Source organism: Pantoea jilinensis, from assembly GCF_019104105.1.
In the GTDB taxonomy this organism is placed as follows: Bacteria; Pseudomonadota; Gammaproteobacteria; order Enterobacterales; family Enterobacteriaceae; genus Pantoea; species Pantoea eucalypti.
On the sequence record NZ_CP077746.1, the window covers coordinates 3,270,368 to 3,731,740 of the forward strand.

Consider the following 461,373-nt stretch of genomic DNA (forward strand, 5'->3'; position numbering starts at 1 on the left):
ACCGTATCGCCAACCCGTACTGGCATGCTCAGCAGAGCCGCGCCGACGGCGACTCGCTGCAGCCCTTCGAAATGAATATCCTTCACCACGAAATCGTCTGCACCGTAAACGGTGGCGCTGCTAAACAGCAGCGACGCTATGAGCAACTTTTTCATCGCCATCGTTGTTATGCGTTTTCCTAACACATCCCTCGAATGTTCGCGTTCCAGCGGTTACAAACGTGAGAAATCATTGAAAAGTGCAAGCCCCATTAACAGCACCAGTAAAATCGAACCGATGCGATAACTAAAGTCCTGAACTCGCTCGGACACCGGTCCACCTTTGATCTTTTCGATCGCAAGGAAGAGCAAGTGCCCACCATCTAAAACCGGCAAAGGGAACAGGTTGATGATGCCCAGGTTGACGCTAATCAACGCCAGGAACATCAGGTAGTAAATCAACCCGTACTCAGCTGACAATCCTGCACCCTGCGCAATCGAAATTGGCCCGCTCAGGTTGTTCAGCTTCACATCACCGGTTATTAACTTGCCCAGCATGGAAACAGTGAGCTTCATCAATTGCCAGGTTTTTACACTGGCCTCACCGATTGCCGCAAATGCGCCATACTGCCTTACCGTCTTGTACTCTTCTGGCAGCGGGACGATACGCGGAATCACTCCCGCAAAGCCCGCCTTACTGCCATTTTTCGCTTCTGGCGTCATCGTCAGCGCAATTGATTCACCGCCGCGATCCACTTCAAGCGCCATGCTTTTACCGGGATTATCCCGGACCTGCGTGACAAAAGTCTGCCACTGCGATAATGGCTGACCATCGACTTTAACGATCCTGTCGCCTGCTTGCAAACCGGCTTCACTCGCTGGCGAGTTCGCCTGCACTTCTGCCAGTGTGGTCTCAATTTGCGGACCGCGTGGCTGAATCCCTAATGCAACGACCGGATCCTGCTTATCAGGCTCAAACTGCCAGTTACGCAAATCCAGCTGCTTCTGCTGGGTTGCATCTTCGCCAAATCGGGCCACGGTTAACGTGGTGCTGCTATCGCCGATTTTACCCACCAGCGCCATACGCACAGCATCCCAGTCAGGCGTTTCGATACCGTCAACAGCCTTAAGTTCCATGCCGGGCGTAATTTGCGCTTCTGCAGCGACCGAACCGTTTAAAATTTCACCGATTACCGGGCGTACACCTGGTACGCCGTGAATAAACACAACCCAGTAGGCAAAGATGGCAAAGATAAAGTTAGCGACAGGCCCTGCCGCAATAATGGAGGCGCGTTGCCAGACGGCTTTGTTATTAAAAGCCTGATGACGCAACTCGGCGGGCACGCTTTCGACACGTTCGTCGAGCATTTTAACGTAGCCGCCGAGCGGGATCAGCGCGATGACAAATTCGGTGCCGTGGCGGTCACGGCGCTGCCAGAGCGCCTTACCAAATCCAATGGAAAAGCGCTCAACTTTGACACCACAGCGACGAGCGACCCAGAAGTGGCCAAACTCATGCACGGTAATCAACACGCCCAGCGCAACGATAAAGGCGAAGAAACTCCAGATTATGCTCAACATCTTTGCCTGTCCTTAAAGGGTGCGGAACACCAGCAGCAATAAACAGGCAAACACCGGCACCGCCGCAGTCAGACTATCAATACGATCAAGCATGCCGCCATGACCGGGAATCAGATTACCACTGTCTTTAATGCCCGCTTCACGTTTAAACATACTCTCGGTGAGGTCACCCAGAACAGAGGCCAGTGTCGCGATAACCGCGCAAATCACCAGCGTACCGGTGGAGACCGTCAGCGGCGCCAGCGTGGCAAACAGCAGCGCAATCAGCGCCGATGAAACCAGGCCGCCCAGGAAGCCTTCCCAGGTTTTGCCTGGTGAGACTTTCGGCGCCAGCTTGTGCTTGCCGAACATCTTGCCAAACATATAAGCACCGGAATCCGCTCCCCACACCAGCAGCAGCACAAACAGCAGCCACCAGGCTCCGGCGAAGTGGTCGGTTTCATAGTGATACTGGCGCAGCGCCACCATGCCCCAGAAAAAGGGCACCAGCGTTAATACGCCAAACAGTAAGCGAAGTGGACGCGAATGACGCCAGAAGGCCGCGGAAGCGGGGTAGGTAAGCACCAGCAGCAGTGCCGCGACCCACCACACCAGCGACGCCCAAAGCGATGTCGCAATCTGTGGCAGATGCACCGTGTGTTGATAAGGTGGCAGCGTAAACTGCATCAGCGCCAGCAACAGACCACAAAGTACAGCCAGCCAGACACGCTGTTGCCGTGATGCCATGCCTGCAAACTGACCCCATTCCCAGGCTGCCAGCATGCAGATAACAATCGTTGTCAGGGCGAAGCCAACAGGCGGTAACCAGAATAGTGCAGCTATTACCAGCGGAATTAATATCAACGCGGTAATAAGACGAGACTTCAGCAAAGGTTACCCCCAGATTGCTCAGGCGCCGCCTGGTGCAGCGCCGCCAAAACGACGCTCCCGCAGAGAGAATGCATTCAGTGCACCTTCAAAAACGTGTTCATCGAAATCCGGCCAGAGCACATCGGTAAAATAGAATTCAGCATAGGCAATCTGCCACAGCAGGAAGTTGCTAATCCGATGCTCTCCCCCGGTCCTTATCACTAAATCCACTGGCGCCAGCTCCTGCATGCAGAGCTGCGACGTCAGGCTCTCTTCGGTAATCTGGTCAGGTCGCAGTAATCCTTCCTGAACCTGTTCAGCCAGTTTTTTCACGCCTTCGATAATATCCCAACGGCCGCCATAGTTGGCAGCAATGTTGAGCGTCAGACGGGTATTATTTGCAGTCAGGGTCTCAGAACGACGAATACGTTCCTGAATGCGGGGGCTGAAACGGCTGGTATCGCCAATGACACGTAAGCGAACGTTGTGTTTATGCAGGCTCTTTACTTCACTGTCGAGTGCCCAGACAAACAGTTCCATTAACGCGGTGACTTCCTGCGCAGGACGGCTCCAGTTTTCACTACTGAAGGCATAAAGCGTCAGGGCTTCAAGATTGTTATTGACCGCAAAGCTGACGGCACGACGCACCGATTTAACACCGGCTTTGTGGCCTGAAATACGCAATTTTCCCTGATTTTTGGCCCAGCGACCATTGCCATCCATGATGATAGCGACGTGGCGCGGACCGTTTCCCTGCTGGTCATCAGTGTTGTTGTGATTGTTAGACGACATAACGCTTAACCAATTCCTTTCATCAGAAATGCTGTGTTTTCTGAATACATTGCGCCCGATTCAAATCCCGGCACACGCTTAGTGCCGGGCTACACCGAATTCGGTGACAGACCGTGAAACGCGAGCCAGCGACTATACCATTTTCACCTGAAGCGAACAAATGGCCTCATAACGATCGGTTTCACGACGTGAAGCGCGGCAACATTTCTGTTGCCAGCGCGCGCGCAGTGCGATCGATGTCAAGGACAGCGTCCACCGAATCCGGCTCCGGACACACTTGTGCCGCCATCACTGCGCTATTAAGCGCGGCAATGTCGGTGAAGCGGATCTGGTGATTCAGGAAAGCCGCGACGGCAACCTCATTGGCAGCATTTAGCGTGGTGGTCGCCGCCTGCCCTGCCTCACAGGCATCAATGGCCAGTTTCAGACAGGGATAGCGACTAAAGTCAGGTTCTGCAAAAGAGAGCGCCGACATGCGGGTAAAATCCAGCGGCGTCACACCTGCATTGATGCGCGATGGCCAGGCCATGCTGTGGGCAATAGGCGTACGCATATCGGGAGAACCTAACTGAGCCAGCACGCTGCCATCGCAGTATCGCACCATGGAGTGAATCACCGACTGTGGGTGAAGTATCACTTCCATCTGCGCTGCGCTGGCATTAAACAACCAACGGGCTTCAATGTACTCAAGACCTTTATTCATCATGGTGGCCGAATCAACAGAGATTTTTCTCCCCATCGACCAGTTCGGATGTGCACAGGCCTGATCCGGCGACATGGCGCTAAGATCAGCTAAATCTGTGTCACGAAAAGGACCACCCGATCCCGTAAGGATAATCGACTCAATGCCATTATCCCGCAGGTCAGCGTAACCTAACTGATGCTGGATGGTAGCCGGTAAACTCTGAAAAATGGCGTTATGCTCACTGTCGACTGGTAGTAACTGCGCGTTATGATGACGCACCGCCTCCATAAACAAACGGCCGCAGGTGACAAGCGATTCTTTGTTGGCCAGCAGCACCGTTTTTCCGGCGCGAATGGCTGCCAGCGTCGGCAGCAAACCGGATGCGCCGACAATTGCCGCCATCACCTGATCCACGTCATCCAGCGCAGCCAGCTCACAGGCTGCCTGAACGCCGGAGAGCACTTCAGTATCGATCCTGATTGCTCTCAGTCGCTCACGCAGCGCAGCGGCGGATGCCTCATCTGCCATGCAGGCGTAGCGCGGCGTAAAAGCCGCGCACTGTTCGGCCATCAGCGCCACATTGTGGCCAGCGACCAGCGCAGTAATCTGATAAAGCGCCGGGTTGGCGCGAACCACTGCCAGCGTACTGGTGCCGATCGAGCCGGTGGATCCCAGCAGAGTTAATCGCTTCATGAGGCTATCCGTGTGAAGTCAGCGTGCCCTCAGGCACAATGTAAAACGCCGCCAGATGTCGCATTCATACGAATACCTCTCTGTACGGCGTTTTGTCCGGCAGTGATGGGATTAGAAATCCATCAGCTCCGACTCTTTTTCAGACAGTGCGGCATCAACTTTCTTGATGTACGCATCGGTCATTTTTTGCACTTCATCCTGCGCACGACGTTCGTCGTCTTCGCTGATCTCTTTATCTTTCAGCAGCGCTTTGATTTTATCGTTGGCATCGCGACGGACGTTACGTACCGACACACGGCCCTGCTCGGCTTCGCCGCGCACGATTTTAATCAGATCTTTACGACGCTCTTCTGTCAGGGCAGGCAGCGGAACACGGATGTCGGTACCGGCTGAACTTGGGTTCAGACCGAGATCAGACTTCATGATCGCTTTTTCGACTGCCGGACTCAGTGAACGGTCAAACACGTTGATTTTCAGCGTGCGTGAATCTTCCACAGTGACAGAAGCCAGCTGACGCAGTGGCGTCGGCGTGCCGTAATATTCGACGACGATGCCGTCAAGCAGCGAAGGTGAAGCACGACCGGTGCGCACTTTGCTGATGGTAGTTTTGAATGCTTCAACGCATTTTTCCATGCGCGTGTCAGCATCTTTTTTGATGTCGTTAATCACGTTGAAACCCTTGGATTCGGTTTGACCTGGCCAGTTCCGGCATAACCGGAAGCGGGATCGATAATCATCGATAATCCTGACTGGTGCGCGATGCATTCTCATCGCGCTGACAGAATATACCTTATTTTATCTCGCCTCGGGTATTAATGCGTAATCAGAGTCCCTTCTTTTTCACCCATCACTACACGACGCAGTGCGCCAGGTTTATTCATGTTGAAAACACGGATAGGCAATTTGTGGTCACGCGCCAGGGTAAAGGCCGCCAGATCCATCACTTTCAGCTCTTTATCCAGTACTTCAGCATAGCTCAGTTGCTCATAAAGCGTTGCGTCCGGGCTTTTCACCGGGTCGGCAGAGTAGACGCCGTCAACTTTGGTCGCTTTCAGCACCACGTCCGCTTCAATCTCAATGCCGCGCAAACACGCCGCAGAGTCGGTGGTAAAGAACGGGTTACCGGTACCGGCGGAGAAAATCACCACGCGGTTGTTACGCAGCAGGCTGATCGCTTCTGCCCAGCTGTAGTTGTCGCAGACGCCATTCAGTGGAATCGCTGACATCAGGCGTGCGTTCACATAGGCGCGGTGCAGTGCATCACGCATCGCCAGGCCGTTCATCACGGTTGCCAGCATACCCATGTGGTCACCCACGACGCGGTTCATCCCTGCCTGCTGCAGGCTTGCGCCACGGAACAGGTTCCCTCCGCCAATCACTACGCCAACCTGGATGCCCAGTTCAACCAGCTCTTTTACCTCTTGTGCCATGCGGTCAAGCACACTCGCGTCGATACCAAAACCTTCAGCGCCTTGCAGAGCTTCGCCGCTGAGTTTAAGCAGGATACGTTGATAAACAGGTTTTGCGTTGGTCGCCATGGTCAGTTCTTCCTGGAAGATTGGGTGTAAAGGAGAAGTAAATTCTGATCGATCATCCGCTTACCGCAAAGAAAATGCTATTGGGATGAAACTGAAAACGTGTCTGTTGCGATTCACAGACAAAAAAGAACCGCCGGATGGCGGTTCTTTCAAAGCATTAAGACTGTTTGGACATTGCTGCAACTTCTGCAGCGAAGTCAGACTCAACTTTCTCGATGCCTTCACCCACTTCGAAGCGGATGAAGTTAATCACGTCAGCGCCCTGCTCTTTCAGAGCCTGGCCAACGGTTTTGCTTGGGTCGATAACGAAAGCCTGACCTGTCAGAGAGACTTCGCCGGTGAATTTCTTCATACGGCCTTCAACCATCTTCTCTGCGATCTCTTTTGGCTTGCCAGACTGCATCGCGATGTCCAGCTGAACCTGGTACTCTTTATCAACCACGTCAGCAGAAACGTCTTCTGGCTTAACGAATTCAGGTTTGCTTGCTGCAACGTGCATTGCGATCTGTTTGATCAGATCTTCGTTAGCGCCTTTCGCTGAAACCAGAACGCCGATACGTGCGCCGTGCAGGTAGCTGCCCAGCTCTGCGCCTTCCAGGATTGCAACGCGACGGATGTTGATGTTCTCACCGATTTTAGCAACCAGTGCAACGCGCTCTTCTTCGAACTGCGCTTTCAGAACTTCAACGTCGGTAACGCGATTAGCGGCAGCCGCTTCCAGAACTTTGTCTGCGAACGCCTGGAAACCGCCATCTTTTGCAACGAAGTCAGTCTGGCAGTTCACTTCCAGAATCACGCCGTAGTCGCCAACGATCTTGGTTTTGATTACGCCATCAGCAGCAACGTTGCCTGCTTTTTTCGCTGCTTTGATTGCGCCAGACTTACGCATGTTCTCAATCGCCAGCTCAATGTCGCCGTTCGCTTCAGTCAGCGCTTTTTTGCAATCCATCATGCCAGCGCCAGTACGCTCGCGCAGTTCTTTTACCAATGCAGCGGTAATGTCAGCCATTCCAGAATCCTCGGTTCGTGCCTGAGTACGTTTGCACCAGCAGACACTTATTTGCGGAAAATTTACTCTGTCCCGCCGTCCGGTTGGGGGCGTGACAGACTTAGATAAAATAAAGGGGCCAGTATAGGCCCCTTACAGATCACATCTGAATGCTAAGGGCTCTTATGCAGAGCAAACCTTAATTAAGCGTTTTCTAAAGACGCTTCTTCAGCTTGCTCAGCCAGGTCCTGAGAGCGGCCTTCGCGAACGGTAGTCGCAACGGCAGTCAGGTACAGGTTTACAGCACGGATCGCATCGTCGTTACCTGGGATAACGAAATCAACGCCATCTGGATCTGAGTTGGTATCAACGATAGCAAATACCGGGATACCCAGGTTGTTTGCTTCTTTGATTGCGATGTGTTCGTGATCAGCATCAACAACAAACAGTGCGTCTGGCAGACCGCCCATGTCTTTGATACCGCCCAGGCTGTTTTCCAGCTTGGCCAGCTCACGCGCACGCATCAGCGCTTCTTTTTTGGTCAGTTTGTCGAAAGTGCCATCCTGAGACTGAATCTCCAGATCTTTCAGACGCTTGATTGACTGACGCACGGTTTTCCAGTTAGTCAGCATGCCACCCAACCAGCGGTGGTTTACGAAGAACTGGTCGCAGCTCAGTGCAGACTCTTTTACTGCCTGGGCAGCAGCGCGTTTAGTACCTACGATCAGGATCTTACCTTTACGGGAAGAGATCTTGTTCAGTTCAGCCAGAGCTTCGTTGAACATAGGTACAGTTTTTTCCAGGTTGATGATGTGAACCTTGTTACGTGCACCAAAGATGAATGGCTTCATTTTTGGGTTCCAGTAACGGGTCTGGTGACCGAAGTGAACACCAGCCTGGAGCATGTCGCGCATGGAAACAGTTGCCATGATAAAACCTCTAAAGTTTGATTGGGGTTGGGCCTCCATGTATCCCATACGACCGACCTCTTTCAAGGCACCCCGGCGTATGTGTCGATACATGTGTGTTTTATTACACATAATGAGAGTTATGCGTTTCCTGCTGACCGAAACAGCCATACAGAGAATCGTCGGCGCGCTTTATACCACAAACCGCCATGGGACGCCAATAAATCATCACTGATAAGCGCCAGCGCGTTCTCTATTTGGCAGCCCATTTACTGGCTGCTAACATGACAGCACAGACCTTATTATTGTCGAAAATTTCGACAACTGCGGATTAATTTAATGGCAATTTCAATCAAAACCCCTGAAGAAATCGAAAAAATGCGCGTCGCGGGCCGGCTGGCCGCCGAAGTGCTGGAGATGATCGAGCCTCATGTTCAACCGGGTGTCACCACCGGCGAGCTGGACCGTATCTGCCACGAACACATCACGCAGAAGCAGCAGGCCGTCTCTGCCTGCCTTGGCTATCACGGTTTTCCGAAATCAGTCTGCATCTCGGTGAATGAAGTGGTTTGTCACGGGATTCCCAGTGACGATCGCCCTCTGAAAGATGGCGATATCGTCAATATCGATGTCACCGTCATTAAAGATGAGTACCACGGTGATACCTCAAAGATGTTTATTGTTGGTAAACCCACTATTCAGGGTGAGCGCCTGTGCCGCGTCACGCAGGAGAGCCTCTATCTTTCCCTGCGTCTGATTAAGCCCGGCATCCGCCTGCGCGAGTTGGGTCGTGCCATTCAGAAGTATGTTGAAGCAAACGACTTCTCTGTCGTACGCGAATATTGCGGTCACGGCATCGGCAAGGGGTTCCACGAAGAGCCTCAGGTATTGCATTACGATGCCGATGATAGCGGCGTCGTGTTACAGGCGGGTATGACCTTTACAGTAGAACCGATGGTCAATGCCGGGGATTACCGCATCCGCACCATGAAAGATGGCTGGACGGTAAAAACCAAAGATCGCAGCTTGTCCGCGCAGTATGAGCATACTATTGTGGTGACGGAAAACGGCTGTGAGATTTTAACCCTGCGCAAAGACGACACGCTGCCCGCTGTGCTCGTCGCCGAAGGGTAATTCCCCCAAAACAGATCAAGCCGGCGCTGAGCCGGCTTTTTTTTGGCTAAAAAAGAGAAGAACTGCATGAGCGTGAGTCTGTCGGAAGATGTGAAAAACGGTCTGGTTGATTCGCCAGCCGAATGGGGTGACGACCAGCTGACCCGCGACATTCTGAAGCCGAGGCTGGAGCTGTTTCAGCAACATCTGGCTGCCGCGTTTGATGCCGGTGAACCCGTTGAGCCGCTGATCGATGCCCGCACGCTGTTTATTGATCGGCTGCTGCGTCGCCTGTGGCACTTCTTTGGCTTTGATGAAATGCCGTCTACCGCGCTGGTCGCCGTTGGCGGCTATGGCCGTGCTGAACTGCATCCGCTCTCTGATATCGATGTTCTGATCCTCAGCCGCCAGCCGCTGGATGAACAGGCTGCGCAACGCACCAGCGATCTCTTAACGCTGATGTGGGATCTTAAACTGGAAGTGGGCCACAGCGTCCGCACGCTGGAAGAGTGTCTGCTGGAGGGATTGTCTGATCTGACCGTCGCCACCAACCTGATCGAATCACGGATGCTGACTGGCGATGTGGCGCTGTTTCTGGAACTGCAGAAAAATATCTTCAGCGACGGTTTCTGGCCCTCATCCCGCTTTTTCGCCGCCAAAATTGATGAGCAGCAGGAGCGCCACAAGCGTTATCACGGCACCAGTTATAACCTCGAGCCCGATATCAAAAGCAGTCCCGGTGGCCTGCGAGACATCCATACGCTGCAGTGGGTTGCCCGACGCCATTTTGGTGCCACTACCCTGGATGAGATGGTCGGCTTTGGTTTCCTCACTGACGCTGAGCGCAGCGAACTCAACGAATGTCAGGAGTTTCTCTGGCGCATCCGCTTTGCCCTGCATCTTTCCCTCCCCCGCTACGATAACCGCCTGCTATTCGATCGCCAGCTCAGTGTGGCGCAGCGCCTGAATTACCAGGGCGAAGGCAATGAGCCGGTCGAACGCATGATGAAGGATTTCTATCGGGTCACACGGCGTATCGGTGAACTGAACCAGATGCTGCTGCAGCTGTTTGATGAGGCGATTCTGGCGCTCTCCACCAGTGAAAAACCCAGGCCTATCGACGACGATTTCCAGCTGCGGGGTGATTTGATCGACCTGCGCGACGAAACGCTGTTCACCCGCGAGCCGCAGGCGATTCTGCGTATGTTCTACGTGATGGTACGTAACGACAGTATCAAAGGGATCTACTCCACCACCCTGCGTCACCTGCGCCATGCACGTCGACATCTTAAACAGCCGCTGTGTCAGATTCCGGAAGCGCGACGCACGTTTATGTCAATTCTGCGCCATCCCGGCGCGGTGAGCCGGGCGCTGGTGCCGATGCATCGTCATAGCGTGCTGTGGGCCTATACACCGCTGTGGGGGCATATCGTCGGACAGATGCAGTTTGATCTGTTCCATGCCTACACCGTGGATGAGCATACTATTCGTGTCCTGCAGAAGCTGGAAAGCTTCGCCAATGAAGCCACCCGTCCTCAGCATCCACTGTGTGTCGAGTTATGGCCACGCCTGCCGCAGCAGGAGCTGTTACTGATGGCTGCGCTGCTGCATGACATTGCCAAAGGGCGCGGCGGCGATCACTCTATTCTTGGCGCGCAGGATGCGCTTGAGTTCGCTGAAATGCATGGCCTTAACTCGCGTGAAACTCAACTGGTGGCCTGGCTGGTTCGTCATCACCTGCTGATGTCTGTCACGGCGCAGCGTCGCGATATTCAGGATCCGACGGTGATCCAGCAGTTTGCTGAGGTGATGCAGAATGAGAACCGGCTGCGCTATCTGGTTTGTCTGACCGTGGCCGATATCTGCGCCACCAATGAAAGTCTGTGGAACAGCTGGAAGCAGAGCCTGTTACGCGAGCTGTTTTTCGCCACCGAGAAGCAGTTACGACGCGGTATGGAAAACAGTCCGGATTTGCGGGAACGGGTGCGTCATCATCGCCTGCAGGCACTGGCACTGCTGCGGATGGATAACATTGATGAAGAGCGTCTGCACCAGATCTGGAATCGTTGCCGCGCGGACTACTTCCTGCGCCATACGCCGAATCAGATTGCGTGGCATGCCCGCCACCTGCTGGTTCACGATCTGAAAAAACCGCTGGTGCTGGTCAGCCCGCAGGCCACCCGTGGCGGGACCGAAATTTTTATCTGGAGTCCCGATCGGCCTCATCTGTTTGCTGCTGTGGCCGGTGAACTCGACCGTCGTAACCTCAGCGTTCACGACGCGCAAATCTTCACCAGCCGGGACGGCATGGCAATGGATACCTTTATTGTGCTGGAACCGGATGGCAGCCCGCTCTCCCCCGATCGCCATCCGATGATCATTCAGGCGCTGGAACAGGCAATCACTCAGTCAGATTGGGTGCCGCCGCGTACCCGTCGTCCGTCGGCCAAACTGCGGCATTTCAGCGTGGATACCGAAGTGAATTTCCTGCCAACGCACACTGACCGTCGCAGCTACCTGGAACTGGTGGCGCTGGATCAGCCAGGCCTGCTGGCGCGGGTCGGCGAAGTCTTTGCCGATCTGGGTGTCTCACTGCACGGTGCACGCATCAGCACCATCGGCGAGCGGGTCGAAGATTTATTTATTCTGGCCAACAGCGAACGTCAGGCACTGGATGAAGAAATGCGCAAAGCGTTGCAACAACGGTTGACAGAGGCCCTTAATCCAAACGATAAAGTGTGACCAGATTCAATTTGTAGACATTACTCTATTTACTTGTGTCGGGCTTTTGTCCGGCACCGCACATGACAGATCAGGAAAAAAATATGCAACAGTTACAGAGCGTTATTGAATCCGCCTTCGAACGTCGCGCTGATATTACCCCTGCCAGCGTCGACAGCGAAACCCGCGATGCCATCAACCAGGTTATCTCCCTGCTGGACAGCGGTGAGCTGCGCGTTGCTGAGAAGATCGACGGCGAGTGGGTAACGCATCAGTGGCTGAAGAAAGCAGTGCTGCTCTCTTTCCGCATTAATGACAATCAGGTAATGGAAGGTTCAGAAACCCGCTTCTACGACAAAGTCCCGATGAAATTTGCTGGCTGGGATGAAGCGCGTTTCAAAGAAGCGGGTTTCCGCGTCGTGCCGCCTGCAGCTGTTCGTCAGGGTGCTTATATCGCCCGCAACACGGTCCTGATGCCTTCTTACGTCAACATCGGCGCCTTCGTGGATGAAGGCACTATGGTGGACACCTGGGCGACTGTCGGCTCCTGTGCGCAGATTGGTAAAAACGTTCACCTTTCTGGCGGCGTGGGTATCGGTGGTGTGCTGGAACCGTTGCAGGCAAACCCGACCATTATCGAAGACAACTGCTTCATCGGTGCACGCTCTGAAATCGTTGAAGGCGTGATTGTTGAAGCAGGCTCAGTGATCTCAATGGGCGTTTACATCGGTCAGAGCACCAAAATCTATGACCGCGAAACCGGTGAAGTCCACTACGGCCGTGTTCCTGCCGGTTCCGTCGTGGTCTCAGGTAACCTGCCGTCTAAAGATGGCAGCTACAGCCTCTACTGTGCCGTGATCGTGAAGAAAGTGGATGCGAAGACGCTGGGTAAAACCGGCATTAACGAACTGCTGCGCACCATCGACTGAGTAAAATGACGGGCTGGAAAGCAGCCCGTCATCTTTTCTTTACAGCTATTCCTGAACAACATGCTTCGCGTCGCGAATTAACTGGTGCGTTTAGTTTTCATCCAGGTCATAATCCGCGCCAGTTAAATCCTGTCGCGCAATGTTCATCCCGCTTATTTATGTCTAAAGTTGACGGACGTCATGAACAAGTCTGCGCGCTTCTCACTTTTGATGGAAACAACGCTATGTATGACAATCTGAAAAGCTTAGGTATCAGTAACCCGGACGACATTGACCGCTACAGCCTGCGTCAGGAAGCCAACAACGACATTCTGAAGATTTACTTCCGCAAAGATAAAGGCGAGTTTTTCGCAAAGAGCGTCAAATTCAAATATCCGCGTCAGCGCAAAACTGTTGTTGCCGATCACGCAACCCAGGGCTACAAAGAAGTTCAGGAAATCAGCCCGAATCTGCGTTATGTCATCGATGAACTGGACCAGATTTGCCAGCGTGACCAGGTTGAAGTGGATCTGAAACGCAAAATTCTGGATGACCTGCGTCACCTGGAAAGCGTGGTTTCCCACAAGATCACTGAAATTGAATCGGATCTGGAAAAATTAACCCGTAACAGCCGTTAATTTTTTGTCCGACGAGAGAGGCCAGCTTTGCTGGCCTTTTTTATGCCCTGAATTCGGCTCCTATCCCTGCTCATCCAGCTGTAAAGCCACATAGAGCAACAGCCTGTCATCGAAATGGCCAAGATTCAGTCCGGTGAGTTCAGAAATCCGGTTTAGCCGATATTCCAGCGTATTGCGATGAATGAACAGCGCACGCGCGGTGGCGCTTGGCTGGACATTATGGGTGAACCACGCGATTAACGTGCGTCGCAGCAAGCCGTTGTTATCCATGTTCTTAAGCTTCGCCAGTGGCCGGGCCAGTTCGTTGGCCTGCCAGCCGCCACGCAGGCTGTCGAGCAGCACCGGCAACACCAGATCCTGATAAAAATAGCTGCGTAACTCGGGCATACGTTGCTTGCCCACCATCATTGTGGTGCGTGCGGTCCGGTAAGAGCGTGCAATGCTGCCAGGCCCGCTAAAGAAGTTGCCCAGTGCGATACGCATCCGTAAATGTCCGCTCTCTTTCATCCGCTGCAGTAACTGTTCCACGCGGCGGCGATGATCCTCCTGGTCGTAGCGTCCATGTCCATTCAGTGCGGGCTTCAGCACCACCATTTCGGTCAGCGACACAATAGCGATCAGATTATCGCGCTCCGGCGTGGTCAGCAGCGTTTGCAGCTGCTGTAACTCTGACATCGCGCTGTCGACGCCGAGCTGACCGCTGTCCACTTCCAGCACGGCGACCACACGCGGCTGATTGAGATCGATGCCCAAGCGCTGTGCCCATTCAGTCAGTTGTGGCGACAGGGTATCGCTGCGGATCAGGTTCAGCACCAGCTCTTCACGCAGACGGCTGTCCTGCGCCAGCATATGCAGCAATCGCGCCTGTTCCAGCATCATCTCTGCGGTCATGCAGACCAGTTCGCCATAATGTCGCAGCGCCAGTGGCTCGCCCGTCAGCCCAATGACCCCGACAATGTCACCGTCGATGCGCAGCGGCAGATTAATGCCAGGCCGCACACCATGAAGATGTTTAGCCACCGCCTCATCAATATCGACAACACGCCCCTGAGAGAGCACCAGCAACGCACCTTCGTGCAACTCCCCAATACGCTCCCGGTCACCGCTGCCGATGATCCGGCCCCGCGCATCCATCACGTTGACATTACTGTCAATAATTTTCATGGTGCGTGCCACGATATCCTGCGCCAGCCGGGCATCAAGGTGATAGGTAGCCATCCATTACTCCTGGAAAAGAGGGTGAGAAACAGAATACGCATGGGTTGCGCACAGAGCATTGTGCAACTGCACAGAGCCGGGCAATCATTTACCGAATTTGCGGAGAGCATCACACTCTGGCGGCGCGGAAGGCGGGCATAAAAAAGGCGGACCGCAGTCCGCCTCATGAACAGTTGTTATACCGTTACTGCATCAGCAGATAGATGCTGCTGTCACCACGTTTCACATTCAGCGCCAGAACGGCTGGTTTGGTGTCGAGGACTTTTCGCAGCTCACCGAGGTTGGTTACCGGCTGCTGGTTAACTCCCTGGATCACGTCACCCTTTTTCAGGCCGATACGCGCTGCGGCGCTGCCGGGTTTCACATTATCCACGCGAACACCTTTATCACCGGTTTCAACATTGCTGAGGTCAGCCCCTTCAATGCCGTTGTAAATGGTGGCGGACTGCACTTTCGCCTGGCTGCTCTGCTGCAAGGTAACCGAGACATCAACGGGTTTGCCGTCGCGCAGCAGGCCCAGTTTCAGTGTGGTGCCAACCGGCAGCGAACCCACTTCCGCACGCAGAGAAGCAAAGCTGCTCAGCGGTTTGCCATTCATTGAAACAATCACGTCACCCGCTTTAATACCCGCTTTAGCCGCCGCAGAGTCTGGCAGCACCTGGCTGACAAAGGCACCACGCTGTGCATCAACCTTCATCGCTTTTGCCAGCTCGGAGTTCAGTTCAGTCCCCTGCACGCCCAGCTCGCCACGTTTCACCTGACCAAACTCAACCATCTGAGCCGTCAGGTTTTTAACCATGTTGCTTGGGATAGCAAAGCCGATACCGATGTTGCCGCCATCCGGCGCCAGAATAGCGGTGTTAATCCCTATCAGTTCACCATTAAGGTTAACCAGCGCACCACCGGAGTTACCCCGGTTAATTGCCGCATCCGTCTGGATAAAGTTTTCGTAGTTTTCCACGTTCAGGCCGCTGCGTCCCAGCGCCGAGACGATCCCGGAGGTGACGGTCTCACCCAGACCATACGGGTTGCCGATCGCCACGGTGTAGTCACCGACGCGCAGGCTGTCGGAGTCAGCGATTTTCACAGCAGTCAGATTTTTAGCGTCCTTCAGCTGAATCAGTGCAATGTCAGAGCTGGGATCTTTACCAATGACTTTGGCGTCATAATGACGACCATCGCTGAGCTGCACCTGAATTTTAGTGGCGTTGTTCACCACGTGGTTGTTCGTCACCACATAGCCTTTTTCAGCGTTGATGATGACGCCCGACCCGAGAGCCCGGAATTTTTCCTGCTGGGTATCAGGGCCTGGCGCGCCACCGTTACCGCCCGCGCCGTCACCGCTCTGACACATGGGTGATCCCTGGAACGGGGAACCGTCCTGGCAGAAGGGCGAGTTGTCGCCAAAGAATTGCTGAAACTGCTGCGGCATGCGCGGGGTTTTCACGGTGGTGGTACCCTCAACGCTGATACTGACCACAGACGGCATTACCTTTTCCAGCATAGGCGCCAGGCTAGGGAGTTGCTGGCTATCGGAAGAGGCCGTTTGCGCAGCAAAAACAGTAACTGGGGCGAGCGCCATGCTCAGGCTCAACGCCAGCGCACTTAACACTAAAGTCTTTTTTTTCATTTTTCATTTCTCGATAAGATTACTGTTCAGACCATTGCTGTGGTCGAAAGGTGAGATAAATGTTTTAGCGCGAAATTTCTTTAAAAGTTTAAGTCAAAGGTAAAAATTTATTCGCGGCCTTTACAAACGCCGGCTTATTCTACAGCCATCAGTCGGCGATACTCATCCCAGGCATAGAGATCGGTCATTCCACTGATATAATCCTGAATAAGCCGGAAGCGATAATAACGTTCCCACAGCAGCCGCTGATATTTATGCTCTACCACAAGGGTACGCATCTTTTGCAAATAGGCTTTACGGTGTTTACCAGAAAGCTTATGAAAAAGCCGGGTTTCAATCGGATGCTGACGCAGGAAGTCTTCATTTATCAGCGTGGTGAAAGCCTCATAGTTCAGGCGCATCAGCGGCTGATAGATCTCCAGCAGCCCTTTGATTACGCGGTATCCCTGCAACTCCAGCTGCTCGACTTCAGAGTGATTAAAGACCTGCTGGCGCGCAACAGTTTTAAACAGTTGCAGTAACCGGCCCTCTTCACCCTCATCTTCCAGCAGCGCGTGATTGAAACTGCCATCGAATATAGCAGGCAGATTATCAACGAAACGTTTCACGGCATAACTTACCAGCACGCTCTGAACATTTACGCGTAATGACATAAAAAATTGATCGCTGCGGCTTCGCCGTTTTTTACTGCAGGCTTCGCGCCAGGCTTCACCAATAGTCCGGCTGAAGGCGTCATTATTTTTAACCGGCCCCCAGGCTTTATTGAGAAACTCAAACAAACTCTCAACATTAAAGATATCTTTTTCTACAGCGTCGTCCAAATCGGCAATACAATAGGAGATATCATCCGCCGCTTCCATTATATAGGTAAGCGGAAAGCGATGGTGTTCTTCCATATTGGTGGCAGCACGTAAATCCGCAATATACTCCTGCTCAGAGAGATAAAAGCCGGGTTTCTTCATTAAGACGCTAAATTCGGCAGGTTTTTCACCCTGCCACCAGGCGGGTGCGGTATATTTCAGGATGCAGGCGACCTGAGAATAACTGAGATTGAGTTGCAGCAGCGTATGCACCATACGAATGGCCTGCGCATTGCCCTCAAAATGGCAGAGGTCCTGGCGGATCATGGCATTCAGCTGATCAAAAGCCTTCCGCTGTTCTTCTCCTTCAACGCCCGCTACCAGCGGATCCACCAGTTCGGCAGAGAGGTTCTCTTCAAACCAGTCGTTAATGGCGGCCTCGCCAAAATGGCCAAACGGCGGATTACCGACGTCATGCAGCAGACACGCCATCTCGATCAGACTTTCAAACGCGCCTTCCATCTCATCCAGTCCATACTGCGCCAGCCCGCCCTGCATCTTCAGGGTTTGCAGAATCTCTTTGGTGATGTAGCGCCCGGTTTGCTGCACCTCCAGCGAGTGCGTCAGGCGGGAGCGAACGGCGGCGTTGCGCTCCAGTGGAAAGACCTGCGTTTTCTGCTGCAGACGCCGGATAGCGGCCGAGTTGATAATTCGTCCACGGTCGCTCTCAAAATGGCGGGTAATGTAATATTCACCTTCCGGATCTTTTCGGCTGTTATAAGGGCGTGAGAAGCTGATCTTCTTCCTGAAATTGATCGCCGACATGAATTACCCCTGACTTTTTCGTGAATTAATCCCCTGAATGCCATGGTAGACTATGCCCTAAATTTTGATTCTTTACATTAGCGGAACTCACTATGAAAGCAGGCATTATTGGCGCGATGGAGCAGGAAGTCACACTGCTGCGTGACAAAATTGAAAACCGTCAAACGCTGACACTGGCGGGTTGTGAAATCTATACCGGCACCCTGCAGGGCGTTGAAGTGGCACTGCTGAAATCGGGCATTGGTAAAACCTCTGCCGCGCTGGGTACCACGCTGCTGCTGCAGCTCTGCAAGCCGGATGTGGTGATCAACACCGGGTCGGCAGGCGGTTTAGCACCGTCACTGAGCGTCGGCGATATCGTGGTATCAGATGAAGTGCGTTATCACGATGCTGACGTCACCGCTTTTGGTTATGAGCCAGGCCAGATGGCGGGTTGCCCTGCTGCGTTTGTGGCAGACAGCAAGCTTATCGCGGCTGCCGAAGCCTGCATTAAGCAGCTGGACCTGAATGCTGTACGCGGTCTGGTGGTAAGCGGTGATGCCTTTATCAATGGCGCTGAGCCGCTGGCGCGCATTCGGAGTCTGTTCCCGCAGGCGATTGCGGTTGAGATGGAAGCGACCGCTATCGGTCACGTCTGTCATCAGTTCCAGGTGCCGTTTGTGGTGGTCCGCGCGATTTCAGACGTGGCCGATAAAGAATCGCACCTTAGCTTTGATGAATTCCTGAGCGTTGCAGCGACGCAATCGTCGCTGATGGTGGAGAACCTGCTGGCGCATCTGGCGCGTGGCTAAAACGCTGCTGTTCTGCTGGCTGCTGCTATTAAGCGGCAGCCTGCTCGCTTCCCCACCGCGTGTTATCACCCTCGCTCCACACCTTACCGAACTCGCCTTTGCTGCCGGGATTACGCCGATCGCAGTCAGCGCCTGGTCCGACTATCCGCCGCAGGCGAAACAGATTGAACAGGTCGCCAACTGGCAGGGCATCAAAACCGAGCGTATTCTGCAGCTCAAGCCGGATCTGGTCCTGGCCTGGCGCGGCGGTAATCCGCAGCGGCAGATTGAGCAGTTGCAGCAGCTCGGCGTACCCATTAAATGGATTGATCCACTGACACTGGATGAGATGTTCACGGCACTGGCCGATCTGGGCCGCTGGAGTCCCAGGCCAGAGCAGGCCGCCAGCGCGGCCAGAGCGCTACGACAGCAGGCAGCGGCGCTGCGACAGCGCTATACTCATCTGACTGCGGTTCCGCTTTTTTTGCAGTTTGGTCAGCAGCCGCTTTTTACCGCCGCCAGAGCCACGCTGCAAAATGAAGTTATTACGTTATGTGGTGGCAGGAATATTTTTGCTGACAGCCGCGTCAGCTGGCCGCAGGTCAGCCGTGAGCAGGTGCTGATGCGCCATCCTCAGGCCGTGGTTATAGCCGGAGGTGCACAGCAGGCGGAGAACATTCGTACTTACTGGCGGCCACAGCTCACGGTGCCGGTGATCGCCATTAACGAGGACTGGTTAAGCCGGCCGGGTCCGCGGCTGCTGCTGGCGGCGCAGCAACTCTGTTCGGCGTTGCATCCCGCACAATAAGTCCACGCATCGATTAAAGAAACAGCCTTTTTTGCCGTTAATCAATACCAGAGACGAGCGGGCCACGTATGCTCACCGTCCTTTTAGCGCCGCGGCGCTTTTTAAAACACCAGGAACCTTATATGACCAGAGCACTGCTGCTGGCCATAGGGCTTTTGATCACCGGATCTGCTTTTGCGGGATCGATAAATGGCTCTATAGGCGCCAGGCTTGTCATCTATTCACGCTGTGAAATCAACACGGCTAACGGTCCGCTTTTGCCGCAAATCAACTGTGGCAGACAGGCAAGCGCGCAGCCACGCGTAACCCAAAGTCAGATTCAATCGCAGGGAAGCCTGAAGCAGAGTAACCGGCTGGTCACAATAGAGTGGTAAATGAGGCCGTCGGAGTGACGGCCTGCGCGATCAGATACTGAAGGATGAGCCACAGCCACAGGTGGTTTTGGCATTCGGGTTGGTCACGATAAAGCGCGATCCTTCCAGGCCTTCCGTATAATCAACCGAACCGCCCACCAGATATTGCAGGCTCATTGGATCAACGACCAGTGAGACGCCCTGCTTTTCAATTGTCATATCGCCATCGTTCAGCTGGTCGTCAAACGTAAAGCCATACTGGAAACCACTGCAACCGCCACCGGTGATATAGACGCGAAGTTTCAGCGCCGGGTTCTCTTCATCGGCAATCAGGTTTTTCACCTTGGTGGCTGCGGCGTCGGTAAACTGCAACGGCAGTGCTACTACTTCATCACTCATGTTTTACTCCGGTAAACGCCCAGGTCAGAAAACGACCTTAATAACGCTATTATCAGTCAGCACCTCAGCGCAATCAAGCTCTGCCCTTCGCACTCTGTGCCGCTTTCCCCTCCGTTCAGGACGCTGTGGGTGAATCCACCTTTCGTCTGCTGCTGCTCTTCCGTAGAATGGCGCAATATTTTTCTGAAACGCTGGAGCCGAAAATGAGTAAGTCCGAACAACTGTTTGCCGAGGCACAACGCCTGATTCCGGGTGGGGTAAACTCGCCAGTACGCGCATTTACCGGTGTGGGTGGCGTTCCACTGTTTATTGAACATGCTGATGGTGCGTATCTGTATGACGCTGATGGCAAAGCCTATATCGACTATGTCGGCTCATGGGGACCGATGGTGCTGGGCCATAACAACGCGGCGATCCGTAATGCGGTGATCGAAGCAGCCCAGCGCGGCCTGAGCTTTGGCGCACCGACCGAAATGGAAGTGACCATGGCGCAGCTGGTGTGTGAGCTGGTGCCGAGCATGGAGATGGTGCGGATGGTTAACTCCGGTACCGAAGCGACCATGAGCGCAATCCGTCTGGCTCGAGGCTTTACCGGCCGCGATAAAATTATTAAGTTTGAAGGCTGCTATCACGGCCATGCCGATCATTTGCTGGTGAAAGCCGGTTCCGGTGCCCTGACGCTGGGTCAGCCAAACTCGCCGGGCGTACCAGCAGATTTCGCTAAACATACCCTGACCTGCACTTTCAACGATCTCGACTCCGTGCGCAGCGCCTTCGAGCAATATCCTGATGCCATCGCTGCCATCATCGTTGAGCCGGTTGCCGGTAATATGAACTGCATCCCGCCGCAGCCAGAATTCCTGCCGGGCCTGCGCGCGCTCTGCGATGAGTTCGGCGCACTGCTGATTATCGATGAAGTGATGACCGGCTTCCGTGTGGCGCTGGGTGGCGCGCAGGCTCACTACAATGTACGTCCTGACCTGACCTGCCTCGGAAAAATTATCGGTGGCGGGATGCCAGTCGGTGCATTCGGTGGCCGTCGCGACGTGATGGCTGCACTGGCGCCGACCGGCCCGGTTTATCAGGCAGGAACGCTCTCCGGTAACCCGATCGCGATGGCTGCCGGTTTTGCCTGCCTGACGCAGATCGCGCAGCCGGGCACGCACGAGAAGCTCGATACCCTGACCCGCAAGCTGGCAGAGGGTCTGCGCGAAGCCGCACAACAGCAAAATATTCCGCTGGTGATTAACCATGTTGGCGGGATGTTTGGCCTGTTCTTCACCGATGCTGACAGCGTGACCTGTTACGCCGATGTGACCCGCTGCGATGTGGAACGCTTTAAAACCTTCTTCCATCTGATGCTGGAGGAAGGCGTTTACTTTGCGCCATCAGCTTATGAAGCGGGCTTCATGTCACTGGCGCACAGCGAAGAGGATATTCAGCGCACGGTTGATGCCGCGCGTCGTTGTTTCGCGAAGCTGTAATTTCGGTAACGTTAAAGATGAAGACCGGCTTGCGCTGGTCTTTTTTTTAACCTGAACGACGCAGCAACCAGATAAAGTAAGGTGCACCTAAAAATGTCGCCATCAGCCCGGCAGGAATTTGATCCGGGAATGCCAGCATTCGCCCGCACCAGTCAGCCAGCACCATCAGTCCCGCCCCCAGTAATCCCGACAACAGCAGTTGCGGCAAGGCACGCCGGAATCCCAACATGCGCGCCATGTGCGGCGCCATTAATCCAACAAAACTCAGCGGACCAATAGTCAGCGTTGCGCTGGCGGTCAGCGCGGCTGCCAGCAGCAGCAGACTCAGCCGCGCGGGCGTTAATGCCATGCCGGCCGAGCGTGCGGTAGCACTTCCCAGCGGCAGCAGCGTCAGCCAGCGGCTCGCCAGTGGTGCCAGCGAGACCAGCAGCAGCGCACAGAGTGCGCTCTGGATCGCCTGACTGCCGCTGATGTTATAGGTTGAGCCGGAGATCCAGCTCAGCAGCCCGCCCATGCGGGGATCGCCACTTGCCAGCAGCAGCATCAGCAGGGTGACAAAGGCGCTGTTAAGCGCCATACCCGCCAGCAGCATTCTCTCAGGTGAGAAGCCGCCACGACTGGCTACCGCCATGATCACCAGCAGCGTCAGCGCGGCCCCCATCGCACCGGCGGGCAGCAGCCATGCCATCGCATCGCCCGGCACTAAGAACATCATGACGACGACGCCACAGGCGGCACCTGAACTGATGCCCAGCACTTCCGGGCTGGCCATAGGATTACCGGTCAGCCGCTGGATCAGGCTCCCCGCCACGCCCAGCATCAGGCCGGTCACCAGCGCAGCCAGCACGCGCGGTGCACGCCACGGAAGCAAAGAGTGCAGCATCTCGCCCGATGACCCGACCCAGCCCAGCGCATCACGCCCAAACGCCAGCGCACCCCACACCAGCAGGGCAAGCACCGCGAGACCCGTCAGCGTCCAGCGCAACAGGTTTTGTCGCTCGGCGGGTACGTTGTCGCCCTGATTCAGGGCGGGCGGCACTGAACCCGTACGCAGTCGCGGCAGCAGCCACAACAAAATGGGTACACCGAGCAGTGCCGTGGCCGTTCCGGTCGGGATATCGCGCCAGTGTGCGCTAAGCCATAACACGCAACTGTCGGCCAGCCACAGCAGCAGCGCGCCGGTAAGCGGTGCCAGCAGCATCCGGCTGAGGAGCCGTCGACCACCCAGCAGCTTCGCCAGCAGCGGCGCAAACAGTCCGATAAAACCGATGATACCGGCGACATTCACCAGCTGTGCACTAAGCAGGATTGCCAGCCCGAGGCCACCGATACGCGCCACCGAGAGCGCCAGCCCCAGATTTTTTGCTACACCATCATCCAGCCCCATCAGTGTCAGCGGACGCAGCAGCGCCAGCGCCAGCAGAAACGCCAGCAGCAGGCGCGGCCAGAGCTGCTGCACATTTTCCCAGCTCATCTGATTCAGCGCGCCGGTGCTCCACAGAAACATGTTCTGCAGCTGATCGTGATTGAAGATAGCGAAGATTTGATTTACCGCACCGCTGTAGAAGCTCAGCACCAGCCCGGCCAGAATCAGCGTCACCGGCGACAGACGTTTGCCCCAGGCCACACCAAACACCAGCGCGGCCACCAGCAACGCTCCGCCAAGCGCGGCAAACTGCTGTGTCAGCGCGCCGCCCGGCAGATGCCACAGCGTCGCCACGGTAATGCCCAGCTGTGCGCCGGAAGAGACACCCAGCGTGGTGGGTTCGGCCAGCGGGTTCCGCAATATCTGCTGAAACAGCAGACCGGCAAGCCCCAGCCCGGCGCCCACCAGCAGCGCCAGCGCCGTGCGCGGCAGCAGGCTGTAGTGAAACACCATCTGCGGCAGGCTATCGACCGTCGGTGACCAGAATGCCTGCCACCACTCATGCTGCGGCAGCGCATGGTGCAGATTAACCAGCGTCAGGCTGAGTGAGAGCAGAAACAGCAGGCTGAGGAGACCTGCGGGAAACAGAGCATGGCGCATCAGTGCGTCTCCAGCGCGCGTTCCAGCACGCGAACAAAGTGCAGCGCCGAAAGCGTAGCACCGTAATACCAGACTGCAGGGACGCGCTGAAAGCGTCCGGTGCGAACAAACGGCATGGCCTGCCACAGCGGGCTGCGCATCAACTGCTGCATCTCTGCGTCATTGTCATGATCAAAACAGATGACATCCACATTTCCAGCCTGCGCCAGCTGCTCGATGCCGATTACCGCGCTACCCCAGAAATTTGTTTCGCCCTGCCAGCCATTTTTCAGGCCCAGCAGCGTCATTACTTCCAGGAACAGACTGTTTTTACCAAAGGTGATGGCGTGACGGCTGTCAAGCAGCGACATCAGCAGAATCGTGCGTCCGGCATAGGGCGCCAGCCGCTGACGCGCCTGTGCCAGTTGCGCATCGACCTCGCGCAGATGTTGCTCAGCGCGATCGCGTAATCCAAGTCTCGCCGCCAGCTTACGCAGCGATGCCCGCGCGGCGGTGAAGGGTTTCCCGTCGCCGCTGTGAAGGTCAAAGCCCATGATCGGTGCGATGCGTGTAAGTTTCTCTTCAGGCGGGCCATAGCCATTTGAACAGAGGATCAGCGACGGCTGCATTTGTGCCATCAGCTCAAGATTAGGTTCGGTGCGCAGACCCACATCGATCACGTCCGCAGGCAGCGGCGGCTCCCCGACCCAGATGTTGTAGTTGTGCAGATCAGCCACGCCCCAGGGCGTAACGCCCAGAGCGATCAACAGTTCGGTGGGAAGCCACTCCAGTGCAATAATCCGGCCCGGATTGGGCGTGGCAGCACGCAGGGGAAGTGCACAAAACAGTGGCGAGGCCGCGAGTGCCAGCAACAGTCGGCGGCGATAAAGATCGGGCATCATCCTTTCCTTAACAAACAAAACTGACCGGCGCGCCGCCCTGCGGATGCGGTAAAATGCCCATCGGGATGCCATAAATCGCGCCGAGCACCTCAGGCTGCATAATCGCCTGCGCGTTACCTTCGGCAATCATCGCGCCCTGACGCAGCGCCACCAGATGATCGCAGTAGCGGGCTGCCATATTGATATCGTGCAACACCGCAATTACGGTTAAGCCGCGCTGCTGGCTCAGATCTTTTATCAGCGCCAGCACCTCAACCTGATGAGCGATATCCAGCGCCGACGTCGGTTCATCCAGCAGCAGACAGCGACTGTTCTGCGCCACCATCATCGCCAGCCAGGCGCGCTGACGCTCACCGCCCGACAGACTGTCCACCAGTCGCCCGGCAAAGGGCTTTAGCCCGACCTGGGCAATCGCATCTTCTACCCTGTCCCGATCGTCCTGCCCGAAACGGCCCAGCGCGCCGTGCCAGGGATAGCGACCAATCGCCACCAGTTCACGCACCGTCATCCCTTCGGCTGCCGGTAACTGCTGCGGCAGATAGGCCACCTCGCGGGCAAACGCTTTGCTGTTCCAGCGCCCGACCGGCTGCTGATTCAGCAGCACCTCTCCGCCGCTGGCCACGTGATGACGGCCCAGCATTTTCAACAGCGTCGACTTACCGGAACCGTTATGACCAATCAGCGCGGTCATTTTGCCAGGTGGAAAGGTCAGCGAGAGGGGCTGAAGGAGAGTTCGGCCGGGCACTTCAAAACTGGCGTTTGCCAGCGTAAAAGTCGCCTCTTCTGCGTGCGGATGCGGCATGGTTATCCCTGTGAACGAACGGGCGCCGAAGCGCCCGGTTAAATCAGAATCTGAAGGTCGCGGTGCCGACAATCTTACGCTCCGCGCCCCAGTAGCAGGCGTATTCCCGGTAGCAGCTGGCGACATACTCGCGGTTGAACAGATTGTTGACGTTAACGCCCACCGTTGAGCCCGGCAGACCGAAACGACCGAGGTCATATTTAAGCGCCGCATCTACCGTGGTGTAACCGGCAACCTTAAAGTTCTGGTTCTGCTCGGTGCCGGTGCTGTAGAGACCCTGGCTCTCGCCGACATAACGCACACCCGCGCCCACTGTCACACCCGACAGGGCTGTCTCGTGGAAGGTGTAGTCACTCCAGAGTGAGGCCATATTTTTAGGGACGCTCACCGGCGTTCGGCCTTTCAGCTGCGTATCTTCGGTATATTCCGCATCGGTATAGGTGTAGGACGCCGTCAGGTTAACGTTGGCATTCAGCGCCGCTTTCGCTTCCAGCTCTACGCCGCGCGACCGGATTTCACCGCTCTGCACGCTGGCAAACGGATGATTGAACGTATCAGGATCGGCCGTCAGGTTTTTGGTTTTGGTCAGTTGAAAAACGGCTGCGGTGAGCACAACCGGACGATCTTTAGGTACGTACTTCACGCCCGCTTCATACTGTTTAGCGCGCGACGGATCGAATGCCTGGCCATCAAAGGTCGATCCGGCATTTGGAATAAAGGCTTCGCTGTAGCTGAAATAAGGCGCGATGCCGTTATCAAACACGTAGTTCAGACCACCACGCCAGGTAAAGGCCTGATCGTTCTGGCGATCAACGGTGTCCGTCACCCGATCGTAAACCGAAGTCATGGCATAGTCGTAGCGGCCGCCCAGTGTCAGCACCCAGCGGTTCCATTCCATCTGATCCTGTGCATAGAGGCCGGTTTGACGCTGCTTGTTGAGGTGCTGATAGGGATTGGCAAATGGCGTGACGCTATTATCGCCATATTGCGGATTTACCGCATTCAGGTTCGATGCCGAGCCAAACTGTGCGTCGATATCATTGCGGGTCCGCTGGAAGTCCACGCCCAGCAACAGCGTATGATCAACCTGACCCGTGGCAAACTTCGCCTGCGCCTGGTTATCCACCGCAAACTGATTGAGCTTCTCTTCTGAAACGGCCGAACCTCGCGTGATCTGCTGCGTCTCCGGCAGGAAACCGTTACCATAAATACTGCGGTAATCGGTGCGCAGGTCGGCGTAACGCAGGTTCTGGCGCAGCGTCCAGGTGTCATTGAAGCTATGCTCGGCGTTATAGCCGATCATTTTGGTGGTGCGTGAAATCTTGTTGCTCTGCTCGCCTTCATCGAAGTTGGTCGGCAGTTTATACTGGCTGCCATCGGCACGCGTGATGGGGACGACCGTGCCCTGACGCGGTAGCCAGCCGTAATAGCCGGTTTCGGGTTCGTTCTGGAAATAGGTCAGCAGGTCAACGCGGGTGCGATCGTCGGGACGCCAGCTAAATGCGGGCGCGATGGTGTAGCGCTTCTCTTTGTTCATCGCCTGCTGCGCATCCTGACTGCGCGCCTGGCCGGTCAGGCGATAGCTGTAGACGCCGTCATCATCCAGCGCCCCACCAAAGTCAAATCCCGTTGAGAAGAGGTTATCGTTGCCCATCTGGAACTGCACTTCACGCAGAGTTTCCTGGGTCGGACGCTTGCTCACCAGCGAGACCACACCGCCAGGATTGCTTTTGCCGTAGAGTACCGACACCGGACCGCGCAGCAGTTCGGCGCGCTCCAGAAAATAAGGATCGATGGCAAACTCAGAGTAGTTATCCCCCTGCAGTTTCAGGCCATCCATATACTGATTGGTATTAGTTTCGCTGAAGCCGCGAATCGACAACGCATCAATCACATCTGAGCTGCCACGGTTACCGGTCAGTACGCCAGGCGTATAGTTAAATGCCCCTTTCACGCTGGTGACATTGCGCATTTCCATCTCTTCGCGGGTGACCACGGAGACAGACTGCGGATTTTTTTCAATCGGCGTATCGGTTTTCGTACCGGTGGCGCTGCGTTTGGCTGCCACAGTGGGTGCCGGGCCCCAGGCGCTTTCCGCCTCGGCGCCGCTGCCGCCATCCGCTGAAACCACCATCGTCTCCGCCTGTGCGGCGTAAAGTGAGGTGCTCAGACTGAGAGAGATCATGATGCCCAGAAGCGGTCGGGAAAATGTTTTTTTGGTGTCGGCTGCAAAAGTCGTTCGCGCATTCATAAATGTGTCTCAGAAAATAGGCCCTTAAGGGCGAATCGAAACGATAATGATTATTATAACGGATTAGATAATATGCGAACTTCAGCGGACACTGCAAGAAGAAATCCCAGTCGTGACGCCGTTTGCAGGGCGATTGATGCGTATTAATCAGCAACAAAAAAAGGGCGCCGAAGCGCCCTTATAAACCTGTCTGACTGATTTATTTGCCAAACATATCTTTGATCCAGCCTGCTACGCCGTCGCTGTCTTTCTGCTCCTGCGGTTGCTGGGCCGGTTGTTGTTGCGGCTGCTGCTGTTGCTGCTGTTGATCAAACAGCTGTTGCTGCTGCTGAACCTGCTGCTGCTGTTGCTGACACAGCGCATTCGGATCCAGCGCCCACACCGGCAGAGAACGCCAGGTGCTGCTGCCCGTGCCACAGACAAAGTTACCGGCTGAATCGACATTCATCATCGACACATCCTCCGGTGGCGTCAGCTGCAACGGCATCGGTGCCTGAATGTCGAGGTAACGACGATAAAGCTGCATCGCGCCACTGGCACCATAGAGTTTGGTCGGCTGGTTGTTATCGCGCCCCACCCAGGTGATCGCGACTTCTTTGCCATCAATACCGGCAAACCAGCTGTCGACCAGGTCGTTGGTGGTACCGGTTTTACCGGCCAGATGCGCATTCGGGAAGCGCGCACCCAGTGCACGGGCGGTACCGTGGTCAGCAACCTGCTGCATGGTGTAGAGCGTCAGATAGGCCGCCTGCGCGGGTTCAACCCGTTCTGCCTGCGGATAGCTCTGATAGAGCACGCTACCATCTTCCGCAATCACCGAACGTACTGCAGAGAGCGATGCGCGGTTACCGCCGCTGGCGATTGACTGGAACGCCTGCGCCACTTCAACCGGCGTCAGGTTCATGGCACCCAGCAGCATCGCCGGAACCGGATGCAGCTGATCTTTCGGCACACCCAGCTTGCTCCAGGTATCCACCACCGCATCCAGCCCCAGCGTCATACCGAGGTTAACCGTCGGCACGTTCATGGAGTTGGTCAGCGCATCCACCAGCATCACTTTTCCGCTGAAGCGACGATCGTCGTTCATCGGTTTCCAGACGCTGCCGTTTGGCTGCTTCAGCGCAATCGGCTCATCGGCGATCCAGCTGTTCAGCCGGTAGCTGTTTGGCTGGCTCAGCGCGGTGAGGTAGGTGGCGGGTTTCGCCAGTGAACCAATAGAGCGGCGCGCCTGTAACGCACGGTTGTAACCGGCGTACTGCGGATCGGCACCGCCGACCATGGCGCGGACTTCACCGCTAAAGCGGTCAACCACCACCATCGCGGTTTCCAGATCTTTCAGGCCACGCTGTTTTTTCAGCGTCGGAATACCATCAATAACGGCTTTTTCGGCTGCATCCTGTGACACCGGATCCAGCGTAGTGAAGATTTTCACGCCGGAGAGATCTTTAATCTTATCGCCCAGTTTCGCCTGAAGCTCGTTACGCACCATCTGCATAAAGGCAGGCTGCGGCGTGATCACACCCCCTTTCGGCTGCACGCCCAGCGGACGCGCCGACAGCATGTCATACAGCTCCTGGTCGATCACTTTCTGCTGCTGCAACAGGCGCAGCACCAGGTTGCGTCGTTCCAGCGCCAGTTTCGGGTTACGCCACGGGTTATAGAGCGACGCACCTTTCACCATGCCAACCAGCATCGCCTGCTGATCCAGACTGAGCTCATCCACCGGGCGGCCAAAGTAGTAAAGGCTCGCCAGCGGGAAGCCGCGGATCTGATCACTCCCTGCCTGACCGAGATAGACCTCGTTCAGATAGAGTTCCAGAATGCGATCTTTGCTGTAGCGCGCATCCATGATCACCGCCATATAGGCTTCACGCGCTTTACGCCACAGTGAACGCTCGTTGGTGAGGAACAGGTTCTTCACCAGCTGCTGGGTCAGCGTACTGCCGCCCTGCACCGCTTTCCCGGCCGTGATGTTCGCCAGGAAGGCGCGACCAATGGAGTACGGGCTGATGCCATCGTGCTCATAGAAATGGCGATCTTCGGTAGCGATCAGCGTATCGACCAGCAGATCCGGGAAACCGGCGCGTGGCACAAAGAGACGCTGTTCACCATTCGGCGACTGCAGCATGGTGATCAGGCGTGGATCGAGGCGGAAAAAGCCAAAATCACGGCCGGTTTCGAGGTTTTTAATCTCGCTCAGCTCATCTTTCGTGAAGCTCATGCGCGCGTGGATCTGTCCCTCTTTACTGTCGGGGAAATCAAACGGGCGACGCAGCAGATCGATGGTGTTGCCCTTCACCGAAAACTCGCCAGGGCGGGTAATTCGGGAGACTTCGCGATACTGGGTTCCTTCCAGCAGCGCCACCATTTCACTTTTGTTGTAGGCCATACCCGGTTCCAGGCTGACCATGCGACCATAGACGGTCGCGGGCAGTTGCCACACTTTACCGTCAATACGGCTGCGAATTTCTGAGTCGAGGTAGATGCCCCATGCGACCATGACCACCACAAACACCAGGAACAGTTTAATTAACCATCCCAGCCAACGGCGTTTGCCGCGCGGCGGTTTTCCACCTTTACCTTTACGTGGCACCGGCGCTTCCTCCTCGTCATCATTAAAATCGTCCTGATCGATATCCTGTTCGATATCCCTGCGTCGTCCCCGGCCCGCACTGCTGCGCGGCGGCAACGGTTTACCTTTGCGCCCTATTGGTTCGCGATCGTTCCCAGACATGACTTTTTTTCTCCAGGCAGTGCTTACGGCAGCGCCGCTACTCTAACTGCTTTCTCGCGTGCCGCATGGCAGAACCCTCTGAATTCGATCCAGCGGACTCAACCCTGCGGGGACATTTTTTTGGTTCGCCTTGTTGGCAAGGCATTGGCCGGATCCTCTGGCCAGGGATGTTTAGGATAACGCCCCTTCATCTCTTTCCTGACTTCAGGCCAGGCACCGCGCCAGAACGCCGCCAAATCGCGGGTGATCTGCAATGGGCGCTGGGCGGGCGATAACAGCTCCAGCACCAGCGGAATACGTCCTTCCGCCACGGCAGGATTCGTCGCCTCACCAAACATCTCCTGAATCCTGACCGCCAGCGCGGGCGGCTTGTCCGCATCATAGCGGATCGGCAGCCGGCTTCCGGTCGGCACAGTGTAATGAGTTGGCAGCACAGTATCCAGCCGCTGACGTTGCGACCATGTGAGTAAATGTAAGAGTGCCGTCGTCAGGTTCACCGCCTGCAGGCTGCGGAGATCGCGCACTGCTGACATCTGCGGCAATAGCCACTGTGGCAGGCTCTTAAGCAGGCTCTCATCGTCTGTGGCGGGCCAGCTCTCTTCCGGCAACCACTGCGCCGCACACTGGATGCGCAGGCGCAGCTGTTCGGCATCCGGCGTCCAGCCCAGCACCGACAGACCTTTTTCGGCAATCCAGCGCAACATGGCTGCGTGCAGCACCGCCGGTTCCGGGCGCGCCATCGGCTGGGTCTTCAGTATCAGCGCGCCAATCTGCTCGCGTCTGAACGCGCGCAGTGTGCCTTTCTCTTCGTCCCACTCCACTTCAGTACGGCGCTCAATCAATGCGGGCTGCTGCTGGCACAACGTCTCAATGTCGACCGGTAGCGCCAGCAACATCCGGGCATCCGGCGTGGTACTGCCCTGTAACAGAGCAGGCGCAATCAGCCATTCATTGCGTGTCAGGCCATCCTGCTCATCCAGTCTGGCACCCAGGCCGTTGGCCAGTTGATAACGGCCACTCTGGTCACGTCGCCGCGCCAGCCGATCGCCAAAACCTGCCGCCAGCAAGCCAGCGAAACGATCTTCATCGACCCGTCCGCCACGAATTTTGAGTCGTTGCTGCCACTGCTGCGCGCGTCGCTGCCATGGAGACTGTGGCCGATGCAGGGCATCCCGCAGATCGGGACTGCCGCTACGCGGAGGATCTTCCAGAATCGCCACCAGCAGCGCGGCGCTGGCAACCGCATCCGTTTCATCGCCTGCGGCACAGAGCATAGCAGCCAGTCGGGGATTGCAGCCCAGCTGCGCCATGCGCCGTCCCAGCGTGTTGAGCAGGCCGTTGCTGTCCAGCGCACCCAGGCGAGTCAGCTGCTGTTTTGCGGCATCCAGATTTCTGGCGGGCGGCTGATCCAGCCACTGTAACTGGTGCGGCTCGGTACAGCCCCACTGCAGCAGATCCAGCCACAGCGACGAGAGATCGCTGTTCACAATTTCCGGTTCGCTCTGCGCCGCCGCACGGGATGCCTGCTCCTGCGGTAACAGATGCAGACAGAGTCCCGGCATCAGTCGCCCGGCGCGACCTGCACGCTGGATCATGGATGCCTGGCTGATTCGCTGGGTCTGCAGCCGCGTCACGCCGCTGCGGGCGTCAAACAGAGCGCTGCGCTCAAGCGCGCTGTCGACCACCAGCCGGATCCCCTCAATGGTCAGGCTGGTCTCAGCGATATTGGTGGCAAGCACCACTTTGCGGCGTCCGGCAGCAGCGGGAAGTATCGCCCGGCGCTGCGCCACCAGCGGCAGTGCCCCATAGAGCGGTGTCAGGTCCACGTCGTCGCTGATGCGTGATTCCAGTTCGCGTTTCACCCGTTCAATTTCCGCCACGCCCGGCAGAAACAGCAGAAGTGATCCGGCTTCATCGCGCAGCAGCTGGGCGACTTCACGCGCGACCGCCTCTTCAAAACGCACGTTCTGATTCAGCGACGCATAACGACGCTCAACCGGATAGCTGCGCCCTTCTGAGACAATCAATGGCGCATCCGGCAGCAGCGCCGCCAGTCGGGCATTATCCAGCGTGGCGGACATCAGCATGATTTTAAGGTCGTCGCGCAGCCCCTGCTGCACATCGAGCAGCAGCGCCAGCGCCAGATCGGCCTGCAGGCTGCGCTCGTGAAACTCATCAAGGATCACCAGCGACACGCCCTCCAGCATCGGATCGTGCTGAAGCATGCGCGTGAGCATGCCTTCGGTCACCACTTCAAGCCGGGTCTGTGGCCCGACGCAGCTTTCGCCACGCATCCTGAACCCCACCGTGGCTCCCGGCTGCTCACCGAGCTGCTCCGCCAGCCGCTGCGCGACATTACGCGCCGCCAGCCGGCGTGGCTCCAGCATAATGATTCGTCCCGGCAAGGCTGCATGCTGTAGTAACTGCAAGGGCAGCCAGGTCGATTTTCCCGCGCCGGTGGGCGCGGCCAGCAGGATTTGAGAGGCGTCACGCAGCGCCGCCAGGATGTCAGGCAGCACCACGCTGACCGGTAAATCGCTCACAGCAAACTCCGCTTCTGCCTGTGCTAAGATGGCGCGCATTGTAGCACGTGATATTTGCCGGAGAGCGCCATGCCGACACAACGCTTATTTTTTGCCATCAGCCTGCCTGACGAGATGCAGCAGCAGCTGGTGCACTGGCGGGCAGACAACTTTCCTGCCGAGGCGGGCCAGCCAGTGGTCGCAGCGAATCTGCATCTGACGCTGGCATTTCTGGGTGAGGTCGCGCCGCAAACCTCCCAGCAACTGCAAACGCTGGCTTCCCGCATTATCCAGCCCGGTTTTGATCTCGACCTGGATGATGCCGGACACTGGCCACGTCCGGGCGTGGTCTGGCTGGGTTGCCAGCGCGCACCACGGGGTCTGCTGCAGCTCGCCAGCCTGCTCCGTGCGCAGGCCGCCCGACATGGCTGTTACCAGAGTCCGCAGCCGTTTCATCCACATATCACGCTGTTACGCCATGCCACTCAGCCGGTTGCGTTACCGCCACGCGGCTTTCACTGGCGTTTTCACGTCTCCACGTTTTCCCTGTTTGCCTCTGAATATTCCCGGGGCCGCACCCGCTATCGCGCTCTGGCCAGCTGGCCATTAACGTCTCAGGATCCGCATGCACTTCTCTCCTCCTCTTAAACCCGCCCGCCTGATTGCCCGTTACAAACGTTTCCTTGCCGATGTTATGACGCCGGACGGTGAGGTTCTGACGATCCACTGTGCCAACACCGGCGCCATGACGGGCTGTGCTACGCCGGGCGATCGGGTCTGGTATTCAACGTCCGACAGCCTGACCCGCAAATACCCTCACAGCTGGGAGCTGACCGAAACGCAGCAGGGCCACTGGATTTGTGTCAATACTCTGCGCGCTAACCAGCTGGTGGCTGAAGCGCTGGATCAAAACAGGCTGCCCGCGCTGGCGGGGTATTCCCAGCGTCAGGCGGAAGTAAAATATGGCAGTGAAAAAAGCAGAATTGATTTCCTGCTCAAGGCAGATGCCCGGCGCAACTGCTATATTGAGGTGAAATCCGTAACCCTTCTCCATGAAGGAAAAGGTTATTTTCCGGATGCGGTGACGATTCGAGGACAGAAGCACCTGCGTGAACTGGCGACAGTTGCAGCAGAGGGTCATCGGGCCGTTTTGTTGTTTGCCGTTTTGCACTCGGGGATTGAGGACGTTTCCCCGGCACGCCACATTGATGCGGTGTATGCAGAACAACTGGCTCAGGCGCAACAGGAAGGCGTAGAGATTTTAGCGTATCAGGCAGACTTATCGGCGGAGGGAATGTTTCTTAAATCGCCGATCAACGTAACCTTGTAATATCTTTTGCAATTTTATGTGTTAAGAATGTTCTGAGCTAAGGGCTGAATACGCTGTTCCTCACAGGCTTGTCAAGGTGTGTTCATGAAGAATTGCCAACCCTGACTGCTTCTGTTATTTATAGCGGCCTGTTTTTTTCCCCAATGGGGGATCGATGTACCCCGCAGACGTTAAATGCAGGCTGGCAGCAACGCCACTGCGAGACGGAAGTCAGAGGGTATAGTGCGTGTTATCCAGGAGAAGCAACATGCAAGAAGGTCAAAACCGTAAAACATCGTCCCTGAGTATTCTCGCTATCGCTGGTGTTGAACCTTATCAGGTGAAGCCAGGCGAAGAGTATATGAACGACGCGCAGCTGACCCATTTTCGCAAGATTCTGGAAGCCTGGCGTAATCAATTGCGGGACGAAGTCGATCGTACTGTATCGCATATGCAGGATGAAGCCGCTAACTTCCCGGACCCGGTTGACCGTGCCGCGCAGGAAGAGGAATTCAGTCTGGAGCTGCGTAACCGCGATCGCGAACGTAAACTGATCAAAAAGATCGAGAAGACGCTGAAGAAAGTCGAAGATGACGACTTCGGTTATTGCGATTCCTGTGGCGTTGAGATTGGTATTCGCCGTCTCGAAGCGCGTCCTACTGCCGATCTCTGCATCGACTGTAAGACGTTAGCAGAAATTCGTGAGAAACAAATGGCCGGCTAATGCCGCGTCCAGCCTGTTACCACGCAGCGGAACAAATGTTTGTTTGTCCGCTGCGTGGTCACTTCTGAATCCTATGCCATCCTCCTGTGTCGGTCGCTTCGCCCCTTCTCCCTCTGGTGAACTCCATTTTGGCTCGCTTATTGCTGCCCTGGGCAGTTACCTGAGCGCACGCGCGCAAAACGGCATCTGGCGGGTAAGAATTGAAGATATCGATCCGCCACGGGAAGTATCCGGTGCCGCCAGCCGTATCCTGCATCAGCTGGAACATTACGGCTTAACCTGGGATGGCGATGTGTTGTGGCAGTCACAGCGTCATGAAGCCTACCGGGAGGCGCTGGCCTGGCTGCAGCAGCATCGCCAGAGCTATTTCTGCACCTGCCCGAGGCGTCGCATCCAGGAGATTGGCGGTTTCTATGATGGTTACTGCCGGGAACGACAACGCGGACCCGCAAATGCCGCGTTACGTTTGCGACAGCATGCGCCGGTCTTTGCGTTTGACGATCGACTGCGCGGCCATGTGGAGGCGGACCGACGCCTGGCACAGGAAGACTTTATCATTCACCGTCGTGATGGCCTGTTTGCCTATAACCTGGCGGTGGTTGTCGATGATCATTTTCAGGGTATTACCGAAGTGGTTCGCGGCGCAGATCTTATTGAGCCGACGGTACGACAGATTGCGCTCTATCAGCAATTTGGCTGGCCGGTGCCTGCCTGGTTACATCTGCCGCTAGTGCTTAACCATGATGGCAATAAGTTATCAAAGCAGAATCATGCACCTTCGCTGCCGGATGGCGATGCCAGACCGCTGCTGGTGGCAGCATTGCGTTTCCTTGGACAGCCTGTTTCAGACGGCTGGCAGGACTTAACGCAGGACAAACTGCTGTCTGATGCGGTGTCGCAGTGGAATATCGCTTTGATGCCGCAACAGAACGCCCTGAAACCGGATGCATAGACAACAGCATTCTCAAACGGTTCTCAACAGGCTATGATTAGCCGCTGATTTTACCTACACCCTAATTGCCACTGTCGAGGTGTCCCATTTTTACCCGAGTAGCTAATTTTTGCCGGAAAGTCCTGAAGCGTGATGAAGAGGAAGCCCCAGCAGAGGTTGAACCAGAGCGTCTGATGACCATCATCCCTCGTGAAAGCCATACCATCTCACGTAAAGACATCAGCGAAAATGCCCTCAAAGTGCTCTATCGCCTGAACAAAGCCGGTTATGAAGCCTATCTGGTAGGCGGTGGCGTGCGCGATTTGCTACTGGGGCAAAAACCCAAAGATTTCGACGTGACCACCAACGCCACGCCAGAGCAAATGCGTAAGCTGTTCCGCAACTGTCGCCTGGTCGGTCGTCGTTTCCGTCTGGCACACGTCATGTTTGGCCCGGAAGTGATCGAAGTCGCAACGTTCCGTGGCCATCATCAGGTGGAAGAGATTGCAGAAGATCGTAACAGTTCGCAGCGCGCCCAGAGTGGCATGCTGCTTCGCGATAATATCTTTGGTTCTATCGAAGATGATGCCCAGCGTCGCGATCTCACCATCAACAGCCTCTACTACAGCGTGGCTGATTTCAGCGTGCGCGACTATGTCGGCGGCATCAGCGATCTCGAACAGGGCATTATCCGCCTGATTGGCGATCCGGAAACCCGCTACCGTGAAGATCCGGTGCGGATGCTGCGCGTTGCGCGTTTTGCCGCCAAGCTCAATATGCGTATTGCGCCGGAGACCGCCGAGCCGATTCCGCGTCTCGCTTCGCTGCTGCGTGATATCCCGCCTGCACGCCTTTTTGAAGAGTCACTGAAACTGCTACAGGCCGGATACGGTTACAGCACCTATCTTAAACTGTGTGAATATCAGCTGTTCCAGCCGCTGTTCCCGACGCTGGCACGCAACTTCACGGAAAACAGCGACAGTCACATGGAGCGGATGCTGGCTCAGGTGCTGAAAAATACCGATAACCGCATTCACAACGATATGCGCGTTAATCCGGCATTTCTGTTTGCCGCGATGTTCTGGTATCCGCAGCTTGAAGCGGCCGAACGCATCGCGCAGGAAAGTGGCCTGACCTACTTCGAAGCTTTTGCGATGGCGATGAACGATACGCTGGATGAAGCCTGCCGTGCGCTGGCGATTCCGAAGCGTATTACTTCGCTTATCCGCGATATCTGGCTGTTGCAGTTACGCATGTCACGCCGTCACGGTAAACGTGCCTGGAAACTGATGGAGCATCCGAAATTCCGCGCCGCTTACGATCTGCTGGCGCTGCGGGCAGAAGTGGAAAATAACCCTGAACTGCTGCGCCTGAGCCAGTGGTGGGGTGAATTCCAGGTGGCTGCGCCGCCACATCAGAAAAACATGCTGAATAACCTGGGTGATGATCCGGTGCCACGCAATAAATCGCGTCGTCCGCGCCGCCGTCCTTCCGCGCCGCGTCGTGACAATCAAAACGCCTCATGACACGGGTTTATCTCGCGTTAGGCAGTAACCTGGCCGATCCGCTGCATCAGGTTGATGCAGCGCTGACCGCACTGGATGCGTTGCCGCAGACGCAACGCATCGCGACCTCTCCGTTCTACCGCACGCCGCCCTATGGCCCACCCGATCAGCCCGATTTTCTCAATGCCGCAGTGGCACTTGAAACCGATCTCAGCGCAGACGCGCTGCTTGACCATACCCAGCGGATTGAGCTGGAGCATGGCAGGGTGCGCAAGGCAGAACGCTGGGGTCCCCGCACGCTGGACATCGATCTGATGCTGTTTGGCGATGCAGTGATCAACACGGAGCGGTTGATTGTGCCGCATTATGATCTGCAGAATCGCGCCTTTATGCTGGTGCCGCTGCTGGCGATTGCCCCGGATGCCCACCTGCCCGACGGCCGCGCACTCAGCACTTTTCTTGCCGCCCTCGACAGTAGCAGCATCGTGCTGTGGCACGGCTGATCAGACAAACGCAACTCTCTGATTCCGCTCTTTCACGCTATCCAGTAAACTGCGCCCATCAGAATTCCTGAGTTGAGAGCGCCATGAAACCCACCACGATTTCACATCTGCGTCAGGCGAAAGCCAGCGGTAAAAAGTTCGCGACGCTGACCGCCTACGATTTCAGTTTTGCCCGTCTGTTTGCCGATGAAGGTATTCAGGTGTTGCTTGTTGGTGATTCACTGGGAATGACGGTGCAGGGGCACGACTCCACGCTGCCGGTCACGGTCAGCGATATCGCTTATCACACCACCGCCGTACGCCGGGGTGCGCCGCAGGCACTGCTGCTCGCCGATCTGCCATTTATGAGTTATGCCACGCCACAGCAGACCTTCGAGAGTGCCGCACGGCTGATGCGTGCCGGCGCCAATATGGTGAAACTGGAAGGCGGCAGCTGGCTGGCTGAGACCGTGCAGATGCTGACCGAACGGGCCGTGCCGGTGTGTGGTCATCTTGGCCTGACGCCACAGTCGGTGAATATCTTTGGCGGCTATAAAGTACAGGGTCGTGATGAAGCAGGCGCAGAGCAGCTGCTGGCCGATGCACTGGCACTGGAAGCCGCTGGCGCGCAGTTGATGGTGCTGGAGTGCGTACCGGTGTCGGTGGCGCAGCAGATTACCGACGCACTCACGATACCGGTGATTGGCATTGGTGCCGGTAACGTCACCGATGGTCAGATTCTGGTCATGCATGACGCGCTGGGCGTGACTGGCGGTCACATTCCCAAATTTGCTAAAAATTTCCTGGCGGAGACCGGCGATGTTCGCGCGGCGATTCGCCACTATATCGCCGAAGTCGAGGCCGGTACTTACCCGGCGGCAGAGCACAGTTTCCAGTAATCCAGGAGAGTCACCGTGTTGATCATTGAAACGCTGTTGATGCTGCGCCAGGAAGTCCGTCGCTGGCGTCAGCAGGGTAAACGCATTGCGCTGGTGCCGACCATGGGCAACCTGCATGAAGGCCATCTGACACTGGTGGATGAAGCGCGCGCCCGCGGCGACATCGTCATTGTCTCGATCTTTGTCAATCCCATGCAGTTCGATCGCGAAGATGATCTCGCGCGGTATCCGCGCACGCTGCAGGAAGATTGTGAAAAGCTGAACCGTCACCAGGTGGATGTGGTTTTTGCGCCTTCACCGGCTGAAGTCTATCCGCAGGGTACCCAGAATCAGACCTTTGTTGAGGTGCCGGTGCTCTCTTCCCTGCTGGAAGGCGCGATGCGACCAGGCCATTTTCGCGGCGTGGCGACCATCGTCAGCAAACTGTTTAATCTGGTGCAGCCCGATATTGCCTGTTTCGGTGAAAAGGATTTTCAGCAACTGGCTATCATTCGTAAGATGGTGGCCGATATGGGCTTTGACATTGAGATTGTGGGTGTGCACACCGTGCGGGCTAAAGATGGCCTGGCGCTGAGTTCACGCAACGGCTACCTGACAGCCGATGAGCGTAAGCTGGCACCGTTGCTGAGCCAGGTAATGCGTCAGATGGCGACACGGCTGGAGAATGGCGAGCGTCAGATTGACGAGATCATCGAGGCCGCCAGCGAGGCACTGCTGGCGCAGGGATTGCGTCCTGATGGCCTGGCGATTTGTGATGCGGACACACTGCAGCCGCTGACGGTGGACAGTCAGCGCGCGGTGGTACTGATGGCCGCCTGGCTGGGTAAAGCCCGCCTGATTGATAATCAAACTGTTGACCTGACGCTGTAACTCTTTCTGCGGCAGGTTGTTTTATTTCTCTGACAAGGTTTCTGGCTATGATTCGCACTGTTCTGCAAGGCAAATTGCACCGCGTCAAGGTGACGCAGGCGGACCTCAACTATGAAGGTTCCTGCGCTATCGATCAGGATTTCCTGGATGCTTCCGGCATTCTGCAATATGAAGCGATTGATATTTATAACGTCACCAATGGCCAGCGCTTTTCCACCTACGCTATCGCGGCTGAGCGCGGATCGAAAATCATTTCAGTCAACGGTGCAGCAGCCCGCTGCGCCTGCGAGGGCGATATATTAATTATCTGCTCCTATGTGCAGGTTGAGGATGCCGAAGCGCGTCAGTGGCTGCCTAAAGTCGCCTATTTTGAAGGTGACAACCAGATGAAACGTCTGGCGAAAGCACTGCCAGTACAGATCGCCTGATTAATCGTTTATCTAAAAAAAGGGCCGCCGATAAAACGGTGGCCCTTTTCAATTCTGCTCCAGCAATTAAACCGGTTTGGTTGTCATCGGCTTTGATGACTTTTTCATCGTAAAGAGGAAATTAAACCAGCCGTGTTTTCTCATCAGACATAATGTCCACGGCAATGCCAGCGCCACCAGAAACGCTGAAATAAACTTCAGGTCATTTACCCAGGCTGACGGGCTTTCAAACTTCACAATCTTACTGAAGAACTGAATCGCCAGATAATGCGACAGGTAGAAGACAATAGAGTTGACGCCAATGTAGTAAACCAGGTCAGATTTCAGCTTAAGCGCAATCCAGACAAAAAACGGAACCGACAATAGTGCCAGCGGTGATAATAACGCCTGGGAATGACGTTCCAGTATAAAGATATTCAGGCAGGAAAGAAGTACAAAACTCACTACTGAAATCAGCAGCGTCGGACCATGCTGCACTTTCTCTGCAATATCCACCTGCTTTCTCACTACGTAATCGCCGAGATAGAAGAAGACAAACAGATAAAGCGATTTGTTGATGTGCGTATTGTCGAAGCTGGCAAACACGCCATCCGCCTCAATCGCCGGCAGCGCCCAGCTCAGCGTCATACAGATGGCAAACACCAGCAGGAATGGCAGGTGACGCGCAAAGATAATCACAATAAAGAAAATAAACAGTGAATGCAGGAACCAGGTCATATCACCGCCACCGGTCAGGTGGGAGAGAATAATATTCATCGGTGATTGCGGCGTATTAGCCATTGAGCTGAACAGGATTTTTAATCCGCCGTAGACGGCTACCCAGACCACAAAAGGATAGAGAATACTGCGTACTTTGTTATTAAAAAAAGGCCCCAGGCCTTTTCTCAACCCTGCATCGACAAATAAACCCGAAACAAAGAACATCAGCCCCAGTCTTACCGGTGCCAGCATCTCGTTCAACAGGCTGCTAAAGGCGGTAAAATGTCCGGCGTTATTATGTACGGCGATAGTGCTGTGCAAAAAAATGATTGCGAGAATACTTAATCCCCGCAGATTATCGATCCACGTTATACGATTCATCTTTTCCTGCCTTTTATTAAAAACTGGCCCTGAATTCGATGCCATTTTTCTTATTGAGAACATCCCAAGCCCACCCTTTCATCCCTGAGCAGAGGAATAACCTTATTCCGGCGGTATTTTGATAATTCGTAATAAAATAAACAACAGTCAGAACTTAAGGCTATTCTTAAAAAAAATTTAACAGTTAAGAATCATTAAGATAGAGAAAGGTGTCAGATTATTATCAGATAATACTTAGGGTTATTTTTTGTGAGAAAGGATGTAAGCGAGGCGCCAGGCGGCTTCAGTGACATAACAGAAACGTCAGGGTGGGTTTCAGGGGGAATTTTAAGGCCAGCCAGAACCGCAGGTATGGATGTTTTTTACTCAGCAAAAAAAAGCCACGCCCTTATCGAAGCGTGGCCCTTATGATTCAGGTTAACGTCAGGTGCGTAATCCGCGCCCGCGCTGTATCAGCGCATAGACCAGCCAGTAGAACACCAGAATAAAGGCCACCAGTACCGTGAGCGTAAACACCAGCGGCACATCGTTAATGCCCAGGAAGCCATAACGGAATCCGCTAATCATATAAACGATTGGATTCAGTTTAGAGACCGCCTGCCAGATTGGCGGGAGCAGACTCAGTGAATAGAATACGCCGCCCAGATAAGTCAGTGGCGTCAGCACAAAGGTCGGGATCAGGCTGATATCGTCAAAGGTGCGGGCAAACACGGCGTTCAGCAGGCCGGCCAGTGAAAACAGAATGGCGGTCAGCAGCAGCGTGATCGCGACCATCGACCAGGAGTGCACCTGAAACGGCACAAAGAACAGCGAGATCGCCGTCACCAGAATGCCCACGCAGACACCACGCGCTACGCCACCGCCAACATAACCGGCAATAATAATGTGGGTCGGCACCGGTGCAACCAACAGCTCTTCAATGTTGCGCTGGAACTTGGCGCTGAAGAACGACGACGCCACGTTGGCATAGGCGTTGGTGATCACCGCCATCATGATTAATCCCGGCACGATGAACTGCATATAGCTGAAGCCATGCATCTCACCGATACGCGAACCAATCAGGTTGCCGAAGATGATGAAATAGAGCGTCATGGTGATGACCGGCGGCACCAGCGTCTGGATCCAGATGCGGGCGAAACGGTTAACCTCTTTGGCCCAGATACTTTTCAGCGCCACCCAGTACAAATGTGTCATGCTTTTGCTCCTGTTTTTCCCTGCGTCGTCAGGCCAACGAACAGCTCTTCCAGACGGTTGGCTTTATTACGCATACTCAGCACATGCACTCCCTGCGCGCTCAGCTGGCTAAAGACGCTGTTGAGGCCCTGCTCACGCAGCACTTCCACTTCAAGCGTTGAGGTGTCAGTCAGCCGGTACTGAAACCCTTCCAGCGAGGGCAGCGGACTGCGCGGTGCCAGATCCAGGATAAAGGTTTCTGATTTGAGCTTGGACAGCAGCCCTTTCATCGAGGTGTTCTCCACCAGCTCACCGCTCTGGATAATGCCGATGTTGCGACACAGCATCTCCGCTTCTTCCAGATAATGGGTGGTGAGAATGATGGTGGTGCCTTTGGCATTAAGATCTTTCAGGAACACCCACATGGAGCGGCGCAGTTCGATATCCACGCCAGCGGTCGGCTCATCCAGAATCAGCAGTTTAGGCTCATGCATCAGCGCGCGGGCGATCATCAGACGACGTTTCATGCCGCCGGAGAGCATGCGCGCACGTTCGGTGCGTTTGCCCCACAGATCAAGCTGCTTCAGATACTTCTCCGCACGCTCATTGGCTTCACGACGCTCAACGCCGTAGTAGCCCGCCTGACTCACGACAATCTGCATCACCGTCTCAAACGGGTTGAAGTTAAACTCCTGCGGCACCAGGCCGAGCTGGCGTTTGGCATTCACCACATCTTTTTCCAGATCGTAGCCAAACACCCGCACGCTGCCTTCGGATTTATTAACCAGCGAGCTGATAATGCCGATGGTGGTGGATTTGCCGGCACCGTTTGGCCCCAGCAGTGCATAAAAGTCACCCGCTTCAACGTTAAGATCGATGCCCTTCAGCGCCTGCACGCCGCCGGGATAGGTCTTGGTCAGCCGGGAAAGTTCCAGTGCATAAGTCATTCTGCATCCATACCCTGTTTTGGTGGCATTGCAATGCCGTTTAAATTTATCAGACCTTGGCATATAGTACGCGCGCGCACTTTGCGCAGTAACCGGTCGCTCAACGCCATGACAGACATTAATACCCTGATCAGAAACAACCGCGAATGGTCAAAATTACTGGTTGAAGAAGATCCCAGCTTTTTTGAGCGTCTCGCCCAGGCACAAAAACCGCGCTTTCTGTGGATTGGCTGCTCTGATAGCCGTGTCCCTGCCGAACGCCTGACCGGACTGGAACCTGGCGAACTTTTTGTTCACCGCAACGTTGCCAATCTGGTGATCCACACTGACCTGAACTGTCTGTCCGTGGTGCAGTACGCTATTGAAGTGCTGGAAGTGGAACACGTTATCGTGTGCGGCCACTACGGCTGCGGCGGTGTGCAGGCGGCAATGGATAACCCGGAGCTGGGATTAATCGACAACTGGCTGCTGCACATCCGCGACCTCTGGTACAAGCATAGCGTGTTGCTGGGGGAACTCCCGCCGGATAAGCGCCTGGACAAACTGTGCGAAATCAACGTTATTGAACAAGTCTATAACCTGGGTCACTCGACCGTGCTGCAATCTGCCTGGAAACGCGGCAAAGATGTCTCCCTGCACGGCTGGGTCTATGGCATTCAGGACGGCTGCCTGCGTAACCTTAATGTCACGGCAAACAGCCGGGAGATCCTCGAACAGCGCTACCGTAATGGCATTGCTAATCTGCGGATGAACGGCGAATCCTGAGCCGATCGCGGCGTAAAGCGCGACATAGCCTACACCAGCTAACCGGTGCAGGCCTTGGAAGAATGTGCGGTCAGAGCGGGATCAGGATTCCAGCGGCACCACTTTGCCGATATAAGGCAGATGGCGATAGTGCTGAGCATAGTCGATACCAAAGCCCACCACGAACTCGTCCGGAATCGCAAAGCCGACATACTCAACGTTTACATCGACTTCACGGCGCTCTGGCTTATCCAGCAGGGTACAGATCGCCAGTGATTTTGGCTGACGCAGCTGCAGAATCTCACGTACTTTGCTCAGGGTGTTACCCGAGTCGATGATATCTTCGACGATCAGCACATCCTTGCCACGAATGTCTTCATCCAGATCTTTCAGGATTTTCACATCACGTGTGCTGGACATGCCGCTGCCGTAACTGGAAGCCGTCATAAAGTCGACTTCATGCGGCACATCAATGGCGCGGCAGAGATCAGCCATGAACATGAATGAGCCGCGCAGCAGCCCTACCAGCACCATATCGCTGCCGCTGTCGCGGTAGTGCTCGTTAATCTCTTTGCCCAGTTCAGCGATGCGCGTGGCGATTGCCTGTTCAGGGATCATCACTTCAACAGTGTGTTTCATTGCGTTCAGCCCGGTTACGTCAGAAAGCCCCGAAGTCTATCACAGACGCAGCCGCGACGGCTGTGCGGCACCCAAAGCAAACGATTACGTCGAGAAATTTATCACACAGGGTCTGCAGGTCACAGAATTGCGCATTACCTTAGAACATTCTGGCATTTACCAGCATGATTCGCTGCATGGTAGCCTTTATCCAACAGATCGTTACTCTACTCGCGCCGCTGGCCGGAGATCACAATGACTTCATATTCAGGCAAAAAAACGCATATTGGCGACAGGCCACTTCACCCTGAAACTCAGATGCTGAACTATGGCTATGATCCCCGCCTCTCTGAAGGTGCGGTGAAGCCGCCCGTGTTTCTGACGTCAACATTTGTCTTCGACAGCGCCGAAGAGGGGCGGGACTTCTTTGACTACGTTTCTGGCCGACGTGAGCCACCGGAAGGCAAATCTGGTGGTCTGGTCTATTCCCGCTTTAATCACCCTAACAGCGAAATTGTTGAAGATCGGCTGGCGGTTTATGAGCAGGCAGAAAGCTGTTCGCTTTTCTCTTCCGGCATGGCCGCCATTTCCACTGCTCTGCTGACGTTTGCCCGTCCAGGCGAGGTGATCCTGCACTCCCAGCCGCTCTATGGCGGCACCGAAACGCTGCTCAGCAAAACGCTTCACAATCTGGATATTCAGGCCGTGGGTTTCAGCGACGGTAATGATGAAGTCAAAGTGCGGGATGCCGCTCAGCAGGCGATGGCGCAGGGCCGGGTGGCGGTGATCCTGATTGAAACGCCGGCGAATCCCACCAACAGCCTGGTCAATATCCGCCTGATGGCGCGTATTGCCGATGAGATTGACCAGCAGCAGGGTTCACGACCCATTATCGCCTGTGACAACACCCTGCTCGGCCCGCTGTTCCAGCAGCCGCTGACGCTGGGCGCTGACCTGTCGCTTTATTCGTTAACCAAATATGTAGGCGGTCACTCTGACCTTATTGCGGGTGCCGCAATGGGCAATAAGGCGCTGATGGCGAAAGTGCGCGCCCTGCGCAGCGCCATCGGCACGCAGCTGGATCCGCACTCAAGCTGGATGCTTAGCCGCTCGCTGGAAACCCTGTCGCTGCGGATGGAGAAAGCTTTTCAAAATGCGGAAGCGGTCGCGGCGTTTCTGCGCGATCACCCGAAAGTGGCGAAGCTGCACTGGCTACCTTATCTGGATGCGGAGAGCGCCGAAGGTAAGACTTATCGTGAACAGTGCAGCGGCGCGGGTTCAACCTTCTCATTTGATATCACCGGCGGCCAGGCTGCGGCGTTCCGTTTTCTCAATGCGCTGTCACTGTTTAAGCAGGCGGTGAGCCTGGGCGGTACCGAGTCGCTGGCCAGCCATCCTGGCAGTACCACCCACTCCGGCGTGCCGCAGGCGGTGCGTCAGCGTATTGGTATCACTGACGCCACGGTGCGGCTGTCGATTGGCATCGAGAACGCCGGCGACCTGATTGAAGACATCAAACTGGCGCTCGATCAGGTGTAATCAGCTCACGGTAAAGCCCAGCATCATGCCGGTATCTTCATGCTCCAGCAGATGGCAATGGGCCATGTAAGCGTGTTCGGCGGCGGCGACATAATTGAAGCGTACCAGCACTTCACTGCGCCAGCCGTCGACATTCACCATATCTTTCCAGCCCTGCCGATGCGGAGCGGGCGGTTTGCCATTTTCAGAGAGAATACGGAACTGAGTGCCATGAATGTGGAACGGATGCAGCATGGCATCGCCCTCCCCTGAAATCGTCCATTTTTCATAATCACCCAGTTTCACCGCAAACGACGGTTTTTTCATGTCAAAGGCCTGGCCGTTGATCTTGTTGCCGTTGTGGAAATCGTAACCGGCGGGCGGCGCATTGCCGTGCATGCTGTGATCCATACCTTCCATGTTTTCCATACCTTCCATACCGTCCATCGGCTCTGCCGCCTTTTTCTTCGGCGTCTGCGGCATCGAATGATGACCGCCCTTGCCCATCGCTTTCTCGCCGTAGCGCTGCATCAATGCCTGCATGCCCTGCTGGTCCAGTTGCGGATCCATCATCAGTTGCAGCCAGCGTGTCGTCAGTCCGTCGGTGGCCGGCAGCGCGGGCAGCGTCGCCAGCCGATCCGGCAGCGTGGCGCTGGCCATCACCCGCAGCGGCAGGATCTGCACCAATGGCAACGGCTGGTCAAACGGCGGTAGCGTCATGCCCATCTGCTCTGTCGGCAGCGTGACCAGATCAAAGGCCTTGCCATCAGAGGTATCAATCATTATCTCAAAACGTTCGCCCGGCAGGAGCGGTAACGCGTCGAGCTTGACGGGCTCAGCCAGCAGACCGCCATCGCTGGCGATGATATAAAGAGGACGTTTATCACTGGCGGCAATGTTCAGCGAACGGGCGTTACAGCCATTGAGTAGCCTCAGACGCATCCAGCCCCGCGGTACTGCATGCTGCGGATACTGCACGCCGTTGGTCAGCATCATGTCGCCAAACCAGCCCACCGCGGCGCGCATCACGTCGAGCTGATAATCAATATGGCTGCCATCTTTGGTCAGCTGCTTATCCTGGAAAATCAGCGGCACATCATCCACGCCCCACTGCGAAGGCAAGCGCAGCGTTCCGCTCTCTTTGTCTTCCAGCAGGATCAGGCCCGCCAGCCCCTGTGCCACCTGATGCCCGGTCTTACCGTGCAAATGCGGGTGATACCAGCAGGTGGCGGCGGGTTGATCGGGCGTAAAAGAGACCTGACGCGAACCACCAGGCGCAATCACCGCTTGCGGGCCGCCATCGACGGCGCCGGGGATTTCCAGACCGTGCCAGTGCAGGGTGGTCGCCTCATTGAGGCGGTTATAGATGTTGACCGTAACCGGTTTACCACTCTGCATCTTCAGCACCGGTCCCAGCAGGCTGCCGTTATAGCCCCAGGTCGGCACCGCTTTGCCGTTCCACTGGGTGGTGCCCTGCATCGCGGTGAGGCTGTAGCTTCCCCTGGCATCAGGTTCCAGCAGCGACGGGATCGGCAACAGTGGACGGGTGGCCGCCATCAGCGAACGGCTCCAGAGCGGCAAAGCTCCGGCTGCACTCAGTGTGGCGGTGAGTTTCAGGAAATGGCGACGTTGCATGGTGATCATCCTTGTGGCATCAGTGCAGACAGCCTAAACCCTGACCTTATGGGAAGGTCAAGTCTTACCCGTGAGAATCTGACGAAAAAAGGCGGTACAGCGCCCTGCAGCGCCAAATTAATCGAAAATCTGAGAATAACTGTGCTAACGTCATGAGCAATATCCATTGAAGAGAAAGACTATGAAGCAAAGTATCAGGATCCTGCTGTTGACGGGACTCCTTGGCTTCTCCTCCACCAGTTTTGCCCTGAGTGAATCCGAAGCGGAAGATCTGGCTGATCTCACGGCGGTTTTCGTCTATCTGAAAAATGATTGTGGCTATCAGGATTTACCGGACGCGCAGATTCGCAAAGCGCTGGTCTTTTTTGCTCAGCAGAACCGCTGGGATTTAAGTAATTACAGCAACTACAACATGAAGGCGCTGGGCGAAGATAGCTATCGCGATCTCAGCGGCATCGCCATCACCAACGATAAAAAATGTAAGTCACTGGCCCGCGATTCCCTGAGCCTGCTGGCCTACGTCAGGTAACAGCTCTGCCCTCTGCAGCCGGACATTGACCGTGCAACGGCGGTCAGTGTTAGCTATCATGTGCCGCCCATCTTCATGGCGATGTCATCAGAGGAGAGCACCATGGCCCAAAATGAAACGTGGTATGAAACCCTTCATGCTGGTTTTGGCCAGTATTTCACGGTAGACAAAGAGCTTTACCGTGAAAAGACTGCGCATCAGGATTTAATCATTTTCGAAAATGCCGCAATGGGCCGTGTTATGGCGCTGGACGGCGTTGTTCAGACCACCGAACGCGACGAATTTATCTATCATGAAATGATGACTCACGTTCCACTGCTGGCGCATGGCGCGGCGAAGAGCGTCCTGATTATCGGCGGCGGCGATGGCGCAATGCTGCGTGAAGTATCACGTCATCCTGAAGTCGAAAAGATTACTATGGTGGAGATCGATGCGGGCGTCGTAACCTTCTGTCGCCAGTATCTGCCAAACCACAGTGCAGGCGCCTATGACGACCCACGCTTTACGCTGGTGATTGATGACGGCGTTAATTTCGTCAATCAGACCCAGGAAAAATTCGATGTCATCATCTCTGACTGTACGGATCCAATTGGTCCGGGCGAGAGTCTGTTTACCTCCGAATTTTATGCGGGTTGCAAAGCGTCCCTTAATGAAAATGGCATCTTCGTGGCGCAGAATGGCGTCTGCTTCCTTCAGCAGGATGAAGCCGTCAACAGCCATCGCAAGCTGAGCCACTATTTTGGCGATGTCAGTTTCTATCAGGCGGCGATTCCGACCTACTACGGCGGTATTATGACCTTTGCCTGGGCGAGTGATAATCCGGCGCTGCGCCAGCTTGATACCGCCACTCTGCAGACACGTTTCAAGGCTGCTGGCCTGACCTGCCGTTATTACACACCAGCGATTCATACCGGCAGCTTTGCTCTGCCTCAATATCTGTTAAATGCTTTATCTGCCGCGTGCTGATCGGGCATTTTTAAGGGGTTAACAAAATTGCAAAAGCTAAAACTACATGGCTTCAATAACCTGACGAAAAGCCTGAGTTTTTGTATTTACGATATCTGTTACGCGAATACTGAAGCTGAACGCGATGGTTACATCGCCTACATTGATGAACAATATAACGCTAACCGGTTGACGGAAATCCTGACGGAGACCTGCTCAATTATCGGGGCTAACGTGCTCAACATTGCACGCCAGGATTATGAACCGCAGGGAGCCAGCGTCACGATTCTGGTCAGTGAAGAGCCGATCGATCCCAAAGATATCGATAACTCCGAGCATCCAGGCCCGCTGCCAAACTCGGTAGTGGCGCATCTCGATAAAAGCCATATCTGCGTGCATACCTATCCGGAGAGCCATCCTGAAGGCGGGCTCTGCACCTTCCGTGCGGACATTGAAGTCTCAACCTGTGGCGTGATCTCACCGCTCAAGGCGCTGAACTACCTGATCCACCAGCTGGAGTCAGACATCGTTACCGTCGATTACCGGGTGCGCGGTTTTACCCGTGATGTGAAAGGGATGAAGCACTTTATCGATCACGAGATCAATTCGATTCAGAACTTCATGTCTGACGATATGAAAGCGATGTATGACATGGTGGATGTGAATGTCTATCAGGAGAACATCTTCCACACCAAGATGTTGCTGAAAGAGTTCGACCTGAAACACTACCTGTTTAACACCCGCCCGGAAGATCTCAGCCCGCAGGAGCATAAGCGTATTACTGACCTGCTGTGGAAAGAGATGCGTGAGATCTACTACGGCAGAAATATCCCCTCAGTGGGCCTGAAAACCCTCTGATGATCCGGCGCGCAGCGTGACACCCCATAACCTGCGCGTCTCTTCCCACTTATCCCTCCGACTTTTCATCACGGCAACCGCCGTAATTCCCTGATCGCCAGCAATAATTTGCCTGCCAGAGCGTGCTACTTTCAGCGCTGAACGCTCATTTCTCAACCACTACAGGCAAAAAAAATGGCAAGAATTAACATTATTGATTTCGCTGCCGTCCCGGACGCCACCTCACTTTCCACTCAGGCGATACAGCGCGCGATTGATAGCGCATCAGCAGGCGACACGGTGCTGATCCCGGCTGGCCGCTTTCTGACCGGTGCGCTGTTTCTGAAAAGTGAGATGACGCTGGAGCTGGCGAAAGATGCCATGCTGCTCGGCAGCCAGCGGCTGGAGGACTACCCGGACATCCCTACGCGCGTGGCGGGAATTGATATGGTCTGGCCCGCGGCGATGCTTAACATTAATCACTGCCGCAACGTCACCGTCTGCGGCAGCGGCACGTTCGACGGACAGGGTGCCGTCTGGTGGCATAAATTCTGGGGCGACGACGAGAACAGCGGGATGCTGGCGGACTATACCCGTCGCGGCCTGCGCTGGGTGGTGGATTACGACTGCAGGCGTCCACGTAACGTAGTGGTTTACGAGAGCGAATGCGTGACGCTGGAGGACTTCACCTCACAGGATTCCGGCTTCTGGAACCTGCACGTCTGCTATTCGAAACAGGTGAATCTGCAGAGGCTACGTGTCATGAACGCCACCGGCCCCAGCACCGACGGCATTGATATTGATTCCAGCCAGTTAGTGCGTGTGGAGAGCTGTACGGTCTCCTGCAATGACGACAATATCTGCGTGAAATCGGGTCGCGGCGCGGAAGCACAGCAGCTCGGCAGAACCGCACGCGATATCATTATTCGCGACTGCACTCTGCTGAAAGGTTCGGGCATTACCCTGGGCAGCGAAACCTCTGGCGGTATCGAAAATGTCATCATCGAACACAACCGTTTTTCCGGCACTGGCGTCGGCTTTCGCATCAAGTCCGCCCGAAATCGCGGCGGCTGGATCAAAAACATCGTGGTTCGCCATCTGAAGATGGAGGATGTCTGTTATCCGTTTATGCTGCAGCTGAACTGGTTCCCGCAGTACAGCTACAGCGAACAGCCCGCCGACACCAAACAGCCGCCACACTGGCGTAAGCTGGCATCAGGCGTCACGGGTGATGCTGGCCTGACGCGGGTTGAGAATATCAGTATCAGTCATATCAGCAGCAGCCTGACTCAGCCAGCGGCGTTTTCCCGCGCCTTTTTTGTTGAAGGCACGCCGGAAAACCCAATCGAACAGCTGAGTTTCAGCGATATTACGCTGCAGGCGCAGGAGTTTGGCAAAATAGCGGGCGTAACGAATCTGAGGTTTGAGCGGGTTACGGTAGACGCGCCGTTAACGCGCGAAGAGCATGACGCCTACGCGCGTTAACGGCGACTGCAGAAGATAAACGCGCAGCGCTGCTCTCACCCTGCTTTACGATGAGGTCAGAGAAGCACGGCGCGTTCAGTTCAGGCAGAGGTCAGCGCCAGCGTAATACCGCGCTCGCGCAGCGTGCGGCAGACATCCTCGTCTAACCGGCTGTCGGTCACTACATCGGTCAGATCATCCACCGGTGACGCGCAGAACAGCGACCAGGAGCCATATTTACTGCTGTCCGCCAGCAGAACCCGACGCGCCGCATTGGCCAGCAGGTCATGTTTCAGCCCCGCTTTCTCTTCAGTCGGCGTGGTAATACCGCGCTCAAGGCTCCAGGAGTTACAGCTGACAAACGCAATATCGGGATTGATGCTGCGCAGCAACCGCCGTCCATGTTCACCCACACAGGACTGACTGGAGTCGTCGATCCGGCCGCCAATAATTGTCACTTCGATCTGCTTAAATTCACACAGAAACAGCGCAATGTGCAGGTCGGCGGTAATCACACGCAGCGGCAGATGGGTGAGCTGACGCGCCAGCTCCAGCATGGTCGTGCCCGCATCCAGCACCACCGCATCCCCTGCCCGGACAAAGCTGGCGGCGCATTCTGCGATCGCCTGCTTCTCGGCCAGGTTACGCTGCATTTTTTCCAGTGTGGTTGGCTGGGCAGGGATAAAACGATTCAGGGTAACGCCGCCATGACTGCGGCTGATCACGCCCTCTTTATCCAGCTTAATCAAATCACGTCGAATCGTGGCGGGTGAGGCGGAAATCGCACTGACCAGTTGCTCAACAGTCACCAGATTATGGCTTTTCAGGTAATCCATAATCTGGTCAAGACGGCTCTGTCCCTTCATATTTCCCTATGCGAGCTGCATCGCGAGTTTAATAGAGATCGCCATGCTGTCAGACTTCGCTTTACCTGTCCAGGCGATATCAAATGCCGTGCCGTGGTCAGCTGAGGTGCGGATAAATGGCAGGCCTGCGGTGATGTTCACGCCATCATAGAAGCCCAGCAGTTTAAGCGGGATATGCCCCTGATCGTGGTACATCGCTACCACCATGTCATAGCGTCCATCCTGGCACTGCAGAAACACCGTGTCCGGCGGGCAAGGCCCGAAGACATCAATTCCCTGCGCTTTCATCGCCTCAATCGCCGGGGCGACGGTGGTGATCTCCTCATCGCCAAATAGCCCGTTCTCACCGGCATGCGGATTGACGCCCGCCACGGCGATACGCGGGGCGCTGTAACCCACACGACGCAGGAAGGTGTCCGCCATACCAATTACGGTTTTGATGCGTGTCTGGTTGAGCGTGTCGAGGAACTTACGCAGCGCAATATGCGTCGTGACATGAATGACTTTCAGCTTATCGGTGTAGAGCACCATGGCGTAATCTTTGGTATTGGTAAGGTGCGCCAGTAGTTCGGTATGACCCGGATAGAGATGGCCCGCCGCATGCATCGCCTCTTTGTTCAGCGGCGCGGTGGCAATAGCATGTACCTCGCCCGCCAGCGCCAGTTCGGTAGCTCGCTTTACGCAGCGCCACGCCAGATCCCCCGCCTCTTTCTGCACGACGCCAGGCTTCAGCGCATTGGGGTCGGCCAGCGGCTCATCAATCACGTTGATGATGCCGGGCGCAAACCGTGCATCCTGCACCCGGTCCAGCACCCGCAGCTCGGCCTGTGGCGTAATGTTCATCGCCATAATGCGGCGCAGTGTACTGGCACAGCCAATCACCACGGCAGGGATGCCATTCAGCTCACCTTCAGAGAGCGATTTGATAATGATTTCCGGGCTGATGCCCGCCGGATCGCCCATGGTGATCGCAATAATTTTACTCACTCGACTTCTCCTCAATAAAACCAATGGCTGCTACCAGGGTATTTTCATCACCAAAGCCACCCGCTTTGGTCATTACCGGCAGAGTAAATTCGCTGTTAAGCAGAATCCCGTGCGGCACACAGCCCGCCACCAGACCCTGAATTTTAAACCCGCTGGCCCCGAGAGCCTGAGCGACGGCAATCGCCACGTCGCCTCCTGACAGATAGAGCGCATGCGGTAGTTGCGCCCGGCACAGGCTAAAGGCCATTTCGCCCAGTAGTTGACAGATCGCCTCGCCCAGCTGCTGGCGCGTCAGGCTATATTGCTGGCAGAGATTTTCGATCTCGTGTCGCTGGAATGCATGCTGGCAAGTGCGGATCACCGTGTGGCGACCGGCACGCAATGCGGAGGTCGCCTGTTCGATCCAGCGATTCCGATCAGGCCAGGCGGGCTGCTGAAACAGCTGACGAATATCGACATCCACTATCTCAACGGCACGGTGATGACGCAGCGCAGCGATCTGCTGCTCTGCCTGACGGCTCATCGATCCCACCACAGCCAGCACAGGTCGCGCGGGGCAAACGGAGAGCGCAGCACCCAGCGCATCGCTTAACCCGGCAGTCCCCACCAGCAGGGGCGTTTCGCTCAGACGCGCCGCAGCCGTGATCAGTCGGGTCAGGTCGCCTTCCGTTTCAGCATCCACCACCACCACGCCCTGCGACGCCGCTAATACCGCATCAAGCCGATCGCTGCGCAGCGTCGCGAGATCGATCTCCGTGCCGTCGATCTGCATCTGATCGAGGATGCGGGCACTCAGGATCGGGGTTTTGGGATCGCTGGCAAATTCGGTGTCCGTCAGTAAACGCTGATCGACCCACACCTTGCCGTCGCGTGTGGTGCGGCCCAGTCGCGGTACGGCCGGTGCCACCAGCGCCATTTTTTTGCCGCTGGCGCGTAGCGCAGCCACCGTTTCAGCGCCGACGTTGCCACGCAACGTGGAGTCGATCTTTTTAAACAGCCAGCCCTGCTGAAGCTGTTTCGCATAGTGCTGCACCACCTGATTGACGCGCTCTGCGGCCTGGATGGTGCTGATGGCCCGGCTGTCGGTGCTGATCACCAACACATCTGCCGCCGTATCTGACAGCGATGCTCCGGTGCCAAACAGCACATGTACACGGGCTCCGGCCTGTGCCAGTCCGCTACCTGCATCGTTGGCACCGGTAAAGTCGTCAGCGATGACGAGCACCGGTGTTTTCCATATTGATGAGCCCATCCTCACTCCTGTCAGGCTATTGCCGCTGCATTTGATTATATTCAATCATGATTGATTATATGTGAGCAAGTTCAAATTAATCGAAATCGATATGCCTTATAAAATTAGCCACAGAGAGTGACTGACTTCGCATTGCGCTGAGCAAAATTAATCATTTACTCAGACATGACAGAGATAAGGGTATGAAATGAACATTAACAGCACGGTGATCAGCGGATATCAGGCGTTAAACGACATGCGCTATCTGCTGAAAGGCGTATCGACAGCGGTGGTGGTCACGGACCGGAACATTGAGGCGATTCCGGCGGTACAGGCTCTGATGGGTCAACTGCGGGATCTGATTCCGCGCATCAGCCTGGTAAATAGCGTTCCTCCTGAGCCAAGCCAGCATGACGTAGCCACGATTATCTCAGCGCTTTCCCAGGGCCAGGTCGACATGGTGATTGGCATCGGCGGTGGCAGCGTACTGGATGTAGCGAAGCTGCTGTCAGTGCTGTGCATTGACGCGGCACCCGCGCTGGACGCCCTGCTGGCTGGCGAAAAACCGGTGCGCCGCACCAGTTCAATGTTAATTCCCACCACTGCCGGCACCGGCTCGGAAGCGACGCCAAATGCGATTCTGGCGATCCCGGAGAAAGAGACCAAAGTCGGCATTATTTCACCAGTGATGCTGCCCGATGTGGTGGCGCTGGTGCCGGAACTCACCACCAGCATGCCACCGCACATCGCCTCGTCTACCGGCATTGATGCCCTGTGTCACCTGATCGAGTGCTTCACCGCCAACGTGGCCAATCCGGTCAGCGACAACTATGCGCTGATTGGGATGAAGAAGCTGTTCGCGAATCTCGAAACCACGCTGCGCGAGCCGGAGAATCTGCAGGCACGGCTGGAGATGCTCTGGGCCTCTTATTATGGCGGCGCATCGATTGCCCATGCCGGGACGCATCTGGTGCATGCGATGTCCTATCCGCTTGGCGGCAAATATCACCTGCCTCACGGCGTTGCCAACGCCATTCTGCTGGCCCCCTGCATGCGCTTTGTCCGTCCGGCCGCGGTGAGCAAATTCGCTCAGGCCTATGACCTGCTGCCCGACGCCGACGTCCGTTTAAGCGATGAAGAGAAATCACACGCGCTGGTCGACTACTTCACCGCGCTGGTTGCACGGCTGCAGTTGCCTGCCAGCCTGGAAGCACTGGGCATCGGCCCGAATCACCTGCCTTATTTAGTGGAAGCGGCGCTCGACGTGCAGCGCCTGATGAAAAACGTGCCGATGGCGGTCACCGCCGACGATGTGCGCGCCGTCTACCTGACGCTGTTCCCTTCCTGCCAGGCGTAATGAGGATTGTCATGAATAAGAAAATCAACGGCGTACTGACCGCCATCGTCACCACCTTTGACCGTGAAGGTGCCTTTGATCCGATGAAACAGCGTGAGCAGGTCAGACGCCAGATCAACGCCGGAAACGGCATCTTCTGTGGCGGCACCAATGGCGAGTTCTTTGTGCTGAACGAGCAGGAGAAGATCGCCGTCACCACCACCTGCGTCGATGAGATCAACGGCCGCGCGCCTGTCGTGGCGCACATCGGCGAAATTTCGACCCGCGAAACGATCCGGCTCGGCAAACAGATTGCACGCCTGGGCGTGGATGCCGTCTCGGCGATCACCCCATGGTTTGTGCCGCTGAAACAGCAGGAGCTGATCGACCACTATCAGCGCGTAGCGGACGCGCTGATAGTGCCGCTGTTCCTCTACAACATCCCGGCGCGAACCGGCAATACCCTGCAGCCAGAGACCGTTCGCACGCTGGCCGTGCACCCGAACATCATCGGTATTAAAGACTCCGCAGGCAGCTATGAAAGTCTGAGCGGATTTCTGCAGGCCACCGCCGACTGTGAGGGCTTTGATGTGCTGAACGGCCCTGACTCGCTGATTCATCAGGGATTCGTTGATGGCTGCTCCGCCTCCATTTCCGGGCTGGCAAACGTGGCACCGGAGGCGATTAACGCCATCTGGGCGCGCTTCCGTGCCGGCGATATTGCCGGTTCGCATCAGGCACAGGAGAACGTCACCGGCCTGCGCACCGCGCTGTACAGCATCGGTTTCTCACCGGCCGCCGTGAAAAAAGCGGTCAGCCTGCAGGGCTTTGAGGTGGGTGAAAGCCGCTATGCGGTGCAGTTCAGCGCCGACGAGCAGCAGCAGATCCGTCAAATCGTGAACCACTACCTGCAATAACGTCCATCGCCTTTGTACCCTATCGGTCAGATGAGAACGAACCTGATGGTCGTCATCTGCCAGAACAATCGAGGTCATGATGAAAGCATTTTCAACTGAGAGCACCTTACTGATCGTCGGCATGGTGGTCGCCTATATCCTGTTCACCACCTGGCTGACCTGGCGGCTGCGCAGTAAAACCAGCGGCGACTTCATGGAAGGCTCCCGCGCCATGCCCGCCTTTATCGTTGGCATTATGCTGATGTCAGAGTATATCGGGGCAAAATCGACCATTGGCACGGCGCAGGCAGCCTTTGAGGATGGCTTCGCCGCCTCCTGGTCGGTGATTGGCGCGGCGATTGGGTTCCCGCTGTTTGGCCTGATTCTGGTCAAACGCATCTACAACACCGGAAAAATCACGATCTCCGGTGCCATCGCCGAGAAATATGGCAGCTCAACCAAGAACATTATCTCGCTGATTATGATCTATGCGCTGCTGCTGGTGAACGTCGGGAACTACATCAGCGGTGCGGCGGCGATCTCCACTGTGCTGAAGATCGACCTGACGCAGGCGGCCTTTATCACCGCGGTGGTCAGTACCTTCTACTTTGCGTTTGGCGGCATGAAAGGCGTCGCCTGGGTTACGCTGCTGCACAGCGCCATCAAGTACATCGGGATCCTGATTATCCTCTATGTGGCGCTGAAAATGACCGGCGGCGTGGCCCCGATGATCGAGAAAATGCCGGCGTTCTACTGGACGTGGGATGGTCACGTCGGTGCCAGTACCATTGTGGCCTGGCTGATCGGGACCGTGGGTTCGATCTTCTGTACGCAGTTTGTGATCCAGGCGATCTCCTCCACCAAAGATGTGAAGTCCGCGAAGCGCGCTACCTGGGTCGCCTTCATCTTCTGCCTGCCGATCGGTCTGGCGATGGCGCTGATTGGCGTGGCGGCGAAGTTTGCGCATCCCGATATCAAGAGCCTCTATGCGCTGCCAGTGTTTCTGCAGGATATGTCACCGTGGCTGGCGGGTATCGTCACCACCTCGCTGGTGGCCTCGATTTTCGTCAGCGTCGGCACCGTTGCGCTGGCCATCGCCTCGCTGGTGGTGAAAGATTTTTACGTGCCTTATCGTAATCCGACGCCGGAGCGCGAATTTAAAGTGACGCGCTGGATCTCGATTGGCATCGGCTTCTTCCCGCTGCTGTTTGTCCTGTTCTTCCCGGAAGTGCTGAAGCTCTCGTTCTTTACCCGCGCGATTCGCCTGTCGATCACCGTGGTGGCGATCATGGCGTTCTATCTGCCGTGGTTTAAGAGCACGCGCGGTGCCAACGCCGGTCTGATTGGTGCCTGCGTGGTCACGTCCGTCTGGTTCCTGATGGGTAATCCGTTCGGTATCGACAATATGTATTTGGCGCTGATTACGCCGGCCATCATTATGGTGATTGACCGCTGTATCCCGTCACGCCAGTCTCAGCCTCAACCGCAACACAATGCACAAAATAGTGGAGCCTAATATGACTCAGGAAACCGTCACCGCAGAACGCACCGGCCTGGTTGCGCCGCACCCGCAGGATAGCGCCCAGCAGATTGCGATGCTGCCCTCCTCCTGCCCGCAAAACCATGCGGCTAACCTGCTGCCGCTGCCCGATGGCGATCTGCTTTGCGTCTGGTTTGGTGGCACGCAGGAAGGGATTGCCGATATCTCAGTCTGGTGTTCCCGGCTGACAAAAGGCAGCGATCGCTGGAGTGACGCGCAGAAGCTTTCTGACGATCCGGGTCGCTCAGAACAGAATCCGGTGCTGTTTCTCGATCCCGACCAGGTACTGTGGCTGCTGTGGACGGCGCAGAAATCAGGTAATCAGGACACCGCGATCGTGCGCTATCGCCAGTCTCACGATATGGGCAAAAGCTGGGGCGAGATCAAAACCCTGCTGGATAAGCCCGGCACCTTTATTCGTCAGCCGATTGTCGTGCTGCCCAACGGCAACTGGCTGCTGCCGGTGTTTTACTGCCTGACGCAGCCCGGCGAAAAGTGGGTCGGCAGCTATGACGTCAGCGCGGTAAAAATCTCAGAAGATAAAGGCCAGAGCTGGCGCGACGTCAGCGTGCCTGACAGCACCGGCTGCGTTCATATGAACGTGACCCTGCTGGATGATGGCTCGCTGCTGGCACTCTACCGCAGTCGCTGGGCCGACCATATCTACCAGAGCCGCTCGTTTGATCAGGGTGAAAGCTGGAGTGCGCCCGAGCCGCTGTCGCTGCCCAACAATAACTCCTCCATTCAGGTCACGACGCTGCGCAACGGTCATCTGGCGCTGGTGTTCAATGCGATGAGCGCCGAAGGGGCCAGCGAGCGCCGGTTGTCGCTGTATGACGAAATTGAAGATGATGAAGAAGACGGTGACGTTGCGGTTGCCGCCGAGCCGGTGGTGCACAGCGGGCGCACCGCCTTCTGGGGCGCGCCACGAGCGCCAATGACGCTGGCGATCTCAACAGATGGCGGCAAAAGCTGGCCGCTGCAGCGCAATCTGGATGAAGGCGACGGCTACTGCATGACCAATAACTCTCAGCAGAAGTTAAACCGTGAGTTCTCTTACCCCAGCATCAAGCAGGGTGTGAACGGCGAACTCCATATCGCCTACACCTGGTATCGCCAGGCAATTAAATATGTGCGGGTCGGGGAGTCCTGGGTGCAGGGAGGTGACGCGTGATTGAAAAGATGGCGCTGGTGACCGGCGCAAGTTCCGGCATCGGTCAGGCGATTGTGGATCGCCTGCTGGATGAGGGCTGGCAGGTGATTGGCCTGAGCCGATCGGCGATAAACCGGTCAGACGCGGGCTGGCAGAGCCATCAGATCGATATCAGCGACAGTGCGGCATTGCAGGCTTTACTGGACAAACTGCCGGTGCCGCAGGCGGTGATCCATGCAGCGGGAATGATGCAGGCCGCGCCGCTCGGGGAGCTGGATCTGAACGCCAGCACACGCCTGTGGCAACTGCATGTTGCCGCCGCAGAACAGCTGGCCAACCATTTTGCGCCCCGGATGAACGCGGGCGGCAGAATCGTGTTGCTGGGTAGTCGCACGTCAGGCGGTGCGGCGTGCCGTAGTCAGTATGTGGCCACTAAATCGGCGATGATCGGCATGGTGCGCAGCTGGGCGGCAGAGCTGGCACCGCGCGGCATTACAGCCAATATCGTGGCGCCAGGTGCCACCGAAACGCCGATGCTACAACAGCCGGGCCGGGCCAGTTCCCCGCCGCGCTTGCCACCGATAGGCCGCTATATTCAGCCGCAGGAAGTCGCCGGACTGGTCGGGTTCCTGCTTTCGCCTGCGGCCGCGACAATCACCGGTCAGCAGCTGGTGATGTGCGGCGGTGCGTCGCTGAGTTGATGAACAGGCCGGGCGACTCGGGTAGCCCGGCCTGTATCAGCGTAAAAATTACCGTACGGGTTTACCGTACTGGTTCACAAACTGGCGATAGGCGGCGATCACCAGCTGAAAATCTTCAATGCCGCAGAAGGAGAGGCTCTCTTCGTCGTAGTAGTTCATCCCCTCCTCCATGCCGTCATCTTCCAGAGCCAGCAGGTTGGCGCGAATCATTACCTCTTCCTCATCCAGCAGGATGGTGTACTCGCTACCGACGCGCTGCCACTGACGCACGCTGCCTTTGACGTCTTCGATTGCGGCTTCGACTTCATCCAGCAATCCTGGATCGTTTTTCACCTCTTCGTTGAACCAGTGGCCGACCGCTTCATGATCCATCGACATACGAACTTTAATCTGTCCGGTCACATCGCGTAAAAATTCATATTCCATCGCCCGTTCCTCTTAACGTCATCGCGTCACTAAATGAGTGTCAGCGCTGCCTGCGCGGCAAAGTGTGACACGTCGCGCATTATTACAGGCTGTCTGGCGAAATCCAGCTTTTGATCGTCTCTCTGGCCAATGCCGGGACGAAAAAAAGGGGCGAATCATCGCCCCTTTCTGTTACTGCCAGGTGAAGAATCAGACCGCAGTCTGGAAAATCACGCCGTCAGCTTTGTCAGTGTACTGCGCCAGCTGGTCAAAGTTGAGATAGCGATAAGTGTCGCTGGCTGTTTTATCAACCTGCTCCATGAATTGCTGATACTCATCCGGCGTTGGCAGTTTGCCAAGCAGAGACGCGACCGCAGCCAGCTCCGCAGATGCCAGGTAGACGTTAGCGCCATTACCCAGACGGTTCGGGAAGTTACGGGTCGAGGTGGAAACCACCGTCGCACCGTCTGCAACACGTGCCTGGTTACCCATGCAGAGTGAACAGCCTGGGATCTCGATACGCGCACCGCTTTTGCCGAATACGCTGTAGTAGCCCTCTTCGGTTAGCTGTGCTGCATCCATCTTGGTTGGCGGTGCCACCCACAGACGCGTTGGCAGCTGACCTTTGTGGCTATCCAGCAGTTTACCGGCGGCACGGAAGTGACCAATGTTAGTCATGCATGAGCCGATGAACACTTCGTCGATCTTCTCGCCCTGAACGTCAGAGAGCAGACGTGCATCGTCCGGATCGTTTGGTGCGCAGAGGATCGGCTCTTTGATGTCAGCCAGATCGATTTCGATCACCGCAGCATATTCAGCATCGGCGTCTGCTTCCAGCAACTGAGGATCGGCCAGCCATTTCTGCATGCTTTCAACACGACGCTCCAGTGTACGACGATCGCCGTAGCCTTCTGCGATCATCCACTTCAGCAGTACAATGTTGGAGTTCAGGTATTCAATAATCGGTGCTTTATCCAGCTTGATGGTACAGCCCGCAGCGGAACGCTCTGCTGACGCATCAGACAGCTCAAACGCCTGCTCGACCTTCAGATCCGGCAGACCTTCAATCTCCAGGATACGGCCAGAGAAGATGTTTTTCTTACCTTTCTTCTCAACGGTCAGCAGACCCTGTTTGATCGCATACAGCGGGATGGCGTGAACCAGATCGCGCAGCGTAATGCCTGGCTCCATTTTACCTTTGAAGCGCACCAGCACCGATTCCGGCATGTCGAGCGGCATAACGCCGGTCGCGGCGGCAAACGCCACCAGGCCTGAACCCGCCGGGAAAGAGATGCCGATAGGGAAACGGGTATGGGAGTCACCACCGGTGCCCACGGTATCCGGCAGCAGCATACGGTTCAGCCAGCTGTGGATAATGCCGTCACCCGGACGCAGTGATACACCACCACGGTTCATGATGAAGTCTGGCAGCGTGTGGTGCGTGCTCACATCCACCGGCTTAGGATACGCGGCAGTGTGACAGAAGGACTGCATCACCAGATCGGTCGAGAAGCCCAGGCAAGCCAGATCTTTCAGCTCGTCACGGGTCATGGGACCGGTGGTATCCTGCGAGCCAACCGAGGTCATCTTCGGTTCGCAATAGGCGCCTGGACGAACACCGGCTACGCCACAGGCGCGGCCCACCATTTTCTGCGCCAGTGAGAAGCCACGGGTGCTCTCCGCAACATCTTTCGCCTGACGGAATACGGTGCTGTGCGGCAGACCCAGTGACTCACGCGCTTTGGTGGTCAGTCCACGACCGATGATCAGCGGAATACGGCCACCGGCACGCACTTCGTCAATCACCACTTCGGTTTTGAGTTCGAAGCTGGCCAGCAGTTCGTTGGTTTCGTGATTGCGGACTTCGCCTTTAAACGGATAGATGTCGATGACATCACCCATGTTCAGGTTGTTGACGTCAACTTCAATCGGCAGTGCGCCTGCATCTTCCATGGTGTTGAAGAAGATTGGCGCAATTTTGCTGCCCAGCACCACGCCGCCGCCTTTTTTATTTGGCACGTTCGGGATGTCGTCGCCCATAAACCACAGCACCGAGTTGGTGGCAGATTTACGCGAGGAACCGGTTCCGACCACATCGCCGACATAGGCCAGCGGGAAGCCTTTGGTCTTAAGCGCTTCGATCTGTTTGATCGGACCGATGTTGCCTGCCTCATCCGGCTCAATGCCTTCACGGGCATTTTTCAGCATCGCCAGGGCGTGCAGTGGAATGTCCGGACGTGACCAGGCATCCTGGGCTGGAGAGAGATCGTCGGTGTTGGTTTCGCCAGTGACTTTGAACACCGTAACGGTGATTTTCTCAGCCAGTTCAGGACGTGACAGATACCATTCCGCATCGGCCCACGATTGCATCACCTGCTTCGCGTATTCATTACCCGCTTTCGCTTTCTCTTCAACATCATAGAAGTTGTCGAACATCAGCAGGGTGTGTGAAAGGGCTTTCGCCGCGATTGGGGCAAGCTTGCTATCGTCCAGCGCTTCAATCAGCGGGTGAATATTGTAACCACCCTGCATGGTGCCGAGCAGTTCAACCGCTTTTTCAGGAGATATCAGAGGAGAGGTTGCTTCGCCTTTAGCGACAGCCGCCAGGAAACCGGCTTTGACATACGCCGCTTCATCGACGCCAGGTGGGACTCGGTTGACCAATAAATCGGTCAAAAATTCTTCTTCACCCGCAGGTGGATTTTTCAGCAGTTCAACCAGCGCGGCCATCTGGGAAGCCTCTAAAGGCTTAGGTACAATTCCCTGGGCAGCACGCTCGGCAACGTGCTTACGGTATTCTTCTAGCACGACGTTATCCTCGCTCTCATTATGTAGGGCTTTCCGACCACCTTGCTCACTTATGGAGAACACACTTCCCTTTCTCGTCCAGGTTGAGGTGCCCGGTTTCGCGGAGGGCAGAATAGCAGGATTCCGTCTGTTTGTTAATCTGTTTACAAAAATACAACATAATCCACTACGCCCATTCTGCCCGCTTATCTCCCCGCATCAGGCTCCTGAGTGAGCCGATTTGGTCTCACAGCAGCTTACCGTATTCCAGTGAAATGGCGACACGATAAGGTCAGCTTTGCAGCGGTTTAAGCGAAATGATTCAGTGAAATAGATAACCGACAGGAATAGAACGCGGTGTGAATCGGGTGTAAAACAGCGGTGAGTTTGACAAAATCTCAACACCAGAGCGAAGTGTGAGGTTCTTTTGGCGTCAGAGGATTACAGCGTAGTTTTCATTTCCTGCAGTGATAGTGGCTGGTCCCGCCGCCAGAACGCGCCCTCTTCCCTTTGCGTCATGGCAAGAGGGCTCAATTCTCTTTTAATACCTGCACTGCCTGCCTGGGCAATCCATTTTTAACAAATGGACGCCATGACCGTTTTTGTTTTGCGTTAATTTTGCAGGTTAGCTGGCCAATAGGCAGGCAGCTGGTCAGGCGGACAATCAATCACGCTTTCATTATTTTCGCCCACTTCGCGGATAACGGTCAGCGTCGCGAATTCATCGATAATCTCAGTTGGATAAGCCGGACCCGTTTCGCGGAATTTTGCCATCTCTTCCAGATGATCGTTCTGGAAGCAGACGGTTTTTTCCGGGTTGTTCATTACCCAGCGAGGGAAGAAGATGGTGCCATGGAAGATTTTATCGGCCAGATTAACGGCCAGGCTGACATCGGTGCCGGTAGGTTCGGTCCAGGAGACTTTATAGACATCCTGCGCCAGACGAACGACATAGACATGCTGATTTTTAACCCAGCGATTTCCCACCATGCCGCTGTGAATACGGTAGTCGATGGTGCTGGCATTTTTGATGTAGAGCTCGTAGTTCCAGCCATTGTCATAGGTATAAACCAGATGTTTACCGACGATGCCAGACAGGTCATGTTTATCAAAAGTACTCATGATTAACTCCTCATTTGTTTCCGTTGAGAGGATTATTGCGCGTTACAAAAGCGATGAATAACGCTATTTTTAGCGCTAAATAATTCATTTTTTAGATGAGTCAACATGTACAGGACAACGCTGGAACAGTGGTATCTGCTCGATGCAGTAGTCAATGAAGGGAGTTTTGCGCTGGCAGCGGAGAAGAACCATCGCAGCCAGTCTTCATTGAGCTACCAGCTGGGCCTGCTTCAGCAGCGGCTGGGGCTGACGCTGTTACAGCAGGAGGGCCGCCGTGCGATGCTGAGTGCAGAGGGACATCAGTTGCTCGCGCAGGTGCGTCCTTTGCTGGCGGGATTCAGTGCGCTTGAGGCGCAGGCTAATGCACTACAACGCGGCGAGCGGTCACGCATCGATCTGATGGTCGATGCGACGCTGCCCAAACCTTTGCTGTTTGATGTGCTCCAGACCTTTCAGCAGCGCTATCCCCATGTGCGTATCTGGTTCAGCGAAATCGTCCGAAGTGAAACGCCTGACAGACTGGCGGAAAATCAGGCCGATCTCTGGCTGGTGGCGCAGCAGGGCGATACGCAATTTGCAGGCGAAAGCCTGATGAGTGTCGATTTCGTCGCCGTTGCCCATCGCGACCACCCATTACACCGCGAACCCGCCCCGCTTAATGCGGCCACGCTGGCTCGCTGGCCCTGCATTACCATACTGGATCGTCAGCAACAGCAGCAGTCAGAGGTGAATGGCGAACAAGCGGAAAACTGGTCATTTACAACACTGTCGGCCGCGATTGAGGCGGTCCAGCACCAGTTAGGTTATGGCTGGCTGCCGGAACAGAATATCGCCGCGCTTTTAGAGAGCGGTGAGCTTCGTCCCCTGCCGCTACTGCAGGGCCGCCGACGCAGCAGTTCACTGGTGATGCATATAAACGAAGAGAGACTGCCGGCCAATAGCGCCATTGCGGCACTGGCGCAGATGTTTATTGAACGGGTGGCGCAGGAGAAGCGCATAGCTGAGCGCTAAAGAGGCTGAGATTGTTTCCGTTGACGCGGGGAACACGCAAAAAACACGCATTCCAAAGATTAAGCTGCGGTTTATCCCCCTCAAGCGTGGAACACCAGATTGGCGATCATTGGCAGGCCCCTGATTGTGGTTATATAAGGCTGTGGTGAAGGCCGGAACGCTGCTCAAGTAATCGCAATCATTATGTATAGATTATAGTAATCTATATCTTAATATACCAAACGTTCTCATACGATCAGATTGCTGGCCCAAAGCGGTAATCTTTGGTCTATCCGGCACTAAAGCTATCTACACAGTCAATCACCGTCGATACAAAGCGCCTAAAGAACGAGAGCCGATCCCCTTTAACGAAAACCAAATTACTGATGCTGAGATAGCTAATCGAGGTATGACATTCACCTATGAGCTTTTCAACATCTATCACATGATAGAATCAGGGGTTATCAGCAAAGAGGCTGCTCGTGAAGCCTTCAAGCAAGAATGCCTCATGGACTTCAGACACAGCCTTCACCGGCTCGACTTCAATCACTGCTATGATCGAGCGGTGGTTTACTCCCTTATAATCCCTGCCGACAGCAACTTTACTGTCTCAAGGTTTGATAAAATCGCAATACAGCACAGTGAGAATCATTGGCACTTACTCAATATTGAAAGCATTGAGATAGACCGTGTTCCTTACGATGAGGTAAGCAATGGCACAGTCGGCATCAAGGTTGATAGGATAGTGCCGGAAGCAAGGGACTACTATGTAGTCAAAGTAAGCGAGGATAAGGACCTTCAGGATGCGTAGCTACAGTGAGATCGCAAAGCGTATAGCCAAAATCATTATATCGCCTGAGTCAGCGATAGGATTAATGCATGGAGTCCTGTCTGTGCCTACAGACATTGGCTATCTTGCCTATGGATTTCTTGATACAGACAGCCGCTATCAACGTGAAACAGAGAAAATAAGGATGGTTAGTGCCATCAGGCATGGCATTCTTGAAAATCACAACTTCATGAAGACAATCGAGACTGTGCTCAATATCTTCAACAAGAATGTGCCTGAATTCAAGCAGAACGCTATCTATAGCAAAACGATGGCTTCAGTTGCTGGCCGGACGCTTACGAACTCACTAATAGCCGGAAGATTAGCAACTACCATTGCGCAGCGTAGCTCCTTCCTTGTTGCGGTCAGAGGTGGCCTGATTGGTAATGCTTTACTGATCGGTGGCATGACAGAGAGATGTGTCTACACCTCTGAAAAGCTTCAAAAGAACAACCCAGAAGTCTACAACGCGCTACGCGTGCGGAACTATGATTTACTTTACTTCTTAGTTGAGCCAGCTCTGAACCCCTTCTTAGAAGCTCTGAATGTAAAGCGAACTCAGGGACAACCGGCTTTTGAGAAGATCATTGAGATGGTAGACCAGGAGGTAAACGCTAATGCGAGATAATGGGCCGGCTAAGTTGAGCTTAGGTAAACGCATCATGTATAGCCTTATAGAGGCGTCAGGTGCGATCATAGGCGGGTTCTTGCTCTTACTATGCTGCTACTGGTTCTTTCACTATGAAACGTGGCATGAGAGGCTTATAGCGATTGGCTTATCTATAGGGGTTGTCTATCTGATAGGTAAGGTCTTACCTGAACGGCCAAATCAGTAAGCCCCTCATGGGGCTATACTAAGTTTTATCAGCTCAGGCCTCATCTGAAAGTTACCCGTTATTTATACAGGTATCTATCAGAGTATATTTGGATTGAATTCTTCTCAGCCCAGAGGCGTTTTCCATCAAGTAATATTTCCATAAGCGTCCGGCCAGGGCACATTTTCCCCTGATGAGTTCGCTAATTATTAAGTGAGCCAGCCAGTCATTAAGATCAGATTTTAATGTGTCGGGTTCACCATACAGCTTTTTGTGGAACGTCACCTGATATAATTCCTGCAATATCGTGATGTGGAACCGCATCGCAGTTGCCGTTCGTCTATGGTGACATCGCTTTGGTCTTCGTATGGTCTATATCATTTATTGCCAGACAAAGTTGATAATCATGCTGCTCCACTTTGCCACAGTACTCTATGCCTCCTTCGGTCAGTATTCTTAGAATTGGCAGGCCCTGAGACGCATAAATTGACAGTACACGTTCATTCAGCAGATCTGCCGCTGCAATAAAACGTGTCACGTGGGATAACCATGATTTACAGGCGGTTTATCCCCTGCTAACGCGTGGAGCACTCTAAATTTATTTGCCTGATTACTAAATACTTATTCGCACTCAAAAATTCCACCAAATTTAACGCTCTGATTTTACCCAACATCACACCTAATCCCACCACCAGAATCCAGGCCAAAAAAAAGCCCCCATTACGGGAGCTTTCTCAATAGCTGCGGCAGAAACTTATTTCTTCTTCGCTTTCGCGTTAGGCAGATCGGTGATGCTACCTTCGAAGATCTCTGCAGCCAGACCCACTGACTCATGCAGGGTCGGGTGAGCATGGATGGTCAGCGCGATATCTTCCGCATCACAACCCATCTCAATCGCCAGACCGATTTCGCCTAACAGCTCACCGCCGTTAGTGCCGACAATCGCGCCACCAATAATACGGTGCGTCTCTTTGTCGAAAATCAGTTTGGTCATACCGTCTGCACAATCAGAAGCGATAGCACGGCCTGAAGCAGCCCACGGGAAGGTGGAGGTCTCGTAGCTGATGCCTTTCTCTTTCGCTTCTTTCTCGGTCAGACCGACCCAGGCAACTTCTGGCTCAGTATAGGCAATTGAAGGGATCACTTTCGGATCGAAGTAGTGCTTCAGACCGGAGATCACTTCGGCGGCAACGTGGCCTTCATGCACACCTTTATGCGCCAGCATTGGCTGACCGACGATGTCGCCGATAGCATAGATGTGTGGCACGTTGGTACGCATCTGCTTGTCGACGCGGATGAAACCGCGATCGTCCACTTCCACGCCCGCTTTACCAGCATCCAGACCTTTACCGTTCGGCACACGACCGATAGCTACCAGCACCGCGTCATAACGCTGCGCTTCACCTGGTGCTTTTTTGCCTTCCATTGAAACGTAAATGCCATCGTCTTTCGCTTCAACGGCGGTCACTTTGGTTTCCAGCATCAGGTTAAATTTCTTGCTGATTTTCCTGGTAAAGACTTTCACCACGTCTTTATCCGCAGCCGGGATAACCTGGTCGAACATCTCAACCACATCGATCTCTGAACCCAGCGCATGATAAACCGTCGCCATTTCCAGACCGATGATGCCGCCGCCCATAACCAGCAGACGCTTCGGCACTTCTTTCAGTTCCAGCGCATCGGTAGAGTCCCAGACGCGTGGATCTTCATGTGGAATGAATGGCAGTTCGATTGGGCGTGAACCCGCAGCGATGATGGCATTATCGAAGTTGATGGTGGTCGCGCCGCCTTCTCCTTCAACCACCAGGGTGTTAGCACCGGTGAATTTGCCCAGGCCATTAACCACGGTGACTTTACGACCTTTTGCCATACCTGACAGGCCGCCAGTCAACTGGTTGATAACCTTCTCTTTCCAGCTGCGAATCTTGTTGATATCAGTAGATGGCTGGCCAAACACAATGCCATGCTCTTCAAGGGCTTTCGCCTCTTCAATCACTTTAGCAACGTGCAGCAGCGCTTTAGATGGGATACAACCGACGTTCAGACAAACACCACCGAGGGTGCTGTAACGCTCTACCAGTACGGTTTCCAGACCTAAATCCGCACAACGGAAGGCTGCAGAGTAACCTGCAGGACCTGCCCCAAGTACCACGACCTGGGTTTTCATCTCTGTACTCATCATGACCTCTTAATTGATATCCGGCGGGTCAGACGTTCTTATAATGCCCTTGTTCCACCGGGACTTTCACCGCAAGAGTTTACAGAATTGTTAACAAACTGCCAACAGCGGCGCGACGAATCGTTAAAGGAAGGCCGGCATTCGCCGGCCTTCTTAACATTTACATAACTAAACGACGAATATCAGACAGCATATTGCCGATAATGGTGATGAATCGCGCACCATCAGCACCGTCGATCACGCGGTGGTCGAAGGAGAGAGAAATCGGCATCATCAGACGCGGAGTAAACTCTTTACCGTTCCACACCGGTTCCATCGCCGATTTAGAGACACCCAGGATAGCCACTTCCGGCGCGTTAACGATCGGCGCGAAGTGGGTAGTGCCCAGGCCGCCCAGGCTGGAGATGGTGAAGCATCCGCCCTGCATGTCGCCCGCTGTCAGCTTACCGTCACGCGCTTTCTTCGAAATCGCCATCAGTTCACGGGACAGCTCGGTGATGCCTTTCTTATTCACGTCTTTAAAGACCGGAACAACCAGGCCATTTGGCGTATCAACCGCCACACCGATATTGATATATTTCTTCAGCGTCAGTTTCTGCGCATCTTCAGACAGCGAACTGTTGAAGCGTGGCATCTGCTCAAGCGCCGCAGCGACCGCTTTCATGATGAACACCACTGGGGTGTATTTCACATCCAGCTTACGCTTCTCTGCTTCAGCATTCTGCTGCTTACGGAAAGCTTCCAGGTCGGTGATATCAGTTTTGTCGAAATGCGTAACGTGCGGGATCATCACCCAGTTACGGCTCAGGTTCGCGCCAGAAATTTTCTGGATACGGCCCAGTTCGACTTCTTCGATTTCGCCAAACTTACTGAAATCAACTTTCGGCCATGGCAGCATGCCAGGCAGACCGCCGCCGCTGGCCGCAGCAGGTGCTGCTTCAGCGCGTTTCACGGCCTCTTTCACGTAAGTCTGCACGTCTTCTTTCAGAATGCGACCTTTACGGCCGGTGCCTTTGACTTTCGCCAGGTTAACACCGAACTCGCGCGCCAGGCGACGAATCACCGGGGTAGCGTGAACGTAAGCGTCGTTCTCTGCGAACTCACCTTTGCTTTCTGCTTTAGCGGCGGCAGGTGCTGCTGCGGCTTTCGCTTCAGATTTGGCAGCAGGCGCCGGTGCGGCTTCCTGTTTCGCAGCCGCAGGGGCAGCCGGAGCAGCACCTTCGACTTCGAACACCATGATCAGTGAGCCGGTGCTGACTTTATCGCCCGTCGCGACTTTCAGCTCTTTGACGATACCCGCAAACGGTGCCGGCACTTCCATAGAGGCTTTGTCGCCTTCAACCACGATCAGTGACTGCTCAGCTTCCACCTTATCGCCAACCTTAACGAGGATCTCGGTGACTTCAACTTCGTCTCCCCCGATATCCGGAACGTTAACGTCTTTTGCGCCCGCAGCCGCGGCAGGTGCCGATGCCGCTTCTTCTTTCACTTCTGGCTTCGCATCAGAGGCCGGTGCTGCACCTTCTGCTTCAAAGACCATGATGGCTGAACCGGTGCTGACTTTGTCGCCGGTCGCAATGGTGATCGCTTTGACCACACCCGCGAACGGAGCCGGAACTTCCATTGACGCTTTGTCACCTTCGACAACAATCAGTGACTGCTCGGCTTCGACTTTGTCGCCAACCTTAACCAGAATCTCAGTGACTTCAACTTCATCACCGCCGATATCCGGCACAGCCACTTCTTTGCTGGCAGTGGCCGCAGCAGCGGCTGGCGCAGGCGCCGCGTCCGCTTTCTTCTCTTCGGCGGCGGCAGGGGCTGCTTCCGCAGCGCCTTCAGCATCAAACACCATGATCAGCGAACCGGTCTCAACTTTGTCACCGGTAGAGATTTTAATCTCTTTGACTACGCCAGCCTGTGGCGACGGCACTTCCATTGAGGCTTTGTCGCCTTCCACGGTGATCAGCGACTGCTCGGCTTCCACCTTGTCGCCAACTTTCACCAGAATCTCGGTGACTTCAACTTCGTCAGACCCGATATCCGGTACCTTAATTTCGATAGCCATTACTCTATTACCTCTTAAGCCAGACGCGGGTTAACTTTATCGGCATCGATATTGAATTTGGTGATAGCGTCAGCCACCACTTTCTTCTCGATCTCGCCGCGTTTAGCCAGCTCACCCAGCGCGGCAACCACCACATAAGATGCATCAACTTCAAAGTGATGACGCAGATTCTCACGGCTGTCAGAGCGACCAAAGCCATCGGTACCCAGTACGCGATAATCGCTGGCTGGGACATAGCTACGAACCTGCTCAGCGAACAGTTTCATGTAGTCGGTTGAAGCAACAGCAGGTGCGTCATTCATCACCTGAGCGATGTAAGGTACGCGCGCTTCTTCAGTCGGATGCAGCATGTTCCAGCGCTCACAATCCTGGCCATCACGAGCCAGTTCGGTGAACGAGGTGACGCTGTAGACATCAGAGCCGATACCGTAATCTTTCGCCAGAATCTGGGCGGCTTCACGAACGTGACGCAGGATAGAACCTGAGCCCAGCAGCTGTACTTTACCTTTGCTGCCCTCTACCGTTTCCAGCTTGTAGATACCCTTACGGATACCCTCTTCCGCGCCCTTCGGCATGGCTGGCATATGGTAGTTTTCGTTCAGCGTGGTGATGTAGTAGTACACGTTCTCCTGCGCTTCGCCATACATACGCACCAGACCGTCATGCATGATGACAGCCACTTCATAAGCGTATGAAGGATCGTAAGAGATACAGTTCGGGATAGTCAGAGACTGAATGTGGCTGTGACCATCTTCATGCTGCAGACCTTCGCCGTTCAGGGTAGTACGACCCGAGGTGCCGCCGACCAGGAAGCCGCGCGCCTGTTGGTCGCCCGCCAGCCACATCAGATCGCCGATACGCTGGAAGCCGAACATCGAGTAATAGATGTAGAACGGGATCATCGGCAGGTTGTTGGTGCTGTAAGAGGTCGCCGCAGCCAGCCAGGAAGAACCTGCGCCCAGCTCGTTGATCCCTTCCTGCAGAATCTGGCCTTTCTCGTCTTCTTTATAGTATGCAACCTGCTCGCGGTCCTGCGGGGTGTACTGCTGACCGTTCGGGCTGTAGATACCGATCTGACGGAACAGACCTTCCATACCAAAGGTACGTGCTTCATCGGCGAGGATTGGAACCAGACGATCTTTGATCGACTTGTTCTTCAGCATCACATTCAGGGCACGCACAAAGGCGATGGTGGTCGAGATCTCTTTGTTCTGCTCTTCCAGCAGCGCACTGAACTCTTCGAGTGCTGGCATTTCCAGCTTTTCAGTGAACTTCGGCTGACGCGTTGGCAGGTAGCCGCCTAACTTCTCGCGCTGACCATGCAGATAAGCATGTTCTTCTGAGCCTTTTTCGAAGGTCACGTACGGCAGTGATTCGATTTTGTCATCAGCAACCGGCACGTTGAAGCGATCACGGATATAGCGCACGCCATCCATGTTCATCTTCTTCACCTGGTGAGCAATATTTTTGCCTTCCGCGGTGTCGCCCATACCATAACCTTTGATGGTATGCGCCAGGATCAATACTGGCTTGCCTTTGGTGTCCTGCGCTTTTTTCAGTGCCGCGTAGATTTTCTTCGGATCGTGGCCGCCACGGTTCAATGCCCAGATTTCATCATCGGACATATCTTTAACCAGCGCGGCGGTTTCCGGATATTTGCCAAAGAAGTGCTCACGCACATAGGCACCATCGCGGGATTTAAAGGTCTGGTAGTCACCGTCGACCGTTTCGTTCATCAGCTGAATCAGCTTGCCGCTGGTATCTTTGCGCAGCAGCTCATCCCAGCGACCGCCCCAGATGACCTTGATCACTTCCCAGCCAGCACCGGCAAAGATGCCTTCCAGCTCGTTGATGATTTTGCCATTACCGGTTACCGGGCCATCCAGACGCTGCAGGTTGCAGTTGATGATGAAGACCAGGTTATCCAGTTTTTCACGGGTGGCGATGGTGATCGCACCTTTAGATTCTGGCTCATCCATCTCGCCGTCACCCAGGAAGGCGTAAACGGTCTGCGCAGAGGTATCTTTCAGGCCACGGTGTTCCAGATATTTCAGGAACTTCGCCTGATAGATCGCTGACAATGGACCCAGGCCCATTGATACGGTCGGGAACTGCCAGAATTCCGGCATCAATTTCGGATGCGGATAAGAAGAGAGGCCTTTACCGTCAACTTCCTGACGGAAGTTGTTCATCTGCTCTTCGGTCAGGCGGCCTTCAAGGAACGCACGCGCATAGATACCCGGAGAGATGTGGCCCTGGAAATAGACCAGATCGCCGCCATCCTTCTCACTGCGCGCGCGGAAGAAGTGGTTAAAGCACACTTCATAAATTGTCGCAGAAGACTGGAAGGAGGACATGTGGCCACCCAGTTCCAGATCTTTCTTCGATGCGCGCAGCACCGACATGATGGCGTTCCAGCGGATTGCGGAACGGATACGACGTTCAAGAGAGGTGTTGCCCGGATAATCGGGTTCATCTTCAACGGCAATAGAGTTGATGTAGTTGCTGATTGCAGAAGATCCTGCAGCCACGTTTACGCCGCCTTTGCGGGCTGCACCCAGTACCTGATCAATCAGATACTGTGCACGTTCAACACCTTCTTCACGGATGACCGATTCGATCGCCTGTAGCCAGTCACGAGTTTCAATCGGATCCACGTCATTGTGTAAACGTTCTGACATGGGTGTGTTCCTTATCTGTGTCTAATACGTTGAATAATCGGGAGCCTGTTAAAGCAGATGCAGGCAGGCTCGTCTGATATCAGTACGATCTTTGTCGCACGTCATTCCTTACGTTGCTGTAAACGACGCAGGGAGCGTTCTCGACGGCTCTGCTCCCGACTTCTGTCCAGCAAGATTTCCTCTATGAACGCCAGGTGACGGTGTGAAGCCTCGCGCGCTTTTTCTGGCTCACGGGCCACAATCGCCTCAAAGATTCTGGCGCGGTGACCGCTCACTTTTGCCAGCATTTCCCGGCGCGAGTAGAGCAATTCGAAATTCTGACGAACGTTTTGTTCCAGCATAGGGCCCATTGAGCGTAGCAAATGTAAAAGCACAACATTATGGGCTGCTTCTGTGACAGCGATCTGATACTGCATCACTGCGTCCGCTTCGGCGTCTAAATCGCCGCTGTCCTGCGCCTGCTGGATATTCAGATGGCAGTCGCGAATGCGCCGCAGGTCTTCCTCTGTGCCGCGCAGTGCCGCGTAATAGGCGGCAATGCCCTCTAAGGCATGGCGCGTTTCCAGCAGATCAAACTGGGATTCCGGATGGCCGGCGAGCAGCTCAACGAGTGGATCGCTTAAGCTTTGCCAGAGATTCTCCTGCACGAACGTTCCGCCACCCTGTCGGCGCAGCAATAATCCTTTCGCTTCTAAGCGCTGGATCGCTTCGCGGAGAGACGGACGTGAGACATCGAATTGTTTGGCGAGTTCGCGCTCAGGCAACAGCTTCTCTCCCGGACGCAACGTGCCTTCCATAATCAGGGATTCGAGCTGTTGCTCGATAGCATCGGAGAGCTTAGGTTGGCGAATCTTACTGTAAGCCATCATCCCTTCTTATTAAGCCAGGCGTCCGGAGTAAATTGGTAATACCAATTGCAATGAGGTGCCGGTAAAGTAACAAAGTATTCACCTTGTGTCTATATGGTGTCTGCGACATTCACCTCGCCTTAAAGCCTGTCCTGGCGCTAACTCGCGGTTAAAAAAATGAAAAAATCCGCTACGGCAAATGTTAAACAATTGCACTTTTACCAAACCTTACACCTGCTTAGCGCCTGATGAGTGCGGCAGCCATAAGTGAAAGCTATTCGTCATTACCCGAATTTCATGGCAGAAGTTTCGACAGGCAGACGTGACCAGGACGGCGTTTTTTCAGTCAAGTCTCAGCACGAAAGGCGAAAGCAGGTGCAAAGCGAATCGCTTATCACTATTCTTGTCGCCAGGGTAGCAAATGGCCGCATTCAGCACGCCAGATACCGTAAAATAATCAATACGTTATTGTAACTCCTTCATTACAGCGGATTGCGCTGCGAACGAAGAATAAAAACATCACGAGGTTTGTATGGAACAGCAGCAAGGCGAAGCGCTGAAACGTGGTCTTAAGAACCGCCATATTCAGCTCATCGCGCTGGGTGGTGCAGTGGGAACCGGCCTGTTTCTGGGCAGTGCATCGGTCATTGAATCCGCCGGACCGGCCGTTATTCTGGGCTATGCGATTGCCGGGTTTATTGCCTTTTTAATCATGCGCCAGTTAGGTGAGATGGTCGTGGAAGAGCCGGTTGCCGGCAGCTTCAGCCACTTTGCCTATAAATACTGGGGCAACTTTGCGGGTTTTGCTTCGGGCTGGAACTACTGGGTGCTCTATGTGCTGGTTGCCATGGCAGAACTCACTGCCGTCGGCAAATATGTCCAGTTCTGGTGGCCTGACTTTCCGACCTGGGCGTCGGCTGCCCTCTTCTTCGTGATGATCAATGCTATCAACCTGACCAACGTGAAAGTGTTTGGTGAGATGGAGTTCTGGTTCGCCATCATTAAAGTGGTTGCGGTCATTGGCATGATCCTGTTCGGCGGCTGGCTGCTGTTCAGTGGTCATGCCGGTCCGCAGGCGACAGTACGCAACCTGTGGGAACAGGGCGGCTTCTTCCCGCATGGCATTGGCGGCCTGGTCACCGTCATGGCGATTATCATGTTCTCATTCGGGGGTCTGGAGCTGGTGGGTATCACCGCAGCTGAAGCGGATAACCCGGAAGTGAGCATTCCAAAAGCGACCAACCAGGTGCTGTGGCGTATCCTGATTTTCTACATTGGTTCGCTGGCGGTCCTGCTGTCACTGATGCCGTGGACCCGCGTCACCTCAGAAGTCAGCCCGTTCGTCTTTATCTTCCACGAACTGGGCGATGCCATGGTGGCGAATGCGCTTAACGTGGTGATCCTGACGGCTGCCCTGTCGGTCTATAACAGCTGCGTTTACTGTAACAGCCGCATGCTGTTTGGTCTGGCACAGCAGGGCAATGCGCCGAAAGCACTGCTGAAAGTCGATCGTCGCGGTGTACCGGTGTTAACGATTCTGGTCTCTGCTGTGGCTACTGCGCTGTGTGTGCTGATCAACTACCTGATGCCGGGCGAAGCGTTTGGCCTGCTGATGTCGCTGGTGGTCTCTGCACTGGTCATCAACTGGGCGATGATCAGCCTGGCGCACCTCAAGTTCCGTCGTAAGAAAGATCAGCAGGGCGTCACAACCCGCTTTAAAGCGCTGCTCTATCCGGCAGGTAACTGGATTTGCCTGATCTTCCTGGCAGGGATTCTGGTACTGATGGCGACCACGCCGGGCATGGCGATCTCCGTCTGGCTGATCCCGGTCTGGCTGGTCATTCTGGGTATTGGTTACTTTATTAAAAACCAGACGCAGAAAGCCTGATGCTCTACTACGTGCTGCGACCTCTCAGGGAGGTTGCAGCACGTACCTCTGATGCCCGATCCAGCTCACACTTCTCTTCCCGCACCTGTTTTGTCCATCTTCATGACGAATTTCTCCCGTTCATCTCACTGATTTCCTGACAATACTTCCTGTTCACACTGGATGCGCAGGAATAAACCATGAAAGGTACAGCTCTCCCGTTTCGGGAAAAACTGGGATATGGCATGGGTGATGCCGGATGCAACATGATTGGCGGTGCCATCATGCTGTTCCTGAACTACTTCTATACCGATGTTTTCGGCCTTGCTCCGGCGCTGGTGGGAACCCTGCTGCTTTCGGTCAGGGTGCTGGATGCGGTTACCGATCCGATTATGGGCGCCATCGCCGATCGCACCCAGAGTCGCTGGGGCCGTTTTCGTCCCTGGCTGCTGTGGGTTTCCGTTCCCTATGTGGTCTTCAGCGTTCTGATGTTCACCACACCAGACTGGACCTATCACAACAAGGTCATCTGGGCGTTCGTCACCTACTTCCTGATGTCACTGACGTATACCGCGATTAATATTCCTTATTGCTCGCTGGGTGGCGTGATTACCAACGACCCTGGTGAACGCGTCTCCTGCCAGTCCTACCGTTTTGTCATGGTCGGTATCGCCACGCTGATACTTTCTCTGTCGCTGCTGCCGATGGCGGAGTGGTTTGGTGGGGAAGATAAAGCGCGCGGCTACCAGATGGCGATGGCGGTGCTGGCCACGATTGGTCTGGCGATGTTTCTGTTCTGCTTTGCCACAGTTCGTGAACGTATCCGCCCTGCTGTACCGAGCAATGATGACCTGAAAAAAGATCTGCGTGACGTCTGGAAGAATGACCAGTGGGTGCGCATTCTGCTGCTGACCTTCTGTAACGTCTGTCCTGGCTTCATCCGCATGGCAGCCACCATGTATTACGTCACCTGGGTCATGGGTCAGTCCACGCACTTCGCCACGCTGTTTATCAGCCTGGGCGTGATTGGCATGATGTTCGGCAGCACGCTGGCGAAACTGCTCACCGATCGCTGGTGCAAACTCAAAGTCTTCTTCTGGACTAATATCGCATTGGCGCTCTTCTCCTGCGGCTTTTACTGGATCGATCCTCACGCCACGGTGATGGTCGTAGTGGCTTACTTTGTGCTGAATATCCTGCATCAGATCCCTTCTCCGCTGCACTGGTCGCTGATGGCGGATGTGGATGACTACGGCGAGTGGAAAACCGGCAAGCGCATCACCGGCATCAGCTTCTCCGGCAACCTGTTCTTCCTCAAGGTGGGACTGGCAGTGGCCGGTGCAATGGTCGGCTTTCTGCTGTCGATCTATGGCTACAATGCGGGTGCTAAACAGCAGTCCCCTGAAGCGATTAACGGCATCATGCTGCTCTTCACCATCATTCCAGGCGTCGGCTATCTGATTACCGCCGGCGTGGTGCGGCTGATGAAGGTCGACCGCAAAATGATGATTACCATCCAGCAGGATCTCGCGCTGCGCCGCGAAAACTTCCACGAGTTACACGCTGTTCGCCTGCGCGACGGTGCTGCTACGCCAACCGGAGATGTTAAATGACTGCAATCCTGCCGAATCCTTTTATTGAGCAGCGCGCCGACCCCTTTATCCTTCGCCATGAACAGCACTACTACTTTGTGGCATCAGTACCGGAGTATGACCGGCTGGAGATCCGACGCGCCACAACGCTGGCTGGCCTGCGCAGCGCCGAGCCGGTCGTGGTCTGGCGCAAGCCTGATAGCGGCCCCTGTAGCGAGTTAATCTGGGCACCCGAATTGCACTACATTGACGGCCAGTGGGTTATCTATTTCGCAGCAGCGCCGACGCGGGAGATCAAAGAGGGACTGTTTCAGCACCGGATGTATGCGCTGGTGTGTGAGGCGGCAGATCCATTGCAGGGCGAATGGCAGCCCTGCCGCCGGGTTTTCAGCCAGCTCGACAGCTTCTCTCTGGATGCCACGCACTTCGTACATCAGGGCAAAAACTGGTATCTCTGGGCGCAAAAAGATCCCGTGATTCCCGGCAACTCTAATCTCTACCTGGCTGAGCTGCTGAATCCCTGGACGCTGAAAGGTACACCGGTGATGCTGAGTCGGCCAGAATATGAGTGGGAGTGCGCAGGGTTTAGCGTGAACGAAGGTCCGGCGGTGATTCGTCACAGCGATCGGCTGTTCGTGACCTACTCCGCCAGCGCTACCGATGAAAATTACTGTCTGGGGATACTGTCGATTGCCGCTGATGCCGATCCGCTTGATGTCACCGCCTGGCAAAAATCGGCACGCCCGGTCTTTGTATCCAGCTGGGACAACCATCAGTATGGGCCAGGCCACAACAGTTTTACCCAGGATGAGGCGGGACGCGACGTGCTGGTTTATCACGCGCGTAACTACACTGAAATTGAGGGCGATCCGTTGTGGGATCCGAACCGCCACACCCGACTGAAATATTTCAGCTGGCGGGAAGATGGCACGCCCGATTTTGGCGTGCCACCTGCCGATTACACCAGCGTGCCGTAAATCGTCAGCAACGCAACGGCAACCACCAGCACCAGTGAAGTGCGTTTCGCTAACGCCACGGCAACCCGTGGCGTTTCTACTTTATCGGTGTGCGGATCGCGTGACAGGGAGAACTGCGCCAGCGTCGTCAGCACCTGATACTGAGAACGGTGACGATCAGTCAGCGAAGCAAACCACGCAGGCAGCGCTTTTTCGCCGTGGCCCAGCAGCGCGTAAGCCACCCCCGCCAGCCGCACCGGGATCCAGTCGAGAAGATGCAGTATCGCATCCACGCCAGACTGCGAACGCGCCATCGGTGTACCATGTTTTGCCAGCCAGCCTTGCCAGGCTCGCAGAAACGCATAACCCACCAGCAGCACCGGACCCCACGGCCCTCCCACCACCAGCCAGAACATCGGCGCAAGGTAGAAGCGGAAGTTTATCCAGATCAGTGCATTCTGCAGTTCACGCAGGAACTCGCGTTCGCTGCATTCTACCGGCACGCCATGAATCAGCGTCAACTCAGCCGCCATCGCCTGATGCGCCGCGTCGTCGTCATGACTGGCTGCTTTCAGATAGCTATGGTAGTGCTGACGCACCGAACCGGCACCGATGCAGAGCAAGCCGGCGACGATCCAGAACAGTAATTGCAGTATACCAAACAGCAGCCCTTTCAGCGCCCAGATGACCAGCGCAGTCAGCGCCATCGCCAGCACAGTCATTAGCAGAGTACGCATCATGGAGAAATGTCGGCGATGCCGAAAAATCGGCTCCAGCCGGTGTTCGAGCTGCCAGTGCTCGCCCAGTTTAAACAGGCGCTCCCAGCCTAAAACCAACAACAAGGTAAACAACGTCATACTGACTCCGCAAAAATCAGGATTTTTGCTGCGTTAACAGCTGTTTGTAGTAGTCCCAGTCAAAAGCAGATCCGGGATCGGTCTTTCGTACCGGCGCGATGTCACTGTGCCCCGTGATACGTGAAGGCGTTAACGGGTAATGCTGCAGCAGCAACAGGGTTACCTGCTGCAGGGCCCGATATTGCGCTTCGCTATAGGGCTCACTGTCTGTTCCTTCCAGCTCAATCCCTATAGAGAAGTCGTTGCAGTTTTCACGTCCTTCAAACTGCGAAATGCCTGCATGCCAGGCACGTTTATGAAAAGGGACATACTGCACGATCTCCCCGTCACGACGAATCAGGCAGTGTGCCGCGACTTTCAGCGCGGCGATATCCGCAAAATAGGGATGAGCATCCGGCGGAAGTGTGCCGGTGAACAGCTTGTCGATCCACGGCCCGCCAAATTCACCGGGTGGCAGGCTGATATTGTGAATCACCAGCAGTGAAGGCGCTTCATTGTCTGGCCGTTCATTGCAATGCGTTGACGGCACGTGACGCGCTCCGGTCAGCCAGCCCTGTTCGATTTTCATACCCATTTTCCTTGTTTCAGCTGGCTGAGAATAGCATGAATAATAAAGGATTCTTGCCTCTTAGTGTGCCGGTTGGGTCACATGACAACGCTGCGTGTTAAGGATACTAAACAAAATACGATTCGTTGCTGGAACCTGATGGCGGTTCAGGCTATTGTGTCACCCTCTGTCATTTCTCGTTCTGGAGTAAAACACCTATGTCATCTCGTGGTTATGATCCTGACAGCCGCCGTCAGGCACTCATCAAACGCATTGAAAGTGACATCCCGGATGCGGTTGCACTGGCGTTAAAAGAGGATCTTGGTGGAGAGATCGACGCTGACCGGGATATTACTGCCCAGTTGTTACCTGCCGATATCCAGGCTCATGCGCAGGTCATTACCCGTGAAGCGGGTGTTTTCTGTGGTAAACGCTGGGTGGAAGAAGTCTTCATTCAACTCGGCTCGCACGCGACACTGAGCTGGCATGTCGAAGATGGTGATCAGATCGAGGCAGACCAGCTGCTGTTTGAAATCGAGGGTCCTGCCCGACTGCTGCTGACTGCGGAGCGTACCGCGCTTAATTTTGTGCAAACACTCTCGGGCGTTGCCACCGAAGTCAGCCGCTATGTCGCACTGCTGGCGGGAAGCCAGACACAGCTGCTGGACACGCGTAAAACCCTGCCCGGATTGCGGACCGCGCTTAAATATGCCGTGCTCTGTGGCGGTGGCAGCAATCATCGCCTGGGTCTCTCAGATGCCTACCTGATTAAAGAGAACCATATTATTGCCAGCGGCTCGATTGCGCAGGCAGTGGAAAGAGCGCAATGGCTGCAACCCGATGTGCCGGTTGAAGTTGAAGTGGAATCACTGGAGGAGTTGCGTCAGGCGCTGGAAGCCGAAGCCGATATTGTGATGCTGGATAACTTCACCCTGGAAGCGATGCGTGAAGCTGTCGAACTCAACCAGGGAAGGACGCTGCTGGAAGTCTCCGGTAACGTTACCGAAACAACCCTGCCACAGATCGCTCTGACCGGCGTGGACTATGTCTCTGTTGGCGCACTGACCAAGCATGTGCGGGCGCTGGATCTCTCGATGCGTTTCAAACAAAAGTAGCCTGCGCTACCGTAACCCGGCCCGGCGATTTTGCGACCCCGCTTCCGGCGCAGTTTCGACTGCGCTGCAATCCTGAAATCTGTTCACACCACACTTTCCAGTTTTCCCCTCTCTGACTGTCTTTTACTGCTACTGATTTTTAACCTGTCGCCTTCTTAATCAGGAGACGATGTGATGAATCATCAACGTGGATTTACGCTGGTTGAATTGATGATTGTGGTCGGTATTGTGGCGATCTTAAGTGCCATCGGCTTGCCCGCTTATCAAAATTATCTGCAGCGCGCTGCCCTCACCGACATGTTGCAAACAATGGTGCCGTTTAAAACTGCGGTAGAGCTCTGCGCCATGGAGCGTGGTGGCCCAACCCAGTGTCATGCAGGAGAAGCGGGCATTCCGGCAGCCAGAGGATCGCGCTATGTCTCGGCACTGAGCGTGACCAACGGTGTGATTGCATTGACTGGCCAGGAAAGTCTCAATGGCCTGAGCGTTGAAATGCTGCCGGTCTGGGACAGCACGGATGGCGGCATCAGATGGCAACGCAGTTGCACCAGTAGCAACAATAGCCTGCGCGACAATTGTCAGGATCAGTTCCGCTTTGCAGATAAAGGGGCCAGCGATGAACAAGCCTGATGAAGCGATCGCGGCTTTATGTCAGCGCTATCGCGCCCTGGTGTTACACCATGATGCCAGTCAGCTGCGTGTGGCCGTCGCAGAAAGCGTGCCGCCCGGACTGTCTGAAGCGCTTCATTTTGCCAGCCAGTGTAAGATTGAGATCGAATGCTGGCCGCAGGCCCGGCTCGACCAGCTTCGGCATGCCGACACACCGCTGGTGGCGCGTGAAGAGGCGCCCGCAGAGTCAGCGATTGAGGCAACACAGCTGATCCTGCGTCAGGCACTCGAACGCCGCGCCTCCGATGTGCATATCGAACCCTGCCGCGAGGGTTTACGCGTGCGACTGCGCATTGATGGCGTACTGCATCCGCTCTCTTCATTACCTGCCACTCAACCTGCGGCGCTGCTGGCACGACTGAAGATTCTCGGCGGGCTGGATATCGCCGAACGACGGTTACCGCAGGATGGGCAGTTCAGCATGGAGATCGCCGGTAAACCCGCCTCGTTTCGTCTGGCCACGTTGCCCATCTACGGCGGGGAGAAAGCCGTAGTCAGGCTATTGCAGAGTGAAAGCGCGGCGCTGTCACTGGATAAGCTCGGTTTACCCACTGCGCAGCTACGTCTGTTCTGCGCTGCGCTGGCCCAGCCGCAGGGATTGATTCTGGTGACGGGCCCCACCGGCAGCGGCAAGACATTCACGCTCTACAGCGGGCTTAGTGCGCTGAATAAGCCTGAAAAAAATCTCTGCAGCGTTGAGGATCCGATTGAGATCCCACTGCCGGGCATCAATCAGACGCAGATCCATGCTAAAAACGGGCTCGATTTTAACCGCGTGCTGCGGGCGCTGCTGAGACAGGATCCCGACGTCATCATGGTGGGCGAAATTCGCGATGCCGAAACGGCAGAGATTGCGGTTAAAGCAGCACAAACCGGACATCTGGTCCTTTCCACGCTGCACACTAACTCCACCGCCGAGACGCTGACCCGGCTTCGACAGATGGGAATTCCCGGTTATCTGCTTGGGTCAGCACTGAAATTGATCGTTGCTCAGCGTCTGGTCAGACGCCTCTGCCCTCACTGCCGTCAGCCTGCTCAGGCAGTGGCACACTATCCTCCGGAACTCTGGCCTGGCACCCTGCAAACCTGGCGTGCCCCAGGCTGCGACCACTGCTTTTCCGGCTATTTTGGCCGGCTGGCGCTGTTTGAACTGCTGCCCATTAATGCCAGACTGCAAAATGCGATCGCCGCCGAGATGCCGCTGGAGAATCTGTTGAGTCTGGCGAAACAGCAGGGATTGCGCACCCTGCTGGTTTCCGGTTTAGAGGCGGTAAGTCGGGGCGATACCTCCCTGGAGGAGATGCAACGGGTGATTGGGCTGGACGATGGCTAATGCCTCTTTATTCAGCTGGCAGGCGGTCGACAGTCAGGGTCAGTTACTCAGCGGTCAGCTACTGGCTATCGACAGTGACAATCTGCTGCTGATGCTGGCGCAGCGTGATCTTTTGCCGGTGAGCTGGAAGCGTGAAAAAGTCTGGCGTCCGAGGGACTGGAAGTGGCAGCACAAAACCGATCTCATTCGCCAGCTGGCCACCTTGCTCAAAGCGGGCCTGCCGCTGGCAGAGAGTCTGGTTTTGCTGGCGGAGGGGCAGCCGCATGCTGGCTGGCGGGCCCTGATGCTAGCTCTGCATCATCGGGTACTCAGCGGTGCGCCTTTTTCACAGGCTTTGCGTGAATGGCCGCAGATCTTTCCGGCACTCTATCCGTCCCTGATGGAGGTAGGTGAGCTCACCGGTCAGCTGGATGTCTGTTGCAGCGAACTGGCTCAGCAGCAGATCCGCCAGCAGCAGTTATGGCATCAGGTGGGTAAAGCGCTGCGCTATCCTCTTTTTATTCTGCTGGTGGCGATGGCTGTCACCTGCGGCATGCTGCTGTTCGTGCTGCCGGAGTTCGTTACGGTTTATGACGCCTTTGATGCGCCCCTGCCCGCCTTTACCGCAGCGGTAATGCAGTTATCTGCCGCGCTTCAGGAATGGGGAGGCGTGCTGGCCCTGGGTATTTCGCTGATGCTGACTGGATGGCATCAGCTGCGACGACGCTCTGAGGGCTGGCAACGCCGTGAGCAGGCATTTTTCCTGCGCATCCCGCTGCTTTCCGGATTGTGGCGCGGCACACAACTGACGCAGATCTATACCATTCTGCATCTCACACAGAGCGCCGGGTTAACGCTGTTACAGGGGCTATCCGCCGTTAAGGTAACACTCTCCTCATTGCTCTGGCGGGACGCGATAGCCGGACTGCAGCAACATATTGCTGAGGGAAGTCCTCTGCATCAGGCGCTGATGCAGCATCCGTTGTTCACGCCATTATGTGGTCAGCTGATTCGCGTCGGTGAGGAGGCGGGCGCCCTGGATTTGATGCTGGCACGTCTGGCTGAATGGCATGAGGCCGAAACGCGAGAGCGCGCTGACACACTGGCGGCTTCGCTGGAACCGATGATGATGATGGTGATTGGCGGCATTGTTGGCACACTGGTGATTGCCATGTATCTGCCGGTCTTCGGGCTGGGTGATGCGATGCATTAGGGGCGCACGCTGCGCCCCGGATGGCTATCGGTTAAATACCCGGTTCTCCTGCTCGTTAACCCGAATAAAGGTCGTGCGTTTGGTCAGCTCTTTCAGGCGCTCGGCCCCTACGTAAGTGCAGGCGGAACGCAGCCCACCCAGGATATCGCGTGCTGTCTCAGCCACCGGACCTCTTAAGGGCAGCTTGACCGTTTTGCCTTCTGCCGCACGGTACTGCGCAACACCACCAACGTGACGCTTCATCGCCGATTCGGAACTCATGCCATAAAAGAGCATGGATTTTTCGCCATTCTCTTCAACAACCTGCCCTTCGCACTCATCATGTGCCGCCAGCATGCCACCCAGCATCACGAAGTCAGCACCGCCGCCAAAGGCTTTGGCGATATCCCCCGGCACTGAACAACCGCCATCACTGACAATCTGTCCGCTTAAACCATGCGCCGCATCAGCACACTCGATAACGGCAGAAAGCTGCGGATAACCTACACCGGTTTTTACCCGGGTTGTGCAGACCGAACCCGGGCCAATGCCCACTTTGACAATATCCGCGCCGGAAAGAATCAACTCTTCCACCATTTCGCCCGTGACGACATTACCGGCACAGATTGTTTTAGAGGGGAAAGTTTCACGCGCGCGTTGCAGAAAATCGACAAAATGTTGTGAGTAACCGTTGGCCACGTCGATGCAGATAAACTGCAGATCGTCTGACAGCGCCATAATGGCGACCAGTTTACTGAGATCGGACTCTGAAGTGCCGGTGGAGACCATAACATGTTTAAGGCATGTCGCAGGCACGCGCTGAATGGACGCGCGCCAGTCATCAACGCTGTAATGTTTGTGGACTGCAGTAAGGATATTGAAGCTGGCGAGCGCCTCGGCCATCGAAAATGTGCCGACGGTATCCATATTGGCGGCGATGATGGGTACGCCGCTCCAGCTCAGGCCCGAATGTCTGAAGGTAAAGCTGCGTTCCAGCTCAACCTGTGAGCGACTTTGCAGCGTGGAGCGTTTGGGACGGATTAAGACATCTTTAAAGCCCAGTTTCAGATCTTCTTCAATACGCATAAATAGTGTCCTGGTAAGTGGCAACGAATCGTCGTTCGCGAAGTAAGCACAGCTCCAGTAGCGTTATGATACGCGCCTCTCGCTGTGCGACAAGACTGCGAATTTCACTTTATTTACGCTACAATCCGTTAAATTTAGTTGTGATTTATCGGTGTGATCTGACACCCATTTTTTGCCTTTTTTAGTCAGATCATTACCCTGAACCCATGTCGTAAAAGAAGTCAGGTGAGAAACATGCCCTATATCGTCGCGCTTACAGGGGGGATCGGCAGTGGAAAGAGTACGATTGCCCAGGCATTCGCCGCGTCTGGCGTGGACATTATTGATGCTGACCTGATTGCCCGTGAAGTTGTTGAACCCGGCACGCCCGCTTTGCAGGCTATAAAGGGGCGCTATGGCGCGTCGATAGTGACGGAGCAGGGCATGCTTGATCGTAAACAGCTTCGCGACATTATTTTCCAGAAGCCGGAAGAGAAAAGCTGGTTAAACGCACTGCTTCATCCGCTGATAAACGCCCGGACGCGACAGCTGATCGCCCAGGCCACCTCACCTTATGTGCTCTGGGTAGTGCCATTACTGGTGGAAAATCAATTACAGCACCAGGCTGATCGGGTACTGGTGGTGGATGTTGATGAGGCAACGCAGTTAGCGCGGACTCAGCAGCGTGACCATCTTTCCGTCGAACAGGCGAAACGTATTCTTGCCGCACAGGCCACGCGCCAGCAACGCCTCGCCTGTGCCGATGACATTATTGATAACAGCGGCGAGCCCGACGACGCCCTGCCACAGGTTGCCGAACTCCATCAGCGCTATCTCAGGCTGGCGGCAACGAAACAGGATTAATACCATGAGTACACCCGTTCTGTTTGAACACCCACTGAATGAAAAAATGCGAACCTGGTTGCGGGTTGAATTTTTGATTAATCAGTTAGATGAAACCACGCCACTGGATAAAACCGTTAATGCGCTGACCTTTTTTCGCCTGATTGGCGAGTTGCTCGACATTTTCGAGCGCGGCGATATGCGGACTGAACTGTTGAAAGAGCTGGAGCGTCAGCAGCAAAAATTACGTGCCTGGGCTGATGTGCCGGGTGTCGACATGACGCTGGTGGATGCTCTGCACGATAAACTAAAAATTCAGTCAACGCAGTTGATGAATGCCCCGCGTATGGGGCAACAGCTCCGTGAAGATCGTCTGATTGCCCTGGTGCGCCAGCGACTCAGCATTCCCGGCGGATGCTGCAGCTTTGATTTGCCAGGCCTGCACATCTGGCTCCATCTGCCGCAGGAAACACGCGATGCGCAGGTCGAAGCCTGGATGCAGACGCTCGCGCCCCTGCATCATGCGCTGGCGATGGTACTGGATCTGATCCGCCAGTCCGGCGCATTCCATATGCAGACCAGTCTGAACGGTTTTTATCAGGATAATGCCGAGGGTGCCGATCTGCTGCGATTGCAGTTATCGCTGGACGATGCCCTCTATCCACAGGTGTCCGGACATAAAAGCCGCTACGCCATTCGTTTTATGCCATTTGATAGTGAGCGCGGTGAAGTTCCGGCCCGCCTTAACTTCCAGTTGGCCTGTTGTTAGAGGTAAACATGCAGCAAGAAGTCATGACCGTTTCCTGTCCGCAGTGCGGCAAAGATGTCATCTGGGATGAGCTCAGCCCGTGGCGCCCTTTTTGCAGTAAGCGCTGTCAGCTTATTGATTTAGGCGAGTGGGCCGCAGAAGAGAAACGCATTCCCAGCAGCGACGATATGAACGACAGTGACAACTGGAGTGAAGAAGAGCGCTGATAACAGGATGGGGCGCGCTGCCCCATCCACTCAGAGTTCGCCGGCGACCAGACGCGCAATCAGCTGATGATTCGCTGGCGGAAACTCCTCCGCGACCAGCGCATGCTGATCAACCCAGCGCTGCGGTTGCCCCTCTTTGCCCCACGGCTCCCCTTTCCACCCTTCAACCAGAAAGAAGTGCAGCGTTACGCGCAGATCGTCATAGCTGTGATCTGCATGACCAATCGGGCGAGCCTCGGTGACATCGATCCCGGTTTCTTCCTGGAGCTCCCTTATGAGTCCCTGTTCGGCGCTTTCGCCCGCTTCAATCTTACCGCCAGGAAACTCCCACTTATTTGCCATATAAGAGGTCGATGCGCGCTGGGCAAGGAAAATCTGTTTATTGGCATTGCGAATGATGCCAACTGCAACCTGCAGGTGCTTCATGAAGACTATCCGGTAGTAATGGTGAATGAAGGCTGATTTTAGAGCATGCCGTAACGGAAGTTAACCGCTTTAGCTCAGCATGGGCATAGTCATCGTAGTGGCAAAGGCCATAAAAAAAGGAGCCAGCGGCTCCTTTTTTATCAGCATTTAGCCTCAGGCGATACGGCCATGACACTGCTTATACTTTTTACCGGAACCACATGGGCAGGGATCGTTGCGGCCCACTTTGCGTTCTCCACTTTGCTCAGCCACAGGCTCAGCTGCCAGCAGATCTTCTTCCACATGGCTCAGCTGCTGTTGCTGTGCCAGACGTTCAGCTTCTTCGCGACGCTGTTGCTCCATCGCTTCAACTTCTTCTGGCATGCGCACCTGAACTTTGCTCAGCGTACTGATCACTTCATACTTCAGTGATTCAAGCATTGCGGCGAACATGGCAAAGGATTCACGCTTGTACTCCTGCTTTGGATCTTTCTGCGCATAGCCGCGCAGATGGATACCCTGGCGCAGATAGTCCATCGCTGCCAGATGCTCTTTCCACAGAGAGTCCAGCGTCTGCAGCATCACGCCTTTTTCGAAGTTGCGCATCATTTCCGCGCCCACGATCTCTTCTTTCTCTGCGTAGCTTTCCATGGCATGGGTCATGATGCGTTCACGCAGCACTTCTTCATGCAGATCGGGCTCTTTGTCCAGCCACTCTGCAATCGGCAGGTTAAGATCGAAGTCAGTGCGCAGACGCTCTTCCAGGCCAGGCACGTCCCACATTTCTTCCAGCGACTGTGGCGGAATGTAGGTATCGATAGTGGCTTTGTAGACATCGTGGCGAATACTGTTGATGGTTTCGCTCACATCAGACACATCCAGCAGCTCATTACGCTGACTGTAGATCGCACGACGCTGGTCGTTAGCCACATCATCATATTCCAGCAGCTGCTTACGGATATCGAAGTTACGGCTTTCGACTTTACGCTGCGCGTTGGCAATCGCTTTAGTCACCCACGGGTGCTCAATCGCTTCGCCTGGCTTCATGCCCAGTTTACGCATCATATTTGACACGCGGTCTGAGGCGAAAATACGCATCAGCGCATCTTCCATCGACAGGTAGAAGCGTGAAGAACCGGCGTCACCCTGACGACCTGCACGACCACGCAGCTGGTTATCGATACGACGCGATTCGTGACGCTCGGTACCCACGATGTGCAAACCACCTGACGCCAGCACCGCGTCATGACGAATCTGCCAGGCCGCTTTAATCTCTTCGATTTGCGCTTCAGTTGGCTCTTCCAGTTCGGCCACTTCAGCGTGCCAGCTACCGCCCAGCATAATGTCCGTACCACGTCCGGCCATGTTGGTCGCGATAGTGACCGCGCCCGGCTGGCCGGCCTGCGCCACGATGTCCGCTTCGCGGGCGTGGAATTTGGCGTTCAGGACGTTATGTTTGATACCGGCGCGGGTCAGTTCATTAGAGACCACTTCTGATTTTTCAATCGAGATCGTGCCCACCAGTACCGGCTGTCCATTGGCTGTACGCTCACGGATATCTTCGATAATCGCATCGATCTTCTCTTTCTCTGTCATGTAGACCAGGTCAGCCAGATCTTTACGCACCATCGGACGGTTAGTCGGCACGACAATGGTGTCGAGCTTGTAAATAGAGCTGAATTCGAACGCTTCGGTATCAGCAGTACCGGTCATACCGGCCAGCTTTTCGTAAATACGGAAGTAGTTCTGGAAGGTAATAGAGGCCAGCGTCTGGTTCTCGTTCTGGATCTCTACGCCTTCTTTCGCTTCAATCGCCTGATGCAGACCATCTGACCAGCGACGACCCTGCATGGTACGGCCGGTGTGTTCATCAACGATTACCACTTCGCCATCTTTCACGATGTAATCAACATCGCGGGTAAAGAGTGCATGCGCGCGCAGTGCCGCAGTGACGTGGTGCATCAGCATGATGTTGGTCGGCGAGTAAAGTGACTCGCCCGCCTCCATAATGCCCTGGCTGACCAGCAGCTCTTCCACTTTCACCAGACCGCGTTCAGACATATGAGCCTGACGCGCTTTCTCATCGACCCAGAAGTCGCCTTCACCCTGATGGGTTTCAGTATCTTCTTTATCCTGGCGAACCAGATGAGGGATGATCTTGTTCACTTTCGTGTAGAGATCAGAACTGTCTTCTGCCGGACCGGAGATGATCAGCGGTGTACGCGCTTCATCGATCAGGATGGAGTCGACCTCATCCACCAGCGCATAGTGCAGTTTACGCTGTACGCGCTCTTCCGGGCTGAACGCCATGTTGTCGCGCAGGTAGTCGAAGCCATACTCGTTGTTGGTGCCGTAGGTAATGTCTGCTGCATAAGCTTCACGCTTCGCCACAGCCGGCAGGCCCGACATGTTGATACCAATCGTCAGACCCAGGAACTCAAACAGTGGTCGGTTGTTTTCCGCATCACGCTGTGCCAGATAGTCGTTGACGGTCACCACGTGAACGCCTTTGCCAGAGAGCGCATTCAGGTAGGCTGGCAGCGTTGCAGTCAGGGTTTTACCTTCACCGGTACGCATCTCAGCGATGCAACGGTCGTTCAGCACCATGCCGCCGATCAGCTGCACATCAAAGTGACGCATACCGAACACACGTTTACTCGCTTCACGCACGGTCGCGAACGCTTCCGGGATCAGACTCTCCAGCGATTCACCTTTTTTCAGGCGCTCGCGGAACAGGTCGGTTTTAGCTTTCAGTTCATCGTCAGAGAGCTTCTCAAAATCAGGCTCCATCTTATTGATGACATCCACCACCTTGCGCATACGACGCAGCGTACGATCGTTACTGCTACCAAAAACCTTGGTTAATATTTTGCTAAACATAATAAATATATTCTCAATTCAGCCGGAGTATTCCGGACTGCGAAATCTAAACAGAGTGAGTAAAACCAATACTATTAGCAGAACAATCGGGCGGGTCCGGCGCGGATGCCATGCACACTGGCATGCCATTCTACCCATGAACGAGTAACGGCCATGAAGAGAGGCGGTGTTGCCATCTGCTGCGGTGCGGTATGCAGCGCAGAATGCGATGTCAGTAAATTATGCAGTGAGTCAATAAGCGCCAGCTTTTGGGCCGCCAGCGGTAACTGCTGTTGTTCCGCCTGCGCCTGGGGAGCAAGCGTGAAAGAGAGGTGACGAATAACGGTGCGGATGGCGTGCTGATGCCAGTAATCCACGCTGAAGCTCGGGCGCCGTGACGCTTCCTGGAGCCGGATTAAATGATCAAAGCGTGTGGCATTGCCAAGAAAGAGGCTGCTGGCTGGCGATTCAGAGGACGCGTTGGGTTCGGCGCTTTGCGCACAGGCTGGCAGGCCAAAGCTGGCCGCTACCATCCCTAACAGGAGATGAGGCCAGAAATAGCGTCTACCTAATTGTCGCCAGCGCTGAAGAATCCCGATCACAACCTTTCCATCGCGCACGCTCTGTTGCGCTCTTGTTTTCGTGTACCCGCCGCGAGCCGCAACGGATTTCGGCCTGTAAAAGCGCCACAGATAGTAACATTAATGTGGGGCATCCACACCTGGGATTAAAGTGGCGGCGTGAGAAAACGCGTGTGATTGTTCAGCAATTCAGCAGAACAGACAATGTGTTGCGAGCGACGTCGCAATCGTCAGGAGTATGACAGAAAGCCATAAAAAAACGGCTGGCGCCGCTGACCGGAGAGGGTGTCAGCATAACCAGCCGTTTCACGTTCTGGGGTAGTTAAGCCAGAACCAGATTCGGTGCTTTGAATGCCACTGGCAGTTCAGCTTCGTCTTCGAAGGTTGCCCATTCCCAGGCTTCCTGCTTAGCCAGAACCGCTTGCAGCAACTTGTTATTCAGCGCGTGACCCGATTTAAACGCAGAGAATGCGCCAATGATGTTGTGACCACACATAAACAAGTCGCCAATCGCGTCCAGCATTTTGTGACGAACAAACTCGTCCTCAAAACGCAGACCTTCTTCATTCAGTACGCGGAAATCATCCAGACCTATCGCACAATCTAAGCTACCGCCCAGGCACAGGCCTTTAGACTGCAGATATTCGATTTCACGCATAAAGCCAAATGTACGCGCCCGGCTGATTTGACGAACAAAGGCGTCAGCAGAGAAGTTCATCGCATAGCGCTGTGAGCTGGAGTCGATAGCCGGGTGTTTGAAGTCGATGGTGAAATCAAGCGAGAAACCGTTGTACGGTTTGATCTCGGCCCATTTGTCACCCTCTTCCACACGCACGGTCTGCTTAACACGCACAAATTTCTTCGCGCTGTTGAGCTGCTCGATACCCGCATCCATCAGCAGATAGATAAACGGTGCTGCGCTGCCATCCATGATCGGGATTTCCGGCGCATCGACTTCAACAATAATGTTGTCGATACCCAGACCCGCCAGGGCGGCATTGAGGTGTTCAACCGTTGAAATACGCACGCCTTCATCATTCACCAGGCAGGTACTCAGCATGGTGTCGCGCACGTATTTTGCATCAGCCGGAAAATCTACCGGTGGATTCAAGTCGGTGCGACGATAGATGACCCCGGTATTAGCCGACGCAGGGCGTAATGTCAGTGTGACTTTTTTGCCGGTATGTAAACCGACACCCGTCGCCTGAACAATACGTTTTAATGTCCTTTGTTTGATCATCGCATTATCTCGCAGTATCACCTTTCCGACCGCCAGTATACTTTACCAGCGGACAGACACTTTAGCACAAAGAGCGGATAATCCCAATTATAGGGTTAATCCTAATCGGCCTGCTTACGCAAAAAGGCCGGAATATCAAGATAGTCAGGCTCTTTGTTCGACTGCGCAGCCTGGTCGTTAACGACTTTGGCAGCTGGTTTTTGCTCCTGCGGCAGCGGTGACATACCGTGCTGCTGATAGCGATGATCCATCACTGGCTGGCTGGCTGGCTTGTTGGTGACCAGCGTGATTTCCGGACGTTTGTCCATGCCGATACCGGTTGCCACGACAGTGACGCGCAGTTCGTCATTCATTTCCGGATCCAGAGAGGTACCGATTACAACGGTTGCGTTGTCAGAGGCGAAGGCGCGGATAGTGTTACCCACGGTCTCAAACTCATCCAGACGCAGGTCGAAGCCCGCAGTAATGTTGACCAGCACGCCACGGGCGCCTGACAGATCAATATCTTCCAGCAGTGGGCTGGAGATCGCCATTTCAGCCGCTTCTTCCGCACGATCTTCACCGCACGCAACGCCTGAACCCATCATGGCATAGCCCATTTCGGACATCACTGTACGCACGTCAGCAAAGTCGACGTTCATCAGGCCCGGACGGGTGATCAGCTCGGCAATACCCTGGACTGCGCCTTTCAGCACGTCGTTAGCAGCGCCAAATGCATCCAGCAGGGAAATACCACGGCCCAGCACTTTCAGCAGCTTGTCGTTGGGAATAGTGATCAGTGAATCGACGTGCTTAGAAAGTTCAGCGATCCCCTGCTCAGCAAACGCCATGCGCTTTTTGCCTTCGAAGTTGAAAGGCTTGGTAACAACGGCCACCGTCAGGATACCGAGATCCTTAGCCACTTCAGCAACTACAGGGGCTGCACCGGTACCGGTACCGCCGCCCATGCCTGCTGCGATGAAGACCATGTCTGCCCCTTCTAGCGCAGCCCGCAGTGCTTCGCGATCTTCTTCTGCTGAGTTACGGCCTACTTCCGGATTCGCACCCGCACCCAGACCTTTGGTAATGTTATTACCGATCTGAATGGTCTGGCCGACAGCTGTTTTACGCAGCGCTTGCGCGTCGGTATTCACAGCAAAGAATTCCACACCTTCGATACGTTCGCGTACCATGTGCTCTACGGCGTTACCGCCGCCGCCACCGACGCCGATGACTTTAATCACCGCGTCGTTGGTTAATTCCATAGGTTCAAACATGATTTCTCTCCGTTATGTGCCTGTCGCCTGGAGATCACTAAAGAAAACAGCATGATCCCCTTTCACAAAAATTAAAACTCTTTTTTTAACCAACTGTTAATACGCTTGAACCAGTTACCTACTGAGACCCGTTTTTCGGTCTCTGCATCACCGTTCATGTGCGACTCTTTGCCGTAATGCAACAGTCCCACGGCAGTGGAGTAGTACGATTCCTGCGCATAGTCAGTCAGGCCGGTAATATTCAGCGGCTGTCCGATACGCACCTGCGTATGGAATACGCGTTGCGCACAGGCCGCCAGTCCTTCAATTTGCGCTGCACCACCGGTCAGGACAATGCCTGCGGCTAAGTGATGCTTTACGCCCTGCTGACGCAGTTGTTCCTGTAACTGCAGAATCTCGTCATTAACCAGATTCAAAAGTTCGGTATAACGCGGCTCAATCACTTCCGCCAGCGTCTGACGTTGCAGGCTACGTGGTGGACGTCCGCCCACGCTCGGTACCTCAACGTTCTCATCTTTGCCGACAATCGAGCCCAGCGCGCAACCATGACGCACTTTAATCGCTTCAGCATCCGTTGGCGGTGTGCCAAACGCATAGGCGATATCGCTGGTGACGACATTGCCTGCATACGGAATAACCTTAGTGTGCCGTAAAGCGCCGCCGGTATATACGGCTATGTCCATTGTACCGCCACCAATATCGACAACACACACGCCCAGCTCACGTTCGTCTTCAGTCAAAACGGCAAAACTGGAGGCGAGACCGGCAAAAATCAGCTGATCCACTTTCAGTCCGCAACGCTCAACGGCTTTAACGATGTTCTTCGCCATGTCGTTGTGGCAGGTGATCAGGTGCACTTTCGCCTGCATACGCACGCCAGAAAGCCCAACCGGATTCTTGATCCCTTCCTGATAGTCGATCGCGTATTCCTGAGGAATAACGTGCAGGATGCGATGCTCGTCGCGCACTCTCACCGATTTAGCGGTATGTACGACATTCTCTACATCATCCTGAGTCACTTCCTCTTCTGAAATCGGAACCATCCCGATTTCGTTCTGACAACTGATATGTTTGCCCGATAAAGCAAGGTAGACGGAGGAGATCTGGCAATCCGCCATCAGCTCAGCCTGATCGATGGCGCGCTGAACGCATTTCACCACCGACTCAAGATCGTTTACGCCACCTTTATCCATACCACGGGAAGGACAGCTGCCCACCCCAATAATGTTGACCATACCATCGGGCAGAATTTCCCCAACCAGGGCGGCAACTTTCGCAGTGCCGATTTCGAGTCCAACTACCAGTTTTCTGTCCGTTGCCTTGATCATTGTTGTTTAGCCTGTGCCTGGTTCTGTTGCTGATTACTGTCCTGTGGCTCCATCACGACCGGTGTCCAGCCAACAGAAGCGCCCGAGTCATATCGCAAATCCACGTAGCTGATACGTTTGCTCTCGTTCTGACCTTGCTGTTGCAGTACCGGGTAGAGCTCAATAAAGCGATTCAGTCGTTTCATGGTGTCGCTGCGTCCCAGTTCGATACGTACATCATCACTGGTGACCAGCTGCCATGAACGACGGGCCGTCATTGACGCCACCTTCAGGGTAAACTTCCGGGCTTTTAGCACATCATCCATGCTGTGATAGCCTGCCAGGACCTCTTTCTCACTCCCTTCTGGCCCATACAGCATCGGCAGTGTCTCTTTGCCGACATGACTGGCGGGTACGCTGAAGGCGTTACCTTCTGCATCCACCATATGCAAATCGTTCCAGCGCGCCACCGGCGTGTACTCCACCAGGTGGATCTTCAGTTCGTCCGGCCACTGCTTACGCACACTGACCTGCTTAATCCACGGCAGCCGCTCAATCTGCTGCTGCAGAATGTCCACATTCTGTGACATAAACGTGCCGGGCGGACCCAGCGACAAAATCGCCTGTCGAATATCGTCGTGCGTGGTGTAATGCGTCTGTCCTGTCACCACCAGTTTTGACAACGGCAGCCGGGACGCATCGTTCATCCACTTCAGCACCACCAGCCCGCCGGCAACCATAATCCCGATAACGATCAGCAGGAAAAAAATGCCGAACAGTCGGGCACCGTTACTGCGCCCGGTGCGAATACGCTCCTGCGGTTCACGGTTTCGAACTCTCATCGCCGCCTGTGACATATCAGTCGGCCAACTCCAGAATATGGGCTACCAGCTGCGGGAAGCTCATACCCGCCTGTTTTGCTGCCATAGGAACCAGACTGTGGCTGGTCATGCCTGGTGAAGTATTGGCTTCCAGTAACTGAAAGCGCCCTTCCCCGTCGGTCATCACATCAACCCGTCCCCAGCCACGACAGCCCAGCGCACGCCAGGCCGCCAGCACCAGCTGCTGCAATTCAGCTTCACGTCCAGCACTTAACTCGGCCGGACAGACGTACTGAGTATCGTCAGAAATGTATTTAGCTTCATAGTCATAGAACTCGCTGGCGCTCTTTATTTCTATTGAGGGCAGGATACGATCGCCCACAATCGCGACGGTATACTCCGCGCCGCTGAGAAACGCCTCGACCAGTACGTCATTGTCGTACTTAAACGCCATCTCCAGTGCCGCTGGCAGCGCGTGCAGATCGTTAACACGGCTGATGCCCACGCTGGAGCCTTCACAGGCTGGCTTCACAAACAGTGGCAGGCCAAGCGCTGCAATCGCCGCGTTGCTCTCCTCATCCAGCCCGCCCTCAAACTGCTGACGCGTCAGCCAGACAAATTTTCCTGATGGTAAACCACGCCCCTGCCACAGCAGTTTGGTGCGCAACTTATCCATCGTCACCGCCGATGCCATCACGCCGCTGCCGGTGTAAGGCAGTTGCAGGAATTCCAGCACCGCCTGCATCGTGCCATCTTCACCGCCGCGACCATGTAGCGCGATAAAGGCTTTGGTAAAGCCCTGCTCTTTCAGCGTCAGCACGGAGACATCGCGGGTATCGATACCATGTGCATCGATACCCATTTCCCGCAATCCGGCAATCACGGCCTGACCCGAGTTGAGCGAAACCTCGCGCTCTGCCGACGTGCCACCCATTAATACTGCAACTTTATCCGCCATGACGATCCTCCGCTTTGCGTTCCGGCTGGAGCTTCGTGTCCGCCAGCTTGCGGGCAACCTTGCCGACGTTCCCGGCACCCTGTACCAGAATCAGGTCATTGCCTGACAGCAGCGGTGCAAGCATCTCCGGCAGTGCGTCATGTTCCGGCACCAGAATCGGATCGACCTTGCCCCGGTTACGAATGGCACGGCAGAGCGAACGACTGTCAGCGCCTGGAATCGCGGTCTCACCAGCGGAGTACACATCCAGCATCAGCAACACATCGACATGCGACAGTACGTTGGCGAAATCATCAAACAAATCGCGGGTACGGCTATAACGGTGCGGCTGAAACACCATCACCAGCTTTTTATCTGGCCAGCCTGCGCGCGCGGCTTTAATCGTCGCGTCAACTTCGGTTGGGTGATGACCGTAATCATCCACCAGCATCGCGGTGCCCGGTTGTCCATTGACCGGCTCGGTCGGGAATTCACCCAGCAGATCAAAGCGACGGCCTGTGCCCTGGAAGCTCTCCAGTGCGGCCAGAATCGCATTGTCTTCGATGCCTTCTTCACTGGCGACGGCGACAGCGGCGGCTGCGTTCAGGGCATTGTGGCGACCTGGCGCGTTCAGCGTAATCTGCAGTGGCGCTTTGTCCTGACGAATCAGAGTGAAATGCCCCTGCGCGCCACTCTGCTCGTAGTTTTCAATGCGCAGATCCGCATCGTCACTGAAACCGTACGTGGTGATATGACGGCCCACGCGAGGAATCAGGTCACGAATAACTGCATCATCCACGCACATCACCGCACGACCGTAAAACGGCAGGTTGTGCAGGAAGTTAATAAAGGTCTGCTTCAGGTTCTCAAAATCGCCCTGATAGGTGTCCATATGGTCAGCTTCAATATTGGTCACAATCGCCACCATCGGCTGCAGATGCAGAAACGACGCATCGCTCTCATCCGCTTCAGCAATCAGATACCGGCTGTTACCCAGACGGGCATGGGTGCCAGCTGCTTTAACCAGTCCGCCGTTAACGAAGGTCGGATCGAGACCCGCTTCCGCATAAATGCTCGACACCATCGCCGTCGTCGTCGTTTTGCCATGGGTCCCTGCAACGGCAATGCCGTGACGGAAACGCATCAGTTCAGCCAGCATCTCCGCGCGACGGATCACCGGAATGCGCTGTTCACGTGCCGCTACCAGTTCAGGGTTATCCTGCGAAACGGCGCTGGAGACCACGACCACGCTGGCATCGGTCACGTTTTCAGGGCGATGGTTAAAATAAATAGTGGCACCCAGCGCAATCAGATTCTGCGTCACCGGGTTAGGGGCCAGATCTGAACCGCTGATATGGTAGCCTTCATTTGCTAACACTTCGGCAATACCGCCCATGCCAGCACCGCCGATGCCGACAAAGTGGATGTGCCGGACGCGACGCATCTCGGGCACGATAGAACGCAGTTTTGCCAATTGTTGTGTATTCATCGCTCTCTGTTACCTGCTATTTCAGTTTGTACCCAGTCCGGGTACAGGTCAGACGCGCTGACCGGAATGATTACTTTGCGGCGCGAGCCACTTCCTGAGCGACTCGTTCAGTCGCATCGGGGATAGCCACCTGACGGGCCTGTTCAGCCATCGTCAGCAGTGTTGCACGATCCCAGTGGCGTAGCAGATCCGCTACAGCCTCCGCAGTAAATTGCGGCTGCTCAAAAATTCTGGCGGCGCCCGCTTTTTCCAGCGGCAGCGCGTTCCAGTACTGCTGGCGATCTTTGTGCTGAAACGGCACAAAAATGGCCGGTAAACCAGCGGCAGCAACTTCGCTCACGGTTAACGCACCGGAGCGGCATACCACCACATCAGCCCAGGCATAGGCAGCAGCCATATCATCAATAAATTCGGCCACTTTATGCTGCGTCTGACCGACCTGCTGATACGCTTTCTCTGTTTCAGGCAACGCCCCTTTACCGGTCTGATGCCATAGGGTGATCTCATCACCCACCAGCGCCGCAATCTGCGGTAGCGTCTGGTTCAGTATCCGTGCGCCCTGACTTCCACCAATCACCAGCACCCGAATCGGGCCATGACGATCTGCCAGACGTTGCGCAGGTAAAGGCAGTGCCAGAACGTCAGTGCGAACCGGATTTCCTACCACGTCGGCGGCAGGAAACGCGCCCGGAAACGCCTGCAAAACTTTGGTGGCGATTTTCGCCAGCCATTTATTGGTCAGACCGGCAATACCGTTCTGCTCATGCAGCACAACCGGAATACCGCAGCTCCAGGCCGCTAAGCCGCCCGGACCGGAAACGTAGCCGCCCATGCCCAGCACGACATCCGGCTTCCACGCTTTCATGATGCGACGCGCCTGACGCCATGCATTGAAGATGCGCAGCGGTGCCAGCAGCAACGCTTTCATGCCCTTACCGCGTAGTCCGCTGATGCGGATAAAGTCGATTTCGATGCCGTGCTTCGGCACCAGATCGGCTTCCATACGGTCGGCGGTGCCTAACCAGCGAACCTGCCAGCCCTGTTCCATCAGGTGATGGGCGACAGCCAGACCGGGAAAGACATGTCCGCCGGTTCCACCTGCCATCACCATCAATCGCTTACCGCTCATCGACCACCTCGGGTAAACGCCTGCGCTTTCGCCAGGCGCGTTTCATAATCTATGCGTAATAAAAAAACGATGGCGGTCGACATAATGATCAGACTCGACCCACCGTAACTGATCAGCGGTAAGGTCAGACCTTTGGTCGGTAACATACCCGCGGCAGCCCCGACGTTAACCAGCGCCTGGAAGCTGAACCAGACACCAATCGAACAGGCTAAAAAGCCGGAAAAACGCTGATCCAGTTCCAGAGCACGACGGCCAATCGACATCGCACGAAAAGCGACGAAGAATACCATTAAAAGTGCCAATACCACACCGACGTAGCCGAGTTCTTCCCCGATGATGGCGAAAATAAAGTCGGTATGGGCTTCCGGCAGATATTCCAGCTTTTGCACAGAGTTACCGAGCCCCTGCCCCCAGAATTCACCGCGACCAAATGCCATCAGCGACTGAGTCAGCTGGTAGCCGCTACCAAAGGGATCTTCCCACGGATTCCAGAACGACGTCACACGGCGCATACGGTAGGGTTCTGCAATGATCAGCAGAATTACCGCAAAAATGCCGGAGCCGATAATTGCCATGAACTGCCACAGCTTGGCACCGGCCAGGAACAGCATCGCCAGCGTAGTCACAAACAACACAACCACCGTACCGAGGTCCGGCTGTGCCAGCAGTAACACGGCCAGCACGACCATCACGCCCATCGGCTTACAGAAGCCCCAGAAGTTGTTACGCACCTCTTCCACTTTGCGCACCAGATAACTGGCGAGATAACAGAACAGAGAGAGCTTCGACAACTCAGCCGGCTGGATACGCAGTGGACCCAGTGCAATCCAGCGCGATGCACCGTTTACCGAGCTACCAACTACCAGAACAATCAGCAGCATCGCCACCGTGACCATCAGCATCACGTTGCTGTAGCGCTGCCAGAAATCCATCGGCACCCGCAACGTGACCAGTGCCATACCTAATGCCAGCACGATGTAGAAAGCATCACGCTTGGCGAAGTAAAAGAGATCGTCATTCAGACGCTGACCCACCGGCATTGATGCCGACGTCACCATCACAAAACCAATCACCGCCAGGCCCAGCGTGAGCCATAGCAGTGTGCGGTCATAGAGCACCAGTGAAGAGTCATCACTTTCACGTGCGCCCATGACCCAATCTTTCAGGCGTCCTGAGAAATATCCCGCCAGTCCGGCACCAGGAATACGCATCAGCTCAACTCCTTCGCCAGTTGCGCGAACTGCTCACCGCGCTGCTCAAAGTTACGGAACTGGTCAAGGCTGGCGCAGGCCGGCGACAGCAGAACCATATCGCCTGCGTTAACCTGCGGCGCGATCTGCTCCATCGCCTGCCGCATGGTTTCTGTGCGCACGGCGATATCAGGACGCAGCGCGGCCAGCGCATCACCGTCGCGGCCAAAGCAGTAAAGACGCACGTTGTCGCCCTGCAGCCAGGGGATCAGCGGCGTAAAATCGGCTGACTTACCATCACCGCCCATCAGCAGCCACAGCGTTCCCTGAACCTGCAGGCCATTGAGCGCCGCTTCGGTGCTGCCGACATTGGTCGCTTTGGAGTCATTGATCCAGCGCACGCCCTGATGTTCATGGACCAGCTGGAAACGATGCGCCAGACCGTTAAAGTGCGTTAAGGCCGCCAGGCTTGAAGCGCGTGGCAGACCGACCGCATCGGCCAGCGCCAGTGCCGCCAGCGCGTTGGTATAGTTGTGCTGTCCCACCATCTTCATTTCAGCGGTGTTCAGGACTTTCTCGCCCTTCACCCGCAGCCAGATGCTGCCTTGCTGCTTATTCAGGTGATAGTCACCAAAATCGACACCAAAGCTGACACAGCGGGTATCTGCGCCGCGGACCGGCATTGTCAGTGCGTCATCGGCGTTAACGATGCAGATCTGTGCATTCTCATAAACCCGCAGCTTGGCGGCGCGATACTGCTGCATACCCAGCGGATAGCGATCCATATGATCTTCACTGACGTTGAGCACGGTTGCCGCAGCCGCTTTCAGACTGTATGTGGTCTCAAGCTGGAAGCTGGAAAGTTCCAGTACATAAAGTTGTGCTGGTGATTGCAGCAGACTCAGTGCGGGCAGACCGATATTCCCGCCAACGCCCACCTGCCAGCCCGCGGCTTTCGCCATTTCACCCACCAGCGTTGTAACGGTGCTTTTACCGTTGGAACCGGTGATCGCCACGATAGGTGCCTGCGCCTCGCGGCAGAACAGCTCAATATCACCGACAATTTCGATTCCGGCTTCGACGGCTTCGCTAAGAATCGGATGCGCCAGCGCGACGCCAGGGCTGGCAACAATCAGATCGGCCGCCAGCAGCCAGTCACCGTTGATGCCGCCCAGGTGACGTTCAACCTGCCCGGGCAATTTATCCAGCCCCGGCGGCGAGACACGGGTGTCCATCACGCGGGGCGTTACGCCCTGCGCTAAAAAGAAATCAACACAGGAGAGCCCGGTAAGGCCCAGCCCGATAATGACAACTTTTCTACCCCGATAGTCAGCCATGATTAACGCACCTTCAGCGTGGCCAGGCCAATCAGCACCAGCATTAGCGAAATAATCCAGAAGCGCACAATGACGCGCGGTTCCGGCCAGCCCTTGAGTTCATAGTGGTGATGGATCGGCGCCATGCGGAAAATACGCTGGCCGCGCAACTTAAACGATCCCACCTGCAGGATTACCGACAGCGTTTCAACCACAAACACGCCACCCATAATCACCAGTAAAAATTCCTGACGCAGCAACACGGCGATGGTTCCCAGCGCGCCGCCCAGCGCCAGTGAGCCGACATCACCCATAAAGACCTGAGCCGGATAGGTGTTGAACCACAGGAAGCCCAGCCCTGCCCCGACGATGGCGGTACAGACAATCACCAGCTCACCGGCGTGACGCAGATAAGGAATATGAAGATATTCAGCAAACTTCACGTTACCGGTGGCCCAGGCAACCAGCGCAAAGCCTGCGGCGACAAAGACGGTGGGCATGATCGCCAGACCATCGAGACCATCGGTCAGATTGACCGCGTTACCCGTTCCGACAATCACAAAGTAGGCCAGCAGCACATAAAACAGGCCTAACTGTGGCATGATGTCTTTGAAAAAGGGCACCACAAGCTGGGTCGCCGGGGTATCTTTACCTGCTGCATAAAGCCCAAACGCGACACCCAGAGAAATCACCGACATCCAGAAATATTTCCAGCGGGCAATCAGGCCCTTAGTATCTTTGCGCACCACTTTGCGGTAGTCATCGACAAAGCCGATGATGCCAAAGCCGATGAGCACGAACAGCACGCACCAGACATAGGGATTCGACGGATATGCCCACATCAGCACCGAAATGGTGATGGAGGTCAGAATCATAATCCCGCCCATTGTTGGCGTTCCGCGCTTACTGAAATGCGATTCCGGGCCATCGTTACGGACAACCTGACCAATCTGTAATTTCTGCAGCCACGCAATCAGGCGCGGCCCCATCCAGAGAGAGATAAAGAGTGCTGTCAGCAGGCTGACAATGGCGCGAAACGTCAAATAGGAAAAGACGTTGAAGCCCGAATAAAAAGCGACCAGATGCTCGGCCAGCCAAACTAACATGTTCCTTTCTCCTTTAAGCTCTGTACTACCTGCTCCATGGCGGCACTACGCGAGCCTTTTATCAGGACGGTAATTTCTGAGTGTTCGGACAACAATTGACGCAAACGTTCAGTCAGCGCTGTCTTATCGCTGAAATGTTCGCCAGCTTTGCTGTTTTCACTAATAAAATGGCTAAATTTTCCGCAGCTCAGTACGCGATCAATACCTGCATCACGTGCCGCATCCCCGATTTCGCGGTGGCATTTTTCGGTCTCATCACCCAGTTCCGCCATATCGCCGGCGACCAGCACCCGGTAGCCCGGCATCTCTGACAGGACCTGGACGGCGGCGGTCATCGATCCGACATTCGCGTTATAACTGTCATCCAGCAGCAGCTGATGCGCAGAGAGGCGCACCGGGAACAGGCGACCTGGCACCGACTGCAGGTTTTTCAGCCCCTGCTGAACGGCGCTAAGCGGGGCATCCACTGACAGGGCCAGAGCCGCCGCAGCCAGTGCGTTGGCGATGTTATGCCGACCCGGCAACGGCAGCACAATCTCAGCCTCGCCACGCGGTGTCTTCATCACAAAATGAGTGCCGTCCTGCGCAATGCGGATATCACGGGCAGAGAAATCACACGCTGCCGCCTGCGGCGAGAAGCGCCACACGGTTTTGTCCTGCAGCGTGGTCTGCCAGTTTGGCCAGTCGTTGCTCTCCTCGTTGAGAATCGCAATGCCATTCGCCGGTAAGCCCTGAAAAATCTCGCCCTTGGCTTTAGCGACACCCGCCAGCGAACCAAAGCCTTCCAGATGGGCCGCTGCCAGGTTATTCACCAGCGCGCTTTCCGGTTTAACCAGGTCGGTGGTGTAGGCGATTTCGCCCTGATGATTAGCGCCAAGCTCAATTACCGCATACTGATGCTCTGCGGTCAGACGCAGCAGCGTCATCGGCACGCCATAATCGTTGTTGAGATTGCCTGCGGTGTAGAGCGTCTCACCGCACTCACGCAGAATCGCTGCCGTCATCTCTTTAACCGACGTTTTGCCGGACGAGCCGGTCAGCGCCACGACGCGGGCAGTGGACTGCTGACGAACCCAGGCACTCAGTCGGCCAAAAGCAAGTCGGGTATCTTCCACGACGACCTGAGGCACAGAGACAGGTAAATGCTTACTGACCAGTAACGCCTGTGCGCCACTGTCAATGGCCTCTTCAGCGAAGTCATGGGCATCAAAACGTTCGCCCACCAGCGCGACAAACAGACTGCCTGCTGTCACTTTGCGGGTATCCGTCGTTACGTCATTCAGGGTTAAATCACTGCCGTGCAGCGTTCCGACGGTGATCTCCGCAAGCGTTTTTAATGAAACCGGAATCATGCTGCGCCTCCCAGCAGTGCCGCAACCGTGGCACGATCGGAGTAGTCGAGACGACGGTTGCCGATGATCTGATAATCTTCGTGGCCTTTACCGGCCACCAGTACGATATCGTCAGGCTGAGCCTGCATGATGGTGTTAGTGACGGCCTGCGCGCGGCCAGACACCAGCCGGGCGCGGCCCGGATCCAGCAAACCGGTCAGAATATCGTTAACAATCGCCTGCGGATCTTCGCTGCGCGGATTGTCGTCGGTAATCACCACCACATCCGCATATTGCTCAGCAATCGCGCCCATTAATGGGCGCTTGCCTTTGTCACGATCGCCACCGCAGCCAAACAGACACCACAGTTTGCCTTTGCAGTGCAGGCGGGCTGCTTCCAGCGCTTTTTCCAGCGCATCCGGCGTATGGGCATAATCCACCACGACCGTCGGTTTTCCTGCGGCGCTGAACACTTCCATACGCCCGTTGACCGGCTGCAACTGCGGTGCAACGTTGATCAGCGTCGCCAGCGGATAATCCAGTGACAGCAGCGTCGCCAGCGCCAGCATCAGATTGCTGACGTTGAACGCGCCCATTAATGGACTGTTGATTTCTCCGTTGCCCCAGCTGGAGCTGAAACGGATGTGTGCGCCGTTATCGTGGTACTCCACCGCATCGGCTTTCAGCCAGCGGCCATGGCAGCCAGGCTGGAGGTTATTCTCCATGGTGACTGCCACCGCATCCGGTAAGCGCGCCAGCCAGCGACGACCGACTTCATCATCGGCGTTAAGAATCGCCTGCCCGACCTGATGCTCAGAAAACAGCAGCCATTTGGCTGACTCGTAGCTCTGCATATCACCGTGATAATCGAGGTGATCGCGGCTGAGATTGGTAAAGACCGCTGCGGCAAACGGCAGCGCCGCGACGCGATGCTGAACCAGTCCGTGTGACGAGACTTCCATTGCGGTCAGGGTCGCCCCTTTTTCCGCCAGATCGTTCAGCAGATGCTGAACATCAACTGCTGAGCCGGTGGTATTTTCTGCCGCGGACAAGTGACCCACCAGCCCATTCCCGACGGTGCCCATGACCGCGCTGGTTTCACCCAGCAGCGTTGCCCACTGCGCCAGCAACTGGGTCGTGGTGGTTTTACCATTTGTACCCGTAACGCCAATCAGCGTCTGTTTCTCACCCGGCTGCTGATAAAAACGGCCTGCTAAGGCTGAAAGACGCTGAGGCAATTGGGCCAGATAGATAACCGGTACGCCGTGCATTTCACGGATTTCGCCGTCGGCGGCTTCGCCTTCAGCTTCGGCCACCACGGCGGCGACGCCCTGAGCAATCGCCTGCGGGATGAAACGGCGTCCATCGACCTGATGGCCTGCAACAGCGACAAACAGATCGCCAGAAGCCGCAATGCGGCTATCCAGTGTCATGTCGCGCAGTGGGCGCGCCGGCGCGCCTGGCACCCAGGGGCCGAGTAAGTCGCGCAGGTTACGATCTGTCACTTGTTTCCTCACTTCTGTTAGTCACCAGCTCATTCTTGTCATTGGTCGGTAACGCGTCCGGCTCGATGTTCATGGTGCGCAGTACGCCGCCCATGATGGCACCAAACACCGGGGCAGAAACCGCACCACCGTAATACTTGCCGGCCTGGGGATCGTTGATCACCACCACCAGCGCGAATCGGGGATGACTGGCAGGCGCAACGCCTGCGGTATAGGCAATGTATTTGTTGACGTAGCGACCATCGGGCCCGACTTTTTTCGCTGTACCGGTTTTTATCGCAATCCGATAACCTTTGATGGCCGCTTTGACCCCACCGCCACCAGGCAGCGCCACGCTTTCCATCATATGCATCACGGTTTTCACCAGTGACTCATCGAAAACGCGTTGTCCCGCGACGGGCGGATCCACTTTGGTAATCGACAGCGGGCGATTAATGCCATAGCTGCCAATTGTTGCGTAGACTCGCGCTAACTGTAACGGCGTTACCATTAGCCCGTAGCCGAAAGAGAAGGTGGCCCTCTCTATGTCAGACCACCGTTGTTTTTTAGGGTATAAGCCACTGCTTTCCCCGACCAGCCCCAAATTGGTCGGTTTGCCCAGTCCAAAGCGCGCATAAGTTTCTACAAGCGCTGAGGAAGGCATCGCTAACGCCAGACGTGAAACACCGACGTTACTCGATTTCTGTAAAACCCCTGTCAGGGTCAATTCGTTGTAGCGCGCCACATCCTTGATCTCATGACCATTAACGCGATATGGCACGGTATTCAGGACACTGTTCTCTCTGACCACGCCGCGTTGCAGCGCCGCCATGACCACCATCGGCTTCACGGTCGAGCCAGGTTCGAAAATGTCGGTGATGGCGCGGTTACGCATCAGATCTTTCGGCGTGTTGCCAAGATTATTCGGGTTGTAAGCCGGGCTGTTGGCCATCGCCAGTACTTCGCCGGTATTCACATCCACCAGGACTGCCGTGCCCGATTCCGCTTTGTTAAAGGCCACGGCGTTATTCAGTTCACGGTAGACCAGCGCCTGTAAGCGCTCATCGATGCTGAGAGTCAGGTTATGCGCGGCCCGGCTGTCCACAGAGGAGATATCTTCGATGACGCGACCGTAGCGATCTTTACGCACCGTCCGCTCGCCCGGCGCACCGGTCAGCCATTTATCAAAACTCTTCTCAATGCCTTCAATGCCCTGCCCGTCGATGTTGGTAAAGCCAATCAGATGAGAGGTAACCTGCCCGGCAGGATAGTAACGGCGCGACTCTTCGCGCAGATGAATACCGGGAAGTTTGAGTTTTTTGACGTAGTCGCCGATGGCCGGATTGACCTGACGCGCCAGATAGACAAAGCGGCCTTTAGGATTGGCATTTACGCGCGCGGCCAACTGGTCAAGGGGGATAGAGAGCGCATCAGAGAGTGCCTTCCAGCGGCTGTCCAGCGTGACGCCACCACCGGCGTGCAGCTCTTTTGGATCCGCCCAGATGGCATTAACCGGGACACTCACTGCCAGCGGTCGTCCGGCACGATCGCTGATCATCCCGCGCGAGGTTGGCACCGCCTGAACGCGCAGCGAGCGCAGATCGCCCTCTTTGACCAGCTTGCCAGGATTGATCACCTGCAGCCAGGCAACACGTGACAGCAATCCACCCAGCGCCAGTAAAATACAGCCGCACAGCAACGCAAAACGCCAGCTTACAAAGCTGGCTTTATCTTCCGGTTTCTTCAATTTCAGCGTTCTGCCTGTGCCGCTCATTCGCTAACTTAAGTCCTTATTTCTGCACCACGATATTTTCTTGTGAAGGATCAACGTGCTGCAGCTGCAGCTTCTCGGTGGCGATGCGTTCAACACGGCTGTGATCGCCCAGCGCATTCTCTTCCAGAATCAGGTTGCGCCACTCGATATCCAGCGCGTCACGCTCCAGCACCAGCTGTTCACGCTGTGCCGTTAACAGTCGTGTTTTATGCGTGGTGGTGACCACCAGCACGGCAGAAACCACGACAGCGATCAGCAACAGCACCGGAATCTTGCCCTTTCGCAGCAGATCCCCGCCGATAACGGCAGGCAGACTGTGACGCTCGTTACCGATCATGCGTCGGTTTTCTCCGCGATACGTAAAACCGAGCTGCGCGCGCGTGGGTTCTCAGAGACTTCAGCGTCACCCGGCGACATTTTGCCGAGCAACTTCAGTTCACGGCCACCCAGGGCTCGCAGCTGATGTTCAGTCATCGGTATTCCGGCCGGCACCTGTGGTCCACGACTCTGATCGCGCATAAAGCGCTTAACCAGCCGATCTTCCAGTGAATGGAAGCTGATCACAGAGAGACGGCCCTGCGGTGCGAGTACCTGAACCGCGCCTTTCAGTGCGATATCGATCTCTTCCAGTTCACTGTTAATCCAGATGCGAATGGCCTGGAAGCTGCGTGTAGCCGGATGTTTAAACTTATCTTTCACTGGCATAGCGATGGAGATGACTTCAGCCAGTTCACGGGTGCGGGTCATCGGCTGCTCGCGATTGCGCTCGACAATGGCCCGGGCAATACGTTTAGCGAATCGCTCTTCACCGTAAGTCTTCAGGACGAAAGCGATATCTGCCTCTTCCGCGTGCAGCAACCATTCTGCGGCTGAGTGACCACGCGACGGGTCCATTCGCATGTCCAGCGGTCCGTCACGCATAAAGGAGAAGCCGCGTTCAGCGTCATCCAGTTGCGGCGATGAAACCCCCAGGTCCAGCAAAATCCCGTCAATTTTTCCGACCAGATCCCGTTCAGAAACATACTCTGCCAGCGCAGAAAAAGGGCCATGAATAATTGAAAAACGCGGGTCGGTAATCTCAGCAGCAGCGGCGATAGCTTGCGGATCACGATCGATGGCGATCAGTTTTCCCTTCTCTCCCAGTTGCGAAAGAATCAGGCGTGAGTGGCCACCACGACCAAATGTGCCGTCGATGTAAATACCGTCTTCCCTGATATTGAGGCCGTTAACCGCCTCATCCAACAGCACGGTGGTATGTTTGAAATTTTCCTGCATAGCTATAGCGACAAGTCCTGCAACCGCTCAGATAAAGGTTCCTGAGCCGACTGTTCTGCGTCAATATCGTCCCTGACTTGTTGATACCAGGTCTGTTCATCCCACAGCTCAAACTTATTGAACTGTCCAACCAGCATCACTTCTTTGGTTAATTTTGCGTGCTGCCGAAGCGTATTCGCCAGCAGCAGGCGGCCTGCATTGTCCATCTGACATTCACTGGCATGTCCCAGCAGCAAACGCTGCACGCGGCGCTCAAGTGGATTCATACTGGAAAGGCGTGCCAGCTTTTTTTCAATGATTTCCCATTCGGGCAGGGTGTAAAGCAACAGGCATGGCTGGTGGAGGTCGATGGTACAGACCATCTGCCCCTGAGACTCCCCAATCAGCAATTCGCGATATCGCGTGGGTACGGCGAGCCGCCCTTTGCTGTCGAGATTGACTAACGTTGCTCCGCGGAACATGCCAGTCTCTTCTCCTCATCACCCATTTACGCCACTTTATCCCACTTTTTACCACGAAACGAGTTTAAGGATCCCATGAAATCCTTGTCAAGCCGGAGCGGCAGTTGAACATCACTCTTTACAAGGCGCAAAATTAAAGTCTGGCGACGATATAATCGAATAAAAGGAGAAACTAAAAATTAAGCCAATGAATAACTGAATAAAAAAAATGGCTTGGGGAAAAAAGACTAAAAATGAAACAATGTAAAGGGTTAAATATTTATCCTGATTTCTGAGACAGCGGCGGCATTTTAGGGGATTTCTGAATGGAAGCCCAGCGGCTTCAGGGCAGACGGGAAAGAAGGTTTGTTGAAGTTGTAAGCAAATAATAGGTATCGGGCTTTCTGCTTTGTTAGATTTGATGAGCAGAATTTACCCTTTTTTACGTCGACCTGTTTATTTAATCAGTAAATCGCGAAATAAAAGGGGCAGTATAATACTGCCCGTTACTCATTTAACTCTTCGGCTTAATTGTCCGCGACGGTATAAATTACGCCGGATACGGGTTAAGCCTGGTTTTGGTTTTCGGGGTTCGTCCAGTGAGGCTAAAACTAATTCCAGCACGCGCTCTGCCACGTCACGATGACGCTGACCAACGGCCAGGACCGGACACTCAAGAAAGTCCAGTAATTCGTGGTCGCCAAAGGTGGCAATCGCCAGCTCCGTCGGCAGGCGGCCGTTTCGTTTCAGCGTCACATCCATCACACCCTGCAGCAGCCCAAAAGAGGTGGTGAAAAGCGCCTCTGGCATCGGATGATCTTCAAGGTATTTCTCAAACAGTGCAGCAGCAGCAGTGCGTTCGAAGCTGTTGCAGTAGATATAATCAATCGGACGGGGATCGTCTTTCCAGGCATCGCGGAAACCCATTTCGCGCAGGAAGCTCACTGACAGTTCGGGTAACGCACCGAGGAACAGCACATTTTTAACGTCGAGCTGACGCAGTTCAGCAGCCAGTGTCTGGGCATCGTCCTGATCGGCCCCGACGACACTGGTAAAATGTTCACGATCCAGCGCACGGTCCAGCGCAATTATTGGCAGAGAATCGTTGATCCAGCGCTGATAAAAGGGATGCTCTGGCGGTAATGAGGTGGAAACGATAATTGCATCGACCTGGCGCTGCAGCAGATGTTCAATGCAGCGCATCTCGTTTTCAGGCTGATCTTCAGAACAGGCGATCAGAAGCTGATAGCCGCGCTGACGTGCCTGTCGCTCAAGATAGTTTGCAATACGCGTATAACTGGTATTTTCCAGATCAGGGATCACTAACCCAATGGATCGCGTACGCCCGGCGCGCAGCCCCGCAGCCACCGCATTAGGGTGATAATTATGTTCACGTACCACTGCCATGACTTTTTCAACGGTCTTGTCGCTGACACGATACTGCCGCGCTTTGCCGTTGATCACATAACTGGCCGTGGTGCGCGACACGCCTGCCAAACGCGCAATTTCATCCAGTTTCACAATAACCCCACCATCAAATCCGCTTTTACGGCAGAAATAGCCGCAGTTAAGCTATGGATAACTCATGTCTATCATCTAACAGCAGAAAAGTGCGCGGAGCAACCGCTTTTCTGAATGTAATCCGCCTGGCGCATAAAAAATAAAAAAACCCGGCATTTCGCCGGGTTAGGTGAGGATTGATGATGACGCAGCGTGATTAACGCATGATGCGATCGCCGCGTGAAACGCCGACGATACCGGAGCGCGCCACTTCAACAATTTCAGCGACATCGCGGACGGTGCTCAGGAAGGCGTCCAGTTTGTCGCTGGTGCCTGCCAGCTGAACCGTGTACAGCGTCGGCGTTACATCGATGATCTGACCACGGAAGATCTCGGCGTTACGCTTCACCTCTTCGCGACCATAACCACTGGCCTGAATCTTCACCAGCATGATTTCGCGCTCAACATAGGCGCCCTGCCCCAGCTCGGTGACGCGCAGGACATCCACCAGCTTGTGCAGTTGCTTTTCAATCTGCTCCAGTACCTTCTGATCGCCCACCGTCTGAATGGTCATCCGCGACAGTGTGGGATCGTCGGTTGGCGCCACGGTCAGGCTTTCAATGTTATAGCCGCGCTGTGAGAACAGGCCGACGACACGGGATAATGCGCCGGATTCGTTCTCCAGCAGAACTGATAAAATACGACGCATAATTATGTCCTCTCCGTTTTGCTCAACCACATCTCATCCATGCTGCCACCGCGAATCTGCATTGGGTAGACATGTTCGCTACCGTCAACGGTGACATCCACAAAGACCAGACGTCCCTTCGCCAGGGTTTCCAGCGCCAGCGTCAGCTTCTCTTCCAGCTCAGCCGGATGCTCAATCGCGATCCCGACGTGACCGTAGGCTTCCGCCAGACGCACGAAGTCAGGCAGCGATTCCATATAAGACTGGGAGTGGCGACCCGAGTAGATCATATCCTGCCACTGTTTCACCATGCCCAGCACCCGGTTATTCAGGTTCAGTACCAGCACCGGCAGATCGTACTGCAATGCTGTTGAAAGCTCCTGAATATTCATCTGGATACTGCCATCGCCCGTTACGCAGATGACGGTCTCTTCCGGCAGCGCCATTTTCACACCCAGCGCCGCGGGCAGGCCAAAGCCCATGGTGCCCAGACCGCCAGAGTTGATCCAGCGGCGCGGTTTATCGAAAGGATAATAGAGCGCAGCAAACATCTGGTGCTGACCTACATCTGACGTGACATAGGCATCGCCTTTGGTCAGCCGGCTGATGGTTTCAATCACGGCCTGCGGCTTAATTTTGTCGCTGGTGCGATCAAATTCCAGACAGTGACGACTGCGCCAGCCTTCAATCTCCTGCCACCAGTCGTGCAGGCTTTCAGCACGTGATGGCGTGTCGCTTTGCGTCAGTAACTCCAGCATCTGCTGCAGCACCTGTTTTGCATCGCCGACAATCGGGATATCCGCCGACACCGTTTTGGAAATAGAGGTCGGGTCGATATCGATGTGCATCACCGTGGCATTGGGGCAATATTTCGCCAGATTGTTGGTGGTGCGATCATCAAAGCGAACACCGATCCCAAAAATCAGGTCGGTGTTGTGCATCGTCATATTAGCTTCATAGGTGCCGTGCATACCCAGCATGCCGACACACTGACGATGGGTGCCAGGAAACGCGCCCAGGCCCATCAGCGAGGTCGTCACCGGAATATTCAGGCTTTCTGCCAGCTGTAACAGCTCCGCTTCACAGCCTGCGGTAATGGCACCGCCACCCGCATAGATCACCGGCTTCTTCGCCGCCAGCAATGTTGTCAGCGCGCGCTTAATCTGCCCTTTATGACCCTGAATAGTGGGATTGTAAGAGCGCATGCTCACTGACTCCGGCCAGTGATAAGGCAATTTGTTCGCCGGGTTCAGGATATCTTTTGGCAGGTCAATCACCACGGGTCCCGGACGGCCGCTGGAGGCCAGCCAGAATGCCTTTTTCAGCACGCTTGGGATCTCTTCGGTGTTTTTCACCAGGAAGCTGTGCTTCACCACCGGACGAGAGATGCCGACCATGTCGCATTCCTGAAAGGCGTCATAGCCAATCAGCGACGACGGAACCTGACCCGACAGAATCACCAGCGGAATCGAGTCCATATAGGCGGTGGCGATACCGGTAATCGCATTGGTTGCACCAGGTCCGGAGGTGACCAGCACCACGCCGACTTCACCCGTCGCGCGCGCCAGGCCATCAGCCATATGCACCGCACCCTGCTCATGGCGCACCAGAATGTGATCGATACCTCCGACGGTTTGCAGCGCATCATAGATATCTAAGACTGCGCCACCCGGATAACCGAATACCTGCTTCACGCCCTGATCGATTAACGAACGGACGACCATTTCGGCTCCTGACAACATCTCCATCTTCTGCCTCCAGGCTTGCGGACCCGGCTCTGTGAATGCGCCCGTTTATGCGTATCACGTTGCCCCGGTGCCTGCTTTGCCAATCAAAATCTTATGTTTATGCACGACAGCGGAAACGTCAGCCGCTGTCCGGTTACAGAGAAATCTGTTGCGTTTATTTTTCTGAGAGTAGGTCGATTACCATAACCGCAGTTACACGGGCAGGCAAACCGCAAACCCGCGTAAATTAAAAGGCAGGGACGTAAAGCCTCTGGCCGATAAGAATTGGCTACGCGGATTAAACTAATTACGCGGCAGAACCGCAGAGGAAAATGCTGGGTATGAAATTATTTTCAGCGTGATCTAAGAAATAACGAAAACTTATTACCGGCTGCAATAGCCCACTATCGTCTGACATTTTTCTTTTCTGGCGTAATTAACCAGGAAATCACTAAAGCACATTGGATTATGCTAACCAGCAGGTGATAAATGCTGTGTTCCCGCATAACACCATGCAAACAAAATACTTATAATTCAATTAAATAGAATTTAAATCGCGCCCCAGCGCCCCGCATTCCCGCGCTGATTGCGTCCACAGTGAGGGTCGCGCTGTTCATTACGCTGCCTGACCGATAAATAACAGAATATCTTCCTCTGGCGCCCAGGAGAATACCTCTGCATTGAAGGTTGACATCCCTGAATGATTCCAGTACCAATATGTACAGCACAACATTTTATAAGGTTTGAATCCATGTTTCGTTCTGTTCGCCTTCTCGGTCTACTACTAAACGCACTCAGCTTGCGCGGTAGACTTGTGGGCGGAATCAAACACTGATTCAAACCTGCTGAAAGTTAAAAACCCGCGCCTGTCGCGGGTTTTTTTATGCTCGTTGCCAGGCCAGAAAAAGCATAAGGATGAATACGATGAGCCAGCAAGTCATTATTTTCGATACCACTCTGCGCGACGGTGAGCAGGCATTACAGGCCAGCCTGAGTGTGAAAGAAAAATTGCAGATTGCGTTAGCGCTGGAGCGCATGGGCGTGGATGTAATGGAAGTCGGTTTCCCGGTCTCCTCACCGGGCGACTTTGAGTCTGTTCAGACCATTGCGCGTACCATCAAAAACAGCCGCGTCTGCGGACTGGCGCGCTGTGTAGAAAAAGATATCGACGCAGCTTATGAGTCACTGCGTGTTGCCGAAGCCTTCCGTATTCATACCTTCATCGCCACTTCCCCAATGCACATCGCAACCAAACTGCGCAGCACGCTGCCAGAAGTGATTGAGCGTGCGGTACATATGGTGAAGCGTGCGCGTAACTACACCAGTGACGTTGAGTTCTCCTGTGAAGATGGCGGCCGTACCCCGATTGATGACCTGTGCCGTATGGTGGAAGCCACGATTAACGCCGGTGCGACCACCATCAACATCCCGGATACCGTTGGTTACACCCTGCCAGGCGAATATGCGCACATTATCAGTGAACTGATGAACCGCGTTCCTAACATCGATAAAGCGATTATCTCTGTGCATACCCACGATGACCTGGGTATGGCATCCGGTAATGCCCTGGCTGCTGTCCAGGCAGGCGCGCGTCAGGTTGAGGGAACGATGAATGGCCTGGGAGAACGTGCTGGTAACTGTGCGCTGGAAGAGGTGATCATGGCGATTAAAACCCGCCAGCAGATCATGAACGTACACACCAATATCAATCATCAGGAAATTTACCGTACCAGCCAGATGGTCAGCCAGATCTGCAACATGCCGATCCCAGCGAATAAAGCCGTGGTCGGCTCCAATGCTTTCGCCCACTCTTCCGGTATTCATCAGGATGGCGTGCTGAAGAATCGCGAGAACTACGAAATCCTGACACCGGAATCGATCGGCTTACATAAAATTCAGCTCAATCTGACTTCTCGTTCCGGCCGTGCGGCGGTAAAACATCGTATGGAAGAGATGGGCTATGCCGAGCAGGATTACAATCTGGATACGCTGTATGACGCTTTCCTGAAGCTGGCCGACAAAAAGGGGCAGGTTTTCGATTACGACCTGGAAGCGCTGGCCTTCATCAACAAACAGAATGAAGAGCCGGAGCATTTCCAGCTGCACGAATTTAACGTCCAGACCGGTTCCAGCATGACTGCCACAGCCTCGGTTAATCTGGGTTGCGGCGATGTTGCTAAATCTGATGCGGCTACCGGTAACGGCCCGGTTGACGCGGTTTACCAGGCGATTAACCGCATTACCCAGTTTGACGCTGAGCTGGTTAACTACAAACTGACCGCTAAAGGCCACGGCGAGAATGCGCTGGGCCAGGTCGATATTGTCGTAAGCTACAACGGCCGCAAATTCCACGGAATTGGTCTGGCGACCGATATTGTGGAGTCCTCCGCTAAAGCGATGGTCAACGCCCTGAACAATATCTGGCGTGCCCGTCAGGTTGAACAAGAATTGCAGCGCAAATTTAAAGACCAGAAGGAAACCGTATAACCATGTCCAGTTCATCTCATATCGCAGTTTTACCCGGTGATGGTATCGGCCCGGAAGTGATGGCGCAGGCGATGAAGGTGCTTGATGCCATTCGTCAGCGCTTTGATATGCAGATCACTACTCAGGAATATGCGGTCGGCGGCATCGCTATCGATCAGCATGGAGAGCCTCTGCCACCGGCAACGGTTGCAGGCTGCGAGCAGGCCGACGCGATCCTGTTTGGTTCCGTTGGCGGTCCGAAGTGGGAGCACTTACCGCCCGCATCACAGCCGGAGCGCGGTGCGCTACTGCCGCTGCGCAAACATTTTAAGCTGTTCAGTAACCTGCGTCCGGCGGCGCTCTACAGCGGTCTGGAAGCATTTTGCCCGTTGCGCGCCGACATCGCAGCTAAAGGCTTCGACATTCTGTGCGTGCGTGAACTGACTGGCGGCATCTATTTTGGTCAGCCAAAAGGACGTGAAGGCAGCGGCCCGGAAGAACGTGCTTTTGATACCGAGGTCTATCACCGTTTCGAAATCGAGCGCATTGCCCGTATCGCGTTTGAATCGGCGCGCAAACGTCGCAACAAAGTCACCTCGGTTGATAAAGCTAACGTGCTGCAGACCTCGGTGATGTGGCGCGAAATCGTCAACGAAGTGGCTAAAGAGTACCCGGACGTGCAACTGAGCCACATCTACATCGACAACGCGACCATGCAATTGATCAAAGACCCGTCGCAGTTTGACGTGCTGCTCTGCTCCAACCTGTTTGGTGACATTCTGTCTGATGAGTGCGCCATGATCACCGGCTCGATGGGTATGCTGCCGTCAGCCAGCCTGAATGAAGCGGGCTTTGGCCTGTTCGAACCGGCGGGGGGGTCAGCGCAGGATATCGCCGGTCAGAATATTGCTAACCCGGTCGCCCAGATTCTGTCGCTGTCATTGCTGCTGCGTTACAGCCTGAATGCCGATGCGGCAGCCGACAGTATCGAACGCGCCATCAGTCGTGCACTGGAACAGGGCTACCGCACCAAAGATTTAGCCGGTGATGGCCCAGCGGTCAGCACAGATGAGATGGGCAGCATCATTGCCCGCTTTATCGCCGAGGAAAAATAAAAAAATGAAAACCTTATACCAGAAGTTATTTGATGCACATGTCGTCCATGAAACGCCAGAAGAAACCCCATTACTCTACATTGATCGCCATCTGATCCATGAAGTGACCTCGCCCCAGGCCTTTGATGGTCTGCGTGCGCACGGACGTAAAGTCCGTCAGCCGGGCAAAACCTTTGCCACCATGGATCACAACGTCTCCACGCAGACCAAAGACATTAATGCGTCAGGCGAGATGGCGCGTATTCAGATGCAGGAGCTGATGAAGAACTGCGCAGAGTTTGGCGTACAGCTCTATGACCTGAATCACCCGTTCCAGGGCATCGTCCACGTTATCGGCCCTGAGCAGGGTATGACGCTGCCGGGAATGACCATTGTCTGCGGCGACTCGCACACGGCGACGCACGGCGCCTTTGGCTCGCTGGCCTTTGGTATCGGCACCTCTGAGGTGGAACATGTGTTTGCAACGCAGACCCTGAAACAGGGTCGGGCGAAAACCATGAAGATTGAAGTGCTGGGCCAGGCATCCACCGGCATTACAGCAAAAGATATCGTGCTGGCGATCATCGGTAAAACCGGCAGCGCAGGCGGCACCGGCTATGTCGTGGAGTTCTGCGGCCCTGCGATTCAGGCGCTGAGCATGGAAGGTCGTATGACGCTGTGCAATATGGCGATTGAGATGGGGGCAAAAGCGGGCCTGGTGGCACCGGATGAGACCACTTTCAACTATCTGAAAGGTCGTCAGTTCTCGCCTCAGGGTGAGAAATGGGAGCAGGCAGTGGAATACTGGCGCACCCTGAAGTCTGACGCAGGCGCGAAGTATGATGCGGTGGTCACGCTGCATGCCGAAGAGATCGCACCGCAGGTCACCTGGGGCACCAACCCGGGTCAGGTGATTGCCGTTGATCAGGTGATCCCGAATCCGGCCTCGTTCGCCGATCCGGTTGAGCGCGCCTCAGCGGAAAAAGCGCTGGCCTACATGAACCTGCAACCGGGCATCAGACTGACCGATGTTGCGATTGATAAAGTGTTTATCGGCTCCTGCACCAACTCACGCATTGAAGATCTGCGTGCCGCCGCCGCCATTGCTAAAGGCCGTAAAGTCGCGCCTGGCGTGGTTGCCATGGTGGTGCCAGGTTCCGGCCCGGTAAAAGCGCAGGCTGAAGCGGAAGGTCTGGATAAAATCTTCCTGGAAGCGGGCTTTGAATGGCGTCTGCCAGGCTGCTCAATGTGTCTGGCGATGAACAATGATCGTCTGAATCCGGGCGAGCGTTGCGCATCGACCAGCAACCGTAACTTTGAAGGCCGTCAGGGCCGTGGTGGACGTACCCATCTGGTCAGCCCGGCGATGGCCGCGGCGGCTGCCGTGACCGGCCACTTTGCCGACATCCGTGAACTGACGACAGGAGCTTAAGTCATGGCGAATAAATTTACTCAGCATACCGGTATTGTTGCGCCGCTGGATGCCGCAAACGTCGACACGGACGCAATCATTCCTAAGCAGTTTTTGCAGAAGGTAACCCGCACCGGTTTCGGTCAGCACCTGTTCCATGACTGGCGCTTTGAAGATGACGCCGGTACGGTGCCGACGCCCGGTTTTGTGCTGAACAAGCCGGAGTTCAAAGGCACCAGCATTCTGCTGGCACGCGAGAACTTTGGCTGCGGCTCCTCACGTGAGCATGCCCCCTGGGCATTGACCGATTTCGGTTTTCACGTGGTGATTGCGCCGAGCTTCGCGGATATCTTTTATGGCAACAGCTTCAATAACCAGCTGCTGCCGGTGAAATTAAGCGAAGAGGAAGTGGATGAGCTGTTCAGACTGGTTGCAGCCCAGCCAGGCATCAGCTTCACAGTCGATCTGGAAGCACAGACGGTGACGGCAGGCGACAAAGTCTATTCGTTTGAACTCGATAGCTTCCGTCGCCACTGCATGATTAATGGCCTCGACAGCATCGGCCTGACGCTGCAGCATGAAGCGTCGATTTCGCAGTATGAGCAGAATCAGCCCGCCTTCCTGCGCTGATTGCGTTAAAGCAGGGCGACATCCCGTCGCCCTTCTTCTTTATACGTCGCGCACCCGCGCCGACATCACCAGCGCCGCTATCGCCAGCCCGAATGCCAGCCAGTAAACCGCCTCATGCCCAAGCCGCTCACTCAGTGTTCCCTGAATCACCCCAGCCAGAATCATGCCCGTTGAGATCGAATTGGTGAACATGGTGGTCGCCGCACCGGGTCGTCCTGGCATCAGATCCTGGAACCACAGCATCCCTATGCCAGCAATAATCCCGACAAACACCGCATTAAACAGCTGTAACACCATCAGCGAGGTGCGGGAGTTGAACAGCACCAGCCCCAGATAAAACAGGACGCCCGCAGCCACCGCGATCAGCATTAACCGCCGCTTGCCGATGCGACGCGCGTAATGGCCCGCCAGCAGCATCACCGGGATTTCCAGCCCGGCCGCCGTTCCCATCAGCAGACCGGCCAGTTTCTCCGGCAGACCCAGCGTTGTGCTGATATAGAGCGGCATATCAATGATATACATCGTGTTGCAGGTCCACATCGCCACCGAGGCGAGGAACAGCAAACGCACATCGCGATCGCGCCAGCCGCTCAACGGCAGCCCGCCGCTTTGCATCAGTGGCTGCGAACGTGGCACCGACGGCAGGGTAAACCAGACCAGAAGAATACACAGCAGAAACAGCACCGCGGCCACCATAAACAGCGTCACAAAGCCGTAGTTCAGCGCCAGCGCGAACGATAACGGCGGCCCAATCACCCACGCCAGCGACAGCTGCGCACGCATCACAGAACTGAACATCACTGCTTCACGCGCCGACTGATCGGCATACTCTCGTGCCAGCGCAAACAGCTGCGGCATAGAAACACTGGCCAGCGCTGACAGCAGTACACCCAGTGTCATCAGAGTCAGATAGTCGCGGGTAAAGGCAAACAGTAGCGCATTCACCAGCGCCATCAGGCAGCAGAAAAGAATGATATGACGACGATCGCCGACGCTGTCTGAGCGCTTTGCCACCAGCATACTCACTACGATACCGGCCACCGCATTAATGGTGAAAAACAGCCCGACCCAGAAGGGCCGCGCCTGTACCTCGCGCGTCAGAAACAGGCTGAGCGTCGGTGCCTGCAGAGCACCCGCGATGCCCAGCATGAACGAGGCGACCATAAAAGCGAGGTAAACCGGGTTGATGCGGCGCTGCCGCGATAACAGCGATTTCATTCGAAATCCCTTACAGAACAAACAGAGGGGAAAAAAGAAGGGTAGACGATACCGCGCAACATGAAAAAAGCCAGCAGAGATCATCTGCTGGCGGTGTAAATGCACCCTACTCAGAAAAGCACTCCGCTGAACAGCGAAGTGAGGGTCGAACGCCATTCACTGCTGAATGCCTCCCGCTCTTCCCATAGCGTAAAGTTTGCTCTTAAAATGGGGCAGGAAAAACAGAGCGCTTTTCACAGGGAGTTCCCCTTTTATGTCCTCATCACGTCTGAAGCAGCAGTTCATCCGCCTGTGGCAGAGCTGTCAGGGCCAGACGCAGGAGATTACGCTCAGCGAACTGGCTGATCTGCTGCACTGCTCGCGCCGCCATATGCGCAATCTGCTCAACCGGATGCAGGCCGCAGGCTGGCTGACCTGGCAGGCTGAAGCCGGACGCGGCAAGCGATCGCAGCTTATCTTCTGCTACACGGGCCTGGCCCTGCAGCAGCAGCGTGCCGAGGATTTGCTGGAACAGGATCGCATCGATCAGCTGGTCCAGCTGGTAGGCGATAAAAACCAGGTGCGGCAGATGATCAGCGCGCACCTGGGGCGCAGTTTCCGGCAGGGCAAGCATATCCTGCGGGTGCTCTACTATCGTCCGCTGCTCAACCTTTTGCCCGGCTCGCCGCTGCGGCGCTCGGAAACCCACATTGCCCGACAGATTTTCAACGGTCTGACGCGGATAAATGAGGAAAACGGGGAAATCGAACCCGATATTGCGCACCACTGGCAGCAGACGTCTCCACTTCACTGGCGCTTCTTCCTGCGTCCGGCGATTCGCTTCCATCACGGCAGAGAACTGGAGATGGAGGATGTGCTCGCCACGCTGGAGCGTCAGCGCCCCCATCCGCTCTTTTCCCATATTGCGCAAATCGACTCACCTGCCCCCTGGACGCTGGATATCCGTTTAAGCCAGCCCGACGAGGGCTTGCCCTGGCTGCTGGGCAGCGTCAGTGCGATGATCCTGCCGCGCGAATGGCCGACGCTGCACGACTTTGCTCGCCAGCCAGTTGGCACCGGTCCTTACCGGGTGATCCGCAATCAGGAGAGCCAGCTGAAGATCGAAGCGTTTGATGACTACTTCGGTTTTCGCGCGCTGATTGATGATGTCTCTATCTGGGTACTGCCCGACATCAGCGATGAGCTGGTCTATGCGGGTGTCCGTCTGCAGGGCGACAGCACCGATGAAGTTCAGGAGGAGAGCCGCCTTGAAGAAGGCTGCTACTATCTTTTGTTCGACCAGCGTTCAGAGCAGGGTCGAAACGAAGCGGTCCGGCGCTGGGTCAGCTACCTGTTTAACCCCATCGCCCTGCTCAATCACGCTGGTGTCGGCTATCAGCGCTACTGGTTTCCGGCGTATGGTCTGCTGCCACGCTGGCATCATCGCCGTGACCTGACGCCAGTAGAAAAACCGCCCGACTTAACCCATCTGACGCTGACCTGGTACAGCCAGCACGTGGAGCATGAAGGCATCGCGAATGCGCTACGTCCGCTGCTGGCAGAGCATGGCGTCACGCTGGAGACCCGTGAGATCAGCTACGAAAGCTGGTATCAGGGCGAAACGGAGAGTGATATCTGGTTGGGAAGCGTGAACTTTACCCTGCCGCTGAATTATTCGCTGTTCGCACAGCTTTATGAGATCCCGCTGCTGCATCACTGCCTTGCTATCGACTGGCACGGCGATGCGGCCCGCTGGCGCGAGAAAGCGCTGCCGCTGGCCGAATGGAGCAAACAGCTGGTCGACGAAGCCGGCCTGCATCCGCTGTTTCATCACTGGCTGTTGCTTGAAGGGCAGCGCAGTATGCGCGGCGTCCGGATGAATACGCTGGGCTGGTTTGATTTTAAATCGGCCTGGTTCGCCCCACCCGCGCTGTGACGCTTTCGCCCCGGCGCTGAAATGACTAGAATGTGACGTTCTCAACGGGGTGCGGCCTGCCACAAGCAAGCCGCTGAGAGAGACCCGTCGAACCTGATTCGGTTAATACCGACGTAGGGATTTGAGAGGCCTCTGTGCTCAGATCCTTTGCGACTCATCCCCTATTCTCCTGAAGGAGCGCAAAGTGTTAAACAAAGTTCTGCCGGTGCTGCTGTTACTCTCCGCCCCCGTTCTGGCGGCTAAGCCGGTTCTCACGGTCTACACCTACGACTCCTTCTCCGCCGACTGGGGCCCTGGCCCGGCGGTTAAAAAAGCCTTTGAAGCACAGTGCGACTGCGAGCTGAAATTCGTCACGCTGGAAGATGGCGTGTCGCTGCTGAACCGCGTGCGGATGGAAGGCAAAAACAGTAAAGCCGATGTGGTGCTGGGGCTGGATAACAATCTGGTGCAGGCCGCGCAGAAAACAGGTCTGTTTGCCGAAAGTCAGGTCGACACATCGACATTAAAACTGCCCGATGGCTGGCACAACACCACCTTCGTGCCGTTCGATTATGGCTACTTCGCGTTTGTCTATGACAAAACCCGGCTGAAAAATCCGCCAAAAAGCCTGAAAGAGCTGGTCGACAGCCCGGAGAAGTGGCGGGTGATCTACGAAGATCCCCGAACCAGCACGCCCGGCTTAGGTCTGCTGCTCTGGATGCAGAAAGTCTATGGCGATCAGGCTCCGCAGGCGTGGCAAAAGCTGGCGCAGAAAACCGTGACGGTCACCAAAGGCTGGAGTGAAGCCTATGGCCTGTTCCTCAAGGGCGAAGGCGATCTGGTGCTGAGCTACACCACCTCTCCGGCTTACCACATCATCGAAGAGAAGAAAGAGAATTACGCCGCTGCACCCTTTGCAGAGGGTCATTATCTGCAGGTCGAAGTTGCCGCGCAGCTAGCCAGCAGCAAACAGCCGGCGCTGGCACAGCAGTTTATGAAGTTTATGGTCTCACCTGACTTCCAGCGCACCATCCCCACCGGCAACTGGATGTATCCGGTGATTGATACGCCGCTGCCAGCAGGTTTCGCGGCGCTCAACGTGCCTTCCACCGCTCTGCAGTTCTCACCGGAAGAGGTGGCCAGCCAGCGTTCAGGCTGGATTAGCCAGTGGCAACGCGCCGTCAGCCGCTGATGCCGCGCTGGCTGATTCCCGGTTCGCTCGCCACGATATTGCTGACCATCGTGGCATTTATGGCGTTCGGTGCACTCTGGAGCGCCGCACCGGACACGGACTTACGTAGCGTGCTGCAGGATGACTACCTGCATCACGTTATCGCGTTCTCTTTCGGTCAGGCTCTGCTCTCCGCCCTGCTGTCACTGCTGCCTGCGGTGCCGCTGGCGCGGGCGCTCTATCGACGCCGTTTTCCGGGTCGTCTGTTGCTGCTGCGCCTGTGCGCCATGACGCTGGTGCTGCCGGTGCTGGTCGCGGTGTTCGGTCTGCTGACCGTCTATGGTCGCAATGGCTGGCTGGCGCAGTTGTGCCAGCTGGCAGGGATGGGTTATCACTTCTCCCCGTATGGTCTGCCAGGCATCTTGCTGGCGCACGTCTTCTTTAACCTGCCGCTGGCGACCCGCCTGATGCTGCAGGCGCTGGAGAGTATTCCGGCGGAACAGCGTCAGCTGGCGGCACAGCTCGACCTGCGCGGCTGGCATCATTTTCGTCTGCTGGAGTGGCCATGGCTGCGGCGTCAGCTGTTGCCGACCGGTGCGCTGATCTTCATGCTCTGTTTCGCCAGCTTTGCCACCGTACTGTCACTCGGCGGCGGTCCGCAGGCCACTACCATTGAGCTGGCGATCTTCCAGGCGCTGAGTTATGACTACGATCCCGGACGCGCAGCGCTACTGGCGCTCATCCAGCTCGGCTGCTGTCTGACGCTTGTGCTGCTCAGCCAGCGTTTCAGCAAGGCGATTCCCGCCGGAACCAGTCAGCTGAACGGCTGGCGTGATCCGCAGGATTCGCGTGGAGCACAGCTGATGGATGCGCTGCTGATTCTGCTGGCGCTGATGCTGCTGCTGCCCCCGCTGGCGGCGGTCATCGTCGATGGTCTGCACGGCGGACTGCGTGGCGCGCTGGCGCAGCCTGCACTGTGGCAGGCCACCTTGACGTCATTGCGTATCGCCATCGGTGCCGGTCTGATCTGTGTGGTGCTGACCATGATGCTGCTGTGGAGCAGTCGGGAACTGCGTCTGCGCCAGCGTCCGGCGGCGGCACAGTTGATCGACACCAGCGGCATGCTGATTCTGGCGATGCCAGGCATTGTGCTCGCCACCGGCTTTTTCCTGCTGTTCAATGCCACTATTGGCCTGCCTGATTCGGCAGAAGGGCTGGTGATCTTTACCAATGCGCTGATCGCCATTCCCTATGCGCTGAAAGTACTGGAAAACCCGATGCGGGATGTCGCAGAGCGTTACGGCAGGCTCTGCGATTCGCTGGATATCCACGGCTGGAACCGGCTGCGGCTGATCGAGCTGCGGGCGCTGAAACGTCCGCTTGCCCAGGCGCTGGCCTTTGCCTGCGTACTGTCGATTGGTGATTTCGGCGTGGTGGCACTGTTTGGCAACGCTGACTTCCGCACACTGCCGTTCTACCTTTATCAGCAGATTGGTGCCTATCGCGGCGCAGATGGCGCGGTCACCGCCCTGCTATTACTGCTGCTCTGCTTATTGCTGTTCACGCTAATGGAAAAATTACCAGGCCGCCATGCTGACTCTTGATAACCTCACTTACCTTTATCAGCATCTGCCGATGCGCTTCAGCCTCAAGGCCACACGTGGCGAGCGCATCGCCATTCTCGGCCCCAGCGGAGCCGGGAAGAGCACCCTGCTGAGCCTGATTGCCGGTTTCCTGCCGGTGAAACAGGGCACCCTGATGATTGACGGGCAGGATCACACCCACAGCGTGCCAGCCAGACGACCGGTTTCGATGCTGTTTCAGGAGAACAATCTGTTTCCGCACCTCAGCGTACAGCAGAACATGGCGCTGGGGCTGCATCCGGGATTAAAACTCAGCGCTGAGCAGCGTCAGCAACTGGCTGCACTGGCCGATCAGGTGGGATTAGGCGATCTGCTAAACCGTTTGCCGGGCGAGCTGTCGGGCGGACAGCGACAGCGTGTGGCGCTGGCGCGCTGTCTGCTGCGTGATCGTCCGGTGCTGCTGCTGGATGAGCCTTTTTCTGCACTGGATCCCGCGTTGCGCGGCGAGATGCTGCAACTGGTGCGTTCAGTGTGCGAAGCGCGCAGCATTACACTGCTGATGGTGTCGCACAGTCTGGAAGATGCCCGGCAGATTGCGCCGCGCAGCGTAGTGATTGTGGATGGACGGGTTTACTGGGATGGCGAGACCCGACAGCTGCTGTCGGGTGACACGCGGGAGGCCGAGGTCCTCGGCATCCCGCGCCGTTAAGCGTTACGCGAAGAAAACCTGCCACAGCAGATGACGGAAAATCGGCATCATCGGATGGAACTGAATGCCGACAAACGCTGCGACGGCGATCACCAGCCCCAGCGGACCTGCCCAGCGCAAACGCTCCGGCGGCAGCCAGGCAGTCGCCCAGTCACGACTCTTGCCACTGCGCCACCAGCGCCAGCATAACCAGCCCCCGAGCCATATCAGCAGTGCTGCGCCAAGTAACAGCCATTTAAAGCTGCCGCCCTGCGCGGCTTTCGGCACATCGATCGCCACGCCTGCCAGAATACCAGGCAGCAGATAAAGCGGTGGCCAGAGGATGCAGCCGATAAGGTTCGGCGGCAGAAATTTACGCACCGGCAGCTCCAGCATACCGGCCGCCAGCGGGATCAGCGGACGCGTAGGTCCCACAAAGCGCCCGACCAGAATCGTAAACATGCTGTGCTGATGCAGGGCGTGCTCGGTTTTATCCAGCAGGCCTTTGTACTTTTGCAGATACTTCCAGCGGTGCAGCGGCCCCTGGAATTTCCAGCCGATACCGTAAGAAACCCAGTCACCAATCAGGCAGCCCGCAAAACCCGCGGCCCAGGCCGGGTAAAGGCCCAGCTCGCCACTGCCGATCAGCGCGCCCAGGCTGGCCATCATCACTGTACCTGGCAGCAACAGGCCGACCAGCGCCAGCGACTCCAGAAACGTCACCAGCGCAACGGCAAACAGAGCCCATTCCAGAGACTGCGTAATCAGTTGTTGAATCCAGGCTTCCATAATCATCCTAAGTAAAAGCAGAAGGCTGGATTGTCCAGAGCCAGCCACACAGCGTCAAGGCAAGAATTGTAGGACAATGTTGACAAAACCGGTGACGAGAACTGTATAAATATCCATGGTATACTTAAGCCGTTTTCTCACCCCTTAAATACTGAGTCCGGAGAACATCTGAATATGCCCCGCGCAGGTTTTCTGCTCACCCGCCACTGGCGCGACAGCCCGCATGGCACCGAAATTATCCTCTGGCTCGCCACTGATGCCGGTGCGCAGCGCGTGGTGCTGCCCGTGCAGGAGTCTGTCGCGTTTATTCCCGAAGAATTTCAGGCGCAGGTCAGCGAGCTCCTCAAAGATGAACGTCAGTTTCGGATTCAGTCGCTGGCGCTGAAAGATTTCCGCCGCCGCCCGGTTTTTGGCCTCTACTGCCCGCAGCATCGTCAGCTGCAGCGCATTGAAAAACGGCTGCGTGAACAGGGCATTCCGGTGTATGAAGCGGATATTCGCCCGCCGGAGCGCTACCTGATGGAGCGTTTTATTACCGCGCCGGTCTGGTTTGAGGGCGAGCAGCGCGGTGATAGCGTGGTCAATGCGCGGCTCAAACCCCATCCCGACTATCGCCCGCCACTGAAGTGGGTCTCGCTGGATATTGAAACCACACAGCATGGCGAGCTCTACTGCATCGGGCTGGAGGGCTGCGGTCAGCGTCAGGTTTATATGCTCGGCCCGGCCAACGGTGATGCCAGCACGCTGGATTTCGAGCTGATCTATCTCGACAGCCGACCACAGCTGCTTGAAGCGCTGAACCAGTGGTTTGCAGATCACGATCCGGATGTGTTGATTGGCTGGAACGTGGTGCAGTTTGACCTGCGGGTGTTGCAAAAGCATGCCGATCGTTACGGCATTCCACTTCGTCTTGGTCGCCAGCAGGCCGCGCTGGAGTGGCGTGAACATGGCTTTAAGCCCGGCGTTTATTTTGCGCAGGCCAGCGGGCGGTTGATTATTGATGGCATTGACGCGCTGAAATCAGCGTTCTGGGATTTTCCCTCATTCAGCCTGGAGTCGGTATCGCAACAACTGCTGGGTGAAGGTAAAGCAATCGATAATCCCTGGCAGCGCATGGAGGAGATCAACTGGCGTTTTGCCAACGATAAACCGGCGCTGGCACGCTACAACCTCAAAGACTGCGAGCTGGTGACGCGCATTTTTCATAAAACGGCGATAATGCCGTTTCTGCTGGAACGCGCGGCGGTGAATGGCCTGGCAGTCGATCGCCACGGCGGTTCGGTGGCCGCCTTTGGTCATCTTTATATTCCCCGGATGCATCGCGCGGGATTTGTCGCACCGAACCTGGGTGATGTGGCGCCGGAAGCCAGTCCGGGCGGCTATGTGATGGATTCGCGCCCTGGTCTGTATGACTCGGTGCTGGTGCTGGATTATAAAAGTCTCTATCCGTCGATTATCCGCACCTTCCTGATCGACCCGGTGGGTCTGGTAGAAGGACTGGCTCATCCTGATGATGCCGATTCAATCGAAGGTTTTCGCGAAGCGCGTTTCTCCCGGCACACTCACTGCCTGCCTGCGATCGTCGAGCAGATCTGGCTGGGGCGTGAAGCGGCGAAAAAGCAGAAAAACCAGCCGCTGTCTCAGGCGCTAAAGATTATCATGAATGCCTTTTACGGTGTGCTGGGCACCAGCGCCTGCCGTTTCTTTGATCCGCGCCTCGCCTCCTCAATTACCCTGCGCGGTCACGCCATCATGCAGCAGACACGCGCGCTGATCGAGGCGGAAGGCTATGACGTGATCTATGGCGACACCGACTCCACTTTTGTCTGGCTGAAGTCCGCCCACAGTGAAGAGCAGGCCGCCGCGATTGGTCAGCAACTGGTGCAGAAAGTGAATGCCTGGTGGCGCGACCACCTGCAGCAGACCCACGGGCTGACCAGCGCACTCGAGCTGGAGTATGAAAATCATTTTTGTCGTTTTCTGATGCCGACCATTCGCGGCGCGGAACAGGGCAGCAAGAAACGCTATGCCGGACTGATTCGTGACGCCGCCGGTGAACGCATGGTTTTCAAGGGGCTGGAGTCGGTGCGAACGGACTGGACGCCACTGGCAAAAGCATTTCAGCAGCAGCTCTACCACCGTATCTTCCACCGTGAGCCGTGGCAGGATTACATTCGCACCACCGTCGCGCAGCTGCTGGCGGGTGAACTCGACGATCAGCTGATCTACAAAAAGCGTCTGCGACGTCCGTTAAAAGAATATGAACGAAACGTGCCCCCGCACGTGCGTGCCGCCAGGCTGGCGGATGAGCAGAATCGTAAATTAAACCGGCCATTGCAGTATCAGAATGGAGGCCGGATTCGTTACGTCATTGCCACGGCAGGCCCCGAGCCACTGGAGGCACGCAGTACGCCGCTGGATTACGACCACTACGTTACGAAGCAACTTCAACCGGTCGCGGAGGGGATTCTGCCCTTTGTCGAAGGGGACTTTGCTACACTTATTACCGGGCAACTGGGGCTTTTTTGACAGGTGACGAATGCCCTGCCATCCAGTACCATAGCGCCCTTCCTGAAACTCACCGCTCTTAAAGCCCGCTCCAGACCTTGTTGTCTGGTGGTAGCGCTATTGCCTGAGCTTTGGGAACACCTTTAAAAACGTTAAAATTCGAGCAAACAATATATGGTTTTTACATTAGGTCAGCGCTGGATTAGTGATACGGAAAGTGAACTGGGACTGGGCACCGTGGTGGCGATCGATACACGTATGATCACCCTGCTGTTCCCCGCTACGGGAGAAAACCGCCTTTACGCCCGCAACGATTCGCCGGTTACCCGCGTCATCTTTAATCCGGGTGATACCATCACCAGCCACGAAGGCTGGCAGATGCGCGTTGATGAAGTACGCAACGAAAATGACCTGATGACCTATATCGGTACCCGTCTGGATACCGAAGAAAGCGACGTGATGCTGCGCGAAGTGATGCTCGACAGCAAGCTGGTATTCAGTAAGCCGCAGGATCGTCTGTTTGCCGGCCAGCTCGACCGGATGGACCGTTTTGCCCTGCGCTTCCGCGCCCGTAAATACCAGAGTGAGCAATACCGCCTGCCGATTAGCGGCTTACGCGGTATGCGTACTAACCTGATCCCTCACCAGTTGCACATCGCCCATGATGTGGGCCGCCGCCATGCGCCGCGCGTGCTGCTGGCCGATGAAGTTGGCCTGGGTAAAACCATTGAAGCCGGGATGATCATCCAGCAGCAACTGCTGGCTGGCCGTGCCGAGCGCGTACTTATCGTGGTGCCTGAAACCCTGCAGCATCAATGGCTTGTTGAGATGCTGCGCCGCTTCAACCTGCGCTTTGCGCTGTTTGACGACGACCGCTACACCGAAGCGCAACACGACAGCGACAATCCGTTTGAAACTGAGCAGCTGATTATCTGCTCACTCGACTTCGTGCGTCGCAACAAACAGCGTCTTGAAATGCTGGCCGATGCCGAATGGGATCTGCTGGTGGTCGATGAAGCGCACCATCTGGCCTGGTCAGAAGGCGAGCCAAGCCGTGAATATCAGGTTATTGAACAGCTGGCTGAAAAAACTGCCGGGGTTCTGCTGCTGACCGCGACGCCAGAGCAGCTGGGCATGGAGAGTCACTTCGCCCGTCTGCGCCTGCTCGACCCGGACCGTTTCCATGACTTTGCCGCCTTTGTTGAAGAGCAGCAGCATTTCCGCCCCATCGCCGATGCCGTTACCGCGCTGCTGGCGGATAAAGCGATCTCCCAGGCGGAGATGAACCGGATCAACGATCTGGTCGGCGAGCAGGACATCGAGCCGCTGCTGCAGGTTGCCAACAGCGACCGCGAAGGCAAGCTGGAAGCGCGTCAGGAACTGATCTCCATGCTGATGGATCGCCACGGCACCAGCCGCGTGCTGTTCCGTAACACCCGTAATGGGGTTAAAGGCTTCCCGAAACGCGAACTGCATCAGATCCGCCTGCCGCTGCCTGCGCAGTATCAGACGGCAATTAAAGTCTCCGGCATTATGGGCGCGCGCAAAAGCGCAGAAGAGCGGGCGCGCGACCTGCTCTATCCGGAGCAGATTTATCAGGAATTTGAAGGCGACAGCGGCACCTGGTGGAACTTCGATCCGCGCGTGGAATGGCTGATGGGCTATCTCACCACTAACCGTAAAGAGAAAGTGCTGGTGATCTGCGCCAAAGCGGCCACCGCGCTGCAGCTGGAGCAGGTACTGCGCGAGCGCGAAGGTATTCGTGCAGCGGTGTTCCACGAAGGTCTGTCGATCATTGAACGTGACCGTGCTGCCGCCTGGTTCGCCTCAGAAGAGAATGGCGCGCAGGTGCTGTTGTGCTCTGAGATTGGTTCAGAAGGCCGTAATTTCCAGTTTGCCAGCCGTCTGGTGATGTTCGATCTGCCGTTTAACCCGGACCTGCTGGAGCAGCGTATTGGTCGTCTGGATCGTATCGGTCAGGCGCACGATATTCAGATTCTGGTGCCGTGGCTGGAGCAGACCGCACAGGCCGTGCTGCTGCGCTGGTATCACGAAGGACTGGATGCGTTTGAACACACCTGTCCGACCGGCCGGACAATCTATGACAGCGTCCATTCGCAGCTCATCGGCTATCTGGCCGCACCGGAAAACAGCGAAGGCTTTGATGCCTTTATCACCGACTGCCGCAAACAGCATGACGCGCTGAAACTGCAGCTGGAACAGGGTCGCGATCGCCTGCTGGAGCTGAATTCAAACGGCGGTGAATCGGCTCAGTTGCTGGCTAACGCTATCAGCGAGCAGGATAACGACACCGGCCTGGTGAACTTCGCGCTTAACCTGTTTGATATTGTCGGTATCAATCAGGAAGATCGCAGCGATAACCTCATTGTGCTGACCCCTTCCGATCACATGCTGGTGCCCGATTTCCCTGGCCTGCCGGAAGATGGCTGCACCATCACCTTTAACCGCGATCAGGCGCTGTCACGTGAAGATACTCAGTTCATTACCTGGGAGCATCCGCTGATTCGCAACGGACTGGATCTGATTCTGTCGGGCGACACCGGCAGCAGCGCCCTGTCACTGCTGAAGAACAAGGCGCTGCCGGTGGGGACGCTGCTGGTCGAGCTGATCTATGTGGTTGAAGCCCAGGCACCGAAGCATCTGCAACTGACCCGCTTCCTGCCGCCAACGCCAATCCGTCTGCTGATGGATACGAAAGGCACTAACCTGGCAGGCAAAGTGGAGTTCGAAAGCTTTAACCGTCAGTTGAATGCCGTTAACCGTCACACCGCCAGTAAACTGGTGAATGCGGTGCAGCAGGATGTCCATGCGATTCTGACTCAGGCCGAAGAGAGCGTCGTCAGCGAAGCGCGTGCCGTGATTGAGGCGGCACGGACCGAGGCGAATGAGAAGCTGGGTGCCGAGCTTTCGCGTCTTAACGCGCTGAAAGCCGTCAACCCGAACATCCGCGACGACGAAGTTGAGGCGCTGGAAAGCAATCGTGAACAGGTGCTGCAAAGTCTGGATGAGGCCAACTGGCGTCTTGACGCGCTGCGCCTGATTGTGGTGACACACCAGTAAGCTCAGGGGCCGCATGGCCCCTTATTTTTGGAAAGCCCCATGGAACCTTACAACCCACCGCGTGAACCCTGGCTGCACATCCTTTATCAGGATGCGCATATCATGGTGGTGAACAAACCCAGCGGTCTGCTCTCGGTACCCGGTCGTCTGGATGAGCACAAAGATAGCGTGATGACGCGGATACAGCGTGATTTCCCGCAGGCGGAATCTGTGCACCGACTGGACATGGCGACCAGTGGCGTGATGGTCGTGGCGCTGACCAAGGCGGCGGAGCGTGAGCTGAAACGACAATTCCGTGAGCGGGAGCCTTCCAAAACGTATGTGGCCTGCATCTGGGGTCATCCGGAGAAGGAAGAGGGGCTGGTTGATCTGCCGCTGATTTGCGACTGGCCAAATCGTCCAAAGCAGATGGTTTGCTTCGAGAACGGCAAAGCCGCACAGACAGAATATCAGGTGCTGGAGTATCGGGCGGACAACAGTACGCGGATTTCGCTTAAGCCGATTACTGGCCGCTCGCACCAGCTAAGGGTGCATATGCTGGCGCTGGGCCACCCGATTCTGGGGGACAACTTCTATGCACATCCGGAGGCGAAAGCGATGGCGCCCCGTTTACTGCTGCATGCGGAGTCACTTACCATTACCCATCCGGCATTTGGTAATGCCATGACGTTTCGTCAGCCCGCGGACTTTTAAGGTTTACGGCAGGACTGTCGCCGTGGCCTCCTCTGTTGCAGAAGAGGCCACAGGAGCGACGCATTACTTGAAGCCTTTCTCTTTGCGAATCAGATCGTAAGCCGCCTGAATTTCCTGCGCTTTCTGCTTCGCCATCTCCATCATCTCTGGCGGTAACCCTTTCGCCACCAGCTTATCAGGATGATGCTCACTCATGAGCTTGCGGTAAGCACGTTTAATCGTGGTGGCGTCATCACTGCTCTTCACGCCCAAAACGCTACAGGCATCTTCCAGCGTTGGACCACGTTGCGCCTGCTGAAAGCCGCCTGAACTGCGCTGCCCGCCGCCAAACTGCTGGCCGCCCTCCATCATGCGCAGGAACTGATCGAACTGACCACGCGAAATGCCCAGCTCTTCGGCAATCACGTAGAGTACCTGTCGCTCATTGGGGTGCAGTGAGCCGTCGGCAAAGGCGGCCTGGATCTGAATCTCCAGGAACATCCGAATCAGATCGAACCGGCCAAAACAGGCGCTGCGCAGTTCTCGCAGCTTGCTGCGCAACGGGTAATCCGCCTGCTTACCTTCGCGGAACGCGCGCTGAGCAGCCGTGCGTGAGTCACCGTGCAGCTGCATCCGCTCCATGAGCAGTGAAGCAATCTGGATATCCGCTTCCGTAACCCGCCCTTTTGACTTGGTCAGATGGCCCATCACCTGAAAGGTGGTGCTGAAAAACAGCGTCTGCCGGGTCTGATTATTTGAAAAGTAAGCCTTGCCTTGTGCGCCACGTACTTTGTCAATCATATGGCCAATGATCAAACCGATCACAATACCCCAAAAGCCTGCGCCGGAAAGTAATCCCACCGCCAGACCCATAACTTTTCCCCAGTAGCGCATAAACTCCTCAATTCGCCATGCTTGCGGCTGAAAATTGCATTATCATACCTGTCATTTATCTCAGCGCCTAACGGCAACGCTGACAGACCAGGATTAACACTGGCGCAACGCCGGGCAGTAAGTTAGTCTCTGACCCGATTGTCGGCATGATGCCAGTTTTCATGGAATTCTCGATACCGCGTATGAAAAAACATATACCTACCCTGCTGGCCACACTGATCGGCGCAGCCATTAGCCAGCAAGCCTTTGCCGACGATTTGATGTCGCAGTGTATGTTAGGCGTGCCGAGTTATAACCGCCCGCTGGTCAACGGTGATACCAACCAGCTGCCTGTCACTATTCACTCCGACGCCGCCAAAGGGAACTATCCCAATGATGCGGTCTTTACCGGCAATGTGAATATTGAGCAGGGCAACAGCCGTATGCAGGCGGATGAAGTTCAGCTTCATCAGCGTCAGCAGGAAGGCCAGACGGCGCCAGTGCGTACCGTCGATGCCCTGGGTAATGTGCACTACGATGACAACCAGGTCATCCTGAAAGGTCCGAAAGCCTGGTCAAACCTCAACAGCAAAGATACCAACGTCTGGAACGGTGATTATCAGATGGTGGATCGTCAGGGACGCGGCACCGCCGACCAGATGAAGCTGCGCGGCGATAACCGCTACACCATTCTGGAGAACGGCACCTTTACGTCCTGTCTGCCCGGTTCCAACAGCTGGAGCGTGGTCGGTTCACAAGTCATCCAGGATCGCGAAGAGGAAGTGGCGGAGATCTGGAACGCCCGCTTTAAGCTGGGTCCGGTTCCGGTGTTCTACAGTCCCTATCTGCAGTTACCGATTGGCGATCGTCGTCGATCCGGTTTCCTGATCCCGAATGCAAAATTTGGCAGCAACAACGGCTTTGAGTTCGTGCTGCCTTATTACTGGAACATTGCGCCGCAGGCCGATGCGACCATCACGCCGCACTACATCAGTAAGCGCGGCATGAAATTTGAAAACGAATTCCGTTATCTGACGACGCTGGGTGCCGGCCTGGTAGAATTCGACTACCTTGGCTCCGATAAACAGTACGATAACGACAAAGCACTTCGTGGCATCGCCGAGGATTCCAGCTCCGACCGCTGGTTGTTCTACTGGCAGCATGCCGGTGTCTATGAACAGCACTGGCGTTTCAACGCCAACTACACCAAAGTCAGCGATCAGTATTACTTCAACGATCTCGACTCGAAGTACTACAGCTCCACCGACAACTACGCCACGCAGAAATTCAGCGTTGGTTATGCGGACACCAACTGGGACGCCACACTCTCAGCCAAAGATTTCCAGGTGTTTGGCAGTACTACCAGCAATAACGTCTACCGCGCGATGCCGCAGCTGGATGTTAACCTCTATCAGAATGATATCGGCCCGTTTGATGGCCGGGTTTATGCTCAGGCGGTGAAATTCACCAACGTCAACAGTCGTCTTCCTGAAGCGACCCGTTTACACGTTGAGCCAACCCTGAACCTGCCGCTCTCCAACGGCTGGGCCAGCCTGGATACCGAAGCGAAGTTCCTGGCGACCCACTATCAGCAGACTGACGTTGATTATTATAACAATACGGCCAATGGCTTCAGAGGAAGCAATAGCGGCGAACTGGATGAATCGGTAAACCGCACCCTGCCGCAGTTTAAAGTGGATGGCCGGCTGGTGTTTGACCGCGATATGGACTCCGCAGTGGGTTATACCCAGACGCTGGAACCACGCGTGCAGTATCTTTATATCCCGTACCGCGACCAAAGCAATATCTATCCGTACGACTCTACGCTGCTGCAAACCGACTACACCGGTCTGTTCCGCGATCGTACCTATAGCGGCCTGGATCGCATCGCTTCAGCCAATGAAGTGGCAACCGGTGTTACCTCGCGTATTTATGATAACGATCTGGTTGAACGTTTTAACGTTTCTGTGGGTCAAATCTACTCGTTTACCCCTTCTCGTACTGGTGTGAATCAAACCAATAAAGAAGATGATACCGGCAGTCTGATTTGGGCTGGCGATACATACTGGAAAATCAGCGATCGCTGGGGTGTTCGGGGCGGGCTGCAATATGACACCAAACTCGACAACGTCTCCCAGGGCAATACTGTTCTGGAGTACCGTCGTGATGCCGACCGTATGGTGCAGTTGAGCTACCGCTACAGCAGCCCGGAATATATCGCGGCAGCGTTAAATGACAGCAACCTGGTGACCAATCCTATCTACAAAAATGGGATTTCACAGGTGGGCACCACGGCCAGCTGGCCGATTGCCGATGCATGGTCTGTGGTAGGTGCTTACTACTACGATACCCGCAACAAGCGTCCGGCGTCGCAGCTGGTTGGCCTGCAATACAGCTCATGCTGTTACGCTCTCCGGGTCGGTTACGAGCGCAAAATTAACGGTTGGGAAAACGACGACAGTAAGTACGACAACCAAATCTCATTCAACATTGAGCTGCGTGGTCTGAGTCCTAACTATGGCTTAGGCACCAACGATATGCTGCGTCAGGGCATTATCCCTTACCAGCCTGCTTTCTGATGTTGTGATGTTTGACAGGCAATCCCGCAGTGCGGAACCAACAATGGATAAAGTATGAAGAACTGGAGAATGCTGATTCTTGGTGTGGCAATCAGTGCTAACACCGCGTTCGCAGCACCACAAGTCGTTGATAAAGTTGCAGCCGTGGTCAATAACGGCGTGGTTCTTGAGAGTGACGTGGATGGCATGATGAGCACCGTTAAATCTCAGGCCCAGCAGGCTGGTCAGCAGTTGCCGGATGATAAAACGTTGCGCCATCAGATTCTGGAACGTCAGATCATGGATAACATCATTCTGCAGATGGGTGATAAAGCCGGGGTTCAGATCAGCGATGAGCAGCTGGACCAGGCGATTCAGAACATCGCGGCGCAGAATAAGATGAGCCTTGATCAGCTGCGCAGCCGTCTGGCTTATGACGGCATGAACTACAGCGTTTATCGTTCTCAGATTCGTAAAGAGATGACCATTGCTGAAGTGCGCAACAACGAAGTGCGTCGTCGCATCACGATTCTGCCGCAGGAAGTCGATACGCTGGCGAAACAGATTGGCTCTCAGAACAGTCAGGGCACCGAACTGAACGTCAGCCATATTCTGCTGCCACTGCCGGAAAACCCGACACAACAGCAGGTTGATGAGCAGGAAACGCTGGCGAAACAGCTGGTTGGCGAACTGAAAAATGGCGCTGACTTCGGCAAAATGGCCGTGACCTACTCTGCCGATTCGCAGGCGCTGAAAGGCGGCAACATGGGCTGGGGTAAAATCGAAGAGTTACCGACCCTGTTTGCTCAGGCCCTGTCGAGCGCCAAAAAAGGCGATATCGTCGGTCCGATTCGCTCGGGTGTGGGCTTCCACATCCTGAAAGTGAACGATCTGCGTGGCGAGAACAAAAATGTCTCAGTCACTGAAGTTAATTCACGTCACATTCTGCTGAAGCCATCGCCAATCCTGACAGATGAGCAGGCACGCGCACAGCTGGAGCAGATTGCTAACGATATCCGCAGTGGTAAAACCACCTTTGCGGCGGCGGCTAAGCAGTACTCTGATGATCCGGGTTCAGCGAACCAGGGCGGCGATCTTGGCTGGACCTCCCCGGAAGTCTTTGATCCGGCCTTCCGTGACGCGCTGCTGCGCCTGAAAAAAGGCCAGACCAGCCAGCCGGTTCACTCCTCTTTCGGCTGGCATCTGATTCAGTTGCTGGATACCCGTCAGGTGGACAAAACCGATGCGGCCCAGAAAGAGCGTGCTTACCGTATGCTGTTTAACCGTAAGTTTGCGGAAGAAGCACAGACCTGGATGCAGGAACAACGTGCCAGCGCCTACGTGAAGATTCTGGATGGCAATGCGCAGTAATCCCCGTGTGGTGATCACGCCCGGCGAACCTGCCGGGATTGGTCCCGATCTCACCGTTCAGCTGGCTCAGCACTCCTGGCCGGTTGAACTGGTCGTCTGCGCCTCGCCTGCCCTGTTGCAGCAGCGTGCGGCGCAACTCGGTTTACCGCTGACCCTGCGTCCCTATCAGCCTGGCGTGGCCGCTGAGCCACAGCAGGCGGGAACGCTGACTATCCTGCCAGTCGAAACGGCCGCGACGGTCACGCCCGGCGAGCTTTGCGTCGCCAACAGTGACTACGTGCTGGCCACGCTGGCGCGTGCCTGTGACGGTTGTCTCGGCGGTGAATTCGCGGCCCTGATTACCGGCCCGGTGCACAAAGGCGTCATTAATGATGCCGGCATCGCCTTTACTGGCCATACCGAATTCTTCGCCGATCGCGCAGGCGGCCATCGGGTCGTCATGATGCTGGCGACAGAGCAGCTACGCGTCGCGCTGGCTACTACCCATCTGCCGCTGAAAGATGTCCCCGCTGCGGTGACCCGCGACTGTCTGCATGAAGTGATCACGATTCTTCATCGTGATCTGCAGCAGAAGTTTGCCATTGCCGAGCCGCATATCTACGTCTGTGGTCTTAACCCTCATGCGGGCGAAAGCGGCCACATGGGTCGGGAAGAGATTGAGACCATCACGCCAGCCCTTAATGAACTGCGTCAGCAGGGCATTAAACTGACCGGCCCGCTGCCTGCGGATACCCTTTTCCAGCCTAAATATCTGCAACATGCCGATGCGGTGCTGGCGATGTATCACGACCAGGGTCTGCCGGTACTCAAATTTCAGGGGTTTGGCCGGGCGGTAAATATCACCCTGGGCCTGCCCTTTATCCGGACTTCAGTTGACCACGGCACCGCGCTTGAACTCGCCGGTCTGGGTCAGGCTGAACCGGGCAGCTTCATCACGGCGCTTAACCTCGCCATCACTATGATCAAGAGCAGTAATGAATAATCGCGTCCATCAGGGGCACTACGCCCGTAAACGTTTCGGGCAGAACTTCCTGAACGATCAGTACATTATCGACAGCATTGTCTCCGCCATCCATCCACAGCGCGATGAAGCGCTGGTAGAGATCGGCCCAGGCCTGGGTGCCTTGACCGAGCCGGTAGGCGAACGCCTCGATAAATTAACGGTGATAGAACTGGACCGCGATCTCGCTGCGCGTCTGGAAACGCATCCGTTCCTTGGCACGAAACTGACTATCTTCCAGCAGGATGCCATGACGTTCGACTTCGCCGCACTGGCGCAGGAGAGAGGCCAGCCGCTGCGGGTATTTGGTAACCTGCCATACAATATTTCGACCCCGCTGATGTTCCACCTTTTCAGCTATACTGGTTCGATCAAAGATATGCACTTCATGCTGCAGAAAGAGGTGGTTAATCGTCTGGTCGCCGGTCCGGGTAATAAAACCTACGGTCGTCTGACGGTGATGGCGCAGTACTACTGCCAGATCATTCCGGTGCTGGAAGTGCCTCCGCACTCCTTTACGCCGCCACCGAAAGTGGACTCTGCCGTGGTGCGTCTGGTGCCGTATGCCGAGCCGCCGTATCCGGTCAGCGATGTGCGTATTTTGAGCCGTATTACCACTGAAGCGTTCGGCCAGCGTCGTAAAACGCTGCGCAACAGCCTGAGCCACATGGTGGCTGCCGGCGCGCTGGAGGAGTTATCCATAGATCCAACCCTGCGTGCCGAGAACGTCTCCGTCGCGCAATATTGTCAGCTGGCGAACTGGCTGGCGAATCATCAGGGAAAATCGCAGGAGTAAGTCATGAGTGAAACGGCCCGCGTCTCCGTCCATGTGCAAAGCCAGTACGTTGCCTCACAATCCTCACCGGATGATGATCGTTACGTCTTCGCCTATACCATTACGATTCGCAATCTGGGCCGTTCCTCAGTGCAACTGCTGGGACGTTACTGGCTGATTACCAACGGTAACGGCCGCGAAACGGAAGTTCAGGGCGAAGGCGTGGTGGGTGAACAACCGCTTATCGCGCCAGGCAATGAGTTTCAGTACACCAGCGGAGCCGTGATCGAAACACCGATGGGCACCATGCAGGGACACTATGTGATGGTCGACGAACAGGGTGACACCTTCCATGTCGAGATCCCGGTGTTCCGCCTCGCCATTCAGACCCACATTCATTAATTCATACGCTTTTTGCCCGTTTAGTCGGGCAGCTTCCTGATGGATAAAACCTTATGAGCACATACCTGATTGGCGACGTTCACGGTTGCTACGACGAATTACGTGCCTTGCTGCAACAGGTTGATTTCAATCCTGAGCAGGATACCCTGTGGCTGACCGGCGACTTAGTGGCGCGGGGTCCGGGCTCACTTGAGGTTCTGCGCTACGTAAAATCGCTGGGCGACGCAGTGCGTCTGGTGCTGGGCAATCACGATTTACATCTGCTGGCGGTCTACGCTGGAATCAGCCGTAATAAGCCCAAAGATCGCCTGACACCGTTGCTGGAAGCGGACGATGCGGATGAGCTGATCAACTGGCTGCGTCGTCAGCCGCTGTTACAGGTTGATGAAGAGAAAAAGCTGGTGATGGGACACGCCGGTATCACGCCGCAATGGGATATCGAGACCGCGAAAAAGTGTGCGCGTGAAGTTGAAGCGGTACTTGCCAGTGACAGTTATCCGCTGTTTCTGGATGCGATGTATGGCGACATGCCGAATAACTGGAGTGAAGATCTGACTGGTCTGGCACGTCTGCGCTTCAGCACCAACGCGCTGACCCGCATGCGTTACTGCTTTCCCAATGGTCAGCTGGATATGATCTGCAAAGATGCCCCTGAATCTGCCCTTCCTCCGCTAAAACCCTGGTTTAACATTGCAGGTCCGGTCGCACGTGACTACACCATTGTGTTCGGTCACTGGGCCTCGCTGGAAGGCAAAGGGACGCCTGAGGGAATCATCGGTCTGGATACCGGTTGCTGCTGGGGCGGAACGCTGACGCTGCTGCACTGGGAAACGCAGCGCTATATGGTGCAGCCCTCCAATCGCGAAAAAGCGCTGGCCTCCAGCGAAAGTCTGGCACCGCCCGCGCTATAACGGCGATGCTGGCCGGCAAGGCCAGCATCCTCTCTTATGCGCCGATAATGCCGCCATCTTCGCGGGTGATCATGATCACTGACGACCGGGGACGCGGACTGTTATCGGGAAAGTGCGAGTCACCCTCTTCGCCGGGATGCTGCACATTGACGAACAGCGTTTTGTAATCTGGCGTGAAGGTGATGCCCGTCAGCTCGCATGATTTGGGGCCAACCATGAACCGGCGGATCTCCCCACTATCCGGATCCCCTACCAGCATCTGATTGTTCCCCTGCCCCTGATAATCCTCTTTATTACTGTACTTGCCATCGGTCAGGATCCATAACCGCCCGTGCGCATCAAACCCCAGACCATCGGGACTGTTAAAGGTGTTTTCAGCGGTGATGTTAGGTGTACCGCGATAGATCCCTTCAGGATGCGCGATCGGATTGCCGCACAACGCATAGATATCCCACTCAAACGCCTGCGCCGTGGCATCGCCCTTTTCATCCCAGCGGATAATCTGGCCGTAGATATTTTCAGGACGCGGATTCGCCGCATTAACCGGCATGCCTTCATTGCCGCGTTTGTTATTGTTAGTCAGCGTGCAGTAAGCACGACCATCATGCGGGTTAACAGCAATCCACTCTGGCCGGTCCATCCGCGTGGCGTTAACCACATCAGCCGCCGCACGCGCATTAATCAGAATATCGGCCTGACTGTTAAACCCCTTTTCAGCGGTGAGTCCATTTTCACCCCACTTCAGCGCCAGCCAGCGGCCGGTACCTTTCAGCGGCGTGCCCTGCGCATCGCCATTGAACTGCGCCACATAGAGCGTGCCTTTATCCAGCAGTCCGTGATTGGCTTTGGCATCATCCGGGATGACTTTGTCGTCTGAGACATATTTATAGATATACTCGCCGCGCTCATCGTCGCCCATGTAAACCACCAGCTGACCGGTTTTAGCGACCGTAACGGCGGCATTTTCGTGCTTGAAGCGCCCCAGTGCAGTGCGTTTTACCGGCACGGAGTGAGGATCAAAGGGATCGATTTCGACAATCCAGCCGTGGCGGTTAAATTCATTGGGGTTTTTGGCGATGTCGAAACGGGGATCAAAGTCGGCCCAGTTACGCTCTGGCTCGGCGGCATTCAGGGTATAGCGCTTTTGCTGCGGCGTTGGCGTAAAGTCCGCCTGATGGGTACCAAAGTAGGTGTCGTAGTTCTCTTCACAGGTGAGATAAGTCCCCCACGGCGTTTTACCGTTGGCGCAGTTACCAAAGGTGCCAAGGACATGCATTCCCTGTGGATCGGCGGCGGTCTGCAGCGCTTTATCGCCCGCTGCCGGACCGGAAAAGCGCATCGGAGTATTGGCGGTAATACGGCGGTTGAACTCAGAAGGACGCACCACCTGCCAGCGATTGTCCTCACCCCGTTTGACTTCAACGATGGAGATGCCGTGCGCCGCCTGCGACTTTTTCACATCTTCCAGGCTGGTCGCTTTGCTGCCGCCGTGGGCGAACAGCGTCGGCTCATTCACATATTCATTGTTGATCGCCATGACGCCACGCTGGTCATTAATGGCGAAGAAGCTCATACCGTCGTTGTTGTCCCCGAACTGCTTTTCCTGATCTTCCGCACTATTGTTGCCGTGCGGATCAAAGGCGACGGCGCCATTTACCAGCGGATCTCCCCAGGAGATCAGCACGTCTGCGCGATAGCCGGGGGCCACCACAACCTCATCGGCGGTGGATGCGGCAATCCCCTGAAAGCCCAGCAATGGGCTTCCCGCTGGCTTCTCCTGCGCCAGTGCGCTTCCTGAGAGTGTGAGGCCGCCGCTGAGAAAGCCGGTCAGCCCGAGAGCGCCGGAACCGGCAATGAATTTACGACGCAGAGGATCACGCAGACGGTCAGTGCTTAATGCGGAGAGTTCGATTTTCATTATTAATTGCTTCCTTCATGAAGATCCCAGAAAAGAAGCAATGCTAATGAACAGAGATGACAGCCAGGTTACAGTCTGGCAAAGGGAGGATCAGCGACGACGGTCAAGGATCTCAAAGCAGTAGCTGTGGGAGTTCTGCTCGTCAGCATCGTGAAACTCGCTGAACGTAGACTGCCACTCATCCGGCTCGTAATCCGGGAACTGTGTATCACCTTCAACTTCTGCATCAATGTGCGTCAGATAGAGACGATCGGCGCGCTTCAGCATCTGCTCATAGACGCGTCCACCGCCAATCACCATGATCTCTTCAGCATCACCGGCTGCCTGTATCGCCTCATCCAGTGAGGTGACCCAGGTGACGCCTTCCGTGGTGCCCGGCTGACTGCTGACCACGATGTTCAGCCGGCCAGGTAACGGACGACCAATAGATTCAAAGGTCAGTCGACCCATAATGACCGGTTTCTTCAGCGTATTGCGTTTGAACCACGCCAGATCTGCAGGCAGGTCCCACGGCATGGCGTTCTCCATTCCAATAATGCGATCTGCTGCTAATGCCGCGATAAGACTAATCATGTTAACCACTCACTGAAAAAATTGGCGCCATGATACGTAAAGGTGAAACTTTCGTCGATAGGGGAAAAGGTCTATTTGCGTAAAGCTTTTCATGATGCCGCTTTTCATGCCCTGTGCAGCGTTTTTCACCGCGTAATCGCGTCAGTTTGCCGCAGCTCGCCAGCGACAGGCCTCAGGCTGGCACAAAAAGCGTGCGCAAAAGGAAACGGCTCCCGGAGGAGCCGTAAAGCCTGGTCTGGCTAGCGGTAAGATCGGTGCAGCACAGGGAACGCAGTCAGATCGGAAAGACGCAAAAGCTGTTATCCATGACCGCTCGGCCCGCGCGATTACGCACCTCATCCCTGAGGTGCGCCCGTATACGGGCCAACGCTTTGCGTTGTTCAAAAACGCTCCCGGCGTTTTTTTCCATGGCGCGGGACGCTTTCCTCCTCTGCCTGTGCTCCCTGCCCGTTAAGATCGTTTATCGCTGCAAGCCTGATTAAGGCTCGTCAGGATGATCAGAAGTCGTAGCGCAGACGCACCAGATTCATATCACCCAGGTTATCGGTGCTGGAGGTGAATACATGTTCGTAGTCAACACGGAAACCGTAGTCGAGGAACAGCACCACACCCAGACCGTTGTCGATGCGCTGGTAATCACGACCGGTCATGACCTCAATGCGATCACCCATAACATAAGGCTGAACCGCTTTCAGACCATACTGCCCCACCGGGATTTTGTAACCGGCGAAATATTCAACGCCCCACGCATCGCCAGCAAAGTAGTTACGCGCGTCTTTGCGTTTGGTCGTCATGAAGTTCTGATACCAGCCACCACCGGCTGACAGCGTCCAGTTGCCTGGTGTCCAGCTCAGTGCAGTGCCGTAAATGTTCTGATCGTAATCGCGGCTGTCGCCATTGTTCGGGTTACGCATCGCCGCGCGGGTGTAGTTCCACGCCGTGCCCCAGCTCAGTTCATCAGAGATATGGTAATCCACGCCCAGCGAACCGCCGCCTTTGCGCTTATAGCGCAGGCCATTGCCTGGCAGATATTCGTTATCGTCGAACAGATAAGAGGCGTAAATATCCGCATCGCCGAAGGTGTTTTTATATTTCAGCTGCTTGCGTGAACGGTAAGATCCGTCGTAGTCACCGTTGATTCCGTTGCCCGGTGCCTGGCCGATCATGTCGTAATCCCAGATATCGGTCTTGGCGCCCACAGTGTCATAATACACGCTGTTCTGCTGACCAAAGGTAAGCTGACCCCAGGTTTTGCTTTTCAGACCGGTGTAGAGCTGGCGACGCGTGGTGTTATTGGCACCGTCAGCATAGTGGCGATCCCAGCCGAAAACTGCCGGGACGTTAACGCCCAGCTCGTAATAGCTGATCCAGCTCACGTCATCAAACAGGTAATAGTCAGCACCGAAACGGAAACGGGTGCCGCCATCAAAACCGTCACGCTTGTAAGATTTGTCATCCACGCCGGTCTGATGATTGAACTGAGCACGAATGCTGCCGCCAACCTTAAAATTAAGACGGCTAAGCGGATCGCCCGCCTGCGGATCCTGCTTTAACAACGTCACTTCCGCCTGGCTGGCGAAAGGAAGAATAGCCATCAGTGCAGCCACTGCACTCAGAGAAAAAGTACGCATTTTCATTTTTTAATTATGTCCTGATACGCTCCAGTGATGAGCGGCAGGCATAGTACTGGCGAAAAATCCGTACAGGAAGTGTTTATATTATAAATTTGTGCGAACCAGCCCCATTCGCACCTAAAGCTAAAAAATTAAGCCAAATCAGTCACTTTAACACAAACTCCAACCCCTTACCGGACCTGACTTTCAGATTATCGCCAGTAAGAGGGCCAAAAAAAACGGCTCCCGGAGGAGCCGTTTTTCACATTACATCGCCTTTATCTGGGCATGCATTTCCTGAACGGAGATAACCTGTTCCGTCGGATCTGCATTCAGCGCCATCGCAGTCGCGAAACCGCCGTTCAGCGTAGTGTCGTAGTGCACTTTATACTGCAGTGCGCTACGGCGAATCAGCTTCGAATCTTCAATCGCCTGACGACCCGCTGTGGTATTCACGATGTAGCTATACTCGCCATTCTTCAGACGGTCCTGAATATGCGGACGACCTTCATGCACCTTGTTAACCAGGCGCGGATTAATGCCCGCCTCGCCCAGTACCACCGCCGTGCCGTGAGTCGCATCCAGTTCAAAACCGAACTTCTGCAGCTTAGCCGCCAGGTCAACGATACGTTTCTTGTCGCCTTCACGCACCGACAACAGCGCACGGCCCGACTTCTTCATATTGCTCTGTGCGCCTAGCATCGCTTTCGAGAACGCCTCAGCGAACGTGCGGCCCACACCCATGACTTCACCGGTAGAGCGCATTTCTGGTCCCAGAATCGGGTCAACGCCCTGGAACTTGTTGAACGGCAGCACCACTTCTTTAACGGAGTAGTAAGGCGGAATCACCTCTTCAGTGACGCCCTGCTCTGCCAGCGTTTTACCTGCCATCACGCGCGCGGCCACTTTCGCCAGCGGTACACCCGTCGCTTTAGAGACGAACGGAACGGTACGCGCCGCACGTGGGTTGACTTCAATCAGGTAGACTTCGTTGTCTTTCACCGCGAACTGGACGTTCATCAGGCCGCGAACATTCAGCTCGAATGCCAGCTTCTCAACCTGCTGGCGCATCACATTCTGAATCTCCTGACTCAGCGTATAGGCCGGCAGTGAACAGGCGGAGTCACCGGAGTGAACACCAGCCTGCTCGATGTGTTCCATGATGCCACCAATCAGCACCCGCTCGCCGTCGCAGATCGCATCCACATCCACTTCGACCGCATCATCCAGGAAGCGATCCAGCAGCACCGGCGCATCGTTGGAAACCGAAACCGCCGTCTGGAAGTAGCGCTTCAGGTCGATTTCATCGTAGACGATCTCCATGGCACGGCCGCCCAGCACATAAGAAGGACGGACCACCAGCGGATAACCCAGGCCAGCAGCTTTCTCCACCGCCTGCTCCAGCGTCGCGACGGTGGCGTTAGCCGGTTGCTTCAGATTCAGGCGATCAACCGCCTGCTGGAAACGTTCACGGTCTTCAGCACGGTCAATGGAATCCGGGCTGGTGCCGATAACCGGTACGCCTGCGGCTTCCAGCGCACGCGCCAGTTTCAGCGGAGTCTGACCGCCATACTGCACGATCACGCCTTTTGGCTGCTCAATGCGCACAATCTCCAGCACATCTTCCAGCGTAACCGGCTCGAAGTAGAGGCGATCGGAGGTGTCGTAGTCGGTCGAAACGGTTTCCGGGTTACAGTTAACCATAATGGTCTGGTAGCCATCTTCACGCAGCGCCAGTGCGGCGTGAACGCAGCAGTAGTCGAATTCAATACCCTGGCCGATACGGTTGGGTCCACCACCCAGAATCATGATTTTTTCACGATCCGGACTCGGATTGGCTTCGCACTCTTCTTCATAGGTGGAGTACATGTAGGCCGTGTCCGTCGCGAACTCTGCGGCACAGGTATCTACGCGCTTGTAAACCGGGTGCAGATTAAACTGCTGACGCAGCTTGCGGATTTCGCTCTCCGCCACACCCGCCAGCGTCGCCAGCCGTGCATCGGCAAAGCCTTTACGCTTCAGCGTGCGCAGGAAATTCGCATCCAGGCTATTAACGCCTTCGCGGGCGACCTGATCTTCCAGTTTAACCAGCTCTTCAATCTGCACCAGGAACCAGCGGTCAATGTTGGTCAGATTGAACACGCCATCGACGGACATGCCTGCACGGAAAGCATCTGCGATATACCAGATACGGTCTGAACCGGCATCTTTCAGCTCACGACGGATGCGGGTTAACGCTTCCGGGTCATCGAGGTGCACTTTCGGGTCGAAGCCGTTAGCGCCTACTTCCAGGCCGCGCAGCGCTTTCTGCATGGACTCCTGGAAGGTACGGCCAATCGCCATCACTTCGCCGACCGACTTCATCTGCGTGGTCAGGCGATCGTTGGCACCGGCAAATTTTTCGAAGTTGAAACGTGGGATCTTGGTAACAACGTAGTCGATTGAAGGCTCGAACGAGGCAGGCGTTAAACCGCCGGTGATATCGTTCATCAGCTCGTCGAGGGTATAGCCAACCGCCAGTTTGGCCGCCACTTTAGCAATCGGGAAGCCGGTCGCTTTTGACGCCAGCGCTGAGGAGCGTGACACGCGCGGGTTCATCTCGATGACAATCAGTCGGCCATCTTTCGGGTTAACGGAGAACTGCACGTTGGAGCCGCCGGTTTCAACACCGATCTCACGCAGTACCGCCAGCGAGGCGTTACGCATGATTTGATACTCTTTGTCAGTCAGCGTCTGGGCAGGCGCTACCGTGATGGAGTCACCGGTGTGAATCCCCATTGCGTCGAAGTTTTCGATTGAGCAGACGATGATGCAGTTATCGTTTTTATCGCGCACCACTTCCATCTCATACTCTTTCCAGCCAATCAGCGACTCATCAATCAGCAGCTCATTGGTGGGAGAGAGATCGAGACCGCGTTCACAAATCTCTTCAAACTCTTCGCGGTTGTAAGCGATGCCGCCACCGGTGCCGCCCATGGTAAAGGAAGGACGGATAATGCACGGGAAGCCAACATCTTCTGCCACGGCCAGCGCTTCTTCCATAGTGTGTGCGATGCCGGAGCGCGCCGTATCCAGACCAATGCTTTTCATCGCCACGTCGAAACGACGACGATCTTCTGCTTTGTCGATCGCATCAGCAGTCGCACCAATCATGGTGACGCCAAACTCTTCCAGCACGCCATGACGTTCCAGCTCCAGCGCACAGTTCAGCGCCGTCTGTCCGCCCATGGTGGGCAGTACTGCATCCGGGCGCTCTTTTTCGATGATTTTGCGCACCACTTCCCAGTGAATCGGCTCAATGTAGGTCGCATCAGCCATTTCCGGGTCAGTCATGATCGTCGCCGGGTTGGAGTTCACCAGAATGACGCGGTAACCCTCTTCACGCAGCGCTTTACACGCCTGCGCACCGGAATAGTCAAATTCGCAGGCCTGGCCGATCACAATCGGACCGGCACCAAGAATCAGGATGGATTTTAGGTCTGTACGTTTTGGCATGAATTAGCTCCTGATTACTTCGCTTGCAGACGGAATGCGTCAATCAATTCAATAAAGTGGTCAAACAGCGGCGCAGCATCACCCGGCCCCGGGCTGGCTTCCGGGTGACCCTGGAAGCTGAATGCTGGCTTGTCAGTGCGATGGATGCCCTGCACGGTTTTATCGAACAACGAAATGTGGGTCACACGCAGGTTCGCTGGCAGATTGTTCTCGTCGACCGCAAAACCGTGGTTCTGCGCGGTGATCATCACGCGGTTATTTTCGAGATCTTTCACCGGATGGTTACCACCATGGTGGCCGAGTTTCATCTTCACGGTTTTAGCACCGCTGGCCAGCGCCAGCAGCTGATGACCCAGGCAGATACCGAACACCGGAATATCTGTCTTCAGGAAGTCCTGAATCGCGCTGATCGCGTAGTCGCACGGCTCCGGGTCACCAGGACCGTTGGAGAGGAAAATGCCATCCGGATTCAGCTTCAGCACCTCTTCAGCTGGCGTCTGTGCCGGAACCACAGTCAGACGGCAGCCGCGATCGACCAGCATACGCAGAATGTTGCGCTTGGCGCCGTAGTCATAAGCCACCACGTGATATGGCAGCGACTCCGCAGCAGCCTGCTCTGGCAGACCTGCGTCCAGTGTCCAGCTGCCCTGCTGCCAGCTGTAAGTCTCAGTGGTGCAGACCTCTTTCGCCAGATCCATTCCTTTCAGTCCCGGGAATGCCTGGGCCTTTTGCAGCGCCAGTGCGGCATCCGGATTGTCGCCGGCAATAATGCAGCCGTTCTGCGCCCCTTTCTCACGCAGCAAGCGCGTCAGCTTGCGGGTATCGATATCGGCAATCGCCACAATGTTGTTGCGCTGCAGGTAGGCCGACAGGCCCTCTTCGCTACGGAAGTTGCTGGCAATCAGCGGCAGGTCACGAATAACCAGGCCCTGCGCATGAATCTGGCTGGATTCTTCGTCGGCGGCATTGGCACCGACATTACCGATATGGGGATAAGTGAGAGTAACGATTTGGCGGGAATAGGAAGGATCAGTGAGGATTTCTTGATAGCCGGTCATTGAAGTGTTGAAAACGACTTCTCCCACTGCCGATCCTGTTGCCCCGATGGCCCGACCGTGGAATTGGGTTCCGTCTTCCAGAACCAGGATTGCTGACTTTATCAAAACATCCTCCAGGGAATAAACAGTCAATATATCTGCATATTAATTCAAAATAGCCGCCTGAATCAATGCAAAAACCGCCTGAATTGTCGATTTTTGGCAAATTGCGCGCATTCTAATGACAGCCCTGGTCATTGTCTACCCTGCAGCGGGATTTTTTCACACTTATCTGCCTTATGAGGTAAAAAACAGGTATGAGCGGCAAAAAGAGAGGAAAACCCGGCAGAATAATCGTTTGCCAGGCGACATAAAAACGAAACCGGCTTAAGCGGCCCCTTATTTTTGACCAAATGGTCAAAAACGGCGTCCATCATGGAAAATAAATGAAGAAAAGATGGGAAAACAACAACCAGAAAGTAATTTTGAATAAGAATGGATATTTTAAGATAAAATTAAGGGCAATGAAAACATTGCCCCTTTTCAATCAAGGTATTAACGATTGAAATAACCACATCACGATGGTTCACAACACTCACAACATCGACAAATCCAGCACGTCACGCATATCAAACAAACCAGATTTCTTATCTTTTAGCCATAAAGCTGACTTAACGGCGCCATTTGCAAAGGTTATGCGACTTGAGGCCTTGTGGGTAATCTCTACACGCTCACCGATATCTGCAAACATCGCCGTATGCTCACCCACGATGTCACCCGCGCGAACCGTAGCAAAACCAATGGTCTGTGGCTGGCGTTCACCGGTGTAGCCTTCACGCGTATAAACCGCATGCTCGTCCAGTTTCCACTGCATGGCATCGGCTATCGCCTCACCCATCGCCAGTGCGGTGCCAGACGGCGCATCCACTTTATGACGATGATGTGCTTCGACAATCTCAATATCCGCATATTCACCCATGACTTTGGCAGCCTTCTCCAGCAGCTTCAGCACCAGGTTAACCCCCACGCTGAAGTTAGCGGCAAAGACAATGGCGATATCTTCCGCCGCCGCGCGAATGGCTGCTTTGCCTGCCTCATCAAAACCGGTGGTGCCAATCACCATCGCTTTTCCGTGCTCACGGCAGATCGCCATATACTCCAGCGTGCCTTCCGGACGGGTGAAGTCGATCAGCACATCAAAGTCGTTAGTCACCGCGCGTAAATCGTCAGCGATGAGGATGCCATTCTTTCCGATGCCCGCTAATTCACCAGCGTCGCTGCCGATCAGCGATGAGCCTGGACGGGCCAGTGCCGCACCCAGCTCAACGCCTTCTGCCTGCTGCGTCGCCAGAATCAGATTACGGCCCATACGGCCCGGCGCGCCCACAATAGCAATCCGGATAGTGTTCATATTTATTCATTCCTAAAACAAAACTATGCATCCAAAGCGTCATCAGGTTAACGGTGAGTTAACAGTCACGCCACTAATAATCCATGATAATAAGAATTTTATGCCAGCCGCCTGTGATTATCAGTAAAAGCAATCATCGCAGTGAACAACGGCATTTCAGCCGGGCTATAAAAACAAAAAAGACCGAACAGAGTCGGCCTTTTTATCAGTCATATCGAAGCGTTACTGCACGTTACGTACGTCGACGCGCAGCTCTTTAGGCACTTCAAAAACAATATTCTCTTCACGGCCAATCAGCTCAATCGCCGCTTCGCCACCCAGCTCACGTAACCGCTGGATCACCTGCTGCACCAGAATATCGGGGGCTGAAGCACCTGCGGTAACGCCGATGCAGGCCACGCCTTTTACCCACTCTTCCTGTATATCATCGGCAGAATCGATCAGCTTCGCCAGTTTACCGGCACGCTGTGCCAGCTCGGCCAGACGGTTAGAGTTCGAGGAGTTTTTCGAACCGACCACCAGCACCACTTCCGCATCTTTCGCCAGTGTACGAACGGCTTCCTGACGGTTGGTGGTGGCGTAGCAGATATCATCTTTACGCGGCCCGATGATCGCCGGGAAACGCTGACGCAGGGCATCAATGATGTCTGAAGTGTCATCCACAGAAAGCGTGGTCTGCGTCATGAAGCTCAGATTGTTTTCGTCTTTGACGGTCAGTCTGAAGACATCTTCCGGCGACTCCACCAGATACATGCCACCATTGGGGTTGTTGTATTGCCCCATGGTGCCTTCAACTTCCGGATGACCCGCGTGACCAATCAGAATCGCTTCCACGCCTTTACGGCTGGCGCGTGCGACTTCCATATGAACTTTGGTGACCAGCGGACAGGTAGCATCGAACAGCATGGTCAGATTGCGCGCTTTAGCTTCGGCACGCACCGCCTGTGAAACCCCGTGCGCGGAGAAGATCAGAATGGCGTTATCCGGCACTTCGCTGATCTCTTCAATAAAGATGGCACCGCGCTCACGCAGGCTGTTCACCACGTAACGGTTATGCACCACTTCGTGACGGACGTAGATGGGCGCGCCATACATCTCCAGCGCGCGCTCAACAATACTGATGGCGCGATCAACGCCAGCGCAGAAGCCGCGCGGATTAGCTAACAGGATTTGCATCGTTCGTCTCCAGTGCCGGATCGATTTCCAGCACTTCTACATCAAACTGAATACGGCGACCCGCCAGCGGATGGTTGAAATCGACGGTGATAGAATCACCGGAGACTTCGCGGATCACGCCTGGCATTTCACTGCCGCCCATGCCGCTGAACAGCATGATGGCACCCACTTCCGGTTCGCCTGCATCAATAAAGTCCCGACGCGAGAAATACTGGATCAGGTCAGGGCTGACGCCACCAAAGGCGTCTTCCGGTTCCAGAGTAAACTGTTTAGTCTGACCCGCTTTCAGCCCCAGCAATGCCTGCTCAAGCGCTGCAGAGAGGCTGCCATCACCAAGACGGAACAGCGCGGGCTTGCCGTTTGCACGGGTCGATTCCGCCGTCGAGCCATCTTCAAGCTTCAGCGTAAAATGCACCAACACCGCGCTTTCGCGCTGCACGAACTCAGTCATCACTTACCCTTTCTGTTTAGCCTGTTTGCCGTTCGGGCTGAAAAAGCCCTCCAGCACCACCAGTGCAGCCCCAATACAGATGCCGCAGTCAGCGATATTAAATGTAGCGAAGTGCCAGTTACCGACATAAAAATCGATAAAATCGACCACAAAGCCATGGTACGAGCGATCAAACAAATTGCCGATCGCGCCGCCAATGATCAGAGCATAGGCGATATTGGCCATCTTCTGACTGGCATGATTGCGATACATCATCACCACCAGTGAGATCACGATAGCCAGCGCGATACCCGCAAAGAACCAGCGCTGCCAGCCGCCTTTGTCCGCCAGGAAACTGAACGCCGCGCCATAGTTGTGCGCATAGAACAGGTTCAGGTAGGGCATCAGCGGCTGGGTTTCATGCAGCATCATGTTGTTCATCACCCACTGCTTACTGGCGAAGTCGACAACAATCACCACCAGCACCAGCCACAGCCAGCGCAATCCGGTTGATAAAATAGGTTTACGCATCAGGCAAATTCACGCTGTTCGCCGTCACCGGCTACGTTAGTGTAACAACGACCACAGACCTCAGCATGCTCAGGATTCTGTCCGACGTCGGTAGTGTAATGCCAGCAGCGCTGACATTTCTCGCCTTCCGCCTTGTGCAGCGCGATTTTCAGACCTTTCAGCAGTTCACTCTGCTGCGCTTCATCGTTCGCCAGTGCGTAATCCGCCACCTGTGCGCCAGAAGTCAGCAGCACAAAACGCAGCTCATTACCCAGCGCATGCAGTTTAGCGGCCAGCTCCGGATCGGCATACAGCGTCACCGTTGCTTCCAGTGCACCACCGATACGTTTATCCGCACGTGCCTGCTCGATCACCTTGTTCACTTCGCCACGCACTTTCAGCAGCTCGGCCCAGTAGGCATCATTCAGCGCTTCATCTTCCGCCAGGCCAAACAGACCCTGATACCACTCTTCGGTGAAGACATACTGCGCACGTTCGCCTGGCAGATAGCCCCAGATCTCATCCGCTGTAAAGGACATGATCGGTGCCATCCAGCGCACCAGCGCTTCGACGATGTGCCACAGCGCGGTCTGGCAGCTGCGACGCGCCAGGCCATCACCTTTCGCGGTGTACTGACGATCCTTGATAATATCGAGATAGAAGCTGCCCATCTCAATCGAACAGAACTGCATCAGACGCTGGATCACTTCATGGAAATCGTAGTTCTCGTATGAGGCAACGATATCAGCCTGTGCCGCCTGTGCGCGACCCACTGCCCAGCGATCGACCACGACCATCTCTTCCGGTTTCACCAGATCGGTGACCGGGTTGAAGCCGCTAAGGTTAGCCAGCAGGAAACGCGCGGTGTTACGGATGCGACGATAGGCATCGGCAGAGCGCTTGAGGATCTCATCGGAGACCGCCATTTCACCCGAGTAGTCGGTTGAGGCCACCCACAGACGCAGAATATCGGCGCCCAGTTTGTTCATCACATCCTGCGGCGCGACCGTGTTGCCGATTGATTTCGACATTTTACGGCCCTGACCGTCCACGGTGAAACCGTGCGTCAGTACCTGACGATAAGGCGCTTGGCCCTTCATTGCCGTGGAGATCATCAGCGAGGACATAAACCAGCCGCGATGCTGATCGGATCCTTCCAGATAGAGGTCTGGCGCATGTCCGCCAAATTCCGGACGCGCATCCACTACAGAATAGCTGGTTGAGCCGGAGTCAAACCAGACATCCAGCGTATCCGGCACTTTAACGTAGTGATCGGCGTCGTCGCCCATCAGTTCACGCGGGTCAAGATCCCACCAGGCCTGAATACCCTCCTGCTCAACACGCTGCGCCACTTTCTCCATCAGCGCCAGCGTGTCAGGGTGCAGCTCTTCGCTCTCTTTGTGAACGAACAGCGCCATCGGTACGCCCCAGGTACGCTGACGAGAGATACACCAGTCAGGACGGTTCGCCACCATCGATTCGATACGCGCCTGGCCCCAGTCCGGGATCCACTGCACGCCTTTGATCTCTTTCAGCGACTGCGCACGCAATCCTTTCTGATCCATGCTGATGAACCACTGCGGCGTGGCGCGGAAGATGATCGGCGTTTTATGGCGCCAGCAGTGCGGGTAGCTGTGCAGCAGTTTCTCAACGTGCAGCAGCGCGCCTTTCTCTTTCAGCAGTTCAACGATCATGTCGTTGGCTTTAAAGACATTGACCCCATCCAGCGTCGGATACGTGCCTGGCAGATAGGCGCCATCCGGTCCTACCGGATTCGCGGTTTCGATGCCATATTTCTGGCCAATAACATAGTCATCCGGGCCGTGGCCTGGCGCGGTGTGAACGGCACCGGTACCCGCGTCCAGGGTCACGTGCTCGCCCAGTACGACCAGCGACTCAAGCGCCAGGAACGGATGCTGGAACTTCTGCAGCTCCAGCGCAGCGCCCTGACATTCGCCCAGCACCTGCCATTCGCTGACACCGGCGCGCTTCATGACGCTTTCCACCAGCTCTTTCGCCAGGATCAGGGCGCGGCCGTCGATCTGGATCAGCTGGTATTCAAATTCAGGATGCAGGGAGATCGCGCGGTTAGCCGGTAATGTCCACGGCGTCGTGGTCCAGATAACCAGTGAGATCGGGCCATTAACCTGGGATACGCCGAACGCCCCACGCACCGCGTCGGCATCAATGGCGTTAAACATCACATCAATCGACGGTGACGTTTTGTCGTAATATTCCACTTCCGCTTCTGCCAGGGCAGAACGGCAATCCAGGCACCAGTGCACCGGCTTCGCGCCTTTGTGCAGATGGCCATTACCGATGATTTTACCCAGCGCACGAATGATATTGGCTTCGGTACCAAAATCCATGGTCAGGTAAGGACGATCCCAGTCGCCCAGCACGCCCAGACGGATAAAGTCCGCTTTCTGGCCTTCAACCTGTTCAGCAGCATATTTGCGGCATGCGGCACGAAATTCCGCGGCGGTGACTTTCTCGCCTGGCTTGCCGATCATCTGCTCAACTTTGTGTTCGATTGGCAGACCGTGGCAGTCCCAGCCGGGCACATACGGCGAGTCATAACCCGCCATGCCTTTCGACTTAACGATAATGTCTTTCAGAATCTTGTTAACGGAGTGACCAATATGAATGCTGCCGTTCGCATAAGGAGGGCCATCATGCAGGATAAAGGTTTTTTTCCCTTTTTTGGCTTCGCGGATGATGCCGTACAGGTTGTCGGCATACCAGCGTTGCAACATTCCCGGTTCGCGTTTGGCCAGATCGCCACGCATCGGGAATCCCGTTTCCGGCAAATTCAGGGTAGATTTATAGTCACTCATCAGATTCTCGATTCCGTTTTTCGCTCAGGTTAAAGCAGCCCAAAGAACTGCCGGGCCGTTACCACATCGTTCGCAATTTGTTCTTTCAACGCCTCCAGTGAGGCAAAGCGCTGCTCGTTTCGTATTTTCTGTTTCAGCACCACATCAATGTGACGACCATAGAGATCGATATTGATGTCGAGCAGGTGAACTTCAAGCTGCTGGCGTAAACCTTTTACGGTCGGACGGGTGCCGATATTAGCAACACCCGGCAGTGGCTCGGGCGTCAGACCCTGTACCTCCACGGCATACACTCCTTTCACCGGCGTGACGCTGCGGCGTAAAGGGAGGTTCGCAGTCGGGAAACCCAGCGTGCGTCCCAGTGCATCACCGTGCACGACGCGGCCGGAAATAGTGAAGGGATGACCTAACAGCGACTGCGCCAGCGCTAAATCATCCGCAGCCAGCGCCTGACGCACGGCAGTGCTGCTGATTCGCTTACCACCGTCACAGAAGGTTTCGGTGCTGACGACCTCAAAGCCATACTCCACACCGGCTTTCTGTAATAACAGGAAATCCCCCTGGCGACCAGCGCCGAAGCGGAAATCATCACCTACCGCAAGGTACTTTACATCCAGCTTGTCGACTAACAGGTCACTGATAAAGCGCTGTGCAGACAAGGCCGCAAAGCGACGATCAAACCGCACGCACAACACTTTATCCACACCCGCTTCCGCCATATAGCGCAGTTTTTCACGCAGGCGTGTCAGGCGCGCCGGGGCTTTATCACCGGCAAACAGCTCCAGCGGCTGTGGCTCAAACACCATCACCACGACGGGCAAGTTACGCTTACGTCCCTCTTCACACAGTCGCGACAGCAGCGCCTGATGCCCGCGATGTACACCATCGAAATTGCCAATGGTCAGAACGCAGCCGCGATGCTGCTCGTTAAGATTATGAATACCGCGGATAAACTTCATGGCTGGCCCAAACCGGTGGAAATCGGCGGATTATACCCTTGAAAGCGGCTCAGGTTAACCCGTCTGCACGCCTTTCATGCTTTAGCGGCTGCATTTCCTGTTGCAGATGTGCATGTTAAGAATTTTGTCGCTAAATACTGTATTCAGTGAGGGGAAGCTGGTAGAATCTTGCGCCATCAAATACGTAATCGAGTGCCGTTCTTAGAGCGACGCTTATTTGCACAAATCCATTGACAAAATCAGGTTAGAAGGGCATAGTCCTCGGCCTTTGATTTGTCTCTATAGAACACATTTGGGAGTTGGACCTTGGCTAATATCAAATCAGCTAAGAAACGCGCCGTAACATCTGAGAAACGCCGTAAGCATAACGCTAGCCGCCGCTCAATGATGCGTACCTTCGTTAAGAAAGTATACGCGGCGATCGCTTCAGGCGACAAAGCTGCTGCGCAGAACGCATTCAATGAAATGCAACCACTTGTGGATCGTCAGGCCGCTAAAGGTCTGATCCACAAAAACAAAGCTGCACGTTATAAATCTAACCTGACTGCACAGATCAACAAACTGGCTTAATCGCCGCTTGTTAATCGCTTTGTTGAAAAAGCCGGCTTACGCCGGTTTTTTTTCGTCTGTACTCTGGCGGGGAAAGAGTCCGCTGAAGTCTGCGTGACAGAGACGCTGCACCGCCGGATGCTGAATCATCCGCTCGGCAAAGATAATATGGTACTCCTCTGACACGGTATCAAGCCGACCGACCTCTGTAACCGCATCACGCTGCCCGCTATCCTGCTCATCCAGCACTGGCGCGACAAATATGGCATTCTTACGCGCACCAAACGCCTTCATCAGTGCCGCATCATCAAACTCCCCCAGAATCTCCACCTGCAGCCCCTGAGTCGTAATCCAGTTGAGGATTTTCCGGCCGAGCATTGAGCGGCGTCCTGGAATCAGCAGCGGACGCGCTTCCAGACAGGCAGGAAAAGTGAGACCGGTGAGCGGCTGAGCAGACCAGAAACTGACCGGGCACTCCCCCAGCTTCACCGAAAACAGCCCTTCCTGTTGAGTGGGGTCGATGGAGCAGTCAGAGATAATCATATCCAGCTTATGCTGACTGAGCTGCTCCAGCAGCATTTCGTGGGTTGACTCAAAACAGCGCAGATGCGTCTTCTCCTCTGCAACCACCGCCGTTTCCAGCACCTTACTGACCAGCTGCTTAGAGAGCGCATCGGCGACTCCGACATCCAGCAACAGGTGGGACTCCTTGCGGTAGTTCACGATATCCAGCATCTCCTGACCCAGCATAAACATGCGGTCAGCATAGCGGAACACGAGTTGCCCCAGTTCAGTCGGCACCAGTCCCCGGCCCTGACGACGGAACAGCTTGCCCTGCAGGCGCTCCTCAAGCGTCTTAATCTGCCCGGTAATGGTCTGGGGAGTCAGAGAGAGTACCTCTGCTGCCGCTGTCACAGAGCCGCTTTTACAGATCTGCCAGAAGTAATAGAGATGGTTAAAATTGAGCTGATTCATCGAAAAAAGGAGGCTTTCGCCTCCTCTCCATTAACGCAGTTTAATCCGCAGCAGGGTATAGCCAATAACCGCTGACAGCACAGAACCCGTCAGGATCCCCAGTTTAGAGAAGGTCACAAGCTGCTCATGTGCCGAATCGAAGGCCAGCGAACTGATGAAAATAGACATCGTAAAACCGATGCCGCACAGCACGCCAATCGCCATGATATCGCGGATGGTGGTGCCGTGAGGTAATACCGCCAGCCGCAGTTTGACAGCCAGCCAGCAGAACAGGGTAATGCCCAAAGGTTTACCGATTAACAGGCCGAGGATGATGCCAGACGGCTCCGGTGAAAAGACATCACTCAGCGTAATACCGCTCAGTGAAATACCGGCGTTCGCGAAGGCAAACAGCGGCAGAATCAACCAGTTCACCCACGGCATCAGACCGTGCGCCAGATGTTCTGCGGGCGAATGCCCTTCTCTCTTTTCCAGCGGTATGAAGAAGCCCACAATGACGCCCGCCAGCGTGGCATGGACGCCGGACTTCAGCACGGCGGTCCAGAGCACGATCCCAACCAGCATATAGACCGAGATTTTACGGACATTAAAGTAATTGAGCAGTGCCAGCACAACAATCGCTCCTGCCGCAACGCCCAGGGAGAGCATTGAGAGGCCACTGGTGTAGAACAGGGCGATAATAACGATAGCCCCGAGATCATCGATAATCGCCAGCGCCATCAGGAAAACTTTCAGTGCAGCAGGAACACGGCTGCCAAGCAGGGCGAGGACACCCAGAGCAAACGCGATATCGGTCGCCGTTGGGATAGCCCAGCCGTTGCGTGCTATCTCATCACCATGGTTGAAGCCGAGGAAAACAAGCGCGGGCAGCGCCATACCGCCTAATGCCGCAATGACGGGAAAGATCGCCTTGTCACGGCTTGCGAGTTCGCCGACTATCAGCTCACGCTTCACTTCCAGACCAATCAGCAGGAAAAACAGCGCCATCAGCGCATCGTTGATCCATAACAGCAGATTTTTACTGATATCCAGTGCACCGAAGCGGATTTGAACGGGTTCATTGAGAAACGCCTGATAGCCGTGAGCGGTTTCGGCAGAGTTGGCGAGAATCATGGCCGCCACAGCTGCCATGATTAACACCATGCCATTACTGGCGTCACTTTCAATGAAGCTTTTAAGCAGGTTTTTGAGACTACGAGGCTTATTCAACGTTTATCTTCCTGATCAGCGATAGAAAGATAAAGAGTTTAGCGGCTCATATAGTTCGTTAAAAGCAGCTTATGCCTCGCCTTTCCTTCGGTTTAACCGAATTAAGGGCGAAAAGCCGGTTGATGCTAATAACAGATGGCGTATAGCATCCAGCAAAAAAAACGGAGCCCGCGGCTCCGTTTTTTAGTCTGATACGGTTTAGCGTGTCAGATCGTCAAAGAATTTCTTCACACCGTCGAAGAAGCTCTTTGAGCGTGGGCTGTTATGCTCGCCGCTTGGGCCGCCAAAACTCTCTTCCAGTTCACGCAACAGCGTTTTCTGTTTTTCGTTCAGGCTGACCGGTGTCTCCACCACAACACGGCACAGCAGATCGCCGACCGCGCCGCCACGGACAGATTTGACGCCACGTCCGCGCATGCGGAACAGCTTGCCGGTCTGGGTTTCTGACGGCACTTTCAGCTTCACGCGACCATCCAGTGTCGGTACTTCAATCTCACCGCCCAGCGCCGCCATTGCAAAGTTGATCGGCACTTCACAGTAAAGGTTGTTCTCTTCACGTTCGAAGATCGGGTGCTTCTTCACCGAGACCTGAACGTAGAGATCGCCCGCTGGTGCGCCCTGCTCGCCCGCTTCACCTTCGCCACTCAGACGAATGCGATCGCCGGTGTCGACCCCTGCCGGGATTTTCACTGACAGCGTTTTCGACTTCTCAACGCGGCCGTGGCCATGACAGGCGTTGCACGGATCTTTAATCACCGAGCCACGACCATGACAGGTCGGACAGGCCTGCTGAACAGTGAAGAAGCCCTGGCGCATCTGCACCTGGCCTGCACCGTGACAGGTTGAACAGGTTTGTGGCTGGGTGCCCGCTTTCGCGCCGCTGCCGTGGCAGACATCACACTCTTCCAGCGTTGGAATGCGGATCTCTTTGGTCACGCCGCGTACCGCTTCTTCCAGCGACAGCTCCATGTTGTAGCGTAAATCGGCGCCACGGGATGCGCGCTGACGGCGTCCACCACCAAAGATGTCACCGAACACGTCGCCAAAGATATCGCTGAAGTCTGCACCGCCGCCACCAAAGCCGCCGCCGCCGAATCCACCGCCACCCATGCCGCCCTGTTCAAAGGCTGCATGACCATACTGATCGTAAGCCGCACGCTTCTGCGCATCGGTCAGGATTTCGTACGCTTCCTTGACCTCTTTGAATTTAGCTTCGGCTTCTTTATCACCTGGATTGCGGTCCGGGTGAAATTTCATTGCCAGGCGTTTGTAAGCCTTTTTGATTTCACGCTCGTCCGCGGATTTGGCGACGCCTAAAATCTCGTAGTAATCACTCTTCGCCATGTTTATTTAGCCCTTAACATGATCGCACGGGCGTGGAGAGATCTCCTACGCCCGTGCTGGTTTCAACGGCTGTCAGGCCAACCGTCGCGCCCGGTCAGGGGCAATTATTTCTTGTTGTCTTTCACTTCTTCGAATTCAGCATCGACAACGTCGTCATCTTTCTTCGCTGACGCGTCACCGGCATCTGCTGCACCCGCCTGAGACTGCTGTGCTGCTTCCATCAGTTTGCCAGACACTTCCATCAGCGCCTGCATTTTGGCGTCGATTTCCGCTTTGTCTTCGCCTTTCAGCGCAGTTTCCAGCGCGGCCAGTGCGGCTTCGATTGGCGCTTTGTCATCAGCTGACAGTTTGTCGCCTGCTTCTTCCAGCTGCTTACGCGTGCTGTGGGCAATCTGGTCACCCTGGTTACGCGTCTGAACCAGCTCTTCAAACTTACGGTCAGATTCAGCATTCGCTTCCGCATCACGCACCATTTTCTGGATCTCATCATCGCTCAGACCTGAAGAGGCTTTGATGGTGATTTTCTGCTCTTTACCGCTGTTCTTGTCTTTCGCTGATACGTGCAGGATACCGTCGGCATCGATGTCGAAGGTCACTTCGATCTGCGGCATACCGCGTGGCGCATTCTGGATACCGTCGAGGTTGAACTGGCCCAGTGACTTGTTGTCATTGGCACGCTTACGCTCACCCTGCAGCACGTGAATGGTCACGGCTGACTGGTTATCTTCAGCCGTCGAGAAGACCTGGCTGTGCTTGGTTGGGATGGTGGTGTTCTTGCTGATCAGCGAGGTCATCACGCCACCCATCGTTTCGATACCCAGTGACAGCGGGGTAACGTCCAGCAGCAGCACGTCTTTCACGTCGCCACCCAGTACACCACCCTGAACCGCAGCACCCACAGCAACCGCTTCGTCCGGGTTCACGTCTTTACGTGGCTCTTTACCGAAGAACTCAGTCACTTTGGCCTGAACCAGTGGCATACGTGTCTGACCACCGACCAGGATAACGTCGTTGATGTCTGAAACAGACAGGCCGGCATCCTGCAGCGCAACTTTCAGAGGCGCGATTGAGCGTGCAACCAGATCTTCAACCAGTGATTCCAGTTTAGAACGGGTCACTTTGATGTTCAGGTGCTTAGGACCGGTCGCATCTGCCGTGATGTATGGCAGGTTAACGTCGGTCTGCTGTGCAGAAGAAAGCTCGATTTTTGCTTTCTCTGCGGCTTCTTTCAGACGCTGCATCGCCAGTGGATCGTTGTGCAGATCGATACCCTGGTCTTTTTTGAATTCAGCAACCAGATAGTTAATCAGGCGGCTATCGAAGTCTTCACCACCCAGGTGGGTATCACCGTTGGTCGCCAGAACTTCAAAGGTTTTTTCGCCGTCAACTTCGTCGATCTCGATGATTGAGATATCGAAGGTACCGCCACCCAGGTCATAAACCGCGATGGTGCGGTTGCCCTGGCCTTTATCCAGACCGTATGCCAGTGCTGCTGCAGTCGGTTCGTTAATGATACGTTTGACTTCCAGACCTGCGATACGGCCGGCATCTTTGGTCGCCTGGCGCTGCGCATCGTTGAAGTAGGCCGGTACGGTAATAACCGCTTCAGTCACTGGCTCACCGAGGTAATCTTCGGCGGTCTTCTTCATTTTCTTCAGCACTTCAGCAGAGATCTGCGGAGGTGCCATTCTCTGACCTTTTACTTCCAGCCATGCGTCGCCGTTGTCAGCGCCGGTGATTTTGTACGGCATGATTTTAATGTCACGCTGTACTTCTTCGTCCTGGAAGCGACGACCGATCAGACGCTTAATTGCGAACAGGGTATTCTGCGGGTTGGTCACTGCCTGACGTTTAGCCGGTTGACCGACCAGAATTTCGCCATCCTGTGTATACGCAATAATTGAAGGCGTGGTGCGATCGCCCTCGGCATTTTCCAGCACGCGTGCTTTGGTGCCATCCATGATCGCAACACAAGAGTTGGTTGTACCCAGGTCAATACCAATAATCTTACCCATCTAAACATCTCCCACTTAAATTCGTTGCCAATTTGGGTTGTGAACCTTTTATGTGGGCGAGTTGTTTGCATTCAACCTGCCAGCACATGCTTTTTTTCCAACGTTCACAACGCTCGATGACAAGTAAATGGGGCCGCTTCGATGCGCATCAAGGGTTAAACCAAAAAAAATTTTTTATCGCTGGCCCTGCCGGGATCAAAGAACGCTGACACAACGCTGAATATGATGCGTCCCCTTGCTCCTCCCGGGGAGCAGGATGGAATCCGTTTATGTAATCAACACTCTTTCACTGCCGAGGAATTATGGCGAATTCAACGCTGGCTAACCCTGCCCCGCTGGGATTGATGGGTTTTGGCATGACAACCATTTTGCTGAACCTGCACAACACGGGCCTGTTTGCCCTGGATGTCGCAATTTTAGCGATGGGGATTTTTTATGGCGGGATCGCGCAGGTGCTGGCCGGTCTGCTGGAGTTTAAGAAGAACAATACCTTTGGGCTGACGGCTTTTACCTCATACGGCATGTTCTGGTTAAGCTTCGTGGCGATCCTGCTGTTACCGCAAATGGGTCTGGCAAACGCGCCTGATGAACGCTTCCTGGGTGTCTGGCTGGCACTGTGGGGCATCTTCACGCTGTTCATGTTTATCGGCACACTAAAAGGTACGCGGATGCTGCAGTTTGTTTTCGGCTCGCTTACGCTGCTGTTTCTGCTGCTGGCCCTGGCTCATCTCATGCACCTGCCTGCGCTGGTGGTCTCTGCGGGCTGGGTCGGGATCATCTGTGGTGCCAGCGCCTGCTATCTGGCGATGGGCGAGGTGCTGAATGAAACCTTTGGCCGCACCCTTTTGCCGATTGGCGCAAAAATGCGTTAAGCATATTTTCAGCCATAAAAAACGCGGAGCCAGGCTCCGCGTTCCTCCTTTACAACGACTTAATCCCCTGATTCAGTCCCGGCTCGTGGCTGACATCACGCCGCAGCCAGATCCCTGTCAGCAATCCCACCAGCGCCAGCGCCATCACATACCAGCACGGTGCCATCACGGAGACATTCATCAGCAGCGACACCAGGATCGGTGTCAGGCCGCCAAAGATCGCGTAGGAAAGATTGTAGGAGAATGAGAGTCCGGTAAAACGCACCTCTGCCGGAAAGGCACGCACCATCACAAACGGCACCACGCCGACGATACCGACGCTGAGCCCCGCCACGCCATAGAGCAGGAAGAGCTGCTGCGGATAGAGGGCGCTCAGGTGATAAAACTGCCAGCTACAGATCGCCAGCAGCAGGCTGCCGACACACAGGGTACGACTGGCACCAAAACGATCCGCAGCGAGTCCGGCAATAATGCAGCCAACGCAGAGCATCACGGTGGCAATGCTGTTGGCCTGCAGAGTCAGTGCGGGCGCGATGCCCTGCTGCTTCTGCAGCCAGACCGGCGACATCAGGATCACCACGACGATGCAGGCGGAGAGCAGCCAGGTCAGCAGCATGGAGATCACAATCGACTTTTTATGCTCCGCCAGCACGGTTTTCAGCGGCAGGGTTTCAGCCAGCGCTTTACGCTGCTGCATCTCAATGAAGACCGGTGTTTCATGCAGCCAGCGGCGCAGGAACATCGCGAGCAACCCAAATACGCCGCCCAGGAAGAATGGAATGCGCCAGCCGCCGTCATGAATGGCCTGCTGCGACATCGAGGTATTGATCAGTGTCGCCACCAGCGACCCCAGTAAAATGCCGATGGTCAGCCCGGCCGTCAGAGTGCCACAGGCGATGCCGATACGTTTATAAGGCACGTGTTCAGCGACAAACACCCACGCGCCGGGTACCTCTCCGCCAATCGCCGCGCCCTGTAACATTCGCATCAGCAACATCAGCAGTGGCGCTGCAATCCCAATCGTCTGCCAGGTGGGTAAAGCGCCCATCATTAAGGTTGGCAGCGCCATCAGCAGAATACTCAGGCTGAACATCTTCTTGCGCCCGAGTTTATCGCCAAAATGCGCCATCACAATGCCGCCCAGCGGACGTGCCAGATAGCCTGCGGCAAAAATGGCAAACGTCTGCAGCTGTCGCAGCCACTCCGGAATATCTGCGGGGAAGAAGAGCTCGCCAATCACCGTGGCGAAGAAGACAAAAATGATGAAGTCGTAGAATTCCAGCGCGCCGCCCAGCGCGGCCAGCGCCAGGGTTTTATAATCCTTACCGGTCAGACGCTGTGTGTGAGTCGGATTCATAATATTCCAGAGGCAAAGAGAGAACGTTGTAAAGATAGCCTTACTATACCGTCAATCTTTTGCCACACCAGCCAGGCTATAGCTTATGCCTGAAATGGGGAATATTTAGTTATTTATCTCACGTATCGCGCTTTTAGGCCGAAAAGCTGCTACGACCTCGCGATGTGTTTCGACATAAGGCCCGTCCAGCAGCTGTAAACAATAGGGTACGGAAGCAAAAATGCCGTGCACTTTTACGTTGCCCTGCTCATCCTTCAGCCCTTCCAGCGTCTCTTTGATCGACTTCGGCTGACCCGGAAGGTTGAGTATCAGCGACTGTTTGCGGATTACCCCAACCTGACGCGACAGAATCGCGGTCGGCACAAACTGCAGGCTGATCTGGCGCATCTGCTCACCAAAACCCGGCATTTCCCGCTCGGCAACGGCTAAGGTGGCATCCGGCGTCACATCGCGCCGGGCCGGACCGGTGCCGCCAGTGGTTAATACCAGGTGGCAAAAGCGCTCATCGACCAGCTCGCAGATCGCGTGCTCAATCATCGGCTGCTCGTCAGGCACCAGGCGGGACTCAATCTCAAACGGGCTGCTGAGTGCGCGACTCAGCCAGCTCTCCAGCGCGGGAATCCCCTCATCCTGATAGATGCCGTTCGCGGCGCGATCGGAGACCGAGATCAGGCCAATGCGTAATGTATTCATGATTAGCTTCGCTGTGATTTACCGCGGTGCGGTGGAGTAAAAGGGGAATAGCAGAGAGGATAATATAAAGTGAAAGGGTCGGAAAAGGGAAAACCGTGGCAGCCTGCGCCGCCACGGTCAGCCGGTTACAGCAGTTCTGCCAGCATCTTCTCAAGTTTGCCCTGATCAACGGCAAAGTTGCGGATACCTTCTGCCAGCTTCGCAACGGCCATAGGATCCTGGTTGTGCTGCCACAGGAACTCAGACTCGGTCATGCGGGCCGGACGCGCTTTCACTTCGCCGCTGTAGCTCAGTTTACGCTCCAGGGTGCCTTCGCTCTCTGCCAGCTCTTTCAGCAGCGCAGGAGAAATGGTCAGACGGTCACAGCCAGCCAGCTCGATGATTTCGCCGACGTTACGGAAGCTCGCGCCCATCACGACGGTTTCATAGCCGTGCTGCTTGTAGTAGTTGTAGATTTCAGAAACTGAAACCACGCCTGGATCTTCGTGCGCGGCATACTCTTTCTTATCGGTGTTCGCTTTATACCAGTCGAGGATACGGCCAACAAACGGAGAGATCAGGAACACGCCCGCTTCGGCACAGGCACGCGCCTGAGCAAAGGAGAACAGCAAAGTCAGGTTACAGTTGATACCTTCTTTTTCCAGCTGCTCTGCAGCACGGATGCCCTGCCAGGTAGACGCCAGTTTGATCAGGATGCGGTCATTGCTGATACCGGCATCATTGTAGAGTTTGATCAGGCTGCGGGCTTTCGCGATGCTGCCTTCTGTGTCGTAAGAGAGACGCGCATCGACTTCAGTCGAGATGCGGCCTGGGATCAGTTTCAGAATTTCCAGACCAATGTTAACGGCCAGCTTGTCAGAAACCAGCTGCAGCTGCTCTTCTTTGTTGCTGCTCTGCTCACGCGCCCAGCTAATCGCTTCATCGATCAGTTTACGGTATTCAGGGATTTGTGCGGCGTTGAGAATCAGAGAAGGGTTGGTGGTGGCGTCTTGTGGCTGATACAGCTTCATGGCTGCAATGTCACCGGTGTCGGCGACTACGGTAGTAAGCTGACGCAGGGAGGTAAGTTTGTCCGTCATGTTCTTTTCTCTTAGTTAACTGTCAGTGTGAAAAAAGCTGTTGCGATAATATCACGCGTCAACGGTGGCGCAAGGTCAGGGAATGCCGTTTACGATAGCGCGAACAAATAGGAGTGATTCGTCATTCTTTGCGGCTTTTTTGGTACACTGCGAAGCCTGATAAGCCGCCAATGCCCTGTTAAACCAGGCATTAACCGAGGAAGCAACTATGTTGATGGTGATCTCTCCTGCCAAGACGCTGGATTATGAAAGCCCGCTGGCGACAACGCGTTTCACCCAGCCTGCGCTGTTAGAAAAGTCACAACAGCTGATTGAGATTGCGCGCGATCTGTCACCCGCCAGCATCGCCTCGTTAATGGGCATCAGTGACAAACTGGCGCACCTCAATGCCGATCGCTTTAACAGCTGGCACCCCGACTTCTCACCTCAGAATGCCCGTCAGGCTATCCTGGCGTTTAAAGGTGATGTCTATACCGGTTTGCAGGCCGACACCTTCAGCGAACAGGATTTCGATTTTGCTCAGCAGCATCTGCGCATGTTGTCGGGCCTGTATGGCGTGCTGCGTCCGCTCGATCTCATGCAGCCTTACCGGCTGGAGATGGGCATTCGTCTGGCGAATCCGGCGGGTAAAGATCTCTACACCTTCTGGGGCGATCTCATCACTGAAACATTGAATGCCGCACTGGCAAAACAGGGTGATGAGGTGCTGATCAACCTCGCGTCAGACGAATATTTCAGGGCGGTTAAGCCGAAGAAACTGCAGGCACAGCTGATTAAGCCGGTGTTCCTTGATGAGAAGAACGGCAGCTATAAAGTCATTAGCTTCTATGCCAAAAAGGCGCGTGGATTGATGAGTCGCTATGTGATTCAGCAGCGTCTGACAACGCCGGAACAGCTTAAGGCGTTTGATGTGGATGGCTATCGTTTTGATGCGATCAGCAGCAGCGAGAGCGAGCTGGTCTTTAAGCGCGCGGAGCAGTAACAAGCGCGCGGAGCAGTAACGCCCACGCACTCTACCTGCCATAAACAGGCTTCCCGTAATCCGGGAAGCCTTTCACCGCATTACTTCAGCAGGAACGCCCGCAGCGAGGCGAAGTCACCCTTCATCTGATGCGACAGCAGCGGCAGATCGGCGCGCTCCGCTAACTCCGGCGGCAGCGTCAGGGTCTGCTCAAGAATCGCTTCCACGCTTTCGCGGAATTTCGCCGGATGCGCAGTGCCGAGGAACAGACCGTATTCGCCTTCCTGCAGCTGATCGCGCAGCAGACGCCAGGCGATGGCAGCATGTGGCTCGGAAACGTAGCCAATTTCCGCCAGTTCACGCATGGCAGCGCGCGTGGTCTCATCAGAAACCGCACCACAGGCGAGATCGGTTAAGCGCCAGGTTTTACGGCGGAACAGCTCTTCCACACGCGGCCAGTTGTTAGGCTGGCTGACATCCATGGCGTTCGACAGCGTAGAGACCGTCTGGTTAGGCTGCCACTCGCCGTTGCCGAGGAAGCGCGGCACCGTATCGTTAGCATTCGTGGCAGCGATAAAGCGTTTGATGGGCAGACCCAGTGATTTCGCCAGCAGACCGGCCGTCAAATCACCAAAGTTGCCGCTCGGCACAGAGACCACCAGCTGATTGCGTTTTTCCTGTGGCAGCTGTGCGACCGCCTCAAAGTAGTAGCAAATCTGCGCCAGCAGGCGGCTGATGTTGATGGAGTTAGCCGAGTTCAGGCCAATCGTCCGCTTCAGCGCTTCATCATCGAACGCCTGTTTGACCAGCGACTGGCAGGCATCAAAGTCGCCGTCGATAGCGATGGTTTCAATGTTGCCGCCCAGCGTACAGAAGAGTTTCTCCTGCAGCGGACTGATTTTGCCCTGCGGATAGAGGATCACCACACGCACGTTCTTCATGCCGTAGAACGCGTGCGCCACAGCCGCACCGGTATCACCAGAGGTGGCGGTCAGAATCGTGATCTGCTCATCAGAGCCTGAAACATACGACAGCATCTGCGCCATAAAACGGCCGCCGAAATCTTTAAATGCCAGCGTCGGGCCGTGGAACAGCTCCAGACAGGCGATATTTTCGCTGACAGCTTTTACCGGGGCCGGGAAGGCAAAAGCGGCTTTAACACGCTCCTGCAGCTGCTGGGCCGGAATCTCGTCACCAATGAAAGCCGAGAGAATTTTGCTGCTGCGGCTGACAAAATCCATCTCCAGCATCGCGTCGATGTCGGTCAGTTCAAACTCTGGCAGTTCCAGCGGAAAGAACAGACCCTGCTGCGACCCCAGACCCTGTTTCACCGCCTGGGCGAAGCTGACCTGCTCGTTGTGATCCTTAAGATTGTAGAGTTTCATGCGTTATCCCAATTGTCGTGCGCCAGCCGTGTCGAGACGGCAGATATGGACGAAGCCTTCATCATTCTGCAGATAGTGCTGGCTCAGCCAGTCAGCCATCCGCTGTGCCGTTTCCATCTGATTGCAAACGGCGAAAAGTGTCGGACCAGAGCCTGAGATACCGCACGCCAGTGCGCCAATATCTTTCGCGGCCTGCCGCGCCTCGGCGAAGCCAGGCAGCAGTCGGGTCCGGTAGGGTTCTGCAATCACATCCTGCATCAGTTTAGCGGCCAGCTGCGGCTGACGCGTATGACAGGCGTGAATGAAGCCGGCCAGCAAACGGCCATGTTTGATACAGTCCTCTTTGCGGTACTGCGCCGGTAAAATAGCGCGCGCTTCTGCGGTTGAAACTTTGATGCCCGGATAGGCCATCACCCACAGCCAGTCGTCAAAGCCCGGCACCGCCTGGCTGATGATCTCATTTTCCTGCAGCATCAGCTGAATGCCACCGAGGAAGCAGGGAGCGACATTATCATAATGCACGCTGCCGGAGATCCGCCCTTCCAGCTCGCCCATCAGCGTCAGCAATGTGCTGTCGCTGAGTGGCTTGCCGCAGAATTCGTTCATCGCCATTAATCCGGCCACCACCGAGCAGGCGCTGGAACCCAGACCGGAGCCGATGGGCATATTCTTCTCCAGAGTCATCGCCACCGGGATCGCTTTGCCCACCGTCTCGCAGAAAAGCTGCCAGCACTGATAGACAATATTCTCTTTCGGATCGGCGGGCAGCTTGCTGACAAAACGTCCGGCGTTGGTCAGAGAAAACTGCTCAGCTGCTTCCACAGAGACACAGTCACCCAGCAGGGAGCCATCGACCGGCGACACCGCCGCGCCCAGCACATCGAAGCCGACGCTGACGTTGCCAATCGAGGCCGGTGCGTAAATTTTTACCATGATTAAACTCCCAACTTCCATGACAGCGTACGCAGCAGATCGGCAAAAACACCGGCCGCTGTGACATCATTTCCTGCACCGTATCCACGCAGCACCAGCGGAATCGGTTGATAGTAACGGCTGTAAAACGCCAGGGCATTCTCGCCGTTTTTCACTTTATAGAGCGGATCGTTGCCGTCAACGGCGTCAATCTTCACTTTACAGACGCCACCCTCTTCGATCACGCCCACGTAGCGCAGGACTTTGCCCTCATTCTGCGCTTGTGCAACGCGGTCGGCAAAGGCGTTATCCAGCTCGGGCAGACGCTGCATAAACTGCTCAACATCCTGAATTTCGGTCAGACTGGCGGGCAGCAGCGGCTCGATCTCAATATCACTCATCTCAAGCTGATGACCCGCTTCACGCGCCAGGATCAGCAGCTTACGCGCCACATCAGTGCCAGCCAGATCGTCACGCGGATCGGGCTCGGTGAAGCCCATCACACGCGCCATGTTTGTCGCCTGCGACAGCGAAACGCCTTCATCCAGCTTGCCGAAGATAAACGACAGTGAGCCAGAGAGGATGCCGGAGAAACGCAGCAGTTCATCACCCGCGTTCATCAGGTTCTGCAGGTTTTCGATCACCGGCAGTCCGGCACCGACGTTGGTATCGTAAAGGAATTTACGACGCGATTTGGCCGCGGCGGCACGCATCTGCTGATAGTAATTCCAGGATGACGTGTTGGCCTTTTTGTTCGGCGTCACCACATGGAAGCCTTCGCTGAGGAAGTCAGCATACTGATCGGCAACGGCCTGGCTGGAGGTGCAATCCACAATCACCGGATTGAGCAGATGATACTCTTTTACCAGACGGGTCAGACGGCCCAGGTTAAAGGGCTCTTTGGCTTCGGCTAATGCCGACTGCCAGTTGCTTAAATCAATACCGTGAACGTGGGTTAACAACGCCTGCGAGTTAGCGATACCGCACACACGCAGGTCGATATGCTTTTTCTTCAGCCACGCCTGCTGGCGATGCAACTGATCCAGCAGCGCACCACCGACTCCGCCGACACCCACCACAAACACTTCGATTACCTGATCGGTGGCGAACAGCATCTGATGCACCACGCGCACGCCGGTGATCACTTCGTCATTATTCACCACGACCGAGATAGAACGCTCAGAGGAGCCCTGCGCTATCGCCACGATATTGATATTGGCGCGTGCCAGTGCCGAGAAGAATTTTGCTGAGATGCCGCGCAGGGTGCGCATGCCATCACCCACTACCGAGATCACCGCCAGGTTTTCAATGATATCCAGCGGATCGAGCAGCCCATCTTTCAGCTCCAGATAGAACTCCTCTTCCAGCACATGACGCGCCCGCGCCAGCTCGCTCTGCGGCACGCAGAAACTGATGCTGTATTCGGAAGAGGATTGGGTGATCAGCACGACAGAGATGCCGGTACGCGACATGGCCGCAAAGACTCTGGCCGCCATTCCGACCATCCCTTTCATGCCGGGACCGGAGACGTTCACCATCGCCATATTATTCAGGTTAGTGATGCCTTTTACCGGGCTTTCATCCGGCTCGCCTTCGGCACCAATCAGGGTGCCGGGTGCCTGTGGATTGGCGGTATTTTTGATCAGGCAAGGGATCTGGAACTGGGCAATCGGCGCGATGGTGCGGGGATGCAGCACTTTGGCACCGAAGTAGGAGAGCTCCATCGCCTCCTGATAGGACATCGACTTCAGCAGACGCGCATCCGGCACCTGACGCGGATCGCAGGTATAGACGCCATCTACATCGGTCCAGATTTCACAGCAGTCGGCGCGCAGACAGGCGGCCAGCACAGCGGCTGAATAGTCTGAACCGTTGCGGCCCAGCACCACCAGCTCGCCACGCTCATTACCGGCCGTAAAACCCGCCATCAGGATCATGTTTTGTGGTGGAATTTGACTGGCTTCGATGCGGCGGGTCGATTCGGCAATATCAACTGTGGATTCCAGGTAGTGGCCAATTGCCAGCAATTTCTCCACCGGGTCGATCACGCTGACCTCATGGCCGCGTGCCTGCAGCAGCGCTTCCATGATCGCAATCGAGAGTTTTTCTCCGCGACAGATAATCGCTGCGTTAACGCTGTCCGGGCACTGTCCCAGCAGGCTGATACCGTGCAGAACCTGTTTTAACTGCGCAAACTCAAGGTCAACGCGGGTTTTGAGTCGATCAAACTCAAAGCCCGGCTGTGCATCAGCCAGTCCCTGCAGCAGCTCGCTGAAAATGCGTTCGGCGTCGCTGATATTCGGCAGAGCGTCCTGACCACTGATGGTTTTTTCAATCATCGCCACCAGATGGTTAGTGATCTTTGCTGGCGCAGAGAGCACGGTTGCAACCTGTCCTTGTTGCGCATTACTTTCCAGAATGTCAGCGACGCGAAGAAAACGTTCCGCATTCGCTACCGAGGTCCCGCCGAATTTCAGCACTCGCATGATATAAACTCTCCTGAATTTAAGCCGAAAAAAAAGCCCGCACTGGTTAGGTGCGGGCTTTTTTTCTGTTTTTCCTGTATGCGTCAGCCCGCACCGTTACCTGTGGTAATGGTGGTGGTAATAATTGTGGTGTTCAGGCTGATTTTACGCATTTAGATTTATTGTCTGTCTGTTTTTGTCTGTCCGTCTTGCGTCCAGAAGTAAAGCAAAGCGCACGTTAAGTCAACCCGATTTGTCCGGTGGACAGATTTCAACCACTGCGCACAGCCACCGCTGAAACCGTAAAACGCTATGCGATCGTTTGCCATGCTGAAATCCTCTGCGATCTGTTGCTGTAAAATCAGCTTTTTGCCGAGGATTTATCTGTGAGTTTTTTTTCAATATCGTGCAGCAGACGGTGCAGCATCGCACTGTCGCGCTGTTCCAGCAGACCTACCCGCTGATCGATCCAGTCTGACAGCTTCTCATCATCACTGACCTCCAGTTGCGCCAGCAGCTGATGGAATCGCTGGCGCAGCGCCTGTAACTGCTGACCATCGGCGGCAGACGCAACAGGCGCCTCAACCTGATTCAGCGTCGAGAGTTGATAGCAATAGACCATCACCGCCTGACCGAGATTCAGTGAAGGATAGTCATTCGCCATCGGGATGCCCGTCAGCAGGTCGACCTGTTCCAGCTCTTCGTTAGTCAGCCCGCTGTCTTCGCGGCCAAATACCAGCGCCATACTGTTGACCCACTGACGCTTCTCCAGCAGTTGCGTTTCAACCTGTTCAGGTGTGGCGTAGTAACGAAACTTTGCCCGGCTGCGCGCAGTGGTTGCGACAGAAAAATCGATATCCGCTAACGCGTCAGCAAGGGTAGCAAAGGTCTGAATGTTATCAAGAATGTCGCCAGCACCATGTGCCACACGCCGCGCAGCAGGATCCTGCCAGGCGTCGCTGGCCACGATGCGCAGCTGGCTGAACCCCATGGTTTTCATGGCACGCGCCGCAGCGCCGATGTTTTCTGGCCGCGCAGGCGAGACGAGAATCAGTGGGAAAAGCATATTTAATCCATTGGTCAATTTATCTAACGTCATATTAACATGGCTCTTAAAGATTCAGGTGCCAGAAGGTAATAAGAAAATTGTGGATTAATGATGTCAAAACTGGTTAAAACTGATGGCCTGAACCTTTTTATGGGCAGAAGGCGTTTTATTAAAAAAAACGTTATTTATCCATTTAAATTCAATAAGATAAAATGTGATTCCCAGCCGGTTCAATTCTGGCCTGCATGAGTTGAAAATGTAACGAAAATGATGCTTTTTGTGAGCTAAACAGGCATTCTGCGAGAAGTTTTTCACAAAAGTGTTAACGTGCTACAATTGCATTTGATATAAGTCAACGAAGCGTTGTTTTTATGCTTATCGGTTGTAGTTGGTGCTGTTAGGTTGCTGTTAATACAGTTAGGATATGCGCCATTATCATTAACGCCCGGGGCATGCAATTTTCATCCTGACTGGCTGAGCTAATACTGTTGTTGACGTTGATAGATGGCTTATCAAAATATGATTTCGTACAACGGTTCTGCGCGGCCCGCCGCTCTCGATGATGGAGAACGCCATACCGCTGTACGCCCTGTTTTCAATTTGTTGGCAAATTTTAGGTAGCTAAACATGCAGACCCCGCACATTCTTATCGTTGAAGACGAACTGGTCACGCGTAATACCCTCAAGAGTATTTTTGAGGCGGAAGGTTATGTGGTGTATGAGGCGACTGATGGTGCTGAAATGCATCAGGTGCTGACCGACAATGACGTTAACCTGGTCATCATGGACATCAACCTGCCTGGCAAAAACGGTCTGTTGCTGGCCCGTGAACTGCGTGAGCAGGCCAATGTCGCCCTGATGTTTCTGACCGGCCGTGACAACGAAGTCGATAAAATCCTCGGTCTGGAAATTGGCGCTGATGATTACATCACCAAACCGTTTAACCCGCGTGAGCTGACTATTCGTGCCCGTAACCTGCTGTCGCGCACCATGAATCTGGCTATGCCAGGGGAAGAGCGCCGTCAGGTAGAAAGCTATAAATTCAATGGCTGGGAGCTGGATATTAATAGCCGCTCTCTGATCAATCCAAACGGCGAGCAGTATAAACTGCCACGTAGTGAGTTTCGCGCCATGCTGCACTTCTGCGAAAATCCGGGCAAAATTCAGACCCGTGCCGACCTGCTGAAGAAAATGACCGGCCGCGACCTCAAGCCGCACGATCGCACCGTCGATGTCACCATTCGTCGCATCCGTAAGCATTTCGAATCCACGCCGGATACGCCAGAGATCATCGCCACCATTCATGGTGAAGGTTATCGCTTCTGCGGCGACCTGCACGAGTAAGTGCTTGTTTGATGCAGCAAATAAAAAAACGCCTCCTGGGGCGTTTTTTTATGTTCAGTGCCACGGCATTATGAATGCCACAACATTATCAGTGCCACGGCATAATCGGCACGGCGCTGAGCGCATTTTTCGGTGAGCCATCAACCACTTTATCGGAATAGGTCAGATAGACCAGCGCATTGCGCTTTTTGTCGTAGAAGCGGACAACCTGCAGCTTTTTGAAGATTAAAGAGGTGCGCTGGCGAAATACCACTTCCCCCTCTGCTTTGCCCTGTGCAATTTTATCACTCACTTCAACCGGACCGACCTGCTGACAGGAAATGGCGGCATCAGAGGTATCCTCTGCCAGCCCCAATCCGCCTTTGATTCCCCCGGTTTTTGCCCGGCTGATATAGCAGGTTACATTTTTAACGTCCGGGTCATCGAAAGCTTCAACAATAATCTTGTGGTCAGGCCCGAATATCTTGAAGACCGTATCAACAGAGCCAATCTGTTCGGCAAAAAGCGGGCTGGAAAAGGTCAGCGTAGTCAGCGCAGCGATCATAAGTCGGGATATTGTCATGGAGTTACCATTGCAAATGGAATAGATGAGAATGTAATGTACTGTTAATCGATACAATGACCAAACCAAAACGGGTTTTAGCCCGTACTGATTTAGCACAACCTTCCCCGAGAAACGTCCCACGTCTTTTGAGCAATGAGTGCTAATATTCTTCGAATGCGTTTAGCTGCACCACCAGAGTAGAGGATGTTTTATGGACCAAGCCGGTATCATTCGCGATTTGCTTGTCTGGCTGGAGAGCCATCTGGATCAACCCCTTTCACTGGACAATGTTGCCCAGAAAGCGGGTTACTCTAAGTGGCATCTGCAAAGGATGTTCAAAGACGTGACCGGGCACGCAATCGGCGCCTATATCCGTGCCCGTCGTTTGTCTAAAGCCGCCGTGGCGCTGCGCCTGACCAGTCGCCCGATCCTGGACATCGCACTGCAGTATCGTTTTGATTCACAACAGACTTTTACGCGTGCATTCAAAAAACAGTTTGCACAGACACCGGCCTGGTATCGTCGCTCTTCCGAATGGAATTCATTCGGTATCCGTCCCCCGATTCGCCTGGATGATGAGACGCAGCCGGAACCGGCTTTCGTCAGCCTGCCGGAAACGGTGCTGGTGGGACAAACCCAGAACTACACCTGTATTCTGGAGCAGATTTCCAGCTACCGCGATGAAATGCGAATGCACTTCTGGAAGCAGTTCCTGCTGGAAACGGACACGATTCCGCCGGTGCTGTATGGCCTGCATCAGGTGCGTGCCAGCCAGGACAAAGATGACGAGCAGGAGATTCTTTATACCACTGCGGTGCCTGCTGACAGCGCGGTGAACCTGCATTCTGGCCAGAAGGTTATTCTGGAAGGTGGCGACTATGTGCAGTTCACCTTTAACGGTCCGCGTGTCAATTTGCAGGAATTTATCCTGCTGCTTTACGGTACCTGCATGCCAACGCTGGGGCTGACCCGCCGTGAAGGGCAGGATATCGAACGCTTTTATACCCATGGCGGTAAAAAGCGCTCGGAGCCACCGACTGAGATCCGTTGCGAATATCTGATTCCGATTCGCCGCCAGCAGGCTGAAGCCAGCTAAGTTTAAGGCTGTCGTCATCGTGACGGCAGCCTTAAGCAATCAGCGTTGCAGCTCGTCGAGCGCAGGCGCATCCAGATGGGAAATATCCCCCGCCGTCTCTACAATCCAGCCTTCTGCCAGCCAGGCGCTCTGCTGATAATCCACACGTGAAATAGAGCAGTTACGCAGGCGCAGGCGACGTTCCGCATAGGCGGGCAAACCCAGAATTGTACTGACCAGAGACCCGAGCGCCATACCGTGGCTGACCAGCAGCGGACGGCTTCCGGCAGGCAGATCGAGACAGGCATTCAGCGCGGCGTGCATGCGCGTCGCCATCTCCGTCATCGACTCTCCTTCAGGGATACGGCCACCTTCGGTCCCGTTGACCAGTGCAGCGCGCCACTGCTCCTCTTCCGTCGTTAAGCCATCCAGCGGACGCTTCTCCAGCACACCCATATTCAGTTCACGCAAGCGCGCATCAAGCGTCACTGAGCAACCGCAGGCATCTGCGATAATCTCGGCGGTGCGACGCGTGCGCCCCAGATCGCTGGCAATAATGTGCGTGATGCCCAAATGCTTCACGCGCTCACCCACCTGCCAGGCTTGTTGCTCACCTTTTTCCGTCAGCGGACTGTCGGACTGACCCTGAATACGGCGTTCCGCATTCCATACCGTTTCACCGTGACGAACAAGATAGACCTGTAGCATGTTAGTTTCCGTTATACTGCGACAAAAATCGCTTTAGACCCTGTTCCATCAAACGTCATTGTTGCAGACATTCCAGACACAGGCAGCGCGGAACAATCCGGCGTACACGCAGTACGTGAGGGTTGTCAGCACAGCCCGGGTTCAGAATGACAACGAAAACAGCCGGATGGGTCAGGCGCTTAATCATCTGAGGGTTTAATCAATTATGTACCATGTTGTCGCAGCCACAACCAACCCAGCGAAGATTCACGCGATTGCTCAGGCTTTCAGCGACGTTTTCGGCGAGGGATCCTGCCATATTGAAGGGGTCGAGGTCGATAGCGGCGTTGCTGCACAACCGTTAACCCATCTCGAAACGCGAACTGGCGCACGTCAGCGCGTGATGAATGCCCGGCAGGTCCGACCAGAAGCGGCATTCTGGGTCGCCATTGAGGCGGGCATCGAAGATGACAGCGCATTTGCCTGGATGGTGGTGGAAAATCAGAAACAGCGTGGCGAGTCGCGCTCGGCCAGTTTCACCCTGCCTCCGGTGGTGCTGGCGGGTCTGCGTGAAGGCCGTGAACTCGGCGAAGAGATGGCGCGATTAACCGGCATCGACAATATCAAACACAAGGGTGGCGCAATCGGGGCGTTTACGAACGGCCTGCTCAGCCGATCCAGTGTCTATCATCAGGCACTGATTCTGGCGCTCTGCCCGTTCGTTCATCCGCTCTATCAACAGTAATCAGGCGCGTCCCAGACGCGCTTCCAGCCAGCGTTTCAGCTCCGGCGGCGCCTCTTTCAGGCTATTAGACCCACGGGTAATCGTCGCGATGCCGACGCCGAGCTCATTTTTTAGCTCGCGCTGGCTCATCTCGCCATTCATTAACTCTTCGATAATCCGCAGACGGGTGCCGAACGCTTCCCGCTCATCGGGCGTCATCATCAGTTGCATCAGAGGCAGTGCGTGGCCATCTGCAAAGGCCTGCTGCATCAGCACGACAAAGCGCTGCCAGCTATCTTCTGCCGGATGTGCATCGGTAGAGAGGGAATCAGAATGGGTCATGAAGAGGCTTCCGTACTCGCTAAAGAGTACGGAAGCTTAGCACAGCTAGTAACGGCGATTCCACTCAGCATCTGACAGGATCTTGTCAGGCTTGCCCATGAAGTAACGATAGTAGGCGTCATACGCCAGCACACTCTTCACGTAGCCGCGCGTTTCAGAGAACGGAATGGTCTCAATAAATGCTACGGCGTCGAGATTGCCCGCGCTGGTTTTCAGCCAGCTTCGCACCCGGCCCGGCCCGGCGTTATAGGCCGCTGAGGCGAAAATCCGGTTCTGGTCGAACTGCTGATAGACATACTCCAGATACTGCGTACCAATCTGGATATTGGTTTCCGGATCAAGCAGCTGGCTGGTGTTGCTGTAGCCAGGTATATCGTACATCTTCACAGTATGCGCCGCCGTGGCAGGCATAATCTGCATCAGACCACTGGCGCCGACCGGCGAACGCGCTTTCGGGTTCCAGGCGCTCTCCTGACGCGAAATCGCCATCGCATAGCTCGGTGGGATCTGCTTCACCTCGGTATTTCGCTCATAGACACTCCGCCACGCCAGCGGGAAACGCTCTTTCAGGCTGTCCCACATTTTGGCGGTGATAGTCGCCTGCACGCTGAGATCCCACCAGTCCTGCTCGTTGGCGTAGCGCGCCAGCATCTGCTGCTGCGTATGCGTCCGGCTGCCGATAAGATTGCTCCATTCGCTACGGGCCAGGTTATCCAGCCCCCAGTACATCAGCTCGCGAACGCGGGCCAGCTCGGGTCCCTGGAGGGTGGCGCTGTCAGGCTTCGGCGCTTCATCAATCTGCAACGGATAGTCTACGCCCAGCCGCTGAGCAGCCACCATCGGATAGAAGCCGCGTTCTTTCATCAGCTTGCGCAGGATCTCTTCCGCTTCCTCTTTACGATCTTTCTCAAACAGCAGATCGGCCTGCCAGTACTGCCACTCATCTTTCTCTTTGGCTTCCAGCGGCAGACGAGCAATCCAGGTGTTCAGGCCGCGTCGGTCATGCTGAGAGAGCGCCAGCCGCACCCGGCGTTCCACCAGCGCGGTAGACTCGCTGTTCATCACTACTGCATCGCGCCAGCGTGCCTGCTCAGAGGTGAGATCGCTGCCCATCATGCGCCAGACCACAATCTCCTTCAGCGCCTGCTCATCTTCCGGCCCCATTTTCTGGGCCCGGACCAGAATCGGAATCAGGCTGCGGGCATTTTCCATGTCCTGCCGCGCCACACGCGTAAAGGCGTAAATGGTGGCCTGACGGGTAAAGTCGGTTGGCCCCACGGCACTGGCGAAGGTGCTGACGGTTAACGGATCCTTTTGCAGGGCCTGTATCGCGTCAGACATGGTCTGATAATCGGCAGGCAGCGTCTTCGCCAGATAGCTCACCAGGTTGTCATTACCGGCTTTCATCGCCAGCCGGATACGTTCCAGGATAGTAATCGGCGAAATCTGACCGGACGCCTGCCAGACCGAGAAGAGCTTATCGCAATCCGCAGGCAGCGCCGTGCCACGCAGCCAGATCTGCTTCGCGCCATCAAACGCGGCCTGCTGCTGCCCGGTGGCCCATTTGGCGTAATACCAGTTGCAACGCGCCTGCACCGGCTTGGGTTCGGTCGGGCTGAAGTTCAGCACGCCCTGCCAGTCCTGTCGGTAAGCCAGCACGTTGATAAAGCGGGTGCTGAGCGATCGCGCGGGAGGCAATGTCGGGTACTGGCGAATAAAGTTCTGCACGGCCAGGGTGGTCTCCTGATCGAGATCCTGAGCCAGCAGGCGATATTGCAGATAAGGATAGAGCGGATAGTCCTGTAGCGTAGGCAACAGCTGATCCACGGTGGCCATCTGGTTACTGTCCCAGGCCTGTTTAATTTGTTGATAACGTTGCCGTTGTTGATCAAGCGAATCGGCCCATGCGCTGCTGGCCGAACCGACCAGGCAGATCCCTATCATCCAGTTACGCCACTTCACCACGTAAATCTCCTCTGTTGCTGGGGCCGGCAACTTGCCAGACAGTCTTCATGCTAACCGGGCCACCGCACTCTTGCCATGTTCTTCACAAAATTTACGCATACAGACAGTTAACGCACCGTCATCGCTCAGCGTACGCGCCGTGATTGTGCAAATTATCATCAGTAAATCTTATTACCCAGCGATTTAAACTGTTGAATCATTGCGTTAAAAACTGGCACACGCTTTGCTCTGTTGAATTCCATCTTGTATACCAGCTGGAATTCTTCGTATGACTTCTACCTTCGGCCTGACGCTTCCCGCCTGGCAGCAGCGCACTCAGCAGGCACCACAACAGATCCGTTCGCTGCTGAGTGCGCACCTGGCAGCGCTCGACACACACGATAATGCCTGGATCTATCTGGCGACACCTGACCAGTTAGCGGCACAGATTGAACCGCTGCTGGCAGACTATGAACGCGATCCCGCGTCGCTGCCGCTGTTTGGTGTGCCCTTCGCCGTAAAAGATAACATTGATGTCGCAGGCTGGCCGACCAGCGCCGCCTGCCCTGCGTTTACCTATACCGCCAGCGAAGATGCGGTCGCCGTCGCCCGGCTGAAAGCCGCTGGCGCAGTCGTCATCGGTAAAACCAACCTCGATCAGTTCGCAACCGGCCTGGTCGGCACCCGCTCGCCCTATGGCGCGGTCAGTAATACCTTTGACGCTGATTACGTCAGCGGTGGCTCCAGCTCTGGCTCGGCATCGGTGCTGGCGCGCGGACTGGTCGCTTTTTCACTGGGCACCGATACCGCAGGATCGGGCCGCGTGCCGGCGGGCTTTAATAATATCGTCGGACTCAAGCCGACCAAGGGCTGGTTCTCTGCACGCGGCGTGGTGCCCGCCTGTCGCCTTAACGACACCATTTCGGTATTTGCGCTGACGGCAGAAGATGCGTTTAGCGTCGCCAGTATCATGGGTGGCTACGATGCCGGTGATGCCTATTCGCGTATTAATCCGCGCACCGCCCCAGCCAGCCTGCCGCGTCATCCCCGTTTCGCTATTCCGGCGCACCCGGCGTTTTTTGATGATGCTGCCGCTGAAGCGGCCTGGGATCAGGCACTGGAAGCGTTGCAGGCGGGCGGCGCGACGCTGCACCCCATCGACTTCACGCCGTTCCGGACGCTCGCTGAACAGCTCTACTACGGTCCCTGGGTTGCCGAACGCACAGCGGCGGTGGGTGAGATGCTTGACCGTCCGGCGGAGATGGACCCGGTAGTGCATGAGATCGTCACCAGCGGCCTGAAATACAGCGCGGTGGACGCCTACAAGGCGGAGTATCTGCGGGCCGAACTGACGCGTCAGATTCAGGAGACGCTGGCACAGTTTGATGCGCTGGTGGTGCCGACCTCACCCACCATTCACACCCTGGAGGAGATGAAACAGGAGCCGATTTACTTCAACTCACAGTTCGGCACCTACACCAACTTCACCAATCTCGCCGACCTCTCTGCCCTGGCGCTGCCCGCACCGTTCCGCAACGACGATCTTCCGGCAGGCATCACGCTGATTGCACCCGCCTGGCACGATCGGGCGCTGGCGGAATTCGGCCTTCGCTGGCAGCAGCAGCTCGCCCTGCCGCTGGGCGCGACCGGTCAGCCGTGGCCGACCCGATCCACAACCTTACCTGTCTCACCTGACCACGTCCGGCTGGCGGTAGTGGGCGCGCATCTCACCGGCATGCCGCTCAATTTCCAGCTCACCGAACGCAATGCCGTCTGGGTGGAAGAGACGAAGACCGCGCCACACTACCGCCTCTTTGCCCTGCTGGAAGGTGCAATCAAAAAACCGGGCCTGATGCGTGACGAACAGGGAGCGGCGATCACCGTTGAGCTGTGGGATATCCCACTGGCCCGTTTCGGCGAGTTTGTGGCGGAGATTCCGGCCCCACTGGGGATCGGCAGCCTGACGCTGGCCGATGGCCGCGTTGTTAAAGGCTTTATCTGCGAAGGCTCAGCGCTGAAGAGTGCGCTGGAAATCACTGAGACGGGCGGCTGGCGCAACTGGCTGGCATCACAGGGGAGTCACTGATCATGTTCACTACCGTACTGATTGCCAACCGCGGCGAAATTGCCTGCCGCGCCATTCGGACCCTGAAGCGCCTCGGCGTGAAAAGCGTCGCGGTCTATTCAGACGCTGACCGCAACGCGCAGCACGTTAAGCAGGCGGATATCGCCATCGCCCTGGGCGGCGAGAAGGCCAGCGACAGCTATCTGCGCATCGACAAAATTCTGGCAGCAGCGCAGCAGAGCGGCGCGCAGGCTATCTGGCCCGGCTACGGATTTCTTTCTGAAAGCCAGGCGTTTGCCGACGCCTGCAATGCGGCAGGTATCGCCTTTGTCGGCCCCACCGCGCAGCAGATTGGTGAGTTCGGCCTGAAGCACCGCGCTCGTGAACTGGCCGCCAGCGCGGGTGTGCCGATGACGCCCGGCACACCCCTGCTCGCCTCGCTGGAAGAGGCAATGCAGGCAGCTGATAAGATTGGCTATCCGGTGATGCTGAAAAGCACGGCGGGCGGCGGCGGCATTGGCCTGACGCGCTGCGCCGACGCCGATGCGCTCGCCAGCGCCTGGGAGAGCGTGCGCCGTCTTGGTGAGCAGTTTTTCAGTGATGCAGGCGTATTTCTGGAACGCTGTATCGATCGCGCCCGCCACGTTGAAGTTCAGATTTTTGGAGACGGCAAAGGCAACGTGGTGGCGCTGGGCGAACGCGACTGCTCACTGCAGCGCCGCAACCAGAAGGTGGTGGAAGAGACACCGGCGCCCGGCCTGTCGCAGGCCACGCGTGACGCCCTGCTCGCCTCGGCGGTGCGGCTTGGCGAGCAGGTCAACTACCGCAGCGCAGGCACCGTGGAGTATATCTACGACGTCAGCCAGCAGGCCTTTTACTTTCTTGAAGTGAACACCCGCCTGCAGGTGGAGCATCCGGTCACCGAATGCGTCACCGGCCTCGATCTTGTGGAGTGCATGTTGCAGGTGGCGGCGGGCGATGCAGTGGACTGGTCACGTCTGCAGCAGGCGCCGCAGGGCGCAGCGATTGAAGTGCGGCTCTACGCGGAAGATCCGCTGAAGAACTTTCAGCCCAGCCCCGGCCTGTTAACCGGTGTCACCTTTCCTGACGGCGTGCGGGTCGACAGCGGCATCGAAACCGGCAGCGAGGTCTCCAGCTTCTACGACCCGATGATCGCCAAGCTGATTGTGCATGCCGACACGCGCGAGGCGGCACTGGAAAAACTTCATCATGCGCTGGATGCGACTCAGCTGCATGGCATCGCCACCAACCTCGACTATCTGCGCCAGATCACCCGCAGCGACGCGTTTCGCAGCGGCAACGTCTGGACGCGCTATCTCGACAGCGTTGTGCCTGCCGCCTCCGTGGTGGAAGTGCTGCAACCCGGCACCTTCAGTTCGGTGCAGGACTATCCCGGCCGCCTCGGCTACTGGGATATCGGCGTGCCGCCTTCCGGCCCGATGGATGATTTCGCGTTCCGTCTGGCAAACCGAATCGTGGGTAACCACGAGGCAGCAGCAGGCCTGGAGTTTACCCTGCAGGGGCCGACGCTGCGTTTCCACTGTGATGCCATTCTGGCGCTGACCGGCGCGGACTGCGACGCCCGGCTTGATGGCGAACCGGTCAGCGCCTGGCAGCCGCTGGCGGTGAAAGCGGGACAGACCCTGGCACTGGGACGCGCCCGGCAGGGCTGCCGCAGCTATCTGGCGGTGCGCAACGGCTTCGACGTGCCGGAATATCTGGGCAGCCGCAGCACCTTTTCACTGGGCCAGTTTGGCGGTCACGCCGGACGCACCCTGCGGGTGGCCGATATGCTGGCAATCTCCCGGCCTGAACGGGCAGCCTGCACTACACCGGCCCCGGTCAGCGATCCGCAGCCGCTTGATGCGACGCTGATTCCCCACTACGGCAGCGAATGGCGCATCGGCGTGCTTTATGGCCCGCACGGCGCACCGGACTTCTTCACCCAGGCCGCCATCGACGAATTCTTTGCCAGCGACTGGCAGGTGCACTACAACTCCAACCGCCTCGGCGTACGGCTGGTGGGTCCGAAACCAACCTGGACCCGCGCCAACGGTGGCGAAGCAGGCCTGCATCCCTCCAACGTTCACGACTGTGAATATGCCATCGGCGCGGTCAATTTCACCGGCGACTTCCCGGTGATCCTGACACACGACGGCCCGAGCCTGGGCGGCTTCGTCTGTCCGGTGACCATCGCCAAAGCCGAGCTGTGGAAAGTGGGCCAGGTCAAACCGGGCGACACCATCCGCTTCCACCCGATTACCGCAGACGATGCACTGGCGCGGGAAAAAGCGCAGATGCACCTGATCGATACCCTGCGGCCGGATCATCCCCCGACCTTTGCCGTGCCGTCGCTGGCTGAAACCGCCCACGGCTCCGCCACGATTCTGTCCGCCATCGAGGCCACCGGCAGCACGCCGAAAGTGGTCTATCGTCAGGCCGGCGACAAATATGTGTTGATTGAGTATGGCGACAACGTGCTGGATCTGGCGCTGCGTCTGCGCGTGCACCTGCTGATGAATGCGCTGACGGCGCAGGCGGAGCCAGGCGTTGAGGAGCTATCGCCAGGCGTGCGCTCACTGCAGGTACGCTACGACAGCCGCATTATTTCACAGTCCGCCCTGATGTCGCTGCTGCTGGCGCTGGAAGCGACGCTGGGCGATGTCAGCACGCTGAAAGTCCCGTCGCGCGTGGTGTGGATGCCGATGGCGTTTGAAGACAGCGCCACGCTGGGTGCGGTCAGCCGCTATCAGGAGACGGTGCGTGCCAGTGCGCCCTGGCTGCCCAACAACGTGGACTTTATCCAGCGCATTAATGGCTTAAGCAGCCGCGATGAGGTGCGCGACACCCTGTTCAACGGCAGCTATCTGGTGCTGGGGCTGGGCGATGTTTACCTCGGCGCGCCCTGCGCCGTGCCGATCGATCCGCGCCATCGCCTGCTGAGTTCCAAATACAGTCCGGCACGTACCTTTACCGCCGAAGGCACGGTCGGCATTGGCGGCATGTACATGTGCATCTACGGCATGGATTCGCCCGGCGGCTATCAGCTGGTAGGCCGCACGCTGCCCATCTGGAACACCTTCCTGAAGAATCCGCAGTTCACAGCCGATGCGCCGTGGCTGCTGCGCTTCTTCGATCAGGTGCGCTTCTATCCGGTGAGTGAAACCGAGCTCAACCAGCTGCGCGAAGATTTCCGTGAAGGCCGCGCCAGCCTGCGCATCGAAGAGACGCAGTTTGATTTTGCCGCGCACCAGCAGTTCCTCGCCGACCATGCCGCTGAGATTGCGGACTTCCGTCAGCGCCAGGCGACCGCCTTTGAACAGGAAGTGCAGTTATGGGCGCAGGAAGAACAGAACGCACCGGCGGCAGATGAAGTGCCTGACAGCGTGGGTGAAGTGGATGAAGGCGGACTCGCGGTGCAGGCCGACCTCAATGGCAACATCTGGAAAGTGCTGGTGCAGCCGGGCGACGAGGTCAGCGCCGGACAGACGCTGATTATCGTCGAGGCGATGAAGATGGAGCTGGCGATTGTCGCGCCGCAGGCCGGTCGGGTGACGCGGATCGCCTGCCAGGCGGGCCGCCCGGTCAGCCCTGGCGATACCCTGCTGTGGCTGGAATAAGGAGCGCCGATGACAACCCAACCTCAATCCCCTAAAGCGCGCCCGGAAGCGCTGGCCGAACGGGTCTATCAGGCGCTGAAGGCCGATATTTTCGCCTTTCGCCTGATGCCGGGCGATCGCTTCAGCGAAAGCGAAATCGCCGGACGGATGGCGGTCAGCCGCACGCCGGTTCGCCAGGCGCTATTCCGGCTGGAGCGCGAAGGCTTTGTCGAAGTCTGGTTCCGCAGCGGCTGGCAGATTAAAAACTTCGATTTTGCCTGGTTCGAATCGCTGTATGACCTGCGCACCGTGCTGGAGTGCGAGGCGGTAAAACGCCTCTGCGCCCTGCCCGCGCCTCAGTGTGCCGCGCTGTTACACGAACTCAACCAGTTCTGGTGTGAAGCGGAGGCGCTCACCGAAGGTCTGGTGGTGTCGCAGCATGACGAAGCGTTTCACATGGCGCTGGTCGCGGCCGCGGGTAACCCGGAGATGGCGCGCATACACGCCGAACTCACCGAGAAGATCCGCATCATCCGTCGGCTCGACTTCACCCGCGATGATCGCATCTGTGCGACTTATCAGGAACATGCTCAGATTTTACAGGCGATTTTTGCGCAGCAGACAGATGAGGCGCAACGCATCCTGACCGATCACATCGCTGTCAGTAAGGCGGAGGTCAGGAAGATCACACTGCACCGCCTCCAGCAGGCCCGGCTCCAGCTCACCGAATAACATAACAACCACTCAGGGGTTTAAATGATGAAAAGACGTTCGTTGATCAAGGCTTTCGCCCTCTCCGCTACCGTTGTCAGTATGGGTTTCGCCTGGAGTGCGCAGGCGGCTGACACCATCAAAGTGGGGATCATGCATTCGCTCTCCGGCACCATGGCGATCTCTGAAACGCCGCTGAAAGATGTGGCGCTGATGACCATCGATGAGATCAACGCCAAAGGGGGCCTGCTGGGGAAAAAGCTGGAGCCGGTAGTGGTCGATCCCGCCTCTAACTGGCCGCTGTTTGCCGAGAAAGCACGGCAGTTGCTGACCCAGGATAAAGCGGCGGTGGTGTTTGGCTGCTGGACCTCGGTATCACGCAAATCGGTGCTGCCGGTGTTTGAAGAGCTGAACGGCCTGCTCTTCTATCCGGTGCAGTATGAAGGGGAAGAGATGTCACCTAACGTCTTCTACACCGGCGCGGCGCCTAACCAGCAGGCGATTCCGGCAGTGGAATACCTGATGAGCGAAGATGGCGGCAGTGCAAAACGCTTCTTCCTGCTGGGCACCGACTACGTCTATCCGCGCACCACCAACAAGATCCTGCGTGCCTTCCTGCACAGCAAAGGCGTGGCAGATAAAGATATCGAAGAGGTCTACACGCCGTTTGGTTACAGCGACTATCAGACCATTGTCTCCAACATTAAAAAATTCGCGGCAGGCGGTAAAACGGCGGTGGTCTCCACCATCAACGGCGACTCCAATGTGCCGTTCTACAAAGAGCTGGCTAACCAGGGCATCAAAGCCACTGACATTCCGGTGGTCGCCTTCTCAGTGGGAGAGGAAGAGCTCCGCGGCATCGACACCAAACCGCTGGTGGGTCAGTTAGCGGCCTGGAACTATTTCGAGTCGATCGATAATCCGACCAACGCGAAATTTGTTGCCGATTACCGCGCTTACGCCAAAGCACATAACCTGCCGAACGCCGCCACCGTGGTGACCAACGACCCGATGGAAGCGACTTATGTCGGCATCCATATGTGGGCGCAGGCGGTGGAAAAAGCGGGCACGACGGACCCGGACAAAGTGCGGGCGGCAATGGCCGGTCAGACCTTTAAAGCGCCGGATGGCTTTACCCTGACCATGGACCAGACCAACCACCATCTGCATAAGCCCGTCATGATTGGTGAAGTGGAAGAGAACGGCCAGTTCAGCGTGGTGTGGCAGACCGATAAACCCGTGCGTGCCCAGCCCTGGAGCCCGTACATTGCCGGTAACGACAAGAAGCCCGATTACCCGGTGAAGACTGCGCAGTAATTTTCGTTGCTGATAAGAAAGCGTCACCCGCTGTAAAGCGGCAGCACGGCAGTGGTCATTCGACTGCCGTGCTGACCTCCCCAAACGAGGCTCCTTTTATGAATCTATGTCGCTGTTTTTTCAGCCTGCTTCTGTTGCTGCCGCTGTTTGCCAGCGCCGGACCGGCGGCTGACTTTGCCGCCGCCAGCCGCAGCCAGCAGGCCACGCTGCTGCAACAATGGGCTGCCGCGCCGGACAGTCAGCGTCTGCCGCTGCTGGAAGCGTTAAAAGCAGAAACCGTGGTCATCGACCAGAACAAACAGCCATTCAGCCAGCAGGGATCGACGCTGCAGCCGCTGGATGCGGTGGCACAGCCCACGGGTAACCTGAAAAAGCTATTTATGAACAATCGCCTGCGCGTGCTGGTAAACAACGCGCTGGCTGCGCACCAGCTGGTGAGCAGTGATGCGGCCCTGCGTCTGCGCGCAGCGCAGCAGCTGCAAAATGAGGGTGCCGCAGACCAGTTGCCGCTGCTGGAACAGCGGCTGGCCGCTGAACAGGACAGCCGGGTACATGCTGCATTAGCGCTGGCACTGGCGAATCTGCAACTGGCGGATGGCGAACCGATGGTGCGCCTGCGGGCGGTGAAACTGCTGGGTGAGTCCAGCGATCCCAATACGCAGGCCAGCCTGCAACGCCTGACCCAGCCCGCGAATGAGCCAGATGTCACGGTACGGGCGGCAGCGGCCGAAAGCCTGCAACAGATTCAGAAACGGCTAATGTGGGGCGATCTGCTGGGGCAGGCCTTCAGCGGCCTGTCGCTGGGCTCCATCCTGCTGCTGGCCGCGCTGGGCCTGGCGATCACCTACGGGCTGCTGGGGGTGATCAACATGGCGCACGGTGAAATGCTGATGCTCGGCGCGTACGCCACCTGGTGGGTGCAGAGCCTGTTTCAGCAGTTTGCACCGGACTATTTAGCCTGGTATCCACTGCTGGCGTTGCCGGTCGCCTTTATGGTCACCGCCGCCATCGGCATGGCGCTGGAACGCACCATCATCCGCCATCTCTATGGCCGTCCGCTTGAGACGCTGCTCGCTACCTGGGGAATCAGCCTGATGCTGATCCAGCTGGTACGGGTGCTGTTCGGGGCGCAAAACCTGGAAGTGGCGAATCCGTCGTGGCTCTCAGGTGGCCTGCAGCTGCTGCCCAACCTGGTGCTGCCGTGGAACCGCATCGCGGTGATCCTGTTTGTGGTGTTTGTGCTGGCGCTCACCTGGCTGCTGCTGAACCGGACCCGCCTTGGCATGAACGTGCGCGCCGTGACCCAGAACCGCGCCATGGCGGAGTGCTGCGGCGTGCCAACGGGTCGCGTCGATATGCTGGCGTTTGGCCTTGGTTCGGGCATTGCCGGGTTGGGAGGCGTGGCGCTGTCGCAGCTTGGTAACGTCGGACCGGAGCTGGGTCAGGGCTATATCATTGACTCGTTCCTGGTGGTGGTGCTGGGTGGCGTCGGCCAGCTGGCAGGCACCGTGGTTGCCGCGTTCAGCCTGGGCATTCTGAACAAAGTGCTGGAGCCGCAGATTGGCGCGGTGCTGGGTAAGATCCTGATTCTGGTGATTATCGTGCTGTTTATTCAGAAACGTCCGCAGGGACTGTTTGCGGTTAAAGGAAGGGTGACTGACTGATGACGCAACCCATCACACTTCGCATGGCGCGCACCGCGCCGCGCCTGGCGATCAGCATCGGCGTGGCGATCACTCTGGCGTTACTGGTGATGCCGTTTCTGGCGCTGCTGCCCGCCGCCCATCCGCTGGCGATCTCCACTTATACCCTGACGCTGGTCGGCAAAATCCTCTGCTATGCGGTGGTCGCCGTGGCGCTGGATCTGGTGTGGGGTTACGCCGGACTGCTGTCGCTGGGCCACGGGCTGTTCTTTGCCCTCGGCGGTTATGCCATGGGCATGTACCTGATGCGCCAGGCCGCAGGCGAAGGCTTGCCCGCCTTTATGTCCTTTCTCTCCTGGCGAGAGCTGCCCTGGTTCTGGACCGGCACCGAATACTTCGCCTGGGCGCTCTGCCTGAGCATGCTGGTGCCGGGCCTGCTGGCGCTGCTGTTTGGCTTCTTCGCCTTTCGCTCAAAGATCAAAGGCGTCTACTTCTCCATCATGACCCAGGCGCTGACCTACGCCGGTATGCTGCTGTTCTTCCGTAATGAAACCGGATTTGGCGGCAACAACGGCTTCACCGGCTTTACTACCCTGCTCGGCTTTTCGGTGACGGCGACCGGAACCCGCATCGGGCTATTTATCGCCACGGTACTGCTGCTGCTGCTGAGCCTGGTGATTGGCTTCACCCTGGCGCGCAGCAAGTTTGGCCGGGTACTGACTGCGGTGCGGGATGCCGAAAACCGTCTGATGTTTTGTGGTTACGATCCGCGCGGCTTCAAGCTATTAGTCTGGACGCTCTCCGCCGTGCTGTGCGGTCTTGCCGGGGCGCTCTATGTGCCGCAGGTCGGCATTATCAATCCGGGAGAGATGTCACCAGCCAACTCAATAGAAGCCGCGATCTGGGTGGCGCTGGGTGGACGCGGTACGCTGATTGGCCCGCTGCTGGGCGCAGCAATTGTTAACGGCGCACGCAGCTTCTTCACCGTCGCCTTCCCTGAATACTGGCTGTTTTTCCTGGGACTGATGTTCATCCTGGTGACACTGTTTCTGCCGCACGGCGTGATTGGCCTGCTGCGCCGGAGGAAAAAATGAGTGATGCCCTGTTTACCCAGCCTCAGCTCGCGGATCGCCATCGGGCGCAGCGCGATCCCGTCCTGCAACTGGAGAAGATCAGCGTCTCGTTTGACGGCTTCCGGGCGCTGACCGATCTTTCGCTGCAGATCGGCATCGGGGAACTGCGCTGCGTGATCGGCCCCAACGGCGCAGGCAAAACTACGCTGATGGATGTGATCACCGGCAAAACCCGCCCCGACGCCGGCCGGGTGATCTACGACCAGGACAGCGATCTGACCCGTCTGTCGCCGGTAGAGATCGCCCGCGCCGGCATTGGCCGTAAGTTCCAGAAGCCTACTGTGTTTGAGGCATTAACCGTATTTGAGAATCTTGAGATCGCGCTTAAAGCCAATAAATCGGTCTGGGCCAGCCTGCGCGCTCGTCTCAGCAGCGAACAGCGCGACAGAATTGATGAGGTGCTGAAACTGCTGCGGCTGGGTGGCGAACGCCAGCGCCGTGCGGGCCTGCTATCGCACGGCCAGAAGCAATTTCTGGAGATTGGCATGCTGCTGGTTCAGGAGCCGCATCTGCTGCTGCTGGATGAACCGGCGGCAGGCATGACTGACGCAGAGACGGCCTACACCGCCGAGTTGTTCCGCAGCCTGGCGGGCAAACACTCCCTGATGGTAGTGGAGCATGACATGGGCTTTGTCGAGACCATCGCCGACCATGTCACGGTGCTGCATCAGGGGCAGGTGCTGGCCGAGGGTTCGCTGCGCGAGGTTCAGGCCAGTGAGCAGGTTATCGACGTTTATCTGGGGCGCTAAAATGTTACAGGTTACTGAACTGAATCAATATTATGGCGGCAGTCATATTCTGCGCGGCCTGTCGTTTGAGGTAAAAATTGGCGAAATCACCTGTCTGCTTGGGCGCAATGGCGTGGGAAAAACCACGCTGCTGAAGTGCCTGATGGGGCTGATCCCGGCGAAGTCAGGCGAGATTCAGTGGCAGCAGCAGCGGATGAATGGCCGCAAGCCGCACCAGCGGGTGCAGGCGGGCATCGCCTATGTGCCGCAGGGACGGGAAATCTTTCCGCGTCTGACGGTCGAAGAGAACCTGCTGATGGGCCTGTCGCGCTTTCCGGCGGCGCAGGCGCGTGAAGTGCCGGAGGAGATCTATCAGCTCTTTCCGGTGCTGCTGGCGATGAAGTCACGCCGGGGCGGCGATCTCTCGGGTGGTCAGCAGCAGCAGCTGGCGATCGGCCGGGCGCTGGCCTGTCGGCCACAGCTGCTGATCCTTGATGAGCCGACCGAAGGGATCCAGCCCTCGGTGATCAAAGAGATCGGCGCGGTAATCCGCCAGCTGGCGCAACGGGGAGATATGGCGATCCTGCTGGTTGAGCAGTTTTATGACTTCGCGGCAGAACTGGCGGACAGCTATCTGGTGATGTCGCGCGGTGAAATTGTGCAGCGTGGCCGCGGCGACACCATGGAAGCAGAAGGTGTGCGCGGCCTGGTGGCGATTTAAACCCGACTCAGAGCAGGCCGGTCTCCACAGAGAAGTGACGCTGCTCGCCGCTCGCCAGGGTGATCAGCGTGCCGGCCTGCTGCGCGGCAAGAAAACCCTCTGGCCGACAGGTGGCGGGCAGAATATAGGCCGCCACCTGCTGGTCATGGTTGTGCAGCAGCCAGCGGGTTGCGTGCGGGAACTGCGCGGTAGAGAAGCGCGTCATCAGCGCGTAGCCCTGCGGCGCATGCAACTCAAACTGTACCTCATCACCATACTGCGGCAGATCGTCCGCAAAGAAGACGATCTCGGGATCGCAGAGCTGCGGTTGATCGAGCTGCTGTAACGCCTGCGGATCGCGCGCCAGTTGATCCGTGTAATCCCGCCAGGCGGGCGTTGGTCGAAGGTGCGCCGGGATCGAGCGACGCAGCTGGAATGCCCCTTCGGGGATCGACTGCCGGAAGCGCCCCTGATCGATCCACGCGCTGTTGAGGTGACACATGTATTGCAACGGCATCGGTGCACCCGCCAGATTGGTCACCATCATCTCTATCGTCAGACGGGGCCTGTCGGCCTGAATGCGAACGGCGGGTGCCGCAACATAATGATGGCCGAAGCCTTTAACATATTCACACTCCCCTTCCAGCGACAGTGTCTGATCGTCCAGCACCAGCCAGGCACTATCCATGCGGGCGCAGGCCATTTCCCCGTGCAGCGGATGATTGTCCTCTGGCGCGGGACAGCCGTTAGCCAGCAGCCCCGAATGAAAGGCAAAACAGCCATAGGTATCTATGATCGAATTCGCGGGCAGCGGCTGCTTAAAGCTGTGGCCCATGGTCAGGTTATGATCGTCAAACTGCACGTCCCAGATCATCTGCCCGAGAAACGGCAGCACGGTCACGCTGCCGCGCCGGTTATGAATGCGCACTGCCTCGATTCCTGCCGGATAGCGAAACACCTCAACCCGGAAGTCATCGCTTTCCAGCAGCAGCGAGGGCGTGGTGTGAAACTGGTCACGCGCTAAGGGTAAACGGGTTCTCATGGTAACTCCTCCACCAGACGACCGGCCGCAACCGGCTGTTTTTTATGGCGCAGTTCGCCGTAGAAGTAAAATCCGACCCAGGCGAAGCAGAGCAGCGAGACACCAAACGCCAGCTGCATTGAACCCAGCGTGTCAGACACCAGGCCCTGCAGCGCCGGGACAAAGGCCGCGCCAACAATCGCCATCACGATAAACGCGCCTGCCACTTCAGTGTATTTATTATCGACCGTCGCCAGCGTACCGGCGTAGATCGTTGCCCAGCAGGGCCCAAACAGCACGCTGACAAAAACGGCGGCGTAGACGGCGGTAAAGTTCGGCACCAGCATCACATAAGCCAGCGTCAGCACGCCCAGCACCGAATAGGCGATCAGCACTTTCTCGGCACGGAAGCGGGTCATCAGGAAGTTCGCCACGAACTTGCCGATAAAGAAGCAGACGAAGCTGTAGATCATAAAGTTAGAGGCGTGACGTTCATTGGCCGCCCCCAGCGTCAGCGCCAGACGAATGGTAAATGACCAGACCGCCACCTGCATGCCGACATACAGGAACTGGGTCACAATGCCGCGTTTAAAGTGACGGTTAGCCGCCAGATAGCGGAAGGTCTCGCCCAGTGACGGCCGGGATTTCTCATTACTCTCTGGTTTGCAGCGCGGATAGCGGGTGAACATAAACAGCAGCATCACGACCACCAGCACCATCACCAGATATTTGTAAGGCTCCAGCGTGTGCTCCAGCATTGTCAGGCGGAAAGCATGCGCCTGCTCTGCCGTCATGGCTGCCATCTGACTCTCCAGACTGTCGCCATCCTGGAACACCAGATATTTACCCAGCACAATCCCCATCAGCGCACCGATCGGATAGAAGGTCTGGCTGACGTTGAGGCGCAGCGTCGCATGATCACGATGACCAATCATCGAGCTGTAGGTGTTGGCCGCCGTTTCCAGGAAACTCAGGCCAATGGCAATCGCAAAGATCGCCGCGAGGAACATGGTGTAGGTCGCCATGTGCGAAGCAGGATAAAAGGCGATACAGCCGGCAATGTAGAGCGCCAGACCGATCATAATCGCCATCTTGTAACTGGTTTTGCGGATCACCAGCGAGGCGGGGATCGCAATCAGAAAATAGCCGCCATAAAAGGCGCTCTGCACCAGCGCACTGGCGAAGTCGCTCAGGGCAAACACACTTTTAAACTGGGTAATCAGGATATCGTTGAGACTCGCTGCACAGCCCCAGAGCGGGAAGAGGCACGACAGCAGAATGAACTGGAACAGCGGCGTTTTATTCAGATAGCCATCAGATTGCTGAACAATTTTCTGTTGCATAGCAGAACCTCAGTTACGGTTGAGAAAACGCTGGAAAGTCTCTGCGTCGGGATAAGCGCGCTGCGTGCCGCGCCCGGTGACGCTGCAGGCGGCATAGGCCGACGCCTGTGTCATGGCGGCGGCCACATCGCCGGTTTTCACCAGCAGATAGGCAAAGCAGCCGATAAAGGCATCACCTGCGCCGCTGGTATCGACCGCCTGAACCGGCGTCGCGGCCACGCGATGCACCTTGTCGCCGCTCATCCAGACCGAGCCCCGGCTGCCCAGAGTAATGATCAGATTTTTAAGGCCGCGCTTCAGCAGCGACTGCCCCGCCAGGATCACCTCGTCATCGGTGCTGACGGGCAGGCCGGTGAGGATCTCCAGTTCGGTTTCGTTCGGCATAAAGAAGTCGCATTTGCAGGCGTAGTGAATATCCAGCGAAGCGACGGCCGGTGCCGGATTCAGGATCACGTTGATCTGATGCTGGCGGGCAAAATCGATGGCGTAATAGACCGTCTCCAGCGGGATCTCCAGCTGCAGGATGATCAGCTCACAGGCTTTCAGCGCCTCTGCCGCGTCGTCGATATCAGCCGGTTTCAGCTGCTGGTTGGCACCTTTGATAATCAGAATGCGGTTTTGCGACTGGTCATCGACAAAAATCGGTGCCACACCGCTGGAGGTGCCTGGTGCAGTGGTGACAAATCGCGTGTCCACGCCCTGCTGCTGCAGGTTCGCGACGGTGTTGGGCGCAAAGAGATCGTCGCCAACTTTGCTGACCATCATCACGCTGCCGCCCATTTTCGCCGCCGCAACCGCCTGGTTAGCGCCCTTACCGCCGCAGCCAATCGCAAAGTCAGGCGCTTCAAGGGTTTCGCCCGCTTTCGGCAGGCTGTTGGTATAGGTAATCAAATCGACCATGTTTGAGCCGATGACCGCAATTGTCATGACCATTTCTCCTGGATATTTTGCAAACTTCAAATGTTATTAAAGTCACAATAACCTTTCTTAAAAGTTAAATATGTGACAAAAACCACAACATGAGTGCGCAAAATCGACAATATGCGACAGGGAGCGGGATTTTAAGTGTTACTATTATAACAAGATAACATCATTGAGCCTGCTGGCTGAGCAATGTGAACGCCTGCGGCGATGAGCGGTAGTCACCGCACAGCGGAGGTTTGCGGGCCTTTCAGAATGCGGGTAAGATTGGTTGCCAGCCTGGCGGATGAGACGCAACTCATTAAAATCTGTGAGGTTTGTCGCGTATTGACGTCGGTTCCGGCGTCTTTCCTCCGCATTGCAGGATAGGTAAACAGAGATGACCATGGAAACCCGGCGCGACGAACGCATTCACAAGCTGACACAGGCGCTTAAACGCACCGATAAACTGCATCTCAAAGACGCGGCCCAGCTGCTGGGTGTCTCAGAGATGACGGTTCGCCGCGATTTAACCGAACCGGGCTCCAGCGTGGTGTTACTGGGCGGCTACATTGTCAGCGACCCAAAAAGTCATACCGGCCACTATTTTGTCAGCGATCAGCATGGGCAGAATGCGGCCAGAAAGCAGCGACTGGCGCAGGCGGCGGCCAGCCTGATTAACGAAAACGATACGGTCTTTTTCGATTGCGGCACTACCCTGCCCTATATCGTTGATGCGATTCCCGACACGCTGTCGTTCACTGCCATCTGCTGTGCTATGAACACCTTTCTGACGCTGAAAGAGAAACCTGGCTGTAACGTTATTCTCAGCGGCGGTGAATTTCATGCTGACAACGCTCTGTTTACACCGATTGGCGTGCACACCATCCTGGACGATCTTTGTCCGACGCTGGCTTTGATCTCTGCGGCGGGTATCGACAAAGATCAGGGGGCGACCTGCTACAACACCAATGAACTGATGATGAAACATCACGCCATGCTGCGTGCCCGAACGTCGGTACTGGTGGCTGACAGCAGTAAATATGGCAAGGTGCTGCCTGCCCGCATTGCCGGGCTGCAGCGTTTTGACCTGCTGGTGAGTGACAGCGCACCCGATCAGGCGTTACAGAACTGGCTGGCGCAGCAGGCGATACCGCTTCGCCTGCCCTGAGCCTGCCTCTGCCGTCATTTCAGCGATTACGCGCGGAAATCAGACAGTTATTTCATACGTTGTCCGGCATCACCGCCCTCAGGGCATTATTCGCCGCCCCCCGGCTGGGATTAAACGGTGAAAAAGGCTAAACTTCGACATCATTCCAACGACCAACAGACCCAGAGGCTCAATCCAACGTGGCTCAATTCGTCTATAGCATGCATCGCGTCGGCAAAGTGGTTCCGCCGAAGCGACATATCCTGAAAAACATCTCGCTCAGCTTCTTCCCCGGCGCAAAAATCGGCGTACTCGGCCTGAATGGCGCGGGTAAATCTACCCTGCTGCGCATCATGGCCGGCATCGATAAAGATATCGAAGGGGAAGCGCGTCCGCAGCCAGGCATCAAGATTGGCTACCTGCCGCAGGAGCCGCAGCTTAACCTTGAACACACCGTGCGCGAGTCGGTTGAAGAAGCGCTGTCAGAAGTAGTTGGCGCACTGAAACGTCTCGACGAAGTTTATGCGCTCTATGCCGAAGAGGATGCAGACTTCGACAAGCTGGCCGCTGAGCAGGGCCGTCTTGAAGAGATCATCCAGGCGCACGATGGTCACAACCTGAATACCCAACTGGAACGTGCTGCCGATGCGCTGCGCCTGCCAGACTGGGACGCGAAGATCGCCACCCTTTCCGGTGGTGAACGTCGCCGCGTCGCCCTCTGCCGCCTGCTGCTGGAAAAACCAGACATGCTGCTGCTGGACGAACCGACGAACCACCTGGACGCCGAATCTGTCGCCTGGCTGGAGCGCTTCCTGCATGACTTCGAAGGCACTGTGGTCGCGATTACGCATGACCGTTACTTCCTGGATAACGTGGCAGGCTGGATTCTGGAACTTGACCGCGGTGAAGGTATTCCGTGGGAAGGCAACTACTCCTCCTGGCTGGAGCAGAAAGATGCGCGTCTGGCGCAGGAAGCTTCTTCTGAAGCCGCGCGTCGTAAGTCGATTGAGAAAGAGCTGGAGTGGGTGCGCAAAGGGCCAAAAGGCCAGCAGTCTAAAGGCAAAGCCCGTCTGGCTCGCTTTGAAGAGCTGAACAACACGGACTACCAGAAGCGTAACGAAACAAACGAACTGTTTATTCCGCCTGGTGCCCGTCTGGGTGACAAAGTGCTGGAAGTCAGCAATCTGCGTAAGTCCTATGGCGACCGTGTGCTGATTGACGATCTTTCGTTCTCCGTGCCAAAAGGGGCAATTGTCGGGATTATCGGTCCTAACGGCGCGGGTAAATCGACGCTGTTCCGCATGATGTCCGGTCAGGAACAGCCTGATTCCGGCAGCATTGTGCTGGGCGAGACGGTGAAACTGGCGTCCGTCGATCAGTTCCGCGACAGCATGGATAACTCCAAAACCGTCTGGGAAGAAGTTTCCGGTGGTCAGGACATCATGCGTATCGGTAACACCGAGATGCCAAGCCGCGCCTATGTTGGCCGCTTTAACTTTAAAGGCGTCGATCAGGGCAAACGCGTTGGCGAACTGTCGGGTGGTGAGCGTGGTCGTCTGCACCTCGCGAAACTGCTGCAGGTTGGCGGCAACATGTTGCTGCTCGATGAACCGACCAACGACCTGGATATCGAAACCCTGCGCGCGCTGGAAAACGCCCTGCTGGAGTTCCCGGGCTGTGCCATGGTCATCTCGCATGACCGCTGGTTCCTGGACCGTATCGCGACGCACATCCTGGATTACCAGGATGAGGGTAATATCGAATTCTTCGAAGGTAACTTTACCGAATATGAAGAGTACAAGAAGCGTACTCTCGGCGCCGACGCACTGGAGCCGAAGCGCATCAAGTACAAGCGTATGACGAAGTAATCGAATAAACGGGCGGCAGCGATGCCGCCCTTTTTGATGGTTCACTCAGCGATAAAACTCCCTGAACACCGGAGACTGCAGCGCAAACTCTATAAAGCGTGCCAGCGCAGGCGAATTCAGTTTACGGCCCGGATAGACCAGCCACAGCTCATTTCCCTCGACTTCCCATTCCGGCAGCACCGGCACCAGCCGGGGATCCGCCATCGCCCCATCGGTCAGAAAGTGCGGCAGCAGCGTAATGCCTGCATCGCCCAGCGCCGATTCGCGCGCATAGAGTAAATTGTCGGTGAGATGGCCAGGCGGCAGCAGCCAGCGGTAGAACGCACCATCGCGCTGCAATACCCATTCATTCCATGCGCGATGCGCGATACAGCGGTGAGCTGACAGCTGCTGCGGGTGAAGCAGCGGCGGGTGCTGATTAAGATAGTGCTGCGAAGCCACCAGCAGTCGTGGGCAGTTGCCTATCCGGCGGCCAATCAGCGAGGACTCCTGCGGCTGACCGGTGCGCAGCGCCACATCAAAGCCCTCCTGTACCAGATCCCGCATCTCATCGGAAATCGAGACATCCAGCGTCACATCAGGATAGAGACGCAAAAATGCCGCGTTACAGCGCGCCAGCAGTGTGGCACCAATGCCCGCCGGACTGGTGATGCGCAGACGCCCGCTGGGGTTTTCACGCAGGCTGGCGATAGCCTGATCGGCGCGTTCACTGGCCTGCATCATCTCCTGACAATGCAGCAGATAGCGCTCACCGGCAAAAGTCAGATTGAGCTGGCGGGTGGTGCGATTCAGCAAACGAATCCCCAGCCGCTGCTCCAGCTGGCTGATACGCTGACTGACACTGGATTTAGGCAGGCCTGCGCGTTCTGCCGCGCCGGTAAAGCTGCCGCACTCCGCCACCAGCGCAAACAGCGCCATGTCCTGCCACTGACGAAATGCCATTGTTCACCTCAGACGAACACTCTATGAAAGATTGTCCATCTTATCACCGTTAAAATCAGGTTCTACACTTAAGGCCTGTCTTCATCATTACAGCTGGTCTTGCCATAGAGAGTATGTACACCGACTCCCGACCAGGCTGTCAGAGAAAAGAGCCAGACTCTTTGCTTAACTACACAGGAAAACGTTATGTCTATTCGCGCTATCGCAATTAATCCCGAAAATCCTGAACACTTTACTGAAATTTTCCCTGAAACCCCCACGCCAGGCGAGTATGACCTGCGTGTCGAGGTCAAAGCCGCCTCGGTCAACCCGGTTGATACCAAGGTGCACAAAGGGGCGAAGAAGAACGGCTTACAGCAGCCACGTATCCTGGGCTGGGATGCCAGCGGCGTTGTGCTGGAAGTGGGCAGCTCAGTCAGCAACTTTAAGCCTGGCGATGAAGTCTTCTACGCCGGCGATCTGACCCGTCCAGGCAGCAACAGCACTGAGCAGCTGGTGGACTCACGCATCACCGGCCATAAGCCAGAGAGTCTGGACTGGGCACAGTCTGCCGCGATCCCACTGACGGCCCTGACCGCATGGGAAGGTTTGTTTGAACGACTGAACCTGGAGACGGCATCGGAAGATCAGACTCTGCTGATCGTTGGCGGCGCAGGTGGTGTTGGATCACTGGCGATCCCCCTGGCGAAGCTGCGCAGCAAAGTGAAGATCATTGCGACTGCCTCGCGTGAAGATTCCGCCCAGTGGTGCCGCGATCGCGGAGCCGATGTGGTGATCAATTACAAAGATATGATCGGTGAGCTGGAGAAACAGGGCATTAAGCAGGTTGATTATATTTTCTGCCTGAACGATACCGACGGTCACTGGGAGACGATGGCGAAGCTGATCGCACCACAGGGTCATATCTGCACCATCGTGGAAAACGAACATCCGCTGTCGATGGATCAACTGAAGCTGAAGAGTGCGGCACTGCACTTCGAGCTGATGTACACCCGCAGCATGTTTAATACCCCGGATATGGCGCGTCAGGGCGAGATTCTGGATGCGGTATCAGCATTGCTGGATGAAGGTAAACTGCAAACCACGCTGAGCGAAACGCTGCACGGCTTAAGCGTTGAGACGTTAACTGCCGCCCATCAGCGTGTGCTGGAAGGCCACATGCGCGGCAAAGTGGTCATGGTCTATTAATGCGCTGACCCGGCTGCCGTGCGGCAGACCGGGTCACAGCTGGCGTTACGGCTGGGCGTTTTTCTCGCCCAGCATCGCTTTGACCAGCTCAATGCAGCGCAGGAAACGCGCATCATAATCATCTTCCTGCACGTGCAGGAATTCGATGTTGTTTTCACGCAACATTGTCACCAGCATCGACTGAAACTCCCGCCGATCCACGGAACTGCCCAGACTGCGCAATCCATCTGCGACCCAGGGCACGTTATTCTCTAACAGAATCACCAGATCAAAACGGTATTCATCGATCAGTGCCTGCACAAAGGGATGTTCGCGCCCTTCATACTTCAGACAGAATGCCTGCGTGGTCACAAAATCGGTGTCGATAAACGCCACTTTGTTGGCGTATTTAACGGCAAAATCGATGTACTGTGCCTGACCCAGCGCGATCTTGTCGTAATCGGAATATTGCAGCGCCATTTCGTCACCGCCCAGATGGGAGAAGACATAGTCGCGGCCATATTCCCAGGCGCTGGTGGTGTTAAAGATGTTGGCGAGCTTATTCACCAGCGTCGATTTACCGCTCGACTCGCCGCCGAGAATCGCCACGGTGCGCACAAAGAACGGCTTCACTTCCGTAGGAATGTAATCCCAGAAGCGGAACGGATCCTGACGAATCTGCGCGCCACTGATGCTCATAAAGGATCGGTTGGGATCGACCAGCACGGTCTGAATGCCAAGGTGCTGCTGATACATCTCCGCATCGGGCGCTTCACTGGTGTAGATGCAATCAGGTGCAATGCCGTGCTCGCTCAGAAACGCGCTGACGCCCTTGCTCCAGACATCCCAGCCATGCGGATAGGGTTCAATCCCCTCCTCATCAAAGGCGTGGATGCGGATATTTTTCTGATACTTAAAGGTCTGCAGCAGCCAGCGCAGGCGATCGCTGACCGTAGGCTGCTGTGACATCGCGCTGTTCTCAAACAGTTCACGGTCACGCGGCTCGTCATAACCCATAATGATATGCAGCTCATCCACCTGACTGCAGGCGCGCTGAATCAGATAGATATGGCCGGTGTGCAGCGGATAAAACTTACCAAATACCACGCCCACCGTTTTATCGCGGCGCGGAAATTCAAGGCCCAGGAATCGGTGAAGCGCCTCCAGTTTTTGCGCGCTGGGGCTTTTGATTTTGGCATTGAGCAACTGGCTCAGATAGCCTTTGGTCATGCCGCTGGCATCAGCGACCTGTTGCAGCGTATGGCCCTGCTGGCGAATAGCCGTTTTCAGATAATCAAACGACGACATGTCGTGCCTCCTGCATCAATGCGGTTAAGGTGGGAGCGGCCTGCCCGCGACGCAGGCTGGCAGGCCGCAGGCGCATTACAGATCGTCCAGAATCGCCAGCGCATCGGCCAGCTTCTTCGCGCTGAAAACCTGCATCCCGGCAATCGGTTTTTTCGGTGCATTCCCTGCCGGTACAATGGCGCGTTTGAAGCCATGCTTCGCCGCTTCAGAGATGCGCTCCTGACCGCTGGGCACCGGACGGATCTCACCGGCCAGTCCCACTTCGCCGAAGATCACCAGATCCTGCGGCAACGGACGATCGCGCAGGCTCGACACCATCGACAGCATCAACGCCAGGTCCGCACTGGTTTCGGTGACTTTAACACCACCAACCACGTTGACGAATACATCCTGATCCGCCATCTGCAATCCGCCATGACGATGTAAAACGGCCAGCAGTATCGCCAGGCGGTTCTGCTCCAGACCCACCGCCACGCGGCGTGGGTTGCCCATCATGGAGTGATCGACCAGCGCCTGAATCTCCACCAGCAGTGGACGCGTGCCTTCCCACAGCACCATCACCGAGCTGCCAGAGGTAACCTCTTCGCCCCGTGACAGGAAGATAGCGGACGGGTTGCTGACTTCACGCATGCCCTGCTCTGTCATGGCAAACACCCCCAGCTCATTGACCGCACCGAAGCGGTTTTTATGGCTGCGAAGGGTGCGGAAACGGGAGTCGGCATCGCCATCCAGCAACACCGAACAGTCGATACAGTGCTCCAGCACTTTCGGCCCGGCCAGCGAGCCATCTTTAGTCACGTGACCGACCATGATGATCGCGACGCCGCGCGTTTTAGCGAAGCGCGTCAGGTAGGCGGCGGTTTCACGCACCTGCGCGACGCTGCCGGGTGATGACTGGATCTCTGCCATGTGCATGACCTGGATCGAGTCGATCACCATCAGCTGCGGCTGCTCCTGTTCGGCGATCAGGCAGATCTGCTCAATGCTGGTTTCCGACAGCATATTCACATTTTCGGTGGGTAATCCCAGACGATGGGCGCGCATCGCAACCTGTTGCAGTGACTCTTCACCGGTGACGTAGAGGGTTTTCATCCCCTCAGACAACCGGCACATCACCTGCAGCAGCAGCGTGGATTTACCCGCACCAGGACTGCCGCCAATCAGAATGGCGCTGCCCGGCACCACCCCGCCGCCCAGTACCCGATCAAACTCTTTGAAGCTGGTCGAGAAGCGCGGTAACGCCTCCAGGCTGATTTCAGAGAGCTTCTGCACCCGGCTGGTTCCGGCGCTGCCGGCATAGCCACTCAGGCGCTCGTTACGCGCAGCAGCAGGCGAGGCAGCAATGCGCACCTCGGTGATGGTGTTCCAGGCGTGACAGGCGCTGCATTGCCCCTGCCAGCGTGGGTAATCTGCGCCACATTCGTTACAGACAAATGCGCGTTTTGCCGCTTTGGCCAAATCAATACCTCAGTTAACGCTCTTCGTGGATCAGGCTGCCGGTGAGGATGCAGAACACCCCCATTAAATCGGCATGGCGAATGGTGACCGCGGTCTGCTCATTCACCTTAGGTTTAGCATGGAACGCAATGCCCAGCGCTGAGGCTTTGATCATCAGCAGGTCATTGGCACCATCGCCGATCGCCACCGTCTGTTCCGGCGCGATATTAAAACGCTCCGCCAGCTTCTTCAGGGTATCGGCTTTGTATTGTGCGTCGACAATCGGACCCAGCACGTTGCCGGTCAGTTTGCCGTCGCGAATTTCGAGTTCATTGGCCACCACCGCCGACAGATGGAGCTTGTCGCGCAGGTATTCGGCGTAATAGGTAAAGCCGCCGGAGGCGATAGCAATCTGCCAGCCCAGCGCCTGCAGCTTCTGCGTCAGCGTCGTTAAGCCTGGCATTAATGGCAGAGCATCACGTACCTGTTTCAGAATATTGGCATCTGCGCCCTGCAGCGTGGCGACGCGCTGACGCAGGCTGGCGGTGAAGTCGAGTTCGCCGCGCATCGCGCGTTCCGTGACTTCCGCCACCTGCTCGCCGCAGCCCGCCAGTTTTGCAATCTCATCGATGCACTCGATCTGAATCGCGGTGGAGTCCATATCCATCACCAGCAGGCCTGGCGTCTTGAGATGCGGGATTTTGCCCAGCGGCGCAACATCCAGCCCGGCATCGTGCGCCAGCTTGCTGGCAAACGGCGTCAGCGATCCTGCCAGACGAATCACCTGATACTCATCGACGTTCCAGGCGCTGACGATCACCATCGCGGCCCCCAGCTGGTGCTGGTAATCGGTGAGCCGTTGCTTGTCCAGCCCGCGGCCATACAGCAGCCAGCCGGTGCGGCCAGCGCGATAATCCAGCGGCATCACTTCATCACCGCTAAGAGAAAGGGGCAAACCCGGCCAGTGGGAAACATCGGCGGGAAGATCGCACCAGGTTAAACGATTTGGCATCAGAGCTCCTGTAGGGACAACAAAACCACGCAAGAGGCTACCTTGTCTGCGCCGCTTCTGGCAACATAATCTCCAGGCTTTCTGTTGTGATATGACCCGGATGAGTAATGGCTAAAACCGCACTGAAATTTCGCTTACATCGGACCGTGATCGTTCTGATCTCCATGGCGCTGCTGGTTGTGCTGATGCAGGGCGCATCCTGGTTCAGTCTTGGTCATCAGGCGGCGCGTTCTGAACAGGTCGAGGAGCTGGCACATACACTGACCAGCCAGGTGGCGTTTAGTCTTAAGCCGTTGATGGACAACAGTGAAAATAACCGCACTCAGATAGAAGCCATTCTTAATCAGATGACGGCTAACAGCCGTATTCTGGATGCGTCGGTGTATGACGGCGACGGCAGTCTGGTGGCGCACAGCGGTGAAAATATTAATGTGCGTGATCGGCTGGCGCTCGATGGTCAGCGCGCAGGCAGCTATTTCAACCATCAGATTGTGCAGCCGCTGGCCGGGAGCGATGGCCCGCTGGGCTTCCTGCGCGTGACGCTGGATACCCACGTGCTGGTCACCGACTCGCATCAGGTCGATAACACCACCAATATTCTGCGTCTGATGATGCTGCTGGCACTGGCGATCGGCATTATTCTCTCCCGCACCCTGCTGCGCCATCGCCGCACCCGCTGGCAGCAGTCGCCGTTCCTGCTTACCGCCAGCACCCCGGTGAAAGAGGACCGGGATGAGGACGACGAGAAGAAAGAGTAGTGTTCTGCGCTGCGGTAAAGATAAAACGAGAAAGGCCCGCTGTGTGGGCCTCAGACTGCTGACAAACCCTGGCCTGATCGCTGTGAGACCGAGCCTGCGCAGGAAAGCGGGTCAGATCGGAAAGTCGCTTACGCCAGTCCCTGGCCCGCTCGGCCCGCGCCCTCCATGGCGCGGGACGCTTTCCTCCTCTGACCCGGTTCCCTGCGTATTGAGCTAATCAATCGTTGCCAGATGTGCCTTGATTTGAGTTTTTCAGCAGTCTGAAGGCATGCAATGCGGCCTTATTAGTGGAAAAATGTGGATTTGCGAGGCGTGTTCCGTTAGCCAATCAACAACGCTTCCAGCTCACCCAGCGATTTAACCTGCCAGGTGGGTTTAATATGTTCTGGCAGCGGCCGGGTGCCATGATCGAGCCAGCAGGTTTTCACTCCCGCGTTCATGCCGCCCAGAATGTCTGACTCTGGCGTATCCCCTACCATCAGCACTCGCTCACGATCCGGATTGCCCATCAGCTCCAGCGCGTAGTCAAAAATCGCGGCCGCCGGTTTTGGCACGCCAACCTGCTCAGAGATTACCAGCGCCGAGAAGTAATCACGGAAGCCGGTGCGCTCCAGACGCGTCTGCTGCAGCGCGGTAAAGCCGTTGGTGATGATCCCCATCTTTACCTTGCCATGCAGCTGGTTCATCAGGCTGACCGCGCCCGGCAGCGGCGTGCAGATCTCGCCCATCGCGCTGAGGAAGCCGCTGTTGAGGATCTCTGGTGCCACGCTGAGCTTTTCGCTCCAGTGGTTGAAACGCTGAGTCTGCAACTGTAACGCTGAGATGGCGCCGTTCTGATAATCGACCCACAGCGGCTTGTTGATCGCCTGATAATCGCTGTAATCCTGGTCGGTGAACTGCACATCATAGCCGGCGAACAGGCGCTGCAAACCGGCATAGGCGTCGAAATGGAAAAGGGTATCGTCCGCATCAAACAGGATGCAGTCCCAGTTATCAATCATTAAAGCTCCTTAACACCACTACGGCGTCAGGGCCATGAGAATGGCATCTTCACGGCCGCTGGCGGTGGGATAATAGTTGGGGCGACGACTGACCTGATTGAATCCAAGCTGCTCATAGAGCGCAATGGCGGGCAGGTTCGAGGCCCGCACTTCCAGCCACAGCGTCAGCACGTTGCGTTTGATCAGCTCATCGATCAGATGCTGCAACAGCTGGCGGCCATATCCCCGGCGCTGAAAGTCAGGATCGACCGCGATGTTAAACAGCGAGGCTTCGTCCAGCACCACCTGAGTAATGGCAAAGGCGACCATTTTGCCGTCGGCGTCGAGACGTAAATTAATAAAGCGCTCGCCCTGATTGCTGGCAAACGTCTTTTCACTCCAGGGAAACGCGTGGCTACGACGCTCAATGGCAAAGGCCTGCGCCAGGTCGTCAGGGGTGAGTAAAGAGATGGCTGTCATGGTTACACATCTGTTGCCAGAGCGCGCGTTTGGCGACGCCGCTGCTGATCAGTTCATTGAAAGAGGCGCTGGTTAATGCCACGCCATTAAAAGTCTGTTCGCTCTCTACGCCGAGCAGCCAGCCCGCGCAGTTCAGCGTTTCCGGCAGCATCTGCAGCTGATCCGGCGTCACGGTCATTACCTGAGCGGGTTGCAGATTGAGGGTATGCAGCACATCGCGCATCAGCGGTTCATGCAGACCGGGTGGCGCGTCAGCGACAATAATTAACTGCGTGTCCGGTGCCAGCGTGACGGCAATTTCGCCCTGAAGCACGCGCGGGCGGCGCAGCTGATACTGCGTAATTCCCATTTGCTGTAAAAGCCAGTCGCGCCTGGACGTCATGGTGTTACCTGTTCTGCTAGCTGAATGCGACGCTATGCTAGCAAACCCATCGAACATGCGCCAACAAACCACTATAATCCCCGCTCAGATCTTACAGGAGCCCTACATGTCTGCTTTTACCCCGGCCAGCGAAGTCATTCTGCGCCACAGTGATGAATTTACCGCCCGCCATGTTTTATTTGCTGGCGATCTGCAGGATGACCTGCCCGCTCAGCTGGAAACCGCCTCATCGCGCGTTCACACCCAGCAATATCATCACTGGCAAAACCTGAGCCGCCGTATGGGCGAGCAGGCGCGTTACGGAATGGTTGCGCAGCCGGAAGATGTGCAGGGATGCGATACCCTGGTCTACTTCTGGACCAAAAATAAGCCGGAAGTACAGTTCCAGCTGGAGAACCTGCTCTCGATGCTGCCAGTGGGCTGCGACGTGTTCGTGGTGGGTGAAAATCGCAGCGGCGTCCGCAGTGCCGAAGGCATGCTGGAGTCGTGGGTGAAGCTGGAGAAGATCGACAGCGCGCGTCGCTGTGGTCTCTATCATGGTCGCCTCGACAAACAGCCTGCGTTTGATGCCAGCACCTTTGGTCATCAGTATCAGCTGGATGGTCTGACCATTCACACTCTGCCTGGCGTCTTCAGCCGTGACGGTCTGGATAGCGGCAGCGCCCTGCTGCTGTCGACCTTTACCCCGCACACTAAAGGTAAAGTGCTGGATATGGGCTGTGGCGCAGGCGTGATTGCCGCCTCACTGCCTGCCCGTTCGCCTAAAGTACGCCTGTGGCTGTGCGACGTGCATGCCGCAGCCATTGAAGCGAGTAAATTGACGCTGGCCGCCAATGGCATCGAGGGCGAAGTTTTCGCCAGCAACGTCTTCTCTGACGTGACCGGCCGTTTCGACATGATTATCTCTAACCCGCCGTTCCATGAAGGCACCCAGACCAGCCTCGACGCCGCACAGGCGCTGATCCGGGGAGCAGTAAAGCACCTGAACACCGGTGGCGAACTGCGTATTGTTGCGAACACGTTCCTGCCTTATCCGCAGGTGCTGGATGAAGCTTTCGGCAGCCACGAAGTCATCGCACAGACCGGCCGCTTTAAAGTTTATCGCGCCGTCTATGGTCGTGGTGCCAAAACACGATAAGGGCTTTTAACGTCATTAATCGCGTTGCCGGGCTGAAAACGTTGCTTTTTACAGCGATCGTTTCAGCCCGACGAAATAGTTGTTGACGCAAAGAGTAAAATCTCTAGAATGCGCCTCCGTGGTTGTAACATTCTCAGGATGTTACGGGTATGCGAAGGTGGCGGAATTGGTAGACGCGCTAGCTTCAGGTGTTAGTGTCCTAACGGACGTGAGGGTTCAAGTCCCTCTCTTCGCACCAAAATCACATGTTTCATATCGCGAGCACTGCGCGAAGGTGGCGGAATTGGTAGACGCGCTAGCTTCAGGTGTTAGTGTCTTAACGGACGTGAGGGTTCAAGTCCCTCTCTTCGCACCATTGCGGTGATATGAACAGACAACTCGATGCGAAGGTGGCGGAATTGGTAGACGCGCTAGCTTCAGGTGTTAGTGTCTTAACGGACGTGAGGGTTCAAGTCCCTCTCTTCGCACCAACGTTGTCATCCTCTGGCTTTCCTGCTGGTCTCAGCTGCATTGTTGCAGCGTCGCTTTATCCCTTTCCTGTTTTGTTTTCTTCCCGTGGCATTCACTTTCCCGGTCGCGACACCCTGAACACCCGCTTTACGCCTTTACGCCTGTATTAACTCAGATGAAAATTCACAGAGATCGCCGCCAGTCCACCTGCTAACGCCAGACACGAAGGCAATAACAGATAGTGACGCAGACGCTGGTTAAATAGCATGACGACAGTCAGCAGCAGCGCAACTGTCATCACCAGCCGCCACTGGCTGAAGCTGGGTTCCCATAACGCGAACAGCGGCAGCGCGATGCAGGGCAACAATACGCCCCACGCACTATCCAGTTTTTTACCCAGCGCCCAACTGACGCACCACAAACCGCAGGCCGCAATAATCGCTATTCCCATGACGCAAACCTCAAATGATAAGCATTCCCATTATCATATGTCAGTTTTGCTTTGCTTGCAGCCTGTTTTTGTCACGCCTGGCAACGAAGATGACAGACCAGTTGGAAAATGCTAGATTGCGACCGATAACACCTTTAATAACAGCACCAGCAATAATTTGCTCACTGTCTGGCACAACCTGTTTATGCCGGCTTGCGCTTTGGTATTTCAGGGTCGTCACGAGTATTTATAATGAAATTACAATCATATGAAGAACTGAAACAGAGTAAATACCGGCTTTCAGTGATGCTTTTTCTGTTTTTAAATATCGCCGTTTCGCTATTTTATCTGCTGCCAATAATGAGCAATGAGAAAATCGATACCACGTTGCCGGTAATTTGTGTCGCGTCTTTTAGCGGCATAATGTTAATTGCACATTTAATATGGTCTAAAGTAAAACTCCCCCTTTTAAATCCTGTCGCGCTGGTGCTGGGCGCGCTCTGGGCCTGGCACATTAATTATCGTTTTCATCAGGTATTCTATTTTGATGGCGGCTTTCTTATTATCAGTTTGATCAGTGTGTTATTTATTAGTGCCATCGCCCTGAGCGATTATCTGGGGGCTTTTTGTCTCCATGTCGCGCCACCGGTGCTCACCGTATTACTGCTTGATAATGGGCAGCACCTGCCGCTGATTCTGCTGACCATTATGCTGCCGCTGATTGGTTTCTCACTCCAGCATCTTATGCGTCGCCGTGCCGACAACTTTACCCTGCGGCTGATGCACCAACTCTATGAAGAGAAAGAGACCTTCAGTGACCTCAGCATGCTCGACCCACTGACCGGACTGTATAACCGTCGTGGCCTGAAGAACCGACTGGACAATATTCTGGAAAACCATGCTGGCAGCCACTATGTGCTGCTGCTGGATATCGATCATTTCAAAGCCTACAACGATAATTATGGGCATGCGATGGGTGATCAGGCACTGGCGCGGGTCTCTGTGGCTATTCGGGATGCAGTCCGTTCACGCGATGTCGTCACCCGCTATGGCGGCGAAGAGTTTCTGGTGTTAATGACCAATGTGAACAGCTCCATCGCCATGAAACTGGCAGAGCGCATCCGTCAGTATGTGCTGGATTTAGAAATACCCCATCTTTTTAATGAGACTGTTTCAACCCACGTCACCATCAGCGCCGGCATTGCGCCTATCTACGATAATGATTTTGATCAGGCGGTAGCCAATGCTGACAGCGCATTATATGTGGCTAAGAATCAGGGCCGAAATACTATTCTTGCCTGGGAAGATCTTCCGCGAAAACAGCATGAGACCTTAAGTGAACCAGCCTGATTAAGCACAACTCGGCTGGTAATAACCCTGACATTGCCGCGCTATGGCCGGTTCTGCATTGCGCAGACGGGTTTGTTCGCTGATCGCATTCCCCACCCAATCCCCGATGGCAGCGACGTTTTTTTACGCGACTTGTAGAGTTAATCAATAACGATTATCATTTGCTTTCTTATCTACACTTTTCGCGAGTCGTCATGGCAACCGTTTCAGCTCAGGAACAGCGTTTCAACGCTCAGTCGATGATCTTTCGGCAGAATGACCGTCCACTGGCGGAAAGTCTGCACGAGCGGCTGCAGCAACAGCGTAGTTATCTGCTTGATTCTGTTAAATTCAGCCAGCCCGCTCCGCACGACACGCAGACACTCGTTGCCTGGTCACAATCAGAGGCTTTTGCCCAACTTATCCAGCGCTACAGCGATTATCTCTATCGCGATCATCCTGATGCGGTTCGTGAAGCAAAGCCGGTGCTCTCTCTGTGGGCGCAATGGTATTTTGGCCTGCTGCTGCCCCCGATGATCATGGCGTTGTTACAGGAGTCGCGCGCGCTGGACTGCTCACCAGAGCATATTCGTGTCGGTTTTCATGAGAATGGTCATCCGGCCACGTTCTGGATTGATGTGCAGGAGGATGAAGAAGCCCGCTATCTTAACCCTCAGCAGCGTATTGATCGGCTGATTCAGCAGCATCTGATCCCGGTGGTTAATGGTATTACTCAGCATGGTGATATCAACGCCCGACTCATCTGGAACAACATGGGCTACTCATTGCAGTGGTTTCTGGGTGAGCTGAAAAGTCAGATCGATGAGACGCTGGTACTGCAACTGGAGCAGGCGCTATTCTTTAACCAGAAACTGCTGGATGGCAGCGAAAATCCGCTCTACCGCACCATGATCATGCGTAATGGCGAACTGGTCCGTCGCAGCTGTTGCCAGCGTTATCGCATTCCTGATGTCGAACAATGCGGCAATTGCACCCTGAGCGGCAGCTAAACAGACGTAATTACCACGAATTCTCCGTTTATCTCGTTTACAGGCACTGAGGCTTGTGGCAATTTTTACGCCTTCGATCAGCCTGGAGAGAAAGATGAGTCTGGAGTCCGTGCGCCAGTTCTTTGCCGAACACGCCCCTGAAATTGAAATTATCGAACTGGCAGAAAGCACTGCAACGGTCGGAATGGCTGCGCGCGCCCATGGCGTGACGCCAGGAGAGATTGCGAAAACCCTGTCACTGAAAGTGAAAAACGACGTCGTGCTGATTGTGACACGCGGCGATGCCCGGCTGGACAATCGCAAGCTGAAAGCCGCGCTAGGCGCAAAAGCGCGGATGCTGAGCGTTGATGAGGTTATTAACTGGACCGGCCATCCGGTTGGCGGCGTCTGTCCGTTCGGTCTGGAGAATCCGCTGACCGTTTACTGTGATGTCTCACTGCGCAGTTTCGACGAAGTGTTACCCGCCGCTGGCGCTATCCACAGTGCCGTCCGCATCTCGCCACAGCAGATGGCTGAGCTGACCAACGCCCGCTGGATCGACGTGTGCGAAGCGATGTAATGCTTTGCATCTCTTGATCCAGCCCTGATGCTGCACACCTCCTGACAGCGTTTATCAGCCTTTGAGGGTCATTGCCGCATCATGCAAACCTATCAGGCGCGCCAGTAAGCGGGTGAGTTAATCGCCCATCGCAGTCAGCCGCTTAAAGGCTTCTTCGATGATCGACAACAGCATCGTGTTATCGACGCGGTGCAGCACATGAACCCATGCGCCGCAGTGCTCAGGTACGCCGACAGCAAGCCGTAGCGGCTGACGATAACGCCAGCTTTTACCGCGCGTTGCACCGGGACGTAGCTCGATATCGACACGGTAATCGATGCCAGACGCGACCCGCTGGTTCAGCAGCCAGGCCACAACCAGTGCATCGTGGATCCAGCATCCCGCCAGTTGACGCGTTTCCATGGAATAGTTGATCCATGGACGCAGCGTGTCTCGCACAAAATCGGCCAGCGGATGATCGACAGCAGTAAGACGGGTGAGATCCTGCTGGGTCAGCAGCGTCTGCGTGGTGACATCCATTGGCACCAGCGTCACGGCGGCACCGCTGTGCAATACCTGATGCGCAGCCTCCGGATCCAGGCCAAAATTGGTGTCTTTGATATAATCATCCAGCGTAAACACGCCACCCATGATGACAATTTCTGCCACAGAGTCTGCCATCGCAGGATAGCGCTGCATTGCCAGCGCCACATTCGTCAGCGGGCCAATCGCCACCAGGGTAATTTCGCCCGGATTGTCGCAAATCAGTTTGCCCATCGCGTCAGCAGCATCAAACGCATCCGCTGCAACATCTGCTGGTTGACGCACGGCCTTCCACAGCTCACTCAGCGCAAGCTGATTGACCCGATTATCCAGCGTTTCACGCCACGGCGCAGGATCTTCCTGTAACGCCTGCGTCGCACCCTGGATGACCGGAACAGACGATCCCAGCCGGACAATCAGATCTTTGGCGACGCGCGCGCCCACGTCGCTGGGTGTATTGCCCGCCACGGTAGTGATTAATTCCAGCGACAGTGCAGGTGAAGCTAATGCCAGCGCAATCGCCAGCCCATCATCGGTGTTGGCACCCGCGATACCGTTGCCGGGATCGCAATCAATAATGATTCTTTTCATATTTTTTATACGTTAACTCTGACTTTGCGGCTGACAACCGCAGGATTCACCGATTTCAAGATAGTGTGGAAACTCCTTCAATTGCGCTTCGCTCTCGCCCTCTTTCAGCATCTGAATCGCAGAGCGGGCCATGTCACGCAGTGGCTGGCGCACAGTCGTTAATGTCGGGACATGAAATGACGAGTGATTGGTTCCGTTAAAGCAGACCAGCGCCACATCCTGTGGCACCCGAATCTGATGTTCGGAAAAGGCGCGAAGCGCACCAATCGCCTGACCTTCGTTACTGGTAAACAGTGCACGCGGCACACAACCCCGCGCGATCATAGCCTGCGCTGCCTCGTAGCCACCCTGAGGGGTGTAGCTGGCGGGAAAAATCAGCGACTCATCAATGGGCAGGCCACGATCCTGCATTGCATCACGCCAGCCCTGGATGCGATCCTGTGCATTGAGCATATCGACCGGACCGCTGATAATGCCGACCTGCTGATAGCCGTGACTTAACAGATGCGCCGTTACCTGCCAGGCGGCCTGACGTTCATTCACCCGCAGCATGTTAACGCCCGGCTGTGGCTCAACCCGCTCCAGCATCACCAGCGGCGTACCGCTGGCTTTAATCAAATCAATGTAAGGATGACGATCGACGCTGTTGTAAAACAGCCCATCCACCTGACGGTTAAGCAGTCCCTGAATTAACTCCAGTTCTCGCCTGCGGTCATCACCGGCATCTCCCAGCAGCATAACGTGACCGTGGTTCATCGACTCCTGCAGCAACATGTGCGCCATGGAGGCGACAAAAGGATTGCCGATATTAGGCACCACCAATCCAAAGGTCTTGGTATTACCGGATGCCAGTGCGCGTGCTGCGGCATTTGGCCGGTAACCCGTCGCTTTAATCGCTTCAAGTACCCGCTGACGGGTAGCCTCAGCGACCGGACGCGGCCCGTTGTTAATGACATAACTGACGACTGCCACTGAGGTGCCTGCCGCTTTCGCAACTTCTCTGCGGGTCACTTTTCCCGTTAATGACTTAGGCACATCATGTCCCTCCATAAAAACAGGCCGCTTTACACGGCCTGCTGGTTGTCGCTCTCTTCTGGCAGATGAGATCCTCAGGTACTGCTAGATGGCATCTTCAGGCAGATTCAGATTTCGCCCTCGCGTCTCAGGCGCGACAAAGGTAGTAAAGAATCCAATGGCGGCCATTGCCGAGAAATAGACTGCAATCGGCCACCAGTGACCGGTATAAGAAAGCATAGCAGCGGCAACAAGCGGTGCGGTGCCGCCGGACAAAATCGAGCCCAGTTCTTTAGCCACCGCCATTTTGGTATAGCGATGATGAACACCGAACATCTCGACACCCCAGGCCGCCTGCACGCCAAAAATACCCAGTGACGCCAGCGCCATACCGACCACGATTACCGGAATCACCAGCATCGGTTCACGGGTATCCAGCAGCGTAAAAGCAGGCCAGGCGTAAAACATCAGCAACAGACAGAAAACGCGATACACGATCCGGCGACCAAAGCGGTCAGAAAGCCAGCCCGCTAAAGGAATGATCAGGAAGCCCAGCAGCGACGCGAGAAACACGGCGGTGGTCGGTACAGACTTATCCACCATCAGCACTTTTGCGACGTAACCCACGATGAAGCCTTGCGCCAGATAGGAAGGGCCGTTTTCGCCGATGCGCAGGCCAACCATGGTCCAGAAAGCGCGGGTACGCTGGAAGAAAGGCCGCTGATCGACCACCGACGCTGCCTTCATGCCAGCACGTTCCGCTTCCATCTCCGCTTTTCTGCGCTCAAACACCGGCGTCTCTCGCAAATGACGGCGAATCCACAATGCAACCAGTGCAATCAGCGCACTGCTGAGGAAAGGAATACGCCAGCCCCACTCCAGCAGGCTCTGCTGATCCATCTGCACCACCAGCAGCCAGACCAGCGAAGCCAGCAGCGTGCCACTATTGGAACCCAGCGCGATCACAGAAGAGACCAGTCCGCGGCGCTCTGTCGGCGCATATTCGCCCAGCATCACCGTGCCGCCCGATAACTCCGCACCGGCGCCGAATCCCTGTGTAAAGCGGAGCAGAACCAGGCAGGCAGGCGCCCATACGCCAATAGAGGCGTAGCCCGGGATTAAGCCGATAAAGGTTGTGGAAGCACCCATCAGAATAATGGTGGAGATCATGACGACCTTTCGGCCTTTGCGATCGCCGAGCCAGCCAAAAAACAACGCGCCGATGGGCCGGGCAACAAAGCCGACTGACCAGGTCGCGAAGCTGGAGAGCAGCGCCATGGCTGGGGTTGATTCGGGAAAGAAGACGTCGCCAAAGATGATACCGGCAGCCAGGCCATAGAGCGCGAAATCCGCGTACTCCATTGCCGTTCCGAGCCAGCATGAGAAAGTGGCGCGCCAGAAATCTTTGCGGCCTGAAGGGGTGTCAAACCGCTCATCGGCGGCTGAAGTGGATGACAGTGATGCCTGCTGCTTAACGGAATTGTGTGCCGTCATAACCCTATCCCTGAATGAGTATGCAGATCGATAAACGCCCGTCCATGGGTCGATTCCCTGATGAAAGCGGAATCCCCCGGTGACGACGTTCAGTGGGCGAACCATGATGAAAGGTTAAAGGATTCCCTGGTGTTGGAATCGTATTCATCGCCCCCTTTCGCCGGTGTATTTTTCACCGGTCGCTTAAACTGAGCGAATATAACTTAACAATCGATGGAGCCTACTGTGCATCGGGCACCGTGAGCAATCACTGGGGACTTAGTGTATCTACGCGCGTAGATAAATCAATAGATCCTGACGATATTTGTTAGAAAAACTTCACTATAACATTCCGTCATCACCCATTTTTTGCGCAAATTCAGCGAGTTAACCGCCTTCTTATTGCACAAAAAAAGTCATCAGCGCCTGTAAGTTATCTGATTCACTAATCATTAAGCACGATAAAAGGGGCAACGTTCCCTTCATCATTTTCAGTTATCGCACGCGCAGATTACCTGCAAATGACACTGGCTGTTTATTCTGAAAAATCACCGTAAACACAGGCAATGCGTTACCCTGACCAAAAGGCCGGACAGAAATACGATGAAAATTATTCTGATGCGACACGGTAAACCTGACCACCAGGCGGCGGGTCGCCAGAGTGTGCAGGCACTGGCTGACTGGTGCGAAGCGTACGATCTGTCACAGGTCAGTGACGGACCGCCGCCGCGCAGCATCGAAATTGCCCGTCAGGCTACGTTTATCGTCTGCAGTCCCCTGCCCCGCGCGCAATCCTCACTGAGCCAGCTCGGTCTGGAACCCCATGAGGTTGATGCGCTGTTCAGCGAAGTCGCCGTGCCGCTGGTGAAAACCGGTGAGGTACAATTACCGACCGTGTGCTGGCTGGCCCTGCTGCGGCTTTTGTGGTTTTGCGGTTATGCAGGCGACGCGGAGTCGCTGCAACATGCACGCAGCCGCGCTTCGGCGGCGGCAGAAAAACTGATCGATCATTCACAGCAAGGCACGGTACTGCTGCTGGGCCACGGCATCATGAACAAAATGATTGCGCGTGAGTTACGAAAACGCGGCTGGCAGGCAGAGAAGCATGCCAGCAGCCGGCACTGGAGCACTGCGATCTATCATCGTCCGTTTATCTGACCGAGCGGAAAATAGCCCAGTACCTCACAGCCCGTGCCAACACGCGGCGTGGCAATGACTTTACGCTGTGCCAGATCGATCACACTCAGCGTGCCATCATCCTGATTGGCAATCAGCAGCTGTTGCCTGTCGGGCGTGAAGCAGCCATCCATCGGCATGTTACCCACGCTGATATCGCCCAGCGGATTCAGCAGATCGTCAAACAGTGTCACCCGCGGTTCCTGATCCCCTATTGCCACCAGCTGTTCGCCATCGGCGCTGAAGCGAACCACCTGACAAGGCTGCTGATGACCCGGCAACGTAATGCGCTGGCGAATACGGTGGCTCTGCCGATCGATCAGATAGAGCAGCGGCGCGTCAGCGGCACTGGCGACCAGATAAGGGTGTTTCGGTGATGCGGCAATGCCCGCAATCGGGCCAGGAAGCAGGATGGTATCGATCACCCGTCCTTCCGCTTCACAGAGATCCACAACGGTGATGGTCGCATCCTCTTCGTTATCCGTGAACAGCTTGCGGCCACTGGGTGACAGCGTCAGGCGATGCGCATTGTGAGAAGGAATCGGGATAATTTTTTCTACTTTGTCAGTCTGCGGATCGATCACCGCCACGGCGGCACTCTGCTCACAGCAGAGATAGACTTTGCCATCGCGCCCCAGCTGTCCGCTGTGGGGTGCCCGCAGCGGCGACAGATCGATAAAGCCACTGATCTCGCGACGCTGTAAATCAATGACCGCCACTTTATGACCCGGATGCGGGTTATTACCATGAACGCCGTCGCCATAAATAGGCACATAGGCCTTACCCCAGGGGGCCAGCATCAGGAGTTCATGCGGCCGCGGTGGAAAAGCGTTGAGTTCCCGCTCGACCGCGAAGGTTTCCGGATTAAGAAACAGGACGCGATTACCCTGTTTATCGACCGCCAGTAAACCGTAAGCTTCACTCTGCATGCGCACTCCTTTCTCAGTAAGTTCTTCTTAAGCGTAGACAATCCTCTTCAGCCTGTCTGATGCTGCGGATTGATGAGCCGGGCTTACCCCACCTATTAAGTGCAATATTCACGACTGCGGTGACCAGGCCTTATGTCAGCCCGATAATAAAGCATGATATTAAGATATTCCTTAATTAAGGGTTTCGTTATATTTAAATAAATGATTAACAGCGACCATATTATTATTTCGACAAGATGACCGGATTATTTCCGTATTATCCTAAAATCAAAAAAAGACATAGCTAATGTGTAAATAATGTTTTATTAAAAAGGTGCAGTGCAATTAAACAGCCGTGAGGAAACTTCCGCGCGCTAAACCACTGCGTCGCCACCAGGGAAAACCATTCATTCATTCCCGCACTCATCGGAATTGCAGCCAGTATGCAATGCCAGCCGTTGCCGCCGCACGCGGAACGGGCAGAGCCTGTACTGTGACGGGAAAATAAAAATAACAGGTGCACCATGACTTCACATCGCCAACGTCCAGCGCATAAAATCTGGCGTAACTGGAAAAGAATATCGTTCAGTAGCCAGATGTTATGGAATAAGAAACAGCAGAGACTCTGTCAGGCACCGGAATATGATCCGGGACAGGAAGATAATGTCGTATTGGTCTCGCAGCAGAAAGATCTGCCGGAGATTCCAAAAATTGTCTGGATGGTCTGGCATAACGATCACCTGCCCACCTCAATGGCGCTGAACATCAGTAAAATCCGGCGGGATAATCCCGATCACCAGGTGTATCTGATTACACAGCGCACGCTGTCGCAGTGGCTGCCCGAACTCAGCTTTATCTCTTCGGATCTGACGCTGGCCCATAAAAGTGAAATTATCCGGCTTGAGCTGATTCACCGTTATGGTGGCATCGGCATCGACTGCAGCACCCTGCTGTTTGAGAACCTCGCCTGGGTGCATCGCGCGCACGAGGCACGGCCAATGGATCTCATCGGTTACTACCGCGAGCAGTCAACGATGAACCTGCTGGCGCCGGTTACTGAGAGCTGGTTTCTGGCCGCGCCACCGCAAAACCCGTTTATTCGCGAATGGCTGAAACAACTGGCGCCGGTTAAAAACGTCGGTATCCGCAACTATTTCCATGAACTGAAGAAGCGCGATGATTTTCCGCTGATTGTGCAGAATATTGATAATCCCTCGCGCCAGCTCCTGTCGCTGGCACAGCAGGTTGCAATGCGTGAATACCGGCGGGCCAATCTCTATCTGCGTAAAGGCGAAGCCAGCGCCTGGTACTATCAGCGTTTACATGCCGACAGCAGCAGCGCCTTTGCGCAATCCGTGATGTTTCATCAGCGGCCACAGACGCCACCGCCGATTATCAAATTAACCGGCAACGAGCGGCTACATCTCGATTTCAATCTGCGGCTTGGTTTGTATAACCGCAGCAGTTTGATCGGCGAGATGATGCAGACCACACCGCCTGCGCTGGCATTGCCCTCAGCGGTCAAAGCGCGCGCGTAGCCACTGCGTGAACGTGGTGACCGCGCGGGGGACCTGCGCCGCCCAGGGCCGAACGATCCACAGGCGGGCTGCAAAGGCCTCAACAGGCTGCCACGCCGGCAGCACCTGCCGCAATGTACCGGCTGCCAGCGCCTCACGGGCGCTGAAATCGGGCAGCATCGCAATCCCCAGTCCCTGCAGCGCCGCATCGCGTATTGACTCGCTGTTGTTGGTGGCAAAGCTGCCCTGAATCCGCACCTGCACCTGTTCGCTATCCGTTGTCGTCTCAAACCGCCAGCGCGGTGACTCGATGCCACGTGGGTAGTAAAGACAGTTGTGCTGTTTCAGATCCTGTGGCGACTGCGGTACACCCTGCAGGCTGAGATAGGCGGGTGAGGCCACCAGCAACGTCCGGGTATCGCATAGCGGCAACGCGACATGGGTTTCCGGTAGCGTGTCACTGTGTCGAATCGCCAGATCAAAGCCTTCGCTGCTCAGTGACACGATGCGGTCGGTCACATCCAGCTGCAGACGCACCTGCGGATAGTCACGCAGAAACTCGCCAATGATTGGCACCAGTTGCTGACGGGCAAACGCCACTGGCGCGGTCATCCGCACCAGACCCCGCACAGGTCCGGCGGTATCGCGCACGCTGAAAAAACTCTGCTCGATGCGGGAAAACGGTTCGCGGAGCTCCTCCACCAGCTTCTCGCCTGCTGACGTCAGTCGCACACTGCGCGTGGTGCGCTGTACCAGCAACACACCCGCCATCTCTTCCAGCTCTTTGATTTTCTGACTCATCGCCGCTTTGCTGACGTCGAGCCGCTCTGCCGCGCGGGTAAAACTGCCCTGCTCTGCCAGTACGGTTAGCCAGTGCAGATGATCCCACAGCGCATCCGTTTTCATCTCTTTCATTGTGATTGTTCACTATAGCGAATAATTATTTCAGGCTACGCGCTTTTTCCCGCCGGATAAAGCGGTCACCATAGCGTTATTAATCATGATGAGGAATTCGCTATGCCACTGCTGCAATTTGATGTTATTCAGGGTCGTTCAGAATCCGAACTTCGTACACTACTGGATGCAGCGCACCGCGCTGTGCTTACGGCCTTTAACGTGCCTGAACGCGATCGCTACCAGATTGTTCAGGAAAACAAGCGCTATCAGATGGTGTTTCAGGATACCGGACTGGGATTTACACGCAGCGATAATCTGGTGATGGTGCGGGTCTATACCAGCCCACGCAGCAGCGAACAGAAACAGCATTTTATGGCGGAGCTGGCACGTGAGCTGCGCGAACATTGTGGTGTGCAGGGCAACGATTTAATGATCAGCTTTATCACCAACGACAAAGGTGACTGGAGTTTTGCCGACGGCGAAGCACAATATCTCACCGGCAAACTCTGAAAAACGTCCTGACCTCTGCTCTGCCGACGGTGCGCGCCAGCCACCGTCACGCCTGATAACCTCCCTTCTGGAATGACAATAAACCAATCTGCTCTCCACCGCACAATTCGGGCCGGATATGTTGCAGCCGGATGACAGCCAATATAGATTGTCGAAAAACCATCCCCCGAAGATGGCTGGTTGCGTGAAGCCTCGCGTAACCCTGAAAAGAGGATTTCCCATTGTCCGAATTGGTGTCCGTCGCCTTGTTTCTGGCCGCTATTGCCATTTATTCCTGTAAAGCCGGGCGTAACAAATTCTGGTTTATTGTTGTTCTGATTCTGCTGGTGCTTTTCGTTGTGCTGAACGCCACGCTCTATGCCAGCAACTATTTTACGGGTGACGGCATCAACGATGCGGTGCTGTATACCCTGACCAATAGCCTGACCGGCGCGGGCGTCAGTAAATATGTGGTGCCGGCGATTGGGCTGATCATCGTACTGTTTCTGCTGTTCTGTCTGCTGTCGTGGATTCTGCGTCGGCGTAAGCGTCCCCATCACATGGGCTGGTCGCTGCTGGCGGCTGTCTGCGCGCTTGGCTCCGTGCAGACCACCCCGGCTTTTCGCCAGGTCGCAACGCTGATTGTGTCGCATACCCAACTGGCGGATTCTGACTTCGACAACTTCTACAGAGTGCCGCGTAATCGCATTGAGCAACCGCACCTCAACGTGGTTTACATTTATGGTGAAAGCTTAGAGCGCACCTATTTTAACCCCATCGCTTTTCCTGGCTTAGCGCCGGAGTTAAGCCGGCGGAAAGAGCAGAGCATCGACTTCAGCGAAACCGAACAGCTGCCTGGCACCGATTACACTATCGCGGGCATGGTTGCCTCACAGTGTGGCATTCCGCTGTTTGCGCCGTTTGACGGCAATGCATCGGCGTCACTCTCCAGTTTCTATCCCCAGAACGTCTGTCTGGGCGACATCCTGAAAAACTCCGGCTACCAGAACTGGTTTATTCAGGGCGCCGATCTGCGTTTTGCCGGTAAAGATATCTTCCTGAAATCGCACGGTTTCGATCCCGAAAACCTGTATGGTTCGCAGGAACTGAAAAGCCGCGTTGCCGATCCCACCTACCGCAATAACTGGGGTTATTACGACGACACCGTGCTGGATGAAGTCTTTGAGAAATATCAGGAACTCTCACAGGCCGGTAAACCTTTTGCGCTGTTTACCCTGACCGTCGACACCCATCATCCTGACGGGTTTATCTCGCGCAGCTGCGATCGCCGGAGTTATAGCATTGAGGGCAAACCAAACCAGTCATTCAGTGCAGTCGCCTGTTCGCAGGAGCATGTTGCGCGTCTGATTTCGCGCATACAGGCGTCACCGTGGTTCAAAAATACCGTGATTGTGGTGAGTTCCGATCATCTGGCGATGAACAACACGGCGCATGCGTGGCTGGTTAAACAGCCTCGTCGCAATCTGTTTATGGTGATTCGCGGCGATAAACCGCAGGCGGAGCTGATGGAGGCGAAGCGCAGCACGCTGGATAATGGCGCCACGCTGCTGGATATTCTCGGTGGTGACAATGCGATTGGGCTGGGCCGCAGCAGCCTCTCCTCGATTTCGCTCTCCACCCAGTTCGACGATATGAAAAGTAAGGTGACGAGCTGGAAACCCGACATCATCCAGTTGTGGAACTTCCCGAAGAAAATAGACAACTTCACGGTGAATCAGGCGAAGAATACCTTCAGCTTCTCAGGTACCACCTTTAAATTGCCGATTCTGTTCCGTATCAGTGACAAGCATGTAGAGCCGATGCCGGAAGGAGAATATTCGGCTCCGCTGCGCTATCAGCTGGCCGATTTCGCCGCCGCTGATAAATTTCTCTGGGTCGATCGCTGTTTTAAAATGGCGCGGCTCTGGCAGCCTTCGCTGGCCCTCTCCGGCGATCTCTGTGTGGCGATGGGGCAGTTCGGTGGCACGCCGTCGGTGACGCACGTCGATAAAGCGCAGTGGAAAGGCAAAGTGAAGTTCCCGGACGGCGCCGTCAGCGATGCGCGTTACCAGCAGAACCTGGCGCAGCTTCGTATTGAAGATAACAATATTCGCTACAGCGCCGACAGCTTTCGACTCGACGTGCCCGGCGCACCGGAGAGTGTTAAAAGCTTTAGCGGCATCTCACGACCAGAAATCTGGGGACGCTGGTCTAACGCCAATCTCGCACCAGAAGTGCATATCGACTATGTCGATGCGCTGCCCGCAAAGTTCGATCTGGTGATCACCGCGCGCGCGTATGGCCCTAACGCACACCGGGCCATTCCGGTTCGGGTCGGCGACCAGCAACAGTTGCTGTCGCTGGGTGAAGAGGTTTCGACGCATACCCTGCATTTTGACAATCCAACTGCCAGCCATCGTCTGGTGATTGCACCACCGGAGCCGCAACTGAGTAACACCGGCAATATCACCGGTCAGGATCCGCGCAAATTAGGCATTGGTATGGTTGAAATTAAAATCGTGCCACAGTCATAACGCCCATTTTTCTGGTCACGCCTCTGCGGATTCCCGCAGAGGCCCATCACCTGAAATCCTGTCTGACTTCACCGGGTCAGTTCCCCGCTCAGGGCCTGTCGCGCAGCGCTTCCAGCTTCTCGCGCTGCTGACCGTCGGCGGTAAAGTTATCTTCGGCCAGCCAGCGCTGCATCCCCTTTTTCACCTGTGGCCATTCGCTGTCGATAATCGAGAACCAGCTGGTGTCACGCGAACGCCCTTTATAGACGATGGCCTGACGGAACTCGCCTTCAAAACGGAAACCAAGCCGTGCCGCCGCTTTTCGTGAAGGGGCATTACAGCTGTCGCACTTCCATTCATAACGGCGATAACCTAGCGTCTCAAAGGCATAACGCATCAGCAAAAAATGCGCTTCCGTTGCCATGCGGGTCTGCTTCAGCCGGGGTGAGAAAGCGACATGCCCGACCTCCATCACGCCATGTTCAGGCTGGATGCGCATTAAAGATAGAGTGCCCACCGCCTGCTCTGTAGCAAGATCGATCACCGCGAAATGCAGTGGATCGCGACTGGCCTCCAGTTGCTTTGCATAATCCTGAAATGCCTGCCGGTCACTAAATGGCCCCATAAACATGTAAGTCCAGTCACGCCCATCCTCAGCCTGCGACCACGCCTCAAACAGGGCATCGCTATGCCGTGCCACGCTGTAAGGCTCCAGCCGGCACGCCTGCCCAGTGAAAATCTGATGCTGCGGTAATGGACGGGGTTGCCAGTCTGATAGAGGCTGACCGACCGGCTGACCATATTGATTAGTATGTTGTGACATGCTGCCTCCCGGCTACAGATGATATCTGCAGATTGCCACTATCATGGTGGGTTAAAAAGTACCACAATCATGAAAAATGATAGATCCACGGGAGCAGACGATGAAGCCACAGATCCCCCCTTTGCTGCTGGCTCCATTGATACCAGCCGGCGGGACAACGCTGCAGCAGCAACTTTATCAGCGGATAAAGCAGGGCATTTTGCAGGGTCAGCTTGCTGCAGGAACAGGGTTACCTTCCACACGTCAGCTGGCACTTGAGCTACAGGTTTCACGTAATACGGTGCTTAACGTCTGGACACAGCTTCAGGCAGAGGGCTATCTGATGAGCGATAGGCATGGCAGCCGTATCAGCTCACTGGCTTTGCCGGCCCGGCAGGCGGATGACGACACGTTAGCCAGCTGGCCGCTGGCAAAACGGATGGATCCCTTTTATCTAAGTCAGTGGGCCGACACCGGCTCACTACCCCTGCGTCCCGGCATACCCGCCCTGAACCATTTCCCGATGGCGGCATGGCGACGAGCGCTGAGTCAGGTAACGCACCACACACCACCGCAGCTACTCGGCTATGGCGATCCGCTCGGCGATCCCGAACTGCGTGCTGTACTGGCGCAACAGTTGCGGATCACACGCGGTGTACGTTGTGATGCCGGACAGATTGTGATTACCGAAGGTGTGCAGCAGGCGCTTACGCTGTGCGTCGCCCTGCTAAGCAATCCGGGCGACCATGGCTGGATTGAAGATCCGGGTTATCGCGGTGCCAAAGCGGCTCTGCAGGGCGGGGAACTTAACGTGATCCCCATCTCCACCGATCACCAGGGGCTGGCCCCTCAGCCGATACACTGGGAACAGACCCCGCCCCGTCTGATCTACACGACGCCCACCCATCAGTATCCCACCGGAGCAGTAATGAGTGCGTCCCGTCGTTTGGCGCTGATTGCTGCTGCGCAACAGCATCAGGCGTGGATTATTGAAGATGATTATGATGGCGACTTCCATTACCACGGTGAGCCTATTATGGCGATGCAGGGCATGACAGATAATGCCCCGGTTATCTACCTCGGCTCATTCAGCAAGACCCTGTTCCCTGCGCTGCGTATCGGTTTTATGGTGCTGCCCGCGCCGCTGGTCAAGCGTCTTCGACCGGCACTGCATCAGATCCTGCGCGGCGGAAACCGTCTGGAGCAGCAGGCGCTGACCCGTTTTATTCTCAATGGTGATTATCGTCGCCATCTGGGCAAAATGCGTCGTCTCTATCGTCAGCGACAGGCATTGCTGCGAACCGGACTACAGCGCGCTGCGGGTCAGGCGATTTCGTTGCTGGGCGGTAACAGCGGTATGCATCTGGTGCTGCCACTCGAGCCTCATCGGGATGACGTCGCCATTACCCGCAAGCTGCACCAGGCTGGCTACGCGCCTGGTGCTCTTTCGACTTTCTATCTGACTGAACCGGTGCAGCAGGGGCTGGTTATTGGATATGGTAACTGCAGAGACACACAGATTACCGCAGCCACAGGCCAGCTAAGTCGATTACTTGGCTGGCCCGGCTAACGTGATCATTTCGCGCTGATGAGGCTGGCCGGTGCGGCAATCGACTGGCGAATCATCAGACGGGCATCAAAGCGCGGCATCGGCCCGACGGCTTCGCCGCGTATCTCTGCAATCAGGCGTCGTGCCGCTTCACGGCCCATCTCATAGACTGGCTGTGCCACCACCGTCAGCGGCGGGGTGACAATCTCACTCCACGGAAAATTGTCATACATAACAAATGAGAGATCGGCAGGGATTCGCAGTCCGCGCTGCGTCACTTCACGCAGCAGCCACATCGCGACCACGCTGTCAGAGGCCACCAGCGCCGTGGGCGGCTGCGGACGCTGCCACAGCTCGGCCACGATACGGGCGATTTCCACTTCATCCAGCGCGTTCACTTTCACCAGCGTCGGATCAAATTCCACACCCGCGGCGGCAAAGGCCTGCATCATGCCGCCGACGCGCTGGGCGACTGGCGTCAGGCCAAAATCGCCTGGCGTGCTGTAGTCGGTTGCCAATGCCATGCTGGTGATATAGGCGATATAACGGTGGCCTGCCTCCAGTAACTGGGCGGTGGCGTCTGCGGCGACATCAGTAAATTCGCAGCAGATCGCCTCTACTTTAAGGCCATTCACAGCGCGATCAAACAATTTCACTGCTCTGCCCTCCTCCAGAACCTGAGTCAGGTGACTGTTGAGATGGTGCTCTGAACAGCAGGGCGCAACGATAATGCCGTCAACCCGCTTTTCCAGCATCACCCGCACCGCATCCTGCTCAGCCTGCAGCTTTTCATCGCTGTTACTGAGCAGCAGATGGTAACCGGCCGTGCGCGCCACATCGGCCATGCCGCGCAGCGCCAGGCCAAAGTGGGGATTTTCGATATCGCCGACAATCACTCCAATGGTATTGGAACGTCCTGTGTTCATGCTGCGGGCCAGAGCATTCAGACGGTAGCCCAGCGCGGTGGCGGCGCTGTTGACCCGCTCCTGCACTTCATCACTGACTGCCCCATAGCCTCCCAGCGCGCGCGCCGCCTGAGCTTTAGAGACTTTTGCTGCGCGTGCCACATCCGCCACGGTAGGCGCTTTCGATTGCCGTTTCTGACTCGTCATAATTATTTTGAATCACAGGTTGATGACAGGAATATTGACGCCGAAAAAAGGCTGTGCTTAAACTCATTGTAACCCCTTGAGACCGGTCTCACAATGCCCATGTCTTAAGGTGCCACCTGTGTTGAGACCGGTCTCAATTATAATCGCTGGCTCAACAGTCTCTGATGTTTAAACCTGCAAAAACGGATGAGCTATGAAATCGCAAACCCCCCGGGGCAAACTGCTGGGCACACTGCTCGCACTCTGTTCACTTTCGTTCTGTACGCTGGCTGCCAGCGATAACAATCCTTATGGGCTGATCGAACCCGACCAGCTACGCATCGCCAGCGTCGGCGACTCCAAACCCTATACCTTCACGGATGCCAGCGGTCAGTTCACCGGCTTCGACGTCGAATTCTTCAGAAATGTCGCCCACCGAATCGGAATCGATAAGGTCGATTTTATTGGTCAAGACTTCTCGGCGATTATGCCAGCAGTGGCCAATGGTCAGTATGACGCGGCGGTGGCGGCTATCGGCATCACCCCGGCGCGGGAAAAGACGGTCGACTTTTCAACCGGCTATCTGGCGGGATTTCTCACCGTTCTCACCCGCGCTGACAGCGGCGTGAAGAATGTCGCCGGCCTGGCGAAACACCGGCTTGGCGTCGTTCAGGGCACGCTGCAGGAGAGCTATGCCGTCGAACACTTCACCCAGACCGATCTTGTCCGCTTCCCGGATAACAACAGCGCCGTTTCCGCACTCAACAACGGCACGTTAGACGCCATCTTCCTCGACTATGAGGCGGCAAAAAGCTATGCCGAACGCTTCAGGCTGGTCTCTGCCGCCGACATCCCCTCGTTTGATGCACCGGCCGGCATTGCCATTGCCAAAGGCAAGCCCGCCTTCAAGGCCGCACTGGACAAGGCCATCAAAGCCGCCATGCAGGATGGCACCTGGCAACGGCTCTATGAGAAATGGTTTCCCGGATCGCCGATGCCAAAACAGTATCTGCCTGGCGGCCAGTAAAGAGGCGGACGTTCGCGTCCTGAGTTAACCGGGGGAACCCCCGCCCTGCATGGAGACGGCGATGGACTTGCTCACCATTCTTTCCCGCACCTTCTTTGATTTTCCATCAATGATGGAAGTGCTGCCGCAGATGCTGGCCACCGGACTGGTCAACACGGTGATTATCTCGCTGGCGGCAACGCTGCTCGGCACGCTGTTTGGTCTTCTGCTGGCGCTGATGGGCATCTCGCCTTCACGCTGGCTGCGACTGCCTGCCCGGCTCTATACCGATCTGTTTCGAGGTCTGCCCTCTATTCTAACTATTCTTCTGATTGGTCAGGGCCTGGCGCGATTCAGCTATCAGCTGTTCGGTCCGACACCCTACCCACTGGGGATCTTCGCGCTTAGCCTGATCGCCAGCGCCTATATGGGCGAGATTTTCCGCGCCGGTATTCAGAGTGTTGAACGCGGCCAGATGGAAGCCTGCCGCGCGCTGGGGATGAGTTATGGACGGGCAATGCGACTGGTGGTGATCCCGCAGGGGATCCGCCGCGTGCTGCCCGCCATCGTTAACCAGTTTATCGCCATCATCAAAGATTCCTCGCTGGTCTATCTACTGGGCCTGATGACCCAGCAGCGCGAGCTGTTCCGCGTGGGTCAGGATGCGGCGGTACTCACCGGCAATCTCTCGCCCCTGATGCTGGCCGGACTGTTCTATCTGATCATCACCGTACCGCTGACGCACATGGTCAACTATGTCGATGTGCGTTATCGCACTGGTCGCCGTCGCCTGACGGTTCCGCAAAGCGGCTTAAAAGAGGTGGATGAAGTCAGGCCGCCCAGCGGCGCACTGATCACGCATCCCCGCATCGGAGGCAACCATGAATAACCTGAGCAGCACAACGGACGCGACCTGGCACGGTGCCAGCCTGGAGCTGCGCGAGCTGACGCTGGCCTATGGCCCGATTGAGGTGCTGCGTAAGGTCTCGCTGCGGGTTGCGCCTGGCAGCACCACCTGCATCATCGGGCCATCCGGCTCAGGTAAATCGACACTGCTGCGCGGCATCAACCGACTGCATGAGCCGCAATCGGGAGATGTCCTGCTGGCTGACCGATCCGTGCTGCACGACAAGCCCGATACGCTGCGGCTGCGGATTGGCATGGTGTTTCAACACTTCAATCTCTTCCCCGATCACAGCGCGCTGGAGAACGTGGCGCTGGCCCCGTGGCGGGTCAAAGGCCTGCCCAAAGCGCAGGCGATGGCGATAGCGCGTCAGCGGCTGGAAGAGGTCGGGCTGGGTCAGCGCGCAGACCACCGGCCACGCGATCTCTCCGGCGGCCAGCAGCAGCGTGTCGCGATTGCCCGTGCGCTGGCGATGGATCCCGAAGTCATGCTGTTTGACGAGGCGACCTCCGCGCTCGATCCCGAACTGGTGAAAGGTGTCCTGACGCTGATGGCGGATCTCTGTCGTCGCGGCATGACGATGGTAGTGGTGACACATGAAATGGGCTTTGCGCGCAAAGTGGCGGATCAGGTGGTGTTTATGGATGAAGGCGAGATTGTTGAAGCCGGGCCGCCGGGCGCCATTTTTGATGCACCGCAGTCACCGCGTCTGCAACGTTTTCTCTCTGAAGTGCTGTAACTGAGTAAGGAACCTGATAATGGCAGTAAAAACTGAAATGAACGTGGTGGTACTGGGTGGTGGCGTCATCGGTGTGTCGACGGCGCTGGAGCTGACAAAACGCGGTGCCACCGTCACACTGGTGACCGAAGCCGCGCTCTGTTCCGGGGCATCGGGACGCTCGCTGTCGTGGCTTAACTCGGCGGGTGAACGCTCCTTGCCCTATCACGCGCTGCGTATGGCGGGCATTGATCGCTATCGCACCTTATTTGCTCAGCATCCTGACCTCGACTGGCTGCGTTTTGATGGCGGGGTCTGTTGGTTTAGCGACGATGAGGCCGGAACGCAGGCGCGGCATGCCTATGAAAAAGCACACGGCTACGACTCACAGCTCATAACCGCGGATACCGTGGCGCAGGCAGATGCGACGATCGATCCCGATGCGCTGCCGTCACAGGCGATATTCAATCCCGGTGAAGGCTGGGTCAGCCTGCCACACCTGACCGATTATCTGGTGAATCAGTTCCGGGCGCGCGGGGGTGAAGTGATAGAGCACGCCGGTAAAACCAGTGTGATCACCGGGCATGGCCGTGCCTGCGGCATCCGCAGTGATCTGGGAGAACTGCGGGCTGATGCGGTGGTAGTCGCCTGCGGCCCCTGGACACCGGATGTGGTTGCACCACTGGGCGTATCGATCCCCAACGGATCGCCCGTCTCAATGCTGGTGATCACTGAACCAAGCCAACATGAACTCAAAGCGGTGCTGAACACGCCACGCGCCGCTATCCGGCCCAACCCTGGCAACCGTTACGCTCTGGATCATGACTGGTATGAGGAAGATATCCAGCCACTGGCCGGAGGCGATTACCATATTGATAAGCAGGTGGTGGTGAAGCTGGCGGACGAAGCGAGCAGGCTATTACGTGGCAGCGAGTCGCTCAGCGTCCAGAGCTGGAAAATTGGCCTGAAGCCGATTCCCGGTGATGGCGATCCGGTTCTGGGCCAACTGCAGAAGGTGCCGGGCTGTTTTGTCGCGTTCACGCATTCGGGCGCAACGCTGGCGCTGATTGTCGGAGAATTACTGGCGGAAGAGATCGTAAGCGGTGAGAAGCATCCGATGCTGGCGAGCTTTGGTGCGGAGCGTTTCAGCTAAAAAAAGCCGGTCATTGCGACCGGCTGATTTTATTTAACCGCGGAAGAAGATATCGCCTGATTTACCCATGACGATTTTGCCGGTGTCATTGGTAATAAGAATGTAGTTGGCGTTGATATAGGCCCAGTGGGTATTTGCCTGCGGGGCGGGCAGATTACGCTTTTGCCACTCGGTGATGGTGTACGTTTTATCGGTGTACTTCTCTGGCACGATGTCACCGATTTTGTACTCTTTGTAGTCGATGATGATGGTGCTGAGTTCGTAATTAGGGCGTGCGCCGTTGGACGGTGCCGGAGAAGTCGGCGTCGTCGGCGTAATGCCATCATTAGATTGTGAGCTGGTCTGCGGCTGGTTTTGCGCGGCACCGGTGTCCGGCTGAGCGCTGCCCGTATCAGGCGTAGCGGGCTGGGCACCCGGGTTTGCAGGCTGAATCTGCGGTGGTGGCGGAACGCTATCCGTTGCTTCGCCAGCAGCCTGTACAGCGGGGATCAGGCTCAGTGAGCCAACCAGTAATCCCATTGATAAAAGTACACGTTGAGTCCTGCGCATAATGATTTCCACGTTGAATTTTGACAGTCAGGCTAAAATTTATCGCACTTCAGTTCCGGTACGCTAATGCTATGTGTAAGGCAAAACAGCGCGATTCACTTTACTGCGCACAGCTCAGGTAACGGATCACTGTGCGACCACTTTATCCTGAGTTGCCAAATCGACCAACAACGCAATGCCTAAATAGTTGCTCCAGTTAAAGCCGTTCTGCAGCACCACAATCGCATTGCCATGACGTATATCGTAGCCGATAAAACTGGCATAGCCGCCAATATAGCCCACCTGATAAGTGATCTGCTGTCCTTCAATGGTGTCGGTGACCCAGGCGATATTCTGCGCCTGCGCGCCCTGCTGATACCACGGCCGGTTCACCGCCGCAAAAGCCCGACCCTGCGCCGTATCATCGGTGGCATTGAGGTGCGCGCGCAGATAGGCACTCAGATCGCGCGCATTGCTATAAAGACTGGCCGCGGCCACCATGTTGCCGTGAAAATGCCAGTCAGGCGTCAGCGTGCCACGGCGGATAAATTTCGGCTGATCGCCTGCATGGCCCAGCGCACGCAGCGGATAGCCCGACAGTGTTTCCGGGACAAAACTGCTTTGACTCATCTTTAGCGGGGTAAAGATAAGCTGTGACGCCAGCGTCTGAATCTCCTGATGAAAACGGGTGCGTATGATAAAACCGAGCAGCGCATAGCCGAGATTGGAGTAGTGTGGCATGCGTACCGCAGGTGCAGAGAAGTCCGCCAGATAAGTCAGCAGCCTGTCACTGTCGAGATTGCCATAGAAATTCTCGCCAGTGCCCAGATAACCCACGAACTGCAACAGCATCGGCAGGTCCATATCCTGACGCGGCAGGCCTGAGGTATGCGTCACCAGTTGCAGCAGGGTGATGCGCTGCGCATCAGCACTAAGATGAACCTCTTTCGGTAGCAGGTCGGCCAGCGTATCACTCCAGCGCAGCTTACCCTGTTCAACCAGCTGGATAATCACTTCAGCCGTCACGCCTTTACTCAGCGATCCCAGCGCAAACAGGGTATCGGGCGTGACAGGATAGTGATGCACCCTGTCAGTGACGCCAAACGGGTAATAGCGGGTCGGGCCGCCGTGATGAATAACGGCAATGCTGATGCCGGGAACCTGCTTCTGCTGCATGTAGTGATGCACGATGTCATCGACATTTTCGTGAAAGGTGGCGTGCGTCAGATAAACGCGGTCGCCTACCGGCGCGGAGGTTTGCGACAGGGTTCCACAGCCCGCCAGCAGGAAGATCATGACGGGCATAAATCGCATTATGACTCTGCCGATCCCGTGGCTGCTATCGGCCAGCCGTGCGAGGTATACAGCTAAAGCCTGGCTGCCGGAAAATCCACTTTTCATTTAATAATCATCAGGTTAATTTTATTTACTACGCAGCAGCCTCTCTGCAGCGCAAAAATGTACCACAAAGTGCAGCAGGCTATCGCCTGCATAATGGGGTCAAAATGGTGTTAAACGCGGTTTAACCTCATGCCAGCGCCGGACAGGGTTAGCTGTGTTGAACGCCCACAAGGGTGTACACTGCTGCGGTTTTAAGGCTCAACGCCGCGCTGAAATTTTCACATGCCCGGGAGGCAACCGCATGAAAGAAGGCCCACTGTCCGAGAAAGAGCTGCAATGGCTGGAAGATATGCTGGAAAAATATGGCAGCGAAGCGTCGATTATTGATGTCTCCGAGCTGGATGGTCTGCTGACTGCCGTTCTCTCCGGCCCCACTACCGTTGAACCCAGCCAGTGGCTGGTGGCCCTTTGGGGCGGCGAGAAGCAGATTCCAAAATGGAGCAACGAGCGTGAAATGACGCGCTTTATGTCGCTGTGCTTCCAGCATATGAATGATGTGGCTGATCGTTTATCTGAGTTCCCGGAGCAGTTTGAACCGCTGTTTGGCATCCGCGAGATGGAAGGTCTGGAATTTACCGTGGTGGAAGAGTGGTGCTTCGGTTACATGCGCGGTGTCGCGCTGACCGACTGGTCTGCCCTGCCTGCGGATCTGCAGCCTGCGCTGGACGCTATCGCTCTGCACGGCGTGGAAGAGAATCTCGAAAAGATCGACGCCATGACGCCAGACGAAATGGAAGCCAGCATTGAGGCGATCCGCCCTGCCGCCCTGGCGCTGCACGATCACTGGATCTCTCAGCCGGAAGCGATTCCCGTGCCTCAGAAACCGGTCGCGGCAGAGAAACTGCCTGGCCGCAACGATCCCTGCCCGTGCGGCAGCGGCAAAAAATATAAGCAGTGCTGTCTGCATTGATTGACTGCTTAGCCTCACGCTCTGCCGGGCGGCTATTTGGCCCGGCATGCTTCTCTCACGATCCACGACAGTTTGACCTGCATCACTCTACCCATCCCCTTACCTGAATAGACTGCTCACGACTTGAACAGCTTCACGCTTATCGCTAAGGTAAGCGCGATTTTACCCGTCAGGAATAACCATGATCACCATCGCGCTGATTGACGATCACCTCATCGTCCGCTCCGGCTTTGCCCAGCTGCTGAGCCTGGAATCTGATTTCCAGGTGGTGGCGGAATTTGGTTCCGGCCGTGAGGCGCTGGCGGGTCTGCCCGGCAGGAGCGTGCAGGTCTGCATCTGCGATATCTCAATGCCGGACCTTTCCGGACTGGAGCTGCTGAGCCTGTTGCCCACGGGAATAGCCACTATCATGCTCTCTGTCCATGACAGCCCGGCACTGGTGGAGCAGGCGCTGAATGCCGGTGCGCGTGGCTTTCTTTCCAAACGCTGTCGTCCCGATGAGCTGATCGCGGCGGTGCGCACGGTCTCCACAGGCGGCTGTTATCTGACGCCAGAGATTGCGATCAAGCTGTCCACCGGTCGGCAGGACCCGCTTACCCGACGTGAACGTCAGGTGGCGGAAAAACTCTCACAGGGCATGGCGGTTAAGGAAATTGCCGTTGAGCTGGCGCTGTCACCGAAAACCGTACATGTCCATCGCGCGAATCTGATGGAGAAGCTCGGCGTCAGCAATGATGTGGAGCTGGCGCGCCGCATGTTTGATGGCTGGCAATGAGTCCTTTTGTTTCGCGGCTGATCTCCGTTGTCGCCAGCTTTTTTATCTTTTCGGCGGCCTGGTTCTGCCTGTGGAGTATCAGCCTGCATCTGGTGGAACGCCCGGAACTGGCGGTGCTGCTATTCCCGTTTGGCCTGCGTCTGGGGCTGATGCTGCAATGTCCACGCGCTTACTGGCCGGTGCTGCTGGCAGCTGAGTGGATCATGCTGGTCTGGCTGGCGAAGGTGGTCGCGCTGGCGCATCTGCCGCTGTTAATGGCGGGCAGTGTACTGACGCTGCTGCCAGTGGCGCTGATCTCCCATTACCGCCATCAGCGTGACTGGCGCACGCTGCTGAGCCAGGGTGCGGCACTGATCGCCGCGGCGCTGCTGCAATCTCTGGCGTGGGCGGGACAGCAGGAGATGCTGAACGCCCTGCTACTGACGCTCACCGGTGGTCTGACGCTGGCCCCGACCTGCCTGGTCATCTGGCACTATCTCACCAGCACCCGCTGGCAGCCGCTGGGGCCGTCGCTGGTCTCACACCCGGTCAACTGGCGCGCCCGGCATCTTATCTGGTATCTGCTGCTGTTTGTCATCAGTCTCTGGTTGCAGCTTGGCCTGCCCGCTGAACTGTCGCGCTTTACGCCATTCTGTCTGGCGCTGCCGATTATTGCTCTGGCCTGGCACTACGGCTGGCAGGGTGCGCTGATCGCGACGCTGATGAATGCAATCGCGCTGATCGCCAGCCAGACCTGGCACGATCATCCGGTCGATCTTCTCCTCTCACTACTGGCCCAAAGTCTGACCGGACTGCTGCTGGGTGCGGGTATCCAGCGGCTGCGCGAGTTGAATCAGTCGCTGCAGAGCGAGCTGGCGCGCAACCGGCTGCTGGCGGAACGGCTGGTCGAAACAGAAGAGAACGTACGCCAGGAGGTGGCGCGCGAACTGCACGATGATATCGGTCAGACGATTACGGCAATCCGCACCCAGGCGGGCATTGTGCAGCGCCTTGCGCCGGATAATGGCCGGGTGATCCAGAGCGGCGTCCATATTGAGCAGCTCTCACTCGGTGTCTACGATTCAGTGCGGCGACTGCTGGGACGTCTGCGACCCCGCCAGTTAGATGACCTGTCACTTGAACAGGCAGTCCGCTCCCTGATGCGTGAGATGGAGCTGGAGGATTGCGGCATCGTCAGTCACCTTGAGTGGCGTATTGATGAGACGCTGCTGAGCGAAGCGCAGCGCGTCACGCTGTTTCGCGTCTGTCAGGAGGGGCTGAACAACATTGTAAAACACGCCAGCGCCAGCGCCGTGATGCTGAAAGGCTGGCAACAGGATGGTCGCGTTTTGCTGGTGATTGAAGATGATGGCTGCGGTCTGCCGCCAGGTTCCGGTCAGCAAAGCTTTGGTCTGGTCGGGATGCGCGAACGCGTGAGTGCGCTGGGCGGCTCCCTGACGATCTCCTGCACCCATGGAACCCGCGTCAGCGTGCATCTGCCGCTGCGTTCGGCCTGAGGAATCACCGTGTTTAACTTCCTGAAAACGCCCGCTAACGCCGCCCCGCTGCAGGACAAAGGTGAGATTGATAGCCGCTATCGCTACTGGCGACGGCACATCATGTCAACCATCTGGATCGGCTATGCCCTGTTCTACTTTACCCGCAAAAGCTTCAACGCGGCAGCACCTGAAGTGATCGCCAGCGGTGTGATGATGCGAACCGATATCGGCCTGCTGGCGACGCTGTTTTACATCACTTATGGCCTGTCGAAGTTCTTCTCCGGTATCGTCAGTGACCGCTCCAATGCCCGCTATTTTATGGGACTGGGGCTGATCGCTACCGGCGTGGTCAATATCCTGTTTGGCTTCTCCACCTCGCTATGGGCTTTTGCGCTGCTGTGGACCATCAACGCCTTTTTCCAGGGCTGGGGCGCGCCGGTCTGCGCGCGCCTGCTGACCAACTGGTATTCGCGTAACGAGCGCGGCGGCTGGTGGGCATTATGGAACACCGCGCACAACGTTGGCGGTGCGGTTATCCCGATCGTTATCGGCGCGGTGGCACTGCACTATGGCTGGCGAACCGGGATGATGATTGCGGGCAGTTTAGCGATACTCGCCGGACTGTTTCTCTGCTGGCGTCTGCGCGACCGGCCTCAGACTGTCGGCCTGCCCACTGTAGGCGACTGGCGACAGGATGAGATGGAGATGGCGCAGCAGCAGGAAGGCGCAGGTCTGAGTCGCAAAGCGATCCTGACCCGCTACGTGCTTTTCAATCCCTATATCTGGCTGCTGTCATTGTGTTACGTGCTGGTCTATGTGGTTCGCGCCGCGCTCAATGACTGGGGGAATCTTTACATCTCCGACACGCTGGGGGTGGATCTGGTGACGGCCAACTCGGTAGTCACCCTGTTTGAGCTGGGCGGTGTGATAGGCGCGCTGGTCGCGGGATGGGGCTCGGACAAGCTGTTTAATGGCAACCGTGGCCCCATGAACCTGATTTTTGCAGCCGGGATTTTGCTTTCCGTCGGCTCACTGTGGCTGATGCCCTTTACCAGTTACGTGATGCAGGCCGCCTGCTTTTTTACTACCGGTTTCTTTGTCTTCGGCCCGCAGATGCTGATCGGCATGGCGGCTGCCGAGTGTTCGCATAAAGAGGCGGCGGGCGCGGCAACCGGCTTCGTCGGTCTTTTCGCCTATCTCGGCGCGTCACTCTCCGGCTGGCCGCTGGCGTGGGTAATCGACGTCTGGCACTGGAGCGGCTTCTTTGCGGTGATTGCCACGGCGGCGGGGATATCCGCCCTGCTGCTGTTGCCGTTTTTAAATGCTCAGGCGCCGAGATCCCTGCCTGAAGCGTGATACGCCTCTCCTTTTTGCCCCAGGTGGGACAAAACTAAGAAATTTTCCTGGTTTCGCCTGGATGCTGTCTCAGGCCAGTCTGGCGGCAAGTTTTTACAATGCCAGCCATTAGCTGCCCATTGCAGCTATTCCAACCAGGAGAATCCCCTTACATGCTGGCATTCCTCAAACAGGTGCGCAGACCAACGCTGGATCTGCCAATCGAACTGCGGCGCAAGATGTGGTTCAAGCCGTTTATGCAGTCCTATCTGGTGGTCTTTATCGGCTACCTGACCATGTATCTAATCCGCAAAAACTTCAATATCGCGCAGAACGATATGATCACCACCTACGGACTGAGCATGACGCAGCTGGGGATGATCGGTCTGGGTTTCTCCATCACCTATGGCGTCGGGAAAACCCTGGTCTCTTATTATGCTGACGGCAAAAACACCAAGCAGTTCCTGCCGTTTATGCTGATTCTTTCGGCCATCTGTATGCTGGGTTTCAGCGCCAGCATGGGCACAGGTTCCGTCAGCCTGTTCCTGATGATCGCCTTTTATGCTTTAAGCGGATTCTTCCAGAGTACCGGCGGCTCCTGTAGCTACTCCACCATCACGAAGTGGACGCCGCGCCGCAAGCGTGGCACCTATCTGGGGATGTGGAATATCTCCCACAACCTCGGCGGTGCCGGTGCGGCAGGCGTGGCGCTGTTTGGTGCCAATGTGCTGTTCAACGGCCATGTGATTGGGATGTTTATCTTCCCGTCTATTATCGCGCTGATTGTTGGTTTTATCGGCCTGCGCTACGGCAGCGATTCCCCGGAGTCTTATGGCCTGGGCAAGGCCGAAGAGCTGTTTGACGAAGAGCTAAGCGATGAGGATAAAGAAGCTGAAGATGAGTCGATGACCAAATGGCAGATCTTTGTCGAGTACGTACTGAAGAACAAGGTGATCTGGCTGCTCTGCTTCGCAAACATCTTCCTCTATGTGGTGCGCATCGGGATCGATCAGTGGTCAACGGTTTACGCCTTCCAGGAGCTGAAGCTCTCTAAAGAGGTGGCGATTCAGGGCTTTACCCTGTTTGAAGTGGGTGCACTGGTGGGTACGCTGATGTGGGGCTGGCTATCCGATCTGGCCAATGGCCGTCGTGCGCTGGTGGCCTGCGTCGCACTGGCGTTGATTATCGCCACGCTCGGGATCTATCAGCATGCCAGCAACCAGTATGTCTATCTGGCCTCGCTGTTCGCACTGGGCTTTCTGGTCTTTGGCCCACAGTTGTTAATCGGCGTTGCCGCGGTCGGCTTTGTGCCGAAAAAAGCGATTGGCGCAGCGGATGGGATCAAAGGCACTTTCGCTTACCTGATTGGTGACAGTTTTGCCAAACTGGGCCTGGGCATGATTGCCGACGGCACACCAATATTTGGCCTGACCGGCTGGGCGGGTACCTTTGCCGCACTGGATGCTGCCGCTATCGCCTGTATCTGCCTGATGGCGTTGGTTGCGGTGATGGAAGAACGCAAGATTCGCCGCGAGAAACGACTACAGCGTCTGAAGATGGTGTAAAGATAAAACTTGGCCCGGCGTAAGCTGGGCTTTCCCGCCAGGTTCTGCCCTCAGCAATTGATGTAGCCCCACCAATCTGATCACTGCCAGTCAGCCCGGAAACCCTCCCATCCCCTTTCACATATTCTTTCACCTCGTCCCCGATTATTTCGAAAATTACCTGTCAGGTGGTCAGTCTGACCACCAGGTTGTGGCCATGTTTTAATATTTACATGGCTGAGGGCCTTTGTTTAGATGATAACTGACACCTCGAATAAAAAATTAAGCGGAACCTGATGATGATGAAGGCGCTGACTGAGCGGCAACTGACGATTATGCGACAGCTTATTTCTCATAACAGTTACGTGAGCCTGCAATTTATTTCTGAAAAAACAGCTATCACCAGCCGAACCTTACGCCGCGACATCGCTGACATTAATGAAAAACTGGCTGACTTGGGGATCAATATCAGCGGAAAAAGTGGGAGAGGGATCACAATTAAATTCTCTGATGCCCAGGCAGAAATAGCTGCGCGCCGGATTTTTTCAACCGAGATAGATGATTTCAGCAGCAACTTCAGAATGCTAAAAATAGCATCTGATTTATTAATGCTTTCACCAAAAAGTTCATCCATTAGCGAACTTGCGGATAAATACTTTATCAGCCGTGCGTCGATAGTGAATGATTTAAAAACACTGGAAGTCTGGTTGCATCAGTTTAATTTAACGTTATTGAAAAGTCGCGTCGGCACCAGTATCAAAGGTAGTGACCAGAATATTCGCATGGCGATGAAAGCGCTGGTATTAAAATCGATTTATAACCGTCAGGACATGATGGAAAGCCGCCTGGATGAAAGCACGCTGCAGGAGCTTTCAGAAAAATTTGGTCAGCAGGCTGTCCATTTTACTCTGCAATTAATCAATTTTATTGAACAGCAACTGCACTATACGATTAGCGATCCTTACTACATTAATTTGTTTACTCATATTCTGGTGCTGATTCACCGCAGTCACTCGCCGATGCCCAGGACCGACGCGCGCGCCGTGACCATGAGCCGGGTCAGCGATCATCACGCCTGGCAGGTTTCGCTGGCGGTGGTAGAGCGTATCGAGACCGCCTGTAACACGGTGCTGGTGGCTGAGGAGTCTCACTCTATCTATCAATATCTTGTTTCTTCCGGTAAAGCGGGCGGTGAGGTACCACTGCAGGATGAGTCACTGATTTCGGAACGTGAAACCCGCTTTGCGCAGGAGTTGATTAGCCGGGTGGCGCAGCGCATCAACATTGAAATCACGACCGACCAGAACCTGCAGGCGTCCTTGTCCTCGCATATCAAGCCGATGCTGAACCGTCTGAGATATCACATCCGGATTAAAAATCCGCTGCTGCATGATATCCAGACCGAACTGGGAACGGTGTTTACCGCCGTCAAAGCGGTGATCAACCAGCTGACGCAGGAGTACAGCCTGGATGAAATCAGTGACGATGAGGTGGCGTACCTGACGGTGCATATTCAGGCGGCCATTGAAAACAGCATCAAAGTTAAGCGGGTACTGCTGGTCTGCTCCAGCGGTCTGGGCACGTCGCAGCTGCTTTACGGGAGGATTATCCGCGCCTTTCCCGACTGGAAGATCATCGACATCGTACCTGGAAAAAATATCGCGGACTCCCTGAAACGCCATGAGTGTGATGTGGTGATCTCTACTATCCGGCTGGAGCCGCTGGAAAAACCAGTGGTTTATGTTTCAGCCCTGTTTTCGGCGAAAGATATCGCAAGAGTCACAGAGTGTCTGGTATCGAATTCAATTAATTAATAATGGAGAAGTAACATGACAACAGCCGTGGCGATTAATGAAGTGCTGAAAGAAGAGTGCATTATTCTCGATGTCGATTGCCAGACGAAAGAGCAGATTATTTCTCAGTTGACTGACCTGCTCTGCCAGACCGGCGCGGTCACTGATAAAGCAGCATTCCTAAAGGATGTTTATCTGCGTGAAGAATTGGGCTCTACCGGATTTGAAAATCATATTGCGATTCCGCACGGTAAATCTGCTGCCGTAGCCAAAACCCGGATTGCCGTGGGCCGTTTACGCCGCGATATTCCATGGGAAACCATTGATGGCACCAGTGTTCGTTTAGTGATTCTTTTCGCGGTAAAAGAGTCTGATAAAGATGTCGGCCATATCAAAATGCTCGCCAGAATATCTATTGCGCTGGGCGATGAAGATGTCGTCGAACAGTTACTGACTGTCCCGCATCGTGAAGAGATGTTTCATTTGCTGTTATCCCGCTCGGGAGCCTGAATAAACCGGAGAGTGTAATGAGATAAAAAGCTTAAGGAGGTATTCCAGGTTGTAGCCATTCCTTCAGACCGAAAAACATAAATATAAAATTTTCACTGGAGAACGTTTATGAACATTATTGCCATTACCGCCTGTCCTACAGGTGTCGCCCACACCTACCTGGCCGAAAGTAATTTGAAAAAAGCGGCTAAAAAACTGGGCCTGAATGTATTAGTTGAAACCCAGGGCGCGATTGAAAGTGAATATATTTTCAGCGACGACGATATTCATCGGGCCGACGTGGTGTTAATTGCCGCGGATAAGAAAGTAGAGATGGCGCGCTTCCAGCACAAAAACGTGATTGAGGTGCCCGTCACCCGAGCCGCAAAAGATGCCGAAGGCCTGTTAAACGCCATCGTGAACGGTGAGCTGGCTCCCCGCCTGGTGGATTCAGCATCGCAGACGAATGCGTCTGAACCGGCTAACAGTGCCCGTGAAACGTCAGGTTCCCGCTCCTGGATGTCTGAGATTTATGTGCATCTGATCACCGGTGTAAACCTGATGATTCCGTTTGTCGTGGCGGGCGGCATTCTGATCGCCCTGAGCTTTTCATTCGGGATTACCGCGGCCACACCAGGGGACGCGAATTTCAGCCCGATAGCGAAGATGCTTTCTGACATCGGCGGCGGTTCGGCCTTTGCCCTGATGCTGCCGATTCTGGCACTGGGGATCAGCCAGTCGATCAGCGGCAAAGCGGGCATCGTGGCGGGTGCCGTGGGCGGGATGATGGCGATTCACACCGGTTCCGGCTTCCTCGGCGCGCTGATTGCCGGCTTCCTGGGCGGATATATCACGCTGTTGATCAATAACCATATTCACCTGCCTAAAGCCGTCGCCGGCCTGAAACCGATTTTGATTGTGCCTCTGCTGAGTGTGCTGCTGACCGGTGCACTGATGGCGCTGCTGATTGGTGAGCCGATCAAAATGCTGCTCGGCTGGCTGACCGACTTCCTGAGTTCTCTGGGTAACGCTAACGCCGCCCTCCTCGGCCTGCTGTTCGGCATGATGGTGGCCTTTGATATGGGCGGTCCGCTAAATAAAACCGTCTGTATGTTTGCGATTGGCCTGATGTCGAGCGGGATCTACGGACCGATTGCCGCCTGTATGGCGGCGGGCATGGTGCCGCCGCTGGGCATCGCGCTGGCAACTACCCTCTTCCGCCGCAAATTCACAGAGCAGGAGCGTGAGACCGGCAAAGTCACTTACATCCTCGGTCTGTCGTTTATTACCGAAGGCGCGATCCCCTATGCGGTCGCCGATCCACTGCGCGTCATCCCGGCCATTGTGGCGGGTTCCGGCCTCGCAGGCGCCCTGTCGATGATGCTGGGTTGCGCTTCCCGCGCCCCGCACGGCGGCATTTTCGTCATCTTCATTCCTAACGTGATCAGCCATGTCATGGCTTATCTGTTTGCGATCGCTGCAGGCAGTCTGCTGACAGCGCTGATCCTGCTGTTTCTGAAAAAAGATATCTCCGTTCCTGAACAACAAGGATAAAACCTATGCTTTACAACATGAAAGACTTGCTCAGCGTTGCACAACAGCATCAGTTTGGTGTCGGTGCATTCAACATCGCCAGCGCGGAATTTGGACGGGTGGCGGTTGAGACTGCCGAGCGGCTGGATTCACCGCTGATTCTGGAGATCCATCCTGAGGAGATGGCCTTCACCGGCCCGGAATTTATTGGCTATCTGCGGACGCTGGCGATTCAGGCACGGGTGCCGGTGGTGATCCATCTGGACCATGGCCGCTCGCTGGAAGAGGTGATGAAAGCGATCTACGCCGGTTTTACCTCTGTAATGATTGACGCCTCGTCTCATCCTTTTGAGCAGAACATTGCGCTGACGAAGAAGATTGTCGAGATAGCGCACACGATTAATGTTTCCGTGGAAGCGGAGCTGGGCACCATCGGTGTGGCGGAAGGCAGCGGTGAAGGCGGCAGTAACGAGATTCTCTATACCGATCCGCAGCAGGCGGAGACCTTTGTGCGCGAGACCGGCACCGATACGCTGGCCGTCGCCATCGGCACCTCGCATGGCCTCTATCCCAAAGGGAAGCAGCCGAAGCTGGATATCGAACGTCTGCAGCAGATCCGTAAGGTGGTGGATATCCCGCTGGTGCTGCATGGCGGGTCAGGCAACAAAGACAGCGAGGTCGCGGAATCCATTCTTTATGGCGTCGGTAAAATCAATATCTCCAGCGATATGAAGAAGGCCTTCTTCGTGGCGCTGGAACAGGAACTGAAACAGGGTGGACACGAGCCTAATTCACTCTTCGTTAAACCGATGCAGGCGGCAGGTGAAGTGGTCACTGCGAAGATGGCGCTGTTTAATTCAGTGGGGAAAGCGGCGCTGTATCGGTAAGCCAGTCGCCAATGACTAGTGGAACACGGCTGCGATTCAAAGAGACACTGAGGATTCGGTGTCTCTTTTGCTGCTATCACAACACTCAGCGCTCTGTGCGGCTGACTAAAATTCAGGGGCGTTTAGCGAAGCGACCTCTTCAGCCACGGACGGTAATAAATGTGTTCAGCCTGGAAATCGACCGCGCCTTTATTACCGGTGAGACGCTGAGCCAGCGTTAATGCAAAATCGAAGGCGACACCCAGCCCCCGGCCACTGAGCAGATTGCCATCCTCCACCACATCCTCCATTACATACTCGCCATCTTTGACCTCCAGCCCCAGCTCGCCTGAACAGGTATAGCGACGGCCTTTCAGAAGGTTATTGCCACCCAGCACCCGGGCGGCGGCAGAGCAGATAGGCGCAATCAACATACCGGCTTCATCATGCCGCTGAATTAAGGCAGCAACAGCAGAGCTGGCGGCCAGGTTCTTAGAACCTTCAGGCCCGCCCGGCATGATCAGCGCATCGAATAAATGTGCGTCCGCTAATTCTTCAATCAGCGTATCTGTTTTAATGACAGCACCGTGGTAACTGACGATCTCGCGCTGAGGCTGACAGGCAACGGTGGTGACAGTGATGCCCAGCCGGCTGAGGATATCGAGAGTAATAAACGCTTCTGCTTCTTCAAATCCTGTGGCCAGGAGTAATGCTGCATTTTTGGACATATTGCCTCCGATGATTTTCAATAAATGAAACACTGTTTCATTTTAATGGCATTCTACCAGAAGTTTTCCGCTGTCGATGACTCTGTTTAAAAAAGGGAGGGTTTACAGCGTGTGCATGACAGGATGCCACTGGCAGCGCGCGGGGCCGCTGGTCTTTATTCATGCGTGAGCCATGAGCTGGTTTTTCTGCGCGGGTGATCTCGTCCTCTTCAGCCGGGTTCATGCTATCAGAGGGCTTAATTACAGCAGTGCGGTTGGGTTGGTTGAAGGTTCAGGGTGATGAAGATTGGTTACTCCCTGACTGAAACGTCAGCCGGCGGCGCTGAAAGAATAGCGCAGCGTTTATCCAGTAGCGACTCAACGGATGCCCGATTGCCCTTATCCCAGCCGCGCCGGGTGGTTAGCAGGATAAATCCTTTTTCTCCCGAGAACGTCGTGGGGATGAGCGCCACACCAGACTCCGCCAGCTGCGGCGGCGACAGATGGAAATGGTCTGCCACGGAGGAGACAGGATAGATCCCCATCGCCGTGGGCTGTATAACGCGTCGGGCATAGTAGGTGTGATTCAGCAAACGGTCGGGCAAGGGTCGCCAGTCATCACCAATATAGGGGCGCTCGGCCTGAAGCTGGCGATAGACATCCTCCCGCAGGCAGGTCAGATGAATATGCAGTTGATTCTGGCTGCGGCCATAAGCGGAATTCAGTGCCATGCCGAGCCGATCCTCAGGCACTTCAGCACCATAGGCCGCCATCAGACGATAACGCATTAACCAGGCGTCGCCGAAATAATCGGGACGTCCAGGCCGCGTCAGCGCAATACTCTCAATGCCAGACATCGCCACTGTGGGCACCAGAATAAAGTGCAACTTGTGGCGGGGATTCTGGATGATGCTGTAGCCCTGTGTGGCGTCCTGCGGAAGATAGACTTGCTGGCAGGGAGCCGGATCGCGACGGTAATGATAGTTATTCATGCAGAGATCATGCGTGACCGTCCACAATGCGTCAGAGCGGGCGCATCCTGTTAGCAGCAGCGCGATGACCAGCGGCAGAGGCCGGCATCGCCATAACCATTTCCCGTTTAGTGGATTCCGTCCGCTCAGGAGACTCAATGCAGGTATAACCTCATCAGCAAGGGTTTGTATTAGGGAAGTGTTTAGCTGAATGGCAAATCAGCATTCAGAAAGAGATGCACTCACCTTTTGCTTCAAAAGCTTCAGGAATTCTGCAGGCGTCGTTTCCCATAAATCTGTAGAAAATTCCGCGCCATAGCAGCTTTCGAAATCCTGCTCCAGATTGTCAGTCTCCCTCATAAATTGTTCAATATCACCTATCAAGCCATGCCGGGAGGCGGGAGTAGAATCTGCAATCCATGCGTTGATTTGAGCATCTACACTTTCACCACTACCGAACAGGTCATAATCCTGTCCAAAATAGATGGCGATAAGGCTATCCAGTCCGGCTATGTTAATGTTTTTCAAAGTCGTAACCTCGGCGACTCAATTATTCAGAACCTTGGTCAGCTCAACCTCATGGGTTATGGGATTAAAGTATAGATAGAACTGATCCCCATCCAAATGATCAGGCCTTGCCCATATTTCCTTCTCACCCAGACTGCGCTTTTGCTTCGCGTATCCCAGCTTTTCGAGATAAGCGCGCAGCGATGCAGTATCTGCAGCTCCTTTAAATACGATGCTATTTGTAGGAGAATAACCGTCACCAGGGTGCGACTCGAAATAGAACTCGTCCGTTATACGTGGTGCTTTTTCGATATCTGAGTCTGTCAGTGTATGGTATTTAAAAAAATCATGTTGTGTGTAAACAGTCGCCTCATTTGAGCACGCTGCAACAAACCAGACAAACAGACCGCCACAAATAAGCACGGTAGCAACCATAAGCGCGGACCACTTAAACAGGTTTTTCATTGCTTCGTCCCCATGAATGAGAGTGATGTCCCATCATTGGTAACGACCTTAACAATTCCAGATGTGAAATCGTTCCACGGCCTGAGCCAGGTCATAAAATGCGGAAGATATACTTTATACGGCTAATGTCGCAGGCATTTATCATCCGGGTCGGGAAAAAGAATCGGTCGGAATCCATGATTTTTATGGGAACCGATAGCCCCATAGTAGTCCCAGCGCCGAACAGCTGAATCATAGCTGACTGGCTTGAGACGATAGCCATATCGACCCGGTATGATAGCCCGATAAAAACCAAACAGATCGGAAACCAAATCCTCACCACTGAAACCGCTGTCTGTATACCATGAGAATGAACGCAGACTTTGCAGGCTTTCGAATCTGGATGCGGTGTTCATCATCATCGCCAGCATGATTCTGTTAATCTCATCGGTGTCCCGGCCTCGCTTGATTTCCCAGTGAGAAAACTTCCCGACGCCAAACCGCGATTTGAACTTAAAAACGCCCATATCCTGCCGGTACATGACTGGATAAGATGGCTTGCTGCTACGCTCACCTTCAGCGAACTGACGCCTCAACGCAGCCACGTCATTGCCACGGGCATGGCCCATATCAATCCAGCCCAACACCTCGGTGTAAACTATGCCTCTGTCGAGTACGTCAAAGGATGCCCCATCCTTAATTTCTCTTCGGGTGCTCATACTTACATCTCCTTATGTAGTTTGCTCGTGAATGGTATAGATGATTTTTCAGACAGTCCAGCCGGGAAGCTGTTTCATTAGCCTGCTTACCATTGATTAATATTCCAGGTGTGCTGCATGCCGGTTTGGGCAACAAAGCGGGCGCTCCGCCTTCTTATTCTTTGTGATAAGAGAAATCAGCTGTGACTAGATGCGAAACTGACTTAGCAGATTGAACCTCATAGGCGAAATAGTATCGCTCTCCCGTTGTGAATTTAAATCCGAACACAGGAAGGCACTCACCTTTTGGAACATAAACAGGCTTGTCATCAAAAACCCTGTGAAAGGAGTCACTTTTATCGCTGTTGATTTGAATGGCAGTGATACTTTCTTGTGGCTCCAGTAGCGACACTACACAAACTCGATTGTCTTTGAGAAACGCCGTTGTAGATACGCGCCCCACCATTCGATCGCCAGGCCCAGGACATCCCGTTAAGAGAAATACGACACCCAGCAATATTTTGTTTTTCATGTTCAACGCTCCTTCCCTGTTACGACTTTATGGCAATGCGAGGGGCAAAAAACTACTTCACTTATTATAAAATTCGTTTTTTTTATTCATCTTCTTCTCAATCACTCTGACTATGATCTGATAACCGTTGAGGGTTACCACTGTTCTGATGACTATTAGCGTAACCCCCACAAACCTTCAATATCGCGTTGATTGTATAGCTTTGCTAACGCTGTCCAAAAATTCTGCTCTCCCTCTGTAGATTGATCTGATGGCTTTACCAGAAGGAAAGTTATTACGAGCAAGGTGACGGCGATAAGGATTCCATCCCTTGCCGGGACACGTTTCGCTTCCATTTAACACCAACTCAATTGTGCAAAAGACATTAGCCCGTTACGTAATTTTACCTGTGGGGTATAGAGTAATGTCTGCCGAATAGCCATGAAATCAGTTCGGTGTTGTAAAGTGATGTAGCCTAAAGACACGCCGAGCGGCGCCGCGAAAATGCAGCCTGAAATTCCCTCGCTCTACATTATTCACCTTGATATTTAACCGCTCCCGATGCGATCTCGGGAGCGGCTTTCCATTCAAACGACTTTCTGTTTACCGGATATAACCTGAATAAACTCCTGAACCTGCTTTTGTTTCCGCGCCGACAGCTTGCATACCTGGCGCAGCGACTGCACTAGTTCGCTCTCCTGCCGGGCAGTGAGCACAATACAGCCTTCCATTACCTTTACCTCTACGGCTGTGCCAGTGACAAAGCCGGCTGCTTCCAGCCATTGTCCTTTAATAGTGATGGCGGGAATCCGGCTGTAATCCGGATAGCGGCTCGCGTAGCCAACCGTCAGCTGGCGGTTATTTGAAGGCGAGACTTCTGGTTCCGACAGTTGTGCAATAGAATGGGCGTCAGTCATGATTACTATTCCCTATAAATAGTGATTGTGATTAGCGGCGCGGGTGTGTTGGCGCACATTCGCACCGCGCTAAATACCTGTATACATCATCAGTAAAGCGACAAAAAGTCCAGCTGAAAGCAGCGTGAAATAATTTTTTTATAAAATCATTTGAATATAAATATTAATATTTATCTGGCGGTAAATAATAAGGCGCGCACCGGCAAGGCCCGCACTAAAATAATAACCAGGATTTTCTACGCGGGCCTTTTTACCTGTTCAGACTGTACGTTCGGATTTAATTTTTTCCAGTAATGCGGCAGCGCTGTTTTCTCCGCTGATTAATTCAGGGTTTACTGCCGCCACTGCACGGTGAGTTCCCCCTGGAATGCTTTCGCCAGGATTAGTTGTCGGGTTTATTGACGGACTGATAGTCGCGGCTTACGGCGATTCGGCGCAAACCATGGGTCCAGGTACCACGCCAGGCTTATCATTTGATCTGGCTTGATAGTGAAGGGACTAATGTGGCTGGCGGAGCAGATTTTTCTTGTACCAGAGTATGTGTCTAAAGCAGCGGCGGCAGGGATTCGGCTGACAGTATCGATTACGGGCAGATCTATCAAAAAATACACGTGATGCAATCATTTACAGCCTGACTGAAACAATCTGTTCAGGATTTACCAGCAGGCTATCAATAACTTTCGCTGGCAACATTTATGCTGTGAAAAACACTATACGTTGACTTTTCACTCCCCAGATAGTTTACTTTTTTTATTATAGTTACACTCTGAGTTGATCTATGCCATCAAAAATAAACTGGCTGTTGCAAAACACCTCTCCAGGAAGCCTGGTTTTGCAATCCTGGCTAACCCGGAACAACATATCGCCTTCTCTGGCCTATAAATACGCGCAAAGTGGCTGGCTGAAAAAACTGCGGGCTGGCGTTTATGCGCGCGCAGGACGAGAACCGGACTGGAGTGATGCGCTATGGAGTTTTCAAAGCCAGCTTGACGCGCCAGTGCATCTGGCCGGACTGAGCAGCCTCTCCTGGCAGGGCCGTTCCCATTACCTGCAACTTAAGCAGAGTCAATGCTGGCTTAGCGTTGAAAACAAAACAATATTGCCTAAATGGTTTAAAGAATTTCCCGGCGTTGAGTGGCTGATAGTATCAGCTCTGAAGCTTCCTCAACTGGATGAGAAGTTCCGAACCGAGCTCGACGTTAAAGGAAAAAAATTAACTGCCAGCGTACCAGAGCTGGCAGCCTATGAGCTGTTAAGCGCAGTTCCTCAGGTAATCTCATTCGAGCACGCTGCCGAGCTTTTTCAGGGACTGGTCAATCTCAATCCACGTAAAGTCGAGAAGCTACTTACGCTCAGTCAGTCCGTACAAACAAAGCGATTGTATCTTTTTTTCGCCAGTTTTTATGATCATGCCTGGTTCAGGCGCGTAGATACCAGCAAAATCGACCTGGGATCGGGCAACCGACAAGTTGTTGTTAATGGCAAGCTGGACACGCAGTACATGATTACTGTGCCCGAAAATTTTACCAGGAAGGAAATAAGCCATGGATAAAACCTCCTCCTACTACCGCCAGGTCTCCCTGCTGGTTAGAGCATTACCCTATGTCGCTAACGAGACCTGTTTTGCGCTGAAAGGGGGAACCGCGATCAACTTATTCATTCGCGATTTTCCCCGATTGTCCGTTGATATCGATCTGGCTTATATCCCACTGGAAAGCAGAGAGGTCGCCTTACCCAATGTGCGGAAAGCGCTAAGCCGCATCGCCGCTGAATGGAAACACAAGCCGAGATCAGTGCAGTGCTGCAAACCCATAATCCCGATGAGATGCGTATCATAGCCACTACGGACGACGCGCAAATTAAAATCGAGGTTTCACCCGTTGCCCGGGGAACATTGTATCCACCGCAAGAACGCGACGTCGTGGAAGCTGTGGAAGAAGAGTTTGGTTTTGCCGCGATCCCGGTAGTCTCACTGCCTGATCTATATGGCGGCAAGCTATGTGCTGCGTTAGATCGACAACATCCCAGAGATTTCTACGACGTTAAAATGCTCCTTGATACACAAGGAATCGACCGCGCAATATTCAATGGCTTTATCGCTTATTTGCTTAGCCATAATCGCCCCTTATCCGAAGTGCTTAGCCCACGCTGGAAAGATATTAACGAACCCTTTCAAAATGAATTCAGCGACATGACCCTTGAGGAGGTCTCACTGGAAGCGCTGGGAGAGGTCCCGGAAAGAATGCTTAGCGCGCTGAAAGCGCATTTCACTCAACAGGATTTCGACTTCCTGATGTCATTTAAACGCGGAGAACCTGACTGGAATTTAGCACCAGAATCCCACATTCAGAATTTACCAGCCGTTCAATGGAAGCTGCGAAATATAGGGCGGATGAATGAGGAAAAGCGCGTGCAGTCGCTGGATAAACTGGAAAAGGTCATGACAGAATGGCTAAGGTAGTTTACTTTTTTTGTTATAGTTACACCAATAGTGTAACTATATGATTTTAGATAAACCAGAAAATCCCTTTGAGGATAACTTTCCCTCCTACATTTAAAAATAAGACTGCTGTTGGCCTCGCAGGCGATGTGGTTTTCGGGATCTGCCGGTTTTTGATGCAGGCCATAAGTCCGGGTTTGTTTATCATCATGTCAGACAGTAACGGGATTAGCAGTACGTTTTTCGCCCAAAATTACATAGAAATACCAGGAACGATAACGAGTTGAAATGGCTATATCTATCGCAACAGGACGTTCTCAAACCAGAAAAGGAATCCCTTTTTGAACACAAGAGTTCTATTTTCAATATGTAAGAACGTTCTAAACGTCCTGAACAAATTGACAGGCACAAGCATAGTGCAGAACTAGTCTTTATCAGGTATATCCCGCGCCACAAAGTAATCAATTCCAATTCCATAATATAGCTCAGGCCCTTTGGGAGAACCCATGATGTCACCTATAGCAAATGTATTTGGTGTGTTGTTCTGCCTGAAATGATCTAAATCAGCTTTTTTGGGCGGGAAGTTGTTGTCATTGTGCAGATCTGGGAGCGCATTTAAGTCCGCGTATTCTATCCCGGCAGGATTATAAGTAAGATAGAAATGCCTGTAATTACCCGGATTTCCTAAATAGTGTACTTCTTCATACTGATAAAACTTTGATGAATACCCAGATTCAAAATCCTGGATATCTTTTCCATAACTATCAAAATTATTGCCTAGAGTGGAGCCTAGATAAGGGATTTTTGGATGGAAGTTTTTATCTTTACTTGTTACTGAGTATAATATTACTTTATTTTTATCATCATAAACAACTTGAAGATAGAATTTCTTAAATGAATATATGTATTCGTTTACTTTACCATCATCGGAATGGCTTTCTTGTATAGGCACGCCAAATACTGATTCTATATATCTTATAGATGAGCCAGTATAAATTGCGTTTAAATTATCTTCTGCCTGGCGCTGAGAAAACTTATCAGCAATATTATTATATAACTCAAAAAAACCATTTAATGCTCCTAACCACGCAACCACTATACCAACTGTAATGGTTATTGCGCCAATGATCATAGTCAGTAATGATTTCTTAGTCGATTCTTTATTATGTGGCATTCTACAACCTTTAAAAATTACAAAGTCCGTATATAAGCACTTTTAAAATAAATATTCAATTACATCCTTTCATTGACCTGCCTCAGTATTAGATACAAAACTCAGTTAGTACTGTTGGATCCTTCACTCTCAGAATTACCCTTTCTCCAGTCCGCTGCAAATTCAGACGGAGTCCGATAATTCAGCGTGGAGTGTGGGCGACATTCGTTATAATCCTGACGCCATTCACTGATGGTTTTCCTGGCATGGCTGATGTCGCTAAACCAATGCTCATTCAGGCATTCATCGCGAAAGCCTCCGTGAAAACTCTCAATAAATCCGTTCTGTATTGGCTTCCACGGCTTTCCGCTTCTGGTCTGTCGTCAGAACTTTCGACCCAGAGCCACCTGAAGCGCTTCCTCACCCGGCATGGCTCCGGCGAGCAGCTTTCTGAGTCTGGCGTTATCTTCCTCAAGTGACTTAAGCCTTACCTCAGGGACTTCCATGCCGCCAAACTTCCTGCGCCAGGTGTAAAAAGTAGCGTCTGAAGTAGCATGCTTATAGCAGCGTTCCCGGGCAGAAACACCGGCTTCGGCCTCGCGAAAGATGCTGATGATCTGTTTGTCGGAAAAACGCCTCTTCATGGGGATGTCCTCATGTGGCTTATGAAGACATGACTAACATTGGTGTATTTTTATCAACGGGGATCAGGTCAATAAATAAGGTTAATTCATTGAATAAATTCAATAATGCTCCTGAATGTATCCATACGCTTTCTGGAACAACTCTTTATCTTTCCCAAGACCAAACTGAGCCAAGGTCAGCAAAAGCGCTTTTTGGATTTCCCGTGGGCCACTGTTAGAGTTTTGCCAACCATCAAAGCGGGTAGCTTTGACGATTTTATCAATTTGCTCAACAACATCACCGATTAACTTAGGGGTAGTTTCCGGGCATGTTTCCAGGAAAAGCTTGGTCAACGCCTGTTTATTATCAGCTTCAGTTACTGGGCGCTCACCCGTTTCGCGCTCAGCTTGTACAGTATCTTTCGCAGCATCCAATAGGCCTTTCAACCAGTCGATGGCCTTGATAACACCAGCTTCATAGTCCTGACGCAGTTTTTCCAAACGCTCGCCCAAAGCCACAAATTTAGGATCATGACTGCCGCGCAAACGCCCCATAAGATCAATTTCCAGGCGTTTGGCGCGTTGTTCCTGCTCTTTAGCGGTCAGGGTAAAAATAGCGTGCTCGTCCATAACCAACTCGTCAATATCATCGCGAATACGATTGATATCAGTATGCTCATGGATCATCTTAATTGTTTCGGGGCCAAGGGCAGCCCAAACAAGCGCACCAGTCTGTCCCACTGGACGTACTGATTCATATATTTGCGCCAGCCATTTATAATCCTGACGATAAGGGGTCAAAAAAGAGTCTGGGTTGATAGCTGACCATAACTTGGATAACACACCAAAACTGGCAGCGAATTCATCGCGTTTCTCGTTGGTCGGCAGGCATTCCTGCGCGGCCATAATACCTTCAAAACCAGTTATGGACCGATCCACACCAGGAAAGAAGGACAGACATTTATTCAGTTGTAACGGCAATAACTCTTTAAATGCCTCAATTCCTTCCACAACCCCTTCAATTTCTTGAGGATTATAGGCCAGAGCGGTACGCAGATTTTCGAAAACGCCGAGATAGTCGATAATTAATCCCATGTCCTTGCGTACAGCATCGGTTTCGTACAGCCGGTTGGTTCGGCACATAGCCTGCAGAAGGGTATGATCACGTAGAGGCTTATCGAGGTACATGCAGTAGCAAATTGGCGCATCAAAGCCCGTAAGCAGCTTGGCGGTAACGATGATAAGCTGTAATGGATGCTCAGGATCTTTAAAGCATTCAATCAGATCCTTCTGTACCTGCTCTTCCGCATCGATGTGCTGCCAGCGTTCGAAATCGGCTTGTTTAACAGGTAGTTCCAATTCGTCATGCCATTTGAGCCAGTCCTTATTGAGCTTATCTTTTTTGCCACCCTCTTCAACTTTAACCGGAGCTTGGTCAACGTTCATAACCACTTCAACTGCATTAAAACCGAGCTTTTCACCGAGCAAATAATACATCTGCACACAGGCTTCGCGATCATACACTACCACCATGCCTTTCATCTTTTTCGGCATAACATGGCTGGTAAAATGCTCAACAATATCATTACTCACCGCAGCCATACGTCTGGGAGATTTCAGCATAATAGCCAGCTTGCCGGCGCGTCTGGACAATGCTGCTTTTTCTTCTTCATCCAGATTGTTTTCATTAACGAGTTGCTCGAACTCTTCGTTGATGGCATCACGATCTACTCGGAGTTCCGCCAGCCGAGGTTCGAACTTGACCGGGTTAGTTGCGCCATCCCGGATCGACTGCTTATAGCTATAGCGGCTCATATAGCGACCCGGATCTTCTTCGGCACCGAACAACTTGAATGTATTACGATCAATGCCAGAAATCGGAGTACCCGTCAGGCCATAGAAGTGGGCATTGGGTAATGCCCAGCGCATTTTCTCGCCTAATCCACCTTCTTGGGTACGATGGGCTTCGTCAACCAACACAATGATATTGTCACGGTTATTCAGGCCATTAGGGTTGTTATCGTCAATTTCGATATCTTTAAATTTAAAGATGGTGGTGATTAAAATGCCACGGCTATCCTGCTCAATGTATTCACCTAATTTTTTGCAGCTTTGCACTTTAATCAGATTCTTAACGTCGGCGCCACCAAAGGTTTCATTAATTTGGCTGTCCAGATCTCGCCGGTCCACTACGATGAGTACTGTTGGGTTTTTCAACGTATTGTCGGCACGCAGCATTTTAGCGGCGTAAAGCATCAACAAGGATTTACCCGATCCCTGGAAATGCCAAATCAGACCTTTTTTTGGATAGCCTCTACGAACACGCTCAACGATTTGTTTTGCTGCTTCAAATTGCGGATAACGCGGCAGGATTTTAACTCGTTTAGGTGGAGTATTTTTGCCCGTTTTGACGGTTGAAAATAATGCAAAAGATTCCAGTAGCTGCAATAAGGTCTGTGGATTTAACAAATTCTCGCAGCTGTTGAGTACCGATGCTAATCCCGGCAGAATCTCATCACGAAGCTCAGTATTATGCCAGGGCCCCCAGTCTTTAACTCGGGCATTAATTGCGCCATAGGCAAAGGTTTTTCCTTCACTGGCAAAGCACAGCAGGTTAGGTACAAAGAAAGATTCAACGTTTTTCCAGTAGTACTTTTTGCCACCCATGAAATCGGCGGCACCGTCTTGCCAGGTCACGCTAGGGCGTGTGGCGGTTTTAACTTCGCCTACTACAAGTGGTATACCGTTCACATAAAGGACAATATCAAAATAGACTTCAGTGGCCGCGATATAGTGGACCTGCTTCGCCACCACAAAGTGGTTGTTCTCTATATTTTCAAAATCAATCAGATTGATGGTGATATGGTCGCCATTCTCGCCAAACGGCAAGGTTTTGTCAGCCATCAACCATTCCTGGAAGTTTTCATTGGCCTTTACCAAACCGGTATGACGGGCTTCTAAAACCACTCCTCGCAGTTTGTAAATGACCTCATCGGCATAGTCAGGTTGTCTACCGATATCGGGGTTTAACGAACAAAGCGCGTCTTTTACCCACTCATCAACGAAGATATCCTGCGCTTGTTTAGGCACGTTTTCGCCGTGGCAGTATGTCCACTTGACCCCGCTTAAACCTTTTAAACGGTCAATAATTCCATTTTCTGTGACGGTTTGTTCGTTAAACATATTATGATAACTCTCTATTTATGATAGACTTTAACAAGTTGCCATGTTTTAATTGATGTTTTCCTAGCAACACAATGAGGTTATTTATATTTTCAAGTTGCTCTAAAATTATTTTCCTTTCATTTTCAGGTGGTACAGGAAGAAAAATACCATCAGCCTTTGCTTTATTTAACTTAGGTTGTGCCGTTCCTGTTATATAATTTGACAAATCCATGTTTTCGATCAATTCAACTGCTAGTTCAATTTCATAAATCCCTTTATCACCATAAACATGTGCATGATTATTTACAAAACATGGACCTGAAACTTTAAAAGCAACAGGTGTCTTTCTTTCAACTAAATTTGCACCGTCTTCACTTAAAAGTAACAAGTTTTCATTGAAAATAACCTTATCGACATAATCAATTATTCCAGACGCACCATAATAAGGTATATTCCCTTGGATTTTGGATCTATCTGATGATTTAACAGGAATACGTAGGTTATCTTTGTTATTAAACAAACTACCCAATGTTTTAGCTTCCCAATTTGAAGGGATTCTACCTATTAAGCTCTCTTTAAAAATTTTGCTGTTGCTATACTCCCCACGATTAAATTTTTCAACTATACATTTTTTTACTCGTTTTAAAGCAGATAGCAACTCCTCGATTATTGATTGATTTCTAGTAATTTCCCCAAAAATATAGGCGAGTTTTTTTTGCCTATTACTTGCTGGCAAACTTAAAGTCAATGACTCTAATGATTTAAATTTTGTCCGCGGAGAGAGTGAACCAGATGAGGTATTGATAGCCTTGTTCCAAATCGATTCATATAAAAAAATGTACGGAAAAAAATCAGTCCTCAACATTTCATTTTTAGGTTCTATAACAATAATATCGGAAGAGCAAATTCCATCAAACTCTGCAATCGCAGCTTTTTTAAGATAAGGACGACGTTTACCAAATAAAAGATGCCCTTTCTTAAATACCCGAGTAAAACTTGGGTTGTCATCAGAAATAACACCCCATCGTTTTATTTTGAGCGAACCAGAATCTAAATGCTCCAAACCAATAAATCTATCATAACCATCAACAAATGGATTTTTAGTAGATAGTTTAACTTCGCGGCATATATCGCCAAATTTTACTAATTGCTTATCGAGCATTTGTTCCTTCCTTATAACCTAACTGCATAAGGTCCTCAAATAATCCATCAGACTGTTTCTTTAATTGCAGTCGGCTGACTTTCCATGTCTCAATAGCATGCTGGATGTCATAATCTTCATCATTAGTATGTGCCTCAACATATAGTGGTATTGAAAGGTTATAGAGATTATCTTTAATAACTTTCATGTCCACTAAAGCAGTAATGTTATTTTGGTTTTCAAGATTAAAATAAGCTTCGCATAAGACTGCCAAATCACTATCCGATAAGCGGCTATGACCACGCTCTCGCGTGACATGCTCAACACCATTAATAAACAGTATTTTATTTTTGCGCTCTGCGGGTTTGTTGCAATTAAGCACCACCACGCAAGACTCCATCGGAGAGTTGTAGAATAAATTCGGGCCTAACCCAATCACCGCTTCAATGATGTCCGATTCAATCACCTGTTTACGAATGGCCTGCTCAGAATCACGGAACAGAACACCGTGTGGCCAGAGCATGGCAGCGCGACCGGTATCTGGCTTCAGGCTTTTAATGATATGGGTGTAAAACGCATAATCAGCACAGCCCTGCGGTGGCACGCCATAAAGGTTTCGACCATACGGATCGGCAGCAAACTTGTCACGATTCCATTTTTTGATGGAGTACGGCGGGTTAGCAAAAATCACATCAAACTGCTTGAGACGATCATTTTCAATAAACTTTGGCTCAGCCAAAGTATCACCACGCAGCACATCAAACTCTTCAATATCATGCAAGAACATATTCATACGGGCGATAGCGGAAGTCAGCAGGTTCACTTCCTGGCCATAAAGGTGCACAGAGCGCCACTCTTCTCCTCTTGCTCGAAGATCCATCACTGCATTTAGCAACATCCCTCCAGTGCCGCATGTCGGATCATAGGCGGTTTCACCCGGTTTTAAGCCCATAATTCGCGTCATTAAATGCACGACTGTTCGGTTGGTGTAGAACTCTGCAGCCGTATGGCCGGAATCATCAGCGAACTTTTTAATCAGGTATTCATAAGCTTCACCAAGATCATCTTGGGCGACAGATTTAATACCGAGCGGAATTTTACTGAAATGTTCAATCAGATCAGCCAGCAGATGATCGGGCAGGCGCTCTTTATTGGTCCACTGTGCATCACCGAAGACGCCATGTAAACGCGGGTTATTGGCTTCAATTATTCGAAGCGCATTCTGGATCGCTTCACCAATGTTTTTACTGGTATTGCGGACCTTTTCCCAACTGGCTTCAACTGGAATGTTGAAACGGTGAAACATCGGCATGGCGGCATAGTCGGCATCGCCTTCATGGAGCTCCATCGCCTCGTTATATTCTTCCAGATAGACATCTGACAGGCGTTTGTAAAACAGCAACGGGAAGACATACTGCTTGTAGTCTGATGCGTCAATTTGGCCTCGAAGAAATTCGGCGGCTCCCCAGAGCAGATCCTCCAGTTTTTTATTACTCATAGTACTCATACCTCGAACCCTTCTTTAAGAAGCAGGGCTTCCAGCTCCTCTTCTGCTTTTTCCAGCTCAGCCAGCTTCCGTTGAAAATCTTTGAGCGCCTCTTCCACAGTGATAGTTTCTTCTTCAAGTGGCTTTTGCACATAACGAGCAATATTTAGATTGAAGTCATTTTCTTCAATCTCCTTCAGAGGTACCCAGCGTGCAACGCCTTCGATTTCTTTTGCATCTGGCCCCTGTTGCGCCTGCTCATGATAGATTTGGTATATGTCATCAGCCTGTTTGTTGGACAGCGTATTCTGTGCTCGCCCTCTGGTATAGATTTCTTCAGCATTGATGATCAATACATGATCTTTATGCGCTGCCGGGCGTGATTTACGCAGCACCAAAATACACGCAGGAATCCCAGTCCCATAGAACAGGTTGGATGCGACACCAATAATTGCCACGATGCAATTTTCTTTCAGCAATTTGGTTCGTATTACTCCTTCTGCGCCGCCACGAAACAGCACACCATGAGGTAACACGACAGCCATACGTCCATTGTCGTTAAGTGAGGCAAACATATGCTGCACCCAGGCAAAATCACCGTTTGTTTTAGGCGCCAGGCCATATTGCTTACGACCATAGGGATCGTTCGACCACAGATCGTATCCCCATTCCTTCAAGCTAAATGGTGGGTTGGCAACAACGCAGTCGAAAGTTTCTAAACGATCGCTTTGCAAAAACTTAGGTTCACGCAGCGTATCCCCGCGAACAATATCAAAATCCTCCTGACCATGCAGGAACAGGTTCATTCGCGCAATGGCTTCGGTGGTCAGGTTTTTTTCCTGACCTTTAATTTTTAGCAAGCGCGGATCACCACCGTTTTCTTTTACATGGTGGATAGTCTCAAGCAGCATACCACCAGTACCACAGGCGGGATCGTAAACGCTCTCACCGGCTTTTGGATCAAGAATATTAACCATCAAGCGAACAATAGTTCTTGGGGTGTAGAACTCACCAGCTTTCTTGTTAGCTTTATCAGCAAAACGTTTGATCAGGTACTCGTATGCACGGCCCATGACATCGTCACGGACACTGGCAACGCCGAGATTCACCTTGTTGAAGTGATTAAGTAACGTAGCCAGTAACTCATCAGAAAGGCGTTCTTTGTTGGTCCAGCTGGCATCGCCAAAAATACCATGCAGTTTAGGGTTTGCCAGTTCTATACCACGGAAGGAGTCCTTTAAGGCCTGACCGATGTCTTTAGTCTCAGCGAAAACATCGCGCCAGTGGCAATTCTCTGGTATCTGAATGCGGTGAAACATCTTCCCCTTGGCAAGCTCTGCATCCCCAACCTTCTCCATCGCATCGGCAAATTCTTCGTCATATACATCACAAATGCGTTTGAAGAAAAGGATGGGGAAAATGTACGTTTTGTAATCTGACGCATCAATAGGCCCAGTGATAATATGGGCTGCATGCCAAAGATGGGCCTCGAGATCTTTTAGGTTAATCAGTGTCATTAATTTTTCTCTTTACGATTCTGCGAAGCAGGAACCTTTTGCAGTAAATCGTGTATTTCACAGTCAAAAAGCTCGGAAAGCCTTTCTAATGTATCCAGGTGAACTTTCTGAGCCGTCTTTTTGCAAAGCAAAGTGATAGCGTTGTGACTCAGTCCGTTTCACCTGACAATATCGGCAATTCGCATCTTATATTCGCCCATGAGCCGAGCAAGATGGCAGCGGATCATAATGGCCCTTCTGGTTGTGCTTCACGATGCAAATCGTATCCCAAAATGCTAAAAAAAATTCAATCTGAAATGAAATTAAGTTAGTTGAAGAAGCATTTTTGACAGGTGAAAATAGTTTTCAAACAATAGATAGCCACGAATTTACTAGCATTGGTGGCCTGATTCAAAGAGGCAGACTCTGACTTAGATGGAGAAAAAATGTGTAAAAATTTTTGTTTAGCACAGATTCCAGACACAAAAAAAGCCGCCCTTAAGCGACTTTAATTTGCATACGTGGTGCCGAAGGCCGGAATCGAACCGGCACGCCTCGCGGCGGTTGATTTTGAATCAACTGCGTCTACCGATTTCGCCACTTCGGCACTGAAGGGTATGCGGAAAACGTTGAGGATTATACCGTTACCCCCTGTTTCCGCAACCCTTATCCGCAGGCGACGGTGCAACTGCTGAAAAAAACGCCTTTTGGCTCTCAGGTTCTACTCACATTACAAACCATCTAACCTGAAACAGGCTTCACATCCGTTACGAACACAGGTAAATCCCAGGTGCCGCCCGCGTGGATATAACGACACATGCCGGTCCCGCCGTCATAGCTTTTGCGGAATGCCTGACCGTCCCATACCCAGCTTTCCTGGCTCATGCAGTCGCCGATGCCCCGGCCTTTCTGCACACTGGTGATCTCGCCCTTGTCGTAATCGGACCCGGAAACGGTCACCAGCACCGGCTGACCTTTAAGCTGGTTATCAATAACCCAGTAGCCATAGCCTTCGTTATACGCAGCTCGCCAGCAGAGCGCCGAAAGTAACGCGTGGCTGTCATCCAGTGGCGTAAGCGTGGGTCCGTCGGTTTCCGGGTCGATGTTCTCTGCCGATGTAAACAGGCTGTCGCACGTGTCATCGTCATTACGATTAACAGTCGAAAGCAGTCGGGTTTTCAGCGCAGCGATTTCTGGATCGGTCAACAAACGGGGTTCACCGCTGAGAGTTTTTGCCGCCTGTATTACGGGTGCGGGCACAGCCTTAGCCACACTGCTTTCCGGTTTATTGCCCTTTTTGGTGAGCGCGCCTGGCGTGCCGATACGGCCCTGCACGTCGTCCGCTTTTAGCAGCACGGCATAAGCGCCTTCATTGGAAAGCATGAAAGGTTTGGAACCGCCTTTAAATTCCACTTTACCGCTGCCTTTCACTGCCTTAATTACCGCAGAGGTCTGGCTGGCCGACATTTGCCAGTTGTCATCAGCAGCCAGAAGATCGCCCGCTGGTTTACCGTCGATCCAGAGCGTCAGCTTTTCCGCCGGTTCGCTGTCATCTTCGGTGTCGCCCAGCGTCACTTCTCCTGTTGGCTCGGTTCCAGGACCCGCGTCACGGGTGAGCAGGATGGAGCCGGAGGGATCCTCTTCTTTGCCATAACCGGCAATGCGGCAGGTCAGCGTGTTATCGCAGGCAACTTCCCAATCTTTGTGCTCAAGCGTTCTTGCGCTCTGCGCGGCCTGAGCCGAGATGGAGAGCATCGCCAGCATGAAAAGCATCGGTTTACAGTTCACTTTACTCCCTTATGTTTTATTTCTGACATCAGCACTGGTATCACTCTTACATCACGAGTGCGAGAAAACCAACAGCCATTGTTAATTGCCGCCAGGCTTTAACGAAAGGCTGAGCCACGTTCCTGGGCGATGCAGCTATAGGGTAACTCTCTCTTTTTTGTTACGCGCTTCAACCAGCACACGGTGCAACTGGCCGACTGAAAGGTCGCGGATAACGGGCGCAGGAATGCCGCGCAGACGTCTGCAAAGATAAACAATGCCCAAGAAGTCGATGCCTTCACTATGGAAAAGATATTCGTTTTCTTTCAGAGAGAACGTCTTACGGAAATCCTCTTCTTCTGTAGAAAAACTCACGTCGAAAATTTTTTCCGCTTCCTCCAGCAACTCAACACCATCATCGCCGGTAATCCCCAGATCCTTTTCCAACCAGGTATTTTCATTGATGGTTTCACGTTTACATCCTGCAAACTCGCGAACAAAAGCGATAACGTCCGCCATTGAGGGTTCCATATGATTGCTCATGCTAAAGCGCTCCGCGCTATCCTGCCAATTTACAGTCGTCCTAAGGTCATTTCCTGCACCTCAGCCGCTGGATTGGCCTCTTTCACGGCGGCAAGAAAACCGACAAAATCCCGATTAAAAAGGGTGTAGTTGTTCAGGACTCTGAACTCCCTTTCGGTGCTATAAGACCCGGTGACGTAACGAACAAGCCATACCCGGCGATTGCTGACTTCAGTTCCGGTAACTTTTATCCTGATAATATTCTTCAGCGGAACTTTGCAAATCGTTTCGCCTTCGCGCTGCTGATACAGGAAGTCGCAGTCATAGTAATAATCTTCCGTGTTCATGCCCAATTTTTTCAATATCGGCGTATTAGCCGATATCTTTTTCATCTCGCCTGGAGAAGGAGGGAGCCCTTTTTTGAGGGGCAAAGGCTTGAAGCAATACCAGATGAGCAAAATGAAGAAAACTAACGACAGCAGTGAGAAAATAAAATAAACAAACTGATGCATTTAAATGACCCGATCTGTTCGGATAGCTCCTGATTATATCGAAGAAGATATGACGCCGTTATCCGTTTTTATTGCCCTGCCAGCTCATCTTTCAGTGCACTACGATCTGTCTGGCGAGTGCCAGAGACAGGCAGTGCCGAGCGCCAGCCCCACAACTGAGTTGCCTGAATAAATCCGGCTATGGCCCAACGTTTTAACCTGAGCATCCTCCCTCAACTTATCTCTTACGCTGATGTTGTCTTGATTGTCTTACAGCGCCTGCTCGCCTTTAAAAACTCCCAAATCCCTCCCCACCTTTACGGTTTACATTTACCTGCATTTGTTATGTGATCCTGTTACATGAATTTCTCGAGCTGTCTCGCAAAACAGGATCCTGCATGCGCTTTTACCAGGCCGATCCCCGCCTCGAAAACTACTGGCGCGGCGTTATTCTTTTTGGCAAAAACGTCGCGTCCTATAAATTTGCTCTTGCCCATGCGCTATACGACCTGAAGCAGCCGGACAACGATTTGATTACGCTGGAAGCGCTGGCCGTGCCTTTTGTCCGGCATTTGTGCGCTCACCTGCGTCATGCGCCAAAGCAGATTACCAGCAAAAGCAGCGAGTTTCTGGAGGCGTGCAGGCAATTCAACGCAGGCGAAATCAACGAAGAACAGTTAATCGCTATTACCGTTAAGCGCGGTTTTGCTAACGTCATCGATGCTTTTCATAATGTGAATCATGCCGAGATCGACAAACGCTTTTTCCTGGATGAACGGCGAAGTCATAAAGGCATACGACTTACGGATAATTTTTATCAGCTGACGGAAAACGAACAGTTCGCCAGTCTGGAAGCGGAAACGGAGGCAAGATGGCGGCTGGTTGAAGAAGCCTGGGCGATGAATGTTTCACGCAACCTGATTGCGGTTGATTATGACGATAATGACAAAATGCTTTTCAGCCGCCAGAGTGGTCGCCGCGTCGATATTACCAGCTGTCGCAGCAGCCTGAACGGCTACCAGAAAGGACTGTGTTTTTACTGCTTCCGCGCCATTGGCGTGACGGGCGGCGAAGAGAACCTGGCGGATGTCGATCACTTTCTGCCGCTGATACTCAGCGAGCAAATCGGCAACCTCAACGGCGTCTGGAATCTGGTGCTGGCCTGCCAGACCTGTAATCGTGGCGCTCAGGGTAAGTTTGCGCGCATCACGTCAATAGCGCTGCTGCAGCGACTGCATGATCGAAACGAATACTTTATTAACAGCCATCTGCCATTGCGGGAGACGTTACTCCGCCAGACCGGCGCAACGCCGATACTACGGCACAGCTTCCTGCAAAACAGTTGGGATACGGCAAAATTTTCCCTGCTCCACGAGTGGCAGCCAGCGGCACAGGGAGGCAGCCAGTTTTGAGCAACGAAGATTATTACCGTCAGAACGCTCAACAGTTTTTTACCGACACGGCAAGTGTGGATATGTCTGCGCTTTACCTGACATTTACCGGTTACCTGCCGCCAGGCGCTCGCATTCTTGATGCAGGCTGCGGTTCAGGTCGTGACGTCAAAGCCTTTAGTGAAATGGGTTTTGACGTCGAAGCCTTCGATGCATCAGCAGAGTTGGTTGCGCTGGCTCGTCAGTGGTCCGGAAAGCCTGTAGCGCAGATGCGCTTTCAGGATGTTGATGCGGTTGAAAAATATGACGGTATCTGGTGCTGCGCATCGGTGCTGCATGTTTCCCACACTGAACTCCCTGACGTCATGGCAAAGCTGGCCACAGCGCTAAAGCCTGGTGGCGTCTGGTATCTCTCCTTTAAGCATGGTCACGGCGAACGGGAAAAGGACGGGCGCAGATTTACTGATATGGATGTAACTGGGTTTCAGAAACTGGTTGAAGGAATGAATACTCCCGGCAGGGCCCCCCTGGCTAAAAATAAGCTGGGGATCATAAAAGAGGCTGGATCTAAGGACGCAACGGGGAACAGGTTCGCTTTTGAAACGGCAAAAATCTGGCAGACCGGTGATGTACGTGCGGGACGCAGCAATGAGATCTGGCTGAATGCGATTATCAGGAAAAGTTTAATTTGATAGCTGGCCTGGGAAATCCCTGACTCCTGCTACAACCTTAATCACTCACCCAGCCCCCAAACGCAAAAGAGCCAACCTCGCGGTTGGCCCTTTCTTGCATCTTGCATGCTCAGCATCGAGTATCAGCGGTGCCCGTTTACAGTTCACTTTATTCTCTCGGGTTGTATTTCTTTCCGGCTAGCACGGATATTTTGTGACTATATCGAAGAAAACAGGTCACGGTTATCCGTAGAAACTTTACAGAAAGTTTTTACATAAAATCATTAGCAGCTGTCCTTTCAGTTCAGCCTGCACTGCCAAAAATTTGCCATGACCATTACAATATTTTAAAGTTAATTCATCAATGGACGCGATTTCCGGGGAAAAGCAACGGACGCAACAATGTTCCCCAGCTCAGTCTTATCGGGCATGGTTTCAGTACCGATGGATTTATCTGGGGCTGGAGCGAACCCTCAGGGCGTAATTTCCCGCGCCTGTGAAGCCTCCAGACGACTTCAGATGCAAAACCCTGAACTGTGGAGAAAACTGCGGGTTAACGACTACGACATGCTCTATTTCATGTTTGAAGAACCCCTGCAGAACTTCATCAAAATGGGTGAAATGTTACGTAAAAACCCCTCAGCCTCCAGAGAATTTATTAATGCTATCGAAACTTATTAGACTTCTTCGTAAGCTCATCGCCGAAGTGTCCGGCGGTCTGGTATTAATGGCTATGGTCGTGGGCATATTTTTGGCAGCCACGCTGAATGAAGGTGCCATGCGCATCATTGTTCCGCTGCTCGTTCTTGTCGCTGGACTGGTGGTTTACGGCCTGACCTGGTTGATTGCTGAAAAGCCAGACCGTCGTTAACCCCGCACTGACTTCAGCCCGGACAACAAGCGTAAGTCGTCATGAGTTCAGACCAGATACCTAACGAACACGCTGTCTTTGCCTCTTGCACAATAGGTCAGACAGGACGTGAATATGGCGATTTTTGCAAGGCTGGATAGTAAAAACCTTCCATCCTCAATTTAATTACGGCATTAAATTCATCAACGCGATTATTATTTCCGTGATGATAAAATTAAAAAAACAATGAAGACAGTTCGGCAAATATAATTTTAAAGATAGACATTAACCAACCCCAGGCAATCGCTAATAAAATATACCGTAAGAAAAGCGGAAAATTTAATTTAAACCAGTATAATCCATGATAGAAGCAGCAAGGATATTAAAAAATTTATTATATGGGCGTCCTTATCACTGACTTCAGAAAATCACTTCACAGAATAATAACACCCACAACCACCTGAATATCTTATCACTTTTATTACTGAAGATTCCCAAAGTGCTATTTAATGAAGAAAGTCAGGAACGTTCAGCTCCTCAGCTTTTTAGGAAAACTGAATAAGCACATAACGAGGTTGCGATGGAACAAGCACAACGCCGTCCGTGGGGATGGGGACTGGCGGCACTTCTGGTCGCAGGCAGTGCATCAGCGGCGAGCTGGCAGGATCATCAGCTGAGCAGTACAGCGTCGCAGCTCAGCACCGGCACCGGCACCACACAGCAGAATAGCGGTATATCGCTCTCTTCTATCACCAGCAGGCAGCCCGGCCTCAATCAGCGCGGGCCACTCGGATAAGGCACGGATCTGCCAGCGCGATACATTCAGTAAGCTTTCGCCAGCGATAGCGCTCAATGCCAGCATCAGAAGCGTCATGGTCAACAACAGTGTGGCGGCTAAAAAAGCTTTGGAATGATCGCCAGTCCGGTAAATGGCAGGCAGGCCAGAAACAGAATTGAGGCGACCGCGTGTAAAGGCAGCACCACGTTTACAAGCCGCAACCATAACCGCTCCCCCCCAAACGCAAAAGAGCCAACCTCACGGTTAGCTCTTTCTTGCATCTTGCATGCTCAGCATCGGGCATCAGCAATGCCCATCATCATCATCTGTTGTTGTCAGGATGAGCGCCTCAATGTGAGTGATCATGCAACTTACTTTCAACCTTGTCCTTCACTTCGCTGGCTTTCTCGCTCACCTTCTCAGTCAGGCTCTCTTTGTGGTCGCGATTATGCGCACCGGGTGACTGCGTCGCTGCACCCGCTGCGGCAGGTCTGCCCGCTGCTGTGGTACCCGGCAGTTCGCGCTCCAGACCGCCTCGTGCATGGTCGATATCCACTTCCTGACGACGCACCGTGTCATTAATGGTCTCGGTACGATCGCTGCCGTCGGTACGCACCACCACTTCTTCTTTCACGTGGGTCGTTTTGTTGATCACCGGCTGCTCATGGGTCTCAGCAACTTCGACGGTTTTCTCGGACCAGTCCACTTCTCCGGCCAGCGCAGGTTCATTCACCGAGCGACGGAAGATGTCAGCGTGCTGCTCATGCAATGAGATATCTTCAGAGACGGTATCCGTTACGGTATAGCGGCGAACGCGGGTGGAGCCTTCGCTTACCAGACGTTTACCCACTTCCACCTGCTCTTCGGCCAGACGCAGAATGTCAGCTTCGCTCTCGTCACCGGTCAGTGAGGTGCGTCGCGGTTCAACCTGGCGGTCGTTGGTCTCACCGGCAAACTGCTTACCGGCTGTCGGGTTGATGCCCGGCGCGCTGCTGCCATTATTAACTGAGCTTTGCAGACGTGATGGCACATCTACTGAGTCATGAGAATAGAGAATCGTCATGGCGCGGGCCAGTTTCTCCTCCTCAGTACGGATGGTCAGCACGACGCCGCCCTTATCCATAGCTCTGGTGTAGACATCCGCCTCATCTTTATCGACGTCGTGCCCAAACAGACGCTGCCACAGGCTCGGATGGCGGACAGACTGCCCTTCCTGCTGCAAACGTTCTCCACTGATAAGACTGATGTCCCGATCAGAAAAGCCTGCTTTCACGAGATTTCTTTTCGCGGCCTCTGCCTGAATTGCAGAATCGAACAGTGTTACGATTTTTTCCTGTGCCATGATAGGTTCCTCTCTGTTAGCTAATTTGATCGTCATCTCTTTCAACGTTCACCTGCTGCTTACGTCGGGTTACCACTTCCTGAAAAGGAACATTCTCCTGCACTTTTCGGATGTGGATCTCCTCTTTAAGCACCAGCTTTCTGACAATCTGGATTTCTTCCTCTACTACCGGGACAATCAGTACACCGTTCTCTTCCCTGATTTCGGGCATCGTTTCAACGGGATGCGCTTTTGCTACATGCTCAATCTCAACCTTCTCCCGGTTAAGCAGTGTACTGATGACCTCGTCATGCTCAGTTGTGGAACGGGTAACACGGACATGTCCATCCACAATCTTTTGCTTCGTCAGGGCTATTTGCTCTTCAGCGAGTTTAAGCGTGACGTCTGCATTATTATTGTGCTCTGGCTGTCCAGCCATAATATCGCTCCCGTTAAATTAAATAATTACCACAACTGCCTGACACAGTGATTAAGCATGAACACTCTGGCTGATTTCGCAAGCCGGAATAATAAAAAACTCCGCTAACTCAATTTAATTACGGCACAGACACTTGCATCAAAAACAAGCACCCCGGTTTAAATTACCGCTACGTTAAATATAAAAATTACATGAAACACATGATGTTATATTAAAATAGTTTCTCAGGTAAATATTAACAGCCCAGACGCAAGCGCTTAGAAAGCACTCTATAAGCAAAGCGGTAAATTTAATTTAAACCAGGACGATTCCTGATAAAAAACGTGAGGATATTAAATAATGTTTCAGCGAGAGGCACTTATTACTGCCTTCAGCAAATCACTTCACAGAATAATAACACTAACAAGCATCTGAATATTTTATCGCTTCTATTACAGAATATTCCCAAAGTGCTATTTAAGACGCTATTTATAAAAGGAAGTCAGGAACTTTCTGCTCGTCAGCCTCTCTTAGCAAAACTGAATAAGAAGATACTGAGGTTAAGATGAAGCAGGCACAACGCAGTGCATGGGTTTTGGGCGTGGCGACACTTCTGGTGGCAGGCAGTGCATCAGCGGCAAGCTGGCAGGATCAGCTGAGCAGTGCAGCGTCGCAGCTCAGCCAGCAGAACAACGGTAGCACCACCAGCACCACGCAGCAGAATGGCGGTCTGTCGCTCTCTTCTATTACCAGCATGCTGGGCGGCGGCGACAAAGCGGTCAGCGCCAACAGCATGACCAACGCGGCCGGTGTGATGCAGTATTGCGTCGAACACAACGTGGTGAAAAACAATGTGCAGTCGGTGAAAGATCAGGTGCTGAGCAAGCTCGGTCTGAATACCACCACCGCGCAGGAACAGAAAACCGATTACACCCAGGGCGTGGCAGGTCTGCTGAACACCGGAAATGGCCAGCAGCTGAATCTGCAAAGCCTGAGCAACTCACCCATGGGTGAGAAGCTCAAAACCAAAGCCTGCGACGTGGTACTGAAGCAGGGTAAAAACTTTATCTCCTGATCCCCCTATTCATCTCTCCCCTCGCAGCACTGAGGGGAGCATTAAACCCCGCCATGCTGTGATGCCTGACATTCCCATAACCTGGGGTTGAGCGCTATAGTGTTGTTTTGGTTTCTACAGGACAGCACGCATGAAAGGCATCAACATCGCACTTTACTTCGACCCCGATCAGATTCAGGCCTGCGTTCACGAACAGGATGACAGCTATCTCAGCAAAAAATTCGAGTATGACGATGGCGTGATAGAAGAGATCTACCAGTGGCTGGAGCAGTATGAACCCAAACGCACGCACATCTGCCTGATTGAGAACGAAACGGCCGAACTGCTGGCCGATGAGCTGGTCGACAGTGGATTCCGCGTCCATCAGGTCACCATGCATCAGCTGTTGAGCTGGTTCGCCACCGAGCCGCCGTCCACGCCAGACGGCACGCCTATGCGCGCCATGCTGCGCTTCCTGGAAGATGAACATCCGCGTGAATATGAGTCGCGCACGCCGCAGACTGAAGCACTGATGGAGATGTTCGACGAGCTCGATGCACTGGAGATGGTCGATGACGCCGACGACGAAGACACGCTGCCAGGCGATCTGCTGCGCGCCATGAAGAAGCACAAAATCACCGCCAGTGCTGCGGCTCAGCGTCTGTTGCCGGACGTCAACGAGCGTATCCGCGAACATCTGATGCAGTATCCCGAACTGATGACGCCGGAAATCCTGCAGGACTTCTTCCCGGAGCTGCTTGAGGCGCTGGAGCGCCCGAAACACTAATCAGGGAGTGCAGACATGCTGGAGCTGATTAAAGCCGTTAGTCTGGGGCTTGTCGTGATCCTGCCGCTCGCCAATCCGCTCACCACCGTGGCGCTGTTTTTAGGGCTGGCGGGTGATATGAATTACCAGCAGCGGAACCGGCAGGCGCGCCAGGCGTCAATCTATGTTTTTGCCATCATGGTGGTGGCATGGTACGCAGGCAGCGCGGTGCTGCATACCTTTGGCATCTCGATACCGGGCCTGCGTATGGCCGGTGGGCTGATCGTTGCCTTTATCGGTTTTCGGATGCTGTTTCCGGCCAAGCCTGCGGGTCATTCGGTTGAAGCTAAGCAGAAACTGGATGAGCTGGATGAAGCCAAAGAGCCGGTGAATATCGCCTTTGTGCCACTGGCGATGCCGAGCACGGCGGGACCCGGGACCATTGCGATGATCATCTCGTCCGCCTCGACGGTAAGAAGTGGCGTTGATTTTCCCGCCTGGGTGATTAGCGTGGCGCCGGTGCTGACCTTCCTGCTGGTGAGCCTGATCCTCTGGATCTCTCTGCGCAGTTCGGGCGCCATCATGAAGCTGGTGGGCAAAAGCGGCATTGAGGCGATCTCGCGCCTGATGGGATTTTTGCTGGTCTGCATGGGCGTGCAGTTCATCATTAACGGCGTGCTGGAAGTGGTGCGCACCTTTCACTGATCCGGAATGTCCCCTCTCCTGACTGGCAGAGGGGACTGCCTGATTACTTCAGCGTTTTACGCACCTCAGCAACCTGATCTTTACTCACCGCTGGCGCGGTGTTGCTCCAGCCCTGGCGAATAAAAGTCGCCAGCTGCGCGACTTCATCATCGCTCAGACGCTGGGCAAAGCCCGGCATCGCCAGCTTAGACGGTGCTTTCGCTGTAGAAGGCTGCTGCGCACCGGCCAGAATGGTATGGATCAGACCGGTTGGATCCTTCGCATTCACGATGGTTGCCCCATCCAGCTCCGGGAAGATCGCGGGTGCGCCTTTGCCGGTCACGAAGTGACAGGCACCGCAGTTATCCAGATAGAGACGCTCCCCTTCGCTGAGGTTCTTCGCCGCCGTGAGCTTCGCTTCCGTTGCCTGCTGCGCCTGCACGCTGAACGCCTGCAATGGCGGATTGCCGCCCAGGAACTTCAGGTAGGCCGCGATGGCTTTCAGATCGGCATCAGTCATGTGTGAGCTGCTGTGCTCAACCACCGAGGTCATCTCACCGCCCACTGCCGCTTTATCGTTGCGGCCAGTCTGCAGGTAATCCACGATCTCCTGCTCGCTCCAGTGCGGCACACCGCGCAGTGACGGCACATCCCAGTTGTTCAGGCTGCCGCCTGCCAGGAATTTATCATCACCGCTGTCCAGCGCTTTCTCGTTCATGCCCAGACCGCGCGGCGTATGGCAACTGCCGCAGTGGCCCAGACTCTCCACGATATAGGCACCGCGATTAACCTCGGCTGATGCGCCACCAATCGGCTGGAACGGCTTATCTGACGCGAACGCCCAGTTCCAGAAGCGCATGCCCCAGCGCTGGCTGAACGGGAAGCTCAGATCGGTTTCCGGCGGCTGTTCTGCGCTCGGCTGCACGCCTTTCATGAAGTAGACGTAAAGCGCGTGGATATCGGCATCACTGATTTTGGCGTAATCCGGGTATGGCATCGCCGGATAGAGATGCGATCCATCCGGTAACACTCCCTTGCGCACCGCATCAGAGAACTGCTGCTCGCTGTAGTTGCCGATACCGTGCTGCTTATCCGGGGTGATGTTGGTGGAGAAGATGGTGCCGAGGTTCGACTCAATCGCCAGTCCGCCTGAATAAGCAGGCTTGCCGGGCAGTGAGTGGCACGCCATGCAGTCGCCCAGCCGGGAGAGATATTCGCCCTGCTTAATCAGTTGCGCTTCATCTTCGGCGTGAGCAGGCAGCGCAAATCCGCTGGCCAGCAGCACCGCGTTGGCAAAAATAAAAGACTTCAGTTTCAGCTTATTCATGCGCTTATGCCTGTACCAGTGGGCCGGGATTTTTCAGGTAGTGATCTTTGATCGCCTGCGCCGCCATCAGGGTAATTGCACCGATGGTATCGGTCGGGTTCGCCTGGAAGTTCTGCGGGAAGGCATTACCGCCCGGCACAAAGACGTTATGCACATCCCAGCTCTGCAGATACTTGTTCAGCGCCGAGGTTTTCGGGTTATCGCCCATCACTGCGCCGCCCACGTTGTGGGTAGAGACATATTTAGTGAGATCGAAATCCGCGCCCATCGGCAGGAAGCTCATACTCATGCTGTCCGGGTTCAGCTCTTTGGCGATGTTGCCGACGATGCCTTTCAGATGCTGCTGCAACTTCAGCTCGTTCTCTTTCCAGTTAAACGTCATGCGCAGCAGTGGCAGCCCACGGTGATCGTTGTAGTTGGGATCGAGATCCAGATAGATATCGCGGTAAGACTGGCAGGTGGTGGTGATGCTGATCTTCATCGAATGACCGTACCACTCTTCCAGGCCTTCCTTGTAACCCATGCCCCAGGATGGCGTGCCTTTTGGCAGCGCGGTGCTGATTGGCGTACCGGTCGCCTGTGAGCTGTGGATCTTCGCACCGCCCAGGAAGCCGAGCGAAGGACCGTCGAAGTTGCCTGGCGAGATATCGTTAAACATCTGGCCGGTCGCGCCCGCCGTGGCGTACGGATTGAAGTTTTTATCTTTGAAGAACAGCGTCGCGCCGCCGTTCGACAGGAACGCGTAGTTACGCCCTACCACGCCCTCTTCGGTAATCGGGTTGTAAGGCTTGCCGATGCCGGAGAGCAGCATCAGACGCACGTTGTAGAGCTGGAAGCTGCTCAGCACCACGATTTTCGCGGGCTGGAAGCACTCGTTGCCCTGCGCATCGATGTAGATCACGCCTTTCGCGGTTTTCTTATCATCGTTCAGCACCACCTTGATCACTTCTGCATTCACTTCATACGAGAAGTTCGGCATGCGCTTCAGCGAATCCATGACTGCGGTCTGCGGCGACGCCTTGGAGTAGTTCAGGCAAGGATATTTACTGCAGTAGCCGCAGTAGTTGCACGGGGCGATCTGGTTGCCGTACGGGTTTTTCCATGCACGCGACACACAGGCTGACGGGTTCGGGAACGGATGGTAACCGAGTTTGGTCGCCACCTCTTTGAACATTACGTTGTTTAACGTGTCATCCAGTGCAGGCAGCGGATAAGGCTCAGAGCGCGGGCCTTCAAACGGATCGCCGCCTTCCATGATTTTGCCGCGCAGGTTGCCGGTGTTGCCCGACTGGCCGCAAATCAGTTCGAATTTGTAGTAATAAGGTTCGATCTCTTCCCAGCTGAACGGGAAGTCCATTACCCGCATATCATCCTGCAGAATGCCCGGCTTATACGCCTCGTCGACATAGGTCTTCAGTTTGATATCGGTTGGCGTCGGACGGATCAGTACCGCTGTCCAGTGCAGACCAGAACCACCTACGCCCGTGCCCGGTGCAAACGCGCCCCATTTACGGGTGGGCAATGCGGTCTGGCTGCTGTTGTAGCGCACGGTGACCGCCACTTCGGCGGGCGTCGCAAACACTTTGTTGCGCACCGCATAGGCGTATTCATCCGCCGGTTTTGGATAGGCGAACTCGTCGTAATCACGATCGCCGCCACGCTCCAGCGCGCGCACGTCCAGACCGGCCAGCGCCAGCTCGATGCTCATCAGCGAGCCTGCCCAGCCGAGGCCGCAGACCACGACGTCGACTTCTTTTTTAGTAACCTGTGCCATGATAATCCTGTTTCAAATACCTGATGTGGAAGCGCGTTATGCGCGTTCACCTTTGATGCTGACCGGGCCCAGCGGATAAGGCACGTTGTGCTGTTTCACCCATTCGGTGAAGCTGGCACGGGCGCCCGGGAATCCGATGGCGATCCAGGCTTTCATGCCTTTATTACCGCCGTACATCGGGTCGGCCAGGTAGCCATGCTTGGTATCTGAAAGCAGCTGGCTGAAGAAATGGGAAGGTTTAAGATCGGCTTCGCCCAGGTCAACAAAATCGATCTCGTTTTTGTTGACCTGGGTCAGCACCGCATCTTTCTCTTCCAGCGTCAGTGCATGAAACGCTTTCTGATGTGTGTTCTGCGACCACTGATTAATCAGCCGGATACCGGTCTGATACATCTGCTGTGGGCGGAACGGAATCTGATAACCCATGGTGGCCGGCGCCTGGGTATTAAAAGGCCCCTGCAGGTAGATTTCGCTGCCAAACGCCTCGCTGTGCAGCTGCTGATCGATAAAGATTGGCACGTTGGTTTCCAGCGCGCCCGGCGCTTTGCCTTTGCCGCCCGCCGGAATCAGGCGGTCGGTAGCAGCCAGAATGAATTGCCACTCATCGGCGCTGAAAAAGATCGGTTTGTAATCGGTTAACTCGGGTGCAGCCATCTCTGCAGCCTGTGCCGCAGTCATGCCTTTCAGGACCAGCTCACTTAATGGCAACGCCAGCAGTGAACCGAGCAAAAATTTACGCCTGGTGGTGGGTTTTTCTAAAAGCATATCCGCACGACTCTCATCTGCTAAATACCCGTTTAATTTGTTATGTCGCTGAAAGGCTGAATAGAGTCAGGAAACTCTCCACAGAGATAAATGCATACAGCACTGACGACGGCAAAACAGACAAGGGCGGGTAAAATTATGGTTCGGTGACTAACGGAACTTATCGGTTAATAACCTGGCAATATTAGGGATATAAATATTTCTGAATGTAAAAATTGAATTAAAAAGATGTCTAAGTGAAAGTTTATCATGGTGTTGCAGAAGGGTTATCGAGAGGTAAAAGATTTACATCGCTGAAATCGGGGATAAAACCGCATAAACATCGGGCATTTGGCTGTTACGACGCAGAATGGAGGGTGTTATTTTCGCTCTGTCATCATCACGTCTGCTAACCGATAAAAAAAAATCATACTTCCATACAAGAAAGCGTTTCTTATCGCTAACACTATAGTGGCTTTATCAGCCGCACAATCAGACAGTGCGCAATTTGTGATCGTATGAGTAAAAACGTATTAATTTTGTGCATTTTAAAGTAACGACGAAATAATTACTGACAGACACTATCTTATTTTGTCTCTTTGCCCGAATCGCTGCGCAAATATTTGTGCAAAGCTCATAACAAACCGGCATTTTGAGATTATCAGGCGCCCGATAGAGTAGAGCAATCAACGGCTCAGGATAATGCTCAATGCGCAAAACACTCTTGTCACTGGTTACTGCTCTGGCACTGGTTCACCCGGCACATGCCGCCACGCCTGCTGACACTCTGGTGGTCGCTGTGCCACTCGATGGCATCATCAGTTTCGATCCGGCGGAAAGTTTTGAAACCGTCAGTACCAGCAGCCTGCGCAATATCTACCAGACGCTGCTGGAGCCGGATCACCAGAACCCGCAGAAGCTCTCGCCACTGGCTGCCACACGCTGGCAGGCCGGGAAAACGCCCCACAGCCTGGTGTTTGACCTCAACCCGCAGGCTCATTTCGCCAGCGGTCATCCGCTCACCGCGCAGGATGTTGTTTTCTCCTTAACCCGCGCCGTCAGACTCAATAAAGCGCCCTCTTTTATCCTGGGCGAGTTTGGCTGGACGCCGGAAAATATCGATCAGCAATTCACGGTGATCAATGACCACAAGTTTGAGCTGCGCTGGCCCGCGGAGATCGGCAGCGATCTGGCGCTGCGCCTGCTTACCGCGCCGGTCGCCTCCATCGTCGACAGTAAACTGGCGCAGGAACACGCCAGCAGCAACGATTACGGCAATGCCTGGCTGAAGAACCACTCCGCTGGCAGTGCGGCTTATGCCATAAAACAGTTTGTGCCGCTGCAGGCGCTGGTGCTGGAGGCCAACCCCCACAGCACGCAGAAGCCGCATCTGAAGCGCGTATTACTGAAAGGTGTGGCCGATCCCGGATCCCGGCGTCTGCTGCTCCAGCAGGGTGATGTGGATGTCGCCTGTCAGCTCGGCCCGGATCAAATTGCCGCACTGAGAAATACTGCCAATGTGCGGGTCGATGCTTTTCCGTCCAGCCTGATCTATTACCTTGGCTTTAACACCCAAAGTCCGCAGCAACCGGCGCTGGGGAACCCGGCGCTGTGGCAGGCGGCTCGCTGGCTGGTTGACTATGACAGCCTGGCAAACCAGTTGCTGAAAGGTCAGTACCGCATCCATCAGAGCTTCCTGCCGGACGGCTTTGACGGTGCGCTGAACAGCACGCCGTTCCATTACGATCTGAAAAAGGCGCAGGCGATACTGCAAAAAGGCGGCATTAAACCCGGCACGCATATCGCGCTGACAGTAGTGAACCAGCCGCCTTATATTGATGTGGCGCAGGCGCTGCAGGCGAGTTTTGCCAAAGCGGATGTGAATCTCGATATCCAGCCGGTGGCGGAATCAGAGCTGTGGAGCAAAATGCGCAGTCGCAACTTTCAGGCAATCTTCACCTACTGGGGCGCGGACTACATCGACCCTAACAGTAATGCCAGCACCTTTGCCTCTAACGTGCCAGGCGGCGGTAAAACCCTGGCATGGCGCGTCGGCTGGTCCATTCCGGAACTCAGCGCCCAGACCCGCGCCGCCGCCGGAGAGAGCGACGCCATGAAACGCCGCAACCTCTATACCGGATTGCAAACCCGCATTCAGCAGGATTCACCCTTTGTTGTGCTGCTACAGGGTGCCGTCCAGGTGGCGGTACGCAGCAACCTTAATCACCTGCAGCAGGGCATCGGTGTCAGCCTGCTGAATTTTGAAGAGGTGCAGAAGTAAGTCCTGGTTTGAGGCCGTTGCTTCACGCAGCAACGGCTTTTTTGGTCAATAGTTCTCCTCCTGTGCCGCTCTGGCTTGCTATCCTTCAGGCATAACCTTCAGCCTGAGAGTGGAAAATCATGACTTCCCCGCTACTGATTGCCCGTACGCCAGACGTTGAACTTCATCTGTTACCGCAAATGGCCAACCGCCATGGCCTGATCACCGGCGCGACCGGCACCGGTAAAACCGTCACGCTGCAGAAGCTGGCCGAATCGTTCTCTGCCAGTGGCGTACCGGTCTTTATGGCCGACGTCAAAGGCGACCTGACCGGCGTGGCAATGGCGGGTCAGTCCAGCGAAAAGCTGCAGGAGAGGCTGGCGAAAATCGGCGTCACCGACTGGCAGCCGCAAAGCAGTCCGGTGGTGCTATGGGATATCTTCGGCGAGAAAGGTCATCCGGTGCGTGCCACTGTCTCCGATCTCGGGCCACTGCTGCTGGCGCGTCTGCTGAACCTCAATGAAGTACAGAGCGGCGTGCTGCAGATTATTTTCCGCATCGCCGATGACCAGGGTTTGCTGCTGCTGGATTTCAAAGATCTGCGCGCCATGACTCAGTACATTGGTGACAACGCCAAAAGTTTCCAGACGCATTACGGCAACATCAACAGCGCCTCGGTCGGCGCGATCCAGCGCGGATTACTGACGCTGGAGCAACAGGGCGCGGAACACTTCTTTGGTGAACCGATGCTGGATATCGCCGACTGGATGCGCGTCGACAGCAATGGCAAAGGGGTGATCAACATCCTTTCCGCCGAGAAGCTTTATCAAATGCCAAAACTCTATGCCACCAGCCTGCTGTGGCTGCTGTCGGAGCTTTATGAGCATCTGCCGGAAGCGGGCGATCTCGATAAGCCAAAGCTGGTGTTCTTCTTTGATGAGGCCCATCTGCTGTTTACCGATGCACCCGCGGTGCTGCTGGAGAAAATCGAACAGGTGATGCGGCTCATCCGCTCCAAAGGCGTCGGCGTCTGGTTTGTCACCCAGAACCCAGGAGATATTCCGGATCGGGTGCTGGGGCAGCTCGGCAACCGGGTGCAGCATGCCCTGCGTGCTTTCACCCCCAAAGATCAGAAAGCAGTAAAAACCGCCGCCGACACCCTGCGTGCCAACCCGTCATTTAACAGTGTTGAGGCGATTCAGGCACTGGGCACCGGCGAAGCGCTGATATCCTTCCTGGATGCCAAAGGCAGCCCGTCGGTAGTGGAACGCGCCATGGTGATTGCGCCCGGCTCGCGCATGGGTCCGGTTACCGGCGATGAACGCAACGGCTTAATCAACCATTCGCCGCTGTATGGCAAATATGATACTGAAATCGATCGCGAATCGGCATTTGAAAAGCTGCAAAAAGGCGTCCAGGCCGCCAGCGATGAAGCCGGTGCACCACCAGCCAAAGGCGACGAGGTTGCGGCAGACGATGGCATTATCGGTGGTCTGAAAGAGATCCTGTTTGGCCGAACCGGTCCGCGCGGCGGTAAGCACGACGGTGTGGTGCAAACCATGGCGAAAAGCGCCACCCGCCAGATCACCAGTCAGATCATTCGTGGGGTACTCGGCAGCCTGCTGGGTGGCCGTCGCCGATGAACCCGGCTCTCTGCTAAGATCAGGTTATGGATAAACAATACGAACTGAAACGGACGAAACGTCTGGCACTGTTGCTGTTACTGCTCGCCGCAGCCACTTTTATCGTCACCCTTTTTCTGCCTCCTGGCTTTTGGGTCAGCGGCGTCAAAGCGATTACGGAGGCCGCAATGGTCGGCGCACTGGCGGACTGGTTTGCGGTGGTGGCGCTGTTCCGGCGCGTGCCGGTGCCCTTTATCTCACGCCATACCGCCATCATCCCGCGCAACAAAGATCGTATCGGCGAGAACCTCGGGCGCTTTGTGCAGGAGAAGTTTCTTGATACCGATTCACTGCTGAATCTCATTCGCCGTCACGATCCTTCAAACCTGCTGGCGCAGTGGCTGAATGCGCCGGGCAACGCGGACCGCATCGGCCGCCATCTGCTGCAGGTGATGCGTGGTTTCCTCGATCTGACCGATGACGCGCGGATCCAGACCTTTATGCGCCGCGCCGTGCATCGTGCGATTGACAAGGTCGACCTCAGCCAGACCAGCGCCATGGTGCTGGAGAGCCTGACCAAAAATAACCGTCATCAGGCGCTGCTGGATGCGGCCATCGAACAGCTGCTGAAGTTGCTGCATAAACCCGCGACCCGCGAGTTTATTGCCATGCAGCTGGTACGCTGGCTGAAACGCGAGCATCCGATCAAAGCCAAAATGTTGCCGACCGAATGGCTGGGTGAACACAGCGCCGAGCTGGTGGCAAACGCGGTCGATTCGCTGCTGGATGATGTGGCTCTGGATCAGGGCCATGAGCTGCGTCTCGGCTTTAACCGGGCGGTAGACAAGCTGATCGTTAAGTTGCAGAACGATCCGGAAATGGCCCAGCGCGCCGAAGAGATCAAAGGCTGGCTGAAAGAGGATGCCTCATTCAACCGCTATATCGGCGAGCTGTGGAATGACATGCGCAACTGGCTCAAAGCCGATCTCAGCAGTGATGATTCGCGGGTGCAGGAGAAAGTACGCGGTGCCGCGATGTGGCTGGGTGAAACCCTGGCAGCCGACCCGGCGCTGCGTGACTCGATGAATCAGCATCTGGAACAGGCGGCGCGCAGCGTGGCGCCGGAGTTTGCCAGCTTCCTGACGCGTCACATCAGCGACACCGTCAAGAGCTGGGATGCACGCGACATGTCGCAGCAGATCGAACTCAATATCGGCAAAGACCTGCAGTTCATCCGCATCAACGGCACGCTGGTGGGCGGCACCATCGGGTTGATTCTCTATCTGCTGTCGCAGCTACCCCAGTTAATCCCGCTGCTGAGCCGCTAACCGCCTGGTTTAGCCGGATGCAGGTGGATAGAGGCCAAACCCGGTGATAATGGCATTAACAAAGCTACGAATCTTCACCGTCTGACGGCGGCCCGCCGGGATCAGGACATGCATGGGGCGTGCTGGCCCGGCATAATCGGGCAGCACCTGGACCAGCCTGCCCTGCCTGATCTCTTCAGACAGAATGGTGGCGGGTCCCAGGGTAATGCCGTAGCCCTCCAGCGCTGCGTGCAGGAGCGCCTTCCAGTCATTCGATCGCATTCTTCCCTGCGGATGCACTTCTTCGACTTTCCCGGCCTGAGTAAACACCCAGCGGCAGGGTTTTGAAGGCGACCAGATGCCATAAACGAGACAGGCGTGGTTCTCCAGATCTGCTGGCGTGGCAGGAAAACCGTGCCGCGCCAGATAGGCGGGTGACGCGCAGGCTATCAGCTCATAGGGCTTTAACGGATGGGCGATAATCGAACTGTCCGCCAGCGCACCAATCCGGATCACCACCTCATAACCCTCTTCAAAGGAATCAACCAGCCGATCGCTGAGTTCAAGATCAACCTGCGTATCAGGAAACCGATCAAGATAGCGGGTCACAAACGGCGCCAGGCTGAAAGAACCAAAGGTGACCGGGGCGCTGACCTTTAGCGTACCGGACGGACGCTGCTGCATATCCAGCGCAATTGCATCTGCTTCCTGCACTTCAGCCAGCACGATTTTGCAGCGTTCATAATAGTTGCGGCCCACATCCGTCAGGCTTTGTCGTCGGGTGGTTCGATGCAGAAGAAGTGTGCCAAGGTGCTTCTCCAGCGTGGCGATATGCTTCGCCACCATTTGCGGTGAGATGAGCAATTTCCCGGCAGCAGCGGCAAACGAACCTGATTCTGCGACGGTAACAAACACGTTCATGCTGGTAAGTCGATCCATCATTCCCTCCTGTTGGTTGTTTATATTGCGTCCGTTTGTCGGTTTATTCACCTCCTGTTTTTAATTAAGGTCAGGACGTGAAAACTCATCGAGGAACAACCCATGAAAATAGGCATTATTGGCGCAGGTTTTGTTGGCCGGGCGATAGCAAAACTGGCAATTAAAGCGGGACATGAGGTGATGCTCAGCAACTCGCGTGATCCACGAACGCTGTTCAGTCTGAAACCGATGATTGGCTGCGAAACCGGCACCGCTATTGAGGCCGCAAACTTCGGTCAGGTGGTCGTGATCGCTGTGCCGCTCACGGCAACTGAGCAACTTCCGGCAGCGGAGTTACGGGGAAAAATCGTGCTTGATGCGGTCAATTACTATCCCGACCGCGATGGCGACATCGAAGAGCTACTTAGTGGTGGCATCAGCACCAGTGAACGGCTTGCCCGCCAGTTTCCCGGCAGCCGGATCACCAAGGCATTTAATGCCATCCGCATGACCGATCTGGAAACCCAGGGCCTGCCCCCGGGCGATGCGAACCGTCAGGCGCTACCGCTGGCGGGAGATGACAGCGAAGGAAAGGCTATCGTCACGGCGCTTTATGATGCCTTTGGGTTTGATGCGGTGGATGCGGGCGCGTTAGCGGAAGGCTGGCGTTTCGAGCGTGCGACACCCGCCTATTGTGTCGCACTCAGCAGAGAACAACTTATCAGGACACTTTTGGAGACCACCCGGCGCTAAGCATAAACAGCCTGTGGGTATAGAGAAAAGCGGCTGAAACCGTCATTCGCAGACGGCTAATAAACGTATGCTCCCTGAGCTGGCACGGTTAGCCAACTAAAAAGGCCGCTTTCGCGTAATGCCGATCAGTTAAGACAGAAATGATCGGTTGAACGATCCAGTGGCTGAGTGAAAATCCTTAAAGAAGCATTATCCGCGGGCGGTAAAAAAGAAACCGCAGCGTTACCCGCTGCGGCGTTCTTAAAAGCTTAACTGACAAGCATTACGCCTCATCAGCAGGGTTTTTTGTGGTCTGCGCCAGGTGATAAACGGTGGTTAAGCCGGATCCAGCGCAGCCTGTGCGATCGCCATAAAGTGTTTTACCCTCTCGCGATCCACATCGTTCCACCAGACACCATCCACCTTAAGTGCACTGGCCACAATTACGGCCTGCGTGCGGCCCAGAATCTGGCAGACGTTAGCGGGTGTGACGCCCGACCCCACCAGCAGGGGTAAGGTGGTGGCGGCGCGGATCTCGTCGATTTCCTCCAGTGTGGCGCTGTCACCGGTGCGCTGTCCGGTGGCGATAACTGCATCTGCTTCAAAGAAATCAACATCGCGTGTCAGTTCCTGAATGGAGCGATCGGCCACTATCGCATGGCTGCCGTGTTTAACGTGACTGTCGGCAAACACCCGAATATGTTCGGCGCGCAGATGGCTGCGGTAGCGCAGCGCTTTCGCGGCAGCCCCTTCAATAAAACCTTCGTTGGCGATATAAGCATTGGCCCACTGATTGACGCGGATAAAATCCGCCCCGCCCGCCAGCGCGGTGGCAAAAGCAGGTAATGCAGCGTTCGCCAGCACGTTAATACCCAGCGGCACGCCGAAACGTTCGCGTACTTTTTCCGTAATCACCGCCATCAGCGCCGGCGTTTCCGGGCCGATATCCTCAGGTTTGGAAAAAGGAATATCGCCATGATTTTCCACAATCAGGCCGTGAACGCCGCCCAGAATATAGTTTTCCGCATCACGTAATGCTCGATCAATTATCGCGCTGACGGGTTTACCGCGATATTTAGGCGAACCCGGAAAAGGGTCACAGTGAATAACACCAATAACAGCTTTAGGACGGGAAAATATCGCTTGTATTGCATCAATTTTTTCTGCTGATATAGCAACCATCGCTTCTTAATCCTGTTCAGGAAAACACTATGCGTGTTTATGTGGCTGGTAATATTACTGTCGATGAAACCTGGTCTGTTACCGATATTCCAGCTAAGGGCGCCTCTGTTCACGGTTATCAACGTTCGCAGGATATCGGCGGCAAAGGCGCGAACCAGGCGATCGTATTATCCCGCTGCGGCATCGAGACCTGTTTACTTGCCGCGACCGGTCATGACAGCAATGGAAAATGGATCCGTCAGCAGCTCATGAACGAGCCCGTGACGTTATTGCCCACGCAGTCCATTACCGCGTTGAGCGACACCTCACTTATTCTGCACAGCGCCGATGGCGATAACGCCATTATTACCAGTAAGGCGGCGGCCGAGGCGCTGGATATTGATACGCTTCGCCACCATCTTGCCAGCGCGCGTCCGGGCGATCTGCTGGTGCAGCAGGGCAATTTCTCCCCTGAGAAAACCCATGCGCTGTTCAGTCTGGCTAAGTCCCAGGGACTGATTACCGTCTTTAACCCCTCGCCAGTGCACGCCGGTTTTGCCGCATGCTGGTCGCTGGTGGATATCGCCGTGGTCAATCAGCACGAAGCGCAACAGTTACAGCCCGACGCAGTAAACACAGTGGTGACTACGCTCGGAAGTGCAGGTGTCTGGCTCACTCAGGGCGACCAGCGAATATTCTGCCCGGCGCACCCCGCCGATGCAGTAGATACCACCGGCGCAGGCGATACTTTTCTGGCCGTGATGCTGGCTTCCGCGATCCTGCGCGAGGGTGACATTGATGCATTAGCACTCGCGCATGCCAGTCAGGCTGCTGCGCTGACCGTCAGCCGTTATGGCACACGTCAGGCCTTTCCCACTGCAGAAGAGCTCGCCGCACTGCTCCAGTCAGGCGGCGAGTCAGCGATTACTTAAACATCGCGCGGTAGCTGTCCACGTTAGCTTTGGTTACCACTGTGGCCGGCACCAGAATGGTTTTTGCCACCGTTTTGCCCGACGTAAGCGCGTTCAGCGCTTTTACTGCCTCTTCACCCATCTTTTTCGGATCCTGCTGCAGCACGGCCGTGACATAACCGCCATCAATGCCGCTGATGGCTTTTGAGGTCAGATCCCAGCCAAAGACTTTGATTTCCTTCTGGCGCCCCTGATTTTCAACGGCAGCAATCGCACCCAGCAGAGCGGGTTCACCGGTCGCGTAGATAGCCGTTAAATCCGGGTTACCGGTAATCAGGTTTTCTGCTGCTGTCATCGCAGTATCCTGCACGTTCTGACCATCAACCACATCCGCCACGGTGATACCCGGATTGCTCTTGATGGTTTCTTCAAACCCTTTCTGACGCTGGTTCTGTACGGCCGAATTCAGTGCGCCCACAATGCCCAGCCGCGCTTTGCCGCCCATATCTTTCGCCACGTAGTCGACAAAATATTTACCAATAATTTTGCCGCCTTCCAGGTTATCCACGCCCACCTGTGCTGCCTGCGGCCCCGCTGGTAATACCGCATCAATGGCAATCACCGGTATTTTAGCTGCCGCTGCTTCTTTTATGGCTGGCATAATGCCGTTGACGTCAATTGCATCCACCATAATGCCCTTCACGCCCTGCTGAATATAATTTTCTATCGCATCGTTCTGCGACACGGGATTATCGTTGGCATTGAAGATCACTAAATTTTTACCACTTGCTTTCGCTGCTTCCTGGGCGCCCTTGTTCATCTGATTAAAAAACAGGGCCTGCTGATTAATCTGAACCAGCGCATATGTGGAAGCGGCTTGCGCCAATGAAAATAACGAACCCGCAGACAGTAAGCCGGTTGCCAGTGCAACAGCGCGCAGTTTTCTGGTGTTAAATGCCATCATCTTAAAATTCCTCGTCGGGAATGAGAGATAACCAGTCGATCTCCGCATCGAAATGCAGAGGGATTATTGTTGGCGGGCAAATATCGTCTGAATGGCTGCTTCAGCCAGGACCTGAATAATCGACTTTCTGCACACCGTCCATTATGGTGCACATATGAAAGAGAGTAATCGGGCTTGGGAGTGACTCCCGGGTAATGCGGTAAACTGCCTCTAACATTCGCTTCTGCTTAAATTTTGTCAAGCGATTATTTTATCGTCAGCGGTCAGGGAAAAAACTGTATTCGCTGCGCGCAACTGTGTTACTGATAGCCGATTCCGGGCAAGATGGCAGATGATATGAGTAAAAAACGGGTGCTGTTATCCGATGTTGCAGCGCTGGCCGGACTGTCAAAAGCGACCGTTTCCCGCTATATGAATCAAAGCATTATCCTGCCGCAGGAGACGATCGACCGCATTGAAGCGGCGATTCGCCAGCTGGATTATCGCGGTAATAGCCTGGCTCGTCGCCTGAGCAAGGGCGGCAGTGAAACCCTGGGGCTGGTGCTACCCGATATTACCAACCCCTTCTTTGCCGAACTGGCGGATGCCGCCGAAGAAGCCGCCTCTGCCCATGGCTACAGCCTGGTGCTCTGCATTACCCGAAACCACCCTGGCAAAGAGAGTCAGTTTATCCGCTGGCTGGATACCTGCCAGGTGGACGGCCTGCTGTTTACCACCAACCATCCTGATAACGGCCTGTTACGTAAAGAAATTAACCGCCACCAGCGCATCGTGCTGCTGGATGAAGATATTCCGGGTAGCGTGGTGCCTAAGGTCTTTGCCGACAACGTTCAGGGAGGCCGGATTGCTACCGAAAACCTGATCGCCGCAGGTCACCGGCACATTGCCTTTGTCGGCGGTCCGGATGAACTGATGAGTGTGCGTGAACGCTACCAGGGCTTTTGCACCGCCATGGAGCAGGCTGGCCTGCATGTCCTGCCTGAATGGGTGATGTATGGCGAATACCAGCGCGAGTTCGGTAAACAGGCGCTGGAACGGCTGTTTAGCTGCGCTGAGCGCCCTACCGCCGTCTTTGCTGCCAGTGATTTTCTCGTGCTGGGATTGATGGATGGCCTGCGCGCGCGCGGACTCAAAGCACCCGAAGCGCTGTCGCTGGTGGGCTTTGATGACGCGACCTATGCCGACTTCACCCTACCCCGTATTTCAACCATCCGCCAGCCCGCACGCGAGCTGGGCCGCACGGCGGTAGAGATTATGTTGCGTATTCTGAATGATGACCTGTCGATCCCCGCCGAAACCCGCCTGCCGGTAGAGTGGGTGGCGCGTGACTCGATCCAAATTTGTTAACAACGTCCCAGAATGGCGCAAAAGCGCACAGCTTTGGCGCAAATAATGAGCTTTTTAATTTCTCAGGTTTATAGTAAGTAAACCGGTTTACCTAAAGTAAAATGTTAAATGCATTTTATTACAGTTAGTTAGACCGCGAGTGTAGCGCCTGTTCACAGGCTGGCACGGAAGCTGCAATGTCGTACCTGGCAAACAAATATCGTTGTAGCGTGTTGTTCTGTGTGTTGAGACAAAGGTTTTATCCTGCAGGTAAACCGGTTTACAAGGGTGTAAACCGTGCCGGATAACCCCTTTTACATGCAGATTGACAGTCCTGTTAGCGGTGATGGGAGTAATCACATGCAGCAAGCACAAACTGCCCAGACACGGGTAGAGATGGTGAATATTACCAAGACCTACGGCGCGATACGGTCGCTTCGCGGCGTAAACCTGCAACTGGCTAAAGGTGAAGTGCTGGGGCTGGTGGGCGACAACGGCGCGGGCAAATCGACCCTGACCAAGGTGCTGTCAGGGGCTGTCGTGCCAACCAGCGGTACGATTCGTATTGATGGTGAGGACCAGCATTTCAGTAACCCGGCGGATTCTCGCCGCTGCCATATCGAGATGGTTTATCAGGACCTGTCGCTGTGCGATACCGTCGATGTGGCAGGCAACCTGTTCATGGGACGTGAGCCGATGAAGTCCATTCTCGGCATTCCGTTTCTGGATGAAGAGAAAATGCACGCTGATGCACGGGAGATGCTGAAAGGGCTGGGGATTTCTATCCCGGATACCCGGCTGCTGGTGCGCAATTTATCCGGCGGGCAGCGCCAGGCGATTGCCATTGCGCGCGCGGCCGCTTTCGATCCCAAAGTGCTGATCATGGATGAACCTACCGCCGCGCTGGCCGTCGCCGAAGTGGAGGCGGTACTGGAGTTGATCCGCCGGGTGTCAGCACGTGGCGTGAGCGTCATCCTGATCACGCATCGCCTGCAGGATCTGTTCCTGGTCTGCGATCGCATCATGGTGATGTACGAGGGCACCAACGTGGCGGAGCGCCGGGTGGCCGATACGGACCTGACTGAGATCGTCAATTTGATCGTGGGTGAAAAATTTGTCGCCCGCTCGGCCGCAGCGCACTGAGCGAGGTAACAGGATGACTATTATGAATCTGAGCAGTTCCCGTATGGCACAGCACTCGCTGCCGCGTCGCCTTCTGCATAACCACTCTGGCGTAGTCAGCATCGCGCTGTTTTTCGTATTCTGCTGCGTGGTGTTTTCTCTGATCACCGGCAACTTTCTCAGTAGCGCTAACTGGCTGAATATCATCCGTCAGAGTGCGCCATTGCTGATCGTCGCCACGGCGATGACGCTGGTGATTACCACGGGTGGGATCGATCTTTCCGTGGGGTCAACACTGGCCCTTGTCGGCGCCTTGTCCGCCATCGCCCTGAATAACTGGGGCCTGCCCTGGCCGGTGGTCTTGCTGGGCGGCCTGCTGCTGGGTGCGCTGGTCGGTGCTATCAACGGCTTTTTTATCGCCTATGAAGGCATTCCTGCCTTTATCGTCACGCTGGCGACGCTGGCGGTGGTGCGCGGCGTGGCGCTGCTGATCACTCAGGGTTACTCCATTCCCATCCCCGCTGACAGCCTGTTCGCCTTTATGGGACGCGCATGGGTGCTGGGTGTGCCGATGCCTGCGCTGATTGGCATCGTGGTGCTGGTGGTCGGCCATATCGTGCTGAACCATATGCGTTTTGGTCGCTATGTCACGGCCATTGGTGCAAATGCAGAAGGTGCGCGCCGTAGCGGGATTAATACCAAAGCCGTCACCATGAAAGTTTACATCATCAGCGGTATGGCGGCGGCGCTGGCGGGCATGATCATCACTGCTCGCCTGGGCAGCGGCTCTTCTAACCAGGGCGAAGGCTTTGAGCTGCAGGTCATCGCTGCGGTGGTGCTGGGCAGTACCAGCCTGTTCGGCGGCTTCGGCACCGTTGTTGGCACGCTGTTAGGCGCGCTGTCGATTGCCATCATCCAGAACGGCCTGATTTTGTCGCATATCTCCCCGTTTTATACGCAGATCGCCACCGGTACGATTATTCTGCTGGCCATCTGGCTGAACACCCGCATTCTCAACCCGACGCGGTCGGCGGCGAAAGGATAGCGCATGAAACATTCTATTTTTCGCCATCCCGATCCGCTGCCACTGGGTATCAGTAGCGGCTATGTGATGACCGTGCTCGGGCCATTGCCGGTGAGTGAAATGGGCGTAACGCTGATGCACGAACATATTCTGCTGGATGCCTCAGGCAAATGGGTGCCGCCCTGCTGCTGCGGCGATCGTCATCTGGCGGAAATGCCGGTCAGCATTGAAAACCTGGGCGAACTGTCACTCAACCCGCTTATCAGCCGCGACAACTGTCAGCTGTTTGATGTGGATTTGGCGATTGAAGAGCTGATGAAGTTCCGGGCGCTGGGCGGCGATACGGTGGTGGATCCCACGAATATCGGCATTGGCCGCGATCCCAAAGCCCTGCAGCGGATCGCGCGCCTGACCGGGCTGAATATCATCATGAGCACCGGGCTGTATCTGGAACCGTCACATCCTGACTGGATGAAAACGATCAGCATTGAAGCCCTGACCGACAAGCTGATTTACGACCTGGGCGGCAGAGAAGATAAACCCGACGTGCTGGCAGGTCTTATTGGTGAGATCGGCGTTTCCAGCCGCTTTACCCCCAATGAAGAGAAATCCCTGCGGGCTGCAGGCCGCGCCAGCGCTGCGACAAATGTGCCGATTGAGGTGCATCTGCCCGGCTGGGAGCGTCTGGGTCATCGTGTCCTGGATATTCTTGAAGAAGAAGGGGCTGACCTGCGCCATGTCGTGCTGTGCCATATGAACCCCAGCTTTGCGGATAAGCGTTACCAGCGCGAGCTTGCAGAGCGCGGAGCCTTCCTGGAGTACGACATGATCGGCATGAGTTATTACTACGCCGATGAATCTGCGCAGTCGCCGTCCGATGAGGAGAATGCCCGCGCCATTCGCGAGCTGATTGATGACGGCTTTATTGAACAGGTGTTGTTGTCGCAGGACGTGTTCCTGAAAACCATGCTGACCCGCTACGGCGGTCATGGCTATGGCTACATCCTTAAACATTTTGTTCCGCGCCTGAAACGCCATGGCGTCAGCGGCGAACAACTTGAAACCTTACTGATTGCTAACCCACAGCGCGTTTTTGGTGGGTAAGGGAGAACCGTAATGCAGAAGAAAATTTTACTGGTCGGCGAGTCCTGGACCAGCACGTCCGTTCACGTCAAAGGCTTCGATCAGTTTGCCACTGCCACCTGGCATAATGGCGCAACCGACTTTATGGCAGCGCTGGCCGACAGTGATTATGCCATCACCTATATGCCCGCTCATGCTGCCGCCACCGAGTTTCCACTCACGCCTGATGGGCTTTCGCAGTGGGACGCGATCATTCTGTCCGACATCGGTGCGAATACGTTGCTGCTGCACCCGGATACCTGGCTAAAGAGCCAGCGCACAGCGAACCGCCTGACACTGATCCACGACTATGTGGCCGCAGGCGGCGCACTGATGATGATTGGCGGCTACTTTAGTTTTCAGGGTATCAATGGCGGTGCGCGCTATCGCAACACGGCCGTGGAGAAAGTCTTGCCAGTGCGCTGCCTGGCCTGGGATGACCGCATTGAAACGCCTGAAGGGGCTTATCCCAGCGTCACGGAATCTCACTCGCTGTTTAGTGATATCCCCAACGAATGGCCATGGTTACTGGGTTATAACGAGGTGGAAATGCACCCTGAAGGCAAACTGCTGGCGACCATTGCCGGCACGGAACATCCGCTGCTGGCGGTGCGCGAATATCAGCAGGGCCGTTCACTGGTCTGGACCAGTGATATGTCGGCGCACTGGCTGCCGCAGGAATTTGCACAGTGGCCGGGTTATCGCCAGCTGTGGATCAACTGTCTGGACTGGTTAACGGTGCGTGGCGAATGAGCCAGAGCCTGATACTGGCGCAGCAACTGCTGTGTTTTGACACCATTAATCCCCCGGGCAATGAAGCAGCCTGCATGCAGTTCCTGGCAGACTGGCTGACGCAGCGTGGCTTCGACGTCACCCTGTCGACCTTCGGTGAAAACCGCCTGAACCTGATTGCCAGCCTGCCTGGCAGCCTGCCTGGACCGAAGTTAGCGTTTACCGGCCATCTGGATACGGTTCCTCTCGGCAACGCCGGCTGGCAGTACGATCCGTTTGGAGAAGTTGTGGGCGACAGGCTATATGGGCGGGGATCGAGTGACATGAAGGCCGCCGTCGCGGCCTTTGCCGTCGCCTGCGTGACGCACCAGCAGGCAATTCAGCAAGGGTCGGGTGTTGTCCTGTTGATCACAGGCGGGGAAGAGACGGGGTGCGACGGTGCGCAAGCACTGATTGATACCACCGACCTGCCCGAGGTTGGCGCATTGATTGTCGGCGAGCCTACCAGCAACTATCCGGTTATCGGCCACAAAGGCGCACTCTGGCTACGCTGTGAAACCCGGGGCAAAACAGCGCACGGCGCGATGCCTGAGCTGGGTATTAATGCCATTTATCTGGCGGCGGAGGCACTGGGCAAGATTCAGCACTTCTCACCCGGCGCACCTCATCCGCTGATGAAGCAGCCAACCATTAACGTCGGACGCATTGCCGGCGGTCTGAACATTAATTCCGTGCCCGATCGTACGCAGTTTGACGTGGATATCCGTAGCGCGCCCAATCTGCATCACGCAGCAATTCGTCAGCAATTGACAACATTACTGGGAGAGAGCGTCACGGTGACGACGCTGGTGGATCTGCCAGCGGTGTTGAGCGAAGAGAATCAGGCCTGGATTCAGTCGGTTTATCAGCACTGTCAGGCATTACATGACGCCCCGCTGACACCGCGCATTGTGCCCTACTTTACCGATGCATCATTACTGCTGCCCGCGCTGGGCACGCCGCCCTGTATTATCCTGGGTCCCGGCGAGCCCTCAATGGCACATCAGACCGATGAGTATTGCCTGCTGACCCGGTTAGCAGAAGCGGAAACGCTGTATGGTGCAGTGATAAACGACTGGATGCGTTGATGCATTAATGAAGGGATTTATGACACTGCGGGATGACTGAAATGGCACAGGGTGCGTGCCATGAAAAAGGCCGCCCTGAGAGGCGGCCTTTTTGCGGCTGACTGTTAGCGCCGCTTAATCAACATAAACATACTGATCGCGAAGAACGCAAAGCTCGGCAGAATTGCGCCCAGAATCGGCGGCAAGCCATAAACCAGGCTTAACGGGCCGAAAATCTGATCCAGCACGTAGAACAGGAAGCCAAAGCTGATACCGGTGACGACACGCACACCCATCGACACGCTGCGCAGCGGACCAAAGATAAATGACAGCGCCATCAGCATCATCACCGCGACGGACAGCGGCTGGAAGATTTTGCTCCACATATTCAGCTCATATCTTCCCGCTTCCTGACCACTCTGCTTCAGATATTTACTGTAGCTATGGAGACCGCGAATCGATAATGCGTCTGGATCCAGCGCGACGACACCCAGCTTATCTGGCGTCAGATTCGTTTTCCATTCGCCAGTCAGGCTCTGTGAACCGGTAATCTGCTTTGGATCGGTGAGGTTCGACTCATCGACCTGGGAGAGCAACCAGCGTTTTTTGTCTTTGTCCCATGTGGCCGTCGCCGCGTAACGTACACTCTGCAGACGACGCTGGTCATTGAAGTTGTAGATGCTGACGCCATCAATTTCGTTGTCGCCTTTAATGCGCTCAATATAGATGAAGCTATTGCCATCTTTCGCCCACAGACCATTCTGCGTCGAGACCAGTGCGCCACCGTAAAGCTGCTGCGCCCGGTAGTTACGTGCCATCTGCTCGCCCGACGGCGCGACAAACTCGCCAATCGCCATGGTCAGCAGCACCAGCGGAATCGCCGTTTTCATGACTGACAGCGCCACCTGCATACGGGTAAAGCCCGCCGCCTGCATCACTACCAGCTCACTGCGCTGCGCCAGCGCGCCCAGTCCCAGCAGCGCCCCCAGCAGCGCCGCCATCGGGAAGAAAATCTCAATATCTTTAGGCACGCTCAGCAGAGTGTAATAACCGGCGCTCAGCGCGCTGTAGCTGCCCTGGCCGGTTTTACGCAGCTGGTCCACGAACTTGATGATGCCGGAAAGCGACACCAGCATGAACAGCGTCAGCATGATGGTATTGAAGATGGTTTTACCAATATAGCGGTCAAGTACGCGAAACATCAGACCGACCCTCCGCGGGTAAAGCGGGCGCGAATCCGACGCATCGGCACCGTATCCCACAGGTTAAGGAGCACCGCCAGCACCAGATAGCTGATATTCACTACCCACATCCAGAGCGCCGGATCGAGCCGCCCTTTCGCCCCGCTCGATTTAAGCGAGCTCTGCAGCAGGAAGAAGATCAGATAGAGCAGCATCGCAGGCAGCATTGACAGCACGCGCCCCTGACGTGGATTCACCACACTGAGCGGCACGACCATCAGCGCCATCACCAGCACCGCGAACACCAGCGTCAGACGCCAGTGCAGCTCAGCCTGGAAATCAGGTGTTTTATTCGCGACCAGGTCGCTCAGGCTCGCCTGCTCTGAATCGTTAGGGTCAAGCGTTGCCGCTTTATAGCCCACAATCGCCTGATAGTTGGTGAAGTCGGTAATACGGAAATCACGCAGCAGTGCGGTGCCCTCAAAGCGGGTGCCTTTATCCAGCGTCACCACCTGCGAGCCATCTTTACGCTGTTCCATGTGGCCGCTGTCAGCCAGCACCACCGAAGGGCGCGCGTTGCCTTTTGGCCGTAACTGCGCCAGGAAGACGTTACCAAAGTTGTTGCCCTTCACATTCTCGACAAACAGTACGGCGCTGCCGTCGCCGGAGGTCTGGAACTGTCCGGCGGCCATGGCTGCCGCACCCGGATTGGCTTTGGCGTTCTGTGTCACCTCATCCTGATAACGGGATGACCATGGTCCCAGCCAGATGACATTAACCGCTGCCACCACGGAGGTGAACAGCATCAATATCATCGCGGCTTTCACCAGGACGGCTTTACTCAGGCCGCAGGCGTGCATCACGGTAATTTCACTTTCCGTGTAGAGACGCCCCAGCGTCATCAGAATTGCCAGAAACAGACTTAAGGGCAGTATAAGTTGTGCCATTTGAGGCACACCGAGTCCTAACAATGTCAGAACGAGGTTTGTCGGCACTTCGCCATCCACCGCGGCACCCAGGATCCTGACTAACTTCTGACAAAAGAAGATGAGTAACAGGATAAACAGGATAGCCAGCTGGCTTTTGAGCGTTTCCCGAACCAGATATCTAATGATGATCACGCTTAGTACGCCTGTGAAAACTTGTCTTTTTGCAGGAAAATCGCTAGTTTCAACGCTTATCAGCCATTTTTCTTCATCAATGGCCGTCGCCGTAGCTAAATTTGTATGAAAAACGCGTCCGGGTGGTGAAAAAACAACATCTTGTCACCCTGATTCATTATGACCTCCAGCGGCAGAATGTCATGCTGCGACAATGAATAAATGGGTCATGAGCGCGCTACATTCTAGCGGCAGCAGCGGCCGTTGTCTTTAAGATTCAGGAGAGTGCATGGAGTTCAGTGTAAAAAGCGGAAGCCCGGAAAAACAACGCAGTGCCTGCATTGTCGTTGGCGTTTTCGAACCGCGTCGTCTGTCACCGATTGCCGAGCAGCTGGATAAAATCAGCGACGGCTATATCAGCGCCCTGCTGCGCCGCGGCGAGCTGGAAGGAAAAGTGGGCCAGACACTGCTGCTGCATCATGTGCCAAATATCCTGTCAGAGCGTATTCTGCTGATTGGCTGCGGTAAAGAGCGTGAGCTGGATGAACGCCAGTACAAGCAAGTCATTCAAAAAACCATTAATACACTGAACGATACCGGCTCAATGGAAGCGGTCTGCTTCCTGACCGAGTTGCATGTCAAAGGCCGCAATACTTACTGGAAAGTGCGTCAGGCGGTGGAGACCTCTAAAGAGGCACTCTACAACTTTGATCAGCTGAAAAGTAACAAAGCAGAGCCGCGTCGTCCGCTGCGCAAACTGGTGTTTAACGTGCCGACCCGCCGTGAACTGACCAGCGGCGAACGCGCAATCCAGCATGGCTTAGCGGTTGCAGCCGGTATGAAAGCAGCGAAAGATCTCGGCAACATGCCACCCAATATCTGTAACGCCGCTTATCTGGCGTCACAGGCACGTCAGCTGGCGGACGCTTTCAGTAAAAATGTCACAACCCGCGTGATCGGCGAACAGCAGATGAAAGAGCTGGGCATGAACGCCTATCTTGCGGTCGGTGCCGGTTCACAAAACGAATCGCTGATGTCGGTGATTGAATACAAAGGCAATCCGGATGCGGAAGCGCGGCCGATTGTGCTGGTAGGCAAAGGGCTGACCTTTGACTCCGGGGGCATCTCCATCAAGCCTGCCGACAGCATGGACGAAATGAAGTATGACATGTGCGGCGCAGCCGCCGTCTATGGTGTGATGCGTATGGTGGCCGAGCTGAATCTCCCACTGAACGTGGTCGGCGTGCTGGCGGGCTGTGAAAACATGCCGGACGGACGTTCAATGCGTCCGGGCGATGTGCTGACCACCATGTCTGGCCAGACCGTTGAAGTGCTGAATACCGACGCCGAAGGCCGACTGGTCCTGTGCGATGCGCTGACCTATGTCGAACGTTTCGACCCGGAAGTGGTGATTGACGTGGCGACACTGACCGGCGCCTGCGTGATTGCGCTGGGTCATCACATCAGCGGCCTGCTGTCGAACCACAATCCGCTGGCACATGAGCTGATTAGCGCTTCGGAGCAGTCGGGCGATCGCGCCTGGCGTCTGCCGATGGCGGATGAGTTCCAGGAGCAGCTGGAGTCCAACTTTGCCGATATGGCGAACATTGGTGGCCGTCCTGGTGGCGCGATTACCGCCGCCTGCTTCCTGGCACGTTTCGCCCGCAAATATAACTGGGCGCACCTGGATATCGCCGGCACCGCCTGGCGCTCCGGTAAAGCCAAAGGCGCCACCGGACGACCGGTGCCGATGCTGTCGCAGTTTCTGTTGAATCGGGCAGGATTGAACGGCGACGACTAAGCGCCCTCTTTTCTGACAGCAAGGGCGGATCTGATTCCGCCCTTGATCTTCTGATGAGCAAACCGATGAAAAACGCAACCTTCTACGTGCTGGAAACCGATGCAACGAGCGATGGCCTTAGCGCCGTTGAAGCGCTGGTGTGCAATCTGGCGGAAACACGCTGGCGGGCCGGAAAGCGGGTGTTGATCGCCTGCGAAGATGAGCAGCAAGCCATTCGTCTTGATGAAGCACTGTGGCAACGGCCAGCAAATGCCTTTGTGCCGCACAACCTGGCGGGCGAAGGCCCGCGCTACGGTGCGCCGGTCGAACTGGCCTGGCCCCAGCGTCGCGGCAGTTCACAGCGCGACCTGCTGATTAGCCTGCTGCCCCACTTCGCAGATTTTGCTACTGCTTTCCATGAAGTGATAGACTTCGTTCCTTACGAAGACGCTCTCAAACAACTGGCGCGCGACCGCTATAAAGCGTATCGCAGCGTTGGATTCCAATTGAATACGGCAGCGCCACCACAGCCGCAAACGACATAGCAGAAATGGAAAAGACATATAACCCGCAAGATATCGAGCAGCCGCTTTACGAGCATTGGGAAAAGCAGGGCTACTTCAAACCGAATGGCGATACCAGCCAGGAAAGCTTTTGCATCATGATCCCGCCGCCGAACGTCACCGGTAGCTTGCACATGGGTCACGCCTTCCAGCAAACCATCATGGACACCATGATCCGTTACCAGCGCATGCAGGGGAAAAATACCCTGTGGCAGGCGGGTACTGACCACGCGGGCATCGCCACGCAGATGGTGGTTGAGCGCAAAATTGCGGCTGAAGAAGGCAAAACGCGCCAGGACTATGGCCGCGATGCATTCATCGACAAAATCTGGCAGTGGAAAGCAGAATCTGGCGGCACCATTACCCGTCAGATGCGCCGTCTGGGTAACTCCGTCGACTGGGAGCGCGAGCGCTTCACCATGGACGATGGCCTCTCCAATGCCGTTAAAGAAGTGTTTGTTCGCCTCTATAAAGAGAACCTGATCTACCGTGGCAAGCGCCTGGTAAACTGGGATCCTAAGCTGCGCACGGCGATCTCCGATCTGGAAGTGGAAAACCGCGAGAGCAAAGGCTCAATGTGGCATATCCGCTATCCGCTGGCTGACGGCGCAAAAACCGCTGACGGCAAAGATTACTTGGTGGTCGCCACTACCCGTCCGGAAACCCTGCTGGGTGATACCGGCGTGGCGGTTAACCCGGAAGATCCACGTTATAAAGATCTGATCGGCAAATTTGTAATGCTGCCGCTGGTGGGTCGTCTGATTCCGATCGTGGGCGATGAACATGCCGACATGGAAAAAGGCACCGGCTGCGTCAAGATCACCCCGGCGCATGACTTCAACGACTACGAAGTCGGTCGTCGTCACAAACTGCCAATGATCAACATTCTGACCTTCGACGGTGATATCCGCGACCGCGCTCAGGTGTATGACACCAACGGCGAAGCCAGCGATGCCTGTTCCGATGAGATCCCGGCTGCTTTCCAGCACATGGAGCGCTTTGCCGCGCGTAAAGCGATTGTCGCCGCCGTCGATGAACTGGGTCTGCTTGAAGAGATCAAACCGCACGACCTGACCGTACCTTACGGCGACCGTGGCGGTGTGGTTATCGAGCCGATGCTGACCGACCAGTGGTATGTGCGTACCGCGCCGCTGGCGAAAGTGGCGGTTGAAGCCGTTGAGAATGGCGACATCCAGTTCGTGCCGAAGCAGTATGAAAACATGTACTTCTCCTGGATGCGTGATATTCAGGACTGGTGTATTTCCCGTCAGCTCTGGTGGGGTCACCGCATCCCGGCCTGGTATGACGACAACGGTAACGTCTACGTTGGCCGTACCGAAGAGGAAGTCCGCGCTGAGAACAACCTGGCCGCCGATGTGGCGCTGCGTCAGGATGACGACGTGCTGGATACCTGGTTCTCATCCGGTTTGTGGACCTTCTCCACCCTGGGCTGGCCGGAAAACACCGAAGCGCTGCGTACCTTCCATCCGACCAGCGTGCTGGTCAGCGGCTTCGACATCATCTTCTTCTGGATTGCCCGCATGATCATGCTGACCATGCACTTCATCAAAGATGAAAACGGCAAACCGCAGGTGCCGTTTAAAACCGTCTACATGACCGGTCTGATCCGTGATGAAGAAGGTCAGAAGATGTCGAAATCCAAGGGCAACGTGATTGACCCACTGGATATGGTCGACGGCATTTCGCTGGAAGCGCTGCTGGAAAAACGCACCGGCAACATGATGCAGCCACAGCTGGCTGAGAAGATCCGCAAACGTACCGAGAAGCAGTTCCCGGACGGCATCGAGCCATCAGGCACCGATGCGCTGCGTTTCACGCTGGCAGCACTGGCCTCAACCGGTCGCGACATCAACTGGGACATGAAGCGCCTGGAAGGGTATCGCAACTTCTGTAACAAGCTGTGGAACGCCAGCCGCTTTGTGCTGATGAACACTGAGGACCAGGATTGCGGACAGAACGGCGGCGATATGACGCTGTCGCTGGCGGATCGCTGGATTCTGACCGAGTTCAACAACACAGTAAAAGCCTACCGTGAAGCGCTGGATAGCTACCGTTTCGATATCGCGGCTAACCTGCTGTATGACTTCACCTGGAACCAGTTCTGCGACTGGTATCTGGAGCTGACCAAGCCGGTGATGAACAGCGGCAGTGAATCTGAATTGCGTGGCACCCGCCATACGCTGGTTCACGTGCTGGAAGCGCTGCTGCGCCTGGCGCATCCGATCATTCCGTTTATCACTGAAACCATCTGGCAGCGCGTGAAGGGACTGAAAAATATCAGCGACGACACCATTATGCTGCAGCCTTTCCCGCACTACGATGCGTCGAAAGAAGATGCCGAAGCGAAAGCGGACATTGAGTGGATGAAGCAGGCGATCGTCGCGGTGCGTAATATCCGTGCCGAGATGAACATCGCGCTGAGCAAGCCACTGGATGTGCTGCTGCGTGACTGCTCGCCTGCAGCGCTGCGTCGCGTTGAAGCTAACCGCAACTTCCTGTCGCGCCTGGCGCGTCTGGAAAGCCTGACCATTCTGCCTGCGGGCGAGAAAGGTCCGGTGTCGGTGACCAAGCTGGTTGAAGGCGCAGAGCTGCTGATCCCGATGGCGGATCTGGTGGACAAAACCGCTGAGCTGGAGCGTCTGGCGAAAGAGCTGGTTAAGCTGGATGTGGAGATCGAGAAGATCGAGACCAAGCTGGCGAACGAAGGCTTTGTTTCACGCGCGCCGGAAGCGGTCGTTGCGAAAGAGCGCGAACGTGTGGCAGACCTGCAACAATCAAAAGCAAAACTGATTGAACAGCAGGCGGTCATTGCGGCGCTCTGATTAATTCATTGCTCTGAAAAAAACCCTGCGCGCTGGCGCGGGGTTTTTTTATGGATAAAAATGTAACGTGTAGGGTAACGACCTAAAGAGTGCGCTAATCGCGGCACCAGACCGGACCTGATCGCTCTTCGCTAGCAAACAGTACTGACTCATTTCGACAAGTTCTGCTTTGGCTTTTTCATCGACCTGCCAGGTGAAGGCATTATTTTTTAATGCGATCTCCCTCAATGCGCCCAACTGTTTTGGGCAGATCAGATACGTTTCACCGTTTGAAAAAGCCTTGATCCCTACTATCATGCGTTCTGTGCCCCTCATATTATTTACTCCCCAAATATTCTGGGGGAAATAATAGGCTGGAAAGCTCTCCGTTTTAAAAGCAAAAACCTGATCATGCCAGGAAGCCATGCCGACGATTTCAATCGCGCGTTGATTAATCTGTATAAGCTGAACGGAAAATAGCCAGAAAATGGCAATTACCAGCGCCGGAAAGAAAGCCATGACAGCTTTAAAACCATGCTGAGCTTTGACCTTATTCGTCAAAAGAGAAAGTAAAGACGGCATAAAAAGAAGAATATAAATTGCGACTACAATAAAATATTGCACCCACGGTTTCTCATGTGTGAAATAGATATTTCCTTGCACCAGAAACCTAAGCGGCAAAACGGAAAAAAGAGCGACCATTAATGCAAATAGGGTGTAAATTAAATTAATAAACGCCTTACTCGCTTTTATCTTTTCCCAAATGAATCGCCACCTGATTTTTGGCGTCAGAGGCGCAGAGCAACTTCTTATTCTTTTACTACGCGCTATCAGGAAACGACGATGCTGTTGTCTGTGCCCATTGAACTTGTTATTAACATAAACATGTAATAGAAAGGCGATGATAGCTGCCGCTCCTGCAACCCACCAGATAGATAATTTATCCAAAAAGAGAAGTGCAAAAAAAGCAACCAATATCGCGGTCAGCGCGCTAATTGCGCAGCATCCCTCATTATATCTGATTTTTAGTTTTGTTTTCTTCTTACTCAGCGTGCCTGAAAGTGTGCAAAATCCAGAAGGCAGGAGTAGCGTCATAGAAAAGACACTAAAGAAAAGCAGTGAAGTAATTAACACAGCAATTACGCCAGACACATTATTAATAATAAGCGGAAAAACATCCAGTCTGCCTATCCATTTTAAATAGCCCCATACGTTAATAAAACCTGCGATAATAAAAAGAGGAAATAGCTCTTTGATGATTTTAAAAAATCGAGAGAAAATCACTTAATGCCTCCATGCACGTCAATCAATATTGCTTTTCCCTGACGATAATGCTATTTCTGGTGAATGTCTAACCGATTTTAACCACGCTATTTTGCCATGACCCCTGAAACCCAGCCCTCACTCATAATACGGCCGATTACTGTCGCCGATAATCCGCATATTGCCCAGGTGATTCGCGACGTTTCTGCGGAGTTCGGCCTGACGGCTGACAAGGGCTACACCGTCTCCGATCCCCAGCTGGATCACCTGTTTGAGCTCTACAGTGCCGACCAGAGCGCCTACTGGATTATTGAATATCAGGGCAAGGTGGTCGGTGGCGGCGGTGTTGCGCCTCTCGCCTGCAGCGCGCCCGATATCTGCGAGTTGCAAAAGATGTACTTTCTGCCGGAGGTGCGCGGGCAGGGTCTGGCGCGCGAACTGGCGCTGAGGGCGATGGAGCATGCACGCGGCCACGGCTTCCGTCGTTGCTATCTGGAAACCACCGCCAGCCTGACGCGGGCCATTAAACTCTATGAGTCGCTGGGCTTTGAGCATATCGATAGCGCGATGGGTTGTACCGGCCATGTCGACTGCGAAGTGCGGATGCTTAAACAGCTATGACAATCGGGGCTGCCAGCCCCGCTGCCAGGATTGGTTCAGAACGCCGGAACGCCGCTGTGAAAGCGTAATTCGGTGTCAGGTTCGCTGATTAACCGCCCTTCTGTTATCCCAATCGCCTGCACGCGTGGCGTAATGTCTTTAGTGGCAATCTGCGCCGCCAGCGTTAAATAATCCTGATAGTGCCGCGCCTCTGAGCGCAGCAGCGACAGATAGAACTTTGCCAGTTCGTCATCAAGATAGGGTGCCAGACTGGCGAAGCGCTCGCAGGAGCGCGCCTCAATGTAAGCGCCACAAATCAGCTTATCCACCAGGGTTTCCGGCTCATGCGTCGTCACTTCACGCAGCAGCGATTTGGCGTAGCGGCTGGAGGTGATCTTCTGATAAACCAGCCCGCGCGACTGCATAATTTCCCACACCTGATAGAAGTGATGCAGCTCCTCTTTAATCAGCAACACCATCTTCTCCACCAGCTCATCCGCCCAGGGCAGCGCATTGCGCACGATGATGCGTTTCGTCAGGTTTTTATGGGCATTGATAAAGTCGCTGTCGCCATCTTCGCGGAAGATAAAATCTTCATAGGGCTTCAGCCACGCCAGAATAGCGTCGCCGCTGGGTTTGTCGGCGACATATTTGCGGATCAACCACACCGCAGTCTGCGCGGCTTTCAGTTCGCACACCAGATGGTCGGTTAACAGCAGAGTCAGATTTTCTGGTTTGCGCGCCTCATCAATCCAGGCCTGTGGCGTGCGACAGTGCAGAAACTGATAGATCGGTTCAAGTAACGGTGCGTAGTTCATGATGTCAAAACAGGTGTGGCAGAGGTGACAGGCGGAGAACTCTCCGCCCCGGCTACTTAGTGGCGAATACCATTATCATCTTCATCTTCGATGGCGTCGTCATCTTCGTCTTCATCTTCGGCATCGGGATCTTCGAAATAGGTGCCCCAGCCGTCATAATCGACGTTGTACTTGCCAATCAGGTTCACCAGCTGTTCAACCTGCGCATCAATCAGCTCCGGCTTCAGTGCAGATTCGCTGATAATATCGACACACATCACCGTGGTGCCATCTTCCAGCTCCAGCTCTTCCGGCTCGGTCACTTCATAACCCAGCTTGAAGGCGTCAACCGCGGCTTTTTCCAGTGAATCAAAATTATTGCATGAGAGATGATGCTCGATGGTATAGAGCGCATCAGGATCGCTGCCATCCTCCAGCAGCTCTTCAATAACCTGCCGCGTCTCTTCCTGCTGCTCTTCCAGTAATGCTTCATATGCCATGACAATGTCCTCTCTGAGTTCGGCAATAATCAATTATTTTCCCACACTGCCTGTCGCGCCACTACACAAAACGAAAAGTTTATTCAGCTCACACTTGAAAATGAATATTCATACGGTTAAATTGAATTTTAATTCATTTTAATGCTTACCGGAGTGTTGTATGAGTCAGCTGTATCAGCGCCATTTCCTCAGACTTCTGGATTTTACCCCCGCCGAAATTGATCATCTGCTGTCCCTTTCCGCTGAATTAAAACAGGCGAAAAAAAGCGCCAGCGAAGTGCAGTATCTGAAAGGTAAAAACATCGCGCTCATCTTCGAAAAAGACTCGACCCGTACACGATGCTCTTTCGAAGTTGCCGCTTACGATCAGGGTGCAAACGTCACTTATCTGGGCCCGAGCGGCAGTCAGATCGGCCATAAAGAGTCGATGCGCGACACTGCAAGGGTGCTGGGACGCATGTACGATGGTATTCAGTATCGCGGCTACGGTCAGGCGCTGGTGGAGACGCTGGCGGAACATGCGGGCGTGCCGGTGTGGAACGGTCTGACTACCGAGTTTCACCCGACCCAGTTGCTGGCTGACCTGCTGACCATGCAGGAGCACCTGCCGGGCAAAAAGCTCAGTGAGATGACGCTGGTTTATGTGGGCGATGCGCGCAACAACATGGGTAACACTATGCTGGAAGCGGCGGCACAGGTGGGTCTGGATCTGCGTCTGGTGGCACCGAAAAGCTGCTGGCCAGAGGACGAACTGGTGGCGCAGTGCCGTCACGCCGCGCAGCAGACCGGGGGTAAAATCACCCTTACCGAACATATTGCCGACGGTGTGAAAGGCGCTGACTTTATCTACACCGACGTCTGGGTGTCGATGGGCGAAGCCAAAGAAGTCTGGGCCGAGCGTATCGCCCTGCTGCGTGACTATCAGGTTAACCGCGCGATGCTCGATCTGACCGGCAATCCGCAGGTTAAATTCCTGCACTGCCTGCCCGCTTTCCACGATGATCAGACCACGCTGGGTCAGCAGATGGCAGAGCAGTACGATCTGCCCAACGGCATGGAAGTGAGCAACGAGGTGTTTGAGTCGCCGCACAGCATTGTGTTCGACCAGGCCGAGAACCGGATGCACACCATTAAAGCGGTGATGGTGGCCACGCTCTCGGACCAACATTAACGGCAGAACTGTGGGTCAGCCTGGCTGGCCCACAGTAACCTCCCAGTTTCTGATCCGATATAATTATCTCCGCCCCCCCACTTCTGCTGAATTCATTTCAAAATAATTATTCATCACCTGAACATATTCCCGACTTACCCGCTTCGGTTTTATTTTTAACTCTTTGAACCACGACTTAAAAAAATTAAAACCACGAGAGGGTCACAGGAATAGATTTCTGTTTACCCATAACGCGATTGAATATCTATTGTACTTTCATCATTTAATTAAAAATATTTACTCAGTCATAAAATATAAAAATTCAAATCAAGAATAAATCCTATTAAATTCATATGCATAAGATAAATAAAAAAGGCAAAAACGGCTCTAAAAAGGGAATGCACCTTAAAATAAGTCATCAATAACCCTTAAATATTCACTCACGCATAAAACTTAAATCTGTTATTGATGACGTTTATCAACTTCATTGAGATTCCTTCACCCTACTGTTTGTAACGTGATAAAAATCACGTTCAGCATTTCATCAACGCTTATTATCCCCCCGAAACTTAATCGCTAAGCGGGTCAAACAAGGTGAAAAGAAATATTCACCCGGGCCCACTATTGCTTAAAACGTAGGGAACTGAAGATGAACAGACATTATGTCGGATCTGAGATTGGGCAGCTGCGATCCGTGATGCTGCACCGCCCCAATTTAAGCCTGAAAAGATTAACACCTTCCAACTGTCAGTCGCTGCTGTTTGACGACGTGCTTTCGGTAGAGAAAGCCGGAGAAGAACACGACGTGTTCTCTAAAACACTGCGTCAGCAGGGTGTTGAAGTACTGCTTTTTACCGATCTGCTGGCTGAAACGCTCGGCATTCCCCAGGCGAAAGCCTGGCTGCTGGATAATCAGGTTTCAGATTATAACCTCGGCCCCTCTTTCGCTGCCGATATCCGCGGCTGGTTGGCAGATGTCGACCATCGCCAGCTAGCGCGCTACCTCTCTGGCGGCCTGACCTACGGTGAAATTCCAGCGGCTTTCAGCAATATGGCCATCGATCTGCATTCGCCGGATGATTTCATCATGGTGCCTCTCCCCAACCATCTTTTTACCCGCGACACCTCTTGCTGGATCTACAACGGCGTCTCAATCAATCCGATGGCGAAAACCGCCCGCCAGCGGGAAACCAATAACCTGCGGGCGATTTATCGCTGGCACCCCGCATTTTCCCACGGCGACTTTATTAAATATTTCGGCGATGAAACCACCAATTATGAGCATGCCACACTGGAAGGCGGCGACGTGCTGGTTCTGGGCAATGGCACGGTAATGATTGGCATGTCGGAACGCACTACCTCCTGCGGCATCGAGTTCCTCGCCTGTTCGCTCTTTCAGCATAAACAGGCCAGCAGGGTGATTGCCATCGAGCTGCCAAAACACCGCGCCTGTATGCATCTCGATACCGTGATGACCCAGCTCGACCATAGTATTTTCTCCGTCTACCCGGAGGTCATCGATCAGCAAACCCGCTGCTGGACCCTGACCAGCAACGGACGCGGTGGCCTGAACCGCAAAGGAGAGAGCAGTTTTATGCAGGCTATTGAGCAGGCACTCCATCTCGACCAGCTGTGCCTGATCACCACCGGAGGCGACCGCTTTGAAGCCGAACGCGAGCAGTGGAACGATGCCAACAACGTGCTGACTGTGCGTCCTGGCGTGGTAATTGGCTACGAGCGTAATACCTATACCAATGAAAAATATGACAAAGCAGGCATCACGGTGCTGCCGATTCCCGGCAACGAGCTGGGCAGAGGTCGCGGCGGCGCACGCTGTATGAGTTGTCCGCTGGAACGTGACGACCTTTGAACAGGGAGAGAGCAATGAAAAAACCTTTACTGGTAGTCGCGCTGGGCGGCAATGCCCTGCTAAAGCGGGGCGAGCCGTTGGAAGCCGATGTTCAGCGCAGAAATATCGAACAGGCGGCAGAAGCCATTGCCGCCCTCACCGCTGAATGGCGGGTGATTCTGGTACACGGCAACGGGCCACAGGTGGGCTTACTGGCTCTGCAGAACAGTGCCTGCGATGCGGCAGCCCCCTATCCACTGGATATTCTTGTGGCCGAGACCCAGGGAATGATCGGCTATCTGCTGCAGCAGGCGCTGCAAAACCATCTGCCGGATGTCCAAATCAGTATGCTGCTTACCCAGGTCGAAATCGCTGTCAGCGATCCCGCCTTCCTCAACCCAACCAAATATATCGGCCCGGTTTATTCCCCTCAGCAGGCCAGGCAACTGGCGAAAGAACAGGGCTGGACGATGAAAGCCGATGGCGAGTACGTCCGCCGGGTGGTGCCTTCTCCCCTGCCAGTTCACATCGTAGAGCACGAAGCGATCCTCGCGCTGACGGAGTTGGGACATCTGGTGATCTGCAATGGCGGCGGCGGCATTCCGGTGATCCGGAACCAGCAAGGCCAGCGCCACGGAGCCGAAGCCGTTATTGATAAAGATCTCTCAAGCGCACTGCTGGCGACCCAACTTTCCGCCGATGCTCTGCTGATCCTCACCGATGCGGATGCCGTGTACCTCAACTGGGGAAAAGCTGACTGCCGCGCATTGCATCACGTGACGCCTGCCGACTTGCTGGGTATTCCGTTTGATGCCGGATCGATGGGTCCGAAAATCGCCGCCGCCTGTGAGTTTGTGACACAACGCGCAGGGATAGCCGGGATTGGCTCTCTCGCCGATGCCACAGAGATTCTCCGGGGCCATAAAGGCACCCTTATTGCCACCCATTCAACAAAATAAAAGGAAAAAATCATGCCTGTTTCATTACATAACCGCCATTTTCTCAAGCTGCTTGATTTCAGCCGCACAGAGATTCAGTTCCTGATTGATCTTTCCTTCTCGCTTAAAAAAGCCAAATACAGCGGCCACGAGGAGCAGAAGCTGATTGGGAAAAATATCGCGCTGATTTTTGAGAAGACTTCCACCCGTACTCGTTGCGCATTCGAGGTGGCGGCCTTCGATCAGGGCGCTAAGGTGACCTATCTCGGCCCCAGCGGCTCGCAGATTGGCCATAAAGAGTCGATGAAAGATACCGCCCGTGTGCTGGGCAGGATGTATGACGGCATTGAGTACCGCGGCTTTGGGCAGCAAATCGTCGAGGAGCTAGCCGCCTTTGCCGGCGTGCCGGTCTGGAACGGCCTGACCAACGAATTTCACCCCACGCAAATCCTGGCCGATCTGATGACCATGCTGGAACACGCGCCGGGCAAACAGCTGCATCAAATCGCCTTTGCCTATCTCGGCGACGCCCGCAACAATATGGGAAATTCCCTGATGGTGGGGGCTGCGAAGATGGGGATGGATATTCGCCTGGTAGCCCCACGGTCCTTCTGGCCGGAGGAAGAGCTGGTTGCGCAATGTCGCGAGCTGGCGAAGGAGAGCGGCGCAAGGATCGTACTGACTGAGGATGTGGCAGAAGGCGTGGCAGGTGTGGATTTCCTCTACACCGATGTGTGGGTCTCAATGGGAGAGAGCAAGGACGCCTGGGCCGAGCGAGTGGCGCTGATGACCCCTTATCAGGTGAATGCTGCCGTACTGAAGGCCACGCAAAGCCCGCAGGTGAAATTTATGCACTGCCTGCCTGCTTTCCACAATGAGCAGACACAAACAGGTCGCGAAATCGAAATGGCTTACGGGCTGAAGGGGCTGGAGGTCACCGATGACGTGTTCGAATCCTCTCATTCGATTGTTTTTGACCAAGCGGAAAATCGTATGCACACCATCAAAGCGGTGATGGTGGCGACTCTGGGCAGTTAACTCCCTCAGCCGCCGCCGTACCTGGTGCGGGGGCGGCTGGCTGACGACAAAGGATAAGACGTTATGCATAAATTCAGCTTTCCTTCGGCCTATACCATTTTGCTGGTGCTGATTGCCCTGGTGGCTGGCCTGACCTGGGTTATTCCTGCCGGGCAATACCGGATGGAGATGAACCCGGCCCTGAATAAAGAGGTGCCCATTGCCGGAACCTGGCAGCCAACGGCCCCGCAACCACAGGGGCTGGTGGCAATAGTACTGGCCCCAGGCGACGGTTTTTATAATCACAAGACCGACCAGGCCGGGGCGATTGATGTCGCGCTATTTATTCTGGTGATTGGCGGGTTTCTTGGCGTGGTGACCAAAACCGGGGCAATTGATGCCGGTATTGAGCGGGTGACGCAGCGCCTGCGGGGCAAAGAAGAGTGGATGATCCCGATACTGATGGCGCTGTTTGCCGCAGGCGGCACCATTTATGGCATGGCCGAAGAGTCGCTACCTTTCTATTCTCTGCTAGTGCCGGTGATGCTTACCGCCCGTTTCGACTCGGTGGTTGCCGCTGCTGTAGTAATGCTGGGAGCCGGAATCGGCACCCTGGGATCGACGATCAATCCCTTTGCTACCGTAATAGCCTCCAATGCTGCGGGGATCCCATTTACCGCCGGGATCGGGCTGCGTCTGATCATTCTGTTGCTCGGCTGGCTGATCTGCGTCGCCTGGGTGATGCGCTATGCGATCGGTATCCGTAAAGATCCAGCCAGGTCGATTGTGGCAGATCTGCAGGAAGAACACCGATCGTTTTTCCTGCGTAATCAACCCAGCGGCAACATGCTGGCCTTCACGCCGGTGCGTAAAGTGATCCTGCTGCTGTTTGCTTTAGCCTTTGCCATCATGATTTATGGCGTCTCCGTGCAGGGGTGGTGGATGGCGCAAATCTCCGGCGTGTTTCTGGTGGCTGCGATTATGATTGGACTGATTGCCCGGATGAGCGAGAAAGAGCTGACCACCACCTTTATCGACGGTGCGCGAGATCTGTTGGGGGTGGCACTGATTATTGGTATCGCCCGCGGCATCGTGGTGGTCATGGATAACGGGATGATTACCCATACCGTTCTGCATGCTGCTGAAGAGATTGTCACCGGCCTCTCATCCGTCGCTTTTATCAGCGTGATGTTCCTCCTCGAGGTGATCTTATCATTTCTGGTACCTTCCTCTTCCGGGTTGGCAGTGTTAACCATGCCGATCCTCGCCCCGCTGGCCGATTTCGCCAGTATCAACCGGGATCTGGTCGTGACGGCCTATCAGTCAGCTTCCGGGTTGGTTAATCTGATCACCCCCACTTCCGCCGTGGTGATGGGCGGCCTGGCGATTGCTCGCGTGCCCTACGTGCGCTGGGTGAAATGGATCGCCCCGCTGCTGCTGATCCTCTTCGTGCTGCTGATGGCGGTAATTGGCCTCGGGGCAGCATTATAACCTCATAATTAATAGAAACTTTATTGATTCACTACGGCCTTATTCCCCACCCACCACAGCGTAAAATAATGCGATGGTAAAAAAATCCAGGGCAACATTAGAGAGAGAACAGCAGCAACTGGCACTTTGCCGCCAGCTTATCGCCAACCACAGCTTTCACAGTCAGCAGGAGATCAGGCTGGCCTTCCAGCAGCGTGGCTGGCCTGATATCAGTCAGTCAACGATCTCAAAGCTGATAACCTTGCTGGACGTGATTAAAATAGCCAATGCCAGAGGAGAGAGAATCTACGCTTTAAACCCGTTAACGCAGGCGAAACCCGATGCAATCAGCCCGCTTTGCGCGATGGTGATCGACGCTGATTTTAACGATAATTTTGTTATAGTTCATGTGGTTGCAGGATATGCCCGTGCGATAGCCCGGGTGATTGAACACGGCGAACTGCCGGGGATACTGGGTATTGTTGCCACCAACAACAGTATCTGGATTGCCCCACGTAACACGCAGCAAACCCGTCAGTTGCATCGCCGGATCCTCAGACTGTTAAATCCCCCTGCAGATGAGGAAACGTGGTCCGATATGTCAACAAGAAGCGGGATCACGTCTTGAAGTCACTGCGGAACCGCGTATACTTTGCGGCGATTTGCCGGGAGGAAGTATGTTGTTAAACACCGCTGACATTGTCGCCCAGACGCGCCTCACCGCAGGCGGGCAGTGTCGTTTTTCCTTACCTGGCGTCACCGATCTTAAAAAAAGCCCCTCATTGAGGGGTTTTTTTTTGTCCGCAATCCGGCCGCGCAGAGGAGAGAGCTATGCCTAACCCGCTATATCGCAAGCACATCATTTCAATCAACGACCTCAGTCGTGAAGAGCTGGAACTGGCACTGGACACCGCCGCCAGGCTGAAAGCCCATCCGCAGCCGGAACTGCTGAAGCACAAGGTTATTGCCAGTTGCTTCTTTGAAGCCTCGACCCGTACCCGCCTGTCGTTTGAGACCGCGATTCATCGCCTTGGCGCATCAGCGGTAGGCTTTGCTGACGGCAGTAATACCTCGCTGGGCAAGAAAGGCGAAACCCTGGCCGATACCATTTCCGTGATCAGCACCTACGTTGATGCGATTGTGATGCGTCATCCGCAGGAAGGCGCGGCGCGGCTGGCAACGGAGTTCTCTGGCGGCATTCCGATTCTCAACGCCGGTGACGGCGCGAACCAGCATCCGACCCAGACCCTGCTCGATCTCTTCACCATTCAGGAGACCCAGGGCCGTCTTGGTCAGCTGAATGTGGCGATGGTCGGTGACCTGAAATATGGCCGCACGGTGCACTCTCTGACGCAGGCGCTGGCGAAGTTTGATGGCAATCGCTTCTTCTTTATCGCGCCCGATGCGCTGGCAATGCCGGCTTATATCACTGACATGCTGGATGAGAAGAATATCGCCTGGTCACGTCACGACAGCTTTGAAGAAGTGATGCCGCAGCTTGATATTCTTTACATGACGCGGGTGCAGAAAGAGCGGCTCGATCCGTCAGAATATGCCAACGTAAAAGCACAGTTTATTCTGCGCGCCACCGATCTCACGACGGCACGTGACAACATGAAAGTGCTGCACCCGCTGCCGCGCATCGATGAGATCACCACCGATGTCGACAAAACCCCTTACGCCTGGTATTTCCAGCAGGCGGGTAACGGCATCTATGCGCGCCAGGCTCTGCTGGCACTGGTTTTAAACAGCGAACTCGCCCTGTAAGGAGATTTCCCATGACGCAAGACAACAAATTGCAGGTCGAAGCGATCAAACGCGGCACGGTCATCGACCACATTCCGGCGCAGATTGGCTTTAAACTGCTCTCCCTGTTCCGGCTTACCGAAACCGATCAGCGCATTACCATCGGTCTGAATCTGCCGTCGGGTGAGATGGGCCGCAAAGACCTGATTAAGATTGAAAATACGTTTCTCACTGACGATCAGGTCAATCAGCTGGCGGTCTATGCGCCCCATGCCACGGTTAACCGTATCGATGATTATGAAGTAGTGGCGAAGATCGCCCCGACGCTACCGGATCATGTTGAACGGGTGCTGACCTGCCCCAACAGCAACTGTATCAGCCGAAGTGAGCCGGTCTTCTCCAGCTTTACCGTGAAGCAGCGCGCCGACGATGTGCATCTGAAGTGCAAATATTGCGAGAAAGAGTTCGCCCGCCATGTGGTGCTGGGTCACTGGTAATCGCCCTGCCCGACCTTATAATGGGCAACACTGGCGGCATCGCCGCCTGACGACGTAATCAAAGGAGCCATGATGTCTCGTGAAATCAGTACTGAAAAAGCCCCTGCCGCTATCGGTCCCTATGTTCAGGGTGTCGATCTGGGCAGCATGATCATGACCTCCGGTCAGATTCCGGTTGATCCGGCGACCGGCCAGGTGGCAGATGACATTGCCGCACAGGCGCGTCAGTCACTGGAAAATGTGAAGGCGATTGTTGAAGCTGCGGGTCTGAAGGTTGGCGACATCGTGAAGACCACGGTGTTCGTAAAGGACCTGAATGATTTCGCCACGGTCAACGCGACCTATGAAGCGTTTTTCACCGAGCATGAAGCTCACTTCCCGGCGCGTTCCTGTGTCGAAGTGGCGCGTCTGCCAAAAGATGTGAAAATCGAAATCGAAGCGATTGCGATTCGTCGCTAAAGCGTAAGCCGCCGCTCTCCGGGGATACAGGAGAGCGGCGGTGAATCACTTAACGCTTAGCAGGTCGCCACAGCCACAACACGGCGATCGCAAGCGCAAACAGCACGCCAAAGCCGACGCCCGTCGCTACCGCAGGCGCGCCCGCCTTAATCGCCAGCGTATAGAGCCCCAGCATAATCAGCATGGCGCTGTTCTCACCCAGGTTCTGTACCGCAATGGCGTTGCCTGAACCGACACTCTCTTTGCCCCGCGCCTGTAACAGCGCATTCAGCGGCACCACAAAGAAACCGCCCAGTGCACCAATCAGCATCAGCACTAAATAAGCATTCAGCAGAGAGTGCTGCAGCGCAAAGACCACCACCATGACACCAATCAGCACACCAGCCGGCATACAGCGACGCACGGTCTCCAGCGTCACCAGCTTCGCCGCCGCCGCTGCGCCAATCACAATGCCGATTGCCACCATGGCATTCAGCGTGGTTGGCGTGGTGTTGTCATTGATCCCCAGCGCCACCGGCACCCAGAGCACCAGCAGGAAACGCAGCGTTACGCCTGCGCCCCAGAACAGACTGGTGCCGAGCAGCGAGAAGCGGGTTTCTGCGTCACGCCAGAGCAGCGCGGCAGCACTGAAAAAGCTGCGTACCATCACGCCAAACTGCCAGCTCTGACCAGGCCGTGCCGCCTGCAGTTTCGGGATGAACAGGTTCGCGACCACAGCGATGCCGTAGGTCAGCGCACAGATGCCCAGCGCCGCCAGAATATGCCAGTCAGCCAGCATGCCGCCCGCCACCGAACCCAGCAGAATAGCGGCGATAGTCGAAGCCTCCATCAGCCCGTTGGCTTTCACCAGCTTCTCGCCGTGGGTGATCTCACCGAGTATGCCATATTTGGCCGGCGAGTAAGCCGCTGCGCCCGCGCCCACCAGGGTATAGCCAATGAAAGGATTGAAGCCGAAGCAGATCACCAGCGCGCCCAGCAGCTTCAGGCTGTTAGCGAGCATCATCACCCGCCCTTTCGCCATGCTGTCCGCCACCTGACCGACAAACGGCGCCAGCAGAATATAGGCCGCGACAAACAGCATCTGTAAGACCGGCTGGCTCCAGTCGGGATAGAACTGACTTTTCAGTACCGCCAGCGTGGCAAACAGTAGCGCGTTATCGCCAAACGCCGAAAAGAACTGGGCGATAATCACGGCAATCATGCCGCGCGACATCAGCGGCGCATTACGATCAAGGCTCATGCCTGCTCCTCTTCCGCCATTTTTTTCAGCGTGACGTAATCGGGTTTACCACTGCCCAGCTGCGGCAACTGCTTCATGACGCGGATATCACGCGGCAGTGCCAGCTCTGGCGCACCCAGCTCGCGGGCTGCTTTCTGCAGCCTGTCGCGCACCAGTTCAGCGTCCGTGGTGAACAGCACCAGTGCCTCGCCGCGCTGTCCATCCGGACGCAGCGACGCCGCATGTTGTTTCTCCGGCGACGCCTTCAGCGCGATCTGCTCGACGATCTCCAGCGACACCATCTCACCCGCAATCTTCGCAAAGCGTTTGGCACGTCCCTGAATCTGGCAGAAACCGCCTTCATCGAAGCTGACGATATCACCGGTGTCATACCAGCCCGCTTCCAGATTACCTTCGCCGTCGTCGGCGGCCGGGGCTTCCAGCACGCCAGGATTTTCGACCCGCAGATAGCCCTTCATCACGTTTGGTCCACGCAGTTGCAGGCGTCCGCCCTGCTCAATGCCCGGCACTGACATCAGGCGTGAATCCATGCCCGGCAGAATGCGTCCCACAGTGTGTGTCTTCGCTGCCATCGGCACATTAATCGCCACAACCGGCGCGCACTCGGTGACGCCGTAGCCTTCGAGAATGCGAATGCCATACTTCTCGATATAGAGCTGACGGGTGTTCTCCTGCAGCTTCTCCGCACCCGCAACGACATAGCGCAGACGGGCAAAATCATAGGGCGCGGCAAAGCGCGCGTAGTTACCCAGGAAGGTTGAGGTGCCGAACAGCACGGTGCAGTTACGGTCATAAACCAGCTCCGGCACGATGCGATAGTGCAGCGGGCTGGGATAGAGGAAGACCTGAGCACCGGTCATCAGCGGCGTAAACAGCCCGACGGTCAGACCAAACGCATGGAACAGCGGCAGCGCCGACATAAAGCGGTCGCGCGGCGTGAAGTCGGCGATGGTGCGGATCTGCTCGACGTTCGCCAGCAGACTTTTATGGGAATGCACCACGCCTTTAGGGTTGCCTTCAGAGCCGGAGGTAAACAGCACCATCGCGGCATCTTCCGGCTGTTGAGGTAACTGGGCGCGATGCGGCATCAGCAGATGGGCAAGGATCCACAGCTTGTCTTTGCCCGTGACGGTATCTTTCAGATCTTCCAGGTAGATCCACTGCACATCGTCCAGCCCCTGCGGCAGATGCCACAGATTGCCTTTGTCCAGGAACTGCCGCGACGTGAAGACGGTTTTAATCTGCGCCGCGGTCAGTGCTGCACGCATGCCGTTAACGCCCGCGCTATAGTTGAGCATGGCCGGAACGCGCCCGCGCAGTGTGGCACCGAAAATCGCCGCCGCCGTCACGGTGGTATTAGGCAGCAGGAGCCCCACCACTTCACGCGGCTGGCTGTAACGCTCCAGAATACGGCCTACGCCCAGCGACTTCTTCAGCAGGCCGTTATAGCTGTCGGGTTTGAAATTCACATCTTCGATGCAGCGCTTAAACGCGCCGTAACGCGTCCGCGCCGCCAGAAACGCCTCAAACAGGGTTTCACGCGGACGCACTGCCATGCGCGCTTCCATCATCACATGATGCAGATGCTCACCGGCCAGCACGCGGCGATCGCGCGCCCGTTTCGCCTCTGGCATCGGAATGCGGGTGGCGGGCAGAACGGTGAGAGTGATGCGCGGGAACAGGCGACGTTTAAACACGCCCGCCAGACGACCAAACGGCGTGTATTCAGCGCCTTCAATGCGCATTGGCACGACGTTAGCGCCGGAACGCGCCGCGACAAAGCCTGCCCCGCTGTAGATTTTCATCAGCGAGCCGGTAACAGTAATTCGTCCTTCCGGGAAGATGACCACCGGACGGCCCGTATCAATCAGCCGAACCAGCTGCTTCAGCGCCATGGGCCGGGTGGGATCCAGCGGCACAAAGTCGATAAAGGGTTTAACCAGACGCATAAACCAGCTTTCGCTGATGGTCGAGTAGACGGCAAACACCGGTTTAACAGGCAAAAATAGCGCCAGCAACATGCCGTCCAGAAACGACATATGGTTCGGTGTGATCAATACCTTCTGCTTATGCAGTTCGGCGACGTCGCCCCGCAGTTCGACCCGCCATAACAGGCGAAATATCAGGCGTAAAAGTGTGAAAGCCATGCCAGCTCCTTAGCATCGTGAAAAATAGCCCTCACGATGCAGGATTTGACGCGGTTCGACAACCGAATTATCGGCAATCTGATGCGGCTTCAGGGAGCCTGCCAGCCACCGCCCAGCGCGGCAATCAGCGCGACGCTGCTCACCCACTGCGTGGTCGCAAGCGTCAGCAAACTCTGCTGTGCGCTCAGGCTGCTGTTCTCAGTGGTCGCCACATCCAGGTAGTCAATCATGCCCGCCTCATACTGCAGGCGCGTCACCCGCGCCGAAGTCTGGGCCGCGTCGGTGGCGCGCTGCTGCGCGGCGATTTCGCCCTGCAGCGTGTTCAGCTCCACCAGCTTATCTTCCACCTCCTGCATCGCGGTCAGCACCGTCTGACGATAGGTGGCCACGCTGGCATCCCAGCTTGCCCGCGCCTGATCGACCTTCGCCGAGGTCGCACCCGCGTCGAGCAATGTACCGCTTAGCGCCGGTCCCAGTGACCAGACGCGGTTCGGCAGCGAGAAGAGCGAATGCAGCACGGAGGCGCTGACACCACCACTCGCGCTCAGAGTCAGGTCAGGATAGTAACCGGCTACCGCCACACCGATGGCGGCATTGGCGGCGGCCATATTACGTTCGGCGTACGCGATATCGGGACGGCGCTGTAACAGCTCGCCCGGCAGGGCTGCCGGAATCGCGGGTAATGTGGCCGTCAGTGGCGCAGCGGGCAGACTGAAGTCGGCCGGAGCTTTGCCAATCAGCAGCGCAATGGCGTGCTCCATCTGCGCACGCTGCCACTGATAATCCTGCGCCGAGGCGCTGGCGCTCTCCCGTTGCAGCTGCGCCTGGGCCAGCGTGGCACGCGACGCGGTGCCCGCCTGATACTGGCTGATAATCACGTTCAGATAGTGCTGATAAGCATCGACGCTCTGCTGATAGAGCGCGATTTTCTGATCCATGATGCGCAGCTGGAAATAGTCCTGCGCCAGCTCAGACTGGGCACTCAGCGTGATGTTGGCCAGTTCTGCCGCGCTGGCCGAAGCACTGGCGCGGTTCTCCTCCAGCGTGCGCCGCAGTTTACCCCACAGATCCAGCTCCCAGCTGGCACTCAATTCCGCCTGATGGCTGCTGCTGGTGGTGCGAACGCTGCTGTTGGTGGCATGGCTGCCGCTGCGCGTTACGCTGCCGTCATAGTCCAGCGAGGGAAACAGCGCTGCACGTGACTCAGCCGCCAGAGCCTGCGCCTGCCGGTACTGCGCGGCATAGGTTGCTACGTTCTGATTTGACACGCTGACCTGGCTCAACAGCCCGCTCAGCGTGGCGTCATGGTAAACCGTCCACCACTCGCCTTTGCTTTGCGCATCCAGCGGTGTCGCCGGCTGCCAGCCTCGGGCCTCTTTATAGTGAACCGGCATCGCTACAGACGGGCGCTGATAGTCAGGACCCACGCTACAGCCGCACAGCAGCATCACAACAAACGGGATGAGAGGTTTCATGGATCAGGATTCCGCAGGGCGCAAACGACGCCATTGACGTTGAGTGGCACGGCCCAGACGATCGAGCCAAAGATAAACAACCGGCGTGGTGAACAGTGTCAGCAGCTGGCTAAGCGCCAGCCCACCTGCAATCGCTATCCCCAGCGGACTGCGCAGGTCGGCATCACCGCCGCTGCCCAGCGCCAGCGGCAAGGCGCCAAAAAAGGCGGCCAGTGTGGTCATCATGATTGGCCGGAAGCGCATCAGGCACGCCTGGGTGATCGCCTGCTGCGGCGACATGCCCAACCGCCGCTCCGCATCAATGGCGAAATCAATCATCATGATGGCGTTCTTTTTCACGATGCCGATCAACAGGATGATGCCAATCAGCGCGATCACCGTGAGCTGCGTGTTGGTCAGCAGCAGCAGCAGCATCGCTCCGACGCCCGCTGACGGCAGCGTCGAGAGAATGGTCAGCGGATGGATATAGCTCTCATAGAGCACGCCGAGCGCGATGTAGACCGCCGCCAGCGCCGCCAGAATCAGCCACGGCATGGTGGCGGTCAGCTGTGAAAAGGCCGCGGCGGTACCGGCAAAACCGGCATGAATGGTCGAGGGCAGGCCCAGCTTCGCCATCGCCTGTTTAATCAGTAACTGCGCCTGCTCCAGCGAAACGCCATCATTGAGGTTAAATGCCACCGTGCTGGTGGCAGACTGGCCCTGATGCGCTACCGACAGCGGCGCGTTGCCACCGCTGAAACGGACAAAGGCGGAGAGCGGCACGCGATCACCGCTGTCGTTAATCACATAGAGTTGCTGTAGCGTCGCCGGATTCGCGGTGTCGCTGTCCTGCAGCGACATCACCACGTGATACTGATTCAGAGTGTGATAGAGCGTGGCGATCTGCCGCTGGCTGAAGGCATTATTCAGCAGTGTATCCAGCATTTTCACGTTGACGCCCAGTCGGGTGGCGCGGTCGCGGTCAATCGTCAGCTGCACCTCCTGACCGCCCGTCTGCGAGTCGGAATCTACGCTGTTAAGCTGGGGAATGGCTGCCAGCGCCGCCTGCACTTTCGGCGTCCAGACCCGCAGCAGCGCAAGATCGTCCGCCTGCAGGCTGTACTGATACGTCGCGTTAGCGCTACGTCCGCCAATGTGCAGATCCTGCGCCGCCATCAGGAACATCTGCGCCCCGGCGATATGGCTGGTTTTGCGCGTCAGTCGGTTAGCCACTTCAGTAGCCGTGGCATCGCGCTGGCTAAAATCCTTGAGCCGCACAAAGAAGTTGGCGCTGTTGCGGGAGCCAAACATCCCGCTGCCCATAGACGACATCACACTCTCGACCGCCGGATCTTTCTGAATGATCTTTGTAAACATCAGCATTTTCGGCTTCATCGCCTGGAATGAGATGTTCTGATCGGCACGCAGCGCGCCCATCAGCAGCCCGGTGTCCTGATTGGGGAAAAAGCCCTTTTGCACCACGGTAAAGAGAAAAACGTTCAGCAGCACGGTCAGCAGCAGGCTGAGCAGCGTCAGCTTCTGATGGCGCATCACCCAGGCCAGCCCGCGTCCGTAGGCAGCCAGCAGGCGGTTCAGCTGATTTTCAATAAACTGATAAAGCGGATGTGGTCGCTGGCTGACGGGCGGTTTGGGCTTTAGCAGGCGTGCGCAGAGCATCGGTGTCAGGCTGAGTGAGACGAACAGCGAGATCAGCAGCGACACGGTGAGCGTTACGGCGAATTCGCGGAACAGCCGTCCAACAATGCTGCCCATCAGCAGGATCGGGATAAACACCGCAATCAGCGACACGGTCATCGACAGCACGGTGAAGCTCACCTCCTGCGCCCCGCGCAGCGCCGCCCGCAGCGGACTCAGCCCACGCTCAATATGGCGAGTGATATTCTCCAGCACCACAATCGCATCATCCACCACGAAGCCAGTGGAGACGATCAGCGCCATCAGCGACAGGTTATCCAGGCTGTAACCCAGCAGGTACATCACCGCGCAGGTGCCGATCAGCGACACCGGCAGCGCCAGCGCCGGAATGATCACCGCCTGCAGATTGCGCAGGAAAATAAACACCACCGCAATCACCAGCAGCACCGCGATCAGCAGCGTCTCTTCGGTGTCATACAGTGAGGCGCGCACGCCGGGCGAACGGTCAACCACCACTTTCAGCTGGCTGTCAGCGGGCAGACTCTTTTCCAGCAGCGGCAATTGCGCTTTGATCGCGTCGATGGTTTCGAGCATGTTCGCGCCCGCCTGACGTTTAATGCCGATCATCACCGCAGGCGTGGCATTGAGGAATCCCGCCTGATAACGATCTTCCACCGAGTCATAGACCGTGGCGACGTCGCGCAGCCGCACCGCTTTGCCCTGCTGCCAGGTGATGATCAGATCGCGGTAGCTGGCGGCCTTTTCCAGCTGTCCGTTGCTGTCCACCAGCCACGACTGGTCACTGCTCTGCAAAATTCCTTTGGGCAGATTGGTGGTGCTGTTGGCGACAGCGGCGCGCACCGTCTCCAGCGAGATGCCGTAATGCGTCAGCTTCAGCGGCTGCAGATCGATGCGCACCGCGGGTAAAGCGCTGCCCATCAGCGAGACTTCGCCGACGCCCTGCACCTGCCCCATCACCTGTTCGATTTTGCTCTCTGCCAGGTCATAAAGCTCGCCGGGCGAGCGGGTGGCGGAGGTCAGCGCCAGCATGACAATTGGCGCATCTGACGGGTTGGCTTTGCGATAAGTGGGCAGCGAGGCCATCGCGCTCGGCAGCAGGCTGCGCGCCGCGTTGATCGCCGCCTGTACGTCGCGTGCCGCGCCATTGATATCGCGGTCCAGATCAAACTGCAGGATGACCGTGCTGGAGCCCTGCGAACTGCTGGAGGTCATCTCACTAATACCGGCAATCTGCCCCAGCGAACGCTCCAGCGGCGTCGCGACGGTGGCGGCCATCGTTTCCGGGCTGGCCCCCGCCAGGCTGGCGCTGACCATGATGGTCGGGAAATCGACCTGCGGCAGCGGTGCCACCGGCAGCAGCCGGTAGCCCAGCGCGCCGAGCAACAGTATCGCCAGCGTCAGCAACAGCGTCGCCACCGGACGAAAGATAAACAGCCGGGTCAGATTCATTGTCCACTCCGCGCCTGCTGCTGACGGCGTTTCACCCAGGCATTGCCGCGCTGCGCCAGCCCATCAAACAGCAGGTAGATCACCGGCGTGGAGAAGAGCGTCAGCACCTGACTGACAATCAGCCCGCCGACAATCACCAGCCCCAGCGGCTGCCGCAGCTCTGCGCCCGAGCCGGAAGCCAGCATCAGCGGTAACGCGCCGAGCAACGCCGCCATGGTCGTCATCAGGATCGGGCGGAAGCGCAGCAGACAGGCCTGATGAATCGCGTCACGCGGGCTGAGATGCTGCTTATGTTCTGCCTCCAGCGCGAAGTCGATCATCATGATGGCGTTCTTTTTCACGATGCCGATGAGCAGGATGACCCCAATCAGCGCAATCAGGCTGAACTCCGTGCCTGCCAGCAACAGCGTCAGCAGCGCGCCCACCGCCGCCGACGGCAGCGTTGAGAGAATGGTGACCGGATGGATAAAGCTCTCGTAGAGGATGCCGAGTACCACATACATAGTGATCAGCGCCGCCAGAATCAGCCACAGCGTGTTGCCGGTGGCACTCTGGAACGCCGAGGTTTCGCCCTGGTAACGCAGCGTGGTGCTCTCTGGCAGGTGCAACTGCTGCCGCACGTCGGCGATCGCCCGCTGCCCATCCTCCAGCGAGTAGCCCGGATTAAGGTTGAAGGAGATCATCACCGCCGGAAACTGATTCAGCCGCATGTGCATCAGCGAGCCGGTGCGCTGATGAATAGTGGCGATAGCGGTAAGTTTCACCATGCCGCTGCTGGCCGTGTCGCTATCAGAAGCTGAGCTGGACGTCGACGTTGATGAAGACGTTGATGTTGATGACGAAGCCGTGGATGAAGCCGTGCTGGTGGTTGATGACGAGCTGCTGCCGGAAGAGGGCTGCAGATAAACATCATCAAACGACGCCGGACCCTGCTGGTAAGCCGGAGCGACTTCCAGCACCACCCGATACTGATTCGACTGGGTGAAAATAGTCGAGACCAGACGCTGACCAAAAGCGTTATAGAGCGCGGTGTCCACGTCCGACGCAGTAATACCAAAGCGCGCCGCTTTATCGCGGTTCAGCTCAACGTATGAGACGCGCCCCTGATCCTGCAGGTTACTTACCACGCCATTAAATTCGGGCCGCTGCTGCAACGCTGCCACCATTTTTGACGACCCGCTGACCAGATTCTCACTGTCGGCGTCGTCCAGGGTGAACTGATACTGACTCGGCGAGACCTGGTCGTTGACGGTGAGATCCTGCGCCGGTTGCAGATAGAGCCGGATACCTGGCACATCGGCGGTCGCCTGTTGCAGTTGTTTAATCACCTCATCCGCTTTCACATCACGCGAGCCAAATGGCTTAAGGTTGATCTGTAACCGTCCGCTGTTGAGGCTGGTGTTGGTGCCGTCGATGCCAATCGTCGATGAGACGCTTTCCACCGCCGGGTTTTTCAGAATCAGAGCCGACAATGCCTGCTGCCGCGTGGCCATCGCTTTAAATGAGACATCCTGTGAGGCGACAGTAATGCCCTGAATCAGCCCGGTATCCTGGGTCGGAAAGAAGCCCTTCGGCACCATCATATAGAGCAGCGCGGTCAGCCCGAAGGTCGCCAGCGCCACCAGCAGCGTCAGTTTCTGATGGTTAAGTACCACGGTCAGCAGCCGGTCATAGCCGCGCACCAGCGCATCGAAAAGTTCGCCGCCCTTGCGGGAAAAAGTTGACTGCTGTTCGGGCGGAATGTGGCGCAGCAGATACGCACACAGCATTGGCGTCAGAGTCAGCGACACCAGCATCGACACCAGAATCGCCACCGCCAGCGTGATCGCGAACTCCCGAAACAGTCGCCCGACCACATCACCCATAAACAGCAGCGGGATCAGTACGGCAATCAGTGAAAAGGTGAGCGAGATGATGGTGAAGCCAATCTGCTGTGAGCCCTTCAGCGCAGCCTCCATCGGCGACTCGCCCTGCTCCAGCCGCCGGGAAATGTTCTCGACCACCACGATGGCGTCATCAATAACAAAACCGGTGGCGATAGTCAGCGCCATCAGCGACAGGTTATTCAGGCTGAAGCCTGCCAGATACATCACACCAAAGGTGCCGATCAGCGACAGCGGCACCGCCACGCTGGGGATCAGCGTAGCGGCCACGTTGCGCAGGAACAGGAAGGTCACCATCACCACCAGCGCAATCGACAGCATCAGCTCAAACTGCACATCACTGATCGAGGCGCGGATGGTCTGAGTGCGGTCGGAGAGAATCGTCATCTTCACCCCGTCCGGCAGCGCCGCCTGCAGCGCGGGGAGCTGCGCCTTGATGTTGTCCACCACCTGAATTACGTTTGCGCCCGGCTGGCGCTGCACGCTAATCACAATCGCCGGCTGGTTGTTAGCCCACGCTGACTGGAAGCTGTTCTCCGGGCCCTGTTCAATATGGGCGATATCTTTCAGGCGCAGCGCCGCGCCATTTTCATAGGTGAGAATCAGGTTGCCGTACGCGTCGGCGGTGCGCAGCTGGTCGTTGGCATCGATGGTGACCGAATGATATTTCCCGTCAAAGCCGCCTTTGGAGCCATTAACGTTGCTGTTGCCAATCAGCGTATTCACCGCCTCCAGCGTCAGATGATGCGCCGCCAGCGCCTGAGGATTCATCTGCACCCGAATCGCGGGCTGATGTCCGCCCGCCAGCGTCACCATCCCGACACCGGAGATCTGCGACAGCTTTAGTGCTACCCGGGTATTGACCAGATCCTGCACCTCGGTCAGCGGCAGCGTGCTGGAGCTCGCCGCCAGCGTCACCACTGCACTGTCCGCCGGGTTAACCTTTTTATAGGTCGGCGGATTGGGCAGATTGTCGGGCAGCAGGTTATTCGCCGCATTGATCGCTGCCTGCACCTCCTGCTCGGCGACATCCAGCGAGAGATCGAGGCTGAACTTCAGGGTAATGATCGACGCGCCGCTGGCGCTGGTGGAGCTCATCTGGCTCAGCCCGGCCATCTGCCCTAACTGGCGCTCCAGCGGCGACGTGACCGACGACGCCATGACATCCGGGCTGGCGCCCGGATAGAGCGTGGTGACCTGAATGGTCGGATAGTCGACCTGAGGCAGCGCCGAGGTCGACAGAAATTTATAGGCAAAAATACCGGAGATCAGCACGCCGACCATCAGCAGAATGGTGGCGACTGGACGCAGGATAAACAGGCGAGACGGGTTCATTTCGACACGGCACCGGCAGCAGGTGTCTCATCGGCCAGCGTGACTTTGCTTCCGCTGGTGAGGCGATCGATCCCTTCTGTCACCAGCCGATCGCCTGGCGAAACGCCGCTGAGGATCGCCTGCTGATCGTCGCCGAACGTGGGGCCGGTGGTGACCGCTTTGCGCGTGACGGTGTGATCCTGATTGATCACAAAGACAAAGCTGCCGTCGCTGCTGAGCTGCAGCGCCTGCGCCGGGATCACCGTCGCGCCTTTCAGCACCCGGAGCTGCAGCCGCAGATTGACAAACTGGTTAGCAAACAGCGACTCATCCTGGTTGGCGAACACCGCCTTCAGCGCCACGGTGCCGGTGGCGGTGTCGATCTGGTTGCTGATGAACTTTACTTCGCCGCTGGCGAGCTGATGCTGGTTGTCCTGATCAAACAGCGTGGCGGGCAGGCTCTGGCCCTGATGCAGGACGCTGACCAGCGCCGGGATATCGCTTTGCGGCACGCTAAAGGTCACGGCGGCGGGCTGCATCTGGGTGATCGTCACCAGGCCCGTGCTGCTGGCGCTCTGAACCATGTTGCCGGGATCGATCTGACGCAAACCGACGCGTCCGCTGATCGGGGCGGTGATGCGGGCATATTCAATGCTCAGCTTCGCACTGGCGATCTGCGCCTGATCGGCGGCGACCGCACCGCGATACTGCCCGACGGTGGCAATCTGGCTGTCCAGATCCTGACGCGCCAGCGCATCCTGTGCCGCCAGTTTGCGGTAGCGCGCCAGCGTCAGTTCGGCGCTGTTCAGCAGCGCCTGATTTTCGCTGAGTTCGCCCTGATACTGGTTCAGCGTCGCCTGATAGCTGCGCGGATCGATCTGCGCCAGCAACTGCCCGGCACTGACCTTCTGCCCTTCGGTAAAGAAAACCTGCTCCAGCTGGCCGTCAACGCGGCTGGTCACCGTCACGCTGGCGTTGGGGATCACCGTGCCGAGCGCATTGAGCCACACCGGCACATCCGCCGTGCTGGCCATACCGCTGTGAACCAGCGTCGCCCCGCCGCCCATCATGCCATGCGCGCCATGCCTGCCCGGCGGCATCCCCTCACCCGGCCCATGACCCGCCGTCAGCAGACGCCAGATAACGCCCGCGACAATCGCAACCACCAGCAACAGGAGCAGCCATTTGAGCCCAAAAGTACGCCCGGGGCGAGAAAGGTGAGTCATCGTCAAACTCTTCAGGTAAGCAGAAAAAGAAATCCCGGAACATGCGGAATGCGGCAGTGTGAACCGGCTGAGGCGAGCAAAAAAACGCCAGGGTTCACGGCGGCCATTATCGGTGAAAGCCGACGCGCCTTTCTATTGGCAAACTGTCAGGGTTTCGTTAAGAACGATGATGATTTAACGGCGGTTATACAGCGGGGAAGAGAGCGTCCGGCGAGCAGGCAAAAAAAACCCACGCATCTGCGTGGGTTGGTGTAATAACAGGGATCTCACTGCCGAAGCGGTGTTGTTTTCACACCCATCAATACCTCTGGGACTGCTATCCTCGCACTGATTGACCGCGCGGGGACAGCGAGAAAACGCAACCGAATTCGGGGAAGTGCAACGAGGTGTGAATATCTTTCACGTCTCGCTTACACTCTGATTCCACTAAGATTTATCCGAAGTATTGGTCGCCGGTTTCGTGTAAATGGCATCTGGCGCAATGTTCATGTGTTTCAGCACCGGCCCCATAATATTACCGAACACTGGTGCGGCAACCGAGCCACCGAAGTGATCGCCTGCCGTTGGATGGTTGATCATCACCACCAGCGCCACTTCAGGATGGCTGGCTGGCGCAATACCGGCGGTGTAGTTGACGTAGCCGCCATCATACTTGCCGCTGGTGCCCATTTTTTCCGCCGTACCGGTTTTGGTCGCCAGACGATAACCCGGCACCGCGGCTTTCAGCCCGGTTCCGCCCGGCAGGACGTCACTCTCCAGCATATGCACCACCTCTTTCACCGTTTCCGGGTTGGCAACCTGCCGCCCCATGACCGGTGGCGTAACGCGGGTGATCGACAGCGGACGGTAAACGCCATAAGAGCCGAGCGTGGCGTATTCACGGGCAATCTGCAGCGGCGTGACACGCAGGCCGTAGCCAAAGGAGAAAGTGGCCCGCTCGATATCGGCCCAGCGGGTACGGTGCAGCGGGAAGTAGCCGACGCTTTCGCCGGTCAGCCCTAATCCGGTGGGTTTACCCAGGCCAAACGCCTGATAGGTATTCACCAGCGCTTCCGCAGGCATCGCCAGCGCGAGGTGTGATACGCCAATATCACTCGATTTCTGCAGAATGCCCGTCATGGTCAGGCGCGGCCAGTGACCGACGTCGCGGATCAGGTGGCCGTTCACGCTATAAGGCGTGGTATCGATGACGGAATCCGGGCGCACCAGGTGGCGCTCCAGCGCCTCCATGACCACTAACGGCTTAACAGTCGATCCCGGCTCATAGCTGTCATTGATGGCCGAGTTACGCATCTGCGCCGGGGTCGCCCCTTCGTAGTTATTAGGGTTGAACGACGGATAGGAGGCCATCGCCAGAATCTCGCCGGTGTCAATTTTCACCAGCACGGCGGCGCCTGAATCCGCCTTGTTGATCAGCACGCCGTCACGCAGTTTGCTGTAGAGCGTGTACTGGTCATATTTGTCGATGCTGAGCTGCACCGTTGGCGGCTGAGTCGGCGGCTGATAGTTGATCATGGCGATGATATTGCCCGCCGCATCCTGACGATAGACCTCTTTGCCCGGTTCGCCCTGCAACACTTTATCAAAGCCTTTTTCCAGGCCATTAAGACCCACGTTATCCGCTCCCACAATGCCGAGCAGCGGCGCAGAGGCCTCGCTCATCGGATAGAAACGGCTGTCGTCGTAGACTTCGCTGATGCCTTTCAGCTTCAGTTCTTTAATATCTTTCGCGATGCCCAGTTCAACTTTACGGCCCAGATAGAGGAAGCGACGTTTCGGGTTAGCAGTGATCTGCGCCGCCAGCTCTTCAGGACGGGTGTTAAGCGCCGCCGCAAGATAGGCCCATTTAGCGCTGGTGAAATCGGGGTTACTCTCAAGCACTCGCTGCGGATCGGCAATGACATCGCGCGATGGCACGCTAAGCGCCAGCGCTTCACCGTTACGATCCAGCAGGGTACCGCGGCTGGTCGGCAGCGTGACGGTACGTAGCGATCGCTGATCGGCTTCGTGCTCCAGCATCGGCTGATTCAGGAACTGCAGGTCCGCGACGCGCGCCAGCAGCACCACCAGACAGGTCGTGACACCCAGGCAGATCAGCCGAAAACGAAAAGGGTTAAATGGCGCTTTTATCTGGTCTTTTCCCAGTAGTTTTTTAATCCGGGGCATGGCATTCCGCTGCGCAAAATAAGAGAAAGAGGCTGGTGCCAGCAGTTATAAAGAAAGCGCTGGCTGTATAACAGGAAAACTGTGTATCAGTTCGTTATCGGCCGCAGATTTTGGGCAAAAAAAACCTGCGCATCTGCGCAGGTTGGTGTAATCAAGAAAATCTATTGATGTTCACCCATCAATACCTCTGGGACCCTGAATGTAGCAAGAGGGATTAATCGGCTGCTATCTCTCAAACGCAACAGTTACCCGCAAAATGTAACCAGCCATGAGATCCTTACGCTATTGTGCAATCCTGATGTTTTTTGATTTCCACCAGGCAACTCATGGCGTTTGGTCCCTGCGTCAGCGACGAGGTTCCGATATCGAGCGTCAGCACATTGGGGTTACCCGCGCGATCGTGCGGCTGCCACGCCTTGCCAAAACCAGGATCAAACCAGGCACCGGTAGAGATAATGACCACGCCCTGCGTCACGCCCTCGGTGATCCGCACGCCCGCCAGCATCACGCCGCGTGCGTTGCTCACCTCAATCTCGTCGCCCTCCACCAGACCGCGCGCTGCTGCATCCTGTGGATGCATGTAGAGCGTTTCGTGTCCGGCAGTTTTATTGCCCTGCACCGTTTCGGTGGCATCCAGCTGGCTGTGTAACCGGTCCGAAGGCTGAATTGAGATCATGTGCAGCGGATAGTCGTGGCTGACCGGCGAGCCGAGCCACTCCTGCGGTTCACGCCACTCCGGATGACCGGCAAAATCGTCAAGCTGGTAGTCCGCAATGGTCTGGCTGAAAAGCTCGATTTTGCCGCTGGCGGTTTTAATCGGGTTCGCCTGCGCATCGGCGCGGAACGCCTCCATAAACTGATAGGGCTTGCCGCCTTCCGGAATTTCCACAAAGCCGCGCTGCCAGAACGCATCAAATTCGGGGAAATCGATGCCTTTGCGCTGATGCGCGGTCGCACACTGCTGATAAAGATGGGCGATCCACTGCATCTCATTGCGCCCTTCGGTGAAGGTGTCGCGATAGCCGAGGCGCTCGGCCAGGTCCGCAAAAATATCGAAGTCGTTGCGCGCCTGGTGCTGCGGTTTGATCGCCTGATGCATCGCCAGCACAAAGCGATCGCGTGAGGAGCCACCGATATCATTGCGCTCGAGCGTGGTGGTGGCAGGCAGCACGATATCCGCCATCTGCGCAGCAGGCGTCCAGACGATATCCTGCACGACCACCGTATCGTGCCGTTGCCAGCCCTCCACCAGCCGGTTCAGCTGCTGGTGATGATGGAACGGATTGCCGCCCGCCCAGTGCACCATGTGAATGTCAGGATAGTGCAGCGTTTCGCCCTGGAAGCGGTACGGCTGGCCGGGATTGAGCAGCATGTCGCTGATGCGCGCCACCGGAATCGACAGCCCGGACGGATTGGGGCCGGTGCTCATCATCGGGGCTGGCCCCTCCTGACGCGGGTTGCCAACGCTGTTCATTGAACCGTGACCAAAGGAGAAACCTGCGCCCGGCAGGCCTGGCTGGCCGAGCATCGACGACAGCGCAATCATCATCCAGTAAGGCTGTTCGCCGCGATGGGCGCGCTGAACGGAATAGGAGCAGGTCATAAAGCTGCGCTTGCCGGTCAGCTGCTGCGCCAGCTGCACAATTCTATCCGCTGGAATGCCGGTGATACGACTGGCCCAGCCAGCGGTTTTCGCCACGCCGTCGGTTTCACCCAGCAGATAGGCTCGCAGCTGCGGCCAGCCGGTGCAGTGGCTGGCGAGAAACGCTTCGTCAACCGCGCCGCGCTGGGTGATTTCATAGCCCAGCGCCAGCATCAGCGCCACGTCGGTATTGGGGCGAATCGGGATCCACTCGGCGTTAACGAATTCCGGGCAGTCATCGCGCATCGGGCTGATGTTGATTACCGGCGTCCCTTTGGCCGCCAGCTGCATCAGCGCCGGTTTCAGGCTGTGCTGCCCTGCGCCACCCGAGGCAACCTGGGCGTTTTTCAGCGCCAGCCCACCAAAAGCGACAAAAATTTCGGCGTGTTCCACCACCTGCGGCCATTCGGTGACACGCCCGGTCAGCGGCATATACGTGCCGATTACATAGGGCAGGAAGAACTGCGCGGCACCCCAGCTGTAGTTGCCCTGCTGATCGACGCCACCGCCACCCTGAAAGTAGAAACGACGAACCAGGGTGCGGGCGTGATTAACGCGTCCAGCCGATGACCAGCCGTAGGAGCCGTTGAAAATGCCCGAGGCACCGTAACGCTCGCGCACGCGGCGATTCTCCTCCGCCACCAGGTCCAGCGCGGTTTCCCAGTCGACGGCGACAAAATCTTCCCGGCCACGCAGCGTGCGATCGCTCTTTTCGCGTGACTTTAGCCACGACCGACGCACCATCGGCTGGCGAATGCGTTTGTCGGAGTAGACCAGTTCAGGAATGGTGTGGATCATCGGTGACGGATCGGCATCGGCGAAGAAGGGTTCGCAGCCAATCAGGCGATCGTTTTCAGTGACGGCGGTAAAGGCGCCCCAGTGAGCCAGATGTGGCACTTTGGTTTTCATCGTTGTTTTTCACGGTAGCCAGGTGGGAGATTGAGCATAACACGGGGCGGCGGCTGAGCAGAAGATGTGCCTGAGTGCCCGATTTCACCCCTTTTTGCGACGACGCTGACATTCTGTCGGGTTGATGTGTCCGCCCTTTTCCGTAACACTGATGTGATGTGTAAACGTTTTCCCCAAAGCAGGTCAACGCATGGCTACCATAAAGGATGTTGCGCGACTGGCGGGCGTTTCTGTCGCCACAGTCTCACGTGTAATCAATAATTCTCCCAAAGCCAGCGACAGCTCCCGACAGGCCGTAGGCCAGGCGATGGAGCAGCTTCAGTATCACCCGAATGCCAACGCACGCGCGCTGGCGCAACAATCGACCGAAACGCTCGGCCTGATTGTCGGTGACGTCTCCGATCCTTTTTTTGGCGCGATGGTTAAAGCCGTGGATGAGGTGGCAGGCGATACCGGTAACTTTTTGCTGATTGGTAACGGTTACCATAATGAGCAAAAAGAGCGGCAGGCGATTGAACAGCTGATGCGTCATCGCTGCGCGGCGCTGGTGGTTCACGCCAAGAAAATTCCCGACGCAGAGCTGGAAGTGCTGATGAAGCAGGTGCCCGGTATGGTGCTGCTGAACCGGCTGATAAAAGGCTTTGAAAAGCGCTGTATTGCGCTTGACGATCGCTACGGTGCCTGGCTTGCCACCCGTCATCTGATCCAGCTCGGCCATCAGAATATCGCCTTTATCTGTTCGACCCACACCATCTCTGATGCCGAAGATCGCCTGCAGGGTTACTACGATGCGCTGAAAGAGCACGGCCTGCCGTGCAGCGACCGGCTGGTCACCTGGGGCGAACCGGATGAAGTCGGCGGTGAGCAGGCGATGACGGAACTGCTGGGGCGCGGCAGGAACTTTACCGCTGTCGCCTGTTACAACGACTCCATGGCGGCAGGTGCACTGGCAGTGCTGAGCGATAACGGTGTTCGCGTGCCGGAAGAGATGTCACTGATCGGCTTTGATGATGTGCTGGTGTCGCGCTATGTGCGACCGCGCCTCACCACCGTCCGCTATCCGATTGTCACCATGGCGCAGCAGGCAGCCCAGCTTGCGCTGGCACTGGCTAACGATCTGCCGCTGCCAGAAGTCACCCACATGTTCAGCCCGACGCTGGTGCGTCGCCATTCAGTCAGCGGCCCGGCCTGATGCCACGGTGGCCGGTTCCGCACCGGCCACCGCATTTACTGAAAGGCGCGCAACAGCGTCTCCAGCGGCCTGACCAGCGCAATCACCGTTTCATCCTGCACCTGCGCAGCGGCATCGAGTGTCGCATGCATCTCCGCCACTTCGCTGGCACCAAACGCCTGATTGCGGACGTAAGCATTCACCAGCGCGAGGCCCATGGTGCTCAGCACCTCAATCTGCTGAACGCTGTGTGCCAGCGGCTTCAGCGTCGCGCTACCGTTGATGATCGGCATTACCGCAGTCGTGTTGGCCTGCCAGCGCTGCAGCGGCGCACGAACTGCGGAGGCAGCGGCCGGGTTATTACGGTTGGCGATTAACACGGCGACATGCTGCGCCAGCTGGCGCACCGCCTCACTCTCGGCAGGCAGCACATCCGCCAGCCGGTTTAACGGCTCGTGATAGTCGTAATGGCCCGCCTGAAACTTCAGATGCTGGCGGGTGTAGTACTGCGCCGGTTCCAGCACCTCAGCCAGTATTTGCAGTGGGGCAATATCGTGCCCGTTGGACAGCCGCATCATTTGCTGCTCCGTCTGGGCTTGCTGCAGCGTTCCCACCGATACAGTGCTCCAGCGATCCATCGCTGACAGCCGCGAATACATTGAATCCATGTTCGTGACATCCTCTGCCGACCATAACCGCTCAGCCACCACAAAGGCGCGCGGCCACAATTTGGTATCAATAATCTGGCTGTTGATGTTTTCCGCCCACAGCGCTGCCTCACCACCCAGCAGATTGTGCTGCACCTGTTCTGGCGTGGGCAGCACGGGCGCGATGCCCGCCGGCGGCTGCATCAGGCGCTGACCGCTGGTGGGATAACGGACGTTGCCTACCAGCACATAGCCTTTGAGGGACGGCTGCTGCAGCGTGAACACCGGCTGGAACGGTCCCATCCAGCTATCCACGCTGAACTGCACCTGCTGCGTCGAGAGCCAGTTGATCTCACGAACCATCCGCCGGGACTTGCCGTCGAAGTCGATAAAACCGCGCCAGCCCGACTCGCCCTGAATGAGCGTAAAGCTGCCCTTCACCGGGCTGCCTTTGAGGCGCGGCATCGTGAATGACCAGCTCTGCGCCTGATCGCCGGGCCGCAGACGATCCAGGCCGTTGAGCCCGCGCGGCGTGACCTCATTGCGGTAGTGGTAGCTGGCAGGCTGGGGCTGATCGAGGTAGAACCCGGTGGAGAGAATGCCGCGCGTGTTCTCTTTTGCCAGCGCACTCAGCGTATCCTGGCCCTGCCACGACTGGATCAGAATGCTGCGCGGCAGATCGGGATGGGCGATCTCATCCCAGCCCACCATCTGACGGTGATGGGCTTCCAGGATCTTTTCCACCCGCTGATTGAAGTACGCCTGAAGCGCATGCGCATCTTTCAGATTGTGATCGCGCATGAACTGCTGAATCGCGGGTGAGTCGTTCCACTGGGTGGGATCGACTTCATCGCCGCCGATGTGCAGCCAGGGATCGGGGAAGATCGCCGCCATCTCACCCACCAGCGTGTCGATCACCTGATAAACCTGTTCGTTACTGGGATCGAGCAGCGGTTTAAAGACGCCCCAGCCGCGCTCCATCTGATAATTTCCCGGTCTGCTTATCAGCTCCGGCATCGCCACCGCCAGCGCTGAGGCGTGTCCCGGCATATCCAGCTCTGGCACCACACGCACCCCACGCTCGGTGGCATATTTCACAATCTCCCGCATCTGCTGCTGACTGTAGTAGTTGCCATCGCTGGCTTTCTGCTGCAGCTGGGGATAGTGGCTGGAGGCGAATCGCCAGCCCTGATCGTCAGTGAGATGCCAGTGAAAGACGTTCATTCGCGCGGCGGCCAGGCCGTCGATCTGACGTTTAAGTGTCTCTACCGGCATAAAGTGGCGCGCTGTGTCGATCAGCACACCACGCCACGGAAAGCGGGGATGATCGTGGATGGTCACGTAAGGAATCGTCGTGCCCTGTGCACCGTTCTGGATAAGTTGCAGCAGGGTTTCCATACCGCGCATCGCGCCAAAACGGCTGGGTGAAGTTAACAGGACGCCGTCGCCATCGACCTGCAACTGATAGCTCTCATCGCTGTCGGGCAGTGGCAGCGGGTCCACCGCCTTTGCAATGACGATACGTATAGTCGGCGCGGCCACCGGCTGGGATGCAGGCAACAGCGGCCAGCCCGTCTGGTTACTGATTCGCGCCAGCCAGCGTGCTTCAGCACCTGCCAGATGATCACCTGAGATTTGCAGCGTCAATTGCGGCGTCAGGGTAAGTGCACCGCCACTGGCGGGCTGCTCCACCTGCTGCGGCCAGGGCATCAGTGGCAGCGGACTGGCCAGGACGAGTGGACAAAAGGCTGAAAGCAGGAGCAGAGAACGGGGTAACCACATTGGCGGGCATCCTTGTGACGTCAACGTTTTAACAGGGCATAACGTTGATTAAAGTTGCTGCACGCCAATACGCCAGTTAATCACCCGGAAACCTGATCTCAAAACCTGATTCTTACCTCAGTCGGCATGCCCTGCCGCGTTGAATCTTCCTTGTTTCAGGTCAAAACAGAACGCAATAATTCGCAGCAATCACTACATGTAGGGGATAGAATCCATCAAACACCTATATGTAGTTTACGGAGAGAGAAATGGCGACGGTGGTCATCAAGCGTGATGGATGTCGGACGGGTTTTGATGCGCAGCGTATTGAGCAGGCCGTCGCGGCGGCGGCACAGGCAGCAGAGGTCGATGACCTGGCCTGGTGCACGCAGGTCGCTGAGCAGGTTGCCCTGCGGCTGGCCGATCGTCCGGAAGTGGATATCCGGGAGATTCAGTGTGCAGTGGAAGAAACGCTGATGGCGGGCCCATACCCGCAGCTGGCGCGCGCTTACATTGAATACCGGCACGATCGCGATGTCGCTCGCGATCGTCAGAGCCAGTTACATCACGCCATTCGCGGCCTGGTCGATCAGACCAACGCGGCGCTGCTGAATGAAAATGCCAACAAAGACAGCAAAGTGATCCCGACGCAGCGCGATCTGCTGGCCGGGATCGTGGCAAAGCACTACGCGCAGCAGCAGATCCTGCCGCGCGATGTGGTGCTGGCGCACGAGCGCGGCGAGATCCACTATCACGATCTCGACTACTCGCCCTTCTTCCCGATGTTCAACTGCATGCTGATCGATCTGAAAGGTATGCTGACCAACGGCTTCAAAATGGGCAATGCTGAGATCGAGCCGCCTAAATCGATCGCCACCGCCACCGCCGTCACGGCGCAGATCATCGCCCAGGTCGCCAGCCACATTTACGGTGGCACCACCATAAACCGCATTGATGAAGTGCTCGCTCCGTTTGTTGAGCAGAGCTATACCCGGCATCTGGCGATTGCTGAGCAGTGGCAGATTCCACAGGCAGAAGAGTATGCACGCCAGCGTACGGAGAAAGAGTGCTACGACGCTTTTCAGTCGCTGGAGTATGAGGTTAATACCCTGCACACCGCCAATGGCCAGACGCCGTTTGTCACCTTTGGTTTTGGTCTGGGGACTGACTGGGCAGCGCGGCTGATTCAGCAGTCAATTCTGCGCAACCGACTGGCGGGGCTGGGTAAAAATCGCAAAACAGCGGTGTTTCCAAAACTGGTGTTCAGCATTCGCGAGGGCGTTAACCGCCGGGCGGGCGACGTTAACTACGACATCAAGCAACTGGCGCTGGAGTGTGCCAGCAAGCGGATGTATCCCGACATCCTCAATTACGATCAGGTGGTGAAAGTGACCGGCTCATTTAAAACCCCAATGGGCTGCCGCAGCTTCCTGGGCGTTTATGAAGAGAATGGCGAGCAGATTCATGAAGGGCGCAATAATATCGGCGTGATCAGCCTGAATCTGCCGCGCATTGCGCTGGAAGCAGGCGGCGATGAGGCGCGTTTCTGGACGCTGCTCGATGCGCGCCTGCTGCTGGCTAAGCGGGCGCTCATGACGCGGGTGGCGCGGCTGGAGAAAACCAAAGCACGCGTCGCGCCCATCCTCTACATGGAAGGTGCCTGTGGCGTCCGGCTGAATGCGGATGATGAAGTTGGTCCTATTTTCCGCAATGGCCGTGCGTCGCTGTCGCTGGGCTATATCGGCCTGCACGAAACGCTGAACGCACTCAGCGGCGGTCATAAACACCCTTACGATGACGCGGCGCTGCGTGCTAAAGGTGTGGAGATTATCGCCTGTATGCGTGATGCCACCGAGCGCTGGAAAGAGGAAACCCGCTACGGTTTTAGCCTTTACAGCACGCCGAGCGAGAATCTGTGCGACCGCTTTTGCCGTCTTGATGCCGCGCAGTTTGGCCTGGTGCCGGGCGTCACCGACAAGGGCTACTACACCAACAGCTTCCATCTCGACGTTGAGAAGAAGGTCAATCCTTACGACAAAATCGACTTTGAAGCACCCTATCCGCCGCTGTCGAATGGCGGATTCATCTGTTACGGCGAATACCCGAATGTGCAGCACAATCTCAAAGCGCTGGAGGATGTCTGGGATTACAGCTATGACCGCGTGCCCTATTACGGCACTAACACACCGATTGATGAATGCTACGAGTGCGGCTTCAACGGCGAGTTCACCTGTACCAGCCGCGGCTTTACCTGCCCGAACTGCGGCAACCACGATCCGGCGCGCGTCTCTGTCACCCGACGGGTCTGTGGCTATCTGGGCAGTCCGGATGCACGGCCGTTTAACGCCGGTAAGCAGCAGGAAGTGCAGCGTCGGGTAAAACATCTTGAAGAGGGACCGCTGGGATGATGCATATCCATCGCTACTATGATGTCGATATTATTAATGGTCCCGGCACCCGCTGCACACTGTTTGTCGCCGGTTGCGAACATCAGTGTCGCGGCTGCTACAACCAGAGCACCTGGCGGCTCGACTCCGGCGTGCCCTTTACACTTGAGATGGAGGAGCAACTGCTGGCGGATTTGCAGGATACGCGCATTCCGCGCCAGGGATTGTCGCTGAGCGGCGGCGATCCGCTGCATCCGCAAAACGTGCCGCACATCCGCCGTCTGGTAAAACGGGTGCGGCAGGCGTGCCCCGATAAAGATATCTGGCTCTGGACCGGTTACCGGATGCAGGAGCTGAACAGCGCGCAGCGCGCTGTGCTGGACTATCTCGACGTACTGATCGATGGCCGCTTTGTCGAAGAAGAGAAAGATGCCACGCTGCAATGGCGCGGCAGTCGTAATCAGATTATCTGGCCGTTACGCTGAGTGACGCGGGATATCGCCTGACTCAATGACAGTGACACTCTCACCTCCCTGGGTGAAAGCCTGCTGGTGCAGACAGCGCGCGACGTCGCGCGCATGCACGGCGCGCCAGTTACCCGGCAGCAGCGCGAAAAGCGGCCCCGCCAGGCTTTCACCGCCGCGCTTCTGCTTGCGCTCTCCCAGCAGCAGTGAAGGCCGCACCAGCGTCAGGCGCGGCCAGCCCTGATGACGCAGCGCATTCTCCATTTCACCTTTAACACGATTATATAAAAACGGTGAGTGACGACTGGCGCCGTGCGCGCTGACCACCAGCATCTGCTTCGCCCCTAAGCGTAATCCGCACAATGCACTGTCCACGACCAGAGTGTAATCGACGTGGATGAATGCCTGTTTGCTGCCCGCCTGCTTACGCGTGGTGCCAAGACAGCAGAACACCGTATCCAGTGAACAGTCCAGCGGCCCCAGCACATCGGTGAGATCGGCTTCAACCGGGTTCACGACTTTCTGCATCACAGGCAGTGGCCGTCGGGTTGGCGCGATGATTTCATCGACGCGCGGATCCTGAATCAGTAAGCGCAGCAGATGCGACCCGACTAAGCCGGTTGCACCGGTCAGTAATACGCGATTCATCTCAGATTCGTCCTTATTTCACTGCGTATAGGTTAAAAGATAGCTGATCTTCACGGGCTGGCTTGCGTTCTGACTCTCAGCGACCAGACTTACAGCGTTATCCGGAAAGCGCGCCTCGCGCTCCACAAATTTCAGGAGGAAAAAGATGAGCAAGAAAGTTGCGGTTTTAATTACCGATGAATTTGAAGACTCAGAATTTACTTCACCTGCGGAAGTGTATAAACGCGCTGGTTTTGAGGTGGTTACCATTGAGAAACAAGCCGGTAATGTTGTTAAAGGCAAGCAAGGCGAAGCGGAAGTGACCATCGATCGCAGCATCGATGACGTCAGCCCGGCTGAATTTGACGCCCTGCTTCTGCCAGGCGGTCACTCGCCTGACGCCCTGCGCGGCGACGATCGTTTCGTGGCCTTTACCAAAGAGTTTGTTGCCAGCGGCAAGCCCATTTTTGCCATTTGCCACGGGCCACAGTTGCTGATCAGCGCGAATGGCGTTCGCGGTCGCAAGATGACCACGGTTAAAGCCGTTGCCATTGACCTGATCAATGCCGGTGCTGACTTCCATGATAAAGAAGTGGTGGTAGACGGCGATAAGCTGGTCACCAGCCGCACGCCGGCCGATTTACCGGCCTTTAATCGTGAATCCCTGCGGATCCTCGAAGCGCTGTAAACCCGATACGCCCTTTTCAGCTGAAAGGGGCGTTTCTATTTTTCCCGCACCCAGGCAATTTTCTTGCCGAATCCCAGCGCATTATCCGTCATTTTCACCTCATCCAGCTCAATCTCCCACAGCGGTGCCGACACTTTGCGTGAGACCGGAAAACGTTTCTGGTAAGCGGCTCTGGCAATCTGCTCTGTGGCCTCCTCCAGCCTTTTAATCCGGCCACGATACTGCACCCCTTTTATCAGCAACACACTTCTGGGCTGACCATTGACGGTGCCCGCCACCTGCGGATTCTGCACCATCAACTCGCCATGGCGGGTATCGGGTTCGGTCATGATCCAGAAGACCATGCGCGTCTCATCAAAGACGTAATAGCAGTTAGCGCACCACAGCTGATCGTCGGCGGTACAGCAGAGTGAAAGCACATGCTGCTTTCTGAGGTAGCGAACCAGATGGGCGTGATCGGACAAGATAAACTCCTGGCGGTGCACCAGAGCGTGAAGCGCGCTACACTGCCCGGCACCTTTTTTTGGGAAATGATTGCGATGAGTCAGCAGTGGCAACTCTACATCGTCCGCACGGCGAAAGGGATTCTGTACACCGGCATCACCACGGATGTGGTGCGCCGGGTCGCTCAGCACCAGAGCGGACGGGGCGCACGTGCGCTACGCGGCAAAGGTCCGCTGGACCTGGTGTTTCACTGTGCAGCGGGCGATCGTGCCAGCGCCTCCAGACTGGAGTATCAGGTTAAGCAACTGCCCCGCCAACAGAAATTACTGCTGGTGGCGGCTCAGCCGATCAGTCTGGAGAGCTGGCTGAGTATTACGGCTGGCGATTAAAGGGTTCGGCGTAGTCTATCTGCCCTTCCGCGCCGTCATAAGCATTCTCCGCCAGACGGTAGACCTGGAATGCGGCCTCTGTTCCCGGCCAGCGACTGCGCAGACCGTAACGTGCCGCCGGTTCAAAACCAAAACGGTTGAACAGCGCCGGATCGCCCAGCACGACGACCGCGCTGTAGCCAAATTCATTGAGCGTATCCAGCCCCTCATAAATCAGCTTGCTGGCCAGACCCTGGCCGCGTAGCGTCTCATCGACGGCCAGCGGTGCCAGAGCCACCCAGCCGCGATCTTCACCCTGAACGCTGACCGGACTGAATGCGGCATAACCCAGCACCTGTCCTTCCTCATCAGTGGCGACCACGCCGAGCGTCAGCAGACCATCTTCACGCAGCGCCTGAGTCAGTTCCGCTTCTACCGGGGTGCTGAAGCAGCGTTTGAGCAATGCGTCGATGCCCGCGGCATCAACACCAATTTCGCTACGGATCAACATGCGGCACCCGCGCGCGCCCGTGCGGCCTTCGCGTCCTGTTTCATACCGGCATCGATAAATTTCGCCATCTGTTCAATTGCCGTGCGTAACGCGGTGGGCATAGCCTCAGGTTCAATAGCATCCATTACGTTCTTCACCTCAAGTCCCAGTTCAGTGTCACCTTCAATCACCAACCGGCGTTGAAAGAACAGCATATCGGGATCTGCTTTACGTGCTGCCACCAGCAACAGATCATTGGCATTGCCCCGAAACCAGACATCCGCTTCGGACTGTTGCAATACCGCCAGTCGGCCGTCCTGCAGCGTGGTGATCCAGTGCAGATTGAGATCGGCAATCTCGATACCCAGCAGGCGACCGTTCAGAAAGTCTAACTCACCTTCAGCCAAAGCATGGCGAAATTGCCAGTTTAAGAGTTGTTGCAGAATCAACTGTTTGACCGGAAATGGGGTGAGTGCTGCGGGTAACCCTAAGATTTTAGGGCCGTTTTTTACAAAATGGGCATGTATCCGCTCTAACACTTTCGTCACTCCCTTTAGAAAATTTTACGTATATTGCCATATCCTTTTCTGCGCGCCTCCTCTGAGATCAATAAAAACGGCTGCGGTGGCAAGGAAAAAAGTGCCGCAAGGGCCGATGAACTGGAATTTCACTGCCCCAAATCAAAACACTGCCCGGATCAGATGCCTAGACTCGACGCCCATCGCATGTTGAGAGGAACATCTATGGAACTGCTCTGTCCGGCAGGAAATTTACCCGCCGTCCGCACCGCCACAGAGAATGGGGCTGATGCAGTCTATGTGGGACTGAAAGATGACACCAATGCCCGTCACTTTGCGGGCCTGAATTTCACCGATAAAAAGCTGGCTGAAGCAGCGCGCTATCTGCATCAGCATCGGCGCAAACTGCATGTGGCGATTAATACGTTTGCCCATCCGGATGGTATGGGGCGCTGGCAGCGGGCAATCGATGTGGCGGCGCAAAACGGCGCCGATGCGCTGATCCTGGCCGATATCGCCTCGCTGGAATATGCCGCGAAGCACTATCCGCAGGTTGAACGTCATCTCTCTGTCCAGGCTTCCGCGACCAATCTGGAGGCGATTCGCTTTTACCATCGCCACTTCAATCTGCAACGTGTCGTGCTGCCGCGCGTGCTGTCGATTCATCAGGTTAAACAGCTGGCGCGCAGCACGCCGGTGCCGCTGGAGGTGTTCGCCTTTGGCAGCCTGTGCATTATGGCCGAAGGCCGCTGCTACCTCTCCTCCTGGCTGACTGGCGAATCACCTAACAGCGCGGGCGCCTGTTCCCCGGCGAAATTTGTGCGCTGGCAGCAGACGCCAAAGGGCATGGAGTCACGTCTCAATGAAGTGCTGATTGATCGCTACGCGCCGGACGAAAGTGCAGGTTACCCGACGCTATGTAAAGGGCGTTATGAGGTTAACAATCAGCGTTATCACGTGCTGGAAGAACCCACCAGCCTCAACACCCTGGAACTGCTGCCGGAACTGCTGCGGGCAGGCATCGCCTCAGTGAAAATCGAAGGCCGTCAGCGCAGTCCCGCCTATGTTGCTGACGTGGCGCGCGTCTGGCGTCAGGCCATCGATCGCTGCAAAGCGCAGCCGGAACACTTTGACGTCGCGCCGCAGTGGATGCAGACGCTGGGCGATCTCTCCGAAGGCACGCAAACCACGCTGGGTGCTTATCACCGTGAATGGCAATAAGGAGTCATGATGCAATATGCCCTTGGGCCGGTGCTCTGGTACTGGCCAACCGATACGCTGGAAGATTTCTATCAACAGGCTGTCCGCAGTCGCGCAGATATTATCTATCTCGGCGAAGCGGTGTGCAGTAAACGCCGCGCCACGCCCTATGCGCGCTGGATGGATCTGGCCCGCGAAGTCGCGGCCAGCGGCAAACAGGTAGTGCTGAGCACGCTGGCATTGCTGCAGTCACCCTCTGAGCTGAAAGAGCTGCAGCGTTACGTTGAGAACGGCGAGTTTCTGATTGAAGCTAATGATATCGGCGCGGTCAATATGGCCGCTGAACGTCACCTGCCTTTTGTCGCGGGCCCGACGCTGAATGTCTATAACGCTGACACGCTACAACTGCTGGTCAAAGAGGGCATGACGCGCTGGTGTATGCCGGTGGAGATGTCCCGTGACTGGCTGCTACAGCTGCTGGAGCAGTGCGAGAGACGAGGTATCCGGCAGCAATTTGAGGTGGAGGTGCTGGGCTACGGTCATCTGCCGCTGGCGCTCTCGGCGCGCTGCTTCACCGCCCGCTCGGAAAACCGCGCGAAAGATGACTGCGAAACCTGCTGCATCAACTATCCAGCAGGCCGTCGCGTTAACTCTCAGGAGGGACAGCAGGTGTTCGTCCTCAATGGCATTCAGACCATGAGCGGCTACTGCTATAACCTGGGTAACGATCTGGCCGGTATGCGCGATCGGGTTGATTGTGTCCGGCTCTCGCCGCAGGGTGTCACGACGCTGGCGGAGATCGACCGTTTCCGCGCCAATGAAAACGGCCAGGCACGGTTAATGGTCGCGAAAGGCAGCGATTGTAACGGTTACTGGCGCAAACTGGCGGGTATGACGCTGGTCTCCTGAGTAAAAGCACATACCGGCTATATTCCTGCACAGGTTAGCAGTTTTAATAGAAGGAATGATGCGTAATACTTAATGGTGCAGGCCTTCACTTAATGCCTGCGCCATTCAACGGGAGTAGTCATGTCTGATAAAAAACCTCTTCGCCTGTCCGTACTGGATCTTGCGCCGATTCCACAGGGCGCGACCGCACGGGATGCGTTCCATAATTCACTGGCGCTGGCGCGTCAGGCGGAAAAACTGGGTTTCGAACGCTACTGGCTGGCTGAACATCACAACATGACAGGGATTGCCAGCGCCGCGACGTCAGTGCTGATTGGCTATCTGGCGGCGAATACCGAGACCCTGAGGCTGGGATCCGGCGGGATCATGCTGCCTAACCATGCGCCGCTGGTCATCGGCGAGCAGTTTGGCACGCTGGCTTCCCTTTATCCTGGGCGTATTGATCTCGGCTTAGGTCGTGCGCCAGGTTCTGACCAGCGCACCATGATGGCGCTGCGCCGTCATCAGGCCAACATGCACATCGACACCTTTCCCGAAGATGTCGCTGAACTGATTAACTGGTTCGATGCTGACGCGGATGCGCAGCTGCCAGTGCAACCGGTGCCCGGTCTGGGTCTGAAAATTCCGGTCTGGCTGCTCGGCTCCAGTCTTTACAGCGCACAGCTGTCAGCAAAAATGGGCCTGCCGTTTGCGTTTGCCTCCCACTTTGCGCCTGACCAGCTGTTCCAGGCACTGCACGTCTATCGCGAGAACTTCAAGCCATCGGCGCGTCTCGACAAACCTTATGCCATGGTCTGCATTAATGTGGTTGCCGCTGATAATGAGCGGGATGCACGTTTCCTGTTTACCTCAATGCAGCAGCAGTTTATTAACCTGCGCCGCGGCAAACCGGGCCCGCTACCGGCACCGGTTGAAAACATGGATAACCTCTGGTCACCGTCAGAACAATATGGTGTTCAGCAGGCACTCAGCATGTCACTGGTCGGCGATATTGATAAAGTGCGTCATGGGCTGGCCTCACTGATGCGTGAAACCCAGGCGGATGAGATTATGGTCAACGGCCAGATTTTTAACCGCGATGCGCGCCTCAAATCCTTTGCCATTGCGATGGAAGCGGCAAACAGCCTCTAATCAGTTTTGCGGTGGGCGGCGGGTCTCCGTGCTCACCGCCAGTTCACGGCTGTCCCTCGCCGGTGATTGCCCATACAGGCGGCGATACTCCCGGCTGAACTGTGACGCGCTCTGATACCCCACCCGATAACCTGCCGTACCGGCATCCAGCTTTTCAACCAACATTAAACGCCGTGCCTCATTCAGCCGAAGCTGTTTCTGGTATTGCATCGGCGTCATGGCAGTGACGGCTTTGAAGTGATGATGCAGTGAAGAGATACTCATGCCGACATTACTGGCAAGCTGATCGATTTTCAGCGGCTGATGAAAATTCTCCCGCAGCCAGCGTGCAGCCTGTGCCACCCGACTGCCCGGCCGCTCAGCCAGCGCCATGTTTAAAATCCGCGAGCCTTCTGGCCCGGTCAGCAACCGGTAGAAAATCTCCTGCTCAATGAGCGGAGCCAGAGCATCAATATCTTCGGGATGGTCAAGCAGGCGTACCAGTCGAATGACCGCATCCACCAGCAAAGGTGAGACTTTGTGTACGGTGACGCCGCGTTCATCAGGTGCGATCGCCAGCGGCAGCGCGGGAGGAAACTTTTCAAGATAGCGCCTCAGCCGGGATTCGTTGATGGCAATACCAATCCCCAGATTCGGCTTTTCCGGCGTGGCGACAGTCACGCAGGCGCGTACCGGCATATCGAGAGTCACCAGCAGCAGATCACCCGGCCCATAGTGCAGCACCTCATCACCCATACGCAGCGCTTTACTGCCCTGCGCCACCAGCGCAAAACTGGCCCATTGAGCAAAGTGCATGGGCTCAGTGGGCGCTGAAACCCGGCCAAAAAACAAGCAATCGATGGCACTGGAATGCCGGCCATCCTCCGGCGCATGACGGGCAATTAACTGTGCCAGCGCCTGCCACTTATCACTCTCTGTCACTCTGTTCTTCCCCCTCCTGCTCGCTGTGCTGATATTACCTGACCTCCGGCCAAATACCTGTTGCGATAAGGCACTTTTGCAGGATTGTGCAAAAAGCTTGCAGGATTGCGCTACCCGCTTCTCAGCACCAGCGCGCATAGTCTTTCGACGCAATCATTACGGCGGAGAATGACATAATGAAAGCACTGCAGAACAAAATCGCACTGGTGACCGGCGCCTCGAAAGGCATAGGTGCGGCGATTGCTATCGCCTTTGCCGCAGCGGGCGCACGCGTCGTGGTCAATTATCGTCAGGATGAAGTCGGGGCCGCTGACGTAGTCAGCGATATCGTCACCCTGGGCAGTGAAGCCGTGGCAGTTCAGGCAGATATCTCTCGCCTGCGGGATGTTGAACGGCTGTTCGCCACCACCGCAGACTGTTTCGGCGCACCTGACATTGTGGTGAACAATGCAGGCAGCTTTCATCACGGCGAGTTTGAGGCGCTGACACAGGAGGAGATGCAGCAGCAAATTAACGTTAACCTGCTCGGCACGCTGATGGTCTGTCAGCAGGCGATTCGCCACTTCCCCGCGCACGGCGGCAGCATTATTAACCTCAGCGCCCTTAACAGTAAAAACAGCACGCCGGGCTCCGTACTCTGGGCAGCCACCAAAGGTGCGGTGGATACCCTGACTCAGGGACTGGCGCGCGAGCTGGGTGCCAGGAACATACGGGTTAACGCCCTGGCGCCTGGCATGATCCTGACTGAGGGATTACTGGCAGCGAAGAGGATGAGTCCGCAGCTCAAAGCGCAGCTGCTGGCGGCTACGCCGCTGGGGCGTTTTGGTCTGCCAGAGGATGTCGCGCAGGTGGCGCTTTTTCTGGCCTCTGAGGAGTCCGCCTATGTCAGCGGAGAGCGCGTCATGATTAGCGGCGGTGCCTGACGGGCATAAAAAAAGGGAAGCCAGTGGCTTCCCTTTTTACTACGACGCTAAGTCGTTATGCATCACGACGACGTGGAGCGGCAGCTGCGCCTTCTTCACGACGTGGACCACGGCTACCTTCACGGTTAAATGTACGTCCACCGCCTTCACGACCACCTTCACGGCGTTCAGAAGAGAAGCGACGACCACCTTCACGGTTAGCTGCGCCCGGACCGCCAGCACCTGGACCACGACGCTCACCGCCAGCTGGACGACGATCACCACGGCCTTCGTTTGGCTGTGCATCACCCAGCAGCTGCATATTCATCGGTTTGTTCAGAATACGCGTACGGGTGAAGTGCTGCAGCACATCGCCTGGCATGCCTTTCGGCAGCTCGATAGTTGAGTGGGTGCCAAACAGCTTGATGTTACCGATATAGCGGCTGCTGATGTCGCCTTCGTTAGCGATAGCGCCAACAATGTGACGAACTTCAACACCATCATCGCGGCCTACTTCAATGCGGTACAGCTGCATTTCACCAACGTCACGACGTTCGCGACGTGGACGGTCGCCATCACGGCTTTCGCGGTTTTCACGCGGAGCACGATCGCCACGCGCTTCACGGCTGTCACGACGGCCATCACGCTCGTCACGATCGCGGTATTCGCGACGTGCAGGACGTGGTGCTTCTGGTGGCAGAATCAGAGGACGTTCGCCCTGTGCCATCTTCAGCAGTGCAGCTGCCAGTGTTTCCAGATCCATTTCATCTTCAGGCTGCATTTTAGCCAGCAGAGCACGGTACTGATCCAGATCGCTGCTTTCCAGCTGCTGCTGTACTTTCGCGGCAAATTTAGCCAGACGACGCTCACCCAGCAGTTCTGCGTTAGGCAGTTCAACTTCAGGAATGGTCAGCTTCATTGTACGTTCGATGTTACGCAGCAGACGACGCTCGCGGTTCTCAACGAACAGCAGCGCACGGCCAGCACGACCGGCACGACCGGTACGGCCGATACGGTGAACGTAAGACTCTGAATCCATCGGGATGTCGTAGTTCACAACCAGGCTGATGCGCTCAACGTCCAGGCCACGGGCCGCAACGTCGGTTGCAATCAGGATGTCGAGACGACCATCTTTCAGGCGTTCCAGCGTCTGCTCACGCAGTGCCTGGTTCATGTCACCGTTCAGCGCGGCGCTGTTATAGCCACTACGCTCCAGCGCTTCTGCCACTTCAAGCGTCGCGTTTTTAGTACGCACGAAGATAATAGCAGCATCAAAGTCTTCAGCTTCCAGGAAGCGAACCAGTGCATCGGTCTTACGACCATAAGCAGTCCAGTAGCTCTGGCTGATATCAGGACGCGTGGTCAGGCTTGACTGAATACGCACTTCCTGTGGATCTTTCATGAAGCGTTTAGTGATACGACGAATCGCTTCCGGCATAGTTGCAGAGAACAGCGCAGTCTGATGATCCGCTGGAATCTGTGCCATGATGGTTTCAACGTCTTCGATGAAGCCCATACGCAGCATTTCATCAGCTTCATCCAGCACCAGACCACGCAGGTTAGACAGGTCTAACGTACCGCGTTTCAGGTGGTCAAGCAGACGACCAGGCGTACCTACAACAACCTGTGGACCCTGACGCAGTGCGCGCAGCTGCACGTCATAACGCTGGCCGCCGTAAAGGGCGACGACGTTCAGGCCACGCATGTGTTTAGAGAATTCGGTAACTGCTTCAGCAACCTGTACCGCCAGTTCGCGGGTAGGTGCCAGCACCAGGATCTGTGGCGCTTTAACAGTAGGATCAATGTTGTGTAACAGCGGCAGAGAGAAAGCCGCAGTTTTACCACTCCCGGTCTGCGCCATGCCTAACACGTCACGGCCCGCCAGCAGGTGAGGAATACACTCAGCCTGGATTGGGGATGGCTTTACGTAGCCCATGCCATTCAGTGATTCAAGGATGTCGGCGTTCAGGCCAAGGTCAGCAAAAGTGGTTTGAATATCAGTCATGTAGTACACGTGCCTCTTAGATTGCGGCGGCCAGTCTACATAACTCGTCGTGAAAACTTTCAGTCATTTTCATCAAAAAGTGTGAACCGGCTCAAATTAAAAGTTTTGACGAACAGAAAAGCCTTCATCCTTTAAGATGATGACTTAACAGGTTTTACAGGCAAATTAAGTTCGTCAGCTATTGCTGGTCAGATTCTGATAAATCGTCTTGTGCCTGGCCGAGTTGCGCCAGTTCCAACAATGCGTATCGGTGTTCAACAAAGTTATTGACGTTGTTGGCCACCGCCAGTTTGAACAACGCTTTCGCGTCGTCCTTCTCCCCCAGACTTAGGTAGTACTTACCTAAATAGAAGTTGGTTTCACTGAGATGTTCAGCGAGCGAGGTGTTATCCGTTGCGTCCGCCTTGAGACTTTCCATCAACGTTTTCTCGTTGATATCTCCAAGGTAGAACTCGACAATATTCCATCCCCATTGATCTTTCGCCGCTTTGTCGTAACGCTGTTGAAGCGCCACTTTTGCCTTGTCAGCATCCATCTCACGTTCAACGAGATAGAGCCACAGACTGCGGAAAGGATCGTTAGGATCGTCTTGATAAAACGCCAGCAGATCATCTTGCGCTAACTTGTATCGACCGCCGTAATAGAGGGCGATACCACGGTTTAAATGCGCATAGTTGTAAGTTGGATCAAGCTCAAGTACAGAATCAAACGCGTCATAGGCGGCATCAAAGTTGCCCGCCTGCGTTAAATATATGCCTAAGTAGTTAAACACTTCGGGCATATCTGGTCTTATAGACAGCGCTTGCGAAAAATCGTTCCGCGCTAATGCCCGCAGACCTAAACTATCATACAACACTCCGCGCTCATATAACAGCTGTGCGCGTTCATCATCGGTGAGAGCGCGACTGGCAAGAATTTGTTCCATGCGCGCCAGTATCACTTCCTGCTGCAGTGTGGGCTGTAAAGGCACTGCAAGAACTTCGTTCTTACGCCAATTGGAGTTGCTGCATCCTGCCAGCGTCAAAGCTGTCGCAACAAAACACCAGCGCAGAAAAGGCTTCATTTCCCACTCCCGAATACAAACATTGGGATAACCATCCTGTCATCCGCCTGCTGTGCACAAGGATTCCCGCCCTCGCGATGATACAAACGCCCCTCTCTGCCAGGCAAAGAGGGGCAAACCAGCAACGTCTTATTCCGCGTCAGGTGTAATCACCGCTGCAGCTTCTTCAGTCTGCGGCTTAGATTCTGTCGCTTCTTTGATGCTCAGACGTACGCGGCCCTGGCGATCAACTTCCATCACCTTAACCGGCACTTCCTGACCCATCTGCAGATAATCAGTCACTTTCTCAACGCGCTTATCAGCGATTTGTGAAATGTGAACCAGACCTTCTTTACCACCACCGATAGCGACGAAGGCACCGAAGTCAACGATGCGGGTCACTTTACCACTGTAAACGCGGCCCACTTCGATTTCTGCAGTGATCTCTTCGATACGACGAATCGCTTCTTTCGCTTTCAGACCATCGGTCGCAGCAATTTTAACGGTGCCGTCATCTTCAATTTCAATCGTTGTGCCGGTCTCTTCGGTCAGTGCACGAATCACTGAGCCGCCTTTACCAATCACATCTTTGATCTTGTCAGAGCTGATTTTGATGGTGTAGATGCGTGGAGCAAATTCAGAAATCTCGGTACGCGGTGTGCTGATAGCCTGTTCCATAACGCCGAGGATGTGCAGACGCGCACCCTTAGCCTGGTTCAGCGCTTCCTGCATGATTTCACGCGTGATGCCTTCGATTTTGATGTCCATCTGCAGCGCGGTGATACCTTCACGGCTACCGGCTACTTTGAAGTCCATGTCGCCCAGGTGATCTTCATCGCCCAGGATGTCAGACAGAACCACAAACTTCTCATCTTCTTTCACCAGACCCATTGCGATACCCGCAACGGCGGCTTTGATTGGCACACCTGCATCCATCAGCGCCAGTGAAGCACCACAGACAGAGGCCATTGAAGAAGAACCGTTAGATTCGGTGATTTCAGACACTACACGCACGGTGTAAGGGAAATCTTCCGCTTTTGGCATAACGGCTAACACGCCACGTTTCGCCAGACGACCGTGACCAATTTCACGGCGCTTAGGCGAACCTACCATGCCGGTTTCGCCGACAGAGTACGGAGGGAAGTTGTAATGGAACAGGAAGCTGTCGGTACGCTCGCCCATCAGCTCATCCAGGTTCTGCGCATCGCGGGTTGTACCCAGCGTGGCCGTAACCAGCGCCTGCGTCTCACCACGGGTGAACAGTGATGAACCATGGGTACGTGGCAATACGCCAGTACGCACGTCCAGACCGCGGATCATATCTTTTTCACGGCCATCGATACGTGGCTCGCCATTCAGGATACGGGTACGAACGACGGTTTTTTCGAGGCTATGCACGATATCGCCGATTTCTGAACCATCCAGCGTTTCATCTTCAGCCAGCAGAGCAGCAATGGTTTCGTCTTTAATGACGCCAACCTGCGTGTAACGCTCCTGCTTGTCAGTGATGCGGTAAGCATCGCTGATGCGCGCTTCTGCCAGGGCAGCAACACGAGAAATCAGTGCGGTGTTAGCCGCTTCTGGCTGCCAGTCCCAGCGTGGTTTGCCAGCTTCTGCAACCAGGGCATTGATGTTTTCGATAACAATCTGCTGCTGATCGTGGCCAAAGACCACAGCGCCCAGCATCTGCTCTTCTGACAGGATCTCAGCTTCAGATTCAACCATCAGAACGGCATTCTGCGTACCCGCAACAACCAGATCCAGACGAGACTGTTTCAGCTCATCTGCAGTTGGGTTCAGAACATATTGATCGTTAATATACCCTACGCGCGCTGCACCGATTGGGCCATTGAACGGCAGACCTGACAGCGCCAGCGCGGCAGAAGCACCCATCATCGCAACGATGTCCGGGTGAACCTGTGGGTTAACAGAAACCACGGTTGCAATAACCTGGACTTCATTAACAAAGCCTTCCGGGAACAGTGGACGAATCGGGCGGTCAATCAGACGCGAAATCAGCGTTTCGCCTTCGCTTGGACGGCCTTCACGACGGAAGAAGCTGCCTGGGATACGACCAGCAGCGTAAGTACGCTCCTGATAGTTTACGGTCAGTGGAAAGAAGTCCTGACCTGGTTTAGATTTTTTCTGACCTACAACAGTGACGAACACTGCAGTATCGTCCATGCTCACCATTACAGCGGCAGTCGCCTGGCGAGCCATCATGCCGGTTTCCAGCGTGACGGTATGTTGACCATATTGGAATTTGCGTACGATCGGATTCAGCAAAGTCAAAGTCCTTAACTTCGGGGCATGGCTATCTGTAGCCCGCCATTGATTACCAATCTTCAGCTGCATCCTCGCGACTAATGACAACCCTCGACCGCCTCTGCGGTAAAGCCTCTCATTAGCCGCGCGAAATTCTGCAAACTAAAGATCACACTAAGCAACAATACATCAGTTTGGACCGGATTGCTGCCGATTGCTCGAAAAAAGGGGCCATAAAGGCCCCCTCTTCACGAAACTCGCACAAATCTGATCGTAAGCTGCACACAGTGCAAAAAACCACATAATGCCCCGACGATCAGATTTTTCAGACTTAGCGACGCAGACCGAGACTTTCAATCAGGCTGCTGTAGCGTGCAACGTCTTTACGCTTCAGGTAGTCCAGCAGCTTACGACGCTGAGATACCATGCGCAGCAGACCGCGGCGGCTGTGGTGGTCTTTTTTGTGCTCAGAGAAGTGACCCTGCAGATGGGTAATCTGCGCGGTCAACAGGGCAACCTGAACTTCGGTTGAACCGCTGTCGTTAGCACCACGGCCATATTTAGCAACGATCTCTGCTTTAGCTTCTACGCTTAGAGACATAATAAACTCCGGTAATAAATGAATGTATGGGTGCCGATCTCTAATTCAGCATCCCGCTTTAAAGCCGCACTATTCTACTCTGCGCCTGATAGCAACGCAAATGCCCCATCAGCGAAAAGTGGCCGCACGACTTAATCCTGATACTCAACCACTAAACGACGCGGCGCAAGACGCCCATCAGCGGCAATTTCTGCCATGCCGATAAACTTACGCGCTTCGCCTTCTGATACCCTGACCAGTCCCTGTGCAGGCGCATTACTCGCCTGTACTGGCTGTCCCAGGCGGAACAAATCTGCCACGGCAGTCGGGATATTCACTTCAGGGAAATCAGAGGCCGGGCTGTCCATTGGCAGCAGCAGCGGATCAAGCTGCGATTCCAGTGAGATGCCAGCGTCAGTGGCTTCCGCCAGCAGGGTATTGAGCTGCTCCAGCGTCACCATCCTTTCATAGGGATAACGGGCAACCTGCACACGACGCAGCATGGTGACATGCGCACCGCATCCCAGCTTTTCACCCAGATCATCAATGATGGTGCGGATATAGGTGCCTTTGGAGCAGTGAATTTCCAGCTCCAGCTCATTATCCTGCCAGCGAATAAACTGCAGCTCATAGACCGTAATCGGACGCGGTTCACGCTCGATCACAATGCCCTGACGCGCATATTCATACAGCGGACGACCCTGATGCTTCAGCGCCGAAAACATTGAGGGCACCTGCAGCGTATCGCCGCGGAAGCTCTCCAGGGCGCTATCGAGTTCGGCCTGACTGAAGCTGACCGGACGCGTCTGCACGATGTTGCCATCGGCGTCTGACGTGTCAGTCCGCTCGCCCAGTCGGGCTATCACACGGTAGCGTTTGTCGGAATCCAGCAGATATTGAGAAAACTTGGTTGCTTCACCCAGGCAAATTGGCAACATGCCAGTGGCCAGGGGATCAAGCGCGCCGGTGTGTCCTGCGCGATTAGCGTTGAAGATACGCTTTACTTTCTGCAGGACATCATTCGACGAGACGCCTTGTGGCTTATCCAGCAACAACACGCCATGGACGTCGCGACCGCGACGACGCGGACGACTCATTACGCCTCCTCGTCATCGCCAGTGGCGTCCGGACCACGACGTTCAGCATCATTCTTCACAACGCTGGTGACGAGATTGGACATACGCATCCCTTCAACTAACGAGTTATCGTAGAAGAAGGTCAGCTCAGGCACGATGCGCAGACGCATCGCTTTACCCAGCAGAATGCGAATATAACCTGACGCTTCTTTCAGCGCTTTCAGGCCATGTTTAATGGCATCTTCATCTTTGTCGTTAAGGAAAGTGACGAACACTTTTGCGTAGGCAAGATCGCGTGACACTTCAACGCCAGACACCGTGACCATCATGCCAAGACGTGGATCTTTAATCTCACGCTGCAGGATCATCGCAATCTCTTTTTGCAGCTCTTGTGAAACGCGCTGCGGGCGACCAAATTCTTTCGCCATCATTATTTCTCCCAAATAATTCGGGAGGCCAGAGGCCTCCCAAATTGCAACACATCAGCAGTCTATTACTCGATGGTGCGTTTAATTTCGATGATTTCAAACACTTCGATCATATCGCCAACGCGAACGTCGTTGTAGTTCTTCACGCCGATACCGCACTCCATGCCGTTACGCACTTCGTTGACGTCATCTTTAAAGCGACGCAGAGATTCCAGCTCGCCTTCGTAAATCACCACGTTGTCACGCAGGACACGGATTGGATTGTGACGTTTGATGTTACCTTCCGTCACCATACAACCGGCAATGGCGCCAAACTTCGGTGATTTGAATACGTCGCGGACCGCAGCCAGACCAATGATCTGCTGTTTGTACTCTGGTGCCAGCATACCGCTCATCGCCGCTTTAACTTCGTCAATCAGGTTATAGATGACAGAGTAGTAGCGCAGATCCAGGCTTTCTGCGTCAATGACGCGACGCGCAGAGGCATCGGCACGAACGTTGAAGCCAAGCAGAATGGCGTTAGAAGCAGCCGCCAGGGTCGCATCGGTTTCGGTAATCCCGCCGACGCCTGAACCCACAATCTTCACCTTCACTTCATCGGTGGAGAGTTTCTGCAGAGAATCAGAGATGGCTTCGACAGAACCCTGAACGTCAGCTTTCAGAACGATGTTCAGTTCAGATACTTCGCCTTCGGTCATGTTAGCAAACATGTTCTCGAGCTTAGATTTCTGCTGGCGAGCCAGTTTAACTTCGCGGAATTTGCCCTGACGATAGAGTGCAACTTCGCGTGCTTTCTTCTCGTCACGTACCACAGTCGCTTCATCACCCGCAGCCGGTACACCGGACAGGCCCAGAATCTCAACCGGGATAGACGGACCCGCTTCCATGACTTCGCGACCCAGCTCGTCACGCATTGCACGAACACGGCCATATTCGAAACCACAAAGAACGATGTCGCCTTTGTTCAGCGTACCTTCACGTACCAGCACGGTGGCAACCGGACCACGACCTTTGTCGAGGAACGATTCAATCACCACGCCGCTCGCCATACCTTCACGGATAGCGGTCAGTTCCAGAACTTCCGCCTGCAGCAGGATAGCGTTTAACAGATCATCAATGCCGGTACCCGCTTTCGCAGAGACATTCACGAACATGTTTTCGCCGCCCCACTCTTCCGGAATGATACCGTACTGGGTCAGTTCGTTTTTAACACGATCCGGATCCGCTTCTGGCTTATCGCACTTGTTCACGGCAACCACAACCGGCACTTTCGCGGCTTTGGCGTGCTGAATAGCTTCAACAGTCTGTGGCATTACGCCATCGTCTGCTGCAACCACCAGGATAACGATGTCGGTAGCCTGCGCACCACGTGCACGCATCGCGGTAAACGCGGCGTGGCCCGGGGTATCCAGGAAGGTGACCATACCGTTGTCAGTTTCAACGTGGTAAGCACCGATGTGCTGTGTAATGCCGCCCGCTTCGCCAGAGGCGATTTTAGTGGAGCGGATATAGTCCAGCAGAGACGTTTTACCGTGGTCGACGTGGCCCATGATGGTGACAACCGGCGCACGAGACTCCTGCGCAGCATCGGTATCACGATCGTCCATTACCGCTTCTTCCAGCTCGTTTTCACGACGCAGGGTTACTTTGTGGCCCATCTCTTCGGCAACGAGCTGTGCAGTTTCCTGATCGATCACCTGGTTGATAGTCGCCATTGCGCCCATCTTCATCATCGCTTTGATGACCAGAGAACCTTTCACTGCCATTTTGTTAGCCAGTTCGGCTACGGTAATGGTTTCGCCAATCACAACATCACGGTTAACAGCCTGCGCTGGCTTGTTGAAGCCCTGCTGCAGTGCGCTAGGTTTGCGATGCTTGCCGCCTTTACCACCACGAACCTGCGCACGCGCTTCTTCACGGTCAGTTTTGGCTTCAGAGTGTTTGTTGCCTTTTTTCGCCGGACGCGCAGCTTTAGCAGTCGTCCGCGCACGCGCACGACCTGCTTCAACCTGACGGTCGTTTTCATCTTCCGCCTGACGGGCATGGGTAGAAGTGGTGACGTGATAGTCGCCTTTATCCTCTTCTTCCGGTTTTTCCCATTCAGCTGATTTCTCTTCAGCCAGACGGCGGGCTTCTTCGGCTACGAGGCGGGCAGCCTCTTCCAGCTTACGGCGCGCTTCTTCTTCAGCTTTACGCTTCAGTTCAGCAGCTTCTGCTTCGCGACGGGCTTTGTCTGATTGCGCAGCCTTTGTCACTTCGTCGGTAGGTTGATTTGTCACTTTGTCATTTTCCGCTGCTGCACGTTTGGCCTTATCAGCGGCTTCGCGCCTTGCTTTGTCTTCGGCTTCACGTTGCGCTTTCTGTTCAGCTTCGCGACGGGCTTTTTCTTCAGCCTCGCGTTGCGCCTGCTCTTCCGCTTCACGCTGCGCCTCGGCTTCAGCTTCTGCCTGAGCTTGCTCAGACTCTGCATCACCTTTCACATAGGTACGCTTTTTGCGGACTTCAATTTGCACCGACTTACTTTTACCCCCGGTGCCTGGAATATTCAAGGTGCTGCGCGTTTTACGCTGCAACGTCAGCTTAGCTGAACCGACCTGACCGTGTTCACGGTTCAGATGAGATAGTAAGGTTTCTTTCTCTTGCTGGCTCACCGCGTCATTTTCAGACTTAGGGATACCCGCATCAGCAAATTGCTGTACCAGGCGATCGACCGGAGTCTGAATTTCTGCGGCCAGCGATTTTACGGTTACATCTGTCATGCTGTTCCTTCCTGTTATTACGCGTCATCGCCGAACCAGCAGATATTACGTGCGGCCATAATCAGCGCGCCGGCTTGTTCATCAGACAGGCCTTCAATATCCGTCAGATCGTCAACACCTTGCTCAGCGAGATCTTCCAGCGTGCAAACGCCTTTCGACGCCAGGCGGAACGCCAGCGCACGATCGAGGCCTTCAAGATTCAGAAGATCCTCAGCGGGCTCCTGATTTCCAAGACTCTCTTCTTTCGCCAGTGCCAGGGTGGTTAACGCATTTTTTGCTCGTTCACGCAGGGCTTCAATGGTCTCTTCGTCGAGGCCGTCGACTTCCAGCAGCTCGTTGATTGGCACGTATGCCAGCTCTTCCAGCGAGGAGAAGCCCTCTTCCACCAGTACGGTGGCGAACTCTTCGTCGATGTCGAGATGTTTAGTGAACATATCGATCGCTGCATGTGCTTCAGCCTGATGCTTAGCCTGCAGATCATCGACGGTCATCACGTTCAGCTCCCAGCCACTCAGCTGCGAAGCGAGACGCACGTTTTGGCCGTTACGGCCGATCGCCTGAGCCAGATTGCCAGCTTCTACGGCGATATCCATGGTGTGATTATCTTCATCAACCACGATTGACGCCACATCGGCCGGAGCCATGGCGTTGATAACAAACTGTGCCGGGTTATCGTCCCACAGCACGATATCAATACGCTCGCCACCCAGTTCACTGGAAACTGCCTGAACACGCGCGCCGCGCATGCCCACACAGGCACCGACCGGATCGATACGTTTGTCGTTGGTTTTGACTGCAATTTTAGCGCGCGAACCCGGATCACGGGCGGCTGCTTTAATTTCAATCAGTTCTTCGCCAATTTCTGGCACCTCGATCCGGAACAGTTCAATCAGCATTTCGGGTTTGGAACGCGTGACGAACAGCTGCGCGCCACGCGCTTCCGGACGTACAGAGTAGAGTACGCCACGAATACGATCGCCTGGGCGGAAGTTTTCACGCGGCAGCATATCTTCGCGCAGAATGACCGCTTCGGCATTGCTGCCTAAATCGAGGGAAATGTTGTCGCGGTTAACTTTTTTCACCACACCGGTGATGATTTCGCCTTCCTGCTCACGGAACTGATCAACCACCATTGCGCGCTCAGCTTCGCGCACTTTTTGCACGATAACCTGCTTAGCAGTCTGGGTGGTGATACGGTCAAAGGTGACCGATTCAATCTGATCTTCGACATATTCGCCCAGATTGAATGCTTCATCTTCGAAGCGGGCCGCATCCAGCGTGATCTCGCGCGTCGGCTGTGTTACCTCTTCAACGATTTCCCAGCGGCGGAAAGTATCGAAATCGCCACTGCGGCGATCAATGCTGACGCGTACCTCAATTTCCTGCTCGTACTTTTTCTTGGTCGCAGTCGCCAGCGCGCTCTCCAGCGCTTCGAAGATTTTCTCACGCGGCAGGGCTTTTTCGTTAGAAACGGCTTCTACAACAGCTAAGATCTCTTTGTTCATCCTGGTTAGCCTCAATCCGGACTTTTAAAAGTGGGGGACCAGGTTCGCTTTCTGAATATTACTCAGCGCGAACACTTCATCGCTACCCTCAACGTGCACCGTGATCATCTCGCCATCAACTGACTTGATGGTTCCCTGCCATTTACGGCGGTTCTGAACGGCCATACGCAACACCAGGCTCACTTCTTCACCCATAAAGCGGGTGTAGTGTTCAGCGGTGAACAGAGGACGATCGAGTCCCGGTGAAGAGACTTCAAGGTTGTAAGGAACAGTAATAGGATCTTCAACATCCATTACCGCACTTACCTGGTGGCTGACATCGGCGCAATCATCGACATTGATGCCATCTTCACTATCAATATAGATGCGCAGGATAGATGTGCGACTACGAACGAATTCAATTCCAACCAGTTCGTAACCCAGCGCTTCTACGGGAGCCGATACCAACTCTGTCAATTTTTGCTCTAATGTGGACAAGCCCACCCCCAAGACATAAAAAAAGGGCCTATAGCCCAGTATTACGATTCGCTAATAACAAAAAACCCCGAATATTCGGGGCTTTTAATCACTGGACCCTGTATGCCGCAATGCGGCCCGGACTCCATCCAAAGAATTTTCTTTCAAAAAATAGCCGTGAATGCGTCCGTCGATGCATACAGTATATTTGAAAAAGAACTCAAAGGGAAAGTGGTTGCGGGGGCCGGATTTGAACCGACGACCTTCGGGTTATGAGCCCGACGAGCTACCAGGCTGCTCCACCCCGCGTCCGAAAACGTGGCGAATAATACGCCAGACCTGCAAAAAATGCAAGTGATACTACGATTTGGTACCGAGGACGGGACTTGAACCCGTAAGCCCAATCGGGCACTACCACCTCAAGGTAGCGTGTCTACCAATTCCACCACCACGGCACTGCACTGACCACAACGATTCGTTGTGCTGACGACCTTACTTAGGAATATCGCTGCCCGGTGTAACCGGTTGAGCTGGCTTTTCAGTCTGTTGAGAAGACTGCGCCGGCGCAGAAAGATTTTCCCACTCACTTCCTTTTGACGCTTTATTGCTGTTCAGATTACCCAGAACCAGGCTGATGATGAAGAACAATGCCGCTAAAATGCCAGTAGTACGGGTCATGAAATTACCTGAACCCGACGAACCAAACACTGTACCGGATGCGCCTGCACCGAATGAGGCTCCCATATCAGCGCCTTTGCCTTGCTGCAGCATGATCATACCCACGAGGGCGATAGCTACAATAAGGAAAACAACTAAAAGAGCTTCGTACATATTCAACCTGTTCCTTGCACGATAATCGTACAGTTAAAGCTTCACCAGTATTGATGGGGAGTCTCGTCATCACCCATCAGAAGCGGGTGTGAATACTAACCAAAGGCGCATATCTCTGCAAGTGCAATTTTTACTACCCGAACTGATTGCAGAAAAAAGCGCCATCCCGGTGATTTTACAGGCAGTTCCACACTCTGCAGACTGCCTGTTGCGGTTTTAAACGGCCTTGACCTGATCGGCGATGCGATTCGCCAGTTCGGTGACCTGCGCCTCATTTTCGCCTTCGACCATCACACGAATCAATGGCTCGGTGCCGGACTTACGCAGCAGAACACGTCCGCGACCTGCCAGCGCTTTTTCCACTTCCGCGGTCACGGTTTTGACGGCATCGCTTTGCAGCGGATCATGTTCACCTGAAAAGCGCACGTTGACCAGAACCTGCGGCAGCATTTTCATACCACTGCAGAGATCGTGCAGGCTCATGTGGTTGCGCACCATTGCAGTAAGTACTTGCAAACTTGCAACGATACCGTCGCCGGTCGTGGTTTTATCGAGCAGGATCACATGACCGGAGTTCTCAGCACCGAGACGCCAGCCCTTCTCCTGCATCTTCTCCAGCACATAACGGTCACCCACTTTGGCGCGGGTAAACGGAATGCCAAGCTGCTTCAGCGCTAACTCCAGTCCCATGTTACTCATCAGCGTACCCACTACACCGCCGCGTAACTGTCCCTGGCGCAATGCTTCACGTGCAATGATATAGAGGATCTGGTCACCATCCACTTTGTCGCCCAGATGGTCAATCATCATGATACGGTCGCCGTCGCCGTCGTAGGCCAGACCAATATCAGCTTTCTCGGCCAGCACACGCTGCTGCAGCAGTTTGAGATCGGTTGCACCGCACTCTTTATTAATGTTCATGCCATCTGGCTGGACACCAATAGCAATGACGGTCGCACCCAGTTCACGCAATACATTCGGCGCGATGTGGTAGGTGGCGCCATTGGCACAGTCGACCACAATCTTCAGGCCATTCAGATTCAGTTCGCTGGGGAATGTCCCTTTGCAAAACTCAATGTAACGCCCTGCGGCATCCACGATGCGGCTGGCACGGCCTAACTGCGCTGATTCAACACAGGTAATCGGCTTTTCCATCTCCAGCTCAATCGCTTCTTCAACGTCATCAGGCAATTTGGTGCCTTCGGAGGAAAAGAACTTAATCCCGTTGTCGTCAAACGGGTTGTGCGACGCCGAAATCACAATGCCCGCCTCTGCGCGGAAGGTGCGGGTCAGATAGGCGATGGCGGGCGTCGGCATCGGGCCGGTAAACGCCGCTGTCAGGCCTGCCGCAGCGAGGCCTGCTTCCAGCGCGGACTCCAGCATGTAGCCAGAGATACGGGTATCTTTACCAATAATGATCTTCTTAGAACCATGGCGCGCCAGCACTTTACCTGCGGCCCAGCCGAGCTTCAGGACAAAATCGGGGGTAATGGGGGTTTCACCGACTTTGCCGCGAATGCCGTCTGTACCGAAATATTTACGATTACTCATGATACTCCTTTTGCTCTTCGGGTCGCTTCGACCACGCGCATCGCTTCGGCCGTCTCTTTTACGTCATGCGCGCGAATAATCTGCGCGCCCTGCATGGCAGCAATCACCGCGCAGCTCAGGCTGCCGGTTAAACGCTGTGATGGGCCGACATTTAACAGCTGACCAATCATTGATTTACGCGACATCCCAACCAGCAGCGGCAGACCGAAGTGGTGAAAATCGCCCAGATGAGCCAGCAGTTCATAATTGTGGCTGAGATTTTTACCGAAACCGAAGCCCGGGTCGAGTATCAGCCGCTTTTTTTTAATTCCCGCCGCTTCACAGCGTGCAATCTGCTGAGCGAAGTAAGTGTCCACTTCGCTTAAGATGTTTTCGTAAAACGGTGCCTGCTGCATGGTGCGCGGCTCGCCCTGCATATGCATTAAACAGACGGGAAGTCCGGTAGCGGCTGCAGCATCGAGCGCGCCTGGTTCAGTGAGTGAACGAACGTCATTAATGATGTGAGCACCCACTCGCGCAGCTTCCCGGATAACCTCGGCTTTAGAGGTGTCCACTGAGATCCAGACTTCGAAACGCTGGGCGATGGCTTCGACCACCGGAATCACCCGCTCCAGCTCTTCCTCCACACTCACTTCATCAGCGCCAGGACGGGTTGATTCACCGCCCACGTCGATAATGGTGGCACCTGCATTAACCATCTCATTGGTATGCGTCAGCGCATCAACCAGCGCGTTATGTTTACCACCATCTGAAAAGGAGTCCGGCGTGACATTCAGAATGCCCATCACATGCGGGAAAGATAAATCGAGATGGGAATCACGGGCAAACAACTTCATGGTGAAAACTCCTTGCTGATCAATATCTGGATGTAAAAAACCCCGGACCAGCCGGGGTTTTGTCTGACGATGTTGCGTCTTATTTGTTGTACTGCTCTGACATGGTATTGCCTGGGTTTGGCGTACGCGGTTCATCAACCGGACGTGGCGCCTTTGGCGTACCGTTGCTGTCTGAGTTGCTGCCTGGATCTTCCCAGCCTGCTGGCGGACGCACTTCGCGGCGTGCCATCAGGTCGTCGATCTGCGGTGCATCAATGGTTTCATACTTCATCAGCGCGTCTTTCATCGCGTGAAGGATGTCCATGTTCTCACCCAGAATGCGGCGAGCACGCTGGTAGTTGCTGTCGATCAGGTGTTTGACTTCCTGGTCGATGATGCGGGCAGTTTCATCAGACATGTGTTTCGCTTTCGCGACAGAACGTCCAAGGAACACTTCACCCTCTTCTTCTGCATACAGCAACGGACCCAGTTTTTCAGAGAAGCCCCACTGCGTCACCATGTTACGTGCCAGGTTAGTCGCGACTTTGATGTCGTTAGACGCACCGGTAGAAACACGTTCTGCACCGTAGATGATCTCTTCTGCCAGACGACCGCCGTAAAGCGTTGAAATCTGGCTTTCCAGTTTCTGACGGCTGGCGCTGATCGCGTCGCCTTCAGGCAGGAAGAAGGTCACACCCAGCGCACGGCCGCGCGGGATAATCGTAACTTTATGGACCGGATCATGCTCTGGTACCAGGCGACCAATAATCGCGTGGCCGGCTTCGTGGTAAGCCGTTGACTCTTTCTGCGATTCCGTCATCACCATGGAGCGACGTTCCGCACCCATCATGATTTTATCTTTCGCTTTCTCGAACTCAACCATCGACACCACACGCTTGTTTGAACGGGCGGCGAACAGCGCTGCTTCGTTGACAAGGTTGGCCAGATCGGCACCGGAGAAGCCTGGGGTACCACGTGCAATGATCGCTGCATCAATATCGGTAGCCAGTGGCACACGACGCATATGCACTTTCAGGATCTGCTCACGACCGCGTACATCGGGCAGGCCTACAACAACCTGACGGTCAAAGCGGCCCGGACGCAGCAGCGCAGGGTCCAGTACGTCAGGACGGTTAGTCGCGGCGATAACGATAATACCTTCGTTACCTTCAAAACCATCCATCTCAACCAGCATCTGGTTCAGCGTCTGCTCACGTTCATCATGACCACCGCCTAAACCGGCGCCACGCTGACGGCCAACGGCATCGATTTCATCGATGAAGATGATGCACGGTGCCGCTTTCTTAGCCTGTTCGAACATGTCGCGCACACGGGATGCACCGACACCGACAAACATTTCCACAAAGTCAGAACCGGAGATAGTGAAGAAAGGCACCTTCGCTTCGCCAGCAATCGCTTTTGCGAGCAAGGTTTTACCGGTACCCGGTGGCCCCACCATCAGAACGCCTTTTGGAATTTTACCGCCCAGCTTCTGGAAACGGCTCGGCTCACGCAGATATTCCACCAGCTCAGCCACTTCATCTTTCGCTTCGTCACAACCTGCGACGTCAGCGAAAGTGGTTTTAATCTGGTCTTCCGTCAACATGCGGGCTTTGCTTTTGCCGAAGGACATCGCGCCCTTTCCGCCACCGCCCTGCATCTGACGCATAAAGAAGATCCACACACCGATCAGCAGCAGCATCGGGAACCACGAAATGAAGATTGAAGCCAGCAGGCTTGGTTCTTCCGGCGGTTCGCCAACCACTTTGACGTTTTTGGTCAAGAGGTTATCGAGCAACTTAGGATCATTGACAGGAATGTAGGTGGTATATTTATTGCTGTCTTTTTTGACAACGTTAATTTCACGCCCGTTAATGCGTGCCTCGCGGACCTGATCCTGGTTCACTTCCGACAGGAAGGTTGAATAATCAACCCGACGGCCATTCGACTCGCTGGGCCCAAAGCTCTGGAATACTGACATCAGCACGACCGCGATGACTAACCAGAGAATCAGGTTTTTCGCCATGTCACTCAAGGGATTAACCTCATATTACATCGGTGTTAACAGATAGCGTAGGGTACTATAGTTCCTGCATACATGGAATCGCAGCAACGCTGCGGACTTCTCCAGCAATTTGGTTATAGTTTGCGCCCAGTCGCCACAATGTACACTTCACGTGAACGAGAACGTGAAGCGTCCGGCTTACGAATTTTTACTTTCGTAAACAGGGAGCGAATTTCCCGCAGGTATTCATCGAAGCCATCTCCCTGAAACACTTTCACTACAAAACTGCCGCCAGGTGCCAGGATATCCCGACACATCTCCAGCGCCAGCTCCACTAAATACATCGACCGGGGAATATCTACGGCAGGTGTACCACTCATATTCGGCGCCATGTCGGACATGACAACCTGAACTTTCTGATCGCCAACGCGCTCAAGCAGCGCATTGATCACCGATTCTTCACGAAAATCGCCCTGAAGGAAATCGACACCGACTATTGGATCCATTGGCAGGATATCACAGGCAATGACGCGCCCTTTGTTCCCGATTTGCTGTACCACATATTGCGACCAGCCACCGGGTGCGGCACCCAGATCTACCACGGTCATACCGGGTTTGAACAGCTTGTCACCCTGTTGTATTTCATCAAGTTTAAACCAGGCGCGCGAGCGCAACCCTTTTTTATGCGCCTGGAGCACATATTTATCGCTAAAGTGTTCCTGAAGCCAGCGGCCGGAGCTGGCTGAACGCTTTTTACCCGTCATATTATTTCCAACTAAATCGTCATCGTAGCGATAAACCTGCACGCAATGGGTTGCGTCGATTTGGTGATATACCCGAGATGGCGGTAGAATGAACCGTTTTCAATCCCTGAGTAAGTAAAAAACTACGATGAATCTAAGTACCAAACAAAAACAGCACCTCAAGGGCCTCGCCCATCCACTCAAGCCCGTGGTTATGCTGGGTGGCAACGGCCTGACTGAAGGCGTGCTGGCCGAAATCGAGCAGGCTCTGGCGCATCACGAACTGATCAAGGTAAAAATCGCCTCGGAAGATCGTGAAACGAAACAGCTGATCGTTGAGGCTATCGTGCGTGAGACCGGTGCCAGCAACGTACAGGTGATCGGCAAAACGCTGGTGCTGTATCGCCCCTCTAAAGAGAGCAAAATTTCTCTGCCACGTTAAGTGGGCAAAGAAAGTGACATGCTCTTACCTCAGATAAAAGGCCGCGATGCGGCCTTTTTCTTTTCTTTACATTGTGCTTTAACGCTTTTCAAAGCGTAGCAACATCTTAAAGGTATTCCACCTTCAGGATTTCGTACTCAACGTCGCCGCCTGGGGTTTTAACAATAGCCACATCATCGGCCTCTTTTCCCACCAGGCCACGCGCCATTGGCGAATTGACCGAAATCAGATTTTGCTTAAAGTCCGCTTCGTCATCGCCCACGATACGATAAGTCGACTCTTCGTCGGTCTCGACATTCAGTACGGTTACCGTTGCGCCGAAAATTACGCGGCCAGTTTTAGGCATCTGGGTGACGTCGATCACCTGCGCATTGGAGAGTTTGGCTTCAATCTCCTGAATACGCCCTTCACAAAAACCCTGCTCTTCACGCGCAGCATGGTATTCCGCGTTTTCTTTTAAATCGCCGTGTTCGCGTGCGTCAGCGATAGAGGCGATAATGCGCGGGCGCTTCACGGTTTTCAGCTCGTTCAGCTCTTCGCGCAATCTTTCAGCGCCTCTTAACGTCATCGGAATCTGATTCATTTAAGCTCCTCGCCCTCTTTCCTGTTAACGATGTCATCCTGACCGGTGACTGCAGAAAAAAGCGTTCTGCGGCACATTAGCCCGTTTTTGCAAATAAAAGAATCCTGACCCGGAGATGCTTCCAGGCCAGAAAAGAGTTTTGCAATTTGATACGTATTTTACCCCAGAGTTCACTGCGGGTCATCGTTTACTTTGCACCGTCCGGCAACGTAGTATTGACGCCCTCACCTGCCAGTTACCGCGAGATTATGCGATTTTCACGACTTGTTACCGGATTAAGCTGTGCATTTATGCTGCAGGCACACGCAGCGCCAGTTGATGAATACATGCAATACCTGCCAGACGGTGCCAATCTGGCGCTGATGGTCCAGAAAGTGGGTGCTTCAACACCGATCATTGATTATCACGGAAAACAGATGGCCCTGCCCGCCAGTACCATGAAAGTGGTGACGGCGCTGGCGGCATTACTGGAACTGGGTGGCGATTTCCGTTTTCAGACCACTTTTGAGACTCGCGGCGCCATTATAGATGGCACCCTGAACGGCGATTTAGTCGCACGTTTCGGCGGTGATCCCACTTTAACCCGTCAGGATCTGCGCAACATGGTCGCGGCGATTAAGAAGCAGGGTATTAACCATATCAAAGGCAATCTGGTTATCGACACGTCCGTGTTTGCCAGTCACGACATGGCGCCGGGCTGGCCGTGGAACGATATGACTCAGTGCTTCAGCGCCCCGCCGGGTGCAGCGATTGTTGATAAGAACTGTTTCTCGGTGTCGCTCTACAGCGCGAATACGCCGGGTGAAAATGCCTTTGTTCGCATCGCCTCCTATTATCCGGCGCATATGTACAGCCAGGTCCGCACCATCGGCCGCAACAGCGGCGAAGGGCAATATTGTGAACTGGATGTGGTGCCGGGCGAGTTGAACCGCTACACGCTGACTGGCTGTATGCGTCAGCGTGCCGAACCGCTGCCGCTGGCCTTTGCCGTGCAGGATGGTGCGGCCTGGGCTGGCGAGATTCTCAAGGCGGAACTGCGGTCGTCAGAGATTGATTACAGCGGGCATCTGGTGCGTCAGACGCAGGTCACGGAGCCAGGCACCGTACTGGCATCGACCCAGTCCGCGCCGCTGCATACGCTGCTGCACACCATGCTGAAGAAGTCAGACAACATGATTGCCGACACGGTGTTCCGCACTATTGGTCATCACTACTTCAACGTACCAGGAACCTTCCGTGCCGGGCAGGATGCGGTTCGTCGTATCCTGAAAGCGAAAGCCAACGTCGATATGGGCAACAGCATCCAGGTCGATGGTTCCGGCCTGTCGCGCCACGACCTGATTTCGCCGCAAACCATGATGCAGGTGTTGCAGTTCATTGCGAAGAATGACAACACGCTGGATTATATTTCGATGCTGCCGCTGGCTGGCTATGATGGCACGCTGCAATATCGGGGCGGACTGCATGAAGCAGGACTGGATGGCAAAGTCTCGGCGAAAACCGGTTCACTGCAGGGCGTCTATAACCTGGCGGGCTTTATCACTACCTCAAGTGGCGCGCGGGTGGCGTTCGTTCAGTTCCTTTCCGGGTATGCGGTACCGCCGGAAGATCAACGTACCCGTCGTATTCCCCTGGTGCGTTTCGAGAGCCGACTCTACCGCGATATCAATCAGAACAACTGATTACGCAGTAATAAAAACGCAGCAGGTGATCAACCTGCTGCGTTTTTTTATGGCTGAACGCTTCAGAAGCAGATATCAGCGTCGCCCTGAAGAGCAGGCTCCAGAAAGAACAATGCCCCCTTTCATTCCTGAAAGGGGGCATCCTATATCACGCTGTAGCAGACGCGCGGTTAACGCTGATAGATGATTTCAACACCTTCGTCGTCTTCATCATCCCAGTCGTCATCCCACTCTTCATCTTCCACTTCGACCGTGTTTTCAATGGTTTCTTTGTGGTAATCGTCCCACATAAACTCCACTTTTTCCGGCTGTTTCTCTTCAAGCTCGGCTTCTTTCGGGTTGGCATTGATGAAGCTCATCACGTCCCAGCAGAGTTCGTTGACACCAGTACGGCTTGCGGCAGAGATCAGGTAATACTTATCTTCCCAGCCCAGCGCTTCAGCAACGGCTTTTGCCCGTGACTGCGCTTCTTCTTCGCTAATCAGATCAATCTTGTTGAAGACCAGCCAGCGTGGCTTGTTGAACAGCTTCTCGCTGTACTTTTCGAGCTCGCCGAGAATAATGCGGGCATTTTCAACCGGATCGCTTTCATCGATCGGATCGATGTCGATCAGGTGCAGCAATACGCGGCAACGCTCAAGGTGTTTCAGGAAGCGGATACCGAGGCCAGCACCGTCTGCTGCGCCTTCAATCAGGCCAGGAATATCAGCCACGACGAAGCTCTGCTCGCTGTCCATACGGACTACGCCCAGGCTCGGCACAAGCGTGGTAAATGGATAGTCCGCCACTTTTGGTTTGGCAGCTGAAACAGCACGGATAAAGGTTGATTTACCGGCGTTCGGTAAGCCCAGCATCCCAACATCTGCCAGCAGCATCAGCTCCAGCTGCAGGTCACGTTTTTCACCTGGAGTACCCATCGTTTTCTGACGAGGACTGCGGTTCACTGAGGATTTGAAGCGCGTGTTGCCCAGACCATGCCAGCCGCCCTTGCCGACCATCAGTTTCTGGCCGTGACGCGTCATGTCACCGAGTGTCTCACCGGTACCCTGATCGATAACCCGGGTGCCGACCGGCACTTTAACTTCGATATCTTTACCGCGTTTGCCTGTACAGTCGCGGCTCTGGCCGTTCTGTCCGCGCTCTGCCCGGAAAGATTTTTCGAAACGATAATCGATAAGGGTATTGAGGTTTTCATCAGCGATCAGATAAACATCACCGCCGTCACCGCCATCACCGCCATCAGGGCCGCCTCTCGGGATATATTTTTCGCGGCGGAAGCTCACGCAACCATTACCGCCATCACCGGCGACGACCAAAATTGTCGCTTCATCTACAAACTTCATTTTCTATCTCCGTCACACAATCGTCTGCAGCACTCTGCAGACGGGTCCGCCAGGGTCTTCTGCGCTGACCAGCGGCGGATAAATCAGGATTGGCTTTCGCCAGTGCGTACACAAAGTGTACAGCAAACTTTTGTGATGCGTCGCTTTTACCGCAACAGACCGCAGAATGTAAAAAGCCCCGCAGGAGCTGCGGGGCCTTCAATTCGTGCGTTCAGACGTTAAACGTCTGCGTCACGACAACCTTACTCAGCAACGATGCTGATGTATTTACGGTTGTTCGGACCTTTAACTTCGAACTGTACTTTACCGTCTGCGGTAGCAAACAGGGTGTGGTCACGACCACAACCTACATTGGTACCGGCGTGGAATTTGGTGCCACGCTGACGAACGATGATGCTACCTGCCAGAACAGATTCGCCACCGAAACGCTTTACACCCAGACGTTTTGCATTGGAGTCACGACCATTTCGAGTCGAACCACCAGCCTTTTTATGTGCCATTTGTCAGATCTCCTCTTACGCCGTGATACCAGTGATTTTCACATCAGTGAACCACTGGCGATGGCCTGCTTGCTTACGGTAGTGCTTACGACGACGAAACTTAACAATCTTAATTTTCTCGCCACGACCGTGAGCAACAACTTCTGCCTTGATCATTCCGCCTGAAACCAGTGGCGCGCCGATTTTCACGTCTTCGCCATTAGCAATCATCAGAACCTGGTCAAACTCAATCGTTTCACCGGTTGCGATGTCCAGCTTTTCCAGGCGAACGGTCTGACCTTCGCTAACTCGGTGTTGTTTACCACCACTTTGGAAAACCGCGTACATATAAAACTCCGCTTCTGCGCTTGCCTTTTAGTTCATCAGGCGGCGCGCTAAATATTCACAATAGGGCGCGAATTCTACGCAAAACTCCAGAAGAAGACAAGAGCACTTTGCACACTCTTGCAGAAAAAAAACACAGGCTGAATGCAACCGTTTCTCAGGCACAAAATTCAAGTACAATCAGTAACAGATTACCTGAACGCTGGCTGAGTAAACCACTTACCATGGCAGAGATAACGAGTCATAGCTGAAAAGACGAATGAACTTAGAACAGATTAATGAATTAACCGCACAGGATATGGCTGCCGTTAACCAGACCATCCTCGACCAGCTGAATTCAGATGTCTCGCTCATCAACCAGTTGGGCTATTACATCATCAGTGGTGGGGGCAAGCGTATCCGTCCCATGATTGCCGTGCTCTCCGCACGTGCCATGGGCTACAAGGGCGACCTGCACGTGACCAATGCGGCGCTGATCGAATTTATCCACACCGCCACGCTGCTGCATGACGATGTCGTGGATGAATCCGATATGCGTCGTGGCAAAGCGACCGCTAACGCGGCGTTTGGCAATGCGGCAAGCGTGCTGGTCGGTGACTTTATTTATACCCGCGCCTTCCAGATGATGACCAGCATGGGTTCGCTGCGTATCCTGGCGCTGATGTCAGAGGCAGTAAACGTCATTGCTGAAGGTGAAGTCCTGCAGCTGATGAACGTCAATGATCCCGACATCACTGAAGAGAGCTACATGCGCGTCATTTACAGCAAGACAGCGCGTCTGTTTGAAGCCGCCTCGCAGGCTTCTGCAATTCTGGCTGAAGCCACACCTGAAGAGGAAAAAGCCCTGCAGGATTATGGGCGCTATCTGGGTACGGCTTTCCAGTTAATTGACGACTTACTGGATTACAGTGCTGATGGTGAAACGCTGGGTAAAAATACTGGCGATGACCTGAGTGAAGGCAAACCCACCCTGCCACTGCTGCATGCGATGCAGCACGGCTCGCCTGAACAGGCGAAGATGATCCGTGAAGCCATTGAACAGGGAAACGGCCGCCATCTGCTGGAACCCGTACTGGAAGCGATGAATCAGTGCGGTTCACTGGAGTGGACGCGCAGTCGTGCCGAACAGGAAGCGGATAAAGCCATTGAAGCCCTGAGAACTCTGCCGGAATCGCCATGGCGCAGTGCCCTGGAGTCGCTGGCGCACATGTCAGTTCAGCGCGATTTTTGATCCCTCACGGAGCCTTCCGGGCTCCGTTTTCATCTCATCCGTCCCCATTATTCTTATTTCCTGCAAGCATTTGCACACCTTTTGCGAGTCATCCCACAGACCCGGCGCTGGATCTAAAAATAACTGGAAATTAATGGAAACTTTTTGCTATAAAACCCCTGTTCTTTCCAGATGGCACTAAAAAGGAAAGCCAACGTCCTGCTGGACGACGCAATGACAAGGAAAAGGAGAACAGGTTATGGAAAAAATAAAGGAAGACTGGCATCCGGCTGACATTATCGCGGCGCTGCACAAACGCGGTATGACGCTGGCAGCACTATCACGCGCATCGGGTCTGAGTTCGTCAACACTGGCTAATGCGCTGACGCGCCCGTGGCCCAAAGGAGAATGGCTGATCGCCGACGCGCTAACGATTCACCCGAGTGAGATCTGGCCCAGTCGATATTATGATCCCCACACCCACCGCCTGCTGGATCGCAGAAAACGTATCCGGACGCCTGCAGCGCATTCCGACAGCAACTGAGACCGCAGGCTATTTTCAGGCGAAAAAAAAACCAGCCCTGAAGGGGGCTGGCTTTTTGAGTGCCTCAGCAGACTTACTCTTCGCTGACACGCTCGATGTTCGCGCCCATTGCTTTCAGTTTATCTTCGATGTGCTCATAGCCACGATCGATGTGATAAATGCGATCAACGAACGTCGTGCCTTCCGCAATACAACCCGCCAGAACCAGGCTGGCAGAAGCACGCAGATCGGTCGCCATCACCTGCGCACCTGACAGGGTTTCAACCCCATGACAGATTGCCGTGTTGCTCTCAATCTCAGCATGTCCGCCCATGCGAATCAGTTCAGGGATATGCATAAAACGGTTTTCGAAAATGGTTTCGGTAATCAGACCCGTGCCTTCCGCAACCATGTTTAACAGGGTGAACTGTGCCTGCATATCTGTCGGGAACCCCGGATGCGGAGCGGTACGCACGTTAACCGCTTTTGGTCGCTTGCCGTGCATGTCCAGACTGATCCAGTCTTCACCGGTTTCAATATCGGCACCCGCATCACGCAGCTTAGCCAATACAGCATCCATGGTATCTGGCTGGGTTTTGTGGCACATCACTTTGCCGCCTGAAATGGCAGCAGCCACCAGGAAGGTACCGGTTTCGATACGATCGGGCAGAACGCGATAAACACCGCCACCCAGACGCTCAACGCCTTCGATGGTGATTTTGTCGCTACCTGCGCCACTGATTTTGGCACCCAGGGTGTTAAGGAAGTTGGCGGTATCGACAATTTCCGGCTCACGCGCCGCATTCTCGATCACAGTGGTACCTGTCGCCAGCGTCGCTGCACTCATGATAGTGACCGTTGCGCCAACGCTGATTTTGTCCATGACAATCAGCGCGCCTTTCAGGCGTCCATTGACTGAGGCTTTAACGTAGCCCTCTTCCAGTTTGATCTCAGCACCCAGCTGTTCCAGACCGGTGATATGCAGATCAACCGGACGCGCGCCGATAGCGCAGCCACCCGGCAGAGAAACCTGACCCTGACCAAAACGCGCCACCAGCGGACCCAGCGCCCAGATTGAGGCACGCATGGTTTTGACCAGGTCATAAGGCGCACAAAACACATCTACCGCACTGGCATCGACATGCACAGAACCGTTGCGTTCGACCTTCGCACCCAGCTGGCTCAGCAGTTTCATGGTGGTATCAATGTCGCGCAGCTTTGGCACGTTCTTAATCTCTACCGGCTCTTCAGCCAGCAGGGCAGCAAACAGAATAGGAAGTGCGGCGTTCTTTGCCCCGGAAATGGTGACTTCACCACTTAAACGGGTGGGGCCTTGCACACGAAATTTTTCCATCAACACGGCTCTCGATTAACTAGCTAAAAATTGGACTCGCTCACGGCGAGTTCACCACGCAGAAGGATCAGAAACCGTTGAGTTTACGGTCACGTGCCCATTCAGCGGGAGTATAAGTTTTGATAGAGACAGCATGCATGCGGTTATCCGCGATGAATTCCATCAGCGGCGCATAGACAGCCTGCTGCTTTTTCACGCGGCTCAGTTCGCCAAACAGTTCGCCTACGGCGATCACCTGAAAATGGCTGCCATCGTTGCTCATCACATGAACTTCGTCTAAAGGCAATGCGGCCATCAGCACGGCCTGAATTTCACTGTTTTCCATTGGGCTTAACTTCACTTAATAATAATAAGGCTGACATAGTAGAGGAAAGCGGCTGACTCTTAAATACGCAAAAGCCCCTGCTGGAAACAGGGGCTTAGCATAACAACCGGAAATCAGGCGCTTTTATCCGCAGAAACAATAATCTGTTGCAGATTGTAAAGGGTAATCAGCGAGCGCAGTTTGTCACTGATGCCTGTAAAGCATGGGGTTATACCCTGTGCACGCGCGATTTCACGCAAGTGCACCAGCAGGGCGAGACCGGAAGAGTCCACCCGCTCCAGCCCCGCGACGTCGATAGTATCGACATCTTTGATCAGCGTCTCGCGTTGCTGCCACAGGCTCATCAGCGTGTCGCGATCCAGTTCGCCTTTAAGTAATAGCGTGCTGGCTTCCCGCTCCCAGCGTAACGATTCGTGCATTATTGTTGTTTATCCAGCGTGATCGGCTGTGCCGCAGAAGACTTCAGTTGTGCCGTCAGACCATCAATACCTTTGGTACGCAACAAATCGCTCCACTCATTTTGTTTCGTGGTGATCATGCTGACGCCTTCGGCGATCATGTCATAAGCCTGCCATTTCCCGCTCTGGCTATTTTTACGCCACTGGAAATCGAGGCGTACCGGCGGACGTCCATTTGGGTCAATAATGGTGACACGAATAGCGACAATCTGGGCGTCGCCTAACGGCTGTTCGGGCTGAATCTGGTAGCTCTGGCCGTTATAGAGTGCCAGTGCCTGACCATACGCCTGCGCCAGATAATCACCAAAAGCGCTGAAATAGGCTTCACGCTGAGCAGGTGTTGAGTCACGATAGTAGCGTCCCAGCACTAACGCGCCTGCATATTTAATCTGCACATACGGCAGGAGCTCCTGACGCACAATCTCACGCAGGTAGTTGGGATCCTGCTTGATTTTCGGCTGCTCATTTTTCAGACGGGTGAATGTCTTCTGCGCCGCTTCGTTCATCAGCTTGTAAGGATTGCTCTGATCGGCTGCGGTCGCCGTCAGCGGTACCGCTACCACCAGCATGGCAATCATCAATAAACGTTTAAACATGGTAAACCCTCTTCTTTAAGGTTGAGCCGGTGCCGCAGGCGCAGCACTGTCGCCTTCCTGCGCGTCTTTGGAGTCAGTTTTTTGTTTGTTATCGCCGCTCTTATAAAGGAACTGGCCGATCAGGTCTTCGAGCACCATGGCTGACTTCGTATCACGCAGCGTATCGCCATCTTTCAGCATCGCCGAGCCGAGCTCAGGATCGTCAAAGCCTAAGTTCAGCGCCAGGAACTGCTCACCCAGCAGGCCCTGAGTACGGACAGCCAGCGAGCTGGTATCTGAAATTTTATTCGCATACTGATCGCTGATCTCCATGGTGACACGCGGCAGCAGCGTTTTCGGCTCAAGCGCTATTTCTGTCACCCGGCCAATGACCACACCACCAATTTTGACCGGCGAACTGGCTTTCAGGCCGCCGATATTGTCAAAGGTCGCGTAGAGTTTCCACGTCGGCTCTGTGCCCATCGACTTTAAATCGGCGACGCGCAGACAGAGAAACAATGCGGCGATCAACGCCATAATCATAAAAATGCCAACCCAGATTTCGCTTTTTTTGCTTTGCATTGCATCAATTCCCAAACATCAGTGCTGTCAGCACAAAATCCAACCCGAGCACCGCCAGTGAAGCATGTACTACGGTACGCGTTGTCGCGCGACTGATCCCTTCAGAAGTGGGAATCGCGTCATAGCCATTAAAAAGAGCAATCCAGGTGACCGTTACGGCAAAGACGGCGCTTTTGATGATGCAGTTAACGATATCGGTTCGGAAATCGACCGCGTTCTGCATAGCTGACCAGAAGAAACCGGGATCGATCCCCTTCCAGCTCACGCCAACCAGTGCACCGCCTGCAATACCGACCGCAGTGAAGATCATGGTCAGTAGCGGCATGCTGATAAAACCGGCCCAGAAGCGCGGCGAGACTACCCGGCGCAACGGATCCACCGCCATCATCTCCATACTGGAGAGCTGTTCAGTGGCTTTCATCAGGCCGATTTCAGCCGTCAGTGCCGATCCTGCCCGTCCGGCAAACAGCAGCGCGGTAACAACCGGCCCCAGTTCACGCAGCAAGGAGAGCGCCACCAGCATACCCAGACTGGTTTCTGCACCATAAGTGTTCAGCACCAGATAGCCCTGCAGTCCGAGCACCATGCCGATAAACAGACCTGAAACCACAATAATCAGTAACGACAGTACGCCAACACTATAGAGTTGTTTGATCAGTAGCGGCGTATGTCTGCGGAACGCGGGTTTTCCCACCAGCGCGTGAAACAGCATTAATCCTGCGCGTCCAAAACTGGCGCACGTTTCAATTCCCTGACGACCGAATGACGCCAGCGCCTTCAAGACCATCTGTTTAGTTACTCCCTGAGCCGGTTAAATCAGCGAGATAGTCGCCGGCAGGAAAACGGAAGGGAACCGGACCATCCGCATGGCCATCAATAAACTGGCGCACGCGCGGGTCATTATTCTCTCGCAGTTCCGGCGTGGTGCCGTGTGCGATAATTTTTTGTCCGGCCACGATATAGGCATAGTCCGCAATACTCAGTACTTCCGGTACGTCGTGCGAGACCACAATACAGGTCAGGCCCAGAGCATGGTTAAGTTCGTCGATTAATTTTACCAGCACGCCCATGGTAATGGGATCCTGTCCGACAAAAGGTTCGTCGAACATGATCAGCTCCGGCTCAAGCGCAATTGCACGCGCCAGTGCCACACGGCGTGCCATCCCGCCCGACAGCTCAGCTGGTTTCAGCTGGGCAGCACCGCGCAGGCCTACCGCTTCCAGCTTCATTAAGACAGTGCTGTGCAGAATCGGTGCAGGCAGACGGGTATGTTCACGCAGCGGCCAGGCCACATTTTCATAGACCGTTAAGTCAGTAAACAGGGCACCAGACTGGAACAGCATGCTCATTTTCTTGCGCGCTTCGTACAATTTAGCGCGTGACAATGACGGAATGTTTTCGCCACGGAAAAAGATTTCACCGCTGGTTGGCTGAAGTTGCCCCCCAATCAGGCGTAGCAGAGTGGTTTTTCCTATCCCCGATGGCCCCATTATCGCCGTGACTTTCCCTTTCGGCACGGTCAGCGAAATGTCGTCGAAGATAGTGCGATCTCCGCGCGAAAAACTCACGCCACGAACCTCAACCAGATTCGTTTGCTGCTGGATCATTATTACCTCTTGTAAGGATCGGGCGTAAACATGGGGTACGATGGTAGCCTGTTCGGTCCTGATTCACGATAGCTTTACAGAAACTTACCGCTAAGATTTGGCGAAAATGGTCATTAAATTTACTTTTGCCGTTCAGGCGGTCAAAATCAGCGCCTGTCTCGCCAAACAGAACCTTAAACCGGTCGGGAAAAGCATTGCCGGCCCGGGTTTTTACGCAAGGATTTTTCATGTTCTTAGCTTCTGCACTGCTGATTATCGGTTTGCTTTTACTGGCATATGGTGCCGATCGTCTGGTGTTTAGCGCCTCAATATTGTGTCGATCTTTTGGCATCCCGCCACTGATTATCGGCATGACCGTTGTCAGCATCGGCACCTCGCTGCCCGAGATGATCCTCTCCTTTTCAGCGGCGCAGCATGGCCAGATGGATCTTGCTGTGGGTACCGCGCTCGGCTCGAATATTACCAACATTTTACTGATCCTCGGTGCCGCTGCGCTCATGCACCCGCTTTACGTCCATTCTAATCTGATACGCCGCGAACTTCCGTTAATGTTGCTGGTTACCCTGCTCAGCGGATTCATGCTGTTTGACAATCAGCTTAGTCGACTGGATGGAATTGGCCTGATCGCCATAGCCGCTATTTATCTGATGGTGGTGATTCGCATTGCACGGAAAGCGGAACAGGACAATAACGACACCCTGACCCGCGAACAGCTGGCCGAACTGCCTCGCGAAGAGAGCGGAAATACAGTGGCCTTTCTCTGGCTGGCCGTCGCGCTGATTATACTGCCGATGTCGACGCGGATGGTGATCGATAATGCGACCGCTTTTGCCGACTACTTTGGCGTCAGTGAACTGGTCATGGGCCTGACGCTTATCGCCGTGGGAACCAGCCTGCCTGAGCTGGCAACGGTCATTGCTGGCGCGCTGAAAGGTGAAGATGATATCGCAATCGGCAATCTGATCGGCGCCAACATTTATAATATTGCCATCGTGCTGGGCCTGCCGGCGCTGATTCATCCTGGCAGCATCGACTATCACGCTTTTGCCCGTGATTATTGGGTGATGCTGGGCGTCAGCGTGCTGTTCGCCCTGCTTTGCCTGCTTCGTCGCCGTCGGGTTGGTCGCACGGCAGGCTTAATTTTACTCTGTGGTTTCTTCGTCTGGGTGACGCTGCTCTGGATGCAGCCGGCATTTATGGACGGTTAACAAGGACAGACTCACTATGTCATATCAGCAACCAACAGCATTTGATTTTCAGCAGGCGGGAAAAACTGTCCTGCGCATCGAGCGTGAAGGACTGGAACAACTCGATCAATATATCAATGACGATTTCGCCCGCGCCTGCGCCCTCATTTATGCCTGTCAGGGAAAAGTAGTGGTCATGGGCATGGGCAAGTCTGGCCATATCGGCAAAAAAATGGCGGCGACCTTTGCCAGTACCGGCACGCCCGCCTTTTTTGTGCATCCGGCTGAAGCCAGCCATGGCGATCTGGGGATGGTGAGCAAAAATGATGTGGTCATCGCCATCTCTAACAGCGGTGAGTCCAGCGAAATTCTTGCGCTGATCCCAGTGTTAAAACGTCAGCATATTTCGCTGATCTGCATCACCGGACGGCCTGACAGCGCGATGGGACGGGTTGCCGATGTGCATCTTTGTGTTCATGTTCCGCAGGAAGCGTGTCCGCTGGGTCTGGCGCCCACCTCCAGCACGACGGCCACGCTGGTGATGGGTGACGCGCTTGCGGTTTCGCTGCTGGAAGCGCGTGGATTCACGGCGGAAGACTTTGCCCTCTCCCATCCTGGCGGTGCGCTGGGCCGCAAGTTGCTGCTGCATGTGGCTGATATCATGCACAGCGGCGATGAGCTGCCGCACGTCACGCGGGATGCTTCACTGCGCGATGCGCTGCTGGAAATTACGCGCAAAAACCTGGGACTGACGGTGATCGTCGACGGTCTGATGAAAATTGAAGGCATCTTTACCGATGGCGACCTGCGCCGCATTTTTGATATGGGCATCGATTTTCAGCGCGCCACCATTGGCGAAGTGATGACGCCGGGTGGCATCCGCGTCCGGCCAAATATGCTGGCGGTTGAAGCCCTGAACCTGATGCAGACCAAAAACATTACCTCGATTCTGGTGGCCGATGACGACCGTCTGCTCGGTGTGGTACATATGCATGACATGCTGCGCGCTGGCGTAGTCTGAACAGGAAGAGAAAATGCAACAGGCAACTCCCCCGATTGAAACCTGCTATGGCCCGGTCAGCGCTGATGTTATGGCACGCGCCAGCAACATTCGTCTGCTGATCTGCGACGTCGACGGCGTGATGTCCGACGGGGTGATCTACATGGGAAATAATGGCGAAGAGCTGAAGGCATTCAACGTGCGGGACGGTTATGGTGTGCGGTGTTTGCTGACCTCTGATGTAGAAGTGGCTATTATTACCGGCCGTAATGCCCGTCTGATGGAAGATCGCTGCAAAACGCTCGGCATCCGTCATCTTTATCAGGGACAATCGGATAAGCTTTTGGCCTATCGTGAACTTCTGGATAAACTGTCTCTTTCCGACGACCAGGTCGCCTATATTGGTGACGATCTGATCGACTGGCCGGTTATGGCGAAGGTGGGATTAAGTGTGGCAGTGGCGGATGCACACCCGATCCTGTTGCCACGCGCCCACTACGTCACGCGGATCGCCGGTGGACGCGGCGCGGTACGCGAAGTATGTGACCTGATATTAATGGCGCAGAACAAATTTGAGGATGCCAAAGGGCAATCAGTATGAGTAAAAGCAGGCGTTGGATAACGCTGATTCTGACCTTGATTGCACTGGTTTTGATCGGCTGGAATCTTACTAACCAGGATGACAATGGCACGCCCGTCGGGCCCGACAGTCAGTCGCCGACCTACACCAGTGCTGATTCACACACTGTGGTTTATAACCCGCAGGGCGCGCTGTCATATAAACTGGTCTCAGACAAAGTGACCTATTTCTCGGATGACGAGCTGAGCTGGTTCGAAAATCCGGTGATGACCACTTATGATGAGAATAAAATCCCTACCTGGACGTTACGCGCCGATAAAGCAAAGCTCACCAAAGATCGTATGCTTTATCTGTATGGCCATGTTGAGCTGAATACGCTGACGCAGGATTCTCAGCTTGAGCGCATTAAAACTGATAACGCACAGATCAACCTTGTCACTCAGGATGTTACCTCTGATGATCAGGTAACATTGTATGGACGCAGTTTTAACTCCACCGGCATGAAAATGCGCGGCAATTTACGGACAAAGAACGCCGAGTTAATCGAGAAGGTCAAAACCTCATATGAAATTCAAAATGAACAAAAATAGCCTGAAGCTTTTAATGGCCAGCATGTTGCTGGCAACCAGCGTTCCGGCGCTTGCCCTGACCGGTGACTCGGATAAGCCCGTCAACATTGACTCGCAGAATCAGGCACTTGATTTGCAGGGCAATGTCGCGACCTTTACCGGCAATGTCATCGTGACGCAGGGTTCAATCAAAATCACGGCGGATAAAGTCGTGGTGACCCGTCCCGGTGGCGACAGCGAGAAAACCATCGTTGATGCCTACGGCAACCCCGCTACGTTCTATCAGATGCAGGACAGCGGCAAGCCGGTTCAGGGCCATGCCTCAAAGCTGCACTACGAACTGGCTAACGACTTCGTTGAACTGACCGGCAATGCGTTCATTGAGCAGCAGGACAGCAACATCAAAGGCGATCGTATTACCTATCTGGTAAAAGAGCAGAAAATGCAGGCTTACAGCCAGGGCCAGAACAAGCGCGTCACTACCGTCCTGGTGCCGTCGCAACTTCAGGATAAAGGTTCGTCCAACAGCGGAAAGAAGAGTAACTGATAGCTATGGCCACATTAATCGCAGAAAACCTGGCGAAGGCATATAAAGGCCGTCGCGTGGTAGAAGATGTCAGTCTGCAGGTAAAGTCCGGCGAGATTGTCGGCCTGCTGGGTCCGAACGGCGCCGGTAAGACCACCACCTTTTACATGGTGGTCGGTATTGTCCCGCGTGACGCTGGCCGTATCATTATTGATGATGAAGATATCAGTATCCTGCCGTTGCATGCCCGTGCGCGTCGTGGCATCGGCTATCTGCCGCAGGAGGCCTCCATTTTCCGTCGCCTCAGCGTCTACGATAACCTGATGGCGGTACTGCAGATTCGTGACGATCTGACAGAAGAACAACGTCAGGATCGCGCCCGTGAGCTGATGGAAGAGTTTCACATCGAGCACCTGCGCGACAGCATGGGTCAGGCGCTGTCGGGTGGTGAGCGACGTCGTGTTGAGATCGCACGCGCACTGGCCGCTAATCCTAAATTTATCCTGCTGGATGAGCCTTTTGCCGGTGTTGACCCGATCTCCGTTATCGACATCAAGAAAATCATTGAGCATCTGCGTGACAGCGGCCTCGGCGTGCTGATTACCGACCATAACGTGCGTGAAACCTTAGCGGTCTGTGAGCGGGCTTATATTGTCAGCCAGGGACACCTGATTGCGCATGGCACACCCAATGAAATTCTTGCGGATGAGCAGGTTAAGCGGGTTTATTTGGGTGAAGAGTTCAGACTCTGATAAGGTGTCGTTAATACCGATGTTTACCTGGGAACTACCATCCTGTCTATGAAGCAAGGTCTACAACTCAGGTTCAGCCAACAGCTGGCAATGACTCCACAGTTGCAACAGGCGATTCGTCTGCTGCAACTCTCTACGCTTGAACTCCAGCAGGAGTTACAGCTTGCACTCGAAAGCAATCCGCTGCTTGAGCAGACTGATCTGCATGAAGAGATCGACTCCAGGGAATCGCCGGAGTCTGAGGCGCTGGATACACGCGAAGCGCTTGAGCAGAAAGAGATGCCCGATGAACTGCCGCTGGATGCCACCTGGGATGAGATCTACACGGCGGGCACGCCTTCCGGCACTGGCACCGATTATCAGGATGATGAGTTACCGGTTTATCAGGGTGAAACGACACAGTCACTGCAGGACTACCTGATGTGGCAGGTTGGATTGACGCCTTTCAGTGATACCGATCGCGCTATTGCCACCTCTATCGTCGATGCTATCGATGACACCGGATATCTCACCGTTTCGCTTGAGGAGATCCTGGACAGTATCGGCAACGATGATCTCGAAGTGGATGAAGTTGAGGCGGTGCTGAAACGCATCCAGCGTTTTGACCCGATGGGTGTTGGTGCGCGCGACCTGCGTGACTGTCTGCTGGTGCAGCTGTCGCAATATGCGCCCGACACACCGATGCTGGCAGAAGCACGCCTGATCGTCAGCGAGCATCTCGACCTGCTGGCCAATCACGATTTCCGTAGCCTGATGCGAGTGACGCGCCTCAAAGAGGATGTACTGAAAGAAGCGATGGTGCTGATTCAGTCGCTGGACCCGCGTCCGGGTCAGTCGATCAATACCAGCGAGCCAGAATATGTCATTCCCGATGTCCTGGTGCGTAAAGTTGGCAGTCGCTGGACGGTTGAACTCAATGCCGACAGCTTGCCACGCCTCAAGATCAATCAGCACTATGCGGCAATGGGCAGTTCAGCGCGCAACGACAGCGACAGTCAGTTTATCCGCAGTAATCTGCAGGAAGCCCGCTGGCTGATTAAGAGTCTGGAAAGCCGCAATGATACGCTGCTGAAAGTAACGCGCTGCATTGTTGAGCAACAGCAGGCGTTTTTCGAGCAGGGTGAAGAATTTATGCGTCCGATGGTGCTGGCAGATATCGCCCAGGCTGTTGAGATGCATGAATCGACCATTTCTCGCGTGACTACGCAGAAGTATCTGCACAGTCCCCGTGGCATTTTTGAACTAAAGTACTTTTTCTCCAGTCATGTGAATACGGAAGGTGGAGGCGAAGCCTCCTCAACCGCGATTCGTGCGCTGGTGAAAAAATTAATTTCGGCGGAAAATCCAGCCAAACCCTTGAGCGACAGTAAACTGACCTCAATGTTATCTGATCAGGGGATTATGGTGGCACGGCGTACCGTCGCCAAATATCGTGAGTCTTTATCCATCCCGCCATCGAACCAGCGTAAACAACTGGTTTGAAAGAAATGAGAAGGAAGACCTATGCAGCTGAACCTGACCGGGCAACATGTTGAAATCACACCGCCTCTGCGTGAGTTCGTCAACGGGAAATTTGCCAAACTGGAACACTATTTTGAACATATCAATCAGGTCTATATTGTCCTGAAAGTTGAGAAAGTCACTCAGGTGGCTGATGCAACACTTCACGTGAATGGTGGCGAGCTGCACGCTACATCGGAAGCGGAAGATATGTATGCGGCAATTGATGGGCTGATCGACAAGCTGGCCCGTCAGCTGACCAAACACAAAGATAAACTGAAAAAACACTAATCTTCACGCTAGCAACGCGCGCCTGGCGCGCAGAGCCGACAGGATGGGGCGGATAATCCGCCCCGTTTTGTCATCTGAGTAAGCGCAGCTTGTCTCAGAGGTAATGACGCGCTGGCGGCGAATGGCCTGGTGAACACGCAAGTGAAATGATAATGAACAACGATCTTACACTGGAATTGAGCACAGTGCTTTCGCCAGACTGCACCCGCAGCGGCGTACACTGCCAGAGCAAAAAACGTGCGCTGGAAATCATCAGCGAACTGGCCGCTAAGCAGCTCAACCTGCCGCACCAGACGCTTTTCGAAGCGATCCTGACCCGCGAACGCATGGGCAGTACCGGTATTGGCAATGGGATCGCAATCCCTCACGGCAAGCTGGAAGAGGATACGCTGCGCGCGGTTGGGGTTTTTATCAGCCTCGAACAGCCGATTGCATTTGATGCCGTCGACAACCAGCCGGTCGATCTGTTGTTTGCTTTACTGGTCCCGGCCGACCAGTGCAAAACACACCTGCACACCCTGTCACTGGTGGCGAAACGTCTGGCAGATAAAACGGTCTGCCGTCGTCTGCGCGCTGCCCAAAGTGATGAAGAGCTCTACGCCATTATTACGGAAATCCAGACAGAGCAGTAACACGTCTTTACCGGCCAGGTGCCGGTTTTAAAACGGGAGAAAAGGTCATGGTGCTGATGATCGTTAGCGGTCGTTCAGGCTCGGGGAAGTCAGTGGCGCTCCGTGCGCTGGAAGATATGGGGTTCTACTGTGTTGATAACCTGCCGGTCGTGCTACTGCCCGAGTTAGCTAACTCGCTGGCGGAGCGTAATATTTCGGCAGCAGTCAGCATTGATGTGCGTAACATGCCAGAATCTCCGGAAATTTTTGAAACCGCGCTGAATAACCTGCCTGACTCATTTTCACCTCAGCTGCTGTTCCTGGACGCCGATCGTAATACGCTGATTCGTCGCTACAGCGATACGCGCCGTCTGCATCCCCTTTCCAGCAAGAATCTGTCCCTGGAGAGCGCGATTGACGAAGAGAGCGATCTGCTGGAGCCATTGCGTTCGCGGGCCGATCTCATCATCGACACCTCAGAGATGTCAGTGCACGAGCTGGCCGAGATGCTGCGTACCCGCCTGCTGGGTAAACGTGAACGTGAGCTGACCATGGTGTTTGAATCCTTTGGCTTCAAACATGGCATCCCTATTGACGCTGACTATGTGTTTGACGTGCGCTTTCTGCCCAATCCCCATTGGGATCCCAAGCTGCGGCCGATGACTGGCCTCGATCGCCCGGTGGCGGCCTTTCTTGATCGCCATACAGAAGTGCATAACTTTATCTACCAGACGCGCAGCTACCTTGAACTCTGGTTGCCGATGCTGGAAACCAACAACCGTAGCTATCTTACCGTAGCGATTGGCTGCACTGGTGGCAAACACCGCTCAGTCTATATCGCTGAACAGCTTGCGGATTACTTCCGTTCGCGTGGTAAGAATGTACAGTCACGCCATCGTACGCTGGAAAAGCGCAAATCATGACCGTCAGACAAACTGTAGAAATTAAAAATAAGCTGGGCATGCACGCCCGTCCGGCAATGAAGTTATTTGAGCTGGTGCAGAGCTTTGATGCCGAAGTGTTGCTGCGCAATGAAGCGGGCACGGAAGCTGAAGCCAGCAGCGTAATTGCGCTGCTGATGCTCGACTCAGCCAAAGGCGGACACATCGAAATTGAAGCCAGCGGCCCGGAGGAAGTTCCGGCGCTGGCTGCGGTCATTGAGCTATTTGAAGCGGGTTTCGACGAAGATTAAGGCCTAGTCGAGTTTGTTACGCTGTAAAAAACCTTCTCCGCCAAGCTGGCGCATCTGACGCAGTATCCACTGTTGCCGCTCTCTGACATAACCTGAGGGGGCAGCAGCACGATAACGTATCGGATTGGGCAAAACCGCCGCCAGCAAAGCAGCATCTGCTGCCGTAAGCCGGCTGGCAGGTTTATGGAAATAGTGCTGTGAAGCCGCTTCAACGCCAAAGATACCCGGCCCGAACTCCGCGATATTGAGATAGACGGTCAGAATGCGTCGCTTAGTCCAGACCGTCTCAATCCCGACTGTCAAACCCGCCTCCAGACCTTTGCGGATCCAGCTGCGGCCATCCCAGAGAAACAGATTTTTCGCCGTCTGTTGTGACAGCGTGGACGCCCCGCGCATCCGGCTGTCACTGTTATCCAGTACAGATTCAATTGCCGCAACATCGAAGCCCCAATGCTCAGGAAACTTTTGATCTTCTGAGGCGATAACCGCCAGTCCCATCCAGGGCGACATCTCGTCATGGCCGACCCAGTCTGAATGGGCGACATAACTAAAATCACCGTGTAACCAGGCACCAATCTGTCGTTCAGCCATCACGGCTGAAAACGGCACCGGCAGGAATGAAAAGAGTAAAATACCTGCCAGCCATGCGCCCAGCCATACCAATACGATTCGACCGACAATCCGTCTGATACGCTGTCCGACGCTTCCTTTATGCTTGTTCATGCAATCTTCCCACACTTGTTCCAGACGTTAATCAATCACTCATGTAATCACTGCCACTAACACAGGCTTTTTACGATTATCGCTGAAAACGGGACGACAGTTTCCAGACTTTATTCAATCATTTTGCATCAAAATGCTGCAACAGTTCGAAATAGTTCAAGGACTTCCGTAAAAAAGGAATCGGTTCCATTGCTTACCTTTGCTTAGGCGCTTTCCAGATAAACAGTTAATAAAGAGTAATAAGCGCCGGATTGAATCATTCGCTACATTTAACTATTATTTTTTTCTTAATCAGATGCAGTTTAAACCTTAATCAGAATCTTCGTTATAACGCTCAAATAAACAGCGCTTAACTGACTCCCTCCTGGCCATTATGGCACTGTTAGCTTCCTTTAAAGCCTCAGGTGTCCAGCAGGGAAAAGGAGAAAGTTTTAGATTCTTTTTAATCATTCCAAATCGTTTTGGATAATTCGTATCATTTCAGGCTGTGTGCTTGCAATATCAGCGCGTTAGCCACACTGGAGAGGTGAATGTTAACGCGGCTTCACTTTACTGCAGCGCAGACTCTGCCTCCCTGTCCGACAGCCTTAAAACTACACGAAAAAGAGCAAATATGGTCAAAACATCATCAATACAGCGTGTAAAATGATTCCTTACTTGACTGTGTTGGCAAATTAATGTTTTCTGTATTTAAACGCTGCTCAATATCACAAATTTTAATGAATCTTGTCGCACGAGAAGATGAATTTGCTAAGGTGATAACAGTGTTAACCAATACCCTGCGGCTGCATTAATTATTCATATCATAGCGGTCGCAATGATTTCCCTGGTGTTGGCGCAGTATTCGCGCACCCCGGCCTCGGCTGGGGTCATTTTTTTCCGGGATATCACTTCTCCTGCTCTGATACCCAGTCACGCAGTACCTGCACATCATGTCGCCACTCCTGTTTCAACTCATCGATCCATTCAACAACATTGTCCCACCATGCCGGTAACTCCGGACTCTGAATCTGTTTCGCCAGCATCTGCAAACGCTGCAGCCCTACTGAACCCGCCGCACCTTTAATTTTGTGGCCTTCTTCAGCAATCCCTTTCTGATCTCGGGCCATCAGATTGGATTCCAGAACCGCAAGATAGTCTGGCATCATTTTTTCAAACATCGTCAGACTTTGGGTTATCAGACCGGGGCCGACCAGTTCGATATACTGTTCGAGCATGGCAACATCCAGCAGCATCCGACTTTTGTCATCGCTGACATCAAGCGTTTCTTCTTCCGCTTCTGCCTGATAATCCCAGTACTTTTTAATCATCGCAGTCAGTGCTGGCACCGCAAGAGGTTTGCTAAGAACGTCATCCATGCCTGCGTCGAAGTACTCTTTTTTGTCTTTGAGAACATTGGCGGTAAGTGCAACCAGCGGTGGCAGATGTGTTCCCTGATACTGCTGGCGAATCGCACGCGAGACATCCAGCCCGGTCATATCAGGCAATTGAATATCCAGCAGCACCAGATCAAACTCCAGCGGGTCAAACATCGCCAGCGCCTCACTGCCGGTCATGGCGACCTCAACGCTACAGCCCAGCTTTTCCAGTACTGAGCGCGCCACAATCACGTTGAGCTCAATATCTTCGACTAACAGTACGTGCAGTGCAGGCAGTGGCAGGCTGTCATCCACACCTTCGTCCTCCACCTCTTCAGCAATACGCGGGGCTTTGATTTCAACGGTGAAGCATGAACCTTGTCCTGGTGCACTGTGAACCCGGATATCCCCGCCCATCGCCTGCGCCAGTCGGCGTGATACCGCCAGCCCGATACCGGTACCAGTTGCGGGTTTGCCGCCATGCTGGTCTTTAACCTGATAGTACATGGCAAAAATCTTGTCCTGCTCGTCCTGGCGAATCCCCATGCCGGAGTCCTGCACCTCGAAGCGCAGCGTCTCGTCCTGCTCATAGGTGACCCGCACGACAATTTCACCCTGTTGGGTAAATTTCACGGCGTTACCTATCAGGTTCCACAGAATCTGGCGCAAGCGGGTCCCGTCGGTGGAAATCATATGCGGTAGTGGCAGTTGCGGCGCGAGCACAAATTTCAGCCCTTTTGGCTGTGCCAGCAGGCCGGAAAGATTTTCCAAATCGGCCAGGAAGCCGGTGAAATCAAGCGGCTGATTATCCAGTTGCACTTTACGGCGTTCGATTTTGTCCACCTCAATGACATCATTAAAGATGTTGCCCAGCGTGATGGCAGAGACGTGGATGGTTTTCAGGTATTTCAGCTGTTCCTGATTAAGGTCGGTATCCAGCAGAATACGGCTCAGGCCAACAATGCCATTAAGCGGCGTACGAAGCTCGTGGCTGATCGTAGAGATAAAGGTGGTCTTCTCCCGGCTGGCGTTCTCTAACGCGTCCTGATAGCGCTTACGCTCGGTTATATCGCGGCCAAAACCCATTAGCCCGCTGCGCTTACCCACACGGTCGTAATAAGGCACTTTACGGATCTCGAAACAGGCTTTGCGTCCGTCGGGATATTGCAGCCACTGTTCATAGGTCAGCGAGACGTTGTGGCGGAACACTTTTTCGTCTGTTTCAAGCACCTTCGTTGCCGCTTCATCATCGTAGATATCACGCGGGGTCAGGCCGATCAGCTGCTTTTCGCTTTTGCCGGTGAGTAATTCCATTGCACGGTTACAGCCGGAGAACTGTTTATCGATGTTGCGATAGAAAACCAGGTCTGGCGAAGCATCCAGGAATGAGCGCAGGAAGGAAGATTGCTGCTCCAGCTCAATCTGTGCCTGCTCACGACGCGTCACCTCTTCACGCAACTTGTCCATCACCTGCTCACGAGCCAGCTCCGCCTTTTTACGGTCGCTGATCTCCTGATTCAGCTGCGTAATGGTCTCTTTCATCTGCTGATTGAGTTCCAGATCACGTGTGCGCATCTCTTCCAGCTTGTCCACCAGCCTGGCCAGTCGTTGTCGTGACTCTTCAAGCTGATCGACCACGACGGACAGGAAATAGACTGCCCAGGGCGTAATCAGCAGCCCGAAGAAGACCGAACGCACCACGTCAATACTCTCAACATGGCCCCGCAGCACCATCGTGACCGCCATCTGGACAATCATCGCCAGCACCACCAGCGCAGACGCCAGCAGCAGCGAAAACCTCACCAAACCCAGCTTGACCATTAAATCAACGTAGTACTGCGCCAACAGACGAATTTGTTTCATAACAACTCCCTGGATGAGAAACAGCCTCATAATAGCGCAGTTACCCTGCTGACGTCGCAGCACGTCGCAGGGAGAAGCGGGATAAAACGCCCTGTTATGGTGCATCCGCGCGGCCGATCGGCGACGTTAAGGACAAAGCGGTTAAAACCCTTGACTGACTGTGCCAAATGAATAATCTGTAAGGCCGCCAGCGAATCACCGATTTCTCTGTCCGGCCTTTTTTCAATATCCTGGCAGACTCCTGCTGCGCAGGCACACCTTTCATATATGCATACCCATTCATCTTTAATGATGTTTTACGCACGCTCATCCTGATTAATTTTTCTTATAACCAATGGCTGTTTCATTCAAATAGTCGGACATAAGAAAAACAGATACATGCTATGCATCAACGGTGTTGAACAGCATTTAATGCTGTCTAACACCCCGTCACCAGCATGGTGCAGAGATCTGATGCCTGCACTACAGTGAGTCAGTTCACATTTATCGGCCGATCGACGGGTGCCAAAGTGATACATTTTAAACCATAAAAACCATTTAATTCATAAAGTTATATACATTAAACACCTGATTACCCCGTCTGACCACGCCATTTGACCTGATTACGCTTTCCCGATAAGTTGGAAATCCGCTGAAAGCTTTCCAGACGGGCCATTGTCTCGGCATATCTATGCAACAAGAAGACTCCCGCGTGGTTTAAGTCATCTCCTTTAAGAGACCGGAAATCAGAGAGCAGCTCAATTAAGGACGTTTTACCGATGTCTGGAGAGAAATGCTCAGGGCTATGACGCGCGCTCGACAGAGCATGGCGATGAAAATGATAGCGCCCCAGTGCGCCCAGACCCTGAATCAGTGCAGGTAATGTCAAAGCAGTTTAAGGAGACCCTCAATGTCCACTAAAAAACCTCAATCCTATGGCTTGTATGATCCGACAGCAGGCAGTGACAGCTGTGGTGTAGGTTTCATTACGCGTAAGGACGGCGAGCAGACCCACGAGATTCTGCAGATGGCACACAGCGCTCTGTGTACCGTGCCTCACCGCGGCGGTATGTCCGCGGAAGGCGTCGGCGATGGTGCGGGGGTCAACGTTGATCTGTCGCTGCACTTCTTCCGCAAAATTACCGGCCAGCCGCTGGAAGCGGGTCGCTTTGGTGTCGGCAACTTCTTCGTGCCAAAAGATGCCGGGCTGCGCGCGAATGCCGAACGTCTGGTGGATGAGGCACTCAGCAGCTTTGGCCTGCCGGTGATCATGAAACGCGACATGCCGCTCGACAGTAGCGTGACGCGCCCGGCCGCCGTGCAGTTTCAGCTACCGATTTTGCAGTGGATTTTCACTGCGCCAGAGGACGTGGTCGACCAGAACGACTTCGAAAAACGTATCTACCGCGCCCTGCTGACCATTGAAGCCCGTGCGTTTACCGAAAGCGAATTTGGCGGTCTTTATCCGCTGTCGCTGTCATCACGCACCCAGGTGTTTAAAGCCCGTCTGAATTCCAATGAAGTGATCCCTTACTTCAAAGATCTGACCGATCCGGACCATCAGGTACGCGGGCTGTTCTTCCATACCCGCTTCTCCACTAACACCGATCCGCATACCACCATGGCACAACCGTTCCGCCTGATGGCGCATAACGGTGAACTGAACACTGACCGCAAAAACCGCATCGCCGAGTCGGCGCTGGCGCTGGCGCGTGGCAAGAAAATCGTCCGGCCAAAAGGCCAGTCTGACAGTTCGCGTCTGGATCAGAGCATCCACAGCCGTCTGATGGAAGATAACCTCGATCTGATCACGGCCGTTGTCTCGATGATGCCGCCCGCCTGGGAAAACGACAGTTCACTGCCGACAGAAGTGCGCGACATGCTGGAGTATTTCTCGCTGTATGAAGAGAAGAACGACGGCCCTGCAGCATTAATCTTTGGCAATGGCGAAGTCATTGGTGCTCGTCTGGACCGTCTTGGCCTGCGTCCACTGCGTTCAGTCGAAACGGCTGAGTATATCGGTGCAATGTCAGAAGCCGGGCAGATCGCGTTTCCACCTGAAAGCGTGTTGCGTCGTGGCCGAATCGAAGCGGGCGGCATGCTCTATTTCGATCATCGTGAAAAACGCAGCTACACCACGCTGCAGGCGCTGGAAAAACTGGCTGCAGAGAAAGATTATTCTGCGTTGCTTCACGAAGCGCGCGTCGGTCTTGACGATCTGCCTGAGATCCCGGCAGAGCAGCAGGGTTCACCGTTACGTTATCGCGGCGACCTGAAAACCTATCAGCGCTTTGTTGCCTACTACTACAACCAGGAAAGCTTCAAGTTCATGATGGACCCGATGCTGAACACTGGCGCAGAGAAGATCTCTGCGATGGGTTACGGCAACGCAATTAATGGCTTATCCGATCATGAAGGCGGCATGGCGCACTACTTCTCTCAGCGCTTTGCTCAGGTAACCAACCCACCGCTGGACTCTATCCGCGAAGTGGACGGTATGACGCTGCGCGTCGCGCTGGGCGCAAAACCGCATCTGGGCCGCAGTAAAGGCCGTCAGATTGTGGTGCCGAGCCCCATCCTCAGCCACCTTGATATGCTGCGTTTACGTGAGCAGAAAATCGCGCCTTATGCCCGCTTTGAGATGCTCTATGAGCCCGTGATCGGTAAAGATTTGCTGAGCACCACGGCTAACGCGAATGCGCTGGAAAAAGCGATTGATGATCTGGCGCAACAGGTTGTGGATTTTGCCCGCTCTCAGGGTGGCATTGCCGTACTGACCGATCGCCACATCTCGTCGAAACACGCGGCGATCCCGATGTTGCTGGTGGTATCCGCCATTAACCAGCGTCTGGTGCAGGAAGGCCTGCGCCTGGATGTCTCTCTGGTGGTAGAGAGCGGCCAGAGCATCTCCTCGCACCACATTGCCGCCACACTTGGTTTCGGTGCTTCCGCTATCTACCCACTGGGCGTACAGATGCGCGCAGAGGAGAAATTTGGTGAAGGTGAAGAAGGCAACAAAGCCTTTAAACGCTATGCCAAAGCGGCTGAAAAAGCGCTGATGAAAACCATGGGCAAAGTGGGTCTCTGTACCGTTGAGAGCTACAGCAGCGGCGAGTTCTTTGAGCCAAACTTCCTCAACACCGATGATCCGGTGTTGAAAAAGTATTTCCCGAATATCAGAACACCGGTGGGCGGCGCAGGCTTCGCAGCAATTGCGGCGATGGCAGTAGACTGGCACCAGAGCGCACTGAAGATTCAGGGTGAATCTGAAGTGCCATTGCTGGGCCTGTTTAAAGAGCGTGCAGAAGGCGCGGGGCACTCTTACGGCACCATCGCCGTACGTACTTTCATCGACATGACTGAAGAGCCGATTCGCTTTGCCGACAAAGCGCGCGAAGAGGACAACTTTATCCGCCTGATGACGCTGGCAAAACTGGATAACGCGTTTGGCATCAAGCCCGAAACGTTCAAAGACAGCAGCTTCGAGCGCATCCCGGATGACGTCATCAACAATTTTGCCATTACTGCCGATTATCGTCAGTTCTCAAGCCTGATGTACGAAGAGCGTAAACGTCGTCCGGCGGCCCTGCGCGACATCCTGACCTTCCCGGCTGATTTGACACACATCGACAGCGAAGCGGAGTTCCGTCGCAAACTGGGACGCTACTCACTGACCAACAACGGCTTTGCGATTCGCGGCATGGTGTGTGAAGCGGTGGATGGCAGCCTGAATCACTTCATGCTGCGTCTGACCGATGCCATTGAAGGGCTGAAGCCTGAGAGTGAGCGCCTGCAGAACCTGTCACGCGCCCTGAAATTCCGCTTCGGCGATGATATTGAGAGCAGCGAAGTGGTTGAAGGGGCTCTGAAAGTGACCGCGTACGGTAAAGCGGCTGATTATCTGTCACGTATCTTCACCACCCTGCCCTCACTGCCGCTGAGCGATGTACAGCCAGCCTGTGAAATTACCCGTACTTTTGCCTCCGGCGCGATGAGCCACGGTGCGCTGGTTGCGCCTGCTCATGAAGCGGTTGCACACGGCACGAATATGGTCGGCGGCATGAGTAACTGCGGCGAAGGCGGTGAGCACTACTCCCGCCATGGCACTATTCGTGCCTCCCGTATCAAACAGCTGGCTTCCGGTCGTTTCGGCGTCTGGGCTGCCTATCTGGCAGATCCAATGCTGGAAGAGCTGGAGATCAAAATTGGTCAGGGTGCGAAGCCTGGCGAAGGCGGACAGCTACCGGCAGCCAAAGTCACGGTAGAGATTGCGGCTGCGCGTGGCGGCACGCCTGGCGTTGAGCTGGTTTCTCCACCGCCACACCATGACACCTACTCCATCGAAGATCTGGCGCAGTTAATCCACGACTGTAAAGCCGCGCGGGTGCGCGTTATCGTCAAACTGGTCTCGTCTGAAGGCATCGGCACCATCGCGGTTGGCGTAGCCAAAGCCGGTGCAGATGTGATTAACGTGGCGGGTAACACCGGCGGTACCGGCGCAGCGTCTGTCACCAGTCTGAAATACACTGGACGTGTAGCCGAAATCGGCATCGCTGAAGTCCACCAGGCGCTGTGCGCCAATGGTCTGCGCGATAAAGTCCTGCTGCGCTGCTCTGGCGCGCAACAAACCGGCAGCGATGTCGTGAAATCTGCCCTGCTGGGCGGCGACAGTTTCGAGTTCGGCACGACCGCGCTGATGATGCTGAAATGCGTGATGGCGAAGAACTGTAATGTGAAGTGCCCGGCTGGCTTAACCACCAATGCCGAAGCCTTTGATGGCGATCCACGTCAGCTGGCGCAGTACTTCCTCAACGTGGCGCATGAAGTGCGTGAGATCCTGGCACGTATGGGTCTGCGTTCTTTGCGTGAAGCGCGCGGTCGCTCTGACCTGCTGCACCTGATGGATCACCCGCTGGAAGTGGGCAAACTCGACTTACGCGCCATGCTCACCGTGGTGCCTGAACTGAAAATCGACAAGCCGGTTTATCTGGAAAAAGATTTTGAACTGGATGATGGCTGGATTGAGCAGCTGAAACTGTCGCTGGTGGAGCAGGGAAATCCTGACGTCGCACTGGGCGATGGCATCGTGCTGAATAACCGCAACAAAAGTGTCGGTGGTCAGCTGGCTATCGATATCGAACGCATGCTGAACCATCAGTTGAGCGCGGAGCAGTTAAACCTGATGCCTGCTGTCATGACTGACGATCGCGGTCGCCGCTATCTGGCGCCTGAGAGCGTAAAAATTTCCACAACCGGCTCTGCCGGCCAGTCATTTGGCGCATTCTGCAACGATGGCATGCAGCTGGCACACTATGGCACCTGTAATGACGGTGTCGGCAAAGGACAGTGTGGCGGCGAACTGATTGTGATGTCGCCGGGTGGCGGCGCGCAGGATGCCGATGGCAACGTGCTGATTGGTAACTTTGCGCTGTTCGGTGCAACTGGCGGACGTCTGTTCGTACAGGGCCAGGCCGGTGACCGCTTCGCGGTGCGTAACTCAGGTGCAACGGCCGTCGTTGAAGGCGTGGGTGACTTCTGCTGTGAATATATGACCAACGGCGCCATTCTAAACCTGGGCACCTTTGGTAAAGGATTTGGCAACGGCATGAGTGGCGGCTTTGCCTACCAGTACGATCCCTATGGATCGCTGGCAAGCCACGCTGCCGGGGACTCTGTGCGGTTTGGCTCCATTGCCGATCAGGATGAGATGGCGCAGGTGCACAAGCAGGCGGTACTGACCATGCTCAACTGGCATCTTGAGGCAACAAAATCGCCACGTGCTGCCTGGCTGCTGGAAAACTGGGAAACAGAGTGTCATCACTTTGTTTATGTGATGCCACGTTCGCTGCTGCTCTATCAGGATGGCGGTGAGATCCTGAAAGCCAAGAGCCGTAAAGATCTGCTCGAAGAGCTATCAACGGCGCTGGCAGGCCATCAGGTTGCCAAGTTTAAAGCCGCGTGGCGTCAGGGTAAAACCATCGCCAACGGTGCCGTACCAGCCTATGGCGCGACCGATACGCAGGAGATGTTTGTCCTGCTGAACAACTACACCGTGCTGAGCTTTGCCCAGCAACTGGCACTGGCAAAATTGCCGAAAGGCACGCCGGTTGAAGATCCGGCGGTAGAAAAAGCGGTGCGTAATCTGCTGATGACGGAAGACTTTTCGCTGGTCAGTAAGCTGCAGCGTCATGCACGTTCCGCCATCGAGAGTTACAGCGATGACGAACTGGCGAGTCTGATTGGGACCAAACGCATGTCAGATTACAAAGCGGCGCTGACGCAACGTAATATCCGCTCCATGGACAGCCTGGCAACCTACGGCTGGATCATGTATCAGGATGCCTGTAACCGGGAAGTGCTGGGTCATCTGCCTGACTTTGAAGAGCTGTTTGCACGTGCGGCATTGCCGGAAATCGCCGCTGCGGTGGGTAAACTCTCCTGACAGTGATACTGATCAGGCTGAACTGAATATTATTAATTGATCATTGCCCGGATTAATCGTTGTACCGGACAGATGCCGAACCGCTCTCCCCTGCTGCAAAATCTGCGGCACGGGAAAGCGGAACGGCTGTCACACCGGACAACGCCACTGATATCGGGCGAGAACGGGATTGAGTAAACGTACCCATGAAAATTCCTTATATTCCAGAAGATGCACCTTTTAATGGCGATCAGAAGTACTGGCTGGCTGGCTTTCTTGCGGGGCTTCACTCCCGTTTGCTGGTGTTAGAAGACAAACAGCAACCTGCCGCAGGTACGGGTGCAGCCGCGACCACGCAACTGCACATTCTGTATGGCTCGCAGACCGGCAATGCCGAAGCGCTGGCGCAGACCGCAGCAAAATCTGCCCGCGCGAAAGGGCTGGTTCCGGTGGTTCAGGCGCTGGGCGATGTCGATCTTGATGTGTTCGCCACCATGCGCCATGTGCTGATTGTTACCTCGACCTATGGCGAAGGGGAAATGCCGGACAACGCACAGCTATTCTGGGATGCGATTTCTGCCAGTACCGCACCGCGTCTGGAGCAGATGCATTTTGCCGTGCTGGCGATTGGCGATACCGGTTACGACGGCTTCTGTCAGGCGGGCAAGTTCATTGATATGCGCCTTGAGCAGCTGGGCGCGAAACGCGTGGTTGATCGTATCGATTGTGATATTGATTATGAAGAGCCTTCCAGCGAATGGCTGAACAGCTCAATGCCACAGTTTGCTGCCAGCGCGGGCAGCAGCGGCACCGTGCTGGAGAGTGCACCTGAAGCGCCTGTGATTCCTGGCAGCAATAAATCGAATCCGTATGCCGCCGCACTGATCACCAACAAGCGTTTGTCAGGCGAGCAGTCAGCAAAAGATATCCGTCATTTCGAATTCGACCTGTCGGACAGCGGTCTGAAGTATGAAGCGGGCGATGCGCTGGGCGTGATTCCGGTCAATGAACCGTCGCTGGTCAGCCTGCTCCTGACTCAGCTTAATGCTGATTACCAGACACCGGTGCCCGGCTTCGACCGCAGCCTCGGCGACCTGCTGACCTACCAGTTTGAGATTTCGGAGCCGTCGCGCAAGTTGATCGAATGGGTCGGACAGAACACCACCAACCAGGAACTGCGTCATGTGTTACAGCATGATGATAAAGATGCGCTGGGCGTGTGGCTGTGGGGCAAAGATACGCTCGACCTGCTGCAGCTTGAACTGACGCGCTCGCTGGCGGTGCCTGAATTCGTCGCTCTGCTGCGTCCGTTGCAGCATCGTGCTTACTCCATTTCGTCCAGTTCTAAAGCCCATCCTAACCAGGTGCATCTGACTGTTGCCTCAGTGCGTTATCACAGCGGCGGCCGTAATCGCGGTGGCGTCTGCTCCACCTATCTGGCCGAGCGTGTGCGTCGTGGCGAGAAACCCGCCATCTTTATTTCACCCAATAAATCGTTCCGCGTGCCGGCTAACAACAGCGCACCGCTGATCATGGTGGGACCCGGTACCGGCATCGCCCCATTCCGGGCCTTCCTGCAGGAGCGTCAGGCAACCGGCGCGCAGGGAAAAAACTGGCTGTTCTTCGGCGATCAGCATCAGGAACATGACTTTATCTATCAGGATGAATTACTTGCCTGGCGGGATAATGGCTTGCTGACCCGCCTGGATCTGGCGTTCTCACGCGATCAGGAGAAGAAGATCTACGTGCAGAGCCGGATGCTTGAGCAGGGTGCAGAACTCTATGCCTGGCTGCAGGAAGGGGCTTACTTCTACGTCTGCGGCGATGCATCGCGCATGGCGAAGGATGTGGATAACGCGCTGTATGAAGTGGTTCGCCAGTTTGGTGGGCTCTCCACCGAGCGCGCTGCAGACTACGTGGATCAGCTGAAGAAAGAGAAACGCTACCTGCGCGACGTCTACTGATAGCAAAGGTGTGCTGAAAGAAATCCGGCTTGCGCAGGCAGCCGGATTTTTTTTATCTCTTTTTTATGAATAACAGGCAAAAAAATACCCGTCGGATGGACGGGTATTCACGGCTATTTCACTACACGGAGTGAAGGGCGTCCGCCACGAGGCGGTGGATCGTCGTCAGGCGGTGTCTCGTCATCGCGGGCATCGTCAGGACGATCGCCATCAATCACGGACATCATGGTCTCTTCCTGACCCTCTGACGTCTCCTGCGTACCCAGCTCGTAAGCAGGTTCAGGCTCAAACATCGTCCCGGCACCGTTTTCACGCGCGTAGATTGCCAGAATCGCCGCCATCGGCACATTAACCTGGCGAGGAACACCACCAAAGCGCGCATTGAACGACACCTGATCATTCGCCAAATCAAGGTTACCCACCGCGCGTGGCGCGATGTTCAGGACAATCTGACCATCACGCGCATACTCCAGCGGCACCTGCACACCGGGCAGATTAATATCGACCACGAGGTGCGGCGTCAGCTGATTGTCGAGCAACCAGTCATAGAAGGCGCGAAGCAGGTAGGGACGACGTGCAGTAAGTTGCGACATTTCCATACGTTAAGCCCGGGCTTGCAGGCGCATTTCACGTTCAGCTTCAGTTAATGAAGCAAGGAAAGAGTCACGCTCAAATACGCGGTTCATGTAGCCTTTCAGCTCTTTTGAACCTGAGCCAATCAAATCGATGCCCATTGACGGCAAACGCCATAACAGCGGTGCCAGGTAGCAATCGACCAGACTGAACTCTTCGCTCATGAAGTAAGGAGTACGACCAAACAGGGGTGCGATAGCCAGCAGCTCTTCACGCAGTTGCTTGCGTGCTGCTTCAGCTTCCTGACCCGTGCTGTTCTCGACTTTCCGCATCAGGCTATACCAGTCCTGCTCGATGCGATGCATCATCAGGCGGCTATCACCACGGGCAACCGGATAAACCGGCATCAGTGGCGGATGCGGGAAGCGCTCATCTAAGTATTCCATGATGATGCGTGATTCATACAGCGTCAGCTCACGATCTACCAGCGTCGGTACCGTGCGATACGGATTGAGGTCAATCAGATCCTGCGGCAGGTTATCCATTTCGACCTGCTCGATCTCTACGCTGACACCCTTCTCCGCCAGGACGATACGTACCTGATGGCTGAAAATGTCAGTAGGACCAGAAAACAGCGTCATTACCGAACGTTTGTTGGCAGCGACAGCCATGAAAACCTCCAAGTTTGTTCACAAAAAGATACTGCAAATAGCCAACCACACGGCGACTCACTTGCTTATCGAACTCGCACGCAACCTGGTTAGCCGCGCCGTAGATACTGACGCCCCGACAGTGGGAAGGCGCATAACGCACCGGCCTGCGGGCGCAAAGTGACACAGAGTTTACCAGATTTTAGGCTACTTGTGGGCGTGGAATGAATGTTTGCAGGTAAATTGAGCGCGACGTTACGGTTTTCGCCGGGAGTTGAGGGGACGGCAGCAAATAAAAAACCCGCCGAAGCGGGTTTTTTGAGCCAATTGTCGCAGCCGGAGCTGCAAACAATTAACGCTTGGAGAACTGAGGACGACGACGTGCTTTACGCAGGCCGACTTTCTTACGTTCAACCTGACGCGCATCACGAGTAACGAAGCCTGCTTTACGCAGTTCGCCACGCAGTGATTCGTCGTATTCCATCAGAGCGCGGGTGATACCGTGACGGATCGCACCAGCCTGACCAGAAATACCGCCACCTTTAACAGTGACATACAGATCGAATTTACCAACCAGGTCCAGCAGCTCAAGCGGCTGACGAACTACCATGCGGGCAGTTTCGCGACCGAAGTACTGTTCCAGAGAACGTTGGTTAATTACGATGTTACCGCTACCCGGCTTAATGAATACGCGAGCGGTAGAGCTTTTGCGGCGACCAGTGCCGTAGTTTTGAGTTTCAGCCATTGCCTTTAATCCCGATTAAATGTCAAGAACTTGCGGTTGCTGTGCCGCATGGGTGTGCTCGTTGCCTGCGTAAACTTTCAGTTTACGATACATAGCACGACCCAGCGGGCCCTTCGGCAGCATGCCTTTAACCGCGATCTCAATCACACGCTCAGGACGGCGAGCAATCATCTCTTCAAAGGTCGCCTGTTTGATACCACCGATGTGACCAGTGTGGTGATAGTAGATCTTGTCAGTACGCTTGTTGCCGGTTACAGCAACTTTTTCTGCGTTCAGAACGATGATGTAATCACCAGTATCAACGTGCGGAGTGTATTCCGCTTTATGCTTACCACGCAGACGGCGCGCCAGTTCAGTCGCCAGGCGACCCAAAGTTTTGCCCGTTGCGTCAACTACAAACCAGTCACGTTGGACGGTTTCTGGTTTAGCTGTAAAAGTTTTCATCGAAAAGCTTACCCAAATTAAGTTACACGTTGGTGAAATCCCAAACGCTTAAGTAAACGAATGAGGCTCACACGACCATTTTGACCAGCAAGCCACCCCTTCGGATAGAGTTACTGGAACACAGAGGATTTGGGAAAAAAATCCTTTGCTGTAACGTGGGGTCGCAAGATTATAGAGAAGTCGGTTACAAAAATCGAACCCTATTTCGGTATTTATCCTGTTTATTCTCACGGCAGGTGCGGCAAACGCAGATACTCTTCGCTTTGCATCTCCTGAAGCCGGGATAAACAGCGCTGATATTCGAATTTCAGCCGCGTGCCCTGATAAATCTCGGTCAGTGACGTCTCCGCCGCGACTACCAGCTTCACATGACGTTCATAGAACTCATCGACCAGCGCCAGGAAACGCCGCGCCTGATCTTCGGTTTTATAGATCATCACCGGCACGTCATACAGCAGCACGCTGTGAAAACGGCGCGACAGCGCAATATAGTCATGCTGACTGCGCCCTTCACCGCACAGGGTTTTGAAGTTAATCGCCAGCACGCCTTCGCTGACACCCAGTGTCGGCATCTGGCGGTGATTAATCTCCAGCACCGGCGCCGCTTCTGGCTGGCTGCCCGACAGCGCTTTAAACATCCGCGTCATTTCAGCGTGCGTTTCCGGGTTCAGCGGATAGTTCCACAAGTGTGCGGAGGTCAGCGTGCGCAACCGATAGTCAATACCGGCATCCACGTTCATCACATCACAGTGGCGTTTTATCTGCTCAATGGCTGGCAGGAAGCGTGCACGCTGCAGACCATTGCGATAGAGATCATCGGGCGGAATGTTCGAGGTGGCCACCAGTGCGATACCGCGTTCAAACAGCGCTTCCATCAGCGTGCCCAGCAGCATCGCATCTGTGATATCAGAGACAAAAAACTCATCAAAACAGAGGATGTCCGTTTCGGCTTTAAATTTGTCCGCGATAATCAGCAAGGGATCGCTCTGACCCTGGAGCTGCGTCAGCTCTTCATGCACCCGCAACATAAAGCGGTGAAAGTGCAGGCGCAGTTTTCGGTCGCCAGGAATAGACTGAAAAAAGAGATCCATGACCCAGGTCTTACCGCGCCCGACACCGCCCCACATATAGAGTCCACGTACCGGTTGCGGCGTCTCGTTTTTCTCTTTGCCGATCAATTTTGACAGGCGACCCAGCAGGCCAGATGCGGCTGGCGCGGCAGATTGTTGCCGGGCAACCAGCGCCTGCTGCAGCGCGTCTAAACGGGTAATTGCTTCGCGTTGTACGTCATCGGGCCTGAATTCGCCCTGCGACAGCGCCTGCTCATAGCGTGCAAGCGGAGTTGAGGTTTGCATTGTTGTTTCAAAGTCCCTGAATGGTGTCTGATTCATACCACGGTTGCTGAAAAAAAGGCCGTTCTACACTAAGCCATGCTGCTCCAGAGTTCCACATCCATAAGATTAACGGGTATAGTGACTATTATTGAAATGGTGCAATGCCCTACGGAACAATGGAAATAACACGGGAGTCATTATGACCTGGGAATACGGGCTAATTGGTTTAGTGGTAGGTATTATTGTCGGCGCAGTCGCCATGCGTTTTGGCAACAAAAAGCTACGTGAGCAGCGCAGCATGCAGTATGAGCTGGAAAAATCGAAAGCGGAGCTGGCTGATTATCGCGAAGAACTGACCAACCACTTCGCGCAGAGCGCGGAGCTGCTGGACAACATGGCGCGTGATTATCGTCAGCTCTATCAGCACATGGCAAAAGGCTCCAATGACCTGCTGCCAAATCTGCCTGGGCAGAAAAATCCGTTTGCGTATCAGCTGACTGAAGCTGAAGCGGATAACGATCAGGTCCCGGTGCAGATGCCGCGCGACTACTCTGAAGGCGCATCGGGTTTACTGCGTGGCGAGCGCCCTGCCCGCGACTAATCTTTTTGGGGCGCAGCCTGTCTGCGCCCACTGAATTTGCGAACCCTGACCGCAAACGACTGTCACATTGATTAATTCCTCCCACCTTTTGCAGCGAGAGCGTTGTAGCAATGAAAAAACAAGCACGCCTGTTTAGCGCATTAGCCCTGAGTATTGGGATGAGTCTTGCCGCCGCGCCAGACGCGATGGCAACGCTGCCAGCACAAATTGCGGGCCAGCCGCTGCCGAGTCTGGCGCCGATGCTGGAGAAAGTGTTACCCGCCGTGGTCAGTGTTCACGTGGAAGGCACCGATTCAGGTGCACAGGCTCAGGATATTCCTGAACCGCTTAAGCGCTTTTTCGGCCAGATGCCTGGCGGGAATAGCCAGCCTCAACCGTTTGAAGGTCTGGGATCTGGCGTCATTATTGATGCCGCCAAAGGTTACGTACTGACCAACAATCATGTGGTTAACGGTGCTGATAAGATCAGCGTACAGCTTGGCGACGGCAGCGAATATGACGCCAAACTGATCGGCCATGATGAGCAGACCGATATCGCGCTGATTCAGATTCAGGGCGCGAAAAACCTTACGCAGGTGAAAGTTGCGGATTCTGATCAGCTGAAAGTGGGCGACTTCGCGGTGGCGATCGGTAACCCGTTTGGTCTGGGACAGACCGCCACGTCCGGGATTATCTCTGCGCTGGGCCGTAGCGGCCTGAACCTGGAAGGGCTGGAAAACTTTATTCAGACCGATGCTGCGATTAACCGCGGTAACTCAGGCGGTGCGCTGGTCAATCTTAACGGCGAGCTGATCGGTATCAATACCGCTATTCTCGCCTCCAGCGGCGGAAACATCGGTATCGGCTTCGCCATTCCTAGTGATATGGCGATGAACCTCGCGCAGCAGCTGATCAAGTTCGGTGAAGTGAAGCGTGGTCAGCTGGGTATTAAAGGCACTGAAATGACGGCCGATATGGCTAAGGCCTTTAATGTCGATGCGCAGCGCGGTGCCTTTGTTTCTGAAGTCTTACCGCAGTCTGCCGCACAGAAAGCGGGCGTGAAGTCAGGCGATATTATTACGTCCATCAACGATAAGCCGATTACCAGCTTCGCTGAGTTGCGCGTAAAAGTCGGCACCACACCGCCAGGCGAACAGGTCAAACTCGGCCTGCTGCGTGAAGGGAAACCGTTAACGGTTACCGTCACGCTGGAGCAGAGCGCCCAGACTACCGCGAGCGCACAGCTGATGTCCCCTGCGCTTCAGGGCGCAACCCTGAGTGATGGACAGACGAAAACCGGGGATAAAGGCGTGAAGGTCGATACCATCGAGAAAGGCACACCCGCTGAGCAGGTGGGTCTGCAGAAAGATGATGTGATTATCGGTGTTAACCGCAACCGGGTTCAGACCATTGCTGAAATGCGTAAAATACTGGAGGGTAAACCGCCGGTGCTGGCTCTGAATGTAGTGCGTGGCGATGAAAGTATCTATCTGTTGTTGAGATAAACCTCGCATTACGGCGGACACAAGCACGTGTGTGTCCGCCGCTCTCATGCTATTCTCCCCTGCGATCTCCCCTGGCGTGATTTAACACCATGTTTCTTAAACTCTTGCGTGCCGTGGTGCTGGGCCTGATTGTGGCGGGTATTTTGCTCGCAGCACTGCCTGCACTGCGTATGGGCAGCGACGCCCTTTATAACCACGAAAATATTACCGACGAAACGCCCTTTAGCTTCAATCAAGGGGTGCGACGCGCCGTGCCTGCTGTCGTGAACGTTTACAATCGCAGCGCCCACACCAACAACAATCGTGGGATCACTACCCTGGGTTCAGGGGTGATCATGAATGTTAAAGGCTACATCCTTACCAACAAGCATGTTATCAACAATGCTGATCAGATCATCGTGGCGCTGCAGGATGGCCGCTTCTTTGAAGCGACGCTGGTGGGTTCCGATGGAATGACCGACCTGGCGGTTCTCAAGATTACGGCCTCCGGCCTGCCGGTTATCCCGATTAATCCAAACCGTCAGCCGCACATTGGTGATGTGGTGATGGCGATCGGCAATCCTTACAACCTCGGTCAGACGGTGACGCAGGGCATTATCAGCGCCACGGGCCGCGTAGGTCTGAGTTCGTCAGGCCGACAGAACTTCCTGCAGACCGATGCCTCAATCAACCAGGGTAACTCCGGCGGTGCGCTGATTAACTCGCTCGGCGAGCTGATGGGTATTAATACCCTGACCTTTGATAAGAGCAATGATGGTGAAACACCGGAAGGAATTGGTTTCGCCATTCCAACGGTCTTAGCCTCAAAAATCATGGATAAGCTGATTCGTGATGGTCGGGTCATCCGCGGCTATATCGGCATTACCGGGCGTGAGTTACCGCCGCTGCATGGACAGGGCAGCAATCTGGATCGGGTTCAGGGCATCATTGTCAGTGTGGTCACACCAGACGGGCCCGCAGATAAAGCCGGGATTCAGGCCAATGATGTGCTGCTCAGTGTAAACGGCAAGCCGGCCATCTCCGCACAGGAGACGATGGATCAGGTGGCAGAAATTCGCCCGGGTTCAGTGATTGAGGTGCAGGTGCTGCGCAACGATCAGAAACTGACGCTGCCGGTGACCATTCAGGAATTTCCGGACAATAGTAACTAGCTAAAACCGGAGCCAGGTCAGGGATGGCCCAGCTGATCGAAAAGAAGGCCGCCATCCATGGCGGTCGGCCTCGCCATCCTGGCTCGGACGCTTTGCTCTTCATCCGGGCCAACCCTTCCCCACTATTCCGTCACCGTTTGTGAATAACCGATTAGCAGCGATCCACCGGAAACGCGATCACGTCACTCAATGACTCCGCTTTCAACGCCAGCATGATCAGACGATCAACACCCAGCGCGACCCCCGAACAGGCTGGCATACCATGCGCCAGTGCATCCAGCAGATAAGTATCAATGGGATGTACAGGCAGGCCACGCGCCGCACGGCGACGGTTATCCTGCTCGAAGCGCTGACGCTGCTCACGGCTATCGGTCAGTTCACGAAAACCGTTCGCCAGCTCAATGCCCTTGTAATAGACCTCGAAGCGCTCAGCCACACGGTGATCTTCAGTACTGATCTCCGCCAGTGCTGCCTGGCTGGCCGGGAAATGATAAACGAAGCAGGGTTTATCCTGACCAATCTTCGGCTCCACGCCCAGCATAAACAGCAGCATCAGTAAGGTATCGCGATCTTCTTCTGCGCGCGCCAGCTCGCCTTCACCCAGCTTCTCAGCCGCTTCACGTAACTGCGCTTTATCCGCAGACAGCGGGTCCAGCTCCAGATGACGGATAAACGCCTGCTGATAAGAGAGCGACTCTGCGCTGTCACACTCCAGCACCTGCTGCATCAGATCGTCGACTTCATTCATCAGGCGGTACATGTCGTAATGCGGACGATACCACTCCAGCATGGTGAATTCGGGGTTGTGGTGACGTCCCGCCTCTTCATTGCGGAAGCTGCGCGCCATCTGGTAAATCGGGCCACTGCCTGCCGCCAGCAGGCGCTTCATATGATATTCCGGGCTGGTCATCAGCCAGAGATCGCGCCCCTGCGCCGCGCCAGGCCCGACAAAACGCGTCTGGAATGGCACCAGATGGATATCGGTAATCGTTGCCTGACTCATCGCCGGCGTATCCACTTCCAGCACGCCGCGATCGGCAAAGAAACGACGCACTTCAGCTAAAATAGCGGCGCGTTTTAACAAATTGGCGATGGATGCGCTTGGTTGCCAGCTTGCCGTTTCGCTCATGGTGATGACTCCTGATACAAATTAGGGTGGGAAGTCTACCTGCAATGCATGTGGCAAACAATCTCGCGCCTATGCTGCCAATAACAGCGTTTCAGCTTCTATACTTAAGCGGTTAAATCACAAAGGAATCCCACTATGTCTCCATGGAAAACAGTTGTTGCCAGCCTGAGTGCTTTTCTCTCAGTCGCCTGCAGTACCACGCCGCCAAAAAACGTCACGGTCATAGATAACTTCGACAGCCAGCGCTACCTTGGTCAGTGGTATGAGATTGCCCGCCTTAATCACCCTTTTGAGCGCGGCCTTGAACAGGTAACGGCAAACTACAGCCCACGTGATGATGGCGGTCTGAAAGTGATCAATCGTGGCTACAACGTTAAAAAGCAGCGCTGGCAGGAGAGCGTGGGCAAAGCCTATTTCACTGGTGAGCCACAGCGTGCATCCCTGAAGGTCTCTTTCTTTGGCCCCTTCTACGGCGGCTACAACGTTATCGCACTGGATCCCGATTATCGCTATGCGATGGTGTGCGGCCCGAATCGCCACTATCTCTGGATACTGTCACGCACACCGCAGCTGGAGCCGGGCGTCAAAGAGAAACTGGTTGAACAGGCACGTCAGAACGGTTTCCCGGTGGAAGAGTTAATCTGGGTAAAACAGAAATAGTGCAAAAGCTGGCAAGCCGGTACGAAAAGCATTTCGTACCGGTTGGAATAACAGGTTACTTCGTGCTGTTCTGAATCGCCTGGCCACCCGCTTCGACATCTTCACCGACGCCACGTGTTGTATTACACGCCGTCAGCAGAGAAGAGAGCACCAGTACAGAGAAGATTGCGGCAATACTTTTCTTTAACATAACAATGTCCTTTTTGATGGATGTAAAGTACAGCGCTTTAAGCATAGCCGGATTTACGGCAGTTGCTGCTGGCGGGACTCTAAAAAAGACAATCCGTTAGGTCATTTTGCCGCACGGGAAATGGCACCACCTAAGTGGGAGACGTCTTCGCCAAAACCGTGGAATGTGTTGCAGGCGCTTAACGCAGAAGAGACCAGCAACGCGAACGCGATTAATTTTGCCAGCTTGATCATTTTTTTCTCTCAGACAAGAAAAAGGCGCATCCGAAGATGCGCCTGCGAATCTTATTTCACGCGTGACACGTATTCGCCAGAGCGGGTGTCAACTTTGACCACTTCGCCCTCTTGCACGAACAATGGCACTTTCACCACGGCGCCGGTAGACAGCTTGGCTGGCTTGCCGCCAGTACCCGCAGTATCACCTTTCAGGCCGGGATCGGTTTCGATAACTTCAGCTTCGATAAAGTTCGGCGGCTGAACGGCGATCGGGCGACCGTTCCACAGCGTAACGATACACTCAGCGTTATCCTGCAGCCATTTCGCTGCATCGTTTACCGTTTTCTCTTCAACCTGGAACTGCTCAAAGCTTTCCGGGTGCATGAAGTGATAGAACTCACCGTCGTTGTACAGGTAGTTCAGGTTGGTATCTACAACGTCTGCGCCTTCGGCGGAGTCGGTAGATTTAAAAGTTTTCTCAACGCGAGAACCCGTCAGCAGGCGACGCATTTTAACGCGTGCGAATGCCTGACCTTTACCCGGTTTAACGAACTCACTGGATTCAATGGCATACGGCTCGCCTTCGAACATGATTTTAAGACCGGGACGGAAATCGTTGCTAGAATAAGTCGCCATGAAGGCCCTCTACGAAAATTGACACTGGTACTAAGCCAAAAAAATGGCACACATTGTAACCCTAAAAACACCTTCCAGAGAAGATTGGTTGCAGCAACTTGCGGATGTTGTCACCGAACCTGATGAATTACTGCGGATTTTAGCCCTGGATCAGCACACCGAGCTGGCTGAAGGTGCGGATGCGCGGCGTCTTTTCGCCTTACGGGTACCGCATGCGTTCATCCGCCGGATGAAAAAAGGCGATGCGCACGACCCACTGCTGCTTCAGGTACTGACCCGTCGCCAGGAATTCATCGATGCGCCAGGTTATAGCACCGATCCGCTCGATGAACAAAGCAACGTTGTGCCTGGATTGCTGCATAAATACCGAAACCGGGCATTATTGCTGGTAAAAGGCGGTTGTGCCGTTAACTGCCGCTACTGCTTCCGCCGTCATTTTCCCTATCAGGATAATCCCGGCAATAAGCGTAGCTGGCAGGCTGCACTGGACTATATCGCCGAACATCCCGAGCTGGATGAGATCATTTTTTCCGGCGGCGATCCTCTGATGGCCAAAGATCATGAGCTCGCCTGGCTGATCGCCGCGCTGGAACAGATCCCGCATCTCAAACGTCTGCGCATTCACAGCCGCTTACCGGTCGTTATACCAGCGCGTATTACCGATCAGCTCTGTCAGATGCTAAGCGATACCCGTCTGCAGGTGATTATGGTGACGCATATTAACCATGCGCAGGAGATTGATGAGGCGCTGCGTGAGTCGATGACCAGGCTGAAGCGTGCCGGTGTGACCCTGCTGAATCAGAGCGTGCTGCTGCGTGGCATCAATGATAATGCCCAGACGCTGGCTACTCTGAGCAATGCGCTGTTTGATGCCGGTATTCTGCCCTACTATCTGCACGTGCTGGACAAAGTCCAGGGCGCCGCGCATTTCTTTGTCTCAGACGACGAGGCACGCCAGCTGGTTCGGTCCCTGCTCTCACAGGTCTCCGGCTATCTGGTGCCAAAGCTGGCGCGTGAAATTGGCGGTGAGCCGAGTAAAACACCGTTAGATTTGCAGTTACGTCAGGAATAAAAACGGCCAGCGCAAGGCTGGCCGGTTGAATACGGTAGGATGCCCGACTCACATTATGGGCACTTATAAACCTGGCCAGTCATTTTGCTGTCGAGTGGCGCGAACGCGGACAACAGATTCTGCGTCGGGCTGGTGGCACCATAAATCACGTTGCCGCCCATCTCGGCTGCACGATTGCGCAGATCATTGGCCGCACCACGCAGTGCGCTGGTTTCACCGCCTGCACCGCTCAGCCAGTTGCTCTGTGAGCCGGTGATATTGCCCAGAAGCTGACAGTTATTGCCAGGCTGCTGATCGGTAAACGTCACACGCTGCCCCGCTGAAGAGAGTTGCGTAGAGCTGCTGCAGCCCGCCAGCAATAACGCGCCAGCCGTCAGTCCGAGCAAGAGGTTAATCCGCATTGTAATCCCCATTTATTATCATCAGAGTCGGGTGGCAGCGTAGCAGAAAAAGATCTCTTTTTTCTGAACATTCATTGCCTTAATCCCGTTATATCATCTTCATATTTCATACTGTATTCAGGCCAGCAGAGTGGCGCGTCCCGGTAACTTACGATAATAAGTCCATCCGGCGAGGCGGCAGCAGTCAGCATGCAGACAGCGGAAAATATCAAGAGGAAAGACGAACGATTGCGACACTACTTATACTATTTTCCCGCCCAAAAGAAAAACCCCCGACCGTTTCCGATCGGGGGTTCTGTGATGACTTAAGCAGTCAACGGCAATTACATCATGCCGCCCATACCGCCCATGCCACCCATACCGCCAGCGCCGCCGCCTAAATCAGGTGCGTCGCCTTTAGGCAGGTCAGTGACCATACATTCGGTGGTGATCATCAGACCTGCAACTGAGGCCGCGTACTGCAGAGCAGAACGGGTCACTTTGGTTGGGTCCAGGATACCGAAGTCGATCATGTTGCCATACTCTTCAGTCTGCGCGTTGTAACCGTAGTTACCGTCGCCCGCTTTCACGTTGTTAGCAACAACAGATGGCTCTTCACCGGCGTTAGACACGATCTGACGCAGTGGAGATTCCATCGCGCGCAGCGCAACTTTGATACCGACGTTCTGATCTTCGTTCTGACCACGCAGATCCGCCAGCTGTGCTGCAACGCGAACCAGCGCCACACCACCACCTGCAACCACGCCTTCTTCTACAGCAGCACGGGTTGCGTGCAGCGCATCTTCAACGCGGGCTTTCTTCTCTTTCATTTCAACTTCAGTTGCTGCGCCTACTTTCAGAACGGCTACGCCGCCTGCCAGTTTCGCTACGCGCTCCTGCAGTTTTTCTTTGTCGTAGTCAGAGGTTGCTTCTTCGATCTGCTGACGAATCTGGGTGACACGGCCCTGGATTGTCGCTTCTTCACCCACACCGTCGATGATGGTGGTGGTGTCTTTGTTGATCACAACGCGTTTAGCCTGGCCCAGATCTTCCAGAGCCGCTTTTTCCAGCTCCATACCGATTTCTTCAGAGATCACGGTACCACCGGTCAGGATAGCGATATCCTGCAGCATCGCTTTACGACGGTCGCCGAAGCCTGGTGCTTTCACAGCAGCCACTTTCACGATGCCACGCATGGTGTTAACCACCAGCGTTGCCAGCGCTTCGCCTTCAACATCTTCCGCGATGATCAGCAGTGGTTTGCCTGCTTTCGCAACGGCTTCCAGCACTGGCAGCATTTCACGGATGTTAGAAATTTTCTTGTCAGCCAGCAGGATGAACGGAGATTCCAGTTCAATCGCACCGGTTTCTGGCTTGTTGATGAAGTAAGGAGAGAGGTAGCCGCGATCAAACTGCATACCTTCAACCACATCCAGCTCATCCTGCAGGCCGGTGCCTTCTTCAACGGTGATCACGCCTTCTTTACCGACTTTTTCCATCGCCTGAGCAATCAGCTGGCCTACGGTTTCATCGGAGTTAGCAGAGATCGTACCCACCTGCGCAATGGCTTTAGAGTCTGAGCAAGGCACAGACAGCGCTTTCAGTTTCTCAACTGCAGCGATAACCGCCTGGTCGATACCGCGCTTCAGATCCATCGGGTTCATACCCGCTGCGACCGCTTTCAGGCCTTCGGTGATGATAGACTGAGCCAGTACGGTTGCAGTGGTGGTACCGTCGCCTGCAGCGTCGTTCGCTTTAGAGGCCACTTCTTTCACCATCTGCGCGCCCATGTTCTCGAACTTGTCTTCCAGCTCGATTTCACGTGCCACAGAAACACCATCTTTAGTGATGGTCGGTGCACCAAAAGATTTATCCAGAACCACGTTACGGCCTTTCGGGCCCAGGGTAACTTTTACTGCATCTGCCAGTACGTTCACGCCACGCAGCATTTTTACGCGTGCGTCATTACCGAATTTTACGTCTTTAGCTGCCATCTTTAAATATCCCTTAAATTCGTTTCGTTCAGTGAATTACGCGTAAAAATTACGCTTCAACAACGGCCAGAATGTCGCTCTCAGAGATGATAAGCACCTCTTCGTTGTCGATTTTCTCGGTTTTAGCACCGTAACCTTCATTGAAGATCACGACGTCACCAACCTTCACGTCCAGCGGCTTAACGTCGCCACTCTCAAGGATGCGACCATTGCCGACAGCCAGAACTTCACCACGGGTGGATTTACCGGCTGCAGAACCGGTCAGCACGATGCCGCCAGCTGATTTAGCTTCAACTTCTTTACGCTTGACGATGACGCGATCGTGCAATGGACGAATTTTCATTTGATAGCTCTCCTTTGAGAAGTCCAATCATTCAGTTTTGGGGTTGAACACCGGGCTGCATGGCTTCCGGCCTCGTGACCAGAGAGATAGGGCCGCCACCACCCACTTTCAAGGGGGCGGACAACAAATTTTTTTATCCGGATGTGATAAGTGGTGACTTTTTAAACAGATGATGGGGTAAATAAAAAACGCAACCCGGAGGTTGCGCTTTCAGAGGCTTAAACTGCGGTTAACGATCCTTGTGATCGTCATGGTGCTCAAGGCGATCGCTATTTTTACGCTCGAACTCGCCATCCATGGTATAGCCGCTGTCAGGGCCAGCACCCGGTCCGCGCCAGACGCGCAGATGGGGCATCAGTTTCAGCGTCAGATGCTTCTGCACCGGTGGCAGCAATAGCAACAGACCCAGCAGATCAGTGAAGAAGCCAGGCAACAGCAGCAGGAAGCCCGCGATGATCAGTGACACGCTTTTTATCATCTCACTGGCCGGGCTTTCATTACGCGCCAGCTTCTCCTGCATCAGCATAAAGTTCTTCATGCCCTGATTTTTGACCAGCGACACTCCGATGCACGAGGTGAACACCACCAGAAGCATGGTAAGCAGCACGCCCATGACGTGTGCCACCTGAATGAAGAGTGAAATCTCAATCCAGGCCAGAATAAAAAAGACTAATAACGGTATCCAGCGCACCGTACTCTCCTGTAAGTAGGGGCTGAACGGCAGCGTGCCGGTCAGCAGAAAGCATTCATCCTGAGGATGATAAGAAAAGAGATGGGCACCCGCGCCGCCATTTTCAACCGATCGTATCAAATTTATCCTGCGGGGTTAATTTTGTAACCAACTTCACATATCGTTAACCAGACTGCAGCATTAAGTGATCTGCATGCGTGCTTTTCTTAAGCATCAGAATATGATCGCACACGCCCCTTTGAAGACGGATAATATGTCGGCACGGGCACACCACGACAAAATAAACACATCCTTTGTGATGGTTAGCGGCAACAATAAGAAGGTTATCATGGCGAACAACATTCGTATCGAAGAAGACCTGTTAGGCATGCGCGAAGTTCCGGCGGATGCCTACTATGGCGTTCATACTCTGCGTGCGATTGAGAACTTTTATATCAGCAACAGCAAAATCAGTGACATTCCTGAATTTGTCCGTGGCATGGTGATGGTCAAAAAAGCAGCGGCGATGGCCAATAAAGAGCTGCAGACTATTCCGCGCAACATTGCCGATACCATCATTAAAGCCTGCGACGAAGTGCTGAACAACGGCCGCTGTATGGACCAGTTCCCTGTTGATGTCTATCAGGGCGGTGCCGGAACCTCGGTCAACATGAACACCAATGAGGTGCTGGCGAACATCGGCCTGGAGCTGATGGGCCATCAGAAAGGGGAATATCAGTACCTCAACCCCAACGATCATGTGAACAAATGCCAGTCTACCAACGACGCCTATCCAACCGGTTTCCGCATCGCGGTCTACAGCTCTCTGCTGAAACTGCTTGATGGCATCAGCCAGCTGGCCGAAGGCTTCCAGCACAAAGCTGATGAATTCCAGACCATCCTGAAAATGGGCCGCACCCAGCTACAGGATGCCGTGCCGATGACTCTCGGTCAGGAGTTTCACGCGTTCAGCGTACTGCTGAACGAAGAAACCAAAAGTATTCTGCGCACCGCTGAACTGCTGCTGGAAGTGAACCTGGGCGCGACTGCCATCGGTACCCGTCTCAATACGCCGGATGGCTATCAGCATCTGGCTGTACAGCGTCTGGCGGAAGTCAGCAACCTGCCAGTAGTACCGGCGGAAGATCTGATTGAAGCCACCTCTGACTGCGGCGCTTATGTGATGGTCCATTCGTCACTCAAACGTCTGGCCGTGAAGCTCTCCAAAATCTGTAACGACCTGCGCCTGCTCTCATCCGGTCCGCGCGCGGGTCTGAACGAAATCAACCTGCCAGAGCTGCAGGCGGGCTCCTCCATCATGCCAGCCAAGGTCAATCCGGTGGTGCCGGAAGTGGTAAACCAGGTTTGCTTTAAAGTGATTGGCAATGACATCACCGTCACGATGGCCTCTGAAGCGGGCCAGCTGCAGCTCAACGTGATGGAGCCAGTTATTGGCCAGGCGCTGTTTGAGTCAATCAGCATCCTGACTAACGCCTGCTACAACCTGCTGGAGAAGTGCGTCAACGGCATTACCGCCAACCGCGCGGTGTGCGAAGCCTATGTCTTTAACTCGATTGGTATCGTCACTTACCTCAACCCTTACATCGGCCACCACAATGGCGACATCGTCGGCAAAATCTGTGCGGAAACCGGTAAAAGCGTGCGCGAGGTCGTGCTGGAGCGTGGTCTGCTGACGGAAAGTGAACTGGACGATATCTTCTCGGTACAGAACCTGATGTACCCGGTTTATAAAGCCAAACGTTATACCGATGAAAACGAACAGTAAGGCTTAACCGACGCTGGTTAACCAAAGGCACACCGCGATCAAAACGGTGTGCCTTTTTTTTTGGTACACAGCACACCCCGGTTTTACCGATTTAATGTTCAGGAGTGATTCATGTTTGTGGTTGAGCTGATTATCGTCTTGATGGCGATCTGGTTGGGCGCACGTCTTGGCGGCATTGGCATTGGCTTTGCTGGCGGGATGGGCGTGTTGATCCTGACGCTGGGATTTGGCATGGCACCCGGCGCTATCCCGTTCGATGTGATTGAAATCATCATGGCGGTGATCGCGGCTATCGCTGCGATGCAGGTGGCCGGCGGCATGGATTATCTCGTCAGCCTGGCTGAACGCCTGCTGCGGCGTCATCCGCGCCATGTCACGCTGCTGGCCCCGCTGGTCACCTACCTGATGACGCTGCTGGCCGGTACGGGTCATACTGCGTTCTCGACGCTGCCAGTGATTGCGGAAGTGGCGAAGGAGCAAGGCGTACGCCCTTCCCGGCCGCTATCGATTGCAGTAGTGGCTTCACAAATAGCGATTACTGCGTCACCGATTTCAGCCGCCGTGGTCTTCTTCGCCACACTGCTTGAACCGCGCGGTATCGGCTATATCACCCTGCTGGCGATTGCCATCCCCTCAACCATGGTGGGTCTCTTCCTGGCCGCGCTGGTGACTAACTTCTTGGGCCGTGAGCTGAAAGATGATGAGGTTTATCAGGCCCGCCTCGCCAAAGGCGAAGTCACGCTGCGCGGCGCCAGCCGTTACCAGGCAAAACCGGGCGCGAAAAAATCGGTGCTGCTGTTTCTGACGGGCATTGTGGCTGTGGTGCTCTATGCCACCGCAACCAGCGGCAGCGTCGGGTTGATCGTCAATCCACCGCTGCCGCGCAATGAAGCGATTGTGGTGTTTATGCTGACCATCGCCACACTCATCAGCCTGACCTGCAAACTCGACACCAGTGAGATCCTCAGTGCCAGCACCTTTAAATCCGGCATGAGCGCCTGTATCTGCGTAATGGGCGTCGCCTGGCTGGGTGATACCTTTGTAAAAGCGCATCTGGCCGAGATTCAGATGCTGGCTGGTGATACGCTAAAAACCTATCCATGGATGCTGGCACTGGTGCTCTTCTTCGCCTCGATGCTGCTCTATTCGCAGGCCGCCACCACCAAAGCCCTGATGCCCGCCGCGCTGCTGCTGGGCGTGACGCCGCTGACGGCCATCGCCTCCTTCGCCGCGGTTTCGGCGCTGTTTGTGCTGCCGACCTACCCGACCCTGCTGGCCGCCGTTGAGATGGATGACACGGGCTCAACCCGGATTGGCAAGTTTGTCTTTAACCATGCCTTTATCATTCCCGGAGTAATTGCCATTGCGCTGTCGGTGCTCTCTGGCTTCGTCTTCGGTGGGTTGCTGTTATAGCCCGCTCATCGTGTTACGGATGGAGCGTGCTATCATCGCCGCTCTTTTAAACAGGAGTCTCAGGATGAATGCTGTCGTTATCCTCTGCACTGCGCCTGATCAGGCCACGGCAGACCATCTTGCCGCCTTAGCGCTGGAGGCCGGACTGGCAGCTTGCGTGACACTGCTGCCGGGTGCCACATCCTGGTATCTCTGGCAGGGCAAAATGGAGAAGAGCAGCGAAATCCAGATGCTGCTGAAGTGCGACAGCGATCATCAGCAGGCGCTGTGTGAATTGCTTAAAGAAGCACACCCTTACGATGTCCCCGAATTGCTGGCGCTGCCGGTTCAACATGGAGATAGTGAATACTTGTCATGGCTGCACGCATCTCTCGCTTAATTACGCTTCTGCTGACGCTGTTTATCTGTCTGCAGGCGCACGCATCCCTCTTTTCTAATCCGGCGACCAGCCGCTTTGTGCCCGTTGATCAGGCGTTTACGTTTGACTTCGACCAGCAGGGCGCTCAGCTTAATCTGCACTGGAAAGTGAAATCGGGCTATTACCTCTATCGCCAGCAAATCCACATCACGCCGCAGAACGCGACCCTCGCGCCGCTGACGCTACCGGCTGGTCAGCCGCATGAGGATGAATTCTTTGGCAAAAGTGAGATCTATCCGCAGGACCTGACGCTGCCTGTGATACTGCAACAGGCGGGCACCGGTGCCACACTCAGCGTGACATATCAGGGTTGTGCCGCCGCCGGGTTCTGTTATCCCCCCGAGACGCGCAGCGTACCGGTGAGTGCGGTAGCAGCCAGCAGCGCACCTGCGCCGGTCAGTGCACAGCCCACGCCCGCTAATCCGCTGCCCTTTTCCCCGCTCTGGGCGCTGCTGATCGGCATCGGCGTGGCATTTACGCCCTGTGTGCTGCCGATGTATCCGCTGATCTCCGGCATTATCCTGGGCGGAAATCGCCACTATTCGCTGGGCCGGCTATTTGCGCTGGCGATGGTTTATGTTCAGGGAATGGCGCTGACCTATACGCTGCTGGGCCTGGTGGTCGCGGCCGCGGGCCTGCGCTTCCAGGCCGCGTTGCAGCACCCATATGTGCTGTTGACGCTCTCCGTGCTGTTTATCGTGCTGGCCCTGTCGATGTTCGGCCTGTTTACGCTGCAACTGCCCTCGAGCCTGCAAACCCGTCTGACACTGTGGAGCAATCGTCAGCAGGGGGGATCGCTGCCCGGCGTCTTTCTGATGGGCGCGCTGGCCGGCTTGATCTGCTCGCCCTGCACCACTGCCCCGCTTAGCGCTATTTTGCTTTATATCGCGCAGAGCGGAAATCTTTGGGCCGGTGCCGGGACGCTGTGGCTCTACGCGGTCGGCATGGGATTACCGCTGATCGCTGTAACCCTGTCTGGAAATCGACTGCTGCCGAAAAGCGGTCCGTGGATGCAAACCGTCAAAGAGGGCTTTGGTTTTGTCATCCTGGCGTTGCCAGTCTTCCTGCTTGAGCGGGTACTGGGCGACGTGTGGGGATTGCGACTCTGGAGTCTGCTTGGCGTGGCGTTCTTTGGCTGGGCGTTCAGCGTCAGCCTGCGTGCCAGCAGCGGTAAGTGGCGCGTGGTGCAGATTGTCATGCTGGCTGCGGCGTTAATCAGCGCACGTCCGTTACAGGACTGGGCATTTGGCGGTCAGGCGGTACAGCATGCTGTGGCACCGCTGCCGTTCCAGCCCCTCCAGACGCCGCAACAACTCGCTAGCGCGCTGCAGCAGGCACATGGTCGCATCACTATGGTCGATCTCTACGCAGACTGGTGCGTCGCCTGCAAGGAGTTTGAAAAATATACCTTTAGTGATAGCGCCGTGCGCGATAGCCTGAGCAAGGTACAGCTACTACAGGCTAACGTCACAGCCAACAGCGCCAGCGACAACGCGCTGTTGCAGCACCTTAGGGTGCTGGGCTTACCGACCATTTTGTTCTTTGATGCGCAGGGCCGTGAAATCCCCGACTCGCGCATCACCGGGTTTCTCAATGCCGCCGATTTCCAGGCGCATTTGCAGAAACTTACCCCATAAACAACACTGGACAGGTCATTGCCCGGCGAAATTGCCGGGCCTGCATACCAGAGGAGAGTCACTTGCAGCGTGAACAGATACTCGAGCATGCATTGAATGTGCTTGAACAGAACGGCCTCGCCGCCACCCTCTCATTGGAAACCCTGGCGGGAGAGACTGAATTAACGCTTGATCGGCTTCAGCAGTTCTGGCCCGATCGCGACGCGCTGCTTTATGATGCGCTCCGCTATCACGGCCAGCAGATTGAAACCTGGCGCCGTCAGATTCTGCTGGATGAATCTCTGTCGCCGGATCAGAAACTGATGGCACGCTATGAAGTCCTGAGTGAGCAGGTCAGCAAAGGCCGTTTCCCGGGCTGCCTGTTTATCGCCGCCTGTAGCTTCTACCCTCAGCCCGATCAGCCCATCCATCAACTGGCCGAGCAGCAGAAACGCGGCTCATGGCAGTTCACCCATGACATTCTGGTGCAACAGGAGCTGGATAACCCAGGTATGGTGGCCGATCAGATGGAACTGATCCTTGAAGGTTGTCTGAGCAGGCTACTGGTGAAGCGTAATGTGCAGGATGTCGCCACCGCTCAGCGGCTGGCGGAGGATGTCTACAGCATCGCGCTGTGCCGCAAAAATGGCGCGCTGGCCTGAGGTTTTACCCGCTTTGACTGAAATTCAGGCAATCAGTCACGTTTCCTGGGGTTTTTTAGTGAAAGCCGTTGACGACCCGCGGCCTTTACGGTTTAATGCGCCCCGTTGCCCGAATAGCTCAGTCGGTAGAGCAGGGGATTGAAAATCCCCGTGTCCCTGGTTCGATTCCGGGTTCGGGCACCAAAATTTAAAGAAACCCGCCTCTGGCGGGTTTTTTTCGTTCTGAAGCGCCAGATTCTACACCTCAGCAATACTTTTTATGCCACTCATCTCCGCTAATGCCGATCCGCATTTCGTGCCTGACTCCGTTTGATGGTCAGTGATCTCTGGTGGTGGGTCAGATCGCCCGCCATATTTCTTTGGGTAAACGGATGAATTAACGAGTTTCTCCCGCGCTTACTCTTTAGCGGTCTGTTTAATTGCCGCATAGCGGGCTATCAATTGTTTCAGGTGCATCTCCAGTTGAACTCTGGCTGTGACAGGTAACGGTAAAACGGCAGGATTTGCGGACAACTCGCGCAGTTGCTCCTCAGCCGGTATGGATCGATTAAATGACTGCATTGAGGAAAAGACCACTGACTTCAGCTCACTCACCGTCATATATTTTCCCTTCTTCTCATCCAGCCCGTTTAGCCTGTCACTCAATTTCTGTAGCGTCGTCATCCCCTCATGCCAGCCATTCAGGCGATCTGTCGGAATTGCTGCAGCATTAAGCTGTTGCTGCCAGTGCAATGCCATAGATGTTGCCTGCTCTGGCCACAGTACCCTGGCCTGCTCAATCAACAGACGGCTATAGTCAATATTCCAGTCAGCAGGTAATTCATCCAGCCGGGCAAGCTGCTGCTGCGTCTGAGTGAGGAGTTCCTCGGGTAGTGGAGACTGCTGGCGTAATTGCGCCAGTTTGTCAGGCGCAAGAACTGCAGGTAATGGTGCCAGCGAGGCGGCAAGCTGAACCCTCAACGGGGAAGGCCGTTGAATAAGGTGCCAGCTCCACAATGCGGCAGCGCTTATCAGCAGCATGGTACACATCCCGGCCATAAAGGATTTCCACTGTTTCACCGGCGTGGGCACTGTCGCCAGCACATCCACATTCGGCTGCGGTTCCGGCTGCGCAACGTACACCCACTTCACTGTGCCGCCTGGCGTCTGGATATCTTCAGGCGAACCATCCGTATGCTCTCTGGTGGATGCGGCAGCCGCATTCGTCACGGAAGCTGGCGACACAATACCAGACTGATTTTTTAACCCTGAACAGGTTGTATCATCACTGTTTTCCAGCCGGACAGCACTGTTGTGCAGCAGTGTTCGCAGGGTATCAAGCTGGCTCAGATGCTTAAGCTCCAGACGCTGTAATACTTCTCCCAGCCGGGTAAGTTTTTGCTCTGCATGATAAAGCTGGCTGAGGTCGCTGTAATTCAGCGGGATCATACGCATCAGTTGATGCAGACGCTGACTCAGACTGCTGAGAATTTCCATACGAGCATGGACAGGCTGAGGCCATAGCGCACCCCACTGGTGACTTATCAGGGCTTCCAGTATCGCCAGCCCTTCATTGAGACCGAATAATCCGGTTAGCTGCGTGCGGGCCAGCGTATACCAGGCCACTGTCTGTAGCTCCACTCCATTTTGTTCAAACAGCGAGAGGCAAAGTTTTTCGACATAATGCCAGTTAACATCAGGACGCGCCGGATGTGTCAGCTTACTCAGTTCATCGCGAAGGGCGGCGTAATCCGATAGCGTACGCGGATCGCCACCGGTTTTAATTTTACGTTGGGTGATGTCATTCATGACAGGTTGTCCATTTGACGGATCTGAAACAGTGGAAGAGGGTTTGTATAGGGAGTTGCGGATTCGCTTTCAGATTGTGTGATTCTGCAGAAATAGTGGTTCTGACCGCTACGGCAGGAGCGCCAGAATCAGATTAAAAAACGTGCTTTCATCGAAATGCTGTACTGCCAGAGATAAAGCATCTGGCGACATAAAAGACCAGCCACCCGAATTACCTGACCGCATGCACAAACGCCCCAGGAACGTTATGCCGCCTGCTGCATGGAGCGTCACCTCCACACATCCGGTCACGCCCTGACCGTAAAGAAATAGCGGCATAAACTTTACGATCCTATCGTCGTGACGCAGAACGATAGCAGAAATATCAAAAACCCCACTCTCCACCAGCAGGTCCGTCACGGATGTACTGAGCGTCTCTACCTTCAGTCCGGTATCCACCAGCCACACGTCGATCTGCTCCTGAAGCTGCGTCATTCGCAGGCGAAACTCCGCGATATCGGCCTGCGTTTTGCTGGTAAACGAGACAGGCGCGGGTTGTCTGGCCCGTAGTTTTTTGAGGAACTGCGATTTTACTGTCATGGTGTTGCCTGACCTTACATACGGATTGCGGAGTCGAGATACTGCTGCTGTTTAAGATGGCGCAGGAGAACACGCCCTTCGGGCATAAACTCCGTGCCATATCGCACCAGTCCAACCCCTTTAAGTTCAGCGTCAATGGCATAGCGCAGTTCGCCGGGAATATTCTGCTGCTGAAGAACAACATCTATCTTTTTCAATCGGGGTTCATATTTGAGCAGCACGGCCGACAGCGTGCCCATCAGCTCATGGGCCGTTCCCGGCATCCCCTGCAGAATTCTGGCCATATCGGGCAGGCCGTAATCCGGCAGATGTGCAAGCGTGCCGGCACGGCAGTTAAGGATGCGCTGCATATTATCGAGTACTGACAGGATGAGCTGATTTTCCTCACTGACCTGGTTGAGACCAAGGCCACCGGTGAAATGGCCGGTGAGCATTTCATACAGCGAAGGTGTGTTATGTCCCTGGGTCATCAGCGGTCCTTGAACGGCAGTAGTGTCAGATGATTGTTACCCGCTTCCAGAATGCGCGGCTTATCGGGATCGAGGTCTTCACGCTGTAACACCCGCTTCCAGGTGTTGTTGTCAGTATCCGGGTGGCGGAACAATCCCACCACCGCCACAAACTGCGCGTCGGCCTCCATCGGCATATTCAGGCTGACATCACCGCCCGGCTTCACCACCACATCACGGCTGGCAAGCAGGTCGGCTTGCAGAATGGCCTCTCCCTCTTTCAGCAGCTGTTGGTAGACCGTTTTGTCAAAGGTATTGCGGACTTTCAGCTGGTAAACCCGGACCACCACCGGTTCAGACAGCGAGTTACTTTCCCGTGAATCGGTGTTCAGCGCTTCACGTGCGGTGAAATCCAGATGCAGAACATTAATCTTTTTATAAAACAGAGCGTTAAATGCCGATTTGGTGCCCTCAGTGATGCCCTGCGTTACCCCGCAGCCCGTCAGACTGCATGCCAGCAGTGCAGGTGTCCACACTGAATATCTGGTCTGGCAGTGTGAAACCGCGCAGATCCAGCAGCGCCAGCGGCCCTTTTCCGAGTTGTGAGCGCAACACCCACTGCAGAGTACGACCGTCCGGGGCAGTGAAACTCATCATCCACTGGCTGCGGTCAAGCTGCTGGCGCTTGCCCTGCTCCAGCCAGCGAATAAACCCCCAGGTCCCGCTGTAGTCACCGAAGAGACGTGCCCCGGCGTTGACCGTAGTCCAGGTCAGCATGGTTCCCGGCTTGTAAGTGTCTCCCGGCCAGCGAAAGCTTTGCCAGTCAGCCATCTGGTTGAAATAGTGCAGTCTTTGGCCATCCATAGTCAGTTGAGTTTCCACTACCTGAGGTGCCGGACGTGCCTGAAGTTCGAAGCTGATACCCTGACTGCCGTCGGTAAACAGAATGTCTGACAGCTGGCTCAGTTGATTGATGGCGCGCAGGAACGTCGGGTTAAAGGTCAGCCCCTGGCTGTTGACCTTATCCGGTACCCACTGGCTACCTTCTTTGTGCAATACGCCGCTAAGTTCCGTGGTCAGGAAGCGTTCAATACGCCCGCTGTCCTTGCGTATAAACTCGGCCAGCATCGGCAGAGAGGCATCGCTTTTACTGGCGGCAAACGGGAAACGACCGTCAAAGGCAGTTTGCCAGTTCGCGACAACTGACCGGCTCCATTTGTCATTCAGACTGGCTGACCTCCTCCTAAATCCGAGTGCATCCCCGGATAAACCACTTCAAGGCTGTTCGCCGGATACTTACCATCCGGGCGGCGAATCGAATCCAGCGGGAAGCAGAGCCGCTGCTCATGAGAAGAGACCAGGTGAACGCACTTCTTAATCAACCCGCCGTAAATCTTCTCAGCCGGCAGCTCCTGGGTCCCGTTCGCCCAGCCCATATGCCCTTCCACCACCGGGGCGATATGCGCCACACCCACAGAGGCCACGGTATCCAGCAGGCCGAGGAACTCAACGCTGAGCGGAATTTTCAGCCCCTCCACCGCCAGACACTGCTCGGGTTTGTCTTTTCCCTCCTCAGGCTTTGGCAGCAGCTCACTGAGCCAGTTAACAAAAGCCCTCGCCGCTGCTGCCCCGCGCGAGAAGCCGTACACGTAAAGTTTGATCCCTAACAGCTTCGGCTTTCCAGGTTCGACAGGCACCCGGGCCTTTTGCAGATCTGGTGTCATCTCTTTCAGCAGGCTCTGGAAGGTCTCAAAACGGTTGGCCGCTCCGGTCAGCCCAAAGGACGCCATAGAGGTCGCCATTTTATCAACCGCGCTCCAGCTTTCGTCGTCCGAGAGCGTATCCAGGCCCATCGTCCGCTTCAGGGCATCGATAATCCGCAGCAGACCCCAGTTGATACGGTCCTCCCCTTGGGTCGCTGCCGCCAGCCCCATCATGCTGAAATCCAGATCGTTCACCTCGGGGAAAGGCGTCCCGACGCCGGGGATATAATATTTGTAGTACTTATCCTCGCCGCTGCCGCGGGCATCCAGCAACTCCGCTGTTTTACTCGCCAGCCCTCCGGCATAGCCCTGGCCGATAGTGGCGCGGAACAGACGGGCAATATTGGTGGGGTGCTTCGGGTCAGCAATATATAAATCATGATTAAGGTTATTGCCGGTACCGTCGAAAAACAGGCTGATATGCAACGTTTTACAGCACGGGGGCTCCACGCGTCGCCCGGCGGCCAGACACAGTTCCTGCCGCCAGGCCAGCTCGTGACTGTCCTGCTGCGCGCAGTTTGTACCGACCAGCGCAGCCTGAGTGGGTAAACGCCCCTGAGCCGGAAACGCCGGCGGGAACCACGCCAGTTCGGTGATTATTTCGGACATACTCTGGGCTCCGGCATCTTAAGAGGCTCTTTGATCGGGTGTTCCGGATGGCCATAGTTCGCACAGCTGGTCGTCACTTTCACCTCATCGCAGGGCAGAAAATGCACTGTGATCCCGCAGGTTTCCTGCCCCGAATAGTCCGGTACCGGTACCACCGCGCTGTGCTGGCGATTATTAGCACTCATTTTTTTTTCCCAGGCCAAATACTTTTCCGTATTTGCAAATCCCGGAAATCCTTTTGTAGATGCTTCACCACTTTCCCAGTCAATTTTTACCGTCATTCCGGGCCGCCACTTCGCCGGCACACCATAGCAGCAGCCACCACCTCCCCCCTGCCAGGGGCCAATAGCATCAATGCCGGACTGACCATCGACGCTGAAATGGTTGATGGCCCATTTGGTATGGTTGATTGCCTCTATGGTTCCACCACCACCCCGGCTTTCCGCGTTCGCCTGCTGCTGGCTGCAGCCCGTCAGCAACACGGCACTCAGTACCACGAGGTAATGTCGTATTTTCATTTTATATTCCTTTAATAAAGAAACAGATGATGTGCGTCCTGCTTAGCCATGCCCCTGTGGGATGGCATGGCTAAGCATTACAAAAGGGGAATAAAGGCCAGACGGTGATTAAGATTATTGCCGATTCCGTAGAAAAACTTCGATATTCAATGCTTTATAAAATCTCGCAGTTGTCCTGCTGCGAGCAGTTTTTACCAGCCAGCGCAGCCTGAATGGGTAAACGCCCCTGAGCCGGAAACGCCGGCGGGAACCACGCCAGATCGGTAATTATTTCGGACATACTTTTGGCTCCGGCATCTGCAGCGGCTCATTAATTGGATAGCCTGGTCTGCCAGGGCTCACGCAGCTTGTAGTCACCCTGACTTCATCGCAGGGCATAAAGTGCACCGTGATCCCACAGGTTTTTTGCCCCGTATAGTCCGGTACCGTTACCACCGCGCTATGCTGGCGATTATTAGCACTCATTTCTTTTTCCCATGCTCGATACTTAGCCGTATCTGCAAACCCAGGAAAGCCTTTCATTGAGGCTTCTCCGCTTTCCCAGTCAATTTTGACCGTCATACCCGGCCGCCACTTCGCCGGCACACCATAGCAGCAGCCACCACCTCCCCCCTGCCAGGGGCCAATAGCATCTATACCCGACTGACCGTCGACGCTGAAATGGTTGATTGCCCATTTTGTATGGTTGATGGCGACAATAACCCCGCCACCGCCGCTTCGGGTTCCGGCTTTCGCCGCCGGCTGACTGCAGCCCGTCAGCAACACGGCACTCAGTACCACGAGGTAATGTCGTATTTTCATTTTGTATTCCTTTAATAAAGAAACAGATGATGTGCGTCCTGCTTAGCCATGCCCCTGTGGGATGGCATGGCTAAGCATTACAAAAGGGGAATAAAGGCCAGACGGTGATTAAGATTATTGCCGATTTCGTAGAAAAACTTTTATATTCAATGCTTTATAAAATATCGCGGTTGTCCTGCTGCGCGCAGTTTTTACCAGCCAGCGCAGCCTGAGTGGGTCAACGCCCCTGAGCAGGAAACACCGGCGGGAACCACGCCAGTTCGGTAATTATTTCGGACATACTCTGGGCTCCGGCATCTTAAGAGGCTCTTTAATCGGGTGTTCCGGATGGCCATAGTTCGCACAGCTGGTCGTCACTTTTACCTCATCGCAGGGCAGAAAATGCACCGTGATCCCGCAGGTTTCCTGCCCCGAATAGTCCGGTACCGGTACCACCGCGCTATGCTGCTTATTCTGGGCCTTCATTTTTTTTTTCCAGGCCAGATATTTATCCCAATTTTCGTAACCGGGGAAATCCATTGAGTATCCCACACCAGTTTCCCAGTCAATTTTGACCGTCATACCCGGCCGCCACTTCGCCGGCACGCCATAGCAGCAGCCGCCCCCGCCGCCCTGATACGGCCCGATGATGTCTATTCCCGACTGACCGTCGACGCTGAAATGATTGATTGCCCATTTGGTATGGTTGATTGCCTCTATGGTTCCACCACCACCCCGGCTTTCCGCGTTCGCCTGCTGCTGGCTGCAGCCCGTCAGCATCAGGGCCCCCAGTACCACGAGGTAATGTCGTATTTTCATTTTATATTCCTTTAATAAAGAAACAGATGATGTGCGTCCTGCTTAGCCATGCCCCTGTGGGATGGCATGGCTAAGCATTACAAAAGGGGAATAAAGGCCAGACGGTGATCAAGGTCATTACCGATTCCGTAGAAAAACTTCGATATTCAATGCTTTATAAAATCTCGCAGTTGTCCTGCTGCGAGCAGTTTTTACCAGCCAGCGCAGCCTGAGTGGGTAAACGCCCCTGAGCCGGAAACACCGGCGGGAACCACGCCAGTTCGGTGATTATTTCGGACATACTTTTGGCTCCGGCATCTGCAGCGGCTCATTGATTGGATAGCCCGGTCTGCCAGGGCTCACACAGCTTGTAGTCACCCTGACTTCATCGCAGGGCATAAAGTGCACCGTGATCCCACAGGTTTTTTGCCCCGTGTAGTCCGGTACAGGTACCACCGTGCTGTGCTGCTTATTCTGGGCTTTCATCTTGTTTCGCCAAACATTGTATTTTTCCCTATTTGCAAACCCCGGAAATCCCTTTGAGCCTCCAACCCCCGTTTCCCAGTCGATTTTAACCGTCATTCCCGGCCGCCATTTCGCCGGCACGCCGTAGCAGCAGCCACCGCCGCCGCCCTGATACGGCCCGATAATATCAATCCCCGACTGACCATCGACGCTGAAATGATTGATTGCCCATTTGGTATGGTTGATGGCGACAATAACCCCGCCACCGCCGCTTCGGGTTCCGGCTTTCGCCGCCGGCTGACTGCAGCCCGCCAGCAGCAGGGCACCCAGTACCACGAAGTAATGTCGTATTTTCAATTTGCATTCCTTTAATGAAGAATCAGATGATGTGCGTCCTGCTTTGCCATGACTTTTCGGAACGACATGACTAAGCATTACCGAAGGCGAGCAGCCACATAACCCCACTTTCAGACGTCTGCTGAAGGTCGTCCGGTCAGGGTCCCAATCACCCAATCCTCTCGCTCTTCATCCAGTATCATCCCTTTGGCGGTAGCGGATAACATACCGTTGAAACAGGCAGTAAAACGCTGATCCTGAGAGGAAAATCCAGCATCGGGAACATTACGATGGCGAAGCATGAGCTTGACGTCGCAGATGCACATCAGGGCTTCAAACTGGCTATCGCTTAAGGCGATGTTCTGACACTTCTCGTTGATTCCAGGCTGGGCTCTCGTCAATCTGCGTGGTCAGGCCGTAATGGCGATGAAGGCGCCTGCTGACCTGTGACAGCTTCATTTCTGCAATGGTACGCATCGCAGCTTCCGCCAGCGGGCGGTAAATCACGGTCTGGAAGCGAGCCAGCAGTGCGGGCTGAAAGTGGTCGCGTAAAATCGGGTGCAGCAGTTCCTGCAGATCGCCTTCCGTGGCCTCCGGCTGCTCATCAAGCAACTGCATCAGTGGGTCGCTGCCAAGGTTGGAGGTCATCAGGATAACGGTATTGCGGAAGTCGATTTCGCGGCCTTCGCCGTCGCGCATAAAGCCGCGGTCAAAGACCTGATAGAACAGGTTCATGACGTCGTGATGCGCTTTCTCGACTTCATCCAGCAGGATCACGCTGTAAGGGCGTTTACGTACCGCTTCGGTGAGGATGCCGCCCTGGCCGTAACCGACGTAACCCGGCGGCGAGCCTTTCAGCTGCGATACGGTGTGTGGCTCCTGGTATTCGGAGAGGTTAATGGTAATCAGCGACTTCTCGCCGCCGTACAGCACATCCGCCAGCGCCAGGGCGGTTTCGGTCTTGCCCACGCCACTCGGCCCGACCAGCAGGAACACGCCCTGGGGGCCGTTCTCTGACGTCAGCCCGGTCTTCGCTGCACGCAGGCGCTGCGCAATGGCATGGAGGGGAGCATCCTGACCCACCACACGCCGGCCCATTTCATTTTCCAGCGTCAGCAGTCCGGCCTGTTCATCTTTCATCAGTGAGGAGAGTGGCACACCCGTCCAGTCAGCAATAACGTTCGCAACCGTACGGGTGTCCACATCCACCTGAACCAGCACGTCGCCCTGCTGTGCCTGCTCAAGCTGCTGCTGCAGGCCGGAAATGTTAGCCTGATTGCTGATATCCTGCCGGCCGGCTATCAGTTGCTGCGCCAGCGCCTTTTCACTGCTGAATCGCGCTTCCTGTTCTCCGATGCGCACATCCAGTTCCGTCCGCAGCTGTTCAATGACACCCAGGCGATCACCATGACGGTTGCTGCCGGCGGCGATGTCGTCCAGCAGCGCCTGCTCTTCCAGCGCCAGTGCGGTAAGCCGTGCCTTAAGGCGTACAATCTGTTCCGGCACCGTATCAAGACTCATGCGCACTCGGGCATCGTCCGTCTCGCGGAACGATTTCCACTTGATGTATTCGGCGCGGTCAAAGTAGTTGCCGATGTCCCTGATGGCCGCCACCTCCTCCATGCTCTCTTTCAGGAAGAATTTCGGGCCGGCAGAGCCGATAAACGGCATGTGCGCGGCGGCAGACACTTTGGAAATACTGCGCAGCAGGGCGACATCCTGCGCAGACGCATCAAATTCGTAAGCGGAAATCAGCGCGGCAACCGGCTCCCCGCCCGGCGTGTCATACTCATCGATATAGGTGTGTTTATAGAGGCCGCTCTGGATGATTTCCGGGCTGTCTTCGAAGTCCTGACGCAGGTCTTCTTTGGACATATCCAGCAGCTCAATCTTCACGTTCTGGCGGAAATCGGTTTTGTCGACAAGGGATTTGACGCCGCGCCACAGGCTCTCTGTTGCCTGAAAGGCCTCATGGTGCATGACGGCGTCAAGCTGGCGGCTAATCTGCCAGTCCAGCTCCGCGATATGGTGGTCAATCAGGTGTTTGTCGAGTTTTTCAACCTTTGAGCCCGCCCTGGTCAGGCACTCCAGAAAAACCTGCATGCCCGCCGTCAGCCGCTCGTCCGCCGTGGCCTCCGACATCGCCTGCGCGTCCTGCCAGGTGTCCAGCGCACTCAGCGCGGCGACCGGCGTCAGATTGATTTTTTCAAACAGCGAGGCATAAATCCCGCCGGCTGCAGGACGTTCCTGCACCACACCTTCGCCAGCCGCGGCACTGCCGTTTTGTACAGACATCAGCATCTTCCTTATTAATCCGTTAAATCGTTATGGCTGTTCAGGGGCCAGGGCTGAAAGTTCGGCTCTGAGCTCTGCGCTTAGCGTCGGGTCGAGCAGGATGTTTTCCAGTGCTTTGCGGAACGTCTGGTTGTCCAGCAGGTTCGCCTTTAAATCACGCAGTAAACTTCGCATGGAAAGCATGGCTTTCAGCTGGGGAATCTGGCGGGAGACCTGTTCCGGGGTGAAATCCTTCATGCTACGGAAGGTCAGGCTGATGTTGTCTTCGCTGCCGTCACCGGCCAGCGTGTTTTTAACCGTCAGGTTTACTTTCGGGGAATATTCAGAAAGCACGGCGTCAAAGTTATTTTTATTCAGGTTAATTTTTTTGCGCTCGGACAGGGGCGCAGACGCCTGACCGTTACTGAAGTCGCCCGCCACCAGTAATTTCAGCGGGAGCTCGGTTTTTTTGCCTGCGCCTCCCGTGTGCAAATCAAGTTTTAAATTAATGCGCGCTTTGGGTATTTCGGACTGAAAGGAAGAGTCAGACATGGTTGTCCCTGTTCTATGAATTGACAGAAGCGGTCAGTGCCAGTGAGAAATAAACGGAAAAGTAAGACCCGGCCAGAACAGCTTCACGTTTCACGTCATCCGACGTAAATCAGAAATCCGGAATTAAAAGCGGGCGTATTCCCTTCACCAGCATGTCGACACGGTATTTCTGAGTCATTTGTCTGAAATGAAAAAATTCAGATAAAACCCAGTAGGCGGAGTGTAGGAACGTTGAATGCCTGAGCGTAAACGGAAAGATGTAACAGAATATTACCGATGCTGATTTTAACAAGCCCGAATCATCATGATGATTTATAAGAATTTTCCTGCGAATCCCGATAAGGTCTTACAGAATAAGGGTGTGCAGTAAGCGGCTGATTTACATTAATCACTAAGCAGTACGATTTTCCATCAGTTGCGCGAAATATCTGATTTATGGCTTTATTCAATAAACGGGAAGCAGGAGAAGATAAATATTTAAAAAAACAAACAGCATTTACTGTGTTTCAATAAAAATTAATCGCTTGGTTAAATCGGTGTTATTTATTTTGCTGAACTAAAATGACAACGCTGGTTAACAGATTGTTTCCGGAATAGTGAAATGACGCGTGCAATGACACGATATGAATGAGGGGGAAATAGAAATCACGTCTGCGACCTGCACATGTTAGCCGCTGCTGAATAAACATGAGCAGGAACAACAATCGTTCGGATGCAGACAGAGTGAGTCAGACAATGATGAGATGTGCAGCGTTTAACAGAATTATTTAATGCTCCGGCGGTCATGCGTCCAGGTACTATATCTCTGCACAGGTAATCGGATTTCTGGAACCCCTCATGCTCTGCTGCTTACTTTTCCTGTCAGCCATCGTTCCGGGCTTTAAGTAAATTAACCGGCCAATACGGGCTGTCTGGCCCGGATCCAACCGGTTTATGCTCAGTCACAGGAGATAGCGCTTAACTTTATACCGCAGCCGTAAAGTCTGCTCGCTCACGTTATATTCGCTTCAGCACGCCACCCACACCGCTCCGGCGTCCGCTGATTTCACGCACTGCGCCACCCAGCGCACGCCCGCTAATCCGGCATGCACATCGGGATACCAGAAATCCTCAAGGAAGGCAGAGTCGTGGCGATCGGTCGCATCCATTGCCAGTGCGAAGCGACGATAAAGATTCGACCAGGCTTCAAATAATCCCTCGGTGTGCCCTCCGCCAATGCGGTCCTCTTCCAGCGCGCGCGGGCTGAGATAGCCCATGCCGCGCTCCAGAATCCGCACGGGTTCGCCCTGCACTTCGTATCGCAGCTGGTTTGGCTGCTCATCCCACCACTCCAGACTGGCCTTCGATCCGACCACGCGGATCTTCTGCCCATGCATCGATCCGGCATTTACCGCCGACGCCCAGAGCGTGCCGACCGCGCCGTTGTCATACTCCATCATCATAAAGGCGTTATCCTCCAGTGGTGCACGCGACGTGACAAAGCTCTGGCGGGAACAGAGCAGACGCGTCACTTTTAACTGCGGCAACATCGTTTCAGCGATAAATAGCGGATGCGTCGCCAGATCGCCTAACACGTAACTCGGGCCAACAAAACGCGGATCGACCCGCCAGCGGGTGCTTTCACTCTGTAGCTCCACCGCTTCATTATGGAAGCCATGAGCAAACTGCATATTCACGATGCGGATCTCTCCCAGGGCCCCTTCGGCAATCATCTCTCTGGCCTGATGAACCAACTGATGCCCGGCATAACCATAAGTGACGCCAATAATTTTCTGCTTCTCACGACTTAGCTGCTCCAGCTCATCGGCCTCTTCGACCGTAAAACAGAGCGGCTTCTCGCATACAACATGTAGCCCGGCATTGAGTGCCGCCCGACAGATGGCGAAATGGGTATTGTTAGGTGTGGCGATCGACACCGCTTCTATGCCATCTTCGCGCCCTGCTTCCCCGGCGAACAGGCTGGCATAATCGGGATAACAGCGTTCAGGTGCCACACCCAGCGCCTGACCGAACTCGCGCCCACGTACCGCATCAAGATCAAACGCGCCCGCCAGCAGCACAAAGTTACCGTCACGCTGTGCCGCCGAACGATGGATATATCCAATCTGACTGGTGCCGCCGCCACCGATCATGCCCCAGCGAAGTGAGCGATTAGCCGCTTTTTTACCGTTAATCATGCTGTTGTCCTCAGAATCCGGTTGATCGGAGATAGTCCAGGCTGGCTTTAACATCCCGCAGGCTGGTGTCGGCATGGCGCGGATCACGCTCCTGTTCGATGGTGATCCAGCCCTGATAATTACGCTCAGTCAGCAGCCTACGCACCGCCGGATAGTCGATTGCGCCCTGCCCGAGCGGACACATCACGCCCTGTGCGCAGGCGGTGAAAAAGTCGAGTCCGCGAGAGCGCGCGTCACGCCAGATCTGCTGATTGACGTCTTTAAAATGAAGGTAATCGATGCGCGACCAGTACTGTTCCAGCGACGCCACCGGATCCATGCCGGCGTAATAGAGATGGCCCGTATCCAGGCATAAACCAGCGACCTCATGCGGAATGTCAGAGACCAGCTGCGCCAGCTCATCGGCAAACTCTATGCAGCCACCCGCATGCGGATGGATCACTGGCCGCACGCCATACTCCTGCCAGGCAATCTCGCTCAGAATAGTGATGTGCTGCATCATGCACTGCCAGTCATCCGCGGAAAGGCGTGGCGCTTTTTCTGACTGACCCGCATATTTCGCCCGCTCCGGATTGCCGAAGTCGATGATCACCAGATAAGGCGCGCTGGCTCCAGGTGTTCTGGCGGCTGTCGGCACGCTGGCGAGCGTGCGACACAAATTGTGAGTCAGCGTTACCAGCGCCGGAAAATGCGCCTCACTGACTAAATCATCAAAAATCGTCCCCGCCACCAGCGAAAGCGAGTGGGCATTAAGCTGCCGGGTCAGCTCATCGGCATTCACTGGCAGATAACCCCAGGGGCCGAGTTCGATGCTGGGGTAGCCAGCCTGCGCGGCCTCGGTCAGGACTTTGTGAAACGGCGGTAGCCAGGGATTAGCGGGATCATCCACGCCCCAGCTACAGGGCGCATTAGCAATATGAAAGGTCATGATATCTGCCTGTGCAGTGAGAACTGCGGGCAGTATCAAATAAAAATTTCATCCTGGACAACAGTGAAAGTTTCATTTTTTGATAGAGATCGCGTTTAAAAATTGCGATAAATGATAGATTACTATCAAATATAGGCTAACCTGCTCTTTTTACAGGTTTTCACGCGTCACGATCTCAAACGGCACGGTGACCTGCGCAAAATGGTCGTGCTGCTCCGATCGGCTGTGGAGACAGGTATGTATGACCGCCTCTGCCATGGCATCAAGGCGATGACGCAGCATCAGCGTGATGGTGCCGTCAATCAGCGCCAGTTCATCACCCGGCAGCGGACCGTGGCACAGCAGGTCGATCTCCCGGCGCCCGCTCTCACGCAGTGCCCGCACCACACCCTCTATGCCGCCGCAGGGCGCATAAATCATCACCAGATCATCATGGGTCTCCAGCAGTTGGCGGGTTGCCTGATAGCCACCCTCTGACGACTCAAAAGTCTTTAACGGTTCCAGTACCCGCTGACGGATGCCCGACTCACGCAGATAGGAGCGAAAACTGATCTCGCTGCTCTCCTGGCAGGTAAAGCGGTGATCGCCCAGCAGTACTCCGACGCATCCCGGCTCACGCAGCAGATGCTGCGCCATCCATGCGGCAGTGCGCCCCGCTTTTTGATTATCAATGCCGATAAACCCCGCATGCTCACAGGGCGAGAAATCGGAGAACAGCGCGTAGACTCGTACGCCCAGTCGTGACACATCCTGAATGGCGTGACGAATCAGCGGATGGTCCAGCGCCACCAGCGCAATCACATCGCTGCGCTGAGCCAGCTGACGCAGCGACTGCGCCACCGCGTCCACTTCGTGAATGTCATGCCAGCAGAATTCAGGTTCGCGGCCCTGTGGCTGCTGCATCTTAAGCTGCTGATTCAGCGCTTCGCCCAGTTGCTGATAAAATGAATAGCGGGCAGGCAGCAGGATAAAGCTCACGCGCAGTGGAGTCTCTGCCAGGGTCGGGATGGCCTGACTGTGTGCCTGCGTCAGGCGATAACCCAGCTCGCGCGCCGCCGCCAGCACTTTCTGTTCAGTCACGCTGCGAACCGGCGCACGGCGGTTCAGCACCCGGTCTACCGTCGCCACACCCACGCCCGCCGCCTGCGCGATCGCGGTCATCGTCACTTTAGACATTATCCTTCTCCCTGCTGCTATCGGTAGCGTTAGCTGACGGCTACGCTTTTAGATTCTGTTAAATAAGCCATCAACACTTTATCGTGACACGGCCATTTCCTCTCATTTTTTTGATAGAAAATCAGTGCTAACCTTGATCACCCTCTCAAAATGAAACATTCATTTCTTTCTGCATTCTCTTCAAAACATCTATTTGCTAAAACGGATAAAAATCCCACACCGATTCGGTTGATGGGATCACATCATTAAAAGGTTAGAGCGACGACGGCGGGCTTTCTATAGTGGAGTCCTGAGCACCACCTGCCCGTACGTAAAAAAGGAAAAGCTATGTTCCCTTCAACGCTTCCGGCTCCACGCATAACGGATGCCAGCCAGGTTCCACGACTGCGCTGGGGCATTATCGGGCCAGGCTGGATAGCCGATCATTTTGCCCATGCGCTGCGTCGGCATACCCGGCAGCAGATCACGGCAGTCGCCGCACGTGACCCGGCAAAAGCGCAGGCCTTTGCCGACAAATGGGCAATCGGCCATGCCACAGACAGCCTGGATGCGCTGCTGGCGCGGGAGGATGTTGATGCGGTCTATATCGCTACGCCTCACAACCACCATTTCCCCGATGGTCTGCGCGCGATTGCCGCCGGAAAGCCTCTGCTGATTGAAAAGCCGCTGGCGCTGAATGCGCAGCAGGCTACGCAACTTAAACAGGCCGCCGCTGCCGCGAACCTGCTCTGCATGGAGGCGATGTGGTGCAACTTCACGCCGAAGTATGACGTTATTCGTCAGTTGCTGGAGGATGGCGTGCCCGGTGACGTCCAGACGCTGATAGCCGATCACGGGGAGTTTTTCACGCCGGATCATCGCATTTTCAACGCCGATCTGGCGGGCGGCCCAATGCTTGACCTCGGCAGTTATCTGGTGGCGCTGAGTGTGTTTGTGGGCGGCGGTGCGCCTGACACGATCGTCGCCCGTGGTCAGCCCGTCCCGAATGGCCGCGTTAACGGTCAGACGTCGATGCTGTTTACCCATCGGCACGGCATGCAGTCGGTACTGAATACCACGCTGTTCAGCAACACGCCAGGCGGTGCGGTGATCGCCGGTCGCGACGCCACGCTGGAGCTGACGGGCCAGTTCTATGCGCCTGGTAACTTCACCCTGACCTCCAGCGACCGGCGTCACTGCCTGCAATGGCAGGAACCCACTAATCGGTATGAACAGCTCAGCCATGAAATTAACCACTTCGCCTGGTGTATCGGCCAGAACCTGACCGACTCCCCTGTCCATTCGCTTGACCAGGCGATTATCACCCTGGCTGCGATGGACAACGTCAGGCAGCAGATTGGCATCACCTTCAATGAAGAACAGCAACTTTAATGTGCCCGGAGCAGAAAGATGAAAATCGCTTTTGATGTGGATGTAATCAAAGATTTAGGCATCACCCGTATGGTTCATCAGGTGGCCGACTGGGGATACAAATATATCGAACAGTCGCCACATCCGCAGATCAACCCGTTTTATAAACATCCTAAAGCCAGCCGTGAAATCATCACCGAGTATAAAAATGCGTTAAGCGCCACCGGGCTGGAGATCTCCTCGTTTATCGTTGTTTACCGATGGTCAGGTCCGGATGAGCTGCGCCGTCAGGCAGCGGTGAAGAACTGGAAGCGGATGATTGAGATTGCGGTTGAGATGGGTGTGCAGGTGATTAACACCGAACTCTCCGGCACCCCTAACGAACCGGAAATCTGTGAAGAGATGTTCTATCGCTCAATGGAAGAGCTGTTGCCGATCATCGAACGTGAAGGCATCCGCGTCGAAATTCAGGCGCATCCGTGGGATTTCTGCGAAGAGAACAACGAAACCGTGGATATCGTGAAGTCGTTCCGCAGCGATAACGTAAAGTATATCTACAGCGCGCCACACACTTTCTTCTATGACAAAGGCAAAGGGGATGTGAAACCGATGCTGGAGTACGCGGGTGACGATCTGTCGCACATGCTGATCGCCGATACCATGAACCATACAAAACACTGTCGCTATATCGTTAACCCGCCAGGCGTGGATGCCACCATCCACCAGCATGTTGGCGTGGGCGAAGGCGAAGTGGACTTCGATACCCTGTTCAAAACGCTGCGCGACACCGGCTTTGCTACCCGCACCCATAAAGTCGGCGGTGAACCGATCATCGCAGCGTCTCTGTTTGGCTATCCGGAAAAGATGAAAGTTCAGGCGATTGAAACCCGCGAACTGATTGAGCGCGAACTGCTGTAACCGACCTGCCGTGCAGTCATGGCTGGCTGCACGGTAATGTCTGTTCAGGATAACAAACGCCCCGCCTGACACACTTTTATTCACTTTTCTCTGATGCCGCGACCCGCCTGAGCTCGCCCCGTTTTAGCACACCCTCGCACAGCCAGCAGAGTTAAACCCCCTTTGCAGCACCTGCTACACTCCAGACCAATACCACACCATAAGGCGAACTTTCATTATGTCGGAAAATGCATATCAGCCCGCAAAAGTCTGGACCTGGGACCCTGAAGCCAAAGGTAACGGCGCGAAAACTAATCGTCCGTTCGCAGGTCCCACCCATGAAAAAGCGTTGCCGGTCGGTAAACATCCTTTACAGCTCTATTCGCTCGGCACGCCTAACGGCCAGAAAGTCACCATCCTGCTGGAAGAGCTGCTGGCACTTAACGTCAACGATGCTGAATATGATGCCTGGCTGATCCGTATCGGCGAAGGTGATCAGTTCTCCAGCGGTTTTGTCGATGTGAACCCGAACTCGAAAATCCCTGCGCTGAGCGACCACTCCGCAACGCCGCCGATTCGGGTATTTGAATCCGGCAATATTCTGCTCTATCTGGCGGAAAAGTTTGGCTACTTCCTGCCGAAAGATATCGCTGGCCGTACTGAAACCTTGAACTGGCTGTTCTGGCTGCAAGGCTCAGCGCCTTATCTCGGCGGCGGTTTCGGTCATTTCTATCACTACGCGCCAGAAAAAATTGAGTACGCCATCAACCGCTTCACACTGGAAGCGAAGCGTCAGTTTGATGTGCTGGATCGTCGGCTGGCTGATAACCGCTATCTGGCGGGTGATGACTACACCATCGCTGACATCGCCACCTGGCCGTGGTACGGCAACATGGTGCTGAATGACCAGTATGGCGCAGCCGAATTCCTGGATGTGCAGTCCTATAAAAATGTGGTTCGCTGGGCGAAAGAGATCGCACAGCGTCCTGCCGTTATTCGTGGCCGCAAGGTCAACCGCGTCATGGGCGACCCGGCCGATCAGCTGCATGAGCGTCATGATGCGGCTGACTTCGATACCAAAACCCAGGATAAAAAAGCGTAAGGAGAGACCTGTGAGTGCATACGTTGTATTTATTCGTGATAACACCCTGAACCAGGACGAAATGGCGATCTACGCCGAGAAAGCGGGCCAGGCGCGCGGCGATCATCAGATCAACCCTCTCGCCTTTTATGGCGAGCTGGAAACGCTGGAAGGTCAGGAAGCAGAAGGTGTGGTAATTCTGGAATTCGCGAGCCGTGAAGAAGCACATGCATGGTATGACAGCCCGGAATATCAGGCTGCCAAAGCGCACCGTCTGAAAGGCGCGAACTATCGCGTGGTGCTGGTCGAGGGTGTAGCTAAGTAAGACTTCAGGCGGCAGCGATGCCGCCTTTTTTATTGCAGCGTGATACGCGCCACGCCATCCAGAAGCTGATGGCTGTGGTCGTCATTGAAGCCCTGCTTCAGAGTCACATACAGTGTCTGGCCGTCCGGTGAGACCAGCAGGCTTTCTGGATGCCCCTCAAACGACCAGCTGTTTTTCACTTCATACGTGGTGCCATCCAGCTGCAGCACCTTCTTCGATTCGCGCTGGCTGATATAAATCTCATTGCGCTTACCGTTAAACTTAATCCCCACTGAATCGCCTGGATCAAGGCGCTGAATCACCTTGCCGCTGCGCTCATCAAACACCAGGGTATTTTTCTCTTTGGCGTTATCCGTGACAAACAGGCGACCGGTTGCCGGATCTTCTGCCATATTCAGGAACTGAGTGTCCTGCCCATCACCTGCCGTCAGGCGCTGCTCGATTTTGTGATTGCGCGGATTGATCACCAGGATTTCACCGCTGCCGTTCGCCGCATAAATGCGATCGCTGACTGGCGAGAAGATAATGCCTGTAACACCTTTGCCAGCATTTTTAATCCGGGCTTTCAGCGTCAGGGTTTTCGCATCAACGACCCAGATCACGCCAGGTTCGTCTGCGCCGCCGACATAGAGCAGCCCGTCATGCAGAAAGATCTCGCGGGTTTTCACCGGCGATCCTTTCTCATTCTTCTCGTCAAACATCAGGCGCTTCAGCACGTTGCCGGTATCGGGATCGATCTTAGCGATGCCACCATCCACTGATTGGGTGGTGTAAAGCGCGCTGCCATCCTGTCCACTGCTCAGACCCGCATTTTTCAGATCGTAATGCCCCGCCCCGGTGCTCTGCAGCGTGGTGCCATCAAGACGATAGATCATACCGCCACTGATATCCTTGCCCTCGGGCGCACTGGCCACATAGAGCGTATTTTTGGCGGGCAGATACGCCATCTCATATAATCCGTCGCCCAGCTCGCGCTGAATCAGATTGTCGGGGCTGGAGGGCTGCATCACCATCAGCGCATTGCCATCCACTTTTTTCGCTCTCATCTGGCACGCCGTCAGGCTGAAGGTGGTGACTATCGCCAGTGCGAGTGCCGCTTTACGCGAGCTGAACAACGCTTTCATAGTTAACTCCCCTATCCATCTGCTGCTCCCGGCAGGCCGCAACACAGCGGGCAGGCAGGGAAGAAAAAGAATGAGAATCATACGCATCACTAAAAAGGGTGTAAACGCAACGGCACCCTGAAGCAACCGAATCAGCTTAATGCGGTATATTTATTGTCCACAGGCGCTTTTCTGTGCCCGTCACTCAATTTATAACCTCGACTAATCAACAACCTGAAGATTATTCTGCAAAAACGCCACAAACGCGGTAATACGAGCCGGAAGCTGGCGTTGCGCCTGCCAGACCGCAAAGATATCACCATCAGGTGCCTGCCAGTCCGGTAGCACCGGCAACAATTCGCCCGCAGCCAGGCTGTGTTGCGCATCCCACCAGGAACGCAGCAGAATGCCATGTCCATCCATCGCCAGCCGCATCGCTACTTCACCATCGTTGGTGATCAGGCTGCCGCGCACTTTCTGGCTGATGCTCTGTTCACCGCAGGTCAGCCGCCACAGGGTAAAATCGCTGTCGTGCTGACGCAGTAAAATGCAGTTGTGCTGCGCCAGATCGCGCACAGTGGCAGGCAGGCCGTGCCGGGCAGCATAGGCGGGCGAACAGCAGAGGATACGCGGATTGGTTCGCAGCTTACGTGCCACCAGCCGCGAGTCAGGCGGCTCCCCAACGCGGATATCGATATCCATGTGCGCATCAAGAAAATTAAGCGGCTGGCTGCTGAGTTGTAACGACAGTGAGAGCTGCGGATGCAGCGCGGCAAAAGCCGAGACGCAGGGCGCGATATGGCGACGGCCAAAACCAAAGGAGGCGTTGATGTTGAGGGTGCCGCGCAGCTGGGCTGTTTCACCGCTGACCGCCTCTTCCAGCGCCGCAAGCTGATCCAGCAGCGGACGCGCGCCCGCCAGATAACGGCGGCCTTCCGGCGTCAGTTCCAGCCGGCGTGTGGTGCGGCGCAGCAATTGCACACCAAGGCGCTGCTCCAGCTGGCTCAGACGTTTGCTTACCGCTGCCAGTGACAGGCCCAGTTCGCGCGCCGCCGCAGTCAGACTATCCAGCGCGGCCAGGCGAACAAAGAAGGCTAAGTCATCAGTGGAGGTGCGGGATTCTCTACTTTGATTCAACAATGGATTGCCTTTCAGGCTCATTATTTCCCCGGAATCGACAGTTATACTGCGTACACAATTCGAACATCAACCGGAAAGGTGCCCTGTGACTGATAAAATCTACTCTATTGCTGTGATCCCTGGCGATGGCATCGGCAAAGAAGTGATGCCGGAAGGCGTCCGTGTAATGAATGCGGCTGCTGAGAAATTTAACATTCCGCTGCGCTGGGAGTGGTTCGATTACGCCAGCGCTGACTACTGGCAGCAGCATGGCAAAATGCTGCCTGACGACTGGTTTCCGCAGCTGAAAGCCTTTGACGCGATCTATTTTGGCGCGGTCGGCTGGCCCGATGTGGTGCCCGACCACGTTTCACTGTGGGGCTCGCTGCTACAGTTCCGCCGTGAGTTCGATCAGTACGTCAATCTGCGTCCGGTGCGACTGATGCCAGGGGTGAAAGCGCCGCTGGCAAACCGTCAGCCTGGCGACATCGACTTCTATGTGGTGCGTGAAAACACCGAAGGTGAATACTCCAGCGTGGGTGGCACCATGTTCCCTGGCACCGACCGTGAAGTGGTGATTCAGGAGACGGTAATGACGCGCACCGGTGTTGACCGCATCCTGAAGTTTGCTTATCAGCTGGCGCAGAGCCGGCAGAAGAAGCACCTGACCTCCGCCACCAAATCCAACGGCATCGCTATCACCATGCCTTACTGGGACAGCCGCGTCGAAGCGATGTCCGGCCAGTTCCCCGAGGTTCGCGTCGACAAGTATCATATTGATATTCTTACCGCCAACTTCGTGCTGCACCCGGACTGGTTTGATGTAGTGGTGGCCAGCAACCTGTTTGGGGATATCCTCTCCGATCTCGGCCCGGCCTGTACCGGCACCATTGGCATTGCGCCCTCCGCCAATATTAACCCGGAAGGCCTGTTTCCCAGCCTGTTTGAGCCGGTTCACGGTTCTGCGCCGGATATCGCAGGCAAAGGCATCGCCAATCCTATCGGGCAGATCTGGTGTGGGGCGATGATGCTGGAGCATCTCGGCTACAAAGCGGCGGGTGATGCGGTGTTAAATGCAATTGAACGTACGCTGGCGGCGGGAGAGCATCTGACGCGCGACCTCGGCGGCAACGCCAGCACCGAAGAGCTCGGCGCGGCCATCGCCGCCGCGCTGTAAATCAGTCCGGCAACTGCACCACGCATTCAGCATGCCAGCCTGGCGGTAACGGCGCGGGCCTGTTGATCACCAGGTTGTGCAGTTGCAGGTTCTCTACCCCGCGCGCAAACAGGCCCGGCAAACCGCCGGGATAGCGCTCTACGCCAAAGGCTTCACCGGTTTTCGGGTCAAGTTTGTAGGCGTTATCCAGCCCCATGCCGGTCGGTGAGTCGGGGTTACAGGGTGGTCGCACGTCATAGTGTCCCTGCGTCATCGGCGACACGGTCTGCCGCATCTGAAGCTGGCTGATAACCACATCGCGTATCCAGCCCGGTTCTGCCGCATGCAGATTAATCGCCCCTTCCGCCACGCCCGTCATGTTGCTGAACTGCACCTGCTCCACGACGCCAGGCGTGATGGCGGGATCGCGATGGCGCACAGAAATATGCAGCGGATCGGCTTTGCCCCAGTGACAGGGCGGCGCATGGTGACAGGCAAAGGTCAGGTTACTGAACAGCAGACGCCGCATTGCACCGCCGTCACGCGACAGAATGCCGATACCCCGGTTGGAATCAAAAATGGTGCAGCCGGTCACCGTGACATCTTCCACATCATCCCAGGTTTCGGTGCCGATTTTAAAGGCACAGCTGTAACTGCGAAGCAGGCAGTTGGTGATCATAATCTGCCGCGCCGGACGCCGCAGCGCAGCCGGTTTGTGGGTGGTTTTAATGCAGATAGCGTCATCAGCGGCACTGAGGTAGCTGTTGCTGACAAACACCGCCTCGCATCCGTCAATATCCAGCGCATCGGTATTCGGCATAGTCATCGCGTTGTCGATAGTGAGATGGTCGATATGCACATGGCGACAGCTCACCAGATGCACCGTCCACATTGGCGCCTGCACGATGGTAAAGGCGGTCAGCGTCACCTGCTCGCAATCTTCAAACACGATAATGCGCGGCCGGTCAGGACGCGGCAGGCGATAACCCTGCTCATCCCGCTCAGCGGCGAACCAGGCTTCACCCTCGCCATCGATGCGGCCAGTGCCGCTGATAGTGATATTGCGCTGGCCCAGCGCATAGAGCAGCACGTTATGGGACTTCTCAGCACAGCTGAGTGCCTGCACCGCCTGGTAGTCAGCCAGCCGCGGACTGGCGATCAGCACCGCACCCGCTTCCAGGTGCAGTTCAAAATCAGACGGCAGATTCAGGCAGCCGCTGCGATAACGCCCGGCAGGCAGGGTAAGACGCCCCCCGCCGGCCGCCGCAATCTGATCCATGGCGCGCTGCAGCACGGCCGTGTCCGGGGTTTCGCCATCGGCGACAGGATGAAAATCAGCAAGGGAAAGGTGCATCATGCGTCTCCCGCAGGATTGAGGAGGAGAAATTCCAGCACGACACGGCGCGGGAAACCTTTGTCTGGTCGCCAGTACGCCGTTTCGTGCGGGATATCACAAATTACTTCACGGCCCCTTCAGTGACGCCGCTGATAAACTTGCGCTGGAAAATCAGGAACACCACGATCAGCGGCATAATCACAATCATTGCGCCCGCCATCAGCACCGGAATGTCGATGGTGTTTTTGTTCTGGAAAAACATCATGCCAATCGGCAGCGTGCGCAGCTCATCCTTGTTGACCAGAATCAGTGGGATCAGAAACTCGTTCCAGGTCCAGATAAACAGCAGCAGCCCCAGCGTCGACAGCGTTGGCCAGATTGCCGGCACCAGAATGCCCCACAGAATTTTGACCCGCGACGCCCCATCCATCACCGCCGCTTCTACCAGCTCTTTCGGCACCTGCTGAAACGCGCTGGCGATCATCAGCGTGGTAAAGGGCAGCGACAGGGCGATTTGCGGCAGGATCAGCGCCAGATAGGTGTTGGTGAGCCCCATCCAGCGCAGCTCGTGATAGAGCGGAATGATAAAGGCTTCACTCGGCAGCACCATCCCCAGGGCCAGCATCGCCCCAATCACTTTTTTACCGGGGATCTTCAGCCAGGCGAAACCAAAACCAGCCAGAATACCCAGCAGCACGCTGAACAGTACGACCGGAATCACCACCAGCACCGAGTTGAGGAAGTAGACGTTAAAGTGTCCCTGCTGCCACGCGGTCACGTAGTTTTTGAAATTCAGCGAGGCTGGCAGCGTGAAGATGCCCTGAAACAGCTCCATCTGGGTTTTAAACGAGGTCATCAGCGCCATCAGAAACGGCAGAATCGTCATCAGCGCCACGATCCAGATCAGCGCGCGTGAAATCACCGGCGTGCTTCGCATCAGTAACGCTCCTTTAAGGCCAGATGAATCAGATAGTTGATCCCTAAAACAATAATCATGCTGAACACCGCCACCGACGAGGCGTAGCCAAAATAGTGCAGGTCAAAGCCCTGCTTATACATAAAGATGTTGGTGACCATGGTGGAGGTGCCTGGGCCGCCCTGCGTCATCACATAGACCAGGTCAAAGGCTTTCAGGCTGGCGATCACCGTCAGCAGCAGCGCAATCCGCAGCTCGGGCCGCAGGCCGGGCAACGTAATACGCATAAATTTCTGACGGCGCGATGAGCCATCCAGATCGGCGGCTTCCAGCAGTGAGGGATCCATACGCTGCAGGCCTGCCATAAACAGCACCAGACAGAAGCCGAAGAAGTACCAGGTCGCGACCAGACCGACAGCGGGCAGCGCCCAGGTAAAATCACCCAGCCAGGAGAGCGCCAGCTGGGGCAATCCGATCGCGCGTAATATCTGGTCGATGGGGCCAAACGCCGGGTTATAGAGCCAGCGCCATACTACACCCAGCACCGCCATTGGCATGATATAGGGCAGGAAGAAGAGAATGCGCAGCACGCTACGTTCGTTATTGTTGCGCGTGTCATACAGAAAGCTGCAGAGCAGCAGGCCGACGCCAATCGGCAACAGGGTATAGAACAGCATCAGGATGGCGTTATTGCCCAGCGCAATCCAGAACACCGGATCGCTGAACATCCGCATGTAGTTGCTGATGCCACTAAACACCGGCAGTGAGGTGCCGTCCCATTCGGTAAAACTGATGCCCAGCGAGGCCAGCAGCGGGAACAGCAGAAACACCGCATAGACCAGCACCGCAGGCAGAACATAGAGGAAATTACGCCAGCTGCTTAAATTCAACATAACCCTACTCGTGGTTCAGAACGATGCTCAGGCCCGGCTGTTCGCCGGGCCTCCGGCTTAATGCTTCAGGGTTTTCAGGTAACGCTGATAGTTGTTATCAAAATTCACCACCATCTGATCGGGGGTCTGACGACCCGCCAGCAGCAGCTGGACGTTCTGATTCAGCTCGGCGTTCATGGTCGGTGTTGCCCAGTCCACGTAGTGGCCTAAACCGTCATAGTCGTTGAGCGTCAGCCAGACCTGATATGCCTCCGCCAGCAGCGGATTATCCGCTGGCATTTTGGCCGCTTTATTCGTGCTGGCCGGCAGGAAGCCCACTTTCAGCCAGCGGTTCGCCATGGCATCAGAGACCATATAGTTGATGAACTTCGCTGCACCCTCCTGCTGATCTTTGCCTTTGGCGGTGCTGGTAATTGAGAACGCCAGATCGGTACCGCCCACCATCAGCGGCTGTTTCACGCCTTCACCGGCAGGCATCGCGGCGAAGTGAATATCTTTGTTGTCTTTAAACTGGCCGAGATACCAGGTGCCGCTGACCAGGAACGCAGCCTGACCGTTCTGGAACAGCGTCGCCGCATCGTCGTGACCAATGCCCTGGAAGCCAGGGAAGAAGTAGCCTTTGTCGGTCCAGCTCTTCATCATCGTGGCGGCATTGACCAGCTTGCTGTCTTTGAAGGTGCCGCCCACATCGTAAATCAGATTATCCAGCGTCTTGCGGTCATGGCTTTCAATCTGCGCCTGCCACAGCGTGCTAAGCAGTTGCTGGCCCATGTTGCCATCCAGCAGGCCGAGCATCATCGGCGCGGTGCCCTGCTGTTTCAGCTTCGCCATGGCACTCTCCAGCTCAGCCAGCGTTTTCGGCACCGCAATGCCCGCTTTGTCCAGCACCGCTTTGTTGTAATAGAGCCCGACCATTTCGCCCAGGCTGGCGATGCCATACAGCTTGCCGCTACCAAACTCGCCGCTGTCTGACCAGCGGTTACGTTTCAGAATCGAGTCCGGGAAGCGGGTAGTCCAGCCGTCGCTGGCGGCATAGCTATCGAGCGGCAGCAATAGCTTATCTTTAACCAGCGAACCCATATCGCCGCCGCCCTGGTTGACCTGGGCGATCTGTGGGCCATCACCGGCAGTCAGTGCCAGCTTCAGCGGAATACGGGTATCTTCAAAGGAGTGAACCGAGCGGTTAATCACGATGCCGGGATTCTGCTGTGAGAACTCTTTAATCCCTTCATCCACCGCAGCGGTCTGCTCAGGGTAGTTGTAGATATCCCACTCATTCAGAGTGACAGCAGCGTGGGCGGCATGAGAGACGCTGCCCGCCAGCAGGCCCGCTACCAGCAGCCGACCCACATTGCGAATTCGGAACGAACGAACGGAAGAAACAGACATTATGCTCACCTTCTTCAGACCAGGGTCGGCATCCTTTCATCTCACCGCCTGACATCCTGCAGGCTGCAGCCGCACACAAACGCACTCACTCATACTTACTTTAATAAAAAAATAAAGTCAAACAGCCTGCCGACCGAATTGTCAGGCTGTGAGCACGCGCAAATAATCAGCGACATGGCGCGCAAATCAGCACGCCGCGCTGGCTTTTACGCCATTAACCGTGGCGGCACGTCGCCAGCCGCTTTTTCTGCAGCAGGAGATGCCAGAGGAATAATCGCAAAATAACGTCCTGATAAAACATATGAAAATCCTATCACGCTCACACTTTTCTCTTTTGACCGGCCGTGAATCTGCCGCCAGCCGCCCTGTTCCGGGCGTGTTGGCGATCACAGTTGTGCATCCCGATGCCGGTAAACATTGCCGAACCGCCTGCGTTAGTGCGATAAGGTAATTATTCTATCTTGAAAACTAAGTCCACTTTCATTAACGTAACTTTTACCTGCGGAGCTGTTCAATCCCTGACCGGTTCCCTCACTCACGAGAACTCACCATGGCGAATCAAGGTGTCATTCGTCCGGCCACACCGGCGGACTACCCGGCGCTCTACCGCATCTGCCTGGAAACAGCCGATGCGGGCGGCGATGCCCGCGCGCTCTACTCCGATCCTGACTATCCCGGCCAGCGTTTTGCCGTGCCCTATGCGCATTTTGCGCCGGACTTTGCTTTTGTACTGGAGCAGGACGGTGAGGTGCAGGGTTACGTGGTCGCCGCGCCGGATACCCGCGCGTTTGAAGCGCAGCTTCAGGCCGAATGGTGGCCGCAGTTGCAGGAGAAATATCGCGATCGCAGCGCCAGTGCCCCGCTCGACAGCAAAGTGCTCGATTCAATACGCCATCCCGACCAGGCCGCTGAGATCCTGGTGACGCAGTGGCCTGCTCATCTGCATATCAACCTGCTGCCGGCGGCACAGAAAGGCGGCTGGGGTCGCCGGATGATTGAGCATGAACTGGCGGCGCTCCGCGCTGCTGGCGTCAGTGGTGTTCATCTTGGCGTCAGCCTGCAGAACGAGCAGGTTTGTGCCTTCTATGCGCGCATGGGGTTTACCCCAATCATGCGCAGCAATGCCATCTACATGGGCCAGTTACTCTGAGTGAGGTAGCCGATGACCAGCCTGCGCTTGCAGAATGTGAAGAAGTCGTATGAACACGTCAATGTCATTCATGGCATCGATCTGACGATAAACAGTGGCGAATTTGTCGTGTTTGTTGGGCCATCTGGCTGCGGCAAGTCGACGCTGCTGCGGATGATCGCCGGGCTGGAGGAGATCAGCAGCGGGCAGTTGCTGATTGAGGAGCAGGACATGACACAGCAGCCCGCCACTGAGCGCGGCATTGCTATGGTGTTTCAGTCTTATGCGCTCTACCCCAACATGACGGTGCGCGGCAACCTGGCGTATCCGCTGGAGGTAATGAAAAAGTCCAAAGCGGAGATTAACGAGGCGATAGCCCAGACGGCCGCCCGCCTGCATCTCACCGAACTGCTCGACCGCCTGCCGCGTGCGCTCTCTGGCGGACAGCGGCAGCGCGTGGCAATTGGCCGGGCGATTATCCGTCATCCGCGCATCTTCCTGTTTGATGAGCCACTCTCTAACCTTGATGCAGAGCTGCGCCTGCAGATGCGCATTGAGATTGCCCGGCTGCACGCCTCGCTTGGCAACACCATGATTTATGTCACCCACGATCAGCTGGAGGCAATGACGCTGGCTGACCGCATCGTGGTGCTGCGTCAGGGCCGCATTGAGCAGGTCGGTGCACCGCTGACGCTTTATCACGACCCGGATAATCTGTTTGTCGCCGGTTTTATCGGCTCACCAAAAATGAACTTTCTGCGGGCGGAAATCAGCGCCACGGGTGCGGGGGAAGTGCAACTGCGGGTGCCGGAACTGAAGATTGAGGGGCTGGTGCTGAAAATCGCCGCCGACTGCCGCGAGGGACAAACCGTCACGCTGGGCATTCGTCCTGAACATTTCCAGCCTGCCGCGCAGACGCCGGACGCATTGCGCTTTCACGGCGAGCTGGCTTATGGCGAGATGCTGGGTCACACCAACTATCTCTACCTGGATATCGGGCGTGAACAGATGCTGGTCGTGGAAGAGCGCGAGGCGACGACGCGCGAGCTCGGAACCCAGGTTGAACTGGGCTTTTCTGCCGCGCACTGCCTGCTGTTTGATGAGCAGGGAATGCGCCTGCGCTAAGAACGCGTGGAAACAAAAACGGGCGCCGCAGCGCCCGTTTTTTTATTTGAGAGATCACTCAGGTGACCGGCTCTTCATCGGCCTGCGCCGCCAGCAGATCAAGCAGCCGGTTGACGGCAAAACCCGCCGCACCCAGCGCCCACATCCGGTTCGATTCCGTCAGGAACTGCAGCGGCGTCATCTGTGGCGTCAGTTTAAGCCGGTAGGCCTGGAAGCTCTGAGTGATGTGATCGAGCAGAATGCGCGACGCCATGTGCGGCTCCATCGCCAGATAAACCACATCCGGATCGTAGGCCACTGACAGGTTCGCCAGCGAAATGCCCAGCTCACGTCCTGCTTCTTCCAGCACCGCCAGTACCTCAGGCGCAGGACGCTGATCCAGCGCCTGCAACGTGAGGCCTTCCACCGGTTCCTGCGCTGCAAGCCGCTGCAGAATGGCACGCGATGAGGCGACATCCTCCAGCAGACGCAGCGAGCCGTCCCCCACCAGCCCATTGCCAATCTCGCCCGCTTTGCCGTGACGACCACGGTAGAGTTGACGATTCAGGATGATGCCCGCACCAATCCCTTTGCCATAGGTGGCGATCACCGCCGACTGTGCATTGCCAAGCTGACCAAACACCAGCGCCGCCATTGCCATCGCGTTGGCGTCGTTCTCGATAAATACCGGCAGTGAGAAACGTTCTTCCAGCAGACGCGCAATCGGGACGTTGTCCCAGTCGAGCACTTTAGAGCGAATGCAGTAGCCATTTTCAGCATCCACCAGACCCGACAGTGCCAGACCAATCGCACCCACCCGCTTCTCCTCCACGCCGCGCAGGAATTTCGCCAGCGCATCGCCAAGCTGGCGGGGTGTCAGCGTGCCTGTGGGCATCTGCTGTTCGCCCAGCAGATTGCCGCTGAGATCGGTCATGACGATAAGATTACGTTCTGCATTGAGCTGAATGCCAATCACGCTGGCGCGATCGGGATTGAGGCCCAGCAGGGTTTTTGGCCGCCCCATTGATACGCGACGCAGCCCCAGCTCCTGCACAATCTCCTGCGCCAGCAGGCGATTAGTGGCCTGCGACACGGTCGACATGCTGAGTCCGCTTCGGACTTTCAGGTCTGACTGGCTGATCGGCGCATTTTCAACAATCAACCGCAGAATGCGCGCGGTTACGTTGGGAGCGGTCATAAGTTCCTCGGGTTATCTGGCGGAAGAAGCTCCGCCAGCGTCAGATCGGTAATCGGACAGGCGCCAGCTGCTGCGCCAGTATCAGCGCGCCGCTCAGGGCATCGCCCTGCGGCGTCACCAGCCGGGCCTGAATATCGTCGTCCAGCCAGCGCTGAATCGGCGTGGCCAGGCCACCCATCAGCGCCACCCGCCCGCTGCTCAGCGCAATCAGACGGCGCACCATCAGGCCGATATCGGCGGCAGTCTGATGCAGCAGATCCTGAGCGTGGCGGTCGCCCGCGTCGGCGGATGCAAAAATTCGCGGCACTACGCGGGCCCAGTCTGCAGGCGTCGCTGAGCGCGTCCAGAGCAGCATGGTTTCCGGGCTGTCGTCAAACTGCGTCATCAGCTGCTGTGTAAAGGCGCTCTGTGGAATGATCGCCTCATGGGCCAGCAGCGCCAGACGCAGCGCACGACGACCCAGCTCAGCACCCGATCCCTGATCAGAGAGAGCAAAGCCCCAGCCACCCAGCAATGTAAACTGCTCGCCATCCCACGCGGCTCCCTGACTGCCGGTGCCGATAATAAAGACAGCGCCCGGTGCGCCGGAATGTGCGCCCGCACAGGCGATTTCCACATCGCTGACCACCTGTAACGCCGCACAGGCAGGCTGCCAGCTGGCAAGCCTTGCCTGCACCGAGGCGACATTGGCCCCCGCTAATCCGGCAACCAGCGCGGTCTGCGCCAGAGCCTCCGGGGCTAATCCCGCCTGTGACAATATCCGGTCAATCAGTTGCCCGACGCAGGTCAGCGCCGCGTCGTAATCTGACCAGACGTTAGCTGGACCGCCAGTGGCTTCCGCCAGCACACGGCCCTGCAGGTCGGTTAACCGCGCACGACACTGTGTACCGCCGCCATCAATGCCAAGGAGATAGTGTGGTTGCACGCGCTTCCTTCCCTGATTAAGGGTTATAGCCATAATGAGCGAACGATAGGATAAAAAAACTTAAATCGCAATAACAAATAAATATGGCAAAAACATATCGACACTTTTCCCTTAATTTACATGGTTATAACAAAAATCACCCTCGCAAAATGCGCAGCACGTTATTGACATTAGTTTTTCTGTCGTAATAAGTTGGTGGTCAGATTATCAACAGGCGCGTCCGGACACAGGCGGGCTATGCATCATCCGATTTCAGGAGCAGGGGTTTAACATGAAAGTAGGCATTATCGGTCTCGGCTTTCGTCTGTCCCACGTGATCAAAGAGTTCAGCAAAGCCGACGACGCCTTCTCGGTAGTGGGTTATTACGATCCGGCGCCCGCCGGACTGCCTAATCTGCACAGCTTTGGTATCGCGGCCGGCCAGTCCTTTGCGTCCATCGACGCGCTGCTGGAACACGGCGGAATGGATGTGGTGCTGGTTGGCTCCCCCAACTTCCTGCATCTGGAACATGTGGGTCAGGCGCTGGCGGCGGGCTACACCGTGTTTACCGAAAAGCCGGTGGTGATTAATGAAGAGCAGACCATGGAGATGGCGAAACTGGTGCGCCAGTATGGCGAGGCACGCATTCTGGTTGGTCTGGTGCTGCGTTACTCCCCGCTCTATCACGATCTGCTGGCGGCACGCGATGCCGGACAGTTGGGTGAGATCACCTCGATCGAGGCGACAGAACATATCAAGCCTTACCACGGCGCATTCTTCCAGCGCGACTGGCGACGTCTGGAGAAGTACGCCGGTCCCTATATTCTGGAAAAATGTTGCCACGACATCGACCTCTACCAGGGGCTGTTACAGGAGCGTCCGATCCGCGTCGCCAGCTTTGGTGGCCGGAAATCCTTTACCCCCGCGCATGCGCCGCAGGGTGCGATCACCGCGGAGTCAGAGCTCTACCACGTGAAACCCAGCGGCTGGTCGAGCACCGACGCCGTCTTCGACAGCGACGCTGATATCGTCGACTACCAGACTGCCCTGATTGAGTACGAAGGCGGCGCAACACTCGCCTTCCACGCCAACCTGAACGTGCCGGATGAGTTCCGCCGTTTCTGTGTCATGGGCACTGACGGCATGGCGGAAGGCGACTTCGTACGAAACTACTTCCGTGTACATAACGCGCGCAGCGGTGAGAAAGAGGTCGACACCGCCTACAGCGGCAACGCTTATGATGGCCACTATGGCGCAGATGCGCTGATGGCCGAAGAGATCGTTAAACATATTAAACAGGGAACACCGCTGAAAGTTTCAGTCGTGGACGCGCTGGAAGCGGGCCTCACCGCCATAAAAATCGATGAGGCGCGCAAAACCCGCAGCGTAGTGGATATGCGTGAAAGCTGGCTAACATTTGACGCCAACCTGGGAAAAACCGGGGCCTGATAGCCCCATCCTGCGGGTCAGCCTCCCCCTCTGATCCCGGGATTTGAATGGCAGTATGACTGGTAACTTCCTGTACTGGCCTTCGGGCCAGTTACAACCTCTGTACTGAGCCAGCTAATAAAACCTGCGCCAGCGACCACGCACTCACCGCACAAATCCCCACAACCAGCCAAACAAACCGCTCCTCAGCCCGAGGAAACTTACGTACTTATAGTGATGGGAGCATACGCCTGCAGCAAAGCATCGCGCCGCCCGGATAAAAACGCCGGGAGCGTTTTTGAACAACGCAACGCGTTGGCCCGGCAACGGGCGCACCTCAGGGATGAGGTGCGTAATCGCCCGCGCTGAGCCTGCCAGGAATGGCGATTTTGCGTCTTTGCGAAAGGCGTATGTTCCCTGAGCGTGCACCGCAGACCATAACCGCACACATCTCCTCAGCCAACCCAACCCGCTACAACGCTAGTCCTGAACCGGATCCACCTCATTCTCAAGCTTCTGACGCCGCCGCAGATGCGGAAACAACTTCATCCACAACGCCACCACAATCAGCGTACCGATGCCGCCAATTGCTGCCGCAGGTGCTGCGCCCACCCAGGCGGCCAGCAACCCCGACTCAAATTCACCCAGCTGATTCGAGGTATTAATAAATATCGCGTTAACCGCATTCACCCGCCCGCGCATGGTATCCGGCGTATCCAGCTGCACCAGCGCACCGCGAATCACCATACTCACCATATCAAAGCCGCCGAGCGCGCAAAGCGCCAGCAGTGACAGCCAGAGTTGCGTGGAAAGCGCGAATAGCAGGGTCGCAACGCCAAAGCCTGCTACTGAGCCAAACATAATCATCCCGACATGTTTTTCCAGTTTATGACGGCTCAGCCAGATACCCGCCAGCAACGCCCCCACCGATGGCGCACCGCGCAACATCCCCAGCCCCCAGGGCCCGGTGTGCAGAATATCTTTGGCAAAAATCGGCAGCAGCGCCGTCGCGCCGCCCAGTAACACCGCGAACAGATCGAGTGAAATCACCCCAAGCACATCTTTACGGTCACGGATAAAGTGAATACCGGCAAACAGATTCTTTAAATTCATTGGCAAACGGGCCTGCACCGGGCGCTCATAGCGCAGCAGACTCACCAGCGTCAGCGAAATCAGATAAAAGAGTCCGGAAACGCCATACACCACATGCGGGCCAGCAACATAAAGCAGCCCGCCAAGCGTTGGCCCGACAATCACAGCCGCCTGCCCACCAACTGAATTCATCGCCATAGCACGTGCCAGAATCGAAGGAGGCACCAGTGAGGGCAACATCGAAGACATCGCCGGCCACTCCAGCGCTTTTGCCACCGCAATCATAAAGACCAGCCCCCAAAGCGCGGTCTTATCGGCAGTATGAAATAAGGTAAGCACCACTAATGCCAGCAGTGCGACAAATTCCACCAGTTGGCCGAACAGGACGATGCGCCGCCGGTCATACTGATCCGCCAGATGACCCGCTGGCAGCGCCAGCAACACCGACGGCAGAAACTGCATCAGGCCAATCATCCCTAACGCCATTGCGCTGTTGGTCAGCGCATAGATTTGCCAGCTGATCGCCACCGAGAACATCTGAAAACCAAATGATGAGCAGGTGCGCGCTAGCCAGAAGGCGACAAAAGTCCGATGTCGCCACAGCGACTCTTCCGCTGCGGATGCCATAAATCCCATGTCTTATCCCAAATCAGGTGAGAAAACCCGCGTCGTTGCGCGGTGTTATTGGTGTAAATGTTGACGATACCCGGTTAACAGACCCGGATGAGAGCGCAGGGTCTTCGGCTCCAGCCCTGTCTTACTGCGCAATACACTGCATTACTTTGCAGTAACGGTGTGTCAGCCCCATCCTGATTATTAACAACCTATTGATACCTACCATTGAATATATTCCAGCACATCATCAGATACCAAAGGAATTATCATCTCACTGTTAATAGGTATATTTACTTTCTAATCCAACAAAAGGGTGATTTGGATTATGCAGTTGATCTATATTTATTCACGCGTTTAAAAAAATGCGATTTTTTATATGCTTAATTATCAATAAATCCTTTTTATTGCATTTCGTAGAGATAATGAAAAACAGTTTATATAACCCTTATGTTACTGAACCTATTCATCACGTTAAGCGTAATGTCACAGGCATTTGCTATAGCGTGCCTTATCTTGAGCAAAACCAGGACCGCGGAAATATACTTAATACAAACAACATTGTTTCATTGCACAACAAAATTGCAAGTGAAGAAGCATTAATGATTGTTCCGGTTGGCGATATTCGTTTGCAGGAAATGATCGCGATTCCGGACGCCTATGCACATTTACAAAATGAGCGCGTCCGGATTGGAATAAATTATTCCAGCTTAGCTGCGAACAGTGCGTCACTGCTTGAATTAACAACGAAATTTGATTTCTGGCTTTATGATTTTGCACCGCCGGGAGCAGACTGGCGACTACTTGAATCCTTTCCTTTTTCAGGTATTGTTTTAACTGAATCGTTCTTCAGTGATAATTACGAAAAATTTACCTTTCCCTTTTTTATGGCGACATTCCGTGAAAAAGGTGCAGAGGTCATCGTGCGATGTCATACGCCACCTTTAACCGCTGAACAGTTTACTGAGATAAACATCAGCGGCTGGCAACAGCAACGCTCGGATGGCGATCTTATTAGCGGCTGATTCACAAATCCTGCCTTCCGGCGTTAAGGGCACATGGCGGTGCGCTTAACGTCCTTTAATCCCTCATAAAATGTCGTATTACTCCAATTGTTAAGCGCTTTAAGCTAAAAAAATCAAACCTCGATCTAATTTTGCTATAACATTTAACACAAAGGGACCGTCTGTCTTATCGGAAGAGATACTCAAGAACACCTTTAATCATTTGTACTTGATAACTGGAAACAGCCTATCTGGTTGTTTTCGTGTGTTTTATGGCAACGAAACGAGGTCGATATTATGGGGAAAAACTCCTCATCTTTTGGCGTAATTCGTTTCCTGACAGTACTGTTCGCAGTGCTGACGGGCGCGTTTATGCTGATTGGCGGTGGCTGGTTAGCCGCCATTGGTGGTTCCTGGTATTACGTTTTCGGCGGTGTGATTATGCTTATCACCGCTTATCTGCTTTCCCGTCGCAAAAGCACCGCGCTGGTTCTTTATGCGCTGCTGCTGATCGGCACCCTGATTTGGGGCGTGTGGGAAGTGGGTACCGACTTCTGGGCACTGGCACCACGCACTGATGTGCTGGTGATCTTCGGTGTCTGGCTGATCCTGCCGTTTGTTTATCGCAGCTTCAATGCCGGCAGCAAAGCGGCACTGGGTTCGATGGCTATCGCGCTGATTGCCAGTGCCATCGTGCTGGCTTATGCGGTATTCAACGATCCGCAGGTTATCAACGGGTCTGTACCAGAAACCGCTGACAACGCTCCGCAGGCTACGCCGCTGAGCAACATCCCGGATGCTGACTGGCCCGCGTATGCGCGCGATCAGCAGGGAACCCGTTTCTCGCCGCTGAAGCAGATTAATCACCAGAACGTGAAAGAGTTGCAGGTTGCCTGGCAGTTCCAGACAGGCGACATGAAAACCCCTAACGATCCCGGTGAAATCACCGACGAAGTCACTCCGATTAAAATCCGCGACACGCTTTACCTCTGTTCGCCACACCAGATTCTGTTTGCTCTGGATGCGGCCACCGGTAAGCAGAAGTGGAAATTTGATCCGGGCATGAAGGTTAACCCGACCTTCCAGCACGTGACCTGTCGCGGTGTCTCTTACCACGAAGTGCCGGCAGCAGCCGATGCCGCGAACACTCAGCCAGCTCTGTGCTCACGCCGTATCTATCTGCCTGTGAACGATGGCCGTCTGTTTGCGCTGGACGCAGAGACTGGCGAACGCTGCCCGTCCTTTGGTGTCAACGGCGAGCTGGATCTCCAGCATAAACAGCCTGTCACCACAGCGGGTATGTACGAGCCAACTTCTCCGCCGGTGATTACCAATACCACCATCGTGATGGCGGGTGCGGTTACCGATAACTTCTCGACTCGCGAGCCATCAGGCGTGATTCGTGGCTTTGATGTGAATACCGGCAAACTGCTGTGGGTATTTGATCCCGGCGCGAAAGACCCGAATGCTATTCCGGCTGATGAACACACCTTCACCATGAACTCTCCGAACTCATGGGCCCCGGCAGTTTACGATCCGAAACTGGATACCGTTTACCTGCCAATGGGTGTGACCACGCCGGATATCTGGGGCGGCAACCGCACGCCAGAGCAGGAACGTTATGCGAGCAGCGTACTGGCCCTGAATGCCACGACCGGTAAGCTGGTCTGGTCTTATCAGACCGTGCATCACGACCTGTGGGATATGGATCTGCCGTCTCAGCCGACACTGGCTGATATCACCGATAAAGATGGCAACACCGTACCGGTTGTTTACGCGCCAGCGAAAACCGGCAATATCTTTGTGCTGGATCGTCGCACCGGCAAGCCAGTAGTTCCCGCGCCAGAAACGCCAGTGCCACAGGGTGCCGCTAAAGGCGACCACGTTGCTGCCACTCAGCCCTACTCTGAGCTGACCTTCCGTCCGAAACAGAACCTGACGGACAAGGACATGTGGGGCGCGACGATGTTCGACCAGCTGGTGTGCCGCGTGATCTTCAAGCGTCTGCGCTATGAAGGTCCGTTCACGCCGCCATCTGAGCAGGGCACGCTGGTCTTCCCGGGTAACCTCGGTATGTTCGAATGGGGCGGCATCGCAGTCGATCCTAATCGTCAGATCGCAATTGCTAACCCAATGGCGCTGCCGTTTGTCTCTAAGCTGGTTCCACGTGGCCCGGGCAACCCGATTGAGCCGCCGAAAGGCGCTGAGGGTGGTTCAGGTACGGAAACCGGTATTCAGCCACAGTATGGCGTGCCGTATGGCGTCGAGCTGAACCCGTTCCTGTCACCGTTTGGTCTGCCTTGCAAACAGCCTGCCTGGGGTTATGTCTCCGCGGTGGATCTGAAGACCAACAACGTGGTCTGGAAACAGCGTATCGGTACCGTTCGCGACAGCGCACCGGTTCCGCTGCCGTTCAAAATGGGTATGCCAATGCTGGGTGGTCCTGTCACCACCGCAGGTAAGGTGTTCTTCATTGGTGCGACCGCAGATAACTACCTGCGTGCTTTCAGCACCGACACCGGCGAGCTGTTATGGCAGGCACGTCTGCCAGCAGGCGGCCAGGCCACGCCGATGACCTATGAAGTGAATGGCAAGCAGTACGTTGTCATCGCGGCAGGCGGTCACGGTTCGTTTGGTACCAAGCTGGGCGACTATGTGATTGCCTACGCGTTGCCTGATCAGAAGTAATTCACTGGAAAGTGAATAACAAAAGGCGGACTCCGGTCCGCCTTTTTTTGATCGCGCTATTTCTGCATTCCGCGCCAGTTAAGCCACGCGCAAAATAACATTACTCCGCAGGTTGCCAGAAAAACGGGTCGCATCCCAAACGCACCGGCGATCACCCCACCAAACAGCGGGCCGCTCACCTGGCCGATATATTGCGCCGAGGTCGAAAACCCCAGCATCCGCCCCACCTGTGAAGCCGGCACGTTATGGCGGATAATCGCCGTGATGCACGGCATCAATCCGCCCAGGGCCATCCCCATCAGAAAACGTAATAACACCAGTTGCCAGGCTGCCGTGATAAATGCCTGTGGAATCAGCAGCAGCCCGCTGATTACCAGACCGCCGGTCAGTACCCGCCAGTGCCCCACCCGATCGGCCAGACGACCCAGTCGGGGTGCCGCCAGGATCGTGCCCAGCGCCGCAGCAGACATCACCAGTCCGGCTACCACTGTGACCTGATGGTCACCCCGCACAAACTCGCCCACATAGAGCGTGATAATCGGCTCAATCGACATGCTGGCGAAAATCAGCAACATGCCCGAGAGCCACATCAGCCGCACCAGATTGTGGTTAACCGGCTGCTCTGCAGGCAGCTGTTGCGGATTGCCGCGCGACGTCGCCGCAGCACGCGGCAACTCCCTGAGTAAAAATGTGGTGGCGAGGAAAGCGAGAAAAATCACCGCGCCCGTCAACCAGAAAGTCTGACGGATGCCAATCAGCGGCGGCAAGACGCCCCCTAGCAGCGGCCCGACCACGTTGCCCGCCATAATGCCCGAGGAGAGGATGCCCAGCGCCCAGCCGGTCTGCGCTTTTGGGGTTTGCGCTGCCACCAGAATGGTCGATCCCGATGCGTAGCCGCCCAGCAGCCCCGCCAGCAGGCGCAGCGCCACCAGTTGCCACGGCGCCGTCGCCATGCCAATCAGCGACATCGCAATCGCCATTCCGAGACTGGCCCGAATCAGCATCAGTTTACGACCATAACGATCAGCCAGCCGGCCCCACAGCGGTGCCGTCAGCGCGGCGCTGAAAAAGGTTGCGCCATAGGCCAGCCCGGACCAGCGGGCAATAGCCGCAGGCTGCTCAACACCCAGTTGCTGAATATAGAGCGGCAGAAACGGCAGCAGCAGCGTCATCGCCACGATAGTGGTAAAAGAGCCAGCGACGCAGACTGCTAAATTCCGTTTCCAGTGTTGAAACTCTGCCGTTTCGGGTAACTGTTGCATGGTGATATCCGTTGAATGATCAGGGATACAGGCTAACCGGAGTCGCACAGCAACAACAGTCCTGGCAGAATAGTTACTCTGTGGCGCTGATTGTTGTCAGCAGGCAACAATCAACCTGGATTTAGGGCCTCAACCAGTGCATCACACAGTAGCGTCACCGGTGACACCGGGTCGGGATGGTCGTGAAGCAGGAGATAGCTTTGCAGGCGATCCATCTGCCACTCCGGCAGCAGCTGCTGGATATCCCCACGCGCCATCGCCTCCTGCGCCATGTAGGAAGGCAAATAGGCGATGCCACTGCCCGCCAGCGCGGCATTAAGCAGCGCCATGCTGTTGTTGGCGCGAAAACGACTGCGCACGTCCAGCGCCAGTCGCTGTTTATCCCGGCGGAACGGCAGCGCGGCGGTGTGTGCCGGACCATGGAACATCAGCAGGTCGTGGCGCGGCAGCATTTCGGGGTGGGTGATGGCGGGCCGCTGCGCCAGATAAGCGGGCGCGGCATAGAGTCCCCAGTCGATATCGCTCAATACCCGGAAATTGCCCTGCTGCGGCGATCGGGATCGGATCATAATCGCCAGATCCGTCTGATCGTCCAGCCGATCATGATTGCGATCGGTCAGATCGAGATCAACGTTGATATGCAGATGACGACGAAGAAAACGGTTCAGAACAGGAACGACACACTGGCAGCCGAAGGTGACGGGTGCCTGAAGTCGGATATGGCCGGCGGGCTGCTGATGCAACTGCTGCACAAAGGCTTCGGCACGCTGCACTTCAGCCAGCATTCGCACACAGTAGGGATAGTATGCCTGGCCCATCTCGGTGAGTGCCAGCCGCCGCGTAGTGCGCTGCAATAATCGGATACCGAGCCGCAACTCCAGCCGGGCGATCTCCCGACTGACATGGGATTTGGACCAGCCCAGTGCGCGGGCCGCTTCACTGAAACTCTGTAATTCTACTACCCGAGCAAATACCAGCATGGCGGTTAAATTCGCGCCGTTTTCCATGTTTCCCGACTCCGAAAATAAAGGGATGCTGGCAACAAACTAACACGTTCAGGCTGGGACGCTGTGGCGGGCGGGAAAAAAAGCGAGGCAGAGGCAGGAGGAGAATGGTGCAGAGCGCGGGCCGACCTTCCCGTCTGCTGGCTGTGACGGGAAGATCTTATCAGGCATCAGCTGGCCATCGCCAAGGGGAACAGCAGCCGATCCGGCTCGACGCGACGCTGACGGCGCAACTGGCCCGGCGTCATCATGAAATAGTTTTTAAAGGTGCGGGTGTAGGCCTGCTGGGTATCGAAGCCGTAGTTCATCGCCACCTGCAGTATCGCTTCGTTGCTGCTCAGCAACGTGAGCGCAGACTCGGTCAGGCGGCGCTGACGGATATATTCTGCCAGTGAAAAACCAGTATGCTGTCGAAACAGGCGTTGCAGATGCCAGCGCGAATAGCCTGAGCGGCGCGCCACTTCATCCAGGTGCAGATCGTGTCCTAAGTTATTCTCAATCCAGTCCAGCAAACTCCGAATAAACTCGCGCTGATTCATGGTTCCTCCTGTCGATTCTGATGTGCAGTGGAACCACTTTACTTGTTTAAATTTATCCCTTAATTAGCAGAAAATTAGCGCAGAATTAGCAAGGACGGAAACGGGTGCCGCATTGCGCGGCCAGACGCGACTCCAGCAAAACGTTAAGGCCGGCAGACTGCCAAAATAATTTGTGCTGAGGCAAGGGCGAATCCCCAAGAGCTGACATCAGTCAGTGAATGGGGTGAGCAAAAGCAGCCAGTGCCGCCACAGTGCGAAGTAAGAGAACAGCGGTCCGCCAAAATAATTCGTGCTGTGGCAAGGCGGCAAATGCGCGAATCCCCGGGAGCTGACATCAGTCAGTGACTGGGGTGAGCAAAAGCAGCCAACGCCGCCACAGTGCGAAGTATGACGGCGGAAGGATAATTCTGGCCTAACAATTAGTGAGTAAACTCTCTCTTATCTTTATGAAGGAGATCAGCCATGCGCGTGTTACTGGTTGAAGATGATGAAATGATCGGCGCTAACCTGCAGCAGGCACTGCAGGGCGCGGGCTGGTCGGTGGATTGGGTGCGCGATGGCGTCTATGCCCAGAACGCCTGGAGCGAAGGCGGCTACAGCTGCGTGCTGCTCGATCTCGGCTTACCACGGGATGATGGCCTGCAGGTCCTGCGCCGGGCGCGCGGGCGCGGCGACGCGACGCCAGTACTCATTCTTACTGCACGCGACACGGTGGCGCAGCGGATTCAGGGACTCGACAGCGGTGCTGACGACTACCTGCTTAAACCGTTCGATTTACAGGAAGTCATGGCCCGGATGCGCGCCATTACCCGACGCAGCCACGGCGCGGCAGATTCCGTATTGGGCAGCGGCGATGTGCAGCTGGATATGATGACCCGTGAAGTGCTCTACAAAGGCCAGCGTGAACAGCTTACGGCGCGCGAATATGCCCTGCTCTACGCCCTGCTGGAGCGGCCGGGCGCTATTCTGTCACGCGAGCAGCTGGAAAACCGTATCTATGGCTGGGGCGATGAAGTCAGCAGCAACGCGGTGGATGTGTTGATCCACGGGATGCGCCGCAAGCTGGATAACGACGTGATCCGCAACGTGCGCGGTCTGGGCTGGCGGGTGCCGGCAATATGAAACCTTTTCGCTTTATGCGCTCACTGCGCAACAAATTACTCTCTACGCTGCTGATTATTCATCTGCTGATGATCGGTGGCGTCACCTGGTATTTCTTCAGCTGCTACGGCGATATGGTCGGCACCATGAAGGACGATCAGCTGGCCAAAATCGCGGATGCCTGGTCCACCAATAAACAGATGCCCGCCCTGATGCCGATGCTTATTGCGCCTGACAAGGCGAAAAGCGCCTTTGTGGTGCAGCTATGGGACGATCAGGGTCAGTTGCGCGCCAGCTCATGGCCGGAGCTGCAGGCCCCGCTGCAAAACCAGCGTGGCTATCGCGACGTCCATATCGGTCAGTGCGACGACTGTGAATGGCGCATCTATACCCGGCCCGGCTTGCCTGGCAGTGAGATTAAAACCATTCAGGTGATGCACAACCTCAGCTACATGAAGGCATTGATGGTCAAGCGGGCGCTGTCGGCGATCATTCCGATGATCCTGATGATGCCGCTGTCGCTGCTGGTGATCTGGCTGGTCGTACGCAAGATCACCCGGGATCTGCAGGTCGCTTCGCGTCAGATTGCCGCGCAGGAGACGCATCATCCGCACAACGTCTCACCGGAAGGTTTACCGGATGAGATCCTGCCGCTGGTGGCCGCCTATAACTCGCTGCTGAGTAAACTGCGTGAGGCCTGGTCGTCACAGCGTCAGTTCCTGGAAGATGCCGCCCATGAACTGCGCACGCCGGTAACGGCCGTGACGTTACAGCTGGAAAACCTGCGTCAGCATATTCAGCCAGGCGAAGCGAGCCGGCAGTTCAGCCAGCTGGAAGCGGGCGTGACACGTACCCGTCACCTGGTCACGCAATTACTCAATGTCTCACGCCAGGATGACCAGAGCGTGGTCGCCAGCGTTGAGCATATCGAACTGGAAGATCTGCTGAAAGAGAGCATTGAGCAGCTGATGGTCGTGGCGGATAAACGCGGCATCGATATCGGCTTTAATGGCTCCACGCAGTACCGTCTGCAGGCCAGCCGTTCCGAGCTGCGAAGCCTGTTCGATAATCTGATTGGTAACGCCATGCTACACACCCCGGAAGGTAGCCTGGTCGATGTACTGCTGCATCGGGTTGCCGGAAAGACCGTGGTCGATATTGTGGATAACGGGCCGGGCATGCCGGAATCCTTTATCGAGCGCGCATTTGATCGCTTTACCCGTTCGCCTGACGTTAAAGCCCAGGGTAGCGGCCTGGGATTATCCATTGTGCGCAACGTCGCTCAAAAGCATCAGATTCACGTCGCCCTTTCCAATTGCCTCTCGCCACAGGGTGCAATTTGTGGTTTGCAGGTTCGCGTTACACTTCCCTGATTCCCGCTGTTTGATCACGAACCAGACAACGTAAACGGTTGCCTGGTTCCGTTCGATCCACGCCGTTATTGTGAATCTCATCACATTTTAGCTGAATTGTAATGCAACACTTTTTGACAAACGTGAGCAAAATCTATTTTCTATCGATCTGTTACAGGCACGCTACGCGGGCTGAAGAACTGGCTGTTATTTGCTGTGAAACCCTCATTCCCATCAAGGGACCGATTTTTCTCTGACTGCGTCTGCTGTGCGGCGGTCAAAAGCATGTGGCTGATAATAATGAAATATAAAACGTTGATAGCAGGTGCCGTGCTGGCATGTTCATTGAGTGGTGCTGCGCAGGCAGCGGAAAGCGATCCGCAGTATGTCTCCGACTGGTGGCATCAGAGCGTAAACGTGGTCGGTAGTTACCACACGCGTTTCGGACCGCAGTTTAACAACGACGTTTATCTGGAATATGAAGCGTTTGCCAGGAAAGACTGGTTTGATTTCTACGGCTATCTCGACGTGCCTAACTTCTTCGGCGTGGGCAACAGCAATGCCAATGGCGTGTTCGACCACGGTTCACCGATGTTTATGGAGATTGAACCACGCTTCTCTATCGACAAGCTGACCGGCACCAGCCTGGCCTTTGGCCCGTTCAAAGAGTGGTATTTCGCCAACAACTACATTTACGACATGGGCCGTAACAGCGATAACCGCCAGAACACCTGGTACATGGGTCTGGGCACCGATATCGATACGCACAGCGATGTCGGCCTGTCGCTGAACGTCTATGCCAAATATCAGTGGGAAAACTACGGCGCGGCGAACGAAAACAGCTGGGATGGCTATCGCTTTAAGGTGAAATACTTCGTGCCAATCACCACGCTGTGGGGTGGTAACCTGGGCTATGTGGGCTTCACCAACTTCGACTGGGGTTCCGATCTCAATGAGAAAGGCGGTTCATCACGCACCAGCAACTCTATTGCCTCCAGCCACATTCTGTCCCTGGGTTACGATCACTGGCACTTCTCTGCGGTGGCGCGTTACTTCCATAACGGCGGACAGTGGGCGGATGGCCAGGAGCTGAACTTCGGCAAGGGTCCGTTTGAAGTGAAATCGACCGGCTGGGGTTACTACCTGGTGGCGGGTTATAACTTCTGATAATAGCGGGCGGTTGCAACAACCGCCCGTTTAGTCGGTGAGCTGGCCCAGGACATCACGCATCAGGGCCAGCTTTTCAGCTGCAGGCTAATCTGATAAGCACTGCATCTGCTCTGCATTTAATTCTGCGGCTTCTCAACATTGATGCGCCATGGAATGTTGAATTTATCAATGAACATCGCGAATCCGTTCGACCAGAACGTCTCCTGCCATGGCGTCGTCACTTTGCCGCCTGCCGATAATTTCTCAAACCAGGCTTTGCCCTTTTCAACATCATGGGTAGAGAGGCTGACCGCGTAACCCGCATGCTCTGACGCTGGCGGATGTTCGGTATTGCCATCGCTGAGCATCAGCTCACCGTCACCAATGCGTAATTGCGCATGCATGATCTTTTCTGGCGGCTGTGGCGCTGCGGACTCATCGCCGACCTGCTCACCCTGATCCGGCATATCACCGAATTTCATTTTAGAGAGTAACTCTCCACCGGTTGCCTGCAGGTAAAAGTCGATAGCCTCTTCACAACGGCCATAGAGAAACAGATAAGGACTAACTTGCATCGTAACCTCTATTTGTCGGTTGGATTTTTTCAGTACCTTAACAGTGTAGACGATCGACTTTACGTACTGATTTTACTGACAATAACGGCGAAAGAGTTGTGCCATATAACTGCTCATTGGGGTCAGCGTCGTGTCTTTGCGCTGAATCAGATAGAAGATCGCTTTCGGCAAAGGGTCATCGAGCGACAGTGCCACCAGCGAACGGCCCAGAATGGGATCGTCAATCACGTCGACCGACAGAATACTGATGAAATCACTTTGTGCCACCAGGCTGGTGCAGGCCATAAAGGTTTCACAGGTCACCACGATTTTAGGTGCCATGCCGCGCTCGCCAAACAGATCGTGCAGCAAGCGATAGTAACTGCCTTTCGGGGTTGGCATCGTCCAGTCTGCCTGCTGTAATTCTGCCAGAGAACGGGCTTTCTCCAGCGGATGGCCTTTGCGCACCACCACTTTGTACTCGCGCTCCATTACCCGCTCATACATCAGCTCCTGATCGAGATGGCTCTGGTCATACGTATTGATAGTGAAATCGAGCGCCCCCTGACGCAGCTCATGCACCATAGAGACCAGCTGGCCTTCAACAATGCGCACCTTCACGAGTGGGTATTCGCGATGAAACTGGTTTATCACCTGCGGCATGATGGTGCGGGCCACGCTGCCACCCACGCCAATATTCACCTGACCGCCGCCCAGCCCCAGTCGCTGCTGGATATCCTCTTCGGCGACCCGCAGCTCTGCCAGTACCAGGCTGGCATGACGAAAAAAGTTATCACCGATATCGGTCAGCACGACACCCTGCTGACGGCGGATAAACAGCTTTGCCCCCAACTCGCGCTCCAGCTCCTGAATCGCTTTGGTTAACGCCGGTTGCGACAGCCCGGAAAGTCGGCTTGCCGCCCGGATACTGCCCTGTCGCGCCACGTCAGTGAAAGCGCGCAGCTGATGAAGTTTGAGATTGGCAGACATAGTTTTTCGATAACCGTTGTTTATCAGTCACAAGATATTCGCATCTTATGCCGCCCAACTCCATTGTGTAGATTCGATGCAGTGCATAAAAAATCAACAACGAGGAGAGAGCCGATGAGACCCCTTTCAGAGCACGTCTGCGCCCTGCTGCCAAAGCTGCAACAGTGGCGTCGCGACTTCCATCACTACGCCGAATCGGGCTGGCTGGAGTTCCGCACCGCGACGTTAGTCGCAGAAGAACTGCATAAGCTCGGTTATCAACTGGAGCTGGGCCGTGAAGTGATCGACGCCGATGCGCGGATGGGCTTACCTGACGAAGCCGTACTGAAGCAGCAGGAGGCGCGCGCTCTAAAGCAGGGCGCGCTACAGCAGTGGATCAGCCACTTCTCCGGCGGATTCTGCGGCATTGTGGCGACACTTGAGACCGGTCGCCCCGGTCCGGTGATGGGCTTTCGCGTCGATATGGATGCACTGGATCTCAATGAAAGCCAGGCCGACGATCATCTGCCACAGCGTGAAGGGTTCGCCTCCTGCAACGCCGGCATGATGCACGCCTGCGCCCATGACGGTCACACCACCATTGGTCTGGGCCTCGCTTCCGTGCTGATGGCGATGAAAGATGAACTCAGCGGCACAATCAAACTGATCTTCCAGCCCGCCGAAGAGGGTGTGCGTGGTGCCAAAGCGATGGTCGCGGCGGGCGTGGTCGATGACGTTGAGCGTTTCACCGCAATTCATATCGGTACCGGCGTGCCGGCAGGCGAAGTGGTATGCGGCAGCGACAGCTTCCTGGCTACTACCAAGCTGGATGTTCACTTCACCGGCGTCGGTGCTCATGCGGGCGGTCGCCCGGAAGAGGGTCGCAACGCCCTGCTGGCTGCCGCACAGGCGACGCTGGCGCTGCATGGCTTAACACAGCACAGCGGCGGCGTGGCGCGGGTTAACGTTGGCGTGCTACAGGCAGGAACCGGCCGCAATGTGGTGGCCGACTGCGCCCTGCTGAAAGTCGAAACCCGTGGCGTCACTAATCAGGTTAATGACGATATTTATCAGCAGGCGCTGCGGGTGATTGACGGTGCAGCCGCGATGTATGGCGTTGAGCAGCAGGTTTCATTAATGGGTGCTGCACGCAGCTGTACCCCGACACAGCCGTGGGTCGATTTTATCCATCAGCAGGCAGATGCACTCGGCATATTCGACTCTGTGGTCGATCGTAAAGCGCAGGCGGCAGGTTCGGAGGATGCCACTTACATGATGGAGCGCGTAAAGCAGCGTGGCGGTCAGGCCTCTTACGTCATTTTTGGCTGTGACCTGGCGGCGGGTCACCACAATGCGAAATTCGACTTTGATGAGCGGGTCATGCCAGACGCCATCACGTTGCTGGCAACACTGGCGCTGAATCAGGCACAGTTCGGAGGATCACAATGATTGAAGCATTTATTGCCGGGTATATCGATCGCCATCAGCTCCGCTTCAGCACGCTCAGTGACGCTATCTGGGACACGCCGGAAACCCGTTTTGCCGAAACCCGATCCTCTGCTCTGCTGGCTGACGCGCTGGAAAAAGAAGGATTCACTGTGGAACGCGGTGTGGGTGGCATCGACACCGCCTTTATCGCCAGCGTGGGCAGCGGCAAGCCGGTGCTCGCTATCCTCGGCGAGTTCGATGCGCTGGCTGGTCTGAGCCAGCAGTCGGGCTGTGCACGGCCGCAGCCGCTGGAGGCTAACGGCAACGGACACGGCTGCGGCCACAACCTGCTCGGTACAGCAGGTGTAGCCGCGGTGTGCGCCGTAAAAGCCTGGATGGAACAGCATCACACGGGCGGCACGGTTCGCTTTTACGGTTGCCCTGGCGAAGAAGGCGGATCGGGCAAAACTTTTATGGTGCGCGAAGGGCTGTTTGACGACGTTGATGCCGCGGTAACCTGGCATCCTGAAGGCTTCAGCGGCATGTTCAATTTGCGCACGCTCGCCAATATCCAGGCGGCGTTCAGCTTTAAAGGCATCGCGGCGCACGCGGCCAACTCTCCCCACCTGGGCCGCAGCGCGCTGGATGCCGTCACGCTGATGAATACCGGTGCCAACTTTCTGCGCGAGCATATCGTGCAGGAAGCGCGTCTGCACTACGCCATCACCAATAGCGGTGGCGTTTCACCGAATGTGGTGCAGGCCGATGCAGAGGTGCTTTACCTGATTCGCGCCCCGGAACTGCCGCAGGCGCAGGCGATCTACGAACGGGTGATTAACATCGCCAGGGGCGCTGCACTGATGACCGACACCACGCTGACCGTGCGTTTTGACAAAGCCTGTTCAGACTACGTGCCTAATCGTGCACTTGAAGCGGTCATGGAGCGCTATTTGCATCAGTTTGGTTTGCCCGACTACAGCGACGAAGAGCGCGCGTTTGCGGCGGAACTGCGTGCCACTCTGACCGATGACGATCTGCGCAACGCCCGGCTCAATGCCGCCCGTACGGGTGGCGAAGCCGGTCATGCCTGGGCTGCGCAACTGGGCAATAAGCTGTTCATGGATGAGGTCGCGCCCTATGCGGTTACGCGTGAGCTGCTGTATGGCTCCACCGATGTCGGCGATGTCAGCTGGGTGACGCCGACCGCACAGTGCTTTGCGCCCTGTTTTACCTTCGGCACGCCGCTGCACACCTGGCAACTGGTGGCGCAGGGCCGCACCACTATCGGGCATAAGGGGATGTTTCTGGCAGGCAAAGTGATGGCGGCCACGGTGTTAACACTGCTAACGGATCCGCAGGCGCTGGCTGGCTGCCGGGCCGAGTTTGAACGGGTGCGCGCCGCGCAGCCTTATATCTGTCCGATCCCGGCGGGGATCACACCAACAAAACTAGCCGAATGAGCCACCGGCCGTGTCTCTGACACGGACCACTATAAAAATAGTGCAAACACATCCCTGCTTCAGCGGAGCCGACTCTGAACTCACCGTCGGTCATATACCATGACCGACGCCAGACCGGGCCTGCGCCGATAGGGGAAACACAAGACGAGAACCCATACCATGGAAGCAACATCCGAGAACCGAAGCCCCGGCAGGCTCTTCAGCTGGATCGAGCGTGTGGGCAATAAAGTGCCCAACCCGTTCTTACTGTTTGTTTATTTGATCGTGGTGCTGATGGTGGCAACCGCCATTATCAGTGCACTGGATCTGGCGGTAAAGAACCCCAGTAACGGTGAAATGGTGCGGGTGAACAACCTGCTGAGCGTCGCAGGCATTCAGTGGATCCTGCCCAATATCATCAAAAACTTCAGCAGCTTCACCCCGCTGGGATCGATTCTGGCGCTGGTGATTGGTGCCGGTCTGGCGGAAAAAGTCGGCCTGCTACAGTCACTGATGGTGAAGATGGCGTCGCGCGTCAGCCGTCGTTACGCCAGCTATATGGTGCTGTTTATCGCCTTCTTCAGCCATATTTCCTCGGATGCTGCGCTGGTGGTGATGCCGCCACTTGGTGCGCTGATCTTCCTGGCAGTGGGCCGTCATCCGGTTGCAGGCCTGCTGGCGGCCATTGCCGGCGTCGCCTCTGGCTTTACCGCCAATCTGCTGATTGTCACCACCGATGTGCTGCTCTCGGGCATCAGCACCGAAGCGGCTAAAGCCGTCAGCGATACGGTGCATGTCAGCGTCATCGACAACTGGTTCTTTATGGCGACCTCGGTGATTGTGCTGACGATAGTGGGCGCGCTGCTCACTGATA

The 461,373-nt window shown here is 55.1% G+C and carries 404 protein-coding genes, 7 tRNA genes, 10 pseudogenes, 1 riboswitch and 1 other annotated feature (2 of these 423 only partly in view); of the genes and pseudogenes, 189 read left to right on the forward strand and 232 right to left on the reverse strand.

All coding sequences use genetic code 11. From position 1 onward, the window contains the following. The 9 genes from bamA to rpsB all read right to left on the reverse strand — a co-directional run. Nucleotides 1-161, reverse strand: partial view of an outer membrane protein assembly factor BamA gene (gene bamA, locus KTJ90_RS15505; RefSeq protein WP_003852645.1) — the start only. It extends 2,251 nt beyond the left edge of the window; only the first 161 of its 2,412 coding nucleotides appear in the window; the start codon lies at nt 159-161; its stop codon lies beyond the left edge, outside the window. A 51-nt stretch (nt 162-212) separates the two neighbouring features. Continuing rightward, on the reverse strand, nt 213-1,559 hold the full coding sequence (gene rseP, locus KTJ90_RS15510) for a sigma E protease regulator RseP (protein ID WP_003852647.1): 1,347 nt from the start codon (nt 1,557-1,559) through the stop codon (nt 213-215). A 12-nt stretch (nt 1,560-1,571) separates the two neighbouring features. After that, entirely contained in the window at nt 1,572-2,429 is an 858-nt protein-coding gene (gene cdsA, locus KTJ90_RS15515; protein ID WP_033743116.1) for a phosphatidate cytidylyltransferase, read from the reverse strand. Between the two features lie 18 nt (nt 2,430-2,447). Next, nucleotides 2,448-3,200 (reverse strand): (2E,6E)-farnesyl-diphosphate-specific ditrans,polycis-undecaprenyl-diphosphate synthase, encoded by a 753-nt coding sequence (gene ispU, locus KTJ90_RS15520; protein WP_003852651.1) that lies wholly within the window; start codon nt 3,198-3,200, stop codon nt 2,448-2,450. Between the two features lie 181 nt (nt 3,201-3,381). Then, nucleotides 3,382-4,578 carry a 1-deoxy-D-xylulose-5-phosphate reductoisomerase gene (gene ispC, locus KTJ90_RS15525; protein ID WP_008925638.1) on the reverse strand — a complete coding sequence of 399 codons (1,197 nt, stop codon included), beginning with the start codon at nt 4,576-4,578 and terminating at the stop codon, nt 3,382-3,384. 111 nt (nt 4,579-4,689) lie between these two features. Next, entirely contained in the window at nt 4,690-5,247 is a 558-nt protein-coding gene (frr, locus tag KTJ90_RS15530; RefSeq protein WP_003852653.1) for a ribosome recycling factor, read from the reverse strand. 143 nt (nt 5,248-5,390) lie between these two features. After that, complete coding sequence (pyrH, locus tag KTJ90_RS15535; RefSeq protein WP_003852654.1) at nt 5,391-6,116, reverse strand: UMP kinase; 726 nt, start codon at nt 6,114-6,116, stop codon at nt 5,391-5,393. A 157-nt stretch (nt 6,117-6,273) separates the two neighbouring features. Continuing rightward, nucleotides 6,274-7,125 (reverse strand): translation elongation factor Ts, encoded by an 852-nt coding sequence (gene tsf / locus KTJ90_RS15540; protein WP_008925637.1) that lies wholly within the window; start codon nt 7,123-7,125, stop codon nt 6,274-6,276. 182 nt (nt 7,126-7,307) lie between these two features. Then, a complete protein-coding gene (gene rpsB, locus KTJ90_RS15545; protein WP_008925636.1) occupies nt 7,308-8,033 on the reverse strand; it encodes a 30S ribosomal protein S2 in 726 nt (241 codons plus the stop codon). 318 nt (nt 8,034-8,351) lie between these two features. On the opposite strand from rpsB, the gene map reads away from it, so the two are divergent. The 4 genes from map to KTJ90_RS15565 all read left to right on the forward strand — a co-directional run bounded on the left by map (nt 8,352) and on the right by KTJ90_RS15565 (nt 13,392). Beyond that, nucleotides 8,352-9,146, forward strand: a complete 795-nt coding sequence (gene map / locus KTJ90_RS15550) for a type I methionyl aminopeptidase (protein ID WP_008925635.1) — start codon at nt 8,352-8,354, stop codon at nt 9,144-9,146. A 66-nt stretch (nt 9,147-9,212) separates the two neighbouring features. After that, complete coding sequence (glnD, locus tag KTJ90_RS15555; RefSeq protein ID WP_499025326.1) at nt 9,213-11,867, forward strand: bifunctional uridylyltransferase/uridylyl-removing protein GlnD; 2,655 nt, start codon at nt 9,213-9,215, stop codon at nt 11,865-11,867. 83 nt (nt 11,868-11,950) lie between these two features. Next, nucleotides 11,951-12,775, forward strand: coding sequence for a 2,3,4,5-tetrahydropyridine-2,6-dicarboxylate N-succinyltransferase (dapD, locus tag KTJ90_RS15560; RefSeq protein WP_008925633.1), 825 nt, complete (start codon nt 11,951-11,953; stop codon nt 12,773-12,775). A gap of 224 nt (nt 12,776-12,999) precedes the next feature. Continuing rightward, nucleotides 13,000-13,392 (forward strand): DUF3461 family protein, encoded by a 393-nt coding sequence (locus KTJ90_RS15565; protein WP_008925632.1) that lies wholly within the window; start codon nt 13,000-13,002, stop codon nt 13,390-13,392. 60 nt (nt 13,393-13,452) lie between these two features. Here the strand turns inward: KTJ90_RS15565 and KTJ90_RS15570 are convergent, their stop codons facing one another. The 3 genes from KTJ90_RS15570 to dgt form a co-directional block, all read right to left on the reverse strand. After that, on the reverse strand, nt 13,453-14,610 hold the full coding sequence (locus KTJ90_RS15570) for a CdaR family transcriptional regulator (RefSeq protein WP_499025330.1): 1,158 nt from the start codon (nt 14,608-14,610) through the stop codon (nt 13,453-13,455). Between the two features lie 184 nt (nt 14,611-14,794). Beyond that, nucleotides 14,795-16,240 carry a serine endoprotease DegP gene (gene degP / locus KTJ90_RS15575; protein WP_008925630.1) on the reverse strand — a complete coding sequence of 482 codons (1,446 nt, stop codon included), beginning with the start codon at nt 16,238-16,240 and terminating at the stop codon, nt 14,795-14,797. Between the two features lie 134 nt (nt 16,241-16,374). Further along, entirely contained in the window at nt 16,375-17,865 is a 1,491-nt protein-coding gene (dgt, locus tag KTJ90_RS15580) for a dGTPase (protein ID WP_008925629.1), read from the reverse strand. A 92-nt stretch (nt 17,866-17,957) separates the two neighbouring features. On the opposite strand from dgt, the gene mtnN reads away from it, so the two are divergent. From mtnN to KTJ90_RS15595, 3 genes are all read left to right on the forward strand, one after another. After that, nucleotides 17,958-18,656 (forward strand): 5'-methylthioadenosine/S-adenosylhomocysteine nucleosidase, encoded by a 699-nt coding sequence (mtnN, locus tag KTJ90_RS15585; RefSeq protein ID WP_008925628.1) that lies wholly within the window; start codon nt 17,958-17,960, stop codon nt 18,654-18,656. Then, nucleotides 18,649-19,443: a TroA family protein gene (btuF, locus tag KTJ90_RS15590; protein ID WP_499025334.1), complete on the forward strand. Its 795-nt coding sequence runs from the start codon at nt 18,649-18,651 to the stop codon at nt 19,441-19,443. The genes mtnN and btuF overlap by 8 nt, the downstream gene beginning before the upstream one ends. A gap of 122 nt (nt 19,444-19,565) precedes the next feature. Then, a complete protein-coding gene (locus KTJ90_RS15595) occupies nt 19,566-19,817 on the forward strand; it encodes a hypothetical protein (RefSeq protein WP_008925626.1) in 252 nt (83 codons plus the stop codon). Between the two features lie 30 nt (nt 19,818-19,847). Here KTJ90_RS15595 and erpA read toward each other — a convergent pair whose 3' ends face one another. Then, nucleotides 19,848-20,195 (reverse strand): iron-sulfur cluster insertion protein ErpA, encoded by a 348-nt coding sequence (gene erpA, locus KTJ90_RS15600; protein WP_008925625.1) that lies wholly within the window; start codon nt 20,193-20,195, stop codon nt 19,848-19,850. Between the two features lie 203 nt (nt 20,196-20,398). Here erpA and hemL point away from each other — a divergent pair, with 203 nt between their 5' ends. Beyond that, complete coding sequence (hemL, locus tag KTJ90_RS15605) at nt 20,399-21,679, forward strand: glutamate-1-semialdehyde 2,1-aminomutase (protein WP_008925624.1); 1,281 nt, start codon at nt 20,399-20,401, stop codon at nt 21,677-21,679. Nucleotides 21,680-21,725: 46 nt separating this feature from the next. Here the strand turns inward: hemL and fhuB are convergent, their stop codons facing one another. The 6 genes from fhuB to hrpB all read right to left on the reverse strand — a co-directional run bounded on the left by fhuB (nt 21,726) and on the right by hrpB (nt 32,955). Beyond that, on the reverse strand, nt 21,726-23,705 hold the full coding sequence (gene fhuB / locus KTJ90_RS15610) for a Fe(3+)-hydroxamate ABC transporter permease FhuB (protein WP_140033799.1): 1,980 nt from the start codon (nt 23,703-23,705) through the stop codon (nt 21,726-21,728). Then, nucleotides 23,705-24,583 carry a Fe(3+)-hydroxamate ABC transporter substrate-binding protein FhuD gene (gene fhuD, locus KTJ90_RS15615; RefSeq protein WP_008925622.1) on the reverse strand — a complete coding sequence of 293 codons (879 nt, stop codon included), beginning with the start codon at nt 24,581-24,583 and terminating at the stop codon, nt 23,705-23,707. The genes fhuB and fhuD overlap by 1 nt, the downstream gene beginning before the upstream one ends. Nucleotides 24,584-24,593: 10 nt before the next feature. Then, entirely contained in the window at nt 24,594-25,388 is a 795-nt protein-coding gene (gene fhuC / locus KTJ90_RS15620) for a Fe3+-hydroxamate ABC transporter ATP-binding protein FhuC (protein ID WP_039658726.1), read from the reverse strand. A 43-nt stretch (nt 25,389-25,431) separates the two neighbouring features. Continuing rightward, a complete protein-coding gene (gene fhuA, locus KTJ90_RS15625; protein WP_110411640.1) occupies nt 25,432-27,639 on the reverse strand; it encodes a ferrichrome porin FhuA in 2,208 nt (735 codons plus the stop codon). 199 nt (nt 27,640-27,838) lie between these two features. After that, a complete protein-coding gene (mrcB, locus tag KTJ90_RS15630; RefSeq protein ID WP_078804730.1) occupies nt 27,839-30,373 on the reverse strand; it encodes a bifunctional glycosyl transferase/transpeptidase in 2,535 nt (844 codons plus the stop codon). Between the two features lie 98 nt (nt 30,374-30,471). Further along, entirely contained in the window at nt 30,472-32,955 is a 2,484-nt protein-coding gene (gene hrpB / locus KTJ90_RS15635; RefSeq protein ID WP_499025340.1) for an ATP-dependent RNA helicase, read from the reverse strand. A 30-nt stretch (nt 32,956-32,985) separates the two neighbouring features. Here hrpB and thpR point away from each other — a divergent pair, with 30 nt between their 5' ends. From thpR to panD, 9 genes are all read left to right on the forward strand, one after another. After that, nucleotides 32,986-33,543, forward strand: coding sequence for an RNA 2',3'-cyclic phosphodiesterase (thpR, locus tag KTJ90_RS15640; protein WP_187512969.1), 558 nt, complete (start codon nt 32,986-32,988; stop codon nt 33,541-33,543). Next, nucleotides 33,521-34,225 (forward strand): DNA/RNA nuclease SfsA, encoded by a 705-nt coding sequence (gene sfsA / locus KTJ90_RS15645; RefSeq protein ID WP_008925616.1) that lies wholly within the window; start codon nt 33,521-33,523, stop codon nt 34,223-34,225. The genes thpR and sfsA overlap by 23 nt, the downstream gene beginning before the upstream one ends. A 247-nt stretch (nt 34,226-34,472) precedes the next feature. Further along, the gene (gene dksA, locus KTJ90_RS15650) at nt 34,473-34,928 is read left to right on the forward strand and encodes an RNA polymerase-binding protein DksA (protein ID WP_008925615.1); all 456 of its coding nucleotides are present in this window, start codon (nt 34,473-34,475) and stop codon (nt 34,926-34,928) included. 73 nt (nt 34,929-35,001) lie between these two features. Beyond that, nucleotides 35,002-35,880, forward strand: coding sequence for a glutamyl-Q tRNA(Asp) synthetase (gluQRS, locus tag KTJ90_RS15655; RefSeq protein ID WP_499025346.1), 879 nt, complete (start codon nt 35,002-35,004; stop codon nt 35,878-35,880). An 86-nt stretch (nt 35,881-35,966) separates the two neighbouring features. Continuing rightward, nucleotides 35,967-37,385, forward strand: coding sequence for a polynucleotide adenylyltransferase PcnB (gene pcnB, locus KTJ90_RS15660; RefSeq protein ID WP_219848844.1), 1,419 nt, complete (start codon nt 35,967-35,969; stop codon nt 37,383-37,385). Further along, nucleotides 37,382-37,867: a 2-amino-4-hydroxy-6-hydroxymethyldihydropteridine diphosphokinase gene (gene folK, locus KTJ90_RS15665; protein WP_499025348.1), complete on the forward strand. Its 486-nt coding sequence runs from the start codon at nt 37,382-37,384 to the stop codon at nt 37,865-37,867. Before pcnB ends, folK begins: the two co-directional genes overlap by 4 nt. Before the next feature lie 83 nt (nt 37,868-37,950). After that, complete coding sequence (panB, locus tag KTJ90_RS15670) at nt 37,951-38,745, forward strand: 3-methyl-2-oxobutanoate hydroxymethyltransferase (RefSeq protein ID WP_499025350.1); 795 nt, start codon at nt 37,951-37,953, stop codon at nt 38,743-38,745. Nucleotides 38,746-38,760: 15 nt separating this feature from the next. Next, nucleotides 38,761-39,615 (forward strand): 4-phosphopantoate--beta-alanine ligase, encoded by an 855-nt coding sequence (gene panC / locus KTJ90_RS15675; protein WP_499025353.1) that lies wholly within the window; start codon nt 38,761-38,763, stop codon nt 39,613-39,615. A 47-nt stretch (nt 39,616-39,662) separates the two neighbouring features. Continuing rightward, nucleotides 39,663-40,043: an aspartate 1-decarboxylase gene (panD, locus tag KTJ90_RS15680; RefSeq protein WP_008925609.1), complete on the forward strand. Its 381-nt coding sequence runs from the start codon at nt 39,663-39,665 to the stop codon at nt 40,041-40,043. A gap of 66 nt (nt 40,044-40,109) precedes the next feature. Here the strand turns inward: panD and KTJ90_RS15685 are convergent, their stop codons facing one another. From KTJ90_RS15685 to KTJ90_RS15695, 3 genes are all read right to left on the reverse strand, one after another. Next, a complete protein-coding gene (locus tag KTJ90_RS15685; RefSeq protein ID WP_033763229.1) occupies nt 40,110-41,123 on the reverse strand; it encodes an acyltransferase family protein in 1,014 nt (337 codons plus the stop codon). A gap of 423 nt (nt 41,124-41,546) precedes the next feature. Next, the gene (locus KTJ90_RS15690; protein WP_003854661.1) at nt 41,547-42,317 is read right to left on the reverse strand and encodes an ABC transporter permease; all 771 of its coding nucleotides are present in this window, start codon (nt 42,315-42,317) and stop codon (nt 41,547-41,549) included. Then, entirely contained in the window at nt 42,314-43,243 is a 930-nt protein-coding gene (locus KTJ90_RS15695; RefSeq protein WP_003854662.1) for an ABC transporter ATP-binding protein, read from the reverse strand. The genes KTJ90_RS15690 and KTJ90_RS15695 overlap by 4 nt, the downstream gene beginning before the upstream one ends. Nucleotides 43,244-43,351: 108 nt before the next feature. On the opposite strand from KTJ90_RS15695, the gene can reads away from it, so the two are divergent. Continuing rightward, nucleotides 43,352-44,008, forward strand: coding sequence for a carbonate dehydratase (can, locus tag KTJ90_RS15700; RefSeq protein ID WP_003854664.1), 657 nt, complete (start codon nt 43,352-43,354; stop codon nt 44,006-44,008). An 81-nt stretch (nt 44,009-44,089) separates the two neighbouring features. Here can and hpt read toward each other — a convergent pair whose 3' ends face one another. Then, nucleotides 44,090-44,626: a hypoxanthine phosphoribosyltransferase gene (hpt, locus tag KTJ90_RS15705; protein WP_008925605.1), complete on the reverse strand. Its 537-nt coding sequence runs from the start codon at nt 44,624-44,626 to the stop codon at nt 44,090-44,092. Nucleotides 44,627-44,860: 234 nt separating this feature from the next. Here hpt and KTJ90_RS15710 point away from each other — a divergent pair, with 234 nt between their 5' ends. Further along, nucleotides 44,861-46,144, forward strand: a complete 1,284-nt coding sequence (locus KTJ90_RS15710) for a cystathionine gamma-synthase family protein (protein WP_286866119.1) — start codon at nt 44,861-44,863, stop codon at nt 46,142-46,144. On the opposite strand, the gene cueO is transcribed toward KTJ90_RS15710, so the two are convergent. Further along, nucleotides 46,145-47,758: a multicopper oxidase CueO gene (gene cueO, locus KTJ90_RS15715; RefSeq protein ID WP_286866118.1), complete on the reverse strand. Its 1,614-nt coding sequence runs from the start codon at nt 47,756-47,758 to the stop codon at nt 46,145-46,147. 181 nt (nt 47,759-47,939) lie between these two features. Here cueO and KTJ90_RS15720 point away from each other — a divergent pair, with 181 nt between their 5' ends. From KTJ90_RS15720 to KTJ90_RS15735, 4 genes are all read left to right on the forward strand, one after another. After that, the gene (locus KTJ90_RS15720) at nt 47,940-48,287 is read left to right on the forward strand and encodes a YacC family pilotin-like protein (RefSeq protein WP_003854673.1); all 348 of its coding nucleotides are present in this window, start codon (nt 47,940-47,942) and stop codon (nt 48,285-48,287) included. A gap of 102 nt (nt 48,288-48,389) precedes the next feature. Next, nucleotides 48,390-49,253, forward strand: coding sequence for a polyamine aminopropyltransferase (gene speE, locus KTJ90_RS15725; RefSeq protein ID WP_008925603.1), 864 nt, complete (start codon nt 48,390-48,392; stop codon nt 49,251-49,253). 27 nt (nt 49,254-49,280) lie between these two features. Then, complete coding sequence (gene speD, locus KTJ90_RS15730; RefSeq protein ID WP_003854677.1) at nt 49,281-50,090, forward strand: adenosylmethionine decarboxylase; 810 nt, start codon at nt 49,281-49,283, stop codon at nt 50,088-50,090. A 174-nt stretch (nt 50,091-50,264) separates the two neighbouring features. Continuing rightward, the gene (locus tag KTJ90_RS15735; protein WP_499025360.1) at nt 50,265-51,554 is read left to right on the forward strand and encodes a glycoside hydrolase family 28 protein; all 1,290 of its coding nucleotides are present in this window, start codon (nt 50,265-50,267) and stop codon (nt 51,552-51,554) included. Nucleotides 51,555-51,634: 80 nt separating this feature from the next. Here KTJ90_RS15735 and KTJ90_RS15740 read toward each other — a convergent pair whose 3' ends face one another. From KTJ90_RS15740 to dtnK, 3 genes are read right to left on the reverse strand one after another with little or no spacing between them, the layout of a single operon-like run. Next, nucleotides 51,635-52,399: a DeoR/GlpR family DNA-binding transcription regulator gene (locus KTJ90_RS15740; RefSeq protein ID WP_499025363.1), complete on the reverse strand. Its 765-nt coding sequence runs from the start codon at nt 52,397-52,399 to the stop codon at nt 51,635-51,637. Nucleotides 52,400-52,405: 6 nt separating this feature from the next. Then, complete coding sequence (locus KTJ90_RS15745) at nt 52,406-53,386, reverse strand: D-threonate 4-phosphate dehydrogenase (RefSeq protein WP_110411644.1); 981 nt, start codon at nt 53,384-53,386, stop codon at nt 52,406-52,408. Beyond that, nucleotides 53,379-54,638: a D-threonate kinase gene (gene dtnK / locus KTJ90_RS15750; RefSeq protein WP_286866106.1), complete on the reverse strand. Its 1,260-nt coding sequence runs from the start codon at nt 54,636-54,638 to the stop codon at nt 53,379-53,381. Before dtnK ends, KTJ90_RS15745 begins: the two co-directional genes overlap by 8 nt. Before the next feature lie 187 nt (nt 54,639-54,825). Between dtnK and KTJ90_RS15755 the strand changes: the two genes are divergently transcribed. The 5 genes from KTJ90_RS15755 (at nt 54,826) to KTJ90_RS15775 (ending at nt 60,243) form a co-directional block, all read left to right on the forward strand. Continuing rightward, the gene (locus tag KTJ90_RS15755) at nt 54,826-55,974 is read left to right on the forward strand and encodes an iron-containing alcohol dehydrogenase (protein WP_499025368.1); all 1,149 of its coding nucleotides are present in this window, start codon (nt 54,826-54,828) and stop codon (nt 55,972-55,974) included. A gap of 11 nt (nt 55,975-55,985) precedes the next feature. Further along, nucleotides 55,986-56,870 (forward strand): dihydrodipicolinate synthase family protein, encoded by an 885-nt coding sequence (locus KTJ90_RS15760; RefSeq protein ID WP_140033790.1) that lies wholly within the window; start codon nt 55,986-55,988, stop codon nt 56,868-56,870. Between the two features lie 79 nt (nt 56,871-56,949). Continuing rightward, the gene (locus KTJ90_RS15765; protein WP_003854696.1) at nt 56,950-58,365 is read left to right on the forward strand and encodes a sodium:solute symporter family protein; all 1,416 of its coding nucleotides are present in this window, start codon (nt 56,950-56,952) and stop codon (nt 58,363-58,365) included. A gap of 1 nt (nt 58,366) precedes the next feature. After that, nucleotides 58,367-59,563 carry a sialidase family protein gene (locus KTJ90_RS15770; RefSeq protein ID WP_008925597.1) on the forward strand — a complete coding sequence of 399 codons (1,197 nt, stop codon included), beginning with the start codon at nt 58,367-58,369 and terminating at the stop codon, nt 59,561-59,563. A gap of 8 nt (nt 59,564-59,571) precedes the next feature. Continuing rightward, nucleotides 59,572-60,243 (forward strand): SDR family NAD(P)-dependent oxidoreductase, encoded by a 672-nt coding sequence (locus tag KTJ90_RS15775; protein ID WP_179291181.1) that lies wholly within the window; start codon nt 59,572-59,574, stop codon nt 60,241-60,243. A gap of 48 nt (nt 60,244-60,291) precedes the next feature. On the opposite strand, the gene yacL is transcribed toward KTJ90_RS15775, so the two are convergent. From yacL to KTJ90_RS15790, 3 genes are all read right to left on the reverse strand, one after another. Continuing rightward, nucleotides 60,292-60,669 (reverse strand): protein YacL, encoded by a 378-nt coding sequence (yacL, locus tag KTJ90_RS15780; RefSeq protein WP_003854704.1) that lies wholly within the window; start codon nt 60,667-60,669, stop codon nt 60,292-60,294. A 189-nt stretch (nt 60,670-60,858) separates the two neighbouring features. Then, nucleotides 60,859-63,456, reverse strand: a complete 2,598-nt coding sequence (acnB, locus tag KTJ90_RS15785) for a bifunctional aconitate hydratase 2/2-methylisocitrate dehydratase (RefSeq protein ID WP_008925596.1) — start codon at nt 63,454-63,456, stop codon at nt 60,859-60,861. A gap of 591 nt (nt 63,457-64,047) precedes the next feature. Then, entirely contained in the window at nt 64,048-64,557 is a 510-nt protein-coding gene (locus KTJ90_RS15790; RefSeq protein WP_039658766.1) for a phenolic acid decarboxylase, read from the reverse strand. 105 nt (nt 64,558-64,662) lie between these two features. On the opposite strand from KTJ90_RS15790, the gene KTJ90_RS15795 reads away from it, so the two are divergent. The 3 genes from KTJ90_RS15795 (at nt 64,663) to KTJ90_RS15805 (ending at nt 67,004) form a co-directional block, all read left to right on the forward strand. Next, entirely contained in the window at nt 64,663-65,568 is a 906-nt protein-coding gene (locus tag KTJ90_RS15795; protein ID WP_003854707.1) for a LysR family transcriptional regulator, read from the forward strand. Between the two features lie 388 nt (nt 65,569-65,956). Beyond that, nucleotides 65,957-66,358 carry a hypothetical protein gene (locus tag KTJ90_RS15800; RefSeq protein ID WP_008925594.1) on the forward strand — a complete coding sequence of 134 codons (402 nt, stop codon included), beginning with the start codon at nt 65,957-65,959 and terminating at the stop codon, nt 66,356-66,358. Beyond that, the gene (locus tag KTJ90_RS15805) at nt 66,351-67,004 is read left to right on the forward strand and encodes an Ssp6 family T6SS pore-forming effector (protein WP_008925593.1); all 654 of its coding nucleotides are present in this window, start codon (nt 66,351-66,353) and stop codon (nt 67,002-67,004) included. Before KTJ90_RS15800 ends, KTJ90_RS15805 begins: the two co-directional genes overlap by 8 nt. Nucleotides 67,005-67,270: 266 nt before the next feature. Here KTJ90_RS15805 and KTJ90_RS15810 read toward each other — a convergent pair. From KTJ90_RS15810 to pdhR, 5 genes and pseudogenes are all read right to left on the reverse strand, one after another. Continuing rightward, nucleotides 67,271-67,717: pseudogene (locus KTJ90_RS15810) on the reverse strand (transposase family protein); the annotation flags it as partial. Nucleotides 67,718-67,945: 228 nt separating this feature from the next. After that, nucleotides 67,946-69,370 carry a dihydrolipoyl dehydrogenase gene (gene lpdA / locus KTJ90_RS15815; protein ID WP_033763238.1) on the reverse strand — a complete coding sequence of 475 codons (1,425 nt, stop codon included), beginning with the start codon at nt 69,368-69,370 and terminating at the stop codon, nt 67,946-67,948. A gap of 160 nt (nt 69,371-69,530) precedes the next feature. After that, complete coding sequence (gene aceF / locus KTJ90_RS15820) at nt 69,531-71,435, reverse strand: pyruvate dehydrogenase complex dihydrolipoyllysine-residue acetyltransferase (protein ID WP_110411649.1); 1,905 nt, start codon at nt 71,433-71,435, stop codon at nt 69,531-69,533. A gap of 14 nt (nt 71,436-71,449) precedes the next feature. Then, nucleotides 71,450-74,116: a pyruvate dehydrogenase (acetyl-transferring), homodimeric type gene (aceE, locus tag KTJ90_RS15825; protein WP_003854711.1), complete on the reverse strand. Its 2,667-nt coding sequence runs from the start codon at nt 74,114-74,116 to the stop codon at nt 71,450-71,452. A gap of 101 nt (nt 74,117-74,217) precedes the next feature. Continuing rightward, entirely contained in the window at nt 74,218-74,982 is a 765-nt protein-coding gene (gene pdhR / locus KTJ90_RS15830; RefSeq protein ID WP_008925589.1) for a pyruvate dehydrogenase complex transcriptional repressor PdhR, read from the reverse strand. A gap of 514 nt (nt 74,983-75,496) precedes the next feature. Between pdhR and aroP the strand changes: the two genes are divergently transcribed. The 3 genes from aroP (at nt 75,497) to KTJ90_RS15845 (ending at nt 79,400) form a co-directional block, all read left to right on the forward strand. Then, nucleotides 75,497-76,852, forward strand: a complete 1,356-nt coding sequence (gene aroP / locus KTJ90_RS15835) for an aromatic amino acid transporter AroP (RefSeq protein WP_003854713.1) — start codon at nt 75,497-75,499, stop codon at nt 76,850-76,852. Nucleotides 76,853-77,031: 179 nt separating this feature from the next. Then, nucleotides 77,032-78,444 carry a glycoside-pentoside-hexuronide (GPH):cation symporter gene (locus tag KTJ90_RS15840; RefSeq protein WP_003854714.1) on the forward strand — a complete coding sequence of 471 codons (1,413 nt, stop codon included), beginning with the start codon at nt 77,032-77,034 and terminating at the stop codon, nt 78,442-78,444. Then, nucleotides 78,441-79,400: a glycoside hydrolase family 43 protein gene (locus KTJ90_RS15845; RefSeq protein WP_003854715.1), complete on the forward strand. Its 960-nt coding sequence runs from the start codon at nt 78,441-78,443 to the stop codon at nt 79,398-79,400. The genes KTJ90_RS15840 and KTJ90_RS15845 overlap by 4 nt, the downstream gene beginning before the upstream one ends. Here the strand turns inward: KTJ90_RS15845 and ampE are convergent. Both ampE and ampD read right to left on the reverse strand, forming a co-directional pair. Beyond that, nucleotides 79,382-80,236 (reverse strand): beta-lactamase regulator AmpE, encoded by an 855-nt coding sequence (ampE, locus tag KTJ90_RS15850; protein ID WP_003854716.1) that lies wholly within the window; start codon nt 80,234-80,236, stop codon nt 79,382-79,384. The genes KTJ90_RS15845 and ampE overlap by 19 nt on opposite strands. Nucleotides 80,237-80,252: 16 nt before the next feature. Further along, nucleotides 80,253-80,804 (reverse strand): N-acetylmuramoyl-L-alanine amidase, encoded by a 552-nt coding sequence (gene ampD / locus KTJ90_RS15855; protein WP_499025384.1) that lies wholly within the window; start codon nt 80,802-80,804, stop codon nt 80,253-80,255. 197 nt (nt 80,805-81,001) lie between these two features. Between ampD and nadC the strand changes: the two genes are divergently transcribed. From nadC to hofC, 4 genes are all read left to right on the forward strand, one after another. Further along, on the forward strand, nt 81,002-81,898 hold the full coding sequence (gene nadC, locus KTJ90_RS15860; protein WP_003854718.1) for a carboxylating nicotinate-nucleotide diphosphorylase: 897 nt from the start codon (nt 81,002-81,004) through the stop codon (nt 81,896-81,898). A gap of 174 nt (nt 81,899-82,072) precedes the next feature. Beyond that, nucleotides 82,073-82,528, forward strand: a complete 456-nt coding sequence (gene ppdD, locus KTJ90_RS15865) for a prepilin peptidase-dependent pilin (RefSeq protein WP_003854719.1) — start codon at nt 82,073-82,075, stop codon at nt 82,526-82,528. Then, nucleotides 82,515-83,900, forward strand: coding sequence for a type II secretion system protein GspE (gene gspE / locus KTJ90_RS15870; protein ID WP_003854720.1), 1,386 nt, complete (start codon nt 82,515-82,517; stop codon nt 83,898-83,900). Before ppdD ends, gspE begins: the two co-directional genes overlap by 14 nt. Beyond that, complete coding sequence (gene hofC, locus KTJ90_RS15875) at nt 83,893-85,092, forward strand: protein transport protein HofC (RefSeq protein WP_442843880.1); 1,200 nt, start codon at nt 83,893-83,895, stop codon at nt 85,090-85,092. The genes gspE and hofC overlap by 8 nt, the downstream gene beginning before the upstream one ends. A 24-nt stretch (nt 85,093-85,116) precedes the next feature. Here hofC and KTJ90_RS15880 read toward each other — a convergent pair whose 3' ends face one another. Continuing rightward, nucleotides 85,117-86,157, reverse strand: a complete 1,041-nt coding sequence (locus tag KTJ90_RS15880) for a guanosine monophosphate reductase (protein WP_499025388.1) — start codon at nt 86,155-86,157, stop codon at nt 85,117-85,119. A gap of 234 nt (nt 86,158-86,391) precedes the next feature. Between KTJ90_RS15880 and coaE the strand changes: the two genes are divergently transcribed. Genes coaE through yacG form a run of 3 tightly spaced genes read left to right on the forward strand, consistent with a single transcriptional unit; the run spans nt 86,392 to nt 87,954 of the window. Continuing rightward, the gene (coaE, locus tag KTJ90_RS15885) at nt 86,392-87,000 is read left to right on the forward strand and encodes a dephospho-CoA kinase (RefSeq protein ID WP_110411653.1); all 609 of its coding nucleotides are present in this window, start codon (nt 86,392-86,394) and stop codon (nt 86,998-87,000) included. A 4-nt stretch (nt 87,001-87,004) separates the two neighbouring features. After that, entirely contained in the window at nt 87,005-87,748 is a 744-nt protein-coding gene (gene zapD, locus KTJ90_RS15890) for a cell division protein ZapD (RefSeq protein WP_078804747.1), read from the forward strand. Between the two features lie 8 nt (nt 87,749-87,756). After that, nucleotides 87,757-87,954: a DNA gyrase inhibitor YacG gene (gene yacG / locus KTJ90_RS15895; protein ID WP_003854728.1), complete on the forward strand. Its 198-nt coding sequence runs from the start codon at nt 87,757-87,759 to the stop codon at nt 87,952-87,954. A 30-nt stretch (nt 87,955-87,984) separates the two neighbouring features. Here yacG and mutT read toward each other — a convergent pair whose 3' ends face one another. The 22 genes from mutT to ilvI form a co-directional block, all read right to left on the reverse strand. Continuing rightward, the gene (gene mutT / locus KTJ90_RS15900) at nt 87,985-88,380 is read right to left on the reverse strand and encodes an 8-oxo-dGTP diphosphatase MutT (RefSeq protein WP_003854730.1); all 396 of its coding nucleotides are present in this window, start codon (nt 88,378-88,380) and stop codon (nt 87,985-87,987) included. A gap of 153 nt (nt 88,381-88,533) precedes the next feature. Further along, nucleotides 88,534-91,239 carry a preprotein translocase subunit SecA gene (secA, locus tag KTJ90_RS15905; protein ID WP_003854731.1) on the reverse strand — a complete coding sequence of 902 codons (2,706 nt, stop codon included), beginning with the start codon at nt 91,237-91,239 and terminating at the stop codon, nt 88,534-88,536. A gap of 74 nt (nt 91,240-91,313) precedes the next feature. Further along, a complete protein-coding gene (secM, locus tag KTJ90_RS15910) occupies nt 91,314-91,820 on the reverse strand; it encodes a secA translation cis-regulator SecM (protein WP_003854732.1) in 507 nt (168 codons plus the stop codon). 301 nt (nt 91,821-92,121) lie between these two features. After that, entirely contained in the window at nt 92,122-93,039 is a 918-nt protein-coding gene (gene lpxC / locus KTJ90_RS15915; RefSeq protein ID WP_008925578.1) for a UDP-3-O-acyl-N-acetylglucosamine deacetylase, read from the reverse strand. 101 nt (nt 93,040-93,140) lie between these two features. After that, nucleotides 93,141-94,295, reverse strand: coding sequence for a cell division protein FtsZ (gene ftsZ, locus KTJ90_RS15920; protein WP_003854738.1), 1,155 nt, complete (start codon nt 94,293-94,295; stop codon nt 93,141-93,143). 71 nt (nt 94,296-94,366) lie between these two features. Further along, nucleotides 94,367-95,623: a cell division protein FtsA gene (gene ftsA / locus KTJ90_RS15925; protein WP_003854739.1), complete on the reverse strand. Its 1,257-nt coding sequence runs from the start codon at nt 95,621-95,623 to the stop codon at nt 94,367-94,369. Then, complete coding sequence (gene ftsQ / locus KTJ90_RS15930) at nt 95,620-96,459, reverse strand: cell division protein FtsQ (RefSeq protein ID WP_003854740.1); 840 nt, start codon at nt 96,457-96,459, stop codon at nt 95,620-95,622. The genes ftsA and ftsQ overlap by 4 nt, the downstream gene beginning before the upstream one ends. Before the next feature lies 1 nt (nt 96,460). Beyond that, nucleotides 96,461-97,381 carry a D-alanine--D-alanine ligase gene (locus KTJ90_RS15935; protein ID WP_078804748.1) on the reverse strand — a complete coding sequence of 307 codons (921 nt, stop codon included), beginning with the start codon at nt 97,379-97,381 and terminating at the stop codon, nt 96,461-96,463. Beyond that, complete coding sequence (gene murC / locus KTJ90_RS15940; RefSeq protein WP_003854744.1) at nt 97,371-98,849, reverse strand: UDP-N-acetylmuramate--L-alanine ligase; 1,479 nt, start codon at nt 98,847-98,849, stop codon at nt 97,371-97,373. Before murC ends, KTJ90_RS15935 begins: the two co-directional genes overlap by 11 nt. Nucleotides 98,850-98,919: 70 nt before the next feature. Beyond that, nucleotides 98,920-99,978, reverse strand: a complete 1,059-nt coding sequence (gene murG, locus KTJ90_RS15945) for an undecaprenyldiphospho-muramoylpentapeptide beta-N-acetylglucosaminyltransferase (RefSeq protein WP_078804749.1) — start codon at nt 99,976-99,978, stop codon at nt 98,920-98,922. Continuing rightward, on the reverse strand, nt 99,975-101,189 hold the full coding sequence (gene ftsW / locus KTJ90_RS15950) for a cell division protein FtsW (RefSeq protein ID WP_003854750.1): 1,215 nt from the start codon (nt 101,187-101,189) through the stop codon (nt 99,975-99,977). Before ftsW ends, murG begins: the two co-directional genes overlap by 4 nt. Beyond that, the gene (gene murD, locus KTJ90_RS15955; protein WP_003854752.1) at nt 101,189-102,505 is read right to left on the reverse strand and encodes a UDP-N-acetylmuramoyl-L-alanine--D-glutamate ligase; all 1,317 of its coding nucleotides are present in this window, start codon (nt 102,503-102,505) and stop codon (nt 101,189-101,191) included. Before murD ends, ftsW begins: the two co-directional genes overlap by 1 nt. Nucleotides 102,506-102,507: 2 nt before the next feature. After that, nucleotides 102,508-103,590, reverse strand: a complete 1,083-nt coding sequence (gene mraY / locus KTJ90_RS15960) for a phospho-N-acetylmuramoyl-pentapeptide-transferase (RefSeq protein ID WP_003854755.1) — start codon at nt 103,588-103,590, stop codon at nt 102,508-102,510. Beyond that, on the reverse strand, nt 103,584-104,942 hold the full coding sequence (gene murF / locus KTJ90_RS15965; protein WP_286866075.1) for a UDP-N-acetylmuramoyl-tripeptide--D-alanyl-D-alanine ligase: 1,359 nt from the start codon (nt 104,940-104,942) through the stop codon (nt 103,584-103,586). Before murF ends, mraY begins: the two co-directional genes overlap by 7 nt. Beyond that, nucleotides 104,939-106,426: a UDP-N-acetylmuramoyl-L-alanyl-D-glutamate--2,6-diaminopimelate ligase gene (gene murE, locus KTJ90_RS15970; protein ID WP_039658783.1), complete on the reverse strand. Its 1,488-nt coding sequence runs from the start codon at nt 106,424-106,426 to the stop codon at nt 104,939-104,941. Before murE ends, murF begins: the two co-directional genes overlap by 4 nt. Continuing rightward, nucleotides 106,413-108,179 (reverse strand): peptidoglycan glycosyltransferase FtsI, encoded by a 1,767-nt coding sequence (locus tag KTJ90_RS15975; RefSeq protein WP_003854762.1) that lies wholly within the window; start codon nt 108,177-108,179, stop codon nt 106,413-106,415. The genes murE and KTJ90_RS15975 overlap by 14 nt, the downstream gene beginning before the upstream one ends. Nucleotides 108,180-108,195: 16 nt before the next feature. After that, nucleotides 108,196-108,516 carry a cell division protein FtsL gene (ftsL, locus tag KTJ90_RS15980; RefSeq protein ID WP_003854764.1) on the reverse strand — a complete coding sequence of 107 codons (321 nt, stop codon included), beginning with the start codon at nt 108,514-108,516 and terminating at the stop codon, nt 108,196-108,198. Then, on the reverse strand, nt 108,513-109,454 hold the full coding sequence (gene rsmH / locus KTJ90_RS15985) for a 16S rRNA (cytosine(1402)-N(4))-methyltransferase RsmH (protein ID WP_003854766.1): 942 nt from the start codon (nt 109,452-109,454) through the stop codon (nt 108,513-108,515). Before rsmH ends, ftsL begins: the two co-directional genes overlap by 4 nt. A 2-nt stretch (nt 109,455-109,456) precedes the next feature. Beyond that, nucleotides 109,457-109,915 (reverse strand): division/cell wall cluster transcriptional repressor MraZ, encoded by a 459-nt coding sequence (gene mraZ, locus KTJ90_RS15990; protein ID WP_003854767.1) that lies wholly within the window; start codon nt 109,913-109,915, stop codon nt 109,457-109,459. A 489-nt stretch (nt 109,916-110,404) separates the two neighbouring features. Then, a complete protein-coding gene (gene cra, locus KTJ90_RS15995) occupies nt 110,405-111,415 on the reverse strand; it encodes a catabolite repressor/activator (RefSeq protein WP_003854769.1) in 1,011 nt (336 codons plus the stop codon). A gap of 196 nt (nt 111,416-111,611) precedes the next feature. Continuing rightward, complete coding sequence (ilvN, locus tag KTJ90_RS16000; RefSeq protein WP_003854770.1) at nt 111,612-112,103, reverse strand: acetolactate synthase small subunit; 492 nt, start codon at nt 112,101-112,103, stop codon at nt 111,612-111,614. Between the two features lie 2 nt (nt 112,104-112,105). Further along, complete coding sequence (ilvI, locus tag KTJ90_RS16005; RefSeq protein WP_008925573.1) at nt 112,106-113,830, reverse strand: acetolactate synthase 3 large subunit; 1,725 nt, start codon at nt 113,828-113,830, stop codon at nt 112,106-112,108. Between the two features lie 730 nt (nt 113,831-114,560). Between ilvI and leuL the strand changes: the two genes are divergently transcribed. From leuL to leuD, 5 genes are all read left to right on the forward strand, one after another. Then, nucleotides 114,561-114,644: a leu operon leader peptide gene (gene leuL, locus KTJ90_RS16010; protein WP_099257765.1), complete on the forward strand. Its 84-nt coding sequence runs from the start codon at nt 114,561-114,563 to the stop codon at nt 114,642-114,644. Nucleotides 114,645-114,733: 89 nt separating this feature from the next. Continuing rightward, nucleotides 114,734-116,296, forward strand: a complete 1,563-nt coding sequence (gene leuA, locus KTJ90_RS16015) for a 2-isopropylmalate synthase (protein WP_003854773.1) — start codon at nt 114,734-114,736, stop codon at nt 116,294-116,296. 2 nt (nt 116,297-116,298) lie between these two features. Further along, nucleotides 116,299-117,390, forward strand: coding sequence for a 3-isopropylmalate dehydrogenase (gene leuB / locus KTJ90_RS16020; protein WP_499025405.1), 1,092 nt, complete (start codon nt 116,299-116,301; stop codon nt 117,388-117,390). A 4-nt stretch (nt 117,391-117,394) separates the two neighbouring features. After that, a complete protein-coding gene (gene leuC, locus KTJ90_RS16025; RefSeq protein ID WP_105099551.1) occupies nt 117,395-118,801 on the forward strand; it encodes a 3-isopropylmalate dehydratase large subunit in 1,407 nt (468 codons plus the stop codon). A 3-nt stretch (nt 118,802-118,804) separates the two neighbouring features. After that, on the forward strand, nt 118,805-119,410 hold the full coding sequence (gene leuD / locus KTJ90_RS16030; RefSeq protein ID WP_008925570.1) for a 3-isopropylmalate dehydratase small subunit: 606 nt from the start codon (nt 118,805-118,807) through the stop codon (nt 119,408-119,410). Nucleotides 119,411-119,449: 39 nt separating this feature from the next. Here the strand turns inward: leuD and KTJ90_RS16035 are convergent, their stop codons facing one another. Beyond that, complete coding sequence (locus KTJ90_RS16035) at nt 119,450-120,628, reverse strand: MFS transporter (protein ID WP_499025407.1); 1,179 nt, start codon at nt 120,626-120,628, stop codon at nt 119,450-119,452. 253 nt (nt 120,629-120,881) lie between these two features. Here KTJ90_RS16035 and sgrR point away from each other — a divergent pair, with 253 nt between their 5' ends. The 4 genes from sgrR to thiQ all read left to right on the forward strand — a co-directional run bounded on the left by sgrR (nt 120,882) and on the right by thiQ (nt 125,985). After that, nucleotides 120,882-122,543: an HTH-type transcriptional regulator SgrR gene (gene sgrR, locus KTJ90_RS16040; protein ID WP_283543816.1), complete on the forward strand. Its 1,662-nt coding sequence runs from the start codon at nt 120,882-120,884 to the stop codon at nt 122,541-122,543. Between the two features lie 35 nt (nt 122,544-122,578). Continuing rightward, nucleotides 122,579-122,681, forward strand: a riboswitch (TPP riboswitch). 46 nt (nt 122,682-122,727) lie between these two features. Beyond that, nucleotides 122,728-123,714, forward strand: coding sequence for a thiamine ABC transporter substrate binding subunit (gene thiB / locus KTJ90_RS16045; protein WP_283543817.1), 987 nt, complete (start codon nt 122,728-122,730; stop codon nt 123,712-123,714). Beyond that, nucleotides 123,690-125,297 (forward strand): thiamine/thiamine pyrophosphate ABC transporter permease ThiP, encoded by a 1,608-nt coding sequence (gene thiP, locus KTJ90_RS16050; protein WP_499025412.1) that lies wholly within the window; start codon nt 123,690-123,692, stop codon nt 125,295-125,297. Before thiB ends, thiP begins: the two co-directional genes overlap by 25 nt. Then, nucleotides 125,284-125,985 (forward strand): thiamine ABC transporter ATP-binding protein ThiQ, encoded by a 702-nt coding sequence (thiQ, locus tag KTJ90_RS16055; protein WP_008925566.1) that lies wholly within the window; start codon nt 125,284-125,286, stop codon nt 125,983-125,985. The genes thiP and thiQ overlap by 14 nt, the downstream gene beginning before the upstream one ends. Nucleotides 125,986-125,988: 3 nt before the next feature. Here the strand turns inward: thiQ and KTJ90_RS16060 are convergent, their stop codons facing one another. Continuing rightward, nucleotides 125,989-126,753 (reverse strand): DedA family protein, encoded by a 765-nt coding sequence (locus tag KTJ90_RS16060; RefSeq protein ID WP_003854790.1) that lies wholly within the window; start codon nt 126,751-126,753, stop codon nt 125,989-125,991. 168 nt (nt 126,754-126,921) lie between these two features. Between KTJ90_RS16060 and polB the strand changes: the two genes are divergently transcribed. From polB to rluA, 3 genes are all read left to right on the forward strand, one after another. Next, on the forward strand, nt 126,922-129,282 hold the full coding sequence (gene polB, locus KTJ90_RS16065; protein WP_085980562.1) for a DNA polymerase II: 2,361 nt from the start codon (nt 126,922-126,924) through the stop codon (nt 129,280-129,282). A 153-nt stretch (nt 129,283-129,435) separates the two neighbouring features. Further along, the gene (gene rapA / locus KTJ90_RS16070; RefSeq protein ID WP_003854794.1) at nt 129,436-132,342 is read left to right on the forward strand and encodes an RNA polymerase-associated protein RapA; all 2,907 of its coding nucleotides are present in this window, start codon (nt 129,436-129,438) and stop codon (nt 132,340-132,342) included. Between the two features lie 39 nt (nt 132,343-132,381). Beyond that, nucleotides 132,382-133,035, forward strand: coding sequence for a bifunctional tRNA pseudouridine(32) synthase/23S rRNA pseudouridine(746) synthase RluA (rluA, locus tag KTJ90_RS16075; RefSeq protein WP_003854796.1), 654 nt, complete (start codon nt 132,382-132,384; stop codon nt 133,033-133,035). A gap of 63 nt (nt 133,036-133,098) precedes the next feature. Here the strand turns inward: rluA and djlA are convergent, their stop codons facing one another. Beyond that, nucleotides 133,099-133,908: a co-chaperone DjlA gene (gene djlA / locus KTJ90_RS16080; protein WP_003854797.1), complete on the reverse strand. Its 810-nt coding sequence runs from the start codon at nt 133,906-133,908 to the stop codon at nt 133,099-133,101. Between the two features lie 182 nt (nt 133,909-134,090). On the opposite strand from djlA, the gene lptD reads away from it, so the two are divergent. From lptD to apaH, 6 genes are read left to right on the forward strand one after another with little or no spacing between them, the layout of a single operon-like run. Continuing rightward, a complete protein-coding gene (gene lptD / locus KTJ90_RS16085) occupies nt 134,091-136,466 on the forward strand; it encodes an LPS assembly protein LptD (RefSeq protein ID WP_050540837.1) in 2,376 nt (791 codons plus the stop codon). 54 nt (nt 136,467-136,520) lie between these two features. After that, nucleotides 136,521-137,816 (forward strand): peptidylprolyl isomerase SurA, encoded by a 1,296-nt coding sequence (gene surA, locus KTJ90_RS16090; protein ID WP_499025418.1) that lies wholly within the window; start codon nt 136,521-136,523, stop codon nt 137,814-137,816. After that, nucleotides 137,806-138,798, forward strand: a complete 993-nt coding sequence (gene pdxA, locus KTJ90_RS16095; protein ID WP_154926451.1) for a 4-hydroxythreonine-4-phosphate dehydrogenase PdxA — start codon at nt 137,806-137,808, stop codon at nt 138,796-138,798. The genes surA and pdxA overlap by 11 nt, the downstream gene beginning before the upstream one ends. Further along, the gene (gene rsmA, locus KTJ90_RS16100; RefSeq protein WP_499025420.1) at nt 138,791-139,612 is read left to right on the forward strand and encodes a ribosomal RNA small subunit methyltransferase A; all 822 of its coding nucleotides are present in this window, start codon (nt 138,791-138,793) and stop codon (nt 139,610-139,612) included. The genes pdxA and rsmA overlap by 8 nt, the downstream gene beginning before the upstream one ends. Nucleotides 139,613-139,615: 3 nt before the next feature. Beyond that, the gene (apaG, locus tag KTJ90_RS16105) at nt 139,616-139,993 is read left to right on the forward strand and encodes a Co2+/Mg2+ efflux facilitator ApaG/CorD (RefSeq protein WP_003854807.1); all 378 of its coding nucleotides are present in this window, start codon (nt 139,616-139,618) and stop codon (nt 139,991-139,993) included. 53 nt (nt 139,994-140,046) lie between these two features. After that, a complete protein-coding gene (gene apaH / locus KTJ90_RS16110) occupies nt 140,047-140,904 on the forward strand; it encodes a bis(5'-nucleosyl)-tetraphosphatase (symmetrical) ApaH (RefSeq protein WP_008925561.1) in 858 nt (285 codons plus the stop codon). A 34-nt stretch (nt 140,905-140,938) separates the two neighbouring features. Here the strand turns inward: apaH and KTJ90_RS16115 are convergent, their stop codons facing one another. The 11 genes from KTJ90_RS16115 to ribF all read right to left on the reverse strand — a co-directional run bounded on the left by KTJ90_RS16115 (nt 140,939) and on the right by ribF (nt 156,863). Further along, on the reverse strand, nt 140,939-142,822 hold the full coding sequence (locus KTJ90_RS16115) for a PhoX family protein (RefSeq protein WP_476159392.1): 1,884 nt from the start codon (nt 142,820-142,822) through the stop codon (nt 140,939-140,941). 90 nt (nt 142,823-142,912) lie between these two features. Continuing rightward, on the reverse strand, nt 142,913-143,395 hold the full coding sequence (gene folA, locus KTJ90_RS16120) for a type 3 dihydrofolate reductase (RefSeq protein WP_033763249.1): 483 nt from the start codon (nt 143,393-143,395) through the stop codon (nt 142,913-142,915). A gap of 497 nt (nt 143,396-143,892) precedes the next feature. Then, nucleotides 143,893-145,032 (reverse strand): porin, encoded by a 1,140-nt coding sequence (locus tag KTJ90_RS16125; RefSeq protein ID WP_182629947.1) that lies wholly within the window; start codon nt 145,030-145,032, stop codon nt 143,893-143,895. A 243-nt stretch (nt 145,033-145,275) separates the two neighbouring features. After that, complete coding sequence (carB, locus tag KTJ90_RS16130; RefSeq protein ID WP_003854816.1) at nt 145,276-148,503, reverse strand: carbamoyl-phosphate synthase large subunit; 3,228 nt, start codon at nt 148,501-148,503, stop codon at nt 145,276-145,278. Nucleotides 148,504-148,517: 14 nt separating this feature from the next. Beyond that, on the reverse strand, nt 148,518-149,666 hold the full coding sequence (gene carA / locus KTJ90_RS16135) for a glutamine-hydrolyzing carbamoyl-phosphate synthase small subunit (protein WP_008925557.1): 1,149 nt from the start codon (nt 149,664-149,666) through the stop codon (nt 148,518-148,520). 469 nt (nt 149,667-150,135) lie between these two features. Next, nucleotides 150,136-150,951, reverse strand: a complete 816-nt coding sequence (gene dapB / locus KTJ90_RS16140) for a 4-hydroxy-tetrahydrodipicolinate reductase (protein ID WP_499025426.1) — start codon at nt 150,949-150,951, stop codon at nt 150,136-150,138. 222 nt (nt 150,952-151,173) lie between these two features. Next, the gene (ispH, locus tag KTJ90_RS16145) at nt 151,174-152,127 is read right to left on the reverse strand and encodes a 4-hydroxy-3-methylbut-2-enyl diphosphate reductase (RefSeq protein WP_003854823.1); all 954 of its coding nucleotides are present in this window, start codon (nt 152,125-152,127) and stop codon (nt 151,174-151,176) included. Continuing rightward, entirely contained in the window at nt 152,108-152,578 is a 471-nt protein-coding gene (gene fkpB, locus KTJ90_RS16150) for an FKBP-type peptidyl-prolyl cis-trans isomerase (RefSeq protein ID WP_003854824.1), read from the reverse strand. The genes ispH and fkpB overlap by 20 nt, the downstream gene beginning before the upstream one ends. Nucleotides 152,579-152,581: 3 nt before the next feature. Next, nucleotides 152,582-153,088 (reverse strand): signal peptidase II, encoded by a 507-nt coding sequence (gene lspA / locus KTJ90_RS16155; protein WP_003854827.1) that lies wholly within the window; start codon nt 153,086-153,088, stop codon nt 152,582-152,584. Next, on the reverse strand, nt 153,088-155,904 hold the full coding sequence (gene ileS, locus KTJ90_RS16160; RefSeq protein ID WP_008925555.1) for an isoleucine--tRNA ligase: 2,817 nt from the start codon (nt 155,902-155,904) through the stop codon (nt 153,088-153,090). The genes lspA and ileS overlap by 1 nt, the downstream gene beginning before the upstream one ends. 29 nt (nt 155,905-155,933) lie before the next feature. Beyond that, nucleotides 155,934-156,863: a bifunctional riboflavin kinase/FAD synthetase gene (ribF, locus tag KTJ90_RS16165; RefSeq protein WP_039658806.1), complete on the reverse strand. Its 930-nt coding sequence runs from the start codon at nt 156,861-156,863 to the stop codon at nt 155,934-155,936. 306 nt (nt 156,864-157,169) lie between these two features. Between ribF and rpsT the strand changes: the two genes are divergently transcribed. Further along, nucleotides 157,170-157,433, forward strand: coding sequence for a 30S ribosomal protein S20 (rpsT, locus tag KTJ90_RS16170; RefSeq protein WP_008925553.1), 264 nt, complete (start codon nt 157,170-157,172; stop codon nt 157,431-157,433). Between the two features lie 36 nt (nt 157,434-157,469). Here the strand turns inward: rpsT and nhaR are convergent, their stop codons facing one another. From nhaR to dnaK, 4 genes are all read right to left on the reverse strand, one after another. Beyond that, nucleotides 157,470-158,387 (reverse strand): transcriptional activator NhaR, encoded by a 918-nt coding sequence (nhaR, locus tag KTJ90_RS16175; protein WP_003854832.1) that lies wholly within the window; start codon nt 158,385-158,387, stop codon nt 157,470-157,472. A 30-nt stretch (nt 158,388-158,417) separates the two neighbouring features. After that, on the reverse strand, nt 158,418-159,596 hold the full coding sequence (gene nhaA / locus KTJ90_RS16180; protein ID WP_154926457.1) for a Na+/H+ antiporter NhaA: 1,179 nt from the start codon (nt 159,594-159,596) through the stop codon (nt 158,418-158,420). A 198-nt stretch (nt 159,597-159,794) separates the two neighbouring features. Next, on the reverse strand, nt 159,795-160,940 hold the full coding sequence (gene dnaJ / locus KTJ90_RS16185) for a molecular chaperone DnaJ (RefSeq protein ID WP_003854835.1): 1,146 nt from the start codon (nt 160,938-160,940) through the stop codon (nt 159,795-159,797). 104 nt (nt 160,941-161,044) lie between these two features. Further along, on the reverse strand, nt 161,045-162,955 hold the full coding sequence (gene dnaK, locus KTJ90_RS16190) for a molecular chaperone DnaK (RefSeq protein WP_003854836.1): 1,911 nt from the start codon (nt 162,953-162,955) through the stop codon (nt 161,045-161,047). A 302-nt stretch (nt 162,956-163,257) separates the two neighbouring features. Here dnaK and satP point away from each other — a divergent pair, with 302 nt between their 5' ends. Continuing rightward, nucleotides 163,258-163,827 (forward strand): acetate uptake transporter, encoded by a 570-nt coding sequence (satP, locus tag KTJ90_RS16195; RefSeq protein WP_003854837.1) that lies wholly within the window; start codon nt 163,258-163,260, stop codon nt 163,825-163,827. A gap of 49 nt (nt 163,828-163,876) precedes the next feature. Here the strand turns inward: satP and KTJ90_RS16200 are convergent, their stop codons facing one another. From KTJ90_RS16200 to tal, 3 genes are all read right to left on the reverse strand, one after another. Continuing rightward, nucleotides 163,877-165,184, reverse strand: coding sequence for an MFS transporter (locus KTJ90_RS16200; protein WP_003854839.1), 1,308 nt, complete (start codon nt 165,182-165,184; stop codon nt 163,877-163,879). 105 nt (nt 165,185-165,289) lie between these two features. Beyond that, complete coding sequence (gene mog, locus KTJ90_RS16205) at nt 165,290-165,877, reverse strand: molybdopterin adenylyltransferase (protein ID WP_499025436.1); 588 nt, start codon at nt 165,875-165,877, stop codon at nt 165,290-165,292. 125 nt (nt 165,878-166,002) lie between these two features. Beyond that, nucleotides 166,003-166,956, reverse strand: coding sequence for a transaldolase (gene tal / locus KTJ90_RS16210; RefSeq protein WP_003854842.1), 954 nt, complete (start codon nt 166,954-166,956; stop codon nt 166,003-166,005). A gap of 208 nt (nt 166,957-167,164) precedes the next feature. Here tal and yaaA point away from each other — a divergent pair, with 208 nt between their 5' ends. Then, nucleotides 167,165-167,938 carry a peroxide stress protein YaaA gene (gene yaaA, locus KTJ90_RS16215; protein WP_003854844.1) on the forward strand — a complete coding sequence of 258 codons (774 nt, stop codon included), beginning with the start codon at nt 167,165-167,167 and terminating at the stop codon, nt 167,936-167,938. Nucleotides 167,939-168,018: 80 nt separating this feature from the next. On the opposite strand, the gene thrC is transcribed toward yaaA, so the two are convergent. The 5 genes from thrC to KTJ90_RS16240 all read right to left on the reverse strand — a co-directional run bounded on the left by thrC (nt 168,019) and on the right by KTJ90_RS16240 (nt 173,745). Next, on the reverse strand, nt 168,019-169,302 hold the full coding sequence (gene thrC / locus KTJ90_RS16220) for a PALP domain-containing protein (protein WP_499025439.1): 1,284 nt from the start codon (nt 169,300-169,302) through the stop codon (nt 168,019-168,021). Between the two features lie 3 nt (nt 169,303-169,305). Continuing rightward, nucleotides 169,306-170,235, reverse strand: a complete 930-nt coding sequence (gene thrB / locus KTJ90_RS16225; RefSeq protein ID WP_003854848.1) for a homoserine kinase — start codon at nt 170,233-170,235, stop codon at nt 169,306-169,308. A gap of 2 nt (nt 170,236-170,237) precedes the next feature. Then, complete coding sequence (gene thrA, locus KTJ90_RS16230; RefSeq protein WP_499025441.1) at nt 170,238-172,700, reverse strand: bifunctional aspartate kinase/homoserine dehydrogenase I; 2,463 nt, start codon at nt 172,698-172,700, stop codon at nt 170,238-170,240. Nucleotides 172,701-172,726: 26 nt separating this feature from the next. Further along, nucleotides 172,727-172,845: a sequence feature (Thr leader region), on the reverse strand. Then, nucleotides 172,784-172,852 carry a thr operon leader peptide gene (gene thrL, locus KTJ90_RS16235; RefSeq protein WP_071591720.1) on the reverse strand — a complete coding sequence of 23 codons (69 nt, stop codon included), beginning with the start codon at nt 172,850-172,852 and terminating at the stop codon, nt 172,784-172,786. Its footprint overlaps the feature before it by 62 nt. 188 nt (nt 172,853-173,040) lie before the next feature. Next, on the reverse strand, nt 173,041-173,745 hold the full coding sequence (locus KTJ90_RS16240) for a tRNA/rRNA methyltransferase (protein WP_003854850.1): 705 nt from the start codon (nt 173,743-173,745) through the stop codon (nt 173,041-173,043). Between the two features lie 609 nt (nt 173,746-174,354). Between KTJ90_RS16240 and arcA (KTJ90_RS16245) the strand changes: the two genes are divergently transcribed. Beyond that, nucleotides 174,355-175,071 carry a two-component system response regulator ArcA gene (gene arcA / locus KTJ90_RS16245; RefSeq protein ID WP_003854852.1) on the forward strand — a complete coding sequence of 239 codons (717 nt, stop codon included), beginning with the start codon at nt 174,355-174,357 and terminating at the stop codon, nt 175,069-175,071. Between the two features lie 88 nt (nt 175,072-175,159). On the opposite strand, the gene creA is transcribed toward arcA (KTJ90_RS16245), so the two are convergent. Continuing rightward, nucleotides 175,160-175,633: a protein CreA gene (creA, locus tag KTJ90_RS16250; protein ID WP_033743110.1), complete on the reverse strand. Its 474-nt coding sequence runs from the start codon at nt 175,631-175,633 to the stop codon at nt 175,160-175,162. A gap of 193 nt (nt 175,634-175,826) precedes the next feature. Here creA and robA point away from each other — a divergent pair, with 193 nt between their 5' ends. Further along, complete coding sequence (robA, locus tag KTJ90_RS16255; protein ID WP_003854854.1) at nt 175,827-176,711, forward strand: MDR efflux pump AcrAB transcriptional activator RobA; 885 nt, start codon at nt 175,827-175,829, stop codon at nt 176,709-176,711. Between the two features lie 39 nt (nt 176,712-176,750). Here the strand turns inward: robA and gpmB are convergent, their stop codons facing one another. Then, entirely contained in the window at nt 176,751-177,398 is a 648-nt protein-coding gene (gene gpmB / locus KTJ90_RS16260; RefSeq protein WP_003854857.1) for a 2,3-diphosphoglycerate-dependent phosphoglycerate mutase GpmB, read from the reverse strand. Nucleotides 177,399-177,603: 205 nt separating this feature from the next. On the opposite strand from gpmB, the gene yjjX reads away from it, so the two are divergent. Beyond that, nucleotides 177,604-178,122, forward strand: coding sequence for an inosine/xanthosine triphosphatase (gene yjjX, locus KTJ90_RS16265; RefSeq protein ID WP_008925545.1), 519 nt, complete (start codon nt 177,604-177,606; stop codon nt 178,120-178,122). Here yjjX and trpR read toward each other — a convergent pair whose 3' ends face one another. Both trpR and sltY read right to left on the reverse strand, forming a co-directional pair. Then, nucleotides 178,123-178,443 carry a trp operon repressor gene (gene trpR, locus KTJ90_RS16270; protein ID WP_003854864.1) on the reverse strand — a complete coding sequence of 107 codons (321 nt, stop codon included), beginning with the start codon at nt 178,441-178,443 and terminating at the stop codon, nt 178,123-178,125. 45 nt (nt 178,444-178,488) lie between these two features. Continuing rightward, the gene (gene sltY / locus KTJ90_RS16275; protein ID WP_003854865.1) at nt 178,489-180,408 is read right to left on the reverse strand and encodes a murein transglycosylase; all 1,920 of its coding nucleotides are present in this window, start codon (nt 180,406-180,408) and stop codon (nt 178,489-178,491) included. 268 nt (nt 180,409-180,676) lie between these two features. Between sltY and atzF the strand changes: the two genes are divergently transcribed. From atzF to urtE, 8 genes are all read left to right on the forward strand, one after another. Continuing rightward, nucleotides 180,677-182,473 (forward strand): allophanate hydrolase, encoded by a 1,797-nt coding sequence (atzF, locus tag KTJ90_RS16280; protein WP_003854868.1) that lies wholly within the window; start codon nt 180,677-180,679, stop codon nt 182,471-182,473. Nucleotides 182,474-182,475: 2 nt separating this feature from the next. Continuing rightward, entirely contained in the window at nt 182,476-186,093 is a 3,618-nt protein-coding gene (gene uca, locus KTJ90_RS16285; protein WP_078804762.1) for an urea carboxylase, read from the forward strand. Nucleotides 186,094-186,102: 9 nt separating this feature from the next. Beyond that, nucleotides 186,103-186,804 carry a GntR family transcriptional regulator gene (locus KTJ90_RS16290; protein ID WP_008925542.1) on the forward strand — a complete coding sequence of 234 codons (702 nt, stop codon included), beginning with the start codon at nt 186,103-186,105 and terminating at the stop codon, nt 186,802-186,804. A 27-nt stretch (nt 186,805-186,831) separates the two neighbouring features. Beyond that, nucleotides 186,832-188,100 carry an urea ABC transporter substrate-binding protein gene (urtA, locus tag KTJ90_RS16295; RefSeq protein WP_033743125.1) on the forward strand — a complete coding sequence of 423 codons (1,269 nt, stop codon included), beginning with the start codon at nt 186,832-186,834 and terminating at the stop codon, nt 188,098-188,100. A 98-nt stretch (nt 188,101-188,198) separates the two neighbouring features. Further along, complete coding sequence (gene urtB, locus KTJ90_RS16300) at nt 188,199-189,764, forward strand: urea ABC transporter permease subunit UrtB (protein ID WP_008925540.1); 1,566 nt, start codon at nt 188,199-188,201, stop codon at nt 189,762-189,764. Next, nucleotides 189,764-190,837 carry an urea ABC transporter permease subunit UrtC gene (gene urtC, locus KTJ90_RS16305; protein ID WP_008925539.1) on the forward strand — a complete coding sequence of 358 codons (1,074 nt, stop codon included), beginning with the start codon at nt 189,764-189,766 and terminating at the stop codon, nt 190,835-190,837. Before urtB ends, urtC begins: the two co-directional genes overlap by 1 nt. Further along, nucleotides 190,834-191,625, forward strand: a complete 792-nt coding sequence (gene urtD, locus KTJ90_RS16310) for an urea ABC transporter ATP-binding protein UrtD (protein ID WP_008925538.1) — start codon at nt 190,834-190,836, stop codon at nt 191,623-191,625. The genes urtC and urtD overlap by 4 nt, the downstream gene beginning before the upstream one ends. Before the next feature lies 1 nt (nt 191,626). Next, entirely contained in the window at nt 191,627-192,325 is a 699-nt protein-coding gene (gene urtE / locus KTJ90_RS16315; protein ID WP_003854882.1) for an urea ABC transporter ATP-binding subunit UrtE, read from the forward strand. Nucleotides 192,326-192,332: 7 nt separating this feature from the next. Here the strand turns inward: urtE and KTJ90_RS16320 are convergent, their stop codons facing one another. From KTJ90_RS16320 to rbsK, 3 genes are read right to left on the reverse strand one after another with little or no spacing between them, the layout of a single operon-like run. After that, complete coding sequence (locus KTJ90_RS16320; RefSeq protein ID WP_286865975.1) at nt 192,333-193,346, reverse strand: aldose 1-epimerase family protein; 1,014 nt, start codon at nt 193,344-193,346, stop codon at nt 192,333-192,335. Then, nucleotides 193,343-194,668: an L-fucose:H+ symporter permease gene (gene fucP, locus KTJ90_RS16325; RefSeq protein WP_003854887.1), complete on the reverse strand. Its 1,326-nt coding sequence runs from the start codon at nt 194,666-194,668 to the stop codon at nt 193,343-193,345. The genes KTJ90_RS16320 and fucP overlap by 4 nt, the downstream gene beginning before the upstream one ends. Before the next feature lie 9 nt (nt 194,669-194,677). After that, complete coding sequence (rbsK, locus tag KTJ90_RS16330; RefSeq protein WP_003854889.1) at nt 194,678-195,595, reverse strand: ribokinase; 918 nt, start codon at nt 195,593-195,595, stop codon at nt 194,678-194,680. A 379-nt stretch (nt 195,596-195,974) separates the two neighbouring features. Between rbsK and deoR the strand changes: the two genes are divergently transcribed. Then, complete coding sequence (deoR, locus tag KTJ90_RS16335; RefSeq protein WP_033743124.1) at nt 195,975-196,739, forward strand: DNA-binding transcriptional repressor DeoR; 765 nt, start codon at nt 195,975-195,977, stop codon at nt 196,737-196,739. A 179-nt stretch (nt 196,740-196,918) separates the two neighbouring features. Continuing rightward, a complete protein-coding gene (gene ettA, locus KTJ90_RS16340) occupies nt 196,919-198,586 on the forward strand; it encodes an energy-dependent translational throttle protein EttA (RefSeq protein ID WP_008925533.1) in 1,668 nt (555 codons plus the stop codon). Nucleotides 198,587-198,631: 45 nt separating this feature from the next. On the opposite strand, the gene KTJ90_RS16345 is transcribed toward ettA, so the two are convergent. Continuing rightward, nucleotides 198,632-199,528 (reverse strand): LysR family transcriptional regulator, encoded by an 897-nt coding sequence (locus KTJ90_RS16345; RefSeq protein WP_003854894.1) that lies wholly within the window; start codon nt 199,526-199,528, stop codon nt 198,632-198,634. Nucleotides 199,529-199,714: 186 nt separating this feature from the next. On the opposite strand from KTJ90_RS16345, the gene KTJ90_RS16350 reads away from it, so the two are divergent. After that, a complete protein-coding gene (locus KTJ90_RS16350) occupies nt 199,715-200,716 on the forward strand; it encodes a zinc-binding alcohol dehydrogenase family protein (RefSeq protein ID WP_003854895.1) in 1,002 nt (333 codons plus the stop codon). Nucleotides 200,717-200,761: 45 nt separating this feature from the next. Here KTJ90_RS16350 and nadR read toward each other — a convergent pair whose 3' ends face one another. From nadR to serB, 3 genes are all read right to left on the reverse strand, one after another. After that, nucleotides 200,762-202,003 (reverse strand): multifunctional transcriptional regulator/nicotinamide-nucleotide adenylyltransferase/ribosylnicotinamide kinase NadR, encoded by a 1,242-nt coding sequence (gene nadR / locus KTJ90_RS16355; protein ID WP_008925532.1) that lies wholly within the window; start codon nt 202,001-202,003, stop codon nt 200,762-200,764. 75 nt (nt 202,004-202,078) lie between these two features. Beyond that, nucleotides 202,079-203,461, reverse strand: a complete 1,383-nt coding sequence (gene radA / locus KTJ90_RS16360) for a DNA repair protein RadA (protein WP_003854897.1) — start codon at nt 203,459-203,461, stop codon at nt 202,079-202,081. A gap of 13 nt (nt 203,462-203,474) precedes the next feature. Further along, the gene (gene serB, locus KTJ90_RS16365; protein ID WP_039658828.1) at nt 203,475-204,452 is read right to left on the reverse strand and encodes a phosphoserine phosphatase; all 978 of its coding nucleotides are present in this window, start codon (nt 204,450-204,452) and stop codon (nt 203,475-203,477) included. Between the two features lie 107 nt (nt 204,453-204,559). On the opposite strand from serB, the gene KTJ90_RS16370 reads away from it, so the two are divergent. Then, nucleotides 204,560-205,210, forward strand: a complete 651-nt coding sequence (locus KTJ90_RS16370; RefSeq protein WP_008925530.1) for a YtjB family periplasmic protein — start codon at nt 204,560-204,562, stop codon at nt 205,208-205,210. 320 nt (nt 205,211-205,530) lie between these two features. On the opposite strand, the gene yjjG is transcribed toward KTJ90_RS16370, so the two are convergent. Genes yjjG through KTJ90_RS16385 form a run of 3 tightly spaced genes read right to left on the reverse strand, consistent with a single transcriptional unit; the run spans nt 205,531 to nt 207,052 of the window. Further along, entirely contained in the window at nt 205,531-206,211 is a 681-nt protein-coding gene (gene yjjG, locus KTJ90_RS16375) for a pyrimidine 5'-nucleotidase (RefSeq protein ID WP_499025463.1), read from the reverse strand. 18 nt (nt 206,212-206,229) lie between these two features. Then, a complete protein-coding gene (gene rimI, locus KTJ90_RS16380) occupies nt 206,230-206,670 on the reverse strand; it encodes a ribosomal protein S18-alanine N-acetyltransferase (protein WP_003850861.1) in 441 nt (146 codons plus the stop codon). After that, a complete protein-coding gene (locus tag KTJ90_RS16385; RefSeq protein ID WP_003850863.1) occupies nt 206,642-207,052 on the reverse strand; it encodes a DNA polymerase III subunit psi in 411 nt (136 codons plus the stop codon). Before KTJ90_RS16385 ends, rimI begins: the two co-directional genes overlap by 29 nt. Nucleotides 207,053-207,158: 106 nt before the next feature. Between KTJ90_RS16385 and rsmC the strand changes: the two genes are divergently transcribed. From rsmC to KTJ90_RS16405, 4 genes are all read left to right on the forward strand, one after another. Next, nucleotides 207,159-208,190, forward strand: coding sequence for a 16S rRNA (guanine(1207)-N(2))-methyltransferase RsmC (rsmC, locus tag KTJ90_RS16390; RefSeq protein WP_008925528.1), 1,032 nt, complete (start codon nt 207,159-207,161; stop codon nt 208,188-208,190). Between the two features lie 151 nt (nt 208,191-208,341). Next, nucleotides 208,342-208,428, forward strand: a tRNA-Leu gene (locus KTJ90_RS16395). Between the two features lie 30 nt (nt 208,429-208,458). Beyond that, a tRNA-Leu gene (locus KTJ90_RS16400) sits at nt 208,459-208,545 on the forward strand. 28 nt (nt 208,546-208,573) lie between these two features. After that, nucleotides 208,574-208,660, forward strand: a tRNA-Leu gene (locus tag KTJ90_RS16405). A 146-nt stretch (nt 208,661-208,806) separates the two neighbouring features. Here KTJ90_RS16405 and KTJ90_RS16410 read toward each other — a convergent pair. Beyond that, nucleotides 208,807-209,091, reverse strand: a complete 285-nt coding sequence (locus tag KTJ90_RS16410) for a DUF1435 domain-containing protein (protein ID WP_499025466.1) — start codon at nt 209,089-209,091, stop codon at nt 208,807-208,809. Nucleotides 209,092-209,322: 231 nt separating this feature from the next. Here KTJ90_RS16410 and KTJ90_RS16415 point away from each other — a divergent pair, with 231 nt between their 5' ends. From KTJ90_RS16415 to KTJ90_RS16425, 3 genes are all read left to right on the forward strand, one after another. Continuing rightward, nucleotides 209,323-210,420 carry a GGDEF domain-containing protein gene (locus KTJ90_RS16415; RefSeq protein ID WP_003850868.1) on the forward strand — a complete coding sequence of 366 codons (1,098 nt, stop codon included), beginning with the start codon at nt 209,323-209,325 and terminating at the stop codon, nt 210,418-210,420. Between the two features lie 194 nt (nt 210,421-210,614). Then, a complete protein-coding gene (gene fhuF / locus KTJ90_RS16420; protein ID WP_003850871.1) occupies nt 210,615-211,409 on the forward strand; it encodes a siderophore-iron reductase FhuF in 795 nt (264 codons plus the stop codon). A gap of 94 nt (nt 211,410-211,503) precedes the next feature. Beyond that, nucleotides 211,504-211,968: a YbaK/EbsC family protein gene (locus KTJ90_RS16425; protein ID WP_008925525.1), complete on the forward strand. Its 465-nt coding sequence runs from the start codon at nt 211,504-211,506 to the stop codon at nt 211,966-211,968. Nucleotides 211,969-212,085: 117 nt separating this feature from the next. Here the strand turns inward: KTJ90_RS16425 and KTJ90_RS16430 are convergent, their stop codons facing one another. From KTJ90_RS16430 to KTJ90_RS16440, 3 genes are all read right to left on the reverse strand, one after another. After that, the gene (locus KTJ90_RS16430) at nt 212,086-213,081 is read right to left on the reverse strand and encodes a nucleoside hydrolase (RefSeq protein ID WP_110411667.1); all 996 of its coding nucleotides are present in this window, start codon (nt 213,079-213,081) and stop codon (nt 212,086-212,088) included. 12 nt (nt 213,082-213,093) lie between these two features. After that, nucleotides 213,094-214,116 (reverse strand): LacI family DNA-binding transcriptional regulator, encoded by a 1,023-nt coding sequence (locus KTJ90_RS16435; RefSeq protein ID WP_110411780.1) that lies wholly within the window; start codon nt 214,114-214,116, stop codon nt 213,094-213,096. Between the two features lie 84 nt (nt 214,117-214,200). Then, nucleotides 214,201-215,589, reverse strand: a complete 1,389-nt coding sequence (locus KTJ90_RS16440; protein WP_008925522.1) for an MFS transporter — start codon at nt 215,587-215,589, stop codon at nt 214,201-214,203. Between the two features lie 582 nt (nt 215,590-216,171). Here KTJ90_RS16440 and KTJ90_RS16445 point away from each other — a divergent pair. After that, nucleotides 216,172-216,726, forward strand: coding sequence for a histidine phosphatase family protein (locus KTJ90_RS16445; protein WP_008925521.1), 555 nt, complete (start codon nt 216,172-216,174; stop codon nt 216,724-216,726). Here KTJ90_RS16445 and KTJ90_RS16450 read toward each other — a convergent pair. After that, nucleotides 216,708-217,673, reverse strand: a complete 966-nt coding sequence (locus KTJ90_RS16450) for a beta-propeller fold lactonase family protein (protein ID WP_003850884.1) — start codon at nt 217,671-217,673, stop codon at nt 216,708-216,710. The genes KTJ90_RS16445 and KTJ90_RS16450 overlap by 19 nt on opposite strands. Nucleotides 217,674-218,176: 503 nt before the next feature. On the opposite strand from KTJ90_RS16450, the gene KTJ90_RS16455 reads away from it, so the two are divergent. Continuing rightward, nucleotides 218,177-219,190 (forward strand): glycosyltransferase family 32 protein, encoded by a 1,014-nt coding sequence (locus tag KTJ90_RS16455; protein ID WP_003850889.1) that lies wholly within the window; start codon nt 218,177-218,179, stop codon nt 219,188-219,190. Here KTJ90_RS16455 and KTJ90_RS16460 read toward each other — a convergent pair. Then, complete coding sequence (locus KTJ90_RS16460; protein ID WP_008925518.1) at nt 219,167-220,084, reverse strand: LysR family transcriptional regulator; 918 nt, start codon at nt 220,082-220,084, stop codon at nt 219,167-219,169. The genes KTJ90_RS16455 and KTJ90_RS16460 overlap by 24 nt on opposite strands. 102 nt (nt 220,085-220,186) lie before the next feature. Here KTJ90_RS16460 and KTJ90_RS16465 point away from each other — a divergent pair, with 102 nt between their 5' ends. Further along, nucleotides 220,187-220,576, forward strand: a complete 390-nt coding sequence (locus tag KTJ90_RS16465; RefSeq protein WP_105099532.1) for a tautomerase family protein — start codon at nt 220,187-220,189, stop codon at nt 220,574-220,576. A 221-nt stretch (nt 220,577-220,797) separates the two neighbouring features. After that, complete coding sequence (opgB, locus tag KTJ90_RS16470; RefSeq protein WP_499025472.1) at nt 220,798-223,089, forward strand: phosphoglycerol transferase I; 2,292 nt, start codon at nt 220,798-220,800, stop codon at nt 223,087-223,089. Between the two features lie 88 nt (nt 223,090-223,177). On the opposite strand, the gene KTJ90_RS16475 is transcribed toward opgB, so the two are convergent. Beyond that, nucleotides 223,178-223,891, reverse strand: a complete 714-nt coding sequence (locus tag KTJ90_RS16475) for a GNAT family N-acetyltransferase (protein ID WP_039658841.1) — start codon at nt 223,889-223,891, stop codon at nt 223,178-223,180. 100 nt (nt 223,892-223,991) lie between these two features. Here KTJ90_RS16475 and pdxR point away from each other — a divergent pair, with 100 nt between their 5' ends. After that, entirely contained in the window at nt 223,992-225,440 is a 1,449-nt protein-coding gene (pdxR, locus tag KTJ90_RS16480) for an aminotransferase-like domain-containing protein (RefSeq protein ID WP_499025475.1), read from the forward strand. A 5-nt stretch (nt 225,441-225,445) separates the two neighbouring features. Here the strand turns inward: pdxR and KTJ90_RS16485 are convergent, their stop codons facing one another. Then, complete coding sequence (locus tag KTJ90_RS16485; RefSeq protein ID WP_110411671.1) at nt 225,446-226,531, reverse strand: LacI family DNA-binding transcriptional regulator; 1,086 nt, start codon at nt 226,529-226,531, stop codon at nt 225,446-225,448. A 193-nt stretch (nt 226,532-226,724) separates the two neighbouring features. Between KTJ90_RS16485 and KTJ90_RS16490 the strand changes: the two genes are divergently transcribed. From KTJ90_RS16490 to KTJ90_RS16505, 4 genes are all read left to right on the forward strand, one after another. Beyond that, nucleotides 226,725-227,537: an ABC transporter substrate-binding protein gene (locus KTJ90_RS16490; protein ID WP_039658846.1), complete on the forward strand. Its 813-nt coding sequence runs from the start codon at nt 226,725-226,727 to the stop codon at nt 227,535-227,537. A 61-nt stretch (nt 227,538-227,598) separates the two neighbouring features. After that, on the forward strand, nt 227,599-228,405 hold the full coding sequence (locus KTJ90_RS16495) for an amino acid ABC transporter permease (protein ID WP_039658848.1): 807 nt from the start codon (nt 227,599-227,601) through the stop codon (nt 228,403-228,405). Continuing rightward, nucleotides 228,398-229,159 (forward strand): amino acid ABC transporter ATP-binding protein, encoded by a 762-nt coding sequence (locus KTJ90_RS16500; RefSeq protein ID WP_105099530.1) that lies wholly within the window; start codon nt 228,398-228,400, stop codon nt 229,157-229,159. The genes KTJ90_RS16495 and KTJ90_RS16500 overlap by 8 nt, the downstream gene beginning before the upstream one ends. A gap of 19 nt (nt 229,160-229,178) precedes the next feature. Continuing rightward, the gene (locus tag KTJ90_RS16505) at nt 229,179-230,291 is read left to right on the forward strand and encodes an NAD(P)/FAD-dependent oxidoreductase (protein ID WP_485523424.1); all 1,113 of its coding nucleotides are present in this window, start codon (nt 229,179-229,181) and stop codon (nt 230,289-230,291) included. 33 nt (nt 230,292-230,324) lie between these two features. Here the strand turns inward: KTJ90_RS16505 and KTJ90_RS16510 are convergent, their stop codons facing one another. Further along, nucleotides 230,325-230,840, reverse strand: coding sequence for an RcnB family protein (locus KTJ90_RS16510; RefSeq protein WP_008925514.1), 516 nt, complete (start codon nt 230,838-230,840; stop codon nt 230,325-230,327). Nucleotides 230,841-230,966: 126 nt separating this feature from the next. Next, nucleotides 230,967-232,220 carry a serine hydrolase domain-containing protein gene (locus KTJ90_RS16515; RefSeq protein ID WP_499025481.1) on the reverse strand — a complete coding sequence of 418 codons (1,254 nt, stop codon included), beginning with the start codon at nt 232,218-232,220 and terminating at the stop codon, nt 230,967-230,969. Nucleotides 232,221-232,461: 241 nt separating this feature from the next. Between KTJ90_RS16515 and KTJ90_RS16520 the strand changes: the two genes are divergently transcribed. The 9 genes from KTJ90_RS16520 (at nt 232,462) to KTJ90_RS16560 (ending at nt 242,964) form a co-directional block, all read left to right on the forward strand. After that, nucleotides 232,462-233,130 carry a YecA/YgfB family protein gene (locus tag KTJ90_RS16520; protein WP_003850904.1) on the forward strand — a complete coding sequence of 223 codons (669 nt, stop codon included), beginning with the start codon at nt 232,462-232,464 and terminating at the stop codon, nt 233,128-233,130. Nucleotides 233,131-233,311: 181 nt separating this feature from the next. Further along, nucleotides 233,312-233,905 carry a response regulator transcription factor UhpA gene (gene uhpA, locus KTJ90_RS16525; RefSeq protein ID WP_499025484.1) on the forward strand — a complete coding sequence of 198 codons (594 nt, stop codon included), beginning with the start codon at nt 233,312-233,314 and terminating at the stop codon, nt 233,903-233,905. Next, nucleotides 233,902-235,401 (forward strand): signal transduction histidine-protein kinase/phosphatase UhpB, encoded by a 1,500-nt coding sequence (gene uhpB / locus KTJ90_RS16530; RefSeq protein ID WP_110411676.1) that lies wholly within the window; start codon nt 233,902-233,904, stop codon nt 235,399-235,401. The genes uhpA and uhpB overlap by 4 nt, the downstream gene beginning before the upstream one ends. A 9-nt stretch (nt 235,402-235,410) precedes the next feature. Continuing rightward, nucleotides 235,411-236,739 carry an MFS transporter gene (locus tag KTJ90_RS16535; protein ID WP_003850910.1) on the forward strand — a complete coding sequence of 443 codons (1,329 nt, stop codon included), beginning with the start codon at nt 235,411-235,413 and terminating at the stop codon, nt 236,737-236,739. A gap of 152 nt (nt 236,740-236,891) precedes the next feature. Next, entirely contained in the window at nt 236,892-238,283 is a 1,392-nt protein-coding gene (uhpT, locus tag KTJ90_RS16540; protein WP_499025486.1) for an MFS transporter, read from the forward strand. Between the two features lie 314 nt (nt 238,284-238,597). Beyond that, entirely contained in the window at nt 238,598-240,076 is a 1,479-nt protein-coding gene (locus KTJ90_RS16545) for a BglG family transcription antiterminator (RefSeq protein WP_238343241.1), read from the forward strand. 15 nt (nt 240,077-240,091) lie between these two features. Next, a complete protein-coding gene (locus tag KTJ90_RS16550; protein ID WP_050556834.1) occupies nt 240,092-240,565 on the forward strand; it encodes a PTS sugar transporter subunit IIA in 474 nt (157 codons plus the stop codon). Nucleotides 240,566-240,673: 108 nt separating this feature from the next. Next, a complete protein-coding gene (locus KTJ90_RS16555) occupies nt 240,674-242,098 on the forward strand; it encodes a PTS fructose transporter subunit IIC (protein WP_033762248.1) in 1,425 nt (474 codons plus the stop codon). A gap of 5 nt (nt 242,099-242,103) precedes the next feature. Further along, on the forward strand, nt 242,104-242,964 hold the full coding sequence (locus KTJ90_RS16560) for a beta/alpha barrel domain-containing protein (protein ID WP_499025489.1): 861 nt from the start codon (nt 242,104-242,106) through the stop codon (nt 242,962-242,964). Nucleotides 242,965-243,086: 122 nt separating this feature from the next. Here KTJ90_RS16560 and KTJ90_RS16565 read toward each other — a convergent pair whose 3' ends face one another. The 8 genes and pseudogenes from KTJ90_RS16565 to KTJ90_RS16600 form a co-directional block, all read right to left on the reverse strand. Further along, the gene (locus KTJ90_RS16565) at nt 243,087-243,671 is read right to left on the reverse strand and encodes a DJ-1/PfpI family protein (protein ID WP_039658867.1); all 585 of its coding nucleotides are present in this window, start codon (nt 243,669-243,671) and stop codon (nt 243,087-243,089) included. Nucleotides 243,672-243,961: 290 nt separating this feature from the next. Continuing rightward, nucleotides 243,962-244,780, reverse strand: a complete 819-nt coding sequence (locus KTJ90_RS16570) for a CDP-diacylglycerol diphosphatase (RefSeq protein ID WP_499025491.1) — start codon at nt 244,778-244,780, stop codon at nt 243,962-243,964. 60 nt (nt 244,781-244,840) lie between these two features. Beyond that, complete coding sequence (locus tag KTJ90_RS16575) at nt 244,841-245,149, reverse strand: contact-dependent growth inhibition system immunity protein (protein WP_003850923.1); 309 nt, start codon at nt 245,147-245,149, stop codon at nt 244,841-244,843. 18 nt (nt 245,150-245,167) lie between these two features. Then, nucleotides 245,168-245,593, reverse strand: a complete 426-nt coding sequence (locus KTJ90_RS16580; RefSeq protein WP_337028441.1) for a hypothetical protein — start codon at nt 245,591-245,593, stop codon at nt 245,168-245,170. Continuing rightward, a pseudogene (locus tag KTJ90_RS16585) lies at nt 245,590-246,291 on the reverse strand (hypothetical protein). Before KTJ90_RS16585 ends, KTJ90_RS16580 begins: the two are co-directional and overlap by 4 nt. Nucleotides 246,292-246,445: 154 nt before the next feature. Continuing rightward, complete coding sequence (locus tag KTJ90_RS16590) at nt 246,446-246,802, reverse strand: putative T6SS immunity periplasmic lipoprotein (RefSeq protein WP_337028439.1); 357 nt, start codon at nt 246,800-246,802, stop codon at nt 246,446-246,448. Nucleotides 246,803-247,368: 566 nt separating this feature from the next. Beyond that, nucleotides 247,369-247,698 carry an endoribonuclease SymE gene (gene symE, locus KTJ90_RS16595; protein WP_499025495.1) on the reverse strand — a complete coding sequence of 110 codons (330 nt, stop codon included), beginning with the start codon at nt 247,696-247,698 and terminating at the stop codon, nt 247,369-247,371. Nucleotides 247,699-247,956: 258 nt separating this feature from the next. Further along, a pseudogene (locus KTJ90_RS16600) lies at nt 247,957-248,087 on the reverse strand (restriction endonuclease subunit S); the annotation flags it as partial. A gap of 389 nt (nt 248,088-248,476) precedes the next feature. Between KTJ90_RS16600 and KTJ90_RS16605 the strand changes: the two are divergent. Both KTJ90_RS16605 and KTJ90_RS16610 read left to right on the forward strand, forming a co-directional pair. Continuing rightward, on the forward strand, nt 248,477-249,250 hold the full coding sequence (locus KTJ90_RS16605; RefSeq protein WP_337028436.1) for a type IV toxin-antitoxin system AbiEi family antitoxin: 774 nt from the start codon (nt 248,477-248,479) through the stop codon (nt 249,248-249,250). Continuing rightward, nucleotides 249,243-250,159: pseudogene (locus KTJ90_RS16610) on the forward strand (nucleotidyl transferase AbiEii/AbiGii toxin family protein). Before KTJ90_RS16605 ends, KTJ90_RS16610 begins: the two are co-directional and overlap by 8 nt. A 403-nt stretch (nt 250,160-250,562) precedes the next feature. Here the strand turns inward: KTJ90_RS16610 and KTJ90_RS16615 are convergent. The 11 genes and pseudogenes from KTJ90_RS16615 to KTJ90_RS16665 form a co-directional block, all read right to left on the reverse strand. Further along, a complete protein-coding gene (locus KTJ90_RS16615; RefSeq protein ID WP_337028434.1) occupies nt 250,563-251,312 on the reverse strand; it encodes an ETEC_3214 domain-containing protein in 750 nt (249 codons plus the stop codon). A 101-nt stretch (nt 251,313-251,413) separates the two neighbouring features. Next, nucleotides 251,414-251,935 (reverse strand): annotated as a pseudogene (locus tag KTJ90_RS16620) (integrase core domain-containing protein). A 99-nt stretch (nt 251,936-252,034) separates the two neighbouring features. Continuing rightward, complete coding sequence (locus KTJ90_RS16625; RefSeq protein ID WP_499025497.1) at nt 252,035-255,097, reverse strand: type I restriction endonuclease subunit R; 3,063 nt, start codon at nt 255,095-255,097, stop codon at nt 252,035-252,037. Between the two features lies 1 nt (nt 255,098). After that, a complete protein-coding gene (locus tag KTJ90_RS16630) occupies nt 255,099-256,241 on the reverse strand; it encodes a restriction endonuclease subunit S domain-containing protein (RefSeq protein WP_499025499.1) in 1,143 nt (380 codons plus the stop codon). After that, complete coding sequence (locus tag KTJ90_RS16635) at nt 256,231-257,718, reverse strand: type I restriction-modification system subunit M (protein ID WP_499025501.1); 1,488 nt, start codon at nt 257,716-257,718, stop codon at nt 256,231-256,233. The genes KTJ90_RS16630 and KTJ90_RS16635 overlap by 11 nt, the downstream gene beginning before the upstream one ends. A 5-nt stretch (nt 257,719-257,723) precedes the next feature. Next, nucleotides 257,724-259,223, reverse strand: a complete 1,500-nt coding sequence (locus tag KTJ90_RS16640; RefSeq protein WP_499025503.1) for a type I restriction-modification system subunit M — start codon at nt 259,221-259,223, stop codon at nt 257,724-257,726. Further along, entirely contained in the window at nt 259,223-259,354 is a 132-nt protein-coding gene (locus KTJ90_RS16645) for a helix-turn-helix domain-containing protein (protein ID WP_499025505.1), read from the reverse strand. The genes KTJ90_RS16640 and KTJ90_RS16645 overlap by 1 nt, the downstream gene beginning before the upstream one ends. Nucleotides 259,355-259,724: 370 nt before the next feature. Continuing rightward, a tRNA-Leu gene (locus tag KTJ90_RS16650) sits at nt 259,725-259,809 on the reverse strand. 134 nt (nt 259,810-259,943) lie between these two features. Then, the gene (locus KTJ90_RS16655; protein ID WP_499026549.1) at nt 259,944-260,975 is read right to left on the reverse strand and encodes a DUF1176 domain-containing protein; all 1,032 of its coding nucleotides are present in this window, start codon (nt 260,973-260,975) and stop codon (nt 259,944-259,946) included. 150 nt (nt 260,976-261,125) lie between these two features. Beyond that, a complete protein-coding gene (locus tag KTJ90_RS16660) occupies nt 261,126-261,500 on the reverse strand; it encodes a hypothetical protein (protein WP_033762333.1) in 375 nt (124 codons plus the stop codon). 41 nt (nt 261,501-261,541) lie between these two features. Continuing rightward, entirely contained in the window at nt 261,542-262,003 is a 462-nt protein-coding gene (locus KTJ90_RS16665) for a hypothetical protein (protein ID WP_033762272.1), read from the reverse strand. A gap of 377 nt (nt 262,004-262,380) precedes the next feature. Between KTJ90_RS16665 and KTJ90_RS16670 the strand changes: the two genes are divergently transcribed. The 5 genes and pseudogenes from KTJ90_RS16670 to KTJ90_RS16690 all read left to right on the forward strand — a co-directional run. Continuing rightward, complete coding sequence (locus KTJ90_RS16670; protein ID WP_499025509.1) at nt 262,381-263,394, forward strand: HNH endonuclease family protein; 1,014 nt, start codon at nt 262,381-262,383, stop codon at nt 263,392-263,394. Next, on the forward strand, nt 263,391-264,065 hold the full coding sequence (locus KTJ90_RS16675) for a class I SAM-dependent methyltransferase (RefSeq protein ID WP_003850952.1): 675 nt from the start codon (nt 263,391-263,393) through the stop codon (nt 264,063-264,065). The genes KTJ90_RS16670 and KTJ90_RS16675 overlap by 4 nt, the downstream gene beginning before the upstream one ends. 381 nt (nt 264,066-264,446) lie before the next feature. After that, nucleotides 264,447-264,725 carry a hypothetical protein gene (locus KTJ90_RS16680; protein ID WP_231001619.1) on the forward strand — a complete coding sequence of 93 codons (279 nt, stop codon included), beginning with the start codon at nt 264,447-264,449 and terminating at the stop codon, nt 264,723-264,725. Next, a complete protein-coding gene (locus KTJ90_RS16685) occupies nt 264,706-264,915 on the forward strand; it encodes a hypothetical protein (RefSeq protein ID WP_033762275.1) in 210 nt (69 codons plus the stop codon). Before KTJ90_RS16680 ends, KTJ90_RS16685 begins: the two co-directional genes overlap by 20 nt. 559 nt (nt 264,916-265,474) lie before the next feature. Next, a pseudogene (locus KTJ90_RS16690) lies at nt 265,475-265,663 on the forward strand (DUF2501 domain-containing protein); the annotation flags it as partial. Between the two features lie 358 nt (nt 265,664-266,021). Here KTJ90_RS16690 and KTJ90_RS16695 read toward each other — a convergent pair. Further along, complete coding sequence (locus tag KTJ90_RS16695; protein ID WP_442843896.1) at nt 266,022-267,014, reverse strand: YsnF/AvaK domain-containing protein; 993 nt, start codon at nt 267,012-267,014, stop codon at nt 266,022-266,024. A 16-nt stretch (nt 267,015-267,030) separates the two neighbouring features. Then, entirely contained in the window at nt 267,031-267,432 is a 402-nt protein-coding gene (locus tag KTJ90_RS16700; RefSeq protein ID WP_003850961.1) for a YsnF/AvaK domain-containing protein, read from the reverse strand. 544 nt (nt 267,433-267,976) lie between these two features. Between KTJ90_RS16700 and KTJ90_RS16705 the strand changes: the two genes are divergently transcribed. The 3 genes from KTJ90_RS16705 (at nt 267,977) to KTJ90_RS16715 (ending at nt 269,936) form a co-directional block, all read left to right on the forward strand. Then, entirely contained in the window at nt 267,977-268,486 is a 510-nt protein-coding gene (locus tag KTJ90_RS16705; protein ID WP_286865886.1) for a YjjA family protein, read from the forward strand. Nucleotides 268,487-268,616: 130 nt separating this feature from the next. Then, entirely contained in the window at nt 268,617-269,252 is a 636-nt protein-coding gene (locus KTJ90_RS16710) for a hypothetical protein (RefSeq protein ID WP_003850964.1), read from the forward strand. 15 nt (nt 269,253-269,267) lie between these two features. Beyond that, a complete protein-coding gene (locus KTJ90_RS16715; protein ID WP_003850965.1) occupies nt 269,268-269,936 on the forward strand; it encodes a MarC family NAAT transporter in 669 nt (222 codons plus the stop codon). A 43-nt stretch (nt 269,937-269,979) separates the two neighbouring features. Here KTJ90_RS16715 and KTJ90_RS16720 read toward each other — a convergent pair whose 3' ends face one another. The 3 genes from KTJ90_RS16720 to KTJ90_RS16730 are packed head-to-tail and all read right to left on the reverse strand — an operon-like array spanning nt 269,980 to nt 273,781. Continuing rightward, nucleotides 269,980-271,242, reverse strand: coding sequence for a c-type cytochrome (locus tag KTJ90_RS16720; RefSeq protein ID WP_283543707.1), 1,263 nt, complete (start codon nt 271,240-271,242; stop codon nt 269,980-269,982). A gap of 4 nt (nt 271,243-271,246) precedes the next feature. Next, a complete protein-coding gene (locus tag KTJ90_RS16725) occupies nt 271,247-273,016 on the reverse strand; it encodes a GMC family oxidoreductase (protein WP_008925471.1) in 1,770 nt (589 codons plus the stop codon). Nucleotides 273,017-273,052: 36 nt separating this feature from the next. Next, entirely contained in the window at nt 273,053-273,781 is a 729-nt protein-coding gene (locus KTJ90_RS16730; protein WP_499025514.1) for a gluconate 2-dehydrogenase subunit 3 family protein, read from the reverse strand. Nucleotides 273,782-274,469: 688 nt separating this feature from the next. On the opposite strand from KTJ90_RS16730, the gene KTJ90_RS16735 reads away from it, so the two are divergent. From KTJ90_RS16735 to KTJ90_RS16745, 3 genes are all read left to right on the forward strand, one after another. Continuing rightward, nucleotides 274,470-276,041, forward strand: a complete 1,572-nt coding sequence (locus tag KTJ90_RS16735; RefSeq protein ID WP_499025516.1) for an ABC transporter substrate-binding protein — start codon at nt 274,470-274,472, stop codon at nt 276,039-276,041. Nucleotides 276,042-276,160: 119 nt separating this feature from the next. After that, on the forward strand, nt 276,161-277,663 hold the full coding sequence (locus KTJ90_RS16740; RefSeq protein ID WP_003850968.1) for a helicase HerA-like C-terminal domain-containing protein: 1,503 nt from the start codon (nt 276,161-276,163) through the stop codon (nt 277,661-277,663). Between the two features lie 26 nt (nt 277,664-277,689). Then, a complete protein-coding gene (locus KTJ90_RS16745; protein WP_003850970.1) occupies nt 277,690-278,970 on the forward strand; it encodes a DUF445 domain-containing protein in 1,281 nt (426 codons plus the stop codon). Between the two features lie 9 nt (nt 278,971-278,979). Here KTJ90_RS16745 and KTJ90_RS16750 read toward each other — a convergent pair whose 3' ends face one another. Beyond that, complete coding sequence (locus tag KTJ90_RS16750; RefSeq protein ID WP_499026552.1) at nt 278,980-279,888, reverse strand: LysR family transcriptional regulator; 909 nt, start codon at nt 279,886-279,888, stop codon at nt 278,980-278,982. Between the two features lie 102 nt (nt 279,889-279,990). Here KTJ90_RS16750 and KTJ90_RS16755 point away from each other — a divergent pair, with 102 nt between their 5' ends. Next, nucleotides 279,991-280,620 carry an NADPH-dependent F420 reductase gene (locus KTJ90_RS16755; RefSeq protein WP_499025518.1) on the forward strand — a complete coding sequence of 210 codons (630 nt, stop codon included), beginning with the start codon at nt 279,991-279,993 and terminating at the stop codon, nt 280,618-280,620. A 315-nt stretch (nt 280,621-280,935) separates the two neighbouring features. Here the strand turns inward: KTJ90_RS16755 and KTJ90_RS16760 are convergent, their stop codons facing one another. Next, nucleotides 280,936-281,781, reverse strand: coding sequence for a BtpA/SgcQ family protein (locus tag KTJ90_RS16760; RefSeq protein ID WP_499025520.1), 846 nt, complete (start codon nt 281,779-281,781; stop codon nt 280,936-280,938). A gap of 29 nt (nt 281,782-281,810) precedes the next feature. Between KTJ90_RS16760 and KTJ90_RS16765 the strand changes: the two genes are divergently transcribed. After that, nucleotides 281,811-282,692, forward strand: coding sequence for a PfkB family carbohydrate kinase (locus KTJ90_RS16765; RefSeq protein WP_003850979.1), 882 nt, complete (start codon nt 281,811-281,813; stop codon nt 282,690-282,692). On the opposite strand, the gene KTJ90_RS16770 is transcribed toward KTJ90_RS16765, so the two are convergent. Beyond that, nucleotides 282,685-283,635, reverse strand: a complete 951-nt coding sequence (locus tag KTJ90_RS16770; protein WP_003850981.1) for an ABC transporter substrate-binding protein — start codon at nt 283,633-283,635, stop codon at nt 282,685-282,687. The genes KTJ90_RS16765 and KTJ90_RS16770 overlap by 8 nt on opposite strands. A 324-nt stretch (nt 283,636-283,959) precedes the next feature. On the opposite strand from KTJ90_RS16770, the gene KTJ90_RS16775 reads away from it, so the two are divergent. From KTJ90_RS16775 to KTJ90_RS16800, 6 genes are all read left to right on the forward strand, one after another. Continuing rightward, nucleotides 283,960-284,982 carry a LacI family DNA-binding transcriptional regulator gene (locus KTJ90_RS16775; RefSeq protein ID WP_008925461.1) on the forward strand — a complete coding sequence of 341 codons (1,023 nt, stop codon included), beginning with the start codon at nt 283,960-283,962 and terminating at the stop codon, nt 284,980-284,982. Between the two features lie 375 nt (nt 284,983-285,357). Beyond that, entirely contained in the window at nt 285,358-286,104 is a 747-nt protein-coding gene (locus tag KTJ90_RS16780) for an ATP-binding cassette domain-containing protein (protein WP_003850984.1), read from the forward strand. 22 nt (nt 286,105-286,126) lie between these two features. Continuing rightward, nucleotides 286,127-287,128 (forward strand): ABC transporter permease, encoded by a 1,002-nt coding sequence (locus KTJ90_RS16785; protein WP_164913091.1) that lies wholly within the window; start codon nt 286,127-286,129, stop codon nt 287,126-287,128. Nucleotides 287,129-287,131: 3 nt separating this feature from the next. After that, nucleotides 287,132-288,211 (forward strand): phosphotriesterase family protein, encoded by a 1,080-nt coding sequence (locus KTJ90_RS16790; RefSeq protein WP_008925458.1) that lies wholly within the window; start codon nt 287,132-287,134, stop codon nt 288,209-288,211. Between the two features lie 12 nt (nt 288,212-288,223). Then, nucleotides 288,224-288,982: a glutamine amidotransferase gene (locus tag KTJ90_RS16795; RefSeq protein ID WP_499025523.1), complete on the forward strand. Its 759-nt coding sequence runs from the start codon at nt 288,224-288,226 to the stop codon at nt 288,980-288,982. Further along, complete coding sequence (locus tag KTJ90_RS16800; protein WP_003850991.1) at nt 288,979-290,088, forward strand: M20 family metallopeptidase; 1,110 nt, start codon at nt 288,979-288,981, stop codon at nt 290,086-290,088. The genes KTJ90_RS16795 and KTJ90_RS16800 overlap by 4 nt, the downstream gene beginning before the upstream one ends. Before the next feature lie 104 nt (nt 290,089-290,192). Here the strand turns inward: KTJ90_RS16800 and lptG are convergent, their stop codons facing one another. Both lptG and lptF read right to left on the reverse strand, forming a co-directional pair. Further along, complete coding sequence (gene lptG / locus KTJ90_RS16805) at nt 290,193-291,269, reverse strand: LPS export ABC transporter permease LptG (protein WP_033762287.1); 1,077 nt, start codon at nt 291,267-291,269, stop codon at nt 290,193-290,195. Further along, the gene (gene lptF / locus KTJ90_RS16810; protein WP_033762289.1) at nt 291,269-292,369 is read right to left on the reverse strand and encodes an LPS export ABC transporter permease LptF; all 1,101 of its coding nucleotides are present in this window, start codon (nt 292,367-292,369) and stop codon (nt 291,269-291,271) included. Before lptF ends, lptG begins: the two co-directional genes overlap by 1 nt. 268 nt (nt 292,370-292,637) lie before the next feature. Here lptF and pepA point away from each other — a divergent pair, with 268 nt between their 5' ends. From pepA to KTJ90_RS16825, 3 genes are all read left to right on the forward strand, one after another. After that, complete coding sequence (pepA, locus tag KTJ90_RS16815) at nt 292,638-294,149, forward strand: leucyl aminopeptidase (RefSeq protein WP_010251654.1); 1,512 nt, start codon at nt 292,638-292,640, stop codon at nt 294,147-294,149. Nucleotides 294,150-294,214: 65 nt separating this feature from the next. Then, complete coding sequence (locus tag KTJ90_RS16820; protein ID WP_008925453.1) at nt 294,215-294,673, forward strand: DNA polymerase III subunit chi; 459 nt, start codon at nt 294,215-294,217, stop codon at nt 294,671-294,673. Nucleotides 294,674-294,678: 5 nt separating this feature from the next. Continuing rightward, on the forward strand, nt 294,679-297,534 hold the full coding sequence (locus KTJ90_RS16825; protein ID WP_003850996.1) for a valine--tRNA ligase: 2,856 nt from the start codon (nt 294,679-294,681) through the stop codon (nt 297,532-297,534). 48 nt (nt 297,535-297,582) lie between these two features. Here the strand turns inward: KTJ90_RS16825 and KTJ90_RS16830 are convergent, their stop codons facing one another. Further along, complete coding sequence (locus tag KTJ90_RS16830) at nt 297,583-298,797, reverse strand: hypothetical protein (RefSeq protein WP_499025528.1); 1,215 nt, start codon at nt 298,795-298,797, stop codon at nt 297,583-297,585. Between the two features lie 96 nt (nt 298,798-298,893). Between KTJ90_RS16830 and KTJ90_RS16835 the strand changes: the two genes are divergently transcribed. Next, nucleotides 298,894-299,397 carry a GNAT family N-acetyltransferase gene (locus KTJ90_RS16835; RefSeq protein WP_008925451.1) on the forward strand — a complete coding sequence of 168 codons (504 nt, stop codon included), beginning with the start codon at nt 298,894-298,896 and terminating at the stop codon, nt 299,395-299,397. Nucleotides 299,398-299,432: 35 nt separating this feature from the next. On the opposite strand, the gene miaE is transcribed toward KTJ90_RS16835, so the two are convergent. Together miaE and rraB are read right to left on the reverse strand one after the other, a co-directional pair. Then, nucleotides 299,433-300,194: a tRNA isopentenyl-2-thiomethyl-A-37 hydroxylase MiaE gene (miaE, locus tag KTJ90_RS16840; protein WP_039658912.1), complete on the reverse strand. Its 762-nt coding sequence runs from the start codon at nt 300,192-300,194 to the stop codon at nt 299,433-299,435. A gap of 56 nt (nt 300,195-300,250) precedes the next feature. Next, nucleotides 300,251-300,673, reverse strand: coding sequence for a ribonuclease E inhibitor RraB (gene rraB / locus KTJ90_RS16845; RefSeq protein ID WP_003851004.1), 423 nt, complete (start codon nt 300,671-300,673; stop codon nt 300,251-300,253). Between the two features lie 160 nt (nt 300,674-300,833). On the opposite strand from rraB, the gene argF (KTJ90_RS16850) reads away from it, so the two are divergent. The 9 genes from argF (KTJ90_RS16850) (at nt 300,834) to ridA (ending at nt 309,799) form a co-directional block, all read left to right on the forward strand. Then, a complete protein-coding gene (argF, locus tag KTJ90_RS16850) occupies nt 300,834-301,844 on the forward strand; it encodes an ornithine carbamoyltransferase (protein WP_003851006.1) in 1,011 nt (336 codons plus the stop codon). Nucleotides 301,845-302,472: 628 nt separating this feature from the next. Continuing rightward, nucleotides 302,473-303,693, forward strand: coding sequence for an arginine deiminase (arcA, locus tag KTJ90_RS16855; protein WP_499025530.1), 1,221 nt, complete (start codon nt 302,473-302,475; stop codon nt 303,691-303,693). A 14-nt stretch (nt 303,694-303,707) separates the two neighbouring features. Further along, nucleotides 303,708-304,631 (forward strand): carbamate kinase, encoded by a 924-nt coding sequence (gene arcC, locus KTJ90_RS16860; RefSeq protein WP_003851011.1) that lies wholly within the window; start codon nt 303,708-303,710, stop codon nt 304,629-304,631. A 12-nt stretch (nt 304,632-304,643) separates the two neighbouring features. After that, the gene (argF, locus tag KTJ90_RS16865) at nt 304,644-305,648 is read left to right on the forward strand and encodes an ornithine carbamoyltransferase (RefSeq protein ID WP_003851012.1); all 1,005 of its coding nucleotides are present in this window, start codon (nt 304,644-304,646) and stop codon (nt 305,646-305,648) included. A 63-nt stretch (nt 305,649-305,711) separates the two neighbouring features. Next, on the forward strand, nt 305,712-307,118 hold the full coding sequence (locus tag KTJ90_RS16870; protein ID WP_008925446.1) for a YfcC family protein: 1,407 nt from the start codon (nt 305,712-305,714) through the stop codon (nt 307,116-307,118). A gap of 73 nt (nt 307,119-307,191) precedes the next feature. Beyond that, complete coding sequence (locus KTJ90_RS16875) at nt 307,192-307,725, forward strand: arginine repressor (protein WP_003851014.1); 534 nt, start codon at nt 307,192-307,194, stop codon at nt 307,723-307,725. A 203-nt stretch (nt 307,726-307,928) separates the two neighbouring features. Beyond that, a complete protein-coding gene (gene pyrB / locus KTJ90_RS16880) occupies nt 307,929-308,864 on the forward strand; it encodes an aspartate carbamoyltransferase (RefSeq protein WP_008925443.1) in 936 nt (311 codons plus the stop codon). An 11-nt stretch (nt 308,865-308,875) separates the two neighbouring features. Then, nucleotides 308,876-309,340, forward strand: a complete 465-nt coding sequence (gene pyrI, locus KTJ90_RS16885) for an aspartate carbamoyltransferase regulatory subunit (protein WP_008925442.1) — start codon at nt 308,876-308,878, stop codon at nt 309,338-309,340. A 72-nt stretch (nt 309,341-309,412) separates the two neighbouring features. Continuing rightward, entirely contained in the window at nt 309,413-309,799 is a 387-nt protein-coding gene (gene ridA, locus KTJ90_RS16890) for a 2-iminobutanoate/2-iminopropanoate deaminase (protein WP_003851016.1), read from the forward strand. Between the two features lie 49 nt (nt 309,800-309,848). Here ridA and lplT read toward each other — a convergent pair whose 3' ends face one another. The 8 genes from lplT to KTJ90_RS16930 form a co-directional block, all read right to left on the reverse strand. After that, entirely contained in the window at nt 309,849-311,039 is a 1,191-nt protein-coding gene (gene lplT / locus KTJ90_RS16895; protein WP_003851018.1) for a lysophospholipid transporter LplT, read from the reverse strand. Next, a complete protein-coding gene (aas, locus tag KTJ90_RS16900) occupies nt 311,036-313,186 on the reverse strand; it encodes a bifunctional acyl-ACP--phospholipid O-acyltransferase/long-chain-fatty-acid--ACP ligase (RefSeq protein WP_003851019.1) in 2,151 nt (716 codons plus the stop codon). The genes lplT and aas overlap by 4 nt, the downstream gene beginning before the upstream one ends. Nucleotides 313,187-313,275: 89 nt before the next feature. Then, on the reverse strand, nt 313,276-314,661 hold the full coding sequence (locus KTJ90_RS16905) for an efflux transporter outer membrane subunit (protein ID WP_187961157.1): 1,386 nt from the start codon (nt 314,659-314,661) through the stop codon (nt 313,276-313,278). Nucleotides 314,662-314,664: 3 nt separating this feature from the next. Next, on the reverse strand, nt 314,665-317,766 hold the full coding sequence (locus KTJ90_RS16910; RefSeq protein WP_499025535.1) for an efflux RND transporter permease subunit: 3,102 nt from the start codon (nt 317,764-317,766) through the stop codon (nt 314,665-314,667). Then, nucleotides 317,763-320,984 carry an efflux RND transporter permease subunit gene (locus KTJ90_RS16915; RefSeq protein WP_140916146.1) on the reverse strand — a complete coding sequence of 1,074 codons (3,222 nt, stop codon included), beginning with the start codon at nt 320,982-320,984 and terminating at the stop codon, nt 317,763-317,765. The genes KTJ90_RS16910 and KTJ90_RS16915 overlap by 4 nt, the downstream gene beginning before the upstream one ends. Next, nucleotides 320,981-322,189, reverse strand: coding sequence for an MdtA/MuxA family multidrug efflux RND transporter periplasmic adaptor subunit (locus KTJ90_RS16920; protein ID WP_008925436.1), 1,209 nt, complete (start codon nt 322,187-322,189; stop codon nt 320,981-320,983). The genes KTJ90_RS16915 and KTJ90_RS16920 overlap by 4 nt, the downstream gene beginning before the upstream one ends. 426 nt (nt 322,190-322,615) lie before the next feature. Further along, nucleotides 322,616-324,355, reverse strand: coding sequence for a penicillin-binding transpeptidase domain-containing protein (locus tag KTJ90_RS16925; protein WP_003851029.1), 1,740 nt, complete (start codon nt 324,353-324,355; stop codon nt 322,616-322,618). 277 nt (nt 324,356-324,632) lie between these two features. Next, entirely contained in the window at nt 324,633-326,906 is a 2,274-nt protein-coding gene (locus tag KTJ90_RS16930) for a molybdopterin guanine dinucleotide-containing S/N-oxide reductase (RefSeq protein WP_499025538.1), read from the reverse strand. A 190-nt stretch (nt 326,907-327,096) separates the two neighbouring features. On the opposite strand from KTJ90_RS16930, the gene galR reads away from it, so the two are divergent. Continuing rightward, entirely contained in the window at nt 327,097-328,098 is a 1,002-nt protein-coding gene (gene galR / locus KTJ90_RS16935; RefSeq protein WP_003851033.1) for an HTH-type transcriptional regulator GalR, read from the forward strand. A 35-nt stretch (nt 328,099-328,133) separates the two neighbouring features. Here the strand turns inward: galR and KTJ90_RS16940 are convergent, their stop codons facing one another. Next, the gene (locus tag KTJ90_RS16940; protein WP_140033745.1) at nt 328,134-330,506 is read right to left on the reverse strand and encodes a beta-N-acetylhexosaminidase; all 2,373 of its coding nucleotides are present in this window, start codon (nt 330,504-330,506) and stop codon (nt 328,134-328,136) included. A gap of 248 nt (nt 330,507-330,754) precedes the next feature. Here KTJ90_RS16940 and nrdD point away from each other — a divergent pair, with 248 nt between their 5' ends. Together nrdD and nrdG are read left to right on the forward strand one after the other, a co-directional pair. Next, a complete protein-coding gene (nrdD, locus tag KTJ90_RS16945; protein WP_499025540.1) occupies nt 330,755-332,893 on the forward strand; it encodes an anaerobic ribonucleoside-triphosphate reductase in 2,139 nt (712 codons plus the stop codon). Continuing rightward, nucleotides 332,893-333,357 (forward strand): anaerobic ribonucleoside-triphosphate reductase-activating protein, encoded by a 465-nt coding sequence (nrdG, locus tag KTJ90_RS16950; protein ID WP_181162224.1) that lies wholly within the window; start codon nt 332,893-332,895, stop codon nt 333,355-333,357. Before nrdD ends, nrdG begins: the two co-directional genes overlap by 1 nt. Here the strand turns inward: nrdG and KTJ90_RS16955 are convergent. Further along, complete coding sequence (locus tag KTJ90_RS16955) at nt 333,349-333,984, reverse strand: NAD-dependent epimerase/dehydratase family protein (protein ID WP_003851041.1); 636 nt, start codon at nt 333,982-333,984, stop codon at nt 333,349-333,351. The two genes, nrdG and KTJ90_RS16955, sit on opposite strands and share 9 nt — an antisense overlap. A 145-nt stretch (nt 333,985-334,129) precedes the next feature. On the opposite strand from KTJ90_RS16955, the gene KTJ90_RS16960 reads away from it, so the two are divergent. Next, on the forward strand, nt 334,130-334,651 hold the full coding sequence (locus tag KTJ90_RS16960) for a type 1 glutamine amidotransferase domain-containing protein (protein WP_140033743.1): 522 nt from the start codon (nt 334,130-334,132) through the stop codon (nt 334,649-334,651). A gap of 35 nt (nt 334,652-334,686) precedes the next feature. Here KTJ90_RS16960 and KTJ90_RS16965 read toward each other — a convergent pair whose 3' ends face one another. Next, entirely contained in the window at nt 334,687-335,115 is a 429-nt protein-coding gene (locus KTJ90_RS16965; RefSeq protein WP_039658932.1) for a YhbP family protein, read from the reverse strand. A 75-nt stretch (nt 335,116-335,190) separates the two neighbouring features. Here KTJ90_RS16965 and KTJ90_RS16970 point away from each other — a divergent pair, with 75 nt between their 5' ends. Continuing rightward, a complete protein-coding gene (locus KTJ90_RS16970) occupies nt 335,191-335,484 on the forward strand; it encodes a GIY-YIG nuclease family protein (protein WP_033743118.1) in 294 nt (97 codons plus the stop codon). Here the strand turns inward: KTJ90_RS16970 and KTJ90_RS16975 are convergent. Together KTJ90_RS16975 and ubiT are read right to left on the reverse strand one after the other, a co-directional pair. Next, complete coding sequence (locus KTJ90_RS16975) at nt 335,468-335,974, reverse strand: GNAT family N-acetyltransferase (protein WP_485523394.1); 507 nt, start codon at nt 335,972-335,974, stop codon at nt 335,468-335,470. The two genes, KTJ90_RS16970 and KTJ90_RS16975, sit on opposite strands and share 17 nt — an antisense overlap. Further along, nucleotides 335,968-336,492: a ubiquinone anaerobic biosynthesis accessory factor UbiT gene (gene ubiT, locus KTJ90_RS16980; RefSeq protein WP_003851052.1), complete on the reverse strand. Its 525-nt coding sequence runs from the start codon at nt 336,490-336,492 to the stop codon at nt 335,968-335,970. Before ubiT ends, KTJ90_RS16975 begins: the two co-directional genes overlap by 7 nt. Nucleotides 336,493-336,696: 204 nt before the next feature. Between ubiT and ubiU the strand changes: the two genes are divergently transcribed. The 3 genes from ubiU (at nt 336,697) to KTJ90_RS16995 (ending at nt 339,711) form a co-directional block, all read left to right on the forward strand. Then, nucleotides 336,697-337,692, forward strand: coding sequence for a peptidase U32 family protein (gene ubiU, locus KTJ90_RS16985; protein WP_499025545.1), 996 nt, complete (start codon nt 336,697-336,699; stop codon nt 337,690-337,692). Between the two features lie 9 nt (nt 337,693-337,701). Continuing rightward, entirely contained in the window at nt 337,702-338,580 is an 879-nt protein-coding gene (locus KTJ90_RS16990; RefSeq protein ID WP_499026560.1) for a U32 family peptidase, read from the forward strand. 120 nt (nt 338,581-338,700) lie between these two features. Beyond that, the gene (locus tag KTJ90_RS16995) at nt 338,701-339,711 is read left to right on the forward strand and encodes a luciferase-like monooxygenase (protein ID WP_008925426.1); all 1,011 of its coding nucleotides are present in this window, start codon (nt 338,701-338,703) and stop codon (nt 339,709-339,711) included. On the opposite strand, the gene KTJ90_RS17000 is transcribed toward KTJ90_RS16995, so the two are convergent. Beyond that, nucleotides 339,712-340,632 (reverse strand): AraC family transcriptional regulator, encoded by a 921-nt coding sequence (locus KTJ90_RS17000; protein WP_499025547.1) that lies wholly within the window; start codon nt 340,630-340,632, stop codon nt 339,712-339,714. Between the two features lie 176 nt (nt 340,633-340,808). On the opposite strand from KTJ90_RS17000, the gene KTJ90_RS17005 reads away from it, so the two are divergent. Then, entirely contained in the window at nt 340,809-341,555 is a 747-nt protein-coding gene (locus tag KTJ90_RS17005; RefSeq protein WP_003851056.1) for an SDR family NAD(P)-dependent oxidoreductase, read from the forward strand. 55 nt (nt 341,556-341,610) lie between these two features. Here the strand turns inward: KTJ90_RS17005 and KTJ90_RS17010 are convergent, their stop codons facing one another. The 17 genes from KTJ90_RS17010 to rlmE form a co-directional block, all read right to left on the reverse strand. Then, entirely contained in the window at nt 341,611-343,539 is a 1,929-nt protein-coding gene (locus KTJ90_RS17010) for a DEAD/DEAH family ATP-dependent RNA helicase (protein ID WP_003851058.1), read from the reverse strand. A gap of 16 nt (nt 343,540-343,555) precedes the next feature. Then, nucleotides 343,556-343,612 (reverse strand): protein YrbN, encoded by a 57-nt coding sequence (gene yrbN, locus KTJ90_RS17015; protein ID WP_098053093.1) that lies wholly within the window; start codon nt 343,610-343,612, stop codon nt 343,556-343,558. 105 nt (nt 343,613-343,717) lie between these two features. Continuing rightward, nucleotides 343,718-344,602 carry a lipoprotein NlpI gene (gene nlpI / locus KTJ90_RS17020; protein WP_003851059.1) on the reverse strand — a complete coding sequence of 295 codons (885 nt, stop codon included), beginning with the start codon at nt 344,600-344,602 and terminating at the stop codon, nt 343,718-343,720. A gap of 129 nt (nt 344,603-344,731) precedes the next feature. Continuing rightward, on the reverse strand, nt 344,732-346,867 hold the full coding sequence (pnp, locus tag KTJ90_RS17025; protein WP_003851060.1) for a polyribonucleotide nucleotidyltransferase: 2,136 nt from the start codon (nt 346,865-346,867) through the stop codon (nt 344,732-344,734). Between the two features lie 310 nt (nt 346,868-347,177). Then, nucleotides 347,178-347,447, reverse strand: a complete 270-nt coding sequence (gene rpsO / locus KTJ90_RS17030) for a 30S ribosomal protein S15 (RefSeq protein ID WP_003851063.1) — start codon at nt 347,445-347,447, stop codon at nt 347,178-347,180. Nucleotides 347,448-347,578: 131 nt separating this feature from the next. Beyond that, nucleotides 347,579-348,523 carry a tRNA pseudouridine(55) synthase TruB gene (truB, locus tag KTJ90_RS17035; RefSeq protein WP_003851064.1) on the reverse strand — a complete coding sequence of 315 codons (945 nt, stop codon included), beginning with the start codon at nt 348,521-348,523 and terminating at the stop codon, nt 347,579-347,581. Further along, a complete protein-coding gene (gene rbfA / locus KTJ90_RS17040) occupies nt 348,523-348,930 on the reverse strand; it encodes a 30S ribosome-binding factor RbfA (protein WP_033731320.1) in 408 nt (135 codons plus the stop codon). The genes truB and rbfA overlap by 1 nt, the downstream gene beginning before the upstream one ends. A 65-nt stretch (nt 348,931-348,995) precedes the next feature. Continuing rightward, a complete protein-coding gene (gene infB / locus KTJ90_RS17045; RefSeq protein WP_003851068.1) occupies nt 348,996-351,689 on the reverse strand; it encodes a translation initiation factor IF-2 in 2,694 nt (897 codons plus the stop codon). A 17-nt stretch (nt 351,690-351,706) separates the two neighbouring features. Continuing rightward, nucleotides 351,707-353,194 (reverse strand): transcription termination factor NusA, encoded by a 1,488-nt coding sequence (gene nusA / locus KTJ90_RS17050; RefSeq protein ID WP_003851070.1) that lies wholly within the window; start codon nt 353,192-353,194, stop codon nt 351,707-351,709. Nucleotides 353,195-353,218: 24 nt separating this feature from the next. After that, nucleotides 353,219-353,671 (reverse strand): ribosome maturation factor RimP, encoded by a 453-nt coding sequence (gene rimP / locus KTJ90_RS17055; RefSeq protein ID WP_010251795.1) that lies wholly within the window; start codon nt 353,669-353,671, stop codon nt 353,219-353,221. A 211-nt stretch (nt 353,672-353,882) separates the two neighbouring features. Beyond that, nucleotides 353,883-353,959: transfer RNA gene (locus KTJ90_RS17060), tRNA-Met, on the reverse strand. 59 nt (nt 353,960-354,018) lie between these two features. Then, a tRNA-Leu gene (locus KTJ90_RS17065) sits at nt 354,019-354,105 on the reverse strand. 37 nt (nt 354,106-354,142) lie between these two features. Next, complete coding sequence (gene secG / locus KTJ90_RS17070) at nt 354,143-354,481, reverse strand: preprotein translocase subunit SecG (RefSeq protein WP_003851074.1); 339 nt, start codon at nt 354,479-354,481, stop codon at nt 354,143-354,145. Nucleotides 354,482-354,697: 216 nt separating this feature from the next. After that, nucleotides 354,698-356,032 (reverse strand): phosphoglucosamine mutase, encoded by a 1,335-nt coding sequence (glmM, locus tag KTJ90_RS17075; protein ID WP_003851080.1) that lies wholly within the window; start codon nt 356,030-356,032, stop codon nt 354,698-354,700. Continuing rightward, a complete protein-coding gene (folP, locus tag KTJ90_RS17080) occupies nt 356,029-356,868 on the reverse strand; it encodes a dihydropteroate synthase (protein ID WP_438477244.1) in 840 nt (279 codons plus the stop codon). Before folP ends, glmM begins: the two co-directional genes overlap by 4 nt. 79 nt (nt 356,869-356,947) lie before the next feature. After that, on the reverse strand, nt 356,948-358,873 hold the full coding sequence (gene ftsH, locus KTJ90_RS17085) for an ATP-dependent zinc metalloprotease FtsH (RefSeq protein WP_033743100.1): 1,926 nt from the start codon (nt 358,871-358,873) through the stop codon (nt 356,948-356,950). 113 nt (nt 358,874-358,986) lie between these two features. Further along, a complete protein-coding gene (gene rlmE / locus KTJ90_RS17090; RefSeq protein WP_008925419.1) occupies nt 358,987-359,616 on the reverse strand; it encodes a 23S rRNA (uridine(2552)-2'-O)-methyltransferase RlmE in 630 nt (209 codons plus the stop codon). A gap of 127 nt (nt 359,617-359,743) precedes the next feature. On the opposite strand from rlmE, the gene yhbY reads away from it, so the two are divergent. Further along, a complete protein-coding gene (yhbY, locus tag KTJ90_RS17095) occupies nt 359,744-360,037 on the forward strand; it encodes a ribosome assembly RNA-binding protein YhbY (protein WP_008925418.1) in 294 nt (97 codons plus the stop codon). Between the two features lie 106 nt (nt 360,038-360,143). Here yhbY and greA read toward each other — a convergent pair whose 3' ends face one another. Further along, nucleotides 360,144-360,620 (reverse strand): transcription elongation factor GreA, encoded by a 477-nt coding sequence (greA, locus tag KTJ90_RS17100; protein ID WP_003851087.1) that lies wholly within the window; start codon nt 360,618-360,620, stop codon nt 360,144-360,146. 248 nt (nt 360,621-360,868) lie between these two features. On the opposite strand from greA, the gene dacB reads away from it, so the two are divergent. Continuing rightward, nucleotides 360,869-362,302, forward strand: coding sequence for a serine-type D-Ala-D-Ala carboxypeptidase (dacB, locus tag KTJ90_RS17105; protein ID WP_033743117.1), 1,434 nt, complete (start codon nt 360,869-360,871; stop codon nt 362,300-362,302). Between the two features lie 170 nt (nt 362,303-362,472). Here the strand turns inward: dacB and cgtA are convergent, their stop codons facing one another. From cgtA to rplU, 3 genes are all read right to left on the reverse strand, one after another. After that, nucleotides 362,473-363,645 carry an Obg family GTPase CgtA gene (gene cgtA, locus KTJ90_RS17110; RefSeq protein ID WP_003851092.1) on the reverse strand — a complete coding sequence of 391 codons (1,173 nt, stop codon included), beginning with the start codon at nt 363,643-363,645 and terminating at the stop codon, nt 362,473-362,475. A 242-nt stretch (nt 363,646-363,887) separates the two neighbouring features. Continuing rightward, complete coding sequence (gene rpmA / locus KTJ90_RS17115) at nt 363,888-364,145, reverse strand: 50S ribosomal protein L27 (RefSeq protein WP_003851093.1); 258 nt, start codon at nt 364,143-364,145, stop codon at nt 363,888-363,890. Between the two features lie 15 nt (nt 364,146-364,160). Further along, entirely contained in the window at nt 364,161-364,472 is a 312-nt protein-coding gene (gene rplU, locus KTJ90_RS17120; RefSeq protein WP_008925416.1) for a 50S ribosomal protein L21, read from the reverse strand. Between the two features lie 256 nt (nt 364,473-364,728). Here rplU and ispB point away from each other — a divergent pair, with 256 nt between their 5' ends. Together ispB and KTJ90_RS17130 are read left to right on the forward strand one after the other, a co-directional pair. Beyond that, nucleotides 364,729-365,700, forward strand: a complete 972-nt coding sequence (gene ispB, locus KTJ90_RS17125; protein ID WP_033762310.1) for an octaprenyl diphosphate synthase — start codon at nt 364,729-364,731, stop codon at nt 365,698-365,700. A 238-nt stretch (nt 365,701-365,938) separates the two neighbouring features. Further along, the gene (locus KTJ90_RS17130; protein ID WP_003851095.1) at nt 365,939-366,223 is read left to right on the forward strand and encodes a helix-turn-helix domain-containing protein; all 285 of its coding nucleotides are present in this window, start codon (nt 365,939-365,941) and stop codon (nt 366,221-366,223) included. Nucleotides 366,224-366,296: 73 nt separating this feature from the next. Here KTJ90_RS17130 and murA read toward each other — a convergent pair whose 3' ends face one another. The 8 genes from murA to KTJ90_RS17170 form a co-directional block, all read right to left on the reverse strand. Beyond that, entirely contained in the window at nt 366,297-367,556 is a 1,260-nt protein-coding gene (gene murA / locus KTJ90_RS17135; RefSeq protein ID WP_008925414.1) for a UDP-N-acetylglucosamine 1-carboxyvinyltransferase, read from the reverse strand. A gap of 67 nt (nt 367,557-367,623) precedes the next feature. Beyond that, on the reverse strand, nt 367,624-367,881 hold the full coding sequence (gene ibaG, locus KTJ90_RS17140) for a BolA family iron metabolism protein IbaG (protein WP_003851098.1): 258 nt from the start codon (nt 367,879-367,881) through the stop codon (nt 367,624-367,626). Between the two features lie 113 nt (nt 367,882-367,994). Continuing rightward, nucleotides 367,995-368,300, reverse strand: a complete 306-nt coding sequence (gene mlaB / locus KTJ90_RS17145) for a lipid asymmetry maintenance protein MlaB (RefSeq protein ID WP_008925413.1) — start codon at nt 368,298-368,300, stop codon at nt 367,995-367,997. Next, on the reverse strand, nt 368,300-368,935 hold the full coding sequence (gene mlaC, locus KTJ90_RS17150; RefSeq protein ID WP_008925412.1) for a phospholipid-binding protein MlaC: 636 nt from the start codon (nt 368,933-368,935) through the stop codon (nt 368,300-368,302). Before mlaC ends, mlaB begins: the two co-directional genes overlap by 1 nt. A gap of 15 nt (nt 368,936-368,950) precedes the next feature. Beyond that, a complete protein-coding gene (gene mlaD, locus KTJ90_RS17155) occupies nt 368,951-369,496 on the reverse strand; it encodes an outer membrane lipid asymmetry maintenance protein MlaD (protein WP_008925411.1) in 546 nt (181 codons plus the stop codon). A gap of 4 nt (nt 369,497-369,500) precedes the next feature. Next, nucleotides 369,501-370,283, reverse strand: a complete 783-nt coding sequence (gene mlaE / locus KTJ90_RS17160; protein WP_078804847.1) for a lipid asymmetry maintenance ABC transporter permease subunit MlaE — start codon at nt 370,281-370,283, stop codon at nt 369,501-369,503. 4 nt (nt 370,284-370,287) lie between these two features. Then, nucleotides 370,288-371,103: a phospholipid ABC transporter ATP-binding protein MlaF gene (gene mlaF, locus KTJ90_RS17165; RefSeq protein ID WP_008925409.1), complete on the reverse strand. Its 816-nt coding sequence runs from the start codon at nt 371,101-371,103 to the stop codon at nt 370,288-370,290. Further along, nucleotides 371,075-371,332 carry a hypothetical protein gene (locus tag KTJ90_RS17170; RefSeq protein WP_128755139.1) on the reverse strand — a complete coding sequence of 86 codons (258 nt, stop codon included), beginning with the start codon at nt 371,330-371,332 and terminating at the stop codon, nt 371,075-371,077. Before KTJ90_RS17170 ends, mlaF begins: the two co-directional genes overlap by 29 nt. Here KTJ90_RS17170 and KTJ90_RS17175 point away from each other — a divergent pair. From KTJ90_RS17175 to npr, 11 genes are all read left to right on the forward strand, one after another. Beyond that, entirely contained in the window at nt 371,331-372,311 is a 981-nt protein-coding gene (locus tag KTJ90_RS17175) for a calcium/sodium antiporter (RefSeq protein WP_003851100.1), read from the forward strand. The genes KTJ90_RS17170 and KTJ90_RS17175 overlap by 2 nt on opposite strands. A 16-nt stretch (nt 372,312-372,327) precedes the next feature. Then, entirely contained in the window at nt 372,328-373,311 is a 984-nt protein-coding gene (gene kdsD, locus KTJ90_RS17180; protein WP_003851102.1) for an arabinose-5-phosphate isomerase KdsD, read from the forward strand. Nucleotides 373,312-373,324: 13 nt separating this feature from the next. Then, nucleotides 373,325-373,891 carry a 3-deoxy-manno-octulosonate-8-phosphatase KdsC gene (kdsC, locus tag KTJ90_RS17185; protein ID WP_003851104.1) on the forward strand — a complete coding sequence of 189 codons (567 nt, stop codon included), beginning with the start codon at nt 373,325-373,327 and terminating at the stop codon, nt 373,889-373,891. Next, nucleotides 373,888-374,460: an LPS export ABC transporter periplasmic protein LptC gene (lptC, locus tag KTJ90_RS17190; protein ID WP_008925408.1), complete on the forward strand. Its 573-nt coding sequence runs from the start codon at nt 373,888-373,890 to the stop codon at nt 374,458-374,460. Before kdsC ends, lptC begins: the two co-directional genes overlap by 4 nt. After that, nucleotides 374,435-374,986: a lipopolysaccharide transport periplasmic protein LptA gene (gene lptA / locus KTJ90_RS17195; protein ID WP_499025562.1), complete on the forward strand. Its 552-nt coding sequence runs from the start codon at nt 374,435-374,437 to the stop codon at nt 374,984-374,986. Before lptC ends, lptA begins: the two co-directional genes overlap by 26 nt. Nucleotides 374,987-374,991: 5 nt before the next feature. Further along, entirely contained in the window at nt 374,992-375,717 is a 726-nt protein-coding gene (gene lptB / locus KTJ90_RS17200) for an LPS export ABC transporter ATP-binding protein (protein ID WP_003851107.1), read from the forward strand. A 48-nt stretch (nt 375,718-375,765) separates the two neighbouring features. Further along, nucleotides 375,766-377,199: an RNA polymerase factor sigma-54 gene (rpoN, locus tag KTJ90_RS17205; protein ID WP_008925406.1), complete on the forward strand. Its 1,434-nt coding sequence runs from the start codon at nt 375,766-375,768 to the stop codon at nt 377,197-377,199. Between the two features lie 21 nt (nt 377,200-377,220). Next, complete coding sequence (gene hpf, locus KTJ90_RS17210; protein ID WP_003851111.1) at nt 377,221-377,508, forward strand: ribosome hibernation promoting factor; 288 nt, start codon at nt 377,221-377,223, stop codon at nt 377,506-377,508. Nucleotides 377,509-377,660: 152 nt separating this feature from the next. Beyond that, nucleotides 377,661-378,140, forward strand: a complete 480-nt coding sequence (ptsN, locus tag KTJ90_RS17215; protein WP_008925405.1) for a PTS IIA-like nitrogen regulatory protein PtsN — start codon at nt 377,661-377,663, stop codon at nt 378,138-378,140. Between the two features lie 47 nt (nt 378,141-378,187). After that, the gene (gene rapZ / locus KTJ90_RS17220; protein WP_003851114.1) at nt 378,188-379,042 is read left to right on the forward strand and encodes an RNase adapter RapZ; all 855 of its coding nucleotides are present in this window, start codon (nt 378,188-378,190) and stop codon (nt 379,040-379,042) included. Then, entirely contained in the window at nt 379,039-379,311 is a 273-nt protein-coding gene (gene npr / locus KTJ90_RS17225) for a PTS phosphocarrier protein NPr (protein WP_003851116.1), read from the forward strand. The genes rapZ and npr overlap by 4 nt, the downstream gene beginning before the upstream one ends. A 3-nt stretch (nt 379,312-379,314) precedes the next feature. Here npr and mtgA read toward each other — a convergent pair whose 3' ends face one another. Then, nucleotides 379,315-380,034: a monofunctional biosynthetic peptidoglycan transglycosylase gene (mtgA, locus tag KTJ90_RS17230; protein WP_283543861.1), complete on the reverse strand. Its 720-nt coding sequence runs from the start codon at nt 380,032-380,034 to the stop codon at nt 379,315-379,317. Nucleotides 380,035-380,921: 887 nt separating this feature from the next. Next, nucleotides 380,922-383,255, reverse strand: a complete 2,334-nt coding sequence (arcB, locus tag KTJ90_RS17235) for an aerobic respiration two-component sensor histidine kinase ArcB (RefSeq protein WP_003851122.1) — start codon at nt 383,253-383,255, stop codon at nt 380,922-380,924. An 889-nt stretch (nt 383,256-384,144) separates the two neighbouring features. On the opposite strand from arcB, the gene KTJ90_RS17240 reads away from it, so the two are divergent. Further along, entirely contained in the window at nt 384,145-389,676 is a 5,532-nt protein-coding gene (locus KTJ90_RS17240) for a glutamate synthase family protein (protein WP_499025566.1), read from the forward strand. A 185-nt stretch (nt 389,677-389,861) separates the two neighbouring features. After that, entirely contained in the window at nt 389,862-391,619 is a 1,758-nt protein-coding gene (locus KTJ90_RS17245) for a sulfite reductase subunit alpha (RefSeq protein WP_008925402.1), read from the forward strand. 113 nt (nt 391,620-391,732) lie between these two features. Here KTJ90_RS17245 and sspB read toward each other — a convergent pair whose 3' ends face one another. The 5 genes from sspB to zapE form a co-directional block, all read right to left on the reverse strand. Next, a complete protein-coding gene (gene sspB / locus KTJ90_RS17250) occupies nt 391,733-392,218 on the reverse strand; it encodes a ClpXP protease specificity-enhancing factor (RefSeq protein ID WP_003851133.1) in 486 nt (161 codons plus the stop codon). 3 nt (nt 392,219-392,221) lie between these two features. Further along, nucleotides 392,222-392,863: a stringent starvation protein SspA gene (gene sspA / locus KTJ90_RS17255; protein ID WP_003851135.1), complete on the reverse strand. Its 642-nt coding sequence runs from the start codon at nt 392,861-392,863 to the stop codon at nt 392,222-392,224. Between the two features lie 331 nt (nt 392,864-393,194). Continuing rightward, entirely contained in the window at nt 393,195-393,587 is a 393-nt protein-coding gene (rpsI, locus tag KTJ90_RS17260) for a 30S ribosomal protein S9 (protein WP_008925401.1), read from the reverse strand. 15 nt (nt 393,588-393,602) lie between these two features. Beyond that, nucleotides 393,603-394,031 carry a 50S ribosomal protein L13 gene (gene rplM / locus KTJ90_RS17265; RefSeq protein ID WP_008925400.1) on the reverse strand — a complete coding sequence of 143 codons (429 nt, stop codon included), beginning with the start codon at nt 394,029-394,031 and terminating at the stop codon, nt 393,603-393,605. 227 nt (nt 394,032-394,258) lie between these two features. Then, the gene (gene zapE / locus KTJ90_RS17270) at nt 394,259-395,386 is read right to left on the reverse strand and encodes a cell division protein ZapE (RefSeq protein WP_033743099.1); all 1,128 of its coding nucleotides are present in this window, start codon (nt 395,384-395,386) and stop codon (nt 394,259-394,261) included. Nucleotides 395,387-395,564: 178 nt separating this feature from the next. On the opposite strand from zapE, the gene zapG reads away from it, so the two are divergent. The 3 genes from zapG (at nt 395,565) to degS (ending at nt 398,601) form a co-directional block, all read left to right on the forward strand. Continuing rightward, nucleotides 395,565-395,966: a Z-ring associated protein ZapG gene (zapG, locus tag KTJ90_RS17275; RefSeq protein ID WP_003848291.1), complete on the forward strand. Its 402-nt coding sequence runs from the start codon at nt 395,565-395,567 to the stop codon at nt 395,964-395,966. Nucleotides 395,967-396,076: 110 nt separating this feature from the next. Continuing rightward, nucleotides 396,077-397,450 carry a serine endoprotease DegQ gene (gene degQ / locus KTJ90_RS17280; RefSeq protein WP_008925399.1) on the forward strand — a complete coding sequence of 458 codons (1,374 nt, stop codon included), beginning with the start codon at nt 396,077-396,079 and terminating at the stop codon, nt 397,448-397,450. 89 nt (nt 397,451-397,539) lie between these two features. Continuing rightward, nucleotides 397,540-398,601, forward strand: a complete 1,062-nt coding sequence (degS, locus tag KTJ90_RS17285; RefSeq protein WP_003848295.1) for an outer membrane-stress sensor serine endopeptidase DegS — start codon at nt 397,540-397,542, stop codon at nt 398,599-398,601. Nucleotides 398,602-398,752: 151 nt separating this feature from the next. Here the strand turns inward: degS and epmA are convergent, their stop codons facing one another. Next, a complete protein-coding gene (gene epmA, locus KTJ90_RS17290) occupies nt 398,753-399,730 on the reverse strand; it encodes an elongation factor P--(R)-beta-lysine ligase (protein WP_008925398.1) in 978 nt (325 codons plus the stop codon). 135 nt (nt 399,731-399,865) lie between these two features. Between epmA and KTJ90_RS17295 the strand changes: the two genes are divergently transcribed. Beyond that, on the forward strand, nt 399,866-400,390 hold the full coding sequence (locus tag KTJ90_RS17295) for a lipocalin family protein (RefSeq protein ID WP_039658952.1): 525 nt from the start codon (nt 399,866-399,868) through the stop codon (nt 400,388-400,390). 55 nt (nt 400,391-400,445) lie between these two features. On the opposite strand, the gene KTJ90_RS17300 is transcribed toward KTJ90_RS17295, so the two are convergent. The 3 genes from KTJ90_RS17300 to efp form a co-directional block, all read right to left on the reverse strand. After that, a complete protein-coding gene (locus tag KTJ90_RS17300; protein WP_003848302.1) occupies nt 400,446-400,580 on the reverse strand; it encodes an entericidin A/B family lipoprotein in 135 nt (44 codons plus the stop codon). A 101-nt stretch (nt 400,581-400,681) separates the two neighbouring features. Beyond that, complete coding sequence (locus KTJ90_RS17305; protein WP_003848306.1) at nt 400,682-400,813, reverse strand: entericidin A/B family lipoprotein; 132 nt, start codon at nt 400,811-400,813, stop codon at nt 400,682-400,684. A 51-nt stretch (nt 400,814-400,864) separates the two neighbouring features. Beyond that, entirely contained in the window at nt 400,865-401,431 is a 567-nt protein-coding gene (efp, locus tag KTJ90_RS17310) for an elongation factor P (protein ID WP_008925396.1), read from the reverse strand. Between the two features lie 43 nt (nt 401,432-401,474). Here efp and epmB point away from each other — a divergent pair, with 43 nt between their 5' ends. Continuing rightward, a complete protein-coding gene (epmB, locus tag KTJ90_RS17315; RefSeq protein WP_078804852.1) occupies nt 401,475-402,503 on the forward strand; it encodes an EF-P beta-lysylation protein EpmB in 1,029 nt (342 codons plus the stop codon). A 53-nt stretch (nt 402,504-402,556) separates the two neighbouring features. Here epmB and KTJ90_RS17320 read toward each other — a convergent pair whose 3' ends face one another. From KTJ90_RS17320 to KTJ90_RS17335, 4 genes are all read right to left on the reverse strand, one after another. Beyond that, nucleotides 402,557-402,904 carry a DUF4156 domain-containing protein gene (locus KTJ90_RS17320; protein ID WP_008925394.1) on the reverse strand — a complete coding sequence of 116 codons (348 nt, stop codon included), beginning with the start codon at nt 402,902-402,904 and terminating at the stop codon, nt 402,557-402,559. A 323-nt stretch (nt 402,905-403,227) separates the two neighbouring features. Beyond that, nucleotides 403,228-404,877: a chaperonin GroEL gene (gene groL, locus KTJ90_RS17325; protein ID WP_003848314.1), complete on the reverse strand. Its 1,650-nt coding sequence runs from the start codon at nt 404,875-404,877 to the stop codon at nt 403,228-403,230. Nucleotides 404,878-404,926: 49 nt separating this feature from the next. Continuing rightward, complete coding sequence (locus KTJ90_RS17330; protein WP_003848316.1) at nt 404,927-405,220, reverse strand: co-chaperone GroES; 294 nt, start codon at nt 405,218-405,220, stop codon at nt 404,927-404,929. A 229-nt stretch (nt 405,221-405,449) separates the two neighbouring features. Then, on the reverse strand, nt 405,450-405,911 hold the full coding sequence (locus KTJ90_RS17335; protein WP_181405311.1) for an FxsA family protein: 462 nt from the start codon (nt 405,909-405,911) through the stop codon (nt 405,450-405,452). A gap of 328 nt (nt 405,912-406,239) precedes the next feature. On the opposite strand from KTJ90_RS17335, the gene aspA reads away from it, so the two are divergent. From aspA to KTJ90_RS17365, 6 genes are all read left to right on the forward strand, one after another. Then, on the forward strand, nt 406,240-407,676 hold the full coding sequence (aspA, locus tag KTJ90_RS17340) for an aspartate ammonia-lyase (protein ID WP_003848319.1): 1,437 nt from the start codon (nt 406,240-406,242) through the stop codon (nt 407,674-407,676). 111 nt (nt 407,677-407,787) lie between these two features. Next, nucleotides 407,788-409,089: an anaerobic C4-dicarboxylate transporter gene (locus KTJ90_RS17345; protein ID WP_140033734.1), complete on the forward strand. Its 1,302-nt coding sequence runs from the start codon at nt 407,788-407,790 to the stop codon at nt 409,087-409,089. A 64-nt stretch (nt 409,090-409,153) separates the two neighbouring features. Continuing rightward, complete coding sequence (gene cutA / locus KTJ90_RS17350; RefSeq protein WP_499025574.1) at nt 409,154-409,468, forward strand: divalent-cation tolerance protein CutA; 315 nt, start codon at nt 409,154-409,156, stop codon at nt 409,466-409,468. Then, on the forward strand, nt 409,444-411,144 hold the full coding sequence (locus tag KTJ90_RS17355; RefSeq protein ID WP_499025576.1) for a protein-disulfide reductase DsbD: 1,701 nt from the start codon (nt 409,444-409,446) through the stop codon (nt 411,142-411,144). Before cutA ends, KTJ90_RS17355 begins: the two co-directional genes overlap by 25 nt. A gap of 62 nt (nt 411,145-411,206) precedes the next feature. Then, a complete protein-coding gene (gene dicD / locus KTJ90_RS17360) occupies nt 411,207-411,785 on the forward strand; it encodes a division control transcriptional repressor DicD (protein WP_003848326.1) in 579 nt (192 codons plus the stop codon). A gap of 107 nt (nt 411,786-411,892) precedes the next feature. Further along, a tRNA-Phe gene (locus KTJ90_RS17365) sits at nt 411,893-411,968 on the forward strand. 213 nt (nt 411,969-412,181) lie between these two features. Here KTJ90_RS17365 and KTJ90_RS17370 read toward each other — a convergent pair. The 18 genes and pseudogenes from KTJ90_RS17370 to KTJ90_RS17455 form a co-directional block, all read right to left on the reverse strand. Beyond that, complete coding sequence (locus KTJ90_RS17370) at nt 412,182-413,573, reverse strand: VasL domain-containing protein (RefSeq protein ID WP_499025578.1); 1,392 nt, start codon at nt 413,571-413,573, stop codon at nt 412,182-412,184. Between the two features lie 108 nt (nt 413,574-413,681). After that, nucleotides 413,682-414,152, reverse strand: coding sequence for a hypothetical protein (locus tag KTJ90_RS17375; protein WP_008926677.1), 471 nt, complete (start codon nt 414,150-414,152; stop codon nt 413,682-413,684). A 14-nt stretch (nt 414,153-414,166) separates the two neighbouring features. Then, a complete protein-coding gene (gene tssE / locus KTJ90_RS17380) occupies nt 414,167-414,622 on the reverse strand; it encodes a type VI secretion system baseplate subunit TssE (protein WP_192377858.1) in 456 nt (151 codons plus the stop codon). Next, nucleotides 414,622-415,137 (reverse strand): type VI secretion lipoprotein TssJ, encoded by a 516-nt coding sequence (tssJ, locus tag KTJ90_RS17385; protein WP_499025580.1) that lies wholly within the window; start codon nt 415,135-415,137, stop codon nt 414,622-414,624. The genes tssE and tssJ overlap by 1 nt, the downstream gene beginning before the upstream one ends. Further along, a pseudogene (locus KTJ90_RS17390) lies at nt 415,073-415,837 on the reverse strand (type VI secretion IcmF C-terminal domain-containing protein); the annotation flags it as partial. The gene tssJ and the pseudogene KTJ90_RS17390, both read right to left, overlap by 65 nt. After that, a pseudogene (locus KTJ90_RS17395) lies at nt 415,831-416,973 on the reverse strand (T6SS phospholipase effector Tle1-like catalytic domain-containing protein); the annotation flags it as partial. The pseudogenes KTJ90_RS17390 and KTJ90_RS17395, both read right to left, overlap by 7 nt. Further along, entirely contained in the window at nt 416,961-417,491 is a 531-nt protein-coding gene (tli1a, locus tag KTJ90_RS17400; protein WP_008926663.1) for a Tli1a family immunity protein, read from the reverse strand. The gene tli1a (KTJ90_RS17400) and the pseudogene KTJ90_RS17395, both read right to left, overlap by 13 nt. A 154-nt stretch (nt 417,492-417,645) precedes the next feature. Next, nucleotides 417,646-417,771 carry a hypothetical protein gene (locus KTJ90_RS17405; RefSeq protein ID WP_008926662.1) on the reverse strand — a complete coding sequence of 42 codons (126 nt, stop codon included), beginning with the start codon at nt 417,769-417,771 and terminating at the stop codon, nt 417,646-417,648. Then, nucleotides 417,759-418,292 carry a Tli1a family immunity protein gene (tli1a, locus tag KTJ90_RS17410; RefSeq protein WP_008926661.1) on the reverse strand — a complete coding sequence of 178 codons (534 nt, stop codon included), beginning with the start codon at nt 418,290-418,292 and terminating at the stop codon, nt 417,759-417,761. Before tli1a (KTJ90_RS17410) ends, KTJ90_RS17405 begins: the two co-directional genes overlap by 13 nt. Before the next feature lie 267 nt (nt 418,293-418,559). Further along, complete coding sequence (gene tli1a, locus KTJ90_RS17415; protein ID WP_110411715.1) at nt 418,560-419,090, reverse strand: Tli1a family immunity protein; 531 nt, start codon at nt 419,088-419,090, stop codon at nt 418,560-418,562. Between the two features lie 154 nt (nt 419,091-419,244). Next, nucleotides 419,245-419,370, reverse strand: a complete 126-nt coding sequence (locus tag KTJ90_RS17420) for a hypothetical protein (RefSeq protein ID WP_008926658.1) — start codon at nt 419,368-419,370, stop codon at nt 419,245-419,247. Next, entirely contained in the window at nt 419,358-419,891 is a 534-nt protein-coding gene (gene tli1a, locus KTJ90_RS17425) for a Tli1a family immunity protein (RefSeq protein ID WP_008926657.1), read from the reverse strand. Before tli1a (KTJ90_RS17425) ends, KTJ90_RS17420 begins: the two co-directional genes overlap by 13 nt. Before the next feature lie 369 nt (nt 419,892-420,260). Continuing rightward, a pseudogene (locus KTJ90_RS17430) lies at nt 420,261-421,415 on the reverse strand (AAA family ATPase); the annotation flags it as partial. Next, nucleotides 421,416-422,171 (reverse strand): annotated as a pseudogene (locus KTJ90_RS17435) (type VI secretion system contractile sheath domain-containing protein); the annotation flags it as partial. A 24-nt stretch (nt 422,172-422,195) separates the two neighbouring features. Beyond that, nucleotides 422,196-422,696, reverse strand: a complete 501-nt coding sequence (gene tssB / locus KTJ90_RS17440; protein ID WP_003855638.1) for a type VI secretion system contractile sheath small subunit — start codon at nt 422,694-422,696, stop codon at nt 422,196-422,198. Nucleotides 422,697-423,703: 1,007 nt separating this feature from the next. Further along, complete coding sequence (locus KTJ90_RS17445) at nt 423,704-424,873, reverse strand: Gfo/Idh/MocA family protein (protein WP_499025584.1); 1,170 nt, start codon at nt 424,871-424,873, stop codon at nt 423,704-423,706. A gap of 10 nt (nt 424,874-424,883) precedes the next feature. Then, on the reverse strand, nt 424,884-425,801 hold the full coding sequence (locus KTJ90_RS17450) for a TIM barrel protein (RefSeq protein WP_003855640.1): 918 nt from the start codon (nt 425,799-425,801) through the stop codon (nt 424,884-424,886). Between the two features lie 150 nt (nt 425,802-425,951). Beyond that, nucleotides 425,952-426,977: a LacI family DNA-binding transcriptional regulator gene (locus KTJ90_RS17455; RefSeq protein ID WP_008926647.1), complete on the reverse strand. Its 1,026-nt coding sequence runs from the start codon at nt 426,975-426,977 to the stop codon at nt 425,952-425,954. 327 nt (nt 426,978-427,304) lie between these two features. Here KTJ90_RS17455 and KTJ90_RS17460 point away from each other — a divergent pair, with 327 nt between their 5' ends. The 4 genes from KTJ90_RS17460 (at nt 427,305) to KTJ90_RS17475 (ending at nt 430,630) form a co-directional block, all read left to right on the forward strand. Further along, nucleotides 427,305-428,348 carry a Gfo/Idh/MocA family protein gene (locus KTJ90_RS17460; RefSeq protein ID WP_499025586.1) on the forward strand — a complete coding sequence of 348 codons (1,044 nt, stop codon included), beginning with the start codon at nt 427,305-427,307 and terminating at the stop codon, nt 428,346-428,348. A gap of 18 nt (nt 428,349-428,366) precedes the next feature. Then, on the forward strand, nt 428,367-429,245 hold the full coding sequence (locus KTJ90_RS17465) for a sugar phosphate isomerase/epimerase family protein (RefSeq protein ID WP_003855643.1): 879 nt from the start codon (nt 428,367-428,369) through the stop codon (nt 429,243-429,245). Between the two features lie 217 nt (nt 429,246-429,462). Next, complete coding sequence (gene yghU / locus KTJ90_RS17470) at nt 429,463-430,326, forward strand: glutathione-dependent disulfide-bond oxidoreductase (protein WP_003855644.1); 864 nt, start codon at nt 429,463-429,465, stop codon at nt 430,324-430,326. A 10-nt stretch (nt 430,327-430,336) separates the two neighbouring features. Further along, nucleotides 430,337-430,630, forward strand: coding sequence for a DUF1330 domain-containing protein (locus tag KTJ90_RS17475; protein WP_003855645.1), 294 nt, complete (start codon nt 430,337-430,339; stop codon nt 430,628-430,630). A gap of 29 nt (nt 430,631-430,659) precedes the next feature. Here the strand turns inward: KTJ90_RS17475 and KTJ90_RS17480 are convergent, their stop codons facing one another. Then, nucleotides 430,660-431,754, reverse strand: coding sequence for a YncE family protein (locus tag KTJ90_RS17480; RefSeq protein ID WP_105099497.1), 1,095 nt, complete (start codon nt 431,752-431,754; stop codon nt 430,660-430,662). Between the two features lie 201 nt (nt 431,755-431,955). Continuing rightward, nucleotides 431,956-432,894, reverse strand: coding sequence for a LysR family transcriptional regulator (locus KTJ90_RS17485; RefSeq protein ID WP_008926643.1), 939 nt, complete (start codon nt 432,892-432,894; stop codon nt 431,956-431,958). A gap of 64 nt (nt 432,895-432,958) precedes the next feature. Between KTJ90_RS17485 and KTJ90_RS17490 the strand changes: the two genes are divergently transcribed. Next, entirely contained in the window at nt 432,959-434,029 is a 1,071-nt protein-coding gene (locus KTJ90_RS17490) for a tartrate dehydrogenase (protein WP_192377863.1), read from the forward strand. Between the two features lies 1 nt (nt 434,030). Here the strand turns inward: KTJ90_RS17490 and KTJ90_RS17495 are convergent, their stop codons facing one another. From KTJ90_RS17495 to KTJ90_RS17510, 4 genes are all read right to left on the reverse strand, one after another. Then, complete coding sequence (locus KTJ90_RS17495) at nt 434,031-435,362, reverse strand: glycoside hydrolase family 28 protein (RefSeq protein WP_008926641.1); 1,332 nt, start codon at nt 435,360-435,362, stop codon at nt 434,031-434,033. A 103-nt stretch (nt 435,363-435,465) separates the two neighbouring features. Next, nucleotides 435,466-436,281 (reverse strand): carbohydrate ABC transporter permease, encoded by an 816-nt coding sequence (locus KTJ90_RS17500; protein WP_003855657.1) that lies wholly within the window; start codon nt 436,279-436,281, stop codon nt 435,466-435,468. Next, nucleotides 436,281-437,153, reverse strand: coding sequence for a carbohydrate ABC transporter permease (locus tag KTJ90_RS17505; protein WP_003855659.1), 873 nt, complete (start codon nt 437,151-437,153; stop codon nt 436,281-436,283). Before KTJ90_RS17505 ends, KTJ90_RS17500 begins: the two co-directional genes overlap by 1 nt. 57 nt (nt 437,154-437,210) lie before the next feature. Next, entirely contained in the window at nt 437,211-438,542 is a 1,332-nt protein-coding gene (locus KTJ90_RS17510) for an extracellular solute-binding protein (protein ID WP_003855662.1), read from the reverse strand. Between the two features lie 550 nt (nt 438,543-439,092). On the opposite strand from KTJ90_RS17510, the gene KTJ90_RS17515 reads away from it, so the two are divergent. Continuing rightward, nucleotides 439,093-439,692: a GNAT family N-acetyltransferase gene (locus KTJ90_RS17515; RefSeq protein ID WP_039660638.1), complete on the forward strand. Its 600-nt coding sequence runs from the start codon at nt 439,093-439,095 to the stop codon at nt 439,690-439,692. Nucleotides 439,693-439,704: 12 nt separating this feature from the next. Then, nucleotides 439,705-440,796: an ABC transporter ATP-binding protein gene (locus tag KTJ90_RS17520; protein ID WP_008926639.1), complete on the forward strand. Its 1,092-nt coding sequence runs from the start codon at nt 439,705-439,707 to the stop codon at nt 440,794-440,796. A 58-nt stretch (nt 440,797-440,854) separates the two neighbouring features. Here KTJ90_RS17520 and KTJ90_RS17525 read toward each other — a convergent pair whose 3' ends face one another. Together KTJ90_RS17525 and KTJ90_RS17530 are read right to left on the reverse strand one after the other, a co-directional pair. After that, nucleotides 440,855-441,973 (reverse strand): ROK family transcriptional regulator, encoded by a 1,119-nt coding sequence (locus KTJ90_RS17525; protein WP_003855670.1) that lies wholly within the window; start codon nt 441,971-441,973, stop codon nt 440,855-440,857. 40 nt (nt 441,974-442,013) lie between these two features. After that, nucleotides 442,014-442,898, reverse strand: coding sequence for a glucosamine kinase nucleotide-binding domain-containing protein (locus KTJ90_RS17530; protein ID WP_105099494.1), 885 nt, complete (start codon nt 442,896-442,898; stop codon nt 442,014-442,016). Nucleotides 442,899-443,169: 271 nt separating this feature from the next. Between KTJ90_RS17530 and KTJ90_RS17535 the strand changes: the two genes are divergently transcribed. Then, on the forward strand, nt 443,170-444,327 hold the full coding sequence (locus tag KTJ90_RS17535) for a Gfo/Idh/MocA family protein (protein WP_192377864.1): 1,158 nt from the start codon (nt 443,170-443,172) through the stop codon (nt 444,325-444,327). A gap of 459 nt (nt 444,328-444,786) precedes the next feature. Here KTJ90_RS17535 and KTJ90_RS17540 read toward each other — a convergent pair whose 3' ends face one another. Continuing rightward, entirely contained in the window at nt 444,787-446,034 is a 1,248-nt protein-coding gene (locus tag KTJ90_RS17540; protein WP_499025593.1) for an MFS transporter, read from the reverse strand. A gap of 401 nt (nt 446,035-446,435) precedes the next feature. Between KTJ90_RS17540 and KTJ90_RS17545 the strand changes: the two genes are divergently transcribed. After that, the gene (locus KTJ90_RS17545) at nt 446,436-447,035 is read left to right on the forward strand and encodes a hypothetical protein (RefSeq protein WP_033763389.1); all 600 of its coding nucleotides are present in this window, start codon (nt 446,436-446,438) and stop codon (nt 447,033-447,035) included. A gap of 276 nt (nt 447,036-447,311) precedes the next feature. Continuing rightward, the gene (locus KTJ90_RS17550; protein ID WP_192377865.1) at nt 447,312-449,702 is read left to right on the forward strand and encodes a glucose/quinate/shikimate family membrane-bound PQQ-dependent dehydrogenase; all 2,391 of its coding nucleotides are present in this window, start codon (nt 447,312-447,314) and stop codon (nt 449,700-449,702) included. Between the two features lie 56 nt (nt 449,703-449,758). Here the strand turns inward: KTJ90_RS17550 and KTJ90_RS17555 are convergent, their stop codons facing one another. The 3 genes from KTJ90_RS17555 to KTJ90_RS17565 form a co-directional block, all read right to left on the reverse strand. Then, complete coding sequence (locus KTJ90_RS17555; protein ID WP_110411723.1) at nt 449,759-450,964, reverse strand: MFS transporter; 1,206 nt, start codon at nt 450,962-450,964, stop codon at nt 449,759-449,761. A 110-nt stretch (nt 450,965-451,074) separates the two neighbouring features. Further along, a complete protein-coding gene (locus tag KTJ90_RS17560; protein ID WP_499025596.1) occupies nt 451,075-451,971 on the reverse strand; it encodes a LysR family transcriptional regulator in 897 nt (298 codons plus the stop codon). 167 nt (nt 451,972-452,138) lie between these two features. Continuing rightward, a complete protein-coding gene (locus KTJ90_RS17565; protein ID WP_003855685.1) occupies nt 452,139-452,507 on the reverse strand; it encodes a helix-turn-helix domain-containing protein in 369 nt (122 codons plus the stop codon). 462 nt (nt 452,508-452,969) lie between these two features. Here KTJ90_RS17565 and KTJ90_RS17570 point away from each other — a divergent pair, with 462 nt between their 5' ends. From KTJ90_RS17570 to KTJ90_RS17580, 3 genes are all read left to right on the forward strand, one after another. Beyond that, entirely contained in the window at nt 452,970-453,629 is a 660-nt protein-coding gene (locus tag KTJ90_RS17570) for a response regulator (protein WP_003855687.1), read from the forward strand. Then, nucleotides 453,626-454,981: a sensor histidine kinase gene (locus KTJ90_RS17575; RefSeq protein ID WP_003855688.1), complete on the forward strand. Its 1,356-nt coding sequence runs from the start codon at nt 453,626-453,628 to the stop codon at nt 454,979-454,981. Before KTJ90_RS17570 ends, KTJ90_RS17575 begins: the two co-directional genes overlap by 4 nt. A gap of 279 nt (nt 454,982-455,260) precedes the next feature. Next, the gene (locus KTJ90_RS17580) at nt 455,261-456,127 is read left to right on the forward strand and encodes a nucleoside-specific channel-forming protein Tsx (RefSeq protein ID WP_033743432.1); all 867 of its coding nucleotides are present in this window, start codon (nt 455,261-455,263) and stop codon (nt 456,125-456,127) included. A gap of 119 nt (nt 456,128-456,246) precedes the next feature. Here the strand turns inward: KTJ90_RS17580 and yjdN are convergent, their stop codons facing one another. Together yjdN and KTJ90_RS17590 are read right to left on the reverse strand one after the other, a co-directional pair. Beyond that, a complete protein-coding gene (gene yjdN, locus KTJ90_RS17585) occupies nt 456,247-456,684 on the reverse strand; it encodes a VOC family metalloprotein YjdN (RefSeq protein WP_039660646.1) in 438 nt (145 codons plus the stop codon). Nucleotides 456,685-456,756: 72 nt separating this feature from the next. Further along, complete coding sequence (locus tag KTJ90_RS17590; RefSeq protein ID WP_003855692.1) at nt 456,757-457,653, reverse strand: LysR family transcriptional regulator; 897 nt, start codon at nt 457,651-457,653, stop codon at nt 456,757-456,759. 114 nt (nt 457,654-457,767) lie between these two features. On the opposite strand from KTJ90_RS17590, the gene KTJ90_RS17595 reads away from it, so the two are divergent. The 3 genes from KTJ90_RS17595 to abgT all read left to right on the forward strand — a co-directional run. Then, nucleotides 457,768-459,081, forward strand: a complete 1,314-nt coding sequence (locus KTJ90_RS17595; protein WP_499025600.1) for a zinc-binding metallopeptidase family protein — start codon at nt 457,768-457,770, stop codon at nt 459,079-459,081. After that, a complete protein-coding gene (locus tag KTJ90_RS17600) occupies nt 459,078-460,520 on the forward strand; it encodes a M20 family metallopeptidase (protein ID WP_003855696.1) in 1,443 nt (480 codons plus the stop codon). Before KTJ90_RS17595 ends, KTJ90_RS17600 begins: the two co-directional genes overlap by 4 nt. 159 nt (nt 460,521-460,679) lie before the next feature. Further along, on the forward strand, nt 460,680-461,373 hold the start of the coding sequence (gene abgT, locus KTJ90_RS17605; protein ID WP_008926630.1) for a p-aminobenzoyl-glutamate transporter. It continues 824 nt past the right edge of the window; 694 of the gene's 1,518 nt are visible here — the first part of the coding sequence; the start codon lies at nt 460,680-460,682; its stop codon lies off the right edge, out of view.

What these genes read in the sequence shown, in the direction of transcription:
- rseP (WP_003852647.1), bottom strand. Translation starts at nt 1,559, where the DNA reads ATGTTGAGCATAATCTGGAGTTTCTTCGCCTTTATCGTTGCGCTGGGC.
- ispU (WP_003852651.1), bottom strand. Translation starts at nt 3,200, where the DNA reads ATGTCGTCTAACAATCACAACAACACTGATGACCAGCAGGGAAACGGT.
- ispC (WP_008925638.1), bottom strand. Translation starts at nt 4,578, where the DNA reads ATGAAGCGATTAACTCTGCTGGGATCCACCGGCTCGATCGGCACCAGT.
- pyrH (WP_003852654.1), bottom strand. Translation starts at nt 6,116, where the DNA reads ATGGCGACCAACGCAAAACCTGTTTATCAACGTATCCTGCTTAAACTC.
- tsf (WP_008925637.1), bottom strand. Translation starts at nt 7,125, where the DNA reads ATGGCTGACATTACCGCTGCATTGGTAAAAGAACTGCGCGAGCGTACT.
- rpsB (WP_008925636.1), bottom strand. Translation starts at nt 8,033, where the DNA reads ATGGCAACTGTTTCCATGCGCGACATGCTCCAGGCTGGTGTTCACTTC.
- map (WP_008925635.1), top strand. Translation starts at nt 8,352, where the DNA reads ATGGCAATTTCAATCAAAACCCCTGAAGAAATCGAAAAAATGCGCGTC.
- glnD (WP_499025326.1), top strand. Translation starts at nt 9,213, where the DNA reads ATGAGCGTGAGTCTGTCGGAAGATGTGAAAAACGGTCTGGTTGATTCG.
- dapD (WP_008925633.1), top strand. Translation starts at nt 11,951, where the DNA reads ATGCAACAGTTACAGAGCGTTATTGAATCCGCCTTCGAACGTCGCGCT.
- KTJ90_RS15565 (WP_008925632.1), top strand. Translation starts at nt 13,000, where the DNA reads ATGTATGACAATCTGAAAAGCTTAGGTATCAGTAACCCGGACGACATT.
- KTJ90_RS15570 (WP_499025330.1), bottom strand. Translation starts at nt 14,610, where the DNA reads ATGGCTACCTATCACCTTGATGCCCGGCTGGCGCAGGATATCGTGGCA.
- degP (WP_008925630.1), bottom strand. Translation starts at nt 16,240, where the DNA reads ATGAAAAAAAAGACTTTAGTGTTAAGTGCGCTGGCGTTGAGCCTGAGC.
- dgt (WP_008925629.1), bottom strand. Translation starts at nt 17,865, where the DNA reads ATGTCGGCGATCAATTTCAGGAAGAAGATCAGCTTCTCACGCCCTTAT.
- mtnN (WP_008925628.1), top strand. Translation starts at nt 17,958, where the DNA reads ATGAAAGCAGGCATTATTGGCGCGATGGAGCAGGAAGTCACACTGCTG.
- KTJ90_RS15595 (WP_008925626.1), top strand. Translation starts at nt 19,566, where the DNA reads ATGACCAGAGCACTGCTGCTGGCCATAGGGCTTTTGATCACCGGATCT.
- erpA (WP_008925625.1), bottom strand. Translation starts at nt 20,195, where the DNA reads ATGAGTGATGAAGTAGTAGCACTGCCGTTGCAGTTTACCGACGCCGCA.
- hemL (WP_008925624.1), top strand. Translation starts at nt 20,399, where the DNA reads ATGAGTAAGTCCGAACAACTGTTTGCCGAGGCACAACGCCTGATTCCG.
- fhuB (WP_140033799.1), bottom strand. Translation starts at nt 23,705, where the DNA reads ATGCGCCATGCTCTGTTTCCCGCAGGTCTCCTCAGCCTGCTGTTTCTG.
- fhuD (WP_008925622.1), bottom strand. Translation starts at nt 24,583, where the DNA reads ATGCCCGATCTTTATCGCCGCCGACTGTTGCTGGCACTCGCGGCCTCG.
- fhuC (WP_039658726.1), bottom strand. Translation starts at nt 25,388, where the DNA reads ATGCCGCATCCGCACGCAGAAGAGGCGACTTTTACGCTGGCAAACGCC.
- fhuA (WP_110411640.1), bottom strand. Translation starts at nt 27,639, where the DNA reads ATGAATGCGCGAACGACTTTTGCAGCCGACACCAAAAAAACATTTTCC.
- mrcB (WP_078804730.1), bottom strand. Translation starts at nt 30,373, where the DNA reads ATGTCTGGGAACGATCGCGAACCAATAGGGCGCAAAGGTAAACCGTTG.
- hrpB (WP_499025340.1), bottom strand. Translation starts at nt 32,955, where the DNA reads ATGCGCGCCATCTTAGCACAGGCAGAAGCGGAGTTTGCTGTGAGCGAT.
- thpR (WP_187512969.1), top strand. Translation starts at nt 32,986, where the DNA reads ATGCCGACACAACGCTTATTTTTTGCCATCAGCCTGCCTGACGAGATG.
- sfsA (WP_008925616.1), top strand. Translation starts at nt 33,521, where the DNA reads ATGCACTTCTCTCCTCCTCTTAAACCCGCCCGCCTGATTGCCCGTTAC.
- dksA (WP_008925615.1), top strand. Translation starts at nt 34,473, where the DNA reads ATGCAAGAAGGTCAAAACCGTAAAACATCGTCCCTGAGTATTCTCGCT.
- gluQRS (WP_499025346.1), top strand. Translation starts at nt 35,002, where the DNA reads ATGCCATCCTCCTGTGTCGGTCGCTTCGCCCCTTCTCCCTCTGGTGAA.
- folK (WP_499025348.1), top strand. Translation starts at nt 37,382, where the DNA reads ATGACACGGGTTTATCTCGCGTTAGGCAGTAACCTGGCCGATCCGCTG.
- panB (WP_499025350.1), top strand. Translation starts at nt 37,951, where the DNA reads ATGAAACCCACCACGATTTCACATCTGCGTCAGGCGAAAGCCAGCGGT.
- panD (WP_008925609.1), top strand. Translation starts at nt 39,663, where the DNA reads ATGATTCGCACTGTTCTGCAAGGCAAATTGCACCGCGTCAAGGTGACG.
- KTJ90_RS15685 (WP_033763229.1), bottom strand. Translation starts at nt 41,123, where the DNA reads ATGAATCGTATAACGTGGATCGATAATCTGCGGGGATTAAGTATTCTC.
- KTJ90_RS15690 (WP_003854661.1), bottom strand. Translation starts at nt 42,317, where the DNA reads ATGACACATTTGTACTGGGTGGCGCTGAAAAGTATCTGGGCCAAAGAG.
- KTJ90_RS15695 (WP_003854662.1), bottom strand. Translation starts at nt 43,243, where the DNA reads ATGACTTATGCACTGGAACTTTCCCGGCTGACCAAGACCTATCCCGGC.
- can (WP_003854664.1), top strand. Translation starts at nt 43,352, where the DNA reads ATGACAGACATTAATACCCTGATCAGAAACAACCGCGAATGGTCAAAA.
- hpt (WP_008925605.1), bottom strand. Translation starts at nt 44,626, where the DNA reads ATGAAACACACTGTTGAAGTGATGATCCCTGAACAGGCAATCGCCACG.
- KTJ90_RS15710 (WP_286866119.1), top strand. Translation starts at nt 44,861, where the DNA reads ATGACTTCATATTCAGGCAAAAAAACGCATATTGGCGACAGGCCACTT.
- cueO (WP_286866118.1), bottom strand. Translation starts at nt 47,758, where the DNA reads ATGCAACGTCGCCATTTCCTGAAACTCACCGCCACACTGAGTGCAGCC.
- KTJ90_RS15720 (WP_003854673.1), top strand. Translation starts at nt 47,940, where the DNA reads ATGAAGCAAAGTATCAGGATCCTGCTGTTGACGGGACTCCTTGGCTTC.
- speE (WP_008925603.1), top strand. Translation starts at nt 48,390, where the DNA reads ATGGCCCAAAATGAAACGTGGTATGAAACCCTTCATGCTGGTTTTGGC.
- KTJ90_RS15735 (WP_499025360.1), top strand. Translation starts at nt 50,265, where the DNA reads ATGGCAAGAATTAACATTATTGATTTCGCTGCCGTCCCGGACGCCACC.
- KTJ90_RS15740 (WP_499025363.1), bottom strand. Translation starts at nt 52,399, where the DNA reads ATGAAGGGACAGAGCCGTCTTGACCAGATTATGGATTACCTGAAAAGC.
- dtnK (WP_286866106.1), bottom strand. Translation starts at nt 54,638, where the DNA reads ATGGGCTCATCAATATGGAAAACACCGGTGCTCGTCATCGCTGACGAC.
- KTJ90_RS15755 (WP_499025368.1), top strand. Translation starts at nt 54,826, where the DNA reads ATGAACATTAACAGCACGGTGATCAGCGGATATCAGGCGTTAAACGAC.
- KTJ90_RS15760 (WP_140033790.1), top strand. Translation starts at nt 55,986, where the DNA reads ATGAATAAGAAAATCAACGGCGTACTGACCGCCATCGTCACCACCTTT.
- KTJ90_RS15765 (WP_003854696.1), top strand. Translation starts at nt 56,950, where the DNA reads ATGAAAGCATTTTCAACTGAGAGCACCTTACTGATCGTCGGCATGGTG.
- KTJ90_RS15770 (WP_008925597.1), top strand. Translation starts at nt 58,367, where the DNA reads ATGACTCAGGAAACCGTCACCGCAGAACGCACCGGCCTGGTTGCGCCG.
- KTJ90_RS15775 (WP_179291181.1), top strand. Translation starts at nt 59,572, where the DNA reads ATGGCGCTGGTGACCGGCGCAAGTTCCGGCATCGGTCAGGCGATTGTG.
- yacL (WP_003854704.1), bottom strand. Translation starts at nt 60,669, where the DNA reads ATGGAATATGAATTTTTACGCGATGTGACCGGACAGATTAAAGTTCGT.
- KTJ90_RS15790 (WP_039658766.1), bottom strand. Translation starts at nt 64,557, where the DNA reads ATGAGTACTTTTGATAAACATGACCTGTCTGGCATCGTCGGTAAACAT.
- KTJ90_RS15795 (WP_003854707.1), top strand. Translation starts at nt 64,663, where the DNA reads ATGTACAGGACAACGCTGGAACAGTGGTATCTGCTCGATGCAGTAGTC.
- KTJ90_RS15800 (WP_008925594.1), top strand. Translation starts at nt 65,957, where the DNA reads ATGACATTCACCTATGAGCTTTTCAACATCTATCACATGATAGAATCA.
- KTJ90_RS15805 (WP_008925593.1), top strand. Translation starts at nt 66,351, where the DNA reads ATGCGTAGCTACAGTGAGATCGCAAAGCGTATAGCCAAAATCATTATA.
- lpdA (WP_033763238.1), bottom strand. Translation starts at nt 69,370, where the DNA reads ATGAGTACAGAGATGAAAACCCAGGTCGTGGTACTTGGGGCAGGTCCT.
- aceF (WP_110411649.1), bottom strand. Translation starts at nt 71,435, where the DNA reads ATGGCTATCGAAATTAAGGTACCGGATATCGGGTCTGACGAAGTTGAA.
- aceE (WP_003854711.1), bottom strand. Translation starts at nt 74,116, where the DNA reads ATGTCAGAACGTTTACACAATGACGTGGATCCGATTGAAACTCGTGAC.
- pdhR (WP_008925589.1), bottom strand. Translation starts at nt 74,982, where the DNA reads ATGGCTTACAGTAAGATTCGCCAACCTAAGCTCTCCGATGCTATCGAG.
- aroP (WP_003854713.1), top strand. Translation starts at nt 75,497, where the DNA reads ATGGAACAGCAGCAAGGCGAAGCGCTGAAACGTGGTCTTAAGAACCGC.
- KTJ90_RS15840 (WP_003854714.1), top strand. Translation starts at nt 77,032, where the DNA reads ATGAAAGGTACAGCTCTCCCGTTTCGGGAAAAACTGGGATATGGCATG.
- KTJ90_RS15845 (WP_003854715.1), top strand. Translation starts at nt 78,441, where the DNA reads ATGACTGCAATCCTGCCGAATCCTTTTATTGAGCAGCGCGCCGACCCC.
- ampE (WP_003854716.1), bottom strand. Translation starts at nt 80,236, where the DNA reads ATGACGTTGTTTACCTTGTTGTTGGTTTTAGGCTGGGAGCGCCTGTTT.
- ampD (WP_499025384.1), bottom strand. Translation starts at nt 80,804, where the DNA reads ATGAAAATCGAACAGGGCTGGCTGACCGGAGCGCGTCACGTGCCGTCA.
- nadC (WP_003854718.1), top strand. Translation starts at nt 81,002, where the DNA reads ATGTCATCTCGTGGTTATGATCCTGACAGCCGCCGTCAGGCACTCATC.
- ppdD (WP_003854719.1), top strand. Translation starts at nt 82,073, where the DNA reads ATGAATCATCAACGTGGATTTACGCTGGTTGAATTGATGATTGTGGTC.
- gspE (WP_003854720.1), top strand. Translation starts at nt 82,515, where the DNA reads ATGAACAAGCCTGATGAAGCGATCGCGGCTTTATGTCAGCGCTATCGC.
- hofC (WP_442843880.1), top strand. Translation starts at nt 83,893, where the DNA reads ATGGCTAATGCCTCTTTATTCAGCTGGCAGGCGGTCGACAGTCAGGGT.
- KTJ90_RS15880 (WP_499025388.1), bottom strand. Translation starts at nt 86,157, where the DNA reads ATGCGTATTGAAGAAGATCTGAAACTGGGCTTTAAAGATGTCTTAATC.
- coaE (WP_110411653.1), top strand. Translation starts at nt 86,392, where the DNA reads ATGCCCTATATCGTCGCGCTTACAGGGGGGATCGGCAGTGGAAAGAGT.
- zapD (WP_078804747.1), top strand. Translation starts at nt 87,005, where the DNA reads ATGAGTACACCCGTTCTGTTTGAACACCCACTGAATGAAAAAATGCGA.
- yacG (WP_003854728.1), top strand. Translation starts at nt 87,757, where the DNA reads ATGCAGCAAGAAGTCATGACCGTTTCCTGTCCGCAGTGCGGCAAAGAT.
- mutT (WP_003854730.1), bottom strand. Translation starts at nt 88,380, where the DNA reads ATGAAGCACCTGCAGGTTGCAGTTGGCATCATTCGCAATGCCAATAAA.
- secA (WP_003854731.1), bottom strand. Translation starts at nt 91,239, where the DNA reads ATGTTTAGCAAAATATTAACCAAGGTTTTTGGTAGCAGTAACGATCGT.
- lpxC (WP_008925578.1), bottom strand. Translation starts at nt 93,039, where the DNA reads ATGATCAAACAAAGGACATTAAAACGTATTGTTCAGGCGACGGGTGTC.
- ftsZ (WP_003854738.1), bottom strand. Translation starts at nt 94,295, where the DNA reads ATGTTTGAACCTATGGAATTAACCAACGACGCGGTGATTAAAGTCATC.
- ftsA (WP_003854739.1), bottom strand. Translation starts at nt 95,623, where the DNA reads ATGATCAAGGCAACGGACAGAAAACTGGTAGTTGGACTCGAAATCGGC.
- ftsQ (WP_003854740.1), bottom strand. Translation starts at nt 96,459, where the DNA reads ATGTCACAGGCGGCGATGAGAGTTCGAAACCGTGAACCGCAGGAGCGT.
- KTJ90_RS15935 (WP_078804748.1), bottom strand. Translation starts at nt 97,381, where the DNA reads ATGGCGGATAAAGTTGCAGTATTAATGGGTGGCACGTCGGCAGAGCGC.
- murC (WP_003854744.1), bottom strand. Translation starts at nt 98,849, where the DNA reads ATGAATACACAACAATTGGCAAAACTGCGTTCTATCGTGCCCGAGATG.
- murG (WP_078804749.1), bottom strand. Translation starts at nt 99,978, where the DNA reads ATGAGCGGTAAGCGATTGATGGTGATGGCAGGTGGAACCGGCGGACAT.
- ftsW (WP_003854750.1), bottom strand. Translation starts at nt 101,189, where the DNA reads ATGCGTATTCCTGGTGCCGGACTGGCGGGATATTTCTCAGGACGCCTG.
- murD (WP_003854752.1), bottom strand. Translation starts at nt 102,505, where the DNA reads ATGGCTGACTATCGGGGTAGAAAAGTTGTCATTATCGGGCTGGGCCTT.
- mraY (WP_003854755.1), bottom strand. Translation starts at nt 103,590, where the DNA reads ATGTTAGTTTGGCTGGCCGAGCATCTGGTCGCTTTTTATTCGGGCTTC.
- murF (WP_286866075.1), bottom strand. Translation starts at nt 104,942, where the DNA reads ATGATTCCGGTTTCATTAAAAACGCTTGCGGAGATCACCGTCGGAACG.
- KTJ90_RS15975 (WP_003854762.1), bottom strand. Translation starts at nt 108,179, where the DNA reads ATGAGCGGCACAGGCAGAACGCTGAAATTGAAGAAACCGGAAGATAAA.
- ftsL (WP_003854764.1), bottom strand. Translation starts at nt 108,516, where the DNA reads ATGATCGGTAACGAGCGTCACAGTCTGCCTGCCGTTATCGGCGGGGAT.
- rsmH (WP_003854766.1), bottom strand. Translation starts at nt 109,454, where the DNA reads ATGCAGGAAAATTTCAAACATACCACCGTGCTGTTGGATGAGGCGGTT.
- mraZ (WP_003854767.1), bottom strand. Translation starts at nt 109,915, where the DNA reads ATGTTCCGCGGAGCAACGTTAGTCAATCTCGACAGCAAAGGGCGGCTC.
- ilvN (WP_003854770.1), bottom strand. Translation starts at nt 112,103, where the DNA reads ATGCGTCGTATTTTATCAGTTCTGCTGGAGAACGAATCCGGCGCATTA.
- ilvI (WP_008925573.1), bottom strand. Translation starts at nt 113,830, where the DNA reads ATGGAGATGTTGTCAGGAGCCGAAATGGTCGTCCGTTCGTTAATCGAT.
- leuL (WP_099257765.1), top strand. Translation starts at nt 114,561, where the DNA reads ATGTTTCGTTCTGTTCGCCTTCTCGGTCTACTACTAAACGCACTCAGC.
- leuA (WP_003854773.1), top strand. Translation starts at nt 114,734, where the DNA reads ATGAGCCAGCAAGTCATTATTTTCGATACCACTCTGCGCGACGGTGAG.
- leuB (WP_499025405.1), top strand. Translation starts at nt 116,299, where the DNA reads ATGTCCAGTTCATCTCATATCGCAGTTTTACCCGGTGATGGTATCGGC.
- leuC (WP_105099551.1), top strand. Translation starts at nt 117,395, where the DNA reads ATGAAAACCTTATACCAGAAGTTATTTGATGCACATGTCGTCCATGAA.
- leuD (WP_008925570.1), top strand. Translation starts at nt 118,805, where the DNA reads ATGGCGAATAAATTTACTCAGCATACCGGTATTGTTGCGCCGCTGGAT.
- KTJ90_RS16035 (WP_499025407.1), bottom strand. Translation starts at nt 120,628, where the DNA reads ATGAAATCGCTGTTATCGCGGCAGCGCCGCATCAACCCGGTTTACCTC.
- sgrR (WP_283543816.1), top strand. Translation starts at nt 120,882, where the DNA reads ATGTCCTCATCACGTCTGAAGCAGCAGTTCATCCGCCTGTGGCAGAGC.
- thiQ (WP_008925566.1), top strand. Translation starts at nt 125,284, where the DNA reads ATGCTGACTCTTGATAACCTCACTTACCTTTATCAGCATCTGCCGATG.
- KTJ90_RS16060 (WP_003854790.1), bottom strand. Translation starts at nt 126,753, where the DNA reads ATGGAAGCCTGGATTCAACAACTGATTACGCAGTCTCTGGAATGGGCT.
- rapA (WP_003854794.1), top strand. Translation starts at nt 129,436, where the DNA reads ATGGTTTTTACATTAGGTCAGCGCTGGATTAGTGATACGGAAAGTGAA.
- rluA (WP_003854796.1), top strand. Translation starts at nt 132,382, where the DNA reads ATGGAACCTTACAACCCACCGCGTGAACCCTGGCTGCACATCCTTTAT.
- djlA (WP_003854797.1), bottom strand. Translation starts at nt 133,908, where the DNA reads ATGCGCTACTGGGGAAAAGTTATGGGTCTGGCGGTGGGATTACTTTCC.
- lptD (WP_050540837.1), top strand. Translation starts at nt 134,091, where the DNA reads ATGAAAAAACATATACCTACCCTGCTGGCCACACTGATCGGCGCAGCC.
- surA (WP_499025418.1), top strand. Translation starts at nt 136,521, where the DNA reads ATGAAGAACTGGAGAATGCTGATTCTTGGTGTGGCAATCAGTGCTAAC.
- pdxA (WP_154926451.1), top strand. Translation starts at nt 137,806, where the DNA reads ATGCGCAGTAATCCCCGTGTGGTGATCACGCCCGGCGAACCTGCCGGG.
- rsmA (WP_499025420.1), top strand. Translation starts at nt 138,791, where the DNA reads ATGAATAATCGCGTCCATCAGGGGCACTACGCCCGTAAACGTTTCGGG.
- apaG (WP_003854807.1), top strand. Translation starts at nt 139,616, where the DNA reads ATGAGTGAAACGGCCCGCGTCTCCGTCCATGTGCAAAGCCAGTACGTT.
- apaH (WP_008925561.1), top strand. Translation starts at nt 140,047, where the DNA reads ATGAGCACATACCTGATTGGCGACGTTCACGGTTGCTACGACGAATTA.
- KTJ90_RS16115 (WP_476159392.1), bottom strand. Translation starts at nt 142,822, where the DNA reads ATGAAAATCGAACTCTCCGCATTAAGCACTGACCGTCTGCGTGATCCT.
- folA (WP_033763249.1), bottom strand. Translation starts at nt 143,395, where the DNA reads ATGATTAGTCTTATCGCGGCATTAGCAGCAGATCGCATTATTGGAATG.
- KTJ90_RS16125 (WP_182629947.1), bottom strand. Translation starts at nt 145,032, where the DNA reads ATGAAAATGCGTACTTTTTCTCTGAGTGCAGTGGCTGCACTGATGGCT.
- carB (WP_003854816.1), bottom strand. Translation starts at nt 148,503, where the DNA reads ATGCCAAAACGTACAGACCTAAAATCCATCCTGATTCTTGGTGCCGGT.
- dapB (WP_499025426.1), bottom strand. Translation starts at nt 150,951, where the DNA reads ATGAACACTATCCGGATTGCTATTGTGGGCGCGCCGGGCCGTATGGGC.
- ispH (WP_003854823.1), bottom strand. Translation starts at nt 152,127, where the DNA reads ATGCAAATCCTGTTAGCTAATCCGCGCGGCTTCTGCGCTGGCGTTGAT.
- fkpB (WP_003854824.1), bottom strand. Translation starts at nt 152,578, where the DNA reads ATGACTGAGTTCGTGCAGCGCGAAAGCGCGGTGTTGGTGCATTTTACG.
- lspA (WP_003854827.1), bottom strand. Translation starts at nt 153,088, where the DNA reads ATGCGTAAACCTATTTTATCAACCGGATTGCGCTGGCTGTGGCTGGTG.
- ileS (WP_008925555.1), bottom strand. Translation starts at nt 155,904, where the DNA reads ATGAGTGACTATAAATCTACCCTGAATTTGCCGGAAACGGGATTCCCG.
- ribF (WP_039658806.1), bottom strand. Translation starts at nt 156,863, where the DNA reads ATGAAGTTTATCCGCGGTATTCATAATCTTAACGAGCAGCATCGCGGC.
- nhaR (WP_003854832.1), bottom strand. Translation starts at nt 158,387, where the DNA reads ATGAATCAGCTCAATTTTAACCATCTCTATTACTTCTGGCAGATCTGT.
- dnaJ (WP_003854835.1), bottom strand. Translation starts at nt 160,940, where the DNA reads ATGGCGAAGAGTGATTACTACGAGATTTTAGGCGTCGCCAAATCCGCG.
- dnaK (WP_003854836.1), bottom strand. Translation starts at nt 162,955, where the DNA reads ATGGGTAAGATTATTGGTATTGACCTGGGTACAACCAACTCTTGTGTT.
- satP (WP_003854837.1), top strand. Translation starts at nt 163,258, where the DNA reads ATGGCGAATTCAACGCTGGCTAACCCTGCCCCGCTGGGATTGATGGGT.
- KTJ90_RS16200 (WP_003854839.1), bottom strand. Translation starts at nt 165,184, where the DNA reads ATGAATCCGACTCACACACAGCGTCTGACCGGTAAGGATTATAAAACC.
- mog (WP_499025436.1), bottom strand. Translation starts at nt 165,877, where the DNA reads ATGAATACATTACGCATTGGCCTGATCTCGGTCTCCGATCGCGCCGCG.
- tal (WP_003854842.1), bottom strand. Translation starts at nt 166,956, where the DNA reads ATGACGGACAAACTTACCTCCCTGCGTCAGCTTACTACCGTAGTCGCC.
- yaaA (WP_003854844.1), top strand. Translation starts at nt 167,165, where the DNA reads ATGTTGATGGTGATCTCTCCTGCCAAGACGCTGGATTATGAAAGCCCG.
- thrC (WP_499025439.1), bottom strand. Translation starts at nt 169,302, where the DNA reads ATGAAACTCTACAATCTTAAGGATCACAACGAGCAGGTCAGCTTCGCC.
- thrB (WP_003854848.1), bottom strand. Translation starts at nt 170,235, where the DNA reads ATGGTAAAAATTTACGCACCGGCCTCGATTGGCAACGTCAGCGTCGGC.
- thrA (WP_499025441.1), bottom strand. Translation starts at nt 172,700, where the DNA reads ATGCGAGTGCTGAAATTCGGCGGGACCTCGGTAGCGAATGCGGAACGT.
- KTJ90_RS16240 (WP_003854850.1), bottom strand. Translation starts at nt 173,745, where the DNA reads ATGCTTTTCCCACTGATTCTCGTCTCGCCTGCGCGGCCAGAAAACATC.
- arcA (WP_003854852.1), top strand. Translation starts at nt 174,355, where the DNA reads ATGCAGACCCCGCACATTCTTATCGTTGAAGACGAACTGGTCACGCGT.
- creA (WP_033743110.1), bottom strand. Translation starts at nt 175,633, where the DNA reads ATGACAATATCCCGACTTATGATCGCTGCGCTGACTACGCTGACCTTT.
- robA (WP_003854854.1), top strand. Translation starts at nt 175,827, where the DNA reads ATGGACCAAGCCGGTATCATTCGCGATTTGCTTGTCTGGCTGGAGAGC.
- gpmB (WP_003854857.1), bottom strand. Translation starts at nt 177,398, where the DNA reads ATGCTACAGGTCTATCTTGTTCGTCACGGTGAAACGGTATGGAATGCG.
- yjjX (WP_008925545.1), top strand. Translation starts at nt 177,604, where the DNA reads ATGTACCATGTTGTCGCAGCCACAACCAACCCAGCGAAGATTCACGCG.
- trpR (WP_003854864.1), bottom strand. Translation starts at nt 178,443, where the DNA reads ATGACCCATTCTGATTCCCTCTCTACCGATGCACATCCGGCAGAAGAT.
- atzF (WP_003854868.1), top strand. Translation starts at nt 180,677, where the DNA reads ATGACTTCTACCTTCGGCCTGACGCTTCCCGCCTGGCAGCAGCGCACT.
- uca (WP_078804762.1), top strand. Translation starts at nt 182,476, where the DNA reads ATGTTCACTACCGTACTGATTGCCAACCGCGGCGAAATTGCCTGCCGC.
- KTJ90_RS16290 (WP_008925542.1), top strand. Translation starts at nt 186,103, where the DNA reads ATGACAACCCAACCTCAATCCCCTAAAGCGCGCCCGGAAGCGCTGGCC.
- urtA (WP_033743125.1), top strand. Translation starts at nt 186,832, where the DNA reads ATGAAAAGACGTTCGTTGATCAAGGCTTTCGCCCTCTCCGCTACCGTT.
- urtB (WP_008925540.1), top strand. Translation starts at nt 188,199, where the DNA reads ATGAATCTATGTCGCTGTTTTTTCAGCCTGCTTCTGTTGCTGCCGCTG.
- urtC (WP_008925539.1), top strand. Translation starts at nt 189,764, where the DNA reads ATGACGCAACCCATCACACTTCGCATGGCGCGCACCGCGCCGCGCCTG.
- urtD (WP_008925538.1), top strand. Translation starts at nt 190,834, where the DNA reads ATGAGTGATGCCCTGTTTACCCAGCCTCAGCTCGCGGATCGCCATCGG.
- urtE (WP_003854882.1), top strand. Translation starts at nt 191,627, where the DNA reads ATGTTACAGGTTACTGAACTGAATCAATATTATGGCGGCAGTCATATT.
- KTJ90_RS16320 (WP_286865975.1), bottom strand. Translation starts at nt 193,346, where the DNA reads ATGAGAACCCGTTTACCCTTAGCGCGTGACCAGTTTCACACCACGCCC.
- fucP (WP_003854887.1), bottom strand. Translation starts at nt 194,668, where the DNA reads ATGCAACAGAAAATTGTTCAGCAATCTGATGGCTATCTGAATAAAACG.
- rbsK (WP_003854889.1), bottom strand. Translation starts at nt 195,595, where the DNA reads ATGACAATTGCGGTCATCGGCTCAAACATGGTCGATTTGATTACCTAT.
- deoR (WP_033743124.1), top strand. Translation starts at nt 195,975, where the DNA reads ATGGAAACCCGGCGCGACGAACGCATTCACAAGCTGACACAGGCGCTT.
- KTJ90_RS16345 (WP_003854894.1), bottom strand. Translation starts at nt 199,528, where the DNA reads ATGGCATTTCGTCAGTGGCAGGACATGGCGCTGTTTGCGCTGGTGGCG.
- KTJ90_RS16350 (WP_003854895.1), top strand. Translation starts at nt 199,715, where the DNA reads ATGTCTATTCGCGCTATCGCAATTAATCCCGAAAATCCTGAACACTTT.
- nadR (WP_008925532.1), bottom strand. Translation starts at nt 202,003, where the DNA reads ATGTCGTCGTTTGATTATCTGAAAACGGCTATTCGCCAGCAGGGCCAT.
- serB (WP_039658828.1), bottom strand. Translation starts at nt 204,452, where the DNA reads ATGCCAAATCGTTTAACCTGGTGCGATCTTCCCGCCGATGTTTCCCAC.
- KTJ90_RS16370 (WP_008925530.1), top strand. Translation starts at nt 204,560, where the DNA reads ATGGCTAAAACCGCACTGAAATTTCGCTTACATCGGACCGTGATCGTT.
- yjjG (WP_499025463.1), bottom strand. Translation starts at nt 206,211, where the DNA reads ATGATTGATAACTGGGACTGCATCCTGTTTGATGCGGACGATACCCTT.
- rimI (WP_003850861.1), bottom strand. Translation starts at nt 206,670, where the DNA reads ATGACAGCCATCTCTTTACTCACCCCTGACGACCTGGCGCAGGCCTTT.
- KTJ90_RS16385 (WP_003850863.1), bottom strand. Translation starts at nt 207,052, where the DNA reads ATGACGTCCAGGCGCGACTGGCTTTTACAGCAAATGGGAATTACGCAG.
- rsmC (WP_008925528.1), top strand. Translation starts at nt 207,159, where the DNA reads ATGTCTGCTTTTACCCCGGCCAGCGAAGTCATTCTGCGCCACAGTGAT.
- KTJ90_RS16410 (WP_499025466.1), bottom strand. Translation starts at nt 209,091, where the DNA reads ATGGGAATAGCGATTATTGCGGCCTGCGGTTTGTGGTGCGTCAGTTGG.
- KTJ90_RS16415 (WP_003850868.1), top strand. Translation starts at nt 209,323, where the DNA reads ATGAAATTACAATCATATGAAGAACTGAAACAGAGTAAATACCGGCTT.
- fhuF (WP_003850871.1), top strand. Translation starts at nt 210,615, where the DNA reads ATGGCAACCGTTTCAGCTCAGGAACAGCGTTTCAACGCTCAGTCGATG.
- KTJ90_RS16425 (WP_008925525.1), top strand. Translation starts at nt 211,504, where the DNA reads ATGAGTCTGGAGTCCGTGCGCCAGTTCTTTGCCGAACACGCCCCTGAA.
- KTJ90_RS16430 (WP_110411667.1), bottom strand. Translation starts at nt 213,081, where the DNA reads ATGAAAAGAATCATTATTGATTGCGATCCCGGCAACGGTATCGCGGGT.
- KTJ90_RS16440 (WP_008925522.1), bottom strand. Translation starts at nt 215,589, where the DNA reads ATGACGGCACACAATTCCGTTAAGCAGCAGGCATCACTGTCATCCACT.
- KTJ90_RS16445 (WP_008925521.1), top strand. Translation starts at nt 216,172, where the DNA reads ATGAAAATTATTCTGATGCGACACGGTAAACCTGACCACCAGGCGGCG.
- KTJ90_RS16450 (WP_003850884.1), bottom strand. Translation starts at nt 217,673, where the DNA reads ATGCAGAGTGAAGCTTACGGTTTACTGGCGGTCGATAAACAGGGTAAT.
- KTJ90_RS16455 (WP_003850889.1), top strand. Translation starts at nt 218,177, where the DNA reads ATGACTTCACATCGCCAACGTCCAGCGCATAAAATCTGGCGTAACTGG.
- KTJ90_RS16460 (WP_008925518.1), bottom strand. Translation starts at nt 220,084, where the DNA reads ATGAAAGAGATGAAAACGGATGCGCTGTGGGATCATCTGCACTGGCTA.
- KTJ90_RS16465 (WP_105099532.1), top strand. Translation starts at nt 220,187, where the DNA reads ATGCCACTGCTGCAATTTGATGTTATTCAGGGTCGTTCAGAATCCGAA.
- KTJ90_RS16475 (WP_039658841.1), bottom strand. Translation starts at nt 223,891, where the DNA reads ATGTCACAACATACTAATCAATATGGTCAGCCGGTCGGTCAGCCTCTA.
- pdxR (WP_499025475.1), top strand. Translation starts at nt 223,992, where the DNA reads ATGAAGCCACAGATCCCCCCTTTGCTGCTGGCTCCATTGATACCAGCC.
- KTJ90_RS16485 (WP_110411671.1), bottom strand. Translation starts at nt 226,531, where the DNA reads ATGACGAGTCAGAAACGGCAATCGAAAGCGCCTACCGTGGCGGATGTG.
- KTJ90_RS16490 (WP_039658846.1), top strand. Translation starts at nt 226,725, where the DNA reads ATGAAATCGCAAACCCCCCGGGGCAAACTGCTGGGCACACTGCTCGCA.
- KTJ90_RS16495 (WP_039658848.1), top strand. Translation starts at nt 227,599, where the DNA reads ATGGACTTGCTCACCATTCTTTCCCGCACCTTCTTTGATTTTCCATCA.
- KTJ90_RS16500 (WP_105099530.1), top strand. Translation starts at nt 228,398, where the DNA reads ATGAATAACCTGAGCAGCACAACGGACGCGACCTGGCACGGTGCCAGC.
- KTJ90_RS16505 (WP_485523424.1), top strand. Translation starts at nt 229,179, where the DNA reads ATGGCAGTAAAAACTGAAATGAACGTGGTGGTACTGGGTGGTGGCGTC.
- KTJ90_RS16510 (WP_008925514.1), bottom strand. Translation starts at nt 230,840, where the DNA reads ATGCGCAGGACTCAACGTGTACTTTTATCAATGGGATTACTGGTTGGC.
- KTJ90_RS16515 (WP_499025481.1), bottom strand. Translation starts at nt 232,220, where the DNA reads ATGAAAAGTGGATTTTCCGGCAGCCAGGCTTTAGCTGTATACCTCGCA.
- KTJ90_RS16520 (WP_003850904.1), top strand. Translation starts at nt 232,462, where the DNA reads ATGAAAGAAGGCCCACTGTCCGAGAAAGAGCTGCAATGGCTGGAAGAT.
- uhpA (WP_499025484.1), top strand. Translation starts at nt 233,312, where the DNA reads ATGATCACCATCGCGCTGATTGACGATCACCTCATCGTCCGCTCCGGC.
- uhpB (WP_110411676.1), top strand. Translation starts at nt 233,902, where the DNA reads ATGAGTCCTTTTGTTTCGCGGCTGATCTCCGTTGTCGCCAGCTTTTTT.
- uhpT (WP_499025486.1), top strand. Translation starts at nt 236,892, where the DNA reads ATGCTGGCATTCCTCAAACAGGTGCGCAGACCAACGCTGGATCTGCCA.
- KTJ90_RS16545 (WP_238343241.1), top strand. Translation starts at nt 238,598, where the DNA reads ATGCGACAGCTTATTTCTCATAACAGTTACGTGAGCCTGCAATTTATT.
- KTJ90_RS16550 (WP_050556834.1), top strand. Translation starts at nt 240,092, where the DNA reads ATGACAACAGCCGTGGCGATTAATGAAGTGCTGAAAGAAGAGTGCATT.
- KTJ90_RS16555 (WP_033762248.1), top strand. Translation starts at nt 240,674, where the DNA reads ATGAACATTATTGCCATTACCGCCTGTCCTACAGGTGTCGCCCACACC.
- KTJ90_RS16560 (WP_499025489.1), top strand. Translation starts at nt 242,104, where the DNA reads ATGCTTTACAACATGAAAGACTTGCTCAGCGTTGCACAACAGCATCAG.
- KTJ90_RS16565 (WP_039658867.1), bottom strand. Translation starts at nt 243,671, where the DNA reads ATGTCCAAAAATGCAGCATTACTCCTGGCCACAGGATTTGAAGAAGCA.
- KTJ90_RS16580 (WP_337028441.1), bottom strand. Translation starts at nt 245,593, where the DNA reads ATGAAAAACCTGTTTAAGTGGTCCGCGCTTATGGTTGCTACCGTGCTT.
- KTJ90_RS16590 (WP_337028439.1), bottom strand. Translation starts at nt 246,802, where the DNA reads ATGAAAAACAAAATATTGCTGGGTGTCGTATTTCTCTTAACGGGATGT.
- symE (WP_499025495.1), bottom strand. Translation starts at nt 247,698, where the DNA reads ATGACTGACGCCCATTCTATTGCACAACTGTCGGAACCAGAAGTCTCG.
- KTJ90_RS16605 (WP_337028436.1), top strand. Translation starts at nt 248,477, where the DNA reads ATGCCATCAAAAATAAACTGGCTGTTGCAAAACACCTCTCCAGGAAGC.
- KTJ90_RS16615 (WP_337028434.1), bottom strand. Translation starts at nt 251,312, where the DNA reads ATGCCACATAATAAAGAATCGACTAAGAAATCATTACTGACTATGATC.
- KTJ90_RS16625 (WP_499025497.1), bottom strand. Translation starts at nt 255,097, where the DNA reads ATGTTTAACGAACAAACCGTCACAGAAAATGGAATTATTGACCGTTTA.
- KTJ90_RS16630 (WP_499025499.1), bottom strand. Translation starts at nt 256,241, where the DNA reads ATGCTCGATAAGCAATTAGTAAAATTTGGCGATATATGCCGCGAAGTT.
- KTJ90_RS16635 (WP_499025501.1), bottom strand. Translation starts at nt 257,718, where the DNA reads ATGAGTAATAAAAAACTGGAGGATCTGCTCTGGGGAGCCGCCGAATTT.
- KTJ90_RS16640 (WP_499025503.1), bottom strand. Translation starts at nt 259,223, where the DNA reads ATGACACTGATTAACCTAAAAGATCTCGAGGCCCATCTTTGGCATGCA.
- KTJ90_RS16655 (WP_499026549.1), bottom strand. Translation starts at nt 260,975, where the DNA reads ATGCTTTTCATGCTGGCGATGCTCTCCATCTCGGCTCAGGCCGCGCAG.
- KTJ90_RS16660 (WP_033762333.1), bottom strand. Translation starts at nt 261,500, where the DNA reads ATGGAACCCTCAATGGCGGACGTTATCGCTTTTGTTCGCGAGTTTGCA.
- KTJ90_RS16665 (WP_033762272.1), bottom strand. Translation starts at nt 262,003, where the DNA reads ATGCATCAGTTTGTTTATTTTATTTTCTCACTGCTGTCGTTAGTTTTC.
- KTJ90_RS16670 (WP_499025509.1), top strand. Translation starts at nt 262,381, where the DNA reads ATGCGCTTTTACCAGGCCGATCCCCGCCTCGAAAACTACTGGCGCGGC.
- KTJ90_RS16680 (WP_231001619.1), top strand. Translation starts at nt 264,447, where the DNA reads ATGTTCCCCAGCTCAGTCTTATCGGGCATGGTTTCAGTACCGATGGAT.
- KTJ90_RS16685 (WP_033762275.1), top strand. Translation starts at nt 264,706, where the DNA reads ATGCTATCGAAACTTATTAGACTTCTTCGTAAGCTCATCGCCGAAGTG.
- KTJ90_RS16695 (WP_442843896.1), bottom strand. Translation starts at nt 267,014, where the DNA reads ATGGCACAGGAAAAAATCGTAACACTGTTCGATTCTGCAATTCAGGCA.
- KTJ90_RS16700 (WP_003850961.1), bottom strand. Translation starts at nt 267,432, where the DNA reads ATGGCTGGACAGCCAGAGCACAATAATAATGCAGACGTCACGCTTAAA.
- KTJ90_RS16705 (WP_286865886.1), top strand. Translation starts at nt 267,977, where the DNA reads ATGAAGCAGGCACAACGCAGTGCATGGGTTTTGGGCGTGGCGACACTT.
- KTJ90_RS16710 (WP_003850964.1), top strand. Translation starts at nt 268,617, where the DNA reads ATGAAAGGCATCAACATCGCACTTTACTTCGACCCCGATCAGATTCAG.
- KTJ90_RS16715 (WP_003850965.1), top strand. Translation starts at nt 269,268, where the DNA reads ATGCTGGAGCTGATTAAAGCCGTTAGTCTGGGGCTTGTCGTGATCCTG.
- KTJ90_RS16720 (WP_283543707.1), bottom strand. Translation starts at nt 271,242, where the DNA reads ATGAATAAGCTGAAACTGAAGTCTTTTATTTTTGCCAACGCGGTGCTG.
- KTJ90_RS16725 (WP_008925471.1), bottom strand. Translation starts at nt 273,016, where the DNA reads ATGGCACAGGTTACTAAAAAAGAAGTCGACGTCGTGGTCTGCGGCCTC.
- KTJ90_RS16730 (WP_499025514.1), bottom strand. Translation starts at nt 273,781, where the DNA reads ATGCTTTTAGAAAAACCCACCACCAGGCGTAAATTTTTGCTCGGTTCA.
- KTJ90_RS16735 (WP_499025516.1), top strand. Translation starts at nt 274,470, where the DNA reads ATGCGCAAAACACTCTTGTCACTGGTTACTGCTCTGGCACTGGTTCAC.
- KTJ90_RS16740 (WP_003850968.1), top strand. Translation starts at nt 276,161, where the DNA reads ATGACTTCCCCGCTACTGATTGCCCGTACGCCAGACGTTGAACTTCAT.
- KTJ90_RS16745 (WP_003850970.1), top strand. Translation starts at nt 277,690, where the DNA reads ATGGATAAACAATACGAACTGAAACGGACGAAACGTCTGGCACTGTTG.
- KTJ90_RS16750 (WP_499026552.1), bottom strand. Translation starts at nt 279,888, where the DNA reads ATGGATCGACTTACCAGCATGAACGTGTTTGTTACCGTCGCAGAATCA.
- KTJ90_RS16755 (WP_499025518.1), top strand. Translation starts at nt 279,991, where the DNA reads ATGAAAATAGGCATTATTGGCGCAGGTTTTGTTGGCCGGGCGATAGCA.
- KTJ90_RS16760 (WP_499025520.1), bottom strand. Translation starts at nt 281,781, where the DNA reads ATGGTTGCTATATCAGCAGAAAAAATTGATGCAATACAAGCGATATTT.
- KTJ90_RS16765 (WP_003850979.1), top strand. Translation starts at nt 281,811, where the DNA reads ATGCGTGTTTATGTGGCTGGTAATATTACTGTCGATGAAACCTGGTCT.
- KTJ90_RS16770 (WP_003850981.1), bottom strand. Translation starts at nt 283,635, where the DNA reads ATGATGGCATTTAACACCAGAAAACTGCGCGCTGTTGCACTGGCAACC.
- KTJ90_RS16775 (WP_008925461.1), top strand. Translation starts at nt 283,960, where the DNA reads ATGGCAGATGATATGAGTAAAAAACGGGTGCTGTTATCCGATGTTGCA.
- KTJ90_RS16780 (WP_003850984.1), top strand. Translation starts at nt 285,358, where the DNA reads ATGGTGAATATTACCAAGACCTACGGCGCGATACGGTCGCTTCGCGGC.
- KTJ90_RS16785 (WP_164913091.1), top strand. Translation starts at nt 286,127, where the DNA reads ATGAATCTGAGCAGTTCCCGTATGGCACAGCACTCGCTGCCGCGTCGC.
- KTJ90_RS16790 (WP_008925458.1), top strand. Translation starts at nt 287,132, where the DNA reads ATGAAACATTCTATTTTTCGCCATCCCGATCCGCTGCCACTGGGTATC.
- KTJ90_RS16795 (WP_499025523.1), top strand. Translation starts at nt 288,224, where the DNA reads ATGCAGAAGAAAATTTTACTGGTCGGCGAGTCCTGGACCAGCACGTCC.
- KTJ90_RS16800 (WP_003850991.1), top strand. Translation starts at nt 288,979, where the DNA reads ATGAGCCAGAGCCTGATACTGGCGCAGCAACTGCTGTGTTTTGACACC.
- lptG (WP_033762287.1), bottom strand. Translation starts at nt 291,269, where the DNA reads ATGTTTCGCGTACTTGACCGCTATATTGGTAAAACCATCTTCAATACC.
- pepA (WP_010251654.1), top strand. Translation starts at nt 292,638, where the DNA reads ATGGAGTTCAGTGTAAAAAGCGGAAGCCCGGAAAAACAACGCAGTGCC.
- KTJ90_RS16820 (WP_008925453.1), top strand. Translation starts at nt 294,215, where the DNA reads ATGAAAAACGCAACCTTCTACGTGCTGGAAACCGATGCAACGAGCGAT.
- KTJ90_RS16825 (WP_003850996.1), top strand. Translation starts at nt 294,679, where the DNA reads ATGGAAAAGACATATAACCCGCAAGATATCGAGCAGCCGCTTTACGAG.
- KTJ90_RS16835 (WP_008925451.1), top strand. Translation starts at nt 298,894, where the DNA reads ATGACCCCTGAAACCCAGCCCTCACTCATAATACGGCCGATTACTGTC.
- miaE (WP_039658912.1), bottom strand. Translation starts at nt 300,194, where the DNA reads ATGAACTACGCACCGTTACTTGAACCGATCTATCAGTTTCTGCACTGT.
- rraB (WP_003851004.1), bottom strand. Translation starts at nt 300,673, where the DNA reads ATGGCATATGAAGCATTACTGGAAGAGCAGCAGGAAGAGACGCGGCAG.
- argF (WP_003851006.1), top strand. Translation starts at nt 300,834, where the DNA reads ATGAGTCAGCTGTATCAGCGCCATTTCCTCAGACTTCTGGATTTTACC.
- arcA (WP_499025530.1), top strand. Translation starts at nt 302,473, where the DNA reads ATGAACAGACATTATGTCGGATCTGAGATTGGGCAGCTGCGATCCGTG.
- arcC (WP_003851011.1), top strand. Translation starts at nt 303,708, where the DNA reads ATGAAAAAACCTTTACTGGTAGTCGCGCTGGGCGGCAATGCCCTGCTA.
- argF (WP_003851012.1), top strand. Translation starts at nt 304,644, where the DNA reads ATGCCTGTTTCATTACATAACCGCCATTTTCTCAAGCTGCTTGATTTC.
- KTJ90_RS16870 (WP_008925446.1), top strand. Translation starts at nt 305,712, where the DNA reads ATGCATAAATTCAGCTTTCCTTCGGCCTATACCATTTTGCTGGTGCTG.
- KTJ90_RS16875 (WP_003851014.1), top strand. Translation starts at nt 307,192, where the DNA reads ATGGTAAAAAAATCCAGGGCAACATTAGAGAGAGAACAGCAGCAACTG.
- pyrB (WP_008925443.1), top strand. Translation starts at nt 307,929, where the DNA reads ATGCCTAACCCGCTATATCGCAAGCACATCATTTCAATCAACGACCTC.
- pyrI (WP_008925442.1), top strand. Translation starts at nt 308,876, where the DNA reads ATGACGCAAGACAACAAATTGCAGGTCGAAGCGATCAAACGCGGCACG.
- ridA (WP_003851016.1), top strand. Translation starts at nt 309,413, where the DNA reads ATGTCTCGTGAAATCAGTACTGAAAAAGCCCCTGCCGCTATCGGTCCC.
- lplT (WP_003851018.1), bottom strand. Translation starts at nt 311,039, where the DNA reads ATGAGCCTTGATCGTAATGCGCCGCTGATGTCGCGCGGCATGATTGCC.
- aas (WP_003851019.1), bottom strand. Translation starts at nt 313,186, where the DNA reads ATGGCTTTCACACTTTTACGCCTGATATTTCGCCTGTTATGGCGGGTC.
- KTJ90_RS16905 (WP_187961157.1), bottom strand. Translation starts at nt 314,661, where the DNA reads ATGAAACCTCTCATCCCGTTTGTTGTGATGCTGCTGTGCGGCTGTAGC.
- KTJ90_RS16910 (WP_499025535.1), bottom strand. Translation starts at nt 317,766, where the DNA reads ATGAATCTGACCCGGCTGTTTATCTTTCGTCCGGTGGCGACGCTGTTG.
- KTJ90_RS16915 (WP_140916146.1), bottom strand. Translation starts at nt 320,984, where the DNA reads ATGAACCCGTCTCGCCTGTTTATCCTGCGTCCAGTCGCCACCATTCTG.
- KTJ90_RS16920 (WP_008925436.1), bottom strand. Translation starts at nt 322,189, where the DNA reads ATGACTCACCTTTCTCGCCCCGGGCGTACTTTTGGGCTCAAATGGCTG.
- KTJ90_RS16925 (WP_003851029.1), bottom strand. Translation starts at nt 324,355, where the DNA reads ATGCCCCGGATTAAAAAACTACTGGGAAAAGACCAGATAAAAGCGCCA.
- KTJ90_RS16930 (WP_499025538.1), bottom strand. Translation starts at nt 326,906, where the DNA reads ATGAAAACCAAAGTGCCACATCTGGCTCACTGGGGCGCCTTTACCGCC.
- galR (WP_003851033.1), top strand. Translation starts at nt 327,097, where the DNA reads ATGGCTACCATAAAGGATGTTGCGCGACTGGCGGGCGTTTCTGTCGCC.
- KTJ90_RS16940 (WP_140033745.1), bottom strand. Translation starts at nt 330,506, where the DNA reads ATGTGGTTACCCCGTTCTCTGCTCCTGCTTTCAGCCTTTTGTCCACTC.
- nrdD (WP_499025540.1), top strand. Translation starts at nt 330,755, where the DNA reads ATGGCGACGGTGGTCATCAAGCGTGATGGATGTCGGACGGGTTTTGAT.
- nrdG (WP_181162224.1), top strand. Translation starts at nt 332,893, where the DNA reads ATGCATATCCATCGCTACTATGATGTCGATATTATTAATGGTCCCGGC.
- KTJ90_RS16955 (WP_003851041.1), bottom strand. Translation starts at nt 333,984, where the DNA reads ATGAATCGCGTATTACTGACCGGTGCAACCGGCTTAGTCGGGTCGCAT.
- KTJ90_RS16960 (WP_140033743.1), top strand. Translation starts at nt 334,130, where the DNA reads ATGAGCAAGAAAGTTGCGGTTTTAATTACCGATGAATTTGAAGACTCA.
- KTJ90_RS16970 (WP_033743118.1), top strand. Translation starts at nt 335,191, where the DNA reads ATGAGTCAGCAGTGGCAACTCTACATCGTCCGCACGGCGAAAGGGATT.
- KTJ90_RS16975 (WP_485523394.1), bottom strand. Translation starts at nt 335,974, where the DNA reads ATGTTGATCCGTAGCGAAATTGGTGTTGATGCCGCGGGCATCGACGCA.
- ubiU (WP_499025545.1), top strand. Translation starts at nt 336,697, where the DNA reads ATGGAACTGCTCTGTCCGGCAGGAAATTTACCCGCCGTCCGCACCGCC.
- KTJ90_RS16990 (WP_499026560.1), top strand. Translation starts at nt 337,702, where the DNA reads ATGCAATATGCCCTTGGGCCGGTGCTCTGGTACTGGCCAACCGATACG.
- KTJ90_RS16995 (WP_008925426.1), top strand. Translation starts at nt 338,701, where the DNA reads ATGTCTGATAAAAAACCTCTTCGCCTGTCCGTACTGGATCTTGCGCCG.
- KTJ90_RS17005 (WP_003851056.1), top strand. Translation starts at nt 340,809, where the DNA reads ATGAAAGCACTGCAGAACAAAATCGCACTGGTGACCGGCGCCTCGAAA.
- KTJ90_RS17010 (WP_003851058.1), bottom strand. Translation starts at nt 343,539, where the DNA reads ATGACTGATATTCAAACCACTTTTGCTGACCTTGGCCTGAACGCCGAC.
- nlpI (WP_003851059.1), bottom strand. Translation starts at nt 344,602, where the DNA reads ATGAAGCCTTTTCTGCGCTGGTGTTTTGTTGCGACAGCTTTGACGCTG.
- rpsO (WP_003851063.1), bottom strand. Translation starts at nt 347,447, where the DNA reads ATGTCTCTAAGCGTAGAAGCTAAAGCAGAGATCGTTGCTAAATATGGC.
- truB (WP_003851064.1), bottom strand. Translation starts at nt 348,523, where the DNA reads ATGAGTCGTCCGCGTCGTCGCGGTCGCGACGTCCATGGCGTGTTGTTG.
- rbfA (WP_033731320.1), bottom strand. Translation starts at nt 348,930, where the DNA reads ATGGCGAAAGAATTTGGTCGCCCGCAGCGCGTTTCACAAGAGCTGCAA.
- infB (WP_003851068.1), bottom strand. Translation starts at nt 351,689, where the DNA reads ATGACAGATGTAACCGTAAAATCGCTGGCCGCAGAAATTCAGACTCCG.
- nusA (WP_003851070.1), bottom strand. Translation starts at nt 353,194, where the DNA reads ATGAACAAAGAGATCTTAGCTGTTGTAGAAGCCGTTTCTAACGAAAAA.
- secG (WP_003851074.1), bottom strand. Translation starts at nt 354,481, where the DNA reads ATGTACGAAGCTCTTTTAGTTGTTTTCCTTATTGTAGCTATCGCCCTC.
- glmM (WP_003851080.1), bottom strand. Translation starts at nt 356,032, where the DNA reads ATGAGTAATCGTAAATATTTCGGTACAGACGGCATTCGCGGCAAAGTC.
- folP (WP_438477244.1), bottom strand. Translation starts at nt 356,868, where the DNA reads ATGAAGTTGTTTGCCCGTGATTCCCATCTCGATTTATCTTTCCCGCAT.
- ftsH (WP_033743100.1), bottom strand. Translation starts at nt 358,873, where the DNA reads ATGGCGAAAAACCTGATTCTCTGGTTAGTCATCGCGGTCGTGCTGATG.
- rlmE (WP_008925419.1), bottom strand. Translation starts at nt 359,616, where the DNA reads ATGACGGGTAAAAAGCGTTCAGCCAGCTCCGGCCGCTGGCTTCAGGAA.
- yhbY (WP_008925418.1), top strand. Translation starts at nt 359,744, where the DNA reads ATGAATCTAAGTACCAAACAAAAACAGCACCTCAAGGGCCTCGCCCAT.
- greA (WP_003851087.1), bottom strand. Translation starts at nt 360,620, where the DNA reads ATGAATCAGATTCCGATGACGTTAAGAGGCGCTGAAAGATTGCGCGAA.
- dacB (WP_033743117.1), top strand. Translation starts at nt 360,869, where the DNA reads ATGCGATTTTCACGACTTGTTACCGGATTAAGCTGTGCATTTATGCTG.
- cgtA (WP_003851092.1), bottom strand. Translation starts at nt 363,645, where the DNA reads ATGAAGTTTGTAGATGAAGCGACAATTTTGGTCGTCGCCGGTGATGGC.
- rpmA (WP_003851093.1), bottom strand. Translation starts at nt 364,145, where the DNA reads ATGGCACATAAAAAGGCTGGTGGTTCGACTCGAAATGGTCGTGACTCC.
- rplU (WP_008925416.1), bottom strand. Translation starts at nt 364,472, where the DNA reads ATGTACGCGGTTTTCCAAAGTGGTGGTAAACAACACCGAGTTAGCGAA.
- ispB (WP_033762310.1), top strand. Translation starts at nt 364,729, where the DNA reads ATGAACTTAGAACAGATTAATGAATTAACCGCACAGGATATGGCTGCC.
- KTJ90_RS17130 (WP_003851095.1), top strand. Translation starts at nt 365,939, where the DNA reads ATGGAAAAAATAAAGGAAGACTGGCATCCGGCTGACATTATCGCGGCG.
- murA (WP_008925414.1), bottom strand. Translation starts at nt 367,556, where the DNA reads ATGGAAAAATTTCGTGTGCAAGGCCCCACCCGTTTAAGTGGTGAAGTC.
- ibaG (WP_003851098.1), bottom strand. Translation starts at nt 367,881, where the DNA reads ATGGAAAACAGTGAAATTCAGGCCGTGCTGATGGCCGCATTGCCTTTA.
- mlaB (WP_008925413.1), bottom strand. Translation starts at nt 368,300, where the DNA reads ATGCACGAATCGTTACGCTGGGAGCGGGAAGCCAGCACGCTATTACTT.
- mlaC (WP_008925412.1), bottom strand. Translation starts at nt 368,935, where the DNA reads ATGTTTAAACGTTTATTGATGATTGCCATGCTGGTGGTAGCGGTACCG.
- mlaD (WP_008925411.1), bottom strand. Translation starts at nt 369,496, where the DNA reads ATGCAAAGCAAAAAAAGCGAAATCTGGGTTGGCATTTTTATGATTATG.
- mlaE (WP_078804847.1), bottom strand. Translation starts at nt 370,283, where the DNA reads ATGGTCTTGAAGGCGCTGGCGTCATTCGGTCGTCAGGGAATTGAAACG.
- mlaF (WP_008925409.1), bottom strand. Translation starts at nt 371,103, where the DNA reads ATGATCCAGCAGCAAACGAATCTGGTTGAGGTTCGTGGCGTGAGTTTT.
- KTJ90_RS17175 (WP_003851100.1), top strand. Translation starts at nt 371,331, where the DNA reads ATGTTCTTAGCTTCTGCACTGCTGATTATCGGTTTGCTTTTACTGGCA.
- KTJ90_RS17170 (WP_128755139.1), bottom strand. Translation starts at nt 371,332, where the DNA reads ATGAAAAATCCTTGCGTAAAAACCCGGGCCGGCAATGCTTTTCCCGAC.
- kdsD (WP_003851102.1), top strand. Translation starts at nt 372,328, where the DNA reads ATGTCATATCAGCAACCAACAGCATTTGATTTTCAGCAGGCGGGAAAA.
- kdsC (WP_003851104.1), top strand. Translation starts at nt 373,325, where the DNA reads ATGCAACAGGCAACTCCCCCGATTGAAACCTGCTATGGCCCGGTCAGC.
- lptC (WP_008925408.1), top strand. Translation starts at nt 373,888, where the DNA reads ATGAGTAAAAGCAGGCGTTGGATAACGCTGATTCTGACCTTGATTGCA.
- lptA (WP_499025562.1), top strand. Translation starts at nt 374,435, where the DNA reads ATGAAATTCAAAATGAACAAAAATAGCCTGAAGCTTTTAATGGCCAGC.
- lptB (WP_003851107.1), top strand. Translation starts at nt 374,992, where the DNA reads ATGGCCACATTAATCGCAGAAAACCTGGCGAAGGCATATAAAGGCCGT.
- rpoN (WP_008925406.1), top strand. Translation starts at nt 375,766, where the DNA reads ATGAAGCAAGGTCTACAACTCAGGTTCAGCCAACAGCTGGCAATGACT.
- hpf (WP_003851111.1), top strand. Translation starts at nt 377,221, where the DNA reads ATGCAGCTGAACCTGACCGGGCAACATGTTGAAATCACACCGCCTCTG.
- ptsN (WP_008925405.1), top strand. Translation starts at nt 377,661, where the DNA reads ATGAACAACGATCTTACACTGGAATTGAGCACAGTGCTTTCGCCAGAC.
- rapZ (WP_003851114.1), top strand. Translation starts at nt 378,188, where the DNA reads ATGGTGCTGATGATCGTTAGCGGTCGTTCAGGCTCGGGGAAGTCAGTG.
- npr (WP_003851116.1), top strand. Translation starts at nt 379,039, where the DNA reads ATGACCGTCAGACAAACTGTAGAAATTAAAAATAAGCTGGGCATGCAC.
- mtgA (WP_283543861.1), bottom strand. Translation starts at nt 380,034, where the DNA reads ATGAACAAGCATAAAGGAAGCGTCGGACAGCGTATCAGACGGATTGTC.
- arcB (WP_003851122.1), bottom strand. Translation starts at nt 383,255, where the DNA reads ATGAAACAAATTCGTCTGTTGGCGCAGTACTACGTTGATTTAATGGTC.
- KTJ90_RS17240 (WP_499025566.1), top strand. Translation starts at nt 384,145, where the DNA reads ATGTCCACTAAAAAACCTCAATCCTATGGCTTGTATGATCCGACAGCA.
- KTJ90_RS17245 (WP_008925402.1), top strand. Translation starts at nt 389,862, where the DNA reads ATGAAAATTCCTTATATTCCAGAAGATGCACCTTTTAATGGCGATCAG.
- sspB (WP_003851133.1), bottom strand. Translation starts at nt 392,218, where the DNA reads ATGGAAATGTCGCAACTTACTGCACGTCGTCCCTACCTGCTTCGCGCC.
- sspA (WP_003851135.1), bottom strand. Translation starts at nt 392,863, where the DNA reads ATGGCTGTCGCTGCCAACAAACGTTCGGTAATGACGCTGTTTTCTGGT.
- rpsI (WP_008925401.1), bottom strand. Translation starts at nt 393,587, where the DNA reads ATGGCTGAAACTCAAAACTACGGCACTGGTCGCCGCAAAAGCTCTACC.
- rplM (WP_008925400.1), bottom strand. Translation starts at nt 394,031, where the DNA reads ATGAAAACTTTTACAGCTAAACCAGAAACCGTCCAACGTGACTGGTTT.
- zapE (WP_033743099.1), bottom strand. Translation starts at nt 395,386, where the DNA reads ATGCAAACCTCAACTCCGCTTGCACGCTATGAGCAGGCGCTGTCGCAG.
- zapG (WP_003848291.1), top strand. Translation starts at nt 395,565, where the DNA reads ATGACCTGGGAATACGGGCTAATTGGTTTAGTGGTAGGTATTATTGTC.
- degQ (WP_008925399.1), top strand. Translation starts at nt 396,077, where the DNA reads ATGAAAAAACAAGCACGCCTGTTTAGCGCATTAGCCCTGAGTATTGGG.
- degS (WP_003848295.1), top strand. Translation starts at nt 397,540, where the DNA reads ATGTTTCTTAAACTCTTGCGTGCCGTGGTGCTGGGCCTGATTGTGGCG.
- epmA (WP_008925398.1), bottom strand. Translation starts at nt 399,730, where the DNA reads ATGAGCGAAACGGCAAGCTGGCAACCAAGCGCATCCATCGCCAATTTG.
- KTJ90_RS17295 (WP_039658952.1), top strand. Translation starts at nt 399,866, where the DNA reads ATGTCTCCATGGAAAACAGTTGTTGCCAGCCTGAGTGCTTTTCTCTCA.
- KTJ90_RS17300 (WP_003848302.1), bottom strand. Translation starts at nt 400,580, where the DNA reads ATGTTAAAGAAAAGTATTGCCGCAATCTTCTCTGTACTGGTGCTCTCT.
- KTJ90_RS17305 (WP_003848306.1), bottom strand. Translation starts at nt 400,813, where the DNA reads ATGATCAAGCTGGCAAAATTAATCGCGTTCGCGTTGCTGGTCTCTTCT.
- efp (WP_008925396.1), bottom strand. Translation starts at nt 401,431, where the DNA reads ATGGCGACTTATTCTAGCAACGATTTCCGTCCCGGTCTTAAAATCATG.
- epmB (WP_078804852.1), top strand. Translation starts at nt 401,475, where the DNA reads ATGGCACACATTGTAACCCTAAAAACACCTTCCAGAGAAGATTGGTTG.
- KTJ90_RS17320 (WP_008925394.1), bottom strand. Translation starts at nt 402,904, where the DNA reads ATGCGGATTAACCTCTTGCTCGGACTGACGGCTGGCGCGTTATTGCTG.
- groL (WP_003848314.1), bottom strand. Translation starts at nt 404,877, where the DNA reads ATGGCAGCTAAAGACGTAAAATTCGGTAATGACGCACGCGTAAAAATG.
- KTJ90_RS17330 (WP_003848316.1), bottom strand. Translation starts at nt 405,220, where the DNA reads ATGAAAATTCGTCCATTGCACGATCGCGTCATCGTCAAGCGTAAAGAA.
- aspA (WP_003848319.1), top strand. Translation starts at nt 406,240, where the DNA reads ATGGCGAACAACATTCGTATCGAAGAAGACCTGTTAGGCATGCGCGAA.
- KTJ90_RS17345 (WP_140033734.1), top strand. Translation starts at nt 407,788, where the DNA reads ATGTTTGTGGTTGAGCTGATTATCGTCTTGATGGCGATCTGGTTGGGC.
- cutA (WP_499025574.1), top strand. Translation starts at nt 409,154, where the DNA reads ATGAATGCTGTCGTTATCCTCTGCACTGCGCCTGATCAGGCCACGGCA.
- KTJ90_RS17355 (WP_499025576.1), top strand. Translation starts at nt 409,444, where the DNA reads ATGGCTGCACGCATCTCTCGCTTAATTACGCTTCTGCTGACGCTGTTT.
- KTJ90_RS17370 (WP_499025578.1), bottom strand. Translation starts at nt 413,573, where the DNA reads ATGAATGACATCACCCAACGTAAAATTAAAACCGGTGGCGATCCGCGT.
- KTJ90_RS17375 (WP_008926677.1), bottom strand. Translation starts at nt 414,152, where the DNA reads ATGACAGTAAAATCGCAGTTCCTCAAAAAACTACGGGCCAGACAACCC.
- tssE (WP_192377858.1), bottom strand. Translation starts at nt 414,622, where the DNA reads ATGACCCAGGGACATAACACACCTTCGCTGTATGAAATGCTCACCGGC.
- tli1a (WP_008926663.1), bottom strand. Translation starts at nt 417,491, where the DNA reads ATGAAAATACGACATTACCTCGTGGTACTGAGTGCCGTGTTGCTGACG.
- KTJ90_RS17405 (WP_008926662.1), bottom strand. Translation starts at nt 417,771, where the DNA reads ATGTCCGAAATAATTACCGATCTGGCGTGGTTCCCGCCGGCGTTTCCG.
- tli1a (WP_008926661.1), bottom strand. Translation starts at nt 418,292, where the DNA reads ATGAAAATACGACATTACCTCGTGGTACTGAGTGCCGTGTTGCTGACG.
- tli1a (WP_110411715.1), bottom strand. Translation starts at nt 419,090, where the DNA reads ATGAAAATACGACATTACCTCGTGGTACTGGGGGCCCTGATGCTGACG.
- KTJ90_RS17420 (WP_008926658.1), bottom strand. Translation starts at nt 419,370, where the DNA reads ATGTCCGAAATAATCACCGAACTGGCGTGGTTCCCGCCGGTGTTTCCG.
- tssB (WP_003855638.1), bottom strand. Translation starts at nt 422,696, where the DNA reads ATGTCTGACTCTTCCTTTCAGTCCGAAATACCCAAAGCGCGCATTAAT.
- KTJ90_RS17445 (WP_499025584.1), bottom strand. Translation starts at nt 424,873, where the DNA reads ATGATTAACGGTAAAAAAGCGGCTAATCGCTCACTTCGCTGGGGCATG.
- KTJ90_RS17450 (WP_003855640.1), bottom strand. Translation starts at nt 425,801, where the DNA reads ATGACCTTTCATATTGCTAATGCGCCCTGTAGCTGGGGCGTGGATGAT.
- KTJ90_RS17455 (WP_008926647.1), bottom strand. Translation starts at nt 426,977, where the DNA reads ATGTCTAAAGTGACGATGACCGCGATCGCGCAGGCGGCGGGCGTGGGT.
- KTJ90_RS17460 (WP_499025586.1), top strand. Translation starts at nt 427,305, where the DNA reads ATGTTCCCTTCAACGCTTCCGGCTCCACGCATAACGGATGCCAGCCAG.
- KTJ90_RS17465 (WP_003855643.1), top strand. Translation starts at nt 428,367, where the DNA reads ATGAAAATCGCTTTTGATGTGGATGTAATCAAAGATTTAGGCATCACC.
- yghU (WP_003855644.1), top strand. Translation starts at nt 429,463, where the DNA reads ATGTCGGAAAATGCATATCAGCCCGCAAAAGTCTGGACCTGGGACCCT.
- KTJ90_RS17480 (WP_105099497.1), bottom strand. Translation starts at nt 431,754, where the DNA reads ATGAAAGCGTTGTTCAGCTCGCGTAAAGCGGCACTCGCACTGGCGATA.
- KTJ90_RS17485 (WP_008926643.1), bottom strand. Translation starts at nt 432,894, where the DNA reads ATGAGCCTGAAAGGCAATCCATTGTTGAATCAAAGTAGAGAATCCCGC.
- KTJ90_RS17495 (WP_008926641.1), bottom strand. Translation starts at nt 435,362, where the DNA reads ATGCACCTTTCCCTTGCTGATTTTCATCCTGTCGCCGATGGCGAAACC.
- KTJ90_RS17500 (WP_003855657.1), bottom strand. Translation starts at nt 436,281, where the DNA reads ATGCGAAGCACGCCGGTGATTTCACGCGCGCTGATCTGGATCGTGGCG.
- KTJ90_RS17505 (WP_003855659.1), bottom strand. Translation starts at nt 437,153, where the DNA reads ATGTTGAATTTAAGCAGCTGGCGTAATTTCCTCTATGTTCTGCCTGCG.
- KTJ90_RS17510 (WP_003855662.1), bottom strand. Translation starts at nt 438,542, where the DNA reads ATGTCTGTTTCTTCCGTTCGTTCGTTCCGAATTCGCAATGTGGGTCGG.
- KTJ90_RS17515 (WP_039660638.1), top strand. Translation starts at nt 439,093, where the DNA reads ATGGCGAATCAAGGTGTCATTCGTCCGGCCACACCGGCGGACTACCCG.
- KTJ90_RS17520 (WP_008926639.1), top strand. Translation starts at nt 439,705, where the DNA reads ATGACCAGCCTGCGCTTGCAGAATGTGAAGAAGTCGTATGAACACGTC.
- KTJ90_RS17525 (WP_003855670.1), bottom strand. Translation starts at nt 441,973, where the DNA reads ATGACCGCTCCCAACGTAACCGCGCGCATTCTGCGGTTGATTGTTGAA.
- KTJ90_RS17535 (WP_192377864.1), top strand. Translation starts at nt 443,170, where the DNA reads ATGAAAGTAGGCATTATCGGTCTCGGCTTTCGTCTGTCCCACGTGATC.
- KTJ90_RS17540 (WP_499025593.1), bottom strand. Translation starts at nt 446,034, where the DNA reads ATGGGATTTATGGCATCCGCAGCGGAAGAGTCGCTGTGGCGACATCGG.
- KTJ90_RS17545 (WP_033763389.1), top strand. Translation starts at nt 446,436, where the DNA reads ATGAAAAACAGTTTATATAACCCTTATGTTACTGAACCTATTCATCAC.
- KTJ90_RS17550 (WP_192377865.1), top strand. Translation starts at nt 447,312, where the DNA reads ATGGGGAAAAACTCCTCATCTTTTGGCGTAATTCGTTTCCTGACAGTA.
- KTJ90_RS17555 (WP_110411723.1), bottom strand. Translation starts at nt 450,964, where the DNA reads ATGCAACAGTTACCCGAAACGGCAGAGTTTCAACACTGGAAACGGAAT.
- KTJ90_RS17560 (WP_499025596.1), bottom strand. Translation starts at nt 451,971, where the DNA reads ATGGAAAACGGCGCGAATTTAACCGCCATGCTGGTATTTGCTCGGGTA.
- KTJ90_RS17565 (WP_003855685.1), bottom strand. Translation starts at nt 452,507, where the DNA reads ATGAATCAGCGCGAGTTTATTCGGAGTTTGCTGGACTGGATTGAGAAT.
- KTJ90_RS17570 (WP_003855687.1), top strand. Translation starts at nt 452,970, where the DNA reads ATGCGCGTGTTACTGGTTGAAGATGATGAAATGATCGGCGCTAACCTG.
- KTJ90_RS17575 (WP_003855688.1), top strand. Translation starts at nt 453,626, where the DNA reads ATGAAACCTTTTCGCTTTATGCGCTCACTGCGCAACAAATTACTCTCT.
- KTJ90_RS17580 (WP_033743432.1), top strand. Translation starts at nt 455,261, where the DNA reads ATGAAATATAAAACGTTGATAGCAGGTGCCGTGCTGGCATGTTCATTG.
- yjdN (WP_039660646.1), bottom strand. Translation starts at nt 456,684, where the DNA reads ATGCAAGTTAGTCCTTATCTGTTTCTCTATGGCCGTTGTGAAGAGGCT.
- KTJ90_RS17590 (WP_003855692.1), bottom strand. Translation starts at nt 457,653, where the DNA reads ATGTCTGCCAATCTCAAACTTCATCAGCTGCGCGCTTTCACTGACGTG.
- KTJ90_RS17595 (WP_499025600.1), top strand. Translation starts at nt 457,768, where the DNA reads ATGAGACCCCTTTCAGAGCACGTCTGCGCCCTGCTGCCAAAGCTGCAA.
- KTJ90_RS17600 (WP_003855696.1), top strand. Translation starts at nt 459,078, where the DNA reads ATGATTGAAGCATTTATTGCCGGGTATATCGATCGCCATCAGCTCCGC.